417 protein-coding genes, 5 tRNA genes and 2 pseudogenes (1 of these 424 running past the window's edge) are annotated in these 461373 nt (G+C 68.3%); 218 read left to right on the top strand and 206 right to left on the bottom strand.

All coding sequences use genetic code 11. From position 1 onward, the window contains the following. On the top strand, window positions 1–216 hold a 216-nt coding region (locus AC5W7N_RS04115; protein WP_495923296.1), incomplete at its 5' end, for a hypothetical protein. A 12-nt stretch (window positions 217–228) separates the two neighbouring features. On the opposite strand, the gene AC5W7N_RS04120 is transcribed toward AC5W7N_RS04115, so the two are convergent. The 12 genes from AC5W7N_RS04120 to AC5W7N_RS04175 form a co-directional block, all read right to left on the bottom strand. Continuing rightward, window positions 229–2157 (bottom strand): alpha/beta hydrolase-fold protein, encoded by a 1929-nt coding sequence (locus AC5W7N_RS04120; protein ID WP_495923298.1) that lies wholly within the window; start codon window positions 2155–2157, stop codon window positions 229–231. Window positions 2158–2326: 169 nt separating this feature from the next. Beyond that, window positions 2327–3361 (bottom strand): alpha/beta hydrolase, encoded by a 1035-nt coding sequence (locus AC5W7N_RS04125; RefSeq protein WP_228806775.1) that lies wholly within the window; start codon window positions 3359–3361, stop codon window positions 2327–2329. A 560-nt stretch (window positions 3362–3921) separates the two neighbouring features. Next, entirely contained in the window at window positions 3922–4974 is a 1053-nt protein-coding gene (locus AC5W7N_RS04130; RefSeq protein WP_163813549.1) for an alpha/beta hydrolase, read from the bottom strand. Window positions 4975–5353: 379 nt separating this feature from the next. Further along, complete coding sequence (locus AC5W7N_RS04135) at window positions 5354–6445, bottom strand: alpha/beta hydrolase (RefSeq protein ID WP_375139390.1); 1092 nt, start codon at window positions 6443–6445, stop codon at window positions 5354–5356. A gap of 183 nt (window positions 6446–6628) precedes the next feature. Further along, a complete protein-coding gene (locus AC5W7N_RS04140) occupies window positions 6629–8578 on the bottom strand; it encodes an arabinofuranosyltransferase AftB family protein (protein WP_495923301.1) in 1950 nt (649 codons plus the stop codon). Window positions 8579–8582: 4 nt separating this feature from the next. Then, window positions 8583–9515 carry a decaprenyl-phosphate phosphoribosyltransferase gene (locus AC5W7N_RS04145; RefSeq protein ID WP_130919802.1) on the bottom strand — a complete coding sequence of 311 codons (933 nt, stop codon included), beginning with the start codon at window positions 9513–9515 and terminating at the stop codon, window positions 8583–8585. A 19-nt stretch (window positions 9516–9534) separates the two neighbouring features. Beyond that, window positions 9535–10146, bottom strand: coding sequence for a phosphatase PAP2 family protein (locus AC5W7N_RS04150; RefSeq protein WP_178127842.1), 612 nt, complete (start codon window positions 10144–10146; stop codon window positions 9535–9537). A 5-nt stretch (window positions 10147–10151) separates the two neighbouring features. Continuing rightward, a complete protein-coding gene (locus AC5W7N_RS04155) occupies window positions 10152–12086 on the bottom strand; it encodes a glycosyltransferase (protein ID WP_495923303.1) in 1935 nt (644 codons plus the stop codon). Window positions 12087–12127: 41 nt separating this feature from the next. Continuing rightward, a complete protein-coding gene (glf, locus tag AC5W7N_RS04160; protein ID WP_194990943.1) occupies window positions 12128–13357 on the bottom strand; it encodes a UDP-galactopyranose mutase in 1230 nt (409 codons plus the stop codon). A gap of 528 nt (window positions 13358–13885) precedes the next feature. Then, on the bottom strand, window positions 13886–14539 hold the full coding sequence (locus AC5W7N_RS04165; protein WP_495923305.1) for a hypothetical protein: 654 nt from the start codon (window positions 14537–14539) through the stop codon (window positions 13886–13888). 143 nt (window positions 14540–14682) lie between these two features. Beyond that, the gene (locus AC5W7N_RS04170; protein WP_495923307.1) at window positions 14683–15456 is read right to left on the bottom strand and encodes a MerR family transcriptional regulator; all 774 of its coding nucleotides are present in this window, start codon (window positions 15454–15456) and stop codon (window positions 14683–14685) included. 110 nt (window positions 15457–15566) lie between these two features. Then, entirely contained in the window at window positions 15567–16979 is a 1413-nt protein-coding gene (locus AC5W7N_RS04175) for a SpoIID/LytB domain-containing protein (RefSeq protein ID WP_495923309.1), read from the bottom strand. 330 nt (window positions 16980–17309) lie between these two features. On the opposite strand from AC5W7N_RS04175, the gene AC5W7N_RS04180 reads away from it, so the two are divergent. Further along, window positions 17310–19529 carry an N-acetylmuramoyl-L-alanine amidase gene (locus AC5W7N_RS04180; protein WP_495923311.1) on the top strand — a complete coding sequence of 740 codons (2220 nt, stop codon included), beginning with the start codon at window positions 17310–17312 and terminating at the stop codon, window positions 19527–19529. A gap of 201 nt (window positions 19530–19730) precedes the next feature. Here AC5W7N_RS04180 and AC5W7N_RS04185 read toward each other — a convergent pair whose 3' ends face one another. Then, window positions 19731–20570 (bottom strand): HAD family hydrolase, encoded by an 840-nt coding sequence (locus AC5W7N_RS04185; RefSeq protein ID WP_195020402.1) that lies wholly within the window; start codon window positions 20568–20570, stop codon window positions 19731–19733. 172 nt (window positions 20571–20742) lie between these two features. Between AC5W7N_RS04185 and AC5W7N_RS04190 the strand changes: the two genes are divergently transcribed. The 12 genes from AC5W7N_RS04190 (at window position 20743) to AC5W7N_RS04245 (ending at window position 35397) form a co-directional block, all read left to right on the top strand. After that, window positions 20743–21720, top strand: coding sequence for an ABC transporter permease (locus tag AC5W7N_RS04190; protein ID WP_163813558.1), 978 nt, complete (start codon window positions 20743–20745; stop codon window positions 21718–21720). 67 nt (window positions 21721–21787) lie between these two features. Beyond that, a complete protein-coding gene (locus AC5W7N_RS04195; protein ID WP_495923312.1) occupies window positions 21788–22711 on the top strand; it encodes an ABC transporter permease in 924 nt (307 codons plus the stop codon). Beyond that, entirely contained in the window at window positions 22708–24591 is a 1884-nt protein-coding gene (locus tag AC5W7N_RS04200) for an ABC transporter ATP-binding protein (protein WP_163813560.1), read from the top strand. Before AC5W7N_RS04195 ends, AC5W7N_RS04200 begins: the two co-directional genes overlap by 4 nt. A gap of 10 nt (window positions 24592–24601) precedes the next feature. Further along, complete coding sequence (locus tag AC5W7N_RS04205) at window positions 24602–26278, top strand: ABC transporter family substrate-binding protein (protein WP_195020399.1); 1677 nt, start codon at window positions 24602–24604, stop codon at window positions 26276–26278. 47 nt (window positions 26279–26325) lie between these two features. After that, entirely contained in the window at window positions 26326–28005 is a 1680-nt protein-coding gene (locus AC5W7N_RS04210; protein WP_495923313.1) for an ABC transporter family substrate-binding protein, read from the top strand. Beyond that, entirely contained in the window at window positions 28002–28670 is a 669-nt protein-coding gene (locus AC5W7N_RS04215) for a hypothetical protein (protein WP_309138995.1), read from the top strand. The genes AC5W7N_RS04210 and AC5W7N_RS04215 overlap by 4 nt, the downstream gene beginning before the upstream one ends. Window positions 28671–28781: 111 nt before the next feature. Next, window positions 28782–29531, top strand: a complete 750-nt coding sequence (locus tag AC5W7N_RS04220) for a FadR/GntR family transcriptional regulator (protein ID WP_163813563.1) — start codon at window positions 28782–28784, stop codon at window positions 29529–29531. Then, complete coding sequence (locus AC5W7N_RS04225; RefSeq protein ID WP_228821481.1) at window positions 29528–30244, top strand: sterol desaturase family protein; 717 nt, start codon at window positions 29528–29530, stop codon at window positions 30242–30244. Before AC5W7N_RS04220 ends, AC5W7N_RS04225 begins: the two co-directional genes overlap by 4 nt. Window positions 30245–30410: 166 nt before the next feature. Beyond that, entirely contained in the window at window positions 30411–31829 is a 1419-nt protein-coding gene (locus tag AC5W7N_RS04230) for an MFS transporter (protein WP_495923314.1), read from the top strand. 72 nt (window positions 31830–31901) lie between these two features. Further along, complete coding sequence (locus AC5W7N_RS04235; RefSeq protein WP_163813565.1) at window positions 31902–32105, top strand: heavy-metal-associated domain-containing protein; 204 nt, start codon at window positions 31902–31904, stop codon at window positions 32103–32105. Window positions 32106–32159: 54 nt separating this feature from the next. Next, window positions 32160–33074 (top strand): DUF8832 domain-containing protein, encoded by a 915-nt coding sequence (locus tag AC5W7N_RS04240; protein ID WP_495923315.1) that lies wholly within the window; start codon window positions 32160–32162, stop codon window positions 33072–33074. Window positions 33075–33144: 70 nt separating this feature from the next. Continuing rightward, window positions 33145–35397, top strand: a complete 2253-nt coding sequence (locus tag AC5W7N_RS04245) for a heavy metal translocating P-type ATPase (protein WP_495923316.1) — start codon at window positions 33145–33147, stop codon at window positions 35395–35397. Between the two features lie 67 nt (window positions 35398–35464). On the opposite strand, the gene AC5W7N_RS04250 is transcribed toward AC5W7N_RS04245, so the two are convergent. From AC5W7N_RS04250 to AC5W7N_RS04260, 3 genes are all read right to left on the bottom strand, one after another. Beyond that, window positions 35465–35537, bottom strand: a tRNA-Gly gene (locus AC5W7N_RS04250). A gap of 104 nt (window positions 35538–35641) precedes the next feature. Beyond that, window positions 35642–36424: a lysophospholipid acyltransferase family protein gene (locus AC5W7N_RS04255; protein ID WP_195020396.1), complete on the bottom strand. Its 783-nt coding sequence runs from the start codon at window positions 36422–36424 to the stop codon at window positions 35642–35644. Between the two features lie 23 nt (window positions 36425–36447). Further along, window positions 36448–37209: a lysophospholipid acyltransferase family protein gene (locus tag AC5W7N_RS04260; RefSeq protein WP_163813569.1), complete on the bottom strand. Its 762-nt coding sequence runs from the start codon at window positions 37207–37209 to the stop codon at window positions 36448–36450. Between the two features lie 98 nt (window positions 37210–37307). Here AC5W7N_RS04260 and AC5W7N_RS04265 point away from each other — a divergent pair, with 98 nt between their 5' ends. Both AC5W7N_RS04265 and AC5W7N_RS04270 read left to right on the top strand, forming a co-directional pair. Next, the gene (locus tag AC5W7N_RS04265) at window positions 37308–38357 is read left to right on the top strand and encodes a hypothetical protein (RefSeq protein WP_495923317.1); all 1050 of its coding nucleotides are present in this window, start codon (window positions 37308–37310) and stop codon (window positions 38355–38357) included. 61 nt (window positions 38358–38418) lie between these two features. After that, window positions 38419–39957 carry a Rieske 2Fe-2S domain-containing protein gene (locus AC5W7N_RS04270; RefSeq protein ID WP_163816636.1) on the top strand — a complete coding sequence of 513 codons (1539 nt, stop codon included), beginning with the start codon at window positions 38419–38421 and terminating at the stop codon, window positions 39955–39957. Between the two features lie 96 nt (window positions 39958–40053). On the opposite strand, the gene AC5W7N_RS04275 is transcribed toward AC5W7N_RS04270, so the two are convergent. The 4 genes from AC5W7N_RS04275 to serS all read right to left on the bottom strand — a co-directional run bounded on the left by AC5W7N_RS04275 (window position 40054) and on the right by serS (window position 45789). Continuing rightward, window positions 40054–41025, bottom strand: a complete 972-nt coding sequence (locus AC5W7N_RS04275; protein ID WP_163816638.1) for a DMT family transporter — start codon at window positions 41023–41025, stop codon at window positions 40054–40056. Window positions 41026–41093: 68 nt separating this feature from the next. Next, a complete protein-coding gene (locus tag AC5W7N_RS04280; RefSeq protein ID WP_495923318.1) occupies window positions 41094–42494 on the bottom strand; it encodes an MFS transporter in 1401 nt (466 codons plus the stop codon). Between the two features lie 104 nt (window positions 42495–42598). After that, window positions 42599–44350 carry a putative bifunctional diguanylate cyclase/phosphodiesterase gene (locus tag AC5W7N_RS04285; protein ID WP_256673514.1) on the bottom strand — a complete coding sequence of 584 codons (1752 nt, stop codon included), beginning with the start codon at window positions 44348–44350 and terminating at the stop codon, window positions 42599–42601. 176 nt (window positions 44351–44526) lie between these two features. Further along, complete coding sequence (serS, locus tag AC5W7N_RS04290; protein WP_495923319.1) at window positions 44527–45789, bottom strand: serine--tRNA ligase; 1263 nt, start codon at window positions 45787–45789, stop codon at window positions 44527–44529. A gap of 136 nt (window positions 45790–45925) precedes the next feature. On the opposite strand from serS, the gene AC5W7N_RS04295 reads away from it, so the two are divergent. The 6 genes from AC5W7N_RS04295 to AC5W7N_RS04320 all read left to right on the top strand — a co-directional run bounded on the left by AC5W7N_RS04295 (window position 45926) and on the right by AC5W7N_RS04320 (window position 51938). Continuing rightward, the gene (locus AC5W7N_RS04295; protein ID WP_495923320.1) at window positions 45926–47632 is read left to right on the top strand and encodes an aldehyde dehydrogenase family protein; all 1707 of its coding nucleotides are present in this window, start codon (window positions 45926–45928) and stop codon (window positions 47630–47632) included. Between the two features lie 162 nt (window positions 47633–47794). Then, a complete protein-coding gene (locus AC5W7N_RS04300) occupies window positions 47795–49027 on the top strand; it encodes a septum formation family protein (protein ID WP_495923321.1) in 1233 nt (410 codons plus the stop codon). 17 nt (window positions 49028–49044) lie between these two features. Then, entirely contained in the window at window positions 49045–49395 is a 351-nt protein-coding gene (locus tag AC5W7N_RS04305; protein ID WP_194990876.1) for a metallopeptidase family protein, read from the top strand. Between the two features lie 172 nt (window positions 49396–49567). Continuing rightward, window positions 49568–49900: a PE family protein gene (locus tag AC5W7N_RS04310; protein ID WP_163816651.1), complete on the top strand. Its 333-nt coding sequence runs from the start codon at window positions 49568–49570 to the stop codon at window positions 49898–49900. Between the two features lie 47 nt (window positions 49901–49947). Next, a complete protein-coding gene (locus AC5W7N_RS04315) occupies window positions 49948–51111 on the top strand; it encodes a PPE domain-containing protein (RefSeq protein WP_495923322.1) in 1164 nt (387 codons plus the stop codon). Next, window positions 51108–51938, top strand: a complete 831-nt coding sequence (locus tag AC5W7N_RS04320) for an ESX secretion-associated protein EspG (protein WP_194990878.1) — start codon at window positions 51108–51110, stop codon at window positions 51936–51938. Before AC5W7N_RS04315 ends, AC5W7N_RS04320 begins: the two co-directional genes overlap by 4 nt. Window positions 51939–51999: 61 nt before the next feature. Here the strand turns inward: AC5W7N_RS04320 and AC5W7N_RS04325 are convergent, their stop codons facing one another. The 3 genes from AC5W7N_RS04325 to AC5W7N_RS04335 all read right to left on the bottom strand — a co-directional run bounded on the left by AC5W7N_RS04325 (window position 52000) and on the right by AC5W7N_RS04335 (window position 54046). After that, the gene (locus AC5W7N_RS04325; protein ID WP_194990879.1) at window positions 52000–52659 is read right to left on the bottom strand and encodes a histidine phosphatase family protein; all 660 of its coding nucleotides are present in this window, start codon (window positions 52657–52659) and stop codon (window positions 52000–52002) included. After that, window positions 52656–53570, bottom strand: coding sequence for a prephenate dehydratase (gene pheA / locus AC5W7N_RS04330; RefSeq protein WP_163816660.1), 915 nt, complete (start codon window positions 53568–53570; stop codon window positions 52656–52658). The genes AC5W7N_RS04325 and pheA overlap by 4 nt, the downstream gene beginning before the upstream one ends. Window positions 53571–53638: 68 nt before the next feature. Then, on the bottom strand, window positions 53639–54046 hold the full coding sequence (locus AC5W7N_RS04335) for a hypothetical protein (protein WP_194990880.1): 408 nt from the start codon (window positions 54044–54046) through the stop codon (window positions 53639–53641). 114 nt (window positions 54047–54160) lie between these two features. Between AC5W7N_RS04335 and AC5W7N_RS04340 the strand changes: the two genes are divergently transcribed. The 5 genes from AC5W7N_RS04340 to AC5W7N_RS04360 all read left to right on the top strand — a co-directional run bounded on the left by AC5W7N_RS04340 (window position 54161) and on the right by AC5W7N_RS04360 (window position 59228). Continuing rightward, window positions 54161–54919: a DUF2470 domain-containing protein gene (locus AC5W7N_RS04340; RefSeq protein WP_163816664.1), complete on the top strand. Its 759-nt coding sequence runs from the start codon at window positions 54161–54163 to the stop codon at window positions 54917–54919. A gap of 32 nt (window positions 54920–54951) precedes the next feature. Continuing rightward, entirely contained in the window at window positions 54952–55740 is a 789-nt protein-coding gene (locus tag AC5W7N_RS04345; RefSeq protein WP_194990881.1) for a CPBP family intramembrane glutamic endopeptidase, read from the top strand. Between the two features lie 1142 nt (window positions 55741–56882). Then, entirely contained in the window at window positions 56883–58046 is a 1164-nt protein-coding gene (locus AC5W7N_RS04350) for an LCP family protein (protein WP_194992474.1), read from the top strand. A gap of 10 nt (window positions 58047–58056) precedes the next feature. Then, window positions 58057–58608: a ferritin gene (locus AC5W7N_RS04355; protein WP_163816670.1), complete on the top strand. Its 552-nt coding sequence runs from the start codon at window positions 58057–58059 to the stop codon at window positions 58606–58608. Window positions 58609–58679: 71 nt separating this feature from the next. Beyond that, window positions 58680–59228 (top strand): ferritin, encoded by a 549-nt coding sequence (locus tag AC5W7N_RS04360; protein WP_014348392.1) that lies wholly within the window; start codon window positions 58680–58682, stop codon window positions 59226–59228. 368 nt (window positions 59229–59596) lie between these two features. On the opposite strand, the gene AC5W7N_RS04365 is transcribed toward AC5W7N_RS04360, so the two are convergent. The 4 genes from AC5W7N_RS04365 to AC5W7N_RS04380 form a co-directional block, all read right to left on the bottom strand. Then, window positions 59597–60517, bottom strand: coding sequence for a DUF5926 family protein (locus AC5W7N_RS04365; RefSeq protein WP_194992475.1), 921 nt, complete (start codon window positions 60515–60517; stop codon window positions 59597–59599). Window positions 60518–60672: 155 nt separating this feature from the next. Further along, entirely contained in the window at window positions 60673–61440 is a 768-nt protein-coding gene (locus tag AC5W7N_RS04370; RefSeq protein ID WP_163816675.1) for a glycerophosphodiester phosphodiesterase, read from the bottom strand. Beyond that, a complete protein-coding gene (locus tag AC5W7N_RS04375; protein ID WP_495924033.1) occupies window positions 61437–62456 on the bottom strand; it encodes a DUF4328 domain-containing protein in 1020 nt (339 codons plus the stop codon). Before AC5W7N_RS04375 ends, AC5W7N_RS04370 begins: the two co-directional genes overlap by 4 nt. A gap of 32 nt (window positions 62457–62488) precedes the next feature. Next, a complete protein-coding gene (locus tag AC5W7N_RS04380) occupies window positions 62489–62860 on the bottom strand; it encodes a rhodanese-like domain-containing protein (protein WP_195020388.1) in 372 nt (123 codons plus the stop codon). Window positions 62861–63335: 475 nt separating this feature from the next. Between AC5W7N_RS04380 and AC5W7N_RS04385 the strand changes: the two genes are divergently transcribed. The 4 genes from AC5W7N_RS04385 (at window position 63336) to AC5W7N_RS04400 (ending at window position 66701) form a co-directional block, all read left to right on the top strand. Continuing rightward, complete coding sequence (locus AC5W7N_RS04385) at window positions 63336–63947, top strand: hypothetical protein (RefSeq protein WP_175586002.1); 612 nt, start codon at window positions 63336–63338, stop codon at window positions 63945–63947. A gap of 371 nt (window positions 63948–64318) precedes the next feature. Then, window positions 64319–64942 (top strand): superoxide dismutase, encoded by a 624-nt coding sequence (locus tag AC5W7N_RS04390; RefSeq protein ID WP_014348386.1) that lies wholly within the window; start codon window positions 64319–64321, stop codon window positions 64940–64942. A gap of 203 nt (window positions 64943–65145) precedes the next feature. Next, window positions 65146–65673, top strand: coding sequence for a peptidase (locus AC5W7N_RS04395; RefSeq protein ID WP_163816680.1), 528 nt, complete (start codon window positions 65146–65148; stop codon window positions 65671–65673). Window positions 65674–65966: 293 nt separating this feature from the next. Then, window positions 65967–66701, top strand: coding sequence for a TMEM165/GDT1 family protein (locus tag AC5W7N_RS04400; protein WP_195020387.1), 735 nt, complete (start codon window positions 65967–65969; stop codon window positions 66699–66701). 8 nt (window positions 66702–66709) lie between these two features. Here AC5W7N_RS04400 and AC5W7N_RS04405 read toward each other — a convergent pair whose 3' ends face one another. Both AC5W7N_RS04405 and AC5W7N_RS04410 read right to left on the bottom strand, forming a co-directional pair. After that, window positions 66710–67375 (bottom strand): TetR/AcrR family transcriptional regulator, encoded by a 666-nt coding sequence (locus AC5W7N_RS04405; protein WP_194989609.1) that lies wholly within the window; start codon window positions 67373–67375, stop codon window positions 66710–66712. A gap of 6 nt (window positions 67376–67381) precedes the next feature. Continuing rightward, the gene (locus tag AC5W7N_RS04410; protein WP_495923323.1) at window positions 67382–68278 is read right to left on the bottom strand and encodes an SDR family NAD(P)-dependent oxidoreductase; all 897 of its coding nucleotides are present in this window, start codon (window positions 68276–68278) and stop codon (window positions 67382–67384) included. Window positions 68279–68434: 156 nt separating this feature from the next. On the opposite strand from AC5W7N_RS04410, the gene AC5W7N_RS04415 reads away from it, so the two are divergent. Further along, window positions 68435–69202, top strand: a complete 768-nt coding sequence (locus AC5W7N_RS04415; RefSeq protein ID WP_014348381.1) for an SDR family NAD(P)-dependent oxidoreductase — start codon at window positions 68435–68437, stop codon at window positions 69200–69202. Window positions 69203–69340: 138 nt separating this feature from the next. On the opposite strand, the gene AC5W7N_RS04420 is transcribed toward AC5W7N_RS04415, so the two are convergent. The 3 genes from AC5W7N_RS04420 to AC5W7N_RS04430 form a co-directional block, all read right to left on the bottom strand. Beyond that, window positions 69341–69922: a hypothetical protein gene (locus tag AC5W7N_RS04420; RefSeq protein ID WP_495923324.1), complete on the bottom strand. Its 582-nt coding sequence runs from the start codon at window positions 69920–69922 to the stop codon at window positions 69341–69343. A 320-nt stretch (window positions 69923–70242) separates the two neighbouring features. Then, the gene (htpG, locus tag AC5W7N_RS04425; protein ID WP_163816691.1) at window positions 70243–72201 is read right to left on the bottom strand and encodes a molecular chaperone HtpG; all 1959 of its coding nucleotides are present in this window, start codon (window positions 72199–72201) and stop codon (window positions 70243–70245) included. Then, the gene (locus AC5W7N_RS04430) at window positions 72198–73835 is read right to left on the bottom strand and encodes a TM0106 family RecB-like putative nuclease (protein ID WP_228805985.1); all 1638 of its coding nucleotides are present in this window, start codon (window positions 73833–73835) and stop codon (window positions 72198–72200) included. The genes htpG and AC5W7N_RS04430 overlap by 4 nt, the downstream gene beginning before the upstream one ends. A gap of 315 nt (window positions 73836–74150) precedes the next feature. Between AC5W7N_RS04430 and AC5W7N_RS04435 the strand changes: the two genes are divergently transcribed. From AC5W7N_RS04435 to rraA, 8 genes are all read left to right on the top strand, one after another. After that, window positions 74151–74786, top strand: coding sequence for a DUF6474 family protein (locus AC5W7N_RS04435; RefSeq protein WP_163816701.1), 636 nt, complete (start codon window positions 74151–74153; stop codon window positions 74784–74786). A 12-nt stretch (window positions 74787–74798) separates the two neighbouring features. Then, the gene (locus AC5W7N_RS04440; RefSeq protein WP_495923325.1) at window positions 74799–75350 is read left to right on the top strand and encodes a hypothetical protein; all 552 of its coding nucleotides are present in this window, start codon (window positions 74799–74801) and stop codon (window positions 75348–75350) included. A gap of 36 nt (window positions 75351–75386) precedes the next feature. Continuing rightward, on the top strand, window positions 75387–76052 hold the full coding sequence (locus AC5W7N_RS04445) for a YcnI family copper-binding membrane protein (RefSeq protein ID WP_495923326.1): 666 nt from the start codon (window positions 75387–75389) through the stop codon (window positions 76050–76052). A gap of 11 nt (window positions 76053–76063) precedes the next feature. Beyond that, entirely contained in the window at window positions 76064–76618 is a 555-nt protein-coding gene (locus tag AC5W7N_RS04450; RefSeq protein ID WP_194989611.1) for a copper resistance CopC family protein, read from the top strand. Beyond that, on the top strand, window positions 76615–77541 hold the full coding sequence (locus tag AC5W7N_RS04455) for a CopD family protein (RefSeq protein ID WP_194989605.1): 927 nt from the start codon (window positions 76615–76617) through the stop codon (window positions 77539–77541). Before AC5W7N_RS04450 ends, AC5W7N_RS04455 begins: the two co-directional genes overlap by 4 nt. A 34-nt stretch (window positions 77542–77575) precedes the next feature. Next, a complete protein-coding gene (locus AC5W7N_RS04460) occupies window positions 77576–78046 on the top strand; it encodes an SRPBCC family protein (protein WP_163816708.1) in 471 nt (156 codons plus the stop codon). A gap of 105 nt (window positions 78047–78151) precedes the next feature. Next, entirely contained in the window at window positions 78152–78517 is a 366-nt protein-coding gene (locus AC5W7N_RS04465) for a DUF5313 family protein (RefSeq protein WP_163816710.1), read from the top strand. Between the two features lie 134 nt (window positions 78518–78651). Next, the gene (rraA, locus tag AC5W7N_RS04470) at window positions 78652–79140 is read left to right on the top strand and encodes a ribonuclease E activity regulator RraA (protein WP_495923327.1); all 489 of its coding nucleotides are present in this window, start codon (window positions 78652–78654) and stop codon (window positions 79138–79140) included. 6 nt (window positions 79141–79146) lie between these two features. On the opposite strand, the gene AC5W7N_RS04475 is transcribed toward rraA, so the two are convergent. After that, a complete protein-coding gene (locus AC5W7N_RS04475; RefSeq protein ID WP_036531561.1) occupies window positions 79147–79365 on the bottom strand; it encodes an RNA-binding S4 domain-containing protein in 219 nt (72 codons plus the stop codon). Between the two features lie 148 nt (window positions 79366–79513). On the opposite strand from AC5W7N_RS04475, the gene lysX reads away from it, so the two are divergent. From lysX to AC5W7N_RS04490, 3 genes are all read left to right on the top strand, one after another. Then, on the top strand, window positions 79514–82837 hold the full coding sequence (gene lysX, locus AC5W7N_RS04480; RefSeq protein WP_194989604.1) for a bifunctional lysylphosphatidylglycerol synthetase/lysine--tRNA ligase LysX: 3324 nt from the start codon (window positions 79514–79516) through the stop codon (window positions 82835–82837). Between the two features lie 105 nt (window positions 82838–82942). Next, a complete protein-coding gene (locus AC5W7N_RS04485; RefSeq protein WP_194989603.1) occupies window positions 82943–83317 on the top strand; it encodes a hypothetical protein in 375 nt (124 codons plus the stop codon). Between the two features lie 310 nt (window positions 83318–83627). Further along, window positions 83628–84530 (top strand): cutinase family protein, encoded by a 903-nt coding sequence (locus AC5W7N_RS04490; RefSeq protein WP_163816717.1) that lies wholly within the window; start codon window positions 83628–83630, stop codon window positions 84528–84530. A gap of 70 nt (window positions 84531–84600) precedes the next feature. On the opposite strand, the gene AC5W7N_RS04495 is transcribed toward AC5W7N_RS04490, so the two are convergent. Both AC5W7N_RS04495 and AC5W7N_RS04500 read right to left on the bottom strand, forming a co-directional pair. Further along, the gene (locus AC5W7N_RS04495; protein ID WP_163816719.1) at window positions 84601–84942 is read right to left on the bottom strand and encodes a hypothetical protein; all 342 of its coding nucleotides are present in this window, start codon (window positions 84940–84942) and stop codon (window positions 84601–84603) included. Window positions 84943–85056: 114 nt separating this feature from the next. Then, window positions 85057–85668 carry a histidine phosphatase family protein gene (locus AC5W7N_RS04500; RefSeq protein ID WP_194989600.1) on the bottom strand — a complete coding sequence of 204 codons (612 nt, stop codon included), beginning with the start codon at window positions 85666–85668 and terminating at the stop codon, window positions 85057–85059. Between the two features lie 348 nt (window positions 85669–86016). Here AC5W7N_RS04500 and AC5W7N_RS04505 point away from each other — a divergent pair, with 348 nt between their 5' ends. Beyond that, window positions 86017–86631, top strand: a complete 615-nt coding sequence (locus tag AC5W7N_RS04505; RefSeq protein WP_178128302.1) for a DUF8020 domain-containing protein — start codon at window positions 86017–86019, stop codon at window positions 86629–86631. Window positions 86632–86805: 174 nt separating this feature from the next. On the opposite strand, the gene AC5W7N_RS04510 is transcribed toward AC5W7N_RS04505, so the two are convergent. Together AC5W7N_RS04510 and gltB are read right to left on the bottom strand one after the other, a co-directional pair. Then, on the bottom strand, window positions 86806–88275 hold the full coding sequence (locus AC5W7N_RS04510; RefSeq protein ID WP_163816626.1) for a glutamate synthase subunit beta: 1470 nt from the start codon (window positions 88273–88275) through the stop codon (window positions 86806–86808). Then, entirely contained in the window at window positions 88268–92917 is a 4650-nt protein-coding gene (gene gltB, locus AC5W7N_RS04515; RefSeq protein WP_163816624.1) for a glutamate synthase large subunit, read from the bottom strand. Before gltB ends, AC5W7N_RS04510 begins: the two co-directional genes overlap by 8 nt. Window positions 92918–93995: 1078 nt before the next feature. Between gltB and AC5W7N_RS04520 the strand changes: the two genes are divergently transcribed. Both AC5W7N_RS04520 and AC5W7N_RS04525 read left to right on the top strand, forming a co-directional pair. Next, a complete protein-coding gene (locus AC5W7N_RS04520) occupies window positions 93996–95861 on the top strand; it encodes a DUF4407 domain-containing protein (RefSeq protein ID WP_495923328.1) in 1866 nt (621 codons plus the stop codon). Between the two features lie 214 nt (window positions 95862–96075). Further along, a complete protein-coding gene (locus AC5W7N_RS04525) occupies window positions 96076–97644 on the top strand; it encodes an adenylate/guanylate cyclase domain-containing protein (RefSeq protein ID WP_163816620.1) in 1569 nt (522 codons plus the stop codon). 67 nt (window positions 97645–97711) lie between these two features. Here AC5W7N_RS04525 and AC5W7N_RS04530 read toward each other — a convergent pair whose 3' ends face one another. After that, window positions 97712–99247: an MFS transporter gene (locus AC5W7N_RS04530; protein WP_490724302.1), complete on the bottom strand. Its 1536-nt coding sequence runs from the start codon at window positions 99245–99247 to the stop codon at window positions 97712–97714. An 87-nt stretch (window positions 99248–99334) separates the two neighbouring features. Between AC5W7N_RS04530 and AC5W7N_RS04535 the strand changes: the two genes are divergently transcribed. The 5 genes from AC5W7N_RS04535 (at window position 99335) to AC5W7N_RS04555 (ending at window position 104196) form a co-directional block, all read left to right on the top strand. Next, window positions 99335–99877: a TetR/AcrR family transcriptional regulator gene (locus AC5W7N_RS04535; protein WP_163816616.1), complete on the top strand. Its 543-nt coding sequence runs from the start codon at window positions 99335–99337 to the stop codon at window positions 99875–99877. A gap of 93 nt (window positions 99878–99970) precedes the next feature. Continuing rightward, window positions 99971–100864 carry a hypothetical protein gene (locus AC5W7N_RS04540; protein WP_490724303.1) on the top strand — a complete coding sequence of 298 codons (894 nt, stop codon included), beginning with the start codon at window positions 99971–99973 and terminating at the stop codon, window positions 100862–100864. Next, window positions 100852–101904, top strand: a complete 1053-nt coding sequence (locus tag AC5W7N_RS04545; RefSeq protein ID WP_194992598.1) for a DUF4129 domain-containing protein — start codon at window positions 100852–100854, stop codon at window positions 101902–101904. Before AC5W7N_RS04540 ends, AC5W7N_RS04545 begins: the two co-directional genes overlap by 13 nt. Continuing rightward, complete coding sequence (locus AC5W7N_RS04550; RefSeq protein WP_163816612.1) at window positions 101880–102884, top strand: AAA family ATPase; 1005 nt, start codon at window positions 101880–101882, stop codon at window positions 102882–102884. The genes AC5W7N_RS04545 and AC5W7N_RS04550 overlap by 25 nt, the downstream gene beginning before the upstream one ends. Window positions 102885–102888: 4 nt before the next feature. Then, window positions 102889–104196: a DUF58 domain-containing protein gene (locus AC5W7N_RS04555; RefSeq protein WP_163816610.1), complete on the top strand. Its 1308-nt coding sequence runs from the start codon at window positions 102889–102891 to the stop codon at window positions 104194–104196. A 181-nt stretch (window positions 104197–104377) separates the two neighbouring features. Here the strand turns inward: AC5W7N_RS04555 and AC5W7N_RS04560 are convergent, their stop codons facing one another. Further along, window positions 104378–105184: an RDD family protein gene (locus AC5W7N_RS04560; protein ID WP_163816608.1), complete on the bottom strand. Its 807-nt coding sequence runs from the start codon at window positions 105182–105184 to the stop codon at window positions 104378–104380. 43 nt (window positions 105185–105227) lie between these two features. Here AC5W7N_RS04560 and AC5W7N_RS04565 point away from each other — a divergent pair, with 43 nt between their 5' ends. Next, window positions 105228–106220 (top strand): stage II sporulation protein M, encoded by a 993-nt coding sequence (locus AC5W7N_RS04565; protein WP_194990771.1) that lies wholly within the window; start codon window positions 105228–105230, stop codon window positions 106218–106220. 687 nt (window positions 106221–106907) lie between these two features. Here the strand turns inward: AC5W7N_RS04565 and AC5W7N_RS04570 are convergent. Beyond that, a complete protein-coding gene (locus AC5W7N_RS04570) occupies window positions 106908–108308 on the bottom strand; it encodes a hypothetical protein (RefSeq protein WP_194990770.1) in 1401 nt (466 codons plus the stop codon). Between the two features lie 140 nt (window positions 108309–108448). Between AC5W7N_RS04570 and AC5W7N_RS04575 the strand changes: the two genes are divergently transcribed. Continuing rightward, entirely contained in the window at window positions 108449–109117 is a 669-nt protein-coding gene (locus tag AC5W7N_RS04575; RefSeq protein WP_194990769.1) for a methyltransferase domain-containing protein, read from the top strand. A gap of 12 nt (window positions 109118–109129) precedes the next feature. Here AC5W7N_RS04575 and AC5W7N_RS04580 read toward each other — a convergent pair whose 3' ends face one another. Then, window positions 109130–109897, bottom strand: coding sequence for an SDR family NAD(P)-dependent oxidoreductase (locus AC5W7N_RS04580; protein ID WP_163816601.1), 768 nt, complete (start codon window positions 109895–109897; stop codon window positions 109130–109132). A gap of 299 nt (window positions 109898–110196) precedes the next feature. On the opposite strand from AC5W7N_RS04580, the gene AC5W7N_RS04585 reads away from it, so the two are divergent. After that, window positions 110197–111591: an FAD-binding oxidoreductase gene (locus tag AC5W7N_RS04585; protein WP_490724304.1), complete on the top strand. Its 1395-nt coding sequence runs from the start codon at window positions 110197–110199 to the stop codon at window positions 111589–111591. A gap of 62 nt (window positions 111592–111653) precedes the next feature. Here AC5W7N_RS04585 and AC5W7N_RS04590 read toward each other — a convergent pair. Beyond that, window positions 111654–111736 (bottom strand) — tRNA-Leu (locus AC5W7N_RS04590). A gap of 212 nt (window positions 111737–111948) precedes the next feature. Between AC5W7N_RS04590 and AC5W7N_RS04595 the strand changes: the two genes are divergently transcribed. The 8 genes from AC5W7N_RS04595 (at window position 111949) to AC5W7N_RS04630 (ending at window position 122558) form a co-directional block, all read left to right on the top strand. Continuing rightward, window positions 111949–113406 (top strand): FHA domain-containing protein, encoded by a 1458-nt coding sequence (locus AC5W7N_RS04595; protein WP_490724305.1) that lies wholly within the window; start codon window positions 111949–111951, stop codon window positions 113404–113406. Window positions 113407–113607: 201 nt separating this feature from the next. Next, the gene (locus AC5W7N_RS04600) at window positions 113608–114075 is read left to right on the top strand and encodes an FHA domain-containing protein FhaB/FipA (RefSeq protein ID WP_014348331.1); all 468 of its coding nucleotides are present in this window, start codon (window positions 113608–113610) and stop codon (window positions 114073–114075) included. Next, complete coding sequence (locus AC5W7N_RS04605; RefSeq protein WP_163816595.1) at window positions 114072–115553, top strand: PP2C family protein-serine/threonine phosphatase; 1482 nt, start codon at window positions 114072–114074, stop codon at window positions 115551–115553. The genes AC5W7N_RS04600 and AC5W7N_RS04605 overlap by 4 nt, the downstream gene beginning before the upstream one ends. After that, window positions 115553–117040 (top strand): FtsW/RodA/SpoVE family cell cycle protein, encoded by a 1488-nt coding sequence (locus AC5W7N_RS04610; RefSeq protein WP_194990765.1) that lies wholly within the window; start codon window positions 115553–115555, stop codon window positions 117038–117040. Before AC5W7N_RS04605 ends, AC5W7N_RS04610 begins: the two co-directional genes overlap by 1 nt. Continuing rightward, window positions 117040–118506: a peptidoglycan D,D-transpeptidase FtsI family protein gene (locus AC5W7N_RS04615; protein WP_163816592.1), complete on the top strand. Its 1467-nt coding sequence runs from the start codon at window positions 117040–117042 to the stop codon at window positions 118504–118506. Before AC5W7N_RS04610 ends, AC5W7N_RS04615 begins: the two co-directional genes overlap by 1 nt. Before the next feature lie 37 nt (window positions 118507–118543). After that, window positions 118544–120067, top strand: coding sequence for a protein kinase domain-containing protein (locus tag AC5W7N_RS04620; protein ID WP_163816590.1), 1524 nt, complete (start codon window positions 118544–118546; stop codon window positions 120065–120067). Beyond that, a complete protein-coding gene (pknB, locus tag AC5W7N_RS04625; RefSeq protein ID WP_194990001.1) occupies window positions 120064–122001 on the top strand; it encodes a Stk1 family PASTA domain-containing Ser/Thr kinase in 1938 nt (645 codons plus the stop codon). The genes AC5W7N_RS04620 and pknB overlap by 4 nt, the downstream gene beginning before the upstream one ends. Window positions 122002–122138: 137 nt before the next feature. Continuing rightward, on the top strand, window positions 122139–122558 hold the full coding sequence (locus tag AC5W7N_RS04630; RefSeq protein WP_014348325.1) for a CBS domain-containing protein: 420 nt from the start codon (window positions 122139–122141) through the stop codon (window positions 122556–122558). Window positions 122559–122571: 13 nt separating this feature from the next. On the opposite strand, the gene AC5W7N_RS04635 is transcribed toward AC5W7N_RS04630, so the two are convergent. The 3 genes from AC5W7N_RS04635 to AC5W7N_RS04645 are packed head-to-tail and all read right to left on the bottom strand — an operon-like array spanning window position 122572 to window position 124376. Then, window positions 122572–123030, bottom strand: coding sequence for a deaminase (locus tag AC5W7N_RS04635; RefSeq protein WP_280210610.1), 459 nt, complete (start codon window positions 123028–123030; stop codon window positions 122572–122574). A gap of 15 nt (window positions 123031–123045) precedes the next feature. Continuing rightward, window positions 123046–123735 carry a RibD family protein gene (locus AC5W7N_RS04640; RefSeq protein WP_163816586.1) on the bottom strand — a complete coding sequence of 230 codons (690 nt, stop codon included), beginning with the start codon at window positions 123733–123735 and terminating at the stop codon, window positions 123046–123048. After that, window positions 123732–124376, bottom strand: coding sequence for an aminodeoxychorismate/anthranilate synthase component II (locus AC5W7N_RS04645; RefSeq protein ID WP_490724307.1), 645 nt, complete (start codon window positions 124374–124376; stop codon window positions 123732–123734). Before AC5W7N_RS04645 ends, AC5W7N_RS04640 begins: the two co-directional genes overlap by 4 nt. Before the next feature lie 114 nt (window positions 124377–124490). Between AC5W7N_RS04645 and crgA the strand changes: the two genes are divergently transcribed. Both crgA and AC5W7N_RS04655 read left to right on the top strand, forming a co-directional pair. Beyond that, window positions 124491–124757 carry a cell division protein CrgA gene (gene crgA, locus AC5W7N_RS04650; protein ID WP_014348321.1) on the top strand — a complete coding sequence of 89 codons (267 nt, stop codon included), beginning with the start codon at window positions 124491–124493 and terminating at the stop codon, window positions 124755–124757. A 117-nt stretch (window positions 124758–124874) separates the two neighbouring features. After that, a complete protein-coding gene (locus AC5W7N_RS04655; protein WP_178128301.1) occupies window positions 124875–125294 on the top strand; it encodes a PH domain-containing protein in 420 nt (139 codons plus the stop codon). 67 nt (window positions 125295–125361) lie between these two features. Here AC5W7N_RS04655 and AC5W7N_RS04660 read toward each other — a convergent pair whose 3' ends face one another. Further along, window positions 125362–126234, bottom strand: a complete 873-nt coding sequence (locus AC5W7N_RS04660) for a rhomboid family intramembrane serine protease (protein ID WP_194990004.1) — start codon at window positions 126232–126234, stop codon at window positions 125362–125364. Between the two features lie 130 nt (window positions 126235–126364). Between AC5W7N_RS04660 and AC5W7N_RS04665 the strand changes: the two genes are divergently transcribed. Further along, the gene (locus tag AC5W7N_RS04665; RefSeq protein ID WP_194990005.1) at window positions 126365–126577 is read left to right on the top strand and encodes a hypothetical protein; all 213 of its coding nucleotides are present in this window, start codon (window positions 126365–126367) and stop codon (window positions 126575–126577) included. A 3-nt stretch (window positions 126578–126580) separates the two neighbouring features. Here the strand turns inward: AC5W7N_RS04665 and AC5W7N_RS04670 are convergent, their stop codons facing one another. From AC5W7N_RS04670 to AC5W7N_RS04680, 3 genes are all read right to left on the bottom strand, one after another. Beyond that, window positions 126581–127441, bottom strand: a complete 861-nt coding sequence (locus tag AC5W7N_RS04670) for an ABC transporter permease (RefSeq protein WP_163816575.1) — start codon at window positions 127439–127441, stop codon at window positions 126581–126583. Beyond that, the gene (locus AC5W7N_RS04675) at window positions 127438–128448 is read right to left on the bottom strand and encodes an ATP-binding cassette domain-containing protein (RefSeq protein ID WP_163816573.1); all 1011 of its coding nucleotides are present in this window, start codon (window positions 128446–128448) and stop codon (window positions 127438–127440) included. Before AC5W7N_RS04675 ends, AC5W7N_RS04670 begins: the two co-directional genes overlap by 4 nt. A 930-nt stretch (window positions 128449–129378) precedes the next feature. Beyond that, window positions 129379–130299 carry an acyl-CoA dehydrogenase family protein gene (locus AC5W7N_RS04680; protein WP_495923329.1) on the bottom strand — a complete coding sequence of 307 codons (921 nt, stop codon included), beginning with the start codon at window positions 130297–130299 and terminating at the stop codon, window positions 129379–129381. Between the two features lie 125 nt (window positions 130300–130424). Here AC5W7N_RS04680 and AC5W7N_RS04685 point away from each other — a divergent pair, with 125 nt between their 5' ends. Continuing rightward, window positions 130425–131333 (top strand): oxygenase MpaB family protein, encoded by a 909-nt coding sequence (locus AC5W7N_RS04685; RefSeq protein ID WP_195020354.1) that lies wholly within the window; start codon window positions 130425–130427, stop codon window positions 131331–131333. Window positions 131334–131337: 4 nt separating this feature from the next. Here AC5W7N_RS04685 and AC5W7N_RS04690 read toward each other — a convergent pair whose 3' ends face one another. Further along, window positions 131338–131874, bottom strand: a complete 537-nt coding sequence (locus AC5W7N_RS04690; RefSeq protein ID WP_194990008.1) for a pyridoxamine 5'-phosphate oxidase family protein — start codon at window positions 131872–131874, stop codon at window positions 131338–131340. An 82-nt stretch (window positions 131875–131956) separates the two neighbouring features. Between AC5W7N_RS04690 and AC5W7N_RS04695 the strand changes: the two genes are divergently transcribed. Together AC5W7N_RS04695 and AC5W7N_RS04700 are read left to right on the top strand one after the other, a co-directional pair. Then, window positions 131957–132379, top strand: coding sequence for a winged helix-turn-helix transcriptional regulator (locus tag AC5W7N_RS04695; protein ID WP_163816564.1), 423 nt, complete (start codon window positions 131957–131959; stop codon window positions 132377–132379). A 59-nt stretch (window positions 132380–132438) separates the two neighbouring features. Next, a complete protein-coding gene (locus tag AC5W7N_RS04700) occupies window positions 132439–133434 on the top strand; it encodes a DUF1444 domain-containing protein (protein ID WP_194990009.1) in 996 nt (331 codons plus the stop codon). Between the two features lie 7 nt (window positions 133435–133441). Here the strand turns inward: AC5W7N_RS04700 and AC5W7N_RS04705 are convergent, their stop codons facing one another. The 12 genes from AC5W7N_RS04705 to dnaA all read right to left on the bottom strand — a co-directional run bounded on the left by AC5W7N_RS04705 (window position 133442) and on the right by dnaA (window position 148506). Continuing rightward, a complete protein-coding gene (locus AC5W7N_RS04705; RefSeq protein WP_228806202.1) occupies window positions 133442–133975 on the bottom strand; it encodes a hypothetical protein in 534 nt (177 codons plus the stop codon). Window positions 133976–134371: 396 nt separating this feature from the next. After that, window positions 134372–134444: transfer RNA gene (locus AC5W7N_RS04710), tRNA-Ala, on the bottom strand. An 18-nt stretch (window positions 134445–134462) separates the two neighbouring features. Beyond that, window positions 134463–134570 carry a DLW-39 family protein gene (locus AC5W7N_RS04715; protein ID WP_014348311.1) on the bottom strand — a complete coding sequence of 36 codons (108 nt, stop codon included), beginning with the start codon at window positions 134568–134570 and terminating at the stop codon, window positions 134463–134465. A gap of 29 nt (window positions 134571–134599) precedes the next feature. Further along, window positions 134600–134673, bottom strand: a tRNA-Ile gene (locus AC5W7N_RS04720). Window positions 134674–134870: 197 nt separating this feature from the next. Beyond that, window positions 134871–135956, bottom strand: a complete 1086-nt coding sequence (locus AC5W7N_RS04725; protein WP_163813339.1) for a DUF3566 domain-containing protein — start codon at window positions 135954–135956, stop codon at window positions 134871–134873. Window positions 135957–135992: 36 nt separating this feature from the next. After that, entirely contained in the window at window positions 135993–138503 is a 2511-nt protein-coding gene (gyrA, locus tag AC5W7N_RS04730) for a DNA gyrase subunit A (RefSeq protein WP_163813340.1), read from the bottom strand. Window positions 138504–138589: 86 nt separating this feature from the next. Beyond that, the gene (gyrB, locus tag AC5W7N_RS04735; RefSeq protein ID WP_163813341.1) at window positions 138590–140647 is read right to left on the bottom strand and encodes a DNA topoisomerase (ATP-hydrolyzing) subunit B; all 2058 of its coding nucleotides are present in this window, start codon (window positions 140645–140647) and stop codon (window positions 138590–138592) included. Between the two features lie 327 nt (window positions 140648–140974). Continuing rightward, window positions 140975–141877 (bottom strand): alpha/beta fold hydrolase, encoded by a 903-nt coding sequence (locus tag AC5W7N_RS04740; RefSeq protein WP_490724312.1) that lies wholly within the window; start codon window positions 141875–141877, stop codon window positions 140975–140977. 144 nt (window positions 141878–142021) lie between these two features. Further along, a complete protein-coding gene (locus AC5W7N_RS04745) occupies window positions 142022–142588 on the bottom strand; it encodes a DUF721 family protein (protein ID WP_163813342.1) in 567 nt (188 codons plus the stop codon). Between the two features lie 353 nt (window positions 142589–142941). After that, entirely contained in the window at window positions 142942–144129 is a 1188-nt protein-coding gene (recF, locus tag AC5W7N_RS04750) for a DNA replication/repair protein RecF (RefSeq protein ID WP_195006879.1), read from the bottom strand. Between the two features lie 162 nt (window positions 144130–144291). After that, a complete protein-coding gene (dnaN, locus tag AC5W7N_RS04755; RefSeq protein ID WP_163813344.1) occupies window positions 144292–145467 on the bottom strand; it encodes a DNA polymerase III subunit beta in 1176 nt (391 codons plus the stop codon). 867 nt (window positions 145468–146334) lie between these two features. After that, window positions 146335–148506, bottom strand: coding sequence for a chromosomal replication initiator protein DnaA (gene dnaA, locus AC5W7N_RS04760; protein ID WP_194989998.1), 2172 nt, complete (start codon window positions 148504–148506; stop codon window positions 146335–146337). Between the two features lie 532 nt (window positions 148507–149038). On the opposite strand from dnaA, the gene rpmH reads away from it, so the two are divergent. The 9 genes from rpmH to AC5W7N_RS04805 all read left to right on the top strand — a co-directional run bounded on the left by rpmH (window position 149039) and on the right by AC5W7N_RS04805 (window position 156033). Beyond that, window positions 149039–149182, top strand: a complete 144-nt coding sequence (gene rpmH / locus AC5W7N_RS04765) for a 50S ribosomal protein L34 (RefSeq protein ID WP_006550910.1) — start codon at window positions 149039–149041, stop codon at window positions 149180–149182. 88 nt (window positions 149183–149270) lie between these two features. Beyond that, window positions 149271–149687: a ribonuclease P protein component gene (gene rnpA, locus AC5W7N_RS04770; protein ID WP_163813346.1), complete on the top strand. Its 417-nt coding sequence runs from the start codon at window positions 149271–149273 to the stop codon at window positions 149685–149687. Beyond that, on the top strand, window positions 149684–150070 hold the full coding sequence (yidD, locus tag AC5W7N_RS04775) for a membrane protein insertion efficiency factor YidD (RefSeq protein WP_163813347.1): 387 nt from the start codon (window positions 149684–149686) through the stop codon (window positions 150068–150070). The genes rnpA and yidD overlap by 4 nt, the downstream gene beginning before the upstream one ends. 4 nt (window positions 150071–150074) lie before the next feature. Next, window positions 150075–151151 carry a membrane protein insertase YidC gene (gene yidC / locus AC5W7N_RS04780; RefSeq protein ID WP_163813348.1) on the top strand — a complete coding sequence of 359 codons (1077 nt, stop codon included), beginning with the start codon at window positions 150075–150077 and terminating at the stop codon, window positions 151149–151151. 157 nt (window positions 151152–151308) lie between these two features. Further along, window positions 151309–151812, top strand: coding sequence for a Jag family protein (locus AC5W7N_RS04785; protein WP_085996137.1), 504 nt, complete (start codon window positions 151309–151311; stop codon window positions 151810–151812). A gap of 133 nt (window positions 151813–151945) precedes the next feature. Beyond that, window positions 151946–152698, top strand: a complete 753-nt coding sequence (gene rsmG, locus AC5W7N_RS04790) for a 16S rRNA (guanine(527)-N(7))-methyltransferase RsmG (protein WP_194990000.1) — start codon at window positions 151946–151948, stop codon at window positions 152696–152698. A 367-nt stretch (window positions 152699–153065) separates the two neighbouring features. Next, window positions 153066–154022: a ParA family protein gene (locus AC5W7N_RS04795; protein ID WP_228806198.1), complete on the top strand. Its 957-nt coding sequence runs from the start codon at window positions 153066–153068 to the stop codon at window positions 154020–154022. 49 nt (window positions 154023–154071) lie between these two features. Next, a complete protein-coding gene (locus AC5W7N_RS04800) occupies window positions 154072–155088 on the top strand; it encodes a ParB/RepB/Spo0J family partition protein (protein ID WP_495923330.1) in 1017 nt (338 codons plus the stop codon). 207 nt (window positions 155089–155295) lie between these two features. Then, complete coding sequence (locus AC5W7N_RS04805; RefSeq protein WP_163813444.1) at window positions 155296–156033, top strand: GNAT family N-acetyltransferase; 738 nt, start codon at window positions 155296–155298, stop codon at window positions 156031–156033. 74 nt (window positions 156034–156107) lie between these two features. Here the strand turns inward: AC5W7N_RS04805 and AC5W7N_RS04810 are convergent, their stop codons facing one another. The 8 genes from AC5W7N_RS04810 to AC5W7N_RS04845 all read right to left on the bottom strand — a co-directional run bounded on the left by AC5W7N_RS04810 (window position 156108) and on the right by AC5W7N_RS04845 (window position 168295). Continuing rightward, entirely contained in the window at window positions 156108–157298 is a 1191-nt protein-coding gene (locus tag AC5W7N_RS04810) for an N-acetylmuramoyl-L-alanine amidase (protein WP_195020347.1), read from the bottom strand. 182 nt (window positions 157299–157480) lie between these two features. After that, window positions 157481–157807 carry a thioredoxin gene (gene trxA / locus AC5W7N_RS04815; protein ID WP_014353750.1) on the bottom strand — a complete coding sequence of 109 codons (327 nt, stop codon included), beginning with the start codon at window positions 157805–157807 and terminating at the stop codon, window positions 157481–157483. A gap of 41 nt (window positions 157808–157848) precedes the next feature. After that, entirely contained in the window at window positions 157849–158835 is a 987-nt protein-coding gene (gene trxB / locus AC5W7N_RS04820; RefSeq protein ID WP_163813353.1) for a thioredoxin-disulfide reductase, read from the bottom strand. Window positions 158836–158912: 77 nt separating this feature from the next. Then, a complete protein-coding gene (locus AC5W7N_RS04825) occupies window positions 158913–159701 on the bottom strand; it encodes an RsmA family anti-sigma factor (protein WP_194989995.1) in 789 nt (262 codons plus the stop codon). Between the two features lie 104 nt (window positions 159702–159805). Continuing rightward, window positions 159806–160459, bottom strand: coding sequence for an RNA polymerase sigma factor SigM (sigM, locus tag AC5W7N_RS04830; protein ID WP_228806193.1), 654 nt, complete (start codon window positions 160457–160459; stop codon window positions 159806–159808). A 213-nt stretch (window positions 160460–160672) separates the two neighbouring features. Next, entirely contained in the window at window positions 160673–164401 is a 3729-nt protein-coding gene (locus AC5W7N_RS04835) for a murein biosynthesis integral membrane protein MurJ (protein ID WP_228806197.1), read from the bottom strand. A gap of 799 nt (window positions 164402–165200) precedes the next feature. Beyond that, complete coding sequence (locus AC5W7N_RS04840) at window positions 165201–167762, bottom strand: DUF6049 family protein (RefSeq protein WP_195006877.1); 2562 nt, start codon at window positions 167760–167762, stop codon at window positions 165201–165203. Continuing rightward, a complete protein-coding gene (locus AC5W7N_RS04845; RefSeq protein ID WP_081597542.1) occupies window positions 167759–168295 on the bottom strand; it encodes an NUDIX hydrolase in 537 nt (178 codons plus the stop codon). The genes AC5W7N_RS04840 and AC5W7N_RS04845 overlap by 4 nt, the downstream gene beginning before the upstream one ends. A 122-nt stretch (window positions 168296–168417) precedes the next feature. On the opposite strand from AC5W7N_RS04845, the gene AC5W7N_RS04850 reads away from it, so the two are divergent. After that, window positions 168418–169914, top strand: coding sequence for a CCA tRNA nucleotidyltransferase (locus AC5W7N_RS04850; RefSeq protein ID WP_490724315.1), 1497 nt, complete (start codon window positions 168418–168420; stop codon window positions 169912–169914). A gap of 41 nt (window positions 169915–169955) precedes the next feature. On the opposite strand, the gene AC5W7N_RS04855 is transcribed toward AC5W7N_RS04850, so the two are convergent. Further along, complete coding sequence (locus AC5W7N_RS04855; RefSeq protein WP_163813357.1) at window positions 169956–170771, bottom strand: hypothetical protein; 816 nt, start codon at window positions 170769–170771, stop codon at window positions 169956–169958. A 150-nt stretch (window positions 170772–170921) separates the two neighbouring features. On the opposite strand from AC5W7N_RS04855, the gene AC5W7N_RS04860 reads away from it, so the two are divergent. The 3 genes from AC5W7N_RS04860 to AC5W7N_RS04870 all read left to right on the top strand — a co-directional run bounded on the left by AC5W7N_RS04860 (window position 170922) and on the right by AC5W7N_RS04870 (window position 173434). Further along, complete coding sequence (locus AC5W7N_RS04860) at window positions 170922–171677, top strand: LamB/YcsF family protein (RefSeq protein ID WP_163813358.1); 756 nt, start codon at window positions 170922–170924, stop codon at window positions 171675–171677. An 89-nt stretch (window positions 171678–171766) separates the two neighbouring features. Next, window positions 171767–172471, top strand: a complete 705-nt coding sequence (locus AC5W7N_RS04865) for a 5-oxoprolinase subunit B family protein (RefSeq protein ID WP_490724316.1) — start codon at window positions 171767–171769, stop codon at window positions 172469–172471. A 96-nt stretch (window positions 172472–172567) separates the two neighbouring features. Beyond that, window positions 172568–173434 carry a 5-oxoprolinase subunit C family protein gene (locus AC5W7N_RS04870; RefSeq protein ID WP_195020342.1) on the top strand — a complete coding sequence of 289 codons (867 nt, stop codon included), beginning with the start codon at window positions 172568–172570 and terminating at the stop codon, window positions 173432–173434. Here the strand turns inward: AC5W7N_RS04870 and AC5W7N_RS04875 are convergent, their stop codons facing one another. Continuing rightward, complete coding sequence (locus AC5W7N_RS04875; RefSeq protein ID WP_495923331.1) at window positions 173435–175060, bottom strand: glycoside hydrolase family 183 protein; 1626 nt, start codon at window positions 175058–175060, stop codon at window positions 173435–173437. A 200-nt stretch (window positions 175061–175260) separates the two neighbouring features. Between AC5W7N_RS04875 and AC5W7N_RS04880 the strand changes: the two genes are divergently transcribed. Further along, the gene (locus AC5W7N_RS04880; protein WP_490724318.1) at window positions 175261–175959 is read left to right on the top strand and encodes a hypothetical protein; all 699 of its coding nucleotides are present in this window, start codon (window positions 175261–175263) and stop codon (window positions 175957–175959) included. Between the two features lie 143 nt (window positions 175960–176102). On the opposite strand, the gene AC5W7N_RS04885 is transcribed toward AC5W7N_RS04880, so the two are convergent. Beyond that, a complete protein-coding gene (locus AC5W7N_RS04885; RefSeq protein ID WP_163813447.1) occupies window positions 176103–177437 on the bottom strand; it encodes an MFS transporter in 1335 nt (444 codons plus the stop codon). 150 nt (window positions 177438–177587) lie between these two features. Next, window positions 177588–178055 carry an NUDIX hydrolase gene (locus AC5W7N_RS04890; RefSeq protein ID WP_163813363.1) on the bottom strand — a complete coding sequence of 156 codons (468 nt, stop codon included), beginning with the start codon at window positions 178053–178055 and terminating at the stop codon, window positions 177588–177590. A 224-nt stretch (window positions 178056–178279) separates the two neighbouring features. On the opposite strand from AC5W7N_RS04890, the gene AC5W7N_RS04895 reads away from it, so the two are divergent. Together AC5W7N_RS04895 and AC5W7N_RS04900 are read left to right on the top strand one after the other, a co-directional pair. Then, window positions 178280–179071, top strand: coding sequence for a pirin family protein (locus AC5W7N_RS04895; protein WP_163813364.1), 792 nt, complete (start codon window positions 178280–178282; stop codon window positions 179069–179071). A gap of 117 nt (window positions 179072–179188) precedes the next feature. After that, window positions 179189–179659: a DUF4190 domain-containing protein gene (locus AC5W7N_RS04900; protein WP_194990513.1), complete on the top strand. Its 471-nt coding sequence runs from the start codon at window positions 179189–179191 to the stop codon at window positions 179657–179659. Here the strand turns inward: AC5W7N_RS04900 and AC5W7N_RS04905 are convergent. Then, the gene (locus AC5W7N_RS04905; protein ID WP_194990512.1) at window positions 179637–180161 is read right to left on the bottom strand and encodes a hypothetical protein; all 525 of its coding nucleotides are present in this window, start codon (window positions 180159–180161) and stop codon (window positions 179637–179639) included. The genes AC5W7N_RS04900 and AC5W7N_RS04905 overlap by 23 nt on opposite strands. Window positions 180162–180293: 132 nt before the next feature. Here AC5W7N_RS04905 and AC5W7N_RS04910 point away from each other — a divergent pair, with 132 nt between their 5' ends. From AC5W7N_RS04910 to AC5W7N_RS04920, 3 genes are all read left to right on the top strand, one after another. After that, complete coding sequence (locus tag AC5W7N_RS04910; protein WP_194990511.1) at window positions 180294–181145, top strand: helix-turn-helix domain-containing protein; 852 nt, start codon at window positions 180294–180296, stop codon at window positions 181143–181145. A gap of 10 nt (window positions 181146–181155) precedes the next feature. Then, on the top strand, window positions 181156–181536 hold the full coding sequence (locus AC5W7N_RS04915) for a DUF397 domain-containing protein (protein WP_163813368.1): 381 nt from the start codon (window positions 181156–181158) through the stop codon (window positions 181534–181536). 138 nt (window positions 181537–181674) lie between these two features. Continuing rightward, window positions 181675–182676, top strand: a complete 1002-nt coding sequence (locus AC5W7N_RS04920) for an RNA polymerase subunit sigma-70 (protein ID WP_195020339.1) — start codon at window positions 181675–181677, stop codon at window positions 182674–182676. A gap of 49 nt (window positions 182677–182725) precedes the next feature. On the opposite strand, the gene AC5W7N_RS04925 is transcribed toward AC5W7N_RS04920, so the two are convergent. Next, window positions 182726–183310 carry a dihydrofolate reductase family protein gene (locus tag AC5W7N_RS04925; RefSeq protein WP_194990509.1) on the bottom strand — a complete coding sequence of 195 codons (585 nt, stop codon included), beginning with the start codon at window positions 183308–183310 and terminating at the stop codon, window positions 182726–182728. A gap of 106 nt (window positions 183311–183416) precedes the next feature. On the opposite strand from AC5W7N_RS04925, the gene AC5W7N_RS04930 reads away from it, so the two are divergent. Next, window positions 183417–185429: a M13 family metallopeptidase gene (locus AC5W7N_RS04930; protein WP_490724467.1), complete on the top strand. Its 2013-nt coding sequence runs from the start codon at window positions 183417–183419 to the stop codon at window positions 185427–185429. A gap of 61 nt (window positions 185430–185490) precedes the next feature. Here the strand turns inward: AC5W7N_RS04930 and AC5W7N_RS04935 are convergent, their stop codons facing one another. The 4 genes from AC5W7N_RS04935 to AC5W7N_RS04950 all read right to left on the bottom strand — a co-directional run bounded on the left by AC5W7N_RS04935 (window position 185491) and on the right by AC5W7N_RS04950 (window position 190075). Then, a complete protein-coding gene (locus AC5W7N_RS04935; protein ID WP_375139384.1) occupies window positions 185491–186378 on the bottom strand; it encodes a L,D-transpeptidase in 888 nt (295 codons plus the stop codon). A 477-nt stretch (window positions 186379–186855) separates the two neighbouring features. Next, window positions 186856–188268: a cytochrome P450 gene (locus tag AC5W7N_RS04940; RefSeq protein WP_490724319.1), complete on the bottom strand. Its 1413-nt coding sequence runs from the start codon at window positions 188266–188268 to the stop codon at window positions 186856–186858. A gap of 32 nt (window positions 188269–188300) precedes the next feature. Next, the gene (locus tag AC5W7N_RS04945) at window positions 188301–189515 is read right to left on the bottom strand and encodes a serine hydrolase domain-containing protein (RefSeq protein ID WP_194989670.1); all 1215 of its coding nucleotides are present in this window, start codon (window positions 189513–189515) and stop codon (window positions 188301–188303) included. Between the two features lie 41 nt (window positions 189516–189556). Further along, complete coding sequence (locus AC5W7N_RS04950; RefSeq protein ID WP_163813372.1) at window positions 189557–190075, bottom strand: DUF6764 family protein; 519 nt, start codon at window positions 190073–190075, stop codon at window positions 189557–189559. A 210-nt stretch (window positions 190076–190285) separates the two neighbouring features. Here AC5W7N_RS04950 and lppU point away from each other — a divergent pair, with 210 nt between their 5' ends. Beyond that, on the top strand, window positions 190286–190918 hold the full coding sequence (gene lppU, locus AC5W7N_RS04955; RefSeq protein ID WP_163813373.1) for an LppU family putative lipoprotein: 633 nt from the start codon (window positions 190286–190288) through the stop codon (window positions 190916–190918). 21 nt (window positions 190919–190939) lie between these two features. Beyond that, entirely contained in the window at window positions 190940–192421 is a 1482-nt protein-coding gene (locus tag AC5W7N_RS04960) for an MFS transporter (RefSeq protein WP_195006876.1), read from the top strand. A gap of 48 nt (window positions 192422–192469) precedes the next feature. Here the strand turns inward: AC5W7N_RS04960 and AC5W7N_RS04965 are convergent, their stop codons facing one another. Beyond that, window positions 192470–193144 (bottom strand): S1 family peptidase, encoded by a 675-nt coding sequence (locus AC5W7N_RS04965; RefSeq protein ID WP_163813375.1) that lies wholly within the window; start codon window positions 193142–193144, stop codon window positions 192470–192472. Window positions 193145–193694: 550 nt separating this feature from the next. On the opposite strand from AC5W7N_RS04965, the gene AC5W7N_RS04970 reads away from it, so the two are divergent. The 10 genes from AC5W7N_RS04970 (at window position 193695) to AC5W7N_RS05015 (ending at window position 203962) form a co-directional block, all read left to right on the top strand. Then, entirely contained in the window at window positions 193695–194513 is an 819-nt protein-coding gene (locus AC5W7N_RS04970) for an MlaE family ABC transporter permease (RefSeq protein WP_228806006.1), read from the top strand. 3 nt (window positions 194514–194516) lie between these two features. Further along, window positions 194517–195380, top strand: coding sequence for an MlaE family ABC transporter permease (locus tag AC5W7N_RS04975; RefSeq protein ID WP_249357801.1), 864 nt, complete (start codon window positions 194517–194519; stop codon window positions 195378–195380). Between the two features lie 3 nt (window positions 195381–195383). Next, window positions 195384–196931 (top strand): MlaD family protein, encoded by a 1548-nt coding sequence (locus tag AC5W7N_RS04980; protein WP_195020336.1) that lies wholly within the window; start codon window positions 195384–195386, stop codon window positions 196929–196931. Continuing rightward, window positions 196928–197956 carry an MCE family protein gene (locus AC5W7N_RS04985; RefSeq protein ID WP_163813378.1) on the top strand — a complete coding sequence of 343 codons (1029 nt, stop codon included), beginning with the start codon at window positions 196928–196930 and terminating at the stop codon, window positions 197954–197956. The genes AC5W7N_RS04980 and AC5W7N_RS04985 overlap by 4 nt, the downstream gene beginning before the upstream one ends. Further along, window positions 197953–198945, top strand: a complete 993-nt coding sequence (locus tag AC5W7N_RS04990) for an MCE family protein (RefSeq protein ID WP_163813379.1) — start codon at window positions 197953–197955, stop codon at window positions 198943–198945. Before AC5W7N_RS04985 ends, AC5W7N_RS04990 begins: the two co-directional genes overlap by 4 nt. Next, a complete protein-coding gene (locus tag AC5W7N_RS04995; RefSeq protein WP_163813380.1) occupies window positions 198945–200024 on the top strand; it encodes an MCE family protein in 1080 nt (359 codons plus the stop codon). Before AC5W7N_RS04990 ends, AC5W7N_RS04995 begins: the two co-directional genes overlap by 1 nt. Then, window positions 200021–201124: an MCE family protein gene (locus AC5W7N_RS05000; RefSeq protein WP_228806007.1), complete on the top strand. Its 1104-nt coding sequence runs from the start codon at window positions 200021–200023 to the stop codon at window positions 201122–201124. Before AC5W7N_RS04995 ends, AC5W7N_RS05000 begins: the two co-directional genes overlap by 4 nt. Further along, window positions 201121–202281, top strand: a complete 1161-nt coding sequence (locus tag AC5W7N_RS05005; protein ID WP_163813381.1) for an MlaD family protein — start codon at window positions 201121–201123, stop codon at window positions 202279–202281. The genes AC5W7N_RS05000 and AC5W7N_RS05005 overlap by 4 nt, the downstream gene beginning before the upstream one ends. 133 nt (window positions 202282–202414) lie before the next feature. Beyond that, a complete protein-coding gene (locus AC5W7N_RS05010) occupies window positions 202415–203326 on the top strand; it encodes an NADH-quinone oxidoreductase subunit E (RefSeq protein ID WP_194989662.1) in 912 nt (303 codons plus the stop codon). A 36-nt stretch (window positions 203327–203362) separates the two neighbouring features. Further along, window positions 203363–203962 carry a hypothetical protein gene (locus tag AC5W7N_RS05015; protein ID WP_163813383.1) on the top strand — a complete coding sequence of 200 codons (600 nt, stop codon included), beginning with the start codon at window positions 203363–203365 and terminating at the stop codon, window positions 203960–203962. Window positions 203963–204039: 77 nt separating this feature from the next. Here AC5W7N_RS05015 and AC5W7N_RS05020 read toward each other — a convergent pair whose 3' ends face one another. The 5 genes from AC5W7N_RS05020 to AC5W7N_RS05040 form a co-directional block, all read right to left on the bottom strand. After that, window positions 204040–204633 (bottom strand): ribonuclease H family protein, encoded by a 594-nt coding sequence (locus tag AC5W7N_RS05020; protein WP_495923332.1) that lies wholly within the window; start codon window positions 204631–204633, stop codon window positions 204040–204042. A gap of 10 nt (window positions 204634–204643) precedes the next feature. Beyond that, entirely contained in the window at window positions 204644–205114 is a 471-nt protein-coding gene (locus AC5W7N_RS05025; protein WP_163813385.1) for an SRPBCC family protein, read from the bottom strand. A gap of 93 nt (window positions 205115–205207) precedes the next feature. Then, a complete protein-coding gene (gene lhgO, locus AC5W7N_RS05030; protein ID WP_495923333.1) occupies window positions 205208–206416 on the bottom strand; it encodes an L-2-hydroxyglutarate oxidase in 1209 nt (402 codons plus the stop codon). Window positions 206417–206518: 102 nt separating this feature from the next. Further along, complete coding sequence (locus tag AC5W7N_RS05035) at window positions 206519–207250, bottom strand: hypothetical protein (RefSeq protein WP_495923334.1); 732 nt, start codon at window positions 207248–207250, stop codon at window positions 206519–206521. Between the two features lie 351 nt (window positions 207251–207601). Next, window positions 207602–208393 (bottom strand): TIGR03084 family metal-binding protein, encoded by a 792-nt coding sequence (locus AC5W7N_RS05040; protein WP_495923335.1) that lies wholly within the window; start codon window positions 208391–208393, stop codon window positions 207602–207604. A gap of 289 nt (window positions 208394–208682) precedes the next feature. Here AC5W7N_RS05040 and AC5W7N_RS05045 point away from each other — a divergent pair, with 289 nt between their 5' ends. The 4 genes from AC5W7N_RS05045 (at window position 208683) to lon (ending at window position 214584) form a co-directional block, all read left to right on the top strand. Next, window positions 208683–209342, top strand: a complete 660-nt coding sequence (locus tag AC5W7N_RS05045; protein WP_163813389.1) for a TetR/AcrR family transcriptional regulator — start codon at window positions 208683–208685, stop codon at window positions 209340–209342. Further along, a complete protein-coding gene (locus AC5W7N_RS05050; protein WP_490724321.1) occupies window positions 209339–210511 on the top strand; it encodes an NAD(P)-binding protein in 1173 nt (390 codons plus the stop codon). The genes AC5W7N_RS05045 and AC5W7N_RS05050 overlap by 4 nt, the downstream gene beginning before the upstream one ends. Before the next feature lie 137 nt (window positions 210512–210648). Continuing rightward, the gene (locus tag AC5W7N_RS05055) at window positions 210649–212004 is read left to right on the top strand and encodes a DUF445 domain-containing protein (protein ID WP_194989669.1); all 1356 of its coding nucleotides are present in this window, start codon (window positions 210649–210651) and stop codon (window positions 212002–212004) included. Window positions 212005–212202: 198 nt separating this feature from the next. Continuing rightward, window positions 212203–214584, top strand: a complete 2382-nt coding sequence (gene lon / locus AC5W7N_RS05060) for an endopeptidase La (RefSeq protein ID WP_218586404.1) — start codon at window positions 212203–212205, stop codon at window positions 214582–214584. A gap of 246 nt (window positions 214585–214830) precedes the next feature. On the opposite strand, the gene AC5W7N_RS05065 is transcribed toward lon, so the two are convergent. Further along, complete coding sequence (locus tag AC5W7N_RS05065; protein WP_490724322.1) at window positions 214831–216780, bottom strand: AfsR/SARP family transcriptional regulator; 1950 nt, start codon at window positions 216778–216780, stop codon at window positions 214831–214833. Between the two features lie 85 nt (window positions 216781–216865). Here AC5W7N_RS05065 and AC5W7N_RS05070 point away from each other — a divergent pair, with 85 nt between their 5' ends. Then, window positions 216866–217744: an alpha/beta fold hydrolase gene (locus tag AC5W7N_RS05070; RefSeq protein WP_495923336.1), complete on the top strand. Its 879-nt coding sequence runs from the start codon at window positions 216866–216868 to the stop codon at window positions 217742–217744. Window position 217745: 1 nt separating this feature from the next. Here AC5W7N_RS05070 and AC5W7N_RS05075 read toward each other — a convergent pair whose 3' ends face one another. Beyond that, window positions 217746–218186: a PaaI family thioesterase gene (locus AC5W7N_RS05075; protein ID WP_163813394.1), complete on the bottom strand. Its 441-nt coding sequence runs from the start codon at window positions 218184–218186 to the stop codon at window positions 217746–217748. Window positions 218187–218375: 189 nt separating this feature from the next. Here AC5W7N_RS05075 and AC5W7N_RS05080 point away from each other — a divergent pair, with 189 nt between their 5' ends. Then, window positions 218376–219437 (top strand): DNA polymerase IV, encoded by a 1062-nt coding sequence (locus AC5W7N_RS05080; protein WP_495923337.1) that lies wholly within the window; start codon window positions 218376–218378, stop codon window positions 219435–219437. Window positions 219438–219472: 35 nt separating this feature from the next. Then, window positions 219473–220465, top strand: coding sequence for an oxidoreductase (locus AC5W7N_RS05085; RefSeq protein ID WP_495923338.1), 993 nt, complete (start codon window positions 219473–219475; stop codon window positions 220463–220465). Between the two features lie 126 nt (window positions 220466–220591). Here the strand turns inward: AC5W7N_RS05085 and AC5W7N_RS05090 are convergent, their stop codons facing one another. After that, on the bottom strand, window positions 220592–222472 hold the full coding sequence (locus AC5W7N_RS05090) for an ABC transporter ATP-binding protein (RefSeq protein ID WP_163813397.1): 1881 nt from the start codon (window positions 222470–222472) through the stop codon (window positions 220592–220594). 212 nt (window positions 222473–222684) lie between these two features. On the opposite strand from AC5W7N_RS05090, the gene AC5W7N_RS05095 reads away from it, so the two are divergent. The 3 genes from AC5W7N_RS05095 to AC5W7N_RS05105 all read left to right on the top strand — a co-directional run bounded on the left by AC5W7N_RS05095 (window position 222685) and on the right by AC5W7N_RS05105 (window position 226790). Further along, window positions 222685–225483 (top strand): FAD-binding and (Fe-S)-binding domain-containing protein, encoded by a 2799-nt coding sequence (locus AC5W7N_RS05095; RefSeq protein ID WP_495923339.1) that lies wholly within the window; start codon window positions 222685–222687, stop codon window positions 225481–225483. A gap of 148 nt (window positions 225484–225631) precedes the next feature. Then, complete coding sequence (locus AC5W7N_RS05100; protein ID WP_495923340.1) at window positions 225632–225760, top strand: hypothetical protein; 129 nt, start codon at window positions 225632–225634, stop codon at window positions 225758–225760. 82 nt (window positions 225761–225842) lie between these two features. After that, on the top strand, window positions 225843–226790 hold the full coding sequence (locus AC5W7N_RS05105; protein WP_195006873.1) for a DNA-3-methyladenine glycosylase family protein: 948 nt from the start codon (window positions 225843–225845) through the stop codon (window positions 226788–226790). Between the two features lie 32 nt (window positions 226791–226822). Here the strand turns inward: AC5W7N_RS05105 and AC5W7N_RS05110 are convergent, their stop codons facing one another. Then, window positions 226823–227026, bottom strand: coding sequence for a hypothetical protein (locus tag AC5W7N_RS05110; protein ID WP_036541697.1), 204 nt, complete (start codon window positions 227024–227026; stop codon window positions 226823–226825). Window positions 227027–227422: 396 nt separating this feature from the next. On the opposite strand from AC5W7N_RS05110, the gene AC5W7N_RS05115 reads away from it, so the two are divergent. The 3 genes from AC5W7N_RS05115 (at window position 227423) to AC5W7N_RS05125 (ending at window position 228818) form a co-directional block, all read left to right on the top strand. Then, on the top strand, window positions 227423–228325 hold the full coding sequence (locus tag AC5W7N_RS05115) for a helix-turn-helix domain-containing protein (protein WP_495923341.1): 903 nt from the start codon (window positions 227423–227425) through the stop codon (window positions 228323–228325). Continuing rightward, window positions 228322–228552, top strand: a complete 231-nt coding sequence (locus tag AC5W7N_RS05120) for a DUF397 domain-containing protein (protein WP_163813400.1) — start codon at window positions 228322–228324, stop codon at window positions 228550–228552. The genes AC5W7N_RS05115 and AC5W7N_RS05120 overlap by 4 nt, the downstream gene beginning before the upstream one ends. A gap of 68 nt (window positions 228553–228620) precedes the next feature. Beyond that, complete coding sequence (locus tag AC5W7N_RS05125) at window positions 228621–228818, top strand: DUF4175 domain-containing protein (RefSeq protein WP_163813280.1); 198 nt, start codon at window positions 228621–228623, stop codon at window positions 228816–228818. Between the two features lie 51 nt (window positions 228819–228869). Here the strand turns inward: AC5W7N_RS05125 and AC5W7N_RS05130 are convergent, their stop codons facing one another. The 7 genes from AC5W7N_RS05130 to AC5W7N_RS05160 form a co-directional block, all read right to left on the bottom strand. Then, the gene (locus AC5W7N_RS05130; protein ID WP_163813401.1) at window positions 228870–229616 is read right to left on the bottom strand and encodes a succinate dehydrogenase/fumarate reductase iron-sulfur subunit; all 747 of its coding nucleotides are present in this window, start codon (window positions 229614–229616) and stop codon (window positions 228870–228872) included. Between the two features lie 2 nt (window positions 229617–229618). Further along, a complete protein-coding gene (locus tag AC5W7N_RS05135) occupies window positions 229619–231556 on the bottom strand; it encodes a fumarate reductase/succinate dehydrogenase flavoprotein subunit (RefSeq protein WP_495923342.1) in 1938 nt (645 codons plus the stop codon). Window positions 231557–231571: 15 nt separating this feature from the next. Further along, complete coding sequence (gene sdhC, locus AC5W7N_RS05140) at window positions 231572–232402, bottom strand: succinate dehydrogenase subunit SdhC (protein WP_163813403.1); 831 nt, start codon at window positions 232400–232402, stop codon at window positions 231572–231574. 272 nt (window positions 232403–232674) lie between these two features. Beyond that, on the bottom strand, window positions 232675–232962 hold the full coding sequence (locus AC5W7N_RS05145; RefSeq protein ID WP_194990444.1) for an Rv0250c family protein: 288 nt from the start codon (window positions 232960–232962) through the stop codon (window positions 232675–232677). 163 nt (window positions 232963–233125) lie between these two features. Continuing rightward, window positions 233126–234085 carry an alpha/beta fold hydrolase gene (locus tag AC5W7N_RS05150; protein ID WP_495924036.1) on the bottom strand — a complete coding sequence of 320 codons (960 nt, stop codon included), beginning with the start codon at window positions 234083–234085 and terminating at the stop codon, window positions 233126–233128. 393 nt (window positions 234086–234478) lie between these two features. Further along, the gene (locus AC5W7N_RS05155) at window positions 234479–236431 is read right to left on the bottom strand and encodes an acyl-CoA dehydrogenase family protein (RefSeq protein WP_194990442.1); all 1953 of its coding nucleotides are present in this window, start codon (window positions 236429–236431) and stop codon (window positions 234479–234481) included. 128 nt (window positions 236432–236559) lie between these two features. After that, window positions 236560–237741, bottom strand: a complete 1182-nt coding sequence (locus tag AC5W7N_RS05160; RefSeq protein WP_163813407.1) for an ATP-binding protein — start codon at window positions 237739–237741, stop codon at window positions 236560–236562. Window positions 237742–237894: 153 nt separating this feature from the next. On the opposite strand from AC5W7N_RS05160, the gene AC5W7N_RS05165 reads away from it, so the two are divergent. From AC5W7N_RS05165 to AC5W7N_RS05175, 3 genes are all read left to right on the top strand, one after another. Further along, window positions 237895–238191, top strand: a complete 297-nt coding sequence (locus tag AC5W7N_RS05165) for a hypothetical protein (protein ID WP_163813408.1) — start codon at window positions 237895–237897, stop codon at window positions 238189–238191. A 477-nt stretch (window positions 238192–238668) separates the two neighbouring features. Then, entirely contained in the window at window positions 238669–239259 is a 591-nt protein-coding gene (locus AC5W7N_RS05170; protein WP_163813454.1) for a C40 family peptidase, read from the top strand. A 3-nt stretch (window positions 239260–239262) separates the two neighbouring features. Further along, window positions 239263–239664 carry an RNA-binding S4 domain-containing protein gene (locus tag AC5W7N_RS05175; RefSeq protein WP_195020320.1) on the top strand — a complete coding sequence of 134 codons (402 nt, stop codon included), beginning with the start codon at window positions 239263–239265 and terminating at the stop codon, window positions 239662–239664. An 18-nt stretch (window positions 239665–239682) separates the two neighbouring features. Here the strand turns inward: AC5W7N_RS05175 and AC5W7N_RS05180 are convergent, their stop codons facing one another. Genes AC5W7N_RS05180 through AC5W7N_RS05190 form a run of 3 tightly spaced genes read right to left on the bottom strand, consistent with a single transcriptional unit; the run spans window position 239683 to window position 247027 of the window. Continuing rightward, the gene (locus AC5W7N_RS05180) at window positions 239683–241347 is read right to left on the bottom strand and encodes a fatty acyl-AMP ligase (RefSeq protein WP_495923343.1); all 1665 of its coding nucleotides are present in this window, start codon (window positions 241345–241347) and stop codon (window positions 239683–239685) included. After that, window positions 241344–246770, bottom strand: coding sequence for an SDR family NAD(P)-dependent oxidoreductase (locus AC5W7N_RS05185; RefSeq protein WP_495923344.1), 5427 nt, complete (start codon window positions 246768–246770; stop codon window positions 241344–241346). Before AC5W7N_RS05185 ends, AC5W7N_RS05180 begins: the two co-directional genes overlap by 4 nt. Further along, window positions 246767–247027 (bottom strand): acyl carrier protein, encoded by a 261-nt coding sequence (locus AC5W7N_RS05190; RefSeq protein WP_163813412.1) that lies wholly within the window; start codon window positions 247025–247027, stop codon window positions 246767–246769. Before AC5W7N_RS05190 ends, AC5W7N_RS05185 begins: the two co-directional genes overlap by 4 nt. Before the next feature lie 147 nt (window positions 247028–247174). Here AC5W7N_RS05190 and AC5W7N_RS05195 point away from each other — a divergent pair, with 147 nt between their 5' ends. Further along, a complete protein-coding gene (locus tag AC5W7N_RS05195) occupies window positions 247175–248134 on the top strand; it encodes an MBL fold metallo-hydrolase (protein ID WP_495923345.1) in 960 nt (319 codons plus the stop codon). Window positions 248135–248324: 190 nt separating this feature from the next. On the opposite strand, the gene AC5W7N_RS05200 is transcribed toward AC5W7N_RS05195, so the two are convergent. Next, a complete protein-coding gene (locus AC5W7N_RS05200; RefSeq protein ID WP_163813413.1) occupies window positions 248325–249302 on the bottom strand; it encodes an NAD(P)H-dependent flavin oxidoreductase in 978 nt (325 codons plus the stop codon). A 330-nt stretch (window positions 249303–249632) separates the two neighbouring features. Between AC5W7N_RS05200 and fadD5 the strand changes: the two genes are divergently transcribed. Continuing rightward, window positions 249633–251201: a fatty-acid--CoA ligase FadD5 gene (gene fadD5 / locus AC5W7N_RS05205; protein ID WP_163813414.1), complete on the top strand. Its 1569-nt coding sequence runs from the start codon at window positions 249633–249635 to the stop codon at window positions 251199–251201. 147 nt (window positions 251202–251348) lie between these two features. On the opposite strand, the gene AC5W7N_RS05210 is transcribed toward fadD5, so the two are convergent. From AC5W7N_RS05210 to AC5W7N_RS05220, 3 genes are all read right to left on the bottom strand, one after another. Continuing rightward, on the bottom strand, window positions 251349–253724 hold the full coding sequence (locus tag AC5W7N_RS05210) for a lysylphosphatidylglycerol synthase transmembrane domain-containing protein (protein ID WP_195020316.1): 2376 nt from the start codon (window positions 253722–253724) through the stop codon (window positions 251349–251351). A gap of 237 nt (window positions 253725–253961) precedes the next feature. Beyond that, a complete protein-coding gene (locus AC5W7N_RS05215; RefSeq protein WP_163813416.1) occupies window positions 253962–254726 on the bottom strand; it encodes an SDR family NAD(P)-dependent oxidoreductase in 765 nt (254 codons plus the stop codon). Continuing rightward, a complete protein-coding gene (locus AC5W7N_RS05220) occupies window positions 254713–255495 on the bottom strand; it encodes a 2OG-Fe(II) oxygenase (protein WP_495923346.1) in 783 nt (260 codons plus the stop codon). The genes AC5W7N_RS05215 and AC5W7N_RS05220 overlap by 14 nt, the downstream gene beginning before the upstream one ends. Window positions 255496–255579: 84 nt before the next feature. Here AC5W7N_RS05220 and AC5W7N_RS05225 point away from each other — a divergent pair, with 84 nt between their 5' ends. Further along, the gene (locus AC5W7N_RS05225) at window positions 255580–256179 is read left to right on the top strand and encodes a GDSL-type esterase/lipase family protein (RefSeq protein ID WP_495923347.1); all 600 of its coding nucleotides are present in this window, start codon (window positions 255580–255582) and stop codon (window positions 256177–256179) included. A gap of 197 nt (window positions 256180–256376) precedes the next feature. On the opposite strand, the gene AC5W7N_RS05230 is transcribed toward AC5W7N_RS05225, so the two are convergent. Next, a complete protein-coding gene (locus tag AC5W7N_RS05230; RefSeq protein ID WP_228806562.1) occupies window positions 256377–257840 on the bottom strand; it encodes an ABC1 kinase family protein in 1464 nt (487 codons plus the stop codon). Window positions 257841–257937: 97 nt separating this feature from the next. On the opposite strand from AC5W7N_RS05230, the gene AC5W7N_RS05235 reads away from it, so the two are divergent. Further along, on the top strand, window positions 257938–258711 hold the full coding sequence (locus tag AC5W7N_RS05235) for a GntR family transcriptional regulator (RefSeq protein ID WP_163813419.1): 774 nt from the start codon (window positions 257938–257940) through the stop codon (window positions 258709–258711). A gap of 189 nt (window positions 258712–258900) precedes the next feature. Here AC5W7N_RS05235 and AC5W7N_RS05240 read toward each other — a convergent pair whose 3' ends face one another. The 3 genes from AC5W7N_RS05240 to AC5W7N_RS05250 all read right to left on the bottom strand — a co-directional run bounded on the left by AC5W7N_RS05240 (window position 258901) and on the right by AC5W7N_RS05250 (window position 262298). After that, window positions 258901–260028, bottom strand: a complete 1128-nt coding sequence (locus AC5W7N_RS05240) for an NAD(P)H-dependent flavin oxidoreductase (RefSeq protein WP_163813420.1) — start codon at window positions 260026–260028, stop codon at window positions 258901–258903. A 207-nt stretch (window positions 260029–260235) separates the two neighbouring features. Beyond that, window positions 260236–260889 carry a class I SAM-dependent DNA methyltransferase gene (locus AC5W7N_RS05245; protein WP_495923348.1) on the bottom strand — a complete coding sequence of 218 codons (654 nt, stop codon included), beginning with the start codon at window positions 260887–260889 and terminating at the stop codon, window positions 260236–260238. Window positions 260890–260906: 17 nt separating this feature from the next. Continuing rightward, on the bottom strand, window positions 260907–262298 hold the full coding sequence (locus AC5W7N_RS05250; protein ID WP_495923349.1) for a glycosyltransferase family 87 protein: 1392 nt from the start codon (window positions 262296–262298) through the stop codon (window positions 260907–260909). A gap of 139 nt (window positions 262299–262437) precedes the next feature. On the opposite strand from AC5W7N_RS05250, the gene rpsF reads away from it, so the two are divergent. The 5 genes from rpsF (at window position 262438) to dnaB (ending at window position 266247) form a co-directional block, all read left to right on the top strand. Continuing rightward, a complete protein-coding gene (rpsF, locus tag AC5W7N_RS05255; protein WP_163813423.1) occupies window positions 262438–262725 on the top strand; it encodes a 30S ribosomal protein S6 in 288 nt (95 codons plus the stop codon). A gap of 105 nt (window positions 262726–262830) precedes the next feature. After that, the gene (locus AC5W7N_RS05260) at window positions 262831–263388 is read left to right on the top strand and encodes a single-stranded DNA-binding protein (RefSeq protein ID WP_163813424.1); all 558 of its coding nucleotides are present in this window, start codon (window positions 262831–262833) and stop codon (window positions 263386–263388) included. A gap of 56 nt (window positions 263389–263444) precedes the next feature. Further along, window positions 263445–263696, top strand: a complete 252-nt coding sequence (rpsR, locus tag AC5W7N_RS05265) for a 30S ribosomal protein S18 (RefSeq protein WP_036541619.1) — start codon at window positions 263445–263447, stop codon at window positions 263694–263696. A gap of 17 nt (window positions 263697–263713) precedes the next feature. Beyond that, on the top strand, window positions 263714–264172 hold the full coding sequence (gene rplI, locus AC5W7N_RS05270) for a 50S ribosomal protein L9 (protein ID WP_104360331.1): 459 nt from the start codon (window positions 263714–263716) through the stop codon (window positions 264170–264172). A 692-nt stretch (window positions 264173–264864) separates the two neighbouring features. Beyond that, window positions 264865–266247: a replicative DNA helicase gene (dnaB, locus tag AC5W7N_RS05275; RefSeq protein WP_163813425.1), complete on the top strand. Its 1383-nt coding sequence runs from the start codon at window positions 264865–264867 to the stop codon at window positions 266245–266247. A 6-nt stretch (window positions 266248–266253) separates the two neighbouring features. Here the strand turns inward: dnaB and AC5W7N_RS05280 are convergent, their stop codons facing one another. Then, window positions 266254–266829: a TetR/AcrR family transcriptional regulator gene (locus AC5W7N_RS05280; protein ID WP_194990185.1), complete on the bottom strand. Its 576-nt coding sequence runs from the start codon at window positions 266827–266829 to the stop codon at window positions 266254–266256. Between the two features lie 272 nt (window positions 266830–267101). Between AC5W7N_RS05280 and AC5W7N_RS05285 the strand changes: the two genes are divergently transcribed. The 3 genes from AC5W7N_RS05285 (at window position 267102) to AC5W7N_RS05295 (ending at window position 271107) form a co-directional block, all read left to right on the top strand. Continuing rightward, entirely contained in the window at window positions 267102–267512 is a 411-nt protein-coding gene (locus tag AC5W7N_RS05285; protein ID WP_495923350.1) for a nuclear transport factor 2 family protein, read from the top strand. Window positions 267513–267692: 180 nt separating this feature from the next. After that, window positions 267693–269375 (top strand): cutinase family protein, encoded by a 1683-nt coding sequence (locus AC5W7N_RS05290; protein ID WP_495923351.1) that lies wholly within the window; start codon window positions 267693–267695, stop codon window positions 269373–269375. A gap of 328 nt (window positions 269376–269703) precedes the next feature. Beyond that, entirely contained in the window at window positions 269704–271107 is a 1404-nt protein-coding gene (locus AC5W7N_RS05295; RefSeq protein WP_495923352.1) for a lipase family protein, read from the top strand. Between the two features lie 17 nt (window positions 271108–271124). Here the strand turns inward: AC5W7N_RS05295 and AC5W7N_RS05300 are convergent, their stop codons facing one another. Both AC5W7N_RS05300 and AC5W7N_RS05305 read right to left on the bottom strand, forming a co-directional pair. Beyond that, the gene (locus AC5W7N_RS05300; RefSeq protein WP_495923353.1) at window positions 271125–272114 is read right to left on the bottom strand and encodes a hypothetical protein; all 990 of its coding nucleotides are present in this window, start codon (window positions 272112–272114) and stop codon (window positions 271125–271127) included. Then, the gene (locus tag AC5W7N_RS05305) at window positions 272111–272677 is read right to left on the bottom strand and encodes a KwaA family protein (protein ID WP_194990188.1); all 567 of its coding nucleotides are present in this window, start codon (window positions 272675–272677) and stop codon (window positions 272111–272113) included. Before AC5W7N_RS05305 ends, AC5W7N_RS05300 begins: the two co-directional genes overlap by 4 nt. Window positions 272678–272758: 81 nt before the next feature. Here AC5W7N_RS05305 and AC5W7N_RS05310 point away from each other — a divergent pair, with 81 nt between their 5' ends. Together AC5W7N_RS05310 and AC5W7N_RS05315 are read left to right on the top strand one after the other, a co-directional pair. Continuing rightward, window positions 272759–273214, top strand: a complete 456-nt coding sequence (locus tag AC5W7N_RS05310; protein WP_495923354.1) for an SRPBCC family protein — start codon at window positions 272759–272761, stop codon at window positions 273212–273214. 64 nt (window positions 273215–273278) lie between these two features. Beyond that, window positions 273279–274238: a DUF389 domain-containing protein gene (locus tag AC5W7N_RS05315; RefSeq protein ID WP_194990190.1), complete on the top strand. Its 960-nt coding sequence runs from the start codon at window positions 273279–273281 to the stop codon at window positions 274236–274238. A gap of 7 nt (window positions 274239–274245) precedes the next feature. Here AC5W7N_RS05315 and AC5W7N_RS05320 read toward each other — a convergent pair whose 3' ends face one another. From AC5W7N_RS05320 to AC5W7N_RS05330, 3 genes are all read right to left on the bottom strand, one after another. Further along, complete coding sequence (locus AC5W7N_RS05320; RefSeq protein ID WP_163813432.1) at window positions 274246–274848, bottom strand: Tellurium resistance; 603 nt, start codon at window positions 274846–274848, stop codon at window positions 274246–274248. Window positions 274849–274931: 83 nt separating this feature from the next. Beyond that, entirely contained in the window at window positions 274932–276026 is a 1095-nt protein-coding gene (locus tag AC5W7N_RS05325) for a DUF475 domain-containing protein (RefSeq protein ID WP_163813433.1), read from the bottom strand. Window positions 276027–276359: 333 nt separating this feature from the next. Next, window positions 276360–276935 (bottom strand): TerD family protein, encoded by a 576-nt coding sequence (locus AC5W7N_RS05330; RefSeq protein ID WP_014353648.1) that lies wholly within the window; start codon window positions 276933–276935, stop codon window positions 276360–276362. 212 nt (window positions 276936–277147) lie between these two features. Between AC5W7N_RS05330 and AC5W7N_RS05335 the strand changes: the two genes are divergently transcribed. The 5 genes from AC5W7N_RS05335 to AC5W7N_RS05355 all read left to right on the top strand — a co-directional run bounded on the left by AC5W7N_RS05335 (window position 277148) and on the right by AC5W7N_RS05355 (window position 283590). Then, window positions 277148–278365, top strand: a complete 1218-nt coding sequence (locus tag AC5W7N_RS05335) for a hypothetical protein (RefSeq protein ID WP_495923355.1) — start codon at window positions 277148–277150, stop codon at window positions 278363–278365. Between the two features lie 14 nt (window positions 278366–278379). After that, a complete protein-coding gene (locus AC5W7N_RS05340; protein ID WP_175585867.1) occupies window positions 278380–279591 on the top strand; it encodes an HpcH/HpaI aldolase/citrate lyase family protein in 1212 nt (403 codons plus the stop codon). A 71-nt stretch (window positions 279592–279662) separates the two neighbouring features. Further along, window positions 279663–282296 carry a phosphoribosyltransferase gene (locus tag AC5W7N_RS05345; RefSeq protein WP_495923356.1) on the top strand — a complete coding sequence of 878 codons (2634 nt, stop codon included), beginning with the start codon at window positions 279663–279665 and terminating at the stop codon, window positions 282294–282296. Window positions 282297–282343: 47 nt separating this feature from the next. After that, window positions 282344–283129, top strand: coding sequence for an HAD family hydrolase (locus tag AC5W7N_RS05350; protein ID WP_495924038.1), 786 nt, complete (start codon window positions 282344–282346; stop codon window positions 283127–283129). A 95-nt stretch (window positions 283130–283224) separates the two neighbouring features. After that, the gene (locus AC5W7N_RS05355) at window positions 283225–283590 is read left to right on the top strand and encodes a hypothetical protein (RefSeq protein WP_495923357.1); all 366 of its coding nucleotides are present in this window, start codon (window positions 283225–283227) and stop codon (window positions 283588–283590) included. Between the two features lie 21 nt (window positions 283591–283611). Here the strand turns inward: AC5W7N_RS05355 and AC5W7N_RS05360 are convergent, their stop codons facing one another. Beyond that, a complete protein-coding gene (locus AC5W7N_RS05360) occupies window positions 283612–284712 on the bottom strand; it encodes an alkene reductase (protein ID WP_194990193.1) in 1101 nt (366 codons plus the stop codon). Between the two features lie 61 nt (window positions 284713–284773). On the opposite strand from AC5W7N_RS05360, the gene AC5W7N_RS05365 reads away from it, so the two are divergent. After that, window positions 284774–285136, top strand: a complete 363-nt coding sequence (locus tag AC5W7N_RS05365; RefSeq protein WP_163813437.1) for a MerR family transcriptional regulator — start codon at window positions 284774–284776, stop codon at window positions 285134–285136. A 133-nt stretch (window positions 285137–285269) separates the two neighbouring features. On the opposite strand, the gene AC5W7N_RS05370 is transcribed toward AC5W7N_RS05365, so the two are convergent. After that, window positions 285270–286265 (bottom strand): helix-turn-helix transcriptional regulator, encoded by a 996-nt coding sequence (locus tag AC5W7N_RS05370; protein ID WP_495923358.1) that lies wholly within the window; start codon window positions 286263–286265, stop codon window positions 285270–285272. Between the two features lie 92 nt (window positions 286266–286357). Between AC5W7N_RS05370 and AC5W7N_RS05375 the strand changes: the two genes are divergently transcribed. Beyond that, window positions 286358–286921 (top strand): DinB family protein, encoded by a 564-nt coding sequence (locus tag AC5W7N_RS05375; RefSeq protein ID WP_163813439.1) that lies wholly within the window; start codon window positions 286358–286360, stop codon window positions 286919–286921. 30 nt (window positions 286922–286951) lie between these two features. Here the strand turns inward: AC5W7N_RS05375 and AC5W7N_RS05380 are convergent, their stop codons facing one another. From AC5W7N_RS05380 to AC5W7N_RS05390, 3 genes are read right to left on the bottom strand one after another with little or no spacing between them, the layout of a single operon-like run. After that, a complete protein-coding gene (locus AC5W7N_RS05380; RefSeq protein WP_163813440.1) occupies window positions 286952–287713 on the bottom strand; it encodes an AIM24 family protein in 762 nt (253 codons plus the stop codon). A gap of 2 nt (window positions 287714–287715) precedes the next feature. Then, a complete protein-coding gene (locus tag AC5W7N_RS05385; protein WP_495923359.1) occupies window positions 287716–288411 on the bottom strand; it encodes an AIM24 family protein in 696 nt (231 codons plus the stop codon). Between the two features lie 5 nt (window positions 288412–288416). Then, window positions 288417–289040, bottom strand: a complete 624-nt coding sequence (locus tag AC5W7N_RS05390) for an AIM24 family protein (protein ID WP_014353637.1) — start codon at window positions 289038–289040, stop codon at window positions 288417–288419. 200 nt (window positions 289041–289240) lie between these two features. On the opposite strand from AC5W7N_RS05390, the gene AC5W7N_RS05395 reads away from it, so the two are divergent. Beyond that, window positions 289241–290590, top strand: coding sequence for a TerD family protein (locus tag AC5W7N_RS05395; protein WP_195006869.1), 1350 nt, complete (start codon window positions 289241–289243; stop codon window positions 290588–290590). 21 nt (window positions 290591–290611) lie between these two features. Beyond that, on the top strand, window positions 290612–292141 hold the full coding sequence (locus AC5W7N_RS05400; RefSeq protein WP_495923360.1) for a TerD family protein: 1530 nt from the start codon (window positions 290612–290614) through the stop codon (window positions 292139–292141). A gap of 17 nt (window positions 292142–292158) precedes the next feature. Here AC5W7N_RS05400 and AC5W7N_RS05405 read toward each other — a convergent pair whose 3' ends face one another. From AC5W7N_RS05405 to AC5W7N_RS05415, 3 genes are all read right to left on the bottom strand, one after another. Next, window positions 292159–293898 carry a glycosyltransferase family 87 protein gene (locus AC5W7N_RS05405; protein ID WP_495923361.1) on the bottom strand — a complete coding sequence of 580 codons (1740 nt, stop codon included), beginning with the start codon at window positions 293896–293898 and terminating at the stop codon, window positions 292159–292161. 11 nt (window positions 293899–293909) lie between these two features. Beyond that, window positions 293910–296714 carry a transglycosylase domain-containing protein gene (locus AC5W7N_RS05410; protein WP_495923362.1) on the bottom strand — a complete coding sequence of 935 codons (2805 nt, stop codon included), beginning with the start codon at window positions 296712–296714 and terminating at the stop codon, window positions 293910–293912. A 295-nt stretch (window positions 296715–297009) separates the two neighbouring features. Beyond that, on the bottom strand, window positions 297010–297411 hold the full coding sequence (locus AC5W7N_RS05415) for a DUF5318 family protein (RefSeq protein WP_014353632.1): 402 nt from the start codon (window positions 297409–297411) through the stop codon (window positions 297010–297012). 364 nt (window positions 297412–297775) lie between these two features. On the opposite strand from AC5W7N_RS05415, the gene AC5W7N_RS05420 reads away from it, so the two are divergent. The 4 genes from AC5W7N_RS05420 (at window position 297776) to AC5W7N_RS05435 (ending at window position 301727) form a co-directional block, all read left to right on the top strand. Beyond that, the gene (locus AC5W7N_RS05420) at window positions 297776–298897 is read left to right on the top strand and encodes a DUF1707 SHOCT-like domain-containing protein (protein WP_495923363.1); all 1122 of its coding nucleotides are present in this window, start codon (window positions 297776–297778) and stop codon (window positions 298895–298897) included. A 7-nt stretch (window positions 298898–298904) separates the two neighbouring features. Beyond that, window positions 298905–299654: a DUF1707 SHOCT-like domain-containing protein gene (locus tag AC5W7N_RS05425; protein WP_495923364.1), complete on the top strand. Its 750-nt coding sequence runs from the start codon at window positions 298905–298907 to the stop codon at window positions 299652–299654. A 425-nt stretch (window positions 299655–300079) separates the two neighbouring features. Beyond that, on the top strand, window positions 300080–300637 hold the full coding sequence (locus tag AC5W7N_RS05430; RefSeq protein WP_014353629.1) for a PadR family transcriptional regulator: 558 nt from the start codon (window positions 300080–300082) through the stop codon (window positions 300635–300637). Then, complete coding sequence (locus tag AC5W7N_RS05435) at window positions 300630–301727, top strand: inositol-3-phosphate synthase (RefSeq protein WP_163816438.1); 1098 nt, start codon at window positions 300630–300632, stop codon at window positions 301725–301727. Before AC5W7N_RS05430 ends, AC5W7N_RS05435 begins: the two co-directional genes overlap by 8 nt. Window positions 301728–301797: 70 nt before the next feature. Here AC5W7N_RS05435 and AC5W7N_RS05440 read toward each other — a convergent pair whose 3' ends face one another. The 6 genes from AC5W7N_RS05440 to AC5W7N_RS05465 all read right to left on the bottom strand — a co-directional run bounded on the left by AC5W7N_RS05440 (window position 301798) and on the right by AC5W7N_RS05465 (window position 308820). Further along, entirely contained in the window at window positions 301798–302223 is a 426-nt protein-coding gene (locus tag AC5W7N_RS05440; protein WP_195020295.1) for a GyrI-like domain-containing protein, read from the bottom strand. Window positions 302224–302233: 10 nt separating this feature from the next. Next, window positions 302234–302692 (bottom strand): GyrI-like domain-containing protein, encoded by a 459-nt coding sequence (locus AC5W7N_RS05445; RefSeq protein ID WP_036541500.1) that lies wholly within the window; start codon window positions 302690–302692, stop codon window positions 302234–302236. Window positions 302693–302964: 272 nt separating this feature from the next. After that, a complete protein-coding gene (locus tag AC5W7N_RS05450; protein ID WP_495923365.1) occupies window positions 302965–305280 on the bottom strand; it encodes a transglycosylase domain-containing protein in 2316 nt (771 codons plus the stop codon). A 265-nt stretch (window positions 305281–305545) separates the two neighbouring features. Next, window positions 305546–306424: a carbohydrate ABC transporter permease gene (locus tag AC5W7N_RS05455; protein ID WP_194992825.1), complete on the bottom strand. Its 879-nt coding sequence runs from the start codon at window positions 306422–306424 to the stop codon at window positions 305546–305548. Window positions 306425–306438: 14 nt separating this feature from the next. Beyond that, the gene (locus AC5W7N_RS05460) at window positions 306439–307479 is read right to left on the bottom strand and encodes a carbohydrate ABC transporter permease (RefSeq protein WP_375139422.1); all 1041 of its coding nucleotides are present in this window, start codon (window positions 307477–307479) and stop codon (window positions 306439–306441) included. A 45-nt stretch (window positions 307480–307524) separates the two neighbouring features. Beyond that, entirely contained in the window at window positions 307525–308820 is a 1296-nt protein-coding gene (locus tag AC5W7N_RS05465; protein WP_495923366.1) for an ABC transporter substrate-binding protein, read from the bottom strand. A gap of 120 nt (window positions 308821–308940) precedes the next feature. Between AC5W7N_RS05465 and AC5W7N_RS05470 the strand changes: the two genes are divergently transcribed. Next, window positions 308941–309789 (top strand): DUF2786 domain-containing protein, encoded by an 849-nt coding sequence (locus tag AC5W7N_RS05470; RefSeq protein WP_495923367.1) that lies wholly within the window; start codon window positions 308941–308943, stop codon window positions 309787–309789. A gap of 271 nt (window positions 309790–310060) precedes the next feature. After that, complete coding sequence (locus AC5W7N_RS05475; RefSeq protein ID WP_228806631.1) at window positions 310061–310573, top strand: TIGR04338 family metallohydrolase; 513 nt, start codon at window positions 310061–310063, stop codon at window positions 310571–310573. Window positions 310574–310875: 302 nt separating this feature from the next. On the opposite strand, the gene AC5W7N_RS05480 is transcribed toward AC5W7N_RS05475, so the two are convergent. Then, window positions 310876–311847: an o-succinylbenzoate synthase gene (locus tag AC5W7N_RS05480; RefSeq protein WP_495923368.1), complete on the bottom strand. Its 972-nt coding sequence runs from the start codon at window positions 311845–311847 to the stop codon at window positions 310876–310878. A gap of 83 nt (window positions 311848–311930) precedes the next feature. Here AC5W7N_RS05480 and AC5W7N_RS05485 point away from each other — a divergent pair, with 83 nt between their 5' ends. Further along, window positions 311931–312248, top strand: coding sequence for a hypothetical protein (locus AC5W7N_RS05485; protein WP_163816423.1), 318 nt, complete (start codon window positions 311931–311933; stop codon window positions 312246–312248). Window positions 312249–312361: 113 nt separating this feature from the next. Here the strand turns inward: AC5W7N_RS05485 and AC5W7N_RS05490 are convergent, their stop codons facing one another. Further along, window positions 312362–313531 carry a thiolase family protein gene (locus AC5W7N_RS05490; protein WP_163816421.1) on the bottom strand — a complete coding sequence of 390 codons (1170 nt, stop codon included), beginning with the start codon at window positions 313529–313531 and terminating at the stop codon, window positions 312362–312364. A gap of 88 nt (window positions 313532–313619) precedes the next feature. Between AC5W7N_RS05490 and AC5W7N_RS05495 the strand changes: the two genes are divergently transcribed. After that, complete coding sequence (locus AC5W7N_RS05495; protein ID WP_163816419.1) at window positions 313620–314144, top strand: winged helix-turn-helix transcriptional regulator; 525 nt, start codon at window positions 313620–313622, stop codon at window positions 314142–314144. Between the two features lie 57 nt (window positions 314145–314201). On the opposite strand, the gene AC5W7N_RS05500 is transcribed toward AC5W7N_RS05495, so the two are convergent. After that, a complete protein-coding gene (locus tag AC5W7N_RS05500) occupies window positions 314202–315299 on the bottom strand; it encodes an ABC transporter ATP-binding protein (protein ID WP_163816417.1) in 1098 nt (365 codons plus the stop codon). A 151-nt stretch (window positions 315300–315450) separates the two neighbouring features. Further along, window positions 315451–316194 (bottom strand): oxygenase MpaB family protein, encoded by a 744-nt coding sequence (locus tag AC5W7N_RS05505; protein ID WP_194991185.1) that lies wholly within the window; start codon window positions 316192–316194, stop codon window positions 315451–315453. A gap of 172 nt (window positions 316195–316366) precedes the next feature. On the opposite strand from AC5W7N_RS05505, the gene AC5W7N_RS05510 reads away from it, so the two are divergent. From AC5W7N_RS05510 to AC5W7N_RS05525, 4 genes are all read left to right on the top strand, one after another. Further along, a complete protein-coding gene (locus AC5W7N_RS05510) occupies window positions 316367–317161 on the top strand; it encodes an LLM class F420-dependent oxidoreductase (protein WP_195020294.1) in 795 nt (264 codons plus the stop codon). Window positions 317162–317419: 258 nt separating this feature from the next. Continuing rightward, entirely contained in the window at window positions 317420–319210 is a 1791-nt protein-coding gene (locus AC5W7N_RS05515; protein ID WP_194991183.1) for an ABC transporter substrate-binding protein/permease, read from the top strand. After that, window positions 319211–319936 carry an amino acid ABC transporter ATP-binding protein gene (locus AC5W7N_RS05520; protein WP_163816409.1) on the top strand — a complete coding sequence of 242 codons (726 nt, stop codon included), beginning with the start codon at window positions 319211–319213 and terminating at the stop codon, window positions 319934–319936. A gap of 171 nt (window positions 319937–320107) precedes the next feature. Further along, the gene (locus AC5W7N_RS05525; RefSeq protein WP_195006866.1) at window positions 320108–320404 is read left to right on the top strand and encodes a hypothetical protein; all 297 of its coding nucleotides are present in this window, start codon (window positions 320108–320110) and stop codon (window positions 320402–320404) included. A gap of 14 nt (window positions 320405–320418) precedes the next feature. On the opposite strand, the gene AC5W7N_RS05530 is transcribed toward AC5W7N_RS05525, so the two are convergent. Both AC5W7N_RS05530 and AC5W7N_RS05535 read right to left on the bottom strand, forming a co-directional pair. Beyond that, window positions 320419–320718, bottom strand: coding sequence for a helix-turn-helix domain-containing protein (locus AC5W7N_RS05530; protein ID WP_194992952.1), 300 nt, complete (start codon window positions 320716–320718; stop codon window positions 320419–320421). Window positions 320719–320723: 5 nt separating this feature from the next. Then, on the bottom strand, window positions 320724–321068 hold the full coding sequence (locus AC5W7N_RS05535) for a type II toxin-antitoxin system RelE/ParE family toxin (protein ID WP_195006865.1): 345 nt from the start codon (window positions 321066–321068) through the stop codon (window positions 320724–320726). An 87-nt stretch (window positions 321069–321155) separates the two neighbouring features. Between AC5W7N_RS05535 and AC5W7N_RS05540 the strand changes: the two genes are divergently transcribed. Continuing rightward, window positions 321156–321581: a nitroreductase family deazaflavin-dependent oxidoreductase gene (locus tag AC5W7N_RS05540; RefSeq protein WP_280499313.1), complete on the top strand. Its 426-nt coding sequence runs from the start codon at window positions 321156–321158 to the stop codon at window positions 321579–321581. On the opposite strand, the gene AC5W7N_RS05545 is transcribed toward AC5W7N_RS05540, so the two are convergent. From AC5W7N_RS05545 to AC5W7N_RS05555, 3 genes are all read right to left on the bottom strand, one after another. Next, window positions 321547–321927 (bottom strand): hypothetical protein, encoded by a 381-nt coding sequence (locus AC5W7N_RS05545; RefSeq protein ID WP_194990936.1) that lies wholly within the window; start codon window positions 321925–321927, stop codon window positions 321547–321549. The two genes, AC5W7N_RS05540 and AC5W7N_RS05545, sit on opposite strands and share 35 nt — an antisense overlap. Window positions 321928–322287: 360 nt before the next feature. Further along, on the bottom strand, window positions 322288–323511 hold the full coding sequence (locus AC5W7N_RS05550) for an MFS transporter (RefSeq protein ID WP_490724343.1): 1224 nt from the start codon (window positions 323509–323511) through the stop codon (window positions 322288–322290). A gap of 126 nt (window positions 323512–323637) precedes the next feature. Next, a complete protein-coding gene (locus AC5W7N_RS05555; RefSeq protein ID WP_195020291.1) occupies window positions 323638–324861 on the bottom strand; it encodes a helix-turn-helix domain-containing protein in 1224 nt (407 codons plus the stop codon). Between the two features lie 286 nt (window positions 324862–325147). On the opposite strand from AC5W7N_RS05555, the gene AC5W7N_RS05560 reads away from it, so the two are divergent. The 3 genes from AC5W7N_RS05560 (at window position 325148) to AC5W7N_RS05570 (ending at window position 327743) form a co-directional block, all read left to right on the top strand. Then, window positions 325148–325420, top strand: coding sequence for a hypothetical protein (locus AC5W7N_RS05560; RefSeq protein ID WP_195020290.1), 273 nt, complete (start codon window positions 325148–325150; stop codon window positions 325418–325420). Then, a complete protein-coding gene (locus tag AC5W7N_RS05565; protein ID WP_163816397.1) occupies window positions 325417–325557 on the top strand; it encodes a hypothetical protein in 141 nt (46 codons plus the stop codon). The genes AC5W7N_RS05560 and AC5W7N_RS05565 overlap by 4 nt, the downstream gene beginning before the upstream one ends. Before the next feature lie 140 nt (window positions 325558–325697). Beyond that, window positions 325698–327743 carry a PhoX family protein gene (locus tag AC5W7N_RS05570; protein WP_195020289.1) on the top strand — a complete coding sequence of 682 codons (2046 nt, stop codon included), beginning with the start codon at window positions 325698–325700 and terminating at the stop codon, window positions 327741–327743. Here AC5W7N_RS05570 and AC5W7N_RS05575 read toward each other — a convergent pair whose 3' ends face one another. Both AC5W7N_RS05575 and AC5W7N_RS05580 read right to left on the bottom strand, forming a co-directional pair. Next, entirely contained in the window at window positions 327744–328487 is a 744-nt protein-coding gene (locus tag AC5W7N_RS05575) for a glycoside hydrolase family 25 protein (RefSeq protein WP_195020288.1), read from the bottom strand. A 194-nt stretch (window positions 328488–328681) separates the two neighbouring features. Continuing rightward, window positions 328682–329089, bottom strand: a complete 408-nt coding sequence (locus AC5W7N_RS05580) for an SdpI family protein (protein ID WP_163816386.1) — start codon at window positions 329087–329089, stop codon at window positions 328682–328684. A 305-nt stretch (window positions 329090–329394) separates the two neighbouring features. On the opposite strand from AC5W7N_RS05580, the gene leuS reads away from it, so the two are divergent. Then, window positions 329395–332265 (top strand): leucine--tRNA ligase, encoded by a 2871-nt coding sequence (gene leuS, locus AC5W7N_RS05585; RefSeq protein ID WP_195020287.1) that lies wholly within the window; start codon window positions 329395–329397, stop codon window positions 332263–332265. A 28-nt stretch (window positions 332266–332293) separates the two neighbouring features. On the opposite strand, the gene AC5W7N_RS05590 is transcribed toward leuS, so the two are convergent. Next, window positions 332294–333085, bottom strand: a complete 792-nt coding sequence (locus AC5W7N_RS05590; RefSeq protein ID WP_228815192.1) for a polysaccharide deacetylase family protein — start codon at window positions 333083–333085, stop codon at window positions 332294–332296. Between the two features lie 222 nt (window positions 333086–333307). Between AC5W7N_RS05590 and AC5W7N_RS05595 the strand changes: the two genes are divergently transcribed. Further along, window positions 333308–333541, top strand: coding sequence for a DUF2510 domain-containing protein (locus tag AC5W7N_RS05595; protein ID WP_218586464.1), 234 nt, complete (start codon window positions 333308–333310; stop codon window positions 333539–333541). Between the two features lie 38 nt (window positions 333542–333579). On the opposite strand, the gene AC5W7N_RS05600 is transcribed toward AC5W7N_RS05595, so the two are convergent. Beyond that, window positions 333580–334296, bottom strand: coding sequence for an SDR family oxidoreductase (locus AC5W7N_RS05600; protein ID WP_195020286.1), 717 nt, complete (start codon window positions 334294–334296; stop codon window positions 333580–333582). Window positions 334297–334497: 201 nt separating this feature from the next. Here AC5W7N_RS05600 and AC5W7N_RS05605 point away from each other — a divergent pair, with 201 nt between their 5' ends. The 6 genes from AC5W7N_RS05605 (at window position 334498) to AC5W7N_RS05630 (ending at window position 339905) form a co-directional block, all read left to right on the top strand. Beyond that, window positions 334498–335064, top strand: coding sequence for a DUF6069 family protein (locus AC5W7N_RS05605; RefSeq protein WP_163816381.1), 567 nt, complete (start codon window positions 334498–334500; stop codon window positions 335062–335064). A gap of 313 nt (window positions 335065–335377) precedes the next feature. Next, entirely contained in the window at window positions 335378–336715 is a 1338-nt protein-coding gene (ggh, locus tag AC5W7N_RS05610) for a glucosylglycerate hydrolase (protein WP_163816379.1), read from the top strand. Between the two features lie 111 nt (window positions 336716–336826). Then, entirely contained in the window at window positions 336827–337723 is an 897-nt protein-coding gene (locus AC5W7N_RS05615; RefSeq protein ID WP_195020285.1) for a TIGR04222 domain-containing membrane protein, read from the top strand. Continuing rightward, window positions 337641–338615: a TIGR04222 domain-containing membrane protein gene (locus AC5W7N_RS05620; protein WP_195020284.1), complete on the top strand. Its 975-nt coding sequence runs from the start codon at window positions 337641–337643 to the stop codon at window positions 338613–338615. Before AC5W7N_RS05615 ends, AC5W7N_RS05620 begins: the two co-directional genes overlap by 83 nt. A gap of 4 nt (window positions 338616–338619) precedes the next feature. Continuing rightward, entirely contained in the window at window positions 338620–339483 is an 864-nt protein-coding gene (locus AC5W7N_RS05625; RefSeq protein WP_195020883.1) for an MbnB/TglH/ChrH family RiPP precursor modification enzyme, read from the top strand. Window positions 339484–339488: 5 nt separating this feature from the next. Further along, the gene (locus AC5W7N_RS05630; protein ID WP_195020283.1) at window positions 339489–339905 is read left to right on the top strand and encodes an SCO6045 C-terminal-like domain-containing protein; all 417 of its coding nucleotides are present in this window, start codon (window positions 339489–339491) and stop codon (window positions 339903–339905) included. A gap of 55 nt (window positions 339906–339960) precedes the next feature. Here AC5W7N_RS05630 and AC5W7N_RS05635 read toward each other — a convergent pair whose 3' ends face one another. Further along, window positions 339961–340788 (bottom strand): NAD(P)H-binding protein, encoded by an 828-nt coding sequence (locus AC5W7N_RS05635; protein ID WP_195020282.1) that lies wholly within the window; start codon window positions 340786–340788, stop codon window positions 339961–339963. A gap of 200 nt (window positions 340789–340988) precedes the next feature. Here AC5W7N_RS05635 and AC5W7N_RS05640 point away from each other — a divergent pair, with 200 nt between their 5' ends. Continuing rightward, window positions 340989–341573 carry an ankyrin repeat domain-containing protein gene (locus tag AC5W7N_RS05640; protein WP_195020281.1) on the top strand — a complete coding sequence of 195 codons (585 nt, stop codon included), beginning with the start codon at window positions 340989–340991 and terminating at the stop codon, window positions 341571–341573. Window positions 341574–341625: 52 nt separating this feature from the next. Here the strand turns inward: AC5W7N_RS05640 and AC5W7N_RS05645 are convergent. The 4 genes and pseudogenes from AC5W7N_RS05645 to AC5W7N_RS05660 form a co-directional block, all read right to left on the bottom strand. Further along, a pseudogene (locus AC5W7N_RS05645) lies at window positions 341626–342676 on the bottom strand (pyridoxal phosphate-dependent aminotransferase). Next, complete coding sequence (locus AC5W7N_RS05650; protein ID WP_195020279.1) at window positions 342673–343704, bottom strand: 3-oxoacyl-ACP synthase III family protein; 1032 nt, start codon at window positions 343702–343704, stop codon at window positions 342673–342675. Before AC5W7N_RS05650 ends, AC5W7N_RS05645 begins: the two are co-directional and overlap by 4 nt. Continuing rightward, window positions 343701–344363, bottom strand: a pseudogene (locus AC5W7N_RS05655) (SRPBCC family protein). Before AC5W7N_RS05655 ends, AC5W7N_RS05650 begins: the two are co-directional and overlap by 4 nt. After that, entirely contained in the window at window positions 344360–346099 is a 1740-nt protein-coding gene (locus AC5W7N_RS05660) for a thiamine pyrophosphate-binding protein (protein ID WP_195020277.1), read from the bottom strand. Before AC5W7N_RS05660 ends, AC5W7N_RS05655 begins: the two are co-directional and overlap by 4 nt. 145 nt (window positions 346100–346244) lie before the next feature. Between AC5W7N_RS05660 and AC5W7N_RS05665 the strand changes: the two genes are divergently transcribed. The 3 genes from AC5W7N_RS05665 (at window position 346245) to AC5W7N_RS05675 (ending at window position 348669) form a co-directional block, all read left to right on the top strand. Beyond that, window positions 346245–346766: an EXLDI protein gene (locus tag AC5W7N_RS05665; protein ID WP_195020276.1), complete on the top strand. Its 522-nt coding sequence runs from the start codon at window positions 346245–346247 to the stop codon at window positions 346764–346766. A 146-nt stretch (window positions 346767–346912) separates the two neighbouring features. Further along, window positions 346913–347878 carry an ATP-binding cassette domain-containing protein gene (locus tag AC5W7N_RS05670; RefSeq protein WP_195020275.1) on the top strand — a complete coding sequence of 322 codons (966 nt, stop codon included), beginning with the start codon at window positions 346913–346915 and terminating at the stop codon, window positions 347876–347878. Next, window positions 347875–348669 carry an ABC transporter permease gene (locus AC5W7N_RS05675; RefSeq protein WP_195020274.1) on the top strand — a complete coding sequence of 265 codons (795 nt, stop codon included), beginning with the start codon at window positions 347875–347877 and terminating at the stop codon, window positions 348667–348669. Before AC5W7N_RS05670 ends, AC5W7N_RS05675 begins: the two co-directional genes overlap by 4 nt. Window positions 348670–348721: 52 nt before the next feature. Here AC5W7N_RS05675 and AC5W7N_RS05680 read toward each other — a convergent pair whose 3' ends face one another. Continuing rightward, a complete protein-coding gene (locus AC5W7N_RS05680; RefSeq protein WP_163814457.1) occupies window positions 348722–349366 on the bottom strand; it encodes a YqgE/AlgH family protein in 645 nt (214 codons plus the stop codon). A gap of 134 nt (window positions 349367–349500) precedes the next feature. On the opposite strand from AC5W7N_RS05680, the gene AC5W7N_RS05685 reads away from it, so the two are divergent. After that, entirely contained in the window at window positions 349501–350262 is a 762-nt protein-coding gene (locus AC5W7N_RS05685; protein WP_195020273.1) for a lysophospholipid acyltransferase family protein, read from the top strand. Between the two features lie 134 nt (window positions 350263–350396). On the opposite strand, the gene AC5W7N_RS05690 is transcribed toward AC5W7N_RS05685, so the two are convergent. After that, entirely contained in the window at window positions 350397–350708 is a 312-nt protein-coding gene (locus tag AC5W7N_RS05690; RefSeq protein WP_130918239.1) for a GNAT family N-acetyltransferase, read from the bottom strand. A 121-nt stretch (window positions 350709–350829) separates the two neighbouring features. Here AC5W7N_RS05690 and AC5W7N_RS05695 point away from each other — a divergent pair, with 121 nt between their 5' ends. After that, window positions 350830–351963 (top strand): glycerate kinase, encoded by a 1134-nt coding sequence (locus AC5W7N_RS05695; protein WP_163814459.1) that lies wholly within the window; start codon window positions 350830–350832, stop codon window positions 351961–351963. Window positions 351964–351996: 33 nt separating this feature from the next. Here AC5W7N_RS05695 and AC5W7N_RS05700 read toward each other — a convergent pair whose 3' ends face one another. Together AC5W7N_RS05700 and AC5W7N_RS05705 are read right to left on the bottom strand one after the other, a co-directional pair. Next, entirely contained in the window at window positions 351997–352353 is a 357-nt protein-coding gene (locus tag AC5W7N_RS05700; RefSeq protein ID WP_195020272.1) for a hypothetical protein, read from the bottom strand. A gap of 118 nt (window positions 352354–352471) precedes the next feature. Further along, complete coding sequence (locus AC5W7N_RS05705) at window positions 352472–352786, bottom strand: winged helix-turn-helix transcriptional regulator (RefSeq protein ID WP_163814519.1); 315 nt, start codon at window positions 352784–352786, stop codon at window positions 352472–352474. 177 nt (window positions 352787–352963) lie between these two features. On the opposite strand from AC5W7N_RS05705, the gene AC5W7N_RS05710 reads away from it, so the two are divergent. From AC5W7N_RS05710 to AC5W7N_RS05720, 3 genes are read left to right on the top strand one after another with little or no spacing between them, the layout of a single operon-like run. After that, window positions 352964–353845, top strand: coding sequence for an imine reductase family protein (locus AC5W7N_RS05710; RefSeq protein WP_228815191.1), 882 nt, complete (start codon window positions 352964–352966; stop codon window positions 353843–353845). 58 nt (window positions 353846–353903) lie between these two features. Then, window positions 353904–354134: a ribbon-helix-helix domain-containing protein gene (locus AC5W7N_RS05715; RefSeq protein WP_163814462.1), complete on the top strand. Its 231-nt coding sequence runs from the start codon at window positions 353904–353906 to the stop codon at window positions 354132–354134. A gap of 5 nt (window positions 354135–354139) precedes the next feature. Further along, a complete protein-coding gene (locus AC5W7N_RS05720; protein ID WP_228815190.1) occupies window positions 354140–354544 on the top strand; it encodes a type II toxin-antitoxin system VapC family toxin in 405 nt (134 codons plus the stop codon). A gap of 13 nt (window positions 354545–354557) precedes the next feature. Here the strand turns inward: AC5W7N_RS05720 and AC5W7N_RS05725 are convergent, their stop codons facing one another. The 3 genes from AC5W7N_RS05725 to AC5W7N_RS05735 are packed head-to-tail and all read right to left on the bottom strand — an operon-like array spanning window position 354558 to window position 356567. Further along, complete coding sequence (locus tag AC5W7N_RS05725; protein ID WP_163814463.1) at window positions 354558–354800, bottom strand: helix-turn-helix transcriptional regulator; 243 nt, start codon at window positions 354798–354800, stop codon at window positions 354558–354560. Beyond that, a complete protein-coding gene (locus tag AC5W7N_RS05730) occupies window positions 354790–355641 on the bottom strand; it encodes an ABC transporter permease (protein ID WP_163814464.1) in 852 nt (283 codons plus the stop codon). Before AC5W7N_RS05730 ends, AC5W7N_RS05725 begins: the two co-directional genes overlap by 11 nt. Continuing rightward, window positions 355638–356567, bottom strand: a complete 930-nt coding sequence (locus AC5W7N_RS05735) for an ABC transporter ATP-binding protein (protein WP_195020270.1) — start codon at window positions 356565–356567, stop codon at window positions 355638–355640. The genes AC5W7N_RS05730 and AC5W7N_RS05735 overlap by 4 nt, the downstream gene beginning before the upstream one ends. Window positions 356568–356721: 154 nt before the next feature. On the opposite strand from AC5W7N_RS05735, the gene AC5W7N_RS05740 reads away from it, so the two are divergent. Next, a complete protein-coding gene (locus tag AC5W7N_RS05740; protein WP_195020269.1) occupies window positions 356722–357519 on the top strand; it encodes an ArsR/SmtB family transcription factor in 798 nt (265 codons plus the stop codon). A 49-nt stretch (window positions 357520–357568) separates the two neighbouring features. Here the strand turns inward: AC5W7N_RS05740 and AC5W7N_RS05745 are convergent, their stop codons facing one another. Beyond that, on the bottom strand, window positions 357569–358663 hold the full coding sequence (locus AC5W7N_RS05745) for a hypothetical protein (protein WP_195020268.1): 1095 nt from the start codon (window positions 358661–358663) through the stop codon (window positions 357569–357571). Window positions 358664–358952: 289 nt separating this feature from the next. On the opposite strand from AC5W7N_RS05745, the gene AC5W7N_RS05750 reads away from it, so the two are divergent. Both AC5W7N_RS05750 and AC5W7N_RS05755 read left to right on the top strand, forming a co-directional pair. Next, window positions 358953–359486, top strand: coding sequence for an RNA polymerase sigma factor (locus AC5W7N_RS05750; RefSeq protein WP_194992410.1), 534 nt, complete (start codon window positions 358953–358955; stop codon window positions 359484–359486). 54 nt (window positions 359487–359540) lie between these two features. Further along, window positions 359541–360014 (top strand): peroxiredoxin family protein, encoded by a 474-nt coding sequence (locus AC5W7N_RS05755; protein ID WP_195020267.1) that lies wholly within the window; start codon window positions 359541–359543, stop codon window positions 360012–360014. Window positions 360015–360019: 5 nt separating this feature from the next. On the opposite strand, the gene AC5W7N_RS05760 is transcribed toward AC5W7N_RS05755, so the two are convergent. Then, on the bottom strand, window positions 360020–360670 hold the full coding sequence (locus tag AC5W7N_RS05760; protein ID WP_178128074.1) for a trimeric intracellular cation channel family protein: 651 nt from the start codon (window positions 360668–360670) through the stop codon (window positions 360020–360022). Between the two features lie 116 nt (window positions 360671–360786). Between AC5W7N_RS05760 and AC5W7N_RS05765 the strand changes: the two genes are divergently transcribed. Then, complete coding sequence (locus AC5W7N_RS05765; protein WP_163814473.1) at window positions 360787–361239, top strand: nitroreductase family deazaflavin-dependent oxidoreductase; 453 nt, start codon at window positions 360787–360789, stop codon at window positions 361237–361239. A gap of 28 nt (window positions 361240–361267) precedes the next feature. On the opposite strand, the gene aroQ is transcribed toward AC5W7N_RS05765, so the two are convergent. After that, the gene (gene aroQ, locus AC5W7N_RS05770) at window positions 361268–361732 is read right to left on the bottom strand and encodes a type II 3-dehydroquinate dehydratase (protein ID WP_163814474.1); all 465 of its coding nucleotides are present in this window, start codon (window positions 361730–361732) and stop codon (window positions 361268–361270) included. Between the two features lie 310 nt (window positions 361733–362042). Here aroQ and AC5W7N_RS05775 point away from each other — a divergent pair, with 310 nt between their 5' ends. Then, complete coding sequence (locus AC5W7N_RS05775) at window positions 362043–363722, top strand: NTF2-like N-terminal transpeptidase domain-containing protein (RefSeq protein ID WP_228815189.1); 1680 nt, start codon at window positions 362043–362045, stop codon at window positions 363720–363722. Window positions 363723–363760: 38 nt separating this feature from the next. Here the strand turns inward: AC5W7N_RS05775 and AC5W7N_RS05780 are convergent, their stop codons facing one another. Genes AC5W7N_RS05780 through AC5W7N_RS05790 form a run of 3 tightly spaced genes read right to left on the bottom strand, consistent with a single transcriptional unit; the run spans window position 363761 to window position 366799 of the window. Beyond that, entirely contained in the window at window positions 363761–364132 is a 372-nt protein-coding gene (locus tag AC5W7N_RS05780; protein WP_163814476.1) for a DUF3054 domain-containing protein, read from the bottom strand. A gap of 47 nt (window positions 364133–364179) precedes the next feature. Then, a complete protein-coding gene (locus AC5W7N_RS05785) occupies window positions 364180–365274 on the bottom strand; it encodes a lysylphosphatidylglycerol synthase transmembrane domain-containing protein (protein WP_163814477.1) in 1095 nt (364 codons plus the stop codon). A gap of 4 nt (window positions 365275–365278) precedes the next feature. Further along, entirely contained in the window at window positions 365279–366799 is a 1521-nt protein-coding gene (locus AC5W7N_RS05790) for an adenylate/guanylate cyclase domain-containing protein (protein WP_175585936.1), read from the bottom strand. A 188-nt stretch (window positions 366800–366987) separates the two neighbouring features. Here AC5W7N_RS05790 and AC5W7N_RS05795 point away from each other — a divergent pair, with 188 nt between their 5' ends. The 5 genes from AC5W7N_RS05795 (at window position 366988) to AC5W7N_RS05815 (ending at window position 373788) form a co-directional block, all read left to right on the top strand. Then, window positions 366988–368217, top strand: a complete 1230-nt coding sequence (locus AC5W7N_RS05795) for an AI-2E family transporter (RefSeq protein WP_195020881.1) — start codon at window positions 366988–366990, stop codon at window positions 368215–368217. After that, complete coding sequence (gene macS / locus AC5W7N_RS05800; RefSeq protein WP_178128076.1) at window positions 368195–369388, top strand: MacS family sensor histidine kinase; 1194 nt, start codon at window positions 368195–368197, stop codon at window positions 369386–369388. The genes AC5W7N_RS05795 and macS overlap by 23 nt, the downstream gene beginning before the upstream one ends. Window positions 369389–369391: 3 nt before the next feature. Continuing rightward, complete coding sequence (locus AC5W7N_RS05805) at window positions 369392–370048, top strand: response regulator (RefSeq protein ID WP_163814478.1); 657 nt, start codon at window positions 369392–369394, stop codon at window positions 370046–370048. A 215-nt stretch (window positions 370049–370263) separates the two neighbouring features. Further along, on the top strand, window positions 370264–370962 hold the full coding sequence (locus tag AC5W7N_RS05810) for a DUF1707 SHOCT-like domain-containing protein (protein WP_163814479.1): 699 nt from the start codon (window positions 370264–370266) through the stop codon (window positions 370960–370962). Between the two features lie 309 nt (window positions 370963–371271). Next, window positions 371272–373788 (top strand): DUF2339 domain-containing protein, encoded by a 2517-nt coding sequence (locus AC5W7N_RS05815; RefSeq protein ID WP_490724362.1) that lies wholly within the window; start codon window positions 371272–371274, stop codon window positions 373786–373788. Between the two features lie 46 nt (window positions 373789–373834). Here AC5W7N_RS05815 and AC5W7N_RS05820 read toward each other — a convergent pair whose 3' ends face one another. From AC5W7N_RS05820 to AC5W7N_RS05835, 4 genes are all read right to left on the bottom strand, one after another. Continuing rightward, window positions 373835–377161: an MMPL family transporter gene (locus tag AC5W7N_RS05820; RefSeq protein ID WP_195020264.1), complete on the bottom strand. Its 3327-nt coding sequence runs from the start codon at window positions 377159–377161 to the stop codon at window positions 373835–373837. Then, complete coding sequence (locus AC5W7N_RS05825; RefSeq protein ID WP_036541350.1) at window positions 377161–377868, bottom strand: NYN domain-containing protein; 708 nt, start codon at window positions 377866–377868, stop codon at window positions 377161–377163. Before AC5W7N_RS05825 ends, AC5W7N_RS05820 begins: the two co-directional genes overlap by 1 nt. Further along, window positions 377868–378686 (bottom strand): tRNA (guanosine(46)-N7)-methyltransferase TrmB, encoded by an 819-nt coding sequence (gene trmB, locus AC5W7N_RS05830; RefSeq protein ID WP_163814481.1) that lies wholly within the window; start codon window positions 378684–378686, stop codon window positions 377868–377870. Before trmB ends, AC5W7N_RS05825 begins: the two co-directional genes overlap by 1 nt. 132 nt (window positions 378687–378818) lie before the next feature. Further along, entirely contained in the window at window positions 378819–380174 is a 1356-nt protein-coding gene (locus tag AC5W7N_RS05835) for a lipase family protein (protein ID WP_495923369.1), read from the bottom strand. Window positions 380175–380406: 232 nt separating this feature from the next. Between AC5W7N_RS05835 and AC5W7N_RS05840 the strand changes: the two genes are divergently transcribed. From AC5W7N_RS05840 to AC5W7N_RS05855, 4 genes are all read left to right on the top strand, one after another. Further along, window positions 380407–381189 carry an SDR family oxidoreductase gene (locus AC5W7N_RS05840; protein WP_495923370.1) on the top strand — a complete coding sequence of 261 codons (783 nt, stop codon included), beginning with the start codon at window positions 380407–380409 and terminating at the stop codon, window positions 381187–381189. A gap of 102 nt (window positions 381190–381291) precedes the next feature. Further along, entirely contained in the window at window positions 381292–382401 is a 1110-nt protein-coding gene (locus AC5W7N_RS05845; RefSeq protein WP_495923371.1) for a hypothetical protein, read from the top strand. Continuing rightward, window positions 382388–383932, top strand: coding sequence for a hypothetical protein (locus AC5W7N_RS05850; RefSeq protein WP_495923372.1), 1545 nt, complete (start codon window positions 382388–382390; stop codon window positions 383930–383932). Before AC5W7N_RS05845 ends, AC5W7N_RS05850 begins: the two co-directional genes overlap by 14 nt. Before the next feature lie 234 nt (window positions 383933–384166). Beyond that, complete coding sequence (locus AC5W7N_RS05855) at window positions 384167–385999, top strand: phosphoenolpyruvate carboxykinase (GTP) (RefSeq protein WP_163814486.1); 1833 nt, start codon at window positions 384167–384169, stop codon at window positions 385997–385999. Between the two features lie 664 nt (window positions 386000–386663). On the opposite strand, the gene AC5W7N_RS05860 is transcribed toward AC5W7N_RS05855, so the two are convergent. Then, on the bottom strand, window positions 386664–388109 hold the full coding sequence (locus tag AC5W7N_RS05860; RefSeq protein WP_163814487.1) for an aldehyde dehydrogenase: 1446 nt from the start codon (window positions 388107–388109) through the stop codon (window positions 386664–386666). A 210-nt stretch (window positions 388110–388319) separates the two neighbouring features. Here AC5W7N_RS05860 and AC5W7N_RS05865 point away from each other — a divergent pair, with 210 nt between their 5' ends. Then, entirely contained in the window at window positions 388320–388613 is a 294-nt protein-coding gene (locus AC5W7N_RS05865; protein ID WP_163814488.1) for a hypothetical protein, read from the top strand. A gap of 36 nt (window positions 388614–388649) precedes the next feature. Here the strand turns inward: AC5W7N_RS05865 and AC5W7N_RS05870 are convergent, their stop codons facing one another. Further along, the gene (locus AC5W7N_RS05870) at window positions 388650–389453 is read right to left on the bottom strand and encodes a class I SAM-dependent methyltransferase (RefSeq protein WP_194989559.1); all 804 of its coding nucleotides are present in this window, start codon (window positions 389451–389453) and stop codon (window positions 388650–388652) included. Between the two features lie 202 nt (window positions 389454–389655). On the opposite strand from AC5W7N_RS05870, the gene AC5W7N_RS05875 reads away from it, so the two are divergent. After that, a complete protein-coding gene (locus tag AC5W7N_RS05875; RefSeq protein ID WP_163814489.1) occupies window positions 389656–390819 on the top strand; it encodes a glycosyltransferase family 4 protein in 1164 nt (387 codons plus the stop codon). Between the two features lie 130 nt (window positions 390820–390949). Here the strand turns inward: AC5W7N_RS05875 and AC5W7N_RS05880 are convergent, their stop codons facing one another. The 3 genes from AC5W7N_RS05880 to pgfA form a co-directional block, all read right to left on the bottom strand. Beyond that, the gene (locus tag AC5W7N_RS05880; RefSeq protein WP_495923373.1) at window positions 390950–392950 is read right to left on the bottom strand and encodes a hypothetical protein; all 2001 of its coding nucleotides are present in this window, start codon (window positions 392948–392950) and stop codon (window positions 390950–390952) included. Beyond that, the gene (locus AC5W7N_RS05885; protein WP_495923374.1) at window positions 392947–394230 is read right to left on the bottom strand and encodes a polysaccharide biosynthesis protein; all 1284 of its coding nucleotides are present in this window, start codon (window positions 394228–394230) and stop codon (window positions 392947–392949) included. The genes AC5W7N_RS05880 and AC5W7N_RS05885 overlap by 4 nt, the downstream gene beginning before the upstream one ends. A 205-nt stretch (window positions 394231–394435) precedes the next feature. Continuing rightward, on the bottom strand, window positions 394436–395590 hold the full coding sequence (pgfA, locus tag AC5W7N_RS05890) for a cell envelope lipid trafficking protein PgfA (protein ID WP_163814491.1): 1155 nt from the start codon (window positions 395588–395590) through the stop codon (window positions 394436–394438). 201 nt (window positions 395591–395791) lie between these two features. On the opposite strand from pgfA, the gene AC5W7N_RS05895 reads away from it, so the two are divergent. Beyond that, window positions 395792–396976, top strand: a complete 1185-nt coding sequence (locus AC5W7N_RS05895; RefSeq protein ID WP_195020257.1) for an acyltransferase family protein — start codon at window positions 395792–395794, stop codon at window positions 396974–396976. A 103-nt stretch (window positions 396977–397079) separates the two neighbouring features. On the opposite strand, the gene AC5W7N_RS05900 is transcribed toward AC5W7N_RS05895, so the two are convergent. From AC5W7N_RS05900 to AC5W7N_RS05915, 4 genes are all read right to left on the bottom strand, one after another. Continuing rightward, complete coding sequence (locus AC5W7N_RS05900; RefSeq protein WP_195020256.1) at window positions 397080–401405, bottom strand: alpha-(1->3)-arabinofuranosyltransferase; 4326 nt, start codon at window positions 401403–401405, stop codon at window positions 397080–397082. A gap of 332 nt (window positions 401406–401737) precedes the next feature. Further along, window positions 401738–401908 (bottom strand): DUF2613 domain-containing protein, encoded by a 171-nt coding sequence (locus AC5W7N_RS05905; RefSeq protein WP_081597515.1) that lies wholly within the window; start codon window positions 401906–401908, stop codon window positions 401738–401740. A 124-nt stretch (window positions 401909–402032) separates the two neighbouring features. Then, window positions 402033–403124, bottom strand: a complete 1092-nt coding sequence (locus tag AC5W7N_RS05910; RefSeq protein ID WP_163814494.1) for an isochorismate synthase — start codon at window positions 403122–403124, stop codon at window positions 402033–402035. 109 nt (window positions 403125–403233) lie between these two features. Then, on the bottom strand, window positions 403234–403701 hold the full coding sequence (locus AC5W7N_RS05915; RefSeq protein ID WP_163814495.1) for a universal stress protein: 468 nt from the start codon (window positions 403699–403701) through the stop codon (window positions 403234–403236). 142 nt (window positions 403702–403843) lie between these two features. Between AC5W7N_RS05915 and AC5W7N_RS05920 the strand changes: the two genes are divergently transcribed. The 3 genes from AC5W7N_RS05920 (at window position 403844) to AC5W7N_RS05930 (ending at window position 407192) form a co-directional block, all read left to right on the top strand. Then, window positions 403844–405007, top strand: coding sequence for a glycoside hydrolase family 3 N-terminal domain-containing protein (locus AC5W7N_RS05920; protein ID WP_195020255.1), 1164 nt, complete (start codon window positions 403844–403846; stop codon window positions 405005–405007). A gap of 106 nt (window positions 405008–405113) precedes the next feature. Next, window positions 405114–405713, top strand: a complete 600-nt coding sequence (locus AC5W7N_RS05925; RefSeq protein WP_036541284.1) for a TetR/AcrR family transcriptional regulator — start codon at window positions 405114–405116, stop codon at window positions 405711–405713. Between the two features lie 282 nt (window positions 405714–405995). After that, complete coding sequence (locus tag AC5W7N_RS05930; RefSeq protein ID WP_195020254.1) at window positions 405996–407192, top strand: DUF5685 family protein; 1197 nt, start codon at window positions 405996–405998, stop codon at window positions 407190–407192. Window positions 407193–407261: 69 nt separating this feature from the next. Here the strand turns inward: AC5W7N_RS05930 and AC5W7N_RS05935 are convergent, their stop codons facing one another. Then, complete coding sequence (locus AC5W7N_RS05935; RefSeq protein ID WP_138451261.1) at window positions 407262–408131, bottom strand: MaoC family dehydratase; 870 nt, start codon at window positions 408129–408131, stop codon at window positions 407262–407264. Beyond that, window positions 408128–409483: a 3-oxoacyl-ACP reductase gene (locus AC5W7N_RS05940; protein ID WP_194991195.1), complete on the bottom strand. Its 1356-nt coding sequence runs from the start codon at window positions 409481–409483 to the stop codon at window positions 408128–408130. Before AC5W7N_RS05940 ends, AC5W7N_RS05935 begins: the two co-directional genes overlap by 4 nt. Window positions 409484–409753: 270 nt before the next feature. On the opposite strand from AC5W7N_RS05940, the gene AC5W7N_RS05945 reads away from it, so the two are divergent. After that, complete coding sequence (locus AC5W7N_RS05945; protein ID WP_163814499.1) at window positions 409754–411076, top strand: acetyl-CoA C-acetyltransferase; 1323 nt, start codon at window positions 409754–409756, stop codon at window positions 411074–411076. A gap of 193 nt (window positions 411077–411269) precedes the next feature. On the opposite strand, the gene AC5W7N_RS05950 is transcribed toward AC5W7N_RS05945, so the two are convergent. Next, window positions 411270–411830, bottom strand: a complete 561-nt coding sequence (locus AC5W7N_RS05950) for a dihydrofolate reductase family protein (RefSeq protein ID WP_194991612.1) — start codon at window positions 411828–411830, stop codon at window positions 411270–411272. 556 nt (window positions 411831–412386) lie between these two features. Here AC5W7N_RS05950 and AC5W7N_RS05955 point away from each other — a divergent pair. Together AC5W7N_RS05955 and AC5W7N_RS05960 are read left to right on the top strand one after the other, a co-directional pair. Next, a complete protein-coding gene (locus AC5W7N_RS05955; RefSeq protein ID WP_495923375.1) occupies window positions 412387–413655 on the top strand; it encodes a hypothetical protein in 1269 nt (422 codons plus the stop codon). After that, window positions 413652–415073, top strand: coding sequence for a lipase family protein (locus AC5W7N_RS05960; protein ID WP_375139405.1), 1422 nt, complete (start codon window positions 413652–413654; stop codon window positions 415071–415073). The genes AC5W7N_RS05955 and AC5W7N_RS05960 overlap by 4 nt, the downstream gene beginning before the upstream one ends. 74 nt (window positions 415074–415147) lie before the next feature. Here the strand turns inward: AC5W7N_RS05960 and AC5W7N_RS05965 are convergent, their stop codons facing one another. Next, on the bottom strand, window positions 415148–416611 hold the full coding sequence (locus AC5W7N_RS05965; protein WP_495923376.1) for an alpha/beta hydrolase: 1464 nt from the start codon (window positions 416609–416611) through the stop codon (window positions 415148–415150). 276 nt (window positions 416612–416887) lie between these two features. Here AC5W7N_RS05965 and AC5W7N_RS05970 point away from each other — a divergent pair, with 276 nt between their 5' ends. After that, window positions 416888–417316, top strand: coding sequence for a hypothetical protein (locus tag AC5W7N_RS05970; RefSeq protein WP_495923377.1), 429 nt, complete (start codon window positions 416888–416890; stop codon window positions 417314–417316). A gap of 9 nt (window positions 417317–417325) precedes the next feature. Here AC5W7N_RS05970 and AC5W7N_RS05975 read toward each other — a convergent pair whose 3' ends face one another. The 5 genes from AC5W7N_RS05975 to gnd form a co-directional block, all read right to left on the bottom strand. Continuing rightward, entirely contained in the window at window positions 417326–417817 is a 492-nt protein-coding gene (locus tag AC5W7N_RS05975) for a GbsR/MarR family transcriptional regulator (RefSeq protein ID WP_163814504.1), read from the bottom strand. Window positions 417818–417891: 74 nt separating this feature from the next. Then, on the bottom strand, window positions 417892–418656 hold the full coding sequence (locus AC5W7N_RS05980; protein ID WP_495923378.1) for a DUF2705 family protein: 765 nt from the start codon (window positions 418654–418656) through the stop codon (window positions 417892–417894). A 34-nt stretch (window positions 418657–418690) separates the two neighbouring features. Continuing rightward, window positions 418691–419578, bottom strand: a complete 888-nt coding sequence (locus AC5W7N_RS05985; RefSeq protein WP_495923379.1) for an ABC transporter ATP-binding protein — start codon at window positions 419576–419578, stop codon at window positions 418691–418693. 217 nt (window positions 419579–419795) lie between these two features. Next, entirely contained in the window at window positions 419796–420461 is a 666-nt protein-coding gene (locus tag AC5W7N_RS05990) for a hypothetical protein (protein ID WP_163814507.1), read from the bottom strand. Between the two features lie 191 nt (window positions 420462–420652). Continuing rightward, entirely contained in the window at window positions 420653–421684 is a 1032-nt protein-coding gene (gene gnd, locus AC5W7N_RS05995) for a phosphogluconate dehydrogenase (NAD(+)-dependent, decarboxylating) (RefSeq protein WP_495923380.1), read from the bottom strand. A gap of 314 nt (window positions 421685–421998) precedes the next feature. Between gnd and AC5W7N_RS06000 the strand changes: the two genes are divergently transcribed. Next, window positions 421999–424863: a VanW family protein gene (locus AC5W7N_RS06000; RefSeq protein ID WP_495923381.1), complete on the top strand. Its 2865-nt coding sequence runs from the start codon at window positions 421999–422001 to the stop codon at window positions 424861–424863. A 41-nt stretch (window positions 424864–424904) separates the two neighbouring features. Here the strand turns inward: AC5W7N_RS06000 and AC5W7N_RS06005 are convergent, their stop codons facing one another. The 3 genes from AC5W7N_RS06005 to AC5W7N_RS06015 form a co-directional block, all read right to left on the bottom strand. After that, window positions 424905–425639, bottom strand: coding sequence for a helix-turn-helix domain-containing protein (locus AC5W7N_RS06005; RefSeq protein WP_495923382.1), 735 nt, complete (start codon window positions 425637–425639; stop codon window positions 424905–424907). A 322-nt stretch (window positions 425640–425961) separates the two neighbouring features. After that, window positions 425962–427050 (bottom strand): glycoside hydrolase family 183 protein, encoded by a 1089-nt coding sequence (locus AC5W7N_RS06010; protein ID WP_495924040.1) that lies wholly within the window; start codon window positions 427048–427050, stop codon window positions 425962–425964. Between the two features lie 285 nt (window positions 427051–427335). Further along, complete coding sequence (locus tag AC5W7N_RS06015) at window positions 427336–429171, bottom strand: acyl-CoA dehydrogenase (RefSeq protein WP_163814512.1); 1836 nt, start codon at window positions 429169–429171, stop codon at window positions 427336–427338. Window positions 429172–429404: 233 nt separating this feature from the next. Here AC5W7N_RS06015 and AC5W7N_RS06020 point away from each other — a divergent pair, with 233 nt between their 5' ends. Further along, on the top strand, window positions 429405–430010 hold the full coding sequence (locus tag AC5W7N_RS06020; RefSeq protein WP_163814513.1) for an alpha/beta hydrolase family protein: 606 nt from the start codon (window positions 429405–429407) through the stop codon (window positions 430008–430010). Window positions 430011–430172: 162 nt separating this feature from the next. Here AC5W7N_RS06020 and AC5W7N_RS06025 read toward each other — a convergent pair whose 3' ends face one another. The 4 genes from AC5W7N_RS06025 to AC5W7N_RS06040 all read right to left on the bottom strand — a co-directional run bounded on the left by AC5W7N_RS06025 (window position 430173) and on the right by AC5W7N_RS06040 (window position 434606). Next, window positions 430173–430862: a class I SAM-dependent methyltransferase gene (locus tag AC5W7N_RS06025; RefSeq protein WP_195020248.1), complete on the bottom strand. Its 690-nt coding sequence runs from the start codon at window positions 430860–430862 to the stop codon at window positions 430173–430175. Between the two features lie 276 nt (window positions 430863–431138). Next, window positions 431139–432362, bottom strand: coding sequence for an erythromycin esterase family protein (locus AC5W7N_RS06030; protein ID WP_163814515.1), 1224 nt, complete (start codon window positions 432360–432362; stop codon window positions 431139–431141). 217 nt (window positions 432363–432579) lie between these two features. Continuing rightward, complete coding sequence (locus AC5W7N_RS06035) at window positions 432580–433683, bottom strand: glycoside hydrolase family 183 protein (protein ID WP_163814516.1); 1104 nt, start codon at window positions 433681–433683, stop codon at window positions 432580–432582. 161 nt (window positions 433684–433844) lie between these two features. After that, window positions 433845–434606 (bottom strand): crotonase/enoyl-CoA hydratase family protein, encoded by a 762-nt coding sequence (locus AC5W7N_RS06040; RefSeq protein ID WP_195020247.1) that lies wholly within the window; start codon window positions 434604–434606, stop codon window positions 433845–433847. A gap of 197 nt (window positions 434607–434803) precedes the next feature. On the opposite strand from AC5W7N_RS06040, the gene AC5W7N_RS06045 reads away from it, so the two are divergent. Beyond that, window positions 434804–435568: a crotonase/enoyl-CoA hydratase family protein gene (locus AC5W7N_RS06045; protein WP_195006855.1), complete on the top strand. Its 765-nt coding sequence runs from the start codon at window positions 434804–434806 to the stop codon at window positions 435566–435568. Between the two features lie 15 nt (window positions 435569–435583). On the opposite strand, the gene AC5W7N_RS06050 is transcribed toward AC5W7N_RS06045, so the two are convergent. After that, on the bottom strand, window positions 435584–436363 hold the full coding sequence (locus tag AC5W7N_RS06050) for an alpha/beta fold hydrolase (protein ID WP_163816127.1): 780 nt from the start codon (window positions 436361–436363) through the stop codon (window positions 435584–435586). Between the two features lie 108 nt (window positions 436364–436471). On the opposite strand from AC5W7N_RS06050, the gene AC5W7N_RS06055 reads away from it, so the two are divergent. The 3 genes from AC5W7N_RS06055 (at window position 436472) to AC5W7N_RS06065 (ending at window position 437476) form a co-directional block, all read left to right on the top strand. After that, window positions 436472–436705: a hypothetical protein gene (locus tag AC5W7N_RS06055; RefSeq protein ID WP_194992847.1), complete on the top strand. Its 234-nt coding sequence runs from the start codon at window positions 436472–436474 to the stop codon at window positions 436703–436705. Next, window positions 436692–436988, top strand: a complete 297-nt coding sequence (locus AC5W7N_RS06060) for a type II toxin-antitoxin system PemK/MazF family toxin (RefSeq protein ID WP_163816123.1) — start codon at window positions 436692–436694, stop codon at window positions 436986–436988. The genes AC5W7N_RS06055 and AC5W7N_RS06060 overlap by 14 nt, the downstream gene beginning before the upstream one ends. Before the next feature lie 155 nt (window positions 436989–437143). Further along, the gene (locus tag AC5W7N_RS06065) at window positions 437144–437476 is read left to right on the top strand and encodes a hypothetical protein (protein ID WP_163816121.1); all 333 of its coding nucleotides are present in this window, start codon (window positions 437144–437146) and stop codon (window positions 437474–437476) included. Between the two features lie 20 nt (window positions 437477–437496). Here AC5W7N_RS06065 and AC5W7N_RS06070 read toward each other — a convergent pair whose 3' ends face one another. Continuing rightward, window positions 437497–437799, bottom strand: coding sequence for a DUF1905 domain-containing protein (locus AC5W7N_RS06070; RefSeq protein WP_309139032.1), 303 nt, complete (start codon window positions 437797–437799; stop codon window positions 437497–437499). A 95-nt stretch (window positions 437800–437894) separates the two neighbouring features. On the opposite strand from AC5W7N_RS06070, the gene AC5W7N_RS06075 reads away from it, so the two are divergent. Both AC5W7N_RS06075 and AC5W7N_RS06080 read left to right on the top strand, forming a co-directional pair. Further along, complete coding sequence (locus AC5W7N_RS06075; RefSeq protein WP_195020246.1) at window positions 437895–439106, top strand: acyl-CoA dehydrogenase family protein; 1212 nt, start codon at window positions 437895–437897, stop codon at window positions 439104–439106. Then, complete coding sequence (locus tag AC5W7N_RS06080; protein WP_195020245.1) at window positions 439103–440533, top strand: LLM class flavin-dependent oxidoreductase; 1431 nt, start codon at window positions 439103–439105, stop codon at window positions 440531–440533. The genes AC5W7N_RS06075 and AC5W7N_RS06080 overlap by 4 nt, the downstream gene beginning before the upstream one ends. A gap of 112 nt (window positions 440534–440645) precedes the next feature. Here AC5W7N_RS06080 and AC5W7N_RS06085 read toward each other — a convergent pair whose 3' ends face one another. Beyond that, window positions 440646–441128, bottom strand: coding sequence for a GAF domain-containing protein (locus AC5W7N_RS06085; protein ID WP_194992498.1), 483 nt, complete (start codon window positions 441126–441128; stop codon window positions 440646–440648). A gap of 96 nt (window positions 441129–441224) precedes the next feature. On the opposite strand from AC5W7N_RS06085, the gene AC5W7N_RS06090 reads away from it, so the two are divergent. From AC5W7N_RS06090 to AC5W7N_RS06125, 8 genes are all read left to right on the top strand, one after another. Next, window positions 441225–442610 carry a styrene monooxygenase/indole monooxygenase family protein gene (locus AC5W7N_RS06090; protein ID WP_195020244.1) on the top strand — a complete coding sequence of 462 codons (1386 nt, stop codon included), beginning with the start codon at window positions 441225–441227 and terminating at the stop codon, window positions 442608–442610. Between the two features lie 127 nt (window positions 442611–442737). Continuing rightward, the gene (gene sfnG / locus AC5W7N_RS06095) at window positions 442738–443853 is read left to right on the top strand and encodes a dimethylsulfone monooxygenase SfnG (RefSeq protein WP_195020243.1); all 1116 of its coding nucleotides are present in this window, start codon (window positions 442738–442740) and stop codon (window positions 443851–443853) included. Beyond that, window positions 443850–445154: an acyl-CoA dehydrogenase family protein gene (locus AC5W7N_RS06100; protein WP_195020242.1), complete on the top strand. Its 1305-nt coding sequence runs from the start codon at window positions 443850–443852 to the stop codon at window positions 445152–445154. Before sfnG ends, AC5W7N_RS06100 begins: the two co-directional genes overlap by 4 nt. Before the next feature lie 17 nt (window positions 445155–445171). Further along, window positions 445172–445681, top strand: a complete 510-nt coding sequence (locus tag AC5W7N_RS06105) for an NAD(P)H-dependent oxidoreductase (protein ID WP_195020241.1) — start codon at window positions 445172–445174, stop codon at window positions 445679–445681. Beyond that, a complete protein-coding gene (locus AC5W7N_RS06110; RefSeq protein ID WP_495923383.1) occupies window positions 445674–446171 on the top strand; it encodes a flavin reductase family protein in 498 nt (165 codons plus the stop codon). Before AC5W7N_RS06105 ends, AC5W7N_RS06110 begins: the two co-directional genes overlap by 8 nt. A 162-nt stretch (window positions 446172–446333) precedes the next feature. Then, window positions 446334–446657: a hypothetical protein gene (locus tag AC5W7N_RS06115; protein ID WP_495923384.1), complete on the top strand. Its 324-nt coding sequence runs from the start codon at window positions 446334–446336 to the stop codon at window positions 446655–446657. After that, window positions 446654–447874, top strand: coding sequence for a hypothetical protein (locus tag AC5W7N_RS06120; protein WP_495923385.1), 1221 nt, complete (start codon window positions 446654–446656; stop codon window positions 447872–447874). The genes AC5W7N_RS06115 and AC5W7N_RS06120 overlap by 4 nt, the downstream gene beginning before the upstream one ends. After that, entirely contained in the window at window positions 447871–448875 is a 1005-nt protein-coding gene (locus AC5W7N_RS06125; RefSeq protein ID WP_495923386.1) for a DUF8176 domain-containing protein, read from the top strand. The genes AC5W7N_RS06120 and AC5W7N_RS06125 overlap by 4 nt, the downstream gene beginning before the upstream one ends. Before the next feature lie 12 nt (window positions 448876–448887). Here the strand turns inward: AC5W7N_RS06125 and AC5W7N_RS06130 are convergent, their stop codons facing one another. Then, window positions 448888–449607: a helix-turn-helix domain-containing protein gene (locus AC5W7N_RS06130; RefSeq protein ID WP_495924042.1), complete on the bottom strand. Its 720-nt coding sequence runs from the start codon at window positions 449605–449607 to the stop codon at window positions 448888–448890. Between the two features lie 9 nt (window positions 449608–449616). Between AC5W7N_RS06130 and AC5W7N_RS06135 the strand changes: the two genes are divergently transcribed. Beyond that, entirely contained in the window at window positions 449617–449967 is a 351-nt protein-coding gene (locus tag AC5W7N_RS06135) for a DoxX-related protein (protein ID WP_495923387.1), read from the top strand. A gap of 15 nt (window positions 449968–449982) precedes the next feature. Here the strand turns inward: AC5W7N_RS06135 and AC5W7N_RS06140 are convergent, their stop codons facing one another. Next, a complete protein-coding gene (locus tag AC5W7N_RS06140) occupies window positions 449983–450189 on the bottom strand; it encodes a hypothetical protein (RefSeq protein ID WP_195020237.1) in 207 nt (68 codons plus the stop codon). 353 nt (window positions 450190–450542) lie between these two features. On the opposite strand from AC5W7N_RS06140, the gene AC5W7N_RS06145 reads away from it, so the two are divergent. Beyond that, window positions 450543–450613, top strand: a tRNA-Gly gene (locus AC5W7N_RS06145). 84 nt (window positions 450614–450697) lie between these two features. Here AC5W7N_RS06145 and AC5W7N_RS06150 read toward each other — a convergent pair. Genes AC5W7N_RS06150 through AC5W7N_RS06210 form a run of 13 tightly spaced genes read right to left on the bottom strand, consistent with a single transcriptional unit; the run spans window position 450698 to window position 458100 of the window. Beyond that, window positions 450698–451828: a tyrosine-type recombinase/integrase gene (locus AC5W7N_RS06150; protein WP_495923388.1), complete on the bottom strand. Its 1131-nt coding sequence runs from the start codon at window positions 451826–451828 to the stop codon at window positions 450698–450700. Further along, entirely contained in the window at window positions 451828–452034 is a 207-nt protein-coding gene (locus tag AC5W7N_RS06155; protein ID WP_104897900.1) for an excisionase family DNA-binding protein, read from the bottom strand. The genes AC5W7N_RS06150 and AC5W7N_RS06155 overlap by 1 nt, the downstream gene beginning before the upstream one ends. 14 nt (window positions 452035–452048) lie before the next feature. Continuing rightward, window positions 452049–453734, bottom strand: coding sequence for a replication initiator (locus tag AC5W7N_RS06160; RefSeq protein WP_495923389.1), 1686 nt, complete (start codon window positions 453732–453734; stop codon window positions 452049–452051). Then, entirely contained in the window at window positions 453734–454363 is a 630-nt protein-coding gene (locus tag AC5W7N_RS06165; RefSeq protein ID WP_495923390.1) for a hypothetical protein, read from the bottom strand. Before AC5W7N_RS06165 ends, AC5W7N_RS06160 begins: the two co-directional genes overlap by 1 nt. After that, window positions 454335–454517 carry a hypothetical protein gene (locus tag AC5W7N_RS06170; protein WP_495923391.1) on the bottom strand — a complete coding sequence of 61 codons (183 nt, stop codon included), beginning with the start codon at window positions 454515–454517 and terminating at the stop codon, window positions 454335–454337. The genes AC5W7N_RS06165 and AC5W7N_RS06170 overlap by 29 nt, the downstream gene beginning before the upstream one ends. Further along, the gene (locus AC5W7N_RS06175; RefSeq protein ID WP_495923392.1) at window positions 454514–454693 is read right to left on the bottom strand and encodes a hypothetical protein; all 180 of its coding nucleotides are present in this window, start codon (window positions 454691–454693) and stop codon (window positions 454514–454516) included. The genes AC5W7N_RS06170 and AC5W7N_RS06175 overlap by 4 nt, the downstream gene beginning before the upstream one ends. Continuing rightward, window positions 454693–454986, bottom strand: a complete 294-nt coding sequence (locus AC5W7N_RS06180; protein ID WP_495923393.1) for a hypothetical protein — start codon at window positions 454984–454986, stop codon at window positions 454693–454695. The genes AC5W7N_RS06175 and AC5W7N_RS06180 overlap by 1 nt, the downstream gene beginning before the upstream one ends. Before the next feature lie 11 nt (window positions 454987–454997). Then, complete coding sequence (locus AC5W7N_RS06185; RefSeq protein WP_495923394.1) at window positions 454998–456305, bottom strand: FtsK/SpoIIIE domain-containing protein; 1308 nt, start codon at window positions 456303–456305, stop codon at window positions 454998–455000. Continuing rightward, window positions 456302–456511, bottom strand: coding sequence for a hypothetical protein (locus AC5W7N_RS06190; protein ID WP_495923395.1), 210 nt, complete (start codon window positions 456509–456511; stop codon window positions 456302–456304). Before AC5W7N_RS06190 ends, AC5W7N_RS06185 begins: the two co-directional genes overlap by 4 nt. Then, a complete protein-coding gene (locus AC5W7N_RS06195) occupies window positions 456499–456738 on the bottom strand; it encodes a hypothetical protein (protein ID WP_495923396.1) in 240 nt (79 codons plus the stop codon). The genes AC5W7N_RS06190 and AC5W7N_RS06195 overlap by 13 nt, the downstream gene beginning before the upstream one ends. Continuing rightward, window positions 456738–457376: a DUF2637 domain-containing protein gene (locus AC5W7N_RS06200; RefSeq protein WP_495923397.1), complete on the bottom strand. Its 639-nt coding sequence runs from the start codon at window positions 457374–457376 to the stop codon at window positions 456738–456740. Before AC5W7N_RS06200 ends, AC5W7N_RS06195 begins: the two co-directional genes overlap by 1 nt. Then, window positions 457376–457636, bottom strand: a complete 261-nt coding sequence (locus tag AC5W7N_RS06205) for a hypothetical protein (RefSeq protein ID WP_495923398.1) — start codon at window positions 457634–457636, stop codon at window positions 457376–457378. The genes AC5W7N_RS06200 and AC5W7N_RS06205 overlap by 1 nt, the downstream gene beginning before the upstream one ends. Then, the gene (locus AC5W7N_RS06210) at window positions 457636–458100 is read right to left on the bottom strand and encodes a hypothetical protein (protein WP_495923399.1); all 465 of its coding nucleotides are present in this window, start codon (window positions 458098–458100) and stop codon (window positions 457636–457638) included. The genes AC5W7N_RS06205 and AC5W7N_RS06210 overlap by 1 nt, the downstream gene beginning before the upstream one ends. Window positions 458101–458237: 137 nt before the next feature. Between AC5W7N_RS06210 and AC5W7N_RS06215 the strand changes: the two genes are divergently transcribed. The 4 genes from AC5W7N_RS06215 to AC5W7N_RS06230 form a co-directional block, all read left to right on the top strand. Beyond that, window positions 458238–459035, top strand: a complete 798-nt coding sequence (locus AC5W7N_RS06215) for a GntR family transcriptional regulator (RefSeq protein WP_495923400.1) — start codon at window positions 458238–458240, stop codon at window positions 459033–459035. Then, window positions 459032–459799, top strand: a complete 768-nt coding sequence (locus AC5W7N_RS06220) for a glycosyltransferase family 2 protein (RefSeq protein WP_462766905.1) — start codon at window positions 459032–459034, stop codon at window positions 459797–459799. The genes AC5W7N_RS06215 and AC5W7N_RS06220 overlap by 4 nt, the downstream gene beginning before the upstream one ends. A 793-nt stretch (window positions 459800–460592) precedes the next feature. After that, window positions 460593–460754, top strand: a complete 162-nt coding sequence (locus AC5W7N_RS06225) for a hypothetical protein (protein ID WP_495923401.1) — start codon at window positions 460593–460595, stop codon at window positions 460752–460754. Window positions 460755–461342: 588 nt separating this feature from the next. Continuing rightward, window positions 461343–461373, top strand: the 5' end (the start) of a protein-coding gene (locus tag AC5W7N_RS06230; RefSeq protein WP_163816090.1) for a TetR/AcrR family transcriptional regulator. It continues 539 nt past the right edge of the window; 31 of the gene's 570 nt are visible here — the first part of the coding sequence; its start codon is at window positions 461343–461345; its stop codon lies off the right edge, out of view.

Consider the following 461373-nt stretch of genomic DNA (forward strand, 5'->3'; position numbering starts at 1 on the left):
GGCCCTCTTTTTTTTTTTGTTTCAGCGGGAGTTTTTTTCTTTTGGCGCGCGCAACTGCCGCGGAAACACGAGACGGGCCGCAAACCGCTCAGGTTTTCCAGGGGGGCGAACACCGAGGGTAATACCCAGACCGGGATACGGCTGCTCAGCTACGAAGTGTGGCACATGACACAGACCTCGGTTCATCCATCCGCACCCTTCCCCGATCGGCGATGACCTGGCCGAAGATCAGGGGTGCACTTGGGCCTTGCCGTCGCGGATGGTGATGTGACCGGCCTGGAAGTTCTGCTGAACCCCGCCGGGGATGGCGAACTCGTCGCTGATCGGGAATCCGAGGCGGCCGTTCTCGTAGCCCGCGTCGCGCCAGGCGTCCATGATCGGCCCATTGCGCACCGCCCAGGCGCCCGACAGCGGGCTCCAGTAGATGTTGCCGCCCTCGAACCGGCTGTAGCGGCCGAGATCCTTCAACGGCTGCTCCGGCGAGGCGGGGAAGCCGAGCCAACTGTTCTCGAAACCCATGTCGGCGTATTTGCCGAGGATCAGGCCCTCCACCCGGTGCACGCCGGTGGCCGGGCTGAAATACATGGGCCCGCCCTCGAATCCCTGCACCGCGCCATCGCGATTGGGCGTCTTGATCTCCGGGCCGACCGGGTAGCCGGCGGGACCGCCCTCGAATCCCTGCCTGCCCCACTCTTCGAGAATCGCCCCGCGCACCACCTGCGCGCCGGTCTGCGGAGTCCAGTACAGCGAACCGTGCTGGAAGGTCTGCACTCTGCCGCGCCCGTCGGGCAATCCACGTTCGGGGCCGGTCGGCAGGCCGAGCGCACCGGCCGGGCCGGCAGCGGCCTGATAGCCGCCGCCGATCATGCCCGCGACCGGATGTGCGCCACCATCTTTGGAGAAGAACACCCGGCCGTGCCGGAAGTCCTGGGCCACACCGCCGTTCACCGGGTACTCGCCGGTCAGGCAGTCGCCGAGCCAGCCGTTGGCGGCAACCACCGGACCGATGGCCCCACCCACCTCGCACGCGGGCTTATCGGCTTCCACGCCGAGCGCGGCAGCGGCCTGCGGCCAGGACTGGCGCATCTCGAAATCCCAGTACGGCCACGAATGTGTGCCGGAGGCACGGTAGTTCACCTGCACCGGGATGCTCAGGTCACCGAGCTTGGTGACGAAGTTCTGCGACGTCATCCTGGACAGGATCTCCAGGCCCATCCCGGCCAGATTGGTGCTCACGCCCGGCACCACACCGCTCGGTGCGTCGTGCGGCCCGGTGGCACCGGAACCGCTGGAGACGTAGAGGCTGATCCCCTTCAGCTTCTCGGCCAGCAGGTACGGATCGTGTTCCTCCCACAGTGGGCTGGTCGGCGGGCCCCACATGGCGGTGGAATCGAACCCACCGGCGTCGCGCATGGCGAACTGGATCGCCTGCGGCATGCCGAGCGTCGTCGTGGTGAGGAAACCGGAGTAGGAGGCGGCGTACTTGACGAAATCCTTGTTGCGGGCGGCCAGGAACATGGCGGCGGTACCGCCCATCGACAGGCCTTCCATGCCACGCACATTCGTGGCCCGCCACTGGCCCTCGAGTAGCGGCGGGAGTTCCTTGGTCAGGAAGGTCTCCCACTTGTAGTTCTTGCCGTTGTTGGGTTCGAGCCAGTCGGAGTAGAAGCTGGATTGCCCGCCCACCGGCAGCACCACGGTGACGTTCTTGTCGGCGAAGAAATCGACCGCGCCCGCATCCTTGATCCAGCCGCTGACGTCCTCGGTGGCGCGCAGGCCGTCGAGCATGTACAGCACCGGGAACTTCGCGTCGGGGCGGGTGTTCCAATCCCGGGCCAGCAGCAACCGCACCTGGATCGGTGCGCCCATGGCGGGCGAGTTCACCCACAGCTCGACATGCCGATCGGTCAGCCAGATGACATTACGCACCGAAGCCAGCGCGGCGGCGGTGACCGCGGGCTGAGCGTCGGCAGCCGGCGCCTGCACCACGCCGAGCCCCGCCGCGAAGGGCAGCACCAGCGCCGTGGCGAGCGCGGGCAGGATCGTGCGCGGCTGCCGGCCGAACCGTGCGCCGCTGCCCTGCCTACCGCGCGCAATACCTACCACAGGGATGTTTGTACCCCGGTCGGGCCGTGGTTCCGGGGACGACGCGCCCATAGCAAACCATTTGGTTCGCCGCCTGTTTCCCGCCATCGGCTCCGGTCACGCCGGCGGTGGAGCCGTATTCGCTTACCGCACAAGCGAACACGGGTCACCACACAGCAAACGGCGCCGCCCGCTTCCGTAGGAAACGAACGGCGCCGTCGAGCGCGTCAGCGACCGATGATCACCAGCCGCCGGTGGCGTCCAGGAACATCTTGCGGGAGGCGAACAGCTGGCCCTCCCAGTACTTCCAGCTGTGCGTACCGGCAGCCGGGAAGTCGAAGTGCGCCTGGATGCCGAGGGTGCTCAGGCGGGCCTGGAAGGCGCGGGTGTTCACCAGCGACAGCGCCTCGAGGGCCATCGCGTTACCGGTGTTGAACACGCCGATCGCCGAGTTCGGGTGATCGTGCGGACCGGGCAGGCCGCTGGCCGCCGAGATGTACATCGGCAGACCCTTCAGCTGCGGCGCGAACACGAACGGGTCCATCCGCAGCCAGGCCGGGCTCCACGGCGCGGCCATCGAGTCGACGTTGTAGCGGCCGGCGTCGAGCATCGCGATGCGGATGGCCTCACGCATACCGGGCGCGGAGATGTTCAGGTAGCCGGAGTAGGACGCGGCGGCCTTGAACTGATCGCGGTGGTAGGCGGCCAGGGCCAGGGCGGCGCTACCACCCATGGACAGACCGGCGACCACGTTGTTGGTGCGGGAGACGCCGTAACCCTCGAGGAAGGTCGGCAGCTCCTTGGTCAGGAAGGTCTCCCACTTGTAGGTGGTCTTCTGACCGTTGGTGTTGGACGGCGCGTACCAGTCGGCGTAGAAGCTGGACTGGCCGCCGACCGGCATCACAAGGGTGATGTTGTCATTGGCGAACTGCTGCATCGCGTTGGTCTCGAACGACCAGGCGTTGCGGTCGTCGCGGGCACGAAGGCCGTCGAGCAGGTAGAGCGCGGCGTTGCCGCCGCGGCTGGCCCACTGGACCTGCACCTTGATCGGACCCATGCTCGACGGAACCATCAGCTCCTCGTAGCCACCGGCGGGCGCCCGCAGCGCGGGGCCGTGCACCGGAGCCGCGATGGCGGCGGTCGGAGCAGCCACACCCGCGGCGATCGGCAGCGCTAGCGCCGCAGCGCCGACGGCCAGAATCCGGTTACGCCAACTGCGAGGCGCGCCTCGCCGTCCCGTGGTCCTCTTCGGGGCGGCCGCCCTGCCGAAACGCATGAATCCTGCTCTCTTTCTGCTGTTGTGGAGCCACCCGCGGCTGCGGGCGACACCCGTTCTGTGTCAACGAGACGCCGCCGGGGCCTGTACCCGAATCCCGACCTTCCGGTACAGCCGTCGACGGCGCTACAACGATCTGGTCACACTGATGCTCGCTGGACGATATTCGACCCCCGAATCGTTAGCAAGACCCGGGGTTGCAGTGCGGGCCGAAATCCGTCCGCGACAATCAGTGATCGTGCGGTGACACTACCGTGTCCCGCGGTTGATGTCGCGACGGACCTCATTATTTGTTCGTTATCCCAAATCAACGGGCGCGCACCAAGATCACCAACGCCGAGGGAACGTTCCGCTCCGCCGGATGAAGTGATCATGAACGGACCGCAGCGAACTCCTCGCGGCATCGAACCCGGCAACTTTCCCGCGTACTTCGCACATCGCACATCGATTCGAGGAATAGCGGCAGAAATGCGCCGGAAATAGCCGGACAACATGAATTCGGGCCCTGTCCGGACCACCCGTGAGGGGTGTGCCGAACAGGGCCCTGCCGAATGCGGGGCTCAGCCGATATGCGCCGAGAGATCCGGCGTCATCCGCGCGACCTCTTCGGCCCAGTAAGACCAGGCGTGAATACCGACGTTCGGGAAGGAATAGACCACATTGTTGGCGCCGAGCGTCGCCATCCTGATCTGGAAGGCACGGGTGTTGGCCAGGGCCAGCGCCTCGAGCGCCATACCGTTCACGGTGCCGGCCGTTGGGCCGTCGGTCGGACCGGGCAGCCCGCTGCCCGCCGAGATCCACAGGCGGGTGTTGTTGTCACGCAACCGCGGCGCGAACACGAACGGATCCATCCGCAGCCACTGCGGGCCCCATGGCGGCGCCATCGAATCGACGTTGTAGCCGCCGGCGTCGAGCATGGCCATCCGGATCGCCTCGCGCATGCCCGGTGCGGAAATGTTGAGGTAACCCGAGTAGGAACCGGCGAAACTGAACTGGTCCGGGTGATAGGCGGCCAACGTCAGTGCGGCGCTACCGCCCATCGACAAACCGAATACGCCATTACGGTTCGGATTGAAGCCGAGCCGGTCGCGCAGCGCCCAGCGCAGATTCTGGGTCAGGAAGGTCTCCCACTGGTACCGGTAGCTCTTACCCGGGCCGGCGGCGAGCGCGTTGAGCGCGCCCGAACCCGACGACGAACCGGTGCCCGGCGGGATGCCGGCGAAACTACTCGGCGCATTCCAGTCGGCATAGAAGCTGGACATACCGCCGACCGGCATCACCACATTGATGTTCCAGTCGGTGAGCAGTTGCGCGACGTTGGTATCGATCTCCCAGCCGCTCAGCGTCTCCGGGGCGCGCAGACCGTCGAGGGCGTAGACCACTCGGTTGGTGTTGCCGTCCTTGGCGCGGAAGACGCGCGATTTGATGGGGCCCATCCCGGAATCGACCCAGAAATCGAAACCGGCCGGGTTGAACGCCGCCGAGGCGGGAGCGGCCGGACCCGCTATGGACACCCCCATGGGGACGAGCATCGCCGCGGCGACACCTACCGCCGCCCGCTTCACCCATGAGCCGGACCGCGTCGTTCTACCGGGCCTGCGCGCACTTCGCATTCCACTAGACCTTTCGCCTGAACGGCCGGTCAGCAATCGCATGGCTACGACACCGGCCTCCTCATCGGACACCGGGTGACCGCGTCGGACGATCTCGAGACGCACCCACCTGTGTGCATGTTCCTGGTGTATCAATCGACAATGAATGCCTCCATGTTGCTGGATGGTGATCCATCCCACAACTCCGGCGGGCTTCCGTATGCACATTCGTTGCCGGGAGCTGTGTTGGATTGCGGCTCCTTCGTCGCGGCTGTTCGTGGCCCCGGGGAAGTCACGAACCGGGCACCTCGGGATCGCCCGCCCTGGGTCGCACCAGGTACCCCGGGAAAGCAGAAGGCCGCTCGGTGGGTGCCGAGCGGCCTTCTGGTCGGAATCCGGTCTAGCCGATGTGGGCCGACAGGTCCGGAATCATCCGGTAGACCTCGGACTCCCAGTTCCGCCAGTTGTGCACACCGACGGGCGGGAAGCTGTAGGTCACGTTGTTCGCGCCCAGCGTCATCATGCGGACCTGGAAGGCGCGGGTGTTCACCAGCGCCAGCGCCTCGAGCGGCATGCCCTGGATGATGTCCAGCGGCGCGGTGGCATCCGCCGGGCCCGGCAGGCCACTGCCGGCGGCGACCCACAGCCTGGTGTTGTTGGCCTTGAGTCGTGGTGCGAACACGAACGGGTCCATCCGCAGCCACTGCGGGCCCCACGGCGGAGCCATGGCGTCGATGTTGTAACCGCCCGCGCTCAGCATGGCCACGCGCAGCGCCTCACGCATACCGGGCGCGGAGATGTTCAGGTAACCGGAGTAGGAGCCGGCGAAGCTGAACTGATCCGGATGGTAGGCGGCCAGGGTCAGCGCGGCACTACCGCCCATCGACAGGCCGAAGACGCCGTTGTTGTTCGGGTTGAACCCGAGCCGGTCCCGCAGCGCCCAGCGCAGGTGCTGGGTGAGGAAGGTTTCCCACTTGTAGGTGTTGGTCTTGCCGAGGGTCTCGGTCCAGCCGGAGGAACCCGTCGCGGCCGAACCGGACGACGAGCCCGACGACGAACCCGCCGAACCGGTGTTCAGGCCGAGGAAATCGCTCGGGCCGTTCCAGTCGGCGTAGAAGCTCGACGGACCACCAACGGGCATGACCACGTTGATGTTCCACTTGGTCAGCTCGCGGACGACCTCGGTCTCGATCTCCCAGCCGCTCAGGTCGCCACGGGCGCGCATGCCGTCCAGGGCGTAGACCACCCGGCTGGTGTTGCCGTCCGCGGCGCGGAAGACGCGGGACTTGATCGGCCCCATCTCCGAATCGACCCAGAAGTCGATTCCGGCGGGGTTGAATGCCGCCGACGCCGTCGCGCCGGGGCCTGCCACCGACGCCCCGAGCGGTAGCAGCACTGCCAGCGACATGAGCATCGATCGCTTCAACCAGGAACCGGCTCTTCGGACTCCCGGTCGGCCACCGTGCGCTCTGCGCGCGATCACGCCTCGCATGTGTTCTCGGCCTTTCGTCATGCGGCGGTCGCCGCGTTCCTCGGTGCCACCGTGCCCCGGCCCACGTTTCGGGCAGGACACGGCGGGGTACCACGGCAGCCTAACCCGTGACCTATGCCAGAGCGTTATCAAAACGAGACAAAGTGAGGCACGCCGCTTTGTTCGCGGCGCGTCGACAACGCGCTAGCGGGGCGGTTGCGGGTAGGGGTCGACCAGCCCGCAACGCTGGATCTCGTACTTGGGCACCCGCTCGATACGGTACTTCGCGAAGTTCAACGCGTTGCGGAGGTTGTGCTTGAACCGATCCCATGTCAGCTCGCCGCGGTAGGACAGCAGCAGGGCGTGGGTCTGCGGGCACGACATCGCCACCCGCGCCTGGGTCACCCATTTCTCGTCCAGGTACCAGGGCATCCACGGCTTCTGATCCACCATGCCGGTGTCCACGATGACCCAGTCCGGGAACAGGCTCTTGTCGTGGCCGATGCGGCCGTCCTCGAGCCGCTCGGTGTGCGCGGCCAGCGGGTAGGCCAGCCCCATCGGGTCGATGACGCGCACGTCCAGCGGGACGTTCATGCTGGTCATGCCCAAGTTCAGGAAGTAGACGGTATGGCCGGCGCCGCCCTCGGGGATGGGCTGCGGCGGTGGCGCCACGTACCAGAACATGAACGACGGCGAATTCAGCAGCAGCCCGCCGTTGGGATTGGCCATGATGTCGTTGACCATGGGCCGCATCCGGGCGTAATCGAGGTAGTCCTCGGCCAGGATCGGATGGTCGTGGCCGGTGTTGAGCACGTAGTAGACGCGTTCGTCGACGATGCCGGACGAGCTGATCTTGGTGCCGGTGGTGATCGCGGTGGTGCCCATCGCCAGCAGCGACCACACCACCGTGCCGACCAGCGCCAGCGAGGTCAGCACGAAGGCACCGCTGCCGGCCGAGATCGCTCGCAGCCCCGCTTCCGGCAACCGCACCGGCAGCACCGCGACCGGGGCCAGCAGGCAGAACAGCTGCGACAGCAGCATCCGGCCGTGCATGAAATCGCCGCCGACGCGCAGGGCGTAGACGGTCAGGATGACCCCACTGCCGAGCATGAGGGCGACGACGGCACTCGGTGAACGCAGCCATTGCCGGAACCGGATCGTCCAGCGGGCCCTCGGCTCATCGGGATCCTCGGTCTCGGCCTGCTCCGCGCCGGCCCGTCCGGCACGCGCCGCGACGATCCCGGCGACGAGCAGGATCAGCAGCGGAACCCAGAGGAAGTACGGCCCGACCAGATCCCACAGGTAGGTGAAGCCCTGCCCCCATTTCGCACCACCGGCATCCTTGGCCACGGCCGTATTCGGGTACGGCAGACCGTAATAGCCCATCCGCCAGATCTGGTAGCCCAGCGGCAGCAGGCCGGCGACCGCGACGATGATCAGTCGCAGCAGGCTCGGGCGCAGCCGGGTGGCCGGCATCGGCGCCAGGAAGATCATCAGCAGCGCCAGTCCGCCGACCAGCGTCATCTCCGGGCGGATCAGCGGCGCCAGACCGGCGAGGAACACCAGCCCGAGCAGGCCGGGCACCCGGACGCGTTCGGCCTGGCTCCACCGCACCATCAGCCAGAACAGCAGGCCGAGCCAGGCGATGACCAGACCGCTCTCCAAGCCGGAGGTCACGTAGTCACGGGCGGGCGGCACCGCGATGTAGGCCAGTGCGCCCGCTGGCAGCAGCAGCGCCGAGGACGATCCGCCCCACAGCCGCGCCGAGCCGAGCATGGCGAACACGATCGCCAGCACCGACAACGTCAGCGCGACGCCGAGCACCACGTACTCCAGCCGCGCCTGGGTGAGCCAGCTGAAGAACCAGACGATATAGGTCCACGCGGTGCTGGTGTTGGTTTCGACCCGTTCGCCCGCGTTGAACACCGGGCCGTTGCCCGCGAGCAGATTGCGCACGGTGCGCAGCACGATCAGGCCGTCGTCGGCGATCCAGCGGCGTTGCCAGCCACCGATCGCGAACAGTGCGGCGGTCAGCACCACCCCACCGACGAATGTGGCCCGGGATAGTCGGGCGATACGCGAGGCCGGGGCGGGCTGCTCCTCGGCAGCCGCCCGCTCCGCGTATTCGGTTCCCTCCGCTCCCGCTACCAGCATCTCGTCAGGTGAGATAGACAGCGACACCTACCGCTCCGATCCAGGCGATTGCGAGGAACTGGAGGACCCGGTCCCCCAGCGCGATCTCTTCCGGTTCGCCGGCCTCGCCGCCATCGACGTCGACCGCGTACCGCAGGATTGCGATGGTAAACGGAACCATCGAGATGGCGTACCAGTTCGTGTTATTGGCTTCGCCCTGCTCGAAGGCCCACAGGCCGTAGAACACCACGACCGCCGTCGCGGCCAGCGTCCAGATGAAACGCAGGTAGGTGGGCGTGTAGTACTCGAGCGACTTGCGGATCTTGGCGCCGGTACCCAGCGCGATCTGCAATTCGGCGTAGCGCTTGCCCGCCGCCATGAACAGCGAGCCGAAGGCCATGATCAGCAGGAACCACTGCGACAGGCCGATATCGGCGGCCGCGCCACCGGCGACGGCGCGCAGCAGGAAGCCCGAGGACACGATGCAGATGTCGAGCACGGCCTGATGCTTGAGGCCGAAGCAGTAGGCGAGCTGGATGCCGATGTAGACCGCCATCACGACCGCGAGCTGCCACGATGCCAGCAGCGAGCCGAGGATCGAACCGGCAAGCAGCACCACCGCGAGCATGTAGGCCAGGTTCACCGGCACCACACCGGCCGCGATCGGCCGGTACCGCTTGGTCGGGTGGGCGCGGTCGGCCTCGACGTCCATGGAGTCGTTGACCAGATAGATGCCAGAGGCCGCCATGCAGAACACGACGAACGCGATCGCGACATGCGCGAGCACCGAGGCGTCGCCGAGCACATCGGGGCCCGCGGCCAGCGGCGCGGCCAGCACCAGGACGTTCTTGACCCACTGCCGGGGCCGGACCGCCTTGATCAGGCCACCGGCCAAGGTCTTGGGCGGGCCCTTGACGACGGCTTCGGCCAGATCGGCGCCGGTCGGCTCTTCACTCATCTCAACCAAGGCCTTTTCTTCAGTGGTCATGTTTACGCGCCCGTCGCGAAGCCAATCGCTTCTCGGTACCGATCAACGCGGCAGCCGACGCCGCACCGAGCGCGGAACCGGCGAGCACATCCGAGGGGTAGTGCACCCCGAGCACGACCCGGGACAGCACCATCGGCGGGACGAGCACCGCTGGCAAGGGTAGCCCGGTCAATCTGCCGAGCAACACCGCAGCGGCGGCGGTGGAGGTCGCGTGCGAGGACGGGAAGCTGAGCTTGCTCGGCGTCGACACGTTGACCTGCACCGACGGATCGTTCGGGCGCGGGCGGCGGACCACCCGCTTGATCACGATCGAGGCCGCGTGCGCGCCGACCGCGCCGACCGCAACCCCGGCCCACTGCCTGCGGCGCGGCTTGTCCACCAGCCAGCCGGCGGCGGCGATGCCGACCCAGCCGAGCGCGTGCTCACCGAAGTGCGACATCGCGCGGGCGGCGGAGACAACGGTGGGGTTGGCGCCGATGGTGCCCTGCACGGCGTTGATGATCGCGACCTCGCGCGGGACCTCGACGTATTCGCCGCTGCACGCGCAGGCGCCGCCGCACCCCTCCTCGGCCGGATCGACCAGGGGCAGGCTCGGGTTCATCGCGTTCACTTCTCGGTTCCGTTCTGACTGACGCCGAAGGTCTTCTCCCATGCGGCCGCGCTGGTCAGCTCGGCATGGGCGGCCCGGTAGCGCTGCTGCATCTCCGGGAAACGGGCGGTGAGTTCCTTGCGCAGCCGCAGCGCTTCCTTGAGCAGCTCGGCCGCCTTGCGCGGATCGCGCTTGCGGTAGACGACGCCGCGGCCATCGGCCGTGGTCACGGTGACGCCATCGACCTGGGAGAGCAGGAACCAGCGGGCGTCCAGCGTCGGCACGTTCAACTGGGGGGTGTCGTGGTTGACCGGATCGACCTTGCGGAAGTTGTGCACCACACCCTTGGCCAGGCGCGCCACCTTGGCCAGCGGGTTACCGGGCTCGCCGACCGCGCCGACGCTGTGGTGGCTGGCCATCGGCAGCTCCGTCGACGACGGCAGCACCACCGCGTCCGGGTAGTCCTTGCGCATCGCGTGGATCTTGCCGAGCGCACTCGGCAGCAGGTCGAACAGGCCCTCGGGGCCTGCGAGGAAATCGCGGATCGCCTCGTTCTGGATCGCGACCGTGGAGTACTCCAGGCAGAGCAGATGCTTGAGCGTGGCCTTGATCGTGTTGACGACCATCGGCTTGCCGTCGCCGGGCAGATGCAGCGAGGCGACCACCAGACGATTACGCAGATGGAAGTACGCCTGCCAGTCGATGGCGTCGTCCTTGTCGCTCCACGCCATATGCCAGACCGCCGCGCCCGGCAGGGTGACCGTCGGATAGCCGGCGGCGCGGGCGCGCAGGCCGTACTCGACGTCGTCCCATTTCAGGAACAGCGGCAGCGGCTGACCGAGCTCCTCGGCGACCTGACGCGGGATGACGCAGGTCCACCAGCCGTTGAAGTCGACGTCGATGCGCCGGTGCAGCAGCTTGGAGTTGTCCCGGTCGCGCAGCGGGTACTTGGAGAAATCGTGGTCGTATTCGACGTTGGGCGCCGCGGTCCACATGAAGATGCCGCGGTCGACGACCTCGCCCATGGTGTGCAGATGCGAGCGTTCCTGCAGGTTGAGCATCTGCCCGCCGACCAGGATCGGCGATTTCGCGAACCGGGCGAAGGCCAGCGCGCGCAGGATCGAATCGGGCTCGATCTCGATGTCGTCGTCCATGTAGACGATGTACTGGGCGTCGGTGGTCTTCAACGCCTCGTACATGACCCGGCTGTAGCCGCCGGAACCGCCGAGATTGGGCTGATCGTGGATGGCCAGCCGGTCCCCGAGTACCGCCGCGGCCTCGGCGAAGCCCGGTTCGTCGACGACCTTGCGGTTGCCCTGATCAGGGATGATCACGGCCTTAATCTGATCGAGCACCAGCGGATCCGAGCCGAGCGCCGCCAGGGTCTTCACCGCGTCGGTCGGGCGGTTGAACGTCGGCATGCCCACCGCGATGCTGCCGTCGCCGGGCGCCTCGACCGGGGCGTACCAGCCGCCCGCCAGCAGGGTGACCGCGGTGTCGGTGGTGATGTCGAACCAGATCCAGCCGCCGTCCTCGAACGGGGCCAGCTCGGTCTCGAACTCCACGAAGGTCGAGTCGGCGCCGGGTTCGACCGCGAATTCGCGGCCCTGCACGTGGATGCGGGAACCGTCGGCCTTGGAGCGGTAGACGTCGACACGGCCGTGCCCGGCCAGCTCCAGCCGCAACACCACCGAGCTCAGGATGCTCCAGCGGCGCCAGTAGCTGGCGGGCAGCGCGTTGAAGTAGGTGCAGAACGACACCTCCGACTCCGCGCCCACCGACAGCGAGGTGCGGGTCGGTGCGTGCGCGCGACGGGCGTTGGTCGGCGACTCCTCCAGGTAGAGGGTCCGCACGTCCAGCGGTTCGCCCGGCCGCGGCAGGATGATGCGTTGCAGCAGCGCCTTGGCTCGGGTCTCGGTCGTCATCTCTTCCAGAATCGGTTGCGAGGTCATTCGTTCCCTGTGGTCGCGGCGTGGATTCGGGGCCTGCGCACCTACGCCTGCTCGCTGTCGGTCAGCGGCGCGCCCGATTCCAGATGCGGCCTGAGCACATTGTCGAACATGCTCAGCGCGCTACCGATGGCCATATGCATGTCCAGGTACTGGTAGGTGCCCAGACGGCCACCGAAAACGACCTTGGCCGTTGCGGTTTCGTTCTTGGCGCGCTCGCGGTAGGCCAGCAGCTTGGCGCGGTCCTCCGGCGTGTTGATCGGGTAGTACGGCTCGTCACCGGTCTGCGCGAAGCGGGAGAACTCGCGCATGATGACGGTCTTGTCTTCCGGGTAGGCGCGCTCGGGATGGAAATGGCGCGGCTCGATGATGCGGGTGTAGGGCACGTCCGCGTCGTTGTAGTTCATCACCGAAGTGCCCTGGTAGTCGCCGGTGGGCAGGACCTCGGTCTCGAAGTCGATGGTGCGCCAGCCCAGCTCGCCCTCGGCGTAGTCGAAGTAGCGGTCCAGCGGGCCGGTGTAGACGACCGGAGCGTCCGGATTCGCCGCCCGGATCTCCTCACGCACGTCGAACCAGTCGGTGTTCAGCCGCACCTCGATCAGGTCGGAGGCGGCCATGTTCTCCAGCCACTTCGTGTACCCCTCCTTGGGCAGGCCCTCGTAGGTGTCGTTGAAGTAGCGGTTGTCGAAGGTGTAGCGGACCGGCAGCCGGGTGATGTTGCCCGCGGGCAGTTCCTTCGGGTCGGTCTGCCACTGCTTGGCGGTGTAGTCGCGGATGAAAGCCTCGTAGAGCGGGCGGCCGATCAGCGAGATCGCCTTCTCCTCGAGGTTCTGCGCGTCCGCGGTGTCGATCTCGGCGGACTGCTCGGCGATCAGCGCCTTGGCCTCGTCCGGGGTGAAGTAGCGACCGAAGAACTGCGAGATCAGCCCGAGTCCCATCGGGAACTGGTAGGCCTGTCCCTTGTGCATCGCGAACACGCGGTGCTGGTAGTTGGTGAACTCGGTGAACTGGGTGACGTAATCCCAGACCCGCTTGTTCGAGGTGTGGAACAGGTGCGCACCGTACTTGTGCACTTCGATCCCGGTCTGCGGATCCGGCTCCGAATAGGCGTTACCGCCGATGTGGTGGCGACGGTCGAGCACCAGCACCCGCTTACCGAGCAGCGTGGCGGTGCGTTCGGCAACGGTCAGCCCGAAGAAGCCGGAGCCGACCACGATCAGGTCGAAGGTGGAATCGGAGGACGCGGAGTTACCGGGGGACGATGCGACGGTCACGGGAGCCCAGAGTATCGGACTTCCCCGTGAGGTCCGGGTCGAGTCGCGGGGTGCGCATCCGGCAGGCGTTCTGCCACCGGTTTCCCGTGCTCGTCACCTGCGCGGAGGCACCGTCCGGGCGCCCGGTGACGACCTCTGCCGGGTGGGATCCACCGGTTCCGGCCGAGCGTGACTACCGCGAAGACCGCGGTGAACCCGAACACGACCGCACGGCTGCCAGGACGACGCGCCGCGGTGCGGACGAGAGGACGGGCCGGGCCCCGACCTCACCGCTCGACCAGGCTCCACGTCGGTATGGCGGGGCTTACACCGGCGACGGCGAACTGGTGCGGCGCTGGTCGAAGCGGGCACGCAGGTGGAGCCGCACCCTGCCGAACGCGCGGCGCTCCGGGGTGGCCCGCAACGAGCGCACGGTGGGCGCGGGCGGAACCTGCTCGGCTCCGGCGATCTCGTGCAGGCGCCGCCACTGCTGGGTCAGGTATTCGCGGCGCTCGCCGAGCTGCTCCGTCTGCGATGAGCGGGCCGGGCCTACCGGTACGGGTAGTGCCCGTACATCGGGGCGGGGGCGGCGAGAGCCGGGGTGCGGGGGGCGCGGATCCAGCGGCCGGTGGCGCTGAGGGAGGCCAGGATGAGGACGGCGACCACCAGGGCCAGGTCGAGGACCATCTGGCCGACCATCGTGCCGATGATGCTGATCGCCCAGGCGATGTTGATCAGGGCGAGCACGCTGGCGATGATGACGGTGACGCGGCCGAACTTGGTGCGGCACACCAGCAGTAGACCGCCGAGCAGCATCAGGAAGGCGATGAGGCCGGTCAGCCACAGCATGATGTCGGCGGTGTTCTGGGAGAAATCGAGGTCGATGTCGACGTCGCTGCGGGAGCTGCTGCCGCCACCGCCGCGTCGGCGGGCGCCGCTCACCACGGGGGCGCCCAGCTGGTTTGTCAGCTGCACCGCCCGGATGACGCCCCAGACGTAGAGCGCACCGCAGATCATGGCGAGAATGCCCGCGGTGATTCCCGTTCCGCCGCTTGCCTGTTGCTGCGGCGGTTGCGGTGGATAGCCGTAGCCCGGCGGCTGCCCGTACGCGGGCGGCGCGCCGTAACCGGGCGGCGGTCCGTAATTGTGCGGCGCTGGGTAACCGGGCCGACCCTGACCCGGGTGACCATAGGGATAACTCATGGGACGCCCCCCTCTCGATGTCGCCGGAACTCTACCGTGCGGTCCCGACAGCGAGCGAGCCGAAGACGCCCGCACGCGGGAGGTTCCCCGTGCGGGCGTCGGCGAAACCGTGGACCGCCGGACCCGATCCGGCGGCCCCTCGGCTATCGGAGGTTGCGGTCGGCGTAGATCCGCATGGCGTCGCGGACGAACTCGGCCGTGCCCTCGCCGTGCCGGTCGTAGTTCTGCCCGAAACGCGGGTCGGCGACGTACATCTCGCCCAGTCCGGCGAAATGGTCGGCGCCCGGGCGCTTGCCCTGGTAACCCCCGGTCAGCCACTCGTAGTGGCGCTGGGTGATGGCCTGCACCTCATCGCTTCCGGCATCCAGACCGGCCGCATGGGCCCGGCCGAAATCGGCGGCGATATCGAGCTGGGTCTGCTGGAAGGTCTGCTTCTCGGCCTCGCTCAGCGAACGCCACCACCGGTCACCGCTCTCGTAGGCGTCCTTGCCCCACCGCTCGATGACCTCGTCCTTGTACCTGGTGTGGTCGAACCCGTCGAAAACTTCTGCTGCCACGAGCTTTTCACCTCTTTCCATTTTGCGCAGCGTTGAGTTCACCGACTCGATCCGACGCCGGATCCGATCCTGTTCCTGCCGAAGCAGTTCCAGGTGCGTGTGCAGTGCCGCGGTGGCGTCCTGCTCTCCGGCGAGCACTTCGGCGATGACCGGCAGGCCGAGGCCGAGCTCTCGCAGCAGCAGGATGCGTTGCAACCGCACGAGAGAGTCCTGGTCGTAATAGCGGTACCCGTTGGTCCCGATCCGGCTCGGCGGCAACAGCCCCAGCTCGCCGTAGTGGCGCAGCGTGCGGCTGGTGGTACCGGCTGCCTTGGCCAGATCCTGGATGGACCATTCACCGGTCCGGGTGCCCGCGACCATGACCTGAACTCCTTCCCTGTCGAGGCGGTGCAACCAGCTTGCAAGTTGACGTTACGTCAAGGTCAAGCCGGATCGCACCGCCTCTTCAGGGCGTGGATCACAGCGCCCGGTCAGGCGCCGCCGAGTGGCCGAGGTGTACCGAATACGTCGGCTTCGGTCGGCAGTTCCGACCACACCGCCGCGCCCGGCGGTTGCACCTCAGGGGTTGCGCCGGTCGGCGTTCGCTGCACCTCGGGTCCTCCGGGCGCGGCCGAAGCGCTCGCCGGGTCGCCCTGGGCCGGTGCCGCCGGGGTTCCGGGTGCCGGCGCGCCCGGTGTTACCGAAGCCGGGCCGGCCGGATCTCCTGGTGCGGCGCCGGGCTCGGCGCTGCCCGGCGCCGAATCGGCCAGGCCGGGCACCAGCTCGAGCAGGGTCGTGAAGTCCACGACCTGCGCGCCGAGCGTCGGGGTGTAGATGATGACGCCATTGCTGTACAGCCGGTACAGCCCGGCGTTCTCGGGCAGGATCATCTCCGGCCCGATGGGCTCACCCACCGAACTCTCCGCACCGCCGATCCGGGCGTATTCGGCGTCGATCGGGGATTCGGTGTCGGAGGTCCTGGTGCGCGGCGCGGGGCCGGCCGGCGGTGCGCCGACGCTCAATTCGGCGGGGGTGGGCCCGACTTCGAAGGTCTGGATGTCGGCGGGCTGCCCGCCGTCGGGTGCGGCGGAGTACTCCGAACGCAGGACGTGCCCGTCGCGCAGCAGCACCATGCCCGCCGTCGAGGCGACGGCCTCGGCGGTGCGCGGATCTTCCATTGCGGTACCGGGATAGACCTGGCAGTCGGTGGTGTCGCAGGTCTGCGCGTACGGGTAGCGCGTCTCGGCGAGGGCGTAGGAGCGGGCCGCGATGGCCTGGGCGCGCAGGGCCTCGGCAGCGCCCTTGTCGGCCCAGTTGGCCTGCACTTCGGCCGGGATGACGCCGAGCAGGTAGTCCTCCACGTCGACCCGGTTCACCGTGCGCGCAGCGCCGTCCTCGCCGGCCACACCCAGCGAACCGCGGTACGCGCCGCCACCGCACAGGGTCAGGTGCTCGGCGGCGGGGCGGCCCGGAGCGGGATCGACGGGGTAGATCCACGGATCCGCGGTCGAGGTCTGCCACAGCACCTCGCCGTCGCAACCGCTCGTGACCACGACATTCGCGCCGCCATCCGGTAGGGCGGTGAGGTGGGCGACCTCGCCGGGGCCGATGATCCGGCCGGCCACCCGCGCGCCGGCCTCGGCGTAGGCGTCGAGGGTCGAGTCGTCCTGTGCCATCAACCGGACGGCGACGGTGGTCGGGCCGACGGCGCCGAGGGTGGCGCCCGGGTAGTAGTGCCCGAGGATGCGTTCGGCCGTCCAGCCGTCCTGCGCGTTCTTCAGCGCGCCGTGCTGGCTCATGCCGCGGCCGTGGCCCGGCCCGGCAAGCGGTCTATACACGTCGTCGCCGGTCCACAGCACCAGCGGGCCGGCGACGAGCAGGGCCGTCGCGCCGACGACCAGCAACGAACTCCGCCTGCCTCGGCGCCGGCGCATCGACTGCGGTAAATGCGGCGCTGCCAGCGCATTCTCGACGCGTTGCGCCAAGAACCCGCGAGCGCGGTCGTTTCGTTGCGGCATCCGTTCACTCCCCTTGGTTTCCAAGGACCGGACAGGGTTCGGCGCCTGTCGGCATGTCGTTTAGACCGGCCACGATCCGAGAGCTACATTCGAGCACACATAATCCTCAACAAGAGGTTTAGAGATGTGAAATTTGTGACTAGTGTGATCCTTGGGACATCTCGACGCAAGCACTGATGCACTCGGATCACTGGTTCGACCCGATGGGAGAAGCTCGTGCCCTACCGCAAACCGAAACGTTCCTACGTGCTCCCGGTTGTCACCACACTTGCGGTAGCGGCGCCGCTGGCCGCCCTCGTGCCCAGTGATTCGGACTACCGCACCGCCAACGAAACCCAGCTCGCCGCCGTCCCCGCGCAGCTGGCCGAAGTGGTACTGAATTCCGCACCCGACATCGTGCTGCCGCTGCGCGAATTGACCGGCCTCAACCTGCCCGACCTGCGCCTTTCCGATTTGCGCAAGATTCCCCTGCCCGCCTCGGTTCCGGTGCCGCCCGGGCTTCCGCTACCGCCCGGCATCCAATTACCCAGCGAAATTCCCTTACCCCAGTTCGACTCCGGTCAACCCTCCGCGCCGCAGATCCAGAACGTCCCAGGACGCCTGCCCACCGGTGCGCAATTCATCGCCGACCCCGCCCTCGGCGCCGACCCGAACACCCCCGCCCTCGCACCGGGCGCGGTGCCGCCCGAGCTGATGACGGAGGTCGGCGCGCAAGTCAAAGAACTTTCCCGCGACACGCCGTTCAGCGTCGTCGCCCTCACCGCCGAGGACCTGCTGAACACCAAGGCGATGATCCGGGCCAAGCAGCCCGACGGCACCTGGGGCCCCTGGTACGAGACCGAGCCGATCGACACCGGCGCCGCCGACAATGCCGCACCGTCCGGCACCGAAGGCACCGAGCCGATCTACGTCGGCAACACCACCGCCGTGCAGGTCCTGGTGACGCGCAAGCCCGCACCGGCGCCCGCGCCGCAGGATCACGGCGCCCCCATCCAGCCGACGCCGGCCGCCGCGCCCGTCGACCAGCCGGAACCCGAACTCAAAGCGGTGCTGATCGATCCGGGTCGCGGCGCCATCGACGGCGCGCTCAACGACGTCGCCGCCGCGCTGCCCGGCGGCGGGCCGACGGTTATCACCCGGAACCAGTGGGGCGCCGACGAATCCATCCGCTGCGATTCCCCCACCTACGACGACGGCCTCGGCGGTGTCACGGTGCACCACACCGCGGGCCGCAACGACTACAGCAAGGCCGAATCGGCCGGCATCGTCCGCGCGATCTACACCTATCACGCCCAGACCCTCGGCTGGTGCGACATCGGCTACCACGCCCTTGTCGACAAGTACGGCCAGATCTTCGAGGGTCGTTTCGGCGGGCTCGACAAGCCGGTGCAGGGCGCGCACGCGGGCGGGTTCAACGAGAACACCTCTGGCGTGGCGATGATGGGCAACTACGAGTCCGAGACACCGTCCACTCCCATGCTGAACGCGGTCGGGCGGTTCGTCGGCTGGCGCACCAAGATCGCCGGGCTCGACCCGAAGGGCTACACCACCATGTACTCCGAGGGCACCGAGTTCACCCCGTACGCGCAGGGTGAAGAGGTGCGGCTGCCGATCGTGTTCGCCCACCGCGACGTCGGCAACACCAGCTGCCCCGGTGACGCCGCCTACGCGCAGATGGACCGGATCCGCGATATCGCCGCGGGCGCGCCCGGCGCGTCGGGCAGTACGCCGCCGTCGCGCCAGGTGCAGTCCGATGTGGCCGCGCTGGCAAACCTCACGGCCAAGCTGCTGACGATGGTCAACGACAACATCATCGCCAAGTACTGGGCGTCGAAGGGTGGACCGGACGGCCCGCTCGGTCAGGCCGCCTCCGAGCCGCTGCCCGCCGCGCAGGGTCAGCAGTACGCCAAGTTCGTCAACGGGTACGTGTATTCGACGCCGGACGGGCAGGCCATCGAGGTGGTCGGCAAGATCCTCGACCGCTTCCTCGAACTCGGTGCCGACGCCGGAGTGCTCGGCCTGCCGCTCGGCAACTCCTACCCCGTCCCCGACGGCCTGCGCGAGGACTTCCAGTACGGCTCACTGATCCTGAACCAGGTCACCGGCATCGTCACCACGGTGTGGAAGACCTACAACGACACCTATCAGGAGGAGATGAACCGGCCCGACCAGGTGTCGGCGCCCGATTCCCCCGCACCCGCTGACGCGCAAGCACCGGTACCGGGTACCCCGGCCGCTCCGGGGGCGCCTGCTCCGGTACCGGGAACCCCGGCCGCTCCGGGAGCGCCCGCGCCGGCTCCGCAAGCGGCGCCCGCACCCGAGGCGGCACCGCCCGCTGAGGCACCCGGCCCGGCGAGCGAGGAGCCGTCCACACCCGAGGTCGGCCAAGCGCCCGCACCTGAGGTAGCCCCGCCAGTCGCCCCCGAGAACGGCTAGGCGGGTAACTGAGTGTGCCGAGCCGGCTACGAGATCCACGCGCCCGATCGGCCACCCGACCGTAGTTCCGGGCCGGCATAGGTCCCGGCCAGGTATAGGTTTCCGCCCGCCTTTGAGCGACAATCGCGAGACTTGTCGCTCAGATGCGGGCGAAAACAGTCTCCTCCCGGCCGCACGCGCCCGGGCAGTTCCAGCCCGCGATCACACCCACCAGCGTTCGAGCACGCGCGCCACACCGTCCTCGGCGTTGGTCGTGGTCACCTCGTTCGCCGCGGCGATCGCCTCGGGGTGGGCGTTGGCCATGGCGACGCCGCGACCGGCGAGGGTGAGCATCGGGATGTCATTGGGCATATCGCCGAAGGCGATGGCCGTTGCGGGGTCGATGCCGAGCCGTTCGGCCACTATCACCAGGCCGGACGCCTTGGTGACGCCCGGCGCGGACAGTTCGATCAGGCCATGGTCGGTGGAATAGGTGATGTCGGCGCGCTCGCCGACCATCGGGGCGAGCGCGGCCAGCATGTCACCGCTGCGGGCGCCGGGGAGCCGGATCAGCATCTTGATCGCGGGTGAATCGATCACCTCGTGCCGGGCGACGGCGGTGTCGTCCGGATTGAGCCAGGCGTGTTCGTATTCGGGGGAGCTGACGAATTGCGGTGTCACCGCGTCGTGGGCGCTGGCACCGACCCGCTCGGCTGCCAGACCACACCCCGGCAGCACCTCCTCGGCGAGGTCGGCGATCCAGCCGAGGGTCTCGATATCGAGAGTCCGGCTGGTGAGCACCCGATCGGCGGCGCTGTCGTAGATCACCGCGCCATTGCCGCACACACACAGCGGCGCGAAGCCGAGCCCGTCCACCACCGGGCCGATCCAGCGCGGCGGGCGACCGGTCGCCAGCACGAACGGCACACCGTCGGCGACGACGGCGCCGACCGCGGCTTTGGTGCGGGCGGTGACCCGCTCGTCGGGGTCGATGAGGGTGCCGTCCACATCGGAGGCGACGAGTTCCGGCTTCGGCAGCTGCACACGGGTCACCCATTCCATTGTGCTGTCTTTCCGCGCACGCCGCCGCGCCGCCCGCCCGGCACGCCGACGGGTTGCCCGGCCACCGGTCTTCGAGTTTGCCGAAAGATGAACACGCTGGTTGCCCGTCGGGCGCGCGCGGTGGCCGGTGGCTCCCTATGATCGGGGGCTACACCTGGACTCGAGGGGACCGATGACCGGCTTTTTGCTACGACGTGCGCTCAACTATGTCGTGCTGTTGCTGCTGGCGTCATTCCTCACGTTCAGCCTGGCGTCACTGACCTTTCGCCCGCTCGACAGCCTGGAACAGCGCAATCCGCGGCCGCCGCAATCGGTGATCGATGCCAAGGCCGAGGAACTGCACCTGAACGAGCCGATCCCGCAGCGCTATCTCACCTGGATCAAGGGCATCCCGCAAGGAGATTTCGGCACCACCCTCGCCGGGCAGCCGGTGAGCGAGGAATTGCCGCGCCGGGTGGGAGTCTCGCTGCGGCTGCTGATCATCGGTTCGATCGTCGGCACTGTACTCGGCGTGCTCATCGGCGCCGCCGGGGCGATCCGGCAATACAAGTTCAGTGACTACTTCACCACGATCGTGTCGCTGCTGATTCTGTCCACACCGGTCTTCCTGCTCGCGACGCTGTTGAAATACGGTGCGCTGGAGATCAATTCGATGACCGGGCAGCAGATCTTCCTCTACACCGGCGAGACCTCGGCGAGCACGATCGAAGGCTTCGGTGCGCAGCTGGTGGACCGGCTCCAGCATCTGGTGCTGCCGACGCTGACGCTTGCCCTCGGCGGTATGGCCGGTTACAGCCGCTACCAGCGCAACGCCATGCTCGACGTGCTGCAGAGCGATTTCATCCGCACCGCCCGCGCCAAGGGGCTGACCAGGAGCAAGGCTCTCTACAAACACGGCCTGCGCACCGCGCTGATCCCGATGGCCACGCTGTTCGCCTACAGCCTCGGTGGACTCATCACCGGCGCCACCTTCACCGAGAAGATCTTCGGCTGGCACGGCGTTGGTGAATGGCTGGTCGATTCGATCAATGCCCAGGACCTGTACGTCGTGGTCACGGTGACGGCGTTCGCGGGTCTGGTGGTGCTGGTGTCGGGGCTGTTGTCCGACATCGTGTACGCGATTCTCGATCCCAGGGTGCGTGTGGGATGAGCGTCAGGCCCGAAGGAGGCAGCTTGCGTAACCACGTAGGGCCCGGGAATCCCACCATGGGGGCAGCGTGACCGAAGCCGAGATCATCGTCCAGGGCGCCCCCGAGGTCGCCGCGACCGGGCGACGCAAGCTGGTATGGCGCCGTTTCCTGCGCAACAAGCCCGCCGTGGCCGGTGCGATCATCCTGGTGCTGTTGTTCATCGTGAGTTTCGCGCTGCCGCCGTTTCTGCCCTACGACTACCAGCAGCTCGATTACACGGCACTGCTGAAACCGCCGAGCCCGGAGCATCCGTTCGGCACCACCCAGATCGGCCAGGACGTGCTCGCGCAGACGCTGCGCGGCCTCCAGAAATCGCTGATCATCGGGTTCTGCGTGGCCATCATCTCCACCACCATCGCCGCACTCGCCGGTTCCATCGCCGGACTGCTCGGCGGCTGGACCGACCGGGCCATCATGTGGTTCGTCGATCTGCTGCTCGTGGTGCCGAGCTTCATCATCATCGCCCTGTTCGCCCCGCGCACGAAGGGCAGCGGCTCGATTCTGCTGCTGATCCTGCTGCTGGCGCTGTTCGGCTGGATGATCAGCGCGCGGATCGTGCGCGGGTTGACGTTGAGCCTGCGCGAACGCGAATTCGTCCGCGCCGCACGATATATGGGCGCACCCACGCGCACGGTGATCCTCAGCCATATCGTGCCGAACATCGCCTCGATCCTGATCATCGACACCACCCTCACCGTCGGCGCATCGATCATGGCCGAGACCGGGCTCAGCTTCCTCGGCTTCGGTGTGCAGCCGCCGGATGTCTCGCTCGGCTCGCTGATCGCCTCTGGCACCAAATCCGCGCTGACCTACCCGTGGCTGTTCCTGTTCGCCGGTGGGCTGCTGATCATCACGGTGTTGTGCGCGAATCTGGTGGGTGACGGGCTGCGCGACGCATTCGATCCGAGTGCGAAGCGGGCCAGGTCGCGGAAGGCGAAGGCGAAGGCATGAGTACTGACACCACGTCCGTCGCGCAGACGCCGCCGGAGAAGTCCGCCGCCGCGCCGCTGCTCGAAGTCACCGACCTGCGCGTCTCCTTTCCCAGCGAAGAGGGCCGCGTCGATGCCGTGCGCGGGGTGAGCTACACCGTCAACGACCGGGAAGTGCTGGCGATCGTCGGCGAATCCGGTTCGGGCAAGTCGGTGTCGTCGCTGGCGGTGATGGGCCTGCTGCCCGAGCAGGCCAGGATCAACGGTTCGATCCGGCTGCGCGGACGTGAGCTGCTGGGGCTGGGCGACAAGCAGCTGTCCAAGCTGCGCGGCAGCTCGATCAGCATGGTCTTCCAAGACCCGCTCTCGGCGTTGACCCCGGTGTACCGGGTGGGCGATCAGATCGCCGAGGCGCTGCTGGCGCACGGCGCGATGAACAAGGCCGACGCCGCGAAGCGGGCCGTCGAACTGCTCGATCTGGTGGGCATTCCCGACCCGGAAGTGCGCGCGAAGGCGTTCCCGCACGAATTCTCCGGCGGTATGCGCCAGCGGGTGGTGATCGCGATGGCGATCGCCAATGATCCGGCGCTGATCATCTGCGACGAACCGACGACCGCGCTCGACGTCACCGTGCAGAAGCAGATCCTCAACCTGCTGCGCAAGGCTCGCGACATCACCGGCGCGGGCGTCATCATGATCACCCACGACATGGGCATCGCCGCCACCCTCGCCGACCGGGTCGCGGTCATGTACGCGGGCAGAATCGTCGAAACCGCCGCCACCGCAGAGCTGTTCAACACCCCCCGGATGCCGTACACGGTGGGTCTGCTCGGCTCCATCCCCCGCATGGACGGCCCGGCCCGCGCCCCGCTCATCCCGATCGTCGGCGCGCCGCCCGCCATGCACGCCCTGCCGCCGGGCTGCTCGTTCGCCCCGCGCTGCCCCATCTCCATCGACGACTGCCGCGCCGCCGAACCACCACTGGAACGCACCGGACCCGGGCATTCCGCCGCCTGCATCCGCACCTCGGAGGTGGGTTCGGCGGAGCTGTTCGAGGCCTACCGCCGCGAGATCAGCGAGCCGGAGCAGATCGCCGACACCGAACCCGACGTGGTGTTGCGGGTGACCGACCTGGTGAAAACCTTCCCGATCACCTCGGGTGTGGTGTTGCGCCGGCGCACGGGCGAAGTGCGCGCCGTCGACGGCATCAGCTTCGAAGTCCGCAAGGGCCGGACGCTGGCGCTGGTGGGCGAATCCGGTTCCGGGAAATCCACCACCCTCACCCAGATCCTGGATCTGGTGCGCCCCGAAGCCGGCCGCATCGAAATCCTCGGCACCGACGTCGCGACCCTGACCAAGGCCCGCAAACGCGAGATCCGCCGCAAGATGCAGATCGTCTTCCAGGACCCCACCGCGTCTCTCGATCCGCGCCTGCCCATCCACGACGCCATCGCCGAACCGCTGCGCATCGATGGCCGCCCGCGCGCCGAAATCGCCCGCCGGGTACCGCAACTGCTCGAACAGGTGGGTCTGCGCCCCGAACACGCCGACCGCTACCCCGCCGACTTCTCCGGCGGCCAGAAACAACGCATCAGCATCGCCCGCGCCCTCGCCCTCGACCCGGAACTGCTCGTCCTCGACGAACCGGTCTCCTCCCTCGACGTCTCCATTCAGGCCGGCGTCCTGAACCTGCTACGCGACCTGCAAACCGAACGCGGCCTGTCCTACCTGTTCGTCTCCCACGACCTGTCGGTGGTCCGCAATCTGGCCCATGACATCGCGGTCATGTACCGCGGCAAGATCGTCGAATCCGGACCGGCGGAACAGATCTTCGGCAACCCTGAACACGAGTACACCCGGACTTTGATCGACGCGGTGCCCGAACCCGTCGTGAGCCGATAGGAGGTTTGCCGTGCGGATCCACTCGCTCGGTATACGTGTGGCCGTTGCGGCCGTCGCGACCGGTCTGGTCCTGTCCGGATGCTCGAGTTCGGATGATCCGGCACCGGGCGCCGAGGTCGCCGCGCTCGGGACCTCCAACGACATCAATCCGCGCGATGTCTCCGAGCTGCGCGACGGCGGAAACCTGCGACTGGCGTTGAGTTCATTTCCCGAGCAGTGGAACGCGCTGCACATCGACTCCGACGGCGAGGTCAGCGCGGTCGAACGTCCGCTGATGCCCCGTGCGTTCCACACCAGCGCCTCGGGTGAGCTTTCGGTCAATACCGACTACTTCACCAGCGTCGAACTCACGGACACCGATCCGCAGCGGGTCGTCTACACCATCAATCCCGAAGCTGTCTGGTCCGACGGGACGCCGATCACCTGGGAGGATATGCGGTCGCAGGCCGCGGCTCTGAGTGGGGAGAACCCCGAATACCTGATCAAGATGACATTCGGTTTCGACCGGGTCGAGAAGGTGGAGCGCGGCGTCGACGATCGTCAGGCGATCATCACCTTCAAGGAGCATTACGCCGATTGGCAGGGCCAGTTCGCGGGTGAGGCATTCCTGCTGCCCGCCTCGGTGACCAGCACGCCCGAGGCTTTCAACAAGAGTCAGCTCGACGGTCTCGGCCTTTCTGCGGGCCCGTTCATCATCCAGTCCGTGGACAAAGCGCAAGGCCGGGTCGTGCTCGGTCGTAATCCGAAATGGTGGGGCGAGACCCCCAAGCTCGACACCATCACCTTTACCGTGCTGGCGAGCGAGGCGGTGATCCCGGCCTTGCAGAACAATGAGATCGATGCGGTCGGTATCGCCAGTATCGACGATATGCGCACCGCGCAGAGCACCCCCGGTGTGCAGATCCGGCGTGCGCCGGGCAACAGCTGGTCGCACCTGACCTTCAATGGAGCGCCGGGCTCGATTCTGGAAGACCCGCGGGTACGGGTCGCGATTTCGAAGGCTATCGACCGCAAGGGTATTGCGGTCGCCATGCAGAACGGTCTCGTGGCGAATCCTCAACCACTCAACAACCATGTGTACGTGCAGGGGCAGGTGGGCTATCAGGACAACAGCCTGCCGTTCGATCCGGAAGCCGCGGCGCGCGAACTCGACGAACTCGGGTGGAAGCTCAACGGTGAGTTCCGGGAGAAGGACGGCCGCAGGCTCACCATCCGCGACGTCATGTACAACGCGCAGAGCTGGGTGCAGATCGCCCAGATCATCCAGCAGAACCTCGCGCAGATCGGCGTCGAACTCATCATCGACACCCGGCCTGGTCAGGGCCTGTTCACCGACGTATTCCAGCCCGGAAATTTCGATGCCGGGCAATGGGTGTGGTCGAGCGATGTCTTCGCGCTGAAGAACCTCCCGCAGGTCTACCGCTACGACCCGAACGATCTCCAAGGCAACTACGGTCGCATCGGCTCACCGGAAATCAACGACCTCATCGACAAGGCCCTGGCCGAACTCGACCCGCAGAAGGCCATCCAGATCGCGAACGAGATCGATCGCAAGCTGTTCGAGATCGGTTTCTCGCTGCCGCTGGTCCAGTCGGCGGGTAACGTCGCGGTCCGCGCGGATCTCGCCAATTACGGCGCTCCCGGACTCGCGTCCTACGACTACACGAAAATCGGGTTCTTGAAATGAGGGCGCGTTCGCTCCGGTCACGCACGATCGAGCAGGAAGGTCAGATCATGAGGAATCGGTTGCTGCGCAGACGAGTCGCGGTTCCACTGCTCGCGTTCAGCCTCATCGCGGCTGGTTGTGCGTCGAACGACAGCGATGCGCCGGAAGGCGCAGTCGCCGAGGTGGGCGCCACCAACGACATCAATCCGCACGATGTGAGCGAGCTCCGGCCGGGCGGGAATCTGCGACTCGCGGTCTCGTCGTACCCGGCGAACTGGAACACGCTGTCCAATGACGGCAACGAGTACGACATCGGCGCGATCGAGCGGCCGATGATGCCGCGGGCCTACAAGATCGATGCCGCGGGCGAACTGTCGATCAATACCGATTACTTCACCGATATCCAGCTCACCAATACCAATCCGCAGACGGTGGTCTACACCATCAACCCGAAGGCCGTCTGGTCCGATGGCACCCCGATCACCTGGGAAGACATCGCTTCCCAGGCCAACGCGCTCAGCGGAAGGGACAAAAGCTTCCTGATCGCGAGCACGATGGGCTTCGACCGGGTGGAGAAGGTAGAGCGGGGCGTAGACGACCGACAGGCGATCATCACCTTCAACAAGCACTTCGCCGATTGGCGCGGACAATTCGCCGGCAATCAGTTCCTTTACCCGAAATCGGTCACCGCGACTCCCGAGGCGTTCAACCACAGCCTCGTCGACGAGATCAAAGTGACCGCGGGGCCGTTCATGGTGCAGTCCACCGACCGGGGGCAGGGTCGTATCGTGCTCGGCCGCAACCCGAACTGGTGGGGTGACAAGCCGGTCCTGGACACCATCACCTTCTCGGTGCTCGACAGCTCGGCCTACGTTCCTGCCCTGGCGAACAATGAACTCGACGCCGTCGGCCTCGCCACCCGCGACGACATGGAAACGGCCCGCAATACCGAGGGTGTGGCGATCCGCCGCGCACCGGGCAACAGTTGGTCGCATCTGACCTTCAATGGTGCACCGGGTTCCATCCTCGAAGACCCGAAACTGCGCGTCGCGATCGCCAAGGGCATCGACCGCCAGGGCATTGCTACTGCTGTACAGAACGGGCTGGTGCAGGACCCCAAACCGTTGAACAACCACATCTACTTGCAGGGGCAGGTCGGCTACCAGGACAACAGCCTGCCGTTCGATCCGGAAGCCGCCGCGCGCGAACTCGACGAACTCGGGTGGAAGCTCAATGGCGACGTCCGGGAAAAGGACGGCCGCAAGCTCGAGATCCGCAATGTCATGTACAACGACGACACCTGGGTGCAGATCGCACAGATCATGCAGCAGAATCTCGCCCAGATCGGCGTCAAGATGAATATCGAAACCAAACCGGGCCGTGGATTCTTCACCGACGTCATCCAGCCCGGTAATTTCGATGTCGGACTGTGGGTGTGGGTCGGTGACCCGTTCCCGCTCAGCAGCCTGAACCAGATCTACAGCTACAAGCCGGAAGACTTGCAGGGCAACTATGGCCGCATCGGCTCGCCCGAACTGAACGCATTGATCGAGCAGACGATTTCGGAGCTCGACCCGAAGAAGGCGATCGAGCTGGCGAACCAGGTCGACCAGCAGGTCTGGCAGGAAGGGCATTCGCTTCCGCTGTTCCAGTCGGCAGGAAACGTCGGGGTACGCGCCGATCTCGCCAATTTCGGCGCCGCGGGCCTCGCCTCTCTGGACTACACGAAAATCGGCTTCCTGAAGTGATTCCCGGATCAGGCCGGACCGAACACCCCCTGGCCTATCCGCTCACCGTCACGTTCGGCGCCCTCGCGGTCATCACCGCGTGGGCGCCGTTCGCCGATGTGGACCAGCTCAGTGCGCTGGCGGCGGTGGCGGTGGGGATCGTTGGGTATTCGGGGGTTCGCGTCGCGCGGGCGCTGGGGTGGCTCGGGAGCGGGGTGGGTGCGGACGAGACGCTTGCGGTGAAGCGGGTCCGTCAGCAGCATCGGCTGGTCAGCCGGTCGTGGCTGGAGTTCACGCACGGGCGCCGGACGTGCTGGCTGCCGGTGTATTTCGATCCGGCACTGATCACGTTGGTCGAGGCGACGGCCGAACTCGGGGAACGGTCGGTCCGGTTGGGTGAGGTTCGGCTCTTCCCGTCCGGCCGGGTACGCGACACCGAACCGCCGGGCCGCCTGATCGACAATCCATCGCGCCCTGACCCGGACGGCGTCACCCAGGCGCGAGCGGCGGCATCGCCCCTGCGGCGGCTGCTGCTGGACGCGCAATCGGTGGTCGCAGCTCCCTTCGCCGGCCTGTTCTGGATCTACATCGACGGCGGCGGCATCCCCGCCTTCACGGCCGCCACCTGCGTCGCCGCCGTCACCGCCACCTGGCTCTCGGCGATCCGCGGCTCCGACCCGAGCTGACGATCCCCAGGTCATCGCGGCGAGTTCCGCCGGGCGTTCGCGGACTCCTGCGTGGCAAGCAAATTGGTCTGGCCACTTGACCTCCTGACCTTTCTGGCGCAGAGTGGGCTCATGGCGTTGCAACCGGTGGTGAAGCGGTCGGTGTCGGCGGATGTGTTCGAGCAGATCGCCGACGATGTGCTGAGTGGGGAGTTGGCGCCGGGGACGGCGTTGCCCAGCGAGCGGCAGTTGGCAGAGGCGTTGGGGGTGTCACGGCCCGCGGTGCGGGAGGCGTTGCAGCGGTTGTCGGCGGCGGGGCTGGTGGCGGTGCGGCAGGGGGATGCGACGACGGTGCTGGATTATCGGCGCGGGGCCGGGCTCGAGGTGTTGCCTCGGCTGCTGGTGCGGGCGGGCGCGCTGGATCCGGCGGTTGCCCGCAGCATTCTGGAGGCGCGGCTGCACAACGGGCCGAAGGTCGCCGAGCTCGCGGCCGCCAGGATCGCCGAGGAAGATGCCACGGAACTGGCGAAAACCCTGACAGGCCTGGTGGATTCCATTTCCGAGTCGGAATCGGATCCGATCGCGCAGCAGCGGATCGCGCTGGAGTTCTGGGATCACCTCGTCGACGCCGCCGATTCGATCGTGTTCCGGCTGATGAACAACATGCTGCGGGCCGCGTATGAGCCCGCGCTCGCGGCGCTTGCCCCGATCATGTCCGCTGAGGTGGGCAATGTGGCGGGGTATCGAGAACTGGCCGACGCCGTCGTGGCGGGCAGGCCGCAGCAGGCCGCCGAACGAGCGCGAGCATTGCTCGAGCCGGCGACCACTGCTCTGATCAGCGTCCTCGACGGACATCGAGCACTACCACGGGAATCATCATGACCACAGCTCAACCCCCAGAACCGGCATCGATCGAGGCCACCGCGCGCGCCAAGGTGCGCCGCGATGAACGCGCGCTGCGGCGCGGGCTCACCCTCGGCGCGGCGGCCCGTGAGTTCGTCCGGCATCCCTCGCCCTGGTTGATCGGCCTCACCCTGCTCGCGGCGCTGACCGGCCGGATCATCGCCGGCGACTGGCAGCCGACCGACGCGCTGGTGCCTGCGGTCATGCTCGCGGTTTTCCCGATCTTCGAATGGGTCGTGCATGTGACCGTGTTGCATTGGCGCCCACGCACACTCGGCCCGATCCCGATCGACAGCGAGCTGGCCCGCAAACACCGTGAGCACCATGTGGATCCGCGCGATATCCCGCTGATCTTCATCCCGACGAAAACGCTGACCGTGCTGGTGGTGGTGCTGGTCGCGATTGCCCTGCTGGCCTTCCCGCGCCTCGGCCTCGGGCTGACGTTCCTGCTCACCATCACCGCGCTCGGCCTCGGCTACGAGTGGACCCACTACCTCATCCACACCGACTACAAGCCGAAACACTCGCTTTACCGGGCCATCTGGCGCAATCACCGGCACCACCACTACAAGAACGAGCATTACTGGTTCACCGTCACCACCTCGGGCACCGCCGACCGGCTGTTCGGTACCGCGCCCGACCCGTCGCGAACCCCGACCTCCCCGACCGCGCGTCACCTGCACGCGACCTGAGTCACCGCAGGTAGCGGACCGGTTCCGGCTACCGAACAGCCACCGCCGCGCCGGCACCTCTCGAAGGTGCCGGCGCTTTTTCGTGTTCCGATCTTGACGGATGGATACCTTAGGGGGGTATGGTACTGCGCAGTCGATACGGCTTCCGGAAGGGAAGGGACTTCTCATGACTACGCAGACCAGATCCACCACGAAACGGTGGTGGGCGCTGGCGGTGATCGCCGCCGCGCAGTTCATGGTCATCATGGACACCTCGATCATCGGGATCGCGCTGCCGAAGATGCAGGCCGAGCTCGGGTTCTCCCAGGAAAATCTCACCTGGGTGTTCAACGCCTACGTGATCGCCTTCGGCGGTTTGCTACTGCTCGGCGGCAGGCTCTCGGATCTGCTCGGCGCGCGCCGGGTATTCGCCGCGGGCTGGGTGGTGCTGCTGGCCGGATCGGTGGTCGCCGGTGCCGCGGGCAACGTGGCGACCGAACTGGCGGGCCGGGCCATCCAGGGCGGCGGCGCGGCGCTCATCGCGCCCTCGGCCTTGACCCTGCTGATGATGCTGTTCGGCTCGTCGCCGCAGGAACTCACCAAGGCGCTGGCCGTCTACGGCGCGGCGGCGCCGGCAGGTGGCACGGCCGGCGTGTTCCTGGGTGGCGTGATCACCGAATACATCAGTTGGCCTTGGGTTTTCTACATCAACGTGCCGATCGCGATCCTGGCCCTGATCGCCGTTCCGCTGCTCATGCCCGCCGCCCCGGCACGTTCGGGATCGGTGGATGTGCTCGGCGCGGTCACCGTCACCGCGGGTCTGGCCGCGGCGGTCTACGCGATCGTGCAGGCGCCGGAGGTCGGCTGGGCCTCGGGGCAGACCTGGGGTGTGCTGGCCGTGGCGGCCGCGCTGCTGGCGGGCTTCGTCTACCTCCAGTCGCGCAGCAGTGAACCGCTGATGCGGCTCGGCATCTTCCGCGCACCGAATCTGGCCGCCGCGAATATCGCGCAGTTGCTGCTCGGCGCGGCCTGGGTGCCGATGTGGTTCTTCCTGAACCTCTACCTGCAGCAGGTGCTCGGCTACAGCGCGTTCCCCTCGGGCGCGGCGCTGCTGCCGATGACGACGCTGATCATGCTCGGCATGATCGTCATCGCACCGCGGGCGATGCAGCGCTTCGGCGCCAAGCCGATGATCGTGACCGGCCTGCTGATCCTCGGCATCGGCCTGGCGATCATGTCGCTGGTGCGCCCCACCGGCAACTTCTGGGTCGACGTGCTGCCGGCCTCGCTGGTGGCCGCGGGTGGCATGTCGCTGGCCTTCATACCCTCGTTGGGTACCGCCATCTCCGCCGCGCGCCCCGAGGAGGGCGGGCTGGCCTCGGGCATCGTGAACGTCAGCTACCAGGTGGGTTCGGCGATCGGCCTGGCCGCGATGACCGCCGTGGCCGCCGCATTCGGCGCCGACCAGCTCGGCGATTTGCCGGAACTGACCAACGGCTTCTCCGCGGCCTTCCTCGGTGCCGCCGTGATCGCCCTGGCAGGCGCGGGTATCGCCGCCGTCACCATGCACTCGCCGGCGCAGCAGGAGGTGGCCAGAGCGGATTGACAAGTTACCCTAGGGGGGTATGGTAATAACCACGTTCGACGGACAGTCCGTCACCGAGAAGGAGAGCACTCGATGAGCACCACCACCGCGACCGTCACCGGGATGACCTGCGGCTGCTGCGTCAACAAGGTCCGCGACAAGGTCGGCGCCCTGCCCGGCGTCACCGACGTCGCCGTCGACCTGGACAGCGGCACGGTCACCGTCGACGGCGCACCCGTCGAACGGACGGCGCTGGCGGAGGCCGTCGCCGCGGCCGGCTTCCAACTGGCCGACTGAAATCCATCCACAGCAATCCACCGCATCGACTCAACAGAAAGACGGAGCCTCCCGATGAACACAACCACCAAGTTCGCCGGATTCGCCCTCGGCCTCGCGGCGGTCTTCGGGATCGCTCTCGGTGTCGGCGCCGCGGTCGGTCCGGAACCCTCCGAACCGGCCGGGCACGATGCCCACGCGACCGGATCCGCGGAGCTTCCGGGTGGGCTGGTCGCCACCGAAGCCGGCTACACACTGGCCCTGGACAACGCGACGACCACCACCACCGCCGACGCCCAGCTGCGGTTCCGCATCCTGGACGCGACGGGCGCACCGGTCACCCGCTACGTCCGCTCACACGACAAGGACCTGCACCTGATCGTGGTCCGCCGCGATATGGCCGCCTTCCAGCACGTGCACCCGGTTCTCGACGCGAACGGCACCTGGAGTGTTGCGCTGAACCTCTCCCGGGCCGGCGATTACCGGGTCTACGCCGACTTCACGCCCGAAGGTGGCGAAGCCCTGACCCTCGGCGCCGACCTGCGGGTCGCGGGCCAGTACGACGTGCAGCCGCTGCCCGCCCCGGCGACCAGCACCACGGTCGGCGACTACACCGTCACGCTGGACGGCGCGATCACGCCGGGCCGGGCCTCGAAGGTCACGCTGTCGGTGAGCCGCAACGGGCAGCCGGTCACCGACCTGCAGCCCTACCTCGGTGCGTATGGTCACCTGGTCGCCCTGCGCGCCGCCGACCTCGCCTACCTGCATGTCCACCCCGAAGGTGAGCCCGGCGACGGTGTCACCGCGGCCGGCCCCGGCATCACCTTCTTCGTGACGGCCCCGACCACCGGCGATTACCGGCTGTTCCTGGATTTCCAGCACGAGGGCGTGGTGCGGACCGCCGAGTTCACCGCGACCGCGGGCCCGGCCTCGACGACCGCCGCGCCGGACGCGGGCCACGGCGCCGAACAGCCCGGCCACGGACACTGACCCGACCCCCGACCCCACCGACCTCGCACCGAGCGACAATTTACTGAGCACCAGAGAAACGGAGCGACCCATGACCACCGCGACACAACCACCCGCCACCGGGCAGGTCGAATTGGTGATCGGTGGCATGACCTGCGCGTCCTGCGCCAACCGCATCGAGAAGAAGCTGAACAAACTCGACGGCGTCACCGCGACGGTGAACTACGCGACCGAGAAGGCGCGCGTCGACTTCACCGGCGACATCTCCCCCGACGATCTGATCGCCACCGTCGAGCAAGCCGGCTACACCGCCGCCCTGCCCGCGCCGAAGGTGGAAGCGGCCGCCGCCGAACCGGTGGAGGAGGATCCGACCGCCTCGCTGCGGACCCGGCTGCTGGTCTCGCTGGTGCTGACCGTCCCGGTGATCGCCATGGCGATGATCCCGGCCCTGCAGTTCACCAACTGGCAGTGGCTGTCGCTGACGCTGGCCGCTCCGGTCGTGGTGTGGGGCGCGCTGCCGTTCCACAAGGCGGCGTGGACCAACCTGCGGCACGCCACCGCCACCATGGACACGCTGGTATCCATCGGCACGCTGGCCGCGTTCGGCTGGTCGATCTACGCGCTGTTCTGGGGCACCGCCGGTACGCCGGGGATGACCCACCCGTTCGAGTTCACCATCTCGCGGATGGACGGTTCCGGCAGCATCTACCTCGAGGCCGCGGCCGGCGTGACCACGTTCATCCTGGCCGGACGCTTCTTCGAGGCCAGGTCGAAGCGACGGGCCGGTGCTGCCCTGCGGGCACTGCTCGAGCTCGGCGCCAAAGAGGTTTCGGTGCTGCGCGACGGCGTCGAGCAGCGGATTCCAGTGGAGGAGTTGACCGTCGGCGACCGGTTCGTGGTGCGCCCCGGCGAGAAGATCGCCACCGACGGCGTGATCGTCGAGGGGTCCTCGGCGGTGGACGCGTCCATGCTGACCGGCGAATCGGTGCCGGTCGAAGTGGGCACCGACGATGCCGTGGTCGGCGCGACCGTCAACGTCGGCGGGCGGATCGTGGTGCGCGCCACCCGCATCGGCTCCGACACCCAGCTCGCCCAGATGGCCAAGCTGGTCGAGGACGCGCAGACCGGTAAGGCGCAGGCCCAGCGGCTGGCGGACAAGATCTCCGGCATCTTCGTGCCGATCGTCATCGCCCTGTCGGTGGCCACCCTCGGCTTCTGGCTCGGCACCGGCGGCGCGATCGCGGCGGCGTTCACCGCGGCGGTGGCCGTGCTGATCATCGCCTGCCCGTGCGCCCTCGGCCTGGCCACGCCGACCGCGCTGATGGTCGGCACCGGGCGCGGCGCCCAGCTCGGCATCCTGATCAAGGGACCGGAGGTGCTCGAATCCACCCGTCGCGTGGACACCGTGGTGCTGGACAAGACCGGCACCGTCACCACCGGCAAGATGACCCTGCTCGAAGTCATCGCGGCCGACGGTGCGGCTACCGACGAGGTGCTGGCCCTGGCCGGTGCGCTGGAGGATTCTTCCGAACACCCCATCGCCCAGGCCATCGCCAAGGGCGCACGGGACAAGGTCGGCGAACTGAAGCCGGTCGAGGGTTTCGCGAATATCGAGGGCCTCGGCGTTCAGGGTGTGGTGGACGGTCACGCGGTGATCGTCGGCCGGGCCCGGCTGCTCGCCGACTGGTCCCAGCAGCTCGACGCCGAACTCGAACGCGCCATGGCGGCCGCCGAGGCCGAGGGCAAGACCGCGGTCGCGATCGGCTGGGACGGTAAGGCGCGCGGGGTGCTCGTGGTGGCGGATGCGGTGAAGCCGACCTCCGCGCAGGCGATCACCCAGCTGCGTGCGCTCGGCCTGACCCCGATCATGTTGACCGGCGACAATGCCGCCGCCGCCCGCGCGATCGGCGATCAGGTGGGCATCGACGAGGTGATCGCGGAGGTGCTGCCGCAGGACAAGGTCGAGACCGTCAAGCGGTTGCAGGCCGAGGGCAAGGTGGTCGCCATGGTCGGCGACGGCGTCAACGATGCGGCCGCGCTGGCCCAGGCCGATCTCGGTCTGGCGATGGGCACCGGCACCGATGTCGCCATCGAGGCCAGTGATCTGACGCTGGTGCGCGGTGATCTGCGTGCGGCGGCGGACGCCATCCGGCTGTCGCGGCGGACGCTGGCCACCATCAAGGGCAACCTGTTCTGGGCCTTCGCCTACAACGTGGCCGCGATTCCGCTGGCCATGGCGGGCCTGCTGAACCCGATGCTCGCGGGCGCGGCGATGGCGTTCTCCTCGGTGTTCGTGGTGAGCAACAGCCTGCGGTTGCGCAATTTCCGGTCCACCGCGCGGTAACGGCATAGAGCAACGGGCGGGACGGCTGATCGGCCGTCCCGCCCGTTGTTTCGTGGTCTGTGAAGAGAGCGGATGACGGGATTCGAACCCGCGACCCTCACCTTGGCAAGGTGATGCGCTACCAGCTGCGCTACATCCGCATATCGCCGCGTCGGCGGTGATCCGCCATCGTGCGACGCCAAACTTTAGCCGGAAGCGGCGCCGGGTGCCAAACCGGCTCGTCACCAGCTGTTGCTTCGCTGTCCTACTCGGGTTCAGGGGCCGGGTCGGCTGCCGGGCGTCGCGTCGCCGCGCGCTCGGCCCGGCGGGCGGCCAGCTCGGCGCGCTCCAGTTCCGCCGCGCGCTCCAGCGTCGGTGCACCGCCACCGAGCCGGGCGGGCACCCATAGCGCACCGGCCGGTGCCGGGTACCCGTCCTGCGCGGCGGCGAGCTGGACGCCGAGTTCGGTACGCAACCGCGCGGTCAGTTCATCGGGTGTGCCCATCGGCGGGATCGGGGGCCCGATCCGGATATTGATCGGGAAGTTATTGCGACCCAATCGTTTCGGGATATCTTTGGTCCAGATGCGCTGGGCGCCCCAGATGGCCAGCGGAATGATCGGCACATCCGCCTCGATGGCCATCCTGGCCGCCCCGGATTTGAATTCCTTCAACTCGAAGCTGCGGCTGATGGTGGCCTCGGGATAGACGACCACCAGTTCACCCGCGCGCAGCGCATCGACAGCGCGGGCGAAGGATTCGGCACCGGCCGACCGGTCGACGCCGATCGCCTTGCAATGCTTCATCAGAAAGCCGACGATCCCGTGTTCGAGTTCGGCTTTCATCATGTACCGCACATTGCGACCCGAATTACGGCCGACCAGACCGACTTCCATGAAATCGAGGTAAGCGGTGTGATTCACCGCGACCACACCGCCACCGCTGCGCGGAAACAGCTCCTGACCGCGAATATCGATCCGCAATCCCTGCGCCCAGAGCACTGTGCGCACCAAACCGGTGAGGATGTCGTAGATCGGTTCACGAGCCATCCGGCAAACCCCCTGTGGTCGACCTACTGCTGAGCGGCGTTCTTGCGCGCGGCCCGCGCGGCGGCCTTCTCCGCGGCCTCGGCGGCGTCCATCGCGTCGGCCTCCTCCAGCGTCGGCGCGCTGCCACCGAGCCGTGCCGGCACCCAGTACGCGCCGGGTTCGTGCTCGTAGTCGCGCTGCACCTCGAGCAGCATGCGCTGCATGGTGGAACGCAGCTGCGCGGTGAGTTCGGCAGCGGGTTCATAGGGCTGGATGGGTTCGCCGACGGCGATGGAGATCGGAGTGTTGGTGCGGCCGAGCCGCTTCGGGAAACCCTTGGTCCACACCCGCTGCGCACCCCAGATGACGATCGGAATGATCGGCACATCGGCCTCGATGGCCATGCGGGCGGCGCCGGATTTGAATTCCTTGATCTCGAAGCTGCGGCTGATCGTCGCCTCCGGGTACACCCCGACCAGCTCACCGCGCCGCAGATAGTCGACGGCGGCCTTGTAGGAATCGGCGCCGGCGGACCGATCGACCGGAATATGCTTGAGCGCCCGCATGATCGGGCCGGAGATCTTGTTGTCGAAGACCTCTTTCTTGGCCATGAACCGGATATAGCGCTTGGGCGTGCGCACCGGAAGTCCGGCATAGGTGAAGTCCATGTATCCGGTGTGGTTCACCGCCAAGACGGCACCACCGGACGCAGGGATGTGTTCATCGCCGGTGACGGTGAACTTCAGACCTTCAACGAAGAAGACGGTTCGGGCCAGGCCGATGATCGTCCGGTAGACGGGTTCCACAATTCCGCTAGCGTAGTCGCTGCCCGGCCGATCCGGCAGTGCGGCGGTATTGCGCGCCGTAGGCAAGGGTGATCGACCCCAGTCACGCACGAGGAAAGGTGATCTCCGAAGTGGACCGCGCCGAGCCCGAATCGCAGGACATCCGCAACGTCGCGCAGAATGCGAGCGCCGTACGGCGGGCGAGCGATCCGGGTGGTGCCGAGCGTTCCGGCGGACCGGTCGGCGCCCATCCGATGACCGGCGGGCACCGCGGCGCGACGCCGCCGCAGCACCCGGACCAGCGGCGGAGCAGGTCCCGCCGGGCGTCGTTCGGTGCCGCGGCCATTGCCGGCGCGGCACTGCTGGCCGGATGCGATTCGGCATCGGGCATACCCGGCGACGATCCATCCGGCAGCAATTCCATCACCGCGACGACCCCACCCGCGGCGATCCCGGACCGGACCCCGCCGGCGACCACCCCCGCCGCACCCCCGATCCCGGCCGACGCACCCCCGGTCGGTGCGGTCCCCGGGGTGCCAGAAGCGGCGCCCGCGGTGCAGCGCTGGGCCGTCGACCTGGAGAGCAAGACGATCGCCCAGCTCCAGACCACCTGCTGGACGCTGCCGCCGCTCACCGTCGCCGATATGTACGCCGATCCACAGCCCGTGCTGGCCGCGCTGGCCCGGCCAGGAACCGTCACCGATGACGTCATCACCTGGCGCAGCAGCGCGGGCACCACCGTCACCGTTGACCGGGCGGCCGTCGCCTCCGGCTACGCCTGCCCCAGGGTCTTCCCCGCGGGCGCCGAACCCGGCTACGACGATGCCGACGCCCGCCACACGGTGCGCCGCTACCTGGCCCGGCTCATCGGCAAGCCACTCGACCCGTCCGACCAGGAGGGCACCCACCCGCTGATCTGCACGGCGAACCCGGCGAACTGGGATCCGCAGGGCACGGGCAGTCCGCTCCCGGCGCCGCTGGCCAACAATCCGGGGCGGCTCACCGGCACCACCGCCTTCGCCGATCAGCAGATCAGCTCACAGGCGCTGCGTGCCGGATATGTCGCGGTTCAGGTTCCGGTGACGAACTCCTCGGGTGTGACCCAGACCCGGACGTTCACCTTGCGTGAGGGATCCGACGGCTACTGCATCGGGGACGTCTCGCCGTAGCGACTACCCTGGACGACCGGCTGACAGTTCGGAAACACCGCGGTTCAGGAGGAACAAGCTCGTGCAGATCACCAGCGTCGGACATGCGGGTTTCCATATCCAGACGACGGCCGGGTCGATTCTCTGCGATCCCTGGGTGAACCCCGCCTACTTCGGGTCCTGGTTCCCGTTCCCGGACAACTCCCGGCTCGACTGGGACACCCTGGGCAATTGCGATTTCCTCTACGTCTCGCATCTGCACCGCGATCATTTCGATGCGAAGAACCTGGCCGAGCACGTCAACAAGGACGCCACCGTCCTGCTGCCGGACTACCCGGTGCCGGATCTGCGCCGTGAGCTGGAGAAGCTGGGCTTCCACAAGTTCTTCGAGACCGAGGATTCGGTCAAGCACACGGTGACCGGGCCCGGTGGCGAGCTCGACATCATGATCATCGCCTTGCGTGCGCCCGCCGATGGGCCCATCGGCGACTCGGGGCTGGTCGTCTCCGACGGCGAGACCACCTGTTTCAACATGAACGACGCTCGTCCGGTGGATATGGACGTGCTGCACGAGGCGTTCGGGCACGTCGACATCCATCTGCTGCAGTACTCGGGCGCGATCTGGTACCCGATGGTCTACGACATCCCGAACCGGACCAAGTCGAATTTCGGCAAACAGAAGCGTCAGCGCGGGATGGACCGGGCCCGCAGCTACATCGAACAGGTCGGCGCCACCTGGGTGGTGCCCTCGGCCGGGCCGCCGGTCTTCCTCGACGACGAACTGCGCTACCTCAACGACGACCGCGGCGACGAGGGCAACATCTTCCCGGATCAGATGGTGTTTCTCGAGCAGATGCGGATCCACGGCAACGCCGGCGGCGTGCTGATGATCCCCGGATCCGTCGCCGATGTGCGCGGCGCCGAGCTCGAGCTCACCCATCCGTTCGACCCGGCCGAGATCTACGACGACAAGGCCGCCTACATCGAGCGGATGGCCGAGCGGATGGCGCCGGTGCTCGCGGCCGAGAAGGCGACGTGGGCCACCGGCGAGGGCCCGCTGCTGGAACCGCTGAAGGCGCTGTTCGAGCCGATCATGGCGCAGAGCGATCTGATCTGCGACGGCATCGGCTACCCCGTCGGCCTGGTGATCGGCGAGGAAACCGTGGTGCTCGACTTCCCGAAGCGCCTGGTGCGCGGTCCGATCGAGGGTGAGGGCAAGTACCGCTACGGCTTCCGGATCGCCCCGGAGCTGGTACGCACCGTGCTGCGCGACAACGAACCGGACTGGGTGAACACCATCTTCCTGTCCACGCGCTTCCAGGCCTGGCGCATCGGCGGCTACAACGAGTTCCTCTACACCTTCTTCAAATGCCTCACCGACGAGCGCATCGCCTACGCCGACGGCTGGTTCGCCGAGGCCCACGACGACTCCGCCTCCACCGAACTCGACGGCTGGGAAGTCCAACGCCGCTGCCCGCACCTCAAGGCGGACCTGTCCAAGTTCGGCGTGGTCGAAGGCAACACCCTCACCTGCAATCTGCACGGCTGGCAGTGGGACCTGGAATCGGGTCGCTGCAAGACCTCGAAGGGGCATGAGCTGCGCTCCCGCAAGCTCGTCTGAGTTCGCCGAGCCCGACGCCCGCACGGAAACGCCGGGCTCGGCGCGTGGATGCTGTGCCGTACGACTACGTCCCGCCAGTCGTACCTCGCCGTATCTTCAGCTGTGCTGTTCGGACGACGAACCCGGCCGGCCTGTCGCCACGACCACCGCGATCAAGGTGAGAGCGCAGCCGATCAGGGCGGTGATCGATAGCCCCGCCCCGGTGGGGATCATGACGTCGAGGGCCACCGAGGCGAGGAGTTGGCCCGCGACCGAGGTGAGGCCGAGGAGTAGGACGCCGATCCAGCGCACGACCAGGACGGCGAGGGCGATGAAGACCACGCCGATGACGCCGCCGAGGTAAAGCCATGGGTCGGTGGGGAATTCGCTTGGCAGGCCTGCACCTGCGACGACCACGGCTTCGACGGCCAGCAAGCCGAGTAGGCCGACAGCGAAGTTGATGCCGGTGGCCGGGAACGGGCCGCCGACCGCGCCGACACGTCCGTTCACCGCCTGCTGCCAGGCCAGGCCGATACCCGCGAGGGCGGGAACGAGGATGAGCACCGCCGGCGGGACCTCGGCGATGGCGGTGGGCGCCGACAGCGCCCCGCTGACCTCCGAGCTACCGACCCCGGCCAGGGCCACCGCGAAAACCCCGAGCGCGGCGGCACCGATGCGGCGCAGTGTCACCGGGGTGTGCCCGTTCGGCGCCAGCCCCAGCCGATCCACCACCAGGCTGCTCAGCAGCTGCCCGGCCACCACGGCCACGGTGAACGCGGTGACACCGAGCGCGGTGATGGTGAGCCCCTGACTGGCCACGAACGCCGCACCGCACAACCCGCCGAGCAACTGCCAGCGCCGCAGCTGCCCCGCCGCCACCGCCCGGCGCACCTTGCCGAGGCCGTCACGCAACGTCCGCGAGCACGCGAAAGCCACGGCCAGCACCAGCAATCCGGTGCCGAAACTGACCACCGCGGCGGCGATTCCATCGTGCAGCCGCTCCCCCAGCGCGCCATTGATCCTGGCCTGCACCGCGACCCCGGCCCCGATGGACATCCCGAGTCCGAGTCCGAGCCGTCGCTGCACCACCGCGCCACCCTATCCCCGTGACGCAGCGCTGCCGTGCAGCCGCCACCGGCTCTCCCGATCGCCGGGCATCATCGGCCGTGGTCCATCGAATCGCTCGACGGCCGGGGTAGGCGCGGCAGCCAGGCCGGTGTCACCGCGGCGATCATGAGCACACCGATGCCGAGCAACGCGACGGTCGCCGACATCGACAACCACACCGTCGCCAGCGCGACGAAACCGAAGGCCGCGAGCGAGACCACCTCCGACAGCAGTCCGGACACCGAGGTCACCGTCGCGCGGGCCGGACCTTCGATGGCGTCCTGCAGGCGGGCCGCCGCGACCACGCTCGTGTTGTAGATGACGCCATAGGACACCCCGAGCGCCACGAAGCCCGACCCCGCGAGCACGTACAACGCCGCAGGCCAGCGCGCCGCCAGGCCGACGACGACGGCACCGGCGATGAACAGCGCGCCCGCGGCGGCAATGGCGATTCCCATCGTGCGGGCCCGCATGGTCTCGGTGCGCCCCGCCGTCACCGAACCGATCAGCGAGCCGACCACGGTGATCGCCACCAGTACCGGGACCACGGCCGTCGCGACGCCGGCCTCCCCGGCCACCAAGGCGAAATACTCGTCGAAGGCGGTGATGCCGTAGAGCAGCGCGCCGAGCACCACACCGTTGCGGACGGTCGTGATCCGCGTCGCCTCGGCGAGCCCGGAGCGCAACATCGTCAGGTACCGCGTGATCGGGCCGTCGGATGATGTCGGGCGCGGGGATGGACCCGGCGCCTCCGGTGGTGTCGGTCCGGCAGCCGCGCTCGGCAACGCGGTGGGTTCCGGCGCGACAGCGGTCCGGTCGGCGGCTGCCCCCGCCGCGCGGGCGGTCGATGCGCCGGTCGGATCCTCTTCGACCTCATCCACGTCGGCGGTCGACACCGCTTTGGGCGCACCGGGCAGGCTCAGCGCGACGACGGTGTGCGCGGCCGCCATCGCCACGCTCACCCAGCCGATCAGCGGATAACCGCCGATCAGGTACAGCGGGGTCGCGGCAAGGATGGCGATCAGCACCGCGATTTCGGTGCCCGCCCTGGTGTAGCCGAGGATCCGCGGGAACGCCGAGGGTTCACCGCGCAGGCTGAGTTCGTCGTAGAGCAGCGCCTCGAACGTCCCCGACCGCAGCGCGCCCGATGCGCCCCACACCACGAATCCGGCGGCGAAGCCGAAGTAGCTCGGCAGCAGCGTCCACAGCGTGAAGCCGAGGGTGAGCAGTAGCCCGCTCAGCACCAGAAGTCCGCGCCGGGACACCGTGTCGGCCCACGCGCCCGAAGGCACTTCCAGCAGGAACGCCGTCGCGGACCAGAGCGCGAACAGCGAGGAGATCTGCCCGGCGTTCAGGCCGTGGTCGGCGAACAGCAGGGCATAGACGGCATAGAGCGGAAAGAAATCACCGAGACCGGTGAACAGCACCGCCCGTACGGTGAGCGCACGCATGCCGATCGGTTCGGCAGGCCTGCCAGGGCCGAATCAACAGCCGTAGACGAGTAAACGCATGTGCCAAGCATCGCCGCAGCCGACGATGCCGGTCAAGGGAAATTTCAGCCGAGCGGAACCCAGCCGTTGCGATCGGCGTCGGCACCGGGACCGATCCGGCCCTGGTTCTGGTTCAGATCGCTGATGAGTTCGGCGACCGGATGCGAATCGCTGTAGTGGTACCCCTGTGCCAGCGCGAAACCCAGCTCGGTGAGCACGGCCGCCTGATACTCGGTTTCCACACCCTCCGCGATGACCTGCAGGTCCAGCGATTTGCTCAGCGCCGCGATCACGCCGAGCAGCGGCGGGGCGGGCGAATCGGAGCGGATCGCGGCCACGAACGACTGGTCGACCTTGATGATGTCGCTCGGCAGGGTGGCCAGCCTGCTCAGCGAGGAGTAGCCGGTGCCGAAATCGTCGATGGCGATGCGGACGCCACGGTCGCGCAGGGTGTGCAGGTTCGCGATGGCGGTCTGCGATTCGGCGGCCAGCTCACTTTCGGTCACCTCGAGCACCAGCTGATCGGCGGGCCAGCCGGTGCTCTCCAGGATCCCGGTGACCCGGTCGGCGTAGCCGGATTCGGCCAGCTCCAGCCCGCTGACATTGACGTTGAGGGTGAGATCGAGCTGGGCGAAGGTCTCCTGCAGCCGCGCGGCGTCGGCGCAGGCCCGGCGCAGCACCAGCTCGTCCAGGTCGGAGATGAGGTCGTATTCCTCGGCCACCCGGATCAGGCCCTCGGTGGTGACGTCCGGCTGCGCGCTCGACGACCAGCGCAGCAGCGCCTCCACCCCGACGGCCTTGCCGCCGCCCTCACTGAGGCTGACGATCGGCTGGTAGTGCACGTCCAGCGCCCCGCGGTCGATGGCCTCGCGCAGCTCCACCGCCAGCGGCAGCTGCCGCGACGATTCCAGCACGGTCCGGTTGCGGCCCGCCTGCTTGGCCCGGTACAGACCGACATCGGCGCGGCTGACCAGCAGCGACCCGGATTCGCCCGGCTGCCAGGACGTCACACCGGCCGAGCAGCCGGTGGTGACGGCGGCGCGCAACTGTTCGGTCAGCAGGATCGCGGCCTGTTCGGTGGTGCCGGGCAGCAGCAGTGCGAAGACGTCGCCGCCGTAGCGGGCCAGCCGCTGTTCCGGGGCGAGCAGCTTGGACCAGGTATCGGCGACCCGTTGCAGCACGGCGTCACCGGCACGGTGCCCGAGGTGATCGTTGACCTTCTGGAACCGGTCGAGATCGACCAGCACCAGCGCGAGCCCCTCCTCGGAGCGGGTGGCGTTCTCGATGGCGGTGTTCAGCGCCCGGTCGAAACCGCGCCGATTCAGCAGCCCGGTGAGTACGTCGATATCGGCCTCGGACGCCATCCGGGTGAGGATCCCGACGACGACGCCGACCCCGAAGGTCACCCCGGCCGGGATCAGCCCCGACCACCACGGCAGACCCTCACGGGTGGGCAGCACCCACAGACACAACGCCATGGCCAGCGCGATATGCGCCATGGCCAGCGGCCAGACGAAGAACAACGCGGCATCGCAGGCGACGAACACATAGAACGAGGCCAGCGTGATCGCACCGACCGTGTTCGGGAAGGCGTAGACGGCGATGGTGACCAGGATCGTCGCGATGGCGACGTAGCCGTGATGGATGCTGTGCGGCAGCCGCGGACCCCAGCCGAGCAGGCTGATGCCGAGCAGCAACGCCACCGCGGCGGCACTGCCGACCAGCGGCCGGTTGCCCTCATCGCCGGGCGCGACGGCGGTGATCACCAGCCCGAGCGCGCCACCCATCACGTAGAAGGCCCCGGTGGTCCTGGACATGACCATGGCCGTCGCCAACGCAGACGCGGCCCGCACCCGGGTTCGGGTATCGCCGCGAGACCCGATTCCTCGCACGAACGACAGCCTAGACAACACCGAACCCCCCGGTTGCCACATCACCCGAATCGGACATCGCACCCATCCTCGCCCAGGCGTATCGGGCCGTACACGGCGCGCTACTTCGGCGCCGTCAACACATCGGTGCCGACGAACGGCACCAGCGCCTGCGGCACCCGCACCGACCCATCGGCCTGCTGGTGGTTCTCCAGCAGCGCCACGATCCACCGGGTGGTGGCCAGGGTGCCGTTCAGGGTGGCGGCGATCTGCGGTTTGCCGTTCTCGTCGCGGTAGCGCACCGAGAGCCTGCGGGCCTGGAACGTGGTGCAGTTCGAGGTGGAGGTGAGCTCGCGGTAGGTCTGCTGGCTCGGCACCCATGCCTCGCAATCGAACTTGCGCGCGGCCGAGCTGCCCAGATCGCCCGCGGCGACATCGATGATGCGGTAGGGCACCTCGATGGCGGCCAGCATCTCGCGTTCCCAGGCCAGCAGCCGCTGATGCTCGGCGTCGGCGTCCTCGGGCTTGCAGTAGACGAACATCTCGACCTTGTCGAACTGGTGCACCCGGATGATGCCACGGGTGTCCTTGCCGTAGCTGCCCGCTTCCCGGCGGAAGCACGACGACCAGCCCGCGTACCGCTTGGCGCCGCCGCTCAGATCGAGGATCTCGTCGGAGTGGTAGCCGGCCAGCGGCACTTCCGAGGTGCCGACCAGGTACAGGTCGTCGTCGGCCAGGTGATACACCTCGGCCGAATGCTGACCGAGGAAACCGGTGCCTGCCATGATCTCCGGGCGCACCAGCACCGGTGGGATCACCATCGTGAAACCGTTGGCGACCGCGCGCTGGGCGGCCAGCTGGAGCAGGCCCAGTTGCAGCAGCGCGCCGTAACCGGTGAGGAAGTAGAACCGGGCGCCGGAAACCTTCGCGCCGCGTTCCATATCGATCAGGCCGAGCGATTCACCCAGCTCCAGATGGTCCTTCGGGGTGAAGTCGAATTCGGGCGGGGTGCCGATGGTGTCGAGCAGGACGTAATCGTCCTCGCCGCCCGCGGGCGCGCCCTCCTGCACCACATTCGAGATGGCACGATGCGCGGCGTCCAGATCGGCGTCGGCGGCGTGCTGGGCCGCCTCGGCCTCCTTGACCTTGGCCGACATCTCGGATGCCTCGGCCAGCAGCGCCGGGCGCTCCTCCTTGCTCGCCTTGCCGATCTTCTTGCCCATCGCCTTGTGCTCGGCGCGCAGATTGTCGGCGGTGGCGACCGCGGCCCGGCGCGCCGCATCGGCCTCTAGCAGCGCGTCCACCAGCGCGGGATCCTCACCGCGCGCCCGCTGCGAGGCACGGACAACGTCGGGATGTTCGCGCAGGAATCGGAGGTCGATCATGGCTGACCAGCCTAGTTGGCGGGGCGTGTGCTGGGTAATCGGATATCGGTTGGTGGCGGCGGGCAGCGCGGCACCGGGCGGGGGGCGGATCCGTATTCGTCCGGCCGAAACCGGCGCGCAGGCGCATAGTTGTGCTGTGGCCACCACTTTCGACGACACCGCAATCGACAACGCGCTGGCCGAGCTGGCCGCGGGCGAGAAGGTGTGGGCGGGTACTCCGCTGCGCCGCCGCCGCGAACTCCTCGAACAGATCCACACCAGGACCGCGCGCTTCGCCGCCGACTGGGTCCGCGCCGCCTGCACCATCAAGCAGCTCGACCCGCAGTCCCCGCTGGTCGGCGAGGAGTGGATGTCCGGCCCGCTGACTCTGCTGCAAGCCACCACCGCCCTCGCGGAAACACTGGGCGCACTCGAGGCCGGCCGCAGCCCGCTCGACGGCATCGACCTGCGCCCGGCCCCTGGTGGCCGGCTCGCGGTGCCCGTCCTGCCGTCCGGCACCTACGACAAGCTGCTGCTCAGCGGGTTCTCCGGGGAAGTGTGGCTGCGCCCCGGTGTCGACGCCGCGACCGCGCGCCGCAAGGCCGGGCTCGCGCAGCGGGAACCGGCCGCGACCGGCGGGGTCGGGGTGGTGCTCGGCGCGGGCAACATCATGTCGATCGCGCCGCTGGACACCCTGTACGAGCTGTACGCGAACAACCGGGTCGTCGCGCTGAAATTGAACCCGATCACCGATCCGCTGTTCACGGTGTTCGAGATGATCTTCGCCCCGCTCATCGAACTCGGCGTGCTGCGCATTCTCACCGGCGGCGCCGAAGCGGGCGGGTACCTGGTGCGGCATCCAGGGGTCGCACACGTGCACATGACCGGCAGCGCCATCACCCACGACGCGATCGTGTGGGGCACCGGACCGGACTCGATCGAACGCCGCCACGATCGTCGTCCACTGCTGGACAAGCCGATCACCAGCGAACTCGGCGGTGTCTCGCCGACCGTCGTGGTGCCGGGGGAATGGTCCGAGGCCGATCTGCGCTATCAGGCCGCGCATGTGGCCACCCAGCGACTGCACAACGGCGGCTACAACTGTGTCGCCGCGCAGACGGTGGTGCTGAGCGCGGACTGGCCGCAGAAGCAGCAGTTTCTCGGCGCACTGCGCGAGGCGATGACGCAGGCACCGCAGCGTCCGGCCTACTACCCGGGCAGCGACACACGGGTCGCGGACGCACTGGCCGCCTACCCGGACGCCCGGCGGCTCGGTCCCGGCTCCGGGCGAGTGCTGGTGGAACAACTGCCCACCGCCGATACCGCACTGCTGCGCACCGAATACTTCGCGCCCGTGCTCGGCGTGGTCGAGCTACCCGGAGCGGGCGGTGAGTTCCTGCAACGGGCGGTGGACTTCGCCAACGACGAGCTCACCGGCACGCTCGGGGCGAATCTCATCGCGCATCCGGTGACGATCAAACGGCTCGGCCTCGCGTTCGAGCGGGCGGTCGAGCGGCTGCGCTACGGCACCGTCGCGATCAACGCCTGGACCGGACTGGCCTTCCTCACCCCGCGCGCCTCCTGGGGCGCCTACCCCGGCCACACCCTCGACGACGTGCAGAGCGGCATCGGCATCGTGCACAACGCGCTGCTGCTCGACGACGTGGAACGAACCGTCGTGCGCGGCCCGTTCCGCCCGGCGCCACGCTCGGTGCTGCACCGGGAATGGGCGCTCTCCCCCAAGCCGCCCTGGTTCGTCGACAATGCCACCGCGACCTCGACCGGACGCAAGCTCACCGAGTTCTACGCGGGCAAGAATCCGGCGCGGCTGCCGGGATTGTTCGCGTCCGCCCTGCGGGGGTGAGCCGCGGGGGCCTGCGGGCGGAGGCCTGCGTGGTTACGCAAGCTTCCGCCTCCGGCCCCTGACGCGGACGTGCTGTATCCACTCGGCACGCCCGCGGGGCCTGCGTGGTTACGCAAGCTTCCGCCTCCGGCCCCTGACGCGGACGTGCCATGATGGATCGCGATGACCTCCGATGACGCGCACACGCCCCCGCCGGTGCCCGAGTCCGCTCGGGACGGTGATCCGTCGCGGCCCGCCGTCGGCCGCCCCGACCGCGGCTCCGCCGGCCGGAGCCCGCGCGGCGCGGCGTTCGGCCGGTCGAAACCGCGGCAGGGGCGCGGGTCGACGGCGGCGGCTCCGGCGCCCGATGCCGACGCCGACTCGGGAGGCAAGCTGCGGCTGTCGGCGCCGAAATTGCGCTGGGGGCTGCTCGCGGTCGCCGTCGGCGCGGTGACCGCGGCCATGGTGACGCTGTTCGTCACCGGTTTCGAGAACGATTCCGGCTTGGAAGCGCACAACCCGGCCGTGGCCGCGCCCGCTGGCGCCGAGAAGACCTTCGGCACCGCCACCCGCGGCGATTGCCTCAGCTGGACCGCGCCGGATCGCTCCGACCTGGTCGAGGTCGACTGCGCGGACAAGCATCTGTTCGAGGTCACCGCCGATATCGACCTGAGCAAGTACCCGGGCAAGGAATTCGGCCCCGGTTCGCGTTTCCCCGATTCGCTGCGATTCACCGAACTCAAAGAGGAGCACTGCGTCACCGCGGCGCAGCAGTACCTCGGCGGGAAGTTCGACCCGCGCGGGCGTTTCGTCGTCGGCCTGATGTATCCGAGCCCCGAAGGCTGGGCCAAGACCGGAGATCGCAAGCTGCGCTGCGGACTTCAGGCCGCGGGCCTGACCGGTGCGGCCTCGGCGCCGCTGCCGACCACCGGCAGCGTGCTCGACAACGACCAGTCCAAGGTGTTCGCCCCTGGCGTGTGCCTCGGCATCAACCAGAACCTGCCCACCGATCCGGTCGATTGCACCCAGCCGCACGCGGTGGAGATCGTGGCGACCGTCGATCTCGGCGGCCGCTTCCAGGGTCCGCCGCCGCCGAAGGAAGAGCAGGACAAGTTCGTCGAAGGCGAATGCGCGCGGCTGTCCACCGAATACCTCGGCGGCCCGGACGTCCTGCGCAACAAGACGTTGACGCTGTTCTTCGACTACATCGACGCGCGCAGCTGGCTCGCCGGCAGCCGCAAACTCGACTGCATGGTCGGTAAGGGCGCCGACCGTGAAGGATTCGCGCCCATCACCGGATCGGCGAAGGGCGAGATCCTGATCAACGGCCAGGCCCCGGTGCCGCCGCCGAGCGACGGCCGCTACACCCCGCCGCCGCTGCCGGGCGCCGCACCGCTGCCGCCGCAGCCGCGCTAGGCAGGGCGACGACGTACATGCCGGTCTCGATGTCCGAGGACCGCTTCGAGGAGCTGGTCGCCGACGCGCTCGATCTCATTCCGCCCGAACTCGCCCGGGCCATCGACAATGTCGTAGTGCTGATCGAGGCACGCAATCCGGAGGATCCACATCTGCTCGGGCTCTATCACGGAATCGCGTTGACCGAACGCGACAGTCATTACGGCGGCGCACTCCCGGACACCGTCACCATCTATCGAGACGCCCTGCTGGAGATATGCGCCGACGAAGAAGAGGTGGTCGAGGAGGTGGCGATCACCGTGATCCATGAGATAGCACACTATTTCGGGATTGACGAAGAACGGCTCCATCAGCTGGGATGGGGCTAGTCTTAGCCCGAGCTGTATGCGAACCTGTGGATGGGGGTTCGCGTCTGGCCGGCAAGACCGGAAGGAAACTCTGGATTCGATGGAACCGATCGTGGTGACGTCGCGTCCAATGTACTCGTAGGGGGAATTCTCGTGGTTCCGCCGAACAGCTACCACTAGAAGGAGTCGAGACATGATTGGCAACGTGCACGTCACACCCGAACTCATCCTCGCCGCAGCTGTCGAACTGGATCTGCTCGCCGACCGTCTGGCCGGGGTGGCCGCGGTGACCGGACCGGCAACGCATGTCCTCCCCTCGGGCGCCGACGAGGTGTCGCTGTTGGCCGCGAACCACTTCAATCACGCGGCCATCACCCATGATCGGGCCGTCGCGCAGGGGATTCTCGAACTGCATCACGCCGCCGCGATCCTGCGCACTCAGCTCGCGCAGTACATGGCCGAAGACGCCATGTCCGCCGGAATCGTCACGCTGACCGGCGCACCGTTCAACTCGATCGTCGCCTAGCCGACCGCCGATCCGGCTCCGAGCTTCACACAAGGGGAGAAACAAGCATGACCGCAGGAATCACCGGGGTGTTCTGGCTGCCCCGCATGGCCGAATTCAACTCCGTCACGCTGAACGCGGGCGCGCACGCCGTTCCGATCTCGGCCGCCGCCACCGCATGGGGGACGCTGACGGGCGCCTGGGTCGACGCCACCGCCACCGTCACTCGGGTGATGGCCGAACTGGGCCTCGGCCTGCAGAGCGTCAACGGCATCGGCGCACTGGCCCGGCTCGGCGGGTTCACCGCATGGGCGGGCCAGCAGGGCGTGATGGCCGCGACGATGGGAAGCAAGGCCGCCGCCAACGCCACCGCCTACACCGTCGCCTCGCTGGCGATGCCGAGCCTGCCGGAGATCGTCGCGGTCAATACCGCGGTCGTCGCCTCTGCCAACCCGGCCGGTGCGCTCTCGGGCGCGTTCGAGGCGGCCGAAGTCGCCAAGCACGCCATGGACATTCGCGCCGCGCTGGTGATGGAGACCTACGAGGCCGCCACCACCGCCACCGTGATCACGCCCGGTGAGTTCATCAACCCGCCGCCGATCGCCAACGGCGCCGGCTCCGCCGAAGCCGCCTCCAACGCCGATCAGGCCTTCCAGAGCGGCAATGGCGACCCGGTGCAGACCGCGCTCGCCGCCGCGGGCGCGGTGGTGAACAACCCGGCCATCAGCAGCGCGGTCACCCAGGCCGCGAACGTGGCCGGTTCGGTCGCCACCAGCGGTGTGAGCACCGTCGGCAATCTCGGCGCCAACGCGATCGCCGCCGCCACCAGCTCGGGCGCGCCAGGGGTGGCGTCGATGGCTCCGGTCGGCATGGCCGCCGGTGGCGCCGCGGCCGCGGCCGGTGCCTCCACCCGCGCCGCCGGGATGGGCGCGTCGGTCGGCGCGGGCAGCGCGTTCAAGGTGCCCGAGGGCTGGGGCGCACCGCCGGTCAGCGGTGGTGCGGGTGCGGCCGCTCCGGTCACCGAGGTCGCCGTGGCGCGCACCGAGGGCGCGCCGATCCGTCCCGCCTCCACCGGGCCCGCCAGCCCGCTGCTCGGTCGCGGTGCGGCCAACAGCGAGGACGACGAGTCCGAGCACAACGGCGCGGATTACCTGCGGGCGGATCACTTCTCCGACGGCCGCCTCGCCGCCGACGGCGTCATCGGTGCCGATCCCGCCGGGACGGCCAAGTGACGGTACTCGGTGCCGGTCGCGGTCCGGCGACGCTCGGCGCGGTCACGCTCTCGCTCGACGAAATGCAGTTCCTGCTGGAACATTTGCAGATCGACGAGGTCCCGGTCGTGTTGAACGCGATCGGGCGCTACGACAACGAGACCGCGCACGATGCGGCGATGGCCGCGGCCGCCCAGTCGCTCGCCGATCGGGATCTGCTCGACGGCGAAGTGGTTCAACCGGATCTCGCCGACCGGCTGCGCGCGCTCAACCGCCCGCACTGGGCCATCGCGTTGCGGCTGGTCGTCTCCGGTCAGGTGAGCCGGATGTGTCTGGCCAAGGGCGACGATCTGGTGACGGTCGCCCTGCGCGGACCCGAGTCGTATGTGATCGACGAGGCCGACGAAGATCTACCCGGTCCGGTGCTCGCCGCGCTCGGGCCCGCCGAGGCGCTCGAACTCACCGGAATGAACGCCCCGACAGAGCAATTGGAGCCGATCTTCAACGACCTCGGCGACGCGACGGCCACCGCCAACCGCCTCGGCAAGGTCGGCAATCCACCACGGGACGCGCAGACCCTCGCCTCGGCCCTGGTGCATCTGGATTCGCATGCCGAGATCGTCGGCGTCGTCTACGGCGACGGCACCCGCGAGATCGCCGACAACCATATCGCCGTATTCAACACGCGCGCGGGCCGTTTCATCGCGACGGCGAGCGTCTCCGATGACGGCGTGAAGTGGACCTCGTTCAGCAGCGGCACCAACGCCCGACTGCGGATAGCGCTGCAAGATCTGATCAACTCGCTGCCGGAACGCGAAGAGTTCCCGGACAGTCCAGCGGTGGTGTGATCCGACCACGGTCCTGAATCATCGAGCGTCGCGCCCGGTCACCAGCGTGGCCGGGCGCAGCTCACCCCATCGGGTCGTCGGACCCCAATGCTGGCGCGCGCCCGAACGGCGGGGTGAACCGGCCCCAGCGCACGCATTCCCAGCTGCCGTCGGGACGCGGCGCCAACTCGATGGTCTCGGTGTTGTCGAGATGGTTGTCGATGGTGAACGGCGGCGCCACGCCGGTCAGTGCCCGCGCGACGAGGCGCATGGCGGCGCCGTGGTTCACCAGCAGCACATCGCCGGCGTCGTCGAGTAGGTATCCGTCACGCAATTCGGTGATCGCGGGCAGGAAACGGTCGAGCACGTCCTGGCCCGATTCGCCACCGGGCAGCCGCTGCGTCAACTCGCCCTCGTGCCAGGACCGGTACACCCGGAGGAACAGCTCGTGCGCCTGCTGGCTGCTCTCCCCCTCCAGATCGCCGACCTGCACCTCGTGCACGCCGTCGAGCACTCCGGCCGAGATGCCGCTCGCGGCTTCGATGTAGCCGGCGGTCTGCCTGGCCCGCAAGGCCTGCGAGGACAGCAGCAGCCGAGGCGGCACCGTCAGCCGCGATGCGAAGGTCTTCGCCTGCGCCGCACCGCGTTCGGTGAGTGGCAGCCCGGGCAGACTGGTATCGAGCATCCGTGCGACATTGCCTTCGGTCTCACCGTGCCGCACCAGAATCAGCTTGCCTGTCACAGGTCGGCAACCCCCTTTCGTAATCGGGTCAGCCACTGCGCGGCTTCCTCATCCGACGGCGGCGGCGTCCCGGTGGCCGAGGTGGCGGGCCAGGAGCCGAGGAAACGGATACGCGCCGTGCGGTGCAGCGCCTTGAGCGCTTCGGCGACCGCGGCGTCGTCGATATGGCCGACGCAATCCAGATAGAACCGGTACGTGCCCATCCCGGTGCGGGTGGGCCGTGATTCGATTCGGGTCAAATCGATACCGCGAGTGGAGAACTCACCGAAGGCGCGCATCAGCGCGCCCGGTTCGTTCGGCAGTTCGAGCACGATCGACGTGCGGTCGGCGCCGGTGGCCTGCGGTGCCACCCGCGGCTTGGTGACGAGCACGAACCGGGTGATCGCGTCCTCGTGATCGGCGACGCCCTCGGCCAGCGGCACCAGGCCGAGGCGTTGCCCGGCCAGAGTGGTGGACACCGCGGCATCGGCGCGCCCGGCCAGCACATCCTCGGCGGCAGCGGCGTTCGAGGCCGACACATAACCGGTGGCGCCGGGCAGATGACGTTCCAGCCACAGCCGCACCTGCGCCGCGGCCACCGGGTACGCGGCCACCGACGTCACGTCGTCGAGCCGGGTGCCCGGGCGGGCCAGGATCGCGAAGCTCACCTCGAGTTCGGTCTCGGCGATGATCTGCAGCCGCGGGCCGACGGCCAGCGAATCCAGGGTGGCCGGAATCGAGCCCTCCACCGAACTCTCGATCGGCACCACGGCGCCGTCGACGTCACCCGAGCGGATCAAATCGAGGGCGGCGCCCTGACTGGGCGCGGCGATCCGCTCGACCGGCCCGTCGAAGGCCCCCGAGGTTTCGAGTTCGGCGAGGGCCATCTCGGTGAAGGTTCCGGAGGGCCCGAAATACGCTATTCGCGGCACGCCTACGAGATTACTTGCGCGAGCCCACGCGCTCGGCCGACTTCCCGAGGCCGGGAACGGCTGGGCTATCAGTCGGCGACCGGAGCCAGCAGCTCGGTGAGCGCCTGAGCCAGTTCCCGCGGATGCCGCGTCTCGATGGCCAGCAGTACCCCGCGCACGGCCTCGACCGCCTGTGGCTTCAGGCCGGTGAGGAAGCCGACATCGGGAGTGGTCAGGGCGGTGCGGATGTCCTCACCGCACAGCGCGGCGGCGGTGCCGGCGACGAGGGAGAGCGCGCGCTGCGGATCGTCGGTCCGTGCGACCAGACCGGTGTCGGAGTGGGCGGCTTCGGCGAGGATGTCGGCGATCTCGGCAACGTCGAGATCCGCTGCGATGATCCGGCCCGGTGGCGCCGTGGCGGGCGGGACGACAAGGCCGTCGGCCAGATGTCGCCGCGCGGGTGCCGTCAATGCGACCAGAACCGGCTCGCTGCTCATGGACTTCAACTTACCCAGCGGCCAGATGTTGCGCGCATCCCCACCTTCGCTTAGGTTAGGTTAACCTAATTGCGCATCTGTGAAGTGGGGCACGTTCACCCAGTGGAGGTTTCTATGCCGGAGACGATCAGCGCACCGACGACCGCCGAGCGGGTGCGCAGCGCATGTGCGCATGCCGAGTATTCGGTGCTGGCTCTGCCCGGCACCGATCCGATCCCCACCTCGGTGCATCATCTGCGCGAATGCGGCGACGCCGTGATCGCCGTGCCCCGCGACAGCGCCGCCGCGCATGCCGCCGCCTCCGGTGCCGCGGGCGCGCCGGCCGTCCTGGAACTCACCGACCACGCCCCACTGCCGCTGCGGGAACCGGTACGCGCGCTGGTGTGGTTGCGCGGCTGGGTGCGAGCCGTGCCGACGCAGGCGCAGCGGGCGCTGGCCACCGAGGTCGCCAAGGAGAACCCCGATCCGGGCCTGCTCGACGTCGGCCACACCGCCACCCTGTTGCGTCTGGTGATCAACTCGGCCGTGGTCGCCGATGCCACCGGCGCGGAATCGGTGTGCGTCGAGGATCTGCGGCTGGCCAGGCCCGACCCGTTCTGCTCGATGGAATCGGCCTGGCTGCAGCATATGGAGGCCGACCACGCCGACGTCATCGCGCAACTGGCCCGGCATCTGCCGCCCCGCCTGCAGCGCGGCACTGTGCATCCGCTCGCCATCGACCGATACGGACTCACCCTGCGGGTAGAAGGCGAGGACGGCGACCACGACGTCCGCCTGCCCTTCGCCTCGCCCGCCGACGACGTCGAATCACTGAGCCGAGCAGTGCGGTTGCTGGCAGGCTGCCCCTTCCTGAACGGACTGCGCCGGATCTGATTCCCGCGCCCGGGGGCAATAGATTCGGCTGCATGCGCGATGACCTCGGCCGGGCGGAAACCGGTGAGCCGACCGATCGGGAACGGGCGGGGATTCGGCTCGAGATCCTGGTGGTGCTCGGCGTCACCTTCGGACTGAGCGGCCTCAATGCCGCCCTCTCGCTGGTGGAGAGCGCGCTCGCACCGGGCGGTGTGGATGAGCAGACCGTCGCGCTCAATGCCTCGCGCTCGGCGCAGTCGACCATCGACCTGCTGTTCCAGCTGCTCGGCGTGCTGCGATTGACGGCGTGGGCCGGGCTCGGGCTCTACCTGCTCTGGCGCAGCGGTATCGGCCCGCGCGCCATCGGCCTCGCTCGGGCGCGCTGGCGCCCGGACTGGCTGCACGGACTCGTGCTCGCGGCCGTGATAGGGCTGCCGGGGCTCGCGCTGTACCTGATCGCGCACGCGGCGGGCGTCAGCGTGACGATCGTGCCCAGCGCCCTCGACGAGCACTGGTGGCGGCTGCCCGCCCTGATTCTGTCGGCCTGCGCCAACTCCGCCGCCGAAGAGATCATTGTCGTTGCCTACTTGATCACCCGGCTGCGTGCACTGGGTTGGTCGGACAACCGTTCCCTGCTCGCCTCGGCGCTGCTGCGCGGCAGCTACCACCTCTACCAGGGCCTCGGCGGCGGACTCGGCAATATCGTCATGGGCCTGATCTTCGGCCGCTACTGGCAGCGCACCGGCCGCCTCTGGCCACTGGTCATCGCACACGCGTTGATCGACGCGGTCGCCTATATCGGCTACACCGTGCTCCGCGACCGGGTCGGCTGGCTGCCGTGAGCAGATCGACCGACGAACCGCGAAGCCGTCAAGACCAGAGGCCGCAGTAGCGGTAACGACGCAAGGCGCTCCGACTCTGGCCGCCGGCGATCGTGCACACCACAAACGACCTGGCCGCCATATCGCCCCGCGAGCAATCGGCCGGCTGCCGTGAACCGCGATACCAGCTGATCGCGCTGGACCAGCTCCGCACTGGGTTCGACTCGCGCCGGGCAAGGCCCAGAGGCGCCGTAACCGCGTCGAGCCGGTCAAGACCGGAAGACAGCATGAGCGGTAACCGCACGGCACTCAGCCGCTGGGCCGGCAATCGCCCACGCCATGGTCGACCCGGCCGCCCGTATCAGCGCCTGAGCAGGTCGGCTGGCCGGGCGTGAACAGCGATGGCGGTGGATCGCCGGGTCCGGTCGAGGGCGGAGGACGGTGGCGGGGCAGTGTCCGCGCCGGCCTGCCGGATCGGGCGCGTGCGTACCGGCGTGGCGTCGGGTAACAAACGGGGGCGTAGTGGGTAAGTAGAGTTCGACATGATGAACGGCGACGACCCACGGAGGCGCCGGGTCCCGCCGCAGGCGCCCGGTCGGCCCGGCGCGCGTCCGGCCGAACCGGGGATGCGTGGGCCATCCCCCGAACCCGGCAGGCCGCAGGCACCCGGAGAGCGGGGCGGGTGGCAGCGGCCCGACCGGGGCTCACGCGGGGCGGGCGAACGCGGCGGCCATCCGGTCGGCGGGCCCGGCGCAATCCCGTCATCCGACCGCCCCGTATCCGGACGACCCGAACCCGAGCGCCCAGGCGCCGCACACCCCGGCCGTTCAGGAGCCGGGCGGCAGCAACCCGACCGCCCGGGCATCCCGCACCCCGATCGCCCTGGCTCCGATCGACTCGGTGCCGGGCAGGACGCTCGACGAGGTGCCCCGCGCAACCCCGGCGCTGCGGGCCCGCACGGCAATCGCCCGGGAGCCCACCCCGATCCCGAGGCAACCCGTCGTTACGACGCGGACCGTCCGGGCGGCGCGTATCGCGGCGGACCGGCGCGGCACCCGGACGCCCGGCAGCCCGCCGAGCCGGTGATGCGCCGTCCCGAGGGAGCCCCCGGGCTGCGGAAAGACGGACCGAACGGACCGCCACGCCATATCGAGCCGACACAGGTGCTGCACCGTGACGGCCGAGCGGAAGCGGCACCGCTGGCCTGGTCGCAGGTGCCCGAGGCGCCCGCCGAACAGCACCGCGCGGCCACCCATGCGCCGACGCAGCAACCCGTCCCGTTCCGCGAGGACGAACCCCCGCGCAGACGCCGCGATGTGCCCCCACCCCCGCCGAGCCGACCGCCACGCGGTGGCGGCCGGGCGCCACGCCCGCCGCGGCCCAAGCGCAAACGGCATCTCTTCCGGTGGTTCCTGGTCATGCTCGTGGTGTTCATGCTGCTGATCGTCACCGCGGTCATTCAGCTCGACCGCACCCTGCACCGGATCGACGCGCTCGCCGATTACTCCGACCGGGTGGGCGACACGCCCGGCACCAACTGGCTGCTCGTCGGGTCCGACAGCCGGTCCGGGCTCACCGCCGATCAGGAGCAGGGCCTGGCCACCGGTGGCGAGGTGGGTCCGGAGCGCACCGACACGATCATCCTGGTGCATGTGCCGCCCTCGGGCCGCACCACATTGGTGAGCCTGCCGCGCGATTCCTACGTCAGCATCCCGGGCTACGGCCAGGACAAGCTCAACGCCTCCTTCGCATTCGGCGGTCCGCAACTGCTTGTGCAGTCGGTGGAGATCGCCACGGGGCTGCACATCGACCACTACGCGCAGATCGGGTTCGCCGGATTCGCCGGAGTGGTCGACGCGCTCGGCGGGATCGATGTGTGCGTGCCGCAACCCATCGACGACCCGCTGGCCGGCATCAATCTGGCCGCGGGCTGCCAGACCCTCGACGGGCCGCAGGCGCTGGGTTTCGTGCGCACCCGCGCCACCGCGCTCGCCGATATCGACCGGATGAACAATCAGCGACTGTTCCTGTCCGCCTTGCTCGAACAGGCCACCAGCCCGAGCACGTTGGCCAATCCGTTCAAGCTGTGGCCGATGGCTCGCGACACCGCGCGCTCGCTGACCGTCGACAACGGCGATCACATCTGGGATCTGGCGCGGCTCGGCTGGGCGCTGCGCGGCGACACGCTGGCGACGACGGTACCGATCGGCGGATTCGGCGATACCTCCAGCGGCAATGTGGTGCTGTGGGACAAGGCCAACGCGAGCCGGTTCTTCGAGGCGCTGGCGACCGGGCAACCCGTTCCGGAGGATCTGCGCGGCGAGTAACGTCGAGCACATGTCCGACCTCGACGCCGGCCGGTCGTTCCCGGCCCTGCTGCGCGATCAGATCCGTCACGGGTTCACCGCGGGCCAGCAGTATCTGGCCGCCGCGGTGTACTTCGAGGCGAACCGGCTGCCCCAGTTGGCCCGACATTGTTACGGCCGTTCCGACGAGCATCGCGGCCATGCGCTGCGCATGGTGCAGCATCTGCTCGACCGCGATCTGGAGGTCACCGTCGGCGGCCTGGACGAGGTGCGCCCGACCTTCGAATCACCGCACGCCGCAATCGCTTTCCTGCACGCCCGGGAGCAGAGGCTGACCGATCAGACGGTCGAGTGCGCCAAGGCCGCGCGCGCTTCGAACGACTACCTCGGCGAGCAGTTCATGCAGTGGTTCCTGGAGCAGCAACTCGACGAGGTGTCCGCCATGACGACGCTGCTGACGGTGCTCGAGCGCGCCGCGGGCAACCTGTTCGACGTGGAGGAATTCGCCGCGCGTGAACTGCCGACCACCGTCGCACCGGCGGGCAACTCCGCCCCCAAAATGGCTGGGACAGTACGCAACTAATTAGGAAACACTATCCTCAATAAGGGTCGACTTGGATGACAAGGACGCTGACCAGCGATAACGTCTGTGTCATGTCCAGCCATCCGGAAACTCCACGCAGCAAATTCCACAGCCTGCTCCACGATCAGATCCGGCATGAATTCAATGCCGAGCATCAATACATCGCGATTGCGGTTTGGTTCGACAACGCCGACCTGCCGCAGTTGGCAAAGCGCTTCTACGCCCAGGCCGTCGAAGAACGTAACCACGCGATGATGATCGTGCAGTACTTCCTCGACCGCGATATCAGCATCGAACTCGGTGGAGTCGACGCTGCTAAATCGCATTTCGAGAATGCCCGCGAACCCATCGCATTGGCACTGGCCCAGGAGAAGGCGGTCACCGACCAGATCATCCAGCTGGCCAGCACCGCTCGCGAAGAGGGCGATTACCTCGGCGAGCAGTTCATGCAGTGGTTCCTGAAGGAACAGGTCGAGGAGGTGGCCAATATGAACACCCTCCTCACCATCGCCGATCGCGCCGGGTCGAACCTGTTCGATCTGGAGGAATTCATCGCCCGCGAAATGAGCGGCCCGAGCAACACTTCGGGTGCCCCGTCGGCCGCCGGCGGTTCGGTGTAATACGCCACCGCGCTATCGAGCGATCGGCAGGCCGAGCACGTTGCGGCGTGCTCGGCCTGCCGAATTCCGCACTACTCAGCCCGCGCTGGCGCTCAGGCTGCTGAGAAGCGTGGTCAGAAGCTCGAGAATGGCGTCCATGATTTCCCTACTTTCCTCATCGGCCGGTGAGGTTTCCCTCACCTACACCATCTTTCGGTGATGCAGAGAACGTAACGGAGCCAAGATTAGAAAGGAGCCTTTTTCACAAAATTACTACGGTGGAATTTCGCCACCCCCGAACAGCGACGGCTCCGGGCCGGCCCGAGGCCGGACACCGAAGCCGTCTCACTGTTTTCGCGCGCCGATTCAGCGCGAACGACGCCGACGCGTCAACGCAGGGTGACCTGTCGCGAACGCAGGCCGTCGCGCGACCGCCGCTCCTCGGCCGACATCGGCGCGTCCGAGGCCAGCGCCTGCGCCAACCGCGCACCGAACTCGACTGCGGGCGCGGCCCATTCGGCCGCGTGCCGCTCGGGATCCAGATCGAACACCGGCACCAGCAGCCCGTGGGTACGGAACGAGCCCGCGAACCGCGAACCCTCACCCAGATGCAGACCACCCGAGGCGTGCAACCGGGCCAGCGCCAGCATCAGATCGTCTTCCGGCTCGGGGCGCACCCAGCGCAGATGCGCCTTCTCACCCGCGTCGACCCACCAGGCCGCGCCGATCGCGTCGGCACCGAGATCCAGCCGATCCGAGGGCATGATCGCCTGCTTGGCCTGCTCGATGGTCGCGGCCACCTGCGGATCGGGCTCCACGCCTTCGGGCACCCACCAGTCGAAATCTTGATGCACCGTCAACTCGAGCGCGGCGCCCGGGTCGATGACGTCGGCCAGGGTGGGCCCACCTTCGACGCTCGCGGCGGCGGGCAGCGACTCACCCGGTTCCGCCGACTGGGTCCACAAGATCGCCGCGGCGAGATCGGCGGCCGGGTTCTCCCCCTCGGCCTGCACCTGCACCCCGACATAGCCGGTCGGCTCGTCACCCGCGCGCACCAGCGCGGCGACCGCACCGGGCAGCACCGTCGCGAGGACGACCGAACGTTCGGCCGCGGCGCCCGGCGATAGCTTCAGGGTCGCGGTCGCCGAGGGCACGAACTCGCGCAACGCGACGAGATCGCATTCGGCGGCCAAACCCTCGAACGGGCGCGTGACGGCGTTGGCGGCCTGTTCCAGCGCGGCTCGCCGCTCGGCGAGACGCTGCGCCCGGTTCCCGCCGGGCTTCGGACTGTTGCGCTTGCTCTTACCCACGGCTGGTCAAACTACACCGGTCACGGCCGCCCGCTCCGCGCGCCACGCTCTCGGCTCGGCAGTCGCCATCGACCGGCTCAGGCGGTGTCGATCGGCGCCCGAGCCGGAGGCCCTGCGTGGTTACGCTCCGCTGCCGCCTCCGGGCCTCGACCGGCTCAGGCGGTGGCCAGCAGTGCCTTGGTCCGCCCCGGATGGTTGGTCGCCACCCAGCTGACGCCGAGATCGGCGCACAGCCGCACGTCTTCGGGATCGTCGACGGTCCAGCAGTAGGTGGCGCGGCCGGCGGCGGCGGCCTTGTCCACCAGATCGGGGTGTTCACGCAGCGTCTTCACCGACGGGCCGACGGCCGTGGCGCCGACCGTGGTGGCCGCGCTGCCGCCCAGATAGCGCGAGGATTCGCCGAGCAGCACGGTCGGCAGCAGCGGCGCGGCGCGGCGGATCCGCCAGACCGCGGTGGCCGCGAACGACATCACCACGGCCCTGGAGTGATCGGCCGAGGCCGGGGTCGCGATGCCGAAGCGCTGCAATTCGGCCAGCAGCTTGTTCTCCACCAGCGCGCCGTAGCGCACCGGATGCTTGGTCTCGATGAACAGCTTGGTCGGGCGGCTGCGCCAATCGAGCACAAGGGCGATGAGCTCGGCCAGGGTGAGTACCGAGGCGGGTTCGCCTGCGGTGCCGAAGTCGAGGGCCTTCAACTCGTCCAGGGTGAGTTCACTGACCAGGCCGGTGCCCGAGGACGTCCGGTCGACGGTGCGGTCGTGCACGCAGACCAGATGCCCGTCCCTGGTCAGCCGGACATCGCATTCGACGCCGTCGGCGCCCTCCTGCAGGGCCAGCTCATAGGCGGCGAGGGTGTGCTCGGGGCGTTCGGCGGACGCGCCGCGATGGGCGACGACGAATGGTGCGCGATTGGGCTGGCTCACTTCGCCACGACCTCCTGCTCCTGATGCTCACGATCGGCGCCGGCATCGGCCCGGGCTGCGACGGTAGCCGATCCCGGCTGCACCGGTTCGATGACGGGCACCGCCGGGTCCGCGGCCACCACCCAGCGGTGCGCGATATGGGCGCGCCCGAGCAGATCGCGGCCCTCCACCATCCGCACAATCCACAGTGTCGCCACCGCCACCGCCACCGCCACGGCGTCGGTGAACGCGGTGAACAGCACTCCGTCGGCCTCGGCCTGCAGCGAGTCGGCGCTGCGCCAGGCCAGCGCGGCAACCGCGCAGGCTCCGCCGAACACCCAGATCGCCCACCACACCCGCACCGCACGCAGCGGCCGTGGATCCTCCCGGCCGGCCACCATCTCGCTCAGGAAAACTCCCGGCCACAGCAGGTTGACCACCGGGATCACACAGCCGAGCACCAGCATCCGCGGCGACCGCGGATCGCGCAGACCACGACCCTCGTACACGGCCCGGCGCGCCTGGATCAGCCAGCCGACGGCGGCGACCGCGGCGAGCAATGCCAGCACCGCGGCGAACAGCGCCGAAGCGTTGACCATCGCGTCGGAGAACGTCAACAGCAATGGATCGATGAGATAGGTGCGATTGCGCAGTAGCAGCAGGTAACGACCGAGTTCGGAGCCCGCCGCGATGGCGAACATCAGCGCCGTCGCGATCAAGAGCGGGGGCAGCCAGCCGGCCAGCACATTCAGCGGCGGCCGGGCGGCTACGGGCTCGCGGGCCGGTTCATCGCGCAGTCCCCAGCGCGGGATCTCGGTGTAGTGCGGGGTGGGAGTGGGCCCGGTGCGGCCGGGGGCCACGGTGCCGCGCGGACGGTGATCGGGCCTGCGGGCGACCCACCGGTAGTTGCGCCGTTCGGCGGGCGCGTCGATCGGCCCGGGCGAGAGCAGGACGCCACGGCAACGCGGGCACCAGTGCATCGGCGCCGCCTGTTGTACGGCCCAGCGCGCGCCGCAGCGCGCACAGGGTTGCACCACCGTACTCAATGCCGTCGCACCTCGCTCTTTCGTCAGTAGATCTTGGGCTCGTGCTTGCCCTCGCCGACCAGCGGGCGGCCGGTACGCTGCCACTCCACCATGCCGCCGACGACGCACACGGCGTCGAATCCGACGTGGGTCAGGTACTTGACCGCCTCGAAGGACCGGCCGCCCTGCCGGCAGATGACGTAGAGCTGGGCGTCGTAGTCCAGTTCGTCCAGCCGGGCCGGGATGTCGTCCACCGGAATGTGGACGGCGCCCGGCGCGTGGCCCAGCGCCCACTCGTCGGGCTCGCGCACGTCGAGCAGGATCGCGCCGGCCTTCTCCGCGGCAGCGCGCGCACTGTCGTCGAATTCACCTGGCACCTCGTTCAGCGGTACCGTCGGGACCTCGGAGCTCGTCACGTGTTCGATCCTGCCATGGGTGCCGTACGATCGCGGACTTCCGTGCCCGTCCATCGGTGCGAACACCGCCCACCTGGGACGCGCCGGGCCAGCGGGCCCCGCGTAGGTTATGCCGCGCCGACTTCCGACCGGTGCCCCGATTTCTGGGGGGATGTGGATAAGTCGGTGTAGTTATCCACAGATTCCACAACCTGATCCACAGGTGTCAGCTATCGTCCGGCGCATCGTCCACAGGCTGACGCTATCGCGGCTTCAACTGGGCGATCACCGGGCGACGGTTGCGAACGACCGATCCGGGACTCCCCTCCAGCCATCCCGGAGCGGTCATCCGCCGCCTTGTTCGGGAGCTGCGCCGTCGAAGCTCCCGACATGTACTTGGACGGAAGCGACGCGGATTCGGTTCCATAAAAAACGACAACCCTAGTGAAAACTTGAAATGCGCCGATCTGGGCGGTGATCTCGGTAGCCTGGCGCTATGAACTCGAGCAGGGGGCTACTTGACGGATTGGACACCGCCGGAATCGACATCGCACTGAGGGAGGCCGCGTGCCTCGGCCTCGCCGTCGATGCCGACACCGGCCGACTCGAACTCGACCTCGAAGTACTCACACTGCCCGCACAGGAATCCACACCTGCCGATATCAAGGTCCGGATGACCTTCCACGGCGTCAGCCGGGTGGCCGCCTCGCTGCGCATCCACCGCTGGGACGACGTCGAACCCACCGTGCTGCCGCTGGAACTGGACGGGCTCGGCGATGCCATCACCAGTTTCGGCGGCGGCAGGCTGCACGGCTGGGATTTCATCGACATCGACGACAGCAGCTGGTCGCTGTGGAGCGAGCTGCTGAGCTTCGACACCATGATCGATCAGCGCGTCTCGCCGCATGTGCTCGAGTTCTCCCAGGAGGAGGGTCTCGATCCGCGCGAACTCGACGTGCGGGTTTGGTTCGACAGCATCACCATCCACGACCCCCGCGGCAAGCAGATCCCGCTGCCGGAGTTCATCGCGGGCGGCCGGCGCTGGTGGGCGGCGCACGACGCGGGCGATCCGCGCACCAGGCGGCCGGGGATCGCGCCCCCGCTCTGAGCCGGCGACAGCCGAGCAGATGCCGCATACCGGGCCGGTCCGGTGTGCGGCATCGGCGTTTCACCGATAGACGTTCCCGGAATGGGTATCCGCCCCGGCGAACGGTTCGACCTGCCCCACCCGCCCGCATTCGCGATCCACAGCCCGGACCGCCCGACTAGTTAGTCGCTTCCCGGCATGGTTCGATGCACGAGTGCGGTTCTTACTGCTCGCCGATGAACGTGGCGCGGCAGCGCCCGGGCCCACCCGAGTGAGCACCGTCACCGGAATGCCGGGGCATCCGGGCAAGTTGGAACCGATCGGGTGTACGAATGATGGTCGAGAGCGCTCGCGAGGTTCGTGAGTGCGCGGCCCGACAAGGAAGGGACATCGTGGCTGAGTACACGCTGCCGGATCTGGATTACGACTACAGCGCCCTGGAACCCCACATCTCCGGGCAGATCAACGAGCTGCACCATTCCAAGCACCACGCCGCATACGTCGCCGGTGCCAACACGGCACTGGAGAAGCTGGAAGCCGCCCGTGAGGCCGGCGATCACAGCGCCATCTTCCTGCACGAGAAGAACCTCGCGTTCCACCTCGGCGGACACGTGAACCACTCCATCTGGTGGAAGAACCTGTCCCCCAACGGTGGCGACAAGCCGGTCGGCGAGCTGGCCGCGGCCATCGACGACCAGTTCGGTTCGTTCGACAAGTTCCGCGCGCAGTTCACCGCCGCGGCCAACGGCCTGCAGGGCTCGGGCTGGGCGGTGCTCGGCTACGACACCCTCGGCCAGAAGCTGCTGACCTTCCAGCTCTACGACCAGCAGGCCAACGTGCCGCTCGGCATCATCCCGCTGCTGCAGGTCGACATGTGGGAGCACGCCTTCTACCTGCAGTACAAGAACGTCAAGGCCGACTACGTGACGGCGTTCTGGAACGTCGTCAACTGGGCCGACGTGCAGGACCGTTTCGCCAAGGCCGTGAACCAGGGCAAGGGCCTGATCTTCGGGTAAGAGCATCCGACGCGCCCGGGGCCGCGACACCGCATGGTGTCGCGGCCCGCTGCGTTTCTGCTGGTGAAAAGCCCTCTTCGGGTCGACGCCGAGACGTACTGGCACTCTTTGGTACTTGTGTGCCAGATGCCTTCGGGTTCATTCTTCAAGTCCACAGTTCGAGGACGGGCAATGCCGCCCCCGGTTCCATGACGGGAGGCCTCATGCGCAGCGATGGTCAGATCGGCGTCACGCCGTTCCAAGCGCGCGGATCTCTTCGCGGGTTCGTCATCTCCGGGCGCTGGCCCGATACCACCAAGGAATGGGCGCAGCTGCTGGTGCTCGCGGTGCGGGTGGCCAGCCTGCCCGGGCTGCTGTCGACATCGACGGTGTTCGGGGCGCGCGAGGATCTGCCCGATGATCCCGAGCCGGGCACCGTAGGGCTGGTGCTGGCCGAAGGGCCGGTGCTCGGTGAGTCCGCGGTGACGCCCGGCAAGTTTGCCGAGCATGTGCCGCCCGCCCTGCTGATGCTGCATCCGCCGTCCGAAACCAATCCGTCGCTGCCCGAATGCAGCGGGGCCGCCTCGGGCTGTGTGCTGCTGCCCGGCGTGCCGCATCTGGGGCTGGAACACCGGGCCGCATGGGCCGAGGCCGAGTTGGACGGAACGGTGACCTCGCTGGTCAGCCGGGTCGGGCTGGATCCGATCAGCGATCCCGACACCGCGGTTCTGGCTATGCTGCTGGCCGCGTAAGGGCACCCGAAATCTACCGCACGGATCGCCAAACTTATTGCGCGCATTGCGATTTCGACAACAGCGAGTTGCCGTCGCGACGCCAGGGCGGGTAGAGTCGGCAGCAGCGAAGGGGAGTAGCCCCCAATCGCGTAGTCGACATACTGATCCGCCGCCGCGTGTGGCGCGGGTCCGGCTGCGTGAACCGGAATCCCTCCGGTGGGCGAGACCTTCGGCCGAGACAACCTTGACGTTGTCGGCCGGAGGCGTCCCGTTTTCCGGCCGACTGGCCGGAGCCCGGGAGAACACATCACATGATCGCCACCGTATTGCTGAGTATCGGCATCGTCTTCCTCGCCGAGCTCGGTGACAAGTCCCAGCTGATGGCGCTGACGTTCGCGCTGCGCTATCGCTGGTGGGTGGTGCTCGGCGGAATCGCCACCGCCACCGCCGCGGTGCACGTCATCTCGGTCGCCGTCGGCCACTTCCTCGGCGCGGCACTGCCGACCACGGCGATCGCGCTGGTCGCCGCGCTCACCTTCCTCGCCGTCGGCGTCTGGACCCTGCGCGAGCACCTCGATCCCGAAGACGACGCCGAAGCCGCTCCCAAGGTCTCCCGTTTCGCCACCGCGGCCCCGTTCCTGGTGGTGCTGTCGGCGTTCCTGCTGGCCGAACTGGGCGATCGCACCATGTTCGCCACCGCCGCCCTGGCCACCGATTACGACTGGGCGGGCGTCTGGCTGGGCTCGACCATCGGCATGGTCGCCGCGGACGCACTGGCCATCGCGCTGGGCATCCTGGTCGGCAAGCATCTGCCCGAACGCGCCATCGGCATCGGTTCCGGGCTGCTGTTCCTGTTCTTCGGTTCGCTGACGCTCACCGGACTCGCCTGGCCCGGCCTCGGCACCCTGCCGGGCGCGGCCGTCGCGATCACCGTGCCTGCCCTCGCGGGGGCGGTCTTCTACCTGCTGACCCGGCGCCGGACAGCGGTCGCAGCGCCCATCGCGGCAACCGATGGCTCAGAGCAGCCCGCCGAGGAATTGCGCTGACGCCGATATCAGCCGCCCGCCAGCGCCTGCCCGTACAGATCCCCGCCGCGAACGACGAGCTCGAGCAAGGGTTCGCGGAGCGCACGAAGCCCGGCCACATCATCGGTGGCGATCTTGCCCGTCACCATCGCGCCGACGGCCGCCGCGAGGGTTCGGCAGGCGAAGCGCTGTTCGGGCGTGCGGGCGTCGAGGACCTCGGCGATCCGCTCCACGAACAGGTCCTGTAGCTCCATCCGCCGGGCGACCGCCTTCGCTCCGACGGCGTAGACCTCCACGAGGAACAGCCGGGCACCGGCCGGATCGTCGGCCAGATGCCGCAGGTAGGTGTCGAACAGCCGGCGCATTCGCTCGACCGGGTCGATAGGCGCCGGATCGCCGGGATCGGCTGCGGGGGCATCGGTCTCGTCGATCCGGGCGAGCAGCTGCTCGACGGCCCGCTCGTAGGCGGCCTCGAAACAGTCTTCCTTGGAACGGAATTGCTCATAGAAGGTCTCGCGCGAGACACCGGCCTTCTTCAGGATCGCCGCGACCGACGTTCCGACATAACCGTTGTCGACCATCGCCTCGCCCATCGCGTGCAGAATCCGCTCGCGTTGTGAGGCGACGACCTGCTCCCGGGGCAGACCGTGCCGGCCGCGCGGCAGCTGGCGGAGACTGGTGGCCGGGTCGGTCATGGCTGGCTACTCCGGTGTTCGGTCGGGCGGGTGCTGACCCATTCTGCTGGTTCGCGCGGGCTGCTCGGTCGTGAAGGGTGTCGCTTCGGTGCGCGCGATGCTCAGGGCCTCGTGCACGCCGCGCCGCAACGCCAGCTCGGTGACGCGTTGCGCGATCGGCCGCAACGGCAGCACGAACCGCACCCACCAGGGCGAAACCACCTGTCGGCACCTGCGCGCGATGGCCCGTTCGACGGCGTCGATGGCCGGGCCCAGCGGCGCCACCCCGGACACGGTGCTGCGGCCGAGCAGCGAGCGTGCCGCCTCGGTGCCGAATCCACGCGCGGTCATATCGGTGTCGAGTTCGGCGAAATACGCGACGCCGACCTTCGCCCCGGTGTGCCGGAGTTCGTGACGCAGGGTGTCGCCGAGGGCCTCGACCCCCGCCTTCGACGCGCTGTAGGCGCCGAGCAGCGGCAGGTGCACGGCCGCCGCCAGCGAGGAGACCACCAGCGCGTAGCCCTCGGAATGGGAGATGTGCGGGCCCGCCGCGCGCACCGTGTAGTACACGCCGAGGACGTTGACCGCCAGCGTCCGCTCCATCACCTCCGGATCGCCGCCGATCAGCGGAAGTTGTTTGGCTACACCGGCATTGGCGACCACCACATCGAGGCCGCCGAGTTCGCCGACGACTTCCTCGACCGCGGCGTCCACCTGCGCGCGGTCGCTCACATCGCAATAGCGCCACGGCGCCCCGCCGCACTCGCGCGCCACCTCCGCCAGCGATTCCAATTCCAGCCCGAGCAGCGCCACCTGCGCGCCGTGCGCGGACAACTGCCTGGCCAGCGCGGCTCCGATGCCGCGGGCCGCACCGGTGATCAGCACCCGGCGGCCGGCGACCGATCCACCAAATATCGACGTCATGCGGCCGACGGTACCATCAGCGAACACTAGTGTTCGCAAATTGCCCGGACCGCTGGGCCCCGGGGCCAGGGAGTGGTGATCCGCGCCTCACCGGTGACCCGTTAGGGTGCAAATTGACGAAGGGCCAACTGGCTTGTCACGAACGAGAGGACCATCGTGGAGATTTCGGGTTCCGCCGCCATTGTCACCGGAGGCGCGTCCGGCCTCGGCGCCGCCACCGCCAAGCGTTTCGCCGAACTGGGCGCCACCGTCTTCGGGCTCGACGTGCCGCAGTCGATCGAGCGGGCCGGCGACAACGTGCCCGCCGGTGTCACCCTCCTTCCGGCCGATGTGACCAGCAACGACGAGGTCAGCGCCGCCGTCGCGAAGGTCGTCGAATCCGGCGCGCCGCTGCGCATCGTGGTCAACTGCGCCGGTGTCGGCTGGGCCGGGCGCATCCTGTCCAAGAACGGCCCGCACGATCTGGAGCTGTTCCGCACCGTCATCACGGTCAACCTGCTCGGCACCTTCAACGTGATGCGCCTGGCCGCCGACGCCATCGCCAAGACCGATCCGGTCGATGACTACGGCCAGCGCGGTGTGGTCATCAACACCGCCTCGGTCGCCGCGTTCGAGGGCCAGATCGGCCAGATCGCCTACTCCGCCTCCAAGGGCGGCGTGCACGGCATGACCGTTCCGGCCGCGCGTGACCTGGCCCAGTTCGGCATCCGGGTGAACACCATCGCCCCCGGCATCATCGACACCCCGATGCTGGCCGGCGTCACCGAGGAGTACCGCAAGGGCCTCGAGGCCGGTGTGCCGTTCCCGTCGCGGCTGGGCCGCCCGGACGAGTACGCGCAGCTGTCGCAGTACATCGTCGAGCACGACTACCTCAACGGCGAGACCATCCGCATGGACGGCGCGCTGCGCATGGCGCCGCGGTAATCCCGCGGTAGTACTACCCCGCCCGGCATCGTTTCGCGCTGTCCGGCGCTCGACGCCCGCCCTCCCGCTCACCGCGGGTCGGCGGGCGTTCGCGCGTGCGGCGAGGCGGGAGCGCGGCCCCGGCAGGCCGCGAACTCGCTAGCCGGCGCTACCGGTCGCCGGGCGCGAGCGCCAACGCTCGCAGGCCTCGTGGTCGGCGTCCGGCCGGTCCTTGCCATCGACCGCGCAACCCTGGCGCGTGTAGCCATCGCGGCCGATGCCGTTGCGGTCATAACCGAAACGGTCCCGTCCGAAGCGGTCGTAACCGGAACGGTCAAAGCCCGAACGGTCGTAGCCGGACCGGTCGTAACCGTGCACGTCATAGCCGTCGGGGCCGTACGGGTCCGGCGGCGGGGGCGGGCAACCCGTGCCCATATCGAACCCACCGTCCGGGCAGGGCTTCGGCGGTTTGTGCTCCGGTGGCGGGGTGGGCGCGGGCGTCGTCGGTGGTGGTGTTGTCGGCGGCGTCGGCGCTGTTGTCGGCGGCGTCGGCGCTGTTGTCGGCGGCGTCGGCTGAGTGGGCGCCGTGGTCGGCTGAGTGGGCGCGGTCGGCGTCGAGCCGATCGGCTCGGCGAATGCAGGCGCTACCGTCGCGGCGGGAGCGAGCACAAGGGCCCCCAGCAGAACAGTTCGGGCCACCGCCCGGCGGATGCTACGGCCACGCAGGGTCGTAGTCGACATGATCGATCTCCTGTCCGGAGCGCGGATCTCGCACTCCGGATGATCTATCGCCTTCATCGACAGCTACTTGTACAAATCCCAGACCAAGGGCTGGGTCGCGCACATCGGCACCGAATCGAACAGCAGGAGATCGGACTCATTGCGCCGCACCGCGGTTGGATGCCGTGCGTTAGCGGATGGATAGCCCACGCGACCGGTCGCGGTGGACGAACCGTGGCTCCAGCGCGCAGATATCGCCGGGCTGGTGTGGCGTCAGCGGCGCGGCCGCACGACTGTGGCGAGGGCAGCCCGCCGTATCGGCGGACTGCCCTCGGCTCGCATCAGAGCGTGCGGGTGAGCCGATCGGTGAGGATGTGGGCGAACTTCGCCGGATCCTTCAGCTCGCCGCCCTCGGCCAGCACCGCGGTGCCGTACAGCAGTTCGGCGGTCTCGGTGAGCTCGGGGACCTTGCCCTCGTCGGCGTCCTGCTTGCGGGAGTCGTAGGCCTCGCGCAGGCCGGTGACCAGCGGGTGGGTCGGGTTCAGCTCGAGGATGCGCTTGGTTTCTGGCAACACCTGGCCCGAGGCCCGGTACATCCGCTCCAGCATCGGCGTGAAATCGAAGACGTCGCCCACCAGGCAAGCCGGTGAGGTGGTGAGCCGGTTGGTCAGGCGCACCTCCTTGACGTTGTCCTCGAGGGTCTTGCCCAGCCAGCCCAGCAGCTCGGCGAACTCCTTGTCCTGCTGCTCACGCAGCTGCTCGGACTCCTTCTTCTCCTCTTCGGTCTCCAGATCGACCTCGCCCTTGGCGATGGACTTGAACGGCTTGCCGTCGAATTCCGGCACCGAGCCGACCCACATCTCGTCGACCGGATCGGTCAGGATCAGCACCTCTAGCCCCTTGGCCTGGAACGCCTCGAGATGCGGCGAGCTCTCCACCTGCTGGCGGGATTCGCCGGTCATGTAGTAGATCGAGTCCTGGCCGTCCTTCATCCGCTCCACGTACTGCGCGAGCGTGGTGAGTTCGGAGTCGGAGTGCGTCGAGGCGAACGACGACACCTCGAGGATGGTGTCGCGGTTGTCGAAGTCGGAGAGCAGGCCCTCCTTCAGGACGCGGCCGAACTCGCGCCAGAAGGTCTGGTACTTGCCCTGGTCTTCGGCGCCCTGCAGGTCCTTGACCGTGGACAGCACCTTCTTCACCAGGCGCTTGCGGATCATCTGGATCTGGCGGTCCTGCTGCAGGATCTCGCGCGAGACGTTGAGCGAAAGATCCTGGGCGTCCACCACACCCTTGACGAAGCGCAGGTACTCCGGCATCAGCTCTTCGCAGTTGTCCATGATGAACACCCGCTTGACGTAGAGCTGCACGCCCCGCTTGTGCTCGCGGGTGAACAGATCGAACGGCGCCGTCGACGGAATGAACAGCAGCGCCTGGTATTCGAAGGTGCCCTCGGCCTTGAGCGGGATGGTCTCGAGCGGTTCGTCCCACGCATGGCTGACGTGCTTGTAGAACTCCTTGTACTCCTCGTCGCTCACCTCGCTCTTGGGGCGGGTCCACAGCGCCTTCATGGAGTTGAGGGTCTGCTCTTCGACGATCGTCTTCTCTTTTTTGTCCTCGCCCTCACCCTCGGTGACGGTGCGCTCCACCGACATGCGGATGGGCCAGGCGATGAAGTCGGAGTACTTCTTGACGATCTCGCGGAGCTTCCACTCCTGGGTGTAATCGAAGAGGTGATCGTCCTCGTCGGGGGCCTTGAGCTGCAACGTCACCGCGGTACCCGGCGGGGCGTCGTCGACGGTTTCGATGCTGTAGGTGGAGCTACCGGCCTCGGCCACCCAGCGGGTGGCCTCGGTCTCGCCCGCGCGGCGGGTGGTCAGGGTGACCTTGTCGGCGACCATGAAGGTCGAGTAGAAGCCGATGCCGAACTGGCCGATCAGCTCCTCGGCGGCGGCCTCGGATTTGGCCTCGCTGAGTTGTTTGCGCAGCTGGGCGGTGCCCGACTTGGCGAGCGTGCCGATCAGGTCCACCACCTCGGCGCGCGACATGCCGATGCCGTTGTCCTTGACCGTGAGGACCCGCGCGTCCTTGTCGACCTCCAGCTCGATATGCAGGTCGGAGGTGTCGACGTGCAGGTCCTTGTCCTTGTAGGACTCCAGCCGCAGCTTGTCCAGCGCGTCGGAAGCGTTCGAGATCAGCTCCCGCAGGAACGTGTCTTTGTTGGAGTAGACCGAGTGGATCATCAGCTCGAGCAGCTGATGGGTTTCGGCCTGGAACTCGAGTGTTTCGACGTGCTCAGTCACGCCGAAATATTACCGCCGCCGCCGACCGCCTCCGACGCCCGAGAGCGGTCCCCCACTCGCGCGAGATCGGCCGGCCGCGCGAAATCGGCCAGCGCGGGCACCTCCAGCTCGGCGCGGTGCGGGCCCGGCACCCGCGGGCACATCCATTCCCGCAGCACCATGGTGGCGCGCACATCGTCTTCGTTGTATTCGAGCAGCCGGGTGCGCTGGGTGAGATCGGGCGCGCCGTCGTAGCCGACCGCGAGCCGGTACCAGCTCATCGAGGCCTCGCCGTTGGCCTCGGCATCGCGCCAGGCGAAACCGGCCACCGGCGCGATCTTCTTGAGGCCCTTGCCGTTCGGACAGATGAACTGCTCGGTGACGGCCTGGAACATGTCGACCCACTGCGGCGAATCGACGAAGGCGCGCACCTGCTCCACCGTCGGCACCCCCGGCTGACCGGCGAACCGGCGCGCCGACTCGTAGAGCCACTTGTCCTCGGCGGTACGCGAATAGCAGTAGGCGGCAAAGGTTTTGCCGGCGGCGGTGGCCTCCGCCCGCACGCGCATCAGCCAGGTCCAGAATTCGCCGAAGGAACGCCCCTCGTCCTCGGTGGGCAGCGGATCCCAGGTGACGAACGGCCGGTACACCCCGTCGAGCAGGGTGCCCCACAGGTACGCGCCGAACTCCTGGAAGCTCTCCAGATCGACGTCGACCTCGACGTCGGCCCGACGCACCTTCACCTGGTCGAACCGGCGCACCAGTGGCGCGCCCGCGATCCAGGCGCGCGCGGTGACCACGGCCTCCTCGAACGGGCCGTGCTGCCAGTCCTCGGGTTCGGGCCCGGACCAGGCGGCCAGATCGTCGATGGTCTGCACGCCGTGCCCGCGCAGCACGTCGGCGCGGGAGCCCGGCGCGACCAGGCTGACGTCGCGGTGGTCGATCAACCAGCCCTCGCACCCGCGCCCGTCGGCCCCGCCGCGGTTCCACCATGGGCACTGCCTGCACTCGGGCACCTTCGACGGCACCGTCGGCAGCTCACCGCGCACCACCGCGATCCGGTCGGCGTAGCGCTGGTCGTAATCGGCGAGCACCTGGGTCAGATCGTGGACCAGGATGCGGTCGAAGTGGTAGCCGATCACCCCGCCGACCAGGGCGGGGCTGGCCAGCCCGTGCCGTTGCAGCATGCGGTAGAGGTGGGCGAGGCGTTGCTGATCGCGCGGCTGCTGACGCAGTTTGCGGTGCGGATCCGGCTGCGGATCCCAGTGGTACAGATCCGAGGTGGTTGGGTGGAATTCGGCCGGCTCGGGCTGACGCGGATCGGTGACCTTGTGGTTGACCACGATCACCGGGATATAGCCGCCGCGGTCCAGATCGCGCAGCAGGATCTCGGCGCCGCCGCGGCGACCGGTATCGGGCTCCTGCGGCAGCAATCCGCCCCAGATGCACAGCGCTCCCGCCGCGCAGGCGCGCATGGTGGATTCGGCGCGATCGGCCGCGCGCAACGCCGGATCGATCACCACCCATTGTTCGGGACGGGCGCCGACCAAGGCGTCGCGTACCCGCAGCCGATGCGCGACGGCGGCCTCGCGACGCTGCTGCACGCCCGCGTCCTCGCGGACGCCGGTGAGCAGCTCCGGATGCGTGGCGTTCATATTCAGCCGGTGCCTGCACCCGATCAGCGCCCTGGCATCGAGAAACGCGGTCGCTGCGGCGACGGACCGATCCTGCTCGGTTCCCTCGTCCAACTCGCGACCCTCTCGATCGGCCCTGCCCGGATGCACGTAAGCAGTATGGTCCCTACCCCCGACAGATCAGCGAATCGTCGCCCGCGCCCCCGGCGTTCGCCCGCCGCCCTCGCAGCGACCGGCCGCGACCGGATAGGGTGTCGGCAAACCGTGTGACATGGGCGGACGGGCAACTTCGCGCGCCGAGCCGCCAGGGCGAACCAGCATGACGGAGGGCCAACGATGGGGTTGTTCACGAAGCGCAAGCGGCGCCCGAGCCGCCGGGCCGAGGCGAAAGCCCTCAAGCACAAGGCGGCCCTGGAAGCCAAGCTCGCCGCGAAGAACGATCGTAAACAGCGGCGCGCCGAGACCCGCACCCAGAAGAAGGTGGCCAAGGCTCAGATCGCCGCGCTGCAGGCGGAGGAGAAGGCCGCGCTGAAGGCCGCGGCCAAGGCCGAGCGTGATCCGTTCAGCGTCGGACAGGTGAAGAAGTACATCGGCGTGGCCAGGATCCTGGTGCCGGTGCTCGCCCCGCTGGCCTACCGCGGCGCCACCGCGGTGCGCGCCCAGCTCGACAACCGCAAGGCCCACCAGCTCGGTATCGGCGTCGAACAGCTCGGCGAGTACACCGGCCACGGTGCCCGCCTGCACGCCAGGATCGCCAATACCGAGGCCGCGCTCGACAAGGTCGGCGCGGGCGACAACGGCGAGGGCAAGAAGTTCGTCGCGGCGACCCGCGACCGCCTGGAAGCGCTGAGCGCCGCCGTGCGCACCGCCGACCAGATGCCCGCCCAGCGCCGTCGCGCCGTGCACGCCTCCATCGCCGACGAACTGACCGGCCTCGAATCCGACGTCCTGGCCCGCCTCGGCGTGCGCTGATCCACCGCACCGATGTACCGACGCCCGACCTCCGGTAGCCCGCGCGGCTTCCTGGTCGGCGCGTCGGCCGGCGCGCTCGCGGTCGCCGCGCACGGGCTGGCCGGTGGAGCGTATCCGTCGTCGGCCGAACTGGCGCTGATCCTGATCGCCGCTTCGGTGACCGGTCTTGCCGCCGCCGCGCGGCCGATGGGCTGGGGTTCGGTGCTCGCCTGGCTGGCCGCTGGACAGGCGGGCGGACATGTCGCCCTCACCGGTCTCTACGGCCACGAGCACGCCTCCCCCACCGCGGCAGCACCGGCAGGCGAACTGCTCGGCGGATATCTGCCCTCGGGCCCGATGTTGCTGGCGCACTTCACCGCGACCGCCGTCTGCGCCGCGCTGATCCCGCTCGCCGAGCGGCTCTATCGCGCGGTATCGGCGGCCGTTCGGATCGTGATGGCGGCGCCGCGCACGCTCTTCACGCACCGCCCGCCGAATGCCGGTGTCGCGATCTTCCGGCTGCTCGGCCGGTCTCCGATCGGTGCCGCGGGCCCGCGCGCCCCGCCCCTGGCGCGCCCGGCCTGACGCATCAATACCTTTCGGAGAGAAAGCACTTCATTCATGAAAACGTTCATTTCGCGTGCCATCTGCACGGTGGCGCTCGGCGGCGGACTGCTCGCGCTGACCGCCGGGGTCGCGAACGCCCACGTCACCGTCGACGCGCCCGGTGCGGAGCAGGGTTCGATGGCGGTGGCCACCTTCCGGGTTCCGACCGAATCCGATACCGCCGCGACCACAGCCGTCACCGTCACCGTGCCCAATCTCGCGGTTGCCATGACCGAGCCGATCCCCGGCTGGACCGCCAAGGTCGATCGCAATGACAAGTCCCAGGTCACCGCCGTGACCTGGACCGCGGATCCGGGTAACCCCGGTGTCGGGCCCGGCCAGTTCCAGCAGTTCGCGGTGGCCCTCGGCCCCCTGCCGCAGCAGGATTCGGTGAGCTTCCCGACCAAGCAGACCTACAGCGACGGCAAGGTTGTCGATTGGAATCAGCCTGCCGATCAGGGCCTGGTCGCCAACCCCGCCCCCACCCTGACGCTGGCCGCCGCCTCCGGCGATTCACACGGCACGCACGGCGTGGAGAGCGAAGATCAGGCCGCGGCAACCGAATCCGATGATTCCGGCACCGACACCACGGCCCGCTGGCTCGGCGGAATCGGGCTTGCGGTCGGCTTGGTCGGGCTCGGGCTCGGCGTCGGCTCGGTCCTGCGGGGACGGCGGTCGTGAGCGGCGGGCGCGTGCGACTGCGCGCAGTATTGCTCACCCTGCTCGCCGGGGCCGTGTGCCTCGGTGTCGGCGCCACCGTCGCCGGGCCTGCCGCGGCGCACTCCGCGGTGGTCGGCACCTCCCCCGAGGACGGCGCCTCGCTGGATGCGGGCCCCGAGCGGGTCACCATCACCTTCAACGAGAACCTGCAACCCAACTTCCCCTCGCTGACCGTGGTCGGCCCCGACGATCACCTGTGGTCCAAGGGCGATCCGGTGGTCGACGGGAAGACGGTGAGCGTCGCGGTCGGCGAACTCGGACCGGCGGGCACCTACCGGGTCGGCTACCGGGTCACCTCCGCCGACGGGCATCCGGTGGAAGGCAAACTCACCTTCACCCTCACCACCCCCGGCAATGGAACCCCCGGCCCCGCACTGGGTTCGGCGGACGCGGGCGACGGCGATTCCGGCGGCGTTCCGATCTGGGTGTTCATCGTCGGCGCGATCGTGCTGTTCGGTGGCGGACTGGCTTTCGCGTTGTTCGGGACGGGCCTGTTCGGCAAGGGCAGCGGTAAGAGCGGCCGGTGACCGATCGGGCGACCGGCGGCCGTGACCGCCGTCCGGCACTGCTGCTGGTCGTCCCGTCCGGGCTGCTCGGTGTGCTGCTGGCCTGGGCACTGACCGCGGTGACGGCCGAGAGCGCGGTCCGGGTGCTCGCCGATCTGGCCGGGGCCACCGTGCTCGGGTTGGCCGCGCTGCCGCGGGTACACGAGCGGCTGCGGCCGCCGTGGCGGCTGCTTGCGGTGCTCGCCGGAATCTGGTGCGGCAGTGAATTCGTGGTGCTGGTGTTCGAGGCCGCCGACGTCGTCGGGGTGCGGGTCGGCGCGTTGGACGCCGGACGGTTCGCCACCTTCCTCACCGAGCTCAGCGGCGGCCAGGTCGGTATCGCGATCCTGATCGGGACCGGTGCCATCGCCTGCTATTCGGCGCTGGCGTTCCGGCGCCCGGCGACCGCCTCGCCGGATCTGGTGCTGGTCTTCGCGGCGGTGGCGCTGACGCTGCGGCCGATCACCGGGCATATGTCCCAGCAGCCGTTCGGCTCGGTGCTGGCCGCCGTGCACGCGCTGGCCGCGGGCGCGTGGCTCGGCCTGTTGATCGGACTGGCGCTGGTGGTGCGTTCTCGTGGCGAATGGGCGCTCGCCCTGCCGCGCTACTCCGCGGTGGCGCTGCCGCTGGTGGCGGTCGTCGCGGTGACCGGATTGGTGAACGGCCTGGTCCGGATCGGCGGGCTCGCGCCGCTGGTGCAGACCGGATACGGACGGGTGCTGCTGGCCAAGACACTGATCCTGGGCGTGCTGCTGGCCCTCGGCTGGTGGTGGCGCCGCGATTGGGTCGGCCGCGCCGCCGATCACCGGATGCCCGCCGATGCCTCGCTGCGCCGGGCCACCGTCGAGGTGGTGGTGATGGCAGCGGCGTTCGGCCTGGCGGCGACGCTGGCCGTCACGGCATGACGGGCGCGGGCGAACGCCCGGTTAAGGTTGCGCCATGACCGAAGTGAAGATCGTCGCCGACTGCGACGCCTCGGCCGAAACCGCGTTCGCCTACGTGAACGATTACCGCAACCTGCCGCGCTTTCTGCGCGAAGTGCAGGAGTTCACGCCGGTGGGCAGCCAGACCGAAGGTGTCGGTGCGACGTTCGACGGCCACATCAAGCTGGGGCCGGTCTCGCTGAACTCCCGGATCCAGGTGGTGCGCTGGGAACCGCATGTCGCGATCGGCGTGAAGTCGATCAAAGGATTCGAGGTCGAATCGACCTTCCTGTTCCACGCCAAGGACGCCGAGCGGTGCACCGTCGACGCCATCGTCGACTACCGGGTCCCCGGTGGACTGGCGGGCAAGGCACTCGGCAAGACCATCGAGCCGTTCGTCAAGATCGCGGTGAAGCACAGCACCGACAACCTCACCAAGCAGATCGCGGAATTCCACCGGACCCGCGGGGCCGACGGCACGGAATGAGCACTGCCGGCGGGACACAGCGAGTGTGGGAAATCGGTCGAATGCCCTGCTCGAATCCCCATTCGCAGCTGGCGGTGACCTCCTGCACAGGCATAGCCTTTAGGTATGAAGAAACCCACCTTCGGGCAGCGCATTGCCTATGATCTGGGCCGCGAGCTCCCCGCGGACCTGCACGAGTGGGTGGTCCACGACCTGGTCGGGCACGGGGCCATGGAACGCTATCTCGTGCGGTTCATCGGGCCGATCATTCCGTTCTTCGCGCTGGTGCTGCTGTTTCCCGGACCGATGCCGCTCAAGCTCGGGCTGATCGTGATGATGATCGTGCCGCTGATCATCTTCACCGTCGCGCTCAGCTATGTGTGGCGCCGGTATCGGCTGGTGCAGCACGGGCTCGATCCGGGGTTGGTCGATCACGGCAAGATTTCCGACCACGATCGCGAGATGTACGAACTGCGCTACGGACATCGATAGGCGTACCTCCGCCTTCGCTCCGGCCATGCGCGGTCCGGCGCCTGGCTGCGCCTGATCGTGTCGGGCCCAAGGGAACGGTCCCAGACCGAGCGGTCCGTTCGGGGTGAAACCCGGCCACCTCTAAGCTGAGGGCCATGACCGAACCGACAGATGTTGTGGCGACCGCGGACCTGGCCGACGAAATCGGCCCCGAGATTCGCAGCTGTGATACCCAATTCATCCAGTTCGGCGGCCGCGCGGCATTCTCCGGCCGGATCACCACCATCCGCTGCTTCCAGGACAATCTGCTGGTCAAGCAGACGCTGAGCGAACCGGGCGAGGGCAAGGTGCTGGTCGTGGACGGCGGCGCGAGCGTGCACACCGCTCTGGTGGGCGACATCATCGCGGGCCGCGGCGTAGCCAACGGCTGGGCCGGCGTCATCGTCAACGGCGCCGTGCGCGATTCGGCCATCCTGCGCACCCTCGACATCGGTATCAAGGCGCTGGGCACCAACCCGCGCAAGAGCACCCAGACCGGATCCGGCGACACGGACGTACCGGTGGAGTTCGGCGGTGTCACCTTCGTGCCGGGCGACATGCTCTACAGCGATCACGACGGGGTCGTGGTCCGCGCAGCGGACTGATCCGGCCTACTCCGCGACTCGCGCCTGGTGACCGGCGAGGGCGACCACATCGCCGACGTGCAATTGCCGTCCGCGCCGTAGCTCGACCTCGTCGTTCACTCGCACCAGACCCGCGGCGATCACCGTCTTGGCTTCCGAACCGGAATCGATCAGATTGGCCAATTTGAGAAATTGGCCGAGCCGAATGGCTTCGTCATCGATCGGCACATCGACTGGTTCCGACATGAACTAAATACTTACTCCTCCGGCCCGGCCGAGACTGCAGCGGCCCAGCATCCGGCACTGATCCGCCATTTCTGAGACGTCGCAAAGGGGTCGCGAACACGCCGCGACAAACGACCGGCAAATCCACCCCAACGGTCACACTGGATCGGTGACTTCCGCGCCAGACGACCTACGCACGACCACCGAGCTATCCGCGAGCAGACCCGCTGCGCCGGTACCGCATCGGGGGCGCGGCCGGTTGGCCGAGGTTCCGCATTACGCCGGGCTGGTGCTCGGTGTGTTCGCGGTGGCATGTCTGCTGTGGAGCCTGTCGCCCGCGCTGCGCTATCTGACCCACGCGCCCCGCCACTACATCGACGACTACTACTTCGACGCTCCCGACACCAGCCTGGTGTGGGCACTGGTGGTGGGTCTGCTCGCGGCGGCGACGGCCGGACGAAAACGCATCGCCTGGTGGTTGCTCGTCATCTACCTGGTGACGTGGGTGCTCGACAACGTCGTCGCCTTCCTCACCGACCGCGATGTGAACGCCCTGGTCGCGGCCGTGGTGCACGTGGCGGTGATCGGTGTGCTCATCGCCGCCTGGCCCGAGTTCTACACCCGGGTGCGCCGCGGTGCCGGCCGCAAAGCGCTGCTCGCGCTGGTGGGTGGGGCCGCTCTCGGCTGCCTGCTCGGCTGGGGCCTGGTGGAGATGTTCCCCGGCTCGCTGCCCGCGGGGGCGCAACGCCCGCTGTGGGCGGTGTACCGGGTGACCGGCGCGATCCTGGTGGAGAACGAGCAGTTCGACGGCTCGCCGCATCATTTCGTGAATTTCCTGCTCGGCCTGTTCGGCGCGGTCGCCCTGCTCAGTGCCTTCATCGTGCTGCTGCGCTCCCAGCGCGCCGACAACGCCATGACCGGGCTCGACGAATCCGCGCTGCGCGGACTGCTGGCCCGCTCCGACGTGGAGGATTCACTCGGCTATTTCGCCACTCGCCGCGACAAGGCCGTGGTGTTCGCGCCGAGCGGCAAGGCCGCCATCACCTACCGGGTCGAGCTCGGTGTCTGCCTGGCCAGCGGTGACCCGATCGGCCTCAAAGAGGCGTGGCCGCAGGCGATCGATGCCTGGCTGCGCTTGGCCGACCAGTTCGGCTGGGCGCCCGCGGTGATGGGCGCCAGCGAACTCGGAGCGACCGCCTACCGCAGAGCCGGGCTGTCGGTGCTGCGCCTCGGCGACGAGGCCGTGCTCGACACCAGGAACTTCTCCCTGGCCGGCGCCGAGATGAAACCGGTCCGCCAAGCCGTCAACCGATTGCGCCGCCAAGGCATGTGGGTGCGGATCCGGCGCCACTCGGATATCCCCGCCGATGAGTTCGCCCAGATCGTGGCGCGGGCCGAGGCCTGGCGCGATACCGAGAACGAGCGCGGCTTCTCGATGGCGCTCGGCCGGCTCGGCGACCCACTCGATGGCGACTGCCTGCTGGTGGAGGCCGTCGACTCCGACGACCGGGTACTCGCCATGCTGTCGATGGTCCCGTGGGGCCGCACCGGAGTTTCGCTGGAGTTGATGCGCCGCGACCCGCTCGGACCCAACGGCGTGATGGAGTTGATGATCTCCCAGCTCGCGCTCACCTCCGACCAGTACGGCATCACCAAGATCTCGCTGAACTTCGCGGTGTTCCGTTCGGTATTCGAGGAAGGCGGACGCATCGGTGCCGGGCCGATCCTGCGGGCCTGGCGCGGGGTGCTGCTGTTCTTCTCCCGGTGGTGGCAGCTCGAAGCGCTGTACCGGTCGAATGTGAAATATCAGCCGATCTGGGTGCCGCGGTTCTTCCTGTTCGAGGAACGCAGGCAGCTGCCGCGGGTGGCGATGGCCAGCGGCCTTGCCGAAGGGTTCCTGCCGCGTTTCGGCGCCGAACCGGACCCGGCCACGCACACCGGACGCCACCCCGCCGTCCCGCCGACCAGCACCGGCCTGCACGCCGACGGCAGCCCGCCCGAGCCGCCCGAATCCGAGGCCGAACTCCAGCTGGCGCGCAGGCCCGAACAGGTGCGGGTGCGGATGAACAAGCTGGATCGGCTGGCCGCCACCGGCATCGACGCCTACCCCGTCGCCTATCCGCCGACCCACACCGTCGCGGCGGCGCGCCGGTCACCGCGCGGGACGACGGTGCGGGTATGCGGCAGGCTGCTGCGCATCCGCGACTACGGCGGCGTGGTGTTCGCGGTGCTGCGCGACTGGTCCGACGACATCCAGCTGGTACTCGACCGGGAACGCCTCGGCGCCAAGCGCTGCGCCGAATTCGGCGAATTCTTCGACCTCGGCGATCTCATCGAGGTCAGCGGGCGGATCGGGCGCAGCAGGCGCGGGGAGTTGTCGCTGCTGGTCGCGGACTGGCGGATGCTGGGCAAATGCCTGCACCCGCTGCCCGACAAGTGGAAGGGCCTGGCCGATCCGGAGGCGCGGGTCCGGCAACGCTACGTCGACATGATGATCAACCCGGAGACCCGCGACGTGCTGGCCAAACGCAGTGCGGTGGTGCGGTCGCTGCGGGATTCGCTCACCGACTGGGGCTATATCGAGGTCGAGACGCCGATCCTGCAGCAGGTGCACGGCGGCGCCAACGCGACGCCGTTCCGCACCCATATCGACGCCTACGATCTGGACCTCTACCTGCGCATCGCCCCCGAGCTCTACCTCAAACGGCTCTGCGTCGGCGGCGTGGAGAAGGTGTTCGAACTGGGTCGCACCTTCCGCAACGAGGGCGTGGATTTCAGCCACAACCCGGAATTCACCATTCTCGAGGCGTACGAGGCGCACAGCGATTACGAGCGGATGATGCACCTGTGCCGTCAGCTGATCCAGAACGCGGCCCTGGCCGCCAACGGCGCGATGGTCGCGATGCGCCCCAAGGGCGACGGCACCTTCGAGGCCGTCGACATCTCCGGTGAATGGCCGGTCAAGACCGTGCACGGAGCCATCTCGCAGGCCATCGGCACCGAGATCACTCCACGCACCGACGTCACGCGGCTGCGAGAGTTGTGCGACGCCAACACGATCCCGTACCAGCACGCCTGGGACGCCGGCCAGATCGTGCTGGAAATGTATGAGCACCTGGTGGAAGACCGCACCGAAGAGCCCACCTTCTACATCGACTTCCCCACCTCGGTCTCCCCGCTCACCCGCAGCCACCGCCGCATCGCGGGCGTCGCCGAACGCTGGGACCTGGTGGCCTGGGGCGTCGAATTGGGCACCGCCTACAGCGAACTCACCGACCCGGTCGAACAACGACGCCGGCTCACCGAGCAGTCCATGCTCGCGGCGGGCGGCGACCCGGAGGCCATGGAACTGGACGAGGACTTCCTGCAGGCCCTCGAACACGCCATGCCACCCACCGGCGGGCTGGGTATGGGTGTTGATCGGGTGGTCATGCTGATCACTGGGCGCAGTATTCGGGAGACGTTGCCGTTCCCGTTGGTCAAGCCGCGGTGACGCGATCGGCTCGCCGAATGTTCGCGCGCCGAGCCCGCGGGCAATAGTGTGGAGGATCCGGCGCCAGGAGGAGGCCGCCGACACACATCGGATTGGGGATCTTCGTTGTATCACCTCGACTTGCTGACCAACGCCGCCACGCTCGATCACTCGACCTGGGCGAGCCCGGACGTGTGGACCGCGGCCATGGAGCAGGAGCTGGCGAAAAGGGGCGGCAAAGGCAAGAAGGGCAAGGGTGGGTGGATCATCGGGATCATCTGCGTCGTCGCCATTCTCGCCATCGTCGTGGCGGTCGTGCTGCTCATGAAGCGCAAGAAGAACGCCCAGCCGCCGCAGGGCCAGATCCCACCGCAGGGCCAGTTCCCGCTGGACCCGAACAACCCGTACCCGCCGCAGGGTCAGTACCCGCGGCAGGGCCAGTACCCGCAGGACCCGAACAATCCGCCCCACGGCGGCCAGTACCCGCCGCAGGGTGGGTAGTACCCGCCGCAGAATCACTAGCCGGACGCGTCACTCGCACCGGGCCGTAGCTCCACGGATCGGTGCGAGATAGCTCCAGTAGAGGAAACCGGACAACCGATCGCGTTCGGTTGGCGGGCGTTCCGGTGTAGCCCTATTGTTATTCGCGGTGTGTGCGTCGGGGCCTCGGATGTTATCCGGGTGTGCGCACTCGACGGGTGGAATGGTGTTCACTTCGTGTGCACCGGTGCGCCATCCGGCGAGTTCAGCATCGTAGCGACAGCGTGTACGGGAACGCCCTGATCAGGGGCGATGGGTTGACTGGAGCAGTATGCAGTTCAAGAAGGTTGCCGCGGCACTCGGCGCGTGCGTGGCGATCGCATCCGGGTTGGTTGTCGGAGGTAACGCCGTGGCAACGGCCGCACCCGGATGCCCGAGTCTGTACGTGGTGGCGATTCCCGGCACCTGGGAAACCGGCCATGACAAGAAGCCACAGCCCGGCATGCTGTCCGGCGTGACCAACGGGCTCGGCCCGGAGACGAAGGTCGACTACGTCACCTACGCCGCCACCGCTTTCCCGTGGGAGGGCGATGTCTACGGCCAGTCCAAGCGTGAGGCCACCGATAAGGCGCGCGGGCTCGTCGGCGCGATGGCACAGCGGTGCGGTGCCACCAAGATCGGCCTGGTCGGCTACAGCCAGGGTGCCGACGCCGCAGGCGATCTCGCCGCGGAGATCGGCACCGGCGTCGGAGTCGTCCCGCCGAGCCGGATCGCCGGCGTCGGCCTGATCTCGGATCCGCGGCGCTCGCCGAACGATATCCAGGTCGGTCCGCACGCGGGTGGTGCCGGTGGCGGTGGGCCGCGGGTCGGCGGCTTCGGCTGGATCCACGACCGGGTGCGCACCATCTGCGCCGTCGACGACCTCTACTGCGCGACAGCCTCGGACGATTTCGTCACCCGGTTCGCCGGATTCCTGGCGCAGAGCTCGGACGCCAATCCCGCGAACATGTGGCGCTACCAGCTGGAAGCCGGTGCGATCATCAACGATCTGATGGCGAACGGCGGCATCCCGACCCTGCAGGCCCAGCTCACCGAATCCGCCAACCAGCAGCGGATCAAGGAGCTGGAGGACTTCTACCAGTCGCACGCCCACACCAGCTACGGCACCTACCAGGTGGGCGGCGGGCAGACCGCCATCTCCTGGATGCACAACTGGTTCGCGCGCATGGCGTGATCAGCGGCCCCGCCCTGCGGCCACCCACTCGGCACTGCCGGGTCGGTGGCCGCAGTCGTGTGCGCAGCCGCTAGCTGCTACCGAAGGAACCGGTAGCGCCGGGCAGCACCCGATGCAGGATGCGCGGTCCGGAACCGTCGGGGCCCGGGCCGCCGGGGCGGTGATCGTCCAGGTACAGGCGACGCTCACCATCGCGGTGCTCCCCGAGGTGCAGCCCCGGTCGACTCACCTCATCGGCGCTCGCCGCGACCGGGGCAGCCGCCTCGGCGACCTGGGTGGTGGCTGCGCTCGGCGCCTCGGCCGATGCGGTGGCAGCGACCGCCGCCACCGGTACCGCGGCGAGCGCACCCGCCACCGCGACCCGAAGGCCGATCCGTCGAACAGAAGACAGTTTCGTGGAGTGCAACGTCAATCCCTTTCTCCCGGAACATGAACCGCGTCCGCGGTGCACGAACTCCAGGAAAGCCGCCGACGCTGGGACAGCGGTGGGACCGAGCTGGCAGTCTGCTGGGAATGGCCGTGTGGGTCAGGCCTTGATGTTGCGCGGCAGCAGCTCCCAGACGTGCCCGTTCTCGTTGATGGTGGCGGCGGTGCGCCGTCCGGTGCGAGAGAACAGGATCCGGGTGATCGAGCAGTAGTCGATCGGGAACGTCAGCGGGCGGGCCAGGCCGAGAATGTCCTGGAGCAGGATATTGACCACCCCACCGTGCGCGAACGCGACCACGGTATCGGTGTGGTCGGCGCGCACCGCGATATCGGTGATCGTATCCAGCACCCGCGACTTGAACGCGGGCTCGTCGATCACCGTCGGCAGATGACCGGCCTTGATCCGATCGTATTCGGCCCGGAACTCCACCTTGGCGTCCTCGATCGGGATGTACGCGGGCAGGTCCCGGTCGTATTCGGCCAGCCCGTCGAGCACCTCGACCTCGAGTCCCAGCTTCGCCGCCGTCGGCCGCGCGGTCTCCAGCGCCCGGCGCTGCGGACTGCTCACCACCCGCGCGATCCGATGATGCGCCAGCGCCGCGGGCACCCGCTCGGCCTGCTCCACCCCCACCCCGGCCAGCCCCGGATCCGCCGCCCCCTCGACCTGCTCGATCCGGACGGGCTGGGCATGGCGAACGAGAATCAGCTGCACACCCCTACTGTGCCGTATGGCGGCAGGCGGCGCGCACCGGGCATGTCGGTCGAGGGCCGCCCACGCCGAAACCACTCATTCCCCACCCGGCCGGCACGGTCCGCTCTCTCGACCCCGGCGGAGGAGCCATCACCCCCGGGAGCTTCAGCACACACATAGCGATCCCCGGAAAGAGCCGACAGCCTCGAGTTTCGAATTCCGGCAGCCGAATATGCCTGCGGCGGAAGAGAATCAGCAAATGCGATATTCCGCCGCTGTTCAACCCTCTTGCAGCGCAAGGAATTGCGCGCGATAGGGTCACCGTGTGTCCGTTCATGGGGGACGGGCAAAGCGGAGGGAATTCACAGAATGAAGTTCGGAAAGATCACTGCTGCCGTTTTCATGGCCGTCACCGCGGTGGGGATCACCGCGGCCACTGCCAATGGTCAGCCCGCTGTGGCGAACGAGTCGGCCGTGGTGACCTCGGGGGACGCGACTTCCGGTGTTGTGCAGGGTATCAACTACAACACCACCGTTTCCCCTTCTGACAAGACCATCACCTGGGCCGTCGACAAGGGCCGGTTCGAGGTCGCCGCGGACGGCTCGGCCGTGCTGTTGAAGTCCGAGGACGGCGCGACCGTCGACCAGGTGCCGCTGCGCTCGGAGGTCGCGGGCCTGCCGATCGCGGTGGAAGAGGAGATCAGCGCCGACGGCCGCACCGTCACGCTGGCCGCCACCATGACGCCCGAGGACAGCGCCGAGCTGAAGGACGTCTCGAACCTGAAGGACATCAGCTCCTACGACCGGCTGATGGAGCAGGTCAACAAGAACCTGCCCGGCATCGCCATCGGTGCACTGATCGGCTGCTTCGTGCCGTTCCTGTGGATCATCACCATCCCGGCAGGCGCCGTCATCGGTGGTTACGTGATGGGCGGCCAGCCGTTCCTGGACGCGCTGATCGCGTTCGCGACCGGCCAGCCCTGAGCTGAATCGACACCGTAAGGGTGCGCAGGCATATTGCCTGCGCACCCTTTGTGTTTCGGGAACCGAAACGATCGGGCACCGCGCGGGATTCTTCGATCACCGGGCGAAACCCCAGAACGCAAAAAGGCGTTGTGCAGGAACATCCCGCACAACGCCTTTTCGGCTGTTATCGGCTCAGCGCTGGGCGACCATCGTCGGGGTGATGGGCGCCGGGAGGGCGGTCTCACCCTCCAGGAACGTGTCCACCGCGGACGCCGCGGCGCGGCCTTCGGCGATGGCCCACACGATCAGCGACTGGCCGCGACCCATATCGCCGGCGACGTAGACGCCGGGGATGTTGGTGGCCCAGTTCTTGTCACGCTGGACGTTGCCGCGCTGGTCGTAGCCGACGCCGAGGTCGGTGAGCAGGCCCGGCTTCTCGGGGCCGACGAAGCCCATGGCCAGCAGCACCAGATCGGCTTCGAGGGTGAAGTCGGTGCCTTCGACCTTCTCGAAGCGGCCGTTGACCATCTTCACCTCGTGCGCCTCGAGGCCGGTGACCTTGCCGTTCTTGCCGACGAAGCGTTCGGTGTTCACCGAGAACACCCGCTCGCCACCCTCCTCGTGGGCCGAGGACACCCGGTACATGAGCGGGTAGGTCGGCCACGGGGTGGAGCTGGCGCGCTCCTCCGGCGGACGCGGCATGATCTCGAACTGGTGCACGCTCTCGGCGCCCTGACGGTGCGAGGTACCGAGGCAGTCGGCGCCGGTGTCGCCACCGCCGATGATGACGACCTTCTTGCCGCGGGCGTGGATCGGCGGCAGGCCTTCGGCGTCGGTGACCGGATCGCCGTGCTGCACCCGGTTGGCCCAGGGCAGGAACTCCATCGCCTGATGGATGCCGTCCAGTTCACGACCGGGAATCGGCAGGTCGCGGGCCTGGGTGGCACCGCCGGCCAGCACGATCGCGTCGAACTGCTCGCGCAGTTCGTCGGCGGTGATGTCGACACCGACGTTCACACCGGTCTTGAAGATGGTGCCTTCGGCCTCCATCTGCGCCAGGCGGCGGTCGATGAAGCGCTTCTCCATCTTGAATTCCGGGATGCCGTAGCGCAGCAGACCACCGATGCGGTCGGCCCGCTCGAACACGGTCACGGTGTGACCGGCGCGGGTCAGCTGCTGGGCGGCGGCCAGACCGGCCGGGCCGGAACCGACGACGGCGACCTTCTTACCGGTGAGCCGGGTCGGGTACACCGGGGCGACCCAGCCCTCGTCGAAGGCGTTCTCGATGATCTCGACCTCGACCTGCTTGATGGTCACCGGGTCCTGGTTGATCCCGAGCACGCACGACGCCTCACACGGCGCCGGGCACAGCCGCCCGGTGAACTCCGGGAAGTTGTTGGTCGCGTGCAGCCGGTCGATACCGTCGCGCCAGCGGTCCTTGTAGACCAGGTCGTTCCATTCCGGAATCAGGTTGCCCAGCGGACAACCGTTGTGACAGAACGGAATACCGCAGTCCATGCACCGGCTGGCCTGACGCTGGAGGGTCTCGTGGGAGAAGTTCTCCTCGTAGACCTCTTTCCAGTCCATCAGTCGCAGCGGCACCGGACGCCGCTTGGGCAGCTCACGCGAGGTGTGCTTCAAAAATCCCTGCGCGTCACCCACGAGCAGCCTCCATAATTGCCTCGTCCACGTCCTTGCCGCTCTTCTCAGCCTCGGAGATAGCGAGCAGCACCTTCTTGTATTCGCGTGGCATAACCTTCACAAAGTGGTTCACCTGCTGCGACCAGTCACTCAGAATGCGTTCGGCCACAGCCGATCCGGTCTGGTCGCGGTGCTGCGTGATGATGTCGCGCAGCCAGGTGAAGTCGTCGCCGGACAGCGGCTCGATGGCATCGGCCTGGTCCGGGTTCACCTTCGCTTCGAAGGTGCCGTTCGGGTTGTAGACGAACGCCACACCGCCCGACATACCGGCGCCGAAGTTGCGGCCGGTCTCACCGAGGATGACGACCTTGCCGCCGGTCATGTACTCACAACCGTGATCGCCGACGCCCTCGACCACCGCGGTGGCGCCCGAGTTACGCACCGCGAACCGCTCACCCACGATGCCGTTGATGAACGCCAGGCCGCTGGTCGCGCCGAACAGGATCACGTTGCCGGCGATGATGTTCTCTTCGGCCACGAACTCCGGCGGCGCGGTGGGCGCCGGGCGGACCACGATGTGGCCGCCGGACAGGCCCTTGCCGACGTAGTCGTTGGCATCGCCCTGCACCCGCAGGGTGATACCGGCCGGGACGAACGCGCCGAAGCTGTTGCCCGCCGAACCGGTGAAGGTGATGTCGATGGTGTCGTCGGGCAGGCCGGCGCCACCGTAGAGCTTGGTCACCTCGTGGCCGAGCATGGTGCCGACCGTCCGGTTCACGTTGGTGATCTTGGTTTCGAACTTGACCGGCTTGCCGCGCTCGAGCGCATCGGCCGACTGGGCGATGAGCTCGTTGTCCAGCGCCTTGTCCAGCCCGTGGTCCTGGGTCTTGGTGCAGCGGCGGTCCTGGTACATGAACGCCGTCTCGACGTCGTCGAGGATCGGCGACAGGTCCAGCTTGGCCGCCTTCCAGTGCTGCTTGGCCTTGCTGGTGTCGAGCAGGTCGACCCGGCCGATGGCCTCGTCCAGCGTGCGGAAGCCCAGCGAGGCCAGCAGTTCGCGCACCTCTTCGGCGATGAACATGAAGAAGTTCTCGACGAATTCCGGCTTGCCGGTGAAGCGCTGGCGCAGGATCGGGTTCTGCGTGGCCACACCGACGGGGCAGGTGTCCAGATGGCACACCCGCATCATGATGCAGCCGGAGACCACCAGCGGCGCGGTGGCGAAGCCGTACTCCTCGGCGCCGAGCAGCGCGGCGATCATCACGTCGCGGCCGGTCTTCATCTGGCCGTCGACCTGCACCACGATGCGGTCGCGCAGACCGTTGAGCAGCAGCGTCTGCTGGGTCTCGGCCAGGCCGAGCTCCCAGGGACCGCCCGCGTGCTTGAGCGAGGTGAGCGGCGAGGCGCCGGTGCCACCGTCGTGGCCGGAGATCAGCACCACATCGGCGTGCGCCTTGGACACACCGGCGGCGACGGTGCCGACGCCGGGCTCGGCGACCAGTTTCACGTGAATCCGCGCCTGCGGATTCGCGTTCTTCAGGTCGTGGATCAGCTGGGCCAGATCCTCGATCGAGTAGATGTCGTGGTGCGGCGGCGGCGAGATCAGGCCGACACCGGGCGTGGAGTGCCGCACCTCGGCGACCCACGGGTACACCTTGTGCGCGGGCAGCTGACCGCCCTCACCGGGCTTGGCGCCCTGGGCCATCTTGATCTGGATGTCGGTGCAGTTGGTCAGGTAGTGCGCGGTGACACCGAAACGACCCGAGGCCACCTGCTTGATCGCGCTGCGGCGCCAGTCGCCGTTCTCCTCGACCTCGAACCGAGCCGGATGCTCGCCGCCCTCACCGGAGTTGGAGCGGCCACCGAGCCGGTTCATCGCGATGGCGAGGGTCTCGTGCGATTCGGCGGAGATGGAGCCGTAGCTCATCGCACCGGTGGAGAACCGCTTGACGATCTCGCTGGCGGGCTCGACCTCGTCGATCGAGATCGGCGCGCGCTCGCCGGACTTGAACTTGAACAGGCCGCGCAGCGAGGCCAGCCGCTCGGACTGGTCGTCGACCAGCTTGGTGTACTCCTTGAAGATCGAGTACTGCCCGGTGCGGGTGGAGTGCTGCAGCTTGAACACGGTGTCCGGGTTGAACAGGTGGTACTCACCCTCGCGCCGCCACTGGTATTCACCGCCGACCTCGAGCTCGCGGTGCGCGCGCTCGGTGCGGTTCTCCAGGAACGCGATCCGGTGCCTGGCCGCGACCTCGTCGGCGATGTCGTCGAGGCCGATACCGCCCAGGTGCGAGCGCAGACCGGTGAAGTACTCGTCGACCAGGCCCTGATCCAGGCCGATCACCTGGAACAGCTGGGCGCCGTTGTAGGAGGCCAGGGTGGAGATGCCCATCTTGGACATCACCTTCAGCACACCCTTGCTCGCGGCCTTGTTGTAGTTGGCCACGGCCTTGCGGAAATCGGCGGCGTGATCGCCGGTGCTGCCCGGCAGCTCCAGCGCGCCGCGCTCCATCATGTCCTCGATGGACTCGAAGGCCATGTACGGGTTGATGGCCGCCGCGCCGAAGCCGACGAGCATCGCCATGTGGTGCACCTCGCGGGCGTCACCGGCCTCGACGACCAGCCCGACCATGGTGCGGGTGCGCTCGCGGACCAGATGGTGATGCACCGACGAGGTGAGCAGCAGCGACGGGATCGGCGCCAGCTTCTCGTTGGACTCACGGTCGGACAGCACGATGATGCGGGCGCCGCCGTCGATGGCGGCCGAGACCTGGGTGTTGATGGCGGCCAGCGCCCTGCGCAGACCCTCGCCGCCCTCGGCGACCGGGTACAGGCCGCGCACGACCACCGAACGCAGATCGGGGTGCGAGCCGTCGTCGTTGATGTGCACGAGCTTGGCCAGCTCGTCGTTGTCCAGGATCGGCTGCTCGATGGCGATCTGCTTACAGGATTCCGGGCTCGGATGCAGCAGGTCGGCCTCCGGACCGATATTGCGCTTGAGGCTGGTGACCACCTCTTCCCGGATCGCGTCCAGCGGCGGGTTGGTGACCTGCGCGAACAGCTGGGAGAAGTAGTCGAACAGCAGCCGCGACCGGCTCGACAGCACCGCGATCGGGGTGTCGGTGCCCATCGAACCGAGCGCCTCACCGCCGGTCTTGGCCATCGGCGCGATCAGCAGGTTCAGTTCCTCGGTGGTGTAGCCGAAGATCTGCTGCCGGATCAGCACCCGGTCGTGCGACATGTGCACATGCGGGCGGTCGGGCAGATCGGCCAGCCGGCTCACGCCCGCGTCCAGCCATTCCTGGTACGGGTGCTCGGAGGCGAGCTGATCCTTGAGCTCGTCGTCGCCGACGATGCGGCCCTGCGCGGTGTCGACCAGGAACATGCGGCCGGGCTGCAGGCGGACCTTCTTGATCACCTTGGCCGGATCGATGTCGAGCACGCCGACCTCGGAGGCCATGACGACGAGGCCGTCGTCGGTGACCCAGATGCGGCTGGGGCGCAGGCCGTTGCGGTCGAGCACCGCACCGATGACGGTGCCGTCGGAGAAGCACACCGACGCCGGGCCGTCCCACGGCTCCATCAGCATCGAGTGGTACTCGTAGAACGCGCGTCGCTTCGCGTCCATGGTCTCGTTGCGTTCCCAGGCCTCGGGAATCATCATCAGCACCGCGTGCGGCAGGCTGCGACCGCCCAGGTGCAGCAGCTCGAGCACCTCGTCGAAGCGGGCGGTGTCGCTGGCGCCGGGGGTGCAGACCGGGAAGATCTTCTCCAGCCGGTTCTTGCCCGCGGAGTCGGTGCCGAAGACATCGGAGCGCAGCAGCGCCTCACGCGCGCGCATCCAGTTCTCGTTACCGCTGACGGTGTTGATCTCACCGTTGTGCGCGACCCGGCGGAACGGGTGGGCCAGCGGCCAGGACGGGAAGGTGTTGGTGGAGAAGCGCGAGTGCACGATGCCGAGCGCCGACTCCACCCGGTCGTCCTGCAGGTCGAGGTAGAACGCCCGCAGCTGCGGGGTGGTGAACATGCCCTTGTAGACGAAGGTCTGCCCGGACAGGCTCGGGAAGTACACCGACTCGCGGCCGACCGCGCCCTCACCGGCGCCGGACTTGCCGAGCTCGCGCTCGACCCGCTTGCGGATGACGTAGGCACGACGCTCCAGGTCCATCCCGGACAGCTGCTCGCCGTCGGCGGGGGAACCGATGAAGATCTGCCGGAAGGTCGGCATGGCATCGCGCGAGAGTGCGCCGAGCGAGGACTCGTCGATCGGCACCTCACGCCAGCCGAGGACGGCGAGGCCCTCTTCCTTGACGATCTTGTCCACGCCGTACGCGGCGACGGCGGCTTCGCGACGGGCCTGCGGCAGGAAGGCGATACCGGTGGCGTAGGAGCCCTCCGGCGGCAGCTCGAAGTCGACCACGGCACGGAAGAACCGGTCCGGCACCTGGATCAGGATGCCTGCGCCGTCACCACTGTTGGGCTCGGCGCCCGCGGCACCACGGTGCTCCAGGTTCAACAAGGCGGTGATGGCCTTGTCGACGATGTCACGGCTGCGGCGGCCGTGCATGTCCACGACGAAGGCGACGCCACACGCGTCGTGCTCGTTCGCCGGGTCGTAGAGACCGATGGGTCCAGGTGACCTGTGGCCAGGAAGTTGCGTCATGCCTCTGCCTTCAAGAAAGTCGGCCCTCGATTCGGGCGGCCGTCGAAGACGGCCTGTCGAACGCCTCCGTCAAGACTGCGCCGGTACCTTCGGGAAGCCAGCCGCGCTGATGGTTCCCTGTATCCGATTCGCGGCGCTCGCCGCTGGGTGCAGTCACGTCTCTAGTTGTCCACCCGCTCCTGTTATGCAGTAGGGGTGCTCGGTGGTAACGGAACGCTTACGTGTTCCTTACCGCCGCGCGGGGTTGTGCCCGCTACGCTCGGCACCGGGTCAGGGTGCCTGTACGGGCGTTCGGGCACCGAACATTCTGTGTTCGGCGTAAGAGCAAACGATAAGTCAGGTCCCGAGCCCAACCAACTTAGGTTTCGCTAATAACCAGGTCTAGCTGGGCTTCTTCATTCAGGTCCTCCACGTGTGCGCGTCGTCCAGTGTAAAGCAGCATCCGGGCACTGATCGATCCCGTTCCGTGCAGGTCGGAGGGGGTTGTCAGGGGGCTTTCCGGAGGGTGACCGAGCGCGCCATTGCGCTCGAACACCCGCTTTCACCTGCATCGAAGCAGATTTCCCCGCGCCGGAGCCGGACAAACCATTCGTGGTGCGGCTAACCATTGCGCGGGCCGATGAGATATTTCCGACAGCGTTGTGACGAGCACAGAACATGATCCGACCGTCCGGCCTGTTTTACCCGATGTGCGCTTCAGCACACTTGCAGCAAACGGCGCCCGAGTGGTCTTCGACACATCTGATCGTGGTCTCGGCCGCGTGTGACGCCGGTCCGGATCTCGTTGCGGCAGCGCGGTCTTCGGCACATAGGGCGCTACCTGCGGCATCGGATCCGCGCGCGCGGCGGTCCGCCCCGCCGATCTCCGCCGTCGGCGACATCGACGCCTGCTGTGAGGCTGACCACATCGCCCGCTCCGCGCTCGGTGGATCGGCAGATCGCCTGTCACGCTGTGACAACGAATCCGTGACACTTTCGCCACGCGCGGGCGATCGCCGTGGCAGTCGAGAAGCGAGCTGCGCGCGAACATCGGGGCCGAGCGCGACAAGGACTCGGACATAGAGGATGTGGGAATCCCATGACCGTCATCGGCATGCTCACCTGGCTCGGCGGGGACAGGGCCGGCGCCCGGCCTGATATCGACGACAGCCGAGAACACAGTGCATACGCGCTCACCGGCGCGGTGGTCGTGCTGTTCGCGGTGGTCGCGGGAGCGGTCACCGGTGCGGCGGGTGCGGCGTCGGGATGGCCTGCCTTCGGTGTGATCGCGGCGGCGGTGATCGTCGTGCTGCTGGCGGGCGCCATCGGCAAGGCGCTGGCCACGGTCGACCCGGAAACCGTGCTGCGCCGCGACGGCGAGACCGGCGACCGGCGCGGTTCGATCGGGCGGGTGGTCGTGGCCGCACTGACCGGGGTGCTGCTGGCGGAACTGGCCTCGACCCTGCTGTTCGGCGGCACCGTCGACCGGCTGCTGGACGAACGCGCAGCGGCCGCGGCGGCCTCGGTGCCGTCCGTGCGCGACGCCCGCGCCGATCTCGACCGGGCCCGCGCCGACCGTTCCAACCTGAACCAGACGATCGCGCAGGCGCAGGCCGATATCGACAAGGCCCTCATCACCGCGCGCTGCGAATACAACCCCACCCCGGAATGCCCGCAGACCCGGATCACCGGCGTCCCCGGGCGCGGACCGGAATCACAGACCGCCGACGACATGCTCGCCGACGCCCGCGCCAAGCACGCCGCCGCGCTGGACCGGATCGCACCACTCGACCAGGCCGTCACCGATGCGCAGGTGCGCGTCGACGCCGCCGAGACCGCCGCCCTCGCCGCCGCCGACCGTGGACTTGGCGCGCGCTGGGTCGCCATGCACGACCACACCACCGCCCACGCCGGCGCCCTGCTGCTGCGGCTGCTGACGGCGACCGCGTTCGTGCTGCTCGCGCTGCTGCCGCTGATCCTGCGACGCTGGCGCGGGGAAACCGCGCAGGACCGGCGGCTGGCCGCCGACACCATCCGGGACCGGGCCGAGCGGACCGCCGATGCCGCCATCGCGGTGAAGCGAGCCGAAGTGCGCACCGAGGCCGAGCGGTTGCGCGCCGATCAACAGCTCACCGCCGCCCGGCTGGCCGTCGAGGCCGATACCGCCATCGACCGGGAACGCCAGCGCACCCGCGTCATCGCCGCCATCGGCGGCCTGGAGATCGGCATCACCGAACCCCCGCGCCGGGCCGTCGGCGCGGGCGCGACCGCCGAACTACCGGCCGGAACTCCGGCCGCCGACCGAAAGGACCCCACCGTGTCGCACGACGGGATCGCCACCCCGACGAATCTGCCCGCCCCGGTCGGCGCGAACGCGATCACCCCGGCACCGGGCCCCCTCGCCCCCGCGGTGCCGACGGCAGCGCCCGACCGGTCCGAACGCTCCGGTGCAGGTGGCGGACTGGAGTTGCCGCTGATCGGTCAGGTGCCGTTCACCGACACCGCCGCCCGCTGGATCCGCCCGCTGGTCCCCTCCTTCGTCGCCAACGCCATCGATACAGCGACCCATCCGCTGCGTACCGCGCGCCAGGCGTTCGAAGAGGTCGAGGAGATCACCTTCACGCTGCGCCGCACCCGCAAGGTCACCGTCGACTCCGAAGACTCGGCCGCCCAAGCCGCCCCGCAGGTGGGCTACCAGGTGCCGCCCGGGTACCAGCTGACGCCGGGCACGCCGGAGTACTGGCACGCTCAGCGCATCGCCGCCGCGGCCGTCGACCCCCAGGTGCCGCACTACTACCCGACCACCGACCCCCGCTACTCCACCGATCCGCGCTACTCGGCACTGCCGCAGGCCTCGGCCTCCGGGTACGGGCTGCCGTCCGCCACCCACGATGAACTGCCCGGCCGGCAGAGCCCGGAGCTGCCCGGACCGTCGGGCCCGCGTGAACTGCCGCCCGGTCGCTGAGCACCGTCCGCCCCGGACCCGAGCCGTGGCCGCGAGCACACGCCCGAACCGACGGTGGCCTCGGGGGCGAACTATGAGAGCCCGGCAGCGGCGGCGCCGTTCATCGGGCGGATCCGGGGCGGTTCACAACGGGACGGGGGCGCACTTGTCCGGTCTCACCGCCGACGGCGCCGACCGGCCTGGCGGGCGCGCACCAGCGCATACGCTGCCAACCATGCCCGATAGCCAGCTCACGCCCGAAGCCTTCGGTTCCAAACCGTGGGGTTCGCGACTGCTCGGGCCCGCAGATGAGAAGTCCGGGATCCGGCGGGTGCGGATTCAGCTGCTACTGACGATTCCCTTGATCGGGGCCAACCTGATCGGGATCGCGGTGGCGATCGTGCTGATCGGGTTCGTGCTGCCGGGGCCGACCATCTTCACCCTGCGGCTGCTGCCGCTCAATGCGATCGCCGCGCCGCTGTATGCGGTGCTGGCGGTGGTCGTCGGCCTGCTGTGGGGAACGGTATCGGGGCTGCGGACATTGCGCTGGGCGACCGATCCCGAACATGTGCCCACCGAGGCCGAACAGCGCGCGGCCGTGCGGGTGCCGCGGCGGTTGGTGCGCCAGCAGGCATGGCTGTGGTTCGGCGGTGCCGTGGTGCTGAGCCTGCTCTACGGGCTCGCCGATCCGGCATTGATCCCGAAGATCGTGCTCGGCATCGGGTTCAGCGCGATCGTGGTGTGCGCCAACAGCTATCTGATCGCGGAGTTCGCGTTGCGTTCGGTGACGGCGCGGGTGCTCGACGCCGCTCCGGGGCAGGTCATCCACAGCATCGGCGTCTTCGGGCGGACCATGCTGATGTGGTTGCTCGGTTCGGCCGTCCCGGTGGCGCTGTCGATGGTGGTGGCGCTGTTGTCGCTGACCGGTTTCGACGTCAGCACCGAACGCATGGCGGTCTGCGTACTGACCCTCGGCGGCGCCACTTTGATATTCGGGATGCTGTTGATGATGCAGGCCTCGGCCGCGACGGTGGCGCCGATCCGCGGGGTGCGCCGGGCGCTGCGGCAGGTGGAGGGCGGCGACCTGAATGTGGCGGTCACCGTCTACGACGGCACCGAATTGGGCGAGCTGCAAAGCGGATTCAACCGGATGGTGCACGGGCTGCGGGAACGTGAACAGATCCGCGACCTGTTCGGCAGGCACGTCGGCCACGAGGTCGCGGTCGCCGCCATCGGCAGCAATCCGCAATTGGGTGGCCAGGAATGCGAGGCGGCGGCGCTGTTCATCGACATCATCGGTTCCACCACCCTGACCGCGACCCGCCCCGCCGCCGAGATCGTCGCCATCCTCAACGAGTTCTTCGCCATCGTGGTCGACGAGGTGGAACGCCACGGCGGGCTGGTCAACAAATTCGAAGGTGATGCGGCGCTGGCGATTTTCGGCGCCCCGGCACCGCTGCCCGATGCGGCGGGCTCGGCCCTGGCGTGTGCTCGCGCCATCCGCGTCCGGCTCGACGCGCACTCCTCCGACTTCTCCGCCGCCATCGGGGTGGCCGCGGGGCGGGTGGTCGCAGGCAATGTGGGCGCGCATCAGCGCTATGAGTTCACCGTCATCGGTGATGCGGTGAACGAGGCCGCGCGCCTGTGCGAGCTGGCCAAACAGGATCCGGGGCTGCTGCTGAGTTCGGCATCCACCGTCGCCTCCGCCGATGCCGAGGAGGCAGCGCAGTGGAAGCTGGGCGAGTCGGTGACGTTGCGCGGCCGTACTCAGCGCACCGAACTCGCCCGGCCCCGGACGAAGTGAGCGCGACCGGTCGGACAGGACGCTCACCACGTCACCCGATGAGCGGTTCAGCGCGACGACTCCCCCGTCAGCTCCGCGCGGCCCGCGAGCGGAACGCAAGTACCGCCGCCACCAGCAGGATGCCCGCGATGCCGACCGAGGCCAGGTGAATGCCGGTGACGAACGATTCGTGTGCCGACGTCAGCAGCGCCGAGCCGGCCGCCTCCGGTAGCTGCCGCGCCAGTTCCGCCGCACCGCCCAGCGATTCGGCGGCCGCGCCGGACGCCTCCGACGGCAGCGCCGCCAGGTCGAGCCCATTGCGGAACACCGCCATCACCGCGCTGCCGAGCAGCGCCACACCGAGCGCGATACCGGTTTCGTAGGCGGTCTCGGAAATCGCCGCCGCCGCACCGGCCCGCTCGACCGGAGCCGAGCTGACCACCAGATCCGACGACACCGTCAGCGCGATGCCGACGCCGGTGCCGATCAGGCCGAAGCCGAGCACGAACGGCACGATCCCGGTCGCGGCGTCGGCGGTCAGCCAGCAGAACAGCGCCGCACCGACCGCCGCCACGGCCAGTGATCCACCGAGCACCGCGGTCGGCCGCCAGCGCTGCACGAGTACGGCGGCCAGCAGCGAGCCGACGACGCTTGCCGCGAGCCCCGGCAGGAGCAGCAATCCCGCCTGCATCGGCGAGCGGCCGAGCACCAGTTGCAGGTACTGCGAGCCGAAGAACAGCACGCCGGCCAGCGCGAAGACCGCGAGCAGGTTGGTCAGCACCGCCGTGCGGAACTGCGGCACCGCGAACAGTCGCAGGTCGAGCATGGGCTGTTCGATGGTGCGCTGCCTGCGCACGAACAGCACGCCCGCGACAACGCCGACCACACCGGCGACCATCGGCACCGCGCGCACACCGTGCGCCGCGAATTCCTTGACCGCGTACACGAACGGCACCAGCGCCAGCATCGACAGCACCGCGCTGGGGATGTCGAAGCGGCCCGGGTTCGGGTCCTTCGATTCCGGGATGAGCAGCGGTCCGAGCGCGACCAACACCAGCATCACCGGCAGGTTCGCCAGGAACACCGAACCCCACCAGTAGTGCTCGAGCAGCCAGCCGCCCAGCAGCGGACCCGCCGCGGCGCCACCACCGGCCATGGCACCCCAGACCGCGATGGCGAAGGTGCGCTGACGCGGGTCGAGGAACATCGCGCGGATCAGGCCGAGGGTGGCAGGCATCAGGGTCGCGCCGGTGATGCCCTGCAGTACGCGAGCGGCGATCAGCATCTCCGGGCTGACCGACCAGGCCGCGAGCAGCGAGGCGAGCCCGAAGCCCGCCGCGCCGATCAGCAGCAGCTTGCGCCGGCCGATCCGGTCGCCGAGGTTGCCCATCACCACCAGTAGGCCGGCGAGCACGAACGAGTAGACGTCGATGATCCACAGCAGCTGGGTGGTGCTCGGCGCCAGATCGGCGCTGATGGCGGGCACCGCGATATCGAGGACGGTCGCGTCGACCGCGAGCAGCAGCAGGGCAAGGGCCAGCACGGCCAGGCCGATCCAGTCCCGGGTGGTGGCGCGGGGTGGGGTGTCGCGCAGGTCGGGGCCGATCCCGGTGGTGATGTCCATGATCCTTCTCGACTTCCGTCGTTCGTGATTCTTACCGTCCAGACGGTATAGTACCGAACATTACCGTCCAGCCGGTATAGTGATTCCGTGACAACCACCACCCGCGACCGCATCCTGGACGCCCTGGAAACACTGGTGCTGGACAAGGGCATGTCCCAGGTGACCCTGGAGAACGTCGCCGCCACCGCCGGCGTCTCGAAGGGCGGGCTGCTCTACCACTTCAAGAGCAAGGACGCCCTGCTCGCGGGACTGGTCCGGCGGCTCACCGAACGGGCCCGCACCCAACTGGAAGATTCGGTGGCCGCGGGCGGTTCGGTGGCGCAGTGGTATCTCCAGATCCCGAACCCCGACTCCGCCGACGAAGCACTCGAGCTCGAGCTGTACCGATCGATGCTGGCCACCATGCGCACCGTCGACGCCAATGCGGGCCCGGAGGCCGACGCCGTCCAGCAGGCCTTGGCCGAGATGATGACCTCCTGGTCCGACGGCCTGGACGACGAGATCGACGATCCGGTGCGCGCGGACCTGATCCGCCTGGTCGGCGACGGGGTCTACCTGCGCGCCCTGCTCGGCCTGCCCTCGATCGACCCGGAGCGCTATCGGCGCGTGGTCGACCATCTGCTGCGCTGAAGGCGCCCGGCGCACCCGGCCCCGACGGCATCGCCCGCGCTGCACCGCGTCATCGGCGGGCTCGGCGCTCGCCGACCGGTTACACTCGGCCGCGTGCCACCAGCCGAAACGGCCGGTGCCGTCGGGGCGGGGAACGATCCGGTACCGGGGACTCTCGGAACGACGGTGCCGATCCGTCCGATGACCTTCCGCGAACTGCTCGATACGCCGTTCGCGCTCATCCAGTCGGCCATCCGGCCGCTGGCCGGGTTCGGTGCGACGCTGCTCATCGCGGCCGAACTCGTCATCGCCGGTGTGACGGCCGGCGTCGCGCGGCTGTCCGATGACGACGATGCCGCGGTCGCGTGGGCGGTGGTGGTCAGCACCCTGGTCTGCCTCTGGCTGGTCCGCATCGCGCTGCGCGGGCTCACCACCGCGATCGGCACCGGTGTGATCGCGGGCGCGCCCATCGACTGGCGCACCGCGCTGCGGCGTTCCGGGGCGCGGCTGGGCCCGCAACTGGTGTTCGGATCGCTGTTCACGCTGGTCGGCGTCGCGGTGCTCGGGCTGGGCACCGTGCTCATCATCGGGCTGCCATTCGCCCTGCTGTGGCTGGGCTGGCTGCGTGCCAATCGTTTCGTTGCGGTGCCGGTGATCTTCGCCGAAGGTGCGAACCATCGGACCGCGGTGGCGCGCTCGAAATTGCTCATCGCGGGAGCCCAGTGGCCGACGGTATGGCTGTGGCTGTGTCTGCGCGCGCTGCTGTTGCTGACGGCCTTGCCGCTGCTCGGTATCCCGTGGTTCCTCTCCGATTTCTCCGGCACCCATCGTTGGGCGGTCATCGTCCTGACCACCTCGGCGGTGCTGCTGATCGTCGCGTTCGGTGAGATCGTCGAATCCGCCACCAGGGTGGTGGTCTACGTGGACCGCCGCTGCCGGCGCGAAGGCATGGACATCCGGCTGCCCGCTCCCGCGCCGGTCGCCCAGGGGGTGCGATGGCCGAGCTGAACACCCCCGACAACGGCTCGGCGCCGCAACCACCTCGGCTCGGCTCGGCCGCCGAGCACCGCGCCGCCGCCGACTCCGCGCTCGAGCGCCGCGATTACGACTCCGCCCTGCGGGAACGCTTCCGCGCCACCCTGCGCGGGCTCGAACAGCGCGGCCTGCTCGACGTCCGCCGATCCCGTACCGCCGCCGAGACCGCGGACGAGGTCACAACCGCGGCGGCCCCGGTGCAGCATGCCGACGAATTCCGGCCCGCCGCACACAGTTTCGACGAGGTCGTCTACGGCGGCAGGCATGCGACCGAGGACGAGTACCGCAGGCTCGAATTCGTCGATCAATTCTCCGCGGCCGCGCCGGCACCGGCGGCCGAACCCCGCGAAGTCGACGCCGCCGAACGCACCTCACGTACCCGCCGGAGCCTGCCGCCGCTGCCGGATCTGCTGCGCGACCCGAAGTTCTGGGCCACCCTCGCCGGCATCGCGGTGCTGATTCTGCTGCTGTGGGCGGCACTGCAATCGTGCGGCGCGCCCGACGCTCCCCCGCCACCGCAGCCGCCGGACATTCCGCCGGACCTGCCAGAACCCGACTACCCCGAGGACGTCGACCCCGACTTCGGCTCCGGATCGGATTCCATCTTCGAACGCCTGCCCGCGCCCGTCGCCTTCGGCGGCCTGCAGTTCCTCATCGCGGGGGCTCTGCTGGTGTGGTGGCGGGCGCGACGGCGCGGCGCGCTGGTCGGGGAACCGCGCCCGGTCGAAGTCACCGCCAATGAGCTGCTCGCCGGGCAGGCAGCGCTGTACCGGCTGTCGAAGGACCACGAATACGTCGCGGCGAAACTGCGTGCGGCCACCCTGCGCCGGGTGCGTTCGCCGCTCGGGATCACCGCCGATACCGCGCCGGATCAGGTGGCAGCCGCACTCACCGCACGCACCGGTGCGGACCCGAACTGGGTGTACACCGCGCTCTACGGGCCGGTACCCGATGAACACACCTTGGAAATGGTTGCCGCGCAACTCGAATGGATCGAAGCGGAGGTCTCGTGACCAGCATTGACACCAGCAAGGCGCCGAGCGCCGAGGAGGCGGCGGCCGCGTTCGCGGCGCTGCGCACCGAGATCGGTAAGGCGGTGGTCGGCAACGACAACGCCATCATGTATCTGGTGCTCGCGCTGCTGTGCCGCGGCCACGTGCTGCTCGAAGGCGTTCCGGGCGTGGCGAAGACGCTGCTGGTGCGTGCACTGGCCACCGCATTGGATCTGGAGCATTCCCGGGTGCAGTTCACCCCGGATCTGATGCCGGGTGACGTCACCGGCTCGCAGATCTACGACCCGCACACCACCGAATTCACCTTCCGCTCCGGCCCGGTGTTCACCAACCTGCTGCTGGCCGACGAGATCAACCGCACGCCGCCGAAGACTCAGTCCGCGCTGCTGGAGTCGATGGAGGAACGCCAGGTCTCTGTCGACGGGACCCCGCGCCCGCTGCCGGATCCGTTCGTGGTGGTCGCCACCCAGAATCCGATCGAACAGGAAGGCACCTATCCGCTGCCCGAGGCGCAGCTGGACCGCTTCCTGTTCAAGGTCGACATCCAGCTGCCCGAACGCGACGACGAATTCCGCATCCTGCAACGGCATGCCGGCGGTTTCGATCCGCGCGATCTGGCCGCGGCCGGTCTGCGCCCGGTAGCCGGTCCGGCGCATATCGCCGCGGGGCGGGCCGCGATCGGCACCGTCACGATCAGCCCCGAGGTGCTGGCCTACATCGTCGACATCTGCCGAGCCACCCGGGCGGCCCCGGCCGTGCAGCACGGCGCCTCCACCCGCGGCGCGACCGCGCTGATGGCGGCGGCCAGGGCGTTCGCCTGGTTGAACGGACGCGGCTTCGTTACCCCGGACGACGTGAAAACCGTTGCGGTGGCGGTGCTGCGGCATCGGATGCAGCTGCGCCCGGAGGCCGAGCTGGACGGGGTGAGCGCCGAAGGCGTCGTGCGGTCGCTACTGCTCGCGGTCCCGGTTCCGGTGTAGGCCCGTGGTCGTCACCGGTCGGTTGTTCGCCGTCGCCGTGGCGGCGGCGCTGGTGGTCACCTTCGTGCTGCCGTCCTGGTTCGGCGTCGCCGTGCTGAGCGCGCTGCTGGCGGTGGCGGTGCTCGTCGATCTCGGTGCGGCCGGTAGCGCCGCCGCGCTGACCTTGACCAGAGATCCGCTGACGGTGGTGCGGCTCGGACGCAGCACCGACGTGGAGCTCGTGGTGACCAACACCGGCCCGCGCACCGTCCGCGGTGTGCTGTGGGACGACTGGCCCGGCAGCGCGCACGCCGCCGGTCGCACCCACCGGCTCGCCGTCGAGCCGGGCACCCGCACCCGCTACCGCACCACCCTCACCCCCACCCGGCGCGGTGATCGGGTCGCCGGGCCGATCACGGTACGCGTCATCGGCCCGCTGGGCCTGGCCGGACGGCAGACTCGGCACACGGTGCCCGCCCGGGTCCGTGCGCTGCCGCCGTTCCGCAGCGAGAAACTGCTGCGCTCGAAGGTCAAACGACTGCAGCATCTCGAGGGCCGCACGGTGGCGAACATGCGCGGGCAGGGCACCGAATTCGATTCCTTCCGCGAATATGTCGCCGGCGACGACGTGCGCGCGATCGACTGGCGCGCCACCGCTCGCGCCGCCGACGTCCTGGTGCGCACCTGGCGCCCGGAACGCAACCGGCACATGCTCATGCTGCTCGACACCGGCCGCGTCAGCGCCGGACGGGTAGGCACCGGCGGTGCGGACGGCACCCGGCTGGATGCGAGCATCGAGGCGGCGTTGTTGTTGGGCGGGCTGGCCGCCGCGGCCGGCGATTCGGTCGATCTGCTCGCCTTCGACCGTCAGGTGCGCGCGGAGGTGCGCGGCATCGGCGGCAGACGGCTGCAATCGAAGCTGATGCACGCCCTGGCCGGGGTGACGCCGGCGCTGGTCGATACCGATACCGCCGCCCTGGTGCGCGCCGCCATCGACCGCACCCGGCGGCGCAGCCTGATCGTCTGGTTCACCACTCTCGACGGCGCCGCGGTGCAGGAGAATCTGATGCCGGTGCTCCCGGTGCTCGCCCATCGTCATCGGGTGCTGATCGTCTCGGTCACCGACCCGGAGGTCGCCGCGGCCGCCACCCGCCGCGACACTCCCGGCGAGCTCTACGGGGCGGCAGCGGCCGAATCGCTACTCGCCGAACGCGCGCTGGTGCGGGAATCGCTGCGCCGCAGCGGAATCGACGTGGTAGCGGCGGAGCCGGCGAAATTGCCGGAAGCGCTCGCCGACGAGTACCTGGAGCTGAAACAGTCCGGAGGGCTGTAGACCACCGGCCCGCGCGATCGGTGGGGCTCTTCGGCCGCACCGTCGCGTGCGCTGGACGGGGCTCCTCGACGCCCCCCACCGCCGGGTCCGGAGATACCTTTCGCCCGCATATGAGCGACAGAATTCCGAGTTGTCGCTCAAAGCCGGGCGAAAGGTGTTTGCCGGTAGCGTCGCGATCCGCTCACGTTCGGGCGACGGCAGGTTTTGTCGCCCACCCGAGGACCGCTGGTGCCGCGACCGGCGCCGCCAGCGCGCGACGCTGCCGTTCGGCCATGACGCTGCCGAGAATCTGGGGTGCCGGGTAATCGCCGGGGCGGGTGATGCCGAGGCGCGCGCAGACGGCGTCGGTGAGGGCATTGCCGAGTTCGACCTGTGCTGCCGGGGTGAGGGTGCGCAGCCGGGTCAGGTACTGACGGACTGCCAGCGCCAGATCGTCGGGCAGCGGGCTCGGATCGAGTCGGGTGGCCCACTCGGCGAGCCAGGGCGGCGGTACGGCGAGCGCCGGGATCGGCAGCCGCTGCTGCCCGTGGACGACGACCGTGCCCGCGAGCACATCGCCGACGCGGCGCGCGTTGGGCGAGCACAGCGAGCTGATCATAGCTATGGCGCCGAACCCGCCGAGCATCCAGAAATCGACGATCGCGCCGGCCAGGCCGCGGGTCAGCGCGTGCCGGAAATCGATCGGGCCGCCGTCGGCGCGCACCACGCGCAACCCGAAGATCAGCTTGCCGAGGGTGCGCCCGCGGCTGAGGGTTTCGCAGGCCACCGGATAGCCGACCAGCACCGTGACCACGGTGACGAGCACCGCCGTGGCCAGCCACGCGGAGTCGAGTTCGCTCGGCAGCAGGAGCGAGACGACGCCCAGCATCAGCGTCCAGCCCAGGATCAGCTGCATGATCACGTCGACGAGGAACGCCGCCGCCCTGGTGGGGATGCGCGCGATGGGCAGCTCCAGGGCCACTGCTTCGCCGGTGGTGAACTCAGCCATGTCGCCTAGCATTCTTCCCAGAGCGGGAGTGGGAGGCAACCGAATGGACGTGGACGCATACAGCTACGCGCATCGCGGGTCCTGGAACCGGCTGGACTTCCTGGCCCGCAAGGGCACCCTCACCGGCGCCGAGGCCGACGAGCTTGTCGCGCTGTATCGGCGCACCTCGCAGCAGCTGGCCCGGTTACAGACCCATAGCCCGGATCCGGAATTGGTGGCTGGGCTGAGCGCGGTACTGGCGCGGGCGCGCGCGAAGGTGCTCGGCACCAGGGCCGACACCTGGTCGGAGGTCGGCCGCTTCTTCACCCACCGCTTCCCCGCCGCCGTGTATCGCGCGTGGCCGTGGTGGGTGTCGGTGGGCGCGGTGTTCCTGCTGGTCTCGGGTGGGATCGCGGGCTGGGTGGCCGAGTTCGATTCGGCGCGTTCGGTTCTCGGCATTCCAGCCGATACCCGCGCGGTCACCGCGCCCGGTGGCGCGTTCGAGACCTACTACTCCGAGCATCCGAACGAGGCGTTCGCCGCGCAGGTGTGGACCAATAACGCTTGGGTGTCGGCGATCGCGCTGTTCACCGGGGTGTTGATCCTGCCCGCGCTGTATCTGCTGTTCATGAACGCGCTCAATCTCGGTGTCACGGCGGGATTGATGGCCGAGGCCGGGCGCTTGGAATCGTTCTTCGGGTTCATCCTTCCGCACGGCACGCTCGAGCTGACGGCGGTCTTCGTCGCGGGTGGCGCGGGCCTGAAACTCGGCTGGACGCTGATCGATCCGGGGCGGTCGAGCCGGTTGGAGGCGGTGGCGCGGCAGGGCAGGACCACCGCCACGATTGCGCTAGGGCTGGTCGGCGTGCTGCTGGTGGCGGGCCTGCTGGAAGGTTTCGTGACCCCGAGCGGCCTGCCCGCGCCGGTGCGGATCGCGATCGGGTTCGCGGCCGAGGCGCTGTTTCTGCTGTACGTGTTCGGTGCGGGCCGGCGGGCAGTGCTGGAACGGGACCGTTCTGAAACCGACCAGACGGTAGCTATCGCGACGGATCGGTGACGGTAGCCATCGCCGAGCACACGGTGAGCGATCACGGCTCTGGCAACCGTTGGCAACGCCGGGAATCGGATCGGTGAAGAACTCCCCCATTTGAGTTCCGCTGGCCGCAGCGAGTCGTGCTCAGCTGCGGCCAGCGTTGCCGTCGACTCTACACAATCGTTATGCCCACGCAACCCTCTGCGCGGCCGCTGAGCGTATAAAGCAGACCGCCCGCAAACCCATGTGAAGTCCTCGTTTTTCACGGTTCCAGCTAACTCACAGCGGCCGATGTGAATCGCGATTTGGTCCTTTCATCTGCAATTGCATTTCGTTTTTCGAGGTCACGGACTCGCTACGGCCGGACACCCCCAGGCGATTAGCCACGCCTACCCGCTCACTACCGGTCGGTACTCACAAGATGGCCCGCTACCTGGGGATTCAGTGTGGATAATGGGGATAGCTGAATGAAGCGTGGCGAGAAAGCGACCGCAGGTTTGTTTATCACGGAACAAACACGATCGGCATCATGCAGAGGGCGACCTACATGTACCAATACACAGTTAACCGGCAGGTTATCCGGTCGCCGCAATGCGATCAGCGCACTCGACGGCGGGCTCGGATCAGCACCATCGGAGTTACTGAAATCCGTAGTGTGATCTTCGCCTCATCAGAGGTTTAAACGGGTGAATCGGACAGATCCGGCGGCCGTCAGCCCACCCGGACGATCCCCGTGACGGTGCCCTGTAAGAGCTTGCCGCTCTTGGTGATCAACGCCGACATCTGCAACGGATCACCGACGATCGTCGGAGGCAGCACACTGTTCGCCAGTACGCCACCGGTTTCCGGGTCGATCACCGTCAACGCGTAACCATCCAGCGGCGTCGTGGTCGGCAGCCCGATCCGCGACACGGTGTACACCAGGCCGTCCGCGGTCGACAGATGCGGTACCGCCGCGCTGCGCACCGGGCTGTCCCACACTGTGCGGCAACCGTTGTCGTCCACATCGACTCGGGTGAGGCCGCCGGCGAACGGCGCCGTCGGCGGCACCGCGGGACCCGCCCCCTCGGGCACGGCCGGATACGGGTAGCCGTAGGTGCTCGCGACGAACACCGACCGGCCGATCCCGATCGGCGAATTCTCGCTGCCCGCACCGTCTTCGGTCAGCACCGGCCGAGTGCAGACCAACTCCCCGCTGCCGGTGCGGAAGACCAGCAGCCGGACCCGGCCCTCGGCGTTGTCGACGATGGTGAGGTACTCGGCGCCGGTCCGCGGGCCGAAATAGGTGGGGGTGGAACCGGTCCCCCAGCTCAGCTGCCCCGGTTTGCGCGCCGGACCACGCTCATAGGGCGCGCGCCACAACACCTCCGGACCCGAACCACTTGCCCGCAGCTCGTAGAGCGCATGCGTGGTGGCCACCGCGACCCGCCCGCTCGGCGCCGCCGAGATGCTGTTGGCCACCTGCTCGCCGCCGGGCAGCGCGATCGCCGCCACCGCCCCTGCGGGCCGCACGAAGCCGACCACCCCGCCGCCGGCGGCGAACCAGACATTGCCGGACCAATCCGGCACCAGCCCGGTCACGTTGTCACCCGCCGGAATCGAGCCCGCCAGCGGCACGGAGGCGTCGACCGTGAGTTGCCAGCGTCCGGATTCGGTGCGGCCGTGCCCGATTCGCAGCAGATCCCGGTTACCGTCCACCACCACCAGACGGTCGGCGTTGTCGAGGTAGGCGTACACACCGCCGAGCAGACTGCCCTTGACCAGCGTCAGCGAGGCCAGCGGCAGGCCGACCGGTGACTGCGGGTCGATCAGGAACACCGTCGGCTCGCGCCCGGCGACCGTGGTGCACAACGCCACCACCAGACCGTCGTTGCCCTGCAACAGGGTCGGGCAGGCGGCGGCCAGCGGATAGATCGTCACCGCGTGCTTGCCGGTGCCCGGACCCGCCAGCGGTGTCGCGTCCGACGAGCCGGCGTCGCCGTGCATGGTCGCGGTGCCGAGCGGTCCCAGATGCGGATTGGGCGGCGCGAGTGGGCCCCAGACCGGTGCGGCGCTCGCGCTGCCCGCACTCATCAGGACACAGGTGGCGAGCAGGGCCAGTGGTGCGCGCATGGCGACCGCCTTTCGTTCGACATTTCCGTCCTATTGGAGACGCTGACGCAAATGCGCCGCCTGCTCGGCGGCCGGCCGTGACCGCGCCAGAACAGTATTGCCGCACCGGCACTCACGCCCGGCGCCGATACCATGGCCGCATGAGTGGGCTTCGTGACCGCATCCTGTCGACCGTCGCCGGACAGCTCGGTAATCCGCACGGCCTGCTCGGCAAGGTGGTCGCGCCGATGTTGGATCGCGGCAACGGTCGCGCCGTCGCGGCGGCCGTCGACGCCGCTCTCGAGCCGGACGACACCGCCGGACAACCGCTCGGCGCACCGGCTGTCGCCGATATCGGTTTCGGCGGCGGCATCGGCCTGAAGAAGCTGCTGGGCCGGGTGGGTGCGGACGGCATCGTGCACGGCATCGAGATCTCCGCCGACATGCTCGATCGGGCCCGATCCGGTTTCGCCGCCGATATCGCCGCGGGCCGGCTGCGGCTGGCCGAGGGTTCGCTCACCGCGCTGCCACTCGACACCGACAGCCTCGATGCCGCGATCACGTGCAACACCGTCTACTTCGTCGACGACCTGCCCGCCGCCTGCGCCGAACTGGCGCGGGTGGTCCGCCCCGGGGGCAGGCTCGTGATCGGCATCGGCGATCCCGATGCGATGAGGAAGTTGCCGTTCACCGGCTACGGATTCACCCTTCGCCCGGTCGCCGAGGTGATCGACACGCTGCGCGCGGCCGGCTGCGCGGTCGAGCACCGGCGGATCCCCAACCCGCCGATCCCGTTCCATCTGCTGATCGCCCGGCCCGCCGCGTCCTGATCGCACCGGCGCTCACATGAGGGCGCCGCCGTCGACCCGCAGCTCTGTGCCCGTCATATAGCGGCCGTCGTCGGAGGCGACCATGGCGACGACGCCGGCGATGTCCTCCGGGCTGCCGAGTGCGCCGCCGTTGAGCCAGCCGGTGAGCCGCGCGAACAGGCTCGGATCGAAACCCTCCGGCTGCTCCAGGATCGATTTGGTGGTGATCCCGCTGGTGATCCCCGCCGGCACGATGTTCACCGCGCGCAGGCCCTGCTTGGCGTATTCGAGCGCGATGGCATGGGTGAAGCTGGCCACGCCGCCCTTGGAGGCCGCGTAGGCGGCCAGATAGGGCGAACCCTGGAACGCCGCGGTCGACGACAGGTTCACCACCACGCCGCGTCCGGAATCGAGCAGGGCGGGCAGCGCGGCCTGGGTCATCAGGAAGGTGCCGGTGAGGTTCACCCGGATCACCGTGTCCCAGGCGTCGAGCGGCATTTCGTGCGTGCGGGCCGGTCGCAGGATGCCTGCGGAGTTCACCAGCACATCGAGCCCACCGAGGTACTCGAGGGCGGTCTCGGTGCCGGTGCGGACCGAGTCCTGATCGGCGATGTCGAGCCGCACCGTCCGCAGCCGGTCGGCGGCGTCGCCTGCCTTGTCCGCGGTGGCGGCCAGGCCGGGCTCGTCGATATCGACGGCGACCAGCTGGGCGCCCTCATCGAGCAGTCGCAAAGCGATGCCCTGTCCGATACCCGATCCGGCACCTGTCACCACCACCCGGCGGCCGTCAAATCTGCGCATGCCATGAATTAGAACAGGTTCTCATTGTCGGTCAAGCCTGTTCAACGAATTCCGCGGCAACACAATGCAACGCGTTCCACGAGTCAGAGGCCGGCTGCCAGGGGTCTTCACCGCGCCGACCGAGGATTGCGGGACGACCGTGCTGAACCACGTGCCGACGTGGCGCGTATCACCTGACAGCGCGCAGCAGGCGCGGCAGCGGAGCCCACCACGTTTCAGGTGGGTGGGGGTCGGTATGAGCCGGCGGCGGTGCCGGGCTCCGGAATCAGTGGGGCGGGGCCACATGGGCGGAGAAAGCTATGACACAGACAATGCACACCGATCTGGGCGCATTGCGTTCGAAGATCAGCGGGCCGGTGTTCGGTCCCGGCGAGGCGGGCTACGACACCGCCCGCTCCCTCTGGAACGGCGATATCGATAGGCACCCGGCCGCGATCGCCGGCTGCCTGTCCGCCGAAGACGTCTCCGCGGCGCTGTCCTTCGGCCGCGAGCGCGATCTCGAGATCGCCGTCCGCGGCGGCGGCCATGCCTTCAGCGGCTCCTCGTGCGTCGACGACGGGCTGATGATCAACCTCAGCGCGATGAACAAGGTCGTGGTCGATCCGGAGAAGGAAATCGCCAGCGTCGGCGGCGGCGCGACGATGGCCGATATGGATGCCGCCACCCAGGCCCACGGCCTGGCGGTACCCGCGGGCACCATCAGCCACACCGGCGTGGGCGGGCTGACCCTCGGCGGCGGGATGGGCTGGCTCACCCACAGCTTCGGACTCACCATCGACAACCTGGTCGCCGCACAGGTAGTGCTGGCCGACGGCAGCATCGTGCGTGCCTCGGACCAGGAGAATGCCGACCTGTTCTGGGGCCTGCGTGGTGGCGGCGGCAATTTCGGCGTGGTCACCGAGTTCGAATTCCGGCTGCACCGGCTCGGGCCCGAGATCCATTTCGGACTGTTCTTCTGGGACCGCGCCGCGGGCGCCGACATGCTGCGGATGTGCCGCGAGTTCCTCCCGACCCTGCCCGAGCGGGCGGGCGCGCTGATGGGACTCGGCCTGAGCGCACCGCCGGAGCCGTTCGTGCCGGAGCAATACCACCTGATGCCGGGCTATGCCCTGCTGGTGGCCGGTTTCGGCACCGCCGCCGAACATGCCCGGATGGTCGCGCCGATCCGTGACGCGCTGCCGCCGCTGTTCGAATTCGTCACACCCATGCCCTACACGGCATTGCAGAGCCTGCTCGACAACGCCGCGCCCTGGGGCATCTACGGCTATGAGAAGGCCGTGGATATAGACGACATCTCCGACGAGGCGATCGCGGTCATCACCGATGCCATTCCGAAGAAGGCCTCGCCGATGTCGTTCATGCCGTGCTTCTGCCTGGACGGCGCGTTCGCCGCGGTCGCCGCCGATGACACCGCCTTCGGCGGGGCGCGCACGCCGCATTACGTCTGCAATATCGCCGCCGTCGCCCCCGACCCGGAGCTGCTGGCCGGAGATCGGCAGTGGGCCAGGCAGACGTGGTCCGCGCTCGGGCCGTTGTCGTCGAACCCTGGCAGCTATATCAACTTCATGGCCGAACCCGATGAGGAGCTGATCCGTAGGTCCTACGGTGCGAAGTACGCGAGGCTGGCCGCGCTCAAGGCGCAGTACGACCCGGGCAATGTGCTGCACCGCAACGCCAATATCAAGCCGGCCTGACCCGGAAACGAGAAAAGCCGCAGATCAGATTGTCCATCTGATCTGCGGCTTTCCCGCATCTGTGGGCGAAGGGGGACTTGAACCCCCACGTCCCGAAGGACACTGGCACCTGAAGCCAGCGCGTCTGCCATTCCGCCACTCGCCCGAGCGACTGGGAGACAGTATCACGGAGCCCGCCCGGATACGAAATCGCGGTCCACCCCCGGCGACGACCCGCGGGAACCCGGCGCGAGTTCCATCAGTTACAGGTGTAGACGATCGCGGATATCATGCAAAGAACGTGCTCGTTGAACGACACGCCACGTCCGCGTGTCGTCGTTGCGAATGAGGAGACATCTCACCGAAGGGAGGGCCGAGATGGGCATCGTTTCGAGATTCGAGCGTCGCCTGCAAGGCGCCGTCGGTGATGTGTTCGCCAGGGTCTTCGGTGGGAGCGTCGTGCCGCAGGAGGTGGAGGCGGCGTTGCAGCGCGAGGCGGCCGATCACGTCCAGGAACTCGGCGGCGGGCATCTGCTCGCACCCAACAGTTATGTGATCACGATCAACTCGTCGGATCATCAGCAGCTCGACGCCGATCACGACCTCACGACGCGCGCGTTCGCCAAGCATCTGCAGGACTTCATCCGCGAACAAGGGTGGCAGACCTACGGCGAAGTACACGTGGCGTTCGAGGCATCCCCTACGCTGCACACCGGACAGTTCAGGGCGAGCGGCCGGGTCGATCCCGACGTCGGCCGTGCGGCTCCCGCAGCTCGCAGCCCGGAACCCCCGCCACAACGACCCGCACACCCGCAACCAGGAGCTGGCCCCATGACGCAGAACTCTGGCTACGACCCGAGCCGTGAGCCCGCGGAGTCCGATCCACGCAACCGCGGGTACGCACCCCCGCCCGCGGGACGCGGGCCGCAGAACGGCGCGTACCCCGAGGACTACGGTTCGGGCGCGCCCTACGGTTCGGGCGCCGACTATCGCGCGCCGGAGTCGCCGGGCTACGGCGATTACCAGGGTGGCGATTACCAGAACGGCTACGACTACCAGCAGGGCGGTCAGCAGGCCTACGGCCAGCAGGGCGGCTACGGCGACCAGGGTTACGGCCAGGCCGATCCCGGTTACGGTCAGCCCGGCTACGCCGACCAGGGGTACCAGCAGCAGGGCTACGCCGATCAGGGCTACGGCCAGCAAGGCGGGGGCTACTCCGAGCCCGGCTACGGGCAGCCCGGTTACGCCGATCAGGGCTACGCACCGGCCCCGGGCGGTCAGCAAAGCGTGGGGCAACCCGGCTATGGCGAGCAGGCCTACGCCGACCCGGCCTACGGCGCCCAGCCGGGCTACGGCCCGCAGGGGGCTCAGCAGGGCTACGGCCAGCCCGGCTACGCCGACCAGGGCTACGCGGATCCGGGATACGGCGATCAGGCCGGCTACGGCGACGATCAGAGCTACGGCCAGGCGTACTCCCAGCAGCCCGGTTACGGCGCGCAGGGCGGCTACGCCGGCGGCGGATATGCCGCGGCTCCCGCGGCCGGCTCGGGCTATTCGGCAACCCTCCAGCTCGACGACGGCAGCGGCCGCACCTACCAGCTGCGTGAGGGCAGCAACATCATCGGCCGCGGCCAGGACGCGCACTTCCGCCTGCCGGACACCGGCGTCTCCCGTCGGCACATCGAGGTCCGCTGGGACGGGCAGACCGCCATGCTGTCGGATCTCGGCTCGACCAACGGCACCCTGGTGAACGGTTCCCCGGTGCAGGACTGGCAACTGGCCGACGGCGATGTGATCCGCGCCGGGCATTCCGAGATCCTGATCCGCATCGTCTGATCCCGTAAGCTCGCGATGCAGGTCACGACATGACTGTCCGGAAATGGGCGGTCGTGGCGTGTCCGTATCGGCTGACGGCCCTATGATGTGCCCACACACGCGAGGCACCGCATACGGAGCCGGCAAGACCAGCACAGCGGTGGGGGTGGGTCGAACCACACCTACGGCACCGACACACGGTCGAACAGGAGGTGGAGCGCCGTGCAGGGACTGATCCTGCAGCTGACCCGTGCGGGCTTCCTGCTGCTGTTGTGGCTGTTCGTGTGGGCGGTGCTGCGGACCTTGCGCAGCGACATCTACGCGGCCTCCGGCATCCGGGTCCAGCCGAGGGCCGCGCGCGGTCCCGCGGTGCTGCCGTCCCTGCGCCGAGGCCAGAAGGGCGCCAAATATCTTGTGGTGACTCAAGGTTCACTAGCCGGCACCCGCATCACCCTCGGCACCCAACCGGTGCTGATCGGCCGTGCGGACGATTCCACGCTGGTACTCACCGACGACTACGCTTCGACCAGACATGCGCGGCTGTCACAGCGTGGTGACGACTGGTACGTCGAGGATCTCGGCTCGACGAACGGTACGTATCTCGACCGCGCGAAGGTCACCACCGCTGTCCGTGTTCCGCTCGGCGCTCCCGTCCGGGTCGGCAAAACTGTGATCGAGCTCCGATCGTGACACTTGTTCTCCGCTACGCAGCGCGCAGCGACCGCGGTCTGGTCCGGGCCAACAACGAAGATTCCGTCTACGCGGGTGCCCGCCTGCTCGCCCTCGCCGACGGCATGGGCGGACACGCGGCGGGCGAAGTGGCCTCGCAGCTGATGATCGCGGCGCTGGCCCACCTCGACGACGACGAACCGGGCGACGATCTGCTCGGCAAGCTCGACCGCGCCACCCGTGAGGGCAATGCGGCCATCGCCGATCAGGTCGAGGAGGAACCCGAGCTCGACGGCATGGGCACCACGCTCACCGCCATGCTGTTCGCCGGTAAGAAGCTCGGCCTCGTGCACATCGGCGATTCGCGCGCCTACATGTTGCGCGACGGCGAGCTGGCCCAGATCACCAGGGACGACACCTTCGTCCAGTCGCTGGTCGACGAGGGCCGGATCACCCCGGAGCAGGCGCACACGCATCCGCAGCGTTCGCTGATCATGAGGGCGCTCACCGGCAACGAGATCGAGCCGACGCTGGTGATGCGCGAGGCACGCGCGGGCGACCGGTATCTGCTGTGCTCGGACGGGCTTTCGGATGTGGTCAGCGATGAGACCATCGCCAACACCATGCGCGAGGGCAGCACCGACGAATGCGCCGACCGGCTGATCGAACTCGCCTTGCGCAGCGGCGGACCCGACAACGTCACCGTGGTCGTCGCCGATGTCATCGACCTGGATTACGGGCAGAGCCACCCCATCGTCGCGGGCGCGGCGTCGGGCCAGGACGAGGACACTCCACCGCCGAACACCGCGGCCGGCCGAGCCGCCGCCATGCGCCCGCCGCGTGCGGCGCCGCGCCGGGCCGCCTCCGCACCGGAACCGCCGCCCGCGGCGAAATCGCATCGGCTGCGCTGGATCCTGCTCGCGGTCGCGCTGGTGGCCGCGGTCGGCGTCGGTCTGCTGGTCGGGTACAAGATGATCCGGTCCAACTACTACGTCGGCGCCGACAACGATCGCGTCGTCGTCATGCGCGGGCTGCCGGGCTCGATCCTCGGCTACTCGATCCATGAGGTCGATCTGGTCGGCTGTGTCGCCGCCGACGGCAAGCTGACGCTGGTCGACGCCGATGCGGACATGCCTGCCGATTGCCGGGAACTGAAGGTCGAGGACCTGAAGCAGACCGGACGCGACCAGGTGGACAAGGGCCTGCCGCCCGGCTCGCTGGACAAGGCCAAGGACCAGATGGCCGTGCTGGCCGACCGGGAACTGCTGCCGCCGTGCGACACCAAGAGCTCGGTGCCGCAGCCAGGTGTCGTCGCGCCGCCGGTTGTTCCGCCGACGGGCCCCGCCCCGACCACCACCACCGCGCCACCCCCGGCTCCGGCACCCAATGGTGAAGGCGCGCCGCCGGCCTCGGCCACCCCGACGCCGGCGCCGCCGACCACCACGGCTCCGCCGACCCAGCCCCAGACCGCGGGGGAGAACTGCCGGGTGACGGACTGATGTCCGCACCGGCACCACCGTCCGCCGGGGCCTATCCGAGTCCCCCGGGCGGCTTCGCTCCCGCGCCTGCGCCGAGCACCAGACGCAACAACGAGCTGTTGTTGCTCGGCTTCGCGGCAGTGGTCACCACCGCATCGCTGTTCCTGGTCGAGGCCAGCCAGGAGCAGTCGATCACCTGGGACATCGCCAAATACGGTCTGGCCTACCTCGCTCTGTTCGGGATCGCGCATCTGGCGATCCGCCGCTTCGCACCCTTCGCCGACCCGTTGCTGCTGCCCATCGTCGCGCTGCTCAACGGCCTCGGCCTGGTGCTGATCCATCGTCTCGATCTGGCCGATCAGCAGGCCGCCGCCTACAACGACTGGCCGGTGCCTTCCCCCGACGCCACCCAGCAGATCCTGTGGACGGCGCTCGGCACGATCGTGTTCATCACCTTGCTGATCGTGCTGCGCGACTATCGCACGCTGGCCCGCTACAGCTACACCCTGGGACTGATCGGGCTGGTCGCGCTGGCGATCCCGGCGCTGCTGCCGAGCCGATTCTCCGAAACCAACGGCGCCAAGATCTGGATCCGGCTGCCGGGTTTCAGCATGCAGCCGGGCGAGTTCGCCAAGATCCTGCTGATCATCTTCTTCGCCTCGGTGCTGGTGGCCAAGCGCGATCTGTTCACCGCCGCGGGCAAGCATTTCCTCGGCATGGAGTTCCCAAGGGCCCGCGATCTCGGCCCGATCCTCGCGGTGTGGATCGTGTGCATCGGGGTGCTGGTGTTCGAAAAGGATCTCGGCACGTCGCTGCTGATCTTCGGCACCGTGCTGGTGATGCTCTACATCGCCACCGAGCGGGTGGGCTGGCTGATCATCGGTGGCGGGCTGCTCGCACTCGGATTCGTCTTCGCCTATCAGCTGTTCGGGCACGTGCGGGTGCGCGTGGAAACCTGGCTGCACCCCTTCGACGACTACAACAACACCGGCTACCAGATCTCGCAGTCGCTGTTCGGGCTGGCCACCGGCGGGCTCGCGGGCACCGGGCTCGGTAGCGGCCGCCCGTCCCAGGTGCCCTTCGCCAAGACCGACTTCATCGTCACCACCATCGGTGAGGAACTCGGCCTGATCGGGCTGACCGCGGTGCTGATCCTGTTCCTGGTGTTCATCATGCGCGGGATGCGCACCGCGCTCGCGGTCCGCGACAGCTTCGGCAAACTGCTCGCCGCTGGTCTGTCGTTCACCATCGCGGTCCAGTTGTTCGTTGTGGTCGGCGGTGTCACCAAGCTGATCCCGCTGACCGGTCTGACCACGCCGTTCATGTCCTATGGTGGTTCGTCGCTGCTGGCCAACTACGCGCTGCTCGCGCTGTTGATCAAGATCTCCGACGCGGCCCGCGCGCCGGCGCCGGTCCGCAAGAAGGAAGTCGCACCGCCGCCGATCGCCGAGGCGCCGACCGAGATGATGCGGCGGGATCAGAACCGTCAGGAAGGGGGGCCGAGGTAGTGAACACTCCCCTACGCCGGGTCGCCGTCGCGGTGATGGTCATGGTCGTCGCGCTGCTGGCCAACATCACCTACGTCCAGGTCATCAAGGCCGACGATCTGCGCGCGGATCCACGCAACTCCCGGGTGCTGCTCGACGAGTACTCGCGCCAGCGCGGCCAGATCTCGGCCGGCGGCACCGTGCTCGCCAGCTCGGTTGCCACCGACGACCGCTACAAATACCTGCGCACCTACCCCACCGCACCCGAGGCCTTCGCCCCGGTGACCGGCTTCTACTCGATGCAGTACGGCAGCACCGGGCTCGAACGCGCGGAGGATCCGGTGCTCAACGGCTCGGACAATCAGCTGTTCGGCAGCCGGCTGGTCGATCTGTTCTCCGGGCGCGATCCGCGCGGCGGCAATGTGGTCACCACCATCGACCCGGTCATGCAGCAGGTCGCCTACGACGAGCTGACCAGCAAGGGCTACACCGGATCGGTGGTCGCGATCGAGCCGAGCACCGGCAAGATCCTGACGATGGTGTCCACCCCGAGCTACGACCCGAACCTGCTGTCGGGCCACGACGGCGCCCAGGGCACCAAGGCCTGGGAGCAGCTGAGCTCGGACCCGAACCAGCCGATGCTCAATCGCGCCGTCTCGCAGACCTATCCGCCCGGCTCCACCTTCAAGGTGATCGTCACCGCGGCGGCGCTGTCCAACGGGGTCGCCACCCCGGAAAGCCAGTTCACCGCCGCGCCGAACATCACCCTGCCCGGCACCAGCACCACGCTGGAGAACTACAACGGCACCACCTGCGGCCCAGGCCCGACCGCCTCGCTGTACGACGCGTTCCGTATGTCGTGCAACACCGCGTTCGTCGAGCTCGGTGTCGATGTGGGCGCCTCGAACCTGAAGGACGAGGCCGCCGCCTTCGGCATCGGGCCGCATCGCGGGGTGCCGATCCCGGTCGCCGAGAGCACCGTCGGGCCGATCCCCGACGATGCCGCACTCGGCCAGACCAGCATCGGTCAGCGCGACGTCGCGCTGACCCCGCTCAACAACGCGGTGATCGCCGCGACCATCGCCAACGGCGGCGTGCGGATGGAGCCGTACCTGGTCGACCAGCTGCAGGGCCCCGATCTGAGCGTGCTGTCGGAAACCACACCGGTGTCGGTCGGGCAGGCCGTGAGCGCCCAGGTAGCGTCGACCGTGACCAACCTGATGGTCGCCTCCGAACAGAACACCAAGGGCGGTGGCGGACGGCCGTACCAGATCGCGTCCAAGACCGGAACGGCCGAACACGGCTCGGACCCGCGTAATACCCCACCGCACGCCTGGTATATCGCCTTCGCGCCCGCGCAGAACCCGAAGATCGCGATTGCGGTCATCGTGGAGAACGGCGGTGACCGCGGGGAGGCGGCAACCGGTGGGTCGGTCGCCGCGCCGGTAGCCCGCGCGGTACTGGACGCGGGCCTGCAAGGGCGCTGAACGAGATGGATGTGCGAGTGAATCTGCGGGGAATCCGATGCTGAACAACGGTGCGATGATCGCGGACCGGTACCGGCTGCAGCGGCTGATCGCCACCGGCGGTATGGGCCAGGTCTGGGAAGCCCTCGACACCCGTCTCGACCGGCGGGTGGCGGTCAAGGTGCTCAAGTCGGAGTTCTCGGCCGATCCCACCTTCCGGCATCGGTTCCGCACCGAGGCCAAGACCACCGCGCAGCTCAACCACTCCGGCATCGCCGGCATCTACGACTACGGCGAGACCGTCGACCCGCAGGGCGGGGAGGTGGCCTACCTGGTCATGGAACTGGTGCAGGGCGAACCGCTCAATACGGTGCTCAACCGGCTCGGCAGGCTCTCGGTGGCGCAGGGCCTCGACATGCTCGAACAGACCGGCCGGGCGCTGCAGGTGGCGCACGCCGCCGGTGTGGTGCACCGCGATGTGAAGCCCGGCAATATCCTGGTTACCCCCGCCGGGCAGGTGAAGATCACCGACTTCGGCATCGCCAAAGCGGTGGACGCCTCGCCGGTCACCAAGACCGGCATGGTGATGGGCACCGCGCAGTACATCGCACCGGAGCAGGCCGTCGGCGAGGACGCCACCGCCTCCAGCGACGTGTACTCCCTCGGCATCGTCGGCTACGAGGCGCTGGCGGGCCAGCGCCCGTTCAGCGGCGACGGCGCGATCACCGTCGCGATGAAGCATGTGCGCGAGACACCACCGCCGATGCCCTCGGATCTGCCGCCCAACGTGCGCGAACTGATCGACATCACCATCGGGAAGGATCCGGCCCAGCGGTACGCCGACGGCGGCGAATTCGCCGACGCCGTCGCCGCGGTGCGGGCTGGCCGCAGGCCACCGCCGCCACGCGGGATGGGCACCGGACCCGCGCCCACCGGCGCCACCAGGGTGCTCCCGCCGGGGCCGACGGTAGTGCTGCCCTCGGCCCAGCCCGCCTACGACAACGGCGCGACCGTGCGTTATCCGACGGCGGCGGCGACCGGCGCGGCGACTCCGACGACGGTCGGTGCCACCGCCGCCTCCGGGCGCGCGCCGATGCCGCCCGACGACCACAAACGCGGACCGACCTCTACCCAGAAGTGGATGGCCGGGCTCGGTGTCGGCGCCGTGGTGCTCGGCGGGCTGGTGATCTGGCTGCTGTTCGGTGGCGACACCAACCCCGATCCGACCAGGCAGATCGAGTCGACCACGGTCGCGCCGCACACCACAAAGCCGCTGCCGCCGCCGGTCACCACGACGGTGCGGCCGCTGCCGCCCCCGGTGACCACCACCGAGGAACCGACCACCACGCAGCCGCCGACCACCACCACCGAACCGCCCACGTCGACGACCACCGAACCGACCACCACCGAACCGTCGACGACCGAGCCGACCACCACGGTTCAGCGCACCTCGACACAGCCGACGACCACCCGCGGGCGGGTGCCGACCGTCGACATACCATTGCCCGAGATTCCCGGTGCCCGACGTCCCGTCGTCACCGAAAGCAGCACGCCGGCTACTTCCCAGCAAGGACTGCCATGACGACCCCGAAGAATCTCTCCTCCCGGTACGAGCTGGGCGAGATCATCGGGTTCGGCGGGATGTCGGAGGTCCACAAGGCACGCGACCTGCGACTGAGCCGGGATGTGGCGATCAAGGTGCTGCGCGCCGACCTCGCCCGCGACCCCACCTTCTATCTGCGCTTCAAACGAGAGGCGCAGAACGCGGCCGCGTTGAATCATCCGGCCATCGTCGCGGTGTACGACACCGGCGAGGCCGAGGTCGACGGCGGCCCGCTGCCCTACATCGTGATGGAGTACGTGGACGGCGAGACGCTGCGCGACATCGTGCGCGGCAAGGGTCCGCTGCCGCCGCGCCGGGCGATGGAGATCATCGCCGATGTCTGCGCCGCACTGGATTTCAGCCACAAGGCCGGGATCGTGCACCGCGATATGAAGCCGGCCAACATCATGATCAATCGGTCCGGCGCGGTGAAGGTGATGGACTTCGGCATCGCCCGCGCCATCGCCGATGCCGCCAACCCGATGACGCAGACCGCCGCCGTCATCGGTACCGCGCAATACCTCTCGCCGGAGCAGGCGCGCGGCGAATCCGTCGACGCCCGCTCGGATGTGTACTCGGTGGGCTGTGTGCTCTTCGAGATCCTCACCGGCGAACCGCCTTTCACCGGCGACTCGCCGGTGGCGGTGGCCTATCAGCATGTGCGCGAGGATCCGCGGCTGCCCTCGCTCGTGCACGACGGGGTGCCACGCGAACTGGATTCGGTGGTGCTCAAGGCGATGAGCAAGAACCCGGCCAACCGGTATCAGACCGCCGCCGAAATGCGCGCGGATCTGATCCGGGTGCTCGGCGGGCAGAAGCCGAGCGCGCCGATGGTGATGACCGACGAGGACCGCACCACCATCCTCGGCTCGGAGGAACCGGCACAGCACTCGTACCACACCGTCGACAACCATGACCGCTCCGCTTATCGCGGCGGTGACGACACCGGTGAACAGGAGCCGGTGGAGCCGCCGAGCCAGCGGCGCACCGCCTATCTGACGTTGGGCGCGGTGGCCGCGGTGATCGTCGCGATCGCCCTGTTCTGGGTGCTGATCGGGCCGGGCAGCAAGCCCGATCAGGTCGCGGTGCCGGATCTGTCGAACAGTTCGGTGCAGCAGGCCGAGCAGAAACTCGAGGATCTCGGTTTCCACGTCGCCATCCAGGAAAAGCCCGATGCCAGGGTCGCTCCCGGCAATGTGATCGCCACCCAGCCCCTCGGCGGTTCCCGCGTCGACGAGGGCAGCACCATCACCCTGCACGTGTCCACCGGGCCCGCGCAGATCCAGGTGCCCCGGCTGACCGGATTGACCAGGCAGGAGGCCGAGCAGAAGCTCAACGCCATCGGATTGCGGCTGGATCCCCAGGTCGACAAGGAGGCCTCCAGCACCGCCGAGTTGGACAAGGTGATCGGCCAGAACCCGGCCGAGGGCGCGAGCGTAGAGGTCGACCGGGCCGTCAAGGTGACCATCGGCAGCGGGCCGGAGCAGGTCCGGGTGCCCAATGTGGTCGGCCAGGACATCGAGGTCGCCGAACCGAATCTGGTGGAGGGCGCGCAGTTCAAGGTCGTCGTCCAGGAGGTCGTCTCGTCCCGGCCGAAGGGTGAGGTCATCGCGACCAGCCCGGCCGGCGGTTCAACCGCGGAGAAGGGATCGACCGTCACGGTGCAGGTCTCGCTCGGCGCCGATTTCACCATGCCCAGCCTGGTCGGGCTGAACGCCTCGCAGGCCGTCGACCGGCTGCGCCAGGCCGGCTGGGCCGGCTCGACCACCCAGATCGTGCAGAACACGCAGGTCACGCTGGATTCGGCGAACGTCGGCAAGGTGCTGAACCAGCAGCCGGCGGCGGGCTCCTCGGTCGGGCGCAACAGCACCGTCGTCATCTACACCGGGGTGCTTCCGCTCGGCCCGCCGTGATCCACCGCGCCGCCGGACCGGCCGCCGGATTCGGGCGAACGGGATGCCGATTCACCGAACCGGTCGGTCCGTGCGGTGCGACAATTGATGGGCTCCATCCCGATCAGCTCAGCTGAATCCATGAGGAGGTAGCCCAGATGACCACTGCCAGGGACATCATGAAGCCCGGCGCTCAGTGGATTTCCCGAGATCAAACGGTCGCACAGGCGGCCCGCGTGATGGCCGAACTCGGTGTCGGCTCGCTCGTCATCGCCGACGAGAACGAACGGATGTGCGGCATCATCACCGACCGCGACATCGTGGTGAAATGCATCGCCCAGGGTCTGTCCCCGTCGGGCACTCGCGCCGCGGAGCTGTGCGAAGCGACGCCGCGCTGGATCTCGGCCGACGCCGACGTCGACGAGGTGCTCGACGAAATGGAGACCCACCAGGTCAAACGCATGCCGGTGATCGAGAACAAGCGCCTGATCGGCATGATCAGCGAGGCCGATCTGGCCAGGCATCTCGATGACAACCAGCTCGGCGAGTTCGTCACCGCCGTCTACGGCAGGCCGTGACGCGCTGAACCGATCAGGACAGGTCGAGGTGGCGGTTCATCGCCATCGCCGCCTCGGCCAGTTCCGGTAGTTCGACCACCTCGACGCCCTGCTGCCGCAGCCGTTCCACGCCGACGCAGTTGGTGACAAAGGTGCCCGGTTCCCGCCAGGCGATGACGACTCTGGGGATTCCGGCCCGCAGGATCCGCTCGGTGCACGGCAGCCGCGTCGCCGTGGCGCGCTCCGAACACGGTTCGAGGGTGCTGTAGATCGTCGCACCCGCCAACCGGGGATCATCCGCGGCCACTTTGTCCAGCGCGGACTCTTCCGCGTGCACCTTCGGATCGGTTTCCCGCGAATATCCGGAGCTGATCTCGACACCGTCGGCGACGATCACGGCACCGACGGAGAAGGCGGTCGCGCTGCGCGGGGCGAGGTTGGCGAGGTTGATCGCGCGCAGCATCCAGTTGTGGTCGGTCGAGGCGATACCCACTATTGCCTCCTCCTTTTACGCTTCGGGCAGATCACCGGTCTTGGGCAGATAGCGCAGCACCGCGACATCGCCGGCGCGCCCGACCTCGGCCAGCCGCATCCGCCGCCGCGCACCACCGGGGAAATCGGCCGGTTCCAGTATCCGCGGGGCGGCGGCGTCGCCGACGATCAGCGGCGCGATCGCGAGCACCAGTTCATCGGCGAGCCCGGCCGCCAGGAAACCGGTGAGGATGCGGGTGCCGCCCTCGACCATCAACCGGCCGATTCCACGATGACCGAGATCATCGAGCAACCGGCCGAGCTCGATCTGTTCGCCGAGCGCGACGACCTCGGCGGACTCGCCCAGCCGGTCGCCGAGCCGAGCCGCTCCGGCGACGGTGGTGTAGACCAGCTTGTCACCGCCGTGATGCCAGAACCGCAGCTCGGGATCGAGATCACCGCCGGCGGTCACCGTGACCTTGAGCGGGTACTCGGGCTTGCCTGCGGCGAGACGCTCGGCTCGCCGAGCCGCGTCGTTCACCAGCAGTCGCGGATTGTCACTGCGCAGAGTCTGCGCGCCGACCAGGATGGCATCCGATTCGGCCCGCACCTGATCGACCCGGTCGAAGTCCTCGGCGCTCGACAACAGCAGCCGCTGCGGGCTCGCGTCGTCGATATAGCCGTCGACGCTCGCGGCGACCGAGAGCAGCACGTACGGCCGGCTCATGAGATCGCCAGCGCCGCGACCTCCGCCTCCAGCATCTCCACCAGACCCTCGGCGGGCCGTTCGCCGCACACTTCCAGCCAGTTGGCCAGCATCCGGTGGCCGCCCTGGGTGAGCACCGATTCCGGATGGAACTGCACGCCGTGGATGGGCAGGTCGTTGTGCCGCATGGCCATCACGATCCCGCTTTCGGTGCGGCCGAGCACCTCGATCTCCTCGGGCAGGGTGTCTTCGAGGACGGTCAGCGAGTGATAGCGGGTGGCGGTGAACGGATCGGGCAGTCCGGCAAGCACGCCCGCGCCGATATGGAAGACCTCGCTGGTCTTGCCGTGCAGCAGCTCCGGCGCCCGGGTGACGGTGGCGCCGAAGGCCGCCCCGATGGATTGATGGCCGAGACACACACCGAGCAGCGGGGTGCGCTGCCGGGCGGCGGCGTGGACCAACTCGATGCTCGCGCCCGCGCGATCGGGGGTGCCGGGCCCGGGGCTGATCAGAATGCCGTCGAATTCGATGGCCACCGCATCCAGATCGGCCAGGCGCTGGTCGTCGTTGCGCCAGACTTCGGCCTCCGCGCCCAGCTGGCCCAGGTACTGGACCAGGTTGTAGACGAAGCTGTCGTAATTGTCGACGACCAGAACACGCATGGTTCGAGATTACGTGGCCTACCCACAGGCCGTCGCATCCATTACCAGTTGGGATAGCCTAGAGAGAACCGGAGGGACGCCGGTATTGCCCTGTTCGCCGAATTCGAGGACGTCATGCCCAAGTCCAAGGTCCGTAAGAAGACCGACTACTCCAGCTCCCCCGCCAGCCGCACCCCGGTGAAGGTGAAGGCCGTCGGTCCGTCGCCGGTCTGGTACGTCGCCATCATGCTCGGGTTCATGCTCGCGGGCCTGGTGTGGCTGCTTGTGTATTACCTCGCGGGCGATCAGATCAGCTGGATGCGCGACCTCGACGCCTGGAACTTCCTCATCGGCTTCGGCCTGATGGTGATCGGCCTGATCATGACCATGAGGTGGCGCTGAGCCCGGTTGCCGGCCGCCCGTATTACAGACGTGTCATTCATGCACACCTGTGGATGAACCTGTGGACAACTCGAGGAAATCGTGAATCCTGAGTCGCGCCTTTCGTGGACCACACCGATGTCCGCGCTGGTCGCGGCGAGCGCGGGCGGCGTCATCCTGGCGGTGGTCGCGGTGCTGAACAACGATCCACCGGGCCGGTTGCTCATCGGCCTTGCCGCCGTGCTGCTGCTGGGGCTGGCCGGTCTCGGGTTCCGGCAGCGCCCCCGGCTCTCGGTGATTCCCGGCGCGGATCCACGCTTGGTGGTGCGTTCGCTGACCGGCCCCACCGAATATCGCCCCGACCAGATCCTGCGTGCGCGCATCGTCTACTACCGCCGTCTCGGGCGCCGCACGCCGATGCTGGAGATCGAGCTCATCCACAATGACGCCGAGCGGCTGCTCATCTTCGGGCGCTGGGACCTGGGCACCCACCCCGAAGACGTCTACGACGTCCTGGTCGAGCAGCTGCGGCTGAGCGGGGACATCACCCGGCCCTGAGCAGGATGCGCAGCCTCGCGCTTCGCGGTCGGTGTTTCGCGTGAAACATTCCCGCCCGTGCGTGCACTCAGGGCAGCAGTGACGCTGCCGCCGTCCCGAGGACGGCCAGCGAGATCACCGCGACCGCAGCGACCGCGGACCAGCCGATGATCTGCGCGCTGCGCGTCGACCCGGCCTTCAACCAGGCGGGCAGGAACAAGATGCCGAGGGTGGCCACTGTGCCCGCCGCGAGCCCGCCGAGATGGCCGAACAGTGAGATGCCCGGCAGCGAGAAGCTGATGAACACGTTGATGCCGATCAGGATGAACATGCTGTTGGCGTTCTGCCGCAGCCGGATCAAGATCACCGTGATGGCCCCGAACAGGCCGTAGACCGCGCCGGACGCGCCCGCCGTGAGGCTGTCCTGGGAGAACATCATGACCGCGGCCGAACCGCCGAGCAGCGAGACCAGATACACCGCGAGGTAGCGCGTCCGGCCGAGCACCAGCTCGATATCGCGGCCGACCACATACAGCGCGAACATATTGAGCAGCAGGTGAATCGGCCCATAGTGCAGGAAACCGGAGCCGATCACCCGGAACCAATCGCCATCGGCCACCGCAGGCGGGTACATCACCCAGCGCAGGAACAGCTGCGAGCCGTTGTAGTTGTCGATCAGGCTGCGTGATTGCGCGGCGGTAATGGCGAATACCGCGACGTTGATCGCGATCAACGCGTACGTGACATATGGGATCCGCACTCGCGGTGCGGCGGCCGTCGACACCGTGCGCACCTGCGGGGCGCCGCGGTTGTCCGCGCGCAGGCAATCCACACAGTGCTGGCCGACCGAGGCCGGACGCAGGCATTCCGGGCAGGCGGGGCGACCGCACCGGGTGCAGGCCAGGCCGGTCACCCGATCCGGGTGCCGGACACACGTCGTCGCGGGAGGTTGGGGGTTCATCTGCTCATTCGAATCGTGCCGGCGGCGCCGACGCGGTCATGGTCACCCGACCATCGTGCCATGACGTCCCGGGCAGCGCGCTGACCTGGGGCTCGGTGCGCGAGCCCGGGGTCTGTGTCAGAGTTGACCCATGAGCTCGAGGTCCCCGCACCTGTCTTCGCGTTCCCGTAATCGGCTTCTGACCGCCGCCGCCGTCGCGGCCGCGGGCGGTGCCGCCTGGCTGGCCCGGGCCAAGCGCCCGCAGCCGCCGGAGCCGGCCCCCGCCCCGCCGCGCATCGGCTACTCCCGAAACGGTTCCGCGCCGACCCCCGAGACGGGTGCCGGCGCGGATGCGCAGAGCTGAGCCTCAGCGGCTGACGCTGCGCTTGTACCGCCACAGGGTGAGCGGGACGAAGACCGCCAAGATCACCACAACCCAGATCAGGGTCGTCGCGACCGGATGCTGCATCGGCCAGGTATCCGGCGGCGGCTGTACCGGCGAGGTGTTGCCGAACAACTCGCGAATCGCCTGCGTGACGGCCGAGACCGGGTTCCATTCGGCGAATACGCGCAGCACCGTCGGCAGTTCCTCGATCGGCACGAAGGTGTTGGCCAGGAAGGTGAGCGGGAAGATCACCATGAAGCTGGCATTGTTGAACACCTCCGGTGCCCGCACGATCAGACCGACGAAGGCCATGATCCAGGAGATCGCGTAGGCGAACAGCAGCAGCAGCACATAGGCCAGCACCGCGTCCACCAGTGAACCCCGGATCCGCCAGCCGACGATCAGGCCGGTCAGCGACATGACCACCAGGCTCACCACATTGATGACGACATCGCTGATGGTGCGCCCGATGAGCACCGCGACCGGCTCCATCGGCAGCGACCGGAACCGGTCGATGATGCCCTTCTGCATATCCTCCACCAGGCTCAGCCCGGTGAAGGTCGCGCCGAACACGCAGGTCTGGGCGAAGATGCCGGCGATGAGGAATTCGCGGTAGCCACCCTCCAATCCGGGCACCTTGATCGCCGTGCCGAAGATGTAGGCGAACAGCAGCACGAACATGATCGGCGAGAGCGTGCTGAAGATGAGCACATCGGGCACGCGCTTGATCTTGATGACGTTGCGCTTGGTGATGGTGATGGTGTCGGAGACGACGGTCGAGAGCCGCTCACCGAGACCAGGGCCGTGATCGGGCACGACCGGCGTGGTGCTGACCGCGGTCATCGAGTCTTTCCTTCCGTAGCTTCCAGCGCGCCGAGGCCCTCGGCCGCGTCGTCGGCGTTGATCAGTTCCTCGGCCTCATGTCCGGTGAGGGTGAGGAAGACGTCGTCGAGCGATGGGCGCCGCAGGCCGACGTCGTGGATTTTCACGCTGTGGTCGTTGAGCTTGCCGACGGCCTCGACCAGGGCCTGCGAGCCGTTGCTGACCGGCACGATGATGCGCCGCAGGCCCGGCTCCAGGTGAATCTCGCCGTCGGCCAGACCCGCCAGCGCCTGCTGCGCGATGGCCAGGTTGTCCACATGGTCGACGGTCAGCTCGATGCGGTCACCGCCGACCATCGTCTTCAGCTCATCGGCGGTGCCCTTGGCGATGACCTTGCCGCGATCGATCACCGCGATGGAATCGGCGAGCCGATCGGCCTCCTCCATGTACTGGGTGGTGAGCAGCAAGGTGGTGCCGCCGGCCACGAGTTCCTCGATCACATCCCACAGATCCAGCCGGGCTCTCGGGTCCAGGCCGGTGGTCGGCTCGTCGAGGAACAGCACCGGCGGCGCGGCGACCAGCGCACCCGCCAGGTCAAGGCGCCTTCGCATACCGCCGGAGTAGCCCTTGACCGGGCGATCGGCGGCGTCGCTGAGCCGGAATCGGTCGAGCAGTTCGCGCGCGCGTTCTTTACTGCGCTGGACGCCCATGTGGTACAGGCGTCCGACCATTTCGAGGTTCTCGAAGCCGGTGAGGTACTCGTCGACCGCCGCGTACTGGCCCGACGCGCCGATCCGGCGGCGCAGTGCCCGCGGATCACGCAGCACATCGATGCCCGCGACGGTGGCGCGGCCGCCGTCGGGGATCAACAGCGTCGTCAGGACGCGGACGGTGGTGGTTTTCCCGGCGCCGTTCGGGCCGAGCAGGGCGGTGACGGTGCCCTCGGGCACGGTCAGGTCGAGCCCGTCGAGGGCGACCTGCGGGCCGTATCGCTTGACGAGACCCTCGGCGACTATTGCGTCACCCATGATTCTCCTGAAGTTCGTAGAGCTCGATGACATGCGGTGTCGGTGGCCGGCTTCCTCGGCGACCTGCTGATATGACGGCCCCGGGTGCCGAAATTAATCGCGAGGGCCGGCAACCGGATCGATCGCACCATTCGGACGATCGACCAGACCTGGTGTGAGTATTGCGCGTCGGGTGACCGATTTCATCCGATTTGCCGGGCCGCCCGGTTACCGGTGGGCAACGAAAGAAGGCCGCACCGCGATCCGGGCGGTGCTCGGGGGTACCGGATCGGGGTGCGACCGATTCGATGATCCCGCCGACGGGGGCGAGCGGTCGCGCGTACCGGACTACTCGAATCCCGGCGGGCCGGTACTCGTTCGGGCGCGGGGACGGCCCGCGTCCGGGTAACCGGAGGCGGAAATACACCGGCGACGGCAGCGTTCGCGAGGCGAGGTCGTCCACGCGAGGGATGCTGCCACGGGGGTACGACACATTTCTGATATCGCGTCGGCTACCGCACAATGGCCGGCACCGCCGACGACGACACGCGGCCGGCGATAGCACCCCGGCAGACGCTACAGCGACCGGTCGGCATGTTTACCGATCGCGCCTGAACTCCTGGACAACCGCGTATACAGCCCGGTAAACGGGTGCGGGCCTGCGCTTTTGGCAACCATGGAGCCATCGGCGGGCCGACCGGGGATCGAGCCGGGTGTCCGATTCACCAACCTCGGGCCCCGAACCCTGTGAATTACCCCGAAAAAACTTCGAAACCGACTGTCCTCATACACACAAAAACGTGGATCTTCGCGTAGGATCGTTCTCGTCGGCCCCTCCCCCCCGGGCCGACCTTACGCGGGCCTCGGCTAACTCCCCCCCTTCGCCGAGGCCCGCTCTCATGTCCGGACGAGGTTCCGCCGGAACCGATTGGCGGAACCTCGTTTCCGGCACTAACTAGCGGGGCCGTGCACCGATTGCCAGGCCGCGGTCAATCGCAGGCCCCGCACCTTCCCGGCAACCCGGAGCAACGGCAGATCGCGCTCCCATCGGCGGGCGTCCTCCGGCTCGGCGGCCGCCCAGATCGGCGCCGTCATCGTTGGTAGTTCGTCGAAGCGGGCGAGCACCCCGCCCAGCGCGATATGGACACCGGGCGAACTCGCCGGCGCCCGCCCGAGATCACGCAAGATCGCCGCGTCGGCCAGCAATTGCTCCAGCAACGATCGCGCCACCGCACCCTTGCGCCCCATCCTGATCAGCCAGCCCAGCGCTGCCGCGAGCACGTGAATGTCCTCGATGGTGCGGAACGGTTTCAGATAGTCGGTGTAGCCGTCGCCGGGCAGCAGCCGCCCTCGGGCAGCGGTGAATGTGACCGTCGCATGCGGTATTTCCGGGATGAACGGGGTTTCGGGAAGCGCGGACCGCACCACGGACGGCTGCTCGGCATCGACGAGCACGGCAGCCAATCGGTTGCGGCCGCCGGCATCGGTGCCCGCACTGGCGATCACCACCAGACGGTCAGCGGGTTCGCCGAGGGTGGCGAAGGTCTTGGTCCCGTCGACCAGCCCGTGCCCGGCCCGCTCGGTGACGGTGGTCCGGATCGCCGCCGGATGCCCGCCGCCCTGCTCGGTCGCGCACAGCGACACCAGATCCTCCGGGGACAGCTGCGGCAGCAAGGCTCGCAATGCCGCTTGATACCCGGACAGGAACGCGTATCCGAGTCGATCAGCGCCGAACCCGCAAGCCAGTGCCGCATCGACGGGGGTCTCGAACCGCGCGGCGGTGTCCCGGTGCCGCTGCCAGGCCTGCGACACATCGGTGAGCGCCGCGACCTCCGCTGGCGCGATGAGCAGGTAATCGAGTACAGAATCCACCCCTGCACGCTAGCGGTGTGCCGCCGGCTCGGCGTCCGGCCAAGGAAACACGCACTGCGATCGTGAGAGAGTTAGAGTATTATTTTCTCACGCTCGCTCACTGTCGCCGATCAAGGGAGATCGCAATGACCGCGTCCGTAGAGGCCGAATCTCGCACCACCCACCTGCCCGAACCACGCCCCATCGGCCCGGGAACCCGGATGTGGGACGAAGTCGGTCTGGTCACATTCTCGCTCACCGCTGGTTCCGCCTTCCTGCTACAGACGATGGAGCCGACGATCTCCGCGGTCGTAGATGAACACTCCACCTTCCGCACCGACCCGATCGGCCGCGCCGTACGCAGCCTGTCCGCGGTGATGACCTGGACCTACGGCGGCCCGGAAGCGCTGGCCGAAACCGCCCGGCTGCGCGCCATGCACGCATCGCTGAACACCACCGACGCCGCGGGCGTCAAGCATCGTGCATTGTCCAGTGGGCCGTGGGCCTGGGTCTTGCACACCGGCACCTTCGCCTTCAGTGAGAACGCAAAGTACTTTTCCAAGCGTCCACTCACCCCGGCGGAAAAGGAGCAGTACTACGCCGAGACCTTGCAGCTCATGCGTAACTTCTCGGTGCCGCCGAAGGAAGTGCCCGCCACCTACGCCGACTTCGAGAAGTTCTTCGCCGACACCGTCGAGAACCATCTGGTCGCCACCCAGACCGCGCACGATTATCTGCGGGTGATCCGCTCGGTCGGCGCTCCGAAGGGCCTGCCCAAGGTGCTCGTGCCGGTGTGGAAGCGGGCGGCTGCCCCGATCGGCGCGCTGCAATACTTCGTCACCGTCGGTACCACGCCCGAGTCCGCCCGCCGCAAGCTCGGCCTGACCTGGTCGGAATCCGACGAACGCAAGCTGCGCGCCATCGGCTGGGTGATCGCCAGGCTCGTGCCACTGCTGCCGGAACGGTTGCGCTACTTCCCCATTGCCTATGAGGCCCGCAAGCTGGAGCGGGATCGCGCCCGCTTGCAGACCGTCATCGCCAAGCGCCCGATCTGAGCTCTCACCGGGATACCGGGGCGGGCCCGGCCGTTACGTCGGCCGGCGCCTGCCAGATCCGGCTGCGCAGATCCCGGCCGCGGATGACCTGGATCCGCCACGGCTCCAGCCGCATGATGTGCAGGGTCGGATCGTCGGGTGCGCTCCAGAATTGCCCGAGCTGATATCCGGCGCCGCGCGGGCTGGTGCGTGCGTACATCCGCCAGATCCGATCCCTGGTCCGCGGGTCGTGCACACCGTTGGCCGGATCGTCGATCCACTGCGCCGTCGCATCGACGGCGACCGAATTATTGCTGCCCTGAGCCCAATACGAGAAGTTCACGTGCGGGTTGCGGGCGATGTGGGCGGACTTGATCGGCGTCCGGTAGGTCGCCAGCCATCCGAGCGGCGTGCCGTCGACGTTCTCCCATACCGGGATCAGCACCCTGGTGCGCGGACGGTTCTTGCTGTCCACGGTCACCATCGTCGCGTACACGATGCGCCCCACATAGGCATCGAATTCGGATTCGATCTCCGCGAACGACCCCACTTTGCCTGCCATCACGCCACCTCCACCTCGGTTCCCGAAGTACCTGTCGGTTACTTCTTGTAACTGAGAGCATCATCGGTCACTATTTGATTCCATGGAAGACGGCACTTCTGAGTCACTCGGTTACTGCGCGGATACCGACGACTACACCGCGAAACAATGGGACACCCGCGAAGACTGCGATGTGCGCCAGATCCTGGACCGCATCGCCGACAAATGGTCATTGCTGACGATCGCACTGCTGGCCGGTCGCACCATGCGCTTCACCGAATTGCGGCGCGAGATCGACGGGGTGAGCCAGCGGATGCTCACCCGCACGCTGCGGCATCTGGAACGCGACGGGTTGGTGCGGCGCACGGTGTATCCGGTGGTTCCGCCTCGGGTGGAGTACCAGCTCACCCCGCTCGGCGGGAGCCTGCACGAAACTATTCAGGCGCTGGTCACCTGGACCGAAACACATCAGCGCGAGATCGCGGCGGCGCGCACCGCCTACGACGGCAGGGCCGAAATCGCTTGATACCCGGCGGTTGTCGCCAACGCCAGGAAGTGTCGTAGGCGACCGTTACCGTGTGCGACGTGACCGACTTCGAGGTTCCTCAGAACTGGGCCGAGGCCCGTCCCCTGCTGCGGCCGGTGCTCCGGCCCGTGACCTACCGCAGCACCGTGCCCGCGTCCGATCAGCCGCTCGGGCGCACCGTGCTGCCGTTCGTGGACGAGCTGGTGGCCGTCGACCTGCCCGATCGGCGCACCATCGTCAATGACGATCATCGAGCGGCGTGGAATGTGTCGGCCGATGAGGTCTTCGCGGCCGCGTTGGCGAATCTGTCCACGATGGCCCAGCTGCCGGACCTGGAGGCCGGTTCCGTGCTGCGTTTCGCCGACGACGGCGACGGCTACTTCACGTCCTGGCTGCTGGTTCCGGGCTGGTTGGCGGGCTTCCGGGCCGGCTACGGCCGCCGCCCCGTGGCGTTCCTGCCGGATGCGGACACGTTGATCGTGGCGCCGGATGATCCGGAGATGATCGGTTCGCTGTTCGAGATGGTCGAGGAGCAGTACGGCGAGTCCGAGCGTCCGCTCAGTCCGCAGGCCTACACCGTCGATGACGACGGCCGGGTGGTGCCCTTCGATCAGGCAGGCCCGCATGAGCAGCTGCCTGCCGCGCAGCGGGCCCGCTGTGGCCTCGCCGTCACCGAGTATGCCGCGCAGACCGAGTGGTTGAACGAAATCCTCGAAGAGGACTTCGATTTCGAGTCGCTGGACGCCGAGCTCGCCGACTCCTCCAGCGCCTATGTCGCCTCGCTGATGTACTACGACCCGGGCGACGGCCCGCGCACCATCACCGCATGGGGTGAGGGTGTGGATTATCTGTTGCCGGACGCCGATCTCGTCGTCTTCTGCGATACCGACGACAACGGTGAGGAACGCACGTTGTTCGACGCGCCGTTCGCCCGCGTGGTCGAGATCCTCGGCCTGACGCCGGTGCCGGGCCTCGCGCCCACCCGCTACGAGATCAGGAGCTGGCCCGAGCCGGAGCAGCTGCGCCGGATCGAGCAGGCCGCCGCGCTCGGCTGAGCAGCGTTCACCGTTCCCGGCGTCGTGGGAACCGGATGTTCAGCGGCGCCGGGTCACGCACCTGGGTGCGTTCGGCGGGCGCCACCAGGATCGCCGCCAGCCCGAGGACGGGTAGCAGTGCCGCCGCGAGAACGCTGAATGTGTAACTCACGCCGCCCATCTCGGCCGGTTTGTGGAGCAGGTGGTAGATCAGGTGCGGTACTCCGAACACCACCCACCCGAGCCCGGCGACCCGCGCCAGCAAGCTGTCCCCGTAATACAGTGCCGCGCCGGTGACGGCCGCCAAGGCGAGGAAGAACGCCCCAACGTCCGCGGCCAGGTGATGGTTGTACGGCCCGTCGGCGGATATCCACCGCATCCCGAATCCGGGAAAGCTGGTGTACCAGGACCGCGGCGCCACCACCGCCCACGCCCCGACCACCAGCCCCTGAATCGCGAGTATCCACAGGGCGATTCGCAGAATCAGCCACCGCCGCCGATTGATCTCGAACCGCATCCGAACCCGCAGCCCGTCCCCATCCCCCCGTATCGAGATCCGCATCGGCCCCTCCATCCACACCCGTGCCCTCGGCGAGTGCAGTAAACGTAAGCCCCTAGCAGTGCGCTGACAAGACAGGCGCAGCTGGGAAGATTCACGAACTCCCACCCGTCAGGCTGTGCGGTGATCGCAGCCCACCGGCTACGACAATCGACACGCAGCCACCGCGCAATCGCCAGCCCGCCGGGCCAGCACCTTTATGGCGGGCCAACCTGAGAGGGGGTCCGGGGGCAAAGCCCCCGAGGCAAACCCTGGTGCGTAGACAACCCGAGCTGGGCAAGCGCTAGTGGGGGTCCGGGGGCGAAGCCCTCCGGGCGGGGTTTGGGGGCTGCGCCCCCAAACCAACACGCGAAACGAGCCCCGGCCCACGCTCTCCGTGGGCATGGGTGAGGAAGCGAGTGGAGCCTAGGGGAATCGAACCCCTAACCCCTGCCTTGCAAAGGCAGTGCTCTGCCAATTGAGCTAAGGCCCCGGGTGGCTGCCCGAGCTGTCAGCGGGTGGTGACCTCGTGCCACAGGTCGGCGTCGTTGCGCTGGCGCAGTTTGGTTATTCCGATGAGAACCGCGACCACGACACCGAGTGTGAGGAGAATTTTCATGGTTCCCACCCTACTGTGATGTTCGGGAGTGGGCCTAGGAGGACTTGAACCTCCGACCTCTTCGTTATCAGCGAAGCGCTCTAACCGCCTGAGCTATAGGCCCGTGTGTTCGTTGTTGTGTTCAGCCGGGTACTGCACCGAACGCAACGACCGAGAACAGAGATTACCCGACGCGCCGACTACGACCAAAACGCCTGGTAGATGGGCTGCGGACGAGGGTGGGCCGAGCTTGCCCCGGCAACGATAACGGCCGGCACCGCGCCCGGCGGAGGGCGTCGGTACCGGCCGTCGGGTGGGGTTCTAGTCCGGGTCGGCCAGGGTCACCTGGATGCCGCCGACCAGATCGCAGCACTGGTTGTAGATGAACGTTCCGACGGTGGCCAGCGCGGTGAACAGCACCACGTTGATCAGCCCGATGACGCCGGCGTAGCCGAACACCGTGCCCGCATCGATCAGGCCGGTGGACGCGCCGCTGTCCTGCGACACCATTTCGGTGAAGGTGTCGTTGAGCCGCTCCCACACGCCCATGCCCTCGAGCACGATGTAGAGCAGCCCGACGGCGAGCATCCACACGAAGAACAGCGCCACGCTGATCACCAGGGTGATCTTCAGCGTCGACCAGGGGTCGATGCGACGGATCTGGACCGTGGCGCGCAACGGCTCACCGGCGACCGCCTGGGCGACCGCGACCGGCACCGCGGGCGAGACCGGGGTGGGGCCCGGCTTGGGCGCGGTGGGGTTCTCCGGGGGCAGCGGATGCCGGATCTCGGACAGATCCGGCATGTCCTTGGTGAGTTCGGGGCGGGAGATGCTGCGGGTCGGCCCGTCGAGGCCCACCGACTTCACCATCGCCGCTTCCTTGCGGGCCGCCTTGGCCGCGAGATCGGCCGTGGTCCTGGCATTGCCGACGCCCCCGCCGAGACCGCCACCACCACCGAGGCCGCCGCCTCCGGCGGGCGCCTGCCTTCCGGCCACCGGCGAATGCCCGGGCCGGGGCAGGTTGGACTGCGGCTCCCGCTGCGGCAGCGCCGACCAGCCGTCCTGGTACCGCGACTGACCGCCGCCGTTGCCGCTCGGCGCACCCGAATCGCCCTGCGGCGCTTGACCGGAACCGTTCATCCGGACGGTCTGATCGGAGGCGCTACCGCCCTCCTTCGGCGCCGATTCAGCGCTGTCGGAGCCGAAATCGCCCTGCTTGTCGTCATTTTCGCGCGACGGTGCGGCGGGCCCGGCGCCGGCCTGCGGATTCGCGCCCGCCGGACCGCCATTGGACGGTTCGGACTCCGGTCGTTGGATCGGCCGGGGCGGAATCGGTGACGGTGCGACCCGTTCGGTCACGCCGTTCGTCTGCTGCCGCTCGTCATTCGGCTGATTCGGAGTGGTCAATGCAATCCTCAGATCCGTTCGTTGCCGCCGCTGTGTTTATTGCTCGGAAGAATCGCTGGTGTCGTCGTCGAGAGCCTCGGGCTCGTCGGCGTTGCGCGCGATCGCAAGCAAGGTATCGCCCTCGCCCAGGTTCATCAATCGCACGCCCTTGGTCTGGCGGCCTGCCTTGCGAACCTGCTTGGCTCCCGTGCGGATGACACCGCCCCCGGAGGTGATCGCGTACAGCTCATCGTCGTCGTCGACGATGAGCGCACCGACCAGCGTGCCACGCCGGGTGTCGTACTGGATGGTCAACACACCCTTACCGCCGCGACCCTGTGCCGTGTACTCCTCGATAGCGGTGCGCTTGGCGTACCCGCCGGACGTCGCGACCAGCAGGTATGTGCCCTCACGCACGACGTTGAGGGAAAGCAGCTCATCCTCGGCGTTGAACCGCATACCCTGCACACCGGAGGTGGCCCGGCCCATCGGACGCAGTGCCTCGTCGGTCGCCGCGAAGCGGATCGACTGCCCCTGCGCCGATACCAGCAGCAGGTCGTCGTCCGCCGAGCACAGCACGGCACCGACCAGTTCGTCGTTGTCGCGCAGGTTCACCGCGACGATGCCTCCGCTGCGGTTGGAGTCGAAATCCGACAGCCGCGACTTCTTCACGAGGCCATTCTTGGTGGCGAGCACCAGATACGGGGCGTCTTCGTAGGATTTGATCCGAATGATCTGGGCGATCTTCTCGTCCGGCTGGAACGCCAGCAGGTTCGCCACGTGCTGACCACGGGCGGTCCGGTTGGCTTCGGGCAGTTCGTAGGCCTTGGCCCGGTACACCCGGCCCTTGTTGGTGAAGAACAGCAGCCAATCGTGGGTCGAGGTGATGAAGAAGTGCTTGACCAGGTCGTCCTGCTTGAGACCCGCGCCCTGCACACCCTTGCCGCCGCGCTTCTGGCTGCGGTACAGGTCGGTCTTGGTGCGCTTGGCGTATCCGGTCTCGGTGATGGTGACGACCACGTCCTCGCGGGCGATCAGATCCTCGTCGGCCACGTCGCCGTCGGCGGCGATGATCTTGGTGCGCCGTTCGTCGCCGTACTTCTCCACGATCTCGGCCAGCTCGTCGCGCACGATCGCGCGCTGCCGCTCCGGCTTGTCCAGAATGTCCTTGAGGTCGGCGATCTCGGCCTCGATCTTGGCCAGTTCGTCGACGATCTTCTGCCGCTCCAGCGCCGAGAGCCTGCGCAGCTGCATATCGAGGATGGCGGTGGCCTGGATCTCGTCGATGTCGAGCAGCTGCATCAGGCCGGTGCGCGCGGTATCGGTATTGGCCGAACGCCGAATCAGCGCGATGACCTCGTCGAGCGCGTCGAGCGCCTTGACCAGGCCGCGCAGGATGTGAGCGCGTTCCTCGGCCTTGCGCAGCAGGTACCGGGTGCGCCGGACGATGACTTCCAACTGGTGCTCGACGTAGTACCGGATCATCTGATCCAGGCGCAGGGTGCGCGGCACACCGTCGACGATGGAGAGCATGTTGGCGCCGAAGCTGGTCTGCAGCTGGGTGTGCTTGTACAGATTGTTCAGCACGACCTTGGCGACGGCGTCGCGCTTGACCGTCACCACGATCCGCATACCCGCGCGGTCGGAGGACTCGTCGTGGATATCGGAGATGCCGGCGATCTTGCCGTCCTTCACCTGCTCGGCGATCGAGTTGATGAAGTTGTCGGTGTTGACCTGGTACGGCAGCTCGGTGATGACGATGGTGGTGCGGCCGCGGGTGTCTTCCTCGATCTCCACCACGCCGCGCATGCGGATGGAACCTCGGCCGGTGGTGTAGGCGTCGTGAATGCCCTGCCCGCCGACGATCAGGCCCGCGGTCGGGAAGTCAGGGCCCTTGACGCGCTCCATGCAGGCGGCGAGGGTGGCCTCTTCGTCGGCGTCGTAGTTCTCCAGCGCCCAGTAGATGGCGTCGGCGAGCTCGTTGAGGTTGTGCGGCGGGATGTTGGTCGCCATGCCGACCGCGATGCCGTTGCTGCCGTTCATCAGCAGGTTCGGCACCCGGCTCGGCAGTACCACCGGCTCCTGCGAGCGGCCGTCGTAGTTCGGCGTGAAATCGACGGTCTCGTGGTCGATCTCGCGCAGCAGCTCCATCGCCAGCGGCGTCAGGCGGCATTCGGTGTATCGCATGGCGGCCGCGCCGTCGTTGCCCCGGGAACCGAAGTTGCCCTGGCCGTCGACCAGCGGATACCGCAGCGACCAGGGCTGGGCCATGCGCACGAGGGTGTCGTAGATGGAGGCGTCGCCGTGCGGATGGTAATTACCCATGGTCTCGGCGACCGGGCGGGCGGACTTCACGTAACCGCGATCGGGCCGGTAACCGTTGTCGTACATCGCGTAGAGCACCCGCCGGTGCACCGGCTTGAGGCCGTCGCGCACATCGGGCAGCGCGCGGCCGACGATCACGCTCATCGCGTAATCGATATAGCTGCTCTGCATTTCGTTCTGGATGTCGACCGGCTCGATGCGGTCGCCTGCGCCGCCGTTCGGCGGCAGGGTGGTCTCAGTCATGAATGGCTCTCCGTTGGAAGGCTCGGGGGCTGCGGCGGTTCCAGGCAGCGGTCAGGGGGTCGATTCCCCTGACCCTGCCGAACCGGCTACACGTCGAGGAAGCGGACGTCCTTGGCATTGCGGGTGATGAAGCTGCGGCGCGCTTCGACGTCCTCGCCCATCAGCACCGAGAACAGTTCGTCGGCCGCGGCGGCGTCGTCGAGGGTGACCTGACGCAGCACCCGGACCGCCGGATCCATCGTGGTCTCCCACAGTTCCTTGGCGTTCATCTCGCCCAGACCCTTGTAGCGCTGGACGCCGTCGTCCTTGTTGATCTTCTTGCCCGCGGCCAGACCTGCCTCGAGCAGACCGTCGCGCTCGCGGTCGGAGTAGGCGAACTCCGGATCGGCGCGCTGCCACTTGAGCTTGTACAGCGGCGGCTGGGCCAGGTAGACGTGCCCGTGCTCGATCAGCGGACGCATGAACCGGAACAGCAGCGTCAGCAGCAGGGTGGAGATGTGCTGGCCGTCGACGTCGGCGTCGGCCATCAGCACGATCTTGTGATAGCGCAGCTTGGAGATGTCGAACTCGTCGTGGATACCGGTGCCGAAGGCGGTGATGATCGCCTGGACCTCGTTGTTCTTGAGGACCTTGTCGATGCGCGCCTTCTCGACATTGATGATCTTGCCGCGCAACGGCAGGATCGCCTGGTACATCGAGTCGCGCCCGGACTTGGCCGAGCCGCCGGCGGAATCACCCTCGACGATGTAGATCTCGGACTTGCTCGGATCCTTGGACCGGCAGTCGGCCAGCTTGCCCGGCAACCCACCCAGATCGGTGGCGCTCTTGCGACGGACCAGCTCACGAGCCTTACGCGCGGCGACCCGGGCCTGCGCCGAGGACACGGCCTTGTTCACGATGGTCTTGGCATCGGCCGGATTGGCCTCGAACCAGTGCGCCAGGTGCTCGTTGCAGGTGCGCTGCACGAACGACTTGACCTCGGTATTGCCGAGCTTGGTCTTGGTCTGGCCCTCGAACTGCGGTTCGCCGACCTTCACGCTGACGATCGCGGCCAAGCCCTCGCGGATATCGTCACCGGTGAGGTTGCCGTCCTTGTCCTTGAGGAGCTTCTTCTCCTTCGCGTACCGGTTGACCACGGTGGTCAGCGCGGCGCGGAAGCCCTCTTCGTGGGTGCCACCCTCGTGGGTGTTGATGGTGTTGGCGAAGGTGTGCACCGACTCCGAATAGCCCGAGTTCCACTGCATCGCGACCTCGAGCTCATGGCCGGTGCCCTTACCGGTGAACGCGACCACCGAGTTGTGGATGGGCTGCTTGGTGCGGTTGATGTGGCGCACGAAATCCTCGAGACCACCCGGGTAGTGGTAGGTGCGCGACTTGACCTTGTGCTCGGCCTGCGGCGCCTCGGCGTCGGCGTGCTTGGGCGCCTCCGCGGTCTCGCTGACCACCTCGTCGGTGACCTCGGCGTCGGAGACCCGCTCATCGGTGAGGGTGATGGTGAGGCCCTTGTTCAGGAATGCCATCTCCTGCAGGCGGCGGGCCACCGTCTCGAAGTTGAACGAGGTGGTCTCGAAGATGTTCGGGTCCGGCCAGAACCGGATGGTGGTGCCGGTGCGCTTGGTGGCCTCGCCCTGGATCAGCTTGCCGGGAGTGGCGTCCTTGTACTCCTGGGTCCAGTGGTAGCCGTCGTGATCGATCTCCGCCTCCAGCCGCGTGGACAGCGCGTTCACCACCGAGATGCCGACGCCGTGCAGACCACCGGATACGGCGTAGGAGTCGGAGTCGAACTTGCCGCCCGCGTGCAGCTGAGTCATGACCACCTCGATGGTGGGCACGCCCTGGGCATGCATTCCGGTGGGGATACCGCGGCCGTCGTCGATGACCTCGACGCCGCCGTCGGCGAGCAGCGTGACGTCGACGCGGGTGGCGTACCCGGCCATCGCCTCGTCGACGGAGTTGTCGACCACCTCCCAGATCAGGTGGTGCAGACCGCGCTCGCCGGTGGAGCCGATGTACATGCCTGGGCGTTTACGGACGGCTTCGAGCCCCTCGAGAACCGTGATGGAGGAGGCACCGTAGTCCTTGTTGCCCGCCTTACCCGAAGACGCCTTGGTCGAGCCCGATGCATTGGAGTCGTTGGCAGCCACTGGTCGGTAGCTCTCCTTACTTGCTGATCCCCGGCACAGCGTCGCCACAGCACACGGAGGGGCCGGATTCTGAGCTGGTCGAGATTCACGGTCCACCGCGCGGGCTGTGCGGAACGCGCCGAAGGTATCGCCGCTAGTTACGTCACCATCCTACTGGTACGCCCAAACTACAGTGCACCTACGACACCCCTGACGGCTACGAGAATGCGAGAAATCGGATCACGGTGGGTCCGATCCGCCGCCCGGCGGTTTCGATCCATCAGGGTTGGCGTGAGAGTTGTGTTGCGACTCGTCTCGTTCCGCGTGCGCCCGGATCGCTCCCGCCGGTCAGCTTTCGGTGCCGCGGGCCACGAATTCCGCGGTGAGCCGGGCCAGATCCGCCGGATGCGACAGCGGCGACCAATGCCTGGCCGGAATCTGGCGCATCGTCAGGTCCCGCACCCAATTATCCGCTTCGAGATGCACCACCGGGCGCACCGCGCGGTCGCCTGTCGCGACGATCACCTGGACCGGAACGTCGATCGGGCGCGGCCGCGGGTTGCCGAGCCTCGGCCGGATATTGGCGCGGTAGAGCTCGAGGCCGTTGATCATGTCGGCGCGCAGGGTGGGCGCAGGCCGCACCAGGGCGGGGTCGATGCCGTCGAAGAACGACAGGAATCGCGGCCAGCGACCGGACAAACCGCGCAATACCGGGTTGGGCAGTCCGGGGATCTGGAAAGCGACGGTATAAGCCGAGGCCACGCCCTGGGCGAGGGAATTGCGCAGCCGGGCGAGGGAGAAGGGCCCGCGCAGGTAGGCACCGAGGAAGTCGAGGTTGGGGCCGGAGACCGAGGTGAAGGAGGCGATCGCGCCGACCGCATCGGGCATCGAGGCCAGTTCCCAGCCGATCACCGAACCCCAGTCATGACCGAGCACGTGCACTCGCTCACCGGGCGCCACGGCCTCGGCGACCGCGCGCACGTCGGCGGCCAGCTCTTCGATCCGGTAGGCGGCCACCTCGGCCGGGACGGTACTGGCTCCCGCTCCGCGATTGTCGAAGGCGATCACCCGGAATCGGTCGGCGAGCAGGGTGGCGACACCGTTCCACAGGGTGTGCGTATCCGGCCAGCCGTGCACCAGGATGATCGCGGGCCCGTCGGTGTTTCCGCATTCGAAGACGGCGAGTTCGATATCGCCGCGCCGGACCGTGCGGGTCGGCAACGTGGGAAACGGCTCGGTAACGACGGTCATCGGTGACAACTTTCGACGAGTGGCGCGGGCCGGCGGCCCGGATCGCCGCGCTGTTCCACGTGAAACCGCAGTTCGCGGCGCCAGCACGACCCGGGACCGGCAATTCGGATCAATGTAACACCGGGTACCACACAAAGGAACGGCTCAGCCGTAGGTATCGCGAGGTCCGCGGCCCTTGATATGGCGTTCCCCCTTGCGCCAGCTCGGTGCGGCCGGACCGGAAATCTTCACCGACGTCACCACGCCCTGCCCGACGGCGGCATTGATCTTGGCCAGGATCTGCGACTGCAACATGCGCAACTGAGTGGCCCACGCGGTGGATTCGGCCGCGATGCTCAGCACCCCGTTCTCCAGCTTGACCGGCGTCGCATGGCTCGCGATGTCCTCACCGACCACACCGGACCATCGGCCGAACACCATGCCCTCGGCCACCTTCGTCGACCAGCCTCGACTCTTGGCGATCGAACCGGCCAGCTTGGACAGCATCTGTGGATCACGGTCGTCCGGCCGAGGACCGGACCATCCACTGCGGCGGCGGGCACCGGTCCGCAGGCTCCGCCGCGGGGAAGAACGACCCTGGCCCACCGATTTGCCGCTGGCCTTGGCGGCAGCGCGGGCCTCTTCGAGGGCTCGGCGAGCCAGGTCGATCCCGCGCAATTCCGGTTCCGCGTCCGGGCTCCGGCCGCCCGGCGGTTCGGCTCGATCGGTCATCGCCGCTCCGTTCGATTCGTCGAGTTGTCCCCAGCTCTGGCGAGTTGTCCCCAGGCTCCGACACGCTGTGTGTACCAGGCCGTTCCGAGGCGGCCGGGTACCGCGACCTGCCGACTCCTACCGGCATACCAGCAGGTAGAAGGCCATTTCCGAGGCCAATGCGGCCGTTGCCCGGCGGTCGCTGTCGAGCTGCGGCCCATCGGCGAGCTCTCCGACGATACCGAGTTATCCACAGGCTGTTGACAACGTGGGATCGATGCCCGTGACCAGGCAGGCAGCGCTGGACGCACGAGAGAACTGTACGGCAGCGCCTCCCCGCGCACCGGGACGACGAGCGGTTCCGGACGCATCGATCAGCCTGCGGCCGAGGAGTCGACGCTGCGGACGATCCGGGAGGTGCGGCGCTCGGCATCGCCGGAAGTCTCCACCCGCAGCGTCGCTGCCGACAGCTCCGCCGGGACGTCCTCGGCCACCGCCGCGGTGATCAGCACCTGTTCGGCGCCGGCCGCCACCGCGGCGAGGGCGGTGCGCCTGCGCCTGTCGAGCTCGGCGAAGACGTCGTCGAGCAGCAGCACCGGGTCGGTACCGCCCGCGCGCAACAGCTCGAACGAGGCGAGCCGAAGGGCCAGCGCGAACGACCAGGACTCGCCGTGGCTGGCGAAACCTTTGGCCGGCGCGTCGCCGAGCATGAGCTCGAGATCGTCGCGATGCGGGCCCACCAGGCAGACCCCTCGCTCCAGTTCACGGGGGCGAGCCGCGGCGAGTTCGCGCAGCAGGATCGCCTCCAGTGCGGCGGCGTCGCCCGGCTCGGGTGCCCGCGCGGGATCGAGCAATTCCACCGGTAGTGCGGCGCTGCGGTAGCCGATGGCCGCGGGCCGCGATTCCGGGGCGATGGCGGCGTACGAGGCCGCCAGATGCGGCGACAGCTCATGGACCAGCCGTAATCGCTCGGCCAGCAGCACCGAGGCGTGCGCGGCCAGATGACCGTCCCACACGTCGAGGGTGCTCAGATCGGCACGGGAACGGGCTTGCCTGCCCGCGCTCTTCAACAGCGCCGACCGCTGCCGCAGCACCCGGTCGTAATCGGCCCGCACCGCCGCCAACCGCGGCAGTCTGGCTGTGCACAACTCGTCGAGGAACCGGCGCCGCTCCCCCGGATCGCCCCGCACCAGTGCCAGATCCTCCGGCGCGAACAACACCGTGTGCAGGATCCCGAGGATCTCACGCGGCCTGCGCACCGGCGACCGGTTGATCTGCGCGCGGTTGGCCGAACCCTGATTGAGTTCGACGTCGATGCGCAGCTCACGACCGGTGTTGACCACCGTCGCGCCGATCCTGGCCCGCTCGGTGCCCATCCGCAGCAATGGTGCCTCGGCGGCGACCCGATGGGAGCCGAGGGTGGACAGATAGCCGACGGCCTCGAGCAGATTGGTCTTGCCGTTGCCGTTGGCCCCCAGGAAAACCGTTCCGCCTGTGGATAACTCGATGTCCGCGTGCTCCCAGGACCGGAAGTCACGCACCGTCAGCGCTCGGATGAACATGCGCTCAGCTCGCCGAACGAGATGTCACAGTTGTATCCACAACTGTGGACAACTTTTCTTGTGCCACACCGGTTTCCGTTTCGGTGAGGATGTGCCGCACCGAAATGACGTACCGCACTGCCGGTTTCGGATCCTGCTCGCACCCGACGGTCACACCCGGCCTCAGCCCGGGAGCCGGACCGGCATCAGCAGGTAGATGTAGGCGCTGTCCAGGGCCGCGAAGGAACCGGAATCCAACGGCTGCGGCTCTTCCTCGGAGGCAGGCAGCAGCACCGCGGGACGGCTCGGGGTGGTGAAGCCGAAGGTGACCCGATCCGAATGCAGCGCGGACAGCCCGTCGATGAGGTAACCGGGATTGAAGGCGATGGTCAGCGGCTCGCCGCGGAAATCGGCCTCCAGCCACTCCTCGGCGCGGCCCGCGTCGTCACCGCCGGCCGACAGCAACAGGCCCTCACCGGAGAACTCCAGCCGCACCTGGGCGCCGCGCTCGGCCACCAGGGCCACGCGCTTGATCGCATCGGTGAGAGTGGCGACCGGCAGCGTCGCGATGGAGGTGTGCTCCTTGGGGAGCAGCTGACGGAACTTGGGGAATTCGGCGTCCAGCAGGCGGGTGGTGGTGCGCCGGCCCGCGTTGACGATGCCGAGCAGGCCGTCGGCCCCGGCCCCGGTACCGAGCGACAGCTGCACCGGCGCGTCGGTGGCGCCGAGTGTCTTCGCCGACTCCGACAGGGTGCGGGCGGGGATGAGCACCGCGGTCTCGATATCGGGCCGTGCGGGCTGCCATTCGATGTGGCGCACCGCCAGCCGGAAGCGGTCGGTGGCGGCGAGGACCACATGCGGGCCCTCGATCTCGACGCGGATGCCGGTGAGCATCGGCAGCGTGTCGTCGCGGCCTGCGGCGACGGCCACCTGACCGACCGCCTCGGCGAAGACGTCGGCATTGAGTTCACCGCTCTGCTGCGGCACCTCGGGAAGCTGTGGATAGTCCTCGACCGGCATGGTGGGCAGGGAGAACTTGGCGCTGCCGCAGCTGATCAGCACGCGGGTGCCGTCGACGGAGACATCCACCGGCTTGTTGGACAGCGCCTTGGTGATATCGGCGAGCAGCCGCCCGGAGACGAGCACCTGGCCGGGACCTGCGACCTCGGCCGCGACCCGCATCTGTGCGGAGACCTCGTAGTCGAAGCCGGAAACCGTGAGCCCGTCTTCGTCGGCTACCAGCAGCACACCACCGAGCACCGGCACCGGGGGCCGGGACGGAAGGCTGCGTGCCACCCAGGCGACCGATTCCGCGAAATCCTCACGGGCGACCCGAAACTTCATGCTCGAAAGCTCCATCGCCCGATCTGTCCTCTCCCGGTTCCGTGGTCTAGCAGTGATCGAACGATGTCGTCCGACCCCTGACGGCTGGTCAGCGTTGGTTCTCGAAAGACGTGCTGTCGCGGCCGCCTTCGAAAGTGTGGCACAGACGACCGACAACCAAACGGTACCGCGTGCGACCCGGCACCCGGGTCCGACCCTCCGGTCCCGTCCCGCTCGCTCGCGGCTCCGGCTCGGCTATCGGTGATCCGGCTCGGTTCCTCCGCGGTCCCGTTCGCGCGGTGCGCCCGTCTCTTCCTTGCCTGTTGTCCGGGACCCCATCGCCGAGCCGAGCCTGCCCGACCGACTTTCCACACAGCCTGTTTTCAAGAGAGATCTATTTGAAGAAGAACCGAAGTAGTAATAGGCCCTGTGGATTCTGGGGAAATCGCCCGTCTGCGCAGGTCACAGGGCGTGGTGGCATGGGGATGAGCGTGGAGTGTCTCGAGGATGAACGTGGGGCATCTGTGGAGGCACGGAATCTGTCCCACGTTCATCCACCGCTGATCCTCGAGTTGTTCCACCGGATTCACCCGGTTGTTCACACATGTGCACCACAGCGTGGACAACCGGTGGAATCCTCGAGGACTCCACACGGTTTCCTCGAGGATTCCACAGGCACAACTTCGGACATCGCCCGCTCAGCGCCTGTGCACGCACCACCCTGTGGACGCTGTGGACAACTGCCTGTGCGTAGATCCGCGACGCCCGTCCCGGCTGCCTGTGGGTAAAACGGTGCACAAACGGTGGATTCCTCGAGGACTCCACAGGAATTCCTCGAGGAATCCACAGCCCTCGGGCATGCGTCAACCCAGGTCAGGGACTTTCACAGGGTGTGTACGGCGATCAGCGCGAACGCTGTTTGATGCGGGCTGTGAGTTCTTGGACCTGGTCGTAGACCCGGCGCCGTTCGGTCATCTCCTTGCGGACCTTCTTCTCCGCGTACATGACCGTGGTGTGATCGCGGCCGAACGCCTGCCCGATCTTCGGCAACGACAGGTCGGTGAGCTCACGGCACAGATACATCGCGATCTGGCGCGCCTGCGCGAGCGGGCGGGCCTTACCGGGGCCGGTCAGCTCCTCGAGCGTGGTGTTGAAGTACTCCGCGGTGACGGCCATGATCGTGGCCGCGGTGATCTCGAGCGCGGCGGTGTCGGGCATCAGATCCCGCAGCACCACCTCGGCCAGTGGCAGATCCAGCGGTTGACCGTTGAGCGAGGCGAAGGCCGTCACCCGGATCAGCGCGCCCTCGAGCTCACGGATATTGCGCTCGACCCGGCTGGCGATGAGTTCGAGCACGTCATGCGGCACATCGAGCCGGTCCATCCTGGCCTTCTTGCGCAGGATCGCGATCCGGGTCTCCAGCTCCGGCGGCTGCACATCGGTGATCAGGCCCCACTCGAACCGGGTCCGCAGCCGTTCTTCCAGCGTGGCGAGCTGCTTGGGCGGGCGATCCGAGGACACCACGATCTGCTTGTTGGCGTTGTGCAGGGTGTTGAAGGTGTGGAAGAACTCCTCCTGGATACCTTCCTTGCCCTCGATGAACTGGATGTCGTCGACCAACAGGATGTCGGTCTCGCGGTAGCGGCGCTTGAACGCCACCTTGCGGTCGTCGCGCAGGCTGTTGATGAAGTCGTTGGTGAATTCCTCGGTGGAGACGTACTTGACCCGCATCCCGGGGAACAGCCGCTGGGCGTAGTGCCCGGCCGCGTGCAGCAGATGGGTCTTGCCGAGGCCGGAGGCACCCCAGACGAACAGCGGGTTGTAGGCGCGCGCCGGCGCCTCGGCGATGGCGACCGCCGCGGCGTGCGCGAAACGGTTGGACGCGCCGATGACGAAGGTCTCGAAGGTGTACTTGGCGTTCAGGCTCGCCGAGGAGGACTGCGGTGCCTGCGACTCCTGCGATTTGGCGAAGTAGGTGGGCCAGGAATCGCGCACATTGACCACGGGTTCGTCGTCGTGATCGGGGCGCGTCCCGTCACCGGCGGGCTCGCGCACCGAATCGCGCAGCGGCTCCCGAGCGGGATCGGGTCCGGCCTCGCGGATCGTCTCACGCGCGGCGGCGGGCGCGGGTTCCTCGGTGGGGCCGGGGTCGCGGGCCTGGATCGGGGCCCGGGGCGCGGGCTCGGGCGTGAACAGGGACTCTTGTCCCGGCGGCACCGACTCGCGGCGCGGTGTGGCCGGCTCGCGGCGCGGCGCCGGAGCATTGTCGGCGCGGCCCTCGGCCTCGCGTTCGGCCTCGGATGCCGGGTAGTCGCCGCGCGGGTTGTACTCGCCCTCGCGATAGTCGGGCGCGGGACGGTAATCCTGCTCGGACCGGCGTTCGCTGGACTCGGCGAATTCCGGTCCGCGGGCGAACTCGGGCCTGCCGTAGCTGTCGCGACCATCGCGCTGGTCGAAGTTGTCACGCTGCTCGTAGCTATCGTCGGCGCCGTAGCCGCCGCCCTCGGCGAATCCGTCGGCACGGGCGTAGCTATCGGAGCGGTCGAAATCCTGACCCTGTGGATAATCCTGGCCCGGCGGGTAGTTGCGTCCGCCCGCGTAGTCGGCGCTCGGATAGTCGGGGGCGTACTCGTTGCCCGCGGCGTAGCGCGGCGGACTGAACTCGCCGCGGCCCGCGGACTCCGCGCCCGGGTACTCGGGCCTGCGGACCGGCTCACGCGGGCGTTCCGGCCTGCTGGTCATCCTGGCGTGCCTGGGCGGGGCGCTCGGACGTTCGGCTCCCGGTGTGGTCGGCGCGGCGATACGCACTCCGAGACCCTCCACCTGCGGACCGAGCCTGCGGGCGAGCGAACGCAGGATCGGCTCGCGCAGATCACGCTCGATCGCCTCCTGGGCGAGCGACGACGGCACCGAGAGCAGCGCGAATCCCTGCGCGACGGTCAGCGGCTTGACGAGCTTCAACCACGCCTGCTGTGCGCGCGAGACCGACGGGATGGCACCATCGGGAGAGCCGGTGGTGAGTTCGGCCACCACCTCCGGCCAGACGGTGGCCAACACGTTCTGCTCGTCGTCCATGCAGTGTCCTCCCCGGAAATTGGTCGATGGGAGCAGACGGCCGGGGTACGCAAGACGTCTACCGTGGTGGTTCGATCCGATCCCGCGCAGATCCGTGACCGGTTCGCCACGCATCCCGCGTTCGCGGATTCCGGATGGCGGCGCGGCACCGTCGGCTTAACGAATATGCCACTCACGGGGTCTTTCCACACAATTATCCACAGATGTGGAGAACTCCTGGGGATTGGGGAGCACGGCCGCGTTGACCGGCCGCGACGCCCCGACCTGCGGTGCTGCCGGCAATCGTCCGGCTACACCCCCGGTGGTCACCGGGGCGGGCCGATCAGGGGTGTGGACGAGCTCACGCCCGCACACCCCTGATATGGGCGAGTTTGACCCGCTCGTAGCCGCTGAGTACCCTCGTACAGTCACCCCTCGGTGCGGTGGCTGTCCTGTGCTGACTGTTCGCCAGGATCGCCGCACGTCGAGGACGAACGAATCACCGAAAAGCTTCGGGCGCGACAGGCGCCCACCAACTCGAGGAGTGTTGACCGTGGCCAAGGGCAAGCGGACGTTCCAGCCGAACAACCGTCGTCGGGCGCGGGTTCACGGCTTCCGCCTCCGGATGCGGACCCGTGCGGGCCGCGCCATCGTTTCCGCGCGTCGCCGTAAGGGCCGCGCCAGCCTGACGGCCTGATCCACCTCCCGGATTCGGTGTCGGATGCCCGTTTCGCCGAACGCTGCGCTCCTCGTCCCTGATCGCTCACTCGCCCCCGGACTCTCGGGTGCTGCCTGAGCCGAATCGGCTGCATCGTCGTGCCGACTTCTCCAGGACGGTGCGTCGCGGCCAGCGAACCGGGAGGCGGGATCTGGTGGTGCACGCGTTCGTGCACGCCGTGGATCCCGCCGCCGAACCGGCCGAGGATGTGCTGATTCGCGTCGGCGGTCCGCGCTTCGGATTGATCGTCAGCAAGGCGGTGGGCAACGCGGTGATTCGTCACCGGGTGGCCCGCCGCCTGCGTCATATCTGCGCCGAGATGCGCACCGAGATTCCCGTCGAGGCCGACATCGTCATCCGCGCTCTGCCCGGCGCCGCCACCGCCGATTCGGCGGAGCTGCTGCGTCAGCTGCGCGGCGCGGCCCGCAAACTCGGCCTCGGCCCGGCCGTCCGCTCAGACGTCCACCCGGGTGCACCGGCATGAGATCGCCCGCGGTCCTGGTCCGGTTGCCGGCCAATATTCTGATCTTCCTGATCGAGCTCTACCGGACGTATGTGTCCCCCACCCGGATGCCGGTCTGCCGCTTCACCCCGACCTGTAGCGAGTACGCGGTCACCGCGTTGCGCACCCGAGGGCTGTTCATCGGCCTCGGACTGACGGTCGTGCGTCTGGCCAAATGCGCACCCTGGCACCCTGGTGGGTGGGACCCCGTTCCGGAGCGCAAACGCCGCGCCGAGCACGGGAACGAGGCAACCGCCGAATCGTCACGGGAATCGACCCCGCCGGCCGACTCGGAGCCGGAGGCCAAGGCTTGTACAGGACCACCGCCCGCGGTGGTCGGCGATACGAACGACGGGAGTGCATAGAGCCGTGCTCGACTTCATTTATTACCCGGTGTCCTGGATCCTTTGGTTCTGGCACCGGGTCTTCGGGTTCGCCTTCGGCGCGGACAACGGACTCACCTGGGCGCTGGCCGTGGTGTTCCTGGTGTTCACGCTGCGGTTGGTGCTCTACAAGCCATTCGTGAAGCAGGTGCGCACCACCAAGCAGATGCAGGAGCTGCAGCCCCAGATCAAGGAGTTGCAGAAGAAGTACAAGAACGACCGCCAGAAGATGGCGCTGGAGATGCAGAAGCTCCAGAAGGAAAACGGCTTCAACCCCCTCATGGGCTGCCTGCCGATCCTGGCTCAGGTGCCGGTGTTCCTCGGTCTGTTCCACGTGCTGCGCTCGTTCAACCGAACAGGCCACGGATTCGGTCAGCTCGGCATGGATCCGGTCACCAACGCGAACACGCCGAACTACGTGTTCAACGCGGCCGACGTCCAGTCGTTCCTGAGTGCCCGCATCTTCGGTGCCCCGATCTCCGCATTCATCACCACCCCGGCCAATGAGCTGCTGGCCTTCGAGGACTGGGGTGGGATTCCGAGCCGGGTCTCCATCGCTGCCGTCGCGATCCCGTTGATGGTGATCGCCTCGGTCGCCACCCACTTCAACGCCCGCGCTTCGGTCGCGCGTCAGACCCCGGAGGCGGCGGCCAACCCGCAGGCCGCGCTGATGAACAAGCTGGCGCTGTGGGTGTTCCCGCTCGGCGTGCTCGTCGGTGGTCCGTTCCTGCCGATCGCCATCCTGCTGTACTGGGTCTCCAACAACATCTGGACCTACGGGCAGCAGCACCTGGTCTTCGGGCGCATGGCCAAGGAAGAAGAAGCCAAGAAGCAGGCCAAGCTCGAGCAGCGCGCGCAGAATGCCCCGAAGCCCGGCGCCAAGCCGGTCGATACCCGGAAGAAGCAGCCGGCCGCGACGACGACCGACGACGACACCGCCACCACCAACGGGGCGGCGCCGGCGGCAAAGGCGTCGAGCAAGCCGGCCCCCGGGCAGAAACGTCCGGGCGGGCAGAAGAAGTCGGGCAACCGCGGCCGGGCCAACCAGAAACGCCGCCGCTGAGTCCGCTCAGCCGAGCCCATTCGATCCGTGGGAGACCACGATCGCCGAGCAACCCCTTGATCGCGGCGCATCCGGACACCGGTGGCCGCGACGAGCAGATGAAGGAAATCACATGACAGTTGAGAGCGACGGAGGGGACGCCACTGTGGCAACGACGATGGTTGATGCCGACACCGATGCGGCCGACGTGACCGATGCCGAGGAAGCGCTGATCGAAGAGGGTGAGATCGCGGGCGACTACCTGGAGCAGTTGCTCGATGTGCTCGACTTCGACGGCGACATCGATCTGGACGTCGAGGGCGACCGTGCGGTCGTGAGTATCGACGGCGGCCGCGACCTGTCGAAGCTCGTCGGCCGCAACGGTGAGGTGCTCGACGCGTTGCAGGAGCTGACCCGCCTCGCCGTGCAGCAGGCGACCGGCGTGCGTAGCCGGCTCATGCTGGATGTCGCGGGTTGGCGGGCCAAGCGTCGGGAGGAGCTGAGCGCGCTCGGTACCGCTGCTGCCAAGCGGGTACAGGAGACCGGCGCCCCCGAGTCGCTGGCTCCGATGACGCCGTTCGAGCGCAAGATCGTGCACGATGCCGTCGCCGCCATCGATGGTGTGGCGAGCGAGAGTGAAGGCGTGGAACCCAACCGGCACGTGGTTGTCGTTCCGGCTTGACGGATAGACCGGCACGCCCCGTGCGCTGACGGGGCGGGCAATGGTTGGATAGGGCCTCGGGTCTTCGGACCGGGGCCCTTCGCCATATCTGGCCGACGGTGCCCGGCACCGATTTTCGATGACGCTCGGAAGGATGTTTCACGTGGAACGAGATCTCGGCGGAGCGACCGAGTTGCCGGCCGAGCTGGAGCCGCCGGCGGTGGCCGCCACGGTCTTCGGTGACCGTCTCGAACTCGCCCGCCGCTACTGTGCCGCCCTGGCGACCGCCGGCGTCGAGCGCGGCTTGATCGGTCCGCGTGAAGTTCCCCGGCTCTGGGACCGCCACATTCTGAATTGCGCTGTGATCGGAGAGCTGATCGCTGAGGGCGCGTCGGTCGTCGATATCGGTAGCGGCGCCGGGCTGCCGGGCATTCCGCTGGCGATCGCCCGACCTGATCTGCGCATCACCTTGGTGGAACCGCTGTTGCGCCGCACGATCTTTCTGAGTGAGTTCATCGAGGAGGCGGACCTGGAGGTGGCCGTCGTCCGCGGCCGCGCAGAACAGTCGGGTGTGATTCACGAGGCCGGCGGCGCGGACGTGGTCACCTCGCGTGCGGTGGCCCCGCTGGCGAAACTGGCGCAATGGTCTCTCCCCCTCGTGCACGAGCACGGGCGCATGCTCGCGCTCAAAGGTGTCAGCGCGGCCGAGGAACTGGCCCGCGATGCCGACGCGCTCGCTCGGGCCGGCGCGGGTAAGGCTGAGGTGCTGGAGTGCGGCGTGGGCATTGTCGAAACGCCGACACTCGTCATCAGCGCCGAGCGCCTCCCCCGTTCCGAGCGACCGGCGAAGTCGCGTCCGGAGAAGTCTGCGCGTCGGGCGGCGCGGGCCGCCCGGAAGGCCAACTGACCGTTTCCGGACGTCGATGTTTCACGGGAAACATGGTCCCGCGCACGCGAATGGTCACGGATCCGCGTGTCGTGCGCGCGTCACCGCGATTCAGCTTTCTTATCCTGCTCGGTGCTGGCAAGCTAATGGGCGTCGGGCGTGAGCGTTGGTGCCACGGAGGGATGTGGATGTCACAGCGGCAGAAGCTCCGCTCGGTCGATCGGGCGCCGCGGTCCCGGTTGAGCATCAAGTTCGATCCGACACGGCTTGTTTGAAGACACGGCGCCGACGTTTTCTCGGGGCACGTGATCTGGAGTTCTCGCGTTAGGAGCTGTCTATGTCGAGCGGTTCAGCGAATGTTTCACGGGAAACATCGCGAGTTCCGGGCATGCTGGATTCCAGCAATGCCGGTCCGGAAACTTTCGGAAGCACACCGTTCGGGCACATCTCCCCCAGTGAGACCCCGATCGCGGCGGAGGCGCACCGCGCGAGTCAGATACTGCATCCAGGAAAGGTGACAGTGCCGAAACCGCATGAGCAACGGATCATCACGATCGCTAACCAGAAGGGCGGCGTCGGCAAGACGACCACCGCGGTCAATCTGGCGGCCGCCCTGGCGCATCAGGGGATGAAGGTGCTCGTGATCGATCTCGACCCGCAGGGCAATGCCAGCACTGCGCTCGGGGTCGAACACCACTCGGGTGTGCCGTCGAGCTACGAACTGCTCATCGGCGAAATCTCGGTCAAAGACGCGATTCAGCAGAGCCCGCACAGTGAACGGCTGCTCTGCATTCCGGCCACCATCGACCTCGCCGGCGCCGAGATCGAATTGGTGTCCATGGTTGCGCGCGAGGGCAGGCTGAAGGCCGCCATCCAGGAAGCCAATATCTCCGGCTACGACATCGACTACGTGATGATCGACTGCCCGCCGTCGCTCGGTCTGCTGACGGTCAACGCGATGGTCGCGGCCAAGGAAGTGTTGATCCCCATTCAGTGCGAGTACTACGCACTCGAGGGTGTCGGTCAGCTGATCCGCAATATCGGGCTCGTCCAGTCGCACCTCAATCCCGAACTGCACGTCTCCACCGTGATCCTCACGATGTACGACGGTCGCACCAAACTCGCCGACCAGGTCGCCGAGGAGGTTCGCGGCCACTTCGGCGATGTGGTGCTGCGGTCGGTCATCCCGCGCAGCGTGAAGGTCTCGGAGGCGCCCGGCTACGGCATGACGGTGCTGGATTACGATCCCGGTTCGCGAGGGGCGATGAGCTACCTTGATGCCGGTCGGGAAATGGCGGCACGCGCGGCGGCGAAACGCGCGGCGGTCACCGAAGGTGCCCAGTGACGCAGGCCGAGCGGACCTGTGGCGGTGGAACGAGAAAGGGGTAGGCCCGATGAGTCAGGCTAAGAAGGGTGGTCTGGGACGCGGTCTCGCCGCGTTGATCCCGACCGGACCGGCGTCGACCGGTCTCGGCGATGCGGCCGCGAGTGTGGTCATCGGGGTCGATCCCGGCCCGCTCCAGCCCGCCACCGCCTACCTGCATCGGGTGCCCGACTCCCCCGCGACCGCCTCGGAACTCGACTCCCCCGGTGACGCCGTCTATCGGGAGATCCCGCCCAACGCCATCGAGCCGAACCCGAAGCAGCCGCGTCAGGTCTTCCAGGAAGACGCGCTGGCCGAGCTCGTGCATTCGATTCGCGAGTTCGGGCTCATGCAGCCGATCGTGGTGCGCCGCCTGGAATCCGACCCCGAGCGCTATCAGCTCGTCATGGGTGAGCGCCGCTGGCGCGCCTGCCAGGAAGCCGGCCTGACCGCCATTCCGGCCATTGTCCGCGAGACCGATGACGGCTCGATGCTGCGTGACGCACTGCTGGAGAACATCCATCGCGTGCAGCTCAATCCCCTCGAAGAGGCGGCCGCCTATCAGCAGCTGCTCGAGGAGTTCGACGTCACGCACGAGGAACTTGCCGACCGCATCGGCCGCTCCCGTTCCGCGGTGACGAATATGATCCGGCTGCTCAAGCTGCCGGTGCCGGTGCAGCGGCGGGTGGCCGCCGGTGTGTTGTCCGCGGGTCACGCTCGGGCGTTGCTCGGTTTGGAAGGCGGCGCCGACGCGCAAGAGGCGCTCGCGGCCCGAATCGTCGCCGAGGGCATGTCGGTGCGTGCGACCGAGGAAGCGGTAACGCTGGCGAACCGGGAACCGGAGAACGCCGCGCCCCCCGCCCCGCGCCGCAAGCCGATGCACGCGCCGGGCTTACAGGATGTGGCCGAGCGGCTCTCGGAGTCGTTCGACACCCGGGTGACGGTGAGTCTGGGCAAGCGCAAGGGGAAGATCGTCGTCGAGTTCGGCTCGGTCGACGATCTCGAGCGCATCGTCGGCCTGATGCAGCAGAACAACATCGCAACATAAGAAAAATAGAGCCTGTGCACCCGTAACCCTCGACCTGGCACCGAAACGTCACTGTGACGGTGCCCGAAAATCGCACAGAGCCCCGGACCGAGCAGCACAGTGACGTGGAATGAGGCGGGTTCGCTTGATCGCATATTCTTGCTGGCGAGAAGACAGTGATGCGGCGTGAGCGTGGATGAATCGGACAGCTGGAGGCTGAGCAGAGCGGTGTCGACCAGCGTCACAGCACTAACCCTGGACGGGCTGGACCAACTGCCCGCGCATGCTCGGCGCTGTGTGTTCTGGGAGATCGATCCGGCCGTGGCCGCCGACTCCCAGGAATTCAGTGATCCGGTCTTCGAGAAGGAAGCCTGGCTGTCGACGGTCATGCTGGAATGGGGCTCGTGCGGCCAGATCGCCACCGTCGACGGGAACGCCGCCGGTTGCGCGCTCTACGCTCCACCGAGCGCCGTACCGCGCGCGGCCCTGTTCCCCACCTCCCCCGTGAGCCCGGATGCCATCCTGCTGACGACGCTGCGGGCCGAGCCCCCGCATCAGGACTCCGATATCGGCTACCGCCTGATTCAGGCCGTGGTGACCGATCTGATGCGCCGTGGTGTCCGTGCGCTCGAGGTCTTCGGTATCAGGGGTGATCCGCCCAGCACCGCGCTCTCGGATCGGACCATGGGGTCGATGACCCTGATGGAACGCATCGCGACCCCGGTGCGCGATCGGCTGCGCCCCTCCGGCCGCGCCACCGCGCGCTGCGCACCGGAAACCTGCATGATCGACGCCGACTTCCTGGAGGAGGCCGGCTTCGAGGTCGTCGCCCCGCATCACCGGTTTCCCCGGTTGCGGCTGGAACTCGACTCCGATCACGGCTGGAAGGAAGACGTGGAGCGGGCGCTGGATCAGCTGCTCGCGGCCGCGTCGATGACGGTGCCGACGCGCATCCTCAGCCTCTGACACGAGCCGTAGCGCCATAACGAATCTGCCCCGCCGGCAACAGGTCCGGCGGGGCAGATTCGTAGCTGGGCAGACTATCCGCGGTCGGCCGCGGCGAGCTCTTCGGCGAGTAGTTCGGCGAAGGTGTAGGTACCGGTCGGCTGGTCGTCCTGGCCGAGCAGGTAGAGCCGCTTCACCGACACCAGGATGGCCTCGGCGATGACGTCGCGCATGCGCGGATTGGTGAGCACCGAGGCGTCGTATTCGTTTGTCAGGTACCCGATATCGACCTGAACCGTCGGCATTTTGGTGAGCCGCAGCAGATCCCAGGTGCGCTGATGGGTACGGCAGTCCTGCAGCGAGGTCCGCGCCACCACCTCACGCTGGATGAAGCCGGCCAGCACCTGCCCGATCATCGAGACCGAGCCGTGCGAATTGCCGAAATAGAAGCCCGCGACACCGTTGGCCGAGGAGCTCGGGTTGTTCGCGCAACGCAGCGAGATCATCAGGTCGGCGTCGAAGGCGTTGGAGGTCTCGGCCCGTTCCGCGTCGGAGGGGTTGGCGCCCCACGGACGCGACAGGAAGGTCTCCATGCCGGTGGCGGCCATCCGGCCCTCCAGCCGGCTGGCCAGATCCCAGAGGATCTCCGACTCGTAGACGTCGCCGAATTCGGTCGGCACGGCCTGGCCCTTGTCCGGTCCGCCGAGGCCAGGATCGATGACGATCCGCTTGCCCGTCAGCTGCGGGCCCGCGCGGTGCACCACTTCCTCTTCGGCGATGCGATGCGGATTACCACCGGTGACCCTGGCGCCGAGCAGATCCAGCGAACGCAGCGTGTCCGGGCCGCAGATGCCGTCGGCCGACAGGCCGATCTCGCGCTGGAACGCGGTCAGGCCGTCATGGGTGTGCGGGCCGAAGTAGCCGTCCACCCGGTGCACGTAGAAGCCGAGGTCTTGCAGCCTGCGCTGCAGCGTCGCCACATCGTCGCCGTAGAGCGGCGCCGACAGCTGGTAGATCAGCGTGCGCGCGCCGAGCCGGTAGGAGGCCTCTTTCAGCGCCCGGTACGTCGCCGGACCGACCACCCCGTCCACCAGCAGTCCGCGATGCTGCTGGAAGGCGCGCACCGCGGAGTCGAGCTGGTGATCGAAGGTGGCGTCGGTGTCTTTCCAGTACTCGGGCGCACCGTCGCCATCGGCGTTGTGCTCGTGCAGGAAGCCCAGACTTGCCAGGGTGCTCCGAACCTCTGCGACGGCTGGACCGGTATCGCCGTGACGAAGTCGGTGCATGCGTGAGAGCCCTTTCCCTTCCGTCAGCCCGGGTACCCACTCATGCGATGGGTTACACCCTCGCACAACCGGAGCATCGGTCGATTGTCTCAGACCCGGACCGGATTTCGGCAATTCCGGGTCTGGGCATACTACGGCGCGTCGCCGGTGTGCGTTGCCTTACGGCGGAGTTCGCCGCGATCTCAGATGACGCCGTCGAGTTCGCGCAGCAGGGCGGCTTTGCCCTTGGCCCCGACGATCTGCTTGACCGGCTTGCCACCGGCGAACAGCATCATAGTGGGCAGCGACAGGATCTGATAATCCTTGGCGGTGACCGGGTTGGCGTCCACGTCCAGCTTGGCGACGGTCAGTTTATCGGCATGGGTGCCCGCGATCTCCTCCAGCACCGGCGCGACCATTTTGCACGGGCCGCACCAGTCCGCCCAGAAGTCGACCAGAACCGGCTTCTCGCTGAGCAGGACGTCATCGGCGAAGGTGGCGTCGGTGACGGTGATGGTGGATTCGGACATGGGTGTTCTCCTCTAGCAGGTGAAATGCGCGGTGCGCCGGATCAGTTGGCGGAGACCGCGACCGGGCGTCCGGCGTGGTCGAGAGTGTTGGCGGTGATATCGCCCTGTTCGGCGAGCCAGCGTTCGGCGTCGATCGCGGCGCGGCAGCCGGTGCCCGCGGCGGTGATCGCCTGCCGGTAGGTGTGGTCGACCAGGTCGCCCGCGGCGAAGACGCCGGGCACCGCGGTGGCGGTGGACGGATCGGCCACTTTCACATAGCCCTCGTCGTCGAGTTCGACCTGGCCACGCACCAGTTCGCTGCGCGGGTCGTGACCGATCGCGACGAACATGCCGGTGGCGGCGAGCTCGGAGGTTTCGCCGGTGCGGGTGTCGCGCAGGGTGAGGCTGGTCACGCTGGTGTCGCCGTTGACCTTCACGACCTCGGCATTGGTGACGAAGCGAATCTTCTCGTTGGCCTTGGCGCGCTCGAGCATGATGCGCGAGGCCCGGAACTCATCGCGCCGATGTACGACGGTGACGCTGGAGGCGAACTTGGTGAGGAAGGTCGCTTCTTCCATGGCCGAATCGCCGCCGCCGACCACGACGATGTCCTGGCCCTTGAAGAAGAAGCCGTCGCAGGTGGCGCACGCGCTCACGCCGCGGCCGAGCAGTTCCTGCTCACCGGGGACGCCGAGGTAGCGGGCGGCCGAGCCCATCGCGAGGATGACGGCGTAGGCCTCGAAGGTCTCATCGCCGACGGTGACCTTCTTCACAGGTCCGCTCAGGTCGATGGCGTCGACGTCTTCGGTGCGGATGTCGGCGCCGAAACGCTTGGCCTGATCGCGCATCTGCTCCATCAGATCCGGGCCCATGATGCCGTCGCGGAACCCGGGGAAGTTCTCGACCTCGGTGGTGGTCATCAGAGCGCCGCCGAATTGCGTTCCCTCGAACAGCAGCGGCTGTAGTTCCGCGCGGGCCGCGTAGACGGCGGCGGTGTAGCCGGCGGGGCCGGAGCCGACGATGATCAGGTCGCGAACTGGCGTGCTCATGGGGCCCTTCCGAAAGACATCAAGGGGACGTGTCGGTCAACAACAGGGTAAACGCACTTGTTCCCCGGGTGAGCGGGCTATCCGATGTCGGTGACGGTGAACACTCTCGGCTCGTTCGCGGTGCAGCCGGGCTCGACGACGAGGGCGGTGATCCGGCCCGGCGTGGTGCCCGCGAGCAGGATCAGCACCGCGTCCGTGCCGCGGTAGGTGATATCGGAGGAGCCGAGGACCTTGCGGTCGTATCCGGCGGCCGCGACGCATCCGGCGAGTTCGGTGGAGTCGGCGAGCGGGCCGCGTACGTCGTGCCGGCCGAGCGCGCCGAGTGCGACGGTGGAATCGAGATCCTCGCCCGGTGCCACGTCGGCGGTGGTCGGTGCCGCGGTGGGGCTCACCGTGCTGTCCTGGCGCACGGCGGTGATCGCGATCGCCGCACAGGCGAGCACCGCGACGGCTGCCGCGGCTGCGGTGAGCACGCGCATCCGCCGTCGGCGGCGCTCATGCAGCGAGACCACCGAAGTCGTTGGTGCGCCGGTAGATTCGTATTCGTCGCGCGGGGCGGCGGCCGGCGGTTCGGATATCCGTGCGGTCGGTTCCTGGTCCGTTTCGGCCTGGCCCAGTTCCTCGGCCCACTGCCGCAAGCGTGCGGACACGTCGTCGGGCATCGGATGGATGATGTGGTCGTCGCGGCCGAGGGCGCGCAGCTGGGCGCTCACCTCGTCGAGTGACCGTAGATAACGCTGGGCCTCCGGATCGCCGTGGACCGCGGGCCACAACTGTTCGCTCAGTTCGCGCGAGAGGTTGTCGGCGTGCAGGTCGGCGAGCAGCTCCGCCGAATACGGAGGCTGCGGAACGGATCGGGTCGCCATCGCACCTCCAAGTGTTCTTACATTTGACCTTGCACGCAGCCGGGCGAATGCCAGGCGGCGGTTACATCGTCTCGTGGTTCGTCACTATTACTGACGCAGCAGGGTCACATCCGGTTCCCTGGATCCCGCAGAAATTCCAGGCGTTCGCCGAGCCGTTGTCTGGCCCGGGCGCAGCGGCTCTTGATCGTGCCTTCCGGAACGCCGAGCAGCGCCGCCGCATCCGCCACGCTATACCCCTCCAGATCGACGGCCACGATCGCGGTGCGCTGGTCCGGCGGCAGCGAGAACAGGGCACGGTCGACCACCATCGACATTTCCAGCCGCGCGATATCGTCGCGTTCCTCGATGGGCTCGGGCATGTTCTCCGGCGTCAGCGAGAACGCGCGCCTGGTCTTGTTGCGCCGGATCCGGTCCAGGCAGGCGTTGACGACGATGGCATGCAACCAGCTGCGCACCTCGGATTCGGCCCGGAACGAGCCTGCGGTGCGGTGCGCCGACAGCAGCGCGTCCTGCAGCGAGTCGGCGGCGTCCTCGCGGGTGTAGGAGGTGCGCAGCGCGGTCTGCCAGAGGTGGTCGTTATGCCTGCGCAGCAGTTCGGCGAAGGCGTGCGGCGCGCCGCCGGCGTGCGCGCGGAGCAGTTCGGCGTCGGTGGCTTCGCCCAGAACGAGCGAGCCGGTCCGCGCGAAGGCTCGTGGCCTCCCCCTGCGGAAGCCCGCGTTCGATTCCGACGACAATGCCAACCCCTTGGACGCGCTCATCAGAGTGACCGGCCGGCCTGGCCGGGCACCGAAGAAATCGCAGCATGCAGGGATCGAAACGCCTGATCCCGAGAGGCTCCCCTGCTGAGAGCGCGAGCAGAATCATAACGTGGGTAACGATTCGGTAGCAACCGAACCGTGATCTGCCCCGCACCGCGACCAGCCCGTGATGTTACGGCGTTTTGCCTGGTGAGAGCAGTTTCCGGGCGCGCGTCAGCGGGCGGCGTCGAAGCGGATGTCGGCGATGGAGGTCTGGAACTGGCCGTCGGCGTTACCCAGGCCGGTGATCCAGACCAGCACATAACGGGCGGCCTGATCGGCCTGAACCGGGATCTGGGTGACGCCGTCGACCAAGGTCGCGCTGCCGATCAACTGCGTCTGATCCAGCGTGGGCGAGGTCGTCGGCGAGGTACGGATCTCCACCCGGGTGCCAGGGCTCGGCGAGTTGATCGCGACATTGGTGAGCTTGGCCGGGCTCGGCAGGGTCGCCAGCAGGCCCACGCCCTTCTTCAGCGCCGGGAACTGCTGGAAGTACTGGTCGGTGCGCCACATCGAGGAGGCGTTGTTGTCCAGCACCGAGCTGACGCCGTTGACGTTGTCGGGGGTGCCCTCCGGCGAGAACACCGACACACCCGTCACCGGGACCGGCACGCCGGCCTTCGGTGCGGGCGCGCCGGGCGTCGCGGCGGGTTCGGCGGGAGCGGAATTGGCCGTCGTGAGTCCGATATTGCGCTGTTCGTTGAGTGGCTCATCGGAGGCGCCCGGCGCGAAGATGCTCACCATCCACCAGATGATGATGCCGACCACGAGCGCGGTGAGGATGCCGAGCCCCACCATGATCCACATCATCCGCTGCGACTTCTCCCGTTCGGCCGCAAGCAGTTCCGGATCGGCGAGGGATTCGTCAGCGGGCGCGGTGGCACGCTGGCCGAGCCGCAGCACCGGAATGAAATCGGTCTTCTGATCGACCACCGAGGCCTGCTCCAGCACGTGCTGCACCGTCGCGGCGGTGCGCACGCCCTTGTTCGGCTCCAGCGAACGGACCGCGACGGCGGAAATCTCGAACGGCACCTCCGGGCGGATCTGGCGCGGTTCGACCGGGGTGCCATCGGGGCCGAAATCGGCCAGCCGCAGCCCACCAACGGTGGCCGCACTACCGGTGACGCCACCGGCCCGCAGCGGCCACCGAGCGGTGATCAGTGCGTAGAGCATGGCTCCGAGACCACGCACATCGGACTGGGCGTCGGAATCGGCGAGCGTGCCGGGGAAGGCGAGCACCGCGTCACCGGAGGCGCTGATGCGCACCCGATCCGGATGATCGATCGACAGCGAACCGCCACCGCGGTGGGCCATCTCGGCGGCCGAGGCCAGCGCCCGGATCGCCCGGGCCGCGCCGATCGGCGAGGGCACCGTATCGGCCATTTCGCGCAGCGAACGGCCAGGAGTCCATTCGGCCACCACGATGCCGCCGGAGCTGCCGCGCACCACATCGAGCACGCGTGCCAGGCCGGGCGAATTGATCCGGCCCAGGCGCAGTGTGCGCGACAGGATCGCCTGCGGGCCATCATGTCCGGAGTTGTCGGCGGCCTTCTGATCGGCGTCGACGAAGGTCAGCGCGACCTCACGATCGAGCTTGATATCGAGCGCCTGCCAGAACTTCAGGCCGCGCGCACCGCCGTGGCTGGCCAGCAGCCGGTAACGACCGCCGGCGACGGAGGCGCCGGGCATCAGCTTCGGGCCGCGCGGGGTACGCCGCGGGCCGCCGCCGTCACCGCCACCGACCGGCGGCATGACCGGCAGCATGCCGGTGTCGTACATCGGATCGCGTGGCGGCGCATGGCGCTCGGTGCGGTCGTCTGCGTGCTCGGCGTCGGCGGACGGATCCACCTCGTGCGGATCGGCCTGCTCCGGCTGGTGCGCCGATGCGGAATCGGGCTGCTCCCCCGCGGCGAGCGGAACGTCGGTGGAGAGCCCGCCCGCCGTGTTCGCAGCTGATTCGGCGGCTGGGACGCCGCCCACCGCGTCGTCGCTCACCCTCGGTCCTCCTTCGCCCTGATGTTTCGCAACCCCGGCGAATTCGCCACTTGTGCTTCTCTGCCGAACAGGGTACGGGAACTCGCCGACCCCGGTGATGTCAACAGCATTCGAGCGGATAACGGGCAGCACCATGGTCTGTGCGTCCATGGGGTCGTAGTGGGAGTAGGCCAGGTACGGATCCGGCCTGCGCAGGATCTGGGTGGCGTATTCGTCCTCGACCGGTTCGTCCAGGCCCAGATCGGGGGCGGGCGGGGTGATGCCGAGTTTGCGCGAGATCGCCACGGTGATGGCGACGATCTCCGGGATGCCCGCCAGGCGCATGAGCCCGAAGGCCACCCCGAACATCACCAGCGAGGTGATGGCGACCCGGATGAACGAGCCGGGACCGTGCAGCGCGTCCGAGAGCCGGTGCAGGCCGAGCACCTTGTCCACGATCAGCATCACCGCGCCGCCCGCGGCCGACGACAGCACGACCCTGGTGATGGTGTGCCCGACGTTGGCCATGCGCAGATCGCCGAGGCTGCGGTGCAGCAGATACCCGCCGATGAAGGCGCCCGCGGTGAAACCGACACCGGTGGCCGCGCCGAGCACCATCACCACCTGATCGCCGTTGCTGGCCAGCACCGGGGCCAGTGCGGAGCCGATGATCTTGACGGTGACGATGCCGAGAATGATCCAGGTCGGTGTCCAGGCCTGCTCCCTGGCGTAGAACACCCGCAGATGGATCAACACCAGCGCGTACGGGATCAGCGTGAAGGCCGACCAGCTGACCGCCTGGCCGAGGCGTTCGGCGTCCTCGGCGAACCGGGCATAGCCGAACAGCGCGTCACCGACCTGCGGGCCCGCCAGCGTCAGGAACACGACGATGGGGATCAGCGCGATCATCGTCAGCCTGGTCGCGGCCGAGAGGTCGTCGACCACCGCCGGGGTGTCGTCATTGGCGGCGTTGCGGCTCAACCGCGGCATGATCGCGGTGAGCAGGGTGACGCCGAGCACGCCGTAGGGCAGCTGGAGCAGCGCCCAGGCGTTGTTGTAGATCGCCGGACCGGCCGCGTCGGCCTGCGAGGAGATGTGGTTGGCGAAGATCGTGCCGATCTGGCTGATCAGCACGTAGAGGATGATCGCGGCGCCCATGGTGCCGAACTGCTTGAGCCGCTCGTCGACTCCCCACAGCGGGCGCAGGTCGATGCCCTCGCGGCGGATGGCGGGGATCAGCACCATCGCCTGGGTGACGACGCCGAGCGTGACGCCGACGCCGAGGATCAGCAGCTTCGAATCGCCCATCCGCACCGGGTCCAGCGAGATCTCGCCGGGGGTCACCGCGTACAGGCCGAGCGTCACCAGCACGACGATGTTGTTGAACACCGGAGCCCAGGCGCCGGGTTTGAAGTTCTGCCTGGTGTTCAGGATGGCGGTGAACAGCGCCGACATGCCGTAGAACAGGATCGCCGGAACCAGCAGGAACGTCAGCGCGGTGGTGAGGTCGGTGTTCACCTCGCCGTCGGCGGCGACGAACAGATGGGTGGCGAGGATCGGCGCGGACGCGGTGGCCAGCAATGCCGCCGTCGCCAACACCACGAAGGCGGCGGTGACGAGCCTGCGCACGAATGCGGCGCCACCGTCGGCGTCCTCTTGTTCGGCGCGCACCAGCGTCGGTACCACGATCGCGGTCAGCACGGCGCCGAGCACCAGTTCCGCGATCATGTTCGGGATCAGGCTGGCCGAGGTGAAGGCACTGGCGATGGCGGGGCCGAGCACGGTGAGCAGCAACAGCTGCTTACCGAAGCCGGTGATGCGGCTGATCAGGGTGGCGAAGGCGATGGAACCGGAGTCGCGCAGCAGCCGGGCGTTGGCGCTTTCCTTCGATTCGCGTGTGCCGGGTTTCTCGGCCACCACGACCGGCATGCCCTTGGTGCTCGGTCTGCCGGACTCGGTGCGGGGCGCCACCCGTTCGGGCGGCGCGGGCCGTCGCACCTGCGGCTGCGGCTGCGTGGGCGGACGGTGGGGCGGTTGTTCCTCGCGCGGGGCGGGCCTGCCTTGCGGCGGACGCTGGCCCGGCGCCGGTCGGCCCTGCGGTGGCCGGCCGGGCGGGCGGCCGTGCTGCGCCGGGCCGCCGGGACGCTGTGGATGCCCCGGTTGCCCAGGAACCGGACGACCCTGATCCTGCGGCGGAAGCGGCCGCTGCGGCCTGCCCTGCTGCGGCGGTCCCGGACGTACCGGGCGTTGCCGCGGTAGCTCACCGCTGCGTGGATTGCCTCCGCCCTGTGGCGGCATGCCGCGCGGCGGGATGCGCTGCGGTGGCGGTAGCGGCCCCGGACGTCCCGGGTGCCCTGACGGGGGTGGGCCGGGCCGTGGTGGCCGGGGTTCGGCCGGATAACTCTGCTGACCGGGATGCACCGGCGGCGCCGGACGCTGCGGCGGCGGCATCCGACGGCCCGGGGCGGGCGGTTCGCCGGGGCGGCTGATGCGGGGCACTCCAGGGCCTGCGCCGTCGCCGCTCATCGTCGGCTCCGGGTGCGGTCCTCGTTCCCAGGGCGCCGCGGGGGCCCGCCGGGCCGGTGGTCCGTCGGGGCGGTCCTCGGGTCGCTGATGAGCGAATTGATCATCGTCGCCCATCATGCCTCCTGTGCATCGCCGGACAGCGGAACCGGACGGTGACGATGAGCTGCGCCGCGCCGAAGCGCGCCGGGCGGGCCTGGCTCATCTACACCTCCTGTTGCTGTCCTTGCTGCCGAAGTGCGCGCTTACGCGCCCGCCGGTACCTGTTCACCCGCCGCCGGATGCCCGGATCGACGCCCTTGTCGGCGGGATCCGGCTCTCCGTGGAACCGGCGCCACAGGCGGCGTCCGGCCAACAGGAACAGCAGTATCCCGGCACATGCGGTAATTATCGCCAGCGTTTGACCGTACGCGTTCGAACGCACCGACACCGACGTGGCGTTGCCGAGCGGCACCCCCTCCGGCGTGGTAAGCGAAATCGGAATGACCAGGTTACGGGAGTCGCTGACCTCGGTGGGGATCTGGAACGAGCGGGTGCCGCGCGGCGGTAGCTGCTGTTCACCGATATCGGTGATCTTCGTCTCGGCCGGAGCGTCGATCCGGAACCGGATCCGCACCGCGACCGGCAGATCATTGCGGGCGACCAAGAGCAAGGGGCTCTGCTCGGAGGCGAGGGTGTACACCCCGCCCGGCGGCAGCACGGTGACCGAGCCGAACATACGGTCCAGTGCCGTGGTGGTCTGCTCCACCCGGCGCTGGGCGAAGGTATCGGCCATCGCGGTTTCACCGCGGCGGTCCGACAGGCTCAGCGCGCGCACCAGGTCATCGCGCAGCGGGGTGAGGAACTCCTGCGGCGTCGGCTCCGACTGCGGCACCTCGACCAGCGCGCGCATCAGTTCGCTGATCCGATGGCCCTGTTCGCGGATCGGCGCGACGAACCGGCCGGGCGCCGCGTCCTGACTCGCCTGCGCGAGGTAATCGACCTGGTAGGGCGCGATGTCTGCGGGCTGGTCGAGCAGCTGGGCGAAGGTGCGCGGGGTGGCCAGATTGTTCTGGAGCAGCAGATCGACCTGCCGCAGGACCGCGATGGCCTCATCGCGGTTGGCGCCCCACTGCTGCGGCGGCACCAGCAGGGCCGAGCGCGGCCGGTCCGGGCGCGGGTTGAGCGCGCTCCACGACAGTGCGCCGAGCGCGTCCTGCAAGCGGGCGGTCCTGGAGTCCTTGGTGACCTCGTAGCGGACCCGGTCGGGGGTGAACGAGGGCGTCGGCGGGTTGGAGCCCATCGCGGCCAGCGCCGTCGCCGACCAGATATCGAAGGTGGCCGCGCGCAGGGCCGGATCGTCGGCGGGTTCGGGGACGCGGGGCGTCGGAGCCCCCGCGGCGGGTGGCGGCGTCGCTGCGGGTGGGACCGGCGTTTCGGGTGCGGGCGGGGTGATGCCGGGCAGCCGGACCATATCGGGCGTACCCGGTTCCGGCTCGGTGCGCGCGGTGCGCGTGGCGGCCGTGCGTCCGGTGACGCCGGTGCGGGCCGAGGCGATCGCCGCATCGCCGGCCGGCGCGACGGCATTATCGGCCAGAATCGCGGTCTTGAAGCCGTTGCTGCGCAGCAGTACTCCCGCGCTGGTGTCGATACTGCCGGAATCGGGCAGGCTCACGCCGCGTACCGACCGGGTGGCCAGGATCGAATCGACCACGTCGGCGGGCGCCTTCACCGCGCGTGCGGTGAGTTGCGGATCGTCCACCGCGGCCAGTGCCGACAGGTCCACCTGCGCGAACGGCAGGGCCACCGTGCACATCGATGAGGCCAGCGAGCGCAACCGGTCCAGCCAGGCCTTGGCATGCTCGGAGCCGGTGCCCGCCCTGGTCGCACCGCCCGGGTCCGACGGGCTGGCCAGCACGCGGTAGTCGCCGGTCATCGCCTCCACGGTGAGCAGCAGATCCGGGTCGACGGCCACGCACACCGAGGACGCGAGCCGCTTGTCCCGGCCCGCATCACTGCCGAGCACGGTCTCCAACGCGTCCAGCAGCTGTTCCAGCCGGCCGCCCTTGGCCAGCGACGACGCCAGCTCGTCATCGGTCAGTTCGGGCAGCTCGTCCACCGTGCCCGCGCGCCCGGCCACCAGCCGTGGCCGATCCGCCAGCGGCCACACCAGCGTGGTGGCCACCGGGGGCGCCGGGGCGGGCGGCACCGCCTCGGTATCGCCGGCCGACGCGGGCGGCAGGCCGAGCACCGGCAGCAGGAAGCGGGCGTCGTCGAGGCGGGCCTGGCTGCCGTAGGCCGGTTCCCCGTTGACGTTGAGCAGCAGCGGATATACCCCGGGCGCGGTGATGTCGAGCGAGGCGCCGGTGTCGTCGGCGCGCAACGCGATGCTCAGCGTGAACTGGCGGCGCTGGCCGGGGCTGAGCCGTTCGGCGACGTCCTCGAACGGGCCCGCCACCTCGTAGTTGGCCTGGTCCAGCCGCAGTGCGGTGCGTAGCCCACTGGGTTCGGCGATCGCGCGGGCGCGCTGCACCCGGACGCTGACGTCGTCGACCACCCGATCGCCGATATTGGTGACGGTGCCCGACACGGTCAGCAGCGGATCGCTGGTGGTGGTCACCGTGGTCGGGGTCACCGAATCCAGCGAGAGCTTGAGGAACTTCGGCGACGACGCCTCACCTGACTCGCTCGGCTGCGCGCCCGCGGGCGGTTCGCTCAGCACCGGCAGCGTCGCCACCGCGCCGAGAATCGTCAGGACCGCCACGATGATCCGCAGTCCACGCGTCATTGCTTGCCGGTCTCCATCCGGTCGATCAGCCGGTTCGCCACCTCGGCCAGGCGCCGTTCGTCGGCATAGGCGAGCCGGGAGTCGAGTTCACTCAACGGAACCCACGCCACCTGGGTGACTTCGATGTCCGCGTCGGACAGTTCACCACCGACCGAGCGTAAAAGGAAATGGTGCACCGTTTTGTGTACCCGGCGGCCGTCGGTGACGAACCAGTAATCGATGCTGCCGAGTTCGGCGACCACCACACCCTGGATGCCGGTTTCCTCGGCGACCTCACGGATGGCGGTCTGCTCGGAGGTCTCGCCTTCTTCGATATGGCCCTTTGGTAGCGACCACAGCAGCCGCCCGCGCCGGTCGGTGCGCCCGATCAGGGCGGCGCTGCGCTGTTCACGTGGCCCATCGAGACCGTCGACGACGAGGCCACCCGCGGAAGTCTCCTTGACCGTGCGCATGCGAGGTCTCGCCGCGTTTCCGGCCGAACCTCGGCGCCGGGGCTGGCGGCGTCGACTGTTCGCGCGATCGGCCGGGGACACCAAGCAATCCTAATCGACGGCGCCGCCCCGGCCGTCCATAGTCCGGCGTATGGCGGCGCCGTTCCCGGCCCGCGGAGATGGCGGTGTCCGGGACAACCTGCGCCTGGGTAAGGTTCACGTTCGTGGTTTCGACCGGCCCCGACCCCGCCCAGCTGCCAGCGCAGACCGATCACGCGCAGCTCGCGCCCGATGAGCGCCGCACCAGGCTGCTCGCCGCGGCGGCGGTGACCCTCGGCAGCCTCGGCGATGTGCTCACCCCGCTCGGCGAACTCTTCGCCGCGCGCGGATTCCAGCTGTATCTGGTCGGCGGCAGTGTCCGCGACGCGGTGCTCGGGCGCCTCGGCACCGATCTCGATTTCACCACCGATGCCAGGCCCGAGCAGGTGCAGCAGCTGCTGCGCGGCTGGGCCGACCATCTGTGGGATACCGGCGGCCTGGCCTTCGGCACCGTCAGCGCGGCCAAGGACGATCAGCAGCTCGAGATCACCACCTTCCGCAGCGACGCCTACGACCGGGTCTCCCGCAATCCGGAGGTCACCTTCGGCGACAGCCTCGAGGGTGATCTGGTGCGGCGCGATTTCACCGTCAACGCGATGGCGGTGAAGATCGGCGCGGACGGTGCATTGGAGTTCGTCGATCCGCTCGGCGGCATGGACGCCCTGCTCGCGGGCATGCTCGACACCCCGTCGACGCCGCAGGAATCCTTCGGCGACGATCCGTTGCGGATGCTGCGCGCCGCCCGCTTCGTCTCCCAGCTCGGTTTCACGCTGCATCCGCGGGTGCAGGAGGCGATCACCGAGATGGCCGGTGAGATCGAACGCATCACCGCCGAGCGGGTGCGCACCGAACTGGACAAGCTCATCGCGGGCGCGCATCCCATCGACGGCATCAACATCATGTGCGAGACCGGGTTGGCTCAGATCGTGCTGCCCGAGGTGCCCGCGATGAAGCTGGAGATCGACGAGCACCACCAGCACAAGGACGTGTACTGGCATTCGCTGACCGTGCTCGAACAGGCCATCGACCAGGAAGAGGGCGATCCCGACCTGGTGCTGCGCTGGGCGGCGCTGCTGCACGACATCGGCAAGCCGGACACCAAACGCAATGAGCCCGGCGGCGGGGTGAGCTTCCACCATCACGAGGTGGTGGGCGCGAAGATGGTGCGCAAGCGGATGCGGGCGCTGAAATACCCGAAGCAGTTCACCGAGGACGTGGCCAGGCTGGTGTTCCTGCACCTGCGGTTCCATGGCTACGGCAAGGGCCAGTGGACCGATTCCGCGGTGCGCCGCTACGTCACCGATGCGGGTGATCTGCTGCCCCGGCTGCACAAACTGGTGCGCGCCGACTGCACCACCCGCAACAAGCGCCGTGCCGCGGCCCTGCGCGCCACCTATGACGATCTGGAGCACCGGATCGCGCGGCTGCAGGAGCAGGAGGACCTCGATCGGGTGCGGCCCGACCTCGACGGCAACGCGATCATGGAACTCCTCGGCCTGAAACCGGGGCCCGAGGTCGGCAAGGCCTGGAAGTACCTGAAGGAACTCCGGCTCGATCGTGGCCCGCTGACCAGGGACGAGGCCGAGGCGGCACTCCTGGAGTGGTGGAAGAGCCAGCAGTGAGGCGGCTGCTCGGCTGATCCGGCCGGACCGGCGCGGCCGGTCTAGAACACGATCAGCGTCGTCCCCGCGACGATCGCCGCGCGCATCTGCGCCAGGTCGATCGAACCGCTGACCTCCGGCAACTCGATCCGGAACCGCACAAGTTCCCCCTCGCGGGCGGCGTGCACGACGCGCGCGTCGTTGGGCAGTTCGGGCAGGCGGATCGGGCGAACGGTACGCATCCGTCGCGGTATCGGCACACCGAACCAGCCGGCCCGGCGCACGTCGAGGGTGAGCAGGTTGTCGCGCACCCAGGCGTCGGCGACCGCGGTGATCCGGCGCTGCCGGTGTACGGCGCGGACCAGGCCGTCCGGCGCGAGGGAGAGTTTCCAATCCAGCTGTTGCTCGTTGAGCCAGTCGACCAGGGCGGCGGTGGTCACGGTGCCCTCGACATCGAGTTGTGCGGTGCGCACTTTGGTGGGCACACCGGGGATGAGCCGCACGCCGTGCGCGATCACCGTCATCTCGCGGATCGGGTGCCGATCCCACTGCAGGTCGGTGAGCACCGTCTTGGTCTGGAAGTGCGCGCCGCGGCGGCGCACCTTCAATACCTCGAGGGTCGCGGTCAGATCATGGCCGAGCAGGGTTGCGGTGACTTCCTGGCCGCCGAATCGGCTCAGGATGCCCTCGCTGAGCACGGTGAGCAGCACATCGGGCATGAGCGCGGTCACCGTGCCCGCACCCAGATCGGCCACCGGATCCACCCAGGCCGTGGTGTAGGAAATCCACTGCTCCAGCGAGGACTGCTCGAACAGCCGTTTGCCGAAGTCCACTGCCCACAGCGGTGACCAGGACTTCGGGTCGAAATACGTGGCCATGATTGCTCCGAGCGTACTGGCCCGGCCCGGCGACGACCATCGCCGAATCCGCCCTCGACGGCGGCCGATACCCCGCGACCGGGCCAGGACTGCGATCCTTGTCTGCGGAATCACACCCCGGGGACAATGGTGACGACGGGAAGGACGCGCATGGCGCTGGATCTGAACAGTGATCTCGGCGAAGGCTTCGGGCCGTGGACGATGGGCGATGACGCGGCGATGCTCGACATCGTCACCAGCGCCAACATCGCCTGCGGCGGGCATGCCGGTGATCCGACGATCATGCGCCGCACCTGCGCGTCGGCGGTGGAGAAGGGCGTCCGGATCGGTGCCCACGTCGGCTACCGCGATCTGGCCGGATTCGGCCGGCGCGCGATCGCGGTGGCGCCCGCCGAACTGCGCGACGAGGTGCTGTACCAGATCGGCGGCCTGGATGGTTTCGCCCGCGCCGAGGGCGACCGGGTGCGGTATGTGAAGCCGCACGGCGCGCTCTATCACGCGGCCGCACGGGATCGGAAGATCGCCGACGCGGTGCTGGCCGCGGTCGCCGAATATGATCCCGAGCTCGCGCTGCTCGGCCCGGCCGGTACCGAACTCGAACACGCCGCCGGCCATATCGGGGTGCGGTTCATCGGCGAGGGGTTCGCCGATCGCGGCTACACCCCGTCCGGTGGACTCGCCGAGCGCGGTACCTCCGGGGCGATTCTGCATACCAATGAGGCGGTCGCCCAGGCGGTCTCGATCGCCATGTCCGGCACCGCGCGCACCGTCGGCGGGTCCGGTGAGGTCACCGTGCGCGCGACGAGCATCTGCGTGCACGGCGATACCCCCGAGGCGGTGGACATGGCCCGGCTGATCCGGGAGACGCTGGATGAGGTCGGCGTGGTGGTCGCGCCCTTCAGCTGAACGGGGTGACCCGCCCCGGCCGGGTGCGCGCGATCGCCGATACGGCGCGCGCGGGGGCCGTACCATCGGTGGCCTGGAGGGAGGCGCTGATGACAACATCGACCGGTTCGGTGCCCCACCGGGCGCGCGCCGATGCCGCCGCGCAGGCCATTCGCCCGGCCGGTGATCGCGCCTTTCTGCTCACTCCGCATCCGGCGGACGCGGTAGCGGAATTGGCTGCGACACTGCGCGATCGGCGGCTCGACGGGGTGCAGGATGTGCTACCCGCCGCTGAAACCGTGCTGGTCACGCTGCGATCCACCCGCGACGCCGAGCCGGTCCGGCGGGCGTTGCACACCGTCCTCGAGGAGCTGACCGAGCGCGCCGATTCCGGCGACGTTTCCCGTGGAACATCGCCCGTGGGCGAGCCGGTGGTGATCCCGGTGCACTACGACGGCGCCGATCTGGACGAGGTCGCCCGGACGCTCGGCCTCGGCGTCGAGGGCGTGATCGCCGCGCACACCGGAACCGTATGGTATTGCGCCTTCGTCGGTTTCGCGCCCGGCTTCGGCTACCTGCGCTCCCCCGACGACCGCCTCACGGTGCCGCGCCGCGCCGAGTCGCGGACGGCGATCCCGGCCGGGAGCGTCGCGTTGGCGGGCGGATATTCGGCGGTCTATCCGCGTAAGTCGCCGGGCGGGTGGCAGCTGATCGGACGTACTGAGCTGACCATGTGGGACGTCGACCGTGATCCGCCCGCGCTGATCCGAGCGGGCACCGCGGTGCGTTTCGTCGATGCTCGGGCAAGCCGATGAGACCGGGCCACGGCGCACGCGCGGATGAGATCAGCGCGCCCGCGCCGGCGGGGCGATGAGAGCGGACGGGTCTGTGGCAGCGCCGGGGAGGCAGGAATGACCGACGATGCGAAACTGCTGGTCGAACGGGTGGGTCCGCTGGCGACCATCCAGGATCTCGGCCGCGCCGGTTGGTTCGATTCGGGCGTCGGTGTATCCGGAGCGGCCGATCGCGCGGCGCTCCGATTGGCCAATCGGCTGGTCGGGAATCCGGAGGGGCATGCCGGGATCGAGGTGTTGCTCGGCGGTGTGCGATTGCGGACCATGCGCCCCACCACGCTCGCCATCACGGGAGCGCCCGCGCCGGTGACGGTCGACGGCCGTCCGGTCGGGCATGCCAGCGTGCTGGAACTCGAAGCGGACCAAGTCGTTTCGCTCGGCCTCGCGTCGACGGGGTTGCGCAGTTATATCGGCGTGCGCGGCGGCGTCGACGTCGCGCCGGTACTCGGCTCGCGCAGCCGCGACACCATGTCCGGGATCGGGCCGCAACCGCTGCGCGCGGGTGATGAGGTGCCCATCGGCCCTGCGCCACGGACCTTTCCGATCCTCGACCTCGCGCCGCTGCCGAATCTGCCGGTGCTGCTGGATATTCGAGCCATACCCGGCCCACGGGACGACTGGTTCACCGATCCGGCGGCCTTGTTCGCAGGCAGCTGGTCGGTCAGCGCCGACGTCGACCGGGTCGGTGCGCGGCTGCGCCGGGAATCCGGGCCGCCGCTGGAACGATCTCGCACACAGGAACTTCCGACCGAGGGGGTCGCGCTCGGCGCCATTCAGGTGCCGCCGGCCGGGCAGCCGGTGGTGTTTCTCGCCGATCACCCGATCACCGGTGGCTATCCGGTGATCGCGGTGGTGGCCGATGCCGACATCGACCTCATGGCGCAGGCCAGGCCCGGGCAGACGGTGCGGTTCCGGCGCTGCTGATCAGGGCTGATCGAGGCGCGCGTGCATGAGATAGACGTTGTAGCTGTCCCAGGCCGAGATGGTGAAATACAGATCCTTCGCCGTCGACCACGGATGGATGAAGCCGCCGTAGGACTTGGGGTAGTCGGTGGTCGACACCAGCGGCACCGCCTCGGTCCACGCACCCTGCGGTGACGCCGCGGTCCGCAGGACGATCGCGCCGCGCGCCGAATCCAGATACACCATCTGCCAGCGGCCCGATTCCGCGTCGTAGCGAACCGACAGTTCCGAAGCGATCCCGGGAACCAATGGGGTCGCGAGGTTTTCGGCCGCGGGCGCCCAGGTGCCGCCCACCCAGTACTGATAGGCCGACTTGTTGAGCACCTCGTCCTTTGGCACCCTGGCCAGGCCGATCACGCCGATGCGCCCGTTGGGTGTGCCGAACATGTAGACGTAATCGCCCTGCGGGACCATCGCCGCCACCTGGAACCGGCCGAGCCCGAACAGGTTCTCCCACTTGGCATGCTGATCCTTGACCCAGGTGCTGCCGTTGTCGTCGGAGTAGGCGATCCCGCCGTAATTGGTCCACCACAGGCCGGGGATGCGGCTCCAGCGGTTCACCGACATATAGCTCAGGTACTGGCGGTCGCCGAGGGCGAAGCCGGAGGTGGGGATGGTGGTGGTCTCCCAGTTCTTCACCTTGCGGCTGCCGAGGAGTTCGGCGGCGTGGCAGCGGCTGTCCTGCACCATGGTGTCGATCCGCAGCCCGTCGGCGAGGTCGCGGTCGGTGCTGTAACCGAGGACGTTGCTGCGCCAGTCCTCGTCCGCGCCGCCCGCGCCGCCCGGACTCCAGCCCTTGCCGAAGGTGTCGCCGAACACCACGGCCACCTCACCGGGCCGGTTCTCCCACATCAGGCCGAGATCGGTGCCGTCGACCTGCCAGCGCATATCGGTCCGGTTCGCCGAGCCGGGGCCGGTGACCTGCTCGACCAACCGCACCGACTCCACCCGGGCCGGCGCGACCGCGGCGCTCAGCGGTCCGGGTTCGGCGGGGTGCACCACGTGGGGCGGTGCGGGTTGCGGTGGGTCGCCCGGCTCGCCGGGTACCGGGATCGGGATGGGTTCGATCTCGGGTTTGATCTGGATCTTGGGCAGTTTGATCGGCTCGGCGGAACCGGAGGAGCTGCCCGAACCGGAACCACTGCCCGAGCCATTACTCGAACCCGAACCCGGCGCCGCCGGTGGCGACTGCGGGGCGGGCGCCGACTCTTCCGGTTTCGCGTTGTCGCGGATATCGGGGCACGGGTTGCGGCAGGGATCGCTCGGCAGCGGCTCCGGCACGATCCGGGTGTTGTCCTGCGGCGGGTCCGGCACCGGCACCGGGGTGAGCTGCGGGACCGGAACCGGGATATCGATCTGCGGCGGCAGCGGTGGCGCGGGCGGCTGAGCGGGGTCCGGCTCACGGGCGAGCGGATCGAAACCCACCTCGCCGCAACTGTTCACCGGCGGCGGCGCCCACGGAAACGGTGCCGCCTGCACCGGCGCAGGCACCGCGAGCACACCCGTGAGCAGCACGCCGAACAGGGCGGGACGGAGCGGGGCGGCGGCGCGGGAGTGGATACCGAGGTGGTTCGGCAGAAGTCCCATGGCGCGGCGGCTCCCGGGTCGGATCGGAACGGGCGTAGCTGATCCCGTGGCCCCACCGGTGCAGCCGGCTCCGGGGCCCGGCCGGATCAAGCGAAGATCAACTTACCGTGCGGGGAGCCCGAATCGAGGGATGGGAGCCCCCGATCGACGAATGTTGCTCGCGGTGGAACCGGATCAGCGCGCGCCGCGTCCAAGCAGATATGAACGAGATCGAGTACGCCTTCGGAACCGGCGACGGCGCCGTCGACGTCTGGTCGACGCAGGCGAATCTGGAACTGGCCGGATCGCCGGACGCCGTGCAGCTGGACTTCGACGGCGACGGGCTGATCGACGACGCCATGTGGGACACCCAGGGCGATGGCGTCGCCGACGTCGCCGCCCTCGACCTGAACGACGACGGCGTACTCGATGCCTTCTTCACCGACCCGTCCGGGGCAGGCGTCTGGGACCACCAGATCACCGGAACCAGCGCCGACGCGGCCAGTGAGCCCCTGGACTGGATCGTCCGAGGCGATGCCCCGCCGGCCCCCGCCGGTCACGACTCCCCCGCCGGGTACGCGGCCACACACCCCGGCCCCGCGGAGGATCCGCGCGCGGGGCAGGCCGCGCCCGAGTCGGTTTCCGGGCAGCACGCCCCGCCCCATCCGGCGCCGTCGATGGGTCCTTCCGGCGGGCACGGCGACCAGCCGCCTCTCGCGAGTCGGCCCGGCCCGATGCCCGCGCCGCCGCAGCCGATTCCGCCGGTGGATCCGTTCGGGCGGCCGGATATGCAGCCGGGCAATCCAACGGGCCTGGTGGTGCAGTTCGACCTGGAGATGCAGGTGCATGCGTTGCCCGGGCAGCAAGAACTGTCTGTGGATCCGGCGGTGGCCGGGTCCACAGCCGACGAGCGGGGCTGAGCGTCCTCCTCGTCCAGCCGGTCCGGGCCGGATCGACGAACTCCGCCGACGTTCGAGGGGTCGATGTGCGGGATTGGCCGATCCGCCTGGACACCCGGGGCTTATCGGCTACTCGCCGGGAACAGCGCGGTGACGCTACCGGCTCAGCGGGTGCTCCTCGCCGCCCGTGCACGCCGGGAGTTCAGGGCGATGGCGGCTACGCCCGCGCAATAGATGGCCGCACCGGCCGCCACCACCGGCAGCGACCGGCCGTCGGTGGGGACGACCAGCGCGGTGAGCGCGATGGCCAGCACGAACGCCACATTGAACACGGTGTCCTGGAGGGCGAACACCTGGCCGCGCCGGGTGTCGTCGACATCGATCTGCATGGCCGCGTCACCGGTGAGTTTGATGGTCTGGCCGGCCAAACCGAACAGGAAGGCCCCGGCAAGCAGCAGTTGGTGGGCCCGATGCGCGGCGTCACCCGTGTCGGCCACCGCGATCGGCGTCACCAGCAGCAGCTGCACTGCCGTCGCGGTCACCAAGCCCGCCAGCACGGTGCGCGGCCTGCCCAACCGTGGGATCAGCACCGGCGCGACCACCGCGGCCACCAGCATGCCGCTCGCCGTCGCGGCGATCGCGACACCGAAGCCGATCAGGCCGCTGTCCACGCCCGAGCCGTCCGAGGGCGCCTGCCGCAGCACCAGCACCATGATCAGCGTGTTCATCCCGAACACGATGCGGTGCGTGCCGATCCCGATCATCGCGGTGGTGACCTGCACCGAATCCCAGACCGCGCGGGCGCCGGTGCGCAGTCCGGTCGCGACCGCGCGCACCGTGCCGGTTCGTGCGGCCGACCCGGCTTCCGGGCCGAGCGCGCGAGCCGCGAATCCGGCCGCCAGCAGCGCACCCGCCACCGAACCGGTCGCGCTCGCGCCCACCGCGACCGCCGATCCGGTATCCCCCGCGCCGATCAGCCCGATCACCGCGACCGACGCCGCGGCCCCCACCCCGGCGCAGCCGGAGGCCACCGTGGCGAGCACCGAATTCGTCGGCACCAGCCAGCGCTGCGCCAGCACCCGTGGCAGCGCGGCCGAGACCCCCGCCATCACGAACCTGCTGATGCCCACCACCGCGAGCGCGAGCAACAGCAGCGGCGTCTCGCCGATCCCGCCGAGCAGGCCGAGGCTCACGACACCGATCAGCACCGCCCGCAGCACATTCGCCACCAGCAGCACCGTGCGCCGATCCCATCGGTCCAGCAGCGCGCCCGCGTACGGTCCGATGAAGGAATACGGGAGCAACAGCACCGCGAACCCGGCCGCGATGGCCAGTGGATCGGTCTCGCGTTCGGGATTGAACAGGATGGCACCCGAGAGCGCCGCCTGGAACATGCCGTCACCGAACTGTCCGGTGAACCGGACCAGCGCAAGCCGCGCCACACCGGGGCTCTCCCGCAGGGCGGTGCGAAAAGCCCTGGCCTTGCCGAGCGCGTTCATCGGCGGTGCGGGGGCGGCAGGCTCGCCGGACTCGTCCGCCCCATGGCGGTTGTCGGGGCGAGCACTGGACACGGCCGGGAGGCTACCCGGAGCAGGTTCTGTCCATATTTCCGAGCATGCCCGGCCGTGGTCGCCGCGGTGCGGGAGTGGTCAGCGAATTCCGGTGCTGACCAGTGCGATGACTGTTTGCCGCATATCCGGCGCCATCGGCAACTCGGCCAGCCCCTCGGCATCGATCCAGGCGTAGGCGTCGTGTTCGCCGGGTGCCAGTTCGACCTCACCTGGTTCGGCCTCTACCACGAAGGCGAATTTACGGACTCGTGCCTTCGTTCTGGTGGCGTAGTCGAAGCTGCCCAGAAAATCGGTGATCGCGCGTAACCGCAGACCGGTTTCCTCGTGCAGTTCCCTGGCCACGCTCTCGGCGAAGCTTTCCCCCGTTTCGACACCGCCGCCGGGCAGTTCGTACATGCCGCCGTGATAATCGTCCGGTACCCGCCGCACGACCAGCAGTTTCCGGTCGCGGAATACTGCGACGCCGACCACGAAGTCGGTGATCCCGTCGCGGTGCGCCTCGGTGCGGAGCTGCCGCTCGACGCGGGCGAGTGTTTCCGGTCGCATCCGGCCCATCCCTCCGGTTCCCTTGGGGCACATTCTGTTACGCCACCGCACCGATTCGGCAGATCGGCCGGTACTGCTCACCTACCGTTCATCCGCTGGTCGCTCGCGTAAAATGCCGAGTGCAGACAATTTACAAGGAATGGGGAGTATCGCGCGCCCGCGGTCGCGCCTGCGGTACTTCGACCGGAAAGGCGATGGTGCCAGGGCCCGAGAGGAGGACCGCGATGTCCACACTCACGACTCCGCATATTGATGTCCATCGCGGCGGCGACCGCATGAAAACGCGTATCTCGTGGCTCGATTCGAAACACTCGTTCTCGTTCGGCCAGCACTACGACCCCGATAACACCCATCACGGGCTGTTGCTCGTGAATAACGAGGATATAGTTCTGCCAGGTCAGGGCTTCGATACCCATCCGCATCGGGATATGGAGATCGTCACCTGGGTGCTCAGCGGCAGCCTTGTCCATCAGGATTCCCTCGGCCACAGCGGAATCATCTATCCGGGCCTGGCCCAGCGGATGAGCGCGGGCACCGGAATTATGCATTCGGAGAAGAACGATTCCTGGCGGCTGGACGGGAATCGACCCGAACACGACGAGCCGGTCCATTTCGTGCAGATGTGGGTGCTGCCGGATGAGCCCGGCGTCGAGCCCGGCTACCAGCAGCTCGAGATCGACGATCAGCTGGCCGGCGGCGGCCTGGTCACCGTCGCCTCCGGGCTCCCCCGCTATCGCGACCGCACCGCCATCGCCATCAACAGCAGCCATTCGGCGTTGCACGTGGCCCGGCTCGCGGCCACCGAGCCGGGCGGTCCCGATTCGGTCATCGAGTTGCCCGACGCGCTGTATCTGCACGTGTTCATCGCGCGCGGCGAGGTCGATATGGAGGGCGTCGGCCCGCTCTACGAGGGCGACGCGGTGCGGATGACGCGCTCGGGTGGGCAGCGCATCACCGCGCGGATGCCCTCGGAAGTCCTGGTCTGGGAGATGCACGCGCGCCTCGGCGGTCCATAGGCGGCACGCCGGAACGGCCGCCGACGCACCGGTCCACGCGCGGTCCGCCATTACCATCGAAGGCCGGCGGGCGCGATCCATCGATGCCCAAGCCGGCGGCCCGACCGAGAGGACACCATGTCGCAGTATCCGCCTCCTCCTCCCGGCGACTATCCATCCCCGCCGCCCGGCCGGTACCCGGGTCAGCCCGAATACTGGCAGGAATCGCCCCAGCGCAAGGGTCTCGCGATCACCGCGCTGGTGCTCGGCATCCTGGCCGCACTGAGCTTCTGGACGGTCGTCGGCGGCGTCCTGTTCGGCCTGTTCGCGGTGATCTTCGGCGTGATCGCGGTGATCAAGGCGACGCGGGGCCGTGCCGGTGGTGCCGTCATGGCGTGGATCGGGCTGATCCTCGGTGCGCTCGCGATCGTCGGTGCCGTCATCGCCGGCATCGTCTACTGGGGGTTCGCCGAGGAGACCGGCTTCACCGACTTCTACGACTGCGTGAGCAACGCCGGCGGCGATCAGGCCGAGATCGACCAGTGCGAACGCGAATGGAACCAGCGCATCGAAGACAAGGTCGGCATCACCCCGACTCCCGCGCCCTGACCGCGACCGCTCTGGTCGCGGCCACCACATGGCCGAACTCGGGCCGGTAATCGCCTTGCGGCGGGTTGATCCAGATCCGGTAGCCGTTGCGTTCGTCGGCCGGTGAGGGCAGCACGATCTGGCTACCGGGCAGCGCCACCGACGCGCATTCGCGGAACAGATCCGCGAACAGATCGGTATCGAGGTAGGAGTCGTCCACCGGTTCGGTGAGGAAGGTCCAGCGCGAGGAGCGCGGATGCGCGATGATCGGGCCGTTGCGCATCCCCCGGCTGTCGAGCCGGTCGTGCACCTGCCGGCCGAGCACCGCAGGCATCGCCACCGCGCCGACCGCCCCGATCTCGAGCACGATGCGGCCCAATGTCCGATCGACGTCGGCGAACAGGCCGTGCTCGGTGCGGTAGCGGTGACAGCGGGCCACCGCTTCGGAGTCTGCGCGGGTGTGGTGAGGCGGATCGGACGCGGGATAACTGCCCGGCTCGGAATCGGTGCGGGACGTACTCATGACGAACCTCGCCCTCGGCGCTGGTGGATCTCGTACAGGTGGGATCGACCGCTGACCTCGACAGTAGACCCGGCCACCAGCGCTGACAATAGTCACACGCCGATGACTTCGGCGGGCGTAGCATCGGCTGCCATGGCACCCGTTTCACCGACAGTTGCCCGCTGGGAATTGGTGCTGCGGCTGCGTGAGCTGCGCGAACAGCGCGGCTACGACTCGGCCGGGTTCGCCAAGCTGGTCGGCTTCACACCGGCCAACTGGTCGCATGTGGAAAAGGGCAGGCGGGTGCTGACCACCAACACCATCGGCCCCGTGCTCGATCAGCTCGAGGTGGAACCGGAAGAACGCGCCGAACTGCTCGAGCTGCTGCGGGCCAGTAAACAGCGCGGCTGGTGGGCGAAATCGTCGGCGCTGATCGGCTCGGAATTGCAGCGGCTCTACGGAATGGAGTACGGCGCACAGAGCATCCGCAGCTACGACAGCTCCGTGGTGCCTGGCCTACTGCAGACCGAGGCCTACGCCAGGGCGTTGATCAGCGCCGATGTCATGATCCGGCCGGTGCAGGTGGAGCAGCTGGTGGCGATCCGGATGCAGCGCCAGCGGCGGTTGCGCGGGCAAGATCCGGTGGAGTTGACCGCGGTGGTCGGCGAGGGCACGCTGCGTCAGCAGACCGGCGGGCCGGATGTGCTGGCCGCGCAATTGCGTCACCTGGTGGACCTGATGACCGAACTCGGCAATGTCGAGGTGCGCGTCATCCCGTTCACCGCGTCGGCCGGTGCGGTGCTCGGCGGGTCGAGTTTCCATCTGATCGACTTCACCAGCGAGCGGCTACCCACCTTCGGCTGGGCCGAGAGCGCGGTCTTCGGCGGTGCCGTCGACGACCCGGAGCAGGTGCGCGATCTGAGCTTCGCCTTCGTGCGCGCACTGGAACAATCATTGTCGCGAGATGACTCATTATCCCTGCTCAGACGGTATATGGTCGGGTAAAATGCGGCCCATGGCCACCACCGCGAAGTATCGGCCGCATGCCCGCGGCTGGTTCACATCGAGCAGATCCAACAATGGCAATCAATGTGTCGAGGTTCGGTTCGATGGTGATGCGGTGCTCATCCGTGACAGCAAATACCGCCGCAACCCGGCCAACCGCCCCGACGAAGAGCCCATCATCACCGTCACCGCATGCGAATGGACCGCATTCATCGCCACCGTCACCGGGCGCGGGCCCGCCACCAGCGTCTTGACCGTGCACACCGCCGAGGACGGCTACACCAGTCTCGGCCACCGCGCCACCACCCTCACCTACACCCCTGAGGAGTGGCAGGCCTTCCTCGACGGCGCCATCGCCGGCGAGTTCGACCGCATCATCCTGCCGGCCTGAACGTCACTCGAATAATCGCGCCCGCCGATCGGCTTCCGCGGCAGGAGGTTTCGAGTCGGCGAGCATAGGCGTGCCGGTCCGTGCGGTGTCGTCGGTTCCGATCCGATGGCCACCGCCCCGGTGGCAGGATCGACGACCATGACCGACGCTGGATCGCCGGGCGCCGACGAGGCCACGTTCATCGCGGTGGTTCGCTCGGGCGATGCGGCGCGGTTCGCGCTCATCACCGAGCGCCATCGGCGTGAGCTGCAGGTGCATTGCTACCGGATGCTGGCGAATTACGAAGACGCCATGGACATGACGCAGGAGACGTTCCTGCGTGCGTGGAACAAGCGCGAGTCGTTCAGGGGCGAGGCAGGGTTGCGGACCTGGCTCTACCGGATCGCGACGAACGTCTGCCTCGACTTTCTGGACAAGCGCAACAACCGCACCCCGCTACCGTCCGAGCTGTCGGAGGCCGACCTGCTGTATCTCCAGCCGTACCCGGACCGGATGCTTCCCGAGGACCCGCAGGACTCGGTGGTGGCGCGCGAGACGATCGAGCTGGCGTTCATCGTCGCCGTGCAGTACCTGCCGCCGCGGCAGCGGGCGGTGTTCATCCTGCGTGACGTCCTCGGCTGGCCCGCGCCGACGGCGGCCGACGCGCTCGAGTTGACCGTCGCATCGGTGACCAGCGCACTGCAGCGGGCGCGGGTGACGGTGCGCGAGCAGCTGCCCGGCCGCCGCCTCGACTGGCGCGGTCCCGCCACCCACGCGCTGTCGAATGCCGAGCGAGCCGTGGTGAACTCCTACATCGCGGCTCACGAGCACAACGACCTCGACGGGCTGACCGCCCTGTTACGCGACCACCTGCGGTTCGCGATGCTGCCCGAAATGGGCACCGTCGTCACGACGGCCGAGGACGCGGTCGACGGCTGGGTCTCCGGCGGGCTGTTCCAGCGCGGCCGCGACGACTGGCGCGGTTTCGTCACGGCGGTCAACCGCATGCCTGCCGCCGCGCTGTATCTGCGTCAGCCGGGCGACAAGGAGTACCGGCCATTCGCCCTCGCGGTCCTGCACATCGTCGACGGGAAGATCGCCGAGCTCACCGGATTCGACGTCACCGGCAAGTCATGGCTGGATCTGCCCCCGACGCTGTGATCGGGAACGACATCGGCCTTCACTCACGAGCCGATCGCCCGTCCCGTGCTCACCGCCTCGTCTCGTATCGGGTCAGCAGGATGCCGCCGGGAAAGGTCCGGGTCTCCACGAGGTTCACCCGCACCCAGCTGTCCAGTGCGGTGAAGAACGGTGTACCGCCACCCACCAGGACCGGGTGGGTGACCAGCAGATATTCGTCGATCAACCCGGCCCGCATGGCCGCGCCGGCGAGCCTCGCGCCGCCGATGTCGATCGGGCCGCCGTCCTCGGCTTTCAGCCGGGTGATCTCGGCCACCGGGTCGCCGGTGACGACGCGGGTATTCCAGTCGGCCGTGCCGATCGTCGACGAGAACACCACCTTCGGCATGTCCCGCCAGCGGCGGGAGAACTCGATCTCCGCCGGCGTGGCGCCCGGCTGCTGGTCGGCGGTCGGCCAGTGCGAACTCATCGCCTCCCACAGCTTGCGCCCGTACAGCGCCAGACCGGTCTCCGCCACCCGGTCGGACCACCACTCGAACAGCTCGTCACCAGGCGAGGAGTCCGGGCCTTCACCCCCGCTCCAGCCGAGGTCGTCGCCGCGGGCGGCGATGTAGCCGTCCAGGGTCACATTCATGGCAAAAGTCAGTTTCCGCATGTGTCGGCCTCCTGTGAGTCGATGGCACAAGTACTGACGGTCGGGGCGGCAAAACCTGATCGGTGACCTTTCGCCGCACCCCACCGACATCACGGCCACCGGCATACTGGTGGTCGTGACCTCCGAACTGACCAGTCCCTCCGGTATCGACCTTTCCTACCTCGACCCGGCCGTTCGGGTACAGGACGACCTGTTCGCGCATGTCAACGGCGCCTGGCTGCAGTCCTATGAGATTCCCGCCGACCGGGCCGTCGACGGCGCCTTCCGCACGCTCTACGACCAGGCCGAACTCGACGTCAAGGCCATCATCCAGCAGGCAGGCGGTGCGCCGGGCACCGAAGGCCGCAAGGTCGCCGACCTGTATGCCAGCTTCATGGACACCGAGCGGGTGGCCGCCGCCGGGCTCACGCCGATCGCCGATGAGCTGTCGGCCATCGCCGAGGTGAGCGACCGCGCCGCGTTCGCTGCCCTGCTCGGCCGCCTGCAACGCACCGGCGTCGGCGGTGCGCTCGCGGTCTACGTCGACACCGACGACAAGAATTCCCAGCGTTACCTGGTGAACCTCACCCAGTCCGGCATCGGCCTGCCCGATGAGTCCTACTACCGCCAGGACGAATTCGAGGCGATCCGCACCGCCTACATCGCCCATATCGACCGGATGTTCGCGCTGGCCGCCGCCGACGACGCGGTGGCAGGGCTGCTGCCCGCGCAGCCGGTGGGCGACCGGGTGTTCGAACTCGAACGCAAGCTGGCCGCCGGGCACTGGGATGTGGTGCGCCGCCGCGAAGCCGAGTTGAGCTACAACCTGCGCACTTTCGCCGAACTGGTCGCCGATCATCCCGAATTCGATTGGCAGGCCTGGGGTTCGGCGCTGTCGGAGAACGTGTCCAAGGAGGCGGGCGAGCTGTTCGCCGAACTCGTCGTGCGCCAGCCCGAGTATCTCGGTGTCTTCGCCCGCACCTGGGCGCAGGAGTCGCTGTCGGATTGGCAGGCGTGGACGATGTGGCGGGTACTCCGGGCTCGCGCACCCTATCTGACCGAGGAACTGGTCGACGAGAACTTCGACTTCTACGGCCGCACGCTCACCGGCGCCCAGGAGAACCGCGAACGCTGGAAGCGCGCGGTGTCGCTGGTGCAGGACCTGCTCGGCGAGGCCGTCGGCAAACTGTATGTGGAGCGGCACTTTCCGCCGGCGGCCAAGGAACGCATGGTCGAGCTGGTGGAGAACCTGCGAGAGGCCTACCGCCGCAATATCTCCGAGCTGGAATGGATGGGGCCCGATACCAGGAAGGCTGCAATGGCCAAGCTGGAGAAGTTCACTCCGAAGATCGGTTACCCCGACCGCTGGCGCGACTATTCGACGCTGGAGATCGCCACCGACGATCTGGTCGGCAATTACCGTCGCGGCTACGCCTTCGAAGTGGACCGGGATCTGAACAAGCTGGGCGGCCCGGTGGACCGCGACGAATGGCACATGACGCCGCAGACCGTCAACGCCTATTACAACCCGGGCATGAACGAAATCGTTTTCCCCGCAGCGATTCTGCAGCCGCCGTTCTTCGATATGAACGCCGACGACGCCGCCAACTACGGCGGAATCGGGGCGGTGATCGGGCACGAGATCGGGCACGGTTTCGACGATCAGGGCGCCAAGTACGACGGCGACGGCAATATGGTCGACTGGTGGACCGATGCCGACCGCACCGAATTCGCCAAGCGCACAAAGGCATTGATCGATCAATACGGCGTGCTGTCGCCCACGGACCTGCCCGATGAGCACACCGTCAACGGTGAATTCACCATCGGCGAGAACATCGGCGATCTCGGCGGGCTGTCGATCGCGCTGGAGGCGTACCGGATTTCACTGAACGGGGCCGAGCCGCCCGTCATCGACGGGCTGACGGGATTGCAGCGGGTCTTCTACGGCTGGGCGCAGGTGTGGCGCAGCAAGATCCGGCCGGAAGAGGCCATCCGCAGGCTGGCCACCGACCCGCATTCGCCGCCGGAATTCCGCTGCAATGCCGTGGTGCGCAATATCGATGCCTTCCACGAGGCCTTCGACATCCAGCCCGGCGACGCCCTGTACCTGGAGCCGGAAGAGCGCGTCAAGATCTGGTAGGCCGCGAACGACAACGGCGGCGCGCCCGGTAGGGACGCGCCGCCGTTGCGGTATCAGTGGATCAGTTCCAGTCGCCCAGCCCGTCACGCTGGTTGAGGGTGCCGCCCGCGGTGTTCTGCACGACCACCGCGTCGCCCTTCTTGACGTTCTCGAAGAACCACTTGGCGTCCTCGGTGCTGACATTGAGGCAGCCGTGGCTGACATTCGACACACCCTGCTGGCCCACCGACCACGGCGCGGCATGCACGAAGATGCCGCTGTTGGAGATGCGGGTGGCGTACTCGACGTCGAGCTTGTAGCCCTCCGGATCGTCGATCGGCACACCGTAGGTGGAGGAATCCATCACCATCTCGCGGCGCTTCTCGCCCACGATGTAGGTGCCGTTGGGGGTCTCGTGGTCGGGCTTGCCCATCGAGGTCGGCATGGTCTTGACCACCTCACCGTTGCGGGTGACGGTGATGGTCTTGGTGTTGTCGTCGGCGGTGGCGATCAGCGCCTCACCGACCCGGAAGGCGCTGCGGCTGCCGCCCGCCTCCACCACGACGTCGGTTTCGGCCGGCCAGAACTCATTGGGCCGCCAGCGCACCTGCTTGTCGCTGAACCAGTAGAAGTGGCCCTCCGCCGGGTTCGACGAGGTGATCTTGATGGCGCGCTCGGCGGCGGCACGGTCGCCCACCGGCTCCTTGAAGTTGATGATGATCGGCTGCGCGACGCCGACCACCTCGCCCTCGCCGGGGTTGAGGCTCGGCGGTGCGAAGTTGGCCTGCGGCGGCACCGGTTCGGTGGCCATTTCCGCCGAACCCGACGGTAGCTGGGGCGCGGCCTGGGCAGGAGCGACGAGCAAAGCGCCCGCGGTGGCGACCGCCGCGGTCAACAGGACGCCCTGGCGGAGCCGGTGCGCGCCGCGACGGCGCGTGGTCATCGACTCGGTGGTCTTGGCGGCATACATATGTTCTTCGTCCATTCCATCTCTCGGCCGCACCCGCTCGCCGTGGATTGCACGGCGCGTTCGCGCGCGACCTGCGGAGCGGCCCGGTGACTGCTCACCGGACCTGCGGAGCACCCCACGGCTTCGGCATCGAACATGCGCGGCCCCCGCGGCGTGCGCATCGTTCTCGGCGCACCGACGGGTCGTGGAGCCCGGAGCGGCCCCGACCGGGTATCCGCGGATCCGCTGCCATGGCGGCGGCGACCCTGGCGGCTACACCTACCGCTCCGCCGACCATTCCTACCGTTGATGAGCCGACGTTTCCAGCCGGGTGCGGCGGTGATAGGCAACCGCCACCGGTTGTTCGTTTGCGCATGGCCCGCGACGGCGGCCGGTGGTGCGGCGAAACGCGCCGCTCACACCGGTGAGTCGCAGGCGGTGCGGTGATCGACCCGGCCGGCCGGTATCGGACGGACTCAAACCTGTTGGTGAGCTAAATCACTCGCACACCGTGAATCGGATCCGCCTGCTCGGCCCGGTGGCGATCCCGCGCGGCAGCGCGCGGGGCAAGCGGCCGTGATCCAGCGGCGGCGCGAGCCGCAGCCGGGTGCGGCCGACGATCGTCGCGAGGGCGATGCGTAGTTCGGCATCGGCGAGCGCGGCCCCCACGCAGCGGCGATGACCGCCGCCGAAGGGCGCGAACTCGAACGGGGTGTAGCGGCGGTCCAGGAACCGTTCGGGGCGGAACCGATCCGGCTCGGACCACACCGCCGGATCCGAATGCAGCAGCGGAACCGCGACGCCCATGATGGCGTCGGGGGCAAGCGGTACACCACGCAGGGTGAACGGTGTGGTCAGCCTGCGCAGCACGATCGGCACGGCCGGATGCAAGCGCAGGGTTTCCTGGCAGACGGCATCGAGGTAGGGCAGCCGGAGCAGTTCCTCCGGCGCCGCATCCGGGCCCGCCTCCCGCAGTTCCTCGCGCAACCGGTGCAGTACGGCGGGTTCGCGATGCACTCGCAGCAGTGCCCAGACCAGCGTGTTGGCGGTGGTCTCATGACCTGTGACGAGCAGGGTCCGCAGCTGATCGCACAGGTCGCGATCGGAGATCGTGCTGCCATCGTCGTAGCGGGTGCCGAGCAGGGTCGATGCGATGTCCTCGCCCGGTGCGCCATCGCGCCGTTCGTCCGCTGCGCCGCTATGTCGTCCGCGTGCCGAACCGTCGCGGCGTACGCGCGCCGACCCGTCGCGCCGCTCGGCGATATCGGCGAGCAACAGGTGGTCCAGCCGCTCGCGCGCGGCGACGAACCGGTCCCACGGTGTCAGTCCGAACAAGCCGCGGCGCAATACCGGCGCCAGCATCAGGGGGCCGGAGAAGCTGCCGAGGAACGCGCCGATCGCGGCGATGTAGGCGGGCCGGTGTTCGGCGCCGACGCCGAACACCGCCTCCAGGATCACCCGCAGCGTGATCGCGGTAGCCGCCGAACCCGCATCGATGACGCTGCCGGGACGCCACCGATCCACCTCGGCCCGCACCGATTCCGCGATGAGTTCGCCGTAGCCGCGCACCCGCGACCCGTGCAGGGCCGGCGCCAGCAGCGCGCGGTCGCGGCGATGACGTTCGCCGCCGGTCAGGATGAGCGAGGCCGTGCCGACGAGCGGTTCGATCGGATTCGGCCGCGGCGGCACCAGTGCGTCGAGCGGCGCGCGGAACACCTCGCGCGCGCCCTCGGGGGTGCCGGTGAACACCGCTTCGCCCAGTCCCGGAAACGGCACGAGGAACGGATCGCCGTCGCGCGCGCGGCGCCTGCGGAAGTACCACTGGAAGTCCACACCCGCCGCGGCGGCATGCACGAGCGCCGCGCGCGGCCGGCGCAGCACCACCTGCCCGGCGCGGGTGCTCGGTTCCATACCGCTGGATACGGCAGGCGGTATGCGGCGGTTCAGTGCTCGTGGACGGGGTCGAGATCGTCGACGGGACGTTCTCTGCGGACGGTATTGCGCGCAAGTGCCGCCAACCGGGCCAGCCGGGCATCACCGAGTGCGGTGACCGCATTGCCGAGGCGGTTGGTGACGAACGCGACCGACATGCCGAGCAAGGGATCGGCATACGCGCCGGACCCGCCGACGCCATAGTGCCCGAACGCTTTTCGCGGCTGCTGTTTGGTCATCAGCACCGGACGGTGATAGCCGAGGGTGAACCGCAGCGGGAACCCGAGCACATAGTCGCGGCTCTCGGTCGGCTGCACCTGATTGATCTTCTCGATGGTCTCGGGCTTCAAGAACCGGATCGTGCGCCCGCGATCGGCGCCGAGGCCGGCGACCTGTCCGCGATTGGCGAGTGCCCCGTACATCCTGGCCAGCGCCCGCGCCGAGAACACGCCGTTCCAGCCCGGCATCACCGCATCGTGCACGCGTGGATCGCGCACCAGCTCGTCGAAACTCTCCGGCATTCCGGCCTCGGCCAGCCCGCGGATCGGCCGCACCCACGACAGCACCGACGACGCGGTGTTCCACCGGATGCCGGGCGGAGCCAGATGCGGGAACGTCTTGGCGATCCGGTAGCGCTCGGATTCGGGCACCCGGAACCAGAATTCGTCGGTGCCGAGCGGGATCGCGATCTCGCGTCGCAGCACGTCGGTGAAGGGGTCGCCGGTCACCCGCTGGACCAGCTCGGCGACCAGCCAGCCGAAGGTGATGGCGTGGTAGCCGGAGGTGCGGATGCGCCGCGGGTCGGGCGGGCTGTCGGCCAGCGCCCGCACCACCGAGTCGTAGTCGAGGATGCCCTCGCGGCCCGGCACCAGCCCGCGCACCCGATGCAGGCCCGCGCGGTGGGAGAGCACGTCGCGCACGGTGATGTCCTGTTTGCCGTGCGCGGCGAACTCCGGCCAGTACTCGGCGACGGGCGTGTCGTAATCGATGAACCCGCGTTCGGCCACCCGGTGCAGCACCGTGGAGGCGACGCCCTTGCCGGTGGAGAAGGTGAGCGCGACGTTCTCGCCGTTCCAGCGCTTGTCCTTGGCCGCCCAGCCGGCCCAGATGTCGACGACCGGTTCGCCGTCCAAATAGATCGCCAGCGCGCCGCCACCCCGGCTGGGCTGGCTGAACATCCCGAAGAAATGGTCGGCCAGCCGGATGAACCGCGGGTCGACCAGCATCTCGCGCGGGGCCGAGAGCCGGCGCGCGGGCTCGGCCGTGCTCACGACCGCTGCCAGCGGCCCACCGGTGTCGCCAGGCAGGCCTCGCCGGTACCGGCATTCCAGGCGAACGCCGCCACGCCCAAGCACACCACGGCGTCTTCGCCGGAGAGCACCTGGGCGCGTGAGCCGTCCAGCGCCAGCGATACCGCCACCGCGGTGGAACTCGGTGCGCCGCCCACCGGCAGCAGCGAGGTCAACGCCACGGCATCGGGTCCGAGCCCGACGGCGATCGGCACGCCACCGACGCCTTCGCTCGCGCCGAGTCCGCCCGCCGCGCCGATCCCGACCGCGGTGGCGCCCGACGATGCTATGGCGTAACCCATGCCGTCCACCCCGGCCGAGCGCGCCTTACCGGTCGGGCCCGAGCGCGCGCGGCAGCCGTGGTCGCCATCGAGGATCATCACGTCGGCTCCGTTGTCCGCGGCGCATTGCACGGTATTTGCCGAGGCCACCGCCGGTGCCGCGAAACAGGCCCCGGCTGTCGCGGTGGCGCAGGCGATCGCGCTGATCAGCTTCATGTCCGACTCCTCTCGCACCGGCCTCCCCACCATAGGCGAGATCGTTGCTGCGGGGGCGGTTCCCGGCGCATGCGCGACGCGCGGCGCGGCGCTCGACTCGACCGCACCGAAGCGGTGGTGTATTCATTTCGAGGTATTCCAAGCACTGTTGTGGACTTCGGATTCGTATGGGGGTGTGAGTTCGGCGTTGTAAGTTCGGGAGGACTTTTCGTGTCTGGTCGTTCGACCTTCGCCCATCGGGCGCTGGCGGCCTGTGCCGTCGCCGCGGCGCTCGTGCCGTTCGCGGCGGGGTGCAGCACCACCGTCACCGGTACCGCGCAGCCCGCGCTCGACAACGCGATATCCCCCACCAGCAGTGCCGAATCGACCTCGGGCTCCGAGCCGACCAGCACCCGTGCACCGCGCACCACCACGAGCACCGCGCCGACCGGCGGTAACACCTCCTTCGACGCCGAGATCGGCGACTGCGTGACCCTCGGCGGCACCACCACCGACGCCGAGATCGATCAGGCCTCCTGTGGCAGCCGCGCGGCCAACTACAAGGTCATCGGCAAGGTGGCCAAGCGGTCCGAATGCGTCAGCGACGCCGACAGCTACTACGCCGAAACCGTCAACGGAGTCGAGCAGGGCGCGCTGTGCCTGGATATCGACTGGGTCGTCGGCGGCTGTATGGATGTCGGCGGTGAGGATCCCAAGCGGGTGGACTGCACCGAACCGGCCGTCGACGGCGTGAAGGTGCTCTCGATCGAGCAGGACGCCGACTCCGCCGACGCGTGCGGCTCGGGCGGCAGCGGGTACGTGTATCCGGAGCGCCGTTTCGTCGTGTGCGTCGAGGAGCTGTAACTCCGCCGTATCTTGGGAGCGGTGAGCACCACGCAGCTGCCGCGCCTAGGCTCGCGCACCGGCCGCTGGATTCTGCTGGCCACCGTGCTCGGGTCGTCGGTGGCCTCGCTCGACGCGACCGTCGTCAATATCGCGCTGCCGGAGATCGGCGCCGCACTCGACACCGATGTCGCAGGCCTGCAGTGGACGCTCAACGGCTACACCCTGACGCTGGCCTCGTTCATCCTGCTCGGTGGATCGCTGGGCGACCGGCTCGGCAGGCGCACGGTATTCGTCTGGGGCGTGATCGGATTCGCGCTCGCCTCGGTGCTGTGCGGTGCGGCGGTCAACATCGAGATGCTGATCGTCGCGCGGATCCTGCAAGGCATGGCCGGTGCGCTGCTCACCCCCGGCAGTCTGGCGTTGATCTCGTCCTCGATCGACGCCCGTGATCAGGGTGCGGCGATCGGGCTGTGGTCCGGTTTCGGCGGGGTGGCGGGCGCCATCGGCCCGCTGCTCGGCGGCTGGCTGATCGAGCTGGCCGGTTGGCGGTCGATCTTCTTCCTCAACGTCCCGTTGACGCTGATCGTGGTGCTGGTGGCGATGCGGCACGTGCCGGAAAGCCGCGATCCGGACGCCGATATCCGCCTCGACGTTCCCGGTGCGTTCGTGGTCGCGGTGGCGCTGGCTGCGCTCACCCTCGGCTTGATCGACGCGATGCCGTGGCTGGTGCTCGCGGGTGTGCTGCTGCTCGGGGTGTTCGTGGTGATCGAATTGCGCAGTGACCATCCGCTGGTGCCGCCGTCGCTGTTCGCCTCCCGGGTGTTCACCGCCGCCAACCTGGTGACGCTCGCCGTCTACGCGGCGCTGGGCGGGGTGTTCTTCCTGCTGGTACTCGAACTGCAAGTGGTGGCGGGGTACTCGCCGTTGCAGGCGGGTATGGCGACGGTGCCGGTCACCGTGCTGATGCTGCTGCTGTCGGCCCCGGCCGGACGGTGGGCGCAGCGGCACGGGCCGCGGCTGCCGATGACGGCCGGGCCGGTGCTGGCCGCGTTCGGCCTCATGCTGCTGCTCGGCGTCGGCCCCGGCGCCGCCTACCCGGTGGATGTGCTGCCGGGGGTGCTGTTGTTCGGCCTCGGGCTCGCGGTCCTGGTCGCCCCGCTCACCGGCGCCGTGCTCGGCGCCGTCGACCCGAGTGAGGCGGGCATCGCCTCCGGGGTCAACAACGCCGTCGCCAGGACGGCCCAGCTGCTGGCGGTGGCCGCGCTGCCCGGTCTGGCCGGAATCTCCGGTGCGCTCGGCGATCCGGCGGCGTTCGACTCCGGTTTCGGGGTCGCCATGTGGATCTGCGTCGGATTGCTGCTCACCGGCGCGGTGCTCGCGGCGGTGCTGTTGCGCGCACCGCGCAGGCTCGCGCCCACGCTGGACGATGTCGACTGCATGCCGCAGTGCGGCATCTCCGCGCCCGCGCTCGCTCCGGCACGCGCCGACAGCCGGCCGGAACGCCCCGGAAACGCCGAATGAGCGGGCGATATCCGCCCGCTCATTCGTATCGTTCGCGTTCCGGGGTGATCAGATGGGCCGGAAACCCGAGCCCGTCCCGCCGCGCGCGTTGACGTCGTCCATGATCGCGGTCAGGTTGGTGCCGACCTCGGGGCCGAAGCAGGCGATGGCCAGGTAGGCGTTCACCATGCCGACCAGGGTGGACCCGACGACCACCGGTGCGCCGGAGTCGCCTTCGACCACGCACATCTGGGCCCAGGTCTCGTAGTTGGTCTGGAAGACATCGCCCCACGTGACGCCGCAGGTGTTGCCGGTGGTCCGGCCTTCCTTGCAGACGATGGTCGGGAACTGCGGCGCGGCGCCGATCCCGGTGATGGTGACGTTGCCGATCCGGTTCACCGGGGTGATCCGGTTCGGATCGAACTGGATGACGGCGTAATCGAGTTCGTGGTTGGAGAAGACGAACTTGCCGATCGGTCCGTAGCCGCGGTTCACCTCGGCGTACACCTGCGCACCCGCGTCGCCGCAGTGTCCGGCGGTGAGTCCGACCAGTCGTCCCGCCGCATCGTGGCCGACCGTGGTGACCGTGCACTCGAACTGATTGTCGATGACGATTCCGGATCCGCCGCCGATGACCGGCGCGCCTGGTGCGGCGCCGGCGGCGCCAGCGCCGGTCCCGAGCAGCGCCGCTCCGATGGCGACGGCGAGGACGGCGTTGGCCGCCTTGGCGAGTTTGCTGAACATGTCCCTCCAGACGTCGGAAGCCCGCACGATATCAATCTGCGAGACCCATCGTGTCAGTATTTGTGCTCGGGCGCGTCATCGGCCGGGGCGAGCCCGCCACGACGCCGGTTTCCATGCATCTAGCCGGTGCTGTCTCTTTCCTGCGAAATAGCTCCTTGCTATCACCGGCTCTATTATTGTCGGCGAAGTTTACAAAGCGAGTCTTGTCATGGTCGTCTGTCCAGAATTGAATCCGCGCAATTTTCGATGAATGGTTTCCCTATTTATTGGGAACCGACTCGCCGACCGGTCCCGCCTCCGTGCTGGGGATCTGTAACTTGTTCTAGTTCTATTCCGCGAAAGATTGGGATCAATACCAACTCCGCGGCGATAACTCAGTGGTCACAGTGCATAGTGACAACGGTCTATGACCGCAATCACATGTCTATGGTGTGTTCTGCGCTACTCCGTAGTAAGGTGCGTCAAGCAAACAAGTCGTCGGGGCAGGTAAACCGACGTCGAGAGGGGTTAGTCAGTGCAGTCGACCAAGAGTCCACCAGCGGGTTCGAGATTGAGCGATGCGGTCGAGTGGACCAAGGACTACTGGCGCGACCATCCCAAAAAGTCGCTGGAAACCCTCGGCCGTCAGATGACGATGGGCGCACAGGCCGTCACCGAACTCGTCGTCTCGATCTTCCGGCGGCGGTTCCCGTTCGACGAGTTCATCCGCCAGTGCGCCTTCATGGCAAGCGTCGCCGCCGCGCCCACGCTGCTGGTCGCCATCCCCATCGGCGTCATTGTCTCGATTCAGGTCGGTGCGGTCGCCGGTCAGGTCGGCGCCACCTCGTTCATCGGCGCGGCCAACGGCCTCGGCATCATCCAGCAGGGCGCACCACTGGTCACCGTGCTGATGATCGCGGGCGCCGTCGGTTCGGCCATCTGCGCCGACCTCGGCTCCCGCACCATCCGCGAGGAAATCGACGCCATGAAGGTGATGGGCGTCGACCCGATGCGGCGGCTGGTCGCCCCCCGGCTCGGCGCGGCGATGGTCGTCAGCGTGCTGCTGTGCGGATTCGTCGTCTTCGTCGGCTTCCTGACCGGCTACATCTTCAACATCTTCGCCCAGGGCGGCACCCCTGGCTCCTACATCGCCACCTTCTCCTCGTTCGCGGTGACCTTGGATCTGCTGGTGGCCCTGGTCAAGTCGCTGCTGTTCGGCCTGCTCGCGGCGATCATCGCCTGCGACACCGGGCTCAACACCCGCGGCGGCCCCGGCGGTGTGGCCAACTCGGTCAACACCGCCGTCGTGATGTCCGCGGTGATGTTGTTCGGCGTGAACGTCATCTTCACGCAGGTCTACAACACCCTCTTCCCCCCGACGGTGGTGTAGCCGGTGTCAGCGACCTATGTGCCGCCCCTGCTGCGGCCCTTCCAGAAGCTCCGCAGCGCGGCCACCGCGCCCAAGGACATGCTGGCCCGCCTCGGCCACCAGGTGTTCTTCTTCCTGCGCTCCATCGGCTCGATGCCGCTGGCGTTCAAGCAGTACCCGAAGGAAGTCTGGCGGCTGCTGTCCGACGTCACCTGGGGCAACGGCAATCTCGTCGTCGGTGGCGGCACCATCGGCGTCATCCTGATCCTGTCCGCCTTCGGCGGTATGACCGTCGGCATCCAGGGCCACACCTCACTGAACCTGCTCGGCCTCAGCCCGATCACCGGCGCCATCTCGGCCTTCGCGACCACCCGTGAGCTCGGCCCGCTGCTGGCGGCGCTGGCGTTCGCGGCGCAGGCCGGCTGCCGGTTCACCGCTCAACTGGGCGCCATGCGCATCTCCGAGGAGATCGACGCGCTCGAATCGGTCGCCATCCGCCCGCTGCCCTACCTGGTCAGCACCCGGATGATCGCCGCGATGATCACCATCGTCCCGCTGTACTGCCTCGGCCTTGCCATGGCCTACATCTCCTGTGCGGTCACCGTGCAGCTGATCGGCGGCACCGACAGCGGTACCTACATGCATTACTTCTACCAATTCCTGATACCGACCGACGTGCTGTATTCGCTGCTCAAAGCGATCGTGTTCGTCGCGATCACCACGTTCATCCAGTGCTACTACGGCTTTTTCGCCTCGGGTGGACCCGAGGGTGTCGGTGTGGCAGCGGGCCGCGCGATCAAGATGTGCATCATCGTCGTCGTCTTCGCCGACCTGTTCATGACCTTGGCAATCTGGGGTGTCAACCCCGGCATCCGGATCTCGGGGTAGGTAATGATCATCGATCCGAGTGGGCGCGGGCCCACCATGCGGCAGCTGCTCATCGCTGGTGTGTGCGGGCTCGTCGTCTTCGCAGTCATTCTCGGTTTCCTGATGGCGCGCTATCAGGGCTACTTCGTGCCCAAGGTGAACGTCACCGCGAACCTCACCACCACCGGTGACGGCCTGCCGCAGGACGCCGACGTGAAGTTCCGTGGTGTGCTGGTCGGCGCCGTCGACAGCGTGTCGGTGGCGGCGAAAGGTGAACTGCAGCAGGTCCATATCGAGCTGAAGCCGGAGTATGTCGACGGCATCCCGGACAACGTCACCGCGCGCGTGGTGCCGAGCAACCTGTTCGCCGTGACCTCGGTCGAGCTGGTCTACAACGGCCAGTCCGACGGGCATCTGGAAGAGGGCTCGATCATCCAGGAGGACACCAGCAAGGGCACCGTCGCCTTGCAGGACACTCTCACCACGGTGCAGAACATCCTCGATCAGATCGACCCGATGCAGTTCGGGCGGGTGCTCGGCACCCTGTCCTACGCTCTCGACGGCAGCGGCCGGGTGCCCGGTTCCACCATCGAGCGCCTCGACCGCTGGCTCACCACGGTCGACCAGTCGATTCCGGATCTCGGTGTGCTGCTCGGCGATTTCTCCGCCTCGGCGCACGCGCTGAACGAATCCGCGCCGGAACTGATGGACGTGCTGGCCAGCTCGGTCACCACCGCGCGCACCATCGCCGACCGCCGCTCGGAGCTGGCCGCCCTGATCAGCGGTGCGAGCGTCACCGCGGACAAGATCAACCACCTGTTCGCGATCAACCCGAACTCCGGTAAAGAGGTCACCGCCGGCCTGAACGCCACCATCGGCGCGCTCGCCTCCGACCCGAGCGCCATCACCAACGCGATCGCCAACCTGAACAGCTCCACCCGCAAGCTGAACACCGTCTTCACCTGGGGGCCGCAGCGGCAGATGGTCTGGAACGCGGGCGTCACGTTCACCCCGTGGCAGCCGAACACCGTCAAGGACTGCCCGCGCTACGGCGACCTTGCCGGTCCCAGCTGTGCCACCGCCCCAGCGGTCGCCGATCCCGGTGTGCTGCCGGAATCCATGCGGCCGGGCCGGTTGAAGTCGGCCGAGGGCCTGCCGGTGCTGCCGCCGATGCCGGGTATGCCCGCCATTCCGGGCGTGACCACCCAGGTCACCGCGCCCGCGGCGCCGGCACCCACCGCGGCGTTGCCCAACCCGTTCGCCGGTACCCCGCTCGAGGGCCTGTTCCCGAATCTGGTGCCCGGTGCTCCCGCTCCGGCCGCGCCGCAGCCGGGGCCCCCGGCGCCGGCCACCCAGCCTGGCACCGATCGGTCCGAGTCGGGTGCGGCCGCGCCCGCGGCGAACACCGAGCGCCCCGGCGTGAAGCCGGCTGCCCGGCCCATCGCCTACACCGATGATCCGGCGCTGACGGCGCTGCTGGGCCGGCGGGCCTCCACCCTCGAGTACATGATGTTGAGCACGGCTCTGGAAGGCGGCACTGTGCAGGTCACCGCAGAGGGGGCCGGCCGATGAGCATCCGCAAACCGCTGATCGGCTTCAGCCTCTTCGCAGTCGTATCGATCCTGGTCACCGTGGTCATCTGGAACACGCTGGCCCGCACCGTCGACGGCGACACCAAGACCTACTCGGCCACCTTCACCGACGTGCTGGGTCTGCGCGAAGGTGACGACGTCCGCATGGCGGGCGTGCGCGTCGGCAAGGTCGAAAAGATCGAACTCGACGACAACAACGACGCCCACGTGTCGTTCATCGTCCAGGACGAGCAGACCCTCTACGGCAACACCAAGGCGCTGGTGCGCTATCAGAACCTGATCGGCCAGCGCTATATCGCGCTGGCGCCGGGCACCGGCGGGGATGCCACCCCGCTGGAGAACAACGCGACCATCCCGCTCGAGCGCACCGAGCCGTCGTTCGACATCTCGGCGCTGCTCAACGGTTTCCAGCCGCTGTTCCAGGCGCTCGAGCCCGAGCAGGTCAATCGCCTGTCGGAGACGTTCGTGCTGGCATTGCAGGGCGACCGGATCTCGCTGAGCTCGTTCATCACCCAGGCCGCCACGCTGGCCACCGATTTCGAGCGCAGGGACGCGATTCTCAGCGATGTGATCACCAACCTCAGCGGCATCATGTCGGGGTTGGCAAAACGAGGGGACGAATTGGAGACGCTGGTAACCCAGACCAGGGCGCTGATCGGCGGGCTCTATGAACAGGGCCAGTCCTTGCAGCAGTCCACCGTGCAGATCGCCGACGCCACCACCGCACTGGTCGACATGGTCGGCAATATCCAGCCCAAGCTGGACGCAGCGCAGAACTCGACCCGCGATGCGCTGACGCTGCTGCTGGCCAACGGCGCCAAGCTCGACCAGGCCGCGATCGACCTGCCGTCGGTGCTCGCCGACGTGGGCCGGTTCACCTCCGAGGGCACCTACGCCAACGCCTACATCTGCCGCCTCGACGTCTCGCTCTACGGGATCCTGTTCCCGCGCGGGATCTTCTCGCAGATCGGTGGCAACGGACAGTCGGCGGTGTGCCGCCCATGACCAAGATCAAAACCTGGTTCAACGCCAACCGCTACTTCGGTCTCGGCATCATCGGCGCCGCGCTGGTGGCGCTGCTGGTGATCGCCTCCTCCGGCTTCCAGAGCCTCGGCATCGGCGAGCAGTCGATCGAGGCCGAGTTCGTTCAGGCCGCGGGCATCAAGGTCGGCGACAAGGTCGACGTCGCCGGCGTCCCGGTCGGCCGGGTCTCCAGCGCCGAACTCGAGGGCGATCACGTGGTGATCACCCTGCAGGTCAACGACGATGTGAAGCTCGGCCCCGACGCGCACGCCTCGATCAAGATGGCGACGCTGCTGGGCGCCCGCTACATCGACCTCGAGCCCGGTGACGGCTCGGGCCTGCCGGACAAGCGGATCCCCAAGTCCAACACCACGGTTCCCTACAACCTGGCCGATGTCGTGCAGCGCGGTACCCCGAAGTTCGAGGAACTCGACACCGCCAAGCTGGCCGAATCGCTGAACCTGTTCAATCAGCAGCTCGGTGGTTCGCCGGAGCTGATCGCGCAGGCGCTCGACAGCGTCGGTGCGCTGGCCAAGACCATCGACTCGCGCAAGACCCAGGTCGACACCCTGCTCAAGGATCTGGACCGGGTCACGACCATCCTGGCCGACAACCGCAACAGCGTGCTGCTGGTGGTGACCCAGGGTGAGGCGATCGCCAGCCGGGTGATGGAACGGCAGAACCTGCTGCGTCAGCTGCTCGACAATGTCGCCACCCTGACCGCGCAGTTGCAGCAGATCGGCGCGCAGAACGACAACCAGTTCTCCGGCACCCTCGACCAGCTCAACATCATGGCCTCGGGCCTGCAGAAGAACAAGGACAACCTGGACCGGCTGCTGTCGATCATGCCGCCCGCGGTGCGTTACCTGGCCAATGCCTGGGGTAACGGCAACTACGCCGAGGTCGGCATCCCGTGGCTGTTCCCCGACAACTGGTTGTGCTTCGCCCAAGTCGCCGAGGGGTGCGCGTGATGAGACTCAAAACGATCGCCCAATCGCTGTTCGTCGGAGCCACCGCGCTGCTGGTCGGTAGCTGCTCGCTGCTGCCCGGCCCGTTGAACAACGACATCAAGATCACCGCGGACTTCGAGAACATCGCGGGTATGTACGAGGGCAACAGCATCCAGGTGCTCGGCATCGACGTCGGCAAGGTCGACAAGATCGTGCCGCGCGGCACCTTCGTCGAGGTGCACATGACCCTCGACGGCGATGTGAAGTTCCCCAAGGACGCCATGGCCGTGGTGATCTCGCCGTCGATCGTCACCGACCGGCACATCGAGATCACTCCGCCGTTCACCGAAGGCGAGACGCTGTCCGACGGCGATCATCTGCCGTTGGAACGCACCGATGTCCCGGTCGAACTCGACACCATGATCAAGACCATCGATCAGTTCGCCGCGGCACTCAAGCCGGAAGAGGGTCAGGAAGGGCTCGGCCCGCTGTCGGGCCGGGTGCTCTACCCGATGCTCGACGGCAACGGTGAGAAGATCCGCGACACCCTCAACGCGCTGTCGAGCGCGCTCAAGGTGGGCCTGGACAACAAGGACGCGATCTCGACCATCATCATCAAGCTCAACGAGCTCACCACGATGCTGGCCGAAAACGACCAGTCGGTGCGCGATTTCAGCAACCAGGCCACCCAGATGACCACGCTGCTCGCCGAGCAGGCCCCCGGTCTGCAGGCCACGCTGGATCAGCTCAACAGCTTCCTCACCAACACCAGCTCGATCTTCGCCGATCACCAGGCGCAGATCAGCGACACCCTGACCAGGATGACGGCGGTCACCGATCAGCTGCGCCAGAACGCGCGCGGGCTCACCGAGGTCATCGACGTCGCGCCGATGCTGCTGGAGAGCATCGACAAGTCGATGAACAAGGAACTCGGCTACATCCGGCTGCACGGCATCGTCGGCACCACCCTCGCCGGTGAGCAGATCAGCTTGTTCTGCGAACGGATCCAGATGCGCGCCGACGGTTGCCGCACCGGTCGCATGGAGGACTTCGGTCCCGACTTCGGACTCACCGCCGCACTGCTTGGACTGACGAAATGATGAATCGAATCAGCAGACGAGCCCGCCGCAGCATGGTCGCGGTCGCGGCCGTCGGGGCGATGTCGGTGACCTCCGGCTGCGGTCTGACCGTGGAGAAGCTGCCGCTGCCCAAGCCGGGCGCCACCGGCGACACCTATTCGCTGAAGGCGGTGTTCGACAATGCGCTCAACCTGCCCGATCAGGCGAAGGTGAAGGTCGGCGGCTCCGACGTCGGGGTGGTCACCGATATCACCACCTCGAACTTCCAGGCCATCGTCGATATGGATATCAGTACCGATATCCAGCTGCCGGTCGGCAGCACCGCCGAACTGCGCCAGGCCACCCCGCTGGGCGATGTGTTCGTCGCGCTGTCCATGCCGCCGGCCGAACCCGGCACCCAGATGATGGAGGACGGCGACACCCTGCCGCTCGAGCAGACCTCGGCGGGCGCCACGGTCGAGGAACTGTTGCTGTCGGTCTCGATGATGTTCAACGGCGGCGGCATCGCCCATCTGGCCAGGCTCGGCGCCGAACTCGACTCCATCGTCGGCGGTCGCAGCGATCAGGTGGTGCATCTGGTCAACGAGATGACCGGCGTCGTCACCAGCATGAACGACAATTCCGCCCGGATCGACAGCGTGCTCGCCGAATTCGGCGCGCTGGCCACCACGCTGGAGGCCAGGCGCTCCGATCTGGGCCAGGTCGCCGACACCCTGCCGAACATGATCGGCGCGGTCGCGGAGAACAACAAGGCCATCGGTGATCTGCTCGCCAAGATCGGCACCGCCAGCGTCGCGCTCGGCGATTACGCCAACACCTCCGGCGGTGAACTGGCCGGGCTGCTCGACAGCCTCGATCAGCTGATGGGCGCCCTGGCCGCCACCGGCGACAACTTCGGTGCGATGCTCGACGCGCTCCGCGAGATCCGCCCTGGCGTCAACGCGACCTTCCGCGGTAACAGCCTCGCCGCGCAGGTCAACGTCACCAACCTCGATATCGCCCTGCTCACCGCCCCCGGGACCAGCAAGTTCTTCGATGTCAACGACCTGAACGACTTCGCGGGAAGCTTGATCCAGGTGCTCCAGGTCGTCTACGGCCGGGTGACGGGAGGCCACCGGTGAAAAGCCACAAGATCCTCTACTCCACCATCGGCCTGGTGCTGGTGCTGATCATCGGTGCGGCATATCTGCTGGTGAACGTCATGCGGATCAATCCGCTGCGCGGTACCTACACCGTCACGGTGACGCTGGACCGCTCCGGCGGTCTGCAACCGGGCAACGACGTCACGCTGCGTGGTTTCCGCGTCGGCAAGGTGGATTCGATCGAGCTCATCAACGGCGGCGCCGCCATCGCGGCCAAGGCCTCGATCGATGACGACTACGACATCTCGGTGGACACCGTGGTCGCGGTGCAGGCCCTGTCGGCCGCGGGTGAGCAGTACATCGACTTCCGGCCCGATACCGATCAGGGCCCGTTCCTGACCGATGGCTCGGTGATCGAATACAACCCGGAGACCGTGCGCACGCCCACCCCGGTGTGGGCGGTGCTCGACGACACCAGCGCGTTGATCGCCCAGATCGATCCGAAGCATTTCGACGTCATCCTCAACGAACTCGATATCGCGCTCAGCGGTGGCCCGGATCAGCTGCGTTCGCTCATCGACGGCGTCAGCCTGGTGGCCGCCGGCCTGGATTCGCTGCTGCCGCAGACCGCGAATCTGATCACCAACCTGCGCACCATCGCGTCGACGACGTCCATGGCCCAGCCCGACCTCGGGACGCTGACCCGCAACTCGGGCGTGCTGTTCGAGCAGTTCAACAACGCCAACGCCGAATTGCAGTCGGTGCTGTCGCAGGCCCCGGGCCAGTTCGCCAGCCTCGGCGCGGTGCTCGACACCACCACCGATCCGATCACCGGCCTGGTCAACAACTTCGTCGCCATCACCAAGGCGGCGCAGCTGCGCACCCCGGCCATGCGGGCGCTGTTCCCCGCGCTCGAACTCGGTGGTGCGGCGCTGGGCGTACCCGCCCACGACAACGAATTCCACACCATCCTCGACATCTGGTTGCGGCCCTTCTGCCAGTACCAGTCCACCCCGGCCAGCCCGCAGGTCGTCTCCGACGGGACCATGCCGAAGTGGAACTACTGCGAGAATCCGCCGCCGGGACAGCAGATTCGAGGTGCGGTGAACGCGCCGCGGCCGAACATCCCGAACAACGGCTCGCACATGCCGCCGGGTGTGGATCCGAACGAACGGACCATGCCGCCGGTGCGGTAACCCCGACCGGCTGAACGCGTCGCGCGTGCGCCGGGGCATACTCGCAGATGAATGCCTGCGGCCCGGCGCGCGCGTGGCCGGACGAAATACACGGCACACCCCGATGTGTGCCGGGAAGGTGTGAACAGTACTCATGTCCACAGATGACGCCGCTTCCGACGCCGAGGCGACCACACCGGCCCCGGACGGCGACGCCGAGTCCACGGACGCTGCCGACCGCGACACCGGTAAGGTCGGCGCCGGTGCGGCCGAGCCGGACGAGGCCGCTGCCGGCAAGGCGAGCACGGCGGACGCGGACAAAACCGTGAAGGCCGAGAGCGCGGCCGCCGGATCGACCGACGCCGCCGAGGTGGACAAGGTCGGTTCCGATGCGGCCGATGCCGCCGCGGATCCCGACAAGACCGTCAAGGCCGCCGCTGACGCGGACAAGACCGTCGAGGTCGACAAGGCCGTTGAAGCCGGCAGGCCCGGTAAGGCCACCAAGTCCGACGACGACAAGACCGTCAAGGTGCGCACACCGGCCGCCGCCGAAGCCGCGCGGGCCGAGCGCCGCAATCCCTTGTTCATCGCAGCCGCCGCAGCCGTGGTCCTCGCGATCGCCGCCGCGATCGCGGGCGTGGTGTTCTTCCTCCAGTCCGGCAACCGCCAGGACGAGCTGGACACCCGCGCCGCCGCCACCAAGGCGGCCTGCGATTTCGGCAACCAGTTCGCCACCTACAGCGGCGACAAGGTCGACGATTACCTGGGCCGGCTCGAGGACACCGCGACCGGTGAGTGGAAGAAGATGGTCGCCCAGCTCGGCCCCGACCTGAAGGCGCGGTTCGAGGGCAGGCAGGTCGACTCCCGGGCCGACGAGGTCATGTGCGGTTATGCCTCCGGCGACGCGGAGAGCGCCACCCTTGTCCTGGTCATCGACCAGACCTTCTCCACCGCGGATGTCCCGAACTCCACCCCTGGCAAGGTCCGGGTCGCGGCGAACGTGGAGATGAAGAAGGAGAACGGGCGCTGGCTCGTGGCTCAGTTCGACTTCCCGGCAATGCAGTAGGGCAGCGGCGTGACGAAAGAGAGTGGGACCGGATCTATGGTCGAAAACGCCGACAACAGCGGCGATGAGCGCGGTGTGCTGCCCGTCGTCCTCGCCTTCGTGGCGGGGGTGGTGCTGGTGGCGCTGGTCGTCACCGCCGTCGTGTTCTTCCGGCAGGCGCAGCAGCGTAGCGACGAACTCGCCGCGCAGGACGAATCCAGCCAGGCCGCCTGCGATTTCGCCCGCGCGACCAACACCTACGACTACGCGGGCAATCTCGACAACTTCATCGCCGAGCTGAAGGGCCGGGCGACCGACAATGTGGTCTCGGATCTGGAGCAGAACTGGGAGGTGCTGCGCCAGCTGCTGGTCGAGTCCAAGGTCAAGGCCTGGGTCGACAAGGCGACCTGCGGTTTCCGTTCCGGCGACACCGAGAACACCCAGGTGCTGGTGAACATCAGCCTGATGAAGACCAACTCGGCCACCCCCGAGCCCAAGCGCCAGGACATCGCCGTGGTCGCGGGCATGGAGAAGTCCGGTGACAAGTGGCTGGTCAACAAGTGGGAGCTGGCCATGCTGCCCGGCATCGACCCGAACGCCGCCCAGCAGCCCCCGGCCCCGCCTGCCGATCAGCCCGCTCCCGAGCCGGGCAACTGAGCCACCGATAGCGACCCCCGGCGGTGGGTCGAGCCACCACCGCCGGAGGTCTATTCAGGTGGTCGGTGCGGCGCCGATCAGAACAGCGTCAGCGCTCCTGCGGCCGGCTGCTTCGCGACTTTGCGCGGGGCAGCCGGCTTTTCTTCTGGCACAGCCGGTTCCGCGCGGACGGCGGGGGCCGGGATGGTGGTGGCGAGTGCGGGGATCTCGACCGTCACCGGATCGGCGGCGGCGGTGGGATCGGCGGCGACCCGGCGGGCGGCTTGGCCGGCCAGTGTGTCGGCCTGCTCGTTGAAGTAGTTGCCGACATGTCCGCGCACCCAGCGGAAACGGACCGGCCCGGGGCGGGAGGCGATGGCGCGATCGATCTGCTGGATGAGCTCGGCGTTCTTGACCGCCGCGCCCGCGGAGGTGCGCCAGCCGTTGCGCCGCCAGCCCGCGATCCACTCCGAGGCGCATTTGATGGCGTAGAGCGAATCGCTTTCGATCAGCAGCGGTTCATCACCGGGGTGGGCGAGGATGGCCTCGAGCAACGCGCGTAGCTCCGCGATCTGATTCGTGCCCGACACGGCGCCCCCGCTATCGGAGGGGCCCTGATGATTGACCCATGCCCAGCCGATGGTGCCGCCGGGATTGCGCAGGCAGGATCCGTCGGTGCTCACGATGATCATGCCTCGCACCCTACGCAATCCGGCCGACAAGATCGGTACCGTGGAATTGCTCTATCTCCCTTCGTAACCGGGACTCTGTGCGGCGCAGGGCCGAGCGGACACCCGATTCGATAGGACGAGCGAGCATGCGGCCTGCCAGGCCACGTGGCGGATCGTAGTCGACCTCGGAGGTGAGCACCGACCGCCCGTAGCCCAGCGGATCGAATCGCAGTGTCAGAGTGCCGGATAGGCGTCCACGCAGCGTATACCCGATCACGACGTTGCGCCGGTACTCGGTGATCTCGCAGGTGAGCGTGGTGCGGAGCAGGATCGGCCCGGCGTCGGTGCGGAAGCGCGCGCCGAGCCCCCGGTCGGTGTCGCCGCTCGGTTCGAATCCGGCGACGCCGAACATCCAGTCCGGTACGAACAGATGGTTGTCCGTGTAGGCGAAAGCCACCTCGACCGGTGCGCCGACGTCGCTGGCATATCTGATGCGGCCCATGGGCCCTCCCTCCACGGCTGCGACAAAAGTACTACAGCCTTCCTCTTTATTCGAGGGTTGCGCCGAGATTTGGGGAGGTGGATTTCCAGATGGCTACCGGTCGGTTGCTCGGTCGGCGGGCAGCCCGAGCCGGTCGACGAGGTGATCGGCGATCGGTAGCGCCGAGGTGGCCGCCGGTGACGGTGCGTTGAGCACATGCACCATCCGGTCGGTGCGTTCGACCAGGAAGTCGTGGATCAGCGTGCCATCCCTTGCCACGGCCTGGGCACGAATGCCCGCTTCCCGCGGTCGCAGATCGGCCATGGTCAGCTCGGGACAGTAGCGTCGGCATTCGGCCAGGTAGCCGCGTTTGAACAGGGAATTGCGCAGCTCGCGCAGCCCGGTGCGGACATTGGCCGCAGCCACCCGGTGCACACCCGGATAGCCAAGCACCTCCTTGGCATCACGCAGGTCGATACTGCCCTTGCGGTAGCCCTCCCTGGACAGGCCGAGCACGGCGTTCGGCCCGACCGTGAGCTCGCCGTCGATGGTCGGGCTCAGGTGCACACCGAGGAACGGCAGATCAGGATCCGGGATCGGATAGATCAGGGTGTCGACCAACCCCGCGCGCGAGGCAGGTAGCTGGTAGTACTCACCGCGGAACGGGACGATCCGGGTGTCGATGCGCAGTCCCGCCATCCGGGCCACCCGATCGGCCTGCAACCCGGCACATGCCACCAGGTTCGCCGCGGTCCGGCTACCCGTTGGACCGGAGACTGTGACGCCCGTGGCGGTCTCGGTGACGGCATCGACCCGCGCCCCGAGCACGATCCGCCCGCCCGCGGCGCGCACCTGCTCGGCCAGCGCGTCGGTGATCGCGCGGTAGTCGACGATCCCGGTATCCGGGACGAACAGCGCGCCCACCCCGGTCACATGGGGTTCCCGCTGGCGCAGCTCGGCGGCGTCGAGCAACTCGACGTCCACCCCGTTCACCCGCGACCGCTCGTAGAGCGCGAGCATCCGTTCCCGTTCCGCGCCGTCGGTCGCCACCAGCAGCTTCCCGCATTCGGCGAACGCGATCCCGTGTGCGGCCGCGAATTCCTTGGTCGCCCGCGCGCCCTGCCTGCACAGTGTGGCCTTCAAGCTGCCCGGCGCGTAGTAGATGCCGGAGTGGATGACGCCGCTGTTGTGCCCGGTCTGATGGGTACCGAGCGCATCGCCCTTCTCCAGCAACACCAGGCTCGCTCCCGGCGCCCGCCGCAGGATCCGGTACGCGGTCGCCACGCCGACGATGCCGCCCCCGATCACGCAGAAGTCGTACATGGGTTCAGATCCGGGTGGCGATTGTCGACATGGGAAGCACGATAGGCGCGGCGCCGAGCACCGCCCGTCGCCGGCCTGCGCTCGCCGGGGAACGGGTGCCGATCAGGCGGTGACGACGTCGCTTCCGGCTGCCGGAACGGCCGGCGCCGGGCGCGCCTCGTCCGGCGCGTCCTCGACCACCGCGCCGCTGTCGGCCCGATCGGCTTGCCCCGGCGCCGGATTCCGGTCCAGCTCGAGGGCATGCTCACCGAGCGTCGGATCGGAGAACACCAAGGTCACCTCGCCGCGCCGGGTGTCGACATCGGTGCGCATCTGGGTGACCCCGGACGGGTCGGTGGATACGCCGAGGCGTTCCCGGACCGGTTCGGACATCAGGATTCCGCTCAGCACCGTCAGCGCGTTGGTGTCGAGGGTGATCGAGACGGTGTTGGTCTGCGCCGGGGCGACTCGGGCGCCGACGTAGGTGGTGCCGAGGCCGACCCGGCCGCCGACGCCGTCGCGCTCGGCGGGAGCGGCCTGCGTTTCGGCGGGCAGCGCGGTGGGTTCGGGCGCGGTGAGGGCACCCGGCGCGACCGCGGGCCGGTCACGGTAGACGGCAGCCTGGCCGGAACCGTCGGTGAGCAGGATGGATCCGGTGCGATGGGTCGGTCCGGGCCGCGGTGCGCCCTCGCGGATGAGCGGCGCCGACGGCGCGGCGAGCTGTCCGGGACGTTCGAGACCGGGCATGTTGGTGGCGATATAGGCGCCGGACACCACGGTGAGACTGAGGCTGGCCGCGCCTGCCAGCACGATGGCGGTATGGCGAGCGATCTGAGCAGACTCGAATGCTGACACGATGCTTTCCTTTCCCTCCGCCCTGGTTTCCCTGGGGTCGACGGCCCGCATCGTTGAAAGCCGTACGCTCGTCCAGGTTACGGCGTGGACGGTGGGCGTGCCGCATCGCTGAGAGCAGCATCACAGCGTCGGCCCCGCACGTTCCGCTGGCTCGGCGTTCCCGTGACACGGGGGTGAACCATCCGGGTCGACGAGGTTTCGCGCCGTGAAAATGGGGGTATTCCGAGGTCGCTGGCGAGCGTCATTCTCGACTGCCACATCGAGACACCCGGCCAACGACGTCCGATCGTCGTCGCGACGCACCCAAGACTGGCGCTCGCCCGCTTCACGTATCGGCGTGGGCGATCCAGCTCAGGCGAATTGGCCCGGCGCGCGTCCCGCACCACTGGGCCCGGCGAAGGCCTGCGCGATCGTCAGCCATTCGGCCGCGTCCGCCCCCACTGCTGTGAGCGCGAGATCGTCACGATGTCTGCGCTGGGTGACCAGCAGGCAGAAGTCCAGTGCCGAACCGGTGACGCGCTGTTCCGCATCCTCGGGACCCCAGGTCCACACGCTGCCGTCGGGCGCGGTGAGTTCGATCCGGAATTCCGCGGCCGGCGCTTGCTTACCGCGCACCATGTAGGCGAAGTTCCTGGTCCGCGCGCCGATATGGGCCACGGTCCGCAGTCGGGCGGTCGGTGTCCTGGTGACGCCGAGCGCGTCGGCCACGTCCTGGCCGTGCGCCCAGGTCTCCATCGTCCGCGCGGTGACCATCGAGGCTGCGCTCATCGGCGGCCCGAACCACGGCACCTTCGCGCCGGCGGGAACGTTGCGCAGTGCGTCGGCCAATTCGGCCCGGCTGCGCCGCCACCGGTGCAGCAGTTCGGCGGGCTCCGCGGCCGCTGCTTCTTCGGCGGCCTCGTCGACGAAGGTCAGCACGCGCGGCCCGGCCTCGGCGACCAGTTTCGCGAACCGGTCCGCATCGCGGGCCGAGATCGTGGCGATCTCGTCGGTCCAGGCCAGATGCCCGATCTGATGCGCGATGGTCCACCCCTCGGCGGGCGTGGGGGTGGCCCACTCGGCGGGGGCGAGTGGGGCGACGAGTCGTTCCAGATCGGCGCTCTCCTCGGCCAGATCGCCGAGTAACGCTTCCAGGTCAGCCATGAGTCCTCGCCCCGCGTTGTCGTTACCGGATGTCACTCGTGGTGACGTTGGGGTTCAGCATCTCAGCTCCCGATTAAAGAAGCAAGCATGCGTGCTTGTATTTGATTTCACCCAGCAGGCAGGCAGGCCGTCGGGGCGGAATGCTCGCCCGCTGCCCCCGGAAATGCGCAGGTGCAAGCGGTTTGCCGAGCTGTTCGGTAGCGCTTTTCAGTCATCTCGTCAGTCACCTCTTGCATAGCCGAAGCGGCCGGGATGTCATGTAAGTAAGTGGTTACTTACGGGAGTGCGGATGGCATCGACACGGGAGCGGATCGTTTCGGAAGCCCTGCGGCTGTTCGGCGCACAGGGTTTCGCCCGCACCTCCGTCGCCCAGATCGAAGCGGCCGCCGGGCTCTCGCGTGGTTCCGGTGCGCTGTACCGGCACTTCGCCTCCAAGGACGAACTGCTGGTCGAGGCGGTGCGCTCGCGGCTGGTCGACCGCGGCGAATGGCAGCATTTCCTCGACCCGGACTTCTCCATCGCCCAGTTCCTTGCGGCGGTCGCGCCGAGCGCGTCGACGGCGGATCGGCTGTGGATGCTGTGCCGGATCGGGCTCATGCGCCTGGAACACGACCGTGACGTCACCCGAATCCTGCTGCGCGACAACTCCATCGCCCCCGAAGTACTCGAGGTGTTCCGGCGCGAGGAGTTCGTCGTGGTCACCTCGGTGGTCGCGCGCGGACTGACCGAACTCGCCGGCCCGAAGCACGCCGACGTCGACTGGGAGGCCACCGCGGCCGTGATCGTCGGCGCCATCGCGCACTACTGGCTGATGTGCGACATCTTCGGCGGTGACCACCCCTCCGGAATGGACAGCGAACGCTATCTGCGGGCCACCGCGGACCTGATGGCCGCACAGATCGATGCGGCCGCCCCACTGCCCCTCGGCGAACTGGAGACGTTGCGATGACGCAGTACATCACGGTGATCGGCGGCGGCCTGGCCGGACTCACCGCCGCCATAGCGTGCGCGGAAACCGGTGCACCGGTACGGCTGTTCGAGGCGCACTCGACGCTCGGCGGGCGCGGTCGCGCCACCTCGGGGCCGCACATCGCCCATGACGGCGCGCACGTCTTCTATGCCGACGGCCCGCACTACACCTGGCTGAAGGCACGCGGATTCACCGCAGGCCTCGGCTGGCCCGCACCACAACAGATGGCGCGCCTCGGTTTTCGCACCGACGGCCGGGTACGCCGGATACCGCCCGCCCGGATGCTGCGCGCGCAGGCCCGTTTCGATCTGAAACCGCCGGTTGACCAGGATTTCCGCAGCTGGGCCTCGGCGCGCTGGGGCGCGGCGACCGCCGAGCACATCGCCAACGCGATCAGTGTGGCCACCTCTGACGCCGACACCGGGCGATTGTCGGCGGCCTTCGTCTGGGGCCTGTTCCAGCGGGTGCTCGGGCCACGGGTGCCCGCGGTGCGGTGGGTGCGCGGCGGCTGGCAGCGGGTGATGGACCGGATGGCTGCCCACGCCGCCGGACTCGGCGTGGAGATCACCACCGGTGCGCGCATCGACAGCGTCGACACCTCGGCCGGGCCGGTGATCGTGGCCACCGAACTCGCCTCGGCCCGGCGCCTGCTCGGCGACGACAGCCTGACCTGGACCAGCGGGCACGCCGCCCTGCTCGATATCGCGGTGCAGAGCTCACCGCGCGACCGCAGCATCGTCTTCGACCTCGACGCGGGCGGGTTCCACGAGAGCTACACCATGCAGGACTACAGCATCGCCCCGGCCGGACAGTCGCTGTTCCAACTGCAGATGCCGGTGCGCGCCGGCGAAACGCCCGGGCAAGCCCAGCAGCGGCTTGCCGAGTTCGCCGATCTCGTCATCCCCGGACGCGCCACCAGGACGACGTTCTCCCGGACCGGCACGGCGAAGGGCCGCACCGGCGCCCTCGACCTGCCCGGCCGGACCTGGCGCGACCGTCCGGCGATCGACCGCGGTGACGATGTCTTCCTGGCCGGCGATATGGTGGCCGCCCCCGGAATGCGCGGTGAGATCTCGATCAACAGTGCCCTGGTCGCGGCCGAACGCGCGGTCGCCGCACTGCCCGCGCGCAGCGTGACACGATCATGAACGGGTAGTCGCGGCCGCCGCGCCCCGAATCGTTGACACCTCCACGGGGCAATGAGAATGTTGGGACCTCGAGTCTCATTCGATGTCTCAGACAACCATTCCGGGCATTCGTACCGGCCGGCCTAGGGAGAGCCCGCGTGACCACACTCGCGTCCGGTGTGTTCATCGATTGGGAGCAGCTCACCGGGCAGTCGAAATTCGTGGTGGACCTGATCAGCTTCCCGATCTTCGCCGGGATCGCGGGCTGGCTGACCAACTGGACCGGCGTGTTGATGCTGTTCTGGCCGCTGAGCTTCCGCGGTGTGCGGGTGCCCGGCCTGAAAGTGCTCTACCCGTATCTGCCGCGCCGGGTGCAGGTACTTCCGGTGTTCTCCGAGGACGGTTCCCGTTTCGGTTTCCAGGGTTTCATCCCGGCCCGCGCGGAGAAGATGGCCAGCATCTGCGTGGACAAGGCGCTGATGCGGATCGGCAGTCCACGCGATTTCATCCACGAACTCGACCTGGACGGTATCGCCGACTATGTGGCCGAGATGGCGCACAAGCAGGTCCAGTCGATCGTCGACGACGTGATGTACCGGGAGAATCCCGAGCTGTGGGGTTCGCTGCCGCGGGCGATGAAGCAGCTGGTCTATCAGCGGGTGGACCGGGAGCTGCCCGCGCTGTGCCGTCGCGCGTTCGAATCGCTGGGTGACAATGTCGACCAGCTGATCGACGTCAAGGGCTTCGTGATCCGGTACCTGCAGGACAACCCGATCATCCTCAAGGATCTGACCACCACGATCGCCGCGCCGGAGCTGCGGTTCATGGTGCGGATCGGCCTGCTCGGCGCGCCCTTCGGGCTGCTGCTCGCGCTGTATCTGCACGTGCATCCGAGCATCCCGGTACTCGGCTGGGTGCCGGCGTGGGTGATCGTGCTGCTGGTGTCGGCCGGTATCGGCGTGCTGGTCAACCTGATCGCGATCAAGATGGTGTTCGAGCCGGGCGATCCGCAGCCGCGCTACAAGTACCTGTGGCGCCAAGCCCTGCTGGCCAAGCGTCAGCCGCAGGCCGCGGTCGATCTGGCCCACATCCTGGCCTACCAGGTGCTCACCCTGCCCAATCTGTCCAAGGAACTGCTCGCGGGCCCCAACGGCGATAAGACCCGTCAGCTGCTGGAACGGCTGATCTCCGACGAGATCCACCGCCAGCTCGGCCGCACCACCTCGATGGTCCGCGCCGCCTTCGGCCGCCGCCAATTCGACAACCTCAAGGTCGGAGCCGCCGGCGCCGCCGTCGGCCTGGCACCGTCCCTGGTCGAGGACGCCGAGTTCACCGAGGAACAAGCCAAGAAGATCGACGAATTCGCCGCCCGCAAACTCAAACAACTCACCCCCGGCGAGTTCATGGAGATGTTCTACGCCTCCGTCGAACAAGACGCCTGGCTGCTGTACGTCCACGGCGGCCTGCTCGGCGTCGTCGTCGGCGGGGTACATCTGCTGCTGTTCGGCTGGTAGCCGCCGCGCACGTCCACCCTGGAGCGCTGATGTATTCGGCGCCGCTTTCGCCCTGAGTGAACCCCGCCACTCCCCTGGAACAAACCCGAATTGCCCGGGGTTGAGTAGGCATCGCTCAACTTTGAAAGGGTCGAAGACGTGACTGCAGCTCAGAACTTGCCGGTGCTGTTCCTGACCGATCCGATCGTGCTGCCGGGCATGGTCGTGCCCATCGAACTCGACGAATCGGCGCAGGCGGCCATTGATGCCGCGCGTGCCGCGAAGACCGACCAGGTCCTGGTCGCGCCCCGCTTGGACGAGGGGTACGCGGCCTACGGCGTGGTCGCCACCATCGAACAGGTCGGCCGGCTGCGCGGTGGCGCGCCCGCGGCGGTGCTGAAGGCGGAGCGGCGCGCCAAGATCGGTCACGGGGTGACCGGGCCGGGTGCGGCGCTGTGGGTGGAGGCCGAACCGGTAGCCGACGTGCCCGCCGACGGGCGGACCAAGGAACTCGCCGCCGAATACAAGAAGCTGGTCGTCTCGGTGCTGCAACGCCGGGAGGCCTGGCAGGTCATCGACGCGGTCAACCAGCTCAGCGATCCCTCCGCGATCGCCGATACCGCGGGCTACGCCACCTACCTGACCAGCGAGCAGAAGCGCGAGCTGCTGGAAACCCCGGAACCGGCCCAGCGGCTGGCGACGCTGATCGAATGGACCAAGGCGCATATCGCCGAGACCGAGGTCTCGGAGAAGATCAGCGAAGAGGTCCGCGAGGGCATGGAGAAGAGTCAGCGCGAATTCCTGCTGCGCCAGCAGCTCAACGCCATTCGCAAGGAACTCGGCGAGGACGAACCCGACGGCGCCGACGACTACCGCACCCGCGTCGAGCAGGCCGATCTGCCCGAAACGGTGCGCGAAGCCGCGCTGCGCGAGGTCGGCAGGCTCGAACGGGCCAGCGATCAGAGCCCCGAATCGGGCTGGATCCGCACCTGGCTCGACACCGTCCTGGAACTGCCGTGGACGGTGAAAACCACCGACAACACCGATGTTTCGGCCGCCCGCGCCGTGCTCGACGCCGATCACCACGGCCTCGACGAGGTGAAGGACCGGATGGTCGAGTACCTGGCGGTGCGGGCGCGGCGGGCCGCCCGCGGGCTGGAGGTCGTCGGCGGACGCGGCTCCGGCGCGGTGCTGGTGCTGGCCGGCCCGCCCGGTGTGGGTAAAACCTCGCTGGGTGAAAGCGTCGCGCGGGCGCTCGGGCGCAAATTCGTGCGAGTTGCGCTCGGCGGTGTGCGTGACGAGGCCGAGATCCGCGGTCACCGGCGTACCTATGTCGGCGCGCTGCCCGGGCGCATCGTGCGGGCCATGAAGGAAGCCGGCTCGATGAACCCGGTCGTGCTGCTGGACGAGATCGATAAGGTCGGCTCCGATTTCCGCGGCGACCCGGCCGCGGCCCTGCTCGAGGTGCTCGACCCGGCGCAGAACCACACCTTCCGCGATCACTACCTCGACCTCGATCTGGACCTGTCCGACGTGCTGTTCATCGCCACGGCCAACGTCATGGAGACCATCCCCGGCCCGCTGCTGGACCGGATGGAACTGATCACCGTCGACGGCTACACCGAGGACGACAAGGTCGCCATCGCCCGCGACTTCCTGGTCCCGCGCCAGCTGGAACGCAATGCGCTGACCGCCGAGGAGGTGACCGTCACCGAGGGTGCGCTGCGTGAGATCGCGGCCAACTACACCCGCGAGGCCGGTGTGCGGCAGATGGAGCGGTTGATCGCCAAGGCGCTGCGCAAGGCGGCCACGACGCTGTCGGAGGGTGCTTCGGTCGCCGATGCCGTGCCGACGATCGGGCTCGGCTACGACGCCGAACTCGGCTACGACGACGTGGTCATCGAAAAGGACCCGGCCGCAGTGCGTTCCGGTGCATCGCTGACCATCGACGTCGGTGATCTGAAGGAATACCTCGGCCGTCCCCGCTTCACCCCGGATTCGGTGGAACGCACCGCCGTCCCGGGCGTGGCCACCGGCTTGGCGGTGACGGGTCTCGGCGGCGATGTGCTCTACATCGAGACCAACGCCGTCGACGGCGAACGTTCGCTGACGCTCACCGGCCAGCTCGGTGACGTCATGAAGGAATCGGCCCAGATCGCGCTGACCTACGTCCGCTCGCACCTGGAAGAGATCGGCATCGAGCCCTCGGTGCTGGATCGCAATATCCACGTGCACTTCCCGGCGGGCGCGGTGCCGAAGGACGGTCCCTCGGCCGGTGTCACCATGGTCACGGCCCTGGTATCGCTGGCTCTCGGCAGGCAGGTGCGTTCGGATGTCGGCATGACCGGCGAGGTCACGCTGAACGGCCGGGTGCTGCCCATCGGCGGCGTCAAGCAGAAGCTGCTCGCCGCGCAACGGGCCGGCCTGAAGACGGTGTTCATCCCGGCCCGCAACGAGCCGGATCTGGACGACGTCCCGGCCGAGGTGCTCGCCGCGCTGGATGTCCGCCCGGTCGCCGATGTGGCCGAGATCCTCGCCTACGCCATCGAGCCGGTCCAGGAACCGGCGCTGGACGGACGGCCGCTGGCGGCCACGGCCTGATCCGCCGCAGCCCTGACGCCGAACGAGCCGTGCCCCGCGATGGGCACGGCTCGTTCGGCATCTGCGGATACCTCAGGTTGTGCCCCCGCGCCGCGGGTATCGAAGGCGATCCCCCGAATCGACCGGTGAGCAGGGTTGCGACACCGCTCGACAGGGTGTGCGTATCCGGTTGCGAATCAGCGTCGCGCAATGGCGAATTCGTCTGCCCGAGGTGATTTTCGGCCCGACCACCGGGGTGCGAACTCGCTATTCCCGCGCGAGTGCGTCGTCCAGTTCGGTGAGATACCCCTGCACCGGCCCCGCGGTGAGGATCCCGCTGCCCGCGCCCGCGATCTCGCCCGCGGCGGGCGTCAACCGAGCACGGGCGCGCGCCATCGCGGCGTGGTCGCCGAGATCTATCGCCGCTCGTGCGATAAGACTCCACAACGCTTCGATCAGCAGACCCGGCGGTGGTTCCTGGACACGGGCCAGGCGTGCCCGGGCCTCGTCGCGGCGCCCTTCGGCCAGTAGCAGCAGCGGCCGAGCCCACGGCTCATAGGGGCCCCACTCGGTCGCTGCCGGGAATTCCGCCGGAGCCCCGCGCCATACCCGCAGGCACAGCAATGCCATCGGCAGCGCGCCCTGCTCGAATCCCGGCATACCGCAGTTCTCGTACCGCTGGGCGATGGTGCGATAGCCCGCTTCGGCGATCTCGATCGGTGCGCCGGTCGCGGCTGCCCGCATGGCGCGATACCACCCGGTGAACACCGCGACCAGCGGCCGTTCGTTGCGGGCTCCCAGCCGGTCGGCGGCACCGGCGTGGACGTCGGCCTGGTCGAAATCACCGAAAGCGCTGCGGGTCTGCATCAGGGCGAGGTGGCCGAGGATTTCGAACGGCACCAGCTCGTGGCGGCGCGACAGTTCCACCAGTTCCCGGCCGATGGCTTCGCGTTCGCCGGCGCGGCCGGGGCGATCACAGGTCTGGAGGAAGAGGCCGTTCAATGCGAAGGCGAGCAGGGACGGATCATCCAGTGCCCGAGCGATTCCGGTGGCCGCGCGGGCCGCGTCGAGCCCGCGGCGGCTGCGGATTCCCCGGGTTTCGACGGCGATGGTCGTCAGCAGCCGGGCCCTCGAGCCGGCCGCCGCGTCCGCCGGTAGCCGGGCGAGCGTGCGTTCGGCGGCGGCCGTGATCTGGGCCGCCTGGTCGGGATCGTCGGATCGAGTCCATATGCCCGGCACGTCGTAGCTGCCGATGATGCGTGCGGTGAGCTGCGGATCATCGAGGCGTTCGGCCGCGGCGACCGTGTCGAGCCGCTGCTGCCTGGCGGCGGCGAGCCCGCCGCTGCCGGTCATCGCAAGACTGCGCAGCAGCCCGACCGTCGATTCGAGGCGCGCGGTGGCTCCGCCTGCCACGGTGCGGTCGTAGGCCGCGGTGGCCTCGGCCCACACCCGCTCGGCAGCGTCGTCGACACCGATGTCGTGGCGCAGGATGGCCGACTCCGTCGCGGCCAATCGCGGTCCGGGGTCGACGCCGAGCTCATCGACGAGAATGCCACGCGCCCTGCGCAATACCGCGAGTGCGTCGCCCTGGCGTCCGGATCGGTACAGGGCGAGGGCAAGCAGCCGCCACGCCTCCTCCCGCCACGGATGGGTGCCGACCAGCGCATCCAGATCCGGTACTGCGTCGGCGGCACGCCCGAGCGTCAGCCGGGCTCGGGCCTGCCGCTCGACGGCGGTGAGCCGCAGTTCTTCCAACCGTGCCGATTCTGTTCGAGCCCAAGCCATATCGGCGAACTCGGAGTAGGCCGGCCCGCGCCACCAGCCGAGCGCTTCGGTGAGCGTGGACAGCGCGTCGGCGGGCGTGAGGTCGGCCCCCTCGCGCACCGCCCGCTCGAACCGCCACGCGTCGACCCGGTCCTGCTCGGCCCGCAGGGCGTATCCGGTGCCCTCGGTGACCAGGAGCCGGGCGGCGGTGCGAGCCGGACGCTGCGGTTCGAGCGCGCGACGCAATGCGGCGACGAACGTGCGGACCGCGGATTTGGTGCCCCCGCCCGGCCCCCACAGGTCATCGATGATGACCTGCACCGGCACGACCCGCCCGCGCGCTACGAGCAATCGCGCCAGCACCGCCCGATGCCTCGGGCCTTTCAGGTCGATCCGTGCGCCGTCGGCATCCCAGGCGAGCACGGGTCCGAGCACGCCGAACGAGACTGTCACGCCCTCACGGTATAGCGCGCTCATCGGTTGCTCATCGGGCCACGCCAGCCTGGTCGAGACCGAACCGATCAAGGAGAAATACCCGATGACCTCGATGATTCCCGGATTCGACTCCCGGCGCGTGCGCGTCGCCGACGATATCGCCCTACAGGTTGCCGTCGGCGGTTCCGGCAGCCCGATCGTGCTGCTGCACGGGTTTCCGCAAACCCACCTGATGTGGCGGCACGTGGCCACCGACCTCGCCGCTCAGCACACCGTCATCTGCCCCGACCTGCGCGGATACGGCGCCAGCGATAAGCCGGCCGAACGCGACCGTGACGTGTACTCCAAGCGGACCATGGCCGCCGATATCGTCGCCGTTGCCGAAGCGCTCGGCTTCGACCGTTTCGCGGTGGCGGGCCACGACCGCGGCGCCCTCGTGGCGATCCGCGCCGGACTCGACCATCCCGGCCGCATCACCCACCTGGCGTCCCTGGATGTGCTACCCACCCTCGACATGTGGGAGGTGCTGCACGGCGCCGACGCCGCGGTCGCGTTCCACCTGTATCTGATGGCGCAGCCGGCCGGCCTGCCGGAACAGATGATCGCGGCGAGCGCGGATGCGTTCTTCGGCTACTTCCTCGACATCTGGACTCGCGATTCGACCGCCATTCCGGCCGGTATCCGCGCCGAGTATCTGCGTGCCGCACGCGAGGCGGTGCCGTCGATCGTCGCCGATTATCGCGCCAGCGCGGGGGTGGATATCGAACACGACAGTGCGGACCGGGCGGCCGGTCACCGGCTGGCGATGCCGGTGACCGTCATCCAGCAGGATTGGGGCTCCGCGCTCGGGTTCGACGCGGCGCGGCTGTGGCGGAACTGGGCCGTCGACCTCGATCACAGCACGCTCGATGCGGGCCATTTCATGGCCGAAGAGGCGCCCGATGAGATCATTCGCGCGCTGCGCGCACTGCTGGCCCGGTAGCTCAGCCGCCGTTGCCGAGTTCGCGTTCGACGGTGCGTGTGGTGCCTTGCGCGACCGCGCACAGCACCGGCTCACCGTCGCCGTCCTCGGCATAGATCTCGCAGCTGACCACGGCCTGGCGGCGGGTCGAACCGGTCACCTTCGCCTGCGCCCGCAGCAGTGTTCCGCTCGCCGGCCGCAGGTAGGTCACCGAGAAACCGCCGGTGAGCACATTGGCCCCGAGGACTGTTCCCGCCGCGAAGGTGATCGCGTTGTCGGCCGCGTAGGCCAGCACTCCCCCGTGCACGAACCCGAACTGCTGGCCGAGTTCCTTCCGCAACGGGATCACCAACGTCGCCGTGCCATCCCCGAACGCCGTCAACTCCGTGCCGACCAGCTGTGCGAACGGTTGCGCGGCGAGCACCTGCCGCGCTTGCTCGATACCGAGTTCGGGAATGGTCATCAGGCGGGTACCTCCTGGTCGTTGCCGGGCCGACCCGTTCGAGGCCGGCTACAGCGCGATAAGCCACACATTTACACCGTAAAGTCCTTCACCGCAACGGTCGCCGATTCCGGTCGGCCATCCGCGATCTGCCGCGTCGCCGCGGCGCGGACGGAGTCGAGAGTCATACCCATGCGGTAAGACGGACGTATGCCCAGGTGGCTGCTGCATGTCGATCTCGACCAATTCCAGGCGGCGGTGGAGTTCCGTCGTCATCCGGAGCTGCGCGGGCAGCCGGTGATCGTCGGCGGGAACGGGGATCCGCAGGAGCCGCGCAAGGTCGTCACCTGTGCCTCCTATCCGGCGCGGGCCTATGGGGTGCGGGCAGGCATGGCGCTGCGCACCGCGGTGCGCAAATGCCCGGACGGTGTGTTCTTGCCGCTGGACATGGCCAGCTACGAAGAGGCCTCCGAGGAGGTCATGGCATTGCTGCGGACCTTCGGTCCGGTGGAGGTCTGGGGCTGGGACGAGGCGTTCCTGGCCGCCGACACCGACGATCCGGAAGGCCTGGCCCGCGACATCCGCGCCGCCATCGCCGAATTGGAGCTGAGCTGCTCGGTCGGCATCGGCGACAACAAGCTCACCGCCAAACTCGCCACCGGTTTCGCCAAATCCTCCGGCAAGGATTCCGCGGAACCCGGTGCGGGCGCGGCGGCGGGCATGTTCCGGCTCACCGCCGCCAACTGGACCGAGGTGATGGCGCACCGCCCAACCAGCGCGCTGTGGGGTATCGGCAACCGGATCGCCGCCCGCCTGGCCGAACTCGGGATCGAGACGGTCGGTGACCTGATGGCCTCGGACCGGCATCGGCTGGCCGCGGCCTTCGGGCCGACCACCGGCCCGTACCTCTGGGTGCTCGGTAAGGGCGCGGGCGATACCGACGTGGTCACCGAGCCGCGAATCCCGGTGGGCCGCAGCAAATCCGAAACGTTCCCGCACGACCTCACCGAACGGGACGAGATCCGCGCCCAGGTCGCGCGGCTGGCCGGTGAGGTGGCCGATGAAATGGCCGAAGCGGGCCGGATCACCATCCGGGTGTCGGTGACCGTGCGCACCAACACCTTCTACACCCGCAGCAAACAGACCAAACTGCCCGAACCCACCACCGACCGCGACGCCATCATCGACGCCGCCCTGCGCATCATCGACCGCTTCGAGCTCGATCGCCCGGTCCGGCTGCTCGGCGTCCGGCTCGAATTGGTTCCGGTCTGACCTCTCCGCGGCCGCACGCTCGTATGCTCGGGCCCATGGAATTCTGGGCGATGGTGGCACACGAATCGGACAGCGGCGTCGTGCTCGCGCGGCAGCAGGTCGGGGCGGAGTTCCTCGGACCGGGTGCGGTAACGATCAAGGTGCATTATTCGAGCGCCAACTTCAAAGACGGCCTTGCCATCACCCCGGGCGGCGGCGTGGTGCGCAACTACCCGATCGTCCCCGGTATCGACCTCACCGGTGAAGTCGTGGAATCCGAATCCGAGGATTTCGCGCCCGGCGATCAGGTGGTGGCCCACGGCTACGAGATCGGCGTCTCGCATCACGGCGGTTTCGCCGAATACGCCAGGGTGCCCGCCGAATGGGTGGTGAAGCTGGACGGGCTGTCCACCCGCGACGCCGCCGCCCTCGGTACGGCAGGGTTCACCGCGGCGCTGAGCGTGCAGGCACTGCTCGACCGCGGCCTCACTCCCGATGACGGCGCCATCCTGGTCACCGGCGCGACCGGCGGGGTCGGCAGCGTGGCCGTCGACATTCTGTCCGGACTCGGTTACGAGGTGATCGCCTCGACCGGAAAGGCCGACGCCGCAGATCGGCTGGCCGAGCTCGGGGCCAACGAGGTGATCGGCCGCCTCCCGGAACCGGAGACCAAGGTCCGTCCGCTGTCCAAGGCCCGGTGGGCCGGTGCGGTCGACAGCGTCGGCGGGGCGTCGCTGGCCTATGTGCTCAGCGCCATCGGCTACGGCGGCGCCGTCGCGGCCAGCGGCCTGACCGGTGGAACCGAGGTCCCCACCACCGTGATGCCGTTCATTCTGCGCAGTGTGGCGTTGCTCGGCATCGACTCGGTGAACCACCCGATCGAGAAGCGGCGCGAGCTGTGGCGCAGGCTGGCCAACGAGCTGCGCCCGCGCCACCTGTCGGAGATCGAGAATTTCGCACCGGTGACCGATGCCGAGCGGGTGCTGCGCTCGATCAAGGACGGCACGCATTCGGGCCGCACGGTCTTCGGGGTCGCAGGCGAGTTCTGATCGAAGCCGGGCGAGCCGCGCCGGCTTTCCGGTGCCCGGTCGCCTGAAGTCCCACACGTCGGCCGCCCGCACGGATGTCGTGTGGGCGGCCGGTGCGGCGGGCGGAAGTCCTGGACCGTCGGCCGTTCAGGCGGCGACGATAGCGGGCTCCTCGGAGAACTGCGTCCGGTACAACTCCGCGTACCGCCCGCCCGCGGCCAGCAGCTGCGGGTGGGTGCCGCGTTCGACGATGCGTCCGTCCTCCAGCACCACGATCTTGTCGGCGGCCCGGATGGTGGAGAGGCGGTGCGCGATGACCAGCGCCGTGCGCCCTTCGAGCGCCTCGGCCAGTGCTTCCTGCACCGCGGCCTCGGAGGTCGAGTCCAGAGAGGCGGTGGCCTCGTCCAGAATCACCACGCGAGGCTGCTTGAGCAGCAGCCGGGCGATGGTGAGCCGCTGACGCTCACCACCCGAGAGCCGGTATCCGCGCTCGCCGACCACCGTGTCGAGCCCGTCGGCCAGCGACGCGACCAGATCACGCAGCCGCGCTCGCTCCAGCGCGTCCCACAGCTCGGCCTCGGTGGCCTCGGGACGAGCCAGCAGCAGATTCGCGCGGATGGTGTCGTGGAACAGGTGCCCGTCCTGGGTCACCAGGCCGACGGCCTGCTGGATCGAGCGGGTGCTCAGCTCACGCACATCGACGCCGTTGAGCCGTACCGCGCCGCTGTCGACGTCGTAGAGCCGCGACACCAGCTGCGCGATGGTGGACTTACCGGCTCCGGACGAACCGACCAGTGCCACCATCTCCCCGGGTTCGGCGCGCAGCGAGATATCGTGCAGCACTTCCACTCCGCCGCGCGTATCGAGCGTCGCGACCTCTTCCAGGGAGGCCAGCGACACCTTGTCCGCCGATGGGTAGCCGAAGCGCACATTCCGCAACTCCACCGCGACCGGACCCTCCGGGACCGGGACGGCATTCGGCGCGTCCTCGATCAGCGGCTTCAGATCCAGCACTTCGAAGACCCGCTCGAAGCTCACCAGCGCGGACATGATCTCCATCCGCGCACTGGCCAGCGCCGTCAACGGCGAGTACAGCCGGGTCAGCAGCAGCGACAGGGCGACGACGGCGCCCGCGTCCAGCCGTCCGGCCAGCGCGTACCAGCCGCCGAGCCCGTAGACCAGCGCGATCGCCAGCGCGGAGACCAACGTCAGGGAGGTGACGAAGACGGTCTGCAGCATGGCGGTGCGCACCCCGATATCGCGGACCCGCCGTGCCCGCAGCGCGAACTCCGCCGACTCCTGATGCGGCCGGCCGAACAGTTTGACCAGCGTCGCGCCCGGCGCCGAGAAGCGTTCGGTCATCTGGGTGCTCATCGCCGAGTTCAGGCCCGCGGCCTCGCGCTGGATATCGGCGAGCCGATCACCCATCCGGCGCGCCGGGATCACGAACACCGGCAACAGCAGCAGCGCCAGCAGGGTGATCTGCCAGGACAGCTGGATCATCACCACCAGCGTCAGCAGGACCGTCACCAGATTGGCCACCACGCCGGAGAGCGTGTCGCTGAACGCGCGCTGCGCGCCGATCACGTCATTGTTCAATCGGCTGACCAGCGCGCCGGTGCGGGTGCGGGTGAAGAAGGCGATGGGCATCTTCTGCACGTGGTCGAAGACGGCGGTGCGCAGGTCGAGGATCAGTCCCTCGCCGATGCGGGCCGACAGCCACCGGATCGCCAATCCGAGCCCGGCGTCGACGATCGCGAGTCCGCCGATGGCCAGCGCCAGGATGACCACCACGCGCGGCGCCGCACCGTCGACGATCCCGTTCACCACCCGCCCGGCCAGCAGCGGCGTCGCCACCGCCAACAGCGCCGACACCACGCTGAACAGCAGGAACACGCCGAGCCGGCGTTTGTGCGGCGCAGCGAAGCGCAGGATCCGCCGAGCCGTGGCCATACTGAACGGCCGCTGCTCCTTCGGCGCGTTCATCCGCCGGTACATCTGGTTCCAGGCCACCGATTCGATGCTCACCTCGACACGTCCTTCCACTCCCCGCCAGTCAACCTCAGGCCACCGACACTAAGACCTCAACAAAGGTTGAGAGCAAGTTGTTTCGGAGCGCGATTTCGTGCCGGGTCGAGTGCGGGCGCCGTGGTCGCTTAGTGCACCGGACTGAGCGCAGGCGCTAGCCACTGGGTGCGGCGGGCCATGCGCAGGCGAGGTGGCCGCCTACGCTGGACGGCGTGACCGACGAGGACGGACGGGCTCGGTTGGCGCGGGCGCTGCGCTCCCGGCTCCGCGGCGAGGTCGACGTATCGGAGCGGCGGCGCGCCGAATACTCCTCGGATGCGTCGAACTACCGGGTGCTTCCCGCGGCGGTGGTGTTCCCGCGCGAGGACGCCGATGTCGCGGCGGTGCTGGAATTCGGGCGGGCCGAAGGCGTGCCGATCACCGCGCGCGGTGCGGGAACGTCGGTGGCGGGCAATGCCATCGGCCCGGGCATCGTGCTGGATTTCAGCCGGCATATGGGTGCGGTGCTGGAGCTGGATCCGGAAAGACGCACCGCTCGGGTGCAGCCGGGTCTCATCCTGTCGAGTCTGCAACGGCGGGCAGCCGAGCACGGGCTGCGGTTCGGCCCCGACCCGTCGACGCAGAACCGCTGCACCCTCGGCGGCATGATCGGCAACAATGCCTGCGGCCCGCACGCCCTGGCCTGGGGCCGTACCTCCGATACCGTGCGTGAGCTGCGTGTTCTCGACGGCACCTGCACCGAACGGGTGCTGGCCGACGATCTGTCGGTGCTACCGGGGCTCCCGGAATTCACCCGCGGCGCGCTGGCGGTGGTGCGCACCGGCCTCGGCCGCTTCGAACGCCAGGCTTCCGGTTATGGACTGGAACATCTTCTGCCCGAACGGGGTTCGTCGATCGCCAAGGCATTCGTCGGCACCGAGGGCACCTGCGGTGTGCTGGTGGAAGCCACCGTCGATCTGGTTCCGGTGCCATCCGCGACGGTGCTCGCGGTTCTCGGATACCCCGATATGGCCACCGCCGCCGACGATATCGCCGCGGTCACCGCGCATGCGCCGCTCGCGGTGGAAGGGATCGATGCCCGCCTCGTCGATATCGTCCGCACCCATCGCGGCACCGTGCCCGACCTGCCGCGCGGCAACGGCTGGCTGTTCGTCGAACTCGCCGGCCACACCACGCAGGAGGCCGTCGCGGCCGCATCCAGGCTGTGCCGGTCGGCGGGCGCGCTGGACGCCACCATCGTCACCGATCCCGTTGCCGCCGCGGCCCTCTGGCGAATCCGCGCCGACGGAGCCGGTCTGGCCGGTCGCACCCCCGACGGCCGCCCGGCGTGGCCCGGCTGGGAAGACGCCGCCGTTCCGCCGCGACATCTCGGCGCGTATCTGCGCGATTTCGGTGCCCTCACCGCCGAACATCACGTCGACGGGCTGCTCTACGGCCATATCGGCGACGGCTGCATCCACGTGCGCCTCGATCTGCCGATCGCCGATGCGCCGCAACGTTTCCGGGCCTTCCTGCGCGATGCGGCCGAGCTGGTGGTGCGCTACGGCGGCTCGCTATCGGGCGAACACGGCGACGGCCGCGCCCGGTCGGAACTGCTGCCGGTCATGTACACCCCCGAAGTGCTGCGGGCGTTCGCCGGGTTCAAGGCCCTGTTCGATCCGGACGGCGTGCTGAACCCCGGCGTGCTCGTCGATCCGGCGCCGATCGACCACGACCTGCGCCTGGCCGGGCTGCCGAACGTCGCGGGCGTCGGCTTCGCCTACCCGCACGACGACGGTGACTTGAGTACGGCCGTGCACCGGTGCGTCGGTGTCGGCAAATGCCGTGCCGATACCGGCGCGAGCGGCGGCTTCATGTGTCCGTCCTACCTGGCGACCGCCGATGAGAAGGACAGCACGCGCGGGCGTGCCCGGGTATTGCAGGAGGTGGTGCGTGGCGCGCTGCCGTGGTCGTCACCCGCGGTGGCGCAGTCGCTGGAGCTGTGCCTGTCCTGTAAGGCGTGCCGGTCGGACTGCCCGGCCGGTGTGGATATGGCCACCTACAAATCCGAGGCGCTCTATCGCCGCTATCGCCGTCGTCCGCGGCCGGTCGATCACTACACGCTCGGCTGGTTACCGCGCTGGCTGGCGGCGGCCGGACGCACGCCGCGGCTGGTGAATGCCGCCTCTCGGGTCGAGGCGCTGCGCCGGCTCGGGCTCCGGGCCGGCGGCATGGATCCACGGCGTGAGGTGCCGCGGCTCGCCGCGCGCGGCTTCCGCCGGATCTGGCGCGACAGCCGACGCTCACGCGGTGATTCGACCGGCGCCACCGAGGTGATGCTGTGGATCGATACCTTCACCGAGGCCTTCGATCCCGAGATCGCCCTGGCCGCGGTGCGGCTGCTGGAATCGCTGGGCTACCGGGTCCGCGTCCCGGAAGAACGGGTCTGCTGCGGGCTCACCTGGATCAGTACCGGCCAGCTGGACGGTGCCCGTAAGCGGCTGCGGGCGACGCTGGACGCGCTGGACGAGCATGTGCGGGCCGGTGGCGTCGTCGTCGGCCTCGAACCCTCCTGCACCGCCGCACTCCGCGCCGACCTGCCGGAACTACTGCCGCAGGACCCGCGCGCGGCGCGTACCGCGGCGGCGGTGCGCACCCTCGCCGAGTTCCTCGATGCGGAACCGGATTGGGTCGCGCCGGACCTTTCCGGGCAGTCGGTGGTGGTGCAACCGCATTGTCATCAGCACGCGGTTCTCGGCTTCGATGCCGATCGCCGGATATTAGCCAGAATGGGCGTCACGGTGACCGAAATCACCGGGTGTTGCGGGCTGGCCGGCAACTTCGGAATGCAGAAGGGCCATTACGACATTTCGGTCGCGGTGGCGGAAAACGGTCTGCTACCCGCGTTGCGGCGCGCGGCCGACGATGCGATCTTGATCGCCGACGGCTTCTCCTGCCGGACCCAGGCCACGCAGCTGGCCGGACGTCCGAGCAGGCATCTCGCCCAGCTCATTCTGGGCGACCGAGGCTGACGCGCCCGCGAGTTTCGTGGTGCTCGCGTGCGCGCCCGCGCCGGATGTGGCTCAGCTGCCGAAGGGCAGGGTGCCCGGCGGGATCTGGTAGCCGGAGCTGCCGGCGGATACTCCACCCCAGGCGTTGAGCAACCAGTTGAGCGCGTTGGTGATCATTGTCGAAAACCTCCGTAGTGGCGACTGCCAGCTGTTTGCCGATTCGCCGCCATTATCGCTGGATATTCCCGAACGTTACAAACCCGGCCTTACCTGCGGCTATGCCGTCATCGGATCGTGATAGGGACCGGGGAGCCCGCTGCCGCCCGGCGGCTCCCACCCCTTACTGCGGATGCCTGGCCGCCGGAGCGCACAATGAAACCGTGCGTGATGTCAGGGTCGAATCGGAAGCGAGCCGCACCGGCTCCGACCGCATCGTCACCTCGGAGCGGCCGATCGATCTAGCGCACACGATCTCACCGCTGCGCCGCGGCCCCGGCGATCCCTGCTATCAGCTGACCCGTGACGGCGCGCATTGGCTCACCGCCCGAATGCCGTCCGGGCCCGTCACCTACCGGCTCGTCCAGGCCGGACCATGTGCTGTGCGGGCCCGTGCCTGGGGGTCCGGCGCCGACGAGTTCCTCGAGCGGTTGCCCTGGATGCTGTGCCTGGACGAGGATCTGTCCGGCTTCGCGCCCGAGCACCCGAAGATCGCCGAGGCACACCGCCGCCATCCAGGCCTGCGCATGCTGCGCACCGGGCTGGTGTTCCAAGCGCTGGTACCCGCCGTGCTCGAGCAGAAGGTGCACACCGTCGCCGCGCACGCCTCATGGCGACGGCTGGTGCGCCAATTCGGCTGCATACCGCCGGGCCCGGCGCCCGACGGCATGCGGGTGGCCCCGGACGCCGACGGCTGGCGCCATATCCCGTCCTGGACCTACCACCGTGCGAACGTGGGCCCGCAGCGGGCGCAGACCATCGTCCGGGCGGCGCGGGTGGCCGATTCGCTCGAGCGTGGCACCGGGATGGAGCCCGCCGCGGCGGCGAAGCTGCTGCGCAGCGTGCCCGGGATCGGCGAGTGGACGGTCGCCGAGATCTCGCAGCGGGCCTTCGGCGATGCCGACGCCCTGTCGGTGGGTGATTTCCACCTCGCGGCGATCGTCGGCTGGACCCTGCTCGGGCGCCCACTCGACGATGCCGCGATGGTGGAATATCTGGAACCGCTACGGCCGCACCGTTATCGCTCGGTGCGGCTGCTGTCGGTCAGCGGCCAGGCCCGTAAACCGAAGTTCGGCCCACGGACTCCGATCACCGACCATTCCTGGCATTGATCACCGGCCGGTGATCGAGCGCTGCCCCCTCACTACCGCAGCGCTCGATCGTCGAGGACACACCGGCCCGATTCCACCAGGGTCGCCCGCGCGCGCCGCCGTACCCGGCATTCGTCGACGGTGCAGTCGAGATGCAACTGCATTGCCGCATGGGCCTGTTCGGTGGTCATGACGCCGGGATCGTTGCGGCACGCCAGTAGCGACGCGACATGCATATTGAGGTTGGTCAGCTGCATTACGCGACCCCCGTCCACGCGGCGCGGTGGGCGCCGGGAGCGGCTGGGTCGCCTGCGGTCGGCGACGACTCGGTGAGGTGTACGGTCATGACTCTCCCCGTTCTGCGTGCGATACCTCGTACTAGACTTCGGAGTCCTGCGTGATTCCCCTTGTGCGAGGCAGTTTTCCGGCCCGGCACACTTCCAGCACACCATCACGGCGGCCCCTGCAGGCGCAGTTTCCGGATCTGCCGACTTTTCGCGCGAATTCCCAGCACAAGATCCGTTGTGGAGTGCAGGATTGCCCATAGTGGATGAAAGATCCCAATGCCCAGGCGAAGTGTGACGGGGGACCGCACGCATGGCTTCTCCGGATCGACGCCAAGGGGCTGATCCCAGAGCAGAACGGAGCATGCGGTGCCAGCTGGTTCGGTGAGTTCGGGAAGCAAATCCACGAGTCTGCCGCGGCGGCAACTCGGCCGGTATCTGCGCGATATGCGCACCCAGGCGGGGTTGACCATCGCCCAGGCGGCTCGGCTGATGGAATGGGGCGCCAGCACCCTGCAACGGCTGGAGAAGGGTCAGGCCGACCGGATCCGCACCATCGACATCCGGGAGCTGTGCCGGATCTACGGTGTCCCCGATCAACTCGCCGAGGGCCTGGCCGGGCTCGCCCAGCAGGCCGACACCCCGAGCTGGTGGCACGCCTTCGGTGACGTGATTCCCGAAACCTTCGACGTATACGTGGGTTTGGAGGCGGCGGCGGAATCCGTCACGGCCTATCATCCCGAGCTCGTCCCTCCGCTGTTGCAGACCGCCGACTACGCACGGGCGCTGTACCGACTGGCCCACCCCGGTGACGACGAGGCCGCACTCGACAAGCGGGTGCAGCTGCGGCTGCAACGGCAGGCGCTGATCTCCCGCAGGGTCGCACCGGCGAACCTGGATGTGATCGTGCACGAAGCGGTGCTGCGCCGGATGGTCGGCGGCGCGAAGGCGATGACGGGCCAGCTGCGGCAGCTGGCGGACGCGGGCACCAGGGACAATGTCACCGTACGGGTGCTGCCGTTCACCGCCGGCGTACCGCTCGGTGTCGGCACCGGCGCGTTCACCATCCTGGAATTCGGCGTCGACCGATCGGGCCGTCCGCTGGAACCGCCGGTGGTGCACGCCGAGGGTCTGACCGGGGATCTGTATCTGGAACGCCCGGCGGATGTGCGCCGGTACCATCGGGCGCACGAGAACCTCCGGCACTCCGCGCTGGACGGTCCATCGAGTAGGCACCTGCTGCGGCAGCTGGCGAAGGAGTTCCTGGCATGAGTATCGACAAGGGCGCCGACATCGACCTGACCGGCGCGACCTGGCTGCGCGCGGGCGAAGGGGAAAACGGCGACGCCGTCGAGGTGGCACTGCTCGCCGACGGCCACGTCGGCATGCGTGACGGAAAGAACCCGGACGGCCCCGCCCTGATCTTCACCCCGGGCGAATGGGCCGCGTTCACCGCGGGCGTGCAGGACGGTGAATTCGACCGGCCCGGCACTTCCTAGCCTCGAGCGCACCGGCCCACGATCTACCTGGTGTTTGACATCCGAAGATAACGGGTAGACAACAACTTGTGGATCGTGGGCTGAAAAACACCCACCCCTTGTACCGCAGATTGCGGCCGCACGACTGGGTCGAATGGCTTATCGTCGCGCTGCTTTTCGCGGTGTCGGCGGTGGGTATCTATGTACTCACCGGCTCGTTGGCGTCGGCATTGCTCGTCGGGGCGCTGGTATGGCTGGTGGCAGCGGGTGTGGTGGCCCTGCTGTGAGGGTGCCGACACCGCCGAGCGAGCGGTGACGGCCCAGCTGTAGACCGCCGGTCAGCGGCGAAACAGCTTGTTGCCCAGCCACACCAGCGGATCGTACTTGCGGTCGACCACCCGTTCCTTCATCGGAATGAGCGCGTTGTCGGTGATCTTGATGTGCTCCGGGCACACCTCGGTGCAGCATTTGGTGATATTGCACAGGCCGAGGCCGTGCTCCTCCTGAGCCATATCCCGGCGGTCGGCCACATCGAGCGGATGCATCTCCAATTCGGCGATGCGCATCAAGAACCGCGGACCGGAGAACGCCTGCTTGTTCTCCTCGTGATCGCGAACGACGTGACAGGTGTTCTGGCACAGGAAACATTCGATGCATTTGCGGAATTCCTGCGACCGCTCCACATCGACCTGTTTCATCCGGTACTCCCCCGGCTTCAGATCCGGCGGCGGGGTGAACGACGGTATTTCCCTGGCCTTTTCGTAGTTGAACGACACGTCGGTCACCAGATCCTTGATGACCGGGAAGGTCCGCATCGGCGTCACCGTGATGAGCTCGTCCTGGGTGAATGTCGACATCCGGGTCATGCACAGCAGCCGCGGCCTGCCGTTCACCTCCGCCGAGCACGAACCGCATTTACCCGCTTTGCAATTCCAGCGCACCGCGAGATCGGGCGCCTGAGTGGCCTGTAAGCGGTGGATGATGTCGAGCACCACCTCGCCCTCGTGCACGGGCACGGTGAAGTCGTGCAGCTCGCCGCCGTCGATATCGCCGCGCCAGATGCGGAACCTGGCGTCGTAACCCATAGTCAGGCCTCTCCGTCGGTGGAAACTCCGGCCGCCGGATGCCCGGCGAGTTCGGCTGGGGTGTAGTACTTCTCGAGTTCGGCCAGATCGAACAGCGCCAGCAGTTCCGACCGCATCGGCGGCTGATCCTCGACCGTCACCGACACACCGGGCACCATGTCGTCCGGTCGCGCCGGGTCCAGCGTGCAGACCAGGAGCTTGTTGCGCCATTGCGGATCCATGGCCGGGTGGTCGTCGCGGGTGTGGCCGCCGCGGCTCTCGGTGCGCAGCAGCGCCGCCTGCGCGACGCATTCGCTGACCAGCAGCATGTTCCGTAGATCGAGCGCGAGATGCCAGCCCGGGTTGAACTGGCGATGGCCCTCCACCGTCACCGCCGTGAACCGCTCGCGCAGCTCGGCCAGCTTGTCGATGGCCTCGCGCACCTCGTGTTCCTTGCGGATGATGCCGACCAGATCGTTCATGGTCTGCTGCAGATCGGTGTGCAGGGTGTACGGGTTCTCGCCGGTGCCCGTGGCAGGCGGATCGAATGGGGCCAGTGCGGTTGTCGCGGCCGCGGCGATATCGGCGTCGGCGACCGCGGGCCGGGAGCCCAATCCCTCCACGTAAGCGGCCGCACCCAGCCCCGCCCGCCGGCCGAAGACCAGCAGGTCCGACAGCGAATTGCCGCCGAGCCGGTTCGAGCCGTGCATACCGCCGGAACACTCACCAGCCGCGAACAGACCGGGCACCCGCGCCGCGCCGGTATCGGGATCCACCTCGATGCCGCCCATCACGTAATGGCAGGTGGGGCCGACCTCCATCGGCTCCTTGGTGATGTCCACATCGGCCAGCTCCTTGAACTGGTGATGCATCGACGGCAACCTGCGCACGATCTCCTCGGCCGGCATCCGGGAGGCGATATCGAGGTAGACACCGCCGTGCTCGGTGCCGCGACCGGCCTTGACCTCCTCGTTGATGGCGCGTGCCACCTCGTCGCGCGGCAGCAGATCGGGTGTGCGGCGCGCGGAATCGTTATCGCGCAGCCACTGATCGGCCTCGGCCTCGGTCTCGGCGTACTGGCCCTTGAACACCGCGGGGATGTAGTCGAACATGAACCGCTTGCCGTCGGTGTTCTTGAGCACCCCGCCGTCACCGCGCACACCTTCGGTGACCAGGATGCCTTTCACACTCGGTGGCCAGACCATGCCGGTGGGGTGGAACTGCAGGAACTCCATATTGATCAGGGCGGCCCCGGCGCGCAGCGCGAGCGCGTGGCCGTCGCCGGTGTACTCCCAGGAGTTCGAGGTGACCTTGTAGGACTTGCCGATCCCGCCGGTGGCGAGCACCACCGCGGGTGTCTCGAAGAGGATGAACCGGCCGGATTCGCGCCAATAGCCGAAGGCGCCGCTGATCCGGTCGCCGTCCTTGAGCAGTTCGGTCACCGTGCATTCGGCGAAGACCTTGATCCGCGACTCGTAATCGCCGGTCGCGGCGAAATCCTCCTGCTGCAGCGACACGATCTTCTGCTGCATGGTCCGGATGATCTCCAGACCGGTCCGGTCGCCGACGTGCGCCAGCCGGGGATAGGTGTGGCCGCCGAAATTGCGCTGACTGATCCGCCCGTCGGGTGTCCGATCGAACAGTGCGCCATAGGTTTCCAGCTCCCACACCCGGTCCGGCGCCTCACGGGCGTGCAGTTCGGCCATGCGCCAGTTGTTGAGGAATTTGCCGCCGCGCATGGTGTCACGGAAGTGGGTTTCCCAGTTGTCCTTCTCGTTGGCATTGCCCATCGACGCCGCGCAGCCGCCCTCGGCCATCACGGTATGGGCCTTGCCGAACAGCGATTTGCACACCACCGCCACCGAAAGACCACGTTCCCGAGCCTCGATCACCGCGCGCAGTCCGGCGCCACCGGCACCGATGACGACGACGTCGTATGCGTGCCGTTCCACTTCTGGCATAGCCGCGAAAACTCCTCAGTCGATGAATCGAAGATCCGAAATCGTCCCGCTGGCAACCAACATCACGTAGAAGTCGGTGATCACCAGCGTGCCGAGGGTGGTCCAGGCCAGGGCCATGTGCCGGGTGTTGAGCTTGGAGACCTGGGTCCAGAACCAGTACCGCACCGGATGGGCGGAGAAGTGTTTGAGCCTGCCGCCCGCGATATGCCTGCACGAATGGCAGGACAGGGTGTAAGCCCACAGCAGGATCACATTGCCGGTGAGGATCAGGCTGCCCAGACCCATCCCGAAGCCGCCGCTCGCGCCGTGATAGGCGCCGATGGCGTCGTAGGTGTTGATCACCGAGATGATCACCGCGACATAGAAGAAGTAGCGGTGCACGTTCTGGATGATCAGCGGCAGCCTGGTCTCGCCGGTGTAGCTCTTGTGCGGTTCGGCGACAGCGCAGGCCGGCGGCGACAGCCACACCGAGCGGTAGTAGGCCTTGCGGTAGTAGTAGCAGGTGAGCCGGAAACCGAGCAGGAACGGCAGCGCCACGAACCCGAGCGGCAGAATCGCGGGGATGTCACCGATCGGCGTGCCGAAATGGCTGGAGCCCTCGACGCAGGAGGTGCTCAGGCACGGCGAGTAGAACGGCGTCAGGTAGTGGTAGTCGGCGACCCAGTAGGCCGTGCGCACATACGAGCGGATCGTCGCGTAGATGACGAACGCGGCCAGGCCGAGCACCGTGAACAGTGGTGGCACCCACCATCGGTCGGTGCGCAATGTCTGCTGCGTGATGCGGGCCCTTGTCCTGCTGAAGACGCCGGTTCCCGTTTCGGGGGTCACGGTCGGTGCGGCACTCACCGGTCGATCCCTCGCTGATCCGCGGTGCGGGTGGTCATCATTACCTCCGCGATCGAATGTGATGCTGAGCACCATACGCCGCAGGTGCTATCGCATGAGCAGGGTCTCGCCAACGCGGACCCCGCCGTAGTGCGGTGATTTGTATCACAGTCGATCGCGGGCGATGCGCCGGCGCCGGGTGTGGTGAACCGGTGGCAACTCGCCGCGGGAACGGGGATCGGGAGGTAGACGCACGTCGTCCGCCCGCGTGCGGCGGGCGGACGACGGCAGGGCTATGTGGTGCGGGGGCGGGAGTGGAAGCCCAGGCCCTCGTCCTGTGCGCCCATCCACGCGGCCTCGTCGGACTTGCTGTCGGGCACGTAGATGGGTTCCTGTGACCGCTTGGTCACTCTCGGTGGCGGTGACTGCTCGAGGTCTTCGCTGTCGATGGTGAGCCGCTCCAAATCGTTTTCGAGGCGGCGCACCGTAGTGGCATCGCCGTAGTTCGCGCGCAGTGCCTCTATGGACTGCCGGAGTTGGCCGACGGCGTAGCGGAGATCCGCGAATTCGCTGCGTGTCATCGATTCCTCCTGAGTTCATACCCGGTCATCCGGATCGGCTACCGCGCGGACCTCGCTGGCCGCGTGACGGCGTGTCGTGTGACCGACCACACATCGTGATCTACAACACAGTAACTGAAGTTATCGGATTCGGCTCGTCGGATACCGGCAAGTAGCGATGTCTTCAGCCCGCCGACGCGTACCCGCCGCCGTGCCCTGTGGCCGCCGCGAAGGCTCGCTCCACCAGGCCGGCGATCGAGGCGGCGACCTCCTCCGCGCGTTCCAAGATCACGCCGTGACCTGCTCCTTCGAGCCGCACCAGTTCCGAACCCGACAACTGCGAGGCCAGCACCACCGAATGGGTGAACGGCACCATGATGTCGGCCGTGCCCGCCAGCACCAGCGCCGGAATCGCGCCGAGCCGGTGCAGAGCGGCCGTCTCGTCGAAGGCCATCAGGGATGACAGGAATCCGGCCATGGTGAGCAGTGAGGTCTCGTTCATCATGGCGGTGGCGAGCGCGACCAGACGCGGATTCACCTTCCTGGTACCGAAATTCGCTTCCCGCAGGATAGGTTCGAGGATTCGCCGCGAGAGCCGCTTCGAGGCCTGCATCGTCCGAGGCGCCCGCCGCACCGCGAAATGCAGTGAGTTCACCGCGCGCCGATTCAGCAACCTGCCGAGGCCGACCTCGGTGAGTCCCTTGGCGGCACCGGCGATGAGCCCCACTCCGACGACGCGGGTGCCGATCGACTGCGGGAACAATCGCGCATAGGCCAGCACCACCATCGCGCCCATCGAATGACCGACCAGCACCACCGGTCCGCGCGGGCTCACCGTTCGCAGCACCGTGTCGAGGTCGCGGCCGAGTTGTTCGATCGTGTAGGTGGCCGGATCACCCGCACCGGATTCGCCGTGGCCGCGGTGGTCGTAGAACACCATGCGGGTCGCGCCGCCCCAGTGCCGCAGCAGATGGGCCCGCAGGAACGACCAGGATTCGGTGTGCAGGCAATGTCCGTGCACGAAGACCACGGTCAGCGGGGCGTCGTCGGCGCCGAAGACGCGCACGGCGAGCGGGACGCCGTCGTCGGTGGCCACGGTGAGGCGATGGCCGTCGTGGTCGGCTGCCCGGCACGCAAGGGTCATCGTGGACATGACTATCTCCTGTCGGCCCCACCGTGGGACAGGTCCGCACCGTGGTCGGAGTGTTCTCGTCCGGATGTCGCTGCCGGATGGTGCCCCGTTAGCCGCACCTACCTGGCGTTATGCACACGTTGTCCAACCGAGTCCTGCGGTCGACATCGGGGGCGGCCCGCATGGAAAGCAGGAAATTATGGGTGTATCTACAATTTTTGCTATATCTTCGCAGATTCTGCTGATGGCCGTGTGGAGGTTTGTCTTCGGCTATCGAGCAGAACTACTAGATAACCGTAGATTGCGCTGACGACGATGGGTGCCCGCTTCGCGATGCAGGTATTGCGAGTTCTAGCGCATAGCCGAGATTGCTGAATATTTCCATCGCGCTCCGGCGCGGTGCGGTCAGGTCCCCACGCGGCGGGTCGAGGGCAGGAACGGGCGCAGCAGATTGGTCTGGGTCGACGGACCGAACTGCCATTCGGCGATCCACGGGCCGGTGCCTTCACTCTGATCGAGCACACCGTCCTCGAGCCATTCGTGGTTGCCGTCGAGCACGCCGCGGGTCAGCGCGCGGTCCTCGTCATCGGTGTTGTCCCAGAGCGCTTCGAACAGTGCCCGGACCCGGAGCCTGGCCTGCCGGCAGAAGGTGTCGGCCAGTTCGGTCGCCGAGCGCGCCTCCACCGCACCGGCGGTGCGCAGGTCCTGGGCTCGCACGCAGGCCGCGGACATGGCGAACAGCTCCGCACCGATATCGACGATGCGGCCGAGGAAGTTCTGCCGGTACTCCAGGCCCGCCTGCCAGCGCGCCATCGCGTACATCAGCGACCGGGCCTGTTTGCGCGCGTTGCGCTCCACGAACCGCAGATGCCCGGCCAGCGGGCCGAACTCGGGATAGCTCGCGGGCACGGTGCCGGCACCCACAGCCAGCTGCGGGAACCACTTCGCGTAGAAACCGCCAGCCCCGACGGCCGCCTTGGCCTTGTCCTTGAACTCCGCGTTCCGGTCGACCAGCGCGCCGGCGGCGGCCATATGCGCATCGGCCATCTCGCGGGCGATCAACAGCCGCATGATCTCGCTGGAGCCTTCGAAGATGCGGTTGATCCGTAGATCGCGCACCAGCTGTTCGGCGGGAACGGCGCGTTCGCCGCGGGCGGCCAGCGAGGCGGCGGTCTCGTAGCCCCGGCCGCCACGGATCTGGACCAGTTCGTCGGCGATCCGGCAGCTCATCTCGCTGGACCACAGTTTGGCCAGGGCCGCTTCGATCCGGATGTCGTTGCGGCCCTCGTCGGCCATGGTGCCCGACAGATCGAGCACCGCTTCCAGCGCGAAGGTGGTGGCCGCGATGAACGACAGCTTCGCCGCGACCGCGGCGTGCTCGCCGACCGGCCTGCCCCACTGCACCCGCTGACCGCTCCATTCCCTGGCGATCTTCAGCGACCATTTCGACGCCGCAGTGCACAGCGCCGGAATCGCCAGCCTGCCCGCATTGAGCGTGGTGAGTGCGATCTTGAGCCCATCGCCCTCGCGGCCGACCAGATTGCGTGCAGGCACCCGAACGTTGTGCATCCTGGTGACGCCGTTCTCGATGCCGTGCAGGCCCATGAACGCATTGCGCCGCTCCACGGTCAATCCCGGTGAGTCCGCCTCGACCACGAACGCCGAGATCCCGCCGCGATGCCCCTCGCTCTTGGGCACTCGTGCCATCACCACCAGCAGTTCGGCCACCACGCCATTGGTGGTCCACAGCTTCACCCCGTTGAGTTCGTAGGCCTCGCCGTCCGCGGTCGGGGTTGCGGTGCTCGCCATGCGTGCCGGATCGGAGCCGACGTCGGGTTCGGTGAGCAGGAACGCGCTGACCGCGCCCGCGGCGCAGCGGGGCAGGAATTCACGCTTCTGCTCTTCGGTGCCCGCCAGTTTGAGCGGTTCGGGCACACCGATGGACTGGTGCGCCGACAGCAGCACGCCGAGGCTCGGGTGTGCCGAGCCGACCAGCATGAGCGCCCGGTTGTAGCCGTACTGCGACAGGCCTTGCCCGCCGTAGTCGTGCGGGATCTTCAGGCCGAAGCAGCCGAGGTCGGCCAGCGCGCGGACGTAATCATCGGGAATGCGCGACTGCTCCTCGATCAGCGCGCCGTCTATCGAGGCGCAGACCGGGCGCAGCCGGGCCAGGAACTCGTCGGTGCGGTCGGCGTCGTCGGCGGTAGGGCGTGGATACGGGTGGATCAGGTCCAGCCGGAATCGCCCGAGAAACATCTCCTTGGCGAAGGATGGCTTGGCCCAGCCGGTTTCGCGGGATTCTTCGACGAGAGCCCGGGCCTGTTCCTCGGTGGCGTCGACTTTCGCGGTGGTAGCCATATCTGCTCCTCGGACGTGATCGGGATCACATTCGAGTGTAGGAAAGTTGGTTACCCGCCGGTAGGTCTGGAGTCCGGCGATTTCTACAGGTTTCTAACCCTCGCGGTAGAAGGGTGGATAACGGGCAATCAGACGCTGCGCAGATACCGGCCGAAATGTGGAACGGTGAATCCGATCGTCCCGCGCTCGGCCGAGTAGATCAGCCCCTTCTTGATCAGCCCATCGCGCGCCGGCGACAGCGACGCCGGTTTCCGGCCGAGTTCCGCGGCAACCGCCGCCGTCGCGACCGGGCCGTCATCGCCGGACAGATCCGCCATGGCCCGCATGTACTCCCGTTCGGCGGGGGTTGCGCGTTCATAGCGGGAACCGAAGAAGCCGACCGCGAGCTCCTCCTCGGCCGTCGGCGCGGCGACCGCCACGTCCTCGGCGGTGATCGGGCTGCCAGGGGCCTGATCCCAGGTCGCCTTGCCGTAGGCCTGCACGAAATAGGGGTAGCCGTCGGCCTTTTGGTACAGCGCCCGCAGTGCTTCGTCGGTGAACTTCACTTCCTCGCGTTCGGCCGGCGCGATGAGTGCCTGGTCGGCGGATTCGCGGTCCAGCCGATCGATGCGGTGGTAGCTGAACAGCCGCTCGGAATAGCTTTTCGAGGCCGAGAGCACCGCGGGCAGATGTGGCAGACCCGCGCCGACCACGATCAGCGGCGCCGCGTCCTGACTCAGTTCGTGACAGGCCCCGCAGATGGCGGAGATGTCGGCGGGCCCGAGATCCTGCATTTCGTCGATGAAGATCGCGATCCCGACCCCGATATCGGCGGCCAGCGCGGCCGCCTCGACCAACAGCTCCACCAGGTCGATCTCGATATCGCCGGAGTCGGCGCGCCCGGTCACGGCGGGCACGTCGATGCCGGGCTGCCAGCGTTCCCGCATGCCCTTGTCCGCGGTCGCGCGCAGAGCGAAGGCCTTGAGGATGCCGAGGAAATCGTCGACCCGCTCGGGATTGCGATGCGCCATCGCGATCGCGCGGACGGCCATATGCAGCGCCGACGACAGTGGCCTTCGCAATTCTTGATCGGGACGAGCCTCGATCTTGCCCGTGCCCCAACCGCGGGAGACCGCGGCGGAACGAAGTTGATTGAGCAGCACGGTTTTTCCGACTCCACGCAGCCCGGTGAGCATGACGCTGCGTTCGGGCCGCCCGCGCGCGATGCGTTCGAGCACGATGTCGAAAGCGTCGAGTTGCTTATCGCGCCCGGCCAATTCGGGTGGGCGCTGACCGGCGCCGGGAGCATACGGATTGCGCACGGGGTCCATACCCCGACACCGTAGCGCGGATCGACAGAGATCTCTGGGCATCTCTACGGCGTGTCCTAGATACGGCTATCGATTCATGATCACGGAGCGGCGGCGACGCGGCCGGTGCCTGCCGAAACTAAGCTGGGCCTCCCGCGAAGATTGGAGTCGACTATGTCCGGCGAGCACGAGATGCCCGGCGAGGACGAGATTCCCTCCGGCACCGCCGAGGTCGTCGAGTCCTGGGAGGTCCCCGCCGGTTCGGTGGTCGCGAGCCGGATTCGCGACAACATCCTCATCGCCATTCAGCGCGGTTACGACGATCCGCAGTTGGTGGCGGACCTGGCGGTCGGGCCCCTGGTGATGGCTGTCGGGAAACTGGAGGTCGAGCTGGCGGCCGCGCGGCGCAGGATCGAAGAACTCGAGCGCTCGGTCGGCGATCTCGCCGGCGGTTCGGCCCGCGGAAGATAGCTGTGCGGATGCTGTTCGGGTTCACGGGTGGTAGCTGTTCACGCTGGCAAATCCGTGGCCAGCTCCGATGATGGGTAACTATCGGCATCGGTCCGATAACGGGAGGTTTTCAGCGATACCGGTCCGTTATCGAAGCGGCTCCGAGCGAATGGTCCGGTTGCGCACTGTGTTTGCATCCGCGTGTGCAGATCTCGAAAAGTCCCTGCTCTGTGCGCTGGACAACATCGCGTCCGCACCGTAATCTTCTCGTGACTTAGTGGAGTCTGTCGCTTCGTCAGAGAGGCGGCGCCACCTGGTCACCGCTTCATCGTCGGTCGGGATTCGTGGGTCTCGGCTGTTCGAACCGGGCATCGGCAGATAGTCGTCAACCTTGCTCGGTCGGCGGTAGAGCACGAAGATCGGAGACGCAGCTCGGTGGGTAAACACAGCTTGCAGCGGGATTCTCGTTTGCCGAATTCCGTCAAGGGTGCGCTCGTCATGGGCGCGGTGGCAGCATCCACAGGGGCCATGCCGGCCATTTCGGCATCGGCGGCCACGATCGACGTTCCCGGCGTCGGTAAGTTCGAGGTGGACGTCCCGCCCGAGTTCCAGCAGCCGGTAGACGAGCTCAACAAGCAGTTGCAGGCCGCCATGGCCCCGCACGCGCAGGGCGGGCCGCAGGCCGCCGCCCCGGCACCCGGTGTTCCCGGCTTCGCCCCGGTGATGCCCGGCGTGTTCGACAACTCCCCCGGCGATATCGCCCTCAACGCCGCCAAGACCAAGGTCGGCGCCCAGTACTCCTGGGGCGCGGCGGGCCCGTTCAGCTTCGACTGCTCCGGTCTGGTCCAGTGGGCCTACCGGCAGGCCGGAATCAAGCTTCCCCGCACCAGCTTCGAACAGTCGCACGTCGGCGCTCCCGTGGCCTTCCACGATCTGCGTCCCGGTGACATCGTCATCACCAACGGTGGCGGACACGTCGGCATCTACGCCGGCGGCGGTCAGCTGCTCAACGCGGTCCAGTCCGGTACCCCGGTCTCCTACACCCCGCTGAGCCCCGACGACGTGGTCACCGCACGCCGTATCGTCTAAAGAGTGGCCCGCGCCGAGCCCGGCAACCAGAACACCGCGAACCAGGCCCGAGTGGATTCCTGGACCTGGGCGGTCCGGCTGTTCAAAACCCGCTCAGCCGCCGCTGAAGCCTGCCGAGGTGGGCACGTCCGCGTCAACGGCACGACGGCCAAGCCCGCCCAGCCCGTCCGCCCGGGCGACGAGGTGCGCATCCGGATCAGCGGTATCGAACGCATCGTGATCGTCGAGCGCGTCATCACCAAACGAGTGAGCGCTCCGATCGCCGCGCAATGCCTGATCGACCGCAGTCCGCCGCCGCCGTCGCGGGAAATCCTCGCCACCATGCCGCGCCGCGATCGCGGTTCCGGCAGGCCAACCAAACGTGAACGCCGCGAAACCGACCGGCTCCTCGGCCGCACCGAATGATCGCGCCGCTGTGGAGACTCAGAGTGTGCCCGCAACATAGTGTTCCCGGCAGGCCGAGCGGCGAATCTTTCCGCTGCTGGTGAGTGGTAGCCGACCGCGCACGGTCAGCACGATGTCGCGCGGGGTGATGCCGTGGACCGTCGCGACGGCACTGCGGATCCGGCGGTCGATCTGCGTGGCACAGACATCGGCCGCCCTGATCTCGGCGACAAGCACCAGTTGCTCGCTGCTGCCGTCGTCGTGACCGAACGCCGCGATCCGCCCCGGCCGCAGTTCCGGCGCGCAGGCCGTCACGGTCGCCTCGATATCGGCGGGGTAATGATTGCGGCCGTCCACCACGATCACGTCCTTGCACCGTCCGGCGATGTACAGCTGGCCGTCGTGCCGGAACCCGAGATCGCCGGTGCGCAGCCATCCGCCGGATGTCGAGGGCAAGGGCTGGTCGAAGGTCGCGGCCGATACCGCGGGGTTCTCGAAGTAGCCCGCGCAGACATTCGGGCCCGCCACCCAGATCTCGCCGACTCGGCCGGGCTCGACCTCGGTGCCGCGGTCCGGGTCGACGATGGCGATCCGCTGCCCCACCGGCACGCCACACCCGACCAGCCGGGTGCCGGTCGGCTCGTCGTCGGTGACGACGACCCGCCCCGCACCGAGCGCCCGGCGATCGAACAGCCGCGCCACCGGTTCGTCGTCCTGGCCCGCGATGGTGACCGGAAGGGTGGCCTCGGCGAGCCCGAAACCCGGTGTGTGGGCGTGGTGACGGAACCCGTGTGCCGCGTAGGTGGCGGTGAATTCGGTGAGGGTTGCCGCACGGATGGGTTCGGCGCCGTTGAGAACGACACGAAGCGCGGACAGGTCCAATCCATCGCGTTCCGCCTCCGTGGTGTGTGAAACCGACAGGGCCAGGCCGAAATTCGGTGTCGCGGTGGCACCGGCACGATAGTCCGAGCAGGCGCGCAGCCAGCGCGCCGGACGTTTGGCGAATTCTTCCGGAGCCATGGTCACGGCAGGCACCCCCGAATACAGCGGCAGCGACAGCCCGAACACCAAACCCAGGTCGTGAAAGAACGGCAGCCAGGAAACGATGGGCGCGGCGGTCGTCGCCGGTAGGGTGGATCGCAATTGCCGTATCGCCGCAGCGAGATTCGCGTGCGTCACCTCGACACCCGCGGGCGTGCGCGTCGAGCCGGAGGTGTATTGGAGGTAGGCCGTACTCGCGGGATCGACCGGCGGTGGCTGCGGGTCGGTTCGCGTTTCTACCAGTGGATCGACGGTGACGACGGGCAGCTCACCGATGATCGCCGATGTTCGCGAATCGCCGGGCGCGGTGAGCGCCACCGTGGGGCGGGCGTGGGCGAGGATCACGGCCGCGCGCTCGGCCTCGACCGGACGGCCCACCGGAAACAGCGGCACCGCAATGCGTCCGGAGTTCAGGCAGGCCAGGAACGCCACGGCGTAGGCGGCTCCGTGCGGGCACATGATGGCTATCCGGTCCCCTGGCGCACTGATGTCGAGCAAGGTCTGCGCGTAAGCGAGGGCGGCGTGGTGAAGTACGGAATAGGTCGATGCCGCGGCAAGGCGTTCGGTCCCCCGATAGGTCAAGGTGACGACAGCGTCCGCGTCCGGCCGGTCGAGGGCATGTGCCCCCACGCGCTCGTGCAGCAGATAGGACGACGGCGTCATGTGGGGTGACCGGCAGCCGGGTGCTCGATGCGTTCGGCGAGCGCGGCGGCCAGCGATTCGACGGTGGGATGGCGGAACAGGTCCGCGGTCGCGATGCGGATACGCAGTTCGTGCTCGAGCGCGCGGCGCATCTCGACAGCGAGCAGTGACGTCAAGCCGAGATCGTTGAAATCCGTTGCGGTATCGATGGAATCGGCAGCCACCCGCAAGGTGTTCGCGAGGATTCGGTGGATCAGGGCAACCAGCTGGGTATCCCCGGTGGGACCGGGCTCGGTGACGGCTCGGCGCCCGGCCAGCAGTTCGGCCAAGCGCTGCGCCACCGGTGACGGATCCGCCGTCTCCCGGTAGTCCAGCGCGACCAGGTGGCCCGCCTGATGGCCGATGGCCTGCTGCAACAGCTCCGCGCCACGATCGGCGTCGAACGGGACGATGCCCGCCCGCCGCAAATGGTCGGCCCCACCGGCAGATTCGGCCAGCCCGGTGTCCCACAGTCCCCATCCGACGCTGATGACGCGCCGATGCGGATAACGGTGGACGAGGGCGTCCATGGCGGCATTCGCGCAGGCGTACGCCGACTGGCCGGGTGCGCCGAACGCACCGGCGGCGGAGGAGAACAGCAGCACGAAATCGGTGGGATCGGCGGCGGTCAGTTCGATGAGGTTGGTGGCGGCGGCCAGTTTGGGCGCGAACATCCGGTCCAGCTGGGTGGGAGTGACGTCCTCGATCAGTGCGTCCTCCAGTGCGCCGGCGGCATGCACCACACCGCGGATGGTGGAACCGCATTCGCGGATATCGCGCAGAGCGTGGTCGAGATCGGTGCGATCGGCGGTATCGCAGCGCACCACCACGATCCGATCCTCGCGACCATCCAGCAGCGGCGGCACCGGCCGCGGGGCGCGCGTCGGCACCACCACGTCGCGGGCGCCGCTGTCGAGCAGCCACCGCACCGCGACCGAACCCAGCGTGCCGAGCCCGCCACAGACCACATACGTGCCGAGCGGGTCGATGGTGCCGGGCGCCCGCTCCGGTGCCACCGGGACGAACCGGCGGGTGGCCGGCCCGCCGCCGGTGAGCCGCAGCTCCGCCGGGAGTCCCGGCGACGCATCGGTGAGCAATCCGGCCAGCATCTCCGGGTCGCCACGGTCATCGGTCCACACCAGCCGCACCATCGGACCGGATTCCAGCCGCACCGAGCGCAGCAGCCCCGCGACCCCGCCGATCACGCTCGGCTCGGCGACACCGTGCAGCTCGGGCAGCACCATGCTCAGCGAAGCCGCCACGGGGCTGCGCACGACTCGCTGTACCAGGTCGAGCACGCGCCCCATCCGATCGACGACTGCCCCGTACCCCGCGTCGGCCAGGTCGTCATCGTCGGCGGGCCACACCACGACCACTGCCGTCCGCGCCGCCGCGGTCCTGCCCGCGAGGACCGCGTCCACGATCGGTGCGGCCGCATCCGCCTCTCGCGCCACCCGCTCACTGGGCATGCGCCGATCCAGCACCCGCGTCAGCCGGACCGCAGCCTCCGATTCACCGACCACCAGCATCCGCCGAACCTCCGCGCCCGCGCCGGGCCCGGCGGGATTCACCGATGCCGTCGCGGTCACCGGACTCGGCGAAGGCGCGGGGAACTCGAACGGTTCCCAGGTCTCGCGCCACCACACGGTGGGCGCTTCGGGGACGCGGGTGAGGGCAGGCGCTGCCCGGTCCGGGTAGGCGATGGGCGGGCGGCCGGGGAGCGCCGTCCGGCCCGGCGTCGACCGGGCAGTGGCATCGGGCGGAGTCGGCTGCCACGGGTCGCTCCGGACGTCCCCGGTGTGCCACGTGGAATCGAAATCGACCGTGCCCGTGCTTCGCACGACCGTGTCCGCGCCCACGGGTGTGCGCGCCCCGCGCCGGGGCGCGAGCGCATCCGCCGGCGCCGCCACCGGGTTCGCCGGCTCGCCGCCCGGACGGGTGAAGCGGATCTGGACACCGGTGAGGGCAAGGGCGGGTGCGCCGTGCTGGTCGGTGGCGATGACGTCGCCGATGAGCCCGGTGGCGGTGCGGGTACGCAGCAGGGCGTGGACCTCGCAGAGGCGGCGGTCTCGTTCGGTGGACAGCCAGGCCGCGGCGATGGCGATCGGAAGCGGGACGGCATCGGGCGGGAGAGCGGAGTGGTCGAGGGCGGCCAGCAGGTGCAGGCAGCCGTCGATCGTCGCGGTGGCGTCGGCGTCGGCGGGCGCGAGGGTGCCGATCGCACGGTCGTGGCCGCCGGCAATGGTACGCAGCGGGCGAAACGCAGGGCCGTAGGCGAGTCCGCGCTCGCGCAGCGCCGCGTAGAAGGCGGTGGGTGCGATGACACGCAGACCGCTGCGGCCTGCCCGATTGGCATCGACCACCCGCATCCATGCGATGATGTCACCGGGTGTGGGGCCATCGGTGAGCCGTGCTTTAGCCAGCGTTCCGGCGCCCGGGGCCTCCGCCCGCACACTTTCCGATTCCCGCCGCAACACCACCTCGGCTGTCGCGCCGGCCGCCAGTGGCGCGTGCACCACGACCTCCGCGAGCGCGGCCCGCCCGCACGCACCGGCCAACTGCGTGAACCGCCGCAACCAATACGCCGCGGGCACCAGAGCCACACCGCCGACCACGTGCTCGCCGAAATCCTCGGCACCGGCCGATGCCGCACCGGCGACGAGCGGAAACCGGCGCCGCCGCCATCGCCTGCGCGGGGCACCCGAAAACCCGCCGAGCGCCGACCAATTCAGTGCCCGGCCTTCCACATACAGCTGGGCGAGGCAGGCGAGCAGGCCTGCCGCCTCGTCGTCGCGAGCGGTCGCCGCATGCGCGGTCATGCCGAGATCGTCGTGATCACGCACTGCCGAGATCAGCTGCGGATGCGGGCCGATCTCCAGCACCGTCGAGAACCCCGCATCGGCGGCGCTGCGCAACGCGCGTGCGAGTTCGACTGTGCCACGGGCATTATCGAGCCAGTACTCGGCGTCGGTGGCATCGGAGGTGATCGTGCGACCGGCATGGGTGGTCGAGTACACCGGCGTCTGCGGTACGCGGGCGACGACGTCCTTGATGGCCGCGCAGAACTCCGGCAGCACCGCCTCCACCTGCGGGCTGTGCGCCGCGAAGGCCACCGCCACCCGACGGGCGAACAGGCCTCGCCGCCGTGCCCGCCGCACCACCGCCTCCACCGAGCGTTCGGTGCCGGACACCACCACCGAACGCGGTCCGTTGACCGCCGCGATCCCGGCCGACGCCCGCAGCGGCTCGACCATGAGCGCCACCTGGTCCGGTTCGGCCTCGAGCACCGCCATCGCACCCTGACCGTCCAACCGCGCCAATGCCCGGCTGCGCGCGACGACCACCCGCGCCGCGTCCGCCAACGTCAATGCTCCGCTCACCGCGGCCGCGGCGACTTCGCCGAGGCTGTGCCCGGCCACGCCGTCGGGGCGCACCCCGAATGAGGCGAGCAGCTCCGACAGCGCGATCTGATAGACGAACAACGCGGGCTGCACGACCTCGGTCGCGTTACGTCCGCTGTCGTTGCCGCCGAAGCCACGTCGCGGCGTCCATACCCGCGGTCCACCCGCGTCGCAGACGGCATCGGCGGCCGCGGTGAGCGCGCGGGCGAACACCGGATAGCGCGCGGCGAGCACCCGTCCCATCCGCGCATGCTGGCCGCCCTGACCGGAGAACAGCAACAGCAATCCACCGGGCCGACGCTGTGCCGCCGGCCCGATCACGCGCGGATCCGCTGCGCCCCCGGCCAATCCACGCAGCCCGGCGACGGCGGCCGCGGCGTCGTCGGCGATCACCGCCGCCCGCATCGCCGCGCCGATGAGCCGGGCCGAGCCCGCGGCGAGAACCGGCAGCGGAGTGCCGCCGCGACGGTCACCGTCAGCCGCCGAGACCTGGGTGGGTTGCTCGGCCGCGGGTGGGCCGGGGCGCGCTGTGATCGGCTCCGCATGGCCGATCGGCCGGTCGGCGCTATCGGCGTCATCCACCGCCGCACGCACGGCGTCAGGACCGCGCCGAGCGCTGACGCCGGAGTCGGCATCACGAACGAATGCCGCAGGATCCAGCATCCGCGCCATCAGCGACGCAGTTTCCCTCAGTTCGCCCGCGTCGCGACCCGACAGCGGTATGAGCGATGGTGGCTGCGGCTCGCGCGGTTGCGGCTTCACGACCCCACGCAGCGCGACATGCGCATTGGTTCCGCCGAAGCCGAACGAGCTGACCCCGGCATATCGCTCGACCGCGGGCACGCCGGTCCAGTCGACGGCCACCTCCGGCACACGCAGCCCGCGCTCGTCGAGCCGCAGCAATGGATTGGGCGAGGTGAAATTGGCGGTCGGCGGAATGGTTCCGTGATGCACGGCCAGCGCGGCCTTCATCAACCCGGCCACTCCGGCCGCGGCTTCCAGATGGCCGACAGTGGATTTGAGCGATCCGATCCAGGCATCGCCATCGGCCTCCGCGCGCACCTCGGCCAGTGCCCCGACCTCCACCGCGTCACCCAAAGCGGTACCGGTGCCGTGACATTCGAGATACCCGAGCACGCTCGGAGTGAGCCCGGCACGCTGCCACGCCGTCCGGATGATCTCGCGCTGCGCCCGCCCGTTCGGCGCGTACAACCCATTGGACCGGCCGTCCGAGCCGACCGCCGAGCCGACGATCTCCGCATACGTGCGATTGCCCTCGCGCCGAGCGTCGACACTGCGTTGCAACACGACGACGGCGCACCCTTCGCCGCGCACATAGCCGTCGGCGGCCGCGTCGAACGGTGCGCACCGGCCGGTGGGCGATAGGAACCCGGCCTCGGCCAGATAGTCGCCGGTATGCGGAAGCAAGGTCAGGTTGACGCCACCGACCACCGCGAACGGCACGCTGCCGTCGGCGAGCAATCGCACCGCCAGATCCACCGCGACCAGCGACGACGAGCAGGCCGTGTCGACTACCAGGCTCGGGCCGCGCAGATCGAGGGCGTAGGACAGCCGGTTGGCGATGATGCTCGACGCCGAGCCGGTCACGGCGTACGGCGGGTCGTAGCCGCCGTGTCCGAGTACCGCACCGCCGTGCTCGAACCCGCAGGCGCCGAAGATCACCGCGCCCGCCGAACCGCGTGCGCGGTAGCCGATTCCGGCATCGTCGAGTGCCTCGACGGCCACTTCCAAGGCGATCCGCTGCTGTGGGTCCATCACCGCTGCCTCGCGGCCGGAGATCCCGAAGAACTCGTTGTCGAAGCGGTCGATCCGGGTGAGGTAACCGCCTCGCTGATGACCGGCGCGGCCCTGCGGCGGCATTCCGGTGACGTCTCGGCCGTCGAGGAGCAGCTGCCAGAACTGCTGCGGTCCGTCGGCTCCGGGCAGGCGGCAGCCGATGCCGATGACCGAGACCGGCGTCGAGGTGGGATGGGGTGGGCTCATCGCATGAGGGAGTCGACCAGTTGTTCGATATCGGGGTGGTCGTACAGGGCGGTGATCGGCACCTCGACGCCGAAGGCGTCCTCCAGATGCGCGGTCAACCGAGCCAATTGCGCCGAGCCGAGGCCGAGGTCGGCGAAGCTCGTGCCGGTGCTGATCGTGGACGGGTCCACGGCGAGTATTCCGGCGACGGTCGCGACCGCGGCATCGGTGAGCGCGCGGCGGGTAAGCGCTTGGCCGCCAAGCTGATTCGCCCCCATCCGTCCCCTCTTCCCGATCAGGCATCGGCAGCCGCGCACCCCGGCTGGTACCCACGCGATTATGCCGGAGAATTCGGTCTCGGCAAGGTGCGATTGCGCTGCCTGCGTGCCCTTTCGCCGACACGCCGGATCGCCTACCGTGGCAGCGTGGCCGATATCCGCGATGGGCGTATTCCGACCGTGCCGACCGTGCTGCGCTGCTGTGCGGCGTTGGTGGCTACGCCGCCGAAATTGCTGCGCCCACGCCGTCCCGATGCCGGGTTACTGGCGAGCATCGAGCAGGCGCCGCTACCGCGGGCCCGCGCCACCGTCCGGTTGCGGGTGATCCCGCAGGCGACGATGTCGGCGCCGGCCACCATCGTCGCCGAGGGGGTGCGTAGCTTGCGCGAGCTGCCGATGGCGATGGGTTCGTACCTGGTCGAACATCCCAGCGCCCGGTTCCTGGTCGACCCGGCGTTGTGCGCCGACCCGCACAGCCGGGTGCTGCCGGGGCTGCCGTTCCCGATTCCGCTGCTGGTCGCGCCGGACAAGCCCGTGCTCGGCCTGTCCGATGCCTTGGCCGCCCGCGATATCGCGGTCTCCGATATCGATTTCGTGCTGCCGACCCATCTGCACTGGGATCACGTCTCCGGCCTGCTCGAATTGCCGTCGTCGATCGAAATCAAGCTGCCCGCAGTGGAATTGGATTGGGCCACCGCCGGGCCGCAGGCGCCCATGTCGGTCGTGCGGGCGACGTTGGACAACCGGGCCTGCGCGCCTTTCGAACTCGACGGCCCACCGGTGCTCACCTTCCACCGCAGCAAGGACCTCTTCGGTGACGGTTCGGTCGTCCTGGTAGACCTGGCCGGCCACACCCCCGGCAGCATCGGCGTGCTGCTCGCCGTGGACGACGGCTCCCGCGTCCTGCTCGCAGGCGATGCCGTCTGGAACAAACTCCAGATCGAACTGATCCGCGAGAAGGCCCCCATGCCTGGCCTGCTGTTCGACGCCGATCGCGACGCCACCTTCGCCACCATCCATCGTCTGCACGCCCTGCCCGACGGCATCGAAGTCGTCGCCGCACACGACCACGACGCCGTCTCGGCACTGGCGGCGCGCCACCATTGAGCCGTGTCGGGGCCGCGAGGCCCGCTCGTCCGAGACGCCACCGAGTTCCAGCAGCGGGCAGGTCCGGGCCGGGCCGATTCGCCCCACGGCACTTCGCCGTCTCGCGTCAGTGAGGTCGGTCGGCCCGGCACATGCGATCGCGGGGCCGAGCGCGAGCCGGGGCGCGGTATTCGCCCCGATCCGCTGCGGATCAGCCGACGACGACGGTCTCCGCCAGCCGCGCGGTGATCAGCTGCTCGGCCTCGCCGACCATGCGCTCGATGAGTTCGGCGCAGGTGGGGATGTCGTGGATCAGGCCCTGGCACAGGCCGACCGACCAGATGCCCGCGTCCAGATCGCCCTCGTCGAAGACGCGGCGCCCGCGTGCGCCCGCGACCAGATCGCGGACGTCGTCGAAGGTGCCGCCCGCCTTCTCGATCTCGACGACCTTGCGGCTGATCTCGTTGTCGGCGACGCGGGCGGTATTGCGCATGGTGCGGAAGATGAGCTGGGTGTCGCGCTCGCTGCCTGCCACGATCCGCTCCTTGACCTTGTGGTCGATGCACGACTCCTGGGTGCACAGGAACCGGGTGCCCATATTGACGCCGTCCGCGCCCAGCGCCAGCGCGGCGACCAGGCCGCGAGCGTCGGCGATACCGCCGGAGGCGATCATCGGGATGCTCAGTTCCCTGGCGGCGGCCGGGATCAGCACCAAACCGGGGACGTCGTCTTCGCCGGGGTGGCCCGCGCATTCGAAGCCGTCGATGCTCACGCCGTCGACGCCGATCCGCTCGGCCTTGAGTGCGTGCCGGACGCTGGTGCACTTGTGCAGCACCTTGACGCCGGCGTCGCGGTAATAGGGCAGGAACGGTTCCGGGTTGCTGCCTGCGGTCTCCACGATCTTGATGCCGCTGTCGATGATGGCCTGCACGTATTCGGCGTACGGCGGCGGGTTGATCGACGGCAGGATGGTGAGGTTGACGCCGAAGGGCTTGTCGGTGAGTTCCCTGGTGCGCGCGATCTCGCGGCGCAGGTCGTCGGGGGTTGGCTGGGTCAGGGCGGTGATGAAACCGAGCCCGCCGGCATTGGCGACGGCCGCGACCAGTTCGGCGCGGCCGACCCACATCATGCCGCCCTGCACGATCGGATGTTCCACACCGAAGGTCTCGGTGAACCTGGTCCGCAGCATTGCTTCTCCTCTGCTCGTCGCGGGCGTGCCCGCTCTCGGGGAGATCGTGACACGCGAATCAACCTCTCGACAAGCTGTAAGTAAGTGGGGATTCGCATACGTCTGCGATCCTGCTGGCGGTGTCGGCCTACCTGTCGAGGCGGATAAACCGCCGATAGCCTGCGAATATTGCCGATAGCCCTGCCATGGCGGTGTGGCCGGAAGATTAACGCCGAATCAGCAGCGCGAATCCTTGTTGCCGAGTAAGTTACTTGTTATTCTTCGCACAGGTTGAGCCCGTCACCACCGCCGGACGCTCCGGCGGCCACCGTGCGGGAGAGGAGTGCCTGGATGACCACCGGTGTGCAAGCGTTGGACGAGCCGATCAGATCGCGGCGCAATCATTGGAACAACCAGCTCGCGACCCATGCGGCCATGCGGCCGAACGAGGTCGCCGTGCGGTTCCGTGGCGCCGACACCACCTGGCGGCAACTGCACGAACGCTCGCTGAAATTCGCCGACGCGCTGGCCCGCCGCGGTGTCGGCTTCGGCGACCGAGTGCTCATCCTCGCGCTCAACTATCCCGAATACCTGGAGTCGGTCTTCGGCATCAACGCCCTCGGCGCCATCGCGGTCCCGGTGAACTTCCGGCTCACCCCGCCCGAAGTCGCCTACATCGCCTCCGACAGCGGCGCCAAGGTGGTCATCACCGACACCGTGCTCCAGCCGCTGGCCACCGCGGTCCTCGGGCAGGTGGAATCGCTGGAGACCTGCGTGGTCATCGGCGGCCGATCCGCCGACGGCGTACTCGGCTTCGAGGCCCTGCTCGCCGAGGAGGGGCAGCCGCACACCCCGCTCGACATCCCCGAGGACACGCCGAGCCTGATCATGTACACCTCGGGCACCACCGGCAGCCCCAAGGGCGCGATCCTCTCGCACGCCAATATGAACGCTCAGGCCCTGACCTGTATCCGGGCGATGGCCATCGATCAGGAGTCGATCGGTTTCTGCACCTCGCCGCTGTTCCACATCGCCGGACTCGGCAGTCTCGCACCGTATTTCATGCTCGGCGCCAAGACGGTGCTGCATCCGCTCGGCGCCTTCGACGCGACCGAATTCCTCGACGCGGTCGAGGCGGAGCAGGCCACCACGGCCTTCTGCGTTCCCGCGCAATGGCAGCTGATCTGCGATGAGCCCACCGTCAAGGAGCGCAAGCTCGCGCTGAAGGCGCTCAGCTGGGGCGCCGCGCCCGCCTCCGACACGGTGCTGAAGGCCATGGCCGAATGCTTCCCCGACGCGTTCAACGTCGCGGTGTTCGGGCAGACCGAGATGTCGCCGATCACCTGCGTGCTCGAGGGCAAGGACGCGATCCGCAAGCTCGGCTCGGTCGGCAAGCCCATTCCGACCATCCAGGCCCGCATCGTCGACGACGAGATGAACGATGTCGCCCCCGGCGAGGTCGGCGAGATCGTCTATCGCGGACCGACCCTCATGCAGGGCTACTGGAACAAGCCGGAGGCCACCGCCGACGCCTTCGCCGGCGGCTGGTTCCACTCCGGCGACCTGGTCCGCCAGGACGAGGAGGGCTTCATCTATGTGGTGGACCGCAAGAAGGACATGATCATCTCCGGCGGCGAGAACATCTACTGCGCCGAGGTGGAGAACGTGCTCTTCGCCCATCCGCGGATCCGCGAGGCCGCCGTCATCGGCCGTCCGCACGAGAAGTGGGGGGAGGTCCCGGTCGCGGTGGTCGCCCTCGCCGATCCGGAGGGTGAGCTGACCCTCGCCGAGCTGGAACCGTTCCTCAACGAGAACCTGGCCAGGTACAAGCATCCCAAGGAGCTCGTGGTGGTCCCGGAGTTGCCGCGCAACGCCAGCGGCAAGGTCGTGAAAGTCGAGCTGCGCAACCAGCATTCGTAGGTTTCACGTGAATCCTCGCCGCGCACCGGACCATTGACGTCGGCAGCGCCGCCGACAGATCTGCCCCGGGGATAGTGCCGCCCACCTTTGAGCGTCAGCGAAACATGTTGTCGCTCAGAGGTGGGCGCAACTGTGTTCACGGTCGGCTCAGATCATGTTCTTGTTGGTCATCCAGCGCATGACCTGCCAGCCGCAGAACACCGGCAGCCAGCAGGTGAGCACGCGATAGAGCAGCACCGACGGCACCGCGACGGCGGCGGGCAGCCCGAATGCGGCCAGACCACCGATCAGCGCCGCCTCCACCGCGCCGACACCACCCGGCGTCGGCGCCGCGGAGGCCAGGGTGCCGCCGATCATGGTCACGATGGTGACGGTGACGAAGGTGGTCCCGCCGCCGAAGGCCTCCACACTGGCCCACAGCGCCAGCGCCTGACCCAGCGTCAGTGCCGCGCAGCCGGCGATGATGATGGCGAACCGCTTCGGATCCTTGGCCAGATCGGCGAGCTCACCGAGCACCTCTTGGAGCTGCGGCCGCACCGAAGTATTCAGCCAGCGCCGCAGTTTCGGCACGAACATGAAGGTGCCGATGATGCCGACGCCGACGCCGGCGAGCAGGTACAGGATGGTCTCGTCGGGCACGAAATGTGACAGGTCCGCCGAGGTACCCGCCGCGATGCTGAAGAACACCAGCAGGCTGATGTGGGTGATCACCTGCACGGCCTGCTGCAACGCCACCGCCGCCGTCGCGCGGACCGCGCCGAGGCCGCCCTTCTGCAGGAATCGCACGCTCAGCGCGAGGCCACCCACCCTGGCGGGTGTGGTGGTCGCGGCAAAAGTGTTGGCCACCTGCATGATCACCAGGTTGCGGAAGCTCACCACACCCGACGCGCACGCCCAGAGGGCGGCCGCGGTGCCGATATAGGTGAGTGTCGACAAGGCAAGGCCCGCCAGCGCCCACCACCAATTCGCGGTGCGCAGCTGGCTGAAGAAGGTCGGCACCGCGCTGATGAACGGATAGGCCACGTAGACCAGGCCGATCAGCAGCACCAGCTGGATGATGCTCTTGCGGCTGAACCGGGTGATCTGCTCGGCCTCGATGCGGTCCTGGCCGGTCTGCTTGCGCACCTCGTCGCGGGTGCCCGACATCACCGCCTTCCAGTCCGGCACCGATTTGCGGATCCCGGAGGGCATACCGGATCTGGTCAGCCTGCGCGAGGCGGTGAGCACCGCCTGCTCGCCGAGGGTCGCGATCGCCGCGCGCACCGCGGGCTCGCGGCCGAAGATCGACGCCGTGGAGACCAGCAGCTGTGCGACATCGGACTGGATCTGCGCGTCGGAGGCGCCGAGCTCGGCGCCGATGAACCCGCCGAAGCGGGCGAGGCCGTCCTCCACCCGGATCTCGTCGGGGCGCAGATCACCGATCGCGATCTGGCGCCGGTGCAGCGAATCCAGCGATTGCCACAGCCCGGGCAGCACCTCCTCGTCGAGCTCGGCCAGCGGCATCCCGCGCGGCACCGTATGCGCGTACAGCATCCACCCGCGATCCAGCGACGCCACCGCCACCGGCGCGTGCGCCGCCATCCCCAGATCGCCGACCGCGATCGCCATCAGCGCCCGATGCTCGACCGCGCGGTGCATCGAACCGTGCAGCGGTGCGGTCTCGCTGGAACGGAACGTCAGCCAGCGCCACAGCTGGCGCAGCGCGCCGTGGCTGCGCTGGTTCTTGCCGTACAACTCGACGGTGAGCCGGCGCTCCGGTCCGGCCACCGCCGCCGACAGCAACAGCGGGCCAGGGCCCGACGGCCGCACCACGGTGAACGCGGTCACGGTGAACCCGCGCTTGGCCAGCACCCGCACCGCCGCGTCGAGCGGCACCTCGAGCGCGGGCGTGCCGACCACCAGCACGATCACCGCGCCCACCAGCCAGCCCACCGCGAGCCCGAACATCGCCCTCGCCGGCACGACGGTACTGACCACCAGATGGATCGGCGCGAAGGCCAGCAGCAGAAACCACATCCAGCGCCGGGCCCGGTCCGGCAGCCACGGACTCGACACCGTCAGCACCGCGGCCAGCATCGCGATCCAGCGCGGATCGTCGAGGAACTGCTGCAAGAACGTGTTGTCGAGCTTGTCCGGCACCTGCAGATGCCATTTCGGCGCCGACAGCCCGGTACCGGTGATGGACAGCAGCAACCCGGCCACCAGCCCCGCCGCCGCGTATCCGGCCATCAGTTTCCACTGCCTGCCGAGCACCAGCTCGATCAGGATGGCGAAGGGCAGGATCAGGATGGCGATGCCGTAGAGCAGATAGACCAGGTTGGATTGGTCGGGATTGAGGAATCCGACGATATTGGAGACCGAACGTTCCAGCGCCAGCCATTCCGGCCGGGTGATCAGCGAACCCGCGATCACCACCCCGACCCCGATCGCGGCGAGTACGACACGGATGATGTCACTGGTGCGCCGGGTCAACGGCTGCAGCAGGCTGCCCGTGACCGGGATGTCCCGCCCATCGACTCGCATGTCGTATCGGTACTTTCGGATCGAGTTGAAGCTACGCCGGCCACCCTCGCTCACTGCAGGTGAGTATGCAGGAGGCCGAGGCGGACGATACACACCAACACGCCGCACCGACGTCCGGCAATCGGTTGCCCAGACAGCCGGGAAGTGGTATCGGCGGCGCCTCGATCAGCGTGGCCCGCTTCTCCGCACCGGGATGATGGCCGTGCGGTGGTCGCGGTTGGGTGCGGCCGGACGGACTCAGGCCCCGGCCGTGCGAGCGTGCCGCCCCACCGGAGGGCCGGTCGGCGGGACCACGCTGAACACCGTCCCGGTCATCTCGCCACTGTCGAGTTCGACGATGGCGCGGACGACCTTCGTGGTGGCGATGGAGCCGGGGAACGCATCCGGCGCGATCGCGTTGACCCGCACGCCGAACTCGTCGAACTCGTCGGCCAGATGGCGGGTGAGCTTGTTGAGCGCGGCCTTGGACGTGCCGTACAGCGTCTGACCACCGAAGACTTCCGGCCCCGACATGCTGGACACATTGACGACATTGCGGTTGTTCGCGCGGTTGGCGGCGTCGTCGTGCAGCCAGAACCGCTGCGCCAGCCGGGTCGCCAGCCGCAGGGGCACCTCGACATTCAGCGTGAACACCGGTCCGAACGCGTCGAGTGCGGCATCGCCGTCGACCACGCCGAGCGGATGCAGCGCCATATTCGCCGCATTGTTCACCAGCAGATCCACCCGGCCGAACTTGGCCAGCGCCAGATCGACGACCCGTTCGGGCTCGCCGGGCTCGGTCAGATCCGAATGCACCACGAAGACCCGCGACTCGTTCTGCGGAATCACCCGATCCGGTTCGAGCGGATCGACGAACCACTCCTCCTGCGAGGGCGCGGCCGGCACCCGATTGCGGCAGACCGCGACGATGTCGTAGTGGGTGTAGAGCGCGCGGCAGAACGCGTCACCCAGCCTGCCGCCCGCCCCGGTGATCAGGCAGACGCGGCGCTCACCATTGGACAATGCGGTCTCCTCCCCAACGCCGCACCACGTCGGCCTTCGGCCGGTGCAGCCACATCACCACACAGTTGCGTTCGGCGGTGTTGGCACCGGCGAAGGCATGCCATGAGCGCGGTGTGCATTCGAACATCACCAGCGAATTGTTCAGCGGCGGGACCAGTTTCGCCGGTCGCGCACCGCGCTCACCCCGGCTGAACAGCGCCGTCTCACCGCCGCCGCCCGGCTCCCACGGGTCGTTGGCCAGATAGAACAGCAGCGTGACCGCCCGTACCGTTTCCCTGGCCACGATGTCGGCGCTGCGCGGGCCGGTCTTGGTGTCGACGTTCGGTTCCGGGACGCGCACCTCACCCGGCCCGGGGGCGGCGCCGGCGAACCAGGCCGGGGCGAGATCGTTGTGCGGCCAGCCGCGCGGGCTGTCGACCGGGTGGCTGTGCAGCGACGCCTCGACGTCACCGGTCGCCTCGACTCCGGCCACACCGGCGATCATGTCGTGCCATTCGCGGGACTGGAACACCGCGAGCGGGCCGTTGCTCAGCTCGGTCAGCCGAATACCGCTGGCCCCATAGTTGTCGGCCACCTTGGCGAATCGATCGGCATGCTCGCGGCGGGCGCGGTCGAACTCCTCGGCCAGGCGGCGATAGAACTCCGGCGCGAACACATCACGCGCGTAGACGTGCGGAAACGGCTCGGTGCGGCGAATCCAGTGCCGGCTGCCGAGCAGGTCCGCGAACCATTGCGGGGCGGCGGCACGCCGCTCCGATTCCCCTGCCACGATCACTCCCTCCCGAACGAACACCGCGATCTTATTGCACGGCCGGGCACGTGCACGTCCGCAGTGCGGGGGCATGATCATCGGGTGAGTCGCGATACCCGTATCTGTTTCGTCGGTGATTCTTTCGTCGCCGGCGTCGGTGACCCGTCGGCGCTCGGCTGGGCAGGCCGCCTGGTCGCCGACGCGCACGCCTGCGGCCATCCGGTGACGGCGTACAACCTGGGCGTGCGCAGGCAGACCTCCTCCGAGATCCGGGCGCGCTGGCTCGCCGAATCCCTGCCGCGCTTGCCCGATGACGCCGATGCCAGGTTGGTGTTCTCCTTCGGTGTCAACGACACCATGATCGAGAACGGCAGGCAGCGGGTGGCCGCCGCCGATTCGGTGGCGAATCTGACCGCCCTGCTCGCCGAGGCCGCCGACCGCGGCTGGCCGGCCCTGGTCGTCGCTCCGCCACCGATCGACGATGACGAGCACAATGCCCGTACCGCGGCCCTCGACGCCCGCTTCGCCGAGCTCTGCGCCACCGCCGCCGTGCCCTATGTCCGCACCCACCAGCGGCTCAGCGCCGATCCGGTCTGGCGGCACGAGGTCCGCATCGGCGACGGCGCGCATCCGGGGGCCGAGGGGTACGCGGTGCTGGCGGAGCTGATCCGGCCGACCTGGCGAGAGTGGTTGTCGCACTGAGTTCCGCCGGTGAGCTGGTCGGAGGCCGGTTGTCGGGCTCGCCTCCTGTCGACCGCGACGGCAGCCGCGAAACCCAATTGTCTGGGACAGTGCAGACCGGTGTCGCTTCCTCCGTGGCGATCGCGCACTCATCGGCGGCGGTGACCGCGCGGCGTTGCGATATCGGTTCGGTCTCGGCCGCTGACCGTCGGCGGACCTCAGCTGATCGGCACCTGCTGGACCACTCGCAGCCGCCGCTGCGCACCCGGCTCGACCTGCTCAGCGAGCGTGCCCGCCCGCTGGAACACCTCGTCCAGGAACGGCAGCGCGCCGACCACTTCGTCCAAGTAGGACACCTCGGCCTCGAGCTGGCTCAACGCCCCGATCAGCGTCAGCCCGGCCCTGGCGAACGGGGTGAACGGCGCGGGCATGGCCAATTCCCTGACCACATTCGACAGCCGCGGATTCGTCGTGCGCAGTACTTGTCGGCGCAGCCAGCGGGTGGTCAGGTGGAAGCTGCTGTGCCGCAGCGGATCCCCGCATTCCCCGAGGGTGGAGACCAGCGCATCGGCATCGAGGGGATGGCTCGGATCGACGAAGCCGTGTGCCCGCACCGCGGCTTCGAGGTCGGCCGGGCCGCCGGTGAAGAAGGCGTCGCAGAAATCGTAAGCGAGGGCGCGGAATTCGATCGGCCACGGCGAGCAGGCGCCGAAATCGACGATCCCGAGGCGCCCGTCGGGCAGTAACCGGAAATTGCCGGGATGCGGATCGCCGTAGAGCAGATCGTGCTGCCAGCCCGAGAGGATGAACCGCGTCATCAGCATGCCGACGCGATCGCGCTCGGCCTTACTGCCGGAGGCGATGATGCGCGAGACCGGTGTGCCGTCGAGCCATTCGGTGATCAGCACATCGCCGCGCTGTTCCACCACGGCGGGAATGGAGAACTCGGGTGCGCAGGCGAAGGCCGCCGCGAAGGCCTGCTGATTGGCCGCTTCGGCCCCGTAATCGAGTTCGCCGCGCACACACTCACAGATCGCCTCGGTGACGGCCTTGACGTCGGCACCAGGCAGAAACACCGACGCCAGCGTCGAAATCCGCCGCAGCTGCGTCAGATCCGCCTCCACCGCCGCGCGCCCGCCGGGATACATGATCTTGACCGCGACCGGCCTTCCGTCATGCCACACCCCGCGATGCACCTGACCGATGGAGGCGGCAGCGGCGCGGCGATCGTCGAACTCGCGGAACGAGCCCCGCCAGCCACCGCCCAGACTCGCCGCCATCGCCGCGTCGACGGTCGGCGGCAACATGATCGGCGCCGCGTCCTGCAGCCGCGCCAGCGCGATCTGATAGGGATCGGCTATATCTTCCGGCAGCGCGAGTTGATAAATGGACAGCAGCTGGCCGAGTTTGGTGGCACACCCCTTGAGCTCGCCGAGCACTTCGAAGATGTGCTGGGCGGTCCGCAACTGGATCTCGCGATCCACCTCCGCGGCGGAACGGCCGAGTGCGCGCCTGCCCGCTCCGGCCGCGCGCCGCCCCGCGTACGCCACCGGCAGGGCCGCCAGCCTGGCGTTGCGCGCCGCCCGGCTCATGGGCGGGGTGCCGTCGGGGCGCGCCGGGAACAGGCCGTATCGACCCGTCGCCTGGCCTCCTGCCCGGCCCTTGCCCCATCGAGTGGTCATGATTCACCTCACACTGCGCCGCCCCGTAGTATCCATGTGCAGTCTGGCACATTGCGCCTAGACTGTCTGGGACGTATGACGAAGGTGAGGGTGCAGGATGGGATCCCGGACGGTGGTCGCCGATGCTGCCGATGAGCTGGCACGCCGGGTCGCCGCGGGGGAGTACCGGCCCGGCGATCTGATGCCCTCGGTGCGCCAGGTCGCCGACGAATTCGAGATGAACCGCGCCACCGCGCAGCTCACCCTCGGCAGGCTGGAGTCCTACGGCTTCGTCGACGCCCGGCGCGGCAAGGGTTTCACCATTCGCGACGTTCGCGAACTCGGCGGCATCGACGTGTACCGGCATCTGTTCCGCTACTCGGTGCCCATGCCCGAGGTGGCGATCGAGATGTTCCGCGACATCGTCGAGGTGGAGCGCGGCATCGTCATGGACGCACTGCTCGCCTACACCGCGGGCCGCTGCGATGCCGATCCGGCGGCGCTCAAGGCCGATATCGACAGGCTGGAATCGCTTGCCCGCCTGGAGGTTCCGGACTACCGCGAGATCCTCTCGGTGGAGATCGGCCTGGTGCGCCGGCTGCTCACCGCGCTCGGCTCCAGCATGCAGCGCGCGATCTTGAACTCCATCGGCGAGATGGTGCTCGAGGTCCCGGAGGCGATCGAAGCCTATTTCGCCGGTGCCGCCGATCTGCACGTGCTGGTGTGGCGAGCCATGATGGCGGTGTGGGAGTCCGATTCCGGGCCGTCCGAAGCGCAGCTGGCGCTCTTCGAAGACCTCTTCGGGATGTATCACGAGAAGGTGCTCGCCCGATTCGCGGAGTTGCTGGACGCGGCCGAGGAACCCGATTCCGCGCACGCCGCGACGGCCTGACGGCCCCGGTTCTCCCGACCCGTCCGGCGGGTGGGGTTGTGCCGGGCCGCCCCCACCGGATCGGTTCTCCGGAGTGCCGTGATCGGCACTCTCTACTTGCCCCCGATAGCGGGGCGAAACTCATTGCGGCCGACGAGAAAGGCCGCCGGGACCCGAGGTCCGGCGGCCTTCCTACAACTGGTGACTACTTCACAGCGCCCCGTTGAGCTTGTTCAGCCGCTCGCAGGACTCCACGTACTCCTCGACCAGGCGCGCCATCACATCGGCGGAACGCTCGATCTTGTTCATCATGCCGACCACCTGGCCGACCGGGTTGAAGTTGACGTCCTTGGCGGCCTCCGGATACCGGTGCCCGCGCTTGACGCCGTCGAGGGCGACCATCATCTGCAGCGGCATCGGCAGCGGATCGGGGGTGTCGGACTGCTCCCACGCCTCGGTCCAGTCATTGCGCAGCATCCGCGCCGGCTTACCGGTCCACGCCCGCGAACGCACGGTGTCGTGGCTGGTGGCCTCGATCAAGGTCTGCATCTGCGCGGGCGGCACATTGGCCTCCTCGACGGTGAGCCAGATCGAACCGGTCCACGCGCCGGCCGCGCCCATCGCCATCGCCGCGGCGACCTGACGGCCGTCGGCGATACCGCCCGCCGCCAGCACCGGCATATCGCCGACCGCATCGATCACCTGCGGCCACAGCACCAGCGAGGACACCTCGCCACAGTGCCCGCCACCCTCGGTGCCCTGGCAGACCGCGAAATCCAGACCGGCGGCCTTGTGGTTGAGCGCATGCTTGACCGAACCGCACAGCGCGCCGATCAACCGGCCGGACTCCTGGATCTTGCTCACCACATCCGGCGGCGGGGTGCCGAGCGCATTGGCCACCAGCTTGGCCTTCGGATGCCGCAGGATCACCTCGATCTGCGGTGCGGCGGTGGTGGCGGTCCAGCCGAGCAACTGCGGGTGCACCTCATCGGCGGGCAGTTCCGGCACACCGTGGTCGGCGAGCAGCTTGGCCGCGAATTCGCGGTGGCCATCGGGAACGTGCTTGGCGAGTTCGGCTTCGAGCTCCTCGGGCGAGAGTCCGTCGATGCCCTTGCCCTCGTACTTCGACGGGATCACCAGGTCGACGCCGTAGGGTTTGTCGCCGACGTGCTCGTCGAGCCAGCTGAGCTCGACCTCGAGCTGTTCAGCGGTGAAGCCCACCGCGCCGAGCACCCCGAGACCGCCGGCATTGCTGACCGCGGCCGCCACATCGCGGCAATGGGTGAAGGCGAAGATGGGGAACTCGATCCCCAGGCGGTCGCAGATCTCGGTACGCATGGCGGTTCTGGTCTCCCTATGCCCTGGAACGGGTTGCATAATGTTCGGCTCGCCGGACGCTGCCCGGTAAACCTTCTGCCCGGCACGTCGCGCTCGAAACCGCCGCGTACCGCATTAATCGCCAGTGAGCGGACGCGGCGTCATCGATCGGCGTCGGTGCCATGAATCGAATGTAACACGTTCTAGTTTTATGAGGGAGGGGAAATTTCAGACCGCCGCGGCCGGGTCCTTGGTCACCAGCACATAGGCCTGATCGAACCGCTCATCCGGTTGCGGTTCGCGCACCATCCGCGTCACCGGCGCGAAACCGGCCGCCACCAGAAGCTCGAGCAGATGCTCCGGTGACCAGCGGTAGGCCTCGGTGACCTTGTGGTCGAACGCGGTGATCGGTTCGGGCGGGTCGGTCGCCTGGAAAGCCAGCAGCGCATAGCCCCCATCGGCCAGCGCCCGGTGGAAGCCGGCGAGCACCTCGGGCACCCGCCGCGGCGGCAGATGGATGATCGAGTACCAGGCGAGCAGGCCGGCCAGCGAGCCGTCCGGAATCCCGAGCCGCTCCATGGTGCCGACCTCGAAGCGCAGACCGGGATAGGCCTGTTCGGCCAGCGCGATCATCTCCGGCGAGAGGTCCATGCCGAAGACGTCGAGACCGAGCTCGCTCAGATGCGCCGTCAACCGGCCTGGCCCGCAGCCGATATCGGCCACCGGGCCGGATCCGTTGTCGCGCACCAGTTCCGCGAAGATGCCGAGCATGGCCCGCTCGAAGGGGTTGCGCTCCAGGTGGCCGGCGACGAGGTCGGCGTAGAGCCCGGCCACGCCGTCGTAGGCGGTGCGCGTCGTTGCGATGTCGGCGGGTTCGTTCATCGCACCATTGTCGACCCTCAGCCCACGGGCAGCAGTTCGCCGGAGTCGCGCCGCGGAGCCGGTGGGACGGCGGATCTTTCGGCACGCGGGGCCGCTCGCACGAAGACGAAGAACAGCACGAGCAGCAGCCCGGCCCTGCCCCACACCCCGAATTGCACGATGGCCTCGGTCAGTTCGACCGAATTGCCGGTGCCGAGGGCGTAGAAGTACCGGAATACGCCGACGCCGATGGCCGCGTCCGCCACCAGATAGGCGACGACCAACGTCCACGGCACACGCAGCAGCACCAGGAAAGGAATGATCCACAGCGTGTACTGCGGGGAATGCACCTTGTGGAACAGCAGGAATCCACACAGCATCGCCCCGCTCACGCCCACCCACGGGAACACACCCGTGGTGCTGAACCGCCGCCACCCCAGCCACATCGCCAGCACGAACGACAGCAGGATCAGCGCGGGCGAGGCGCCGGAGACCACCTGCTGGAAATTCTGCTCGTCCACTGCCTCCGGCCCGAACAGTGGCCGCAGGCCCCAATACCAGATCGAATTGGTGGTGATATCGGCCTGGCGCAATTGCTGGAAAGTGAACGAGGCCCGCCAGCCCTCGTACCCGGCCAGTGCGAACGGCAGATTGACCAAGACCACGGTGGCCAGCGCCGCCGCACCGGTCAGCAGCGCGCCACGCACGTCGAAACGCCGATCGCGCAGGCCGGCGCCCGCGGCATCGGCCCCGCCGGTGAGCACATACGCCAGCAACGGCAGGACGAAGATCCCCGGATACAACTTGAGGCAGAAGCCGATCCCGAGCAGAACGGCCGCAAGCACCGCCCTGGTCCGCAGTGAACAGCGCGGCAGCATCGTCATGACGTAGATCGCCGCGACCGCCGCGCACACCACCGGCAGTTCCCAATTGTGGAAGGCGTAGAGCACCAGCGGGGGCCCCGCCGCCCACAACAGCGCGGGCCAGCCGGCCATCCGGCCCAGCAACCAGGCGGTGAGCAGCGCGAAGGGCGCCAGCAGCAACGCCGAATGCAGCAGGAACATCGCATCGTTGTCGGCGCGCAGCGCGCCGACCCACATCAGCAGCCCGCTGAGCACCGGATATTCGACCGCCCCGCCGACCAGCGCGCCGTCGCCGGTGATGCCGCCATGGATATAAGGAAAGACGTGTTGATCGATATCGCGGCCCAGCCACAGGAACTGGATATCGGAATAACAGACCCGCGAATCCTTGAACAGATCGAATGCCACCGAACGCCCGTCCTGGCGGAACGGCGCCCCAGCGCAGCGCGCCTTGTTCCAGAACGCGGCCAGCAACGTCAGCCCGCACAGCAGCACCGCGACGGTCGCCGCCCCCACCCGTGGCAGGCGACCGGCGACCAGCTCGCCTGCTGCGGGTCCGTTCGGCATACCGATCAGCGTAGTGGCGGGGGGATCGATTTCGCCGGTCAATACCTGGTCAGGTAACCTTGCCGGGTTGCTGACGCGACGACCCTCCTGCCACGGACCGTCCGTGGCCGTTTCCTAGTCCACAGGAGGTGATTGGTCCGTGCGTCATTATGAAGTAATGGTCATCCTCGACCCGAGCCTGGACGAGCGCACCGTTGGTCCGAACCTGGAGAACATGCTCAGCGTGGTTCGCACCGATGGCGGCAAGATCGACAAGGTCGACATCTGGGGCCGCCGCCGGCTCGCCTACGAGATCCGCAAGCAGGCCGAGGGCATCTACGCCGTCATCGACCTGACCGCCGAGCCCGCCACCGTGAGCGAGCTCGACCGCCAGCTGGGTCTCAACGAGTCGGTGCTGCGCACCAAGGTCCTGCGCCACGACAAGTAGTTCTTTCGGTCCTCGTTTGACCCGTGTTTGGTCGGTGCCTGTCTCTAGGCTCTAGCACGACAAGCGAGTGCACCCGGGAACTGCACACCGAGCAGGAGGAACCTCATGGCAGCAGGCGACACGGTCATCACCGTCATCGGAAATCTGACGGCCGACCCCGAGCTTCGATTCACGCCCGCGGGCGCCGCGGTGGCGAACTTCACCGTCGCCTCCACGCCCCGCGTGTTCGACCGTAATACCAATGAATGGAAAGACGGCGAAGCGCTGTTTCTGCGCTGCAACATCTGGCGCGAGGCCGCGGAGAATGTCGCCGAGAGCCTGACCAGGGGTTCTCGTGTGATCGTGAGCGGACGGCTCAAGCAGCGCTCCTACGAAACCCGCGAGGGTGAGAAGCGCACGGTCGTCGAGCTCGAGGTCGACGAGGTCGGTCCCTCGCTGCGTTACGCCACCGCGAAGGTCAACAAGACCAGCCGCGGCGGCGGGGGCGGCGGCGGATTCGGATCCGGCGGCTCCGGTGGTTCCGGCGGCGGTGGTGGCAACTACCAGCAGGCCAACAGTGGTGGGCGTTCCGGTGGCCAGGGTGCCGCCGACGACCCGTGGGGCAGCGCGCCCGCGGCAGGCTCCTTCGGGGGCGGCCGCATGGATGACGAACCGCCGTTCTGACAACGGCTCATATCGGCCCGCGACGGTGGGCCACCAAGATTACGGAGTAGAAGACCATGCCTAAAGCGCCCGCGCGCGAAAAGGTGCTCAAGAAGAAGGCTTGCACTTTCTGCAAGGAGAGCAAGACCGGACTCGTCAACATCGACTACAAGGACACGGCGCTGCTGCGCAAGTACGTCAGCGATCGCGGCAAGATCCGTGCCCGCCGGGTCACCGGCAACTGCGTGCAGCACCAGCGCGACATCGCGGTTGCCGTCAAGAACTCGCGTGAGGTGGCGCTGCTGCCTTACGTGTCGACGGCTCGCTGAGCAAGGGAGGCACGCAAATGAAGCTCATTCTGACCGCTGATGTGGACAACCTCGGTGCCCCCGGCGACACGGTCGAGGTCAAGGACGGCTACGGGCGCAACTACCTGCTCCCGCGCGGCCTTGCCATCGTCGCCAGCCGTGGCGCCCAGAAGCAGGTCGAGGGCATTCGCCGGGCGCAGGATGCCCGTCGCGTGCGCGACCTGGACCACGCCAACGAGCTGAAGCAGGCCATCGAGGGCCTGGAGTCGGTCTCGCTGAGCGTGAAGACCGCGGGCACCGGCAAGCTGTTCGGTTCGGTCACCCAGGCCGACGTCGCCGCCGCGGTGAAGTCGGCCGGCGGACCGGTGCTGGACAAGCGCAGCATCGATCTGCCGAAGTCGCACATCAAGTCGACCGGTAAGCACAAGATCTCGGTGCACCTGCACCCGGATGTGGTTGCCACGTTCGACCTGGACGTCGTCGCAGCCGAGAGCTGAGTTCTCGGCCGAGCGCCGGAATACATCGAGTCGAAGGCCACGCCCGTGTTCCGCACGGGGGTGGCCTTCGGCTGTGCACTGTTTGTTCAACGGGCTATACCCGTGTGGGTAACCGGGGATTAGCTCTGTCTTCTGCCGGTTGCCGGGCGACCGTGGCGTGGGTTCGTGCTGTGCACAGCCCGGCAAGTTATCCCCAGATGTGCATGTTGTGGATCATTGGAGAAACCAACCGCTCGTAATGTGATTCACCTCATAGCTTGTCCATCGTCTGTTAACTCAACACGCCCGGCTGTTCAACTCCACCGACACGCCGAGACTTTATTTATCCACACATGCACACCTGTGGAAATACGTACCTATCTGCGTGTTTGTGGTCGATGACCAGGGTTTTCCCCAAGTAGTGCACAGGAGGTGCACACCGTTGGGTAAACAGTCCACAGGTTATCCACAGATGTGTGCACAGCCGGGTTTGGTATGTGCATGCGCGGTCGCCTAGGTTCGTCGCATCGCCGTGCGCGAGCCTCTGAGCGGTCACGATCCGGTGGATGCCGGAGCGGTAACTGAACTCGCGACCGGGGGTGGGCAACGGTGCTGGTCATGCCTGTCCGACACGCCGAATCTGTCGTACCCCGGGGGTAGAACCAGTCGTCAATAGGGTGAGCCCTATCGGGTAGAGAGGACGGTCGAGTCAGGTGGCAGTCGTCGATGACCGTGGGCATACCGATTACCCGCCGGAACCGCCCGGCGAGGATTTCGGGCGCCAGCCACCGCACGATATGGCGGCCGAGCAGTCCGTTCTCGGCGGCATGCTGCTCAGCAAGGACGCCATCGCCGACGTGGTCGAGGCATTGCGTCCCGGCGATTTCTATCGACCCGCCCATCAGGCGATCTACGACACCATCCTCGACCTGTACGGCCGCGGCGAACCCGCCGACCCCGTCACCGTCGCCGCCGGCCTGGATCGCCGGGGCGAACTCAAACGCATCGGCGGCGCCCCCTACCTGGTCACCCTCACCCAGACCGTCCCCACCGCCGCCAACGCCGGCTACTACGCCGAGATCGTCGCTGAGAAGGCCATTCTGCGCCGCCTCGTCGAAGCGGGCACCCGCATCGTCCAGTACGGCTACGCGGGTGCCGACGGCCAGGACATCGCCGAGGTCGTCGACCGTGCCCAGGCCGAGGTCTACGAGGTCACCGAACGCCGCACCACCGAAGACTTCCTCCCGCTCGAGGAACTGCTCCAGCCCACGATGGACGAAATCGACTCCATCGCCAGCCGCGGCGGCATCTCCCTCGGCGTCCCCACCGGTTTCACCGAACTCGACGAGATCACCAACGGACTGCACCCCGGCCAGATGATCATCGTCGCCGCCAGGCCCGGCGTGGGCAAATCCACCCTTGGTATGGATTTCATGCGGAGTTGTTCGATCAAACACGGTTTGGCGAGCGTTATCTTCTCGCTGGAGATGAGCCGGACCGAGATCGTGATGCGTCTGCTGTCGGCGGAGGCGAAGATCAAGCTCGGGGATATGCGGTCCGGGCGGATGAGTGATGACGACTGGACGAAGCTGGCGCGGCGGATGAGTGAGATCAGTGAGGCGCCGCTGTTCGTCGACGATTCGCCGAACCTGACGATGATGGAGATCCGGGCCAAGGCGCGCCGGCTCAAGCAGCGCCACGATCTGAAGCTCGTCGTGGTCGACTACCTGCAGCTGATGACCTCCGGCAAGAAGGTCGAATCCCGTCAGCAGGAAGTCTCGGATTTCTCCCGAAACCTGAAACTGCTCGCCAAGGAACTCGAAGTCCCGGTGGTCGCCATCAGCCAGCTGAACCGTGGCCCCGAACAGCGAACCGACAAGCGCCCCATGGTCTCCGACCTGCGCGAATCGGGCTCTCTGGAACAGGATGCCGATATGGTCATCCTGCTGCACCGGCCCGACGCCTTCGAACGCGACGACCCGCGCGGTGGCGAGGCCGACCTGATCCTCGGTAAGCACCGAAACGGGCCGACGGCCACGATCACGGTCGCGCACCAGCTGCATTTGAGCCGGTTCGTGGATATGGCGCGGGGCTGAGTTCGGCTAGGGCAGCTCTGCGGCTCGTTCGGCGAAGGCGGCGAGGGATTCTCTGAGATCGACCATGGCGTCGTCGGTGCCCGCGGAATCGCCGAGGAACAAGCGGACGAGCTGGGGCATGGCGATCGGCCAGGCGCCGAGACCGACGAGGGTGAGCAGGGCGCGGCCGATCTGCTGTTCCGGCAGGCCGGTCCGCTCGACGAGGGCGGCTTTCACCTGTGCGTACCAGTCACGACGGTGCACATTGCTGTCGACGAGGGTGTCGCCGTAGTACAGGGCCTCGAACATCAGCAGACGCAGCAGCGACGGGTCGGCGCGGTGGTAGTCGAATACGCGCCGGACCAGTTCGGCGGCGGAGCTCTCGCCGGGTTTGACGGTATCGGCAAGTCCGAGCATGGCATTGGCGAGGACGGCGCTGAACAGGGCCTCCTTATTGCCGAAATGGCCGTAGATGCGTTCCTTGTTGCAGCCGGCGGCAGCCGCTATCCGGTCCACCCGGGCACCGGCGATGCCGTGCTCGGCGAACTCGGCCCTGGCCGCCTCGAGCAGTAGCTGTTTGGTTCTAGCGGAATCTCGTCGCATGTGCGTTCGGTGAGGGCGCCCGTGACGGCGTCCTCCCGGCCCTTCCTGATCCGTCGCCCCGGCTGTTCACGGTAGCCCAACCTAGCATCCAACTGGTTGGTTGGACACTTGCGAGCTGCCGTGTCAGAATCCAACCACCTAGTTGGTAGCCAGGCTCGCGCCGACGACGTCGCGGTGCTGAGCACCGGCCAGGCGATCCGAGCGCGCCACGGCCGGCTGTGCCGCACTTGCTCTCTGACGCCCTTTCCGATCCAACGACAAGGAGAAACATCATGTCCGGCAACACCAGCTCCACCATCGAGGTCGTCGACGAGTTCTTCCGCAATTTCGGCTCCGGCGATATGAGCGCACTGCTCGACCAGTTCGCCGACAAGGTCGATTTCCGGGTGAACGGCGCCGCGCATGTGCCGTGGGCGGGTGAGCGTTCCACCCGGGCCGAAATCGAGGAATTCTTCGGCATCTTTCCGAAGGTGCTGACGGCGCCGGAATCGTTCGAGATCACCGGCAAATTCGCGCAGGGCGAGGACGCGGTTGTCTTCGCCACCTGCGTCTTCGGTGTCAAGGCCACCGGCAAGACGTTCACCAATGCCTACGCACTGCATTTCACCGTCACCGACGGCAAGATCAGCCGCTACCACATGTACGAGGACAGCTATGCGATCGCCGAGGCTTTCATCGCCTGAAGCAGCGGGCCAGAGCCATTTTCCGGGATCGGCCGGATGCGGTCGCAACATCGATCACAGGACACGACTGACATCCGACCAGTAACACTCTTCCCACCTCCCACGACCTCATACGTGACACATGGCCCGTCGGGGGGCCTGTCCTTCCACTTGTCGGTTACAGGAATCTGGGGTTCGGACATGGCTCTTCGTGAGTTCTTCGCGCGACATCGGTTGGCCTCGGCCGTTGCCGCGCCCGCGGTACTCGGGGTGGCGGCGGCGGTGGCCGCGACGTTCGCGTTCACCGCCGCACCGGAAGAGGCGGATACGCAGCTGGTGGCCTCGGTCACCGAATGCCGCGACATGGTGACCATCTCGGTGGCCGGTCGCAATGACACTCCCCGTGAGGGGACGACGGCGATGCTGGTGGACGCCAACGGCAATCCGCTGCCCGCCGCGCTGTCGGGTGATCACAGCAGTGAATGGCTGGACCCGGTGGTCAACGCGCCGCGCGACGACGTCGCCGAGGGCTCCTACGCCGCCGTGTACATCGCCTACCCGGCGAATATGGCCAGCTACGAAGACGCCGTGAATGCCGGTGTCGCCAATGCCAAGCAGGTGATGTCGGAGATCGCGGCGGCTTGCCCGGACACCAAGTTCTCCATCGTCGGTTACAGCGAGGGCGCCGATGTGGTGCGTCGCGTCGCGATGGAGGTCGGGCATCAGGAACCCGGCCAGGACGGCGAGTACGGGATCGTCGACCCGGAGAACGTGCTCGGCGTGGTGATCCTCGCCGATCCCGGCCGCTCGACCGGTGACGGCCCGTTCCCCGGTGCGGAGGATCCGTTCGCCAACCCGGACGGCTTCGACCAGAAATATCAGAACGGGCAGAAGCCGGTGCCCGGTTCGGGTGCCCTGCCCGGGACCAGTGGTGATTTCGGGGCGTTGAACGGCAAGATCGCCTCGTTCTGCTCCGACGGCGATCTCACCTGCTCGGCTCCGGAGAACATCTCGCTGCTGAATCTGGCGGTGAATGTGGGCAGGCAGTTGAATGTCGACGCACTCGAACGTGAGGGGCTGACCCCGGCGACCGGCCAGGACGTCGCGGTGGTGCTCGGCCGGATCGCGATGACCGCGTTCGCCGATATCGCCTCCCAGCCGAACTGGATGGCCAGCGACGAAACCTTCCTCGAGGTGCTGCTGCGGGTCTCGGATCCGGAGTACAAGCCGGGTGCGCCTGCCCCGCAGGATCCGGCGCAGGCCGACGCCATCGCGGTGGATCAGATGTCGCCGCTGGCGTACCTGCCGCAGAAGATCCTCAACGAGATCGTCGGGCTGATCGTGACCAACCAGAACACCATCCCGGTGATCCTGAGCGATCCGTACAAGCAGACCCTCGGCCCCAACCACACCGGTCATCACTTCGACTACTGGGATGACGCCGATCCCGGCAACGGTAAGCCGATGACCTCGGCCGAGTACGCGGCGGCCTGGATCACCCACTTGGCCAAGCAGGCCCAGGCGGGCCAGAAGGTGGACACCAACTCCAAGCCCACCGAAGCCGATCTGGCCGCGGCCTACGAGGCGGCGGAGTCGACCACCTCGGCGGCCCCGACGACCGAACCGGCCAAGGGTACGACCACCGCACCTGCGACCACCACCACGGCGAAGCCGAAGGTCGAGGCCGATCCGTCGACCACGGCCCCGACGACGCCGAGCGAAGCGGTGACCACCACCCCGGAGGTCACCACCACCGCTCCCGCGCCGACCACCACCCAGGCGCCGGCGGCGACGACGGAACCGACCACCACGGCCCCGTCGACCACCACCACCAGGAAGGCGGAGGCCCCGACCACCGACGCCCGAGCGGAGGCGACCAACTGAGCGGAGCAGGTGGCCGCTGATTGCGCGCCGAAAGTCGATGCGGCGGACTCCAGTCGAGTCCGCCGCATCGGCTGTTCGTGGGTGCCGGTCCGTTCATCCCGCCGATCAGGCGATGACGCGGACCAGCGGCTGGGTCGGCGGGCCGGTTCGCGCCTGCCGCCCCGGGCTCGCGAGCGGATAGTGGGCGCGGGAACCCCCGTCGTCGAAAGCCGAGCACCGCCGGCGGCCGCACCGAAGCCGCAGCTCAACGGTCCGGAGGTCGAAATGGACCGCGGCGAGCCTATTCGAAAACGGCGCCATAGATTGAAACACGTTCTACAGTGTGCCCATGCGGACAGCGGGGATCGGGCAGTCGGAATCACTCGGCCGCGGACGGGGTTTGCGGGCCAGGATCACCGCACTCGCCGTCAGCGTCCTCACGACCTGCGCGGCTCTGATCGCCGTCGCAGCACCGACGGCGGCGATACCGAACACCGTTGACGCCTTCTACCTGCCGCCGGCCGGCTACGAATCGGCGGCGCCGGGCACGATCTTGCGGACCAGGCCGATCACCCCGGTCTCGCTCCAGCTGATTCCCATGCGGGTGCGGGCCTGGCAGCTGCTCTATCGGACCACCGACTCCCATGGCGATCCGTATGCCGCGGTGACCACGGTGTTGATGGGCGATCACGGCAGGGCGCCGAGCGCGATCCTGTCCTACGACAGCATGATCGACGCCATCGCACCCAACTGCATGCCCTCGCAGGTCTTGCAGACCGGCGCGCCGTGGTTCGATTTCGCCGGTGCGGGCGGTCCGATCACGTTGTCCACCACGGCAAGTGAAGTGCCGATGATCGCGGCGGGGTTGAACCAGGGTTGGGCCGTATCGGTCCCGGACCTGGGTGGGGTGGACAACCATTTCCTGACACCGAAGGAACCGGGTTATGTGGCGATCGACGGTGTGCGGGCGGCGCAGAACTTCGCCGAGCTCGGGCTCGCGGCGGCCGCGCCCGCGATGTTCTGGGGATATTCCGGCGGCGGTATCGCCACCGCCTGGGCCGCGCAGGTGCAACCGGACTACGCCCCGGAACTGAACGTGGCGGGCATGGCCATCGGTGCGCCGGTGGTGGATCTGATGGCGGGCCTCAGGAACGGCAACGGCACCCCGGTCGCCGGTCTGCCGCCGGTGGGGATCGCCGCGCTGCAACAGGATTCGCCGGAGTTCGCCGCGATGATGGATCGGGTGCTCACCGCCGAGGGTAAGCGACTGCTGGCCGGAGCGGCCGCGAGCTGCACACCGCAGAACCTGGTGAGCTTCCCGTTCCGGGATTTCGGCACGCTGCTGACGGTACCGCTGGAGCAGGTGCTGAACGCGCCGCTGACGCAACAGCTGATCGCCGAACGCACCCTCGGCGCGACGGCTCCTGCCGCACCGGTCTACCTGTACAACGCGGTGGACGATGAGCTGAGCACGATCGCGTCCTCCGATCAGCTGGTCGACAAGTATTGTGCGGCAGGCACCGCGGTGACCTATCGGCGCGATGTCGTCCCATCGGCGGTGTCACCGCATGCCTTCGAGTGGGGGCTCGGCGCCCCGGCCGCCTTCGCGTGGCTGAAGGATCGGGCAGCCGGCCGGCCGCTCGCCGGTTGCGATGTCCAGACCGGCACGACGCCGACCACACCGGCCGCCATGAACGCCTTCGGTGCCGACTTCGTCGGCGGGATGCTCGCCGCCATCCTCGGGCACCGCTGACGCTCGCAACCGGCGCCTCACCGCGGCCGCAACCGCCGATACGCCGTAGCCACTCGCGACGAATCGTCGAAGGGTCCGCGCCAGATCCGCTGATCCAGGATCTCCAGAAATGTCGGTACCCCCTGATCGCTCAAGACGATTCCGGAGTCGTCGATGTGTATGCCTTCGGGGAGTTCGGGATAGCGGTCGAGCTCGGCCTGCAACGACGACAGCGTGATCTTCGGCAGGTAGTCGACGCCGCTGAGCCGTTTCAGCAGCTTGGCGTAGCTGGGCCGTTTGGCGCAGACGGCGATGATGGTGTCTTTGACCGGCGCGGCCAGCTCCAGGCCGAGCGCCTCGCTGATGTGGTCGACGAAATCCGGGGTGGCCTTGGTGAGCAGTTCGAGGTCGGTGAACAGCCGCAGGAAGGTGTCGGGTTTGAGGATGGCGATCTCGTCGGCGGCGATGACGAGATCGAATTCTTCGGCGAAGGCGAAGACCGGGTCGCCGACGCGATTCAGGCGTTCACCGAAGGTGGCGAGAATGCGGTGCGCCGAGGCCACCCGCAGTCCGTGCTGCAACCGCACGAAGGCGGTGCGCTGCCGATCCGGCCCGGCGGATTCGCAGATCAGCACGTAGAACAGGAAGGTGCCGTCGCGCATCTGCCGGGGCAGCACGGTATCCAGCGTCGCCGAACGGGCGATGAGCTGTAGCAATCCGGCGATCTGGGCGTCGGGCTCGCCCGCGGTGTCCTCGGGACGGGCTCGGTCGAGCCCGTCGAGGGCGAAGGAGAAGAACTCCTCACCGTCGACGAGCGCGGCGATGGTGTCGTATTCGATCGGCGCCATCGCCGCGAGCTGGTCCAGTGTGGCCGCGGCGATCGCGCGCAGCTCCGCACCGAGGGCAGCGGCGAACTCGATCCGCAACGCCTGCAAGCGCTTACGCCCGTCTCGCCAGCCGAGTAGCAGGTCGATCGGTTCGCCGCCGATATCGATGCCTGCCCAGTCCCGGCCGCTGCGCATGCTCATCGCCGCTCCGTCAGCACTCGGATTCCCGCGTGCTGGGCCACCGTGACGGTATCGCCGGGGCGCGGCACCGATCGCACGACGACGTAGGCCACGTCCCCGGACTCGGTCTGCACCTTCACGATTCGGTGCAGCAGCAGATAGATCATCGGGTTGACCTGGATGAGGTCGGTGCGCACGTAGACGATCAGCAACACCAGCAGGAACAGGCCGTAGGCGAGGACGTCGAGCCCGCGCGGCGTTTCGACGGTGAGGAATGGCAGCACGTAGGAGACCAGATACCCGCCGGATTCGCTGCCGCTCTCGTGCACCCGCGCCACCGTGAGCGACGAGCGCGCCGACGAGCCGAGCAGAGACAGCGCCCAGATCGTGCAGGCCGCGCCGAACCCCATGAGCGCGAGCGCGCCGAACGCCAGCCAGGGGGTGGCGGCGAAACGGGCCGCGAGAATCGCGAACAGCGGCGTATAGCTGGAGAAGAACAGCGGTGTACGCGCCACGATCTGCATCAGATCGTCGGCTGCGCGCCGAGGTGAGGGGCCCGGCGCAGGGTGGACCGCTGCTGCCATAGCGCCACTGTATTACCGGGTACCGACAAAGATCGTCGCTGCTGAGGAGCCCAGCCGCGCGGGCTGTGCTTCGATCAGGGCATGAGCTCAGAGATGGAAACAGTGGTCAGTGCCGAACGTGAGGTCGCGGCGCCGGCGGCGGTGGTGTTCGAGTTGATCGCCGATCCGGCGCAGCAGCCGCGCTGGGACGGCAACGACAACCTGTCCGAGGCACCCGCAGGCCAGCGGGTGCGCGCGGTGGGAGATGTCTTCACGATGGTGATCACCAAGGGCTCCACCCGGCACAACCATGTGGTCGAGTTCGAGGAGGGCAGGTTGATCGCCTGGCAGCCTTCCGAGCCCGATCGTGAACCGCCCGGCCATCTGTGGCGCTGGGAAGTCGAGCCGCTGGACGAGCGGCGTTCGCTGGTGCGCCACACCTACGACTGGACGCGCCTGACCGACGAGATGCGGCTGCCACGTGCCCGCGCCACCACCGCCGACAAGCTGGCCGCTTCCATCGACCGGCTGGCCGAGCTCGCGGAGCAGCAGAGCTAGCCGGTACGAGGCGCTATCCGGGTTTCGCTCGGCCCGCCGCCGGTGCATACGCCAGACTGAGCGCATGCTGCACGTGCGAGTAATGGCGCCTGCCGACAAGACCGACGCCGTGATCGAGATCCTCGAGAGCGACGACGCGGTCAGCGGGCTGGCGGTGATGCGCGGGGCCGCGCTGCGCCCGGCCGGTGACCTGGTGATCGCGCACATCGCCAGGGAAGCGGCCAATGACCTGGTGGAACGGCTGCGCGCGACCGGCGTGCACAAATGCGGGAGTATCGAACTCGAGCCGGTGCGAACCTGGTTGTCGCTGGCCGGTTTCGAGGCCGAGGTGCGCACCCCCGGCAGTAGCGCGGACGCGGTGGTCTGGGCCGATGTGGCTCAGCGTTCCTACGAGGAGACCGAACTCAACTGGACCTACCTGAGTTTCATGACGCTGGCGACCACGCTGGCGTCCATCGCCATCGTGGTCGACTCGCAGATCCTGGTGATCGGCGCGATGGTGCTCGGTCCGGAGTTCGGTGCGATCGCGGCGCTCGGGGTGGCGCTGGTGCGACGGCGATTCGTGCTGTTCGGGCTGGCGGTGCGCACCCTGATCCTGGGGTTCCTCACCGCCATCGTGTTGACGTTCCTGCTGGTACTCATCGCACGCGGGCTCGGCTGGATCACCGCGGAGGATGTGGGAACAGGGCCGGAGACCGCCTTCATCTACACCCCGGACAAGTGGTCGTTCATCGTGGCCGTGATCGCCGCCGCGGCGGGCGTGCTGTCGCTGACGTCGGCGAAATCGGGCGGCCTCGTCGGCGTGTTCATCTCGGTGACGACCGTGCCCGCGGCCGGCAATATCGCGCTGGCGGCGGTGTTCGCGCACTGGGACGAGGTATGGGGCAGCACACTGCAATTGGCGCTGAACCTGTCCGGGATGGCGTTGGCCGGTTGGGCGACATTGGCCGTGCAGGATGCGGTGTGGTCGCGAGTCGCGGTGCGCAGGCCGAAGGCGCGGCTGTACCCGCGGCGCATGCTCTGAGCGCCGTTCAGGCGCGCGCGGAATCCATGTCCATGCCCCACCGGTAGGCCCGCACCAGCTCGTCCAGCGCACCTGTCAGGTACCTGGCCTCGCGGTAGACGGTGATGCCCGCGCCCTGGTTCTGCAACAGCGCGATGGCGCAGGACCGGGTGTCGGCGACCGGCTCGTCCAGTGCCAGTTCGACGTTCGCGCCGATGGTCGGCGCGAGGGTGAGCGTGCCCTTGGCGGCGGCCCAGTTCGGTGCCTGCGCGCACAGCGCGAAGATCAAGACCTGCCGAAACGCTTCGGGTCGGGCCAGATCCATATTGAAGCCCGCGCTGCCGGGACGGGCGCCGTCGCGGTCGAGCAGGATGTGCGGCTCGAATTCCAGTGCGCCTGCATCGGTGGCGGTGCGCAGCACACCGGTGCGGCCGTCGGCGAGTTCGTAGAGGCAGCCGAGCTCGAGTTCGATCGGAGTGGATCTGCGGAACAGGCTCTTGGCGCGCGCGGCCCAGGTCAGCTCGACCCGCATGATGCCTTGCAGCTCGCCCGGCCTGGTGAGATTGATGCTCGGCGTGGCCTTGGACAGGGTGACTTTCCCGCCGCCGGCCCGCTGATCGTCGATCGCCATCGCCGCGATCCCCCCTCAGGAGATGAGAACGGCAGCGGCCAAGCCAGGCCGCTGCCGTTCGAGTCTTCGGTTGCGTCCGCCGGTCAGCCTACCGGGGTGGGCTCCTTTTCGGCGGCCGCTTCCGGCTCACCCTCGCGCCGGTTGCGCATGATGCTGCTGATGAACGCCGCGCCGATGAACGCGATACCGATGAAGCCGGTGACGAGTTCGTTGACGTGCACGCCGATCGAGATCAGCAGGATCGCGGCCAGCGCACCGATCGCCCAGTGCGCACCGTGCTCGAGGTAGACGAACTCCGACAGGGTGCCCTTGCGCACCAGGTACACCGTGATCGACCGGACGAACATGGCGCCGATCAGGCCGAGGCCGAGGGCGATGATGATCGGGTCGGCGGTGATGGCGAACGCGCCGATGACGCCGTCGAAGGAGAAGGAGGCATCGAGCACCTCGAGGTACAGGAACAGGAAGAAACCGGCCTTACCCGTGGCCTTGGCGGCCTCCGACGGGCCCGCGTGCTCCTCGGCGTGGAACATCGAGCCGAGGCCGTCGACCGCGATGTAGGTGATCATGCCGAGCAGGCCGGCCAGCAGCACCGTCGAACGGACCTCTTCCTCGGCGAGGAACTCCGCGCACAGGATGAGGCCGATACCCGCGACGACCACCGACAGCATGTCCAGCTTGCCCGCCCTGGCCAGCGGCCGCTCCAGCCACGACAGCCAGGTGATCTCACGCTCGGCGAAGATGAAGTTCAGGAACAGCAGCGCAAGGAACATGCCGCCGAACGCCGCGATCTGCGGATGGGCGTCGGTGAGCAACGTCTCGTAGCTGGGATCGCCGTTGGGGAAGTAGGCGGCGTCACCCGGGGGCGGGTTGAGCGCCAGGTCGAAGGCCTCGACCGGGTTCAGCCCTGCGGTGACCCACACGATCGCCAGCGGGAACACCAGGCGCATGCCGAAGACGGCGATCAGGATGCCGATGGTCAGGAACATGCGCTGCCAGAACTCGCTCATCCGCTGCAGGATGGTCGCGTTGATGACGGCGTTGTCGAACGACAGGGACACCTCGAGGACACCGAGGATCGCGCAGAGCACCAGGGCGGTGGGGCCACCGTAGAGCAGTGCCACTACCAGTGATGCGACGGTGACCAGGAAGGATAGGCCGAATATGCGCAGGACCACGCGGGGACCTTTCGTGTGCGGCGCCGGAGTCGGTCGTCATCCGGGCATGGTGGGACGTCTGAAGCTGCTGTGTGCGATCGCCGACCCGGTGCGAGCGGCGCTCGACACGACCGTACCGGTCGACGGTGAACCCGACATTTCGGGCCGACGTCGAGAGCGACCGTCATCATCAAGCCTGGTCGCCCGACCATGAGATGTCCAGTCGGACCCCAGCGAGTGAGTGACCGCGTGGATGTTCGTTGAACCCCCGGTGGGATCAGTTTCCCATGGGTGGCGAGGCAGGTGGGAGGGGGCCCGGCGCCGGGCCCCCTCCCCGGCCGAGGGTGAGCTCGATCAGACGTTCACGCCGTAGTCGCGGGCGATACCGGCCAGGCCGGAGGCGTAGCCCTGACCGATGGCGCGGAACTTCCACTCGGCGCCGTTGCGGTACAGCTCACCGAACACCATGGCGGTCTCGGTGGAGGCGTCCTCGGACAGGTCGTAGCGGGCCAGCTCCTCGTTGTTGGAGCGGTCGACGACCCGGATGTAGGCGTTGCGCACCTGGCCGAACGACTGCTGACGGGTGTCGGCGTCGTAGATCGAGACCGGGAAGAAGATCGACTCGATGGTGGGCGGGGTGTTGGCCAGATCGACGTTGATGACCTCGTCGTCGCCCTCGCCCTCACCGGTGGTGTTGTCGCCGATGTGCTCGATGGTGCCCTCGGGCGAGCGCAGGTTGTTGAAGAAGACGAAGTGCTGGTCGGAGACCACCTTCTTGTCGGCTCCGGTCGCGATCGCGCTGGCGTCGAGGTCGAAGTCCGTGCCGGTGGTGGTACGAACGTCCCAGCCGAGGCCGACCGCGACAGCGGTCAGGTTAGGCGCCGCCTTGGTCAGCGAGACGTTGCCGCCCTTGGACAAACTGACACCCATGCGGGATTCCCTTTCGATAGTCGTCTGTGATTCCCAGCATGTCCGAATCGCCGGGTACGAGATACGACAGTAGTAGGTTTCGGCGATCTTGCGTATAAACCGATGCGGGTAGCCCGCATTCGCTCGCACCGGTGCGCGGCCTCGATGCGGACGGTGCCCGGCCTCGGCCGTTGTCCCGACCCCGCCCCGGCGAGATCTCCTACCATCGGGTCGTGGCAGGCCGCAGGCGTGGATGGTTCCGGTCATCCGGGAATACCGAGTGGATCGAGCAGGCTCGGCACTCGCTCGCGTCGGCGTTCCTCGACATGGACCGGCGCCAGAGCGTCGCCGAATCGGCCACCGCGGCCGCCGAGCAGATCTTCCCCGAACGCGGCCTGGACCGGCGGTGGGAGCCGGTGCGAGCCCGCTGCTACGCCGCCGCCGATGCCTACCTGAAGCTCACCGAGCAGCTCGATCAGGCCGAGGCGAGCGGCGCGCCGGTGCCGCAGGGGCAGGTCAGAACCGAGGAGACGGTGCGCAGGCTGACCGAGGCCGCGCGCGGGGTGGACGAGTACTACCGCGGCAATCAGGCGCAGCTGGAAGAGGCCGTCGCGGTGGTGGCGATGGTGCCGCGCCTGGCCGATCAGGTGACCACGGCTGCCGCCGCGGTGCGCGGGCAGGCCGCCGAGTCCCCTTACGCGCACTACGGGTCGGTGCGCCGGGCCGGTGCCGCGGTCGATGAGGCACTGATCACATTGCGTTCGGCCCGCGCGGGCGCCGGCGTCGGTGCGGTGCGCGAGGCCGCCAACCGGCTCGACGCCGCGAGCAAAGAACTGGCAGATGCTTTGGCGCAGGCCCCATCTCGCGCCGCCGCGGCATCGACCGCGATCGTCTCGGTGCGCACCCGGCTGGCCGCGGCGCGGACCAGGGCCGAAGGGGTGGGCGCGGCGTACTCCGCGCTACTGCGGGAGTTCAATGCTGCGAGTTCGGCGGATCTGTCTGACAATGAGCGAGAAAGCCAGCGGGCCATAGCCGCCGCGGATGACGCCCTGAGCCGGGCCCGCGCGGCCGCGGCCGAGAACGACCCGGAGTTAGCACTTGAACTGACCACGACCGCGCGCGGCAATCTCGCCGAGGCCGAACAGCAGGTCGACGCCGTCACCAAACGGCTGACGCTGCTGCGTGAGGTGCGCGAGAATCCGCAAGACAAGGCCAAGGCCGTACGATTCCGGCTGCGGGACGCGCAGATGCTCGCGGTGGGCCGCGGGCTCGCCGCCGAGTGGGGATCGGTACTGGACGCGCAGGCCGAACGGATCGACCGGATCACCGGTGCGCTGTCCGGGCGTCATCCCGATTATTGGGCGTATGTGACGGAGCTCGATGCCGTCGCGGATTTCATAGCAGGCGTAGTGGATCGCATGAGAAAACAGTCAGGACCACGACGAGAGTGAGGGGTGGGGAGACGATGACCGCAGGCATCGCCGTCAAGCAGGAAGTTTCCCTGCGCAAGCGCGTGCTGCTGCGCCATTTCCGGCAGCTGAACGGTCCCGACGCGAGAACGCTTTTCCACCGCCAACCCGAGCCCATCGGCGGTCAGACCGACCGCGAACTGCTCGCCGTCGCGCTCGGCGCGACCCTGTACGCGCCCGCGACCAGGGCCGATCTCACTGCGACGATCTGCAAGCGGGCCGCGCGCGGGGTGTGCTCGATGGTCATCGACCTCGAGGACGCCGTGGCCGATCACGAGGTGGAATCGGCCAAGGCGCAGGCGGTGCGCACCCTCGACGAGCTCGCGGCCGGCGTGGATCCGAATCCGATGCTGTTCGTCCGGGTGCGCGACGCCGACACCATCATCGAACTGGCCGAGCAGCTCGGGCCGGGCGCCGAGGTGCTCACCGGCTTCGTCTTCCCCAAGTTCGACTCGGCCTCCGGGTCGAAATATCTTGCCGCGTTGGAGCATGCGCGTGCCCTGCTGGGCCGTCCGCTCTACGGCATGCCGGTGCTGGAGTCGGCGGCGCTGGTGCATCGGCAGACGCGCGACGCCGAACTCACCGAGATCGCCGCGCTGCTGGCCGAACACCGCGACAATGTGCTGGCCGTGCGCGTCGGTGCGACCGATATGTGCTCGACCTTCGGTATCCGCCGCGACCGCGATCTGACCATCTACGACGTGCGGGTGGTCGCCGATGTGATCGCCGATATCGTCAACTATCTGGGCCGTGCCGACGGCACCGGCTTCGTCATCACCGGCCCGGTGTGGGAGTACTTCGCCGATCACGAGCGGATGTTCCGGCCGCTGCTGCGCACCGCGCCGTTCGAGGAATCGGATGCGGTGCCGTTCCGGCGCTACCTGGTCAGCCGGGATCTCGACGGCCTGCTGCGCGAGATCACGCTCGACCGCGCCAATGGCATTCAGGGCAAGACGGTGATCCATCCCTCGCATGTGGCCGCGGTACACGCGCTGTCGGTGGTCACCCATGAGGAGTACTCGGACGCGCTCGACATCCTGCAAGCCGATGTGGGCGGGGTGGCGGCCTCGGAGTACCGGAACAAGATGAACGAGATGCGTCCGCATCGCAGCTGGGCGCGGCAGACCTTGCTGCGCGCCAGGGTGTTCGGGGTGGCCAACAAAGGAGTGTCGTTCGTGGATCTGCTGACGGCGTTGGTCACGGTATGAACGAGGTAGCGACGCAGTCGCAGCGCGAATCGGTCGGAGTTGGGTCTCCGATCACGCGGCCGGACGGCGAGTTGTCCGAAGCGGGTACGGCGTGGACGAGTCGTCACCTCGGTATCGAGTTGCAGCATGAGAACTCCTACCGCCATGGGTCCGAACTCGGTGTGCTGCCTGCCGAGTTGCCGATCGATTCGCTGATCCGGCCGGGGTTACGGCGGGGCAACTCGAAGCGCGCGCATCTGCTGGTGTCGACCGTGCTCGGCAAACATCTGCCCACCGATCCACGGGTGGTGCTCGATGCGGGCGACCGGCTCGGTGATCTGGTGCGCGGCGCGCTGGGCGAGCGGGACGCGGTGGTGCTCGGGTTCGCCGAGACCGCGACCGGCCTCGGCCACTGTGTGGCCGCCCGCATCGGCGCCACCTGCTACCTGCATTCCACCCGGCGCGAGGTCCCGCTGGCGCAGACGCTCACCGGATTCGAGGAGGGGCATTCCCATGCCACCTCCCATCTGCTGCAACCCGCGCCCGCGGGCATCTTCGTCAACGATCTGCCGTTGGTGCTGGTGGACGACGAGATCTCCACCGGTGACACCGCGATGGATGCGGTACGCGCACTGCACGCCTTCGCGCCGCGATCGCATTATGTGCTGGCCTCGCTGGTGGATATGCGCACCGAATCCGATCGCGCCCGATTCGAGGCGGCGGCACGCGAACTCGGCGCTCGTATCGACACGGTGTGCCTGGCCGCCGGGCGGACCATGCTGCCCGAAGGTCTCATCGAGGCCGTCGCGAGCCTGCCGGAACCACGTCTCAATCCGGTGGCTCCGCAGCGGGGTTCGTTCCAGCGATGTGAATTGCCCTGGCCCGCCCACGTTCCGGAGGGCGGTCGGCACGGCATCCTGCACTCCGATACCGCGGCCTTCGAATCCGCGCTCGGCACAGCTGCCACTGCCCTGCGGGCCCGGCTGACCACGGAGTTCGCCGATCGCCCGGTGATCGTGCTCGGGCACGAGGAGCTGATGTATCTGCCGCTGCGGCTGGCGGTCGCGCTGGCCGACTCGGGCATCGCGACGCGGTATCAGACCACCACCCGGTCCCCGGCCTACGTGCTGGACGAGCCCGGCTATCCGTTGCGGCGTGGATTCCGTTTCACCGCACCGGAATCCGGCCAAGATCAACCGCGCTACCTCTACAACGCGCACTGGGCCGAGGATTTCATCGCCGAACTCGACGCCTGGACCGGAGATGTCACCGAGGCCGATGCGGTGCGCGGTGAACCGGTGCTGGTGACCGTCGTCGATGCGCCCGCCGATACCGAGGAGCTGGTCGGCGCGGGCGGGCTGGTCGATGTGCTCACCGCGTCCGGTGCGGATGTGCTGGTAGCGGTGCTGCCCGGTGCCGATCCGCGCCTGCTGCACGCGGGCCGGTCCGATGCCAGCGCCGATGCCGCCGGTCTCGTGGGCGAGGAGAATGGGCACGGAGGTCCGTCGACCGCCGTTGTCTCGAAGGGAACAGGTGCGATGCCATCCGTAGCAGTCACCACCGCTGGAGCTCGGGCATCCGGTTCCGGGACGACCATCGCCACCGGGCCGCTGCACGGGCCTGCCTTCGGTTCCTACGCCCCCGACGACGTCGCCTGGCTGCTGAAAGACCTCTCCGATGTCGATCTGGAGGCCGATGTCGCCGAACGCGAACAGCGCATTCAGGCGGGCATCGCGCATTACGCGGAGTCGCTGCCGATCGAGTACCAGCCGGATGCGCAGTACCGCGAGCTGTTCGAGCAGGTGCTCGCCGACAGCGCGGAGCGGCTGGCGCTCGCCGTCGGGACCGTGGCGGAGCTGGTCGTCGCCGAACGCGGCACCGATATCGTGCTGGTCTCGCTCGCGCGGGCGGGCACGCCGGTGGGTGTGCTCATGCGGCGCTGGCTGCGCGACGGGCGCGGCCACGAGATGCCGAGCCTGGACATTCCGCATTACGCGGTGTCGATCGTGCGTGATCGCGGAATCGATGCGGTGGCGTTGGATTACCTGGCCGCCCATCATGATCCGGCCTCGATCGTCTTCGTCGACGGCTGGACCGGCAAGGGCGCCATCACCCGGGAGTTGTCGGAGGCCCTGGACGCCTATCACGCGGCGGGCGGCGCGCGGTTCGACGACGACCTGGCCGTCCTCGCCGATCCCGGCCACTGCGTCCGCACCTACGGCACCCGCGACGACTTCCTCATCGCCTCGGCCTGCCTGAATTCGACAGTCTCCGGGCTGGTCTCACGCACCGTGCTCAACGACGATCTGATCGGACCCGGCGATTTCCACGGCGCCAAGTTCTATCGCGAACTCGCCGCCGACGACGTCTCGGGACGCCTCGTCGACACCGTCACCGCGGCCTTCGATGCCGTCCGCGAGCGGGTGCCCGCGTCCGTGGCGGGCATCCGGGCCGGCGACCGCACCCCTACCTGGGCCGGTTGGGCCTCGGTGGAGCAGGTACGGGCCGAATACGGGGTGTCGAGCGTGAATTTCGTGAAACCCGGGGTCGGGGAGACCACCCGGGTGTTGTTGCGCCGGATGCCGTGGCGCGTGCTGGTACGGGAGCCCGACGCTCCCGAGCACGCCCATATCCGCCTGCTCGCCGCGGCCCGCGGTGTACCGGTCGAGGTCGTCGACGACCTGGCCTATTCGTGTATGGGACTGATCAAGGATGTGCAGCAGTGATTCCGCCTCGAAGACAGGTGCTGGTCGCCACCGACCTGGACCGCACCATGATCTACTCCCGCAACGCGTTCAGCACCGACGATGAGCTCGCGACGGTCTGCGTCGAACATCTCGAGGGCGCGCCGCTGTCGTACATGACGACCATCGCGGCCACTCGGATGCGCACCCTCACCCGGCCCGCCGCCGTCGTCCCCACCACCACTCGCACCATCAAGCAATTCGGTCGCATCCAATTGCCCGGCGCCCCATGGCGTTACGCGATCGCCAGCAATGGCGGCAATATCCTCGTCGACGGCGTCCCTGATATGCGCTGGCGCATCGATATCGATGCCGAAGTCCGCGCCGGCGGCGCCACCCTTTCCGCGATCAGCGCCGAACTACGCGCCCGGATCGACGACAGCTGGGTGTCGAAATTCCGCGTGGCCGATCACCTGTTCTGCTATCTCGTCGTGAAACCGAAGGCCGTGCCCGACGGCTTCCTCGCCGAATGGGATGCCTGGTGCCGCCCCCGCGGCTGGTCGGCCTCCCAGCAGGGCCGCAAGATCTACACCATGCCACTGGCGGTCTGCAAGAGCCGCGCCGTCGCCGAGGTGCGCCGCCGCCTCATCGAATCGGGCGAACTCACCGATACCGCCCTCACCCTCGCGGCGGGCGACGGAGCCCTCGACGCCGAAATGCTGCGCGCCGCCGACTCCGCCATCCGCCCCCGGCACGGCGAACTGGAACTGCTCAACTGGACCCACCCCAACCTCACCGTCACCGAATCCACCGGGATCATGGCCGGCGAGGAGATCCTGGACTGGTTCATCGACGCGGCGCCCGCGGCGGCTTAGCCGAGACCTTTCGCGATAGGTTGGCCGGGACTGCTTATTCGTCGGACAGCGATACGGAGAACCTGGATATGGGTATGGCCCGGAATGTTGTCGGTATGTCTGTGATCGTCGCGGGCGCTGCGATGATGAGCACGCTCGCGGCCGGTTCGGCGGCCGCGGAGCCGCGGGACTGTGTGGTGAATCAGTGGGCGACCGGCGCGTCGGCGCAGTGCGGGGGTGACGGCACCTACATCCTCGAGGTGGATTGTTTCGGTCTGAACCTGACATACGGCCAGCCGTTCGGGCCGTACTACAAGTCGGTCACCGGGTTCGCCGGCACCCCCGGGCAGCTGAGCCGGGACTGCATGATGCCCACCACGCTGGGCCAGATCGGGATCGTGACCGGTGCGCGGATCACCCAGGTGCCGACGCGCCCCGGTCTGCCCGACAATGCATGGGAATACGATCCGGGACGGCGCTGACAGCCGGCCGGACACCCTCACCTAAGCCGCGGTCTCTCGGCGATTGCCTGCGGTCTCGTCCCAGGTCGGATAGTCCGAGTACCCCTCGGCCGTGCGGCCGTAGAGGTGGGATTCACGGATCGGGCTCAGTGGCAGATCGCGGGCGATTCTGTCCACCAGATCCGGGTTGGAGATGAAGGCGCGGCCGAAGGAGACCAGGTCGGCGTCGGATTCGGTGAGCGCGCTCTCGGCTGCTGACGCGGTGGTCTGCGCACGGTTTTCGCCGACATTGGCGATGAAAGTCCCGTGCCACAGCGGGCGCAGGTCGGCCAGCGCCGGGTAGTCGTCGTTGTCGATGAGGTGCAGGTAGGCAAGGCCGCGGCGGTCCAACTCGGTGACCAGGGGCCGATACAGCGGCCCGGGATCGGCTTCGAGCATGCCGAACTGCGGATTGCCCGGAGACAGCCTGATCGCGGTGCGGTGGGCACCGACGGCGGCGATCACGGCGTCGGTGACCTCGAGGGCGAAACGCATGCGGTTGGGGATGGAGCCGCCGTATTCGTCATCGCGCAGGTTGGTGTTATCGGCCAGGAATTGGTGCACGAGGTAGCTGTTGGCGGCGTGGATTTCGACGCCGTCGAACCCGGCCTCGATCGCGTTGGCGGCCGCGGCGGCGTAATGCTCGACAGCGGCGGCGATATCGGCTCGGGTCATCACCGCGGGCACGACAGGATCTGCTGTGCTGCCGTCGAGCAGATGCACGTGATCGACATCGGCGACAGCCGAAGGGCCTGCCGGAAGGGTGCCGTCGATGCGTCCCAGCGGATGGCCCTTGCGGCCACCGTGCATGAGCTGGGCGAAGATCCGCCCGCCCGCCTCGTGCACGGCATCGGTGACCTTCCGCCAGGCGGCCACGTGCGCCGCGGTTTGCAGTCCGGGCACCCACGCCTCGCTCTGACCGCTGGAATGCGGCCAGATGCCCTCGGTGATGATCAGTCCGGCGTCGGCGCGTTGGGCGTAGTAGTCGGCGACATCGGTGGTCGGGGATCCGTCGGGCAGTGAACGCAGGCGCGTCATCGGCGACATCACCACGCGGTTCGGCAGGTGCAGGTTCTGGTCGCGGAATTCGGTGAGAAGCAGCATGGGCGTACCGTAGAACCTGACATCAATGTCAGGGGCAAGCCCGAACCTCGGAGGTGTGGTCATGCGCATCGGTGAACTGGCCGAACGGACCGGAGTCAGTGTCCGGTCGCTGCGCTACTACGAGACTCAGGGCCTGCTCGCCTCGACCCGCACCGGCGGCGGCCAACGCGACTACCCCGAGTCCGCGGTGGACCGGGTCATCCGCATCCAGGAAATGTTCGCCGCCGGCCTGCACAGCCGCACCATGGCCGAACTGCTGCCCTGCATCCACGACGCCGACGGCAGCCCCAACGCCACCGCGACGCCGTTCCTCGCGGAAACCCTTGCCGCCGAACGCGATCGCATCGACGCCTGCATCCGGGATCTGCACCGCACGCGGGAGGTGCTGGACGGAGTGATCCAAGCCGCGCACGGACAACGCTGAGCCGCGCACGGACAACATTGAGCCGCGCACGGACAACGCTGAGCCGCGCACGGACAACACTGAGCCGCGCACGGGGACAACGCTGAGCCGGAACCGGTCCGCTGTCCGCCGTGATTCCAGGTCACCGCATCTTCTATTCGATAGGGCCGGTCGTGGCCCCGGCCGCGGCGTATCGGCGGGCCAGCCGGGCGCATGCCTCGGCCAGTTCGGGCGGTCCGACCACCTCGATATCGGCGTCGAAATTGCCGAGGACGGCCGCAAGTCCCGTCCACGACCAGGATCCGAGGGTGACCTTGCATCGGTCCGGGCCGAGTTCCTCGACGATCCAGTCCTGGTAGTTGTGCCGCGATACGCGGGCGGCGGGCAGGTCGAGGATCACCTCGCCCCGGCAGGGCCACGCGCCAGAGGCGGAGCCGCGAAATCGGTGGGCCACGAAAGCCGATACCGACCCTTCGGGCAGTTCACGCGGTGCGAAGCGGGGCCCGGTCGGGGTGCGCGGGGTGATTCGATCGACCCGGAAGGTGCGCCAGTCGGCGCGGTCCAGGTCCCAGGCGATGAGGTACCAGCGGCCTGCGCGGGTGACGAGGTGATGGGGCTCGACCTTGCGCGGCCGGGCAGCCTCGCCCGCCTCCGTCGCGGTGACGGAAGCGTAGTCGAAACGCAGCACCTCACGGGCATGGACGGCGGCGCCGATCGCGGTCAGCACTTCGGTGTCGACCCGATCCTCCGTGCGGTTCGGCCGCGACTCGACCGCGGCGATGCGCAGGGTGTCGATCCGGTGGCGCAGCCGTGTGGGCATGACCTGCCGGACGGTGTTCAGCGCTCGTTCCGCGGCGTCCTCGATGCCGACGCCCGAGGTGGTGGCCAAACCGAGCCCGATCGCGAGCGCGATCGCCTGCTCGTCGTCGAACAACAGCGGCGGCATCTCGGTGCCTGCTTCGAGCCGGTATCCGCCGTCCGGACCCTTGGTGGTGGCGATGGGATAGCCCAGCTCACGCAGCCGATCGACATCGCGGCGCACGGTGCGCGCGCTGACCTCGAGTCGCTCGGCCAGCAGGGCACCCGGCCAGTCCCGGCGCACCTGGAGCAACGAGAGCAGGGCCAGCAGTCGCGCTGAGGTTTTCGGCATGAATGTCAGTGTGCCCGAAGTAGCGGACACATCCTGTCCGCTTCCCCTGTCATTGTTGATCCGACCGAGCAACCACACCGGAAGGATCCGCGATGACCGCCCCCACCCTCGATGCCGAACGCACCGAACTGCTCGAAGCCCTCGCCGAGGCGCGATCCGCGCTGACCAGCACCGTTCACGGACTCACCGATGCCAAGGCCGGCGAACATCCCACCGTGAGCGCCCTGTGCCTCGGCGGGCTGATCAAGCATGTCGCCTCGATGGAGGAGACCTGGATGCGCTTTGCCGTCGAAGGCCCAACGGCAATGGGTTACGACCTGCCGGACGGCGTCACCTGGGCCGATATCGCGGCAGGCACGGCGCGCGAATTCCCGCAGTGGATGATCGACCACACCAACGAATTCCAGATGCAGCCCGGCGACACCCTCGCCGATATCCTCGCCCACTACGAGCAGATCGCCGCCCGCACCGAAGAGGCCCTCGCCACCATCCCCGATCTGTCCGCGACCCACCCGCTCCCCGAAGCCCCCTGGCATGAGCCGGGAGCAGTCCGGAGCGTCCGCCGAGTACTGACCCACCTCATCGCCGAAACCGCCCAGCACGCGGGGCACGCCGACATCCTGCGCGAGACGATCGACGCGGAGACCTCCGCCTGAGGACGCAGGCGGGCAGTGTGCGGTGCTGATTCAGTACTGCTGCTGCCCCGCAAGCTGCTGCGCGACCACACCCTGGATCCGCTGCAACCCTGGCACCGTCATCCCGCTCTGCAACTGTCCCTCGATCGTGCGGACCAGCGCGGAATCGCTGATCACCTTCTCGCTCGACTGGATCAGCACCGTTCCCGCACCGGTGAAATCGAATTGGCGTTCCTCGCCGGAGTTGACGCCGAAGCGGGCGGCGCCCGCGGCGAGGAAGCTCGAGATCCAGCGGTGGTCGTAGTGGTGGCTGGGGGAGGGACAATCGGCCCAGCCGACAAGGGATTCCGGGTCCACCCGCAGTGGCGGTTCGGCGAACATCACCGGGCCGTTGGAGGAGGCCAGGAACTTGCCGGTGCCGATGAGGGTGAGGAAGCCGGGCACGATCGATTGGTTCAGCGCCAGGCCCGGTTCGAAGGCGAGCAGGTTGGCGGCGCGGATGGTGAGGTTGCCGTCGTCGAGATCGTAGGAGTTGATGTCGTAGCCGCGGTCACCGATGATCAGCTTGCCGTGCCCTTCGGCCACCACATAATCGCTGGTGAACAGCGGTGCCGAGAACTGCTGCGACACCATGTGCATCAGCGAGCCCTGGAGGCCGTGGGTCAGCAGCTGGAATTGGATCTGCCCGTAGTAGGCGATCATCGCGCCCTTGCGCATGAACCACGGCTTGTTCAGGTCGATGCAGTAGGCGTAGCTGTTTCCCGGGATGTTGTCGCTCTCACCGAGATTCATCGGGTTCAGGATCTGGCTCATGATCACAACTTCTCTTCCGAGGCCTGCACGTACACGACACCCTGCCCGGTGCACTGCAATTGCATCGCCTCACCGGATCCGCGGCCGACGGCGTCGCGCCAGCTCATCGCCGTTTTCAGTTCGGTCTGCACATTGCCGTAGGCGGCCACGAAGGCCTGTGGATCGACCACGATCGGGTTCGGCCCGCCCACCGGCAGTTCCAGGAAACCGCCGTGCGCGAGCAGCACCGCCGCACCCTGTCCGGTCAGTTGGGTGGTGAACATGCCCTGGCCGGTCATCGCGCCGGAGGCCGCGCCGCGCAGCGCGCCCATCAGACCGCCGCCACCGCCACCGCCACCGGAACTCATCACCGACACCACCGAGCTCTGCAACCCGGCCGTATGAGCAAGCAGCCGTGAGGCTTCCACCCGGAGCGCCGCACCTGGCTGCATCTGCACCACGTGCACTTCGAGCCCCGCGAAACCGTAGTGCACCTGGCCGTTGCCCTGGGCGAGCATGGTGCGTTCGTGTTCGCCCTGCATCATCCGGCCCGCCATCCGCATGATGCCGCCGCCACCCATGCCCTGGCCGCCGGGAATCTGGTGCGGGGCGAAGGAGACGTCGCCGGTGTAGAACAGCATCGCGCCCTGGCGGCCCACCACACCGCCCGCCATCCCGACGTCGACCTTGACGACCTTGCCGTTGACCTTCTCGAACATCGTGCCTACCGTTCCGCCGGCTGGATCGACACCACGCCCTGGCCATCCCAGCGCAACGAGAACGCCTCGCCCGCATCCTGTCCGACGACGGTGCGCCAGGAGACATCGGTGACGAATGACTGATTGAGGTTGCCGCGCGCGGCGACGAACGCGTCCGGATCCACCACCAGCGGGAACTGCGGTGTCACCTCGAGATGGATGAGCGGCCCGCCCGCCGACAGCAACGCCACCTGGCCCTGGCCCGACACCGTGGTGGTGAACAGGCCCTGCCCGGCGGAAGCGCCGTGCAGTCCGGCGAAGCGCACATCGGTGCGCAGGTTGCCGCAGAAGGCGAGCAGCTGCTGCGATTCCACTTGCAGCGTCTCGTTGTTCAGGTTCACCACCGAGACGTTCTGGCCGTTGACGGCGAAGAACACCCGGCCGTGACCGCCGCATTCCATCAGCGAGAGCTTCTCGCCGGTCGCCCGCCGCTTCAGGCCGGCGATCACGCCATCGCCACCACCGAATCCGGCGGATTTGAACTGGACGTTGCCTTCATAGGCGATCATCGACCCGGAAATCGCGCGCAGACTCGTGCCCGCGAGATGAGCCTCGATCACCTTCTTCGACTGTTCGAACAGTTGCGCCATAAGGGGAGTTGTGCCTGTCGTGTGGAGTCGGGAACACGGGCATCCCCCCATGCTCCATATGCGTCGCCGTCACACTAATCGACGATGGCGCCCGCGGCAGATGTCAGCCCGGGCGTAAGCGCTGCGAACGCATCCGAGCCGTGGTATCCACCTTTCTCGTAGAGTGGCTTCCGTACGCACCGACAAGCGAAGGGTCGAACTTGTCCGCAACACTCGCCAAGGGTCAGAACGGCCCGCTGTCCGGCAACGATGTGGTGATCTCCATTCAGCTGACGGCGCAGGCGGATCTGTCCGCGCTCCTGGTCACCGAGCAGGGCAAGGTGCGCTCCGACGCCGACTTCGTGTTCTTCAATCAGCCCAGCGGTCCTGGGGTGAACCTGGTACCCGGCCCGCCGGGGCAGCCGGCCTCGCTCGCGGTGTCGCTGAACGCGGTGCCCGCCGATATCGACCAGATCCGCGCCGTCATCACCCTCGACGACGCCACCAGCAATTTCGGCCGCTATCCGGCGCCGACGGCGATCGTGTCGGACGCCTCCGGCACCCCGCTCTACGAGTACCGCATCGAGGGTCTCGACACCGAGTCGATCGTCATCGCGCTCGAGCTCTACCGCCGTCAGGGTGCGTGGAAGGTGCGCGCGGTCGGCCAGGGTTACGCCGGTGGCTTCGCGGCGCTGGTCACCGACCACGGGGTGACCGTCGACGATTCGCCGCCTCCGCCGCCCGCCGCCGCGCCGCAGCCCGCCCCGGCCCCGCCGCCGCCCGCGCAGCCCGCGTACCCGACCCAGCCGCCGCCGGCCGCGCCCCCGCAGGGCGGTTACCCGGCGCCCCCGCCGCCGACCGCGCCCTACCCGCCGCAGGGTGGCGGTTATCCGCCCCCGCCGGGCCCGGGTGCCGGCTACCCGCCGCCCGGTGCCCCGGTCCCGCCCCCGCCTACGCAGCCGCAGGGCGAGATCAGCCTGAGCAAGGACCGTCCGGTCAGCTTGCAGAAGGGCCAGCGGGTCACCCTGCGCAAAGAGGGCGGGTCCGCGCTCACCTTCGTCAAGATGGGTCTCGGCTGGGATCCGGTGCGCAGCCGCGGCATGTTCGGCAACCGCACGGTCGATATCGACCTCGACGCCTCGGTGGTCATGTTCGCCGACCATCAGCCCGCCGATGTCGCCTATTACGGCCAGCTCAGCTCCAAGGACGGCTCGGTGCGCCATCAGGGCGACAACCTCACCGGTGAGGGCGAGGGCGACGACGAGATGATCCTGGTGGATCTGACTCGCATCCCCGCCCACATCAGCACGCTGTTCTTCATCGTCACCTCCTACAAGGGTCACACCTTCGAGCAGGTGCAGAACGCCTTCTGCCGGTTGATCGACGGCGGCAACAACGCCGAACTGGCCCGCTACACCCTGGCCGGCGGCATGCCGTTCACCGCGATGGCGATGGCGAAGGTCTATCGGGCCGGCGGGGATTGGAAGATGCAGGCGCTCGGCGAAGGTTTCCAGGCCAAACATCCCGGGGAGGCAGTACCGCAGCTCGGCCGTTTCCTCGCCGCCGGCTGAGGGACGACGGGGGAAGTGGACGTGCGGCAACTGACGGCGGGGCAGAACGTTCCCCTGACCGCCCAGACGGTGCGGTTCGGCGTGCACGCCGATGCGGCACTGGATATTTCGGCGCTGGTGGTGAACGACGATCTGCGGGTGCGCGCCGCCGCCGATGTCGTCACCGGTGATCGGACGACGACGGCGGGAGTGCACCTCGGCGAGGACGGCGTCACCGTCTCCCTCGCCGAGGTCCGGGCCGACGCGCAGGCGGTCCTGCTGGTCGTGGCGGGCCGGTCGGCGGAACTGGGCAAGGTCGTTGCCGAGCTGTCCGAAAATGGCTCCGTCACGGTCGAATTCGCGATCGCGCCGGCCGCCGGTGAGCGCGCGCTGATCTGCCTGGAGGTGTACCGGCGTCAAGGCGCGTGGAAGGTGCGCGCGCTCGGCCAAGGCTATGCGGGCGGTCTGCCGGAACTGTTGCAGGCGCACGGTGCGGCCGGGATGGCGCCCGCCGCCGCCCCGCGGGCGGACACGTACGCGATGTCCGCACCCGCGCAATCCGGCGGCAGCCCGCTCGAGGTGGGCCACGGTCTGGAACGGCTGTGGATGATCTTCGAGGATGCCGCGCGATCGGCGGCGGCCCTGATCTCGGCCCGCGACTACGCGGCCAAACGGCTCGATCAGGAGCTGTCCGAAGCGGTCTCGGATCCGGCAACCAGGAACACCCCCGCCGCCGACGCCGCCCGCGCCGCCGCCCAGCGCCGCCACGACGAACTCAACGCCACCGCCGAGGCGAACCATCGCCGCGACAGCGAGCAGCTGGTGCGGGAACTGGCCGAGGCCGATCAGGCGCTGCCGCCCGCGCTGGCGTCGTGGGAATCGCAGGCGTGGGATCGCGCCCCCGCACCCGCCGACGGCATCCGGCTCGGCGAGCTCTACACCATCGACCGTGGGCCGCTGCGTATTCCGTACTGTGTGCCGGTCCCGCTGAACCGTCCGCTGTGGATCGATGCCGAATCCTCCGCGGCGGTCGCGCCGATCGTCGGCGCACTGCTGGCCCGGCTCGTCGCGGCGGCCCCGCAGCGCACCACCGTCGTCGACGTCATCGACCTCACCAGCGCGTTCACCGGCCTCACCGGCCTGCTCGGGCCCGTGCTCGGCGGCCCGCCGGTCACCCACCACACCGATATCTCGGCCCGGCTGAAGACGCTCGCCGACGCCGCCGAGCTCGCCGAAATGGCCTACAACAGCGGTGCGGGCACCCCGCCCACCGAGCATCGGGTGCTGGTGGCGGCCGATTTCCCGCACGGCTATCAGGCCACCGACGTGCAGCGGCTCGGTTCGCTGCTCATGCGCGGCGACCTGATCGGGCTGTCCACCGTGATCATCGGCAGCAATGAATCCGATTCCGACGACACCCTGGTCGCGACGTTATCGCAGGCCTGCCGTCACCTGCCGACGATCCCGGGCACCCCACTGTTCGATCCGTGGACCGGCAGCGCCTGGGAACTCGATCTGGATCTGCTGCCGCAGGAACCCGAACGGCAGGCCCGTATTCTGCGCGCTCGCTGAGAACCGCCCACGCGATGTCAGCGCGTGGGTACCCGGCCTTCCCGTGGCCGCAACCGTTCCGGTAGCCACGGCAGCAGCGGATCGGTGGTGTGGTCGAGTGGGCCGCCGACCGGATCGTCGACGAAATCGCGGCGCACCAGATCCTCCTCGGGCCGGTAGATCTGGCGCACGATCAGCGCGCACACGATGATCACCGCGATATCGCGCAGCAGCACGGTGCCGGTGAACCACTGCTCCGGCAGGCCTTTACGATCCAGGCCGAGGTAGTAGAACATGCGCGGCACCCAGACCAGCGCGTCGATCGTCATCCAGGCCAGCAGGATCCGTCGATGCGGCAGCGCGAGCACCGCGAGCGGCACCAGCCACAGCGAATACTGCGGGCTCCACACCTTGTTCGTCAGCAGGAAGGCGGCGATCACCAGGAAGCACAGCTGCGCCAGGCGCGGCCTGCGTGGGGCGGTCAGGCCGATATAGGCGATGAGCAGGCAGGCGATGACGAACAGCGTCAGCGACACCAGATTGAGGATGGCGGGCTGCTCGCTGTGCTCGAGCACACCGTCGAAGCCGGGCCAGCCGGTGAACGAGGTGATGACGTTGTAGATCGAATCCGGATCCGCGTGCCGGGTGGTGTTGAGCCGGAAGAACTCCCGCCAGCCGGTCGGATACAGCACCGCGATCGGGAGATTCACGATCACCCAGGTGCCCGCGGCGGCGCCGGCGGTGAGCCAGGCCGCACCGAGCGGGCGAGTACCCAGAATCCGCACCCGATGGGGGATCTCGCGGATCCACTCCCGCGCCGCGGGCAGGCCGTCGATCTCGTTCAATCGGATCTTGATGTGCGCGCTCGGCGTGCGGTGCATCGGGTCGGCGCGCAGGCACAGCACCAGGATCGGGCCGAGCAGCAGCAGCGGATACAGTTTCGCCGCACCGCCCAAGCCGAGCAGCACGCCGGCCAGCACCGGTTTCTTGCGCGCCCAGGCCAGCAGGCCGGTCGCGGCGAAAGCCGTCGCCAGGGCATCGAAATTGGTGAAACCGTGCACGATCACCAGCGGTGAGCAGGCGACGAGGGCGGCGTCCCAGATCCGCCGGCCCGCCAGCAGCGCCGTCGCCCACACGGTGACCAGCCAGGCCAGCGCGAGACCGACCGCGATGACATTGAAGTAGACGACCACCTGCAGCGCGCCCGGCAGCGGACCGGCGTCCCAGCTCTTGGCGATCTGCATCGACACGTACTGATAGAGCCCCGACAGCACCGGATACTCCATGTACCGGGTTTCGGTACCGCCGTCCGGCGTCTCCTCGGTCCAGGACTTCTTGTACGGGAACGCGCCCTCGTTGAGCCGTTCCGCGCCGTAGAGCGGGACGGTGTCCGAATAGCACATGGCCGTGTACTGGCGGCCGTCGTTCCAGTCCAGGGTGAGGCCGCCGCCCGCGGCTTCGGTCTGCTGGATGCACGCGGCCTTGGTGCCCCAGCCGAGCGCGAGGAACAGCACCGTGAACAGGAACAGCACCCGCATCGGCGTCCAGAACCGGGTGCGGCCGATCAGGGCGTGATCACCGACCGGGCCGCCGATCACCGTGCACAGCTGCGCCGTCAGGGAGTCGTTGCGGCTCGGCCGGTCTCGGGCGTCGGCCGACCGGAGATCGGGAGCGAGCGGAGCCGGGGACTCGTATCGCGGGCTGCCGGGCTGCTCGGCCGACGGGCCGGTGTGCGCGTTCCCGTTGGTCGGCTCGCCCACCAGTCGCTGATCGGTCACGGCACCCGAGGCTACCGGGAGCGGCCGGGCGGAGCTCCGCTCGTCCCCCCGGAATCCTCGGCACCCTGGCCGCCGCCGGTGCCACCGCCGCCGGAGTCCTCGCCGCTATCGGAACTGTCCTCGCTCGATTGCCCCTGGCCGGTGGACGGTGATCCATCGGCCGGTGCGGTCGGCTGCCCCGGCAGCGGCCCGGAGTTCGACGGCTGCTGCGGCTGTGGCCGCACCTGCGCCTGCGGATTCGGTTGTACGCCCGGTACCGGGATGGTGATGCCGGGCAGAATCTCCACCTGGCTCGGGGTGATCACCACCGGCGGCTGGAACGGCGGCGCCTCCGTGGTGGACGGCGCGGTATACGGCGCGGTCCACTCCGGCACACCCGCCTGGCCCTTGATCGGCGCGGGCTTGGGGAAGGTCTCCTTCGGCGTGCCCTCGAGCGCGCCGTCCATGGTGTCCTTCCAGATGTCGGACGGCAGGCTGGAGCCGTAGATCATCGCGCCGCCGTAATTGCGCAGCGGCTCACCCTGTTCGGTGCCGACCCAGACCGCGGTGGACAGCGACGGCGTGTAGCCGACCATCCAGGCGTCCTTGTTCTCGCCGGTATCGCCGAGCTGGGCGGTGCCGGTCTTGGCGGCCGATTCCCGGCCGCCGGCCAGGCCGTGGTTGCGGGAGTAGGCGGCGATCGGCTTCATCGCCGCGGTGACGTTGTCGGCCACGGCCTCCGAGACGCGCTGTTCGCCCGCGACCTCGCCACGGTCGAGCAGCACCTCACCGTCGGCGGTCACCACCCGCTGGATGAAGTGCGGGGCGTGGTACTTGCCCGAGGCCGCGAGAGTGGCGTAGGCGGAGGCCATATCGAGCACCCTGGCCTGGTACTGGCCGAGCACGATGCCGTTGTTCGGACCCGAACCATCCGGCTCGGTCAGCGTCTTGCCGACGCCGGGGATCTCCTCAGGGATGCCCAGCTTGTGCGCCATATCGGCGATCTTCTGCGGGCCGTTCTGCATATCCAGCTGCATGCGGTAGAAGCTGGTGTTCAGCGAACGCTTGAGCGCCTCGGCGATGGTGCACATGCCGCAGGATTCGCCCTCGACGTTGCTGATCTTGATGCCGTGCACGGTGAGCGGCGAGCTGTCGTACATCTGCGACAGCGGGATGCCCATCTCCAGGTTCTGTGCCAGGCCGAACACCTTGAACGACGAACCGGTCTGCAGACCCGCGTTGGCGAAGTCGTAGCCCTGGCCGTCCTTGCCGCCGTAGTAGGCCCGCACCGCACCGGATTTCGGATCGATCGACACCACGGCGGTGCGCAGCTTCTCCGGCTCGCCCTGCAGGTTCTCGGCGACCGCGTCGAGCGCGGCCTGCTGTGCCTTGGGGTCGATGGTCGTGGTGATCTGCAGACCCGCGGTGTTGAGCTGCTGCTCACTGATGCCCGCGGCCGACAGCTCACGCAGCACCTGCTGTTTGATCAGGCCCTCGGGGCCGTCGTCGTTGGCCTTATCGCCGAGCGAGGACAGCGGCCGCACCGCCGGGTACTGCATCGACTTGCGTTCGGCGGCGGGCAGATTGCCCTCCGAGACCATGCCGTCGAGCACGTAGTTCCAGCGCGCCTTCGCGCCCTCGGGGTTCTGCTCCGGATCCAGCGAGGAGGGCAGCTGGATGGTGGCCGCGAGCACCGCGCCCTCGGCCACGGTCAGATCCTGCACCGGCTTGTCGAAGTAGGCCTTGGCGGCAGCGTCGATGCCGTAGGCGCCGCGGCCGAAGTAGATGGTGTTGAGGTAGGCGGCGAGGATCTCGTCCTTGCTCCACTGCCGCGCCATCTTCGCCGAGATCACCAGCTCTTTGAGCTTGCGGTTGAGTGAGCGTTCGTCACCGACCAGCGCGTTCTTCACGTACTGCTGGGTGATGGTCGAGCCACCGCCCGCGCTCTCCTTGCCGAGCAGGTTGTCGCGCGCGGCGCGGGCGAAACCGGACACCGAGAAGCCGGGGTTGGTGTAGAAATCCCGGTCCTCGGCCGCGGTGACCGCGTTGCGGACATGCGGCGGCACCTGGTCGATGGTGACCTCGGTGCGGTTGCCCTCCGGCGGAACCACCTTGCTGATCTCGGTGGTGCCGTCGGCGGCGTAGATCGTCGCCACCTGATTGGTTTTGAGATCGCCCGGCTGGGGAACGGAAACCGTGGAGTAGGCGATCAAGAACACGGTGCTCGGCACCACGATCGCCAAGGCGATCAGAACATAGATGGTGCGGCGCACGATTCGCCACGGCGATTTCTTCTTGGCGCGGGGCCTGCGTCCGCCGGGACCATCGGGGCCGTCGCCGTCGCCACCACCACGCCGCGGCGGTGGGCCCGACGGCGGGCCGGAACGCGATTGTGCCCGGCGTTCACCGGTAGTCGAAGCGCCCGCGGCAGCGCCGGCGACGGGCCTGCGCGCGGCCGGGCGCGGGCCCGTGCTCGAGGCCTTGCGGTCGCGCTGGGACACCGCCTCCGACAGCGAGGCCGGGCGGCTGATCTTCTGCGTCGACTGGGCCGACGGCGGCTTGGCGCCCTCGCCCGGCCGGGCGATCTTCTGGGTCGACTGCGAAGAGTTGGGCGCCGGATTCGGGCCGGGCCTGCCCTGCGGCGCGCGACCGGGGGGCGGGGCACCCTGCGGCCCCCGGCCCGGCGGCGGGCCAGGACGATGCGGCGGCTGTGGGCCGCGCGGATTACCGGGCGGCGGACCGCCCTGCGGTCCACGGCCACCCTGCGGAGCCGGCCGTCCGTTCGGGCCGGGACGCGGACCGTTCGGGCCCGGCCGTGGGCCGTTCGGGCCTGGCATCGGCGCACCGGGGCGCGGTCCGCCCATACCCGGGCGGGGCCCGCTCACCTGCGGACGCGGACCACCCGGAGCGCCGGGCCGCCCGGGCGGCGGCCCCATCGGACGTGGGTTCGGGCCTGGTTGTGGGCTGCGCTGCGTGCGGGCGTTCGGGTCATCGCCGTGAGGGCTCTCGTAGGGCGAATTCACTGACAAGATCTCCAAAGCTCGTATCGGTCTGGGTGGCTCGGGGCCGGGCAGGTCGCGATGGACCGGGCTCGGCCCTCTAAGTCACCCGACGGGCAGATGACCAGGTGTTTCATTCGGCAGCGGTCCGCCGGTTGGCTCGGGTTCCGGAGCGTCGTCGCGGCGGAACCGGTGTGGTGCCGAGCACATAGGACTGCACCAGATGATTCCAGCTGCAGGTCCGGCACACCTCGACCACATGGACCGAGAACTCCTCGCGCGTCTCGGCGAGACGGAGCAGTTCCTCCGGGGTGCGGGCCGAGCCCGCTACCGGGCCGAGGCCGTCGCCGTAGACCCAGGATACGAGGGTGAGCTGTTCTTTCCGGCAGATAGGGCATGTGACCTCGCTCCCCCGACCGTGGAATTTCGCCGCACGCAGCAGATATGGATTCGCATCACACACCTCGGCGACATCGACACGGCCCGCATAGACGTCAGCCAGCAGCGACCGGCGCCGTAGCGCATAGTCGACCACTTGCCGCTGAATTCGCACGCTCCCCAGAGTAGCCGTGTCCAATTCGTTGCGCTGGCGCCCGGCGTGTTCGGTGGCCGGGGACGGATACGTCCGCACTGGCGCATCTGCGACACCGATATCTGCTGGTCTGCCCGCTGATCAGCGCCGGACCCGCCGTCGTCCGGGCGAATCGCGTGCTGACACGCCCGGGTCGACGTGATGGACGAATCGCCGCGACTCCAGCGCATGACTATCCGACCGAACGACGCGGAGGTTCGGCGGGCGGCCCGCGGCCGCCGATCGGCCGGACCGGCGACGACGAAACCGCACGTCGCACGGTGAAACAGGACAGCGAAATGGGCACATGTCCGATTAGACTGCGTTCGTGTCGACGCCAGTTCCCGGTCGGATGCGCGCACGTGATCTCGACCGATCCCACACCGCGAGTGTGCTCGACGCCGCCTATGCGGAGGGCCAGCTCGGCGCCGACGAATATCACGACCGGGTTGCGCAGGCCAGGGCCGCGACAACGATGGGCGAGCTGTCCGCGCTGGTGGATGATCTGCAAACGCCGTCAGCGGTGCCGGCACCCGGCCCACGGTCCCCCGCCCCGAGAACCGCGCGTCCGGTAACGGCCTACCCGTCGTCCACCAGAGCTCGCACCGCCGATCGCGCCGCCGCCGCCGAACTGCTCGACCTGGCCCGCACCGAAGGCCAGCTCACCGAAGACGAGCACCGCGCCCACTCCGATCTGCTCGCCGAGGCGAAAACCCTCGGTGATCTGGCCGAACTCACCGCCGACCTGCAAGGCCCGCGCCGCACCCCGGCGCCACCGCGGCGGGCGCAGCCCACCCGTCAGGGCGGCTACCTGGCCGCACTCACCGCGGCCGCACTGCTCGTCGCCTTCGGTGCCTTCGCGCTGACCGGCCGCGCGGACGACCCCGCACCGGCCGAAACGCCGGTGGCCGCCGCCCCGGGCGACGGAGCACCCGAGGCCGAGCTTCCGGTACCGCGCGCCGACCTCGATGACGTCGACCCCATCGTCATCAAGACTCCGAATCTGCTCACCGGCGAGGGCCTGGCCCACTTCATCGCCGACTACCGCGCCGAATTCGGCGACACCCTCGCCGACGAGATCTCCCTGTACCCCGACCACGGCGACGTCGACCGCGCCGTGCCGGGACAGCCCAACCGTCAGGTGTCCTACGACTACCGTGGCGGCTTCCAGCGGCCGAGCGATCCGACCACCCGCAAGGTCGACACCCCGACGGTCGATCTCGGCGTCCTCGATACCGCCGCGATCGGCGCCGCGCTGGCGAACGCCGCGACGATCGCGCAGGTGCCCGACGGCAAGGTCTCGCACCTGTCGGTCGAGATCCACAGCTTCCCGCCGAACGAGGGCCGCATGGTCGTGGCCGTCTATGTCGGCAACGAATTCCGCGAGTCCGGCCATTTCATCCTCGGCCCGGCCGGCGAGGTCCTGCGCGTATGGCCGTTCGAGGGGTAGGCCCGTGATGACGAGAAACGACCGGCTCAGGGCCCGTGACGCCGACCGTGTCGAGGCGTGCGCGCTGATCGACGCGGCCTTGCAGGACGGGCAGCTCACCGAGGACGAGCACGCCGCGCGGACCCGCGCGGCAATGCGCGCCACATCCTTCGGCGAGCTCAGCGGCCTGGTCCGCGATCTGCAGGTGCCGGGCGATCTCGCCGGTTCGGCGGTGTTGCAGCACGACCGCCGGAAACGCCGCTGGTGGATTCCGGTCGCGGTGCTCGCGGTGGCCGCGGTGATCGGCGCGACGGCGGGCATCCTGCGCCCGGAGGAGGGCGGGGGCCCACTGGCCGTCGTCGATGCGGAGCAGGTCGAGGAGGGCGAGCCCGCGGCGCTGCCCAGTCTGGTCACCGGTTCCGGGTTCGCTCTGTTCGTGGACAGCTATCGACGCGAGTTCGGCGACGCCATCGTCGACACCGTCACGGTCATGCCCGAGTTCGTGGTGGTCCAGCGGCTGGAGGCGGGCCGTCCGGTGATGTACCGGTTCGATGCCGAAGGTTTCCAGACGAGCGGTTCCTCGACGGTGAGCTGGGCGAACGGCCGCCCCATCGATCTGGGGGCCATCGACCTGACCGCGCTGGCCGGGATTCTGCGCGGTGCGCCGGAGTCGGTGCGCCTGCCCGCCGGCGCGGTGCAGCATCTCGGTATCGGCTACGAACTGAGTGCCCCGGCCGATGCGGGGCCGGGGCATCGACATCTTCGTCGAGGACGATGACGACCGGACCGGACACATGACCGTCGATCTCGCCGGTAAGCCGCTGGAGATCTTCCCGGCGGATTGAGCTGTCACGGCCGGGCAGCCGCCGGTCCGGACTGCCGCTCGTCGGTGACCTGAGCAGCTGCCGGCCAGTGATCTGAGCTGTCGCGGGTCGCAGCCCCGAGCTGCCAATGGCCGGCGGGGGCGCTGCCGCCCGGCCGGTGATCCGAGCCGCCAATGAACGGTGACGTGTTTCGGCGCCGATGCGAACGCCTTTTGGCTGCCAGCGCGGCGAGCGTGGTGACCCGAGCTGGTCCAACACCGCCCCCACCTGCGCAAATGCGTAATACATCACTAACAACTATGCGTGGTTATATCGCTCCGATATAGTTGGTAATCGCATCCATCGGTTAGGTCTGCACACAGTCAGGGGGTGAAGCCCGATGCTCGAACTCGCAATCCTCGGGCTGCTCCTCGAATCGCCCATGCACGGTTACGAGCTGCGTAAGCGGCTGACGGGCCTGCTCGGCGCGTTTCGGGCCTTCTCCTACGGGTCGCTCTATCCGACACTGCGCCGAATGCAGGCGGACGGGCTGCTCGCGGAGGAGATCCCGGCCGGTGCGACCACACGTCGCGCCCGGCGGGTCTACCAGCTGACTCCGGCCGGACGGGAGCGCTTCAACGAGCTCCTTGCCGACACCGGACCGCAGAACTACACCGACGACGGCTTCGGCGTTCATCTGGCCTTTTTCAGCCGCACCCCCGCGGAAGCGCGGATGCGGATCCTCGAGGGCAGGCGGCGTCAGGTCGAGGAGCGCCGAGAGGGGCTACGGGAGGCGATCAAGAAGGCGAGTGGCTCGCTGGATCGCTACACCCGCCAGCTCCATCAACTCGGACTCGAATCAAGCGAGCGCGAAGTGCGCTGGCTCAACGAGTTGATTGCGGCGGAGCAATCGACGAAGGCGGCACCACAGAAAGAGGGAAATACCGGCCATGAGTGATGTCAAAGCTGCTGAGAGCGCCCCAGAGGTTCGCGTCGCCATCGTAGGTGTGGGCAACTGCGCATCCTCGCTGGTCCAGGGCGTTCAGTACTACAAGGACGCGGACGAGACCGCGACCGTTCCCGGTCTGATGCACGTCAAGTTCGGTCAGTACCACGTGCGCGACGTGAAGTTCGTCGCCGCGTTCGACGTCGACGCGAAGAAGGTCGGCTTCGACCTGTCCGAGGCGATCTTCGCTTCCGAGAACAACACCATCAAGATCTCCGACGTGCCGCCCAGCGACGTCGTCGTGCAGCGCGGCCCGACCCTCGACGGCATCGGCAAGTACTACGCGCAGACGATCGAGCTGTCCGAGGCCGAGCCGGTCGACGTGGTCAAGGCGCTCAAGGACGCCAAGGTCGACGTCCTGGTCTCCTACCTGCCGGTGGGTTCGGAAGAGGCCGACAAGTTCTACGCGCAGTGCGCCATCGACGCGGGCGTGGCCTTCGTCAACGCGCTGCCGGTGTTCATCGCCTCCGACCCGGAGTGGGCCGAGAAGTTCACCAAGGCCGGCGTCCCGATCGTCGGCGACGACATCAAGAGCCAGGTCGGTGCCACCATCACCCACCGCGTGATGGCCAAGCTGTTCGAAGACCGCGGCGTGCAGCTCGACCGCACCATGCAGCTCAACGTCGGCGGCAACATGGACTTCAAGAACATGCTCGAGCGTGAGCGCCTGGAGTCGAAGAAGATCTCCAAGACCCAGGCCGTCACCAGCAACCTGAAGAAGGAGCTCGGCGCCAACGACGTGCACATCGGCCCGTCCGATCACGTCGGCTGGCTCGACGACCGCAAGTGGGCCTACGTGCGCCTGGAAGGCCGCGCCTTCGGCGACGTGCCGCTGAACCTGGAGTACAAGCTCGAGGTGTGGGACTCGCCGAACTCGGCGGGCATCATCATCGACGCGGTGCGCGCGGCCAAGATCGCCAAGGACCGCGGCATCGGCGGCCCGGTCATCCCGGCGTCGGCGTACCTGATGAAGTCCCCGCCGCAGCAGCTGGCCGACGACGTCGCCCGCGAGCAGCTGGAAGCGTTCATCATCAACGCCTGATCCACCCCGGGTCGAAACGGCGGAAAGCCGGTCGAAGTGAATGCTTCGACCGGCTTCCTCGTATTCGTGCTCAGTCGAGCGAGACGTACACCTCCACCGAGGTGGGCCCGGTGTAGCGCTCGATCTCGGCCGCGTGTGAGCGGGTGATGGTGCCGGCGCTTTCGGCCTTGCGCACCTGCGCCCAGGCCGTGCGCAGCAGGTCGTAGGGCTTGTCGGAGACGACGAACTTGGCGTACCGGCCGCTCGGCACGCGGGTGACCACATCGCCCGCGTCCATCTCGTCCATCGACGACACCTCGTAGCCGAGCACCGCCACCGCGTGATCGTTCTGGCCGATGTAGGCCGCGACCCGTGGCACGTTCTTCTCCCTGGCCAGGTACCGGTCCCAGGTGAAGTTCACCAGGTCCAGGTCGCGGGCGGCGACCTCGCGGCCGGCCAGCGGCACGGTGAGCCCGGCGACCAGGCTTTCGTCCAGGGTGACTATCTCGAAGTCCACAGCGTTGTTCCTACCCGTCCACCGAATCGTCTGCCAGCGCCACGAAGACCTCGACCGTCCGGTTGTCGGGGTAGCGCTCGAAATCGCCTGTGTAGGAACGCTCCAGCCGGCCCGCGGCCTCGGCGTCCCAGATCGCGCGCCATACCGTCACCACGGTGTCGCCGAGATCGTCACCGCTGAGGGTGAACCGGGCGAACTTGCCTGCCGGGATCCGGGCGAGTACGTCACCGGGTAGCAGGTCATCGAGACTGCGGCAGCGGTAGCCGACGATATGGGTCAGATACGAGTTGATCTCGGGCGCGTGGTCGACGAACGCGCTCGCCGGCGGACCGGGTAGCGCACGCGCCAGATTGCGCTTCCACGCTTCTTCCACCTTGGTGCGCCGCGGCCCCTCCACAGCCAGTGCCGGGCTGCGGAGCACGGTTCCCGCCACCAATGTCTCTTGGCGGTCAACGACATTGAAATCCACCGGCGTAGCCCCTATTTCTCGTCTGTCGTTCAGTTGGCGGCACGCGCCGGGCCCTCCGCTCGTGCCGCGGTGTTCGTTTCGGCGGCGCTCCCCGGCTGCTGCGTGGCACGCGGGCTACCGCCTGCGGGCCGCTGCTCGCGCCGCTGTCGTGTCGCTCGTCGCTTATCCTTCCGCATCGATCCGGCGGCGTCGGCGTCGGCCCGGTGCCGCTGCCGCACGGTCACGCTCTCACCCTGGCAAACGATGCTGACATGGGTTGCGTTCCCCCGGCGTCATCCCGGCACCGGAATCACGATTCCCGGCAGGATCTCCACCTGCCGCGGCGGGGGCGGCGGCGGTGGTGGCGGGGGTGCCGGCGGGAAGATGACGATGGGTTCCTGCGGTTCGGGCTGTGGGGCCTGCGGGGCGGGCGGGAAGATGATCTCCGGTCCGCGCGGCTGCTCGCCGGGTGGCGGGTTCAGGATGTCGTAGGGCCCGCCGGAGGGCTGGGGTGGACCGGCCGGAATGATCGGCTGCCCGGACCCGCCTTCGGGAACCGGGAAGTTCTCTGCCGGTGTGCCTTCCAGCGCGCCGTCCATGGTCTGCTTCCAGATGTCGGCGGGCAGGCCGGAACCGTAGATGCGGGCGCCGCCCGCGGTGCGGATCGCCTGCGAGTGTTCGGTTCCCACCCACACCGCCGTCGACAGCGACGGCGTGAAACCGACCATCCAGGCGTCCTTGTTCTCGCCGGTGTCGCCCAGCTGGGTGGTGCCGGTTTTGGCCGCCGATGGCCTGCCGTCGAGGGCGTGCCCGTTGGAGTAGGCGGCGATCGGCAGCATGGCCTGGGTGGTGCGGTCGGCGATGGCCGCGGGGAAGCGCTGTTCACCGGGTGGCAGCTGCTGGCCCACCTGATGTTCCGGGGCGCCGCGATCGAGCAGCACCCGGCCGGTGCCGGTCACCACCCGCTGCACGAAATACGGCTGGTGATACCTGCCGGAGGCGGCGATGGTCGCGTACGCCGAGGCCATATCGATCGGGCGCACCTGGTACACGCCGAGCACGATGGACGGCGCGGGCGGCCCGCCGTTCTCACTCAGCGAGCGGCCGGGCACCCCGGGAATCTCCTCCGGGATCCCGGCCTGATGCGCGGCGTCGGCGATGGCCTGCGGACCGTTGAACATCGACTGGGTGAGCCGGTAGAAGCTGGTGTTGAGGGACCGTTTGAACGCCTCGGCCAGCGAGCAGGTGCCGCATGACTCGTTGTCCACGTTGCGCACGAGCACGTCGTTGACCTGCACCGGTGAACTGTCGAACTGCTTGGCCATGGAGATGCCCTGACGCTGGGCCGCCAGTACCGCGAAGGTCTTGAACGCCGAACCGGTCTGCACCGGGGCCTGCGCGAAATCGAATCCGACACCGTCGGCGCCGCCGTAATAGGCCCGCACCGCGCCCGTGCGCGGATCGATCGAGACCACCGCGGTGCGCAGTTCGGGCGGCTGGCCTTCCATCGCGCTCTGCGCCGCGGCCACCGCCGCCTGCTGCGCCTTGGGGTCGATGGTGGTGGTGATCTGCAGGGCACCGGTATTGAGTTCGTGTTCGGAGATGCCCGCCGCGCGCAGTTCGCGCAGCACCTGGGTGCGGATCAGGCCCTCGGGCCCGCGCGCGGCACCGTCGTCGGCGACGTCGGTGATCGGGATGATCGGCGGGAAGGTCGCGGTCTCGCGGTCGGCCCGGTTCAGCACGCCCATCTCGACCATGCCGTCGAGCACATACCGCCAGCGCGCCTTCAGATCCTCGAGATGGGTTTCCGGATCCAGGATCGACGGTGAGCGGACCAGCGCGGCCAGCACCGCGCCCTCGGCCAGGGTGAGCTCCGGGACCGGCTTGTTGAAGTACGCCTTCGCCGCCGCCGCGATGCCGTAGGCGCCGCGCCCGTAGTAGATGGTGTTGAGGTAGGCGGCGAGGATGTCGTCTTTGCTCCATTCGCGGGCCATCTTGGCCGCGATCACCAGCTCGCGCATCTTCCGGGTGACGGTGCGCTCGGAGTCGAGGAAGGCGTTCTTCACATACTGCTGGGTGATGGTCGAACCACCGCCGGCGTTCTCCTTGCCGAGCAGGTTGTCCCTGGCTGCGCGGAGGAAGGCGGGGATCGAGTAGCCGGGGTTGGTGTAGAAATTGCGGTCCTCGGCCGAGAGCATCGCATTGCGCACATGCACCGGGACCTCGGCGAGCGGGACCGGTGTGCGGTTGCCCTCGGGCGGGACGACCTTCGCGATCACCGTGGTGCCGTCGGCGGCGGTGATGGTGGCGATCTGGTTGGTGCGCATCGCCGACGGCGAGGGGATCTCGGCACTCCAGTAGAACAGCGCCATCAGTAGCGCGGGCACGGCGATGAAGATGACGAACAGCGCGAGGATCAGCCTGCGGATCCGGCTACCACGGGTGCGCGGTCTTCGATCCGGGCCCTCCGGCTCGCGTCCGGACCTCCTGCCGGTGGAACCACCGTCCTCCGATTTTCCGGCGCGCGGGTCGAATCCGCTGATCGAGGCGTACTCCGGCTCCGGAGATCGGCCACCGCGGAGCCGGTCACGAAACGAGCTCACGATCATCTCCTCCCGGAGCGTCGGTAAAACTCGGCTACCCCACCGTCTGATCACACATCGTCACCGATCCACACCCGCCTGGGTACCGGAAACGGGCACAGACTTACCCCGCCGATCATAGCTGGACGATAGCTAGCCCAGTGTTTGCTGGCCCGGTGCGGGACGCGCGCCGCGTCGGCCAGTGCTTGATGACGACCGGTTCCCGCGCCAGAGCTCGCGATGAACGGCCGAGCGGGCCGGGTGCCGAGCGGAGAGCCAGGCACCGCCGCCCTCAGCTCTTGACGCCACCAGCGGTCAGACCGGAGATGATCCGCCGCTGGAACAGCAGCACCATGATCACCAGCGGAATCGTCACCAGCGTGCCCGCCGCCATGATCGAGGCGTACGGCTGGACCAGCGGGTTGTTGCCGGAGAAACCGGCGATCGCGACCGTCACCGGCTTGGTCGACTCACTGGAGAGCAGCCGCGCGAGCAGGTACTCGTTGACCGCGGCGATGAACGCCAGGATCGCGGTGGTGAACACCGCCGGCGCCGCCAGTGGCAGCATCACCAGCCGGAACGCCTGCAGTTTGGTGGCGCCGTCGATGCGGGCGGCCTCCTCGAGCTCCCACGGCAGTTCGGCGAAGAAGGCGGCGAGGATGTAGACCGTCATCGGCAGCACGAAGGAGATGTTCGGGATGATCATCGCCTGGTACTTGCCGATCCAGCCCAGATCGGTGAACAGCTGGAACAGCGGGGTGACCAGCACGACCACCGGGAACATCGACGCGCTCAGGATCAGCCCCGACACCAGGTACTTGCCGCGGAAGGTCAGCCGCGCCAGCGCGTAGGCGGCCAGCACGCCGAGCAGCAGCGCGATGACGGTGGTGATGGAGCCGATGATGACGCTGTTCACCATCGCCTGACCGAAGTCGTTGCCGCGGCTGGTGTCGAAGACGTCGCGGAAGTTCTCCAGTGTCAGATGCGTGGGCCACGGCGTGTTGTCGAAGGTGTAGCGCGGGTCGCGGAACGCGGTGACCGCCATCCAGTAGAACGGGCCGAGCCCCCACACCAGCACGATCAACGCGCCGATGTAGAGCCGCGCCGAGCCGAGCCTGCGGGTCCACGGCACGTTCCTGGTGACGGGCGCGGCGGGCTTCTCTTTCGTCATCGTGGTCGCGGCCATCATGCCTTCCGCTGCTCTTCCTGGGTGCGGACCGCGTTCGCGCCCAGCACCTTCACCAACACGAACGCCACCGCGAAGATCATCAGGAAGGTGATCGTCGACAGCGCGGCGGCACTGTTGGGACCTTGCCGGACCTGTTCGACCACCAGCATCGACACCGTGCGGGTGGCGGGGTTGTCGGCGGTCATGATGGCGGGCAGGTCGTACATGCGCAGCGCGTCCATGGTGCGGAACAGGATCGCGACCAGCAGGGCGGGCTTGAGCAGCGGCAACGTGATGTGCAGGAAGCGCTGCCAGGCCGAGGCGCCGTCGACCTTCGCCGCCTCGTAGACGTCGTTCGGGATCACCTGCAAACCGGCCAGCAGCAGCAAGGCCATGAAGGGCGTCGTCTTCCATACGTCGGCCGCGATCACCGCGAACCGGGCGGGCCATTCGTCGGAGGTCCACAGGATCCCGGTGCCGAGCACCCGGTTGACCACGCCGTCGTACTGGAACATGAATTCCCACAGCCGCGCCGTCACCGCGGTCGGGATCGCCCACGGGATGAGCACGGCGGCGCGCAGCAGCGCCCGGCCCTTGAAGGTCTTGCCCATCACCACGGCCATCGCGAGCCCGAGGATCACCTCGAGCGACACCGTGACCACGGTCAGGAACAGCGTGACGCCGATGGCCAGCCAGAATTGCGAGCCCAGGTTGCCGGTCGGGCAGTCGACGGTGCCCGCCGCGGTCTCGCACTGCTGCAGCAGCCAGTGCGTGTAGTTGGAGAACCCGGCGCTGCCGCCCTCGATGAACATGCCGGTTTCGGGGTCGATGCCGCCCGAATCCTGCTGGAACGACATCCACAGCGCCCGGAACACCGGGTAGCCGATGACCACGGCGAGCGCGACCAGCACCGGCGCGACGAACATCCACGCCTTACCGGAGCGCCGCAGCTCGTCGGCGATCACCGCGCCCCAGCCGCGCTTGTTCCGCGGTGGTTCATCCGCTTCGCCCGCGCGCACCTTCCGCACGGCCGTATCCGTTCCCGAAGGATCCGACACCCGTTCTCTCCTCATCCGGCAGGTCGGGTCCGTCCGAACTTCCCGCTAACCGGCCGCCTCGATGCCCTTCTGCATGCCGATGATCGCATCGTCCACCGACTTCTCGCCCTTCAGGGCGGCGAAGGCATTGTCGCGGATGGCCTTCGACACCGCCGGGTAGAACGGCGTCACCGGGCGCGGCACGGCGTTGGAGATCGAGTCCTTGAGGGCGGGCAGGTAGGGCATCTTGGCGATGAGGGCCGGATCGTCGTACATCGATTCGCGCACCGAGGGCAGCGCGCCGGAGGCGACGATGTGCTGGGCGTCTTCGCTGATCAGGAAGCGAAGGAAGTCGAGCGCGGTGGCCTTGTTCTTGGAGAACGCGCTGATCGCGGCGTTGTAGCCGCCGAGGGTCGAGGCGCCGATGCCGGACTCACCCGGCAGCGGGGCGACGGCGAACTTGTCGCGCACCACCGACGATTCCGAGCCTGCGTCACCGAAGGTGGACGGCCACGAGCGCAGGAACATCAGCTTGCCCTGGGTGAAGGCGGCGCCGCTCTCGGTCTCGGTGAAGGTGACCGCCTCCGGCGGGATGTCGCCGCGCTTGTAGGCGTCGACCAGCTTGCCGAGGCCGGCGCGGGCCTGCGGGCTGTCCACGGTCGGGGTCTTGCCGTCGGATCCGACGAAGGTGCCGCCGTAGGCGTTGATCACCTCGGCGGTGTTCACGGTCAGGCCCTCGTAGTTCTTGAGCTGGCCGGCGTAGCAGCCGATGTTGTTCTCCCGCGCGATATTGCACATGCCGAGCATCTCGTCCCAGGTCTTGGGCGGGTTCGGCACCAGGTCGGTGCGGTAGAACAGCAGGCCGCCGTTGGTGTTGCGCGGGGCCGCGTAGAGGGTGTTGTTGTAGGTGGCGCTGGCCACCGTCGGCGGCAGCAGGGCCGAGGTGTCGATGGCGAAGGAGTCCTTCAGCGGCTGGATCCAGCCCTTGGCGGCGAACTCAGCGGTCCACGGCACGTCCATGGCGAACACGTCGTAGTCCGAGGACTTTGAGCGCATGTGCTCGACCAGGTCGTCGTACTGCTGGGAGGCGTCGTTGGACTGCTCCTTGTAGGTGACCTGCTCGTCCGGGTGGGCCGCGTTCCACCGGTCGATGAGCTGCTTGACGACACCCGTCTCGGTGGTGTCCTTGCCCTCGACGTAGGTGATGGGCCCGCGTCCGGTGAGGTTTTCACTGGTCGGGTTGCCGCCGCTGTCGCTGGTGCACGCGGTGGCGAAGGCCGTGGTCAGCACCGCCGCCGAGGCCACCGTGAGCGCGGCACGGGACACGAGAGCAGCACGTAGGGACACCTTCTTCAAAGCCATCGCGGAAACTCCAAGGTCGAGACGTGAGCGGCAGCACACCCGGCGGTGCACAACGCAACATACATGTTGATCACCCGACGCGCCCGGGCATGTCGGTCGGTATGCCTAGGCTGGTTCGCGATGACTGTCGCAGATCCCGCCCCGGACAAGATGCTGACCCGCATCGGCGGGCTGCTGCGCAAGGCCGAGTCGACCGACAACGAGCACGAGGCCGAAGCCTTCCTCGCCGCCGCGCAACGGCTGGCCACCCGCTCCTCGATCGATCTGGCCGTGGCGCGCGCCCATGTGGCCGGCCGCGAGCGCAGACCCACGCCGATCCAGCGGATCATCCCGATCGGCGAGCCCGGGCGTAAGGGCCTGCGCACCTACGTCCAGCTGTTCGTGGCTATCGCCTCGGCAAACGATGTGCGCTGCGATGTGGCCAGGACCTCCACCCAGGTCTACGCCTACGGCTTCGACTCCGATATCGACACCTGCGAGGCGCTCTACACCAGCCTTCTGGTGCAGATGGTGCGAGCCTCCGACCAGTACATCAAGTCCGGCGCCTACCGGTCGGCGACGGTGGAGAAGATCGTCGTCGAGGTGCGCGGCGGCCGCCGGGTGCGCCGCCGGGTGCAGGCGCCGGTCGCCGCGGTGACGGCCCGGCTGAACTTCCAGATGGCGTTCGCGGCTCGTATCGGCAAACGGCTGGCCGAGGTGAAATCGGAAGTGGAGACCGAGGCCAGCGCCGAACCCGCCGCCGCGTCCACCGGAACCGCGCTCGCCCTGCGCAACAAGGAGATCGAGCTGGTCGATTTCTACACCCGCACCTCCGAAGCTCGCGGCACCTGGCGCGGCCCGCAGGCGTCCACCGGGTACGCGCCCGCCGCTCGCACCGCGGGCGACCGCGCGGGTCGCGCCGCCCGCCTCGGCACCTCCCCTGAACTCCCCGCCCCGCGCGGCCGCCTCACCGCACGCCGCGCGGACTGACCGTGTCCCGGCCTCCTGCCCGGCCCAGCGCGAACGAGCCAATCACGATCGCGCCCGCGCACCACCGCGACAGCTTCAGCGTCTGCGGTCGGCGTCGCGGATGCCTCGGGTCGAGCTGGGCCTGGAGCACAAGTGCCCGCCGACCGCGGTACCTCGACCGGCGCCACGTCACCGTGCCCGCATCCCAGCCGACGTGTCGTCCACGTTCCACCGTGGTCCATCCGGCGTGGATGAGCCGGCCGACCCCCAGCGCAGCGCGGGTGGTGCCGTGATGAGCGTGCGAGACAGTCAGCGGGCCCGGGTCTATGACGCCGAGCAGTTGGTGCGCGGTGCGTTCGATCGGGCCGACGAGTTCGGCAACCGCACCGTGGAGGTGTTCGGTTCGCAGATCACCTTGCCGGTGGAGCGCCGGTTCGCCTCCGTCGAGTCGGTGCAGACCTATTGCGATCGGGTGCTGGCATTGAACTGGGTCGCGCGGCAATGGGCCCGGGCCGGCACGCCGGTGCGGGTGCGTTCCCGAGTGGGCACCACCGCGGCCCATTACGAGGCCGACGGCGCGGTGCTCGCCGTCCCGCTGCATACCGGCGGAACCGCCTGGGCGCTGCGGGAATTGGTGGTGCTGCACGAGCTGACCCATCATCTCGAACCGCGTCCGGGTGAGCAGGCCCCGCACGGCCCCGAATTCTGTACCAGATACGTCGAATTGGTAGACGGCGTGATAGGCCCGGAAGCGGCGCTGCTGCTGCGCGGCACCATGACCGGTTGCGGCGTGCGTTTCGGTTGATCCGGCCACGCACTCGAACGGAAATGTCGTAGTGCTCACAGCCGCCCGCTCCGCGTAACCGTCAAGGGGGCTGGACCGAAGGGTGTATCCGCCGCGCACCGAATATCGTTGGTCGAGAAGGGCTGCCGATCTCGTTTCGTTCCGGCGAAAGGCTGTCCACGACATGTGGGTTCACCATCCACACCGGCCCGGGGCCGGTTCGCCTCGACGTTTCGGTGACCAACACCGGCTTCGTGCCCGTTCCGCCGGTGCGCTGCTCCGGCACCACGCACATCCGCTGACGCGGTGATCCGGCTGCCGGGCTACCGGCGGCCGAGGAGGGCGTGTACTCGGTCGAAGCGGTCGTGCCACCAGGCGGTCCGGTCCGGGTCGGGATGCCGGTAACGCTCCAGCAGGTCCGGGTCGGGCGCCGGTGGTGTGCGCGGGACGGGGAGGTACCCGTCCACCGGTAGCAGTGGTTCGGCCACCACATCGCCCTCGAACAGCGCGACGGTGCCGAGCCCGCAAGCGAAGTCGAGCCCGGGCAGCGTCGCGGCGAGCGCGACCTGCGCCGACAGCCCGACGCTGGTCTCCAGTGCCGAGGACACCACGCACGGGAGTCCGGCGGCATCGGCGACCTCGAGCGCGCGGCGCACTCCGCCCAGCGGTGTGCACTTCAGCACCGCGATATCGGCGGCGCCCGCGACCGCCACACGCAGCGGATCCTCGGTCCGCCGAATGGATTCGTCCGCGGCGATCCGCACCTCCACTCGCCCGCGCACCGCGGCCAGTTCGTCGATCGTGCGGCAGGGCTGCTCGACGTATTCGAGACCGCCTGCCGCCCGGTCGATCTCGCGGATATTCCGTACCGCGGTCTCCACATCCCAGAGCGCGTTGGCGTCCACCCGCACCGCACCGTCCGGGCCGAGCGCATCACGCACCGCCTCGACCCGCGCCACATCCTCCGATAGCGAGCCGGGATGATCGGCCACCTTCACCTTGGCGGTGCGGCACCCCGACCCCGCGACGATGGCATGCGCCCGTTCCGGCCCGACCGCGGGCACCGTGCAGTTCACCGGTATCCGATCCCGCACCGGCGCGGGCCAGCCGACCGTCACCTGCTCGACGGCGGTGGCCAGCCACTGCGCGGCCTCCCGGTCGTCGTACTCGGGAAACGCGCAGAACTCACCCCAGCCGAGCGGCCCGCGCACCAGCATCCCCTCGCGCACGGTGATGCCACGGAACCGGGTGCGCATGGGCACCGCGTACACGCCGACGGCTTCGACCTCGCTCATCGTCAGCAGGGTAGTCGGCTCGGTCCGGACGTGGATTCGCCCTCGGTATTGCCGCGCCGCCGCGTCGCCCGCACACTCGAACTGTGCGACGGCGAATCCCGGATCTCGCACGCGCGATCCCCGCGACCCTGATCACGGCCGGAACCGGCTGGGTGACAATCCAATTGCTGGAGTGGTACGAGCTGACCGGCCGCGAGTCGGCACGCCCACACGACCTGACGGCCGCGTACGCGATCGCCGTCGTCGGCTTCGCGCTGACGATCGGCACCGTCGTCGTGTCCGTGCTCGATGCCGTCCGGAGCCGACGCCCGATCGGCTGGGCGCCCTTGATCGGCGCGCCACTGTTCGCCGGAGCCTGGGTGTGCGGATTCCTGGTCGCCATCTTCACCGCGCCCGGCTGAGGCGGTCCGGGATCGGGGCGTGTGAGCTCGAACGGGCGGGCCGGGCGCCGATGTGCCCTCGGGTGTACACCCGACCCGCCCATCCGCGCTCGCTCGCTCGCCGCACGTTCGGTTCAGAGTCGTTCGACGATCGTCGCGTTCGCCAAACCTCCTGCCTCGCACATTGTTTGCAGACCGAATCGCGCGCCACGTTCCTGCATGGCGTGCACCAGAGTCGTCATCAGCCGGGCCCCCGATGCGCCGAGGGGATGCCCGATCGCGATCGCTCCGCCATTGACGTTCACTCGGCTCATATCGGCACCCGTGTCGTGTGCCCAGGCCAGCACCACCGGTGAGAATGCCTCGTTGATCTCGATCAGATCGATATCGGACAGCTGTAGTCCGGCCCGCCGCAAGACCTTTCGGGTGGCCGGGATCACCGCGGTGAGCATCAGCAGCGGATCGTCACCGGCGACGGCGAAGCTGTGCAGCCGGGCGAGCGGTCGCAGACCGAGCTGAGCGGCCTTCTCACTGGTCATGATCAGTACGGCCGCGCTGCCGTCGCTGACCTGGCTGGCCGTCGCCGCGGTGATCTGCCAGCCGATCTGCGGAAACCGTTCGGCCATGGCGGGGTCGTAGTAGGCCGGGCGCAGGCTCGCGAGGGTGTCCATGGTGCTGCCCACCCGGATGCCCTCGTCGGTGCTCAGTCCGGCGATGGGTGCGAGCTCGGCGTCGAATCGTCCGTCCTTGGTGGCGGCGGCCGCCTTGTCGTGGCTGGTCAGTGCGAATTCGTCGAGCTGGGTGCGAGTCAATCCCCAGGTGGCGGCGATCAGTTCGGCGCTGATGCCCTGCGGCACCCACCCCTCCGGATAGCGCTCGGCGAATCCGGCACCGGACGGATCCTCGGTGCCGATCAGGCTCGCGCCCATCGGCACCCGCCCCATCGATTCCACGCCCGCGGCGACCACGATGTCGTAGGCGCCCGAGATGACGCCCTGTGCCGCGAAGTGAATGGCCTGCTGACTGCTGCCGCACTGGCGGTCCACCGTGGTGGCAGGCACCGACTCGGGAAAGCCTGCGGCCAGGGCGGCGCGGCGGGTCATATTCACGCCCTGCTCACCGACCTGGGTGACGATGCCGCCGATGACGTCGTCGATGAGCTCGGGATCGATGCCGCTGCGCTCCACCACCGCGCGCAGGCTGTGGGCGAGCAGGTCGACCGGGTGGACGTCGTGCAGGGCTCCATTCGGCTTGCCCTTGCCGATCGGCGTGCGGACTGCCTCGACGATGACCGCGTCTCTCATGGTTCTTCCTTCCGATCGCGTCACATCTGACTATGACGCTATATAGCCAGGGTACGTCTGGCAATAGTGGAGGCAAGTCAGGGTCGGTATGATGCTGGTCATGGCAGCCGTGATGGAAGGGCCTCTCGCCGACCTCAGCTCATGGAAACCCGAGCACTGCTCGATCGCGAAGGCGCTCGACGTGGTCGGCACTCGCTCGGCCATCCTGATATTGCGCGAGGCCTATTACGGCACCACCAGATTCGACGGCTTCGCGGCACGAGTCGGCATCACCGACGCCGCGGCCGCGAGCCAATTGCGCAAGCTCACCGCGGCAGGGCTGCTGGAGAAACGCCCCTACCAGGACGAAGGCAAACGAACCCGCCATGAGTACGTGCTCACCGGCAAGGGTCGCGATCTGCTGCCCGTGGTGCTGGCGTTGATGCAGTGGGGCGACACCTACTTGCAGCCCGGTCCCGCGCCGTTGCAACTGGTCGAGGAATCCACCGGGGCGCCGGTGCGCGTGCAGGTGCGCAGCGAATCCGGACGAGAGATCGCGCTCGAGCAGCTCGGTGTGCGGCTGAACGAGGAGTGGGTGCGGTCCAGAGGTGGGCCGGGCGCCGACCGCACCTAGCGTGTCGAACCGCTGCGAGATTCGTCCGCCCGGTACGAGCCGGGCGGACGTGCGGTCTCAGTTCAGCCGGCGTCCGTCGTCGGCGGCGAAGAAGTAGGTGTGTTCCGGGTCGGCGGTGAGCAGCACCCGCTCGCCCTTGGCCGGCGGGTTACGCCAATCCGCGCGCGCCACAATAGTTTCGCCGGCATCGTCGGCGATGGTGCGTCCGTAGATGTAGGCGTCGGAGCCGAGTTCCTCGACCACGTCCACCTCCATCTCGATCCCGGCGCCGCCCTTGGTGAGCGCGGAACCGTCCCCGCCGATCTCCAGATGCTCCGGCCGCACGCCGACGGTCACCGAGCCATTGCTCGCGTCGGCCACCGAGCGCGGCAGCGTCAACCGGTGTCCGCCGAGAGAGACGGTGCCGTCGGAGACGGGCAGGGTGAACAGATTCATCGCGGGCGAGCCCATGAACCCGGCGACGAACACGTTGGCCGGATCGCGGTACAGATCGCGCGGCGAGGCGCACTGCTGCAGCAGTCCGTCGCGCAGCACGGCGACCCGATCGCCCATGGTCATGGCCTCGACCTGGTCGTGGGTGACATACACCGTGGTGGTGCCGAGCCTGCGCTGCAATTGCGCGATCTGGGTGCGAGTCTGCACCCGGAGCTTGGCGTCGAGGTTCGACAGCGGCTCGTCCATCAGGAACACCTGCGGCTGCCGCACGATGGCGCGACCCATGGCGACGCGCTGCCGCTGACCACCGGACAGCGCCTTGGGCTTGCGGTCCAGGTAGGGCTCGAGGTCCAGCAGTTTCGCCGCCTCCAGCACCCGCTGCTTGGTCTCCGCCTTGTTCACCTTGGCGAGCTTGAGCGCGAAGCCCATGTTCTCCGCGACGGTCATGTGCGGGTAGAGCGCGTAGTTCTGGAACACCATCGCGATATCGCGTTCCTTCGGCTCGGCGTGCGTCACGTCCCGCTCGCCGATCAGGATCCGGCCGCCGTTGACCTCCTCCAGACCGGCCAGCATCCGCAGCGAGGTGGATTTCCCGCAGCCGGACGGCCCGACCAGGACCAGGAATTCACCGTCGGCGATCTCCAGGTTCAACTGGTCGACAGCCGGTTTACCAGCGCCCGGGTACAACCGGGTGGCCTGGTCGAAGGTCACCGTAGCCACGGCAGATCACTTCCCTTCACCGGCAGGAACGTGCCGGACGATCCGAGTAGAGGGTTCCGGCGGATCTTACGTGCGGTGCGCTCGCCCCGCAGCGCCGGTCGGTGTGGGCCGCGCCGCCGCGGGGGCCGATCCGGGGCGCCGGGCACCTATCTCACCGGGCGGTCGGGACGTACCGCAGCGTTCGGGGAGCGAGCTGCGCGCCGGACCGGAGGGTGGCCGCATATGCACGCAGCGCCGCCCGGTCGCGCGCGCTCACGGTGACGCCGAGTAGTTCGGCGGCGCGTTCGTGCAGCAGCCCGCGGATCGCATAGCCGGGTGTCAGTCGCGGCACCCACGCGTCGGGCCGCAGTGCCTGCGGGGCCAACTGCGCACCGTGGGGTGTGAGGCGCAGCCGGGTGGCGCAGACCTCGGCGAAGTAGTGCTGGAATTCGGCCCACGTTTCGGGCATGTACCGCGCCGACACGCCGTAAAGCCGGTACCAGTCACAACATTCGGCGTACAGCTGTTCGTGCTCAGCGGCCGAGAGCGGGACGTCGAAGGTGTTCACCGCGGTGAACAGGGTGTCGACGTAGGTCGCGTGCTGGAAATGGAACAGCTCGGGGTGCAGCGCGTGATAGCGGCGCCCGAGCTGATCGCGCCCCTTCACGTGCTCGTGCCCGTACCGGATGATCGGGCGCCCGTCGCGTTCGTCGTAGGCCAGGCGAATCATCTGCAGAACCGTGCGCCGCTTGTGCCACCAGAGCCGATACGGGACGTGGTCCACGAACGCGGTCGCGATCGCCGGATGCAGGATCTGCAAGGTCACCGCACGCGGCAGCGCCAGCAGGAAGCGCCGGTCACCCAGATGTCGTCGTAGTAGCGAACCGGATTCGCCGTCCTTCCGGTGACCAGCCATGTGCACCACCATTTCCGACGCGGAACCCGCCGATCAGTCGATGAGATTGTGAGGCAATATATCTCTCACTCTATCAGCCGGGCCATGGCTGCGCGCGGTTCGCCCGGCCGGAATACGCGCACGGCGGTAGCCTCGGTCGGGCAAGCGCCCCGAGCGACGAGGAGTCAACGCGATGAGCCGACCGGTTCGTGTGGGAGTTCAGCTGCAACCGCAACACGCGTCCGAATACGGCCTGATCCGGGACGCGGTGCGGCGGGCAGAGGACGCGGGCGTTGACATCGTCTTCAACTGGGACCACTTCTTCCCGCTCACCGGCGATCCCGACGGCGCGCATTTCGAATGCTGGACCATGCTCGGCGCGTTCGCCGAGCAGACCGAGAGGGTCGAGATCGGCGCGCTGGTCACCGGCGGTGGTTATCGCAATCCGGATCTGCTCGCCGATATGGCGCGCACCGTCGACCACATCAGCGGCGGCAGGCTGATCCTCGGGATCGGCGGCGGCTGGTTCGAACGGGATTACGCCGAGTACGGCTATGAATTCGGCACCCCTGGCACCCGGCTGGACCTGCTGAAATCGTCCCTGGCCCGGATCGACGCGCGGATGAAGAAGCTGAATCCGCAGCCGGTACGCGATATCCCGATGCTCATCGGCGGTGGCGGTGAACGCAAAACGCTGCGCCTGGTCGCCGAACACGCCGACATCTGGCACAGCTTCGGCGATCTCGAGGTCTTCACCCGCAAGAGCGGCATCCTCGGGGGCCATTGCGCCGCCGCGGGCACCGACCCCGGGCGGATCGAGCGCTCGGTGAGCTGGCCGGGCCGCAGCCTGGCGCCCGCATTCCTCGAGGCGGGCGCGACACTGTTCACCGTCGGCGTCAGTGGCCCGGATTATGACCTGAGCCGCGTCGTGGAGGCGATCAACTGGCGCGACGAGATCAACCCGGAGCCGATCAGTGGGATCGCCTGATACCTGTCGCGGCGGTCGCGCGGAAGGTTCCCGCGACGATCGGGGGCGGCGCGAGCCGACGCTTCTCACTCGATCGAGTCGGAACCCGCGACCGGCGTCCTCCGATTAGCAGCGCGTTGTCCGGCGGTTGCGGCGGGATTTCTCGCACCGTGGTCGAATCCGCCGGAACGGGCCGATCCAGTGGTCACCGACCTCGTGCCCCCGGCTCGCGCCGGTAGCCGCCGGATAGCCTGAGCTGGGCGGCTAGGGTGTTCTCCCATGGCTGGTCTGCTCGCTGTGCGGTCTCGTGTGTTGATCGCCGTGATATTGCTCGCCGTCGTCGGCTTGGCGACGGCCTGCGGTTCCGGTGACGGCTCGTCGGCCCGCGATCTGTGCGCCCCACCCGGGGTCGAGGCGGCCGCGGCCGCGCCGAAGAACCTGGCCTCACCGGCCAAGGCGGGCGAGGACCGCTACACCACGCCGGCCACGGTGCCGCTGGAGTCCATCGACATCTCCAAGCTGGGGCTGATCACCCCGGGCAAGCTGAGCGTCGGCACCCTGTCGGACGCGCCGCCGAGCATCTGCGTGAACTCCGCGGGCGCCTTCACCGGTTTCGACAATGAACTGCTGCGCGCGGTCGGCGCGAAACTGGGTCTGCAGGTGGAATTCTCCGGCACCGAATTCGCGGGCCTGCTCGCGCAGGTAGCCGGTGGGCGTTTCGATGTCGGCTCGTCCAATATCACCACCACCGAAGAGCGCAGGCGGATGGTGGACTTCACCAACGGCTACGACTTCGGCTATTTCTCGCTCGTCGTCGCCGACGGCAGCCCGATCGGCAGTTTCGACGATCTGGGCCCGAGCAGCCGGGTCGCGGTGGTGCAGGGCACGGTGCAGGACGAATACGTCGTCAACACACTGGGTTTGGATCCGGTGAAGTTCCCGGATTACAACACCGCCTATTCCAACCTGAAATCCGGGCAGGTCGATGCCTGGGTGGCGCCGTCGGCGCAGGCCGAGGGCGCGATCTCGCCCGGTGACGGCACGAAGATCGCCGAGAACTCCTTCAGTCTGGAGAATTTCGCGGCCTGGGCGGTCGGCAAGAACAAGCAGCCGCTGGTCGACGCGCTCAACGCCGGTCTGGACGCGGTGATCGCCGACGGCACCTACGCCGAGCTCTACAGCAAGTGGGTGCCGCGCGAATTGCCGCCGGGCTGGAAGCCGGGCTCGAAAGCCGCCCCGGTGCCGGAGCTTCCGGATTTCGCCGCCATCGCCGCCGAACGCGCACCGGCCGAGCAGACGCAGACCGAACCGAAGTCGACGCTGGAGCAATTGCGCGACACCTTCTTCGATTGGTCGCTGTACCGGCAGGCCTTCCCGGATCTGTTCAAAACCGGCCTGCCGAACACATTGATCCTCGCGGTCGTCTCCGGTGTGCTCGGCACCGCGATCGGCATGTTGCTCGCGGTGGCGGGTATCTCGCGCAGTCGGTGGCTGCGCTGGCCGGCCCGGATCTACACCGACATTTTCCGTGGCCTGCCCGCCGTGGTGATCATTCTGCTGATCGGCCTCGGTGTCGGCCCGGTGGTGCGCGATCTGACCGGAAACAACCCGTACTGGCTGGGTGCGGTGGCATTGGCGCTGCTGGCCTCGGCCTATATCGGCGAGATCTTCCGCTCCGGCATCCAGTCGGTGGAGCCGGGCCAGCTCGAGGCCGCCCGCGCCATCGGCTTCGGATACCGGCAGGCGATGACGCTGGTGGTGATCCCGCAGGGCGTGCGCCGGGTGCTGCCCGCACTGATGAATCAGTTCATCGCGCTGATCAAGGATTCGTCGCTGATCTATTTCCTCGGGCTGCTCGCCGCCCAGCGTGAGCTGTTCGCCGTCGGCCGTGACCTCAACGCGCAGACCGGCAACCTGTCCCCGCTGGTCGCGGCCGGTCTGGTGTATCTGCTGCTGACGATTCCGCTCACCCACCTGGTGAACTACATCGACCGGCGCATGCGGACCGGCCGCCCCGATCAACCCATCGACCCGGTCGAACAGGCCGCGATCACGGAAGGGCGTGGGTAGATGAGCGCCTCACTCACCGGCACCGGCCTGCGGCTGAAGCTCGGGAACAACGAGATCCTGCGCGGTGTGGACATCCACGTCGACGCCGGCAAGACCACTACCGTCATCGGGCCGTCCGGTTCCGGTAAATCCACGCTGCTGCGGGTGCTCAACCGCCTGCACGAACCCGACGCCGGCGACATCCTGCTCGACGGCACGTCGGTGCTCACCGAGGACCCGGATAAGCTGCGCCAGCGCATCGGCATGGTGTTCCAGCATTTCAACCTGTTCCCGCACAAGACCGTGGCCGAGAATGTGGCGCTCGGCCCGCGCAAGCTGCGCGGATTGTCCAAGGAGCAGGCGCGGGCGCTGGCGCTCGAGCAGCTCGAGGTGGTCGGGCTGGCCGGTAAGGCCGATTCCCGCCCGGCCAATCTGTCCGGCGGCCAGCAGCAGCGGGTGGCGATCGCGCGGGCGCTGGCCATGAAACCGGACATCATGTTCTTCGACGAGGCCACCTCCGCGCTCGACCCGGAGCTGGTCAAAGGTGTGCTCGCGCTCATGTCGGATCTGGCCGCTGGCGGCATGTCGATGATCGTGGTGACCCACGAGATGGGCTTCGCCCGCAGCGTTTCCGACAGCGTGGTGTTCATGGACGCCGGTCAGGTGGTGGAGACCGGCAGCCCCGACGCACTGTTCGACAATGCGGAGACGCCACGACTGCGCCGATTCCTCGACCAGGTGCTGTAGGGGCCTGCTTCATCGGTCGGTCCCGGCCTCACAACCGGCGCTGGTCGCCTCGGCGAATCCACGCCGGTCGTCCGGCGTGGCGATTTCGTCGCTACCACGCATTCATGCGCACTTGATAATGTGTGAGGTGCTCTTCGGTTCCGCCCGACCCACACGGGAAGAAGGATTCTGATGACGACAGCACACGCTCAGCACACCGAACACGAGCACAAGCACGGCCCGGCCTGCGGGCACGTCTCCGTCCCGCACGGCGACCACGTCGACTACGTGCACGACGGCCACCTGCACCGCGAACACGAAGGCCACTACGACGAATGTGAGGCCGGCGGCCACACCGAATGCTCCCCGCACGACCACGTCCACGGCGAGGGCTGCGGGCATGTCGCGGTGCCGCACGGCGATCACGTCGATTACATCCACGACGGTCACCGCCATGCTTCGCACGACGGGCATTACGACGACCACTGAGTTGTTGAAGTTTCCTAGCCCGCAGCTCTATCCGGTTCGAAATGGACCCGAAGCCGCAGTTCCAGGGCCTGCGCCAACCGCTCGAGCAACGGGATCGTCGGCATGGTTCCGCCCGCCTCGAACCGAGCGACCGCCGGCTGGCGCAAACCGGCTCGTTGTGCCAATTCGGATTGAGTGATGCCGAGTTCCTCCCGGCGCGCTCTGACAGCCGCTCCGAGTTCGAACCGGATACGCGCGGCGTCGTAGGCTGCTGCCGCGCCCGGCTGCGCGAGAACCTCGGCCCGCCGCGCGGCCCAGCTTGTGTGTTCGCCCATGGATGTCAGTCCTCCTCCACGGTGTGAGCCTCCGCAATACACCGGTTCATCGCTCGCATGGCTCTTTCGATCTCGGCGACCTCGCGCATCCTCTGTTTACGAAACACAGTCAACAGGATTATTCGCCGACCGGGCGCGATCCAGTAGGTGATCCGTACAGCATCTCGGGTGAGGTAGAAGCGGAGCTCCCGTAGCTTGCCACGCAGCTGCCTGGTGTACGGCTCGCCGAGTAGCACGCCCTTCTCGACGAGTAGATCGACATAGAAGATGACAGTTGTTCGATCCTCCAGTGTGAGCGAGTCGAACCATCGGTCTACCTCGGGTTCCGTCTCGACCTCTCCCCAATTCATAACATGGATGGTATATCGAGGCAATCGGATAAGGTTTCGAATGGGTATCGAAGCGCCGACGGGCGGCCCGATGTTGCGGGAGGTGCGGTGGATCTAGCGCGGATCAATCGGGAGACGATCGCGAAGTTCCGTGCGGGTGAGGACCCGGAAGGCATGCACCGGGATCGGCTGCTCCTGCTGACCACGACCGGCCGCCGCAGCGGACGCCCGTACACCGCGCCGATGATGTTCCACCGCGACGGCGACCGGGTGCTGGTGATCGCCTCCAACATGGGCGCGCCCCGTCATCCGGACTGGTACCTGAATCTGGTCGGCGACCCGAAGGTGGTCGTCGAGGTAGGTGACGAGACCTACGACGCCTTCGCGACGACGCTCGACGGCGAGGAACGCGAGCGGATCTGGGCGATGCTGAAACAGGCCTACCCGTGGTTCGCCGACCATGAGCAGAAGACCGAGCGCGTCATCCCGGTGGTGGCGCTCACCCGGGCCGCTTCGCCGCCCCGAAGCGAGTGAAGCCGGTCAGCGCGGGTCGGATCGTCGGCTCGCCCGCCGGCCCGGACCGCAGCCCCGCGATGACCTCCTCGGACATCTCGCCGTAGGTCTCGAACGATTGCACGGTGCAGTGTGCCATCACGTCCTGGATATAAGGGTCGGACAGCTGCCAATGTGCCAGCACCGCTTCGGAATCCGGGTAGAGCTGGAAGCTGTGCGCCAGGCCGCGCTCCTCGTCCAGAAAGACGTGAACCATCAGCTGCGGACCGTGCTCCTCGACAAACGCCACGGCGCGTTTCACCGCCGCCGAGAACTCCTCCAGATGCCCTTCGGTGATCCGCATCGTGTTGTGGAAAAGGATGCTCATACCGACCAGGTTGGAACATCAACCATACTCGAGGTCAAGAGGTCCCAGGCGCCAGACTCGTGGCAGCGGACCCCGACCGGCATCGTCCGACCCGTTCGATGCCTGGGCCCGGTGCCATGGCACCCCCAGCGCAACGTGAGCTGTCGGCGGCCAGGACACGGAAGGGGTGGCATTGGCAACGTATCCCTTGCAGGCCCATACGCTGCCCCCCGGATGATCGATGATCCGGTTCGCTACAGTGCAGGACAACTGTCTGAGCCACCCCATGGCCGCGAATGTCGAAGCGTTCCGTCCGGCGTGATCACCGTAATGGAGCCGGATCGAGCCGTCATCGCTGGGAAGATCATCGACAGCGCATGCCTAGAGGCTCGGTCCACGCGCCCCGGCCCGCACCTCGCCCCGCGCGCTGAGCGCGGCGATAGCGGCGGCGATTCCGATGGCGCCGACGGCCGACAATGCTGTAGCCGTCCAGCCGAACCACTCGACGGATGCTGCGCCGCAAGCGGTTCCGAGGCTGCCGCCGATGAAGTACACCAGCATGTACGCGCTGTTGAATCGGGCGGGAGCGTCGGGATCGATGGCCAGTACGGTGCTCTGATTCGCCACCTGAGCGGCGAAGAGGCCGGCGTCGAACAGGGCGAGGCAGATCAGGACGGCGATCGTGTTCGCGAGGGTCGGGCCGGTGATGAAGAGGGCGGTACCGGCAAGCGCGAGACCCAGCAGGATGACCCGCCGCGCGCCCGCCCGATCGGTCCAGATGCCGGCCAGCTGCGTAGCGGGGATGCCTGCGAGCCCGGCCAGTGCGTACAGGCCGATCTGTTCTGCGGAGTAGGAGAACGGCGGCGCCGAGAGCGCGACGGCGAGCCCGGCCCATACCGCGCAGAACGCGAAGAACCACAGCGCGCCGCACACCGCGGCCACCCTCAGCGTGGGGTGCCGTACGAACAGACCGGGCAGTGAGCGCAGCATCGCGAGGTAATCGAGTTCGGCGGCGCCTCGGGTCGCAGGCAGCAGCACCAGGCACAGCCCGGCGGCGCACAGGCAAGCCACGGCGAATACCAGAAGCATTCCGCGCCAGCCGATTTCCTCGGCCAGCCATCCTCCCGCGATCCGGCCCGCGAGGATCCCGGCCGCGATGCCCGCGGTGACGATGCCGAGGACCGTGGCCCGCCGGTGTGCGGGAGCCAGCCGCCCCGCGAGCGAGCTGAGGCTCGCCCCGACCGACGAGCACGCGCCGATAACGCCGATCAGCAGACCCACCTGCCACGCACGATCCGCGACGGCGCTCACCGCCAACGCGACGGCCAAGGCGCCGAACTGCATCGCGAGCGTCCGGCCGGGCGAGAATCGGTCGATCATCGGGACGATCAGCCCGAGACCCACCAGATACCCGATCGGGCCACCCGCAAGCGCGAATCCGGCCACGGCGATCGACGTATGCAAGGAGCCCGCCACTTCGGCGATCGCCGGTTGCAGCGGGTAGATGGTTGACGTCCCGAGCGCAGCCGCGAGCGACATGAACAATACGACCGAACCGCGCAGCCGCAGATCATCACGGAGGTCGTCGGCGAGATGAGCATTCACATCGACCGACGGTAAGAATCGCCGAGATCGATGGCTGGCGGGATCTCGACATCACCGTGGTCGAGATGGCACCTCGCGCGCGGTCCGCGCTGCCTCGGCCATGGAGCTCTCGCCGGACCGGGTGAGCTACGCCGTGACGCCGAGCCGCTGTGCGAGCGAGCGGGCGTCGCGTTCGATGATCTTGCCGCCGTGCGTGACCAGTTCTGCCGCGAGGTTGCGGGACATCGGGTGGCAGCTCATCGACTCCTCGGAGATGGCGGTCGCCGTCCGGAGGGCGCCGAGAGCGCCGAGCCAGTCCTTCTGCTGCCCGTAGGCGCGTGACAGCTCCAGCCAGAGCCGGGCGCGGCGGTCGATGCTCGGCATGGCGTCCGGGTCGACCACCGAGGCCGCTTCGAGTGCGCCTCCGGATCTGCGCATGTCCACCATCACCGAAACGGCTGTGACCTCGGTGTTGACGACCCCAAACAGGGTCCACGGGTGCGCGGAGCCCTCGGGTAGCGCGCGGGCCATCGCCATGGCGGAGTCGATACCGCGCAGCGCGTCACCCTCACGACCCAGGCGAGCCGCCGTGATCGCGCCGTGCAGGTGGCAGGCGCCCCACAGGGCCTTCGCCTCCTTGCTGTCGTCCAACCGTGGCTCGAGCAGAGCTACGGCGTTCTGAGCCAAGCGGTAGGCGTCTTCTTCGCGGCTCGTCGAACGCCAGACATTGCCGAGCACCCACGAGGCGGAGGCCAGGGTGACGGGGTCGTCGGCGATTTCGGCTGCGGCCATGCAACGATCGGCAGCCAGCCACAGCAGCGGCGCGTCGGCCACCCATGCGAGAACCTGCTCCGACAGCGCGTAAGCACCCGACAATGCCGCTGCGGCCGTGCGGCGGTCGCCTCCATCGAGGGTGCGCAGCGCGCGCCTGCCCTCCCGGATGAGCTCGGGCAGCATGGCACCCGCGTCAGCGCGCGGCGTCGTCGACGTGTGCCACAGCCGCCACGCGCGATCCACGCGGGCGCGAAGCTCGTCCGGCCGGATCGTGGGCTCAGTCGGTGTGAGGTCCACCGATTCGATCGCTTCGCGAATTGCGGGGACGACGGCATGGCCCGCCCGTCGAGACAGGCCGACCAGCAGCTCGTGGTCCCCGGTCAACTCGGTGAGATCGCGGACACCGAGCGCTTGACCGAGCTTCAGCAGCATCTCGAGCCCCGGAGCTCCTTGGCGTCCGCGCTCGACATCGCGTAGCCATTCCTCGGACCGGCCGACGAGTCCGGCGACAACGGCGCGCGACTTTCCGGTGCGGGTGCGTATGGACTGGATTCGCTCACCGATCGAACGTCCGGCGAGGTCGTCAGGGTTCGGCATGTGCCTGTCCTTCTTCGCGGAACCGGAGCCTGCACGAACGCCGGCCGAGGCCTCGGCCACACCTTCGCCAAGCATTGAATACCAGGATAGCCGGGTGGCATCGGCTCCGATGCGGATCGAATTCGCTGGCAGGGCGGGGAATTCCCCCCACCTCGGATGGTGGGGCGCCGGTACCCGTGCGGCGGCATCTCTCGCCCCAACCTTCTACCAGCTTCCGGCGCCGGGTGCGTGCCCCACATTCCCCGGCGCCGGTTGCTCCCAAAAACCAACAACCGCAGGGGGTTCCATGTCGGACTACATCACCGCGTTCGCAGTTTCGGGCACGGTTGCCGTCTTATTGCTCGGCTTGATCTACGTTCTGCCCTACGCCTTCGATGACGATGAACCTCCGATCACCGCGCGCGCACCTCGAATGTCGGCGCGGATGGCGCACGCCACGATGCAAGCGCACCGTCGGTGCGGTATCGACAGCTGCCCGCACAAGCGGGACGCCTATCGCACCCTGGTGGCGGTGGGGGCGATCGTTCCGGATCAGCGCGCCGAGAGGTTCACGCGGTGACCGAGGACGCCCACATTCGTGGCTGGGTGCAGTGGGATGACGGCACGTGGTCGACCCTCGATGAATACGGCATGCCGGGTGAGCGGCGCACGCTGGCGGAAGTTCTCCAGGAATGGGAACGTGGCCACACGCGCTGACCGGCTTCCATCGGCGCCGATTTGTCCTGTTCAGGGCGATAACTGAGGGCTGCCTAATTCGATGGACGTTCATCTTGCCGTAGTCTTCGACTCGCCCTGGTGGTTTAGCGTGCGCCCGTCGGCTTGATCCAGGAGGCACCGTGAGCTTCACCCCACTCGCCCTTTTCGTGCAGCATGACGGCAGTTCGTCGCGCTCCGCGGTTACCTGCGCTTACAAGTGCGGTAACGCGTGCTTCCACGAGGTCTCCAACAAGTCCTCGGGCGAATATTTCGGCGACATCGTCTCCGCCATGTCGCGGCGCGGGGTGCTCAAGGGCGGCGCGGCCGCGGTGCTGGCGGTGGGGGCGGGCAGTTTGCTCGCTGCTTGCGGTGACGACGGTGCCGAGGCGGCCTCGAACACCGACGCCGGTTCGGGCCTCGGGTTCACGCCGGTGGCGCCCAACAAAGAAGACGCCGTCGTCGTCCCCGAGGGCTACCAGCAGGGCGTGGTGATCCGCTGGGGTGATCCGATCTTCCCCGACGCGCCGCAATTCGATTTCGACAACCAGACCGCCGCCGCGCAGGCGAAGCAGTTCGGCTACAACAACGATTTCGCCGCGCTGCTGCCGATCGAAGGCCAGGCCAACCGCTACCTGCTCGTCGTCAACCACGAATACACCACCGAGCCGTTCATGTTCAAAGGCTTCAACGGCGACACCATGACGCCCGAGCAGTTCGGTATCGCGATTGCCGCGCACGGACTCTCGGTGGTCGAGGTGGCGGGTGAGTCCGGTTCTGGCAAGCTCACCCCGGCCTTCGGCAAGTACAACCGCCGCATCACCGCCGACACCGAATTCCTGCTCACCGGCCCGGCCGCCGGCAGCGATTTCGTGAAAACCTCCGCCGACCCCACCGGCACCAAGGTCGCGGGCACCTTCGCCAATTGCGCGGGCGGGGTGACCCCTTGGGGCACAGTGCTTTCCGGCGAAGAGAACTTCAACGGCTATTTCGTCGGCAAGCCCGCCGATCCCGTCGCCGCCGAACGCGCCGAGCGTTACGGCGTCGGAGAGGTCGATTCCCCGCACTTCTGGGAGAAGTTCGACAAGCGTTTCGATGTAGCGCAGGAACCCAACGAGTCCAACCGGTTCGGCTACGTCGTCGAAATCGACCCGTGGGATCCTACCTCCACCCCGGTCAAGCATTCCGCGCTCGGCCGCAACAAGCACGAGTCGGCCAATATCCACGTCACCGACGACGGCACCGTGGTCGCCTACAGCGGCGACGACGAGCGGTTCGAGTACATGTACAAGTTCGTCTCGTCCCGCAAGATCCAGCCCGGCACCGGTGCGGCGAGCCGCCGCCACAACATGACCATCCTGGACGCAGGCACGCTGTACGTCGCCAAACTCACCGGCGATCACCCCGACCGCATCGACGGCTCCGGCAATGTGCCGTCCGATCAGGGCTTCACCGGTAAGGGCCAATGGATCCCGATCCTCGAGGCCGGCGAGGACGGCAGCGCGAAATCACTGGTGGAAGGCATGTCCGCCCAAGAGGTCGCGGTCTTCACCCGGCTGGCAGGCGACAAGGTCGGCGCCACCAAGATGGACCGCCCGGAGGATTTCGAGGCCAACCCCAAGACCGGCAAGGTCTACGTGGCGCTGACCAACAACAGCAAGCGCGGCGAAGACGGCAAGGCCGGCCCCGACGAGGCGAACCCGCGGATCAAGAACAAGAACGGGCAGATCCTCGAGATCGTCGACGACCACAAGGGCACCGAGTTCACCTGGTCGCTGCTGCTGGTCTGCGGCGATCCGGCCGCCGCCGACACCTACTACGGCGGATTCGACAAGACCAAGGTCAGCCCGATCTCCTGCCCGGACAATGTGGCCTTCGACCCGTACGGCAACCTGTGGATCTCCACCGACGGCAACGCGTTGAAATCCAACGACGGCCTGTTCGCGGTGACGCTCGAGGGCGAGCGCCGCGGTGAGACCAAGCAGTTCCTCACCGTGCCCGCCGGCGGCGAGACCTGCGGGCCCGTCGTCACCGAGCAGCGGGTGCTGGTGTGTGTGCAGCATCCGGGTGAAGCGGACGGCGCCTCCGCCGACGCGCCCGTCTCGCATTGGCCCGATGGCGGCGACACCCAGCCGCGCCCGTCGGTGGTCGCCGTGTGGAAGGCCGACGGCGGGCGCATCGGCATGTGATCAGCTGCTGCCGAACAGCCCGGCCATGTTCGCGAACTGCGCGAAATTGCCCTGGGCTCCGCTGTAGACGTTCACGTCGGTACCACCGGCGATGCCGGGGACCGATCCACTGTCGGTGGTCTGCCAGAACGTCCACGCGGGCCAATCACCCGGCACCTCCGGCTGTGGATTGCCGCGATAATCGGCGATCCACAGCGGGTACCGGTGGAACTGGTCGCTGTCGGCCATCGCCGTGCGCCAGAAGTTCGGATAGGTGTAGATGATCGGCACCCGCCCGGTCAGTGCCTGCACGGTGTTGAGATAGCGGTGCGTCCAGTCGATCAGCGCGGCCGGGGCGAGCCCGCCCGAATCCTCCAGATCGAGCACCGGCGGCAGGTCCAGCGGCCCGTTCTGTCCCAGCACCACCGCCGCGTACATCGCGGCCTGCGGTTCCGGCGGCAACTGCGGCCGCGCGTAGTGGTAGGTGCCGCGCGCCACCCCCGCCGCCCGCATGAGCACGCTGTCCGGCACGAAATACGGGTTGATGTAGCTGAGCCCCTCGGTCGCCTTCACCATCGCGAAGTCGTGCCCCGACCGCTTCACCGCGAACCAGTCGATCATCCGCCCATCGATGTGCTGCCACGACGACACATCCGGCCCGGTCTGCTCGGCCTGCGCCGCAGGCACGGTCGCGGTAAGGACGCCGCCCGCGATGAAGGCGGACAACGCAAGCTTGCAGGTCGCTCTCCAGCGGGTACTTTCCATGCCGTCCGACGATAGCCACCGCGAGCTGGTGTGACCAGTGTTACATCTGATGCTTTTGCCGAATGTTCACTCGTGAGCGGTCACAGGGTGCTCGGCGACGGATAACGCAGCGAGGACTCGCGGAACGTGCTGCGAATCGGCCCCGACCGTGAGTGGTCGGCGTGACGGGACCAGGCCCGGCTGAGCAGGCGTGCTCAGACCGCGGGTTGGCAGGTGTCGCGCAGCGAGCAGGCGCCGCAGGAATTGCCGCAGCCGCCGGTTTCGGCGGGCGGGGCGAGGGCCGCGGCGGCGCGGGCTCCGGCGGTGGCGCCGGCGCCGAGGGTGAACAGGGCGATCACGGCGACGCCGAGCGCGATCAGCACGACGGCGAATCCACCGGCCGCGAGCGTGACGAGCCCGCCGCAGAACAGCAGCGCACCGGCGGCGAGGGAGGTGGGGGCGGCGACGCGGTTGGCGACGCGGAAGACCTCGTCGGTGCTCAGCGCCTCATCGGTGTGCACGCCGACGAATCGGTTGCGCGGCAGCTTGCCCGCCAGACCCAGCACGCCGATCGCCAGCGCTACCGCGGCCAGCAGGAACAGGATGATGGGGACGACAACCACCCGAGCAGGCTACCGCAGGCCGTCTACCAGCGGCCGACCGCTACCGGCGAAGCGACGCGATCGTGGCGGGCGTCACGGCCGTGCGCCGAACCGCGCGGGACCGCCGGATCCGGTCACCACCGGTTCGCGGAAATCCGGCGATGAGCCGCCGTACCAGGGTCACCAGACCCGCTGGTCGGCCGGACGAACGCACAGACCGGTTCGCCGCCGACCCGATCGGCCCCTTTTTGGGGTTGTCAAGTGCCAAGACTTACCCTGTTCGACGACGATATTTCTCCCGATCGGCGAGCAAAGAAGGCAGAACCGTGCAGGACACCCGTGCAACCGACCCTGCGGCCGGGCAGACAGCCGCATCCGACGACGCACCTGCGCACCGCTACACCGCCGAGCTCGCCGGCCGAATCGAGCGCCGCTGGCAGCAGACCTGGGCCGAGCGCGGCACCTTCCACGCCCCGAACCCGGTCGGCCCGCTGGCCGGCCCGACCCCGCCGGACAAGCTGTTCGTGCAGGACATGTTCCCGTACCCGTCCGGCGCGGGGCTGCACGTCGGTCACCCGCTCGGCTATATCGCCACCGACGTGTTCGCCCGCTACCACCGCATGCACGGCCGCAATGTGCTGCACGCGCTGGGCTACGACGCCTTCGGCCTGCCCGCCGAGCAGTACGCGGTGCAGACCGGCGCGCATCCGCGCGACACCACCGAATCCAATATCGCGACCATGCAGCGCCAGCTGGATCGGCTCGGCCTCGGCCACGATCGCCGTCGCTCGTTCGCGACCACCGATCCCGAGTACTACAAGTGGACGCAGTGGATCTTCCTGCGCATCTACAACGCCTGGTACGACCAGGAACTGGATCGTGCCCGCCCGATCGCGGAGCTGGAAGAGCAGTTCGCCAGCGGTGCGCGTGCGGTGCCGGGCGACAAGGACTGGGCGAGCCTGTCGGTAGCCGAGCGCCGCGCCCTGATCGACTCCTATCGCCTGGTGTACCAAACCGATTCGGTGGTCAACTGGTGCCCGGGCCTCGGCACGGTGCTGTCCAACGAGGAGGTCACCGCCGAGGGCCGCAGTGAGCGCGGCAATTTCCCGGTGTTCCGTAAGCGCCTGTGGCAGTGGATGATGCGGATCACCTCCTACGCCGATCGGCTTGTCGACGATCTGGATCGGCTGGATTGGCCGGAGAACGTCAAGGCCATGCAGCGCAACTGGATCGGCCGATCCCGTGGTGCGCAGGTGCGTTTCGCCGCCGACGGGCATGAGCTGGAGGTCTTCACCACCCGCCCGGACACCCTGTTCGGCGCGACCTACGTGGTGCTGGCGCCCGAGCATGAGCTGGTCGACCAGCTGACCGCTCCCGCCTGGCCGGACGGCGTGGACCCGCGCTGGACCAACGGCGGCGCCACGCCCGCCGACGCACTGGCCGGATACCGCAAGGCCATCGCCGCGAAGTCGGATCTGGAGCGGCAGGAGAACAAGGAGAAGACCGGCGTCTTCCTGGGCAGCTACGCCACCAACCCGGTCAACGGCGCGCAGGTGCCGATCTTCGTCGCCGATTACGTGCTCAGCGGGTACGGCACCGGCGCGATCATGGCCGTCCCGGGCCACGATCAACGCGACTGGGAGTTCGCGACCGCGTTCGGACTGCCGATCGTCGAGGTGATCTCCGGCGGTGACGTCACCGAGGCCGCCTACTCCGGCGACGGCACCCTGGTGAATTCCGACTACCTGAACGGACTGAGCGTCGAGGAGGCCAAGGCCACCGTCATCGGCAGGCTGGAAGCCGACGGTCACGGCACCGGAACCGTCCAGTACAAGCTGCGCGACTGGCTGTTCGCCCGTCAGCGGTACTGGGGCGAGCCGTTCCCCATCGTCTACGACGAGGACGGCGCACCGCACGCATTGCCGGAATCCATGCTGCCCGTGCAGCTTCCGGAGCTGGACGATTTCGCGCCGGTCACCTTCGACCCGGACGACGCCGATTCCGAACCGTCGCCGCCGCTGGCCAAGGCCACCGACTGGGTGCACGTCGAGCTGGATCTGGGCGACGGCCCGAAGAAATATCGTCGCGACACCAACGTCATGCCGAACTGGGCGGGCAGTTCCTGGTATCAGCTGCGCTACGCCGACCCGACGAACTCGGAGACGTTCTGCGCCAAGGAGAACGAGCAGTACTGGCTCGGCCCGCGCACCGAGGGGCACGGCCCCGACGATCCGGGCGGCGTCGACCTGTACGTCGGCGGTGTCGAGCACGCCGTGCTGCACCTGCTGTACGCGCGGTTCTGGCAGAAGGTGCTGTTCGATCTGGGTGACGTCTCCGGCTGCGAGCCGTACCGCAGGCTGTTCAACCAGGGCTACATCCAGGCCTACGCCTACACCGATTCCCGTGGCGCGTACGTGCCCGCGGCCGAGGTGGTCGAGCGCGACGGCAAGTTCTTCTGGACCGACGCCTCCGGCACCGAGATCGAGGTGAACCAGGAGTACGGCAAGATCGGCAAATCGCTGAAGAACGCCATCTCCCCGGACGAGATCTGCGATCAGTACGGCGCCGACACCTTCCGCTTCTACGAGATGTCGATGGGTCCGCTGGACACCTCGCGTCCGTGGGCGACCAAGGACGTCGTCGGCGCGCACCGCTTCCTGCAGCGGGTGTGGCGGCTGGTTGTGGACGAAGAGTCCGGCGCGCTGCGCGTCACCGACGAACAGCCAACGGACGAGACGCTGCGACTGCTGCACAAGACCATCGCGGGCGTCGACGAGGATCTGGCCGCACTGCGCGACAACACCGCGGGCGCCAAGCTGATCGAGCTGACCAACCACCTCACCAAGGCCTACCCCAACGGTGCGCCGCGTTCGGTGGTGGAGCCGGTGGTGCTGATGCTCGCCCCGCTGGCCCCGCACATCACCGAGGAGCTGTGGGAGCGCCTCGGCCACACCACCGCATTGGCGCACGGGCCGTTCCCGGTCGCCGATCCGGCGTTGCTGGTGGACGAGTCGGTGGAGTACCCGATCCAGGTGAAGGGCAAGGTGCGCAGCCGCATCCAGGTGCCCGCCGATGCCGATCAGGCGTCGATCGAGGCGGCGGCGCTGGCCGATGAGAAGATCGCGGCGCTGCTCGAAGGCAATGCGCCGCGCAAGATCATCGTGGTTCCTGGTCGCATGGTGAACATCGTTCCCTGAGTAGGGCGTAGGGCCTGAGCCACCGGGTTCAGGCCCGCACCTGCAACACATCGTCGAGCGTGACCATCGACAGGTTGCGTTCCCGAATGATGTCGACCAGCTGGCCGTAGCAGCGGGTGACGGGCGGGAAGTTGGCGTGCCCGATGACGATCGTCTGCGGGTTGAAATACTTACGCGCGCATTCCATCAGGTACGCCTCGGTGATCAGCCCGGAGTCCGACAGCGAGCCGTACCACATGACCGGGACGGTATATCCGAGGTCGGCGGCCACGGCATCGACGGCGGCGTTGTGCCGTCCGAACGGTGGACGATAGTAGGGCGTGCCGTCGACTCCGAAGGTGTTCCACAGGAACGTCTTACAGCGCTCGAGTTGCGCGGCGGCCGCCGATGCGGAGCTCGCGGTGAGATCGGCGTGGTCCCAGGTGTGGTTGCCGAGTTGGATCTGCCCGGAATCGACCAGCGGACGCAGTTCGTCGCGGTGCGCGCTCCAGGATTCGTAATAGGCGGTGACGAAGAAGGTGAACCGGGCGCCGGTGTCCTTGGCGAACCGGATGTAGGCGCCGACCACTTCGGGACTCGCACCGTCGTCCACGGTGAGCGCCATGCTGCTGCCGGGCCCCGGCAGAGCGGTGATGGTCTCGGCCGCGATCGTCGTCTTCGGGCCACCCGGTGGCGGCGGCAGCAGCGGCGGCGGCACCGGCGCCGGAACCGGCACCTCCGGCATTCCCGCCGCGGCCGGCTCACCCTGCGCCGCACTGCATCCGGCCAAGGCCATCGCAGCTCCCGCGGCCACCATCGACAACATCTGGCGTCTGTCCATCACGCAACCCCGCTCGCCGAACCGAACCGTGCTACCGAAGACCTCACTGACGTGCTGATATGCAGCGAGGACTCTACCGGCGTCGAACCGGTTTCCCTGGGATCGCCACAACTGCGCTGGACACACAGCGCGCCTTCGAGGCCACACCGACCGCGCACTTCCCGGCACCGGCCGCACGCAGAGCGTTGCAACCAGCGCGGCAGTCAACGAAATACTGGGCGGATGGGAGCATTGAGCATCTGGCATTTTTTCGTCCTGCTGGTCTTTCTGGTGCTGATCGCAGGAGTGGCGGGCCTCGTTTTCGCCATCGTCAAGGCATCGACTTCGGGTTCGCGGCCCGCGAGCCGCCCGCTGACCGCAATGGCGCCGGGCTGGTATCCCGATCATGCCGATCCGAGCCTTCTCCGCTGGTTCGACGGGCACCAGTGGACCGCTCAGACCCGACCACGTGCCTGACCACTGGACAGTGCTTCGGGCCAAGCGATGCTCTTGGTTCAGCGCGCGATCGGGCGCAGGATGATTTCGGTGGGGTGGGCGTCGCGCGGTGTCTCGATGGCATTGCGCACGGCCAGTGCGACGGTTTCGGCGGTGAGGAATTCCTCCGGGCGGTATTCGCGCCCCTCGCCTGCGATGATGTCGCGCTGCATATCGGTATCGATGCGGCCGGGGTGAATCGAGGTCACCCGCAGGTCGGGCTCCTCGAGCCGCAGCGCGTCACCGAAGGCCCGCAGGGCGAACTTGCTCGCGGCATAGGAACCCCAGCCCGCGTTGGCGCGCAGGCCGGCACCGGAATTGATCAGCACCACATGCCCGTTCGCGGCGCGCAGCGCGGGCAGCAGCAGGCGGGTGAGTTCGGCTACCGCGATGACATTGGCCTCCAGCTGGTTACGCCACTGCCGCACCGACGATTCGGCGATGGTGCCGAGATCGGCGATCCCGGCATTGTGTACCAGCACATCCAGCCGTTCGATCGGGGCGACGGCTTGCGCGACAGCCGGGTAGTCGGTGAGTTCGACCGGAACCCCGGTCGCGCCGGGCAGCTCGGCGAGGATGGCATCGAGCGACTGCCTCGACCGGGCGCCGAGCAGCAGCTCGTGGGTGGGGGCGAGCGCCCGGGCGATGGCGGCGCCGAGACCGCGACTCGCGCCGGTGATCAGCGCGGCCGGCCGAGACGAGTGGGCGGCGATATCGGTGTCAGCGGCGAATTCCATGACGATCACGCTATCGGGCGCCGAACGCGCGTTCCGCTCCCGGGATCGGCGACCGCAGTGCCTGTACCTGCGCCGACATCTCCGCGCGCCGCGCAGGTACCGCTGGATGCGCGGGGTAACCGGCGGCCGGTGGGCAGGTCGCGGCGACAGGCCAGGTCGGTTCCGATATGCACAGCAGGCTCTGCGAGGTAGTTTCGCCCTATGACGGATCCGTCGCGCAACTACGGGCGGGAAGACCCGCACCAGCAGCCCTACACCCAGCCCTACACCCAGAGCCAGTACAGCTCGCACTACGCGGAGCAGCCGCAGCAGTACGGGCAGGAGCCGCAGCGGCAGATGCCGCAGATCAATCTGGGCAGATTGTGGGCCGGTGGCGTCGGCACGGCGGTGGTGGTCGCGCTGGTCATCGTCGTCGCGATCATGCTGGTGCGCGGGATCCTGAAGATCTCGGTCCTCTCGCCGGAGGGTGCGGGCGCCTACGGCACGGTCTCGACCACCTCGTACGCGCTGGCCGGCGCCGCCGCCGCGATCGCCGCCACCGGCCTGCTGAACCTGCTGCTCGCGTTCATGCCGAGCCCGATGCAGTTCTACTACTGGATCACCGGCCTGCTCACCGCCCTGGCGGTGCTGCTGCCGTTCACGCTGGTAGCCGATCTGGACGCGAAGATCGCCACCGCCGTGATCAACCTGATCGCCGGACTCTGCATCATCACCCTGCTCGGCTCGATCGGTGCCAGCGCCATCCAGCGTCAGCCGCAGCAGTACTGAGTCGTGGGGTGGGTTCGCCCGGGGCCCAAGCCGCTGTCCGTGTCCAATTGTCTCTTCTTCGGCCCATCGCCGCGTGTGCGGGTCGGCGCGGTCGCACATTCGGCCGGCCGTTGGGGTGGTGCGATCGGCAGGCCGTTGCGGTGGTGCGTTCGGCCGGCCGTTGCGGTGGTGCGATCGGCCGGGGCGACCCACGGTGCTCGACTCCGGTGTCGCACAGCAGCCTCCGGTGACGAACCCGAAACACCGAGCTCACCGGCCGGTAACAACCCGGCCCCGACGAGCGTTTGCGCCGGTCAGCCCGCAGAATAGGAGCATGGTCCACCCAGGTTTCACCCCCACTCAGCTCTCCGCCCGCGCGGCCTATCTGCTGCGGGGTAACGACCTGGGCACGATGACGAGCGCCGCGCCCCGGCTGTACCCGCACATGTGGAGCTGGGACGCGGCGTTCGTCACGGTCGGTCTGGCGCCGCTGAGCGTGGAGCGGGCAGTGGTGGAGCTCGACACGCTGCTGTCAGCGCAGTGGAAGAACGGGATGATCCCGCACATCGTCTTCGCCAACGGCGTCGACGGCTATTTTCCCGGTCCGGCCAGGTGGGAGTGCCGCACGCTGGCCGTGCACGCGCCCGACGGTCCCGACACCTCCGGCATCACCCAGCCTCCGGTGCACGCCATCGCGGTGCAGCGCATCCTCGACCATTCGCGCAGGCACGGCCGCAGTACCCGAGCCGTGGCCGAGGAGTTCCTGAATCGGCGCTGGCCCGATCTGGTGCGCTGGCATCGCTGGCTGGCCACCGCCCGCGACCCCAAGGAGAACGGCCGGATCACGCTCTATCACGGCTGGGAATCCGGGATGGACAATTCACCGCGCTGGGATCGGGCTTACGCGAATGTGGTGCCAGGGGATCTGCCCGCCTATCGCCGCGAGGACGTGCTGGTCATCGACGACCCCAGCCAGCGTCCGAGCGACCGCGAATACGACCGCTACCTGTGGCTGGTGGAGCAGATGCGCCGCGCGGGCTACGACGATTACCAGCTCACCTCGATGATGAGTTTCGCCGTCGAGGACGTGTTCGTCTCCGCGATCTTCGCCATGGCGTGCGAGGTGCTGGCCCAGATCGGCGAGGAATACCATCAGCCCAACGCCGACGTCCGTGAGCTGTACGGATGGGCGAAACGGTTCCGCGCCGGTGTGGTCGCCTCCGCCGACCCACGCACCGGCGCGGCACGCGATTTCGACGTCCGGTTGCAGCGCTGGATCACCACCGAAACCTTGTCGATGTTCGCGCCGCTGCTGTGCGGCGGGCTCGAACGCGACGCCGAACGCGCCCTGATCCGCGCGTTCGAGGGTCCGCGCTGGTGCGCTCACCCCGATCTGCGCTACGCGCTGCCGCCGTCGACCTCCCCGGTGTCCAAGGATTTCCGTCCGCGCGAATACTGGCGCGGCCCGGTCTGGCCGGTGATGACCTGGCTGTTCTCCTGGTCGTTCGCCCGCCGCGGCTGGGCCGAACGCTCCTACATGCTGCGCGCCGAGGGCCTGCGCCAAGCCAGCGACGGCAGCTTCGCCGAATACTACGAACCGTTCACCGGCGAACCGCTCGGCAGCATGCAGCAGTCCTGGACCGCGGCTTCGGTTCTCGATTGGCTGGGCTGAAAACTCACTGGTCACGCGGGTTTTACTGTTCCGCCACCGGTTTGTCGTGGCGCCGAACACTCTTCGCCCCGATACTTGGTGCAACGGTGACGCAGGTCGGAGGCGCGAAGAATGAGTGTGATGGAGCGGTTCGCCGCAGCGCATCCCGACGTGTTCGCGGGGGAGACCTGGGGTATTTCGGGTTCGGCATTCCTGTCGGTGTACCTCCCGGTGGGGATTCTCGCCGTCGCGGCGGGATGGTGGTTGCGGCGCAACATCGACCGGTCGGCCGCGCCGCCCGAGAAGTTGAGTGCGCCCGAGATCGCCATGTTGTACGGCGATCAGCGTCCGGTGATGGCGGCACTGGCCTTGCTGCGCAGCCACGATCTCATCGATTCGCGTGCCACCCCGACGCGCGCGATGACCGCGGCCGACCGCGCCGAGCTCGATTGGTTCACGCTGGCGATCTTCGACCGGCTGACGGCACAGGAACAGACCGTCGCCGGCATCGCGGCGTCGGCGAGCGCCCAGATCGAGCAGCTGCGGGAGTCGCTGACCGAGCGCGGGTACCTGCCCGACGCGGCTTTCCGGCGGGCCGCTCGTGATGCGGGCATGCCCATCGCGATCGTGGCGATCTTCGGCGTCATCCGGTTCTTCGCGGGGTTGATCAACGGCAATCCGACGATGTTCCTGTTCTTCACGCTGGCGGCGTTGGCGATCGCGTGGGGCATGGTGGTCCGTCCCGGGCGGGTCACCGGGCGCGGCGCCGATGCCAAGAAGCGGGCGGTGTCCGAGCACACCTATCTGCGGCCGCAGAATTCACCCGCCTACGCCACCTATGGCATCGGTGCCGCCGCGATCGCGGTGGCCGTTTTCGGCACGTCCGCGCTGACCGTCCTCGATCCGGGACTTGCCAATGCGGTGGATGCCCCGACCGGTGGCGCCGATGGCGGCGGAGGTGCCGGCGGGGACGGTGGCGGTGGTTGCGGCGGTGGTGGCGGTTGCGGCGGTGGTGGTTGCGGTGGATGAGTTCGCCACGCACCTCGAGCTCGTCGCGGCGGGAGAGACCTGGGGAATCTCCGGCGCCGACTTCCTGATGGTCTACATTCCGGTCGCGCTGCTGGCCGTTGCGGCCGGGATATATCTGCAGCACAAGTACACCCACCGGCATGCGTCCGAATGGACCGGCGTCTCGCTCGACAAGCTGACCGCTCCCGAGACGGCGATGCTGTTCAGCGCGGAACGCGCGGTCACCGCCGCCGTCACGCTGCTGCGCAGCCATGAACTCATCGATTCCGATGCCACTCCCACCCGCCCACCCACCGCGGCCGAGCGGGCCCAGCTGGACTGGTTCACCAGCGCGATCCATGCCGTGCTCGGCCCGCACAAGCAGACGATCAACGACATCACCGCCGCCGCGAAAACGCCGGTGCGGGAATTGGAAACGTCGCTGGTCGAACGCGGCTACCTCACCGGCGAGGAGGACAAGCGCGACGCACGCGATGCCGGGATGCCGATCCTGATCGTCGGGGTGCTCGGCGTCGTGCGGTTCGTCGCCGGTGTGCTCGCGGGCAACCCGTCGGGCTTCCTGGTGCCCTGTCTGCTCGTCCTGGCATTCGCCGGGTGGTGGGTGATGACGCCGGAGCGGCTGACCCCACGCGGCGAGGCGGCCAGAGCACATGCGGTGGACGATAATTCGCACCTGCGTCCGTCGAATTCACCCGCGTATGCCACCTACGGCGTCGGCGCGGCCGCTGTGGCCGTCGCGGTATTCGGCGCCGCGGCCCTGACGGCGCTCGATCCGGGGCTGGCCCAAGCCGTCGAACCGCCTTCGGGTGGCGCCGATGGTGGCGGTGACGGCGGGGGCGACGGTGGCGGTGGCTGTAGCGGCTGTGGCGGTTGCGGTGGCTGCGGCGGCTGAGTTCATGAACGGTGTGCTGCCGGATCACGCGCTCGGGATCGGCTGGCGGTCGGAGATCTGCGGCCTGATCGACCAGCTCGACGGGTTGGATTTCTGTGAGGTGATCGCGGAATCGCTGCCCGCCTCGGCTGCTGTGCCGCCGGAGCTGGAGGCGTTGCGTGCGCGGGGGACGCGCGTTGTGCCGCACGGTGTCACGCTCTCACTTGGTGGTGTTGAGCCGGTGGACGACCGGCGGATCGCGCATCTGGCATTGTGCGCCGAGCGGGTCGGCGCACCGCTGGTGAGCGAGCATGTGGCATTCGTGCGGGCCGGCGGATTGGAGGCCGGGCACCTGCTGCCCGTTCCGCGAACCCGCGCGTCGCTTGGAGTGCTGACCCGCAACATCATCCGGACCCAGGACGGGCTGCCCGTACCGCTCGCGGTGGAGAACATCGCCGCCCTGTTCGATTGGCCCGACGACGAATTCACCGAATCGGAGTTCCTCACCGAACTGGTCGAACGCACCGGCGCATACCTGCTGATCGATATCGCCAACATCTACGCCAACGCCCGCAACCGCGGCCGCGATCCGCTCACCGAGCTGCGTCGCCTGCCGGTGGACCGGCTCGCCTACTGTCATATCGCGGGCGGCACCGAATCCGGCGGCCACTACCACGACACCCACCAGCATCCGGTTCCCGCCGAAGTCCTCACGCTGGTTGCCGAGTTCACCATCGACTGTCCGGCCCCGCTGATGCTCGAACGGGACGGCAATTATCCGCCCGCCGAAGAGCTCCTGGACGAACTCGACGCCATCGCCAATGCCGCCGCCCGCGCGCCGATCACCGCCCGCGCCCGCGCCGCGCGGTCCGTTCGGGGGCGAGTGTGACCGCCGTGGTTCCCGGGAGTTACCGCCGCGGCTCGGGTGAGCAGCCCGAACCGGGTCGCGAAACCACGCGCGGTGCGTCGCCCGAGGAACTCCGCGCCCTCGCCGAACGTCAAGCGGCGGTGGTCCGTGCCCTGGTGGCAGGTGAGGCCGTGCCGCCCGGATTCGACGACACCGCACTGCGTGCCGCCGAATCCGCCCTGCTGCGCAAACGTGCGGGCATCCTCGCCCGTCATAATCCACTGCTCGCCCACGCCGCAGGCCCGGATTTCGAGCAGACGTTCGCCGAGTGGGCGCGGGGACGCCCAAAGGTCTCCACCGAAGCGGATATCGCAGGGTTCGCCGCCCATCTCGGGTTCCGATTGCCCTCGAGGAGAGGACGGATCGGAGAGCGTTTGCGTGGCCTTCTGCGATTGCGGTTCTGACGATCGCGGCCTTCGAACACAGCCCTCCGGTCTGCTGGCCCGAAGTACTTCTCCTTCACCGGAATATCGCGATGTTCTCCGCCACCCACTGACGAAACGGCCGCGCAGGTGTTCCGGTGATGCGCTCGACGGTGTCACGCACCGCGAGCAGTTCCTCGTTCACATCGCCGCCGGTCACATCGAGCACCGCGTCGGCGGCGTCCTCGCCGAACACCTCGACCATCCCCGATCTCGCCTGCTCCCGGCTGATCTCCTCGACACGCACTTCCCGGCCGAGCGCGGCGGCGATTTCCGCGACTTGCCGACGCGAGCTGATCAGCTCCGGACCGGTCAATTCATACCTGCGGCCGCGATGCCGGGAATCGAGCAGTGCCGCGCGCGCCACCGCGGCGATATCAGCCGGATGAATCGTCGGCAGCCCCACATCGGCATACGGCACCTCGACGGGCTGATTCGCGTTGATCGCCGGCGCCCACATCGCCGTGTTCGAGGCGAATTGTGTCGGCCGCAGAAATGTCCACTGCATCCCGCCGGCCTCGACCAGTTTCTCCACCGCCGCATTCTCGGCCGCGGGCCCCAGATGCGGATGGGTGATCACAGTGATCGACGAAACCAGCACCACATGCTCGACCCCCGCCCGCCGAGCAGCCTCGACGATCTCCGCATCCGGCCCCATCCGGGACAGGAGGAACAGCGACCGCACCCCCTCGAGCGCCGGCGTCAACGAGTCGACGTCACCCAGGTCCCCCTCGACGACCTCCACCCCCTCGGGAACCCGAGCCCGGCCGGCATCGCGCGTCAACGCCCGCACCTGCGCCGTGCCCGCCAACTGCGTCAACAACGCACTGCCGATATTGCCCGTGGCTCCCGTTACGAGAATCATGTGGGTTCTCCTGCTCGCTCAGATCAACTGGGACCCACGCTAAAACCTCAACAACCATCGAGGTCAACCTGATCGACGCGCCTTGTCGGGTATGCGGGCCGGCAGCGCTACGCGCGAACTCGCAGCCGCCGTGAATACCCGGACCGCACTACTGCGGTCTCCGCGCCGAGCCGGAACCCCCCTCGGTCTCCGGAAGGGTTGTGCTCGCCCTACTGAGCGATGCGGGCGCCGAAATCGCAAGCCGCGCCACAGAGCGGCTCGCCGGAAGCCCGCGCGGGCATACTGATCCGGTGCCGGGTACGCGGGATTTCGATCTCGTCATGGCGGTGGTGCGCCGTGACGTCGAGGAAGTGCGGCGCGCGCACGAAGCCGGCGTCGATCTGGCGAGGGCTACGACTCCCGTTGGCGCGCTCCTCAATTGGGCCGCCGAGTGGGGCCGGACCGAGATCATCGCCTACCTGCTGGCGCAGGGTATCGAGGCCGAGCCGATGGCTCTGTCGATGGCCGCGTACAAAGGGCACGTCGAGGCAGTTCGCCTGCTACTCGAGCATGGCCTGAACCCGGATCTGCCGACCGAGTGGCCACCGTTGTGCGCGGCGGCGTACCGTGGCTCGCCCGAGTGCGTCCAAGCCCTCCTACGCGCCGGGGCGCGACTCGACGCGCGAATGGGGCCGCAAGCAGGCGACCTGGCCGGTAAAACACCCAGGGAACTCGCCGAGGTCCATCGAGCGGATGGCACCACGGAAATCCTCCGGCTACTCACCCGGTCCGACCCACCGGCCTAGCGGATTCGAGACCGAGTACGGCTGGCCATCGTCATCACAGCGGGCAGCTCGCTCAGCGAGATCCGGCCCGCGACAGGGCACGAACTGCTTCCAGGACGGCACGGCCGGCTTCCGCATCGCCCACGGCGATTCGTGCGCTTCCATCCGGGTACGCCTTGGCGGCGATACGCGCGCGGCGGAGGGCGGTCGCGACTCCGGGGCCGGGGAGGTAGAGGAAGTTGGCGTAGCTGGGGGGTACGGGTATGCCGGTGCGGCGCAGTGCTTCGCGGAGGGAATCGCGTTCCTCGGTGATGCGGGCGACGCGGACGGCGAGTTCTGGTTCGGCGGCGTAGGAGGCGGTGACGGCGGTGAGGGTGAGGGTGGGGGTGCCGAACGGGAGTTGGAGGCGGCGGACTCGGGTGATCAGGTCGGGGTGGCCGAGGGCGTAGCCGATGCGCAGGCCCGCCAGGCCGTAGGCCTTGGAAAAGGTGCGCAGGATCAGCAGGTTCGGGTGGCGGGAGAGGAGGGGAAGTGGATCGAGGCGCTCGGCGACGGGCAGGAATTCGGCGTACGCCTCGTCGAGGATGATCGGGATGTGGGTGGGGATGATGCGGAGAAAGCGGCGTAGATCGCGTTGGGGGACAAGGGTTCCGGTCGGATTGTGCGGGCGGCACAGCACCACCAGCCGCGTCCGGGAAGTGACGGCGCGGGCGATGGCGGGCAGGTCTTGTTCGCCCGCGGGATCGAGGGGGTAGGCCGATGACCTCCACCCCGGCCATCCCGGCCATGATCGGATAGCCGTCGAAGGTCGGCACGCCGAGCACCATGTCGGAGCCGGGTTCGGTGAGGGTCTGCAGGATCTGCATGGCGACGCCGGTGGCGCCGGAGCCGACCACCACCTGGTCCGGGCGCACACCGAGACGGCCGGCGATGACGGCCGGTAATCGCGTCGGCAGGAACTCGGGATACCTGTTGGCTTGCCCGATCTCGCGCTGGATCGCCCCGCGCACCGAAGGTAGCGGCGGGAACGGGTTTTCGCTCAAACTCAGGTCGAAACGGATGGGTGCGGGCGCGACCGCGAACCGACGCGACGGGCGGCTGCGATCGGCCAGGTGAACGCTCATCGCGCCGCACCCCACCGCACCGCGGCAGCGGCCGCGAAATCACCCGCGTGCGCGAACGCCGACATCAGAACCACCGAGCCATTGCGTAATCGCCCGGCTCGGTTCTCCACATCCAAGGTCACCGGAATGCCGGCGGCGAAGAGGTTTCCGCAGGTGTCGAACGTATCCGGGTGACGTTCGGCGGGCAGCTCCAGCGCATCGTGCCAGTTGCGCAGGAACAAACGGTTCGGCTGATTGGTGACGAAGGTGTCGATATCGCGCCCCTTCACCCCGATCCGATCGCACACCGCCAGCGCCACCTCCGGCACCAGTCGATTACCGCGCGCGAACACCTTGGTGATCTTCGATTCGGTGAAACTCACGCAGCCCTGTCCCTCGCCCGGCTCCCAGTATTTGCGGTCGCCATTGGTGGAGAAGTCCATATCGCCGGCGAATTCGGGGTAGGTGCGGCATTCGATGTCGAGGATCGGGGCGCTGTCGTCGCGGACCAGCAGGCCGACGCCGCAGCCGTCGCCGGGAACGGGTGCCTGGGCGAGTTTGCGGATATCGGGCTGGGTGAATACCGGGCCCGCGCAGTTCTGGGTGGCGGCGATGAGGGCGGTTCTGGCGTCGGTGGTGCGCAGAATGGTCTGGGCCAGCGCCATCATGTGCACGAACGCCGCGCAGCCGCCGTTGTGCAGGTCGAAGACCCAGCCGGGCTTGGCGTTCAGTCGCCGTGCCACTTCGGGACCGCAACCCATCACGGGGTTGTCCGGCAGCTGTGTGTGGGTGATCAACACGTCGATGCCGGCCAGGAAATCCGCGCCGTGCCGGGCGATGAGCGGCGCCACCGCCTGCTCGACCATATCGACGGCAGTTTCGTCTCGTCCCACGTGGTAGCGCGTTTTCGGCGAACGGAACATGACGTTCTTCGCCATCCGATCCGACCGGGAGAACTGAGTGAAATATTCCGTGCCGACCGGTTCGCCGGGCAGATAGCTGGCTACGTCGACCAGGCTGACCTGCGGTTCACGCGTCGCTTCGGTCATCGGCTCATCCACTCCGGCTTGATCGGCAGGCCCTTCGACGCCCGGTATTCGCAGATCGCCTTGAGGTTGTCCATCTCCAATTGGTGCCCGGCGGAGAACATCTCCCAGAAATCCCCCACCCACACCGGACGTTTCGGCGGCGCGGTGTCCGGATAGGGATTCTCGTCGTAGAACGGATGCTTGCAATTGACCTACAGCACAACCGATCCCGGCTTGTTCAACACGACCTGCGCGTTCACGACCCGCATCAGGTACACCATCCACAGGTGATCGCCCTGATCCCAGGCGCAGTGATAATCGACGGTCATGGCATGCGGATCGGTGACGGTGCGGGTGTAGATCTCGGTCGCATCGCCGAGCCGGTCGTAGGCCAGCCACAGGCCGGGTTCTTCGGTTTCGGTGAATCCGCGCAGGCTGTAGGTCCATTCCTCCAGCGATCTGGTGTCGGACAGGTATTCGAAGACCTCCCGTGGCGGCGCCGCGATGTAGGCCTGGACGGGGCAGAAGTCACCGTAGATCTGGTCGTGCGGATACACCGACCGCAGCATGTCCATGATGATCGGCGTGGTGGCCTCCTTATCGGAATTCTCGATCCGCAGAATTCCGGGAATCACGTCGTCCCCGATGTCACTGAGGGCGGGCAGGGCACTTGTGGTCACGGTGTACTCCTCAGGAATGGCAGGAAGGGTGGGATTTCGTCGGGGTCGCAATCGATGGAGACGAACGAGGGGCCCGGGCAGCCGAGGCATTCGGTGAGAGCGGCGGGCAACTGGTCCATCGTGTGCACCGCGCGCACCTTCAGCGTCGGGAACATGGCCGCCACCCCCTCGCCCAGTAGTGCGGGATGGAAACGGTTGAAGCTGTAGCGGTCCCGATACAGCAGCTGTTCGCGCGTGACGCACATGGCGTGGGCGTTGTTGTTGAACACGATGAAGGTGATCGGCAGCGCGTACTCGACGGCGGTGTGCAGCTCCAAGCCGTGCATGTAGAACGAGCCGTCCCCGGCGATCACCACGGAGCGGTGCCCGTCGGGCGAGCGGGCGAACGCCGATCCGATGCCTGCGCCGAACGCATACCCCATTCCGCCCATCCCGAGCGCGACGACGAACCGGCCGCTACGCGGCACCCGCAGTTGATGCACCACGGCCGCGCCGGTATTGCCCGCGTCGGCGAAGATGTCCGCGCCATCGGGCAGTGCGGCCTGGATGGCGTCGACGATCTGGCGGTAGTGCAGGCCTGGACCGTGTGATTCGGGCACCGGCATCGGCGTCAGGGTGCGGGCCGGGGCGACGCGGGTGACCGCGGTGGTGCGGACCGCGGTGGCCACCGGCGATGCCGCGGCGGTGCTGGTGGAATCGGCGAGCCCGGTATCGGCGTGCCCGTCGTGTCCGCCGCGCAGCCGCGCGAGGATCATCCGCAACGCGACCCCGACGTCGGTGCAGGTCGCGTGGATCGCGGGCAGGTGCGGCATGGCCATTCCGATGCTGGCGATGGCGGTCCGGCCCAGCAGCTCGTCGAGCCCGGTGCGCGCGGTGATCGGCATCGGGGTGCCGACCAGCAGGCACAGTGTGGCCTCGTCCAGGGCATCGGCCAGCTCACGGTGCCCCATGGCGCCCGCGACACCGCAGAACGCCGGCGCGAAATTGTCGTAGGTGTCCTTGGCATCGGGCGCGACGCCGATCAGCGCGTCGAGTTCGTCCACCACCTCGGCCAGTGCCGTACGTGCATCGTCACGCGCCACCTGGTCGCCCGCGATCACCACGATCTTGCCGAGCCTGCGTGCGGTTTCCAGCGTGGTCAGCACCCGCTCGAGTTCGTCGTCGTCGAGCCAGGTCGCGCGCGGATCGGGACGGAACGGGGCGATGGCGCCCATATCGGCCTGCTGGACATCCTTGGGCAGCAGCAACACCGACGGCCCTCCGCGCCGGGCGGCCCGCAGCGCCCGCGCCAGCCGTTCGGGCAGGTCGGCGGCGTGAGTGACGCGTGCGCAGTAGCGGCTGATCGAACTGAACAGCCGCACCGCGTCGATCGCGCCGGCCTGTCCGCTCGAATCCTGGAAGGCGCCGTGACCTTCCAGCGTGGTCGGCGGCTGCCCGATCAACGCCAGCACCGGTACCCGCGAGGCATACGATTCGGCGAGTCCGGCAACGAGATTCATCGCGCCGCCGCCGGAGGTCGCGGCCACCACGCCGAGCCCGCCGGTGCAGCGGGCATATCCGTCGGCCATGGTCGCCGCGGAGAATTCGTGCTTGGCGACCACGCCCGTCACCGCGCCGCCCGCATCGAAGATGGCGTCGTAGAGATCTTCGATATTGGCGCCGTCGACGCCGAAGATATGCCGCACATCGAGGTCCGGCATGGCGCGCACCAGATAGTCCACAACTCTGTCGGGCATCGCACCTCCTTCCACCGCCGAGTGGGCGGTGCCGCGCGCCGCCTGGAAGGAGATACGGGCCCGCTCACGTCCGGGTTCAGCCTGTTCGGCGCGGGTTTTCCGGAATGTCTTGCGTGTACGTATACATCTACGTATAGTCACTGTCATGCCCAACAAGACGATCTACGTTGCCGAGGACGATCTCCCCCTGTTCCAGCGGGCCCAGGAGCTCGTCGGCGGCAATCTGTCGGGGGCCGTGGTCACCGCGCTGCGCCGGTTCATCGAACTGGAGGAGGGCAGGCAGGAGGGGTACGACGAAATCGTGCTCCGAGTCGGCCACAACGGTGTCCGGCAGGTGCGATTCGAGGGCTCGCTGCTCGGTGAGCTGCGGGATATGAACGACACCCGCATCGAACACATTCGGGTCTTCCGTAGCCGCAAGGGCAAGTTCGTCCTGCATACCCAGCTGTCCAACTGGGATGAACTACCCGACGTGGCCATGAAGGACTGGACGAGTTGGAAGAGCTGGCGGCGAATGCTCGCCGGCCCCAGCGATACGGATTGGGGTGATTTCACTCTGGAGATCGTCGACACCCTCGCGGAATTGAAGGGCAAGATGCCCGACAAGCTCTTCCAGCGGGTCGCCGATATCGCCGACCGTCCGCCCATCGAAGAGCTGGACATCTGACGTGATCCCGCCCGGTCGGCGCCGTCGGCGTCGGCCGGCCAACTGAACACACTCACATCTGACACCTCCGCTCCCCAGGGGAGCGGTGCGGAGAACTCATGCTGTCATTCGCATTGTTTTATGAAAAATTCCAGGAAGGAAAGGCCATGTCCACAGGTGGACGCCCACCGGCGATCTGGGTCTCCGGGCTCCGAAAGTCCTACGGCGACAAGGTTGTTCTCGATGGCATCGATCTGAACGTGCCCGAGGGTACGATCTTCTCGCTGCTCGGCCCCAACGGGGCGGGCAAGACGACGACCGTGCAGATCCTCACCACCCTGATCGGCTCCGACGGCGGCGAAATCCAGGTGGGCGGCCACGATCTGGACACCGAACGCGACGCCGTGAAGGCGGCGATCGGCGTCACCGGCCAGTTCTCCGCCGTCGACGAACTGCTCACCGGCCGGGAGAACCTGATGCTGATGGCCGACCTGCATCACCTGCCCCGGCGCGTGGGCCGATCCCTCGCCGCCGACCTGCTCGAACGCTTCGACCTCATCGAGGCCGCGGACAAGCCGGCCGCCACCTACTCCGGCGGCATGACCAGACGCCTGGATCTGGCGATGACGCTGGTGGGCGACCCGCGCATCATCTTCCTCGACGAGCCGACCACCGGCCTCGACCCGCGCAGCAGGCGCTCGATGTGGGAGATCATCCGCGAACTCGTCGACAGCTACAGCGTTACCGTCTTCCTCACCACCCAGTACCTCGAGGAAGCCGATCAGCTCGCCGATCGCATCGCGGTACTCGACCGCGGCACCATCGTCGCCGAAGGCACCGCGGCGGAGCTGAAGCGGCTCGTGCCCGGCGGCCATATCCGGCTGCAATTCGCCGAACGCGGCGCCCTGGACGCGGCGACCACGGCCTTCGGTTCCAGCGCCCGCCCCATCGAGGACGAACTCACCCTCGCGGTGCCGAGCGACGGCGGAATCGGTTCGGTGCGCGCGGTGCTGGACCGGCTCGACGAATTCCACATTCCCGCCGAGGGACTGTCGGTCCACACCCCCAACCTGGACGACGTCTTCCTCACCCTCACCGGAACCCCCGTCGCAGACAAGGAGCCCGTGCGATGACCACCGCGACCATGCAGGACCCGTCCCCGTCCGTCTTCGCCGATTCGCTGACCATGCTGCGGCGCAACCTGCTGCACGTGCGGCGCTATCCGAGCATGGCGTTCAGCATCCTGATCATGCCGACCGTGCTGCTGCTGGTGTTCAACTACGTCTTCGGCGGGGCGCTGGAAGCCGGGCTCGAACCCGGAACGAAGTACATCAACTATCTGGCGCCCGGCATGTTGCTGTTGCTGCCCGCATATCTGACGGTGTCGGTGGCGGTCATGCTGGCCACCGACATCACCAAGGGCATCGTCAACCGGTTCCGGGTGATGGCGATCGCGCAGTCGGCCGTGCTCACCGGACACGTGGTCGGCACGTTGATCCAGGGCACCCTCGCGATGGCCGGCATGCTCGGGGTGGCGATGCTGATGGGCTTCCGGCCCGACGCCACGCCGGTGGAGTGGGTGGCCGTCATCGTCCTGCTGATGCTGGTGGTGTTCGCCTTCACCTGGCTGGCCGTCGGGTTCGGGCTCGCCGCGCCGAACCCGGAAAGCGCGAGCAATATGCCCTTCCCGATCGTGATGATGCCGTTCCTCGGCAGCGGCCTCGTCCCCACCGACACCATGCCGACGGTGCTGCGCTGGTTCGCCGAATACCAGCCGTTCACCCCGATCACCGAAACCATCCGCGGCCTGCTGATGGGCACCGAGATCGGCGTCAACGGCGTCGTGTCGCTGGCCTGGTGCGCGGGCATCGCCGGCGTCGGCTACCTCTGGTCGATGTCGCTGTTCAAGAAGCAGGCCCGCTGAGCCCTGCCGCTTCGATCCCCTGCTGCGGCGGGGGATCGTCGGCGTGTGCGGGTCAGTTGCGCTCCAGCTCGATGGGATGAGTCGCCAGCAGCGAGAGCGGCAGCGGCTGTCTGCGCAGGACGTGCGCCCACAGGTCGGTGCGGCGGGTGGTGATGGGATCACTCGGCAGCGCCGATAGCACGATCCAGTCGTCCTGCTCCAGCTCGCCCTCGAGTTGACCGAAGGTCCAGCCCGCGTATCCGGCGAAGATGCGAACACCCTCCACCAGCGGGGCGATCTGGGTGGGATCGCTGTCCAGATCGATCAACACCACCCGGCCGTCGATGCGACGCAGACCCGCGACACCCTCGATGGACGCGCCCACGCGCAGGGTGCCGAGGCACAGCGCGGCATCGCGCTTGACCGGACCGCCGACGAACAGGGTGCGCGGTGCGGCGGCCACTTCGGCCCACTGCGGCAGCACATCGTGCACGGCGGTATCGCTGGGACGGTTGATCACCACGCCGAGGCTGCCTGCGTCGTTGTGTTCGATGATGTAGATGACGGTGCGCCGGAAGGTGGGCTCCACCAGTTCCGTGGAGGACACCAGCAGGGTGCCCGCGCGAACCACCTGCTCGCCGCGATGAGAACTTCGCCTGCCGTGCTCACCGCCACCGCCGCGAGTTTTCCGATCATCCGGGTCTTCTGCGCGTGCCACACCGTCATCATCGCAGCTATCGCGCCGTCGCGCCGCTTGTCTTCGCGTTCCGTGTCGTGCCGGATGCGCGCGAGTCCGGTGACAAGATCAACATGGGCGTTGACCGGGCCGGACGGCGTCGTAGAGTCGGCGGCATGCAACCGCCCGAGGTCGTCCTCGAAAACAGCGATGCCGTGTACGACTACTACCGCGCCCATCAGCAGCGGCGGTTCCAGGCGCGTGCGGCATACGCCCTGCTCGGGCGCCGTTTCCGGCCGCGGATCAGCTATGCGGCCGGCGCCAGGGCGCGGATCGCGGAGCTGATCCGTTCCCGCAAACCGCTGCTGATCGCGATCAATCATCTGTCCCAGCTCGACCCCTACACCGTCGCCGCGGCCGCCTGGCGCAGCGAGCTGCGGCCCATCATCGGCCGGGTGCGGGTGCTGGCCAAGGACGAGCTGTTCCTGGAACGCGAGCAACGCCGCAAGATCGACATGATGGGCGGCATCCCGGTCTTCCGCGGCCGCGATCACGGTCTGCGCGCGGTGAACGCGGCCGGGCAGCGAATGATGGACGTCTGCGCCGAACGCATGCACGACGGCGATTGTCTCGCGGTCTTCCCGGAAGGCACCTGCAACGACATCGACCCGGCCAAGGTGCAGCCCATCGGCAGCGGTATCGGGCATATCGCCTTCCGCACGATGAAACTCGGCACCGATCCCGCACTGCTCAGCATCGGACTCAGCTACGGTCAGCGCCCCGATCCGGCGGTGGAGCCGACCAAAGAGGAAGCGAAGTCGGCCAGCTTCTACTTCGGTGTGCCGATCGTGGATCTGCCCGCCCGGCCCGCCGAGATCGCGCGGCTGGTGAAGACGGATCTTCAGCAGGCGCTGGACGGGGCCGTTTCGGCGTACTGAGTCGCACCGAGACGGCTGCACCGCGGCTGCGTTCGTGTCCGGGCGGCACCGGCCGCGGGGCGTTCGCGGCGGCCATCGACCGCGCCGGGGCGACCGGGGCGCGCGGCGAACCGCTCGCCTGCGCGAGCCGACTCCTACTGCGGAAGCCCGAGCCGCCCGCGCGCCCAGTGCGGGACCATCGGCAAGTATTCCGGGCGGGTCTCCACGAAATGGCGCACCATCGGGCACATCGGCAGCGCGCCGAGATGATCGGCGCGGGTCTGGTTCAGCGCGGTCTCGACGAGCATGCGGCCGTAGCCCTGGCCCTCGTACTGGGAGTAGATCTCGGTGTGCACGAAAGCCCGTTCGGCATTGGTGTCCTGGTACTCCGCGTACCCGGCGATCGCGCCGTCGACGTAGATCTCGAAGCGTTCCAGTGCGGTGTTGTTGCGGACCTCTGTCGACATGGCTCGAAGCTACTCCACCGGCGCGCCGTGGACACATCGCAACGCGTCGCCGTATCGGTGGCCGGGACCCGTCGTCCGGCGCCGGGGTGCGGCGGGGGGCGCGACGGTGGACAATCGCAGGATGGAGCCGGTGCCGACCGTCGTACTCGCCCCGGACAAGTTCAAGGGGTCGCTGTCGGCTGCCGCGGTGGCATCGGCGCTGGCCACGGGCATCGCGCGGGCGCGGCCGGATGCGCGGGTGGTGCGCGCGCCGGTGGCCGACGGCGGGGACGGGACGGTCGACGCGTTCGTCTCGGCCGGGTGGACGCGAGTCACCATGCCTGCGCCGGGGCCGACCGGCGAAACGGTGGAAGCCTCCTACGCGGTGCGTGGCGATACCGCGGTGATCGAACTCGCCGCGGTGGTCGGCCTGGCACGGCTTCCCGATGGGCTACCGGACCCGTTGAAGGCCAGCACTTTCGGGCTCGGCGTCGTCATCGCGCACGCGCTATCGGTGGGCGCCGAGCGGATCGTGCTCGGGCTCGGCGGCAGCGCGTCCACCGACGGTGGGGCGGGCATGCTGACGGCGCTGGGGGCGCGCGTCTATGGGCCGGACGGACACGAAGTGCCAAGGGGCGGTGCGGCTTTGCGTGATGCGAAGCGGTTGGATCTGCGGGGTCTGCATCCGGGCCTGGCGGACGTGCAGTTCATCGTCGCCGGCGATGTGAACAATCCGCTGCTCGGGCCGTCGGGCGCGGTCGCGGTGTATGCCGCGCAGAAGGGTGCCGGGCCAGCTGAGCAGGCGGTTCTCGAAGCGGCACTACAGAATTGGGCCATGCTGGTCGGCGCGGCCCATGCCGACCGGCCGGGCGCGGGCGCGGCGGGCGGGACCGGCTTCGGCGCCATGGCCGTGCTCGGGGCGGACATGCGCAGTGGGATAGCGGTGGTGCTCGAACTGCTCGATTTCGCGGCCGTGCTGGAATCGGCGACGCTGGTCGTCACCGGCGAAGGCTGCCTCGACCGGCAGACCTTGCACGGGAAGGCGCCGATGGGTGTGTGCGCCGCCGCGCGAACCGCGGGCGTCCCCGTCATCGCCGTTGCCGGACGGATCGACCTCGGCCCGGACGAGCTCGCCGCGGCCGGCTTCGACGCCGGCTATGCCCTGGCCGACATGGAACCCGATGCGAGCCGCTCGATGGCCGAGGCCGCGGTGCTGCTCGAACAGCTCGGCGGCCGGATCGCCGACGAGCGGTTGGGTGAGCCGAAGCCGTCATAGCCGCGTCGATCCGACAGCCGGCCATCACGTCGATCAGCTCAGGGCGACCATCAGACACAACGCTTGGCACGCGATCGCGAGCAACGGCCAAACGAACAGCGGCAGCCTCCGTGACGCCGGCCCGCGCCGCGCGAATGCCCGATTCGCGAACGCGACGACGACGTTCACGACCAGCGCGGCACCCGGGATCACCACCACCGCGAGCAACAACACACTGCTCGCGGTCTCGCTTTCTCGTTCCGCTTCGGCACACGTATCGGGCTGCCCGGTGCAGGACGGCGAGGAGAACGTTCCGCCCATGGCGACGTGCCAGAAGAACCAGAACGCGCTGATCAGCGCCAGCGCGAAGACGACGGCCCACAGGACGAGGCAGGCGATCACGTCCACCACTCGGCGATCTCGGTAGCCGTGCGGTACGGGTACCGCGAACCCGGTCGGTTCCGGCGGCATCGGCGCGAAGTGCTCGCTCATCGGTACGCCGTCGCGGTCGAAGCCGGGGCCGGAAGCGTCAGCTTGCCGACATCAGCTTCGTGACCAGCTCACCGCGATGCCGGTCGCCCCACTCCTCCAGCGGCCGCAGCGCTGCCGCGAGTTCGGCGCCGAGCGGGGTGAGCGAGTATTCGACGCGGGGCGGGATCTCGGGGTAGATCTCCCGGTGCACGACGCCGGAGGTCTCCAGATGGCGCAGGTTCTCGGTGAGCACCTTCTCGCTGACGCCGCCGAGCAGGCGCCGGATCTCGCCGAAACGGCGTGGACCGTCGCCGAGCACCCACATCAGGTGCAGCCGCCACTTCCCGCCGACGACGTCGATCGCCACGCTCATCCCGCACGCATCGTGATCCGCGTCACTGCCGACCGTCACTGGATCCTCCTGACCTCGATACGGACCTCGACGTAAGCAACCGTACCTGCATGTGCGGTCTTGTCGCGCCTACCTGCGCAGATGAACCATGAGTACCGGCGCCGACAGCAACCGTATCGACTTTCGAAGGATCAGCACATGTCTCAGCAGAGCAGCACCGCCTCGGTTTCGATCATCGGTCTCGGGCCGATGGGGCAGGCCATGGTGCGGGCGTTCTTGAAGGCGGGCACCGAGGTCACGGTGTGGAACCGTAGCAGCGCCAAGGTCGACGCCATGGTCGAGCTGGGTGCCAAGCGCGCGAACACCGTCGCCGAGGCACTCGAGGCCAACGAGGTGACCGTGGTGAGCTTGACCCACTACGACGCCATGTACGACGTGCTCGGTCAGGCCACCGACCATCTCGCGGGCAAGGTGATCGCGAACCTGTCCTCGGATTCGCCCGAGAAGGCGCGCAAGGGTGCGCAGTGGGTGCGTTCGCACGGCGCCGAATTCCTCTCCGGCGGTGTCATGTCGGCCGGCGACAATATCGAGCACCCGGCCTCGTACATCTTCTACAGCGGCCCGCGCGAGGTGTTCGACGCGCACGCCGAGCTGCTGCGCCCGCTCAGCCCGCCGGAGTACCTCGGCACCGACGACGGTCTCGCGCAGGTCTTCTACCAGGCGCTGCTCATCGTCTTCCATCCCTGGATGCTCGCCTACGATCAGGCGCTGGCCGTGATCGCCCGCTCCGGCCAGGACATCGACCAGTTCCTGCCCTTCGCCCAGCGTGCCGCCGGCGCCTACCCCTTCTTCATGGAGGAGTACGCCAAGGCGGCCAAGGAAGGTGGCTGGGGCGATCTGTCGGCGTTCAAGATGATGGACGCCGGTGCGCAGCACATCATCGATGCCAGCGAGGAGGTCGGCGTCGACGCGACCATCTCGCATACCGCCCAGGGCATCTGGCGCAAGGCGATCGCGGCAACGGAGGAAGCCGGGAAGCCTGTGTCGGTGTTCGAGCTGTTCGGCGGGGCGAAGTCCTGAGCAGGTCGCCCGCCCGTTGCCAGTGGCGTTCGGGCGGGCGAGGGTATGCTGGCATACCATGAAGCGGACGACGGTGAAACTGCCCGACGAACTCGACGAGCGTATGCGACACGAGGCGCAACGACGCGGAATCACGGTTTCCGAGTTGACTCGTGCGGCAGTCGCGCAGTTTCTCTCCATGCCCCCCGAAGGCCGGCGACAGTTCGGTGCAGCAGGCGCCGGACGAAGCGGGCAGTCGGATGTATCGAGCCGGATCGATGAGATCCTGAGCGCGGAGTGGGGCCGATAAGCGCCTTGGTCGTCGACGCGGGCTCGTTGTATGCCTACGTCGACGCCGACGACGCCCACCACGAAGCGTCCTTGGACCTGCTGCAAACCCATCGCGGCCCGCTCGTCGTGCCGACGCTGGTCATCACCGAGGCGGTATACCTGATCAGCACCAGACTCGGCACTGAGGCCGAGGTGCGTTTCCTCGGAGATCTGGCACAGGGCCTGTTCGCGGTCGAACCCGTCCACGCCGTCGACTGGCTTCGGATCGCCGAACTGGTTGCCAAGTACCGCGACCTTCCACTTGGTACGGCCGACGCCTCGGTTATCGCCGCGGCGGAGCGTCGGAATCTGACGCAGATAGCCACCACGGATCGGCGGCTCACCGTCGTACGCCCTCGCCATGCCGCAGGGTTCACTCTGGTTCCGTAGTCCGCGGCGTGAATCAGGCCGATTCCGAGTCCGACCCGAGTCTGGGGAAGGGGGTGGTGGAGAAGACGACCTCCACCGCCACCTCGAAATACTGTGCGATCCGCAAGGCCAGATGCAGGCTCGGGCTGTACTCGCCGCGCTCCAGATATCCGATGGTCTGGTAGTGCACGCCGAGCGCTTCCGCGAGCTCGCGCCGGGAGATGCCGCGCTCGGCGCGCAGCATCGCGATCCGGTTGTAGATGACCTCAGTAGGCACGCTGCAACGCCTTCTCCCGCCGTTCGGCCATGGCCGCGCCGGACTCCCGGCGGGCCATCCGGCGCATCACCGCCGGCGCGATCACCAGCGCGGCCACCGACCAGATGCCGAGTACCGCAGCGGTTTCCAGATGGCGCCAGGAACCGTCGAGCTCGACCACCCGAGCACTATCGGGCAGCATCGCCGAGCGCATACCGAGACCGAGCCAATACATCGGGAATACCTGTCCCACCACTTGCAACCAGCCGGGCAACCCGGTGATCGGATAGAAGATGCCGGAGATGGCGACCAGGCCCATCAGCGGCATGGTGAAGAAGAACAGGCCACGAGGATCGTCGAAGAGCGAGCCGAGGATCGCGCCGAGTGCGGATATCGCGAGCAGACCGAGGGCCAGCACCCACGCCAACGTGAGCCACGACGTGACGCTGTCGAGCGACACACCTCCCACGATCACCGTTCCCACGCCCAGCAGGATAGCCACCTGCGCGAGCACCGAACCGGCGTTGGCGCCGAGCTTGCCGATGAGATAGCCGATCATGCCGTTCGGCGTGGCCTTGGCGCGCAACAGCGTGCCGTCCTCCCGGTCCAGCACCAGGTACTGGGCGATGCCGTACAAGCCATTGAAGGCGACCACCGCGCCGATCACCCCGGGCAACGCCAACGCGCCCATTCTCAGGTCGGTGTCCTGGAAGGTGCTGTTGCGCATGAAGAACAGCGCGGTGAGCAGCAGGATCGGGGTGAGCAGGATCCCGCCGAGATCCTCGCCATGGGTGAACAGCATCCGCAGTTCGATGCCGGCCCGGCGGAATCCGGCCCGGATCGCGACGGTAGTCGGGTTCATCGCACGACCTCCTCGATGGCGTGGATTTCGGCATCGCCGGTGCCGCTCTCGTAGTGGCGGACCAGCGACATGTAGGTCTCCTCGAGTGAGGCGCGGCGCACCTCCAGTTCGCCGATGTCCGCGCCGAATTGCTGGAACAGCTCGTAGACGAACTTGGTCGGCTCGGTGGTGGTGTGCACGAAACGCTGGCCGTCTCTGGTCCAGCGCACCTCGGCCTCGACCGACACCCGGCGCGAGAGTTCGTCGGCCGAGCCGTCGGCGATGATCCGGCCACCGGCCAGGATCAGGATGCGGTCGGCCAATTTCTCGGCCTCGTCCAGATCGTGGGTAGTGAGCAGGATGGTGGTCTGCTGCTCGTCGGCCAAACGGTGGATCAGATCGTGGAATTCGCGCCTGGCTTCCGGATCGAATCCGGCGGTCGGCTCGTCGAGGAACAGCACCTCGGGCTTGCCGACCACGCCGATCGCGACGTCGAGCCTGCGGCGTTGCCCGCCGGACAGGGTGGAGATCTTGGCGCCGGCATGTTCGGTGAGGCCGACCAGCTCGATGAGTTCATCGGTGTCCCAGGGCTTTCGGACGCCATCAGTGCTGTAGGGGCCGTAGAACGTGCCCAGATAGGACAGCAGTTCGCGGAGACGCCATTTCTTGTGGTCGCGCCACGATTGCAGCACCACCCCTATCCGGGCCCGCCAGGCCTCGTCGCCGTGCGCCGGATTCGCGCCGAGCACGTCGACCCTGCCCGCCGAGGGCACCCGGAATCCCTCGAGAATTTCGATGGTGGTGGTCTTGCCCGCCCCGTTGGGGCCGAGCATGACCACCACTTCGCCGTGTCGCGCCCGGAATGAGACGCCGTCGAGGACGTCCTTGGATCCGTAGCGCATGCGCAGCTGCTCCACGTCGAGCACCACGCCGTCACCCACAGTCATGGTTTCCCTCCCTGTCGTGGGTTGGTGATGGTTTGTAGCATACGTACTACATTTCGCCGTGGCAATGCTCGCTGCTCGACCGTTGACATGCAGCTGTTTGGTTGCCTATTCTGGCTTGGGCAGCCAAACGGCTGCATATCACGAGAGAACGGCGATGGACGAGGTATTCAAAGCGCTGGCCGATCCCAGCCGCAGGCGACTGCTCGACAGCCTCCAGGCTCGCAATGGCCAGAGCCTGCGGGAGCTGTGCGCCGGGCTGGACATGGCTCGCCAATCGGTGAGCAAACACCTGGCGGTGCTCGAGGCCGCCAACTTGGTCACCACCCGGCGCAGTGGCCGCGAAAAGCTGCACTACCTGAACGCCGAACCCATCAACGCCATCGCCGACCGCTGGATCAACCGCTACCACCGCGCGCGGGTCACCGCCCTCGCCGACCTGAAATCCGCATTGGAGACCAGTCCGATGAGTGACACCGAATTCGTCTACACCACCTACATCAAGACCACGCCGGAAAAGCTCTGGCAGGCCCTCACCGATCCGGCATTCACCAGCCGCTACTGGGGCGCCACCTTCGACACCGATTGGCGGCAGGGCTCGGAAATGGTGTGGAAGCAAGGCAATTGGGTCGGTAAAGATCCCGAGCAGATCGTGCTCGAATCCGATCCGCCCCGCCGCCTGTCCTTCACCTGGCACACCATCGGCCCCGAGTTCGCCGCCGAATTCGGAATGGACGCCGATGAACTCGCCGAATGGTCCGCCGAACCCCGCTCCAAGGTGACCTTCGAGATCGAACCGCAGGGCGAGGTCGTGAAGCTCACCGTTGTCCACGATGGGTTCGCGCCCGGCAGCCGGGTGCTCGACGGGGTGCAAGGCGGATGGCCTTCGATCCTGTCGAACTTGAAGACGCTACTGGAAACCGGGGACGTGTTGCCCGAGCCCGCGCAGAGCTGATCAACCGGCGCGGCACTCCGCTGTCGCGCCGTTCCGGCTGCGGCGAGACCTACGAGTGGCCTGCCACGGCGGAACGCGTCCGCTGTAAGTAGGTGATGTCATCGGCGAATTCGCGCCGGGGCGCACGGGTGGTCGTGGTAGCGACATTGATCGCGGCTCCGCCGATGACGCCGAGAAACCAGCCAAGCTCGGGATACAGCTGCTGCCCGGCGTATCCGGATGCCAAGGCGATCGAGACCGTCACCGCTCGGCGTACCCAATTGATCTTCGCGCAGCGGCCCGCGTGCTCGAGATCGGCCAGGGCCCGCTCCAGCTCACCCTGTAGGGCGTGGAACACGTCCCGGGGCCGGCCGTAGTCGCGTTGCAGACCGCGCACCAGGCGGTCGATCGCCGTGATGAGGCGTCGTCGTTCATCGCTGTACTTCTCCCGGAACGCGATCAGATCCTCGATCAGGACGTCATGGCCGGGAACCGGTAACAGCCCGCCGATTTCGACATCCAGACAGGGCGCCGGGCTCGGGTCGGGGAGGCGGCCGGGGAACAACCCGCGGTACCGGCGAGGATGAATCGAGCCCTCGGGACCGGGGTCATCGTCGATGAATGCGAACGGTGAGTGTGCGAACCGATGGGCGGCCGGACTGTCTGTGTAGGGGTAGAGGCTGTCGATGTAGTGGTAGCCGGCGTCGCGATCACCGAAATTCGAATGCCTGTAGTGCAGGGCGAGCTCACGGGCCGCGGCGCTGATCAGGCACAGTTGAGTCGCGGCCGACATGTAGACCGCGAGGCCGCTGCTGCGAGCCAGCCCCCGTCGCCGCAGTTCCTCGATGAGATCCGGCGAGAACTTTCCGCGATGAACGTAGCTGTCGGGACCGCTGTCCGGGACCAGATCGTCCGCGGGGATCTCATCGAGCAGCCGCGTCAGTGTCCACAGCGTCCGTTCGATCACGCCGGTGCCGCCCGGCCACTCGTCGGCAGGCAAACGCAGGTACAGTCCCGCGTCGTTCAACTGACGCATCCGCGGACCGAGAAAATGATCCAGCGGTCCCGGCGGCGCAACGGTGACCAAGCGATCCCAGTACAGCACCGCCTGGTAGATCACCGAGCGCGGCGCGTTGATCTTCGGGTAGTAGAACAGATCCGGCACGGTTCCCTCGAGGCCTCGGCTTCTCGTCGGCTGGGTGCGTCGATGCCGGGCATCGCCGGTATCGGTCGAGCGAACTCGGGCAGGCGCTTTCGCGATGCCGGTGGGCGAGCTGCCGAGTCGGAACCGACGATAGCGGGCGCGGAGGAAACTGTCGCCGATCCGAATCCTTTTCCGGTCGGAGGCGCTCTTATGGTTGTGAGAGTCGACATGAAACCCATGACCGCGCCGAACGCCGCTGCGGTCGCACCGCTGCCGGGCGCCGCATCGGAGTACCGAGGGGAGGCCCCGAGTGGAACGCGGATGGGCCGCTGAACAACTCGTCGCCGCGGCGCAGCAAGGTGATCGGGACGCGCTCTCGGCCATCGTGGACGGGGCCCATCCTCATGTGCGCCGCTTCGCCCAGCACCTGTGCGCGTCGTCGGCCGACGCGGAAGACGCCGCGCAAGAGGCGCTGATCATCCTGTACCGCAAGATCGGGACATTGCGCACCGCCACGGCGATCGCGTCGTGGATGTTCCGGATCGTCCGCAATGAATGTCTGCGACGGGCTCGGCGGGTGCTCGACCGCGAGCACGACGGGTCCGACTCGGGCACGGTCGTCTCCGCCGAGGACGAAGTACTGCGCAGGCTCGACGCCGAACAGCTCACCCGCGCCATCACCGAACTGCCGCCGCTGCAGCGCAGGGTCCTGATCATGCGCGATGTGCTCGGGCACCCGGGTCGTGACACGGCCGAGGCGCTCGGCCTGAGTACCGCGGCGATGAAGTCGCAGCTGCATCGCGCCCGTGCCGCCGTTCGTGAACGCCTCGCCGATCCGCTGTAGTCCGCCTCGGATATCCGTTCGCCCCACACCATCCCCGCATCGAAGGAATTCCCCATGCTCACTGCAGGATCCCCCGCGCCCGACCTGGAACTCGAGGACACCGATGGCCGCCCGTGGCGCTTGTCGGAGAATCTCGGCGCCAACGGTGCTCTGGTGTACTTCACGCGTTCCACGTCCTGCCCGATCTGCACCCGGCACGTCCGCGATCTGCATACGCGGCGAAGCGAATTCGAGAACGCGGGCCTTCGCATCCATATCGCGGTGCCGGAGGATCGCGATCGCGCGCTGGCTTGGAAAGCGCGGCACGGCATCCCTTTCACGGTGCTCGTCGGCGCGACCGCGACCCCGCACGCCTCGATCGGCCTGACCCGCACGGTATTCGGCACGATGCAGCAGTCGGGCAGCATGCTCGTCGACGCCGACGGCATCGTCCGCCACGCCAACGGCGCGACCCTGCCCGTCGGCGGTTACGACAAGAGGGGTATCGCCGCGGCCGTCGAGGCGATGCTCGGCCGGACCAGCATCTAGCCGGCTCACTGCGCGCGGCGCGGCAGGCTCTCCGGGAGGGTCCATCCGCGCCAGTGCGCGAGCAGGCACAGGCCCGCGCCGACGGTGGTCGCGCAGATCATGCCCGCGGTGGTCTGGCCTGCTGCGGCGAGGGCGACCATGACGATGCTCGCCGCCAGCGCGGCGGTGGCGTAGAGGGTGTTGCCGCCGAAGATGCGTGGGGTGCGGCGCAGCACGATGTCGCGGACCATGCCGCCGCCGACCGCGGTGATGGTGCCCAGCAGGATGGCTGGCAACCAGCCCAGGCCGACGGCCAGGGTCTTCTGGGCGCCGGTGGCGGCCCAGCAGCCGAGGGCGGCTGCGTCGACGAACAGGAAAGTGCGGTCCCAGATTTTGCCCTCGATGAGCAGGACGAACGCGATCAACGCCCCGGCGAGTGCGGTCACCAGGTAGGCGTAGTTGGTGAGCGCGATGGGGGTGCCGCGCTGGAGCAGGGTGTCGCGGATCAGGCCGCCGCCGAGCCCGGACAGGATCGCCAGGGTCACGAACCCGATCGGATCGAACCGTTCGGCTCTGGCCAGTACTCCGCCCAGCACCGCGTTCGCGAGTACGCCGCTCAGGTCGAGCACGAAAAACAGATCGGTGAGATCAGCCGCCGCCACTCGACCATCGTCCATCAGCGCAGCGGAATGCGGCCGCAGCGCCACAGATAGAGAGCACTGCTCTTGACTTGTGCCGCCGCGCGTGAGACTGTTGTTCTCAACAGAGAGCGGCGCTCACAAAGGAGATGGACATGACCGGCACGAACGCGGCGACCCGATACATCGGCCCGGCACGAGGCGAGGCGACGATGAATCGGTTCATGAACACCCTGCCCAAGCTGGGCATCAGCATCATGGGCTCGCGACTGCTGGCCGTGCGCGGCCGCAAGAGCGGGCAGTGGCGCACCACGCTGGTCAACGTCATGGACATCGACGGCGCGCGCTACCTGGTCGCGCCGCGCGGACACACTCAGTGGGTGCGGAATCTGCGCGCCGCCGGAGAGGGCGAGCTGCGGCTCGGTCGCAAGGTGGAGGCGTTCACCGCGCACGAGATCGACGACGCCGACAAGGTGCCGCTGCTGCGCGCCTACCTGAAGCGCTGGGGCTGGGAGGTGGGCCGGTTCTTCGAGGGCGTCACCAAGGATGCGACCGATGCGGAGCTGGCCGCGATCGCGCCGGGGTTCCCGGTATTCCGCATCGCTTGATCGGCGCCGCCACTCGATCGGCGGTCGATCAGTGGCCGCTCGGTCGGCGCCGCACCAGGAATTCGATCGCCGCCGCGTATCCGAACACGCCCATCCCGGCGATCACCGCGGTGGCGATGGGCGAGATGAAGGAGTGGTGGCGGAACTCCTCGCGGGCATGCACATTGCTGACGTGCACCTCAACGATCGGCACCTCCGGAATCACCAGCGCGTCGCGTAGGGCGACCGAGGTATGGGTGAGCCCGCCGGGATTGATGACGATGCCCGAGACCGTCCCGCGGGCCTCGTGGATCCGATCGATCAGGGCGCCCTCGGAATTCGACTGGAACGCCTTCACCTCGCGGCCGAGCCCGGCCGCCGTGCGCGTGCACAATTCCACGACGTCGGCGAGGGTCTCGGAGCCGTAGATCTCCGGCTGGCGTACGCCGAGCATGTTCAGATTGGGACCGTTGAGCACCAGGATCGGCAGGCTCGGCGCGGCGGTGTCGGACATGCCGGCAACCTTACCGATTCACCCGGTGCGTACCTGCGCGATTGGTCGCGGATCGGATCGGGTATCTAATGTGAAACGCCGAGTTCGGTGGTATCTGCACGCGGCGTCGGCTCGGTCGGTACGGTAGCTGCGCCGGTTGTCTTCGGGCCATCGGACGACGTTGGTGATCGGCTTCGGAGACGGGAGGGTTCGGGCACAATTGACACCGTTGTGTACGGGTTGCTCTCCCGGCTCGGGGGGCGCCGCAAACAGGGATTTTTCAGGTACGGTGGTCTTGTTACTGGAGTGACAAGAGTGAAGAGTGGGCGACATGGATGTGTGGGGATCCCGCCGCTTTCGCTTCCGGGGCGCACTGGCCCTCACGGGGGTGGCGGCTCTGGTATTCGCGATGGGATCGTGTGGTCTGGGTGAGCAGCCGAACGAAGCCGAGGCTGTCGTCGAACGGTTCACCGAGCTGCTCGACGAGCACGACTACGCGGCCGCCGCGGAGCTGACGTCCTACCCCACCGCGGCCTCGGCAACCTTGAAGCAAATGTTCGAGGGCCTGGAATCCGGCGAAGTCGATTACGAGAAAACCCAATTCATCGAGCTCGACCCCGCCTCCGGTCTGTTCAGCATGGACGTCGACTGGAGCTTCGGCGAAAAGAAGAACTGGTCCTACAGCATCGAAGGTTCGGTCCGTAAGCTCGCCATCGGCTGGCGCATCTCCTGGGACCCCGCGATCGTGATGCCGCAGCTGAGCCACACCCGCGAGGTCAAGCTGGTGCGCACCACTCCGAAACCGCCACCGCGCGTGGTCGATATCGTCGGCGAACCGCTGATGGCCGAGCAGAACATCAACGTGATCAAACTGGATCCTGCGCTCATGCCCGATCCGGTCGCCTCGACGAATGCGCTCGCCGACGCCATCGAACCGGTCGCCTCGCTGATCACCGGGCCGTATCTGATGCAGCAGCTGGCCTCCTCCGGGGGCAAGCCGATCGTCGCGGTCAGCCTGCGCGACGGCGATTTCAACATCCTCGAACCGCGGATGGCGCCCATTCCCGGTGTGGTGATGGAGAAGCAGCCGCGGGTGATCTCCGTCGACCGGCGGGTGCGTTCCCCGATGCTGGACGGGCTGGCCGAGGTCTGGGAGGACAGCCAGCAGGCGCATTCCGGATGGGCCGTCCAATTGTTCGAGAAGGACGGCCGATTCATCACCCAGCTGGCCGGTGAACAGGGCCCCGCAGGGCCCGATATCGCCGCGACCATGGACCAGAAGTTGCAGCGTGCTGCCTTGGATGCCGTGGTCAGCGTGGCGAGCCCGGCGTCGCTGGTGGCGATCCAGCCCTCCACCGGTGCGGTGGTCGCGGTCGCCCAGAACGGCTATGCCAGCGAGCACGGGCCGGTGGCGTTCACCGGCCTGTACCCGATCGGCGCGAACATCGAGCTGTTCCGCAATATCGTGGGCGTCGAAAAAGGTAAGGCGCCGGCCGACGTCTCGGTGCAGGAGGCCGCGGAGGCGGCCGCCAAACTCGGCATCGGCGTCGACTTCCGGGTACCGGGTCTGGACGAGGTCACCGGACGGCTGGCCATCTCCGGACGCAGCGCCGAGCAGGTCCGGCAGGGCGCGGGCGCCGATGCGGTCCTGGCCAGCCCCTTCGGTATGGCCATCGCCGCCGCGACCATCGCGCGCGGCTCGGTGCCGCCGCCCATGATCGAGCGTGGACGGCCCAGCGAAACCGATGCTCAGCTGGAACCGCTGCCTGCCCCGGTCACCGATCGGCTGCGCACCATGATGCGCGACGGCATGAACGATCCGAGGATGGAAGAGCTTCGGATGTACGGCGGGGTCACCGGCTTCGTCGCCGAAGCGGGCGAAGACGGCTGGTTGATCGCCACGATGGGGGATCTGGCCTTCGCGGTCCACATCGACAATATCGACGGCGGCGACGCGGCGGTGCGGATGGCGGCCCGGATGTTCCGCTCGTTCACCAAGCCCGAGCCCTGAACCGCTCTCGTATCAGATCACCGGAGCCTGGAACCCGATCAGTTGATCGCGTTCCAGGCGGCTCGCCAGCCGAGCAGGAACAACGCCAGCACGGCCGAGGCCACCAGCACGAAGCTGAACGCGGTGCCCTGGCCGCTGATCGAACGCAGCACCATGCCGCCGGCGAGGGTGCCGAGCCAGACCAGCACCCCGGTGGGCCAGAGCGAACTGCCATCGAAACGGGCGCCCTCGCCGTACATCCGGCCGGCCGCGATCACCGCCACCGCCCAGCCGACCGCCAACCCGATCGCGAACGGCCAGACCGTCCGCAACAATCCGGCGAGCACCGCCTCGTCGTGACTTTGCCGTCCGATCGCGCAGAACAGCACCACCAGCAGGGCATCGACCACCAACGGCAGGAAAATCCTCACCCGGCCAGCTTAGTGTTCGTTTCAATCAATCCCCGGCCACGCCACGGCTACACGGTGCGGCGCTGCTCGAATTCCTTTTCGTATTCCACCTCGTCGGCCTGTTTGGTGCGGAAACCGAACGCGAAAACGATCCAGCCGATGATCGCCACCAGAATGAAACTCACCAGCCGGTAGACGAATGCCGCCGCCACCGCCTGCGCGGCAGGCAATCCCGCGGCGGCGGTGAGACCGTAGATCAAGGTCGCGTCCACATAGACGATGCCGCCGGGCGCGAACGGAATCGAACCGACGGCTTTACCCGCGGCGAAAGCGATCAGCAGGCCTGCCCATTTCGGGTCGCCGCCGATGGCGTAACAGGCGGCGCCGAGACAGGCGACGTCGGCGATGCGGTGCACCACCGCCCATCCGGCCACCCAGGCACCGTCACGGGTACCGAGGTCGACCGATTCCAGCTGCGCCAGCATGTCGGTGACTTTGGACATTCCATGGTCGGGCGGCTGTTTGCGCACCCGATTCACCAGCGCGAGCACTCGGCGCACGACGGTTTCGAGCGCACCGGGATTGCTGGAGATGTAATTGCCCGCCCACACCAGGGCGACAATGGCCAGCACGGTGACGATCAGTTTCACCGGCCCCACCCGATTGCCGACCAGCAGTGCACCGCCGACGCCGAGCAACGCCAGGCCCGCCGCGGCGACCACACCGGAGAACACCAGCTGCCAGGAGGCGACCACCGGACTCGCACCCCAGCGCCGGGTCTGCCGGTAGGTGAACGCGGTGGAGAAAACCTGGCCGGCGGGCAGCGTCACCGACATCGCCGTCGCGCCATAGACGACGGCTACCGATTTGCGTTGACTGACCCGCACACCACCGGCGCCGAGCAACTGTTTCTGCACGCGGCCGAATCCGCTCATCGACATCGCCTGGAATGCGATGCACAGCGCTACCCAGCCCCAATGGATTTCGGTGAGAGTGCGCCACGACTCGTGCAGACGCGGCCAGAGATAGATGGCCTCGCCGATCAATAATGCGAGCAACGCCACACCGGCGACCCATTTCAGCCACCGGAAATTGCGCCGAACCGGCGCGGCAGCGGCCGCAGGCGAGACAGAATCGCCTGCTGGAGCGCCGTTGGCCGTCACGCGGTCAGCCTAACGAACGCACCTGTTCTTCGTCTGCATCGTCGGTGGCCTCGGCGCCGTTCTTGGGCCAGGCCAATCTGGTTTTTCTGCGCCGTCCACGCAGCTGTACCTCGTCGCCGGTCACCCAAAACTCTTGCTCGCTTTCATCGGCGAAATACAGCGCGGAGCCGGATGCGAGCACCCGCCCGGGTTGGTCTTTGGCCAGCTCGGTCAGCCGCGAGGCCTCGTTGACCGGATCTCCGATGACGGTGTATTCGAATCGATTGGCCGCACCGATATTTCCCGCGACGGCCAATCCGGCCGAAACGCCGATACCGATATCCAGGCCGTGCACCTCACGCAGGGCCTCACGCAATTCCCTGGCCGCGGCCAGGGCGGCGGCGGGTGCGTCCGGCCGGTCCAATGGCGCGCCGAAGATCGCCAGGGCCGCGTCACCGACGAACTTGTTGACGAAGCCGTGGTGGCGATCGATGACGTCGACCACCACCCGGAAGAACTCGTTGAGCAGGCTCACCACCTCGGTGGGCGGGCGCTCGGCGGCGGTGGCGGTCGAGCCGACCATGTCCACGAACAGCACCGCGACGAACCTGGTCTCACCGCCGAGTTCGGTGCCGTAGTCCAGCGCGCGCTGGGCCACCTCGGCGCCGACGTGCTGGCCGAACAGCTCCTGGAGCTGCTGACGTTTGGCGGCCTCCTCCATCATCCGGTTGAAGCCCACCTGCAACAGCCCGATCTCGCTGCCGTCGAACACCTCGACCTGCACATCCCGCGCGCCGGCCTGCACCCGGTCGATGGCCTGGCTGAGCTGGCGCACCGGGTCGGAGATGCTGGAGGCGGTGAGCATCGACAACGCCAGCGCCTGCATGATCACCACACCGCACAGCAGCAGAATCGACACCGCCAGCGACTGCGCCGAGAATTTGATGTCGGAGGAGATCTGGGTGACGCACAGCAGCACGATCGCGATGGTCGGCGCGAAGGTGCCCATGCCCCAGGTCATCGCCATGCGGGTACCGACACCGGGGGTCAAGGTGTGGTCGAAGGTGCCGGCGGTGAGTGCTTCGGCGGCCACCGGGCGCAGGATGCGCTCACCGAGCATGTAGGTGAAGCCGAAGACGATGGTCGCGGCCATACATTCGGTGACGATCACCGCACCGGCGAGTTCGGGCGTGTCGACGATGATCAGCGAGGCCAGCACCGCGCCACCGACGATCCACAGCGCCAGATGCAGGATCGACTGCCGCAGCGGCGCGTGCAGCGCGGCCATCTGCTCTTGCCTGCTCGGCGGGCCCCCGCGCACCTGCCACCGCATCACCGGCCGCAGCATCCACGCCGAGGCGACCACGCTGAGCAGGCCGCCGATCACGAAGACCAGCGCCGGGATCAGCAGGCCCACCTGGCGCGGTCCGGCGGCCTCACCTTCCGGTATGGGGAGTCCGTACTGGATGAACGCCCAGACCAGCACCGCGCCGAAGGCATTGGCCAACAGCATCGACGTCAGGTACAGCGGCCAGCGCGTATGCATGGTCTGTTTGACCGCTTCCAAGGGCGCTGACACGATCACCAATCTAGCGTTTCGAACATCTATCCTCTGCGTGGCGGTGTTGCGCCGATAAGCTCTCCAGGGTGACCGAGCCGAAGTCAGGTTCCGCGGGATCGACGCCGAAGACGGCGGCACAGCGGGAGGGGAGAGCGTCGGCGGCGGCCGACGCGGTGCATCCGATCGTGCGGGTGAGCGCGGAGTGGGCGTGGCGATTGCTCGTCATCTTCGCGCTGGTCGCCGTGCTGGCCATGGTCGTGCAGCGGCTGGCGACGGTGGTGATTCCGCTGGCCATCGCGTTGTTGGCGGCCGCGCTGCTGGCGCCGCTGGTGGACTGGATGCAACGGCTGGGGATAGCGCGCTCGGTCGGCGTGTTCGTGGTGCTGGTCGGTTCGCTCGGGCTGGTCGCCGGGATTCTCACCTTCGTGGTCGAGCAGTTCGTCGAGGGCGTGCCCCAGCTGACCGATCAGTTCACCAACAGCATCAAAGAGGTGCAGGACTGGCTGATCAACGGGCCGATCCACCTCAGTGAAGATCAGATCCGCAGCGCGGGCGACACCGCGGTCAAGGCCATCCAGTCCAATCAGGACGAGCTCACCAGCGGGGCGCTCACCACCGCGACGGTGATCGGCCACATCCTTACCGGCACCTTCCTCACCCTGTTCATCCTCATCTTCTTCCTCTACAGCGGCGATCAGATCTGGCATTTCATCACCAGGATCGTGCCGACGCCGCATCGGCAGCGGGTGCGAACGGCCGGCGAGCTCGGCTTCGGATCGCTGGTCGGGTTCGTGCGGGCGACGGTGGCGGTGGCCGCTGTCGACGCCATCGGTATCGGCGCCGGGCTCGCCATCCTCGGGGTGCCACTGGCGTTGCCGTTGGCTTCACTGGTGTTCGTCGGCGCCTTCATCCCGATCATCGGCGCGTTCCTGGCCGGGTTCGTGGCGGTGTTCATCGCCCTGGTCACCAAGGGCCTGGTGACGGCGCTGATCGTGCTCGGCATCATCATCGCGGTGATGCAGCTCGAGGGGCATGTGTTGCAGCCACTGTTGCTGGGGCGGGCGGTGAGCATCCATCCGCTGGCGGTGGTGCTGGCCATCACCGCGGGCGTGGTGCTCGGCGGGATCGCCGGCGGTCTGCTCGCGGTGCCGTTCGTCGCGGTGATGAACACCGCGATCCGATCGTTGCTGGCCGAGGATCCGGAGGAGCTGTTCGAGGAGCTGCGCACCGACGAGGACGGCAGGTTGTATTCGGCGGAGCCGGATGTGCCCGAGCCGGGGCGCTTCGATGTCGGGGCCATCCTGGCCGAGGCGCAGCGCAAACTCGGCGGGAAATCCGGTGGGGACAAACCGGGCCGCACCGACGACACCGGGACCCGCGATGACGCCACCACGGACGACTGAACCGAGCTCCGCAGACACCGCCACCGCCCCGCTGTGGCGGGCGGCGCAGGCCTTCCGGCTGGTGACGCTGCTGTACGCGGTGGGCCAGCAGATCGCCTCGGTGCCCTACTACCAGAACCAGCGGTTGAGCTGGGTGCTGATCGCGAGCATGGCGGTGTGGTCGGGCGTCTCGGCGATCATGTTGTCGCAGTGGCATTTCCCCGACGCCCTCCGGCTGCGCGGCTGGGTGGTGTTCGGCGACCATGCGGTGGTGATCGCGCTGATGGCTTCGACCCGGCTGGTCGCCGATTACGACTGGTATCACGGCCACCAGACCCTGCCGACCACGCTGTGGGCGACCAATGCCGTGATCTCGGCGGCGATCCTGCGCGGGCCGGTGTTCGGCGTGTGTTCGGGCATGCTCATCGCCGCCGCCAGCATCACCGTGCGCGACCAGTGGGGTCAGGATGTGTGGACCGATGCGACCGCACCGGTGCTGGTATCGGTGGGGCTGGCGCTCGGGCTTGCCGCCAACACCGCGCGTACCGCGCAACGTCAGCTCGAGCGGGCGGTGCGGCTGAACGCGGCGACCGAAGAACGCGAACGGCTCGCCCGTCAGGTACACGACGGCGTGCTGCAGGTGCTCAGCTACATCACACGTCGCGGTACCGAAATCGGCGGACCCACCGCGGAACTCGCGCAGCGGGCCGGTGAACAGGAAGTGGCGCTGCGGGTGCTGATCTCCGAGCAGGGTGCACGTGCCGACGAGGGCGGGGCGGAGGTCGATCTGCGGCCGCTGCTCACCGAACACGCCACGCCGGACGTCTTCGTGTCCACGCCAGGTGATCCGGTACCGGTGCGGCGCTGGGTCGCCACCGAGATCGCGGCCGCGGTCGCGACCGCGCTGTCGAATGTCGGTCTGCACGCCGGGCCGGACGCGAAAGCCTATGTGCTGCTGGAAGACACCGGCGACGAGGTGATCGTCAGCGTCCGCGACGACGGCGTCGGCATCGCACCCGGCCGGCTGGCCGAGGCCGAACAGGAGGGGCGGATGGGCGTGTCACGCTCTATCGTCGGCCGGATCGGAGCACTCGGCGGGACGGCGGAACTGCTGACCGAAGAGACCGGCGGCGTCGGCTTCGGCACCGAATGGGAATTCCGGGTGCCACGTGGCCGATCGAGAGGGAGGTAGCCGATGAGCGAGGACGCGATCACCGTGATGGTGGTGGACGACCACCCGATGTGGCGCGACGGCGTCTCCCGTGACCTGACCGAATCCGGGTTCCAGGTCGTGGCCACCGCGGACGGTGTGGGCGCGGCGACCAGACGCGCCGCCGCCGTGCGACCCGATGTGGTGCTGATGGATATGCAACTACCCGACGGCAACGGCGCGCAGGCCACCGCCGAGGTGCTGCGGGTCTCGCCGGACAGCCGGGTGCTGGTGCTGTCGGCGTCGGCCGAACGCGACGATGTGCTGGACGCGATCAAGGCGGGCGCCACCGGCTATCTGGTCAAGAGCGCGTCGTCGGCGGAGCTGCGCGATGCCGTGCGCGCCACCGCCGCCGGTCAAGCGGTGTTCACACCCGGACTCGCCGGGCTGGTGCTCGGTGAGTACCGCCGCATCGCCACCGCGCCCGCCGACCCGGCCACGCCGCCGCGGCCCGCGCTCACCGAACGCGAAACCGAGGTGCTGCGGATGGTGGCGAAAGGGTTGTCGGCCAAGCAGATCGCGTCCAGGCTCGGATTGTCGCACCGCACCGTGGAGAACCATGTGCAGGCGACCCTGCGGAAGCTGCAGTTGGCGAACAGGGTCGAGTTGACCAGGTATGCCATCGAGCAAGGGCTCGAGTAGGGCGTCGCGCTCGGCCTATCGGGGTCGGTGTCGGGAGTTCGCGCAGCTGATCGTTGCGGTCGTATCGTTGCCGGTCGGCAGTTCGGTGCTGTGTCGTGCGGCGGGTCGCCAACGCTGTGGGCGGCGATCGTACGACTTCCGGAGGATGCCGGGGGCGCCGGAATCGGGGATCGCCCCGATGCCGGAACGGGCGGTTTCTCGGTAACCTCGGACCCATGGGCGGCCCCGATTCGGTTTCATCAGGTATCGGCTCCGGCGGGCCGGTAGGCGATCGTGACCTGCGGGTCTCCGATGCCGAACGAGAACACGTCGGCGAGCTGCTGCAACGTGCCGTCGGGCTGGGAATGCTGTCGCTGGGGGAGTTCACCGAGCGGATGGATACGGCGCTGGCCGCCAAGACCCGCGGCGAGCTGAACTCCGTGCTCATCGATCTGCCCGGCGTCCGACTGGTCGGGCAGCCCGCAGCACCGTCCACCGCCTTTGTGAACGCGCCACGGCCGCTGACAGGGCCGTCGACGCCGCACCTCGCGCCCATGCCGCAGCATCCTGGCAACGTCATCCGCGGCAGGCTCGCCACACTCAGCCGGCGCGGCCCCTGGCAGGTGGCGCCCGTGCTGCACACCAATAACGTGCTCTCCTCGGTCACTCTGGATTTCACCGAGGCGATCATGTCCACCCAGGTGGTGGAACTGCACGTCGACGACTACGCCACCGGCCTGACCCTGATCGTGCCCAGCGAGGCCACCGTCGACCTCAACGGCCTCGATCTGGTGGGTTCCAGCGCCAACAACAAGGTCCGCACCGGCCCACCCATCGGCCGCCTGCACCTGATCGTGCACGGCCGCACCCGCTTCGGCTCCGTCACCGCCAAGCACCCGTTCATGTCGAACTGGCGCAAGCTCATGGGGTTCTGAGGGCCCGCCGCGCTCCTGAACAGCCCCGCGCACGGCCTGAATGCGATTGCCGGCGCGGTGCTCGGCCCTGCGAACGAGGCGGGCGGAGACAGCGTCCGATGACGTAGACCTACCGCCGGCCGGGGCCACGCGGCTGATGCTGCGGGACGCCTGGGACAGTCGAACGCGACAGCTGGCCGGTCCGTAGCCCCGGTGGGTCGGCCATCGAACGCCCGCAGCGCCTTTACCAGCGGATTCGCGTAGATATTCGTCTGTTGCCGGGTGTTTCTACTCATGTGTTCCATACCCGTCGAACTCAGCATTGGAAGCATGAGTACAGCTATTGATCCGGTGCTGATCTCGCGGTTGTCGGGAGAGTTCGAGACGCTCGGCGATCAGATGTGGGCGTTGGGGCGTGACCTGGAACTGCTGCGGTGTCAGGTCGCGTCGGAGCGGGCGGACAGTGCGGCCGGGGAGCCCGCCACCGGCTCATCCGTGCCTGACGCCGGGCTCTCCGCAAAGCACCCGGTGGCCGGCACGCCACAGCCGGGTGTCGGCCGGCGGCAGTCGGGTGCCGGTCAGGTGTCGCCGGGTGTCGTTGAGCCGTCGGCGGGCGTCGGGCGCGCACGATCGACCGCCGATGAGGCAGGATCGGACGCCGTCGAACATGCCAGGCCGGGCGTTGACCAGGCGCGATCGGGTGACGTCGAGCCGTCGGCGGGCGTCGAGGGCGCTAGGCCGGGCGTTGCCGAGACACAGTCGGGCGTTGCCGAGACACAGTCCGGCGTAGACGAGGCGCGGGCGGGCGTCGAGGAGGCGGAGGCGGGCGCTGGCCGGGAACGGTCGAATGCCGACCGGCCGTCATCTGGCCGCGACCACGCTCAGCCGGGCGCCGACCGGACGCCTACTGCTGCGGGTACTTCACAACCGGGTGCGACCGAGCCATCGCGCGCGCCCGGGTCGCCGGGTGCGCCCGTACCCCCGGACGCGCCCGCGTTCCCCGGGCCGGGCGCCTCCCAGCCGCAGGCGGGCTCCGCGGCGCACCAGGGTGCGGTGCCGGGGCGCGGCACCTTTGCGACTCCCGGCCCTTATGGGCCGCAGGCGGGTGGGTATCCGTACCCGGCCGGACGTTTCGCGCAGCCGGGTGGTTGGGCGCCGCGTGGCACCGGGATTCCGTATGGGGTTCCGCCGGGAGGGCGGGGCTGGGGTGTGCCGGCGGGGCAGGCGTGGCGTCCTCCGCAGGCGCCGAAGCGGACGCCGTGGTGGCAGCAGGAGGGCGTGATCAGCCGGGTGCTTGCGGTGGCCGGGGTCGGGGTGACCCTCATCGGGGTGGTGATGCTGCTGGTGCTGGCGGCGCAGGCCGGGTTCTTCGGGCCGGTGCCCCGGGTGGCGGCCGGAGTGGCGTTCTCCGCGGCGCTGGTGGGGGCTGGGGTGCGGGTGTACGCGCGCAGTGGCGGGCAGGTCGGCGGAATCGCCTTGGCGGCCACCGGTATTGCGGGCGGCTATCTGAATGTGGTCGGGGTGACCACGGTGTACGAGTGGTTGCCGCCGGTGGTGGGGCTGGCACTGGCGTCGGCTGTCGCGGCGGGCGGGGTGTGGCTGGCGGTGCGGTGGAATTCGCAGACTCTCGCGGTGCTTGTGGTGGCCGGCGCGGCGGTGTTGTCGCCAGTGCTGACCGTGGAACTGGCCTTGCTCGGATTCCTGATCGTGTTGCAAGCCGCGTGTGTGCCGGTGCAATTGGCGCGCAACTGGCCGATTCTGCACGTCATCCGGACCGCGCCCGCGGTGCTGGCCACGCTGGCCGCGATCGCCGTCGCCACCTTCGACAACCCGGAGCGGGCCCGGCTGTACTGGCTGCTCACGGCGGCGGTCGCGATCGCCGCCGTCGGGTTGGTCGGCACCGTACTCGCGGTGCGCGAGCGCTCCGGCGACATCACCGCGACGGTCACCCTCGCCATCGCGGCGATTCCGCTGCTGGCAGCGCCGGTGATGTTCGAACGCCGCACCTCGGTGTTCGCTGCCGCGGTGTTCGCCGCGGTACTGCTCGGTCTGGCGGCGACCGCGATTGCGCCGAATCAGCGGCTGCGCCGGTTCATTCCGCCGCATACCGCGATCGCTGCGGCCGTCGCCGGATCGTTCGCTCTGCTCGAGGCGTGCCTGGGGGTGACCGATGTGCAGACCCTGCCGGTCGCGCTGTTGCTGGTCGCGCTCGGCTTCCTCGCCGTGGCCGGGCAACTGCGGAACCCGGTGGCCGCCGGTATCGGTGTGATGTTCGCGGCGCTCGGTGCGCTGGTCTTCCTGGACAGCGCCTCCCCGGAAACCCTTGCCGTGCAGCGTTTCGCCGAACAGCAGCTGGACATCGCGACGCTACTGGCGGCCCTGCTCGCCCTCGCCGTCGTGCCGGCGGGCGTGTGGGCGGTGCGCAGGCTGCCCGGTATCGGCGGTGATATCGCCGACGTGGTCCTCTGGGTCGCCGCGAGCCTGTGCGGGCTGTACGCGGTGACGGTGGCGACGGTGTCCATCGGTGTGGCCTCCGGCGCGTCCGACGGCTTCCTCATCGGCCACAGCGCCGCCACCATCGCCTGGATGGTCGCCGCCACCGCCGCGCTGCTGTACGGCCTGCGCAAACTGGCGGGCTCGCCTGCGGTGGCCAAGCTGGCCCTCGGCTCCGGCCTGCTGGTCACCGCTGCCGCCCTGGCCAAACTGTTCCTGTTCGACCTTGCCACGCTCGACGGCCTGGTGCGGGTGGCCGCCTTCCTCATCGTCGGGGTGCTGCTCCTGCTGGCAGGCACCCGCTACGCTCGCGCCTTCGCCGACGCGAGCAGCGAGAACCCGCCGACGTCGTAGGGCAGGTAGACGGGAGCCCGGCAGCCGCACGGCCGCGGGTCTGCGACTACTCGCTCTCGCGCCGCCGCAGCAGCTCGTTCACGCTGACCGTGCGCCCATCACCGGAATGGTGCCGCCCCTGGTCCGGCGGCGGAGTGCGGCGACGGGAGGAGCGGAGTTCCGCCATCCAGTTCTCGATGCTGCTACGGCTGTCGTCGCCGGGTTCGGCTTCGGCCGCCTGCGTCGAATCCGATGGCTGCGCAGGCACTTCCGTCGTCTCGGACTCATCGGGCGCCGGTGCCGGACCCGCGGAAGCACCCGGCGTGGAGACACGGGGCAGCAGCGGACGCGGTGTCGCATGCGGTTGCGGTGCGGGCGCGGATTCGCCCTCCGGCGCGGAACCGGGCAGCGGAGGCAGCCGGTCGGGTGCGGGCTGTCCGGGTGCCGGCACCCGGTAGAACGCGGTTGCCGTCGCGTCCCCCGGCGCCTGCTCCGCGCGATGGGAGGGCGCGGGGTCGGCCTGCCTGCCGGTCGGTTCGGCAGTTCCGTTGGACGTGGCGCGACCCTGTTCGGCACCGAACGGATCGTGGTGCGGCCGAGCGGATTCCGTCGCGGCGGGAGTCTCGCCGAATGGCGCGAACGGCTGCTCGGGCGGATGTGGACGCGGCCGGGTCGGATCGGCGGGGCCGAAGTGCCCGCCGAAAGCGGATGGGCCCGCAGCGGATTCGGGCGAATGGTTCGGGCCCGCATCGGCGGACCGGCCCGGCGCCGATTCCGGGGAGCTCGGCGTGCCCGAACCTCCGATGACACCGGATTCCGACCCCGAAGCGACGTCACCGGCTGCCCCGGGGGCGACCCCGCGCGGCGGCCGGACGCGCTCGGACCCGCGCGGCTGCGGGGAATCCGGCGCCAACCGCAAGGTCGAACCGCCGGCCTCGCCCGCATCGGACTCCGGCTCCGGCGGCGTCGCGTGCGCCGCCCGCGGCCTGGTCGGATCCGGCGGCACCGGCATCGGAATGTGCTGGGTCGACGACGCGCCCCGCGGCCGGTTCGGTTCCGGCGGAAGGGCATCCAGGCGCTGCGTCGGCGCCTCGGCCTCGATCTCCTCCACCGTGCGCGGACGCCGCGGCGTCTTACGCTGCTGGCTTTCCGGCATGGCGGGCATCTGCATGGTCACCGGGTCGGTGATCGGCGTGGTCTTCACCAGGTCGACGACCTCGCCGCGGGTGGGCCGTTCGTCGTCGAGGATCGGTTCACCGAGCCCGATCTTCTGCTGAATGCGCTTCATCCAGGCCGGTGCCCACCAGCAGTCGTCGCCGAGCAGCTTCATGGTGGCAGGCACCAGCAGCATGCGCAGGATGGTGGCGTCGATGAACAGCGCCGCGATCATGCCGTAGGCGATGTACTGCATCATCACCAGATCGGAGAACGCGAACGCGCCGGTCACCACCAGCAGGATCAACGCGGCCGCGGTGATGATGCGGCCGGTGTGCGCGGTACCGATGCGCACCGCCTCGGTGGTGGAGGCGCCCTGTGCGCGCGCTTCCACCATGCGAGATATCAGGAACACCTCGTAGTCGGTGGACAAGCCGTAGACCACGGCGATGATCAGCACCAGCACCGGCGACATGATCGGCTGCGGCGTGAAATTCAGCAGATCGGCGCCGTGGCCGTCGACGAAGATCCAGGTCAGGATGCCGAGCGTGGAGCCGAGGCCGAGCGCGCTCATCAATGCCGCCTTGATCGGCAGCACCAGTGAGCCGAAGGTCAAGAACATCAGCACCGTGGTCACGAACAGCACCAGCGCGATCATCAGCGGCATGCGATCGATCAGCGCATCGATACTGTCCATGGTGAACGCGGGTTGCCCGCCGACCAGCAGCCGGACGTCGTCGGGAACCTCCATCGCCCGCAGGTATTCGATGGTCGGCCGGTAGTCCTCGGAGTCGATCAGCGTCGCCGTGGTCCGGTAGACGTCGGTGCGCTCGGTGGAGCGCGACGGCACCTCGAACTTGCCCGCCAGGCCCGGCGCCTCGCTGGCCTGCTTCCAGACCTTGCCGACCGAAGTGCTGTTGTCGGAGACCATGATCAGCTGCACCGGATCGGATTTGCGCAGCGGGAAGATCTCGTCGAAGTTCTGCTGCGCCATCCGGGTGGGGTTGTCCGGCGGCAGATATCGCTCGTTGATGCCGCCGAACTGCAGGTTCTTCACCGGGATGATCAGCAGCAGCAACAGGATGGTGATCGGGATGGCGATCTTGAGCGGATGCTTCATCACCCAGCGGGTGGAGCGACCCCAGAAACCGTTCTCGACTTCCTCGGCGGTCTTGGTCTTGCGGAACCACTTGAGCCCGAACTTGTCCACCCGCGGACCCAGAATGCCGAGCATGGCGGGCAACAGCGTGATCGAGGTGAGTGCGGCCAGCGAAACCGTGGCGATGGTGCCGTAGGCCACCGATTTCAGGAAGCCCTGCGGGAACAGCAGCATGCCGCCGAGGCTGGCGATGATCATGGTCGCGGAGAACACCACGGTGCGCCCGGCCGTCATCACCGAACGCCGGACCGCGGCCGGGGTGTCGTAACCCTCGGCGAGTTCTTCCCGGAACCGGCTGACGATGAACAGGCCGTAGTCGATCGCGAGACCGAGGCCGATCATCGACACGACGTTGGAGACGAAGGAGTTGACGTCGGTGAAGTTCGTCAACGCCATCACGATGCCGTTGGCGCCGATCACCGTCAGACCGCCGACGATCAACGGCAGCGAGGCGGCCACCACGCCGCCGAAGATGAAGAACAGCAGGATCGCCACGGCCGGAATGGCCAGGACCTCCATGCGTTTGGAGTCGCTGGCGATGGTGTCGTTGAGGGTGCCCGCCACCGCCTGCAGGCCGGCGACCTGCACGTCGACGCCGTCGATATAGAAGGCGTCCTTCACCGCACGGAAGTTGCGCACCATATCGGTGTCGTTGTCGCCGACGATGGCGATGGAGGCGAAGGTGTGTTTACCGTCTTTGGAGCCGAACAGACTCGGTTGCGCCGGACCGGTTTCGGTGGCCCAGTAGGCGCCGTTGACCTTGGCGATCTGCTCGGGATGTTCGCGCGGCAGCCGGTTCAGGCTGTCGATGATCTTGCTGCTGAACTCCGGGTCCTGGATGGTTTTGCCCTCGGGCGCGGTGTACAGCACGATCACGTCGCTGGTGTGATCGCGGCCGTAGGCCGAGTCGGAAATCCGCGCCGCCTCGGCCGATTCCGAGGTGGGGTCGTCCCATCCGCTGTTGCTCAAATGGTCGCCGAGCCCGAGACCGTAGCCGCCGAGAGCCAGCAATGCGGCCACGACGACGCCGATGACGGCGAAACGTAGTCGGTAGACCAGATCGCCCCAGCGGGTGAACACTAAGCGACTCCTTGTGCGGGGCGAGAGGTGAGCAGCGCCGACAGCGGCCGGAACGGCTGCAGCCAGGCACCCTCGTCGGGCAGCGAGTCGAGGCTAACCCGTGGCAGCGGTTCACGGAACACGCCGGGAATGTCCTCGAGATCGACGAACTCGAGGGTATCGGATGTGACCGCCCAGCTCGCGTGCTCGCGGAAGCCGAGTACCTGAACGGGCACGCCGTCGGCGGCGATCTGTTCGAGCGGCTCACGGAAGGCCTGCCCGTCGGCCGAGGCGACCATGATGCCGGCCAGCCCTGCGCCGCGGCGGCGCATCGCGATATGGGCGAGCATATCGGCGTCGACATCGGAATCTTCGTCGATCTTGGGTTTGGCGAAGACGGCGTAACCGACGTTGCGCAGCGCCTCCACCCACGGCCGCACCACATCCGCGGTGCCCGGCGCGATATTGGTGAACACCGTCGCCTCGGGTTCCACCCGCTGTCCGGCGCCGACCGACAGTTCCGCGGTGCGCGAGAGCAGCCAGCGGCCGAGGGCGTCGAAACGCGGACGGTAGGCGGCGGTGGGCCTGCCGCCGAGGATGGCGCCGAGACCCATGTCCAGATTGGGGGCGTCCCAGACCAACAGCACTCGGCGGATATCGGCGGTGTCGGCGCCGCGCACCTCGCCGGCAACCTCGTCCGCGGCCGCTGCCATCTCACTGACGCTCATCATTCGATCTTCCCCCATATGAACTCGGTGATGGCGCTACCGGCGCGATGGGCCTTGCCCTCGAACTTGGTGACCGGGCGTTCGAAACCGATCGGCGCGCTGTCGCGATGCTCGGCGCTGACCCCGCCGGTGGTCTCGTTCAAGCCGGTCAGCAGGGGTTCGGCGGCGCCGACCTCGGCGATGTGCTCGGCGTAACCCGCGTGATCGGTCGCGACGTGCAGCACACCGCCCGGCTTCAACCGATTGGCGATGAGCGCGAGCGTGGCGGGCTGCAACAGCCTGCGCTTGTGATGGCGGGCCTTGGGCCATGGATCGGGGAAGAACACGCGCACGCCGGTCAGCGACTCTTCGGCAATCATGTTCTCCAGCACATCAACGGCATCGCCGCGCAGCAGCCGGATGTTTCCGATCTGCTCGCGTTCGATGGCCTGCACCAGCTGGGCCAGGCCCGGCTGGTAGACCTCGATGCCGATCAGATTCAGGTGCGGTTCGGCCTGTGCCATGGCGGCGGTCGCGGTGCCGGTGCCACAGCCGATCTCGATGACCAGCGGGGCCGAGCGGCCGAACCAGGCGTCGGCATCCAGCGGTTCGTCGGCCACGTCGCGACCGATCAGCGGCCAGGTGCGATCCCAGGATTTCTGCTGGTTGGGAGTGAGAGCACCGCGGCGGGACCGGAAACTGGTCACCCGTGGATACAGGCGGGACCCGGTCTTCGACCGCCGGCCTGCCTCAGCCGGAGCCGATGCTGTGGACGGTGGGACCGGAACTGACTCGTCTGTATGGTTCGCGGCGTCGTTCACACCTCCATTGTCCAGCATCGGGTGTTCTACGGCGCAGGCGACCGCGTGGTTATCGGGTCGCGCGCCCGGTAAACCCGCGTTGACCGGCTCGGGCGGGCCGGGCCGAATCGGCCGGGCCCGGCTCAACCGCCTGCGGCCATCGGCCCGGATTCAGGCCGCTTTCGCCTGTGCGACCTCGGTCACCGGCGGCTGCGGCGCGCGCAGCGGACGCCCGAACGCGACCAGCACCGCTGTGCGCGCCATTTCCAGCAGCCCGCGCACACCCACCGGCGAGGCCAGCACCGACCAGACCGTGGCGTCGCGCGCCTCGGTGACGGGCTTGCCCGCCAGCCGCGCGTCGAGCCAGTCCAGGGTGATCGGGGTGGCCAGCGGCAGCAGCGAGAAATGCTCGCTGAGCCGGTCGCGCACATAGGTGACGTCGGCGCCGCCCTTGCGGTAGCGGTGCACCTGGCCGTCGATGCCGTCCATGTGGATCACCTGGTCGTGCACCGGCTGCACCACCAGCACCGGGCATTTCGGCGCCGTGTTGCCCAGCCGCAGATCGTCGAGCATGGCCTGCATCTCCGGCGCGGCCAGGATCTCGTCGAGCGGACGCGGCAGGTAGTCGTCCATCTTCTTGTTGGCGAGGCCGAGCACGGCCGCGAGCGTGGTCGAGCGTTCGGCGCGGGCGACCAGCTTGTGGCCGTCCGGGGTGAGTTCGTTCTGGATGATCGCGCCGAGCGCCGGATATATCCGGCGCAATGCCGCGATCACGATGGCGGGCAGGCCCGCGAAGTAGCCGCCGTTGAGCCGTTGGAAAACCTGACCGGGATCGCCCACCGGGGCGCCGAGCACCGCACCGGCGATATCGAGTTCGGGTGCGTAGGTCGGCGCCATCTCCACCAGCCAGGAACTGGCCATACCGCCCCCGGAATAGCCCCACGCCGCGATTCGGGTGTCCGGGCCGAGGCCGAGCGGCGCGAAGGCGAGGGCGGCGCGGATGCCGTCGAGGGCGCGGTAGCCGGGTTCGCGGGGCGCGCCGAAATTGCCGCGCGGCCCCTCGTGGTCGGCGATGCTGACCGCCCAGCCGCGCCGCAGCGCGTTCGCCACCAGCAGCCATTCCAGCTGGGCGATCGATCCGAGCGCATGTGCGCCACGGCGTAGGGCGTAGGACGGCGAACACCGTTCCGAGACCGCGTCCATCGCGGACTGAAAGGCCAGCAACGGGCGGGATTCGGCCGGTTCGGCGCCGTGTGGCAACAGCACGGTGGTGACCGCGGCCTCGGGAGTGCCGTGCAGATCGCAGCTGCGGTAGAGCAGCTGCCAGGCCGAAACCTTTTGCGGCACCACGCCGAACAGCGCCACCTCGACCTCGCGGCTGCGCAGAATGGTGCCCGCGGGCTGGTCGGCGAATCCGGGCGGCGGGCGGTGGAACGGGTCACGGCTCGGCAGCAGCGCCGGCTTGTCCGCGGCGCCGATGGTCGTCGTGGGGGCGGCCTGCGGCCGCTTCGCCCTGTCGCGAGTCATCGCAACCTCCTCGTCGAGGCCCGATGCACGATCTCGGGCGCTTCCAGCGGCGTCTCGCCGCCGCGCGGTCCGGCGCCGCGCGTGTGCCGCCCGCTCGTCGTGAACGAAAAGTCAAGCTACGCACCGACTGTGGTGCCGACCGTCCGGTCAGGGTAAGTTACCCGGCATTCGCCGGGCCAGCCCCCGGCGGATCGTACGGCACAGTGTGGCCGAGCCCATTACGCTTCCTGCCATGGGTGGTCCGACCGTTTTCATCACTGGCGCTGCCGCGGGCATCGGCCGCGCCACGGCGCTGCTTTTCGCTGCCCAGGGCTATCGCGTCGGCGCCTACGACGTCGACGAGGTCGGGCTGACGCGGCTCGCGGCCGATATCGGCCAAGCGGGCGGCAGCGTGCGCACCGGACTCCTCGATGTGACAGACACCACAGCATGGTCCGAGCGGCTCGCCGAGTTCTGGGACGACGCCGGACGACTGGACATCCTGATCAACAACGCAGGCATTCTGCGCGCCGGGCCGTTCGAATCGATCGACCTCGCCCAGCATCAGACCATCGTCGATGTGAATCTCGGCGGCGTCATCCACGGCACCCACCTGGCGTTCCGCTATCTGCGCGACACTCCGGGCGCCCAGGTGGTGAACCTCTGCTCGGCTTCGGCGATCTACGGCCAGCCCGAACTCGCCAGCTACGGCGCCACCAAATCCGCGGTCAAAAGCCTGACCGAGGCGCTGGATCTGGAATGGGCACACCACGACATCCGGGTGATCGCGATCTGGCCGCTGTTCGTGGCCACCGCGATGGTCGAGGGCGTCACCACCAAATCCACTCGCTCCCTCGGCGTGCGGCTGACCGCCGACGACGTCGCCGCAGGCATCTGGTCGGCCACCAGGAAGCAGGGCAGGCTGCCGCGGGTGCACTACGAGATCGGCGCGCAGGCGAAACTGCTCGCCACCGCGGCGAAATACGCACCCAATTGGGCGGTGCGCACGGTGAACAAATACGTCAGCGGTTCGTGAACCGGCCCGCACCGGCCCCGGCCCCGACTTCTGAGACAATGCCCGCAGAACTCGACAGGGGGGTGCGCACCGATGCCGAACGCCGCCGGACCGGATGGAACCATGCTCGACCGACGTGAGCGCACGCGTGAGCGCGATCAACTCGACGAACTGCTCGACGCCCTGCGCCAGGGCCAGGGCAACGACCCGCAGATCGGCTACCACGCCGGGCTCGCGGTGGAGCGCTGGCGGATGCCGCCGCGCATCCAGGTCACCGGCCGGGCGCACACCGGCCGCACTACCGTGCTGCACGCGCTGGCGCTGATGTCGGCGGTGGAGACCGGCCCGGTGGATGAACCCGGCCTGCCGGATCCGGTGCTCGACGGCGACATCATCGTCTACGTGCTCGCCGCCGCGCCAGGCCCGGCCGATGCGCGCATCATCGGCTCGCTGCCGCCGGACCGGACCATCGTCGTGCTCAACAAGGCCGACGCGGTCGGCGCTCGATGGGCCGATGCCGTCCTCGCCGCCGAACAGTACGGCCGCGAGCTCGGCCGCCAGGTGTTGCCCGTTGTCTCCTCGCTCGCGGTGCGCACCAGGGCCGGCGCCGTCACCGAGGCCGATCTGGCGACGCTGCGCAGGCATGCGGGCAATACCGATCCGGCCTTCACGCTCTCGCCGGACCTGTTCACCGCGCCCAATGCCGGCCCCGACGTCGCCGAGCGGACCCAGCTGTTGCAGCGCTGGGATCTGTACGGGGTCAACTGCGCGCTCACCGTGGTCCGGCATCAGCCGGAGATCACCGGCCAGGCGCTGTTGCAGATCTTGCACGCCGCCAGCGCCGTCGATCCACTGCACAAGCTGCTGCACCGCCGCTACGAGCAGGTCTCGGCCCAGCGCGGCGGCGAGCTGCTCGACGAACTCACCCGGCTGGCCGCGCGCGCCGTCCCCGGTGACGGCGGCCGCGCACGTGACGTCCTCGAGGACTACCTCTACGGCGACGATGCCCTGTGGACCGGTCTGTGTGCGGGCCTTGCCCATCCGTCGGTCGCGCATCTGGCCGCCGGCTATCCCTCGCCCGCGCCCGCCGATGCCGACGACGCCCTCGACCGGGCCGCGCGCTGGCGTTCGCTGGTCTCCAGCGATATGCCGCCGGCGGCTCGCCGCGCCGCGGTGCGGGTGCACAACGGCTACGTCCGGCTATGGGAGCGAATGAGCAGTGCCGGTCTCTGATCCCCCGGAACACCCCTCGCGCACCGATTCCGCCGCGTTGCCCGCGGCGCTGGAAGCGGTGGTGCAGCGATGGAATCCGCAGGGGATGGCGTTGCTGCGTGCCGTCAGCGGCAACGGCAACGCCTCCGGTGTGGTGCTGATCGGGCCCGATGACGCCAACACCACACTGCTCAGGACCGAACTGGCCCGCTTCGAACCGCATGTCGATCTGACCGATCCGGTCGCCGACGCCCGCGCCGCCGTCGAGACCACCTCACCGTCGGGTGACGCGCCCGCCGCGGTGGCGCTGATCCTGCTCGACGCGGGCACCACCCTCGGCGCCGGTGTCCTCGACATGGTGCGCGGGCTCCGCGCCGGCGGCACCAGGGTGCTGCTGGCCATGAACGGCATCCACGCTCATCAGGATTGGCGCGCGGTGCGCGAACGCGATCTGGCGCTACTGGCGGGCGTGGGCATCACCGATATCGATATCGTCCCGGTCTCGGCCCGCCTCGCGGTGGCCGCGCGCTCCTCCGGCGATACCGCCCTGCTGGATCGTTCCGGGCTGGCCGCGCTGCACGCGGAGCTCACCGCGGCCACCCTCGGCGCCGTCGGCGACGGCGCGGACCGGCTGGCCGCCGTGCGCACCAGGGTGCTCACCGACACCAGGGCCCGCATCGTCGAACAGGTCGCCGCGCTGCGCGCGGGTACCGCGGCGATGCGGTTGCGGGAAGAACGTGCCACCTTGCTCGCCGGCCGCGACGGCGGCAGGGCCGCGGCCATGTCCAACCTGCGCAGCCAGCTGCACCTGGCCCGGCTGGATCTGATGACCGAGGTGGGCGCCAGGGTGCGGGCCCTGCACACCGCGGCGCGGGCCGAACTCGACCGGCTCGGCCGCTCCGATATCGGCGACTATCCGGACCGGCTGCAACAAGCGGTGACCGAACTGGCCGCCGCCGTCGACGTCGATATCGAGCACCGGCTCGCGGAACTGGCCTCGCGCGTCGGCGGCCCCGATCCGGGCCCGGCGCGTCGCGATCCGCCGCCGCGAGTGGGCCCGGATCCCGAGCCGCGGCAGCGGGGTGTCGAAGATCACCTCATGATCGCGCTCGGCGCGTCGGCCGGTGTCGGCCTCGGCCGACTGGTGGTCTCGCCGTTCAGTCTGGTGCCCGCGCTGGATGTGGCGAGCGTTCCGGTGACGCTGCTGCTCGGCGCAGGCGTGGCCGCCTGGGTGGTGCGAGCGCGCGGCCAGCTCGCCGATCGCAATCACCTCCGGCAGTGGGTCTCCGATGCCCTCGTGAATGTAAAAGCCCAGCTCGAGCAGCGGGTCGGCACGGCAATGGTGGAGGCCGAATCGCAGTTGTCGGAGCGGGTGGTGCGGGCGAGCACCGAACGCATGGTGGAGGTGGACCGTAAGGCCGCCGAGCTGGAGGCCCGGCTGCGCCGCTATATCGCCGAACAACCCGGTCAGCTCGCGGCCTGTGAACGCGATATCGAGAGCATCGATCACTGGATGGCGTCGGCCGGACGTGGGACGAATGATCGGCAATGATCGGGGGTACCTATGAGGAACCCGATTCCGTACGGTTCGTCATATCGCGTTAACCTCTAGACAGGAACCTGGGCGTCCGCTTCGCCCTGTGCGCTGTCCAGCCGGCCGGCGCGATCGACGGGCTGTAGCGGGTGCCATCCAGCCAATGGTGGCGCTCGGTGGTTCGGGGCTGGTCACGCGCCGATTGGGCCAGGATCGAAACACCGCAGAACCGCCCATCTCAGGAGAGTTTTCATGACCTCAGCGACCATTCCTGGTCTTCGTGGATCCGACGGCAAAGCGCCGACCGAACACAGCGAACTGCTCACCTGGGTACAGGAAGTCGCCGAGCTGACTCAGCCTGATCGGGTGGTCTGGGCCGACGGTTCCGACGCCGAATGGGACCGTCTGACCACCCAGCTGGTCGAGGCGGGCACGTTCAAGAAGCTCGACGAGAAGAAGAAGCCCAACTCCTTCCTCGCGCTGTCCGACCCCTCCGACGTCGCGCGCGTGGAATCGCGCACCTACATCTGTTCCAAGACCGAGGCCGACGCAGGCCCGACCAACAACTGGGTCGACCCCACCGAGATGCGCGCCACCATGACCGAGCTGTACCGCGGCTCGATGAAGGGCCGAACCATGTACGTGGTGCCGTTCTGTATGGGCCCGCTCGGTGCCGAGGACCCCAAGCTGGGTGTGGAGATCACCGACTCGGAGTACGTGGTCGTCTCCATGCGGGTGATGACCCGGATGGGTGCCGCCGCGCTCGAGAAGCTGGGCACCGACCGCCCGTTCGTGAAGGCGCTGCACAGCGTCGGCGCGCCGCTGGCCGAGGGCCAGCAAGACGTGCCGTGGCCGTGCAATGACACCAAATACATCACCCACTTCCCCGAGGACCGCGAGATCTGGTCCTACGGCTCCGGCTACGGCGGCAACGCGCTGCTCGGCAAGAAGTGCTACTCGCTGCGCATCGCCTCGGCGATGGCGCACGACGAGGGCTGGCTGGCCGAGCACATGCTGATCCTCAAGCTGATCTCCCCGGAGAACAAGGCCTACTACATCGCTGCCGCGTTCCCCAGCGCCTGCGGTAAGACCAACCTCGCGATGATCCAGCCGACCATCCCCGGCTGGCGCGCGGAGACCCTCGGCGACGACATCGCCTGGATGCGTTTCGGCAAGGACGGCCGCCTCTACGCGGTGAACCCGGAGTTCGGTTTCTTCGGCGTCGCGCCCGGCACCAACCACAGCTCCAACCCCAACGCCATGGCCACCATGGACGCGGGCAACACCGTCTACACCAACGTCGCGCTGACCGACGACAACGACGTGTGGTGGGAAGGCCTGGAGGGCGAGCCCGATCACCTGATCGACTGGAAGGGCAACGACTGGTACCTGCGGGAGACCGAAACCCTCGCCGCCCACCCGAACTCGCGCTACTGCACCCCGATGTCGCAGTGCCCGATTCTGGCGCCGGAATGGGACGACCCGCAGGGTGTGCCGATCTCGGCGATCCTGTTCGGCGGCCGCCGCAAGACCACCGTCCCGCTGGTGACCGAGTCCTTCGACTGGCAGCACGGCGTTTTCATGGGCGCCACCCTGTCCTCGGAGCAGACCGCCGCCGCCGAGGGCAAGGTCGGCACCGTGCGCCGCGACCCGATGGCCATGCTGCCGTTCATGGGCTACCACGTCGGTGACTACCTGAACCACTGGATCAACGTCGGCAAGAACGCCGACGCGGCCAAGCTGCCGAAGATCTTCTACGTCAACTGGTTCCGTCGCGGCGACGACGGCCGCTTCCTGTGGCCCGGATTCGGCGAGAACTCCCGTGTGCTGGAGTGGATCGTCAACCGGATCGAGGGCAAGGCCGAGGCCGAGGGCACCGCGATCGGCAACGTCCCGACCGCCGCCCAGATGGATCTGGAGGGCCTCGACGTCGATCCCGCCGACGTCGACGAGGCGCTGAAGGTCGACGCCGAGGAGTGGAAGAAGGAGATCCCGCTCATCGAAGAGTGGTTCGAATTCATCGGCGACAAGCTGCCGTCCGGTGTCCGCGACGAGTTCGAGGCCCTCAAGCAGCGCCTGGGCTGAAACTTGCGGCGCCGCCTGCGGCGTCGCGTGTTCACGGCCCCCGGATGTCTCGCGTCCGCGCCACCGCTGCTTGGCTTCGGCGTACGCAGCGGCGGCGCAGGCGCGAGACGGGCCGCGAACTCTTGGGCTCGGTCTCGCTTCGCTCGAAAATGGGGGTGTGACCGGCCATAGGTTTCGACGCATGCCGTTGTTGTTTGGCGCGACGCGCGATGGGTACCTGTCCGTTGTGCCGAGTTGAGCCTGTTGTGTGGCTTATGCTTTGCGTGTTCTTCCGTCTCACGACAGCACAGTTCGACTAGTCAACTGATCGACTGAACTGCTTCCCCGATCCGCTCGTGGCGCGGGAGAACCGCCGCCGACGACGCGATCGCCGCGCGAGAGGGTGTGGAGCATGGCCGATGGGTACACCGGAACTCCGGTAGCCGAACTACCGACAGCGGCATTGCCGCACGCGAGCACACCGTTGCACCGGGCGGCGCGCCGGCTGCAATCGGTCCTGCCGCCCGGGTGGTGCGTCGAGGTTGTCGACCCGCCCGCATCCACGGATGATCCGCAATCGATTCTGCGCGTGATTCAGCCTCCGGAGTGATGGGCGTTCGCCCGTGCCCCGGAGGCTGATCCGTATCTCGTTCGTTGCCGGCCGCGGCCGGACTCGGTTGCGCTGCTAGCCGGTCCAGCCGAGCGGCATCAGTACCGACTTCTGCTCGCAGTACGCGTCGACCCCCTCGGGGCCGTTCTCCCGGCCGAGGCCGGAATTCTTGTAACCGCCGAACGGCGCGGTGGGATCGAACGCGTACCAGTTGATCGCGTACGTGCCGGTACGCACCCGCGCCGCGATCTCGGCGCCGTGCTCCACATCGCTGGTCCACACCGAGCCGGCCAGGCCGTAATCGGAATCGTTGGCCAGCGCGACGGCCTCGTCTTCGGTGCCGTACGGAATCACCGAAAGTACCGGCCCGAAAATCTCTTCCCGCGCGATCGTCGACGTGTTGTCGACGTCGGCGAAGATGGTCGGCTCCACGAACCAGCCCTTGTCCAGCCCCTCGGGCCTGCCGCCGCCGAGCACCAGACGCGCACCCTCGGCCTTGCCCTTGGCGATATAGCCCTCGACGCGTTCGCGCTGGCGCTGCGAGATCAGCGGGCCGAGCTGGGTGGCCGGATCGGTCGGATCGCCGACGGTCATGGTGCGCACATGCGCGACCAGTGCGTCGATGATCTCGTCATAGTGGCTGCGCGGGGCCAGGATTCGGGTCTGCGCGACACAACCCTGGCCGGTGTTCATCAGCCCGGAGAACGCGAGCGAGGGGATGCTCGCGGCAATGTCCATGTCCGGCAACAGGATTGCCGCCGATTTGCCGCCGAGTTCCAGCGAGACCGTCTTCAGCTGCCCGGTGGCGATGGCACCGATCTTGCGGCCGACGGCGGTACTGCCGGTGAAGGTCAGCTTGTCCACACCCGGATGCGACACCAGGTATTCCGAGGCCTCGGCCTCGGCCGGGAGCACCGACAGCACACCTTCGGGCAGGCCGGCCTCGGCGAAGATCTCGGCCACCTTGTTGGTGGTCAGCGGCGTCAGCGGGGAGGGCTTGAGCACAACGGTGCAGCCGGCGAGCAGCGCCGGGCCCAGCTTGTTGACCGCGAGGAACAGCGGCACGTTCCAGGCGGTGATGGCCGCGACCACGCCGCGCGGTTCCCTGGAGACCCGGGTGGTGCCGAAGACGCCGGTGCGCGTCTCGTTCCAGGGGAACGATTTGGCCAGGCCCGCGTAGTAGTCCAGGGCGGCCACGGCCGGGATCTGGTTGAGCGTGGTCGCCGCCATCAGCGGGGCGCCCATCTCGGCGGTGAGGGTGGCGGCCAGGTCGGCGCCGCGTTCCTCGATCAGGCGGGCCGCGCGGCTGAGCACCTGGGCCCGTTCCTCCGGCGGCGTCGACGGCCACGGACCCGAATCGAAGGCGGCGCGGGCCGCGGCGACCGCGGCGTCGACGTCGGCCCGGTCGACGGCGGGAACGCTGCCGACCGGCTCCTCGGTGGCCGGGGAGATGACCTGGATGCGCTCGGTGGTGGCGGGCGCGGTCCAGCGGCCGCCGATGAACAGGCTGTCGTAATCCATGAGAACACGTTACAGTTTTGTCGCCCCATTGTCTGTAACAGGTTTCAGTTCGATCTTGGCGCACTGCCATGAGCTGCGCGAATTCCGACCTGTCGGTTCGCTTTTCGTCAGAACGCACTATTGCGTTCTGTTGCTGGACAGTGGATGCTGTAGCTACTGATCAGCTCGCTCGACCCATCGAACCGATACCGCAATTGGGGAGTCCGATTCATGGCGGTGCAAGTGATCGGCCGGTCGTTGATGACCAGCGACCAGACCGAGCATCAAGCTAAGAGCGTTGGCAGCGGCGGCTGGGTAGTGTCGTTCCTACCCGGCCGCACCTTGACCATGGAGCAGGCAACCGCCGCCATGCAGGCCGCGGAGGCGGTCGCCATGGTCGGCACACTGGCCGATCTGGTCGGGTTGACCACGCTGGAGACCGTCGGCCTCGCCATGCGGGAATCTCCCTGGCAGGAAGCTCGGCACGGCACCAGGGCCCGGCGCCCGGCGCTGTGGGCGCGCTGACAAGCGATCGTTCGTTCCGCCGTTCGAGGGCGATGTTCAGTCCGGTTTGACCGCGACGACGACAAGGTTGCTGACCAGTAACTCGCGCAACCACGGAACACGAACCAGCCACCAGGCCCACCGCGGGTGATAGCGCGGAAACACCGCGAACACCTGCGCGGGCGTCCGCTGCGCCCACCGCAAACCGTCGGCGGCGCGCACGGCGAACATCGACCGGCCGAACCTGTTCTTGGGTTCGCGGCCGTGCTTGCGCACATACCGGCGCGCGGCGTACTCCCCGCCCAGGTAGTGCCACGGACCGGTCTCGTGCCCGCCGAACGGGCCGTGCCACACCGTGTAGGACAGCACGATCACCCCGCCCGGCCTGGTCACCCGCACCATCTCGTCGGCCATCAGCCACGGATCCGGCACGTGCTCGGCGACATTCGAGGAAAAGCAGATATCGACCGCGCCGTCGCGGAACGGCAGCGCCATCCCGGAACCGCGCACCGCGCCCGGCACCGTCAGCCCGGCCGCGTGCAGCTCCGAGGGGTCCGGCTCCACCGGGATGTACCTGGCACCGGTGCGGGCGAACTCGTCGGCGAAATAGCCGGGACCGCCACCCACATCGATAATGGTCGCGCCGGCCAGCTCCCTTCCGGTCACATCGGCATAGAAATCGCCGATCATGGCGGCGCTGTCGGTGGCGAGCCCGCCGTAGAACACCGCGGGCGCGGTCTGCTCGAAGCGGAAACTGCTCAGCAGCCGGATCGACCGGCGCAAGGTGGCGCGCTCGGCGAACCGCGGGCGGCGCCGCTCGGCCCGCGCGGCTGTGGGCACGGTCGGACGTCCCGGGCGCATCCGGGCCTGCGGGGACCACCGAGTCGTTCTTTCGGCTCTGAGCACGGCGCCGAGTCTCGCACAATCGGCCGCGTCGCCCGGTCGCGGCCGGGTCGGCAGCCGGTCAGGACCGGGATCGGACCACACCCGGAAGCCGTCCACTAGGGTGTACGACGATATCCGACGTTCCCGACGGGGACCCGACGACCGGAGAAGCTCGACCGTGCGCGAAGTCCTACTGCTCTGCTGGCGCGACACGGGGCATCCGCAGGGCGGCGGCAGCGAACGCTACCTCGAGCAGGTCGGCGCCCACCTCGCCGCCCGCGGCGTCAAGGTCACCCTGCGCACCGCCCGCTACCCCGGCGCGGCCCGCAGGGAAACCGTCGACGGCATCGACATCAGCCGGGCGGGCGGGCGCTACTCGGTGTATCCGCGCGCGCTCGCCGCCATCGCCCTCGGGCGCCTCGGCCTCGGGCCGTTGCGTGGCATCCGGCCCGACGCGGTGATCGACACCCAGAACGGCATCCCCTTCTTCGCCCGCGCCGCGAGCAAGGCGCCCTCGGTGGTGCTGGTGCATCACGGGCATCGCGAGCAGTGGCCCGTCGCGGGCCGGCTGGTCGGCCGGATCGGCTGGTGGATCGAATCGCGGCTCTCGCCCCGAGTGCATCGCGACAATCAATACCTGACGGTTTCGCTGCCGTCGGCAGAGGAATTGACAACTCTCGGCGTCGACGGATCGCGCATTGCGGTGGTGCGCAACGGCGCTGAACCTGTTCCAGTCGACGCCCCCACCGGCGCCGCCGAAACCCGCACCGCCGAGCCCAGAGTGGTGGTGCTGTCACGGCTGGTGCCGCACAAGCAGATCGAGGACGCACTCGCCGCCGTCGCGCAACTGCGCGGCCGGATCCCGGGCGTACAGCTCGACGTCATCGGTGACGGCTGGTGGGCCGACAACCTGAAATCGGTCGCGGCACAGCTGGGCATCGCCGACGCGGTCACCTTCCACGGGCACGTCGACGAACGCCGCAAACACGAACTGCTCGCCAGGTCATGGGTGCACGTGATGCCCTCGCGCAAGGAAGGCTGGGGTCTCGCCGTGATCGAGGCCGCCCAGCACGGCGTGCCGACCGTCGGTTACCGATCCTCGCGCGGGCTCACCGATTCCATCGTCGACGGCGTCACCGGTGTCCTCGTCGACGACGTCGACCAGCTCGCGGCATCGGTCGCCGAACTTCTCGACGATGCCGCCGCCCGCACCATCATGGGTGAGAAGGCGCGGGCGCGGGCGCGGGAGTTCTCTTGGGAGAGCACGGCTTCCGGGGTGTATCAAGTGCTGTCCGCGGTGGCGGACGGGCGCAAGGTCTCCGGGCTGATTCCGCCCGTCTGATGCGAGACCGGTGCCCGCGGACGCAGCGGTGATCCGAGCGGACGTCGGCACGTTCGGTTCGGCGCCGTGCGCGTCGTCGATACGGCTGCAGCGCGCGGGCCGGGCTGTGAGTTGGCCGGCCGTCAGATATTCAACGGCGCGGCGCCCGTAGGCGGATCGTGAGCAGGGGCGCGAACAGCAGCGTTGCCCAGAGTATGTGTGCGCCGATCACCAACTCGCGGTGTTCGGACGTGCGGTCGGCGATGACGCCGGGTACGCGATAGAGCGCGAGGTCAGGCGTGCTCAGCACGGGTTCCAGGTGCGCCAGCGTCGTTTTCGCCTCGCCTGTCGGGCCGGGTGTGCGGTGTTCGACCAGCACCCAGCCGACGCCGAGCGCCGCGAGTTCCTCGGGTGAGCCACCTTCCAGCAGCAAGTTCTCCACCTGCCGAGCGCGTGCGCCCTCGCCGGAGACCGTCTGCCCGCGCACCGGCAGTTCGCCGGTCTGCAACACATCGTTTGGCAGCATGCGCGGCGCCGGGTCGAGCACCGGCGCGGTGCCGCTGTACGGGAACCGGCGGAACATGCCGCCAGGCAAGACGGCCACGTCCCCCGGGTCATCGACTCGTTCCGCGGCCTCCTGCCAGGCCGCCGGATACCTCACCGCCCGCAGCTCGCCGCCGACACCCCAGGCCAGGTCTATGAGCGGGAGGATCAGGGCCGCGATGAACAGGGCAGCGATCGCGGTGAGCGCGGGGCGGGTCTCGGACGGTGCAGGGTTCGCAGCGGCATCGTTCGGCTCTGCTGGTGCTGCCGGCCCGGGGACCGGGTCTGGGCCGCCTCGCGTGTGCGCCGGTGCGGCGGAAGCCGAATCGGCCGAACCTGGTTCGCCGTCCGTATCGCCGACAGTGGACGCCGGTTCCGGGCCGGTGGCCTTCGCGCCACCCAGTCGGGGTGCCAGGGCCACGCAGCCGGCCGCGGCGCACAGGGCGTAGGCGGGCATCGCGAGGGCGACGTATTTCTGGGTGTCGCGCAGGAGTCCCGCGCCGGGCACCTCGACGACCAGCCATTCGAGAACATCCATCCCCCACGCGGTGGCGGCCAGGGCGGGCAGCAGCACCGCCGCGACCGCCAGACCGAGCAGCCTGCAGCCGGTGCGTGCGCTCGGGGTGGGCGGCGATCCGGTGCGGCGAAGCGAACCGCCGGCCACGGCCCGCACCCCGAAGGCCACCAGAACCAGCAGGATCGCGGTGCCGAGGACGGCGAGCGGTGTGGTGCGCGACCAGGGCACGGCGTCGGCGTTCCAGATGCCGCCGAGCCCGGCGAGGCTGCCGAGCGTGCCGAGGCCCGGTTCGGCGCGGGCGGCGAAGGCGGCGATACCGGCGGGGTCCGAGGGTTCGGTGCCGGCACCGGAGGCGACCGTGGCGACGAGCCAGGGCGCGGAGGCGGCCGCGAGCAGTAGCAGGACGCCGGGGAAATTGCGGCGTCCGGCGATGAGCAGGCCGACGATGCCGGCGAGCAGGGCGCCCGTCGGCGTCAGCCCGGCGGCCGCGGAACATGCGGCCAACGCGGCCCAGTCGCGGAACCCGGAGCCGCGGGTCGGCGCGGCGGCCGTGGGATCGGTCGAACGGTCCGTGTGGGCGCGGTCCGTGGATCGGCCGTCGTTTCGCCTGTCGACGCGCCGACGCAGCCGATGGGCCACTAGCGCTGTCCACGGCAGGGCCGCGTATCCCGTGAGCAGGCTCCAATGGCCCTGCAAGAGCCGTTCGGCGACAAAGGGATTCCATATCGCTACGGTGACGGCCACCAGCTGCGCCGCGACCGGAACCCGCAGCAACTCACGCGCCAGCACGGCCGCGCCGTACCCCGCTGCCCACAGCGCGGCCAGCAGGATCGCCTTCACGACAAGTCCGCCGTCCGCCACCGTCGACAGGGCCGCCAGCAGCGCATCCTGCGGGACGGCACGCGGAGCCGCATCACCCAATCCGAGTGCGGCATCGGTGAGATAGGACCGCGGCGTGCTCACCGCATCCCGCAACAGCAGATAACCGGGCGCGAGCAATGGCCCGGCGACGACCAGCGTCAGCAGCGCGCTGTACACCGCGGGAACGACCGCCGCCCATCGGCCGCCACGGCTCCGAGCACGCGCACTCACGATCGAGGGTCCTCGGCCGGTTGACGGGCGGCGGTATAGAGCACCAGCACCGCGACGATGACGGTGGTGGTGCCCGCGACGCCCGCGGCGGTGATGATGAGCGCGGGGACGGTGCGGGCGAAGGCAAGCATGAGGACGACCTCGAGGGCGAGGCCGAGCCAGGTGAGGCCGGCCAGGGCGGTGCGGTCGACGGCGATGGCCGACAGCAGCGCGCCTTGCAGCACCGCGAGAACGGCGCCGTGCAGGGCGAACAACCACAGCAACCCCTGAATCGGCGCATAGTCCTCACCGGCGAACAACGGCGCGAGCGGGGCTGCCACCGCCGCGCCGAGCACCGCGAGGACGCCGATGCCCGACAGCACCGCCAGCGCCGACCGGATCGCGCTCGCCGAGTGCCCGGGCTGGGCCATCCGTGGATACAGCACCATGCCGACGGCGGCGGGCAGCCAGAAGGCGATCTTGGTGGCCATGGTGGCCAGCGCGTACCGGCTGGCGTCGTCTTCGTTCAGCACGATGCGCACCACGATCAGATCCGCCGACGACAACGCCATCAACGCCGCCTGCACCTGCGCGGCCCGCACCACCGCGATCACGCCCGCGAACCCGGCGTTCGGGACCGGGGCGTCGAGATCCAGCGCCGCGCCGTCGAGTGCGGCGGGCGGCTCACCGTGTTCCGGCGCGACCGCCGCCTCCGCCGCAGGCCCGGCCACATACCGCGCGAAGAACGCCGCACCCGCGATGCCGAGCGCCGCCGCCCACAAGGCGGGCCCGGCACCCATTCCCAGCGCGAGGACCACGATCGCGGGCAGCACCCGCGCCACTCCGGCCGCGCCGAGCACCACGGCCAGTCCGCGAAACCGCCTGCCGCCCTGGAGAACGCCCTGCTCACCGGACAGCATCACCAGCGCGGGCGCGGCCATCAGCGCCGCCGCACAGGCCACCGGGCTCACCTCGAGCACCACGGTCACCACCGGGATCAATGCCGCTGCCACCGCCGCGACGATCACCGCGCACCGCCACTGCAACCCGCGCAGCGCTGTCACGCTCGCCCCGCGCACCAGTTCCCTGGCGACCACGTTCTGCAAGGCGAGCGCGGGCACCGCGCACAGCAGCTGCACCGCGAGCAGGCTGGCGAATTCGCTGTACCCGGCAACGCCGAGCCAGCGCCCGGCCAGCAGCTGGAGCAGATACCCGGCCACATTGGCCGTCATCGCGCCCGCCGTCACCAAGCTCAGATCCGCCACGACGGGTAGGCGACGAACAGCAGGCACGCCCGCCATCGTCGCACCCCTGGCCCCGGCCGCGCCCTTCCGCCCCCGATGCCGCGCCGAGGTCTCCCGAGAACGCCCACCGCGCGCACGGATCGGAGGCACTCTGCGCCCTCCGGTCAGAAGCGGCGGGGACCGCTCCGCACACAAAAAAACTCGGCTCCCCTGGCGTGATGCCGGGGGAGCCGAGTCGATCAGTGCGTGTTACCGCGAGCGATCAGGGCTTCTCGGGAAGCTTGATCGTCTCGGTCGGCGCGTCCGCGTCACCACGGCGCGGGCTCGACGGTGCGGTCGGTGCCGCGGGAGCCGGGCGACGCGGCGGCACACCGCCACGGCCGGCCGGAGCGCCGGCGCCACCACCGCGCACACCGAGCACGATGCCGGCGATCAGCGCGATCAGGCCGACGACACCGAGGATGATCGGCACGACGCGACCGAACAGCGACAGCTTGTCGATGTTCTCCTTGGCGACCGACAGCTGCGACTCGATGGTCGGCTCGTCGAAGGTCAGCGTCGCCTTCAGCGCGGTGACCTCGGGCTTGTCGCCGGTGCGGCCGTAGTACATGTGGATGGCCTCTTGGCCGTCGACCACGGTGCCGGTCTCCGGCTCGACGTACAGGTCACGGGTGTTGGTGTACCAGCGGAACATGGTGATGTCGCCTTCACCCTCCACGCCCCACTTGGCGGCGGGCAGGCTGAGCCGGTACGACGGGTTCTTGGTGGCGTCGTACAGGTTGGCCGGCTCGACGACCTGACGGAAGTGGTACACGGTGGTGCCGTTGATCTCGGTCTCCTCGATGAACTTGGCATCGGAGGTGACGCGGGCGGTCCGGTCGAAGTACGGGTAGTCCTTCTTCTCGGTGCCGATCGGGAAGCGGTACTGCAGGCCTTCCCGCTTGAACGGCTCGGCGACGCTCTCGCCTTCCTTGTTCACCGTGGCGGCGATGGACCCGTTGGGGTCCTCGTCCACCGGCTCGCCGGTCTTGCGGTCGATGGTGACCCGGTCGATCTCGGCGGTGAGCAGGCCGGTGTCGCCCTGCTTATCGGTACGCCGGAGCGTGGTACCCGCCTGGACGGTCATCTTCTCCGCGTCCGAGGGTTCCTCGACGGTCACGAATCGCTGGAAGACCAGGGGAACGTTCTGGTCGACCTTTGCCGAGCCCTCGGGGGCCGTCAGCGATTTGGCGTCGAGCACGAGGCTTTCCTGGCCTGGCACATTGGTGGCGATGGTGGTGATCTCGAGGTCGAGGGGAGTCTTCGCCATCTTGCTCAAGGTATAGGTCGGGATCATCAGCGCGGCCACGATGAGCAGCGCGCCGAGGCCTACGAGCAGGCAGGCAACCGTCCTTTTGGTTCCGGCACTCTGTGCCATGCAAAGTCTCCTCGTTGTAGAACACGGGTCGCTCCGTCGGTACTGTGGGCATGCCACAGCACTCGTGAGCCCCGACACTAACAGCCCGGTGATGAACCACGCCGTGCCGAGGCCGGAATCGGACCTAAAATCGCCCGAGTCTAGCGCGAAAAGTGAAATGTCGGATTCTCATGTCGAAATCCGCAGGGCAGACTGGACCCGATGATCGCCACCGCACCCACCACCACGGACGCCCCGGCTCGTCCGCGCGCCTTCCTGCCCGCATTGGAGGGCATGCGCGGTATGGCGGCACTGGGTGTCCTGCTCACCCATGTCGCCTTCCAGACCGCGGCGACCGGGATTCCGGTGCTCGGCCGGGTGCTCGAGCGCTTCGATATGGCGGTGGCGGTGTTCTTCGCGCTGTCGGGGTTCCTGCTGTGGCGCCCGCATGCGGCGGCCGCGCGCGGGCTCGGCACCGCCCCCGGAGTGGGCCGCTACCTGCGCCACCGCGCGGCCCGCATCCTGCCCGCCTACTGGGTGGTGGTGTGCGTGGTGCTGATCTTGCTGCCGAGTGCGGCCGATACCGCGGGTTTCCGGGTGTGGTTGTCGAATCTGCTGCTGTTGCAGGTGTTCATCCCCCTGACGCTGACCGACGGCTTGACCCAGATGTGGAGTCTGTCGGTGGAGGTGGCCTTCTATCTGGTGCTGCCGCTGCTGGCTTTCGCGCTGTCGGGTCTGCGCGGTTCGGCGGCGCTGGCGCGCATTCCGGCGGTGCTCGGGCTGGCGCTGATCAGTCTCGGCTGGAATTTCCTTCCGGTGCCGACTCCGGATGCCATTCACGCCGACAATTGGCTGCCGGGATATCTGCCATGGTTCGCCGCGGGCATGCTGTTGGCCGAAGTGATATTCGATAGTCGGCCGCTATCGCGCTTTCGCCGGGTCGCGGGAAATCAGCCCCTCATGTGGAGCGTGGCGCTGGTCGTCTTCCTGATCTCGGCGACGAACTTCGGCGGCCCCGCCGGGCTCACCCGCGCCGAGCCCTGGCAGTACGCGGCGAAGATGGGTCTGGGCGCGCTGATCGGATTCACCCTGCTCGCGCCGCTGATCCTGCGCGATGCCGAGAAGAAGCCGCATCGATGGCTGGAATCCGCCGCCTGCCAGGCGATCGGCCGCTGGTCCTACGGCATCTTCATCTGGCATCTCGCCGTGCTGTCGATCGTCTTCCCGGTCTTCGGCATCGTGCCGTTCAGCGGTGATTTCCTGCTCGTGCTCACCCTCACCATCGCGATCACCCTGCCCATCTCCGCCGCCAGCTATGCCCTGATCGAAGAGCCGGTGCGCCGTTACGTGCGCCGCCGCGAGCAGCTGGCAGCGGCGCGCAAGGCGGAGCAGACGGCCGACGCGTAGCGGTTACCGACGGCAATCGGCCCATCGCCGCGCCGCCGAACCCGTACGGCGATCGGATGACCTGCGGCTCAGCGTATTCGTGGCATCCGGCTGCCGGCTCGCCCTACGGCAACTGATCGGACTCGGGCGACCCACCCTTGCGTGGCGGCAGAACGGCGATCCCGACCGCGATGACGGCGACGAGGGCGGGCAGCTGCACCCACAGCGAACCACCCATATAACCGGTGGGGGAGCGCCACGGTCCCGTCGACAGCGCGGCCGCCGAAATGGTCGTGCCCACGCCGGCGACGACGACCAGCGCGGTGCGCGGGATGCGCGGCACGAAGCGGATCAGGGCGAGGCCGGCCGCGGTGAGGGCGGTGCCGACCGGGCCGGAGATGATCGTGGTGGCGGCGGCGAGTCCGACGGCGGGGACCCAGCGGGTACGCCAGGTGCGCGGGGCCGGGCTGTCGGGCAGCGGGCGGCCGCGGCGTGGAATGGCGAGGGCGGCAAGGGGGATCAACAGCAGCAGCCCGCCGAAAATGGCCAGGCGATACCAGCGGTCGACGGGGAATGCGACGGTGATCGGGCCTTGCGTGCCTTCGGGCAGCAGCCAGCCCTGTTTCCAGCCATCGACCACGACGGGGTCCAGTTCACGACCGTCGGCGGTTTCGGCGGTCCAGCCGACGTTGGTGCTGAGCGGAAGGACCAACAGTCGCGGCCCGCCGGCGACCGGCGGATCCGGCACCGGGTCGACCGCGGGATCGTCCAGCCGCAATCGGTCGACGAAGAACAGCTCGGTCGGGGCGGCGATCACGTCGACGCGGCCGGGGAACAGGTCGACGGCCGGGCTCGGCGCCGAGTCCGGTGCACCTGAGGCGTCGTCGGAATCGGCAGCTGCCGCACCCGGATCGGTCTGGGCCGCATCGATTCCGCAGACCCGCGCGGAAACCGGTGCGCCCGACAGTAGTTCGGCAGCGGTCGCGGTGACCGAGGTCTGGAAGACCACGCCACCCAATGCCACGGTCGGCCCGTCCGCGCAGCCGACCGTGATCAACCGGTCCGGGTCGGCGGGCGCCGGATAGTCCGGCCCGAGTACCGACACCTCGGCCAGGCCGGGCGGCTGGGTCTGGGCGAAGCCGAGCGCGGTGCGGTCGAGGACCGAATCCCAGCTCTGCACGGTGAGCTCGATGCGGTCGGTGACGGTGGGGTGCAGCGAGATCCGGGTGGTTTCGTCGTCGAGTTCGCGCACCTGCGGTCCATTGCCGAGGTTCACGGCGACGGAGGTCGGCGCGGCGGGCAGCCCGCCCAGCGAGGAGGTGATGTCGAGGCCGGTCACCAGCGCCGGTTCCGGCAGCTCGATGGTCAGGGTGGGCCTGGCGCCGAGCAGGTTTCGCACCGAGTCCTCGGGTGCGGTCCAGCTGGTGCGCGGGTCGCCGTCGGTGGCGGCGAACGCCGAACCGCGCAGGTCGCCCACGTCGGACTTGCCGCGCGCGATCGGGCGGCGCGGATCGGTGAGCAGGGCTTCGAGCGCCGGTCCCTGCCGGGTCCGCACGGTCAGCTCGGGCGTGACGGTCACTCCGTCGGGCACCGACAGCGTCCGCTGGAAGGCGCCGAGTTCTTCCGGCGCGAGTGCCAGGCCCTTCCCGCAGCGCACTCGATCGGGCGCGTCGAAACAGGCGCTGCGGCCGGGGAATTCCTGGCCGAGATCCCAGCCGGCGACGGTCGCCGCCTCGGGTGCGGGTGGGAGCACCGTGCGGTGCTGGATGTCGACGCGCACCGGGGCGTCGCGGACCGAATAGTCGTCGAGGGTGAGTTCGCTGATGCCGAACTGGCCGCCCGCCGTGCCATCCCTGGTGCGGATGGCGGTGATGGTCATCCAGCTGGTCGTCCCGGCAGGCAGCGAAATCGACACCTGCGCACCGGGTTCGGAGATACGCGCGGACACGCTGCCGTTGTCGGTGCGCACCTCCACCCACTTCACCGGATCGCCGATGGCGGCCGCGCTGGTCGTCAACCGCAAGAGTCCGGCACGGATGGGCTGGTCGAGATCGAGCCGGAGCCATTGGCCCACCGCGCGTTCGGCGCCATTGCTGACCCAGCCGGTGGCGGGATCGCCGTCGACGGCGGCCGCGGTGGAGCTACCCGGCGCGGAACCGCCGATCTGGGTGGCGTCGGCGGCGGAACTGGACGCGGTGACGGTCGCACCGGACCATTCGCCGCGCACCGGTTCCGCGCCGGGAACCGGATAGTCGGGCACCAGATTGTGGGTGCGGCGCGCGTCGTCGGGTGCGCGCAGCGCCGAATTATGGTTGTCGACCTTGCCGAAATCGGTTTCGCGCGCCATCGGGGTATCGGTGATGGTCACCGGCCCCATGGGCAGTCCGGCGCGTTCCCGGTCGGCCGCGAGCAGCCGGGGTTCGGCGCCGGCACCGGGATCGCGATTGAGCCGCTCCAGCACTTCCGGCCCGCCCTGCACCGTGGGCACGGTGCTCAGCGGGACGGTGTAGGCGCCGGGCAGCTCGTCCGGTGCGCCGGTGCCACTGCGCAGCTCGGCCGGGGTTCCCGGCGTCGGTATGTCGACCCGGTAGATCTCGACGGCCGGGTACGCCGGGCGCAGATCGCCGTCGGCGACCAGCCCATCGGCGATGACGCCGGTGACGATCGGATCGCCGAACTCGGCCACCTTGCGCAGCCCCGGCGAATGGTCGAGCGCCTGATGGGCGAGCATGGGCCGGGTCGACCGCGAGGTGTCCGGGTCCAGGTCGTTGCGCAGCACCACCACGCCGATTCCCTGCCCGGCCAGCGTCGCGGCCAGCCCGGCCGACGGGCGCCCGTCGGCGATCAGCCGCTGCACCGAATCCATCGCGCGGATGGTGCCGGGCGGATTCAGCGGCACCGCGTCGCGTACCGCCCACGGCGTCCGCGCGAGCGCCTGCAGCGGTTCGTCGCGGGTCAGGCCCCACACCTGGCTGCCGAACGGCGCACCGGGCACCACCAGCGCACGCGTGTCGGCGGCATTGTCGTTCAACCACTGCGCGGTCTGGCGCCAGTACTCGGGGACCTCGTCGTAGGCGCCGCGCGGGGCCAGCTTGCCGGTCCAGGCCAGCGAGGTGGACAGCGCGAGGGCGGTCAGGATCAACGCCGTCACCGCGACTTTCCGGTCCCGTTCGGGATGGGCGAACGCGCTGCGCCAGACCGGCATCGGTACCGAGGCGGGCAGCGGCACGCGGGCGATCAGATGCGCGAGACCCAGTACCAGCGGGATGCGGATGAGCGGTTCGAGCTTGTGCACATTGCGCAGCGGGGCGCCGGTCGAATCCAGGAATACGCGCACCGATTCGGCGAAGGGACCGCCGAGTTCGCCGACGTATCCGGCGCTGATGCCGACCAGTCCGACGCACAGGATCAACGTCAGCCGGCCGCGTCCCGGCATCGACCGCATGGCGAGTCCGGCCATGCCCGCCGCCGCGATCAGGCCGGTGGCCAGCACCGCGGCGGGTTGGGTGACCAGCACCGCGCCCGCGATGCGTTCGGGCGAGACGAACGGCGTCCAGCTGTCGGTGCCGCGCAACACCTCACCGAGCGAGGCCCACTGGGTGGTGACGCCGGAGGATTCGATGTAGTCGAGGAACGGTGGGCTCACCCGGCCGAGTAGCAGCAGCGGCACCGCCCACCAGAACGTGGCGAGCACAAGCAGCGGAATCCATGCCGCGGTGAACCGCCACCAGCGGCGATTCGGCCGATACGACGCCCACCACAGCAGCGCGGGCAGGAAGGCGGCGACGGTCGCCACCGCGTTCACCGCGCCCATCAGCGCCAAGGCCAGCGCACTGCCCGCGGGTGAGCGCGCGCCACCGCGCCGTCGCTGATAGGCCGTGCCGAGCGCGGCCGGAGCCAGCAGTACCCACGGCGCAAGCACCATCGGCAAGGTCTCCGAGGAGATCGACCCGAGCGTGGTGAGCACCCGCGGTGACAGTGTGAACGCCAGCGCGGCGATCACGCGCGAGCCGCGACTGCCGATGCCGAGCGTTTCGGCCAGCTTGACGATTCCCCAGAAGCCGGCGAGCAACAGCAGCGCCCACCAGATCCGCTGGGTCACCCAGGCGGGCAGCCCGAGCAGATCGCCGAGGGAGAAGAAACTGCCGTGCGGGAAGAAGTATCCGTAGGCCTGGTTCTGCACCTGCCCCATCGGGGCCTGGCTGCTCCACATGTGCGAGGCGCGGTCCAGGAAGCCGAGCGGGTTCTCGGCCAGGTCGTATTTGGTGTCGGCGACGGTGAGTCCGGGCGCCTGGAGGAAGGTCAGCAGGAAGGCGGCGACGACTGTGCCCGCGAACCAGCGCCTCCCCAGCGGGGCGGTCTCCGCGGGTGCCCTTGCCGCGTCGCGGGCGCCCGTGGCCGGCCGGTCGGCCGCCGGTGGGCGCACGGGGGTTCTGGTGTCGTCGGGCATCACGTTCGTATCAGTCGGCGTCGCGGGCATGGGAGCGAGCACACGCGAGGGTAGCCGCGCCCTGCGCCGGGCCCACGCAGCCGAGCCTGTTCAGGCGGGGGATCGCGGCGTAGCGGCGATCCGGACGACGCGGTGGCGCGGAGCGAATCGCGGACAGGGCTCGACGGTGGTCGATCGAGGTGCGAATGCGGCGCCGCGTGGACGGCAGGCGGCGATGAGGTGGAAGGTTCGCGCGGGTGTTCGTGCCGCGGTGCTGCGCGAGATCGGCGGGCACCGCAGCTAGCGGATCGCTCGCGCCGGGCGCGAGCGATCCGTGGAAAACCGGGTGTGGATCAGCGGCTGCCGTATTCGACGTTGTTCAACAGCGAGGAGTCGGCGTCGCCGCTGCGGTCGATCTCCGGGCGGGTGTTCTGCTGCACTGCCGCCGTGATGATGAACACCGCGATCGCACCCAGGACGGCGCCGGCGACCGCACTAGCGGCACCAGGTACAGCAAACTTCATCGGGGCACTCCAATACTTCGCGGAAGGCAGGTATTCCCGGCCAACCTAGCAGGACTTCGGGGATTCGCGTACGCGCAGGTCTGCTATAGCGAAAAGATATTTCCGGATCGGCTGGTGACGGGGGTCAATCAGGCAGCGCGCAATTGAGACTGTCGAGCAGGGTACGCAGTTTGGCGGTCGTCTCGTCCAGTTCGACGCGCGGCTCCGAGGCCGCGACGATCCCGCCGCCGGCGAAGGCGCGCAGCGACAGTCCATCGGCCGCGATCTCGGCGCAGCGGATCGCCACCACCCAGTCGCCGTCACCGTCCGCGTCGCACCAGCCTGCGGCCCCGCCGTAGAACCCGCGATCTCCTTCGAGCTCGATGATCGCCTCCAGGGCCTGCGGTGTGGGCGTGCCGCAGACGGCGGGCGTCGGATGCAGCAGCAGCGCCAGTTCGAGGGCAGTGGGCGCGGGGTCGCGCAGGGTGCCGGTGATCGGGGTGCCGAGATGCCAGACCTGCTGGGTCTGCACCAATTCCGGGCCGTCCGGGATGGTGAGCGAGCTGCACAGCGGGCGCAGTTTCTCCGCGATCCAGTCGATGACGAAGGCGTGCTCGTCGCGATTCTTGGTGCTGGCAAGCAGTTCACCGGCCTGCACGGCGTCGGCGTCCGGATCGGCCAGGCGCGGCAGGGTGCCCGCGAGCGGGTGCAGCGTGACGGTCGTGCCGTGCCGCGAGACCAGCACCTCCGGTGTCGCGCCGACCAGCGTCTCGCCCGGGCGTCCGGCCGGCGTCAGATCCACCGCGTAGACGTGTGCGCGCGGATGTCGTGTGAGCAACTGCGCGGCCACCACCTGCGCGTCCAGCGGTTCGTCGGCGGCCGCGAGCACCGAACGCGCCGCGACCACTTTGCGCAACGGCTGCCGGGTATCGCCGAGCTGTTCGACCAGTTTCGCCACCCGCGCCAGGTGCTCGCCGGTGCTCGGCAACTCACTGATGACGCTCACCGGCGGCAGCTCGGGAACCGCGGCCGGGCGCCACGGGCCCGCGGTGTGTTCCACCCGTCCCGGCACGCTCAACGCCGCCGGTTCCCGCGGGTCGAAGGGCAGGGCCCCCACCACCATCGCGGCCGTTCGGTCGCGCAGCGCGGTGACTGCCCGCTGTGCGTCGTCGAAGGTGGCGCGCGTGTCGTGCGCCCGGACCACTCCGTCCGGGGTTGCCAGCAAGAACCCGTCCATAGCCCGACGGTAGCCCCGGATTTCCCCGAGTTGGTGAGCTACGTCCGCCGGGGCGACGTAGATCTCATCGCGCGCAGGCGCAACCAGCAACCGTGCCCGGCTCGACGGTTCATTTCTCCGGCGGGACCAGGAAGACCGGCCGATGGCAATGCTTGAGCACCGCGTCGGCCACGCTGCTGTGCAGCAGCGCGCGGATCCCGGTGGCGCCGCGGGTGCCCGCGACGATGATGTCGACGTTCAGTTCGTCGGCGCATTCGACGATGGCGTTCCAGATCGTCGAGGTGCATTCGGCGGTTCTGGCCTCGGCGTTGAGCCCGGCCAATGCGGCCAGGCGGACGCCCTCGCGGTTGGTTTCGCGGGCCGACACGTAGGCGACGTCCTCGATCTCCTCGTCGGGAACCCATTCCGGTTGCATCACCCCGGACAGCCCGGAGATGCGGGCGGCTTGGCGCACCATGGGCTCCCATGCGGTGAGCACGACGGCGCGGTCGGCGGTGAGGAATCGTCCGGCGTATTCGATGGCCCGTTTGGCGTGCTCGGATCCGTCATAGGCGATGAGCATCAGATCGCAGGACACGGCGACCTCCCGGTGGTCTCCTGGCTACGTCCTCAGGTTACTCCCGGAGCGGGCCGGTGAGCCGCTCCCGCGCGGGCGCGCGGCTACCCCGGCACGCCGAACGGATTACCGCCGACCCGGGCGCGCGGATTACCGTCGATACATGCGCAAGACGCCTCTCGTCCTGTTCGCGGTACTGGCTGCCATCGCCACCGGTTGTTCCGGCGGCGACGCCGGAAACTCGGCCACCACGCGTCCGGTCGCCACCGAAGCGACCCCCGCGGCGACGCCGGGTGCCACCACGACCCGCGAGCGCGACTGCTCGGCCGACTATCTGGCGAAGTTCACCCCGCGCCAGAAGCTGGCCCAGCTGCTCACCGTCGGCGTGAACAGCACCGCCGACGCGCTGGCCGTGGTGCGTGATCACCAGGTCGGCGGCATCTTCATCGGCGGCTGGACCGATCAGTCGCTGCTGGCCGACGGCCAGGTGGAGCAGGTGAAGGCGGCGGCGAACGTGCCGCTGATGGTCACCATCGACGAAGAGGGCGGGCGGGTATCGCGGGTCAGCGACCTGATCGGCCCCGCACCCTCGGCGCGGCAGACCGCCGAGACGATGACCACCGAGGAGTTCTACACCGCCACCCTGGAACGGGGTAAGGCGCTCAAAGACCTCGGCGTGACGGTGAATTTCGCGCCCGACGTCGACGTCAGCAGCCAGCCGGACAACTCCGTGATCGGCGACCGGTCCTTCTCCGATGATCCGATGGTCGTCACCGAGTACGCCGGCGCCTACATCCGCGCGATGCGCGAGGTCGGGGTCGGCACGGTCATGAAGCATTTCCCCGGGCACGGCGCCGGTTCCGGCGATTCGCATCTCGGCGCGGTACGCACCCCACCGCTGGATCAGTTGCAGAACCGCGATCTGGTGCCCTTCCGCGACCTGGTGGGTTCGGGCGCGGGTGTGATGGTCGGCCATCTGGACGTGCCCGGGCTGACGGCGCCGAACGTGCCCGCCAGCATCAGCCCGGCGGCGATGGAACTGCTGCGCAAGGGCACCGGTTACGGCGCGGCCCCCTTCGACGGCCCGATCTTCACCGATGATCTCGGCGGCATGGCGGCCATCACCGACCGCATGAGCATCCCGGAGGCGGTGGAGGCCTCGCTGGTGGCCGGTGCCGACAACGCGCTGTGGATCACCACCGATGCTGTTCCGCAGGTGCTCGACCGGCTCGAGCAGGCCGTGTGGAGCGGGCGGCTGCCCATCGCGCAGGTGGATGCGTCGGTATTGCGGATGGCGTGGTTCAAGGGTGCGCCACTGCACTGCTGAGAGCCGCGCTGGGCACAACCCATTCTGAGCGACTGCCGGGCAAATCTGTCCAACAAGAACTTACCTTGGAGTAATATAGGGTGTTCACCCTGTAGTAGGAGAGCGGATGGCGGGCGGAACGAAGCGACTTCCTCGGGCGGTTCGTGAGCAACAAATGCTCGACGCCGCCGTCGAGGTGTTCTCGCGTAAGGGTTTCCACGAGACCTCGATGGACGCCATCGCCGCCGAGGCCAAGATCTCCAAGCCGATGCTCTACCTCTACTACGGTTCCAAGGACGAACTGTTCCGCGCCTGCATCCAGCGCGAGGGCCTGCGCCTGATCGAATCCGTGGCACCGGCCGGGAATCCGCTGCTGTCCCCGCACGAACAGCTGCGCACCGCGCTGGAAGGCTTCCTCGGTTTCGTCGACCACAACCGGCATTCCTGGCAGGTGCTCTACCGCCAGGCCATCGGCCAGCAAGCCTTCGCCTCCGAAATCGAGAACGCCCGTGAGCGCGTCATCGAACTGACCGCCAAACTGCTCGAATCCAGCGCCAAGCACGCCGAACCCGGCACCGATTTCGACGTCGTCGCGGCGGCCGTGATCGGTGCGGGCGAGGCCATCGCCGACCGCGTCGCCACCGGGCGGATCGAAGTCTCCAAGGCCGTCGACCTGCTCGACGATCTGGCGTGGAGTGGTCTGGCTGGCCGCAAGAAGGCCGAATAACCCCGGTTTCGGGGAGCATCGGTTCGGCAGGGGATCCGCCCGCACTGACGTCTCGGTCGCATGCACTTCGGCGGGTGCGGTGTCAGTGCGAGCGGGTCGTGACTGCCGGCCCGAGCGACCACCGTGCGTACCGGCGCAGCGTCGGGTGCGTGAAGTCGATTTCTGTTCGCCACGGCGACGTTGGGGTGAGGGCCGGCGGAGTTGCCGCCCGGCGCGGCAGGTGCGAGAGTTCGATGCGTTCTACGGGGCCGGGGATGTCGGCAAGACTTGCGGAGGGGACAGTTGTTCGGGTTGCTGAAGCCGTGCGCGCACAGCGCGGCGAAGTACGGGGTGGATCCGGGGCAGTGGCAGGCGCATATGTGTGGACTGTGTCTCGGCCTGCGCGACGGGCACGGGCAACTGGCCCGCAGCGCTACCAATACCGACGCGATCGTGTTGAGCATGCTCACCGAGGCACAGCTCGAAGGGCGGGCGGAGCGGACCACCGCCGGTCCGTGCGCGCTGCGCGGTATGCGACGCGCACAGGTCGCGACGGCCGATTCGAAGGGGATCATGCTGGCCTCGACGGCGTCACTGCTGTTGGGGGCGGCCGAGATTCGCGACCATGTCGATGACGGTGACAGCCCCGCGCTGACCCGCCGCCCGATGGCGAAGATGTCGAGCCGCTGGGCCGACGCCGCCCGACGCCAGGCCCGGCTGATCGGGTTCGATGTGGAACCGCTCGTGGCGGCACTCGATTCGCAATCCGATCGTGAACGCCGCGCCCACCTGCTCTCCCTCGACGAGCTGACCGAGCCGAGCCGGATGTGCGCAGCGGAATTCTTCGCCCATTCGGCGGTGCTCGCCGACCGGCCGGACAATATCGCGGCACTGCGCGAGGCGGGCGGCCACTTCGGCCGGATCGCCCATCTCGCGGACGCCATCGAGGATTTCGACGCCGATCGCGAACGCGGGAGATTCAACCCGCTCGCTGCCACCGGCACCGGCATGCCGCAAGCGTATGAGTTGCTGCATCAATCGGATTCGCGGCTGCGCGCGGCGCTGGCGTCCACCGACCTCGCCGACGAGCCCGCCGTCCGGTGGATGCTGCTCGATCCGCTACGGGCACTGGTGCGCCGCATCGGAGGCGGGGTAGGTGTGTTGGCCGCACACGCCTGCTCGGTGCCGCGGCAAGAGTCCGAGCCGCGCCCCGGGGCGCGGGCGCAGCGCACCCGCCATCGCCCGCCGACCCGCCGCCCGGGCATCGGTGAGGCGCTCACCATCGTGCTCGGCGTCTACTGCACCGGCTACGCATGCTGTGCCGACCACACCAGCCCGTGCAGCGGGGAACAGAAAGAAGCCTGGTGGAAGAACAACCTCGGCAACTGCTGTGACGGCGCCGAATGCTGCTCGAACTGCGGCAGCTGCTGCGGTGGGGGCGAAGGCGGGGGCGGCTGTTGCGATGGGTGCTGCTGCGACGGATGCGGTTGCGACTGCTGAATCGCAGCGCACGCATGGAAAGAGCCGCGCACCCCGAAAGATGCGCGGCTCCCATCGAGTCCATCCGATTCAGCGCAAGGTGGCCGTCAGATGCGGATACCCCTTCTTCGGGTGCCGCAGCGCCAGATCCCAGCCGCCGTCGGCCTGATCGGCGTACAGGTTCACCGTCGACGGCAGGAAGATCGGCTTACCGAACTTCACCGAGTAGGTGACCTGCTCCGGAATCCGGCCCTCGATCGAGCCGAGAACCGTTGCCGCCGACCACATGCCGTGCGCGATCGGCTTCGGGAACCCGAACGCCTTGGCGCCGAGAGCGGAGGTGTGGATCGGGTTGTGGTCGCCGGAGGCAGCCGCGTACCGCGTGATCGTCGGCTGATCCACCCGCAGGGTGCGCAGCGGGGGCGGCGGCACCTCGTCGGGTTTGGGTTCGGGCTTGGGCCCACCCGAGAGCGAGGTGCGCTGCTGGTGCAGGAAGGTGGTGACCTGACGCCACACCAGCTCGCGGCCCACCCGGATCTCGCTGATCGCGTCGACCAGCAGACCCTTCGGGTGCTCGCGCAGATTCTCGATATGGGCGGTGATGTCGAGCGGTTCGCTGACCGAGATCTCGCGGGTGCGTTCGATGACGTTCTCCGCGTGCACCGCACCCACCGCGACGAACGGGAAGTCGCGCTGCACCACCAGCTGCATCACCACCGGGAAGGTGAGGATGAACGGGTAGGTCAGCGGCAGCGAATCACCGAACCGCAGGCCCGTCGCCCGGCAGTAGGCCGCCAGGTGATCGGGATCGACCCGCACGCCGTCGAGCTTGATCTCGCGGTCGGGCAGCGTCGGTTTACGCGCCGAGACCAGCGGCAGCGGTACCGAGCCGAGCGCGGCTTTCAGGTACAGCTTGCCGTTCTTCGGCGGCTCGGTGAGAGTGATGGTCTCGGTCATCATGCTCCGATCAGGCTCTGACCGCAGACGCGAACCACGTTGCCGTTCACCGCGTTCGACGCCGGGCTGGCGAAGAAGGCGATGGTCTCGGCCACGTCCACGGTCTGGCCGCCCTGCAGCAGCGAGCTCATCAGCCGGCCGGCTTCGCGGGTGGCCAGCGGGATGGCGGCGGTCATCGCGGTCTCGATGAAACCGGGTGCGACGGCGTTGATGGTGATGCCCTTCTCGGCCAGCTTCGGCGCCTCGGCGTTCACCATGCCGATGACACCGGCCTTGGACGCGCCGTAGTTGGTCTGGCCGCGGTTACCGGCGATACCGGCGATGGAGGACACGTCGATGACGCGGCCACCGGCCCGCAGCGCGCCGGAGGACACCAGGCCCTCGGTGATGCGATGCGGCGCGGCCAGATTGACGTTGATGACCGAGTTCCAGCGGCCCTCGTCCATGTTGGCCAGCAGCTTGTCGCGGGTGATGCCGGCGTTGTGCACGATGATGTCGATGCCGCCGAAGCGTTCGGTGGCGAATTCGGCCAGCTTCTGCGCGGCGTCGGGGGCGGTGACGTCGAGCGCGAGCGCGGTGCCGCCGACCTTGTTCGCCGTCTCCGACAGCGCCTCACCGGCGGCCGGGATGTCGGCGACGATCACCTGGGCGCCGTCGCGGGCGAAGACCTCGGCGATGGTGGCGCCGATGCCGCGGGCGGCGCCGGTGACCACGGCGACCTTGCCCTCGAGCGGGCGGTCCCAGCTGGCGGGGGCGACGGCGTCGTCCTTGCCGACCCGGATCACCTGGCCGTCGACGAACGCCGACTTGGCCGAGAGCAGGAACCGCAGCGTGGATTCCAGGCCGGTGGCGGCGGCGGAGGCCTCCGGGTGCAGGTACACCAGCTGGGCGGTGGCGCCGCGCAGCAGTTCCTTGGCGACGCTGCGGGTGAAGCCCTCGAGCGCGCGCTGGGCGATCTGCTCGTCGACACTGGAAGCCAGTTCCGGCGTGGTGCCGATGACGACGACGCGGCCGGAGGCGGCGATGCTGCGCATGGCCGGCTGGAAGAACTCGAACAGCTGCGAGAGGTCCTCGATGGTGCCGATGCCGGTGGCGTCGAAGACCAGTGCGCCGTACTTGGTGCCCTGGCTGGGGGCGTCGGCGAAGGTGTAGTCGGTGAGCAGGGCACGGATCGGTTCGGCGACCCGGCCCTTACCGCCCAGCAGCACCGGGCCCGGCAGTGCGGGCTCACCCTTGACGTAGCGCCGCAGGGTTTCCGGCTGCGGCAGGCCCAGCTTGCTCGCCAGGAAGGCGCCGGGGGCGGAATGGACGAACGATCCGTAGAGGTTGGGTGCACCCTTGCTCTTGGCTGCCACGATTCCCACCTTTTCTGTGCTCGATGTCTTGGATGTCGGTGCGTCCCCCTGTTTGCGCTCGCAACACTCCATAGGCTGCCTGACCAGCGGCGCAGGCATCGCCCGTGAGGTGCGCGAGCGCACAATTGCGGGGTGCGGTATCGACAACAAACTTACTCCAGAGTAAGTTTAATGTAAACCGATTGCGACCGGGCGCCGAACCGTGTGGAGGGGTTCCGCACCAGCGTCCGGGGCGCGGCGGAAGATCCCGACGAGACCTTGGAGACTCGAGTGACTAGCAAAGCCCGTTCGACGAAGAGCACGGCCACCACCACCAAGCAGCCGCGTCCGGTCGCGATCGTTGGCGGTAACCGGATCCCGTTCGCTCGTTCCGACAAGGCGTACGCCCACGCCTCCAACCAGGACATGTTCACCGCCGCCCTGGACGGCCTGGTCAGCCGCTTCGGCCTGCAGGGCGAGCGCCTCGGCATGGTCGTCGGCGGCGCGGTGCTCAAGCGGGTCGGCGAGCACGGCATGATCCGCGAGAGCGTGCTCGGCAGCAAGCTCAGCCCCTACACCCCCGCGCACGACCTGCAGCTGGCCTGTGGCACCGGCCTGCAGGCCATCGTCACCGTGGGTGACGCCATCGCGGCGGGCCGCATCGACGCCGGCGTCGGCGGCGGCACCGACACCACCTCCGATGCGCCGATCGGCGTCAGCGAGGGGATGCGCGAATGGATGCTCGACGCCAACCGCGCCAAGACCAACAAGGACCGCCTGAAGCTGGTCGGCCAGCTGCGCCCGAGCATGCTCGGCATCGAGATCCCGCGCAACGCCGAACCGCGCACCGGCCTGTCGATGGGTGAGCACGCCGCCATCACCGCCAAGGAATTCGGCATCGCCCGCGAGGCCCAGGACGAGCTGGCCTACCTGTCGCACAAGAACATGGCCGCCGCCTACGATCGCGGCTTCTTCGACGATCTGATCACCCCGTTCCTCGGGCTGACCCGCGATGACAACCTGCGCCCCAACTCCTCGATCGAGAAGCTGGCCACCCTGAAGCCGGTCTTCGGCGTCAAGGCCGGTGACGCGACGATGACCGCGGGTAACTCCACCCCGCTCACCGACGGTGCCTCCGCGGTGCTGCTGTCCAGCGACGAATGGGCCGCCGAGCGCAACCTGCCGGTGCTCGCGCACCTGGTGGATTCCGAGGTCGCCGCCGTCGATTACATCCACGGCCCGGACGGGCTGCTGATGGCGCCCACCTACGCGGTGCCGCGCATGCTCGCCCGCAACGGCCTGACCCTGCAGGATTTCGATTACTACGAGATCCACGAGGCCTTCGCCTCGGTCGTGCTGGCCACCCTGCAGGCCTGGGAGTCCGACCAGTACTGCAAGGAGCGCCTCGGCCTGGACGGCGCGCTCGGCTCGATCGACCGCAGCAAGCTCAACGTCAACGGTTCCTCGCTGGCCGCGGGCCACCCGTTCGCCGCCACCGGCGGCCGCATCGTGGCCTCCACCGCGAAGATGCTGGCCGAGAAGGGTTCCGGCCGCGCGCTCATCTCCATCTGCGCCGCGGGTGGGCAGGGCGTCGTCGCGATCCTGGAGCGCTGATCCGCTCCGCGTTCGCGCGAATCCCGATGTGCAGGGTGGCATCCGGCGGCTGGCCGGGTGCCACCCTTTCAGTTGTGGGTAAAGTGCGGATCGCCGGCCATCCTCCGCTCCTCCCACCCGCTAGTGCTTCTTACGAGGCGCGCGGCTTCTTACGAGGCGCGTGCCGCGCGGATTTCGAGGCTGCCCGCGGAATTCAGCGCGTGCGCCGGTGGCGCAGGTAGGCGACGCGCGGGCTCAGCGCCCGCGACTCCACCAGTTCCAGCTCGAGCGCCTCGGCGCGCGGCGGGAAGTACGGCGTGCCCGCGCCGACGATGATCGGGTAGACGAACTGGCGGTACTCGTCGATCAAGTCCTCGGCAATGGCGGCCGCGGCGAGCGTGGCCCCGCCGATCTCCACCACGCCGTCGCCTGGTCGATCCCGCAGCCGCCCGACCTCGGTGGCAAGGTCGTCGGTGGCCAGGCGCGCATTGCCCTGCACTGATTCCAGGGTCGTCGAGAACACCACCTTCGGGATCGGCCGCCAGATCCGGGCGAACTCCAATTCCGCCTCGTCGGTCATGGTCTCCTCGGCGGTCTCCCACACCAGCATCGTCTCGTACAACTTGCGCCCACACACGATCCCGGCGAGGTCGCGGGTCTGCTCGATGTGGAAGCGGAAGACTTCCGGCTCCGGGGCGGTCCAGCTGATGTCGTCGCCGGGGCCGGCAATGAAACCGTCCAGCGAAACGCTCATCGAGTACGTGACGGGAAGCACCGGTACCTCCTCGGTGACGGGGCCGTGGACTCGGGCGGAACGCCCTCATCATTCCCGGTCGACCCGGCCCGGAACGCCGGAACGGCCGACACGGACGGGAAGCCGAAGTCGGTCCCTGTGGGGCGGTGGCAGTTCGGTCCGCTACCGGCTCGCTGCTATCCGGCCTCGTTTGCGGGTCAGGCGTCGCATTCGCTATAGAACCACCTGACGTTACCGTTCTGTGATCTTTTCCATTGCTTCGCATCGAAACTCGAGCGGGGTTTGCCGCGACTCGCTGCCGATAGTCGCGCGATTACCAGGCGATCTCCGCTCGATTCCGCCGATTCCGCGGACGTGAGCCTTGGCGCGTGGCAGGGTTGATTTTGCCGGTCAGGGTGTGTTTACCTGCTCGTAACCTGCTGGGCTGTCGGGGCCGGGTGGAGATCGATCGGTGTTTCGGCATCCGAGCCGGTCTGTTCGGAATGTGGCTATCCGCGGGAAATGTGCTGTCACACCGCGCATTTCTTGAATTCGAGGTCAAGAAATCGAGCGTGCGGAGAGGAAGGCTGAACGGCTGATGCGCATCGGAATAGTGCTACGCGCGGCAGTGGTGCTGCTCGCTGCCGCAGTCGGAATGGGCCTGGCCGCGACGCCGGCCGCGGCCGATGATCTGGACCGCTATCTGGACCTGCCGCTGGTGAACCGCAATGCCGAAGCGGGACCGGGCGGAGTGCATCCGGACCTGCCCTACGACGCGGCCCAACTGCGCGGCCTGCTCGACCAGGCCCGCGGCGCGGGCGTCGCCCCCACCCGCTACGCCGCCCTGCTCTACCAATACTGGCTGGTCGACGCCACCAACAAGGCCGGAATCGAGCTGCGAGCGTGGAATCCGCGGGCCGGCGTCGAGGCCAACCGGCAGAACCTGATCAGGTCGTACCGCTATTACGAAGATTTGCAACTGGCCCACCGGGAACTGCAGTGGGCGGGCATGGGTGGCCAAGTCGGCGCCGATTTCGGTGGCGGCCTCATCGATTTCGAGCTGATGAGCAACATCTATTCGCTGCCCGGCCTGTCGGAGTCGGCGCGCGGGGTGATCGGCGCGGTCGAACAGACCGCGGGACCGCAGGCCGTCGCGATGCTGCCGCGCGGGCTGGCCGCACTGGCCGAAGCGGGACCGCAGATCACGCCGGCGGATCTGCACTACATCATCGGGATGATCCTGGTGATGCAGAAGAACATCTTCTCCGATCTGATGCCCATGCACGACGCATACGTCACCGGAGGGCTGCCCGCGCTGGAGGAATTCCAGGCCGCCGGGCTCTTCGGCGCCGACATCATGAACGCCTGGCGCGATATCGCTTCCGGCGATCGCGACCGGATCGCCGCGGGCAATGCCACCCTGTTGCGCCGCGAACAAGATTGGGCGATCGGCGGGCAGTGGGATGCGGTCCGGGCCTATAAGGGCGCGGTCGGTGAGGCCATCACCTACGTCAGCGGCGCGGCCGGGTCGCCGTCGGTGGCCGGCGTGGCTCCGCCGCGTGAATTCAAGCCGGTGCGTATTCCGTTCACGATGGCCGACGGCAGGCCCGCGCTGCTGACGATGCCGCTGCCGGAGTGGAACTGGTCGGTGCTCGATGCCCGCTGGGAATACATCACGACCGAGCTGCTGCCGAAATACAAGTGGCAGGTCGAAAACAACTGGCCCGCACTGGAAGCGGTTATGCGCACGCCGTACGAAATGCAAATGGAATCGCATCGCCCGCTGTTGAACATCCCGCAGCTGCTGGATTCGGCGGTGCGGCAGATGAAGGTGACGCCGGTGGGCGCGGAAATGGCGGTGAACTGACCATGAAGGCAGCACGATTCATGCGCTCGGAGCGGCGCCGGCCAAGCGGTGGTACTCGATCATCGCTGCGCCGCCCGCTGACCGCGCTGTCGGCGGCCGCGCTGACCCTGTTCGCCGGTGCTGGAATCGCCTTCGCGCAGCCCGAACCCGCACCGCCCGAACCCTTCGTGCCGCCGCGCACGCCTGGCCTCGGCGAGGTGTTCAACGGCTATGTGGTCGGCACGCTCCAGGGTGCCACCCTCGCCGCACCGGGCGAAGCCTTCCAGGCGCTGCTCGCCAACGACCCCTTCTATCAGGAACCTCCGCTCACCGGTGACGAGAAGCCCGGCACGGTCCTGAAATCCAAGAAGGTCGACGTCATGTTCTCCGGCGTGAAACCGGCGAACCTCGACGCCTACAAGTTGATGTACGTGACCACCGGCGTCGACGGCGTCACGCCCGTGATCAGTACCGGCATCCTGATGATCCCGGTCGACGGTAAGCCGAACGACCAGCGCAAGCTGATCTCGTATCAGGAAGCCAACGACAGCGTCGGCTGGTCCTGCCACCCGAGCACCCAGTGGACCGGCGGCGATCCGCTCGACGGCGCCTCCTGGTCGGCGCTCGGCCCGCTGGCCATGCTGTTCGGCAAGGGCTACGCGGTCATGATCTCCGACGTCGGCAATGACGCCGACCGCAAACCGCACGGCGTGTTCGCCGGCAAGTTCGCCGCCCACGCCCAGCTCGACGGTGCCCGCGCGGCCTTGAACTTCCGCGAAGCGGGCCTGGACCCGAAGGCTCAGGTGGGTCTGTTCGGTATCGCGGGCGGCGGCGTCGGCGCGGGTTTCTCCGCCGAACTCCAGCCCACCTACGCGCCGGACCTGGACGTGAAAGCCACCGTTCTGGAAGGGATGGTGGTGAAGCCGCGCAACTTCATGCGCGTGGCCGACGGTTCGGTCGGTTCCGGCTTCGCCTTCGCGACCCTGCTCGGACTCGAACCGTGGTACCCCGAGATGAAGATCGACGAAAAGCTCAACCCCGCGGGCAAAGCCATCGCCGATTTCTTCCGCACCCAATGCCAGACCCCGGCCTACTTCGGCATGCCGTTCGTGCCACTGAAGATGCTGTTCACCTCCGGCCTCAATCCCGCCGACGAGCCCGCTTTCCAGCGCGCCTACGACGACAACATCCTCGGGCAGGCGGGCGCGCCGGAGTCGAAGGTGCTCATCACCTCCTGCGCCGCCGACGATTCGTTCATGTCCCTGGTGCCGGCCGCGGATTCGCGCGAACTGGCCGACATCTACCGCTCCAAGGGAACCGATGTCACCTACGCGCCCTCCAATTGCAGCATGATCCGCATGATCACCGACCTCTACGGTTGGGGCACCGATCTTTTCGGTATGCAGACCATTGATTGGCTGGACGCGCAGTTCGATTGATGTGCGGGCGGCACAACCTTCGCGGGCAGTAGGGTCGCGATCTGCGTGAGGCTGTGTGGTGCCGGCCCCGTCCATCAGGCTGGGTCGAGCCGGCATTCGATATCGGTCGTCGGTAGTGAGCCGTCCAGAAGGAAGGCGTCGACGGCCTCGGCCACGCAGGTACTCGGGAGCCCGAGCACGCCGTGCCAACGCACATCACGCAGCGTGACCAGTCGCGATCCACTCATCAGGCGGCGCATGGACATCGCGCCCGAATACGGGGTGCGGATATCGCCGTCGGCATGCAACAGCAGCACCGGCACGGAATGCCGGATCCGGGTGGGCGGTTCGAGCGGCGTGGGCCAGAACGCACACGGTGCGATGTTGTTGAACAGCGGACCGAAGATCGGCTGCGCGGTCCGGCTGCGTTCGATATTGCGCCAATACCACTCGGGATCGCGCGGTGCGGCGACGTCGCCGCATTTGACGGCCATATGCGCCTCGAACATCCTGCCCCCGCCGACCCAGCCACGCACGTTCTCCCATAGTGGAATCGGTGCTACCGCGGCCCCATCGGCGACGGCTCGGAGCTGATGCAGGAGCTCGGCCAGCTGAGCGGCATACGGCCCGAACGACAGCGCGAGGTTCAACGTCGTGAGCAAGATGTCGTCGTCGACCGTCAACCCGGCGATTTCGGTCGGTCGCTGCGCCACTCGCGTGATGAGGTCGCCAACGGTGGCCAGCACGGTCGCGGCACTGTCCCCGAGCTGGAACTGTTGCTGCTCGGCGGCTACCTTCTCCGCCCAGTCCGCCAGTGCGGCCTCATTGGCGCCCCCCGAATCCTGGAACGTGCCGAGCCAGTACCGTTCCGGGTCGACCACGCTGTCCAGCACGATCCGGTCGCTGTGTTCCGGAAACATCTGGGTGAACACGGCACCGAGGTAGCTGCCGTAAGAAGGCCCGTAATAGCTGATCGTGGACTCACCGAGGACCGCGGCGATCATCCGCATATCCCGCGCGGTGTCGCGGGTATTGATGTGCGGCAGCGCACCGCCCTCCGCCCCGAGGCACAGCGCCGCCAACTGCGCGGCCCGCCGGACATCGCGATCGAAGGCCGCACGATCCGCACCCGGCTGCCCATCGCCGCCCGGCACCCGCCCCGGCGGCCATCCACAGTCGACCGGCGTGGACTGCCCGACTCCGCGCGGATCGAATCCGATGAGGTCGTAGGACGCGCGCACCTCGGCCGACAGCCCGTTCCCGACCGCATTGCCCGGGTCGAGTCCCGGCGCGCCCGGACCACCACTGTTGGTCAGCAGCACACCGCGCCGCCGCGCCGGGTCGGTCGCGGGCACGCGCGAGATGGCGAGGCCGATCGTCCGGCCGCCGGGCACGCCGTAATCGAGCGGCACCCTGATCTGCGCGCATTCGCCGCGCACGGCGGCCAGATCGGGGTCCGAACACTCATGCCACTCCACATGCTGTCGTTCGAATCGCTCCAACCCCGATTCCGCGGTAGCGATGCCGGCACCGGATCCGAGCGTCGGACCGATGATCATGGCAGCCGTGACGGTAATGCAGAACTGTCGAAACCGACTGCCTCGCATATGAACCCCCTCCAGGCCAGCAGGATATCGCGGCCGAACTGGGCGCGACAACGCTTGTTCGCCGTCGCGCCCTCAGCGGCTCATCAGTCGAACGGTGAGGATTTCTCGGCAAGCGGACGAATCCGGCCTCGACCCTCTGCCGTGTCTCAGGTGATCCACACAAGCGACGGGCACAAGGGGGTGCAGACGCGGGCCCGGTGATCGAGCCACATTTCTCGCGCCGCGGCGGTGGATTTCTGCGATCCTGAATTCGTCGCAGTCCTATTCCGAGGTGTTCGTATGCTCAAGGCGCTCTTCGTGACCACGGCGATCTATCTCGCGGGCATCGGCCTGGCGTTGATATTCGTGCCCGCGCAGTTCGGCGTCGGCGCGGTCCCTGACGATCCGTCGCCGGAACTGATCGCCCTGCTTCGCCTGCTCGGTGGGCCGCTGCTGGGGATCGCGGTGTTGAACTGGAGCTCGCGTAATGCGGAGCCGGCGGCGGTGCAGGCCAGTGTGGTGCCGGCCAATATCGTCGGATTCGGCGCCGTCGCCGCCAACGATGTCTGGGGTGTGTTCAGCGGCGATGCCCGCGACCTCGCCGCGGTGTTCCTCGTCGTGCACCTCGGCTTCACGCTGGGCTTCGTGTACGCGTGGGTGCGCGGCCGAAAGGCGTGAGGCCGCGCGTCAGGCCCGCGGGTGTTCGGCGTACCAGCGGTCGATCAACGCCGGAAGTTCTTTGCCCATCCACACGAAGAACTCGTGCATTTCGCGGACCCGGGAGGCCTGCTCGCCGTCGGGGTCCGCGAACAGGGCAAGGCCGCGGGAGGTCATCGCGGTCAGATCGTCGTACTGGGTGCTCTGCTGGCGGGTGAGCTCGGGGAGCACGCCCGCGCGCAGAATGTAGTAGTCCTTGCGGTCGCCGGGTTTGGAGATCTTGTCGACCCAGCGCATCGTGGTCAGGTTCTTCAGGGCGTTGGATATGGAGCCCTTGGACGCCTGCAAGGCCTCCGCGATCTGGGCGAAGGTCTGCTCGGGCGGCGAGCAGACCATCAGCCAGCCCATGGCGCGGCCGGTCATGCGGACCAGGCCCATGCGTTCGAGCACGAGCGCGAAATCCTCGACGAAGGCCAACTGCTCCGGGGTCGGGGCCGCTGGGTCGCGTTCCGAACTGGTCATCGGTCGAGTATCCCTTCCGGCGGGAGAAACGGGAAAACGGGGCGGGCCGGCTCGGCCCGCCCCTGACGTGTTGTTCACACCGCCAGATCCCGGCGATCGAAGCACACCAGCGCCGCGATCAACGCGAGGCAGCCGCCCACCGCCAGCACCGCGAGATGCCCGGCGTTCCAGCCATTGACCAGCGGGGAATCGCCGTTGGCGTAGTAGAACGGGGAAAGCTTGCGCAGCCAGTCGTCGCCGAGGTTGTTGGCCAGGTAACCGGCGACGGCGAGCAGCGCCGCCACCCCGAGTGCCAGCGAACGCTTACCGGTCGCCGCGCCGACCAGCAGCGCGACGGACCCGGCGAACAGGGCGAGCAGCCCGAGCCCGGCACTGGCCGCGACGATATTTCCGGTCTCCACCTCGAGGTTGCCGGAGTTCGCGCCGGCGATCACGCTCACCGTCAGCACCGCCGTGACGACCGCGACCTGCACCGCGAGTGCGGCGAAACGCTGCGTCAACAGTCCGGTCCGGCTGATCGGCTGGGCCAGCAGTAGATCCAGGCTGCCGTTCTCCTCCTGGGTGGCCGTTCTGGTGGCGATGGTGACCGCGAAGATCAGCATCAGCAGCAAACCCATCAGCGAGTACACCGTGGAGTTGAGAAACCCGGTGCCGCTGGCGAAATCGCTCAAACCCATCGCGTCGTACATGCTGTTCTGCTGGATATCCAGCGAGCCCTGCTCTTTCAGCGATTGGTAGGACGGCAGGTAGATCATCGGGACGATGGCCAGGCCGATCGACCAGCCGATCAGGCCGCGCCGCTGTTCTTTCAAGGTCTGGGTGAAAACGGTGCTCGACATGGCGAATGCTCCTGTGCGGAAAGGAAATATGGGCTCAGCGGCCGTAGCGGCTGAAGAAGATCTGCTCCAGGTCCGGTTCGTTGGACAGCACACTGACCAGCTGATATTTGGCGGCGACCTTGAACAGCGAATCCACCTCGCCTTCGGTGGTGCAGCGCAGCGTGCTGCCCTCGATGTCGAGATCGCGCACACCGGGCAGCCGGGCGAAATCGTCGGGGAAGATCTCCTCGCCGAATATCAGCTCGACCGCGCGTGGCGAACGCCTGCGCAGATCCTCGACATTCTCGGTGCCGAGCAGTTTCCCGGCCCGCATGATGACGGCGCGGTCGGCGGTCTGCTGCACCTCGGTGAGGATGTGTGAGGACATGAACACCGTCTGGCCATTGTTCTTCGCCTCGGTCACCAGGTCCAGGAAGCGCTGTTGCAGTAGTGGATCGAGCCCGGAGGTGGGTTCGTCCAGGATCAGCAGGGCGGGATTGTGCATGAAGGCGGCGATGATGCCCACCTTCTGCTTGTTGCCCTTCGACATCGAGCCGACCTTCTTGGACAGATCGAGGTCGAGCAGCTCGGCCAGTTCCACGATGCGCCGCCGGGCGACGTCGCCGCGCCGGTCGGCGAGAAAGGTCAGCAGTTCGCGCGCCGAATGGTGGCCCTCGATCGCCAATTCGCCGGGCAGATAACCGATTCGGTGGCGCAGTTCGGCTCCGCCGGCGCGGGGGTCCATGCCGAGAACTTCCGCCCGGCCCGACGTCGGCCGGATCAGGTCGAGCAGGATCCGGATGGTGGTGGACTTGCCCGCCCCATTGGGGCCGAGAAATCCGAACACCTCACCCTCGAACACCTCGAGGTGCAGGTCGGTGAGCGCGACATGCTTGCCGTAGTGCTTGGTGAGGCCCTCGGTGCGAATGGCGGCGGTGGTCATGATGCTCCTTGCAGAGGATTCCGGTGGCCGGTGGGGACTCGCGTGTTCCGTAAATACTGATGTGTTCAGTAAAGACTGAACACAAAGAACATGTCAAGCGTTCTGCGGGGAACTTCGTAATCGCGCGGGCTAGGTTTGCCTATGACCTGGGGTTATGTGTCACCGGCGGGCCGGCGCACCGACAAGGGAGCCGGCGAGTTCAGGCCGCCGCGACCGTTCAGGCGTTGACCGGCGCGGGTTCCTGGGCCGACGTCGCCGGCCCCAGCGTGCTGCGCAAGTTCGCGATCACGGTCCGACCGAGGGCGTTGTTGCCGACGCCGCCGATCACCGCGCCGATACCGGCCGGGATCACCTTGCCGAACATCAGCGCACCGCGTTTCACCACGAACTGGACCAGGAAGCGCTTCATGTACGAATCGTCCATGCGGTTCAGCACCGGGATCCGGTCGCCGAGCACATCGACCCACTTGCCGGCGGCATGGCCCGCCGTTTGTCCCAAAGCCTTCGTCCCGGCCTGGCCGAGGACCACGGCCGAGACGAGATGGTCGTCGAGGACTTCCTCCGGCGTCATCCCGTGCACCGCTGCAGCCCCGGTGGCCAGCACGCTCGAGGCCTCCAGGAAAACCAGCGTGTCGGCGCCGGTCGCGAACAACGCCACCACCGTGCCCACGCCTGGCACTGCCGCACTCAACCCCACACCGACACCGCTGGCGGTCACCGCGATCAAGTACTGCCGCTCCAGGCGCCGCACGATCTCGTCGGGTGATTCCTCCGGATGCCGGTCCCGCAGCCACGCCGCATACTTCGTCACCACCGGCGCCTGTGCGTGCGCGGCGCGATCCAGCGCCGACACCACACCCTTGTCCAGGAATTCCCGCAGCATAGATCCAGCCTCCTAGCCTCCCGCCGCAGCACGACGGTCGTTCGGTACCTAGAGTCGACACCTCGACAGCGCCGATCCGCACGCGCAACAGCCGATGATCCTGATCACCCGGTCCGCCGGTCGCGCCGAATATATCCCGCTTACCCGAAGCGCAATCGTTGACGCGCACGTCAAGAAGAGACTGCGGCGTCCTATTCCTGCGGCAGCTCGTTGTGGCCGCCGAAGGCCTTGCGCATGGCGGAGAGCATCTTGTCGGCGTAGTGGGATTCGCCGCGCGAGGAGAAGCGCTGGAACAGCGCGGCGGAAAGGACGGGAACCGGGACGCCGATGTCGATGGCGGCGTCGATGGTCCAGCGACCCTCGCCGGAATCGGAGACGCGGCCGCCGAAGGAGTCGAGGTTCGGGTCGGCGTGCAGGGCGGCGGCGGTCAGATCCAGCAACCAGGAGGCCACCACCGAACCGCGCCGCCACACCTCGGTCACCTCGGGAATGTCGATCTTGTAGCGGTAGTACTCGGGATGGTCGAGCGGGGTCTCCTCGGCCGAATGCGCGCCGCCGTCGTACTCGGCGCCGTAATCGGCCTTGTGCAGGATGTTGAGACCCTCGGCGTAGGCGGCCATGGCGCCGTACTCGATGCCGTTGTGCACCATCTTCACGAAATGCCCCGCGCCGGCCGGTCCGCAGTGCAGATACCCCTGTTCGGCGGGGGAGGGCTCCCCGGTGCGACCGGGGGTGCGCGGCGCCGCGTCCACGCCGGGCGCGATCGAACGCAGGAGCGGGTCGAGGTACTTCACCTGGTCGGCCTCGCCGCCGATCGTCAGGCAGAAACCGCGGGCGCGGCCGAAAACGCCACCGGAGGTGCCGATATCGACGTAGTGGATGCCCTTGGGGGCCAGTCGCTCGGCCCGTTCGATGTCCTCGTGGTAGCGGCTGTTGCCGCCGTCGATGATGATGTCGCCGGGCTCCAGCAGTTCGGCGACCTGGTCGATGACCGCGCCGGTCGCGCCGGCCGGGATCATCACCCACACCACACGGGGCGTCTCCAGCCTGCCGACGAACTCGGCCAGATCGGTGGTTCCGGAGAACGAGGCGCCGAGTTCGGCGCTGAGTTCGTCGATATGCGGAGCGTGGCGTTCATAGCCGACGGCGGTGTGCCCGTCGGCGACGATCCGGCGCACGATGTTGGCGCCCATCCGGCCGAGGCCGATCATTCCCAGCTGCATGCCATCATCTCCTCGCTCGTCGTCACCCCTGGTCGCGCACGATTGTCCCGCGCCGGAGGAAATTGATGTGGCAGGCGGGTGTAACGCGGCGAATGCGGCACCGATAGACAGATCGGCTCCGTGTAGTTGCCAGACCCCCGACCCGGCAACTGCACGGAGCCTTTTGGTGTGCGAACTGCGTCTTTGCCGATCGTTTGCTGGGTCGCGGTCCAGTGTGATCTGTGCGGCACTGACGTGGTCGGTGCCGACCGTTATCGTTGGGCGAGCGCGCACCGCGCTGGAAAACTTGTAACCCGATGTGGGGAGGACGATTCGTGACCGGCGAGTCGAACACCGGACGCGGCGAGAGATCCGAGCCCGCCCGCCGCGCACAGCCCACCAACGGCGGGCTACGACAGTTCCTCGAATCGGCCCGCGCCCAGCAGCAACAGCGCCTCCAGGCCGAGCAGGGTCGGTCGGCACAGGAGTCCCAGCAGGCGCAGGAGCCGCTCGCGGACCATCGGCACCCGCAGCCCCAGGATTCACCGGCGGCGCCGGGTCTAAACGCGCAAAATCCGCGCGGTGCCGAGCGGCCCGCACAAAATCCGCGTGCCGAGCGACCCGGCGGTCTCCAGCCGAGCGCGGGGGATCGGCCACGCGTCGAACAACCTGCCTCCGATCCGGCGCCGGGGTTCGGTCGCGCGAGTTCGCCGCTCGACCGGGCGACCCTCCGGATCCCGATGCCCGCCGATCCGCCGGGGCCAGCGCCGGACAGCGCGTTCGATCCGCGCCAGGGGCTCGCGCACGACTCGCGCCCGGGGCTCGCGCGCGATTCCCGTAGGGGGCCCGCGCATGAGCCGGGCCCGCAGCAGAGGCATGATTCGCCGCCCGAGCATCTGACGCAGCGGCTGCCCGTCCAGCCCGATCCGCCCCGGTCGCACTCGGAGCAGGTGCGGCCCACCGATGCGACACCGAACGAACCGCTGACCCGTCGGCTCCCGATCCCGCCGACATCGGCTGCACCCACGGCCCATCCGGACGATGACGTCATCGCGACCGACGCGCTGGCGATCGAGCACAACCACCGAGCCGGAGGCTCGCGCAGCAGCGCAGGTCGTCACGGCCCGGCTGGCGATGTGCCGAGGGGCTCCGCTCACCCCGACGCAGGCGAATCGCCCACGGAGGTGATGAGCGCGGTCCCGCCGACCGCTGGGACGGCAGGTGGTGCCCAGCCGACGCTGCGATTCGGGTCCACGGCGTCGGCAGCGAACGAACCGGCCCAGGCCGAAAACGGCCCCGAGAACGCGCATGAGCGCGAGTGGGCCTCGCACGCTCCGTCCGAGGACACCGTCGGAACGCAGAAAACCGCCGCCTACGCCTACTCGGAGCAGAGCCGGGCAGACCTCGAAGCCGGCTCGGCGGGCGCCGAACCGCCCCGCCCACCGGCCCCACGCGCACCGGGCGAGCGTCGCCCGATTTCCCGGCAGCCGGAGGAATCGAAGAAGCGTCCCGAGTTCCTGCAGATCATGCAGTCGCCGAAGGCACGCAAGATCGGTATCGCGGTCGGCGCCCTGTTCGGCCTCGGCCTGCTCGGCTATGTGGCCGACCTGGCCATGTCCTCCGGTGAGGTGCCGCGTGGTGTGGTGGTCGCCGGGGTCGAGATCGGCGGCATGGACAAATCCGCGGCCGACGCCCAGCTGCGCGCCGAATTGGATGGTCGAGCGGGCCGGGAACTGCCCGTGACGATCGGCGATGTGCAGACCACCCTGGTGCCGGGCTCAGCGGGCCTCAGCGTCGACTGGGACGGCACCTGGGATCGGATCGGCGATCAGCCGCTCAACCCGATCACCCGCCTGACCTCGTTGTTCGGCACCGAGACGGTGGAGGTCGATACCGCCGTCGACGAGCAGGCGCTCGGCAAAACGTTCGACGCGCTGCGGGTGCACGACCGCCCCACCGTCGAGGGCACCATCGTCTTCGAGAACGCTCGGCCGGTGGCGGTGGCTCCGGTCCCCGGCCGAGTGCTCGATGCGGCCGCTGCCCGCGAGGTGCTCGTGCACAACTGGGTCGCGGGCACACCGATGAACCTGCCGGTGGTACCCGCCCCGGTCGCCGTTCGCCAGGACGCGATCGACCAGGCGTTGCAGCAGATCGCCCAGCCCGCGGTGTCGGCGCCGGTGATCTTCGACGGTAAGGGCGGTAAGGCCCAGCTGGTTCCCGAGCAGATCGCCACCATCGTGTCGTTCGCGCCGGACGGCAACGGCGGTCTGACCCCGCGCATCGATCAGAAGGTCGCCACCGACCTGCTGGCTCCGCAGCTGAAGGAGTCCGAGGTCGAGCCCAAGGACGCGACCTTCACCCTCACCGGCGGCAAACCGACGGTGGTTCCGTCGGTGGTCGGCGACAAGATCAACTGGCAGAAGACCCTCGAACCGCTCGCGACCTTGCTGGCCGCGCCCGCGCCGCAGCGCACCGCGCCCGCGGTGTACGAGAAGGTGGAGCCGAAGCTGACCACCGAAGCGGCTGCCGGCCTCGGCATCGTGGAGCCGATGGGCGAATTCACCACCGGCGGATTCAGCGGGCCGTCCGGGGTGAATATCCGGACCGTCGCCAGGAAGGTCAACGGCGCCGTCGTGAAACCCGGAGAAACCTTCTCGCTCAACGAGTTCACCGGCCCGCGCGGCACAGCCGAGGGCTATGTCGAATCCGGCATCATCGACCACGGCCGGCCGAGCAAGGCGGTCGGCGGCGGTATCAGCCAGTTCGCCACCACGCTCTACAACGCGGCCTATTTCGCCGGTCTGGAAGACGCCGGTCACACCGAGCACAGCTATTACATCTCGCGGTATCCGGCAGCCCGCGAAGCGACGGTCTTCGATGGCGCCATCGACCTCAGCTTCCGCAACAACACCGCCAACGGCATCTATATCGAGGCCTCCGCGAACAATTCCGAAGTGACCGTGCGGATCTGGGGCACCAAGACCGTCGAGGTGGAATCCATCACCGGCGAACGCACCAAGCCGACCAAACCCAAGACCATCACCCTGCCCAAGGGTGATGGCTGCATCGCTACCGAGGGCGCTGACGGTTTCACCGTCAGCGACACCCGGGTGATCACCGATATCGCTACCGGCAGGGAAGTTTCGCGGACCACCCGGACCGTGAAATACGATCCGATCCCGATCGTCAAATGTGAGTAGCGGCCGGCCCGGTCATCCCGAGGCGGCTCGGCGCGCGGTGGTCAGCGCCCCGCGCCGGGCACCAGCCGGTACAGCATCCACGGCCGCCGCGGGAATTCCGGCGCGTAGATGCGTGCGATCATGCCGCGGTTGCGCCGGGTGACGGGGTCGCGCACCAGCACCCGATCGCGGTGCAGCTCCTCGGGCCGCAGCGGTGCCGCCCACATCTGATCCCATTCCGGTGCGCGTCCGCAGCGGTCGGCGATCTCAGCGATCCGTTTGTCGTCGGCGAGCCCCGGTGACAGCACCCGGAACGCATTCACCAGCAGCCGCGCTTCCGCCGCCCATTCCGGCAGCACCGCTTTCGCGGCCGGGTTCAAGAACATCCATTCCAGCGCGTTCGTCCCCGCTTCCACACCGGGAAACCACCGCTGATAAGCGGAATTGGCGGCGACGATATCGAAGGTCGGAAATACCTGGAAGCAGGCGGGATGGGTCAGGCTGCGCAGATCCGCCAGATCGTCGGGCGTCGGGGTGTCCGGTGCCGCACCGAGCCCGCTCGGCAGGAAGTCCGGGCGGGTCAGGCTGCTGATATGCCCGCGGAACCACACCGGAACCTGCAAGGCGTCGAACAGGTGCGACAGGGTTTCCGAACTGGGTTCGCGTGCACCGCTTTCGACCTCTTCGGCGACCACTCGCGGAACCCGCGCCCGCACCGCCATTTCGCCGCAGCTCATTCCTACCGAATGCCGCCGTTCCCGAACGTATTCGCCGATCGTGTAGCGCTGTTCGATCATGTCCCCTCACCGCTTTCGCCTGAAACCACGAAACCGGCACAGCGGAGCGCCGAAAATCGCCTCTGCCGCGCCGGATGTCACATTGCGCAGAACTCGGTACCGAGAAGGCAAACGATAGGCGCCGATCCCTACCTCGGCGCATTCCTGCACCGAGTCGTCGCTCATTCGTTACCCCAGCCTTCGAAAGCTTTGCAGCGAAAGGCAATCGGTATCGCGCGCAGAGTATGGCACACCTGTCCGGGCACCGCAGAAGCGGCCGGCGCCGAGCACATCGGCGCGAAATCGCCTCGGTCCGGGGAGAAGTCGGCGTTACCGGCCCGCGTTACAGCGGGGTGCGCATCAGGATGACGTTGTACTGGTTGTGCACGGTGAGCAGGAAGTACAGGTCGCCGCCGGTTTGGTAGGGGTAGATCATCGGGGCGTAGGCCGTGGGGAGGGCGGCGGCTTCGACGAGAGTGCGGGGTGGGCTCCACGGGCCCTCGGGGGCGGGGGCGGTGCGCAGCACGACGGAGTTGAAGGGGTCGGTGGTGAGCATGACGTACTGGCCGAGGTGGTCGTTCCACTGCACCGACAGTTCGGCGACGCCGCCGACGATCGGCGCTGCGGCCTTGGCGTCGTTGGGCTTCCAGCCGTGGCCGTCCCAGTATTCGTAGGCGTCCAGGTTGGCGATCTCGTGCTCTCTGACCCGGGAGATGTAGCCGGCGTGGTCGCGGCCCGCCGGGGTGCCGTACTTGTAGACGTAGCCGCCGGCCTTGACGAAGGCGTTCTGCTGGAACTTCTCGAATCCGTCGATGTTGGCGCGGCGGGTGGTGGGCAGTTGGGCCCAGGTCTGGCCGCCGTCACCGGAGACGGCGAGGGTCGCGAAATTGGTGTCCCACTTGCCGTGATCGCCCCAGCTGCGCACCGACATCATGGACATGTACTGCACCCCGCCCACGGAGATGCCCGCGGTGGGGATGAGGCTGATCTCGATGCCCGGAATCTTGGGGCTCGGCAGTGGATTGGGCACAGCGCCGTCGAACATGATGCCATCGGACGGGTCGGGATCATGGCTGCGGAACAGCACGTTGCTCGTCCAGGCCCACACGCTGCCCGCGAGCAGGTTCGGCACACCGAGCCCGGCGCTGTCGCCGAAGGCGGTGATCATGCCGCCGCGCCCGTCGTCCCACATGATGCCGAGATCGGTGCCGAGCACGTTGACGTTCTGCGTCCGGTTCGGGCTGTCCATGCCGGTGACCTGGAAGATCGCCTGCGTGGGCCCGGGCAGCGCGGGCAACCCGCGCGGCTGGCCGTTCAGCCCCGGAATCGGATTGACGTTGTTCGGATCCGCGATGGCGGGCCCCGCCAGAACCATCGAACACACCGCACCCACCGCTCCGACGCGGGCAAGCGTGGCCAACGATCGGTTCAGCTTCACCGTTTCCTCCTGGACAGATCCCACCCGGTTCGAACGCAAGGAGAACCTTATCCGGGCCCGCCGACACCCGCCAGGCGGAGACACGACACCCAGACACACGAAAGAGCGGCCCGGAAATTCCGAGCCGCTCTTTCGCTTTTGCTCTACTTGCCACCTGATCTCGTAAGATCCGGGTAACTCACCGGGTACGGGCTAACCCACCCCGGCACTCACCGCAGGCCGCCAACGCGACTCCCACGGCACCTGAATCCGGCCAAAATCCCGGAGAGGCGGGCGGGCCTAGAAAGCGGCTTCGTCGAGCTCCATGATGTCGTTGTCCAGGTTGGACAGCACCGTGCGGGTGGCGGTCAGCTCCGGCAGGACGTTGCGGGCGAAGAACTGCGCGACCGCGACCTTGCCCTTGTAGAACGCCTCGTCGGCGCCGGTGACGCCCTCGTCCAGCTTGGCGCCTGCCACCTCGGCCTGACGCAGCAGCTGCCAGCCGATGAGCAGGTCACCGACGGCCAGCAGGAAGCGCACCGAACCCAGGCCGACCTTGTACAGCTCGGTCGGCTGCTCCTGGGCGCCCATCAGGTGCCCGGTCAGGGTGGCGGCCATGGCCTGCACATCCTCGAGCGCGGTGGCGAGCAGCTTGCGCTCACCCTTGAGCCGGCCGTTGCCCGCCTCGGCGTCGATGAACTTCTGGATCTGGCCGGCCACGTGCGCCAGCGCCACACCACGATCGCGGGCGATCTTGCGGAAGAAGAAGTCCTGCGCCTGGATGGCGGTGGTGCCCTCGTAGAGCGAGTCGATCTTCGCGTCGCGGATGTACTGCTCGATCGGGTAGTCCTGCAGGAAGCCGGAGCCACCGAAGGTCTGCAGCGATTCGGTCAGGTACTGGTAGGCGCGCTCGGAACCGACGCCCTTGACGATCGGCAGCAGCAGATCGTTGACGCGGAACGCGGTGTCCTTGTCCGCACCCGAGACCAGCTGGGCGATGTCCTCGTTCTGGTGCGCGGCGGTGTAGAGGTACACCGCGCGCAGGCCCTCGGCGTAGGCCTTCTGCATGGCCAGCGAGCGACGCACATCCGGGTGGTGGGTGATGGTGACGCGCGGCGCGGTCTTGTCGGTCATCTGGGTCAGGTCCGCACCCTGCACCCGCTCCTTGGCGAAGTCGAGGGCGTTCAGGTAACCGGTCGACAGCGTCGCGATGGCCTTGGTGCCCACCATCATGCGCGCGTTCTCGATGACGTCGAACATCTGCGCGATGCCGTTGTGCACCTCGCCGACCAGCCAGCCCTTGGCGGGGATGCCGTGGCCACCGAAGGTGACCTCACAGGTGGCCGAGACCTTGATGCCCATCTTGTGCTCGACGTTGGTGACGAAGACGCCGTTGCGGTCGCCGAGGGTCTGGGTCTCGAAGTCGAAGTGGTACTTCGGCACGAAGAACAGCGACAGGCCCTTGGTGCCGGGGCCCGCGCCCTCGGGGCGGGCCAGCACCAGGTGCATGATGTTCTCGAACAGGTCGTCGGAGTCACCGGAGGTGATGAAGCGCTTGACGCCCTCGATGTGCCAGGAGCCGTCCTCCTGCTTGATGGCCTTGGTGCGGCCGGCGCCGACGTCGGAGCCCGCGTCGGGCTCGGTCAGCACCATGGTGGCGCCCCAGTTGCGCTCGGCGATGATCTGAGCCCACTTCTTCTGCTCATCGGTGCCGTTGTTGTAGAAGACCTGCGCGAAGCCCGCGCCCGCACCGTACATCTGCGCGGGCGGGTTGGCGCCGAGGATCATCTCGCTCAACGCCCAGACGACGCTGGAGGGGGCGCCGAGGCCGCCGAGCTCCTCGCGGACGCCGACCTTCATCCACTCGCCGTCTTCCAGGGCGCGGTAGGACTTCTTGAAGGCCTCGGGGAGGGTGACGGTGTGGGTTTCCGGATCGAAGACCGGCGGGTTGCGGTCGCCCTCGACGAAGGAGTCGGCCAGCGGGCCCTCGGCCAGGCGCCGGACCTCGTTGAGCATTTCCTTCACGGTGTCGGTGTCCAGGTCACCGTAGGCGCCGCTGTCCAGCACCGAGCCGATGCCGAGCACCTCGAAGAGGTTGAACTCCAGGTCGCGGACGTTGCTCTTGTAATGGCCCATGTCTGCTACTCACTCTCCATCGAGTTGGTGCGGTCGGTTGTTCTGCCGTTCCCGCCCGTTGTCGCCTCCGGGTAGCCATACCGGTTTTCCGCATGCTACTCGCGGGTAACTTATTCGCCATATTACCGGCCAGTAAGGCGGTCGCAAAGACGAAATCAGCCAATGTGACGCGATGAACACGCCACCCCTCGCCGGGCCGGCGGCTGGCAGCTGACCTGCGGTTACTGTGAGGTGTGCGGATCGAGACGAGTGCCGGGCCCGCCGAGGTGCAGCTGCGCCGTCCGCGCGGCGCCGGGTTCCTCCTGCTGCTGACCCACGGCGCGGGCGGCGGCGTCGATACCAAAGACATTCTGGCTGTTCGCGATTCGGCCCTCGACGCCGGTGGGGCGGTGGGCCTGGTGACCCAGCCGTACCGGGTCGCGGGCGGGCGGGCGCCAGGATCGGCGGTGAAACAGGACGCGGCCTGGGTGGAGATCGTCGAGGCCGTGCGCAGGCGGGTGGGTAAGAAGCTGCCGCTCATCCAGGGTGGGCGCAGCAACGGGGCGCGGGTGGCGTGCCGGACCGCGATCGAGGTGGGCGCGCGCGGAGTGATCGCGCTGGCGTTCCCGCTGCACCCGCCGGGTAAGCCGGAGAAATCCCGGCGCGATGAGCTGCTGGCGACCGGCGATATCGAGGTGGTGGTGATCAACGGCGGTAGCGACCCGTTCGGCATCCCGGATCCGGGCGATGCCGCCGAGGTCTGCGTTATCCCGGGTCAGCCGCATTCTTTCCGGACGGGCTTCGACGTCATCGGTGCGACGGCGGGCAGATGGCTGACGCGATGGAGCGTCGTCGGATAGCCCACTGGCCCGGACCGCGCGCACGGGCGTCGACCGCTGACGGACACAGGGCTTCCCGGCCTGTTGAGGCCGGGGCGATATCTGACGCGCCTTGGTGCAGAGCGACGACTGATCGTGCCGTCCGGTCCACAGTCCAGCGGCCACGACCTGTGGACTGTTCCCCTAGTCGGACGGCGCCGGCTGCTCCGGTTCCAGATCCGCCCGGGACGCGATGACCAGGGCGTCGATCGCGTCGCGGCCCTCGGTGGGGCGCTGAATGCGGTCGGCGACCCTGATGTGGATATCGGGGAGCCCCGCCAGATCGGCGACGATGTCGTCGGGCGTGAACAGAATCTCCGGGTCCTGTGGTCCGCCGTAACCGTCGGTGAGATTGGTGCTGTCGTGGCCGAGCACCAGCAGGGTGGCGCCCGGGCTCAGCAGTCGCGCCACCTGCCGCACCAGGGGGCGGCGCTGGGCGGCGGGTAGATGCAGGAACACCATCAGCACGAGCTCGTAGGGGCCGGTGATGCCGGTCGACTCGAAATCGGTGAGGTCGGCGCACTGCCAGGTGAGCCGCTCCCGGACCGAGCGCGACAGCCGGGTCGCGACCGTGCGCCCCTTATCGATGCCCACCTGCGAGAAATCCACCGCGTGCACCCGCCAGCCGTGGGTGGCCAGCCACAGCGCGTTGCGGCCCTCGCCGCAGGCCAGGTCGAGCGCGCGCGGCAGATCGGGGACGACGCCGTCGGGGCCCGGATGCAGCGGCGTCACCCGATCCAGCCCGAAGACGTGCTCCACCACGGTGCTGTTCGGCGGTGCGCCCCACACCAATTCACCCTGCGCGTACCGCGCATCCCATTCGGCCGCGTCCATAGCGGCCAGTGTATTGACACCCACCGGGGTGCCTCGGCAACCCGGCGGCCCCGCTGCCCGCCTCAGCGGTCCGTGAGCCCAGTGCTGACCAGCCCGCACCTAGGGGCGAGCTGGTCAGCGTGACACCCCGGCAAAACCCCGCCGCGCGTCACCGCTCCGACCCGGCGCATTCGGCCCGCTGCGCGGCTGCGCTCGCGATCACGCGTGCGTTGGTCTCGTTCGCTGTCGTTGTGAACCGGTGTCACCGGGCCCGTCCCCGACTGTGCGACCGCGCGATCAGGCGGCGAACTCCGGCAGCCACTCCACGGGCGTCGACGCACGAACGTGGATCAGCACGTCGAAGGCGTCGGCGAGCGAGCCGACCGTGATGAAGGCTTCATCGTCCTTGGCCGGGTCGTAGATCCCGCTGATCGTGCGCATTTTCACCGGCCCGCGCCGCCACCGGTCGACCGGTTCGGGAGCGTCGCCGTGCAGGTCGACGAAGAAGGCGGGCAGATCGATCGCGCCGAGCTGGGCGTCGATCAAGTCGGGCGCCGGGTCCGGTGCGATCGCGACACCGAGATCGCCGTGATGGAAGCCGACCGCGACGGCGCGGTACTGCGCGCCGAATTCGGCCCGCAGATGGACCCCCGCGCCGCGGAATAGGGCCGGGTCGGTGCGCCCGACTCCGGCGTCGGCACCCGCGGTATGACCGATCCCGTCCCAGTAGACGATCTTCGCGCCGGTCCGTCGCTGCCGCTCGATGATGGTCTCGGCCGAACGCCGCTCGTCCCTGGCGAATCCGCCCTGACCGGCGACGCTGTACTGATGGAAATCGACGATCATCCGCATGCGCGCGGCGATCTCCTCGGGGACCCCGGCCAGCTGTTCGATCAGGTGCAGGGCATCACGGGCGTGTTCGATGAACGGGCGGCCGGGATGAATCCCCTGGTGACGCTGTACATGTTCGTCCACGCGGTGCGCGGTGCGGATCGGATCGAGATGGGATCGCAGCTGTGCCAGCGCATCCGGTGCCTCGGTGCGGACGTGATCGAGCACGGCGTCGTAATCGGCGGGTTCGGCGGCGGGCGGTTCGATGCCGAACACCGTGACCGGGTCGTCGGGATGCTGTTCGTTGAACGCGCGGATCCAGTCGAGGGCGGCCACCATGTCCGCGGTCCGCCACGGCCGCCAGGCCCCGGCGAGCGCTGTCGCCGGATCGCCCTGGCCGGTGCGGACGTAGGCGTCGAGCCGTTCGCCGGAGCGGGCGCCGTCCTGGATCGCCAGGGCCCGGAAACCGTGCTGCTGCACCAGCGCCCGGAAGATGCGCTCGCGCACGCCGAAGGTCTGCCGGGAGAACCGGGTCGACTCGCCGATGCCCACGACGCTCGCCTCGGCGAGTCGCGCGATCAGCGGATCGAGATCGGCGCCGACGGCGTCGGATTCGGTGCGCAGCGGGCGGGCGCGTGCCCGCAGCCACTGCTGGGTTTCGGCGATGTCCGAGATCAGTTGCGCGGTCATGATGGTCCTCCCGGTTGATCGTGTGTGATCCCCAGGCTCGTACATCAACCTTTGTTCAGGTCAAGTTAGTCATCGGGGCCTTCGATTCGCTCGGGTGCGCCGTGGGGCTGGTCCGTCGACGCGTAACGCTGCGGCCGTCAGCCGAGCTGTGCGCGGGCTCGGAAACGCGACGATGCCCGCGCCGGACAGCGCGGGCATCGACGACCTTGGATCGGGTCTACAGGCGGGTGCGCATCAGCAGCACGTTGTACTGGCTGTGCACCGTGGTGAGGAAGTAGAGATCGCTCCCGGTCTGATACGGGAAGATCGAGGGCGCATAGGCGGTGGGCAACGCCCGGGTATCGATCAGCACCTCGGGCGCACTCCACGGACCCACCGGCGAGGACGCGCGGCGCATGACGACCGAGTTCCACGGATCGGTGGTGAGCGAGATGAACTGGCCGAGATAGTCGTTGTACATCACCGACAGCTCGCCGACGCCGTGCATGATGGGCGCCGCCTTGTTCACGTCGCGGATCCAGCCGGCGCCGTCCCAGTATTCGTAGGCGCCGAGATTCTGGATATCCGGCTCACGCACCCGCGAAATGTAGGCGGCGTTGTCGCGGCCGGACGGCGTGCCGTAGACGTAGACGAAGCCACCGTCCTTCACGAAGGCGTTCATCTGGAAGTTGGCGTTGCCGCCCTCGTTCGGGCGCCGGGTGGCGGTGAGATCGGCCCAGGTCTCGCCGTTGTCGGCGGAGGCGGCCAGGCCGGAGAAGTTGGTGGTCCATTCGCCGGGCGCGTCCCAGGTCTTCACCGACATGGTGCTCATGTACTGCACGCCGCCCACCGAGATGCCCGCGGTGGGGATGCGGCTGATCTCGAGGAACGGAATCTTCGGGCTCGGAATCAGATCGCGGGCCTGGCCGAAGACATCGCGCACCACGCTGTCGAAGTAGATGCCGCCGGAGGGATCCTTGGTGTGGCTGCGCACCAGAATATTGCTGCGCCACGCCCACATACTGCCCGCGAGCAGGTTCGGGAAGCCGAGGCCCGCGGTATCGCCGAAGGCGGTGAGCATCTCGCCGTGGCCGTTGTCCCACATGATGCCGAGGTCGGTGCCGAGCACGTTGTAGTTCTGCGTGACGTTGGGGCTGGCCATGCCCGTCACCTGGAAGACGGCTTGGGTGCGGCCCGGCAGGTTCGGCAGGCCGTTGGTGCCGTTGAGCACCGGGATCGGGTTGATGGCGTTAGGGTTTGCCGTGGCCGGGGCGGTCGCGGTGAGAAGCAGGGCCGAGGCGCCCGCGAGCGCGGACATCAGGATGGACGCGGTTCTGCTCACAGGGGTGGGCCCTCCGGGGTCGCGCCGAAACGGGCCTCGATCCACGGAACGCACGCGTGTGTCGTGCACCACATTTCGACTGGCTGGCAAATCGTCGGAAATGCTAGCAGTGAAATCCCCAGAATTGGGGGGTTGCGCCTGCGACCGGGCGATTCCCAAACCTATTTCGGTGTTTTTCCACCCGATCCCAATGCTCGCCGCACGATCAGCGGCAACTGCGCAGCACGCTCGAGGGCGAACGCGCGGCGGGCCGAGGCGTGCCAGGCGCGGTCGATGAGGCGCTTGGCGGCGGCGACGGCGTCGGGCGGACGGGCCGCGATGCGGTCGGCGAGCTTCTCGGCCTCGGCCATCGGATCGGCGCTGATCTCGGTGATCAGCCCGATTCGGGCGGCGTGCGCGGCGCCGACGGTGTCGGCGGTCATGGCGAGCAGCAGGGCCTGATCGGCGCCGACGAGCCGGGCCAGCGTCGCGGTGCCGGACATATCCGGAATGAGACCGTGCTTCACCTCCATCACCGAGTATTCGGAATCGGGGGTGGCGAAACGGAAATCGGCGGCGAGCGCCAGCTGCAGGCCGCCGCCGTAGCAGCGCCCGTGGACGACCGCGATCACCGGAACCGGCAGCCGGCGCCAGGCCCAGCAGGCCTCCTGGAAGGTATTGGTGCCGCGCCAGGGCAGCGGAACGAAGTTGCGCACGATGGCGAGCGGATCGCCGGTGGCCGCGGCGATATCGAGTCCGCTGCTGAAGCTCGGCCCCGCGCCGGAGAGGATGACCGCGCGCACGTCGCGCCGCTCGGCCACCGCGTGCGCGGCGCTCACCAGATCGCGCAGCATCTCGATGGTCAGGCCGTTGTGCTTGTCCGGCCGGTTCAGCGTGACGTAGGCGCGTTCACCTTCGAACCGCACCGCGATGTGTGAGCCCATGGCATTATCTTACTCTGCGGTAAGTTCGTCCGTGGGGCGCTTTCGGGCACGCCGCGGCCCACGGTCCGTGGCATCGGTTCGCTGAGCGGGAGAGCGAGCCGAAGCCGGGTCACGCGGGGCCCGGCTCGAATAGTGTCGATCCCGGTGGTCGTCGACGATCCATGACGGCCAGGTGCTGCCCATCGAGAGGACATCCCATGACCGATCTGGTGCTGGTCGAACGGCGTGATGCGATCACCGTGCTGACCGTCAACCGTCCGGAAGCCCGCAATGCCATCGATCTGGCCACCGCGCAGGCCATCGAGGCGGCCGTGGACGCGTTCGAAGCCGATGTGCAGGCCCGGGTGCTGGTCCTCACCGGTGCGGGCGGCACATTCAGCGCCGGAATGGATCTGGTCGCCGCCTCGCGCGGCGAGATGCCGATGACGCCGCATCGCGGGCCGCTCGGGATCGCGGCGAAACCGCCCGCCAAGCCGATGATCTCGGCGGTGGAGGGCTATGCCCTGGCCGGTGGGTTCGAGCTGGCCCTGTCCGGCGACATGATCGTCGCCGCCCGCGACGCGCAGTTCGGGATCCCCGAGGTCAAGCGCGGGCTGGTCGCGGCGGGCGGTGGCGTACTGCGCCTGACGCAGCGACTACCGCGCAGCACCGCGGCCGAATTGGCCTTGACGGGTGGGCGGATCGGCGCCGAGCGGCTGTATCAGCTCGGCCTGGTCAATCGGGTCACCGAGCCGGGTGGTGCGCTCGATACCGCCCTCGAACTCGCCGCCGAGATCGCCGCGGCGGCGCCGCTGGCGGTCGCGGCGAGCAAGCGGATCATCGACGAATCGCCGGACTGGAGCAGCGCCGAGGCCTTTGCCAAACAGGGCGAGGTCGCCTTGCCCGCACTGTTCTCCAAGGATGCCGCCGAGGGGGCGCTGGCCTTCGCGCAGAAGCGCGAGCCGCAGTGGCAGGGACGCTGACCATCTGGCCGCGTGCTAACCGAGCCGATCGAGCAGTACTCGGGCGCAGCCGGCCGGGTCGTCGTAGAAGGGCGTATGCCCGCTGCCGCGCAGGGTGATGTGCTCGGCTTCCGGCAGCACGGCCCTGGCCCGGCGCGCCTGTGTGGCGTAGGTGAGCAGGATGTCGCGGTTGCCCCACGCGATGGTGACCGGGAGGCCGGCCAGGGCGCCGGGGTCGGGTAGGCGGAAGTCGGCGAAGGAGGCGAGGGCGTCGTCGAAGCCGGGGGCGTCCATGGCGCCGAGGGCGGTGGCGACGGCGGTCTCGGTATCCAGTGCCCACGGCTTGCCGATGACCAAGCTCAGGAAGGCGGTCCGCCCGGCCGCGGTGCCGAGCACTTTCCGCAGCGCGGGGCGCAGACGGTTGCCGATGGCCTTCGACTTGCCCAGCGACTGCTGGCACCAGATCCGGCCGGGGGTATCCCAGAAACCGATCGGCGAATAGGCCGTCACCGAGCGGGCCAGCCCGCGCGCGCCGAGGGTGAGCGAGATACCGCCGCCCATCGAATTTCCCGCCAGGTGCGGACGCTCGATGCCCTCGGCGGCGAGGAAATCGGCAAGGGCGTCGGCGAGCGTGCCGACGGTGGTGTGCGGCAACGGCGCCGATTCGCCGAAACCCGGCAGATCCACCGCGATCACCTCGAAGGATTCGGCCAGCGCCGGAATGATCGGCTCCCACACCTGCCTGCGGCTGCCGACGCCGTGCACAAGCACCAGCGGTTCGCCGGTGCCGAATCGGTCATGGCGCAGGGTGCTCATCGTGGGACTCCGATCGCTCGTGAGCCGTCAGATTAACAGCAGGCAGGCGACGTCAGTTGCCGTTCCTGCGGGTGGGCAGGCGGCCCGGCGAGCGGTACGATAAATGGTATGGCAACGCGTAAGGTCACCCTTTCGCTGGACGAATCCGCCTGGTCGTTCGCCGAGCAGGCCGCCGCCCGCGCGGGAATGTCACCGTCGGCCTGGATCTCCAAGGCCGCGCGCCGCGAAGCCGTGCGCACCGGCGTCGGGCCCATCCCCGAGCCCGCCGAGGTAGCAGCTCAGGCGGCCAGAGACGCGGCCGAGATGGCCGCCGCGGAGGAGGCGATGCGTGCGCAGGGGTGAACTCTGGCTGTATCACCCGCACGGATCGGCACCGCACCGCACCGTCGTGCTCATCAGCAGCGACGGCATCAACGAATCCCCGCGCCCCTGGCTGATCGCCGCCGAACTGCTCGAGCAGGATCCGCAGGACATCCTCGCCGTCCCGCTCGGCTCGCTCGGCTGGGTGCACGCGGGCAATATCGGCCGGATCTATCGCGGCTGGCTGGCCGAACGGGTGGACGAGGCCGACGCCGAGACGATGGATCGCCTCGATACCGCGCTGCGCGCCGCGATGGATCTCTGAGTACCTGTGGAATACCCCGAAAACGCCGTTTCGGGTTGCGGACTCCGTATCGCTACGACTACACACGGGCGTGGATCCGCGCCGTCACGCGATGCGGACCCGCCGGCCCGGCGCCCTCGCCGGCCCGGCTGCTACACCCCTGAGAGAGGAATTCGGTGCGGATCAAGCTGATTGCCACGGCGCTCATCGCCCTGCCGCTGCTGGCTGCGTGCGGCAGCAGCGATGCCGAGGCGGCCACCGTCACGGAGGCGGACCTGTCCAAATCCATGCAGGACAAGGGCATGCAGGACAAGGCGCTCGCCGATTGCGTGGCGAAGGTCTTTGTCGCCGAGGGCATCTCCCAAGACGGATTGCGCACGCTGCTGTCCGGCGAGCACGACCCACAGTCGCCGGACGCGGAGAACTTCGGCATGAGCAAGGAAGACGCCGACAAGACCCGCTCGGCGCAGGCCAAGATCGTCACCGAATGCGTGAAGCTGCCGAGCTGACCCGATGAGCGGCGCGCGGATCAGATCGCGATGACGATCTCGATCCGCGCCCGCGACCCGGCCACCAGATCCTCGGCGACGCGGACCGGCTTCTTCACCGGCAACACATACGTGCCCCTGGACTTGTCGGGGAACAGCGACGTCGACCATCGGCTGCCACCGATCGTGACCCGGACCCGCACCGAGCCGAACCCGCCCGAGCGGTGCCCGTAGATCTCCTCGATCTCATCGGCGATGTCCTCGGGCAGATCGACGAAATGCCACGCGCCCTGCCCGTGGTGTTCCCACACGCGCGCCGTAAACGTGTACCGCTCGCCAGTCACGACGCGACCATAGCCCGGGGCACCGACAGGTGTGCGTTTCGATCGCGCTGCGCGTAACCGGTGATCTCGGCGGCGCGTTGGGTGATCGTTGGCCGATGACATCCGCGACATCTGTTTCCGACGCTGAGCTGGACGCGACCTTCGCGCCGATTTTCGACCGGATCGCCGCGGGCGCGGTCGAGCGGGAGATCGACCGGCGGTTGCCGCACGAGGAAATCGGCTGGCTGAAAGCGGCAGGTTTCGGCGCGCTGCGGGCCCCGGTGGAGGCCGGTGGCTTCGGCGTGACCGTCCGCCAGCTGTTCCGGCTGCTCATCGATCTCGCCGCCGCCGAATCCAATCTGCCGCAGGCGCTGCGGGTGCATTTCTCCTTCGTCGAGGATCAGTTGCTCGCCGAACCCGGCCCGACCCGCGACGCCTGGTTGCGCGCGGTCGGGGCGGGCACGCTGGTCGGCAATGCCATCACCGAGCCGGGTGTGGGCGCCGTCGACCGCTACCGGACCACGCTCACCCCTCGGGGTGACCATTGGCTGCTCAACGGCGTCAAGTACTACAGCACCGGCTCGCTCTACGCCGATCACATCCTGGTGGCCGCCGACCGCGACGGCGAGCGGGTGGGGGTGCTGGTCGACGCCGACGCCGACGGGGTCCGGCAGCACGACGACTGGGACGGCTTCGGGCAACGACTCACCGCCAGCGGCACCACCGAATTCACCGACGTCGTGGTGACCGAAGAACGCATCCTCGGCCCCGGCTACGGTGCGCCCGGCCCCACCTACGCGACCTCGTACCTGCAACTGGTCCAGCTCGCCGTGCTCGCAGGCATCGCCGCGCGCGCCGAACGCGATGCCAGGGCCTGGGTCGTCGAACGCACCCGCACCTACACCCATGCCGCCGCCGATCTGCCGCGCGCCGATCCGCTGGTGCAGCAGGTGATCGGGCGGCTGTCGGCGGCCGCGTTCGGGGCTCGGGCCAGTGTGCTGGCGGTGGCCGATGTGCTCGACGAGGTGCTCGCCAGCGGAGCGACCGACGAGAAATCGCTGGCGGCAGCCGAACTGGCGGCCGCGCAGGCGCAGCTCGGCGTCATCGATACCGTGCTCGCGGCGACCACCCAGCTGTTCGAGGTGGGTGGGGCGTCGGTGGTCTCGGAGCGGCTGCGGCTGGACCGGCATTGGCGTAATGCCCGCACCATCTCGGTGCACAATCCGGCGATTTTCAAGGCACGGGCCATCGGCGATCACCTGCTCAACGGCACCGACCTGCCGTTCGCGTGGAGCGCGGGTGCGCGCGGCGAGGCGGTGGCCCGATGAGCAGACGGATCCGTTTCAATGCCTTCGATATGAACTGCGTCGCCCATCAGTCACCCGGGCTGTGGCGCCATCCCGACGATCAATCGCACCGCTACAAAGACCTGTCCTACTGGACCGAGCTGGCGAAACTGTTGGAGCGCGGGCGGTTCGACGGCATCTTCATCGCCGACGTGCTCGGCACCTACGACGTCTACGGCGGCGACGACACCGCCGCGCTGCGCCAGGCCGCGCAGATCCCGCTGGCCGATCCGCTGCTGCTGGTGTCGGCGATGGCCGCGGTCACCGAGCATCTCGGCTTCGGCATCACCACCGGCACCGGATTCGAGCATCCGTATCCGTTCGCGCGCAGGCTGTCCACTCTCGATCACCTCACCAAGGGGCGGCTCGGCTGGAATGTGGTGACCGGCTATCTGCCTTCGGCGGCCCGGAATTTCGGCGCCGACGATCAGCTCGATCACGATGAGCGCTACAACCAGGCCGACGAATACCTCGAGGTGCTCTACAAGCTGTGGGAGGGTTCCTGGGAGGACGACGCCGTGGTCCGCGACCGCGAACGCGGCATCTATGTCGACCCGGCCAAGGTGCACCACATCGGGCACCGTGGCAAGCATTTCACCGTGCCGGGTGTGCATCTGTCGGAGCCGTCGCCGCAGCGCACCCCCGTCATCTATCAGGCGGGCGCATCACCACGCGGGGTGCGGTTCGCGGCCGAGAACGCCGAGGCGATCTTCATCGCGGGACCGTCGAAACGGGTGCTCGCGCAGACGGTCGCGCGGGTGCGCGACGCCCTCGAGGCTGCGGGCCGGGATCGGTACGCCGCCCGCATCTACGCCCTCGCCACCATCATCACCGATGCGACCGACGACGCCGCCCAACGCAAACACGAGGAGTACCTGTCCTACGCCAGCGTGGAGGGCGGGCTGGTGTTCATGTCCGGCTGGATGGGTATCGACCTGTCCGAATACGACCTCGACGACCCGATCGGCGAAGTCGAGAGCAACGCGATCCAATCCGCGGTGGCGGCCTTCCAGGAATTCGACGATGACGGACGTGAATGGACGGTCCGCGATATCGGCCGGTGGGCGGGTATCGGCGGTATGGGCCCGGTCTTCGTCGGTTCCGGCGAAACCGTCGCCGACCGCTTGCAGGAATGGGTCGACGGCACCGATCTGGACGGCTTCAACCTCGCCTACGCGATCACTCCCGGCAGCTTCGAAGACATTGTCCGGCACGTGGTTCCGGTGCTGACCGAGCGCGGTGTCTATGCCACCGAATATCAACCGGGCACGCTGCGCAATGCGCTCTTCGGCGCCGGTGATCGGCTTCCTGAGGAACATCGTGGAGCGCGCTACCGGCTGGGTGGTCCTGGATCGACGGCCCTGCCGGACGAGGCCGTCCGTCGAGTCGCGGCAGCGCCGTCGGTGTAGATCGGACGGACCGGAGAGCGGTTGATCCGGTCCACCGGGCAGTCGAACAGGGGTGTCGGCCGAATCGGCACGCGCGGCCTGCGGCCCGGCGCCAGGCCCTGCGCCGCCCCGTTCAGAACGAGCCGAGAAATATCCCGGCCACCGCCTCCAGCCCGAGGCGGTCGATGGTGTCGAAGCGAGCGGGTAGCGGGCTGTCCAGATCGAGGACCCCGACCAGCTCACCCTGCCGCACCAGCGGGACCACGATTTCCGAGCGGGTGTCGGCGTCGCAGGCGATATGGCCGGGGAAGGCGTGCACGTCGGGGACGAGCTGGGTGACGCGGGTGGTGGCGGCGGTGCCACAGACCCCGCGGCCGAGGGCGATCCGCACGCAGGCGGGCTTGCCCTGGAACGGCCCCACCACCAGCTCGTGCCCGTCGAAGAAATAGAAGCCCGCCCAATTGAGATCGGCCAGGGTGTGGAACAGCAGCGCGGACAGGTTCGCGGCATTGGCGATCCGGTCGGATTCGCCGGCGACCAGTGCCCGCGCCTGTTCGGCGAGACCGCGGTACTGCTCGGTGCGGTCCCCGCTCAGTTCGGTGACGGTGAACGACATGCCGCCATGGTATGCGTCATCGTCATACGGTCTCCCTATTGATTCTGCGTGATCGCAATACTGCCGGAAGAGATTGGCCACCAGCACCATTCACCCATGACAACGCAGCATTCCGCTTCCCGCTCCACCCGTTCGGCCGCGGTGATCGGCGCCGGCCAGACCGGCGTCACTGCGGCGCTCGGCCTGCTCGACGCAGGCTTCGACGTCACCCTCTACAGCGATCGCGATCAGCGTGCGCTCCGCGACGATGTGCCCGCCACCGGTACCGCCCTCGAATTCGGTGAGACCCAGCAGGCCGAGGCCGCGCTCGGACTGGACAGCTACACCGGGCGCGCGCCGAGGCACACCGGGCTCAGCGCGCGCATCGTCGGGCCGGACAAGGCCGAGCTCATCGCCTTCGACGGACAGTTCGACGGCTATGTGGGCGTCGCGGTCGACACCAGGCTCAAAGCCGACGAGCGGCTCAGCACCTTCCGGGAGCGCGGCGGCGCCTTCCTCGTCGAACCGGTCACACCCGAAACGCTGGACACCATCGCGGCCGCCAATGACCTGACCCTCGTCGCGACCGGCAAGGCCGGACTGTCCGAGCTGTTCGCCATCGATCCGCAGCGCACCGTCTACGACAAGCCACAACGTTCCCTGCTGACCGTCACCGTCACCGGGCTCGGCCATGATCAGGGCGTGTTCGCCCACCGCGGCCAGGCCGGCGGAGCGCACAGCGGCTTCTCCATCATCGCCGACCAGGGCGAAGGCTGGTGGGGCCCGTATCTGCACAAGGACGCGGGCCCGAGCTGGGCGTTCCTCGGCTGGGCCCGCCCGGGCAGCGAATGGGAATCGCGTTTCGCCGCAGCCGATTCCGCCGAGTCCGCGCTGCGCATCGTCAAGGACCTCTACCGCGATTTCGCCGAATGGGATCTGCCGGAAGTGCTCGCCACCGAGGTGATCGCCGAGGACCCGCATTCCTGGCTGAAGGGCGCGGTGCGGCCGGTGGTCCGGGCCGGAGTCGGGCATACGGCCAACGGGCATGTGGTCGCCGCGCTCGGTGACACCGCGGTCGCCTACGACCCGATCGCCGGGCAGGGCGCCCAGAGCGGCTTGATCCAGGCCCAGCGGCTGATCGCGGCGGCCGCCGTGCACGACGGCCCGTTCGACGCGGCGTGGTTGCAAGCGCAGTACGACAGCTTCCTCGCCGCCCGCAGCGACGCCGCGAACAAGGTGACCAGGCTGTTCCTCAGCGACCCCGCGCTCGGGGAGATCGCCGAACCGTTCTTCGCGGCCGCGGCCGTCGAACCGCGGTTCGCGTCGGCGCTGGTGGGTCTGCTGCACCGGCCGCAGCCCTTGCTCGCCATCGATTCGGCTGCCGACGCCGCCGCCTACATCACGCAGGTCACCGGGGTCGACGCCGCCGAGCTGCTCGGCCGGTTCGCACCGGCGGGCCGGTTCGAGCGGTCGTCGTTCGCGCCCGCGCTGGCAGTGGGCTGACCCGGCGATCCGATCGCACAGATTCAAACCCTCGTCCGGCCACCGGCCCGGTGCTGAAGTGGATGGTGCGCCGACCGTCCGCCCGGCACCGGCCCGGCGGCCCGACGAACCCGACCTTGGAGCAACTATGACCACCGAGCAGATCGCCGACCGGATCCGGTTCGCCTATTGGGTGCCCAATGTGAGTGGTGGCCTGGTGACCAGCGATATCGAGCAGCGCACCAGCTGGGATTTCGAGTACAACAAGCAACTGGCGCAGACCGCGGAGAACAATGGTTTCGAGTACGCGCTCTCGCAGGTGCGCTATACCGCCTCCTACGGCGCGGAATTCCAGCACGAGTCCACCTCGTTCAGCTTGGCCCTGCTCGGCGCCACTGAGCGGCTGAAGGTGATCGCGGCGGTGCATCCCGGACTGTGGCATCCGGCGGTGCTGGCGAAGTTCGGCGCGACCGCGGATCATCTGTCCAACGGCCGATTCGCCATCAACGTGGTGTCCGGTTGGTTCGCCGGTGAATTCACCGCGCTCGGTGAACCATGGCTCGAACACGACGAAAGATACCGGCGCAGCGCAGAATTCCTCGAGGTGATCCGCAAGATCTGGACCGAGGACAATGTGAACTACGGCGGCGATTTCTACCGCATCCGTGATTTCACGCTGAAGCCGAAACCGCTCAATACCCCGGAACGCCCCAATCCCGAACTGTTCCAAGGCGGTAACTCGACCCCGGCCCGCCGCAATGGTGGCCGCTACGCCGACTGGTACTTCTCCAACGGCAAGGATTTCGACGGCGTCACCGAACAACTGGACGATCTGCGCGCGGTCGCCCGCGAGCATCAGCGGGAGGTGAAGTTCGGCCTCAACGGGTTCATCATCGCCCGCGACACCGAGAAAGAAGCCCGCGATACCCTCCGCGAAATCATCGAGAAGGCGAACAAACCCGCGGTGCAGGGTTTCCGCGATGCGGTCCAGCAGGCCGGCGCCGCCACCCGCGACGGCAAGGGAATGTGGGCCGACTCCACCTTCGAGGATCTCGTGCAATACAACGACGGATTCCGCACCCAGCTGATCGGCACACCCGAGCAGGTAGCCGAACGGATCGTGGCCTACCGCGATCTCGGCGTCGACCTCATCCTCGGCGGATTCCTGCACTTCCAGGAGGAGATCGAATACTTCGGGGCCAAGGTGCTGCCGCTGGTACGGGAACTGGAGGCGGCGCGCACGCCCGTCGCGGCCGGACGATGACCGCCGTCGGCGCCGCCCGCATCACCTCGGCCGCGCAGGCCCGCGCGGTGGCCATCCGGCTCGCGCACGAGTTCGCCGGCGGCGCGGCGGCGCGGGATCGGGAACGCGAGTTGCCCTATGCGCAAATAGATCAGCTGTCCTCCTCTGGACTGCTCGCCATCACCGTGCCCGCCGAGTTCGGTGGCGCGCAGTTGCCGCCGAGCGTGGTAGCCGACGTGCTGCGCATACTCGCCGCGGCCGATCCGAATATCGCGCAGATCCCGCACAGCCACTTCGTGTACCTGAACCTGCTGCGGTTGGCCGGTTCGCCGCAGCAGCGGAGCCGGTATTTCGGTGCGGTGCTGGACGGCGCCCGGATCGCGAATGCACAGTCCGAGCGCACGGGTTCGACGGTCGCCGATATCTCCACCACGGTCCGCCCGGCGGCTTCCGGGTATCGCATCGACGGCACGAAGTTCTACTGCACCGGGTCACTGTTCGCCGACATCCTCGCGGTGCTCACCAGGCTCGACGACCCGGAGAGCCGGTCCGGCCTGCCGCCGGGGGAGTACGTCGCCTTCCTGCCGGCCGACACCGACGGAGTACGGATCATCGACGACTGGCACGGCATCGGCCAGCGCACCACCGGCAGCGGCACCGTCGAATTCGACGGGGTGCTGGTCTCCGGCGATCAGCTGGTCGCCCGGGCGGCAGCGGTCGGCGCGCCCAGTGGCTACGGCGCGTTCGCGCAGCTGCTCCACGCGGCGATCGATACCGGTATCGCCCGCGGAGCGCTCGACGCGGCAACGGAATTCGTGCGCACCAAGTCGAGGCCGTGGTTCGAGGCAGCGGTGGACCGGGCCGTGGACGATCCACTGCTGGTCCAGCGTTTCGGGGAACTGGCGGTCGCCGTGCGGACGGCGGAGGCCACATTGTCGGCTGCTGCGGCAACCGTCGACGCCGCCACGGCAGAGGGTCCACAGCGCACCGCCGATCTGCCGCAGGACAACCGGGCTCGACCGCAGGCGGCGGGCGCTCGGCCACGGCACGACCCGCCCGGTGCCACGACGCCGGACAGCGTTGCCGAAGCCTCGATCGCGGTCGCCACCGCGAAGGTCGTCGCCGATCGCGCGGCGAACGACGTATCCGCCGCGCTGTTCGAGGTCTCCGGGACCCGCAGCGCCGCAGCCGAAGCCAACCTGCACCACTTCTGGCGCAATGCCCGCACCCATACCCTGCACGATCCGGTCCGATGGAAGTACCAGCACATCGGGCGGTCGGTGCTGCACGGCACCCCGCCACCGCTGCACGGTGTGATCTGAGAAGTGAGGAGACGAAAGTGGCAGTGACGGTGGTCGTCGGCAATCCGAAACCGGCCTCGCGCACCCTGGCCGCGGCGAGGCTGCTCGCCGAAACCCTGCAACCGGAATCCGAACCGGCCGTGGTGGATCTGGTGTCGTTCGGACCCGCCCTGCTGTCGTGGGGCGATCCACAGGTCGGCGCGGCGGTACGGACGGTGGCCGCCTCCGAACTGGTGGTATTCGCCAGCCCCACCTTCAAGGCCACCTACACCGGCCTGCTGAAGCTGTTTCTCGAACAGTTCGACGGCGGCACCGGATTGGCCGGGGTGGTCGCCGTACCGCTGATGCTCGGCGCCGGACCGGCACACGCCCTCGCGCCGGACTTGCTGCTCAAGCCCGTGCTGGTGGAATTGGGGGCGACGGCCCTGCCCGGGCTCTATCTGTCGGATCAGACCTTCCGCGAAGACGGCGTCATCGCCGGCTACGCCGAGCGGTGGCGCCCGGCGGTCGCGGCGCTGGCCGGAACAGGAGTGGCCAACCATGGATGAACTGTTCTCCGCACCCGCCGACGGCGCCGGACTGCGCCGCGCGTTCGCGAATTTCCCCAGCGGTGTCGTCGCGGTCTGCGCGCAGCTCGACGGGGTGCCGCACGGTTTGGCGGTGGCGACCTTCGTGCCCGTCTCGCTCGATCCGCCGCTGGTGTCGTTCTGCGTGCAGAACACCTCGACCACCTGGCCGCGCCTGACCGGCGCCGATCAGCTCGGGCTCAGCCTGCTCGGTACCGAACAGCAGGATGCCGCCCGCGCACTCGGCAGCCGGTCCGCCGACCGCTTCCAGGGGCTGGAACTGCATCACGGCAGTGGTGACGCGGTGTTCATCGACGGTGCCTCGGCCTGGATCGAAGGGACCGTGCAGGCGCAGGTTCCTGCGGGTGATCACCAGGTCGTCATCCTCAGCGTCGACCGCATCGCCACCCATCCGCACCGCGAACCGCTCATCTTCCACGGCTCCCGCTTCCGGCTGTTGCGCGCCGGCTGAGCCGCGACGCGCTGTCGTCCACCGGACGCGACACGCGCGGGCGTCCGGTTTCGGTCGTGGGGGTTGCGGTGTCCCGCGGGGTAACCCATCGTGGAAGACGCTGGGTCAGGGCTTTTGTTCTACAGTCCAGTCGTACCCGAACGACGAGCGAAGGGGGCCGAAGTGGCGCGAACTGTGCGGATCGATCCGGATGCGGTGAACACCTACAAGGTGGTCGCGGATCAGGTGGCAGGTGAGCTCGCGGGTGCGGCGGCCCGATTGGAGCCTGGCACCGATATCTCTCGTATCGCCGCGGGCGTCGGGCTGCTCGGCGCCGATTTCGCGACCGAGTTCGTCGCGGCCGTCGCCGACGACCACACCGCGTTGACCACCGCCGCGACGCTGGTCACCGCCTACGGGCAGACGGTGCAGGGGCAGGCCGCCGCGGCCGCCGACCTGGACGCCACCGCCGCCACCGCACTCGGCCGGGCGGGTGAGCAGGCATGAAACCGATCTCCGATCCGCCCATGGTCACGGTGCTGGCCGAACCGCTGCGGCGCTTGCGTTCCGGGCTCGGCTCGGGCGCACCCGCGCCCGATCAGCAGGTGCTCGGCGCCTTGACCACCGCCTCGGCCACCGCCGACGCCACCGAATCCACCCAGACCCGTGGTCTGCACGCGCTGGAATCGTCGTGGTCGGGCCAGGCCGCCGACACCGCGGTTCCCGTCATCCGCACCACTCGCAGTGAGATCGGCGCGGTGGCCGACCGGGGGCCGCAGTACGCGGCGCTGCTGTCGGACGCGCACGGCACCAGCAGCCGCGCCGCCCGCGAGGTCGACGTCATCATCGACGATTTCCGGCGGGACGCCCGCGCCATCCTGGACACCGCCACCTCCGCCCCGGAAACCGACGCCGTGATCGACCGTGCCGCCCAAGCCATCCGGGAGGCACTCGGCGTGGTGAACACCGCCCAGGGCGAAATGGACGGCCATCGGCAGCGGTTGCGCGATATGGGTCCGATGACGATGACCACCCCGCAGGGTGTGCTGACCACCCCCGGCACCACCATCCCCGGAACCACCACAACCGTGCCGGGCACCGTGCCGGGCCAGCCGATGGACCCGGCGCTGGTGATGCAGTTGCAGTTGCAGCAGCAGCTCGTGGCGGCGGGTGTGCAGCTCGGCACCACCGCCATCGATGCCGGGGTGGAACTCGGCACGAAGATCATCGACCGGATCGCCGACGTGGGCCTGAAAGTGGTCGACACGGTCGGCGCCCAGGCAGGCACCGCGATCGAGCGGGCCCTCAACCCGGACAAGGCCGACGACGCCGAGACCGGCCCCGCCTCGACCGCACCCGCCGGTACTCCGGGGAGCCCGGTCCCGCCGAAGGCATTCGACTTCGGTGGCGGGCCCGCGCCGAAACCGGAGACGGCCCCGTCGGCCCCCGGTGCCGCGATGGCGGCCCCGCCCCCGGCGCCGCCGCGTTCGATTCCCGCCGAGCCCAAGCCGTCCGACGACGGCGGCGCGGGCGGTGGCCCGTTCGCCGCACCGCCGCCGCCTTCGGGTGGGCACCACGGCGGCATGGTCGTTCCGCCCGGCGCCGGCCAGGGCGGCGGCGATCAGGAACGCAAGCCGCGGCCGGGGCAGCTCGGCGTGACCGTTCCGGCGGCCCTGCCGACCATGGTCACCGCACCCGCGATCGGCGCCGACGACGACCGATGAGCGACAACCCGTTCGACCCCGGGCTGCCGATGGTGCGGGTACCGCCGCGCAAACGCGGGCGCAGGCGCAGGCCGCCACCTGCGGCCGCCGCGCCGCCGGACGGGCCCGGGCAACGGGAAGGCAGCTGGGACGACTGGCTCGAAACCCCCACCGGCCCACTGGAACCGCCCGCGGTCGCCGAGCAACCCGCCGCCGACGACCTCGAACAGTGGCAGCAGGAGCCGGAATACGACGCCCCCGAGGAGACCGTCGCCGCCTACCGCGACCACGAGCCGTCGCTGCTGCCGCCGCTGATCGATCGCAGCGGAAAGATCGGTGGCGGCCGACGTCAACCCCGGGCGATGCGCTCGACCAGCGATGACGGCGGCAGCGGCGGCCGCGCGCTGAGCATCCTGATGGGTGTGGGGCTGGCCATCGGGATCGCAGCTGTCGCCGTCGTCATCTCGACCTCGACCGACGGCGACGACAAACGCACCGTGACCGCCGACGTCCGCGGACAAGCACCCGACTCGGCCGAGCAGCCCAACGGCGGCAACCAGCTGCCGACCGCCACGGCCACGCCCACGTCGGCACCGCCCGAATCGCCCGCCGAATCGCCGCCCTACGCCGCCGACGGCTGCGTGCAGCAGCTCGACGGCACCGGCGGAGCCGTGGTCTCCGGAACGCCGACCGGCGGAACGGGTTCCGGTGCCGACGCGATCTTCGGCTTCGAACACGCCTACTACGTCGCCCGCGACGGCCACCGCGCCCGCAATTTCGTCACCGCCGACGCCGCGGTCTCCGATGCCGCGGGCATCGACCGCGGCATCGCCCAGGTCCCGCTCGGCACCCGCTACTGCGTCACCATCACCCCGCTCGCCGATTCGGCTCCCGAGCGCTTCCTCGTCGACCTGGTCCAGCAGTACCCCGGCGAGCCCCCCGACACCTTCCACCAGATCATCACCGTCGCCACCCTGGACGGCCACACCCGCATCACCCGCATCGAAAAGGCGCCGAGCTGAGGCGATCCGGCGCTAGATCAGCAGCGACGACGGCGCGCGCCCGATCATGTCCCGCGCGGTCCGCGCGAGGTGCGCCTGATCCGCGAACTCCGCGTGCGCGGCCGCATCGGCCACCGACCCGGCGGGCAGCACGCCGATGGCGGTGCGCAGCCGTCGCCACCGGCGCAGCCGCGCCAGCGGAACACCGACCTGCTCGTGGACCAGGCGACGTAACCTCGGCGCGGACAGTCCGACGGTCCGTGCCAGGTCGGCCAGGGTGGGCGCCGCCATCAGCTGCTCGAGCGCCAGGGCCACCCGTGGATCGAGGTGGTCGCCCCGCCCCGCGCGCAGCAGGAGCTCCCGGCGCACCGCTTCGAGGTCGGGGACGCCGTCGAGGTCGTCGTGGATCGCCAGCGCAGCACGGAGCCTGCGCTTGTCCAGCGCCGACAGCGCGATCGGGCCGACACCGCGCGGCAGCAGCGGGATGTCGACGAAGACGCCGATGTAGCCGCCGGAGATGCGGCTGGAATGCGGCCACTGCGGCGGGATCAGGACCGCGGGCGGAGTGAGCCGACCGGTGCGCGCCACCTCCGCCGGACCATCGCCGAGCGGAAGCAGAAGTTTCCAGGCCGGATGTTCATGCCGGCCGACCGCCGCGGTTCCGGTATCGGCGAACACGGCCGCCGACTCGTCGCAGGCGAACACGACGCGGCGATCGTTTCGTTCAAGCCGCCACAGGCCGTCCGGCGACATGCTCACCTCATGCACGCTATCGCAGCGACTCTGCTCGGACTGTTCCTCATCGGTTGCGGCCTCGCACACCTGCTGGCCCCCGCATACTTCGCGCGCCTGGTGCCGTCCTGGTTGCCAGGGCCGAAACACCTTGTCGCCGTGTCGGGCATCGCCGAGATCGTGATCGGCGCGATGGTCATCGTGCCCGCCTGGCGCGCCGTCGGCGGTTGGCTCGCCGCTGCCATGCTCGCGGTCTACCTGCTGCTCTGGCTCGACCGCCTGCGCACCGCGACCGGTGCCCGCCGAGCCGAAGCCGCCGGCGTCGCCGTCAACGCCATGTACCTCGTGTGGGGCGGATATGTCGCGCTGGGAGCCGGGTGAGCGCCGTGCGGCGGATCAGAGACAGTGCCGAGGCTGAGTACCCGACAGCGACTGGAGGAAGAACACGATCGGATTGATCTTGCCCACGCAGGAGGGTGGCATCTCGGCGGAGCCGGTGCTCACCGGCCGCACCGGATCGGCGGCGGCGATACCGGAACCGGCCAGCTGTGCGGGGACGAGGAGGGCGGCCGTCACGGTGACGGCGGCGGCTGTCTTACGCATGGGGTCTCTCTTTCACTCAGCTGTGCCCCCGGGTGAGAAAACTATCCCGCCGCGGCCGCGACGCCCAGACGTCACTTTCCCGGGCGCCGACGTGCGGGCGGAGGAGGCGTCCAGGCGCGAACCGAAACAGCGCGCGGGTGCACCCCCGAGCGCGACGGGGATCGACCCACGCGACCCCATCGATCAAGAGCCGTGACGCCGCACGTGACGGCGTCCCCGCGGCCGAGGCGAACGCCGACAGTATTCCGCACCGGACGACGTAGTGACGGCGGTGAATGAGCCCCACGCGGGCCCACCAGAATTGACCAGCGCAGCGCCCGGTCTGATAAGCTCGCGGACGCGCGAACGCGTAGGCCGATGTAGTTCAATGGTAGAACTTCTGCTTCCCAAGCAGACAGCGCGGGTTCGATTCCCGTCATCGGCTCAAAGGACGATGACCAGGACTTTTGTCCTGGTCATCGTTCGTTTTCGGCCATGTTCGAAATCGCCGCGTGCCACACACGTGCCACTATCCGCCGGAACGGCCCTCGCGGTACGCGGTCGCCATGCGCGACAGATCTTCAGCGATGCGGCGTTCCGCATCATCGGTCGCCCGCTGGTAGATCAGGGCCGCTCGCATGTCGTCGTGCCCCATCCGGGCCATCAGATCCTTGGTCGACATCCCGGACTTCGAGGCCCACAGGTTCCCCGCGTGGCGAAGGTCGTGGAAGTGCACACCGGCCAGGCCAACCGACGCGGTGAGCTTGCCCCATTTGACGATCTGGGAGAAGTTCGAGCGTCGCAGCGGGTTGCCCCTCAGCCCGGTGAAGACATACGAGGTCGGTGCGTCGGCCACATACTCGTCAAGGTGTGCGAGCACATCAGCCCGGATGGCCTCGGGAACCGTCAAGGTGCGAAGGCCGGCGCGAGACTTGGGCGGAGAGACCACCAGGCCCTTGCCCGGCAGCTCGACCAGAGCCTTGCCGATCCGCACCGACACCGCACCATCCGAGAAGTCCTCACGCGTCAGCGCTGTCACCTCGCCCCAACGCAGCGAGCAGAACGCAGTCAGCAGCACCAGCACTCGATAGCGTTCGGGGACCGCCGCTGCGAGCGTGAAGACCTGAGCGATAGTCAGGACCGGGCGTTCTGGGCTGTACTCCTTGTCGGCTCCACGGACCCGGCACGGATTGCGCGGGATGATCTTGTCCTCATCAACAGCGGTATTCAGCGCGGCGCGCACTAGGCGATATGCCTTGGCCGTCGCAATCTCCGACACGCCCGAATCCAGACGTTCGGCCCGCCACTGCCGAACAATCGGCGTGGTCAGCCTGCCGAGTTCAGTGTCACCGAGCTCAGTCGGTTCGATGTGCTTTTGCAACAACCACTCATACAGGCCCACCGTCTTCGGGCGCAGGCCCGGACGCTGATCGATCCAGCGCTGCACATACGACGCCACGGTGACTTTGCTCCGCTCCGGGTCGATCCAATCGCCCTGAAGGATCTGCACCTCAGTGGTTGACAGCCACTGTTCGGCCGACTTCTTGGTAGCGAACGTCCTCGGTGCCGGGCGCATCTGCCCATCGGGACCCCGGTAGCGTGCCTGCCACCGGCCCGACGGCAGCTTGCGCACACTGCCGAAACCGCGTTTCCCGGCCATCAGGACGCCTTCTGATAGCAGGGAGCCACCTCGACGCGGCCCGATTGTGCGTACGCGTCGAGGTCGGCGATCTTGAACCGGACGTGACCGCCGACCTTGTAGAACACCACCCGGCGTTCGGCGACCAACCGGCGGATAAACCGAACGCCGGTGCCCAGGTACAGCGCTGCGCCCTGGACGTCGACGTATCCCGGACCGATATCCATCTCTCTCCCCTTACTTATGCTGCTGGCTGGATTGCCGAAAGGTCGTGTGTGTCTGGTGGTGCCGCTGCGAGCAGGGCGTTGGTGTATTGGGCGCGCCAGGCGGTGCGTTGGGCGATGGCGGCCATGATCAGGTGATCGCGTGGCGGCACGGACTGGTCGCCGGGCTGGACCGGGGTGACCCGCAGGTGTGAGGTGTCGGGCTTTTCGATCCCCACTCGGGCGAGCAGTTGCCGAACAAACTCGGCGCGGTCTTGCTTGTGGTCCGGGAGGGTTTTGCCGGACCAGCGCCGCGAGACCAGGACCCGGCGACCGGGCAGGCCGAGGGTGTCACGGCGGTGCGCTTTGCCTCGGCATTTGCCAGGGATGGTCTTGTCGCTGGCGCCCTTGGGGACGATGCCGTAGCGCAGCCAGACCCCGCAGCGCGGCGAGCACGGCGTGTACTGAAGCTCGGCGTGGAGGCGGTCGTAATGCTCGGCGGCCCGCTGTGACCGTGGTTCCACGATTTCGGCGATGGACTTGGTCAGGTACTTGGTGACGTAGCCGATATGCCGGTTCACCTCTTGGGTGCCGCCGAGCACACCGCGAATGTGTTTGCGGTCCATCTGCGAGCCGAACCGCACCGTGTGCGCCGGTGGCAGCTCATCGACGGAGTCCATGATGTCGAGGGCCTGGTCCCAGTCGGTGAGGGGGCGGCGGGTGTCGGGGTCGACGAAGGTCATGTCGGCCGGGTCCCAGACCGGCATCCGGTCGGCGGTGTACTGCTCGTGGTCGAAGTGCGGCCACCACACTTGGTGGTAGGTGGCGGCGGTGACCTGGCGCAGCAGATCACGCGAGATCGCGCCCCGCAGCAGGATATGCAGGTGCGGGGCACCGCGTTTCTGCGGTTCGACCGAGGCGAAGTACTGCACGTCATAGCCCACCGCACGGCGCAGGTTCTGGATCCAGCGATCCACCAGCGCCGAGAAATGCACGATGTCACGGGCAGCGCGGGTGTAGTCGTACTCGTCGGGGCGACGCGGGGACCCGTCCGAGCAGGGGATGCCGTCCGGGCCGGTCGCACCATCGGAGTTGATGCCCCCGTAGGAGGGCATGGTCAGGGTGACGAACATGGAGGGCCGGTGGCCGGAGAATTCGCGGCCGATGGTGGTGCGGGAGACCTTGCGGCGCGGCAGGTTCGGCGCGTCCTGACGACGGCGGGTCGAACGGGTCCGGCGAGTGGCCGGCCTCTCGTCCAGCGCGGGCAGGCGGCCCCGGAACCCGGAGTCACGCAGTTCGCGGTCGAGGTCTTCGATGATCTCGCGGATACCGGCCATCAGCTCGGCATCGTCTTCGGCCTTCGCGCCCTGGTACTGGTTGAACAGATCCGAGCGGGCGGCGACGAGGTCTGTTTGCTGTTCGGTGGGGTCTTTGGGTTCTTCGACGGGTTCGGCATCCAGGTGCCAACCCTCCCGGCATTGCGTCATCCGCAGGTAGCGGGCCTGCTTCGCACACGCCGGGCACACCGATTCGATAGTCGACTTGCAGGGGGCGGCGACGTAGGAGACGGTCAACGTTTTCGGGTCTTCGACCCGCATCGGGATCGGCCGCTTGCACACATCGAACTTCTCCGCCGTCGCTTCGGCCACATCCCGGAAGTCCGGCAGGGCGCGGCGTTCGGCGGCGGTCTGGCGTAGCGGCACATCAGTACTCAGGGTTTCCATCAGGCAGCCTCGTTCTTGTCCTTGGTCCAGTGGTCGACTCGCGGGAGGATCACGGTGGCGGCGAGGGCGTCGGAGCGGCGGAAGGTCAGGTCGTAGAGGCCGGGACCGGCGAGGCTGGCGTGGCAGTCGAGTGCGCCGAAGGCGTGGCAGAGGTGGGAGGTGCGGTTGTCGTAGTCGGCGGGACATTGGCCGTCGAGCATCCGCACCCGCACCCGGTCGGAGAACTCCCCGATAGCCACCGACACCAGCCGAGGAACCTTGATGGACTCGCCCGTGACGACGGCCAGGCCGCAGGCGGTGAGCTTGCGATCCCAACGCAGCCGGTAGCGCCACCAGGTCAGAAACCGGGTTCGGGCACGCCGGGCCACCCAGCGCTCGAACATCTCTGGTCTCCGCAGTCGCCAGAGCATGATCCCCACGCCGGCCACCCCAGCGACCCCGACCCCAAACGGCCACCCGAACACCACCCCGGCAGCGACAGCGGCCGCGATCGGGAGCGAGATCATGGGGAACAGCACCGCCCACCAAGCCGCGGTGACGGTGCCCACGAGTAGGTACCAGGCGGCATACAGCGCGGCGGTGCAGACCTCGTTGAACGGGTCAGGCTGGGTGCTGGTCTTGGCGGTCATGGCGGGGTCTCCTTGCCGGGAGGTCGAACAGGGCGAGCTGGTGAGGCTCGGTCGGCTTGCGGGACGGGATCTTGCGGCGGCGGTGGCGGGCGGCGGCGTCGGCCAGCAGTTGGTCCACCCGCCGATCCGGTGGCTTGGCCTCGGGCGTGCTCATGCTGCCCATCCGTCCAAATCGGAGTCCCAGCCGGGAGCGGGGCCGGTTTCGGCGAGCAGGTTGATCGCGACCGCAATCGGGTCGAGGCCACCGCGTTCGAGCTGGCAGCGTCGACGCGACCGCAGATCGATCACGGAATCGATGTCGGCGGAGTCGCGGGTGATCTTGGTGCTCATCAGACGGTCTCGCTTTCGTGGATGCCGCAGACGGTGCAGACGGCGGGTCGGGAGGAACGGAACAGCCGGGACGGGGCCGGGAAGCGGTGGCCGGCACTTTCGCAGCGGGCAGCGGCGCGGCAGCCGTCGCACCAGACGCGGTCGCCGTCGTAGATCCAGCCCAGCAACGCTTCTCGGTGGGACAGGTGGCTGACGGCTTGGTGCACCGAGGCGAAGCAGATTGATTCGCTGGTGTTCTCGGTGTAGGGATCGCCGCAGCCGTCGCAGTAGATGACCACATGGGTTTCAGTCACAAAGCCCCGTTTCATGCCGCCACCAGCCCGCCGGGGTTGTCGTCATCGCCGGGGATGTCGTCCGGATCGAAATCGGAATAATCGGCCTTAGGGGCCAGGTCGGGCTGGTCGGGTGCGTAGGTGGCGACGATGCGGTCGATGTCGTTGTCGGAGACCCAGAACGCCCGCACGCGAACGAATTCGGTGGTTCCGTCTTCGCCGACGTAGCCCACGCCGGGGGTCTGGTCGGAGATCTCGTCGCAGCGGGCACCGCGATCCCTGGCACCCTGGCCGTGGATCATCGCCGTCTGGGTGGGCTCATCCAGCCGCAGCCCGATACGGACCGGGAACAGCTGCCGGTTCGGCATCGTCTCCTTGGACGGGTCCTGCAATGCCGCTACCACCGAGACACCGACCGCGCGGCCTTGGGATAGCAGCAGGCCGGTCAGGTAGCGGAACTTCTCTTGCTGCTCGCGGGTGGCGTACGACGACAGCGCGGCGGCTTCGTCGATGATGATCAGGATCAGCGGCTCATCGGTGGTCGGGATGTGCTTGCGAACCCCGGCCGTGCGCAGCCGGGATGAGCGTTCCTGCATCACCGTCACGGCTTCTTCGAGCATGGCCAGGATGCCATCGGCGGTCCACTCGAACCGCACCCACATCCGGTCACCGCGACCGAATTCCATGCCGCCCTTGGGGTCTGCCATCCACACGTCCACGAACCCGGCCTTGATGGCGGGGCCGATGCCGGAGATGATCGACCAGATCACCGAGCCCTTACCCGAGCCGGTGGCACCGGCGAGCAGGATGTGGGCATACAGCACCTGCAACAGCCACACCCGCCCGTGCTCGGTGACCCCGACCGGCACCGCTTCGAGATCCACCCCGTAATGGAGCAGTTCGTTGACGGGTTTGGATTCGGCGAGGGTGTCGGTGGTGCGGATATCCAGGCACACGAACCCCGGAGCCGGAGACGAGGCCAGCACCTTCGGCACCGCCAGGTAGTGGGCCAGGGCGTCGAGGGTGTCATCGTTGGTCCAGTCCTTGAGCGATTGGCCGCCCACCATCTGCACCTGAACCATCAGCCCCGACTCGGTGTAGTCGGCGGCCACAATGTTCGGAAACCCCGACTCCGGCGACCCGAGCCCGAGCGCCGGCCACATCAACGCCAGCTGCGCCGAATCCGACAGCACGAACACCGCAGGCCGAAGATCGGCCGGAGCAGCCGCAACCTGATCAGCCGGCGACTCGGTGCGCGGAGCCCGGAGCCCGGACCAGTAGGCCATGACCCCGCTCGCGGCGAACACACTCCCGAGGACCAGGGCAGCGGTGGCGCTCACTGGATCACCTCCCCGAACGGGTACTGCGGGGCCGGTCCGCTAGTGGTCGAGACCGTGACCACCGAAACCACCGTCACCGTCTCCGAGACCGGCTCACTCGCCGTCGCGGCGGGACGGAAGGCCAGCATCACCAGCCCGGCCAGCATGAACAGGAACGCCACCGCGAACAGCGCCGAAACCAGCGGGCGTTTCATCAGCGACCCCATGGGTTCGTCTCCTCTTCCAGCGGCTTGCCCAGCAACGGAACCGGCAGCCCGCAACGCCAGCAGACCCGCATATCCACCTCGGGCCGGGGCTCGACCGGAGACCCGGTGGACTGGTCGTCGCAGAACATGACGCACTCGGAACCGGGATCAGCCGCAGCGGGCGCGGCGGGCAACAGGACCAGCAGCGGCAGCGCCGCAACACCAGCCCACAGAGCAGTTTTCGACATCAGGCACCCCCAACAGGGACAGCGATCGGCAGCATTGCCTGCACCGGTCGCGAGGAACGAACAGGTGGAGTCGGCACCACAGGTGCCGGAGGAACAGCCGCAGCCGGGACCGGCGCAGGCTCAGGAACGGGAACCGGTTCGGGTTCGGGTTCGGGGATCGGTTGCGGGTCGGGCTCTTGCGCCGATTCCGGTTCGGCCGCAGGCTCGGCGGCCGGGGCAGGTTCGGGATGAGCGGCGCGGAAGAGCACCGCCAGCCCGTGCGTGTCAGCGAGCAGCGAGATTGGGGCGATAGCCGCCACCAGCGCCGAGGCCCAGGCCGGAAGTTCCTGCCCGGCCGCGACCGCGTGCAGCGAGTTCCCGGCGATGGACACCACCGCACCCGCGACCAGTACCCCGGTGAACCAGCTGCGTTCCGGCGACTTCGCCAACGCCAGCGCCGACACTGTGGCCTGGATGATGGTGCCGTCCACGATCACCGGGAACAGCCACGCCCACCGGGCCGGGACATGCGCCAAGATCGCTAGATCCCGCAGGGACGCGAACGACAGCACGAAGGCCGCGACCCCGACAGCGATGATGGTGACGACCGCGAACCCCCGCGCAATGCGGATGCTCGCGGCCGTCTCGTTCGTGCTCATTACGCGGCCGACTTCTTCGCCAGATCGACAACCGCACCGGACACGGCCTCGTCATGCTCGGCCAACACGCCCGGCAGCTCGGCCAGCAGCGTCCGCGCATCCGCGATGCTCAGCGACAGGTAGAGGTGGCCGTGTTTGCTTTCCAACTCCACATGCACCGACGCCGGAACCGTGCGGTTGCTGTCGATGTCCATCGGTCGGGCCGGGGAGTAGACGACCGAGATGCCGTCGCCACTGATCATTGCGCTCACGTACGACATCAGGCCGCCGCCTTACCGCTGGCCGGGCGAGCCGCACCCGGATCGGCCGGCGCCTGCTTCGCACCCGAGGTATCACCCTTGATGCCCGTCGCCCGGATGTAGAAGCCGATCGACTTGAACTGGCCGTTTCCGACCAGCCGAGGCTTGAGCGTCAGCCCCTCCAGCTCGATCGGACGCAGGCCCTCCATGACCTCCGGCTCCGACGGAACCGGCATCTGGTCCGCGACGAAGGTGATATCGAAACCGGCCTGGTTCGCCTTGCCGCCAGCCCGGTCCATGATCGTGGCCTTCCACAGGCGCTTGCCCGAGCCGTTGCCGTCGCGGTCGTAGTCGAGCGCCTGACGCTTCGGCGCGTTGCGGTCCTCGCTGAACTCGGTCTGCGCCTCGATATCACCGAGCAGCAACACACCCTTCGGGAACACGGAACGGAAGTCGGTCGGAATCCACATGTCCTTGAGAGCCATCTCTGTCATCTCCTTCTGTTTTACTCGTCATGTCCTATAGAGGACTTACTCCTATATAGGAGCACAGAGGAGCTGTAGGCGTCAAGACCTACAGAGGACTTAAGATGGCGAGGTCTTGGACAGTGGGAAGGGATCGCATGCCCGCGAAGTACGAGCTAATTGCTGATGACCTGCGACGGCGGATCGCCGCCGGGGAGCTACGCCCTGGCGAACGTCTCCCTAGCGAGGCTGAGTTGATCAAACGCCATCGGGTGAGCGTCCCGACGCTGCGTCAGGCTCTAGCTGTCCTACGCGGCGAGGGCGTGATCGAGGCTCGACATGGAATCGGCACCTTCGTGCGGAAACCCCGCCAGAAGGTTCGCCGGTCATCTGATCGCTATCAGTGGGAGAAGGACCGCGTTCACCTTCCCGAGGCGGAGCGCAGGGAAACCGGAGCCACTGAGCGGGACACGGGCGTCACGGTCAATGATCTTGAATTCTCGGCCAAGTACGAGGTCGTCGAGGCCGATGAACGGATGGCTCGGATTCTCGGTCTGCCAATCGGTGCCCGCGTTCTTCGTCGGAACTATCGCACGTGGCTAGACCATGAGGGCGTGCCGTTGAATCTCAGCACGTCACATATCGCGTATGAGCTGGCGGCCGAGAACCCGGACCTTCTCGACGACACAAAGGAACCCTGGCCGGGCGGCACCCAGCATCAGCTGTACACCATTGGAATCGAGATCGATCGGATTGACGAGACGATCGGGACTCGGCCGCCGACTGCTGAAGAAACCGAGGAGCTCGACCTTTCTACCGGCGTCGCTGTGTTCGTCGTGGAGAAACGCGCCGTCGACACATCGGGCCGGGTGGTGGAGTTCTCCGACGTGATTCTTCCGGGCGACCGCACTGAACTGACCTTTTCGACCACGCTTCGTCGTTGGGAGTCCAAGTGATTCGGACAATCTCGGTCATCACCGCGACGTATCGCCCTGTCGCCGAATATCTCGATGACGCCTATCGGTCGCTACTCGCTCAGGAGCTGCCGGAAGGTTGGGACTGGGAATGGATTGTCCAGGAAGACGGCACGACAGGCGAAGCCGCGAAGATGCTGCCCGACGACCCGCGAGTCAAGCCGGGTATGGGTCGGCATGGAGGCCCTGGCGTTTGTCGTTCACTGGCGTTGGCTCGCTCCGTTGGTGCGTTGGTGAAGGTCCTCGATGCAGATGACCAGCTGACCCCTGGCACCCTGGCACGGGATATCGAGGCGTTGAGCCAGCCCGGGGTGGGATGGGCTACATCACGAGTCCTCGATCTGCTCCCGGATGGATCGACGATTGGGTTTGACCAGGACCCACCGGACGGGCGTCTGATCAGTGGAACTGTCCTCGCCCACTGGAGAAGCCATGACTACCGAGCGTCGGTTCACCCCGCATCGCTATGCATTCACAGGCACCTACTTCTTGCCGCTGGCGGGTGGATGGCACTGCCTGCCTCGGAAGACGTGGGCCTCCTGCTCGCCGCCGATGCACTCACGGACGGATGGTTCACGGCGGAGCCCGGCTTGCTGTACCGCAAGTGGGACGGCCAGATGACCGCTCATCCGACACATCTAGATGCGGCCGAGCGCACAGCGCGGATGGGCCTGATCGACGAGCGCGCATCGTCCATGCGCATCACGACCCGCTTCGACCTCACGGCCCAGCGCCAAAGCGCCTAGTTTCTGGCGCTATTCAGCGATCCCGCACGTTCTGCGAGTGGTTGCCGAATTTCGCCATACAGGATCAAGAGCGCCTGCGGCGGCGCTTCGCGCCGCCGCCGCGCAGCGACGCGCAAACCAGGCTGGAAGGGCGCCGCCTGGGCGCGTCGGCGCGTCGGCGGCGCGACGCGCTGGCCCAGGTGCATCCGGCCCTGTCTGGCGGTCACGGATCCACTTTGGCGACGTGGTAGCACGGAGACCGCCAGCTCTGCCGCACTTGTCATTCGTCCGAGCAGTGCTGGGCACGTCGTCTGTCCTACCGGGCTTGCTCTCCCGCAGCTCCGCGACGAATCCGCCGGCGCCGTTCGTGGGGCCTGGCTGTGGTCCGGTCCGAGACGGGGACTTTGCCGAGGAAGCCGCGGTGGGGTGCCGTGGACGGTGAGGGCTTCGGGTTGCGTTGCGGTGCAGGCGTGGTCGTGTTCGTCGCCGGACACATAGTCCGTGGGTCACCAGGCGGGGTTGGTGCAGCCGGGGGTGGTGCAGACGGGGCGGCTGGTGGCGTTCACCGTGTTCCTCTCTGTCCGGGCCGGCGGAATCTGCCGATGGCGTACCAGGCCGGACCCGCCCTCGCAACGGCCAAGCGGTGTCGACGGCCGGGGGCCACGCGGCACAGTCCCAGCCTCAAGCTGCGGTGACCTTCAACAGGGCAAGGGTGCCGCGCGACCCCCGGCCGCCGAGCCATTGCGAGGGCGGGTCCGGCCTGGTCCGGGCGGAGCCCAGATTCCACCGACCCGGACAGAGAGGAACCCTCACCATGAACGCCACCATCCACCCCACCGCCTGCACCACCCCCGGCTGCACCAACCCCGCCACCACCACCCTCCCGTACTACGTGCCCGGCGACGAACACGACCACGCCTGCACCGACTGCCACGCCGCCTACCTCGAAGCCCTCACCGCCCGCGACGACGACTGACCCGAAAGGGGGCTTCGGCCCCCTTCTCTTCCGTTGCGGAAAAAGCGACCGGCCCGTGCCGTCGTGGTTGGCCTGGTAGTCGTTGCGCGTCCTTCGGCCGCGTGGCCCTGGTGGTCGGTGGCCTGCATTGTGTTCCCGCGCCCCTCCAGCGTCAAGGGCGCTACGCGTCACTGCGTGATGGGCAAGCCCACCCTTGACCCCGGAGCCTCTACGCGCGAAGGGCAGGCCCTATGGGGCAGGCGGTGAAGCCAGCCCCCGATGTGTGCAGGCCACCCACCACCAGGGCCAAACAACCAAAGCTGGCACGTGGACGGAATCGCCCGCGTGCCACAAACGTGCCATATAACCCGGTCAAAACCGGTAAACGCCGGATCTCAGCGCGCAGCAAAACCCGCAGATCAACAAGCCATGTGAGCACTTCACCCTGATTCCCAAGCAGACAGCGCGGGTTCGATTCCCGTCATCGGCTCAAAGAGAAGGCCCCGAGTGATCAGTCACTCGGGGCCTTTGCTTGTGCGGAGGAAGCTCGCCGAACGATGACGGTCGCAGAGGCTTGTTTATGACTGACTGGTCATTCATTATGGGGCTATGCCGAAAGTAGTCGATCGTGCCGCACGCA

The organism is Nocardia sp. CDC519 (assembly GCF_059509835.1).

Coding starts and splice junctions, on each gene's coding strand:
- AC5W7N_RS04120 (WP_495923298.1), bottom strand. CDS start 2,157: ATGGGCGCGTCGTCCCCGGAACCACGGCCCGACCGGGGTACAAACATC.
- AC5W7N_RS04125 (WP_228806775.1), bottom strand. CDS start 3,361: ATGCGTTTCGGCAGGGCGGCCGCCCCGAAGAGGACCACGGGACGGCGA.
- AC5W7N_RS04130 (WP_163813549.1), bottom strand. CDS start 4,974: ATGCGAAGTGCGCGCAGGCCCGGTAGAACGACGCGGTCCGGCTCATGG.
- AC5W7N_RS04135 (WP_375139390.1), bottom strand. CDS start 6,445: ATGCGAGGCGTGATCGCGCGCAGAGCGCACGGTGGCCGACCGGGAGTC.
- AC5W7N_RS04140 (WP_495923301.1), bottom strand. CDS start 8,578: ATGCTGGTAGCGGGAGCGGAGGGAACCGAATACGCGGAGCGGGCGGCT.
- AC5W7N_RS04145 (WP_130919802.1), bottom strand. CDS start 9,515: ATGAGTGAAGAGCCGACCGGCGCCGATCTGGCCGAAGCCGTCGTCAAG.
- AC5W7N_RS04150 (WP_178127842.1), bottom strand. CDS start 10,146: ATGAACCCGAGCCTGCCCCTGGTCGATCCGGCCGAGGAGGGGTGCGGC.
- AC5W7N_RS04155 (WP_495923303.1), bottom strand. CDS start 12,086: ATGACCTCGCAACCGATTCTGGAAGAGATGACGACCGAGACCCGAGCC.
- AC5W7N_RS04165 (WP_495923305.1), bottom strand. CDS start 14,539: ATGAGTTATCCCTATGGTCACCCGGGTCAGGGTCGGCCCGGTTACCCA.
- AC5W7N_RS04170 (WP_495923307.1), bottom strand. CDS start 15,456: ATGGTCGCGGGCACCCGGACCGGTGAATGGTCCATCCAGGATCTGGCC.
- AC5W7N_RS04185 (WP_195020402.1), bottom strand. CDS start 20,570: ATGGAATGGGTGACCCGTGTGCAGCTGCCGAAGCCGGAACTCGTCGCC.
- AC5W7N_RS04190 (WP_163813558.1), top strand. CDS start 20,743: ATGACCGGCTTTTTGCTACGACGTGCGCTCAACTATGTCGTGCTGTTG.
- AC5W7N_RS04200 (WP_163813560.1), top strand. CDS start 22,708: ATGAGTACTGACACCACGTCCGTCGCGCAGACGCCGCCGGAGAAGTCC.
- AC5W7N_RS04210 (WP_495923313.1), top strand. CDS start 26,326: ATGAGGAATCGGTTGCTGCGCAGACGAGTCGCGGTTCCACTGCTCGCG.
- AC5W7N_RS04220 (WP_163813563.1), top strand. CDS start 28,782: ATGGCGTTGCAACCGGTGGTGAAGCGGTCGGTGTCGGCGGATGTGTTC.
- AC5W7N_RS04225 (WP_228821481.1), top strand. CDS start 29,528: ATGACCACAGCTCAACCCCCAGAACCGGCATCGATCGAGGCCACCGCG.
- AC5W7N_RS04230 (WP_495923314.1), top strand. CDS start 30,411: ATGACTACGCAGACCAGATCCACCACGAAACGGTGGTGGGCGCTGGCG.
- AC5W7N_RS04235 (WP_163813565.1), top strand. CDS start 31,902: ATGAGCACCACCACCGCGACCGTCACCGGGATGACCTGCGGCTGCTGC.
- AC5W7N_RS04240 (WP_495923315.1), top strand. CDS start 32,160: ATGAACACAACCACCAAGTTCGCCGGATTCGCCCTCGGCCTCGCGGCG.
- AC5W7N_RS04245 (WP_495923316.1), top strand. CDS start 33,145: ATGACCACCGCGACACAACCACCCGCCACCGGGCAGGTCGAATTGGTG.
- AC5W7N_RS04255 (WP_195020396.1), bottom strand. CDS start 36,424: ATGGCTCGTGAACCGATCTACGACATCCTCACCGGTTTGGTGCGCACA.
- AC5W7N_RS04280 (WP_495923318.1), bottom strand. CDS start 42,494: ATGCGTGCGCTCACCGTACGGGCGGTGCTGTTCACCGGTCTCGGTGAT.
- AC5W7N_RS04285 (WP_256673514.1), bottom strand. CDS start 44,350: ATGTCCAGGACCACCGGGGCCTTCTACGTGATGGGTGGCGCGCTCGGG.
- serS (WP_495923319.1), bottom strand. CDS start 45,789: ATGATCGACCTCCGATTCCTGCGCGAACATCCCGACGTTGTCCGTGCC.
- AC5W7N_RS04300 (WP_495923321.1), top strand. CDS start 47,795: ATGACCTCCGATGACGCGCACACGCCCCCGCCGGTGCCCGAGTCCGCT.
- AC5W7N_RS04305 (WP_194990876.1), top strand. CDS start 49,045: ATGCCGGTCTCGATGTCCGAGGACCGCTTCGAGGAGCTGGTCGCCGAC.
- AC5W7N_RS04310 (WP_163816651.1), top strand. CDS start 49,568: ATGATTGGCAACGTGCACGTCACACCCGAACTCATCCTCGCCGCAGCT.
- AC5W7N_RS04315 (WP_495923322.1), top strand. CDS start 49,948: ATGACCGCAGGAATCACCGGGGTGTTCTGGCTGCCCCGCATGGCCGAA.
- AC5W7N_RS04335 (WP_194990880.1), bottom strand. CDS start 54,046: ATGAGCAGCGAGCCGGTTCTGGTCGCATTGACGGCACCCGCGCGGCGA.
- AC5W7N_RS04340 (WP_163816664.1), top strand. CDS start 54,161: ATGCCGGAGACGATCAGCGCACCGACGACCGCCGAGCGGGTGCGCAGC.
- AC5W7N_RS04345 (WP_194990881.1), top strand. CDS start 54,952: ATGCGCGATGACCTCGGCCGGGCGGAAACCGGTGAGCCGACCGATCGG.
- AC5W7N_RS04355 (WP_163816670.1), top strand. CDS start 58,057: ATGTCCGACCTCGACGCCGGCCGGTCGTTCCCGGCCCTGCTGCGCGAT.
- AC5W7N_RS04360 (WP_014348392.1), top strand. CDS start 58,680: ATGTCCAGCCATCCGGAAACTCCACGCAGCAAATTCCACAGCCTGCTC.
- AC5W7N_RS04385 (WP_175586002.1), top strand. CDS start 63,336: ATGAACTCGAGCAGGGGGCTACTTGACGGATTGGACACCGCCGGAATC.
- AC5W7N_RS04395 (WP_163816680.1), top strand. CDS start 65,146: ATGCGCAGCGATGGTCAGATCGGCGTCACGCCGTTCCAAGCGCGCGGA.
- AC5W7N_RS04400 (WP_195020387.1), top strand. CDS start 65,967: ATGATCGCCACCGTATTGCTGAGTATCGGCATCGTCTTCCTCGCCGAG.
- AC5W7N_RS04405 (WP_194989609.1), bottom strand. CDS start 67,375: ATGACCGACCCGGCCACCAGTCTCCGCCAGCTGCCGCGCGGCCGGCAC.
- AC5W7N_RS04410 (WP_495923323.1), bottom strand. CDS start 68,278: ATGACGTCGATATTTGGTGGATCGGTCGCCGGCCGCCGGGTGCTGATC.
- AC5W7N_RS04420 (WP_495923324.1), bottom strand. CDS start 69,922: ATGTCGACTACGACCCTGCGTGGCCGTAGCATCCGCCGGGCGGTGGCC.
- AC5W7N_RS04430 (WP_228805985.1), bottom strand. CDS start 73,835: ATGAACGCCACGCATCCGGAGCTGCTCACCGGCGTCCGCGAGGACGCG.
- AC5W7N_RS04435 (WP_163816701.1), top strand. CDS start 74,151: ATGGGGTTGTTCACGAAGCGCAAGCGGCGCCCGAGCCGCCGGGCCGAG.
- AC5W7N_RS04440 (WP_495923325.1), top strand. CDS start 74,799: ATGTACCGACGCCCGACCTCCGGTAGCCCGCGCGGCTTCCTGGTCGGC.
- AC5W7N_RS04445 (WP_495923326.1), top strand. CDS start 75,387: ATGAAAACGTTCATTTCGCGTGCCATCTGCACGGTGGCGCTCGGCGGC.
- AC5W7N_RS04460 (WP_163816708.1), top strand. CDS start 77,576: ATGACCGAAGTGAAGATCGTCGCCGACTGCGACGCCTCGGCCGAAACC.
- AC5W7N_RS04465 (WP_163816710.1), top strand. CDS start 78,152: ATGAAGAAACCCACCTTCGGGCAGCGCATTGCCTATGATCTGGGCCGC.
- rraA (WP_495923327.1), top strand. CDS start 78,652: ATGACCGAACCGACAGATGTTGTGGCGACCGCGGACCTGGCCGACGAA.
- AC5W7N_RS04475 (WP_036531561.1), bottom strand. CDS start 79,365: ATGTCGGAACCAGTCGATGTGCCGATCGATGACGAAGCCATTCGGCTC.
- AC5W7N_RS04490 (WP_163816717.1), top strand. CDS start 83,628: ATGCAGTTCAAGAAGGTTGCCGCGGCACTCGGCGCGTGCGTGGCGATC.
- AC5W7N_RS04505 (WP_178128302.1), top strand. CDS start 86,017: ATGAAGTTCGGAAAGATCACTGCTGCCGTTTTCATGGCCGTCACCGCG.
- gltB (WP_163816624.1), bottom strand. CDS start 92,917: ATGACGCAACTTCCTGGCCACAGGTCACCTGGACCCATCGGTCTCTAC.
- AC5W7N_RS04520 (WP_495923328.1), top strand. CDS start 93,996: ATGACCGTCATCGGCATGCTCACCTGGCTCGGCGGGGACAGGGCCGGC.
- AC5W7N_RS04525 (WP_163816620.1), top strand. CDS start 96,076: ATGCCCGATAGCCAGCTCACGCCCGAAGCCTTCGGTTCCAAACCGTGG.
- AC5W7N_RS04530 (WP_490724302.1), bottom strand. CDS start 99,247: ATGGACATCACCACCGGGATCGGCCCCGACCTGCGCGACACCCCACCC.
- AC5W7N_RS04545 (WP_194992598.1), top strand. CDS start 100,852: ATGGCCGAGCTGAACACCCCCGACAACGGCTCGGCGCCGCAACCACCT.
- AC5W7N_RS04550 (WP_163816612.1), top strand. CDS start 101,880: ATGGATCGAAGCGGAGGTCTCGTGACCAGCATTGACACCAGCAAGGCG.
- AC5W7N_RS04560 (WP_163816608.1), bottom strand. CDS start 105,184: ATGGCTGAGTTCACCACCGGCGAAGCAGTGGCCCTGGAGCTGCCCATC.
- AC5W7N_RS04565 (WP_194990771.1), top strand. CDS start 105,228: ATGGACGTGGACGCATACAGCTACGCGCATCGCGGGTCCTGGAACCGG.
- AC5W7N_RS04570 (WP_194990770.1), bottom strand. CDS start 108,308: ATGCGCGCACCACTGGCCCTGCTCGCCACCTGTGTCCTGATGAGTGCG.
- AC5W7N_RS04575 (WP_194990769.1), top strand. CDS start 108,449: ATGAGTGGGCTTCGTGACCGCATCCTGTCGACCGTCGCCGGACAGCTC.
- AC5W7N_RS04580 (WP_163816601.1), bottom strand. CDS start 109,897: ATGCGCAGATTTGACGGCCGCCGGGTGGTGGTGACAGGTGCCGGATCG.
- AC5W7N_RS04585 (WP_490724304.1), top strand. CDS start 110,197: ATGACACAGACAATGCACACCGATCTGGGCGCATTGCGTTCGAAGATC.
- AC5W7N_RS04595 (WP_490724305.1), top strand. CDS start 111,949: ATGGGCATCGTTTCGAGATTCGAGCGTCGCCTGCAAGGCGCCGTCGGT.
- AC5W7N_RS04610 (WP_194990765.1), top strand. CDS start 115,553: ATGTCCGCACCGGCACCACCGTCCGCCGGGGCCTATCCGAGTCCCCCG.
- AC5W7N_RS04620 (WP_163816590.1), top strand. CDS start 118,544: ATGCTGAACAACGGTGCGATGATCGCGGACCGGTACCGGCTGCAGCGG.
- pknB (WP_194990001.1), top strand. CDS start 120,064: ATGACGACCCCGAAGAATCTCTCCTCCCGGTACGAGCTGGGCGAGATC.
- AC5W7N_RS04630 (WP_014348325.1), top strand. CDS start 122,139: ATGACCACTGCCAGGGACATCATGAAGCCCGGCGCTCAGTGGATTTCC.
- AC5W7N_RS04640 (WP_163816586.1), bottom strand. CDS start 123,735: ATGAGCCGGCCGTACGTGCTGCTCTCGGTCGCCGCGAGCGTCGACGGC.
- AC5W7N_RS04645 (WP_490724307.1), bottom strand. CDS start 124,376: ATGCGTGTTCTGGTCGTCGACAATTACGACAGCTTCGTCTACAACCTG.
- crgA (WP_014348321.1), top strand. CDS start 124,491: ATGCCCAAGTCCAAGGTCCGTAAGAAGACCGACTACTCCAGCTCCCCC.
- AC5W7N_RS04655 (WP_178128301.1), top strand. CDS start 124,875: ATGTCCGCGCTGGTCGCGGCGAGCGCGGGCGGCGTCATCCTGGCGGTG.
- AC5W7N_RS04660 (WP_194990004.1), bottom strand. CDS start 126,234: ATGAACCCCCAACCTCCCGCGACGACGTGTGTCCGGCACCCGGATCGG.
- AC5W7N_RS04665 (WP_194990005.1), top strand. CDS start 126,365: ATGAGCTCGAGGTCCCCGCACCTGTCTTCGCGTTCCCGTAATCGGCTT.
- AC5W7N_RS04670 (WP_163816575.1), bottom strand. CDS start 127,441: ATGACCGCGGTCAGCACCACGCCGGTCGTGCCCGATCACGGCCCTGGT.
- AC5W7N_RS04675 (WP_163816573.1), bottom strand. CDS start 128,448: ATGGGTGACGCAATAGTCGCCGAGGGTCTCGTCAAGCGATACGGCCCG.
- AC5W7N_RS04685 (WP_195020354.1), top strand. CDS start 130,425: ATGACCGCGTCCGTAGAGGCCGAATCTCGCACCACCCACCTGCCCGAA.
- AC5W7N_RS04690 (WP_194990008.1), bottom strand. CDS start 131,874: ATGGCAGGCAAAGTGGGGTCGTTCGCGGAGATCGAATCCGAATTCGAT.
- AC5W7N_RS04695 (WP_163816564.1), top strand. CDS start 131,957: ATGGAAGACGGCACTTCTGAGTCACTCGGTTACTGCGCGGATACCGAC.
- AC5W7N_RS04705 (WP_228806202.1), bottom strand. CDS start 133,975: ATGCGGATCTCGATACGGGGGGATGGGGACGGGCTGCGGGTTCGGATG.
- AC5W7N_RS04715 (WP_014348311.1), bottom strand. CDS start 134,570: ATGAAAATTCTCCTCACACTCGGTGTCGTGGTCGCGGTTCTCATCGGA.
- gyrA (WP_163813340.1), bottom strand. CDS start 138,503: ATGACTGAGACCACCCTGCCGCCGAACGGCGGCGCAGGCGACCGCATC.
- AC5W7N_RS04740 (WP_490724312.1), bottom strand. CDS start 141,877: ATGACCGTCGTTACCGAGCCGTTTCCCACGTTGCCGACCCGCACGGTC.
- AC5W7N_RS04745 (WP_163813342.1), bottom strand. CDS start 142,588: ATGACCGATCGAGCCGAACCGCCGGGCGGCCGGAGCCCGGACGCGGAA.
- recF (WP_195006879.1), bottom strand. CDS start 144,129: ATGTTCATCCGAGCGCTGACGGTGCGTGACTTCCGGTCCTGGGAGCAC.
- dnaN (WP_163813344.1), bottom strand. CDS start 145,467: ATGGAGCTTTCGAGCATGAAGTTTCGGGTCGCCCGTGAGGATTTCGCG.
- dnaA (WP_194989998.1), bottom strand. CDS start 148,506: ATGGACGACGAGCAGAACGTGTTGGCCACCGTCTGGCCGGAGGTGGTG.
- yidD (WP_163813347.1), top strand. CDS start 149,684: ATGAGATCGCCCGCGGTCCTGGTCCGGTTGCCGGCCAATATTCTGATC.
- AC5W7N_RS04785 (WP_085996137.1), top strand. CDS start 151,309: ATGGTTGATGCCGACACCGATGCGGCCGACGTGACCGATGCCGAGGAA.
- rsmG (WP_194990000.1), top strand. CDS start 151,946: ATGTTTCACGTGGAACGAGATCTCGGCGGAGCGACCGAGTTGCCGGCC.
- AC5W7N_RS04795 (WP_228806198.1), top strand. CDS start 153,066: ATGCTGGATTCCAGCAATGCCGGTCCGGAAACTTTCGGAAGCACACCG.
- AC5W7N_RS04800 (WP_495923330.1), top strand. CDS start 154,072: ATGAGTCAGGCTAAGAAGGGTGGTCTGGGACGCGGTCTCGCCGCGTTG.
- AC5W7N_RS04810 (WP_195020347.1), bottom strand. CDS start 157,298: ATGCACCGACTTCGTCACGGCGATACCGGTCCAGCCGTCGCAGAGGTT.
- trxA (WP_014353750.1), bottom strand. CDS start 157,807: ATGTCCGAATCCACCATCACCGTCACCGACGCCACCTTCGCCGATGAC.
- trxB (WP_163813353.1), bottom strand. CDS start 158,835: ATGAGCACGCCAGTTCGCGACCTGATCATCGTCGGCTCCGGCCCCGCC.
- AC5W7N_RS04825 (WP_194989995.1), bottom strand. CDS start 159,701: ATGGCGACCCGATCCGTTCCGCAGCCTCCGTATTCGGCGGAGCTGCTC.
- sigM (WP_228806193.1), bottom strand. CDS start 160,459: ATGAGCGCGTCCAAGGGGTTGGCATTGTCGTCGGAATCGAACGCGGGC.
- AC5W7N_RS04835 (WP_228806197.1), bottom strand. CDS start 164,401: ATGCCGGTCGTGGTGGCCGAGAAACCCGGCACACGCGAATCGAAGGAA.
- AC5W7N_RS04840 (WP_195006877.1), bottom strand. CDS start 167,762: ATGACGCGTGGACTGCGGATCATCGTGGCGGTCCTGACGATTCTCGGC.
- AC5W7N_RS04855 (WP_163813357.1), bottom strand. CDS start 170,771: ATGGCCACGTATTTCGACCCGAAGTCCTGGTCACCGCTGTGGGCAGTG.
- AC5W7N_RS04860 (WP_163813358.1), top strand. CDS start 170,922: ATGGCGCTGGATCTGAACAGTGATCTCGGCGAAGGCTTCGGGCCGTGG.
- AC5W7N_RS04865 (WP_490724316.1), top strand. CDS start 171,767: ATGACAACATCGACCGGTTCGGTGCCCCACCGGGCGCGCGCCGATGCC.
- AC5W7N_RS04870 (WP_195020342.1), top strand. CDS start 172,568: ATGACCGACGATGCGAAACTGCTGGTCGAACGGGTGGGTCCGCTGGCG.
- AC5W7N_RS04875 (WP_495923331.1), bottom strand. CDS start 175,060: ATGGGACTTCTGCCGAACCACCTCGGTATCCACTCCCGCGCCGCCGCC.
- AC5W7N_RS04880 (WP_490724318.1), top strand. CDS start 175,261: ATGAACGAGATCGAGTACGCCTTCGGAACCGGCGACGGCGCCGTCGAC.
- AC5W7N_RS04885 (WP_163813447.1), bottom strand. CDS start 177,437: ATGAACGCGCTCGGCAAGGCCAGGGCTTTTCGCACCGCCCTGCGGGAG.
- AC5W7N_RS04890 (WP_163813363.1), bottom strand. CDS start 178,055: ATGCGACCGGAAACACTCGCCCGCGTCGAGCGGCAGCTCCGCACCGAG.
- AC5W7N_RS04895 (WP_163813364.1), top strand. CDS start 178,280: ATGTCCACACTCACGACTCCGCATATTGATGTCCATCGCGGCGGCGAC.
- AC5W7N_RS04900 (WP_194990513.1), top strand. CDS start 179,189: ATGTCGCAGTATCCGCCTCCTCCTCCCGGCGACTATCCATCCCCGCCG.
- AC5W7N_RS04905 (WP_194990512.1), bottom strand. CDS start 180,161: ATGAGTACGTCCCGCACCGATTCCGAGCCGGGCAGTTATCCCGCGTCC.
- AC5W7N_RS04910 (WP_194990511.1), top strand. CDS start 180,294: ATGGCACCCGTTTCACCGACAGTTGCCCGCTGGGAATTGGTGCTGCGG.
- AC5W7N_RS04915 (WP_163813368.1), top strand. CDS start 181,156: ATGGCCACCACCGCGAAGTATCGGCCGCATGCCCGCGGCTGGTTCACA.
- AC5W7N_RS04920 (WP_195020339.1), top strand. CDS start 181,675: ATGACCGACGCTGGATCGCCGGGCGCCGACGAGGCCACGTTCATCGCG.
- AC5W7N_RS04925 (WP_194990509.1), bottom strand. CDS start 183,310: ATGCGGAAACTGACTTTTGCCATGAATGTGACCCTGGACGGCTACATC.
- AC5W7N_RS04935 (WP_375139384.1), bottom strand. CDS start 186,378: ATGTATGCCGCCAAGACCACCGAGTCGATGACCACGCGCCGTCGCGGC.
- AC5W7N_RS04940 (WP_490724319.1), bottom strand. CDS start 188,268: ATGGAACCGAGCACCCGCGCCGGGCAGGTGGTGCTGCGCCGGCCGCGC.
- AC5W7N_RS04945 (WP_194989670.1), bottom strand. CDS start 189,515: ATGCTGGTCGACCCGCGGTTCATCCGGCTGGCCGACCATTTCTTCGGG.
- AC5W7N_RS04950 (WP_163813372.1), bottom strand. CDS start 190,075: ATGAAGCTGATCAGCGCGATCGCCTGCGCCACCGCGACAGCCGGGGCC.
- AC5W7N_RS04965 (WP_163813375.1), bottom strand. CDS start 193,144: ATGTTCAGCAAACTCGCCAAGGCGGCCAACGCCGTCCTCGCCGTCGCC.
- AC5W7N_RS04980 (WP_195020336.1), top strand. CDS start 195,384: ATGATCATCGATCCGAGTGGGCGCGGGCCCACCATGCGGCAGCTGCTC.
- AC5W7N_RS04985 (WP_163813378.1), top strand. CDS start 196,928: ATGAGCATCCGCAAACCGCTGATCGGCTTCAGCCTCTTCGCAGTCGTA.
- AC5W7N_RS04990 (WP_163813379.1), top strand. CDS start 197,953: ATGACCAAGATCAAAACCTGGTTCAACGCCAACCGCTACTTCGGTCTC.
- AC5W7N_RS04995 (WP_163813380.1), top strand. CDS start 198,945: ATGAGACTCAAAACGATCGCCCAATCGCTGTTCGTCGGAGCCACCGCG.
- AC5W7N_RS05000 (WP_228806007.1), top strand. CDS start 200,021: ATGATGAATCGAATCAGCAGACGAGCCCGCCGCAGCATGGTCGCGGTC.
- AC5W7N_RS05010 (WP_194989662.1), top strand. CDS start 202,415: ATGTCCACAGATGACGCCGCTTCCGACGCCGAGGCGACCACACCGGCC.
- AC5W7N_RS05015 (WP_163813383.1), top strand. CDS start 203,363: ATGGTCGAAAACGCCGACAACAGCGGCGATGAGCGCGGTGTGCTGCCC.
- AC5W7N_RS05020 (WP_495923332.1), bottom strand. CDS start 204,633: ATGATCATCGTGAGCACCGACGGATCCTGCCTGCGCAATCCCGGCGGC.
- AC5W7N_RS05025 (WP_163813385.1), bottom strand. CDS start 205,114: ATGGGCCGCATCAGATATGCCAGCGACGTCGGCGCACCGGTCGAGGTG.
- lhgO (WP_495923333.1), bottom strand. CDS start 206,416: ATGTACGACTTCTGCGTGATCGGGGGCGGCATCGTCGGCGTGGCGACC.
- AC5W7N_RS05040 (WP_495923335.1), bottom strand. CDS start 208,393: ATGGCTGACCTGGAAGCGTTACTCGGCGATCTGGCCGAGGAGAGCGCC.
- AC5W7N_RS05045 (WP_163813389.1), top strand. CDS start 208,683: ATGGCATCGACACGGGAGCGGATCGTTTCGGAAGCCCTGCGGCTGTTC.
- AC5W7N_RS05050 (WP_490724321.1), top strand. CDS start 209,339: ATGACGCAGTACATCACGGTGATCGGCGGCGGCCTGGCCGGACTCACC.
- lon (WP_218586404.1), top strand. CDS start 212,203: ATGGTCGTGCCCATCGAACTCGACGAATCGGCGCAGGCGGCCATTGAT.
- AC5W7N_RS05070 (WP_495923336.1), top strand. CDS start 216,866: ATGACCTCGATGATTCCCGGATTCGACTCCCGGCGCGTGCGCGTCGCC.
- AC5W7N_RS05075 (WP_163813394.1), bottom strand. CDS start 218,186: ATGACCATTCCCGAACTCGGTATCGAGCAAGCGCGGCAGGTGCTCGCC.
- AC5W7N_RS05080 (WP_495923337.1), top strand. CDS start 218,376: ATGCCCAGGTGGCTGCTGCATGTCGATCTCGACCAATTCCAGGCGGCG.
- AC5W7N_RS05085 (WP_495923338.1), top strand. CDS start 219,473: ATGGAATTCTGGGCGATGGTGGCACACGAATCGGACAGCGGCGTCGTG.
- AC5W7N_RS05110 (WP_036541697.1), bottom strand. CDS start 227,026: ATGCAGCTGACCAACCTCAATATGCATGTCGCGTCGCTACTGGCGTGC.
- AC5W7N_RS05120 (WP_163813400.1), top strand. CDS start 228,322: ATGAGTATCGACAAGGGCGCCGACATCGACCTGACCGGCGCGACCTGG.
- AC5W7N_RS05130 (WP_163813401.1), bottom strand. CDS start 229,616: ATGGGTTACGACGCCAGGTTCCGCATCTGGCGCGGCGATATCGACGGC.
- AC5W7N_RS05135 (WP_495923342.1), bottom strand. CDS start 231,556: ATGCCAGAAGTGGAACGGCACGCATACGACGTCGTCGTCATCGGTGCC.
- AC5W7N_RS05145 (WP_194990444.1), bottom strand. CDS start 232,962: ATGACACGCAGCGAATTCGCGGATCTCCGCTACGCCGTCGGCCAACTC.
- AC5W7N_RS05150 (WP_495924036.1), bottom strand. CDS start 234,085: ATGACCCTTGCGTGCCGGGCAGCCGACCACGACGGCCATCGCCTCACC.
- AC5W7N_RS05155 (WP_194990442.1), bottom strand. CDS start 236,431: ATGGCTACCACCGCGAAAGTCGACGCCACCGAGGAACAGGCCCGGGCT.
- AC5W7N_RS05160 (WP_163813407.1), bottom strand. CDS start 237,741: ATGGACCCCGTGCGCAATCCGTATGCTCCCGGCGCCGGTCAGCGCCCA.
- AC5W7N_RS05165 (WP_163813408.1), top strand. CDS start 237,895: ATGTCCGGCGAGCACGAGATGCCCGGCGAGGACGAGATTCCCTCCGGC.
- AC5W7N_RS05170 (WP_163813454.1), top strand. CDS start 238,669: ATGGGCGCGGTGGCAGCATCCACAGGGGCCATGCCGGCCATTTCGGCA.
- AC5W7N_RS05180 (WP_495923343.1), bottom strand. CDS start 241,347: ATGACGCCGTCGTCCTATCTGCTGCACGAGCGCGTGGGGGCACATGCC.
- AC5W7N_RS05185 (WP_495923344.1), bottom strand. CDS start 246,770: ATGAGCCCACCCCATCCCACCTCGACGCCGGTCTCGGTCATCGGCATC.
- AC5W7N_RS05190 (WP_163813412.1), bottom strand. CDS start 247,027: ATGGGGGCGAATCAGCTTGGCGGCCAAGCGCTTACCCGCCGCGCGCTC.
- AC5W7N_RS05200 (WP_163813413.1), bottom strand. CDS start 249,302: ATGCTGCGGACCAGGTTCACCGAGACCTTCGGTGTGGAACATCCGATC.
- fadD5 (WP_163813414.1), top strand. CDS start 249,633: ATGACCACCGGTGTGCAAGCGTTGGACGAGCCGATCAGATCGCGGCGC.
- AC5W7N_RS05210 (WP_195020316.1), bottom strand. CDS start 253,724: ATGCGAGTCGATGGGCGGGACATCCCGGTCACGGGCAGCCTGCTGCAG.
- AC5W7N_RS05230 (WP_228806562.1), bottom strand. CDS start 257,840: ATGACCACTCGATGGGGCAAGGGCCGGGCAGGAGGCCAGGCGACGGGT.
- AC5W7N_RS05235 (WP_163813419.1), top strand. CDS start 257,938: ATGGGATCCCGGACGGTGGTCGCCGATGCTGCCGATGAGCTGGCACGC.
- AC5W7N_RS05240 (WP_163813420.1), bottom strand. CDS start 260,028: ATGCGTACCGAGATCTGCGACCGCCTGGGGATCGAGTTCCCCATCTTC.
- AC5W7N_RS05245 (WP_495923348.1), bottom strand. CDS start 260,889: ATGAACGAACCCGCCGACATCGCAACGACGCGCACCGCCTACGACGGC.
- AC5W7N_RS05250 (WP_495923349.1), bottom strand. CDS start 262,298: ATGCCGAACGGACCCGCAGCAGGCGAGCTGGTCGCCGGTCGCCTGCCA.
- AC5W7N_RS05260 (WP_163813424.1), top strand. CDS start 262,831: ATGGCAGCAGGCGACACGGTCATCACCGTCATCGGAAATCTGACGGCC.
- rpsR (WP_036541619.1), top strand. CDS start 263,445: ATGCCTAAAGCGCCCGCGCGCGAAAAGGTGCTCAAGAAGAAGGCTTGC.
- rplI (WP_104360331.1), top strand. CDS start 263,714: ATGAAGCTCATTCTGACCGCTGATGTGGACAACCTCGGTGCCCCCGGC.
- AC5W7N_RS05280 (WP_194990185.1), bottom strand. CDS start 266,829: ATGCGACGAGATTCCGCTAGAACCAAACAGCTACTGCTCGAGGCGGCC.
- AC5W7N_RS05285 (WP_495923350.1), top strand. CDS start 267,102: ATGTCCGGCAACACCAGCTCCACCATCGAGGTCGTCGACGAGTTCTTC.
- AC5W7N_RS05290 (WP_495923351.1), top strand. CDS start 267,693: ATGGCTCTTCGTGAGTTCTTCGCGCGACATCGGTTGGCCTCGGCCGTT.
- AC5W7N_RS05295 (WP_495923352.1), top strand. CDS start 269,704: ATGCGGACAGCGGGGATCGGGCAGTCGGAATCACTCGGCCGCGGACGG.
- AC5W7N_RS05300 (WP_495923353.1), bottom strand. CDS start 272,114: ATGAGCATGCGCAGCGGCCGGGACTGGGCAGGCATCGATATCGGCGGC.
- AC5W7N_RS05305 (WP_194990188.1), bottom strand. CDS start 272,677: ATGGCAGCAGCGGTCCACCCTGCGCCGGGCCCCTCACCTCGGCGCGCA.
- AC5W7N_RS05310 (WP_495923354.1), top strand. CDS start 272,759: ATGAGCTCAGAGATGGAAACAGTGGTCAGTGCCGAACGTGAGGTCGCG.
- AC5W7N_RS05315 (WP_194990190.1), top strand. CDS start 273,279: ATGCTGCACGTGCGAGTAATGGCGCCTGCCGACAAGACCGACGCCGTG.
- AC5W7N_RS05320 (WP_163813432.1), bottom strand. CDS start 274,848: ATGGCGATCGACGATCAGCGGGCCGGCGGCGGGAAAGTCACCCTGTCC.
- AC5W7N_RS05330 (WP_014353648.1), bottom strand. CDS start 276,935: ATGGGTGTCAGTTTGTCCAAGGGCGGCAACGTCTCGCTGACCAAGGCG.
- AC5W7N_RS05340 (WP_175585867.1), top strand. CDS start 278,380: ATGACCGCAGGCATCGCCGTCAAGCAGGAAGTTTCCCTGCGCAAGCGC.
- AC5W7N_RS05350 (WP_495924038.1), top strand. CDS start 282,344: ATGATCTACTCCCGCAACGCGTTCAGCACCGACGATGAGCTCGCGACG.
- AC5W7N_RS05355 (WP_495923357.1), top strand. CDS start 283,225: ATGTCTGTGATCGTCGCGGGCGCTGCGATGATGAGCACGCTCGCGGCC.
- AC5W7N_RS05360 (WP_194990193.1), bottom strand. CDS start 284,712: ATGCTGCTTCTCACCGAATTCCGCGACCAGAACCTGCACCTGCCGAAC.
- AC5W7N_RS05365 (WP_163813437.1), top strand. CDS start 284,774: ATGCGCATCGGTGAACTGGCCGAACGGACCGGAGTCAGTGTCCGGTCG.
- AC5W7N_RS05370 (WP_495923358.1), bottom strand. CDS start 286,265: ATGCCGAAAACCTCAGCGCGACTGCTGGCCCTGCTCTCGTTGCTCCAG.
- AC5W7N_RS05375 (WP_163813439.1), top strand. CDS start 286,358: ATGACCGCCCCCACCCTCGATGCCGAACGCACCGAACTGCTCGAAGCC.
- AC5W7N_RS05380 (WP_163813440.1), bottom strand. CDS start 287,713: ATGAGCCAGATCCTGAACCCGATGAATCTCGGTGAGAGCGACAACATC.
- AC5W7N_RS05385 (WP_495923359.1), bottom strand. CDS start 288,411: ATGTTCGAGAAGGTCAACGGCAAGGTCGTCAAGGTCGACGTCGGGATG.
- AC5W7N_RS05390 (WP_014353637.1), bottom strand. CDS start 289,040: ATGGCGCAACTGTTCGAACAGTCGAAGAAGGTGATCGAGGCTCATCTC.
- AC5W7N_RS05410 (WP_495923362.1), bottom strand. CDS start 296,714: ATGCCAGGCCCGAACGGCCCACGGCCGGGCCCGAACGGTCCGCGTCCC.
- AC5W7N_RS05425 (WP_495923364.1), top strand. CDS start 298,905: ATGACGAGAAACGACCGGCTCAGGGCCCGTGACGCCGACCGTGTCGAG.
- AC5W7N_RS05430 (WP_014353629.1), top strand. CDS start 300,080: ATGCTCGAACTCGCAATCCTCGGGCTGCTCCTCGAATCGCCCATGCAC.
- AC5W7N_RS05435 (WP_163816438.1), top strand. CDS start 300,630: ATGAGTGATGTCAAAGCTGCTGAGAGCGCCCCAGAGGTTCGCGTCGCC.
- AC5W7N_RS05450 (WP_495923365.1), bottom strand. CDS start 305,280: ATGATCGTGAGCTCGTTTCGTGACCGGCTCCGCGGTGGCCGATCTCCG.
- AC5W7N_RS05455 (WP_194992825.1), bottom strand. CDS start 306,424: ATGACGAAAGAGAAGCCCGCCGCGCCCGTCACCAGGAACGTGCCGTGG.
- AC5W7N_RS05465 (WP_495923366.1), bottom strand. CDS start 308,820: ATGGCTTTGAAGAAGGTGTCCCTACGTGCTGCTCTCGTGTCCCGTGCC.
- AC5W7N_RS05470 (WP_495923367.1), top strand. CDS start 308,941: ATGACTGTCGCAGATCCCGCCCCGGACAAGATGCTGACCCGCATCGGC.
- AC5W7N_RS05475 (WP_228806631.1), top strand. CDS start 310,061: ATGAGCGTGCGAGACAGTCAGCGGGCCCGGGTCTATGACGCCGAGCAG.
- AC5W7N_RS05480 (WP_495923368.1), bottom strand. CDS start 311,847: ATGAGCGAGGTCGAAGCCGTCGGCGTGTACGCGGTGCCCATGCGCACC.
- AC5W7N_RS05490 (WP_163816421.1), bottom strand. CDS start 313,531: ATGAGAGACGCGGTCATCGTCGAGGCAGTCCGCACGCCGATCGGCAAG.
- AC5W7N_RS05495 (WP_163816419.1), top strand. CDS start 313,620: ATGATGCTGGTCATGGCAGCCGTGATGGAAGGGCCTCTCGCCGACCTC.
- AC5W7N_RS05505 (WP_194991185.1), bottom strand. CDS start 316,194: ATGGCTGGTCACCGGAAGGACGGCGAATCCGGTTCGCTACTACGACGA.
- AC5W7N_RS05510 (WP_195020294.1), top strand. CDS start 316,367: ATGAGCCGACCGGTTCGTGTGGGAGTTCAGCTGCAACCGCAACACGCG.
- AC5W7N_RS05515 (WP_194991183.1), top strand. CDS start 317,420: ATGGCTGGTCTGCTCGCTGTGCGGTCTCGTGTGTTGATCGCCGTGATA.
- AC5W7N_RS05520 (WP_163816409.1), top strand. CDS start 319,211: ATGAGCGCCTCACTCACCGGCACCGGCCTGCGGCTGAAGCTCGGGAAC.
- AC5W7N_RS05525 (WP_195006866.1), top strand. CDS start 320,108: ATGACGACAGCACACGCTCAGCACACCGAACACGAGCACAAGCACGGC.
- AC5W7N_RS05530 (WP_194992952.1), bottom strand. CDS start 320,718: ATGGGCGAACACACAAGCTGGGCCGCGCGGCGGGCCGAGGTTCTCGCG.
- AC5W7N_RS05535 (WP_195006865.1), bottom strand. CDS start 321,068: ATGAATTGGGGAGAGGTCGAGACGGAACCCGAGGTAGACCGATGGTTC.
- AC5W7N_RS05545 (WP_194990936.1), bottom strand. CDS start 321,927: ATGAGCATCCTTTTCCACAACACGATGCGGATCACCGAAGGGCATCTG.
- AC5W7N_RS05555 (WP_195020291.1), bottom strand. CDS start 324,861: ATGCCGAACCCTGACGACCTCGCCGGACGTTCGATCGGTGAGCGAATC.
- AC5W7N_RS05560 (WP_195020290.1), top strand. CDS start 325,148: ATGTCGGACTACATCACCGCGTTCGCAGTTTCGGGCACGGTTGCCGTC.
- AC5W7N_RS05575 (WP_195020288.1), bottom strand. CDS start 328,487: ATGGAAAGTACCCGCTGGAGAGCGACCTGCAAGCTTGCGTTGTCCGCC.
- AC5W7N_RS05590 (WP_228815192.1), bottom strand. CDS start 333,085: ATGGACAGACGCCAGATGTTGTCGATGGTGGCCGCGGGAGCTGCGATG.
- AC5W7N_RS05595 (WP_218586464.1), top strand. CDS start 333,308: ATGGGAGCATTGAGCATCTGGCATTTTTTCGTCCTGCTGGTCTTTCTG.
- AC5W7N_RS05600 (WP_195020286.1), bottom strand. CDS start 334,296: ATGGAATTCGCCGCTGACACCGATATCGCCGCCCACTCGTCTCGGCCG.
- AC5W7N_RS05605 (WP_163816381.1), top strand. CDS start 334,498: ATGACGGATCCGTCGCGCAACTACGGGCGGGAAGACCCGCACCAGCAG.
- ggh (WP_163816379.1), top strand. CDS start 335,378: ATGGTCCACCCAGGTTTCACCCCCACTCAGCTCTCCGCCCGCGCGGCC.
- AC5W7N_RS05615 (WP_195020285.1), top strand. CDS start 336,827: ATGAGTGTGATGGAGCGGTTCGCCGCAGCGCATCCCGACGTGTTCGCG.
- AC5W7N_RS05620 (WP_195020284.1), top strand. CDS start 337,641: ATGGCGGCGGAGGTGCCGGCGGGGACGGTGGCGGTGGTTGCGGCGGTG.
- AC5W7N_RS05625 (WP_195020883.1), top strand. CDS start 338,620: ATGAACGGTGTGCTGCCGGATCACGCGCTCGGGATCGGCTGGCGGTCG.
- AC5W7N_RS05635 (WP_195020282.1), bottom strand. CDS start 340,788: ATGATTCTCGTAACGGGAGCCACGGGCAATATCGGCAGTGCGTTGTTG.
- AC5W7N_RS05650 (WP_195020279.1), bottom strand. CDS start 343,704: ATGACCGAAGCGACGCGTGAACCGCAGGTCAGCCTGGTCGACGTAGCC.
- AC5W7N_RS05660 (WP_195020277.1), bottom strand. CDS start 346,099: ATGCCCGACAGAGTTGTGGACTATCTGGTGCGCGCCATGCCGGACCTC.
- AC5W7N_RS05665 (WP_195020276.1), top strand. CDS start 346,245: ATGCCCAACAAGACGATCTACGTTGCCGAGGACGATCTCCCCCTGTTC.
- AC5W7N_RS05670 (WP_195020275.1), top strand. CDS start 346,913: ATGTCCACAGGTGGACGCCCACCGGCGATCTGGGTCTCCGGGCTCCGA.
- AC5W7N_RS05675 (WP_195020274.1), top strand. CDS start 347,875: ATGACCACCGCGACCATGCAGGACCCGTCCCCGTCCGTCTTCGCCGAT.
- AC5W7N_RS05685 (WP_195020273.1), top strand. CDS start 349,501: ATGCAACCGCCCGAGGTCGTCCTCGAAAACAGCGATGCCGTGTACGAC.
- AC5W7N_RS05690 (WP_130918239.1), bottom strand. CDS start 350,708: ATGTCGACAGAGGTCCGCAACAACACCGCACTGGAACGCTTCGAGATC.
- AC5W7N_RS05695 (WP_163814459.1), top strand. CDS start 350,830: ATGGAGCCGGTGCCGACCGTCGTACTCGCCCCGGACAAGTTCAAGGGG.
- AC5W7N_RS05705 (WP_163814519.1), bottom strand. CDS start 352,786: ATGAGCGTGGCGATCGACGTCGTCGGCGGGAAGTGGCGGCTGCACCTG.
- AC5W7N_RS05710 (WP_228815191.1), top strand. CDS start 352,964: ATGTCTCAGCAGAGCAGCACCGCCTCGGTTTCGATCATCGGTCTCGGG.
- AC5W7N_RS05715 (WP_163814462.1), top strand. CDS start 353,904: ATGAAGCGGACGACGGTGAAACTGCCCGACGAACTCGACGAGCGTATG.
- AC5W7N_RS05730 (WP_163814464.1), bottom strand. CDS start 355,641: ATGAACCCGACTACCGTCGCGATCCGGGCCGGATTCCGCCGGGCCGGC.
- AC5W7N_RS05735 (WP_195020270.1), bottom strand. CDS start 356,567: ATGACTGTGGGTGACGGCGTGGTGCTCGACGTGGAGCAGCTGCGCATG.
- AC5W7N_RS05740 (WP_195020269.1), top strand. CDS start 356,722: ATGGACGAGGTATTCAAAGCGCTGGCCGATCCCAGCCGCAGGCGACTG.
- AC5W7N_RS05755 (WP_195020267.1), top strand. CDS start 359,541: ATGCTCACTGCAGGATCCCCCGCGCCCGACCTGGAACTCGAGGACACC.
- AC5W7N_RS05760 (WP_178128074.1), bottom strand. CDS start 360,670: ATGGACGATGGTCGAGTGGCGGCGGCTGATCTCACCGATCTGTTTTTC.
- AC5W7N_RS05765 (WP_163814473.1), top strand. CDS start 360,787: ATGACCGGCACGAACGCGGCGACCCGATACATCGGCCCGGCACGAGGC.
- aroQ (WP_163814474.1), bottom strand. CDS start 361,732: ATGTCCGACACCGCCGCGCCGAGCCTGCCGATCCTGGTGCTCAACGGT.
- AC5W7N_RS05775 (WP_228815189.1), top strand. CDS start 362,043: ATGGATGTGTGGGGATCCCGCCGCTTTCGCTTCCGGGGCGCACTGGCC.
- AC5W7N_RS05790 (WP_175585936.1), bottom strand. CDS start 366,799: ATGCATACGCGCTGGCCGCTGTACCTGACGTCGATGCTGTTGGCCAAT.
- macS (WP_178128076.1), top strand. CDS start 368,195: ATGACGCCACCACGGACGACTGAACCGAGCTCCGCAGACACCGCCACC.
- AC5W7N_RS05805 (WP_163814478.1), top strand. CDS start 369,392: ATGAGCGAGGACGCGATCACCGTGATGGTGGTGGACGACCACCCGATG.
- AC5W7N_RS05810 (WP_163814479.1), top strand. CDS start 370,264: ATGGGCGGCCCCGATTCGGTTTCATCAGGTATCGGCTCCGGCGGGCCG.
- AC5W7N_RS05815 (WP_490724362.1), top strand. CDS start 371,272: ATGAGTACAGCTATTGATCCGGTGCTGATCTCGCGGTTGTCGGGAGAG.
- AC5W7N_RS05825 (WP_036541350.1), bottom strand. CDS start 377,868: ATGAGCGTCAGTGAGATGGCAGCGGCCGCGGACGAGGTTGCCGGCGAG.
- trmB (WP_163814481.1), bottom strand. CDS start 378,686: ATGCTGGACAATGGAGGTGTGAACGACGCCGCGAACCATACAGACGAG.
- AC5W7N_RS05835 (WP_495923369.1), bottom strand. CDS start 380,174: ATGACTCGCGACAGGGCGAAGCGGCCGCAGGCCGCCCCCACGACGACC.
- AC5W7N_RS05840 (WP_495923370.1), top strand. CDS start 380,407: ATGGGTGGTCCGACCGTTTTCATCACTGGCGCTGCCGCGGGCATCGGC.
- AC5W7N_RS05845 (WP_495923371.1), top strand. CDS start 381,292: ATGCTCGACCGACGTGAGCGCACGCGTGAGCGCGATCAACTCGACGAA.
- AC5W7N_RS05855 (WP_163814486.1), top strand. CDS start 384,167: ATGACCTCAGCGACCATTCCTGGTCTTCGTGGATCCGACGGCAAAGCG.
- AC5W7N_RS05860 (WP_163814487.1), bottom strand. CDS start 388,109: ATGGATTACGACAGCCTGTTCATCGGCGGCCGCTGGACCGCGCCCGCC.
- AC5W7N_RS05865 (WP_163814488.1), top strand. CDS start 388,320: ATGGCGGTGCAAGTGATCGGCCGGTCGTTGATGACCAGCGACCAGACC.
- AC5W7N_RS05870 (WP_194989559.1), bottom strand. CDS start 389,453: ATGCGCCCGGGACGTCCGACCGTGCCCACAGCCGCGCGGGCCGAGCGG.
- AC5W7N_RS05885 (WP_495923374.1), bottom strand. CDS start 394,230: ATGGCGGGCGTGCCTGCTGTTCGTCGCCTACCCGTCGTGGCGGATCTG.
- pgfA (WP_163814491.1), bottom strand. CDS start 395,590: ATGGCACAGAGTGCCGGAACCAAAAGGACGGTTGCCTGCCTGCTCGTA.
- AC5W7N_RS05895 (WP_195020257.1), top strand. CDS start 395,792: ATGATCGCCACCGCACCCACCACCACGGACGCCCCGGCTCGTCCGCGC.
- AC5W7N_RS05900 (WP_195020256.1), bottom strand. CDS start 401,405: ATGCCCGACGACACCAGAACCCCCGTGCGCCCACCGGCGGCCGACCGG.
- AC5W7N_RS05905 (WP_081597515.1), bottom strand. CDS start 401,908: ATGAAGTTTGCTGTACCTGGTGCCGCTAGTGCGGTCGCCGGCGCCGTC.
- AC5W7N_RS05910 (WP_163814494.1), bottom strand. CDS start 403,124: ATGGACGGGTTCTTGCTGGCAACCCCGGACGGAGTGGTCCGGGCGCAC.
- AC5W7N_RS05920 (WP_195020255.1), top strand. CDS start 403,844: ATGCGCAAGACGCCTCTCGTCCTGTTCGCGGTACTGGCTGCCATCGCC.
- AC5W7N_RS05925 (WP_036541284.1), top strand. CDS start 405,114: ATGGCGGGCGGAACGAAGCGACTTCCTCGGGCGGTTCGTGAGCAACAA.
- AC5W7N_RS05935 (WP_138451261.1), bottom strand. CDS start 408,131: ATGATGACCGAGACCATCACTCTCACCGAGCCGCCGAAGAACGGCAAG.
- AC5W7N_RS05955 (WP_495923375.1), top strand. CDS start 412,387: ATGCGCATCGGAATAGTGCTACGCGCGGCAGTGGTGCTGCTCGCTGCC.
- AC5W7N_RS05965 (WP_495923376.1), bottom strand. CDS start 416,611: ATGATCATCGGTCCGACGCTCGGATCCGGTGCCGGCATCGCTACCGCG.
- AC5W7N_RS05975 (WP_163814504.1), bottom strand. CDS start 417,817: ATGACCAGTTCGGAACGCGACCCAGCGGCCCCGACCCCGGAGCAGTTG.
- AC5W7N_RS05980 (WP_495923378.1), bottom strand. CDS start 418,656: ATGTCGAGCACCGTTTTCACCCAGACCTTGAAAGAACAGCGGCGCGGC.
- AC5W7N_RS05985 (WP_495923379.1), bottom strand. CDS start 419,578: ATGACCACCGCCGCCATTCGCACCGAGGGCCTCACCAAGCACTACGGC.
- AC5W7N_RS05990 (WP_163814507.1), bottom strand. CDS start 420,461: ATGCTGCGGGAATTCCTGGACAAGGGTGTGGTGTCGGCGCTGGATCGC.
- gnd (WP_495923380.1), bottom strand. CDS start 421,684: ATGCAGCTGGGAATGATCGGCCTCGGCCGGATGGGCGCCAACATCGTG.
- AC5W7N_RS06005 (WP_495923382.1), bottom strand. CDS start 425,639: ATGATCGAACAGCGCTACACGATCGGCGAATACGTTCGGGAACGGCGG.
- AC5W7N_RS06015 (WP_163814512.1), bottom strand. CDS start 429,171: ATGGGCCATTACAAGAGCAACGTCCGCGACCTGGAGTTCAACCTCTTC.
- AC5W7N_RS06025 (WP_195020248.1), bottom strand. CDS start 430,862: ATGGACGCGGCCGAATGGGATGCGCGGTACGCGCAGGGTGAATTGGTG.
- AC5W7N_RS06030 (WP_163814515.1), bottom strand. CDS start 432,362: ATGACCGCGCAACTGATCTCGGACATCGCCGAAACCCAGCAGTGGCTG.
- AC5W7N_RS06040 (WP_195020247.1), bottom strand. CDS start 434,606: ATGGGCTCACACATCGCGGTGCGGTTCGAAGGTGAACGCGCCTACGTC.
- AC5W7N_RS06045 (WP_195006855.1), top strand. CDS start 434,804: ATGACCGATCTGGTGCTGGTCGAACGGCGTGATGCGATCACCGTGCTG.
- AC5W7N_RS06050 (WP_163816127.1), bottom strand. CDS start 436,363: ATGAGCACCCTGCGCCATGACCGATTCGGCACCGGCGAACCGCTGGTG.
- AC5W7N_RS06055 (WP_194992847.1), top strand. CDS start 436,472: ATGGCAACGCGTAAGGTCACCCTTTCGCTGGACGAATCCGCCTGGTCG.
- AC5W7N_RS06075 (WP_195020246.1), top strand. CDS start 437,895: ATGACATCCGCGACATCTGTTTCCGACGCTGAGCTGGACGCGACCTTC.
- AC5W7N_RS06080 (WP_195020245.1), top strand. CDS start 439,103: ATGAGCAGACGGATCCGTTTCAATGCCTTCGATATGAACTGCGTCGCC.
- AC5W7N_RS06085 (WP_194992498.1), bottom strand. CDS start 441,128: ATGTCGTTCACCGTCACCGAACTGAGCGGGGACCGCACCGAGCAGTAC.
- AC5W7N_RS06090 (WP_195020244.1), top strand. CDS start 441,225: ATGACAACGCAGCATTCCGCTTCCCGCTCCACCCGTTCGGCCGCGGTG.
- sfnG (WP_195020243.1), top strand. CDS start 442,738: ATGACCACCGAGCAGATCGCCGACCGGATCCGGTTCGCCTATTGGGTG.
- AC5W7N_RS06100 (WP_195020242.1), top strand. CDS start 443,850: ATGACCGCCGTCGGCGCCGCCCGCATCACCTCGGCCGCGCAGGCCCGC.
- AC5W7N_RS06110 (WP_495923383.1), top strand. CDS start 445,674: ATGGATGAACTGTTCTCCGCACCCGCCGACGGCGCCGGACTGCGCCGC.
- AC5W7N_RS06120 (WP_495923385.1), top strand. CDS start 446,654: ATGAAACCGATCTCCGATCCGCCCATGGTCACGGTGCTGGCCGAACCG.
- AC5W7N_RS06125 (WP_495923386.1), top strand. CDS start 447,871: ATGAGCGACAACCCGTTCGACCCCGGGCTGCCGATGGTGCGGGTACCG.
- AC5W7N_RS06130 (WP_495924042.1), bottom strand. CDS start 449,607: ATGTCGCCGGACGGCCTGTGGCGGCTTGAACGAAACGATCGCCGCGTC.
- AC5W7N_RS06135 (WP_495923387.1), top strand. CDS start 449,617: ATGCACGCTATCGCAGCGACTCTGCTCGGACTGTTCCTCATCGGTTGC.
- AC5W7N_RS06140 (WP_195020237.1), bottom strand. CDS start 450,189: ATGCGTAAGACAGCCGCCGCCGTCACCGTGACGGCCGCCCTCCTCGTC.
- AC5W7N_RS06150 (WP_495923388.1), bottom strand. CDS start 451,828: ATGGCCGGGAAACGCGGTTTCGGCAGTGTGCGCAAGCTGCCGTCGGGC.
- AC5W7N_RS06155 (WP_104897900.1), bottom strand. CDS start 452,034: ATGGATATCGGTCCGGGATACGTCGACGTCCAGGGCGCAGCGCTGTAC.
- AC5W7N_RS06160 (WP_495923389.1), bottom strand. CDS start 453,734: ATGGAAACCCTGAGTACTGATGTGCCGCTACGCCAGACCGCCGCCGAA.
- AC5W7N_RS06165 (WP_495923390.1), bottom strand. CDS start 454,363: ATGACCGCCAAGACCAGCACCCAGCCTGACCCGTTCAACGAGGTCTGC.
- AC5W7N_RS06170 (WP_495923391.1), bottom strand. CDS start 454,517: ATGAGCACGCCCGAGGCCAAGCCACCGGATCGGCGGGTGGACCAACTG.
- AC5W7N_RS06175 (WP_495923392.1), bottom strand. CDS start 454,693: ATGAGCACCAAGATCACCCGCGACTCCGCCGACATCGATTCCGTGATC.
- AC5W7N_RS06190 (WP_495923395.1), bottom strand. CDS start 456,511: ATGGGGTCGCTGATGAAACGCCCGCTGGTTTCGGCGCTGTTCGCGGTG.
- AC5W7N_RS06195 (WP_495923396.1), bottom strand. CDS start 456,738: ATGTCGAAAACTGCTCTGTGGGCTGGTGTTGCGGCGCTGCCGCTGCTG.
- AC5W7N_RS06200 (WP_495923397.1), bottom strand. CDS start 457,376: ATGAGCACGAACGAGACGGCCGCGAGCATCCGCATTGCGCGGGGGTTC.
- AC5W7N_RS06205 (WP_495923398.1), bottom strand. CDS start 457,636: ATGTCGTACGTGAGCGCAATGATCAGTGGCGACGGCATCTCGGTCGTC.
- AC5W7N_RS06210 (WP_495923399.1), bottom strand. CDS start 458,100: ATGGCTCTCAAGGACATGTGGATTCCGACCGACTTCCGTTCCGTGTTC.
- AC5W7N_RS06215 (WP_495923400.1), top strand. CDS start 458,238: ATGCCCGCGAAGTACGAGCTAATTGCTGATGACCTGCGACGGCGGATC.
- AC5W7N_RS06225 (WP_495923401.1), top strand. CDS start 460,593: ATGAACGCCACCATCCACCCCACCGCCTGCACCACCCCCGGCTGCACC.